Source organism: Bacillus sp. FSL L8-0528 (genome assembly GCF_038593085.1).
In the GTDB taxonomy this organism is placed as follows: Bacteria; Bacillota; Bacilli; order Bacillales; family Bacillaceae; genus Bacillus; species Bacillus paralicheniformis.
Genome location: NZ_CP151961.1, coordinates 2,118,642 through 2,580,014, shown reverse-complemented (window position 1 = coordinate 2,580,014; position 461,373 = coordinate 2,118,642). Strand labels below are relative to the sequence as shown.

General features: G+C 45.9%; 443 protein-coding genes, 1 tRNA gene, 1 other RNA gene, 7 pseudogenes, 3 riboswitches and 1 other annotated feature (2 of these 456 running past the window's edge). Of the genes and pseudogenes, 342 read left to right on the top strand and 110 right to left on the bottom strand.

The genetic code is table 11. The features are described from left to right. The 6 genes from recN to MHI30_RS12865 form a co-directional block, all read left to right on the top strand. On the top strand, positions 1–182 hold the 3' portion of the coding sequence (gene recN / locus MHI30_RS12890) for a DNA repair protein RecN (RefSeq protein ID WP_075752419.1). Its footprint begins 1,549 nt before the window's first position; the window shows 182 of its 1,731 coding nt (coding positions 1,550–1,731); its start codon lies off the left edge, out of view; its stop codon occupies positions 180–182. A 414-nt stretch (positions 183–596) separates the two neighbouring features. Beyond that, positions 597–1,847, top strand: a complete 1,251-nt coding sequence (spoIVB, locus tag MHI30_RS12885) for a SpoIVB peptidase (RefSeq protein WP_252606957.1) — start codon at positions 597–599, stop codon at positions 1,845–1,847. Positions 1,848–2,136: 289 nt separating this feature from the next. Next, positions 2,137–2,937 (top strand): sporulation transcription factor Spo0A, encoded by an 801-nt coding sequence (gene spo0A / locus MHI30_RS12880; RefSeq protein ID WP_003183361.1) that lies wholly within the window; start codon positions 2,137–2,139, stop codon positions 2,935–2,937. Between the two features lie 846 nt (positions 2,938–3,783). Next, the gene (locus MHI30_RS12875; RefSeq protein ID WP_048349989.1) at positions 3,784–4,104 is read left to right on the top strand and encodes a membrane lipoprotein lipid attachment site-containing protein; all 321 of its coding nucleotides are present in this window, start codon (positions 3,784–3,786) and stop codon (positions 4,102–4,104) included. A 33-nt stretch (positions 4,105–4,137) separates the two neighbouring features. Beyond that, positions 4,138–4,758: an N-acetylmuramoyl-L-alanine amidase gene (locus MHI30_RS12870; RefSeq protein ID WP_075752423.1), complete on the top strand. Its 621-nt coding sequence runs from the start codon at positions 4,138–4,140 to the stop codon at positions 4,756–4,758. 135 nt (positions 4,759–4,893) lie between these two features. Beyond that, complete coding sequence (locus MHI30_RS12865; RefSeq protein ID WP_075752425.1) at positions 4,894–5,619, top strand: glycerophosphodiester phosphodiesterase; 726 nt, start codon at positions 4,894–4,896, stop codon at positions 5,617–5,619. Positions 5,620–5,729: 110 nt separating this feature from the next. Here the strand turns inward: MHI30_RS12865 and MHI30_RS12860 are convergent, their stop codons facing one another. Further along, positions 5,730–5,984 carry a DUF2627 domain-containing protein gene (locus MHI30_RS12860; RefSeq protein WP_048350556.1) on the bottom strand — a complete coding sequence of 85 codons (255 nt, stop codon included), beginning with the start codon at positions 5,982–5,984 and terminating at the stop codon, positions 5,730–5,732. Between the two features lie 153 nt (positions 5,985–6,137). On the opposite strand from MHI30_RS12860, the gene MHI30_RS12855 reads away from it, so the two are divergent. From MHI30_RS12855 to MHI30_RS12820, 8 genes are all read left to right on the top strand, one after another. Further along, the gene (locus MHI30_RS12855; RefSeq protein ID WP_075752519.1) at positions 6,138–8,204 is read left to right on the top strand and encodes a sigma-54-dependent Fis family transcriptional regulator; all 2,067 of its coding nucleotides are present in this window, start codon (positions 6,138–6,140) and stop codon (positions 8,202–8,204) included. Positions 8,205–8,329: 125 nt separating this feature from the next. Then, positions 8,330–9,241 carry a phosphate butyryltransferase gene (gene yqiS / locus MHI30_RS12850; RefSeq protein WP_023855157.1) on the top strand — a complete coding sequence of 304 codons (912 nt, stop codon included), beginning with the start codon at positions 8,330–8,332 and terminating at the stop codon, positions 9,239–9,241. A 3-nt stretch (positions 9,242–9,244) separates the two neighbouring features. Beyond that, the gene (gene bcd, locus MHI30_RS12845; RefSeq protein ID WP_048350555.1) at positions 9,245–10,339 is read left to right on the top strand and encodes a branched-chain amino acid dehydrogenase; all 1,095 of its coding nucleotides are present in this window, start codon (positions 9,245–9,247) and stop codon (positions 10,337–10,339) included. 38 nt (positions 10,340–10,377) lie between these two features. Then, positions 10,378–11,484, top strand: coding sequence for a butyrate kinase (buk, locus tag MHI30_RS12840; protein ID WP_075752427.1), 1,107 nt, complete (start codon positions 10,378–10,380; stop codon positions 11,482–11,484). Then, positions 11,474–12,895: a dihydrolipoyl dehydrogenase gene (lpdA, locus tag MHI30_RS12835; RefSeq protein WP_075752429.1), complete on the top strand. Its 1,422-nt coding sequence runs from the start codon at positions 11,474–11,476 to the stop codon at positions 12,893–12,895. The genes buk and lpdA overlap by 11 nt, the downstream gene beginning before the upstream one ends. 22 nt (positions 12,896–12,917) lie before the next feature. Next, positions 12,918–13,910 carry a thiamine pyrophosphate-dependent dehydrogenase E1 component subunit alpha gene (locus MHI30_RS12830; protein WP_095323519.1) on the top strand — a complete coding sequence of 331 codons (993 nt, stop codon included), beginning with the start codon at positions 12,918–12,920 and terminating at the stop codon, positions 13,908–13,910. Between the two features lie 12 nt (positions 13,911–13,922). Then, positions 13,923–14,906, top strand: coding sequence for an alpha-ketoacid dehydrogenase subunit beta (locus MHI30_RS12825; RefSeq protein WP_048350552.1), 984 nt, complete (start codon positions 13,923–13,925; stop codon positions 14,904–14,906). 23 nt (positions 14,907–14,929) lie between these two features. Then, positions 14,930–16,210, top strand: coding sequence for a dihydrolipoamide acetyltransferase family protein (locus MHI30_RS12820; RefSeq protein ID WP_075752431.1), 1,281 nt, complete (start codon positions 14,930–14,932; stop codon positions 16,208–16,210). Positions 16,211–16,235: 25 nt separating this feature from the next. Here the strand turns inward: MHI30_RS12820 and MHI30_RS12815 are convergent, their stop codons facing one another. Further along, the gene (locus tag MHI30_RS12815; protein WP_075752433.1) at positions 16,236–17,138 is read right to left on the bottom strand and encodes a YegS/Rv2252/BmrU family lipid kinase; all 903 of its coding nucleotides are present in this window, start codon (positions 17,136–17,138) and stop codon (positions 16,236–16,238) included. Positions 17,139–17,322: 184 nt separating this feature from the next. Here MHI30_RS12815 and MHI30_RS12810 point away from each other — a divergent pair, with 184 nt between their 5' ends. From MHI30_RS12810 to MHI30_RS12790, 5 genes are all read left to right on the top strand, one after another. Continuing rightward, the gene (locus MHI30_RS12810) at positions 17,323–17,760 is read left to right on the top strand and encodes a BrxA/BrxB family bacilliredoxin (protein WP_003183325.1); all 438 of its coding nucleotides are present in this window, start codon (positions 17,323–17,325) and stop codon (positions 17,758–17,760) included. A 227-nt stretch (positions 17,761–17,987) separates the two neighbouring features. Next, entirely contained in the window at positions 17,988–18,755 is a 768-nt protein-coding gene (locus MHI30_RS12805) for a transporter substrate-binding domain-containing protein (protein WP_075752435.1), read from the top strand. An 86-nt stretch (positions 18,756–18,841) separates the two neighbouring features. Beyond that, positions 18,842–19,504, top strand: coding sequence for an amino acid ABC transporter permease (locus MHI30_RS12800; RefSeq protein WP_020452110.1), 663 nt, complete (start codon positions 18,842–18,844; stop codon positions 19,502–19,504). Beyond that, positions 19,497–20,219: an amino acid ABC transporter ATP-binding protein gene (locus tag MHI30_RS12795; RefSeq protein ID WP_075752437.1), complete on the top strand. Its 723-nt coding sequence runs from the start codon at positions 19,497–19,499 to the stop codon at positions 20,217–20,219. The genes MHI30_RS12800 and MHI30_RS12795 overlap by 8 nt, the downstream gene beginning before the upstream one ends. 72 nt (positions 20,220–20,291) lie before the next feature. Further along, positions 20,292–21,251, top strand: a complete 960-nt coding sequence (locus tag MHI30_RS12790; protein WP_075752439.1) for an aromatic acid exporter family protein — start codon at positions 20,292–20,294, stop codon at positions 21,249–21,251. A gap of 141 nt (positions 21,252–21,392) precedes the next feature. Here MHI30_RS12790 and prli42 read toward each other — a convergent pair whose 3' ends face one another. Then, the gene (prli42, locus tag MHI30_RS12785) at positions 21,393–21,494 is read right to left on the bottom strand and encodes a stressosome-associated protein Prli42 (protein WP_230368212.1); all 102 of its coding nucleotides are present in this window, start codon (positions 21,492–21,494) and stop codon (positions 21,393–21,395) included. Positions 21,495–21,584: 90 nt separating this feature from the next. On the opposite strand from prli42, the gene MHI30_RS12780 reads away from it, so the two are divergent. Together MHI30_RS12780 and MHI30_RS12775 are read left to right on the top strand one after the other, a co-directional pair. After that, complete coding sequence (locus tag MHI30_RS12780) at positions 21,585–23,114, top strand: acyl-CoA carboxylase subunit beta (protein WP_075752441.1); 1,530 nt, start codon at positions 21,585–21,587, stop codon at positions 23,112–23,114. 19 nt (positions 23,115–23,133) lie between these two features. After that, on the top strand, positions 23,134–24,252 hold the full coding sequence (locus MHI30_RS12775; protein ID WP_025811181.1) for a tripeptidase T: 1,119 nt from the start codon (positions 23,134–23,136) through the stop codon (positions 24,250–24,252). Between the two features lie 150 nt (positions 24,253–24,402). Here MHI30_RS12775 and MHI30_RS12770 read toward each other — a convergent pair whose 3' ends face one another. Together MHI30_RS12770 and MHI30_RS12765 are read right to left on the bottom strand one after the other, a co-directional pair. Further along, positions 24,403–25,227 carry a membrane protein insertase YidC gene (locus tag MHI30_RS12770; RefSeq protein ID WP_075752443.1) on the bottom strand — a complete coding sequence of 275 codons (825 nt, stop codon included), beginning with the start codon at positions 25,225–25,227 and terminating at the stop codon, positions 24,403–24,405. A gap of 51 nt (positions 25,228–25,278) precedes the next feature. Continuing rightward, complete coding sequence (locus MHI30_RS12765; protein ID WP_020452104.1) at positions 25,279–25,566, bottom strand: hypothetical protein; 288 nt, start codon at positions 25,564–25,566, stop codon at positions 25,279–25,281. A gap of 80 nt (positions 25,567–25,646) precedes the next feature. On the opposite strand from MHI30_RS12765, the gene MHI30_RS12760 reads away from it, so the two are divergent. From MHI30_RS12760 to MHI30_RS12705, 12 genes are all read left to right on the top strand, one after another. Next, a complete protein-coding gene (locus tag MHI30_RS12760; RefSeq protein ID WP_075752445.1) occupies positions 25,647–26,903 on the top strand; it encodes a DNA polymerase IV in 1,257 nt (418 codons plus the stop codon). An 86-nt stretch (positions 26,904–26,989) separates the two neighbouring features. Further along, positions 26,990–28,399, top strand: coding sequence for an NADP-dependent phosphogluconate dehydrogenase (gene gndA / locus MHI30_RS12755; RefSeq protein WP_075752447.1), 1,410 nt, complete (start codon positions 26,990–26,992; stop codon positions 28,397–28,399). A gap of 115 nt (positions 28,400–28,514) precedes the next feature. After that, positions 28,515–29,300, top strand: a complete 786-nt coding sequence (locus tag MHI30_RS12750) for an SDR family oxidoreductase (protein WP_075752449.1) — start codon at positions 28,515–28,517, stop codon at positions 29,298–29,300. Positions 29,301–29,439: 139 nt separating this feature from the next. Continuing rightward, positions 29,440–31,101, top strand: a complete 1,662-nt coding sequence (locus tag MHI30_RS12745) for an alkaline phosphatase (protein WP_075752451.1) — start codon at positions 29,440–29,442, stop codon at positions 31,099–31,101. Positions 31,102–31,248: 147 nt separating this feature from the next. Next, positions 31,249–31,557 (top strand): PTS sugar transporter subunit IIB, encoded by a 309-nt coding sequence (locus MHI30_RS12740; protein ID WP_020452099.1) that lies wholly within the window; start codon positions 31,249–31,251, stop codon positions 31,555–31,557. Positions 31,558–31,562: 5 nt separating this feature from the next. Next, the gene (locus MHI30_RS12735; RefSeq protein ID WP_075752521.1) at positions 31,563–31,895 is read left to right on the top strand and encodes a PTS lactose/cellobiose transporter subunit IIA; all 333 of its coding nucleotides are present in this window, start codon (positions 31,563–31,565) and stop codon (positions 31,893–31,895) included. A 39-nt stretch (positions 31,896–31,934) separates the two neighbouring features. Beyond that, on the top strand, positions 31,935–33,251 hold the full coding sequence (gene celB / locus MHI30_RS12730; RefSeq protein WP_035338357.1) for a PTS cellobiose transporter subunit IIC: 1,317 nt from the start codon (positions 31,935–31,937) through the stop codon (positions 33,249–33,251). 15 nt (positions 33,252–33,266) lie between these two features. Beyond that, positions 33,267–34,682, top strand: a complete 1,416-nt coding sequence (locus MHI30_RS12725) for a glycoside hydrolase family 1 protein (protein WP_075752453.1) — start codon at positions 33,267–33,269, stop codon at positions 34,680–34,682. 119 nt (positions 34,683–34,801) lie between these two features. Next, positions 34,802–35,515, top strand: coding sequence for a GntR family transcriptional regulator (locus MHI30_RS12720; RefSeq protein ID WP_075752455.1), 714 nt, complete (start codon positions 34,802–34,804; stop codon positions 35,513–35,515). Positions 35,516–35,760: 245 nt separating this feature from the next. Further along, positions 35,761–36,750 (top strand): TAXI family TRAP transporter solute-binding subunit, encoded by a 990-nt coding sequence (locus tag MHI30_RS12715; RefSeq protein WP_075752457.1) that lies wholly within the window; start codon positions 35,761–35,763, stop codon positions 36,748–36,750. A gap of 101 nt (positions 36,751–36,851) precedes the next feature. After that, positions 36,852–37,370 (top strand): DUF1850 domain-containing protein, encoded by a 519-nt coding sequence (locus tag MHI30_RS12710; protein ID WP_059231906.1) that lies wholly within the window; start codon positions 36,852–36,854, stop codon positions 37,368–37,370. Further along, positions 37,363–39,327 carry a TRAP transporter permease gene (locus MHI30_RS12705; RefSeq protein WP_075752458.1) on the top strand — a complete coding sequence of 655 codons (1,965 nt, stop codon included), beginning with the start codon at positions 37,363–37,365 and terminating at the stop codon, positions 39,325–39,327. The genes MHI30_RS12710 and MHI30_RS12705 overlap by 8 nt, the downstream gene beginning before the upstream one ends. Positions 39,328–39,363: 36 nt before the next feature. Here MHI30_RS12705 and zwf read toward each other — a convergent pair whose 3' ends face one another. Continuing rightward, a complete protein-coding gene (zwf, locus tag MHI30_RS12700) occupies positions 39,364–40,827 on the bottom strand; it encodes a glucose-6-phosphate dehydrogenase (protein WP_075752523.1) in 1,464 nt (487 codons plus the stop codon). Between the two features lie 233 nt (positions 40,828–41,060). Between zwf and rnz the strand changes: the two genes are divergently transcribed. Continuing rightward, a complete protein-coding gene (gene rnz, locus MHI30_RS12695) occupies positions 41,061–41,984 on the top strand; it encodes a ribonuclease Z (protein ID WP_009327934.1) in 924 nt (307 codons plus the stop codon). Between the two features lie 117 nt (positions 41,985–42,101). Further along, entirely contained in the window at positions 42,102–42,251 is a 150-nt protein-coding gene (gene rpmG, locus MHI30_RS12690) for a 50S ribosomal protein L33 (protein WP_003183271.1), read from the top strand. A 35-nt stretch (positions 42,252–42,286) separates the two neighbouring features. On the opposite strand, the gene MHI30_RS12685 is transcribed toward rpmG, so the two are convergent. Together MHI30_RS12685 and namA are read right to left on the bottom strand one after the other, a co-directional pair. Beyond that, complete coding sequence (locus MHI30_RS12685; protein ID WP_075752460.1) at positions 42,287–43,048, bottom strand: alpha/beta hydrolase; 762 nt, start codon at positions 43,046–43,048, stop codon at positions 42,287–42,289. 120 nt (positions 43,049–43,168) lie between these two features. Beyond that, entirely contained in the window at positions 43,169–44,239 is a 1,071-nt protein-coding gene (namA, locus tag MHI30_RS12680; RefSeq protein ID WP_116758571.1) for an NADPH dehydrogenase NamA, read from the bottom strand. A gap of 136 nt (positions 44,240–44,375) precedes the next feature. Here namA and MHI30_RS12675 point away from each other — a divergent pair, with 136 nt between their 5' ends. Continuing rightward, positions 44,376–45,980 (top strand): M20/M25/M40 family metallo-hydrolase, encoded by a 1,605-nt coding sequence (locus MHI30_RS12675; RefSeq protein WP_075752462.1) that lies wholly within the window; start codon positions 44,376–44,378, stop codon positions 45,978–45,980. Between the two features lie 58 nt (positions 45,981–46,038). Here the strand turns inward: MHI30_RS12675 and proC are convergent, their stop codons facing one another. Next, positions 46,039–46,860 carry a pyrroline-5-carboxylate reductase gene (proC, locus tag MHI30_RS12670; RefSeq protein WP_075752464.1) on the bottom strand — a complete coding sequence of 274 codons (822 nt, stop codon included), beginning with the start codon at positions 46,858–46,860 and terminating at the stop codon, positions 46,039–46,041. Positions 46,861–46,904: 44 nt separating this feature from the next. Next, positions 46,905–47,106, bottom strand: a binding site (T-box leader). A gap of 145 nt (positions 47,107–47,251) precedes the next feature. On the opposite strand from proC, the gene MHI30_RS12665 reads away from it, so the two are divergent. Continuing rightward, on the top strand, positions 47,252–48,205 hold the full coding sequence (locus tag MHI30_RS12665; RefSeq protein ID WP_041817457.1) for an MBL fold metallo-hydrolase: 954 nt from the start codon (positions 47,252–47,254) through the stop codon (positions 48,203–48,205). A 9-nt stretch (positions 48,206–48,214) separates the two neighbouring features. Then, entirely contained in the window at positions 48,215–48,997 is a 783-nt protein-coding gene (locus MHI30_RS12660) for an SDR family oxidoreductase (RefSeq protein ID WP_075752466.1), read from the top strand. Positions 48,998–50,030: 1,033 nt separating this feature from the next. Here the strand turns inward: MHI30_RS12660 and MHI30_RS12655 are convergent. Next, a complete protein-coding gene (locus MHI30_RS12655) occupies positions 50,031–50,729 on the bottom strand; it encodes a hypothetical protein (protein WP_048350170.1) in 699 nt (232 codons plus the stop codon). Between the two features lie 349 nt (positions 50,730–51,078). Here MHI30_RS12655 and MHI30_RS12650 point away from each other — a divergent pair, with 349 nt between their 5' ends. The 3 genes from MHI30_RS12650 (at position 51,079) to MHI30_RS12640 (ending at position 53,696) form a co-directional block, all read left to right on the top strand. After that, positions 51,079–52,338 carry an MFS transporter gene (locus tag MHI30_RS12650; protein ID WP_075752468.1) on the top strand — a complete coding sequence of 420 codons (1,260 nt, stop codon included), beginning with the start codon at positions 51,079–51,081 and terminating at the stop codon, positions 52,336–52,338. A gap of 114 nt (positions 52,339–52,452) precedes the next feature. Next, on the top strand, positions 52,453–53,559 hold the full coding sequence (locus MHI30_RS12645; protein ID WP_048350171.1) for a tetratricopeptide repeat protein: 1,107 nt from the start codon (positions 52,453–52,455) through the stop codon (positions 53,557–53,559). Then, on the top strand, positions 53,556–53,696 hold the full coding sequence (locus MHI30_RS12640; RefSeq protein ID WP_154495338.1) for a hypothetical protein: 141 nt from the start codon (positions 53,556–53,558) through the stop codon (positions 53,694–53,696). Before MHI30_RS12645 ends, MHI30_RS12640 begins: the two co-directional genes overlap by 4 nt. 1,015 nt (positions 53,697–54,711) lie before the next feature. Here MHI30_RS12640 and MHI30_RS12635 read toward each other — a convergent pair. After that, entirely contained in the window at positions 54,712–55,329 is a 618-nt protein-coding gene (locus tag MHI30_RS12635) for a hypothetical protein (RefSeq protein ID WP_050821076.1), read from the bottom strand. Between the two features lie 948 nt (positions 55,330–56,277). On the opposite strand from MHI30_RS12635, the gene MHI30_RS12630 reads away from it, so the two are divergent. From MHI30_RS12630 to MHI30_RS12550, 17 genes are all read left to right on the top strand, one after another. After that, positions 56,278–57,000: a poly-gamma-glutamate hydrolase family protein gene (locus tag MHI30_RS12630; RefSeq protein ID WP_080131438.1), complete on the top strand. Its 723-nt coding sequence runs from the start codon at positions 56,278–56,280 to the stop codon at positions 56,998–57,000. 53 nt (positions 57,001–57,053) lie between these two features. After that, positions 57,054–57,563, top strand: coding sequence for a DUF3189 family protein (locus MHI30_RS12625; protein WP_041817455.1), 510 nt, complete (start codon positions 57,054–57,056; stop codon positions 57,561–57,563). Positions 57,564–58,022: 459 nt separating this feature from the next. Then, a complete protein-coding gene (locus MHI30_RS12620) occupies positions 58,023–59,288 on the top strand; it encodes an MFS transporter (protein ID WP_020452081.1) in 1,266 nt (421 codons plus the stop codon). Positions 59,289–59,334: 46 nt separating this feature from the next. After that, entirely contained in the window at positions 59,335–60,039 is a 705-nt protein-coding gene (locus MHI30_RS12615) for a thioesterase domain-containing protein (protein ID WP_075752470.1), read from the top strand. A 335-nt stretch (positions 60,040–60,374) separates the two neighbouring features. Continuing rightward, a complete protein-coding gene (bacA, locus tag MHI30_RS12610; protein ID WP_154495342.1) occupies positions 60,375–76,145 on the top strand; it encodes a bacitracin non-ribosomal peptide synthetase BacA in 15,771 nt (5,256 codons plus the stop codon). 116 nt (positions 76,146–76,261) lie between these two features. Further along, entirely contained in the window at positions 76,262–84,079 is a 7,818-nt protein-coding gene (gene bacB / locus MHI30_RS12605; protein ID WP_075752729.1) for a bacitracin non-ribosomal peptide synthetase BacB, read from the top strand. Positions 84,080–84,183: 104 nt separating this feature from the next. Continuing rightward, complete coding sequence (gene bacC / locus MHI30_RS12600) at positions 84,184–103,263, top strand: bacitracin non-ribosomal peptide synthetase BacC (protein ID WP_154495344.1); 19,080 nt, start codon at positions 84,184–84,186, stop codon at positions 103,261–103,263. Positions 103,264–103,421: 158 nt separating this feature from the next. Continuing rightward, positions 103,422–104,138, top strand: coding sequence for a response regulator transcription factor (locus tag MHI30_RS12595; RefSeq protein WP_025811198.1), 717 nt, complete (start codon positions 103,422–103,424; stop codon positions 104,136–104,138). Continuing rightward, complete coding sequence (locus MHI30_RS12590) at positions 104,125–105,159, top strand: HAMP domain-containing sensor histidine kinase (RefSeq protein ID WP_075754050.1); 1,035 nt, start codon at positions 104,125–104,127, stop codon at positions 105,157–105,159. The genes MHI30_RS12595 and MHI30_RS12590 overlap by 14 nt, the downstream gene beginning before the upstream one ends. A 79-nt stretch (positions 105,160–105,238) precedes the next feature. After that, entirely contained in the window at positions 105,239–106,159 is a 921-nt protein-coding gene (bcrA, locus tag MHI30_RS12585) for a bacitracin resistance ABC transporter ATP-binding subunit BcrA (RefSeq protein WP_023855962.1), read from the top strand. Then, a complete protein-coding gene (locus tag MHI30_RS12580; RefSeq protein ID WP_023855961.1) occupies positions 106,152–106,886 on the top strand; it encodes an ABC transporter permease in 735 nt (244 codons plus the stop codon). The genes bcrA and MHI30_RS12580 overlap by 8 nt, the downstream gene beginning before the upstream one ends. A 121-nt stretch (positions 106,887–107,007) precedes the next feature. Beyond that, positions 107,008–107,619 carry a bacitracin resistance undecaprenyl-diphosphatase BcrC gene (gene bcrC / locus MHI30_RS12575; RefSeq protein ID WP_075754052.1) on the top strand — a complete coding sequence of 204 codons (612 nt, stop codon included), beginning with the start codon at positions 107,008–107,010 and terminating at the stop codon, positions 107,617–107,619. Between the two features lie 479 nt (positions 107,620–108,098). Further along, positions 108,099–108,587: a hypothetical protein gene (locus MHI30_RS12570; RefSeq protein WP_023855959.1), complete on the top strand. Its 489-nt coding sequence runs from the start codon at positions 108,099–108,101 to the stop codon at positions 108,585–108,587. A gap of 115 nt (positions 108,588–108,702) precedes the next feature. Next, positions 108,703–109,365, top strand: a complete 663-nt coding sequence (locus MHI30_RS12565) for an ATP-binding cassette domain-containing protein (protein ID WP_075754054.1) — start codon at positions 108,703–108,705, stop codon at positions 109,363–109,365. Then, positions 109,343–110,308 (top strand): ABC transporter permease, encoded by a 966-nt coding sequence (locus MHI30_RS12560; RefSeq protein ID WP_003183250.1) that lies wholly within the window; start codon positions 109,343–109,345, stop codon positions 110,306–110,308. Before MHI30_RS12565 ends, MHI30_RS12560 begins: the two co-directional genes overlap by 23 nt. Positions 110,309–110,568: 260 nt before the next feature. Next, positions 110,569–111,528 carry a type I pantothenate kinase gene (gene coaA / locus MHI30_RS12555; protein ID WP_075754056.1) on the top strand — a complete coding sequence of 320 codons (960 nt, stop codon included), beginning with the start codon at positions 110,569–110,571 and terminating at the stop codon, positions 111,526–111,528. A gap of 14 nt (positions 111,529–111,542) precedes the next feature. Continuing rightward, positions 111,543–111,926, top strand: a complete 384-nt coding sequence (locus tag MHI30_RS12550) for a VOC family protein (protein ID WP_023855956.1) — start codon at positions 111,543–111,545, stop codon at positions 111,924–111,926. A gap of 51 nt (positions 111,927–111,977) precedes the next feature. Here MHI30_RS12550 and MHI30_RS12545 read toward each other — a convergent pair whose 3' ends face one another. Further along, positions 111,978–113,216: an MFS transporter gene (locus MHI30_RS12545; RefSeq protein WP_023855955.1), complete on the bottom strand. Its 1,239-nt coding sequence runs from the start codon at positions 113,214–113,216 to the stop codon at positions 111,978–111,980. Between the two features lie 84 nt (positions 113,217–113,300). Continuing rightward, positions 113,301–113,513, bottom strand: coding sequence for a YqzH family protein (locus tag MHI30_RS12540; protein ID WP_023855954.1), 213 nt, complete (start codon positions 113,511–113,513; stop codon positions 113,301–113,303). A gap of 275 nt (positions 113,514–113,788) precedes the next feature. Here MHI30_RS12540 and MHI30_RS12535 point away from each other — a divergent pair, with 275 nt between their 5' ends. The 3 genes from MHI30_RS12535 (at position 113,789) to MHI30_RS12525 (ending at position 116,258) form a co-directional block, all read left to right on the top strand. Next, on the top strand, positions 113,789–115,051 hold the full coding sequence (locus MHI30_RS12535) for a UV-damage repair protein uvrX (protein WP_023855953.1): 1,263 nt from the start codon (positions 113,789–113,791) through the stop codon (positions 115,049–115,051). A 15-nt stretch (positions 115,052–115,066) separates the two neighbouring features. Beyond that, positions 115,067–115,405 carry a YolD-like family protein gene (locus MHI30_RS12530; protein WP_020452064.1) on the top strand — a complete coding sequence of 113 codons (339 nt, stop codon included), beginning with the start codon at positions 115,067–115,069 and terminating at the stop codon, positions 115,403–115,405. 211 nt (positions 115,406–115,616) lie between these two features. Continuing rightward, the gene (locus MHI30_RS12525; RefSeq protein ID WP_075754058.1) at positions 115,617–116,258 is read left to right on the top strand and encodes a FusB/FusC family EF-G-binding protein; all 642 of its coding nucleotides are present in this window, start codon (positions 115,617–115,619) and stop codon (positions 116,256–116,258) included. 51 nt (positions 116,259–116,309) lie between these two features. On the opposite strand, the gene MHI30_RS12520 is transcribed toward MHI30_RS12525, so the two are convergent. Genes MHI30_RS12520 through nikA form a run of 6 tightly spaced genes read right to left on the bottom strand, consistent with a single transcriptional unit; the run spans position 116,310 to position 122,574 of the window. After that, positions 116,310–117,638 (bottom strand): MATE family efflux transporter, encoded by a 1,329-nt coding sequence (locus tag MHI30_RS12520; protein WP_075754060.1) that lies wholly within the window; start codon positions 117,636–117,638, stop codon positions 116,310–116,312. Between the two features lie 15 nt (positions 117,639–117,653). Next, positions 117,654–118,439, bottom strand: a complete 786-nt coding sequence (locus MHI30_RS12515; RefSeq protein ID WP_020452061.1) for a dipeptide/oligopeptide/nickel ABC transporter ATP-binding protein — start codon at positions 118,437–118,439, stop codon at positions 117,654–117,656. Continuing rightward, entirely contained in the window at positions 118,439–119,278 is an 840-nt protein-coding gene (locus tag MHI30_RS12510; RefSeq protein ID WP_075754062.1) for an ABC transporter ATP-binding protein, read from the bottom strand. The genes MHI30_RS12515 and MHI30_RS12510 overlap by 1 nt, the downstream gene beginning before the upstream one ends. A 1-nt stretch (position 119,279) precedes the next feature. Then, positions 119,280–120,110 (bottom strand): nickel transporter permease, encoded by an 831-nt coding sequence (gene nikC, locus MHI30_RS12505; protein WP_020452059.1) that lies wholly within the window; start codon positions 120,108–120,110, stop codon positions 119,280–119,282. Then, complete coding sequence (nikB, locus tag MHI30_RS12500) at positions 120,107–121,048, bottom strand: nickel ABC transporter permease (protein ID WP_020452058.1); 942 nt, start codon at positions 121,046–121,048, stop codon at positions 120,107–120,109. The genes nikC and nikB overlap by 4 nt, the downstream gene beginning before the upstream one ends. Further along, a complete protein-coding gene (nikA, locus tag MHI30_RS12495) occupies positions 121,045–122,574 on the bottom strand; it encodes a nickel ABC transporter substrate-binding protein (protein WP_075754064.1) in 1,530 nt (509 codons plus the stop codon). Before nikA ends, nikB begins: the two co-directional genes overlap by 4 nt. Positions 122,575–122,844: 270 nt before the next feature. Here nikA and MHI30_RS12490 point away from each other — a divergent pair, with 270 nt between their 5' ends. Then, positions 122,845–123,057: a hypothetical protein gene (locus MHI30_RS12490; protein WP_003183222.1), complete on the top strand. Its 213-nt coding sequence runs from the start codon at positions 122,845–122,847 to the stop codon at positions 123,055–123,057. A 148-nt stretch (positions 123,058–123,205) separates the two neighbouring features. On the opposite strand, the gene MHI30_RS12485 is transcribed toward MHI30_RS12490, so the two are convergent. After that, on the bottom strand, positions 123,206–123,820 hold the full coding sequence (locus tag MHI30_RS12485) for an alpha/beta fold hydrolase (RefSeq protein WP_075754066.1): 615 nt from the start codon (positions 123,818–123,820) through the stop codon (positions 123,206–123,208). Positions 123,821–124,376: 556 nt separating this feature from the next. On the opposite strand from MHI30_RS12485, the gene MHI30_RS12480 reads away from it, so the two are divergent. Both MHI30_RS12480 and MHI30_RS12475 read left to right on the top strand, forming a co-directional pair. After that, positions 124,377–124,751: an antibiotic biosynthesis monooxygenase gene (locus MHI30_RS12480; protein ID WP_237562598.1), complete on the top strand. Its 375-nt coding sequence runs from the start codon at positions 124,377–124,379 to the stop codon at positions 124,749–124,751. Continuing rightward, on the top strand, positions 124,748–125,719 hold the full coding sequence (locus MHI30_RS12475; RefSeq protein ID WP_075754070.1) for a bifunctional GNAT family N-acetyltransferase/GrpB family protein: 972 nt from the start codon (positions 124,748–124,750) through the stop codon (positions 125,717–125,719). Before MHI30_RS12480 ends, MHI30_RS12475 begins: the two co-directional genes overlap by 4 nt. A gap of 13 nt (positions 125,720–125,732) precedes the next feature. On the opposite strand, the gene MHI30_RS12470 is transcribed toward MHI30_RS12475, so the two are convergent. Continuing rightward, positions 125,733–125,930, bottom strand: a complete 198-nt coding sequence (locus MHI30_RS12470) for a CDGSH iron-sulfur domain-containing protein (RefSeq protein WP_043054379.1) — start codon at positions 125,928–125,930, stop codon at positions 125,733–125,735. 109 nt (positions 125,931–126,039) lie between these two features. Here MHI30_RS12470 and MHI30_RS12465 point away from each other — a divergent pair, with 109 nt between their 5' ends. Together MHI30_RS12465 and MHI30_RS12460 are read left to right on the top strand one after the other, a co-directional pair. Next, positions 126,040–126,363 carry an iron-sulfur cluster biosynthesis family protein gene (locus MHI30_RS12465; RefSeq protein ID WP_020452052.1) on the top strand — a complete coding sequence of 108 codons (324 nt, stop codon included), beginning with the start codon at positions 126,040–126,042 and terminating at the stop codon, positions 126,361–126,363. Positions 126,364–126,376: 13 nt separating this feature from the next. Beyond that, positions 126,377–126,616 (top strand): YqkC family protein, encoded by a 240-nt coding sequence (locus tag MHI30_RS12460; RefSeq protein ID WP_003183211.1) that lies wholly within the window; start codon positions 126,377–126,379, stop codon positions 126,614–126,616. Positions 126,617–126,639: 23 nt separating this feature from the next. Here the strand turns inward: MHI30_RS12460 and MHI30_RS12455 are convergent, their stop codons facing one another. Beyond that, the gene (locus MHI30_RS12455) at positions 126,640–127,569 is read right to left on the bottom strand and encodes an alpha/beta hydrolase (RefSeq protein ID WP_075754072.1); all 930 of its coding nucleotides are present in this window, start codon (positions 127,567–127,569) and stop codon (positions 126,640–126,642) included. Positions 127,570–127,725: 156 nt separating this feature from the next. Here MHI30_RS12455 and MHI30_RS12450 point away from each other — a divergent pair, with 156 nt between their 5' ends. Continuing rightward, the gene (locus tag MHI30_RS12450; RefSeq protein WP_075754074.1) at positions 127,726–127,959 is read left to right on the top strand and encodes a YqkE family protein; all 234 of its coding nucleotides are present in this window, start codon (positions 127,726–127,728) and stop codon (positions 127,957–127,959) included. Between the two features lie 41 nt (positions 127,960–128,000). On the opposite strand, the gene MHI30_RS12445 is transcribed toward MHI30_RS12450, so the two are convergent. The 4 genes and pseudogenes from MHI30_RS12445 to mciZ all read right to left on the bottom strand — a co-directional run. Further along, the gene (locus MHI30_RS12445) at positions 128,001–128,921 is read right to left on the bottom strand and encodes an aldo/keto reductase (protein ID WP_075754076.1); all 921 of its coding nucleotides are present in this window, start codon (positions 128,919–128,921) and stop codon (positions 128,001–128,003) included. A gap of 73 nt (positions 128,922–128,994) precedes the next feature. Then, complete coding sequence (locus MHI30_RS12440) at positions 128,995–129,345, bottom strand: DoxX family protein (RefSeq protein ID WP_154495348.1); 351 nt, start codon at positions 129,343–129,345, stop codon at positions 128,995–128,997. A gap of 2 nt (positions 129,346–129,347) precedes the next feature. Continuing rightward, the gene (locus tag MHI30_RS12435; RefSeq protein WP_075754078.1) at positions 129,348–129,953 is read right to left on the bottom strand and encodes a TetR/AcrR family transcriptional regulator; all 606 of its coding nucleotides are present in this window, start codon (positions 129,951–129,953) and stop codon (positions 129,348–129,350) included. 100 nt (positions 129,954–130,053) lie between these two features. Then, positions 130,054–130,170 (bottom strand): annotated as a pseudogene (mciZ, locus tag MHI30_RS12430) (Z-ring formation inhibitor MciZ); the annotation flags it as partial. Positions 130,171–130,246: 76 nt separating this feature from the next. On the opposite strand from mciZ, the gene MHI30_RS12425 reads away from it, so the two are divergent. From MHI30_RS12425 to MHI30_RS12410, 4 genes and pseudogenes are all read left to right on the top strand, one after another. Then, positions 130,247–130,804 (top strand): NUDIX hydrolase, encoded by a 558-nt coding sequence (locus MHI30_RS12425; RefSeq protein ID WP_142238634.1) that lies wholly within the window; start codon positions 130,247–130,249, stop codon positions 130,802–130,804. Continuing rightward, positions 130,801–131,964, top strand: a complete 1,164-nt coding sequence (locus MHI30_RS12420) for a TIGR00375 family protein (protein ID WP_075754084.1) — start codon at positions 130,801–130,803, stop codon at positions 131,962–131,964. Before MHI30_RS12425 ends, MHI30_RS12420 begins: the two co-directional genes overlap by 4 nt. A gap of 20 nt (positions 131,965–131,984) precedes the next feature. Beyond that, the gene (locus tag MHI30_RS12415; RefSeq protein WP_075754086.1) at positions 131,985–132,437 is read left to right on the top strand and encodes a GNAT family N-acetyltransferase; all 453 of its coding nucleotides are present in this window, start codon (positions 131,985–131,987) and stop codon (positions 132,435–132,437) included. A 64-nt stretch (positions 132,438–132,501) separates the two neighbouring features. After that, positions 132,502–132,711: pseudogene (locus MHI30_RS12410) on the top strand (hypothetical protein); the annotation flags it as partial. Here MHI30_RS12410 and MHI30_RS12405 read toward each other — a convergent pair. Beyond that, positions 132,710–133,270: a GNAT family N-acetyltransferase gene (locus tag MHI30_RS12405; RefSeq protein WP_075754088.1), complete on the bottom strand. Its 561-nt coding sequence runs from the start codon at positions 133,268–133,270 to the stop codon at positions 132,710–132,712. The pseudogene MHI30_RS12410 and the gene MHI30_RS12405 overlap by 2 nt on opposite strands. Before the next feature lie 221 nt (positions 133,271–133,491). Then, positions 133,492–134,973 carry an NCS1 family nucleobase:cation symporter-1 gene (locus tag MHI30_RS12400; RefSeq protein ID WP_075754090.1) on the bottom strand — a complete coding sequence of 494 codons (1,482 nt, stop codon included), beginning with the start codon at positions 134,971–134,973 and terminating at the stop codon, positions 133,492–133,494. A gap of 263 nt (positions 134,974–135,236) precedes the next feature. Here MHI30_RS12400 and MHI30_RS12395 point away from each other — a divergent pair, with 263 nt between their 5' ends. From MHI30_RS12395 to MHI30_RS12305, 19 genes are all read left to right on the top strand, one after another. Then, positions 135,237–135,536 (top strand): PTS sugar transporter subunit IIB, encoded by a 300-nt coding sequence (locus tag MHI30_RS12395; protein ID WP_003183185.1) that lies wholly within the window; start codon positions 135,237–135,239, stop codon positions 135,534–135,536. Positions 135,537–135,554: 18 nt separating this feature from the next. Further along, positions 135,555–136,901 (top strand): PTS sugar transporter subunit IIC, encoded by a 1,347-nt coding sequence (locus MHI30_RS12390; protein ID WP_075754092.1) that lies wholly within the window; start codon positions 135,555–135,557, stop codon positions 136,899–136,901. 112 nt (positions 136,902–137,013) lie between these two features. Next, on the top strand, positions 137,014–137,670 hold the full coding sequence (gene spoIIM / locus MHI30_RS12385) for a stage II sporulation protein M (RefSeq protein WP_075754094.1): 657 nt from the start codon (positions 137,014–137,016) through the stop codon (positions 137,668–137,670). Positions 137,671–137,788: 118 nt separating this feature from the next. Then, positions 137,789–138,238, top strand: coding sequence for a ferric iron uptake transcriptional regulator (gene fur, locus MHI30_RS12380; protein ID WP_003183178.1), 450 nt, complete (start codon positions 137,789–137,791; stop codon positions 138,236–138,238). A gap of 120 nt (positions 138,239–138,358) precedes the next feature. Next, positions 138,359–138,583 carry a YqzK family protein gene (locus tag MHI30_RS12375; protein ID WP_023855929.1) on the top strand — a complete coding sequence of 75 codons (225 nt, stop codon included), beginning with the start codon at positions 138,359–138,361 and terminating at the stop codon, positions 138,581–138,583. A gap of 6 nt (positions 138,584–138,589) precedes the next feature. Further along, positions 138,590–139,480 (top strand): site-specific tyrosine recombinase XerD, encoded by an 891-nt coding sequence (gene xerD / locus MHI30_RS12370; protein ID WP_023855928.1) that lies wholly within the window; start codon positions 138,590–138,592, stop codon positions 139,478–139,480. Positions 139,481–139,673: 193 nt separating this feature from the next. Beyond that, a complete protein-coding gene (deoB, locus tag MHI30_RS12365; RefSeq protein ID WP_075754096.1) occupies positions 139,674–140,858 on the top strand; it encodes a phosphopentomutase in 1,185 nt (394 codons plus the stop codon). Positions 140,859–140,878: 20 nt separating this feature from the next. Beyond that, positions 140,879–141,685, top strand: coding sequence for a purine-nucleoside phosphorylase (locus MHI30_RS12360; RefSeq protein WP_075754382.1), 807 nt, complete (start codon positions 140,879–140,881; stop codon positions 141,683–141,685). Between the two features lie 157 nt (positions 141,686–141,842). Further along, entirely contained in the window at positions 141,843–143,015 is a 1,173-nt protein-coding gene (locus MHI30_RS12355) for a D-alanyl-D-alanine carboxypeptidase family protein (protein ID WP_075754098.1), read from the top strand. Positions 143,016–143,108: 93 nt separating this feature from the next. After that, complete coding sequence (spoIIAA, locus tag MHI30_RS12350; protein ID WP_020452033.1) at positions 143,109–143,462, top strand: anti-sigma F factor antagonist; 354 nt, start codon at positions 143,109–143,111, stop codon at positions 143,460–143,462. Then, positions 143,459–143,899: an anti-sigma F factor gene (gene spoIIAB, locus MHI30_RS12345; RefSeq protein ID WP_003183165.1), complete on the top strand. Its 441-nt coding sequence runs from the start codon at positions 143,459–143,461 to the stop codon at positions 143,897–143,899. Before spoIIAA ends, spoIIAB begins: the two co-directional genes overlap by 4 nt. Positions 143,900–143,911: 12 nt before the next feature. Beyond that, positions 143,912–144,679: an RNA polymerase sporulation sigma factor SigF gene (gene sigF, locus MHI30_RS12340; protein ID WP_003183162.1), complete on the top strand. Its 768-nt coding sequence runs from the start codon at positions 143,912–143,914 to the stop codon at positions 144,677–144,679. Between the two features lie 167 nt (positions 144,680–144,846). Then, positions 144,847–145,467: a stage V sporulation protein AA gene (locus MHI30_RS12335; protein ID WP_026699172.1), complete on the top strand. Its 621-nt coding sequence runs from the start codon at positions 144,847–144,849 to the stop codon at positions 145,465–145,467. Further along, positions 145,457–145,882: a stage V sporulation protein AB gene (locus tag MHI30_RS12330; protein WP_003183156.1), complete on the top strand. Its 426-nt coding sequence runs from the start codon at positions 145,457–145,459 to the stop codon at positions 145,880–145,882. The genes MHI30_RS12335 and MHI30_RS12330 overlap by 11 nt, the downstream gene beginning before the upstream one ends. 13 nt (positions 145,883–145,895) lie before the next feature. Next, positions 145,896–146,345, top strand: coding sequence for a stage V sporulation protein AC (spoVAC, locus tag MHI30_RS12325; RefSeq protein WP_003183155.1), 450 nt, complete (start codon positions 145,896–145,898; stop codon positions 146,343–146,345). 12 nt (positions 146,346–146,357) lie between these two features. Beyond that, positions 146,358–147,377, top strand: a complete 1,020-nt coding sequence (gene spoVAD / locus MHI30_RS12320; RefSeq protein WP_009327956.1) for a stage V sporulation protein AD — start codon at positions 146,358–146,360, stop codon at positions 147,375–147,377. Position 147,378: 1 nt separating this feature from the next. Beyond that, positions 147,379–147,729, top strand: coding sequence for a stage V sporulation protein AE (gene spoVAE, locus MHI30_RS12315; RefSeq protein ID WP_003183151.1), 351 nt, complete (start codon positions 147,379–147,381; stop codon positions 147,727–147,729). A gap of 6 nt (positions 147,730–147,735) precedes the next feature. Then, positions 147,736–148,338, top strand: coding sequence for a stage V sporulation protein AE (locus MHI30_RS12310; RefSeq protein ID WP_003183148.1), 603 nt, complete (start codon positions 147,736–147,738; stop codon positions 148,336–148,338). Further along, positions 148,298–149,770, top strand: a complete 1,473-nt coding sequence (locus MHI30_RS12305; RefSeq protein ID WP_003183145.1) for a spore germination protein — start codon at positions 148,298–148,300, stop codon at positions 149,768–149,770. The genes MHI30_RS12310 and MHI30_RS12305 overlap by 41 nt, the downstream gene beginning before the upstream one ends. Before the next feature lie 44 nt (positions 149,771–149,814). On the opposite strand, the gene MHI30_RS12300 is transcribed toward MHI30_RS12305, so the two are convergent. Next, positions 149,815–150,144, bottom strand: a complete 330-nt coding sequence (locus MHI30_RS12300) for a hypothetical protein (protein ID WP_003183143.1) — start codon at positions 150,142–150,144, stop codon at positions 149,815–149,817. Between the two features lie 363 nt (positions 150,145–150,507). Between MHI30_RS12300 and lysA the strand changes: the two genes are divergently transcribed. Further along, the gene (gene lysA / locus MHI30_RS12295; protein ID WP_003183141.1) at positions 150,508–151,827 is read left to right on the top strand and encodes a diaminopimelate decarboxylase; all 1,320 of its coding nucleotides are present in this window, start codon (positions 150,508–150,510) and stop codon (positions 151,825–151,827) included. A gap of 238 nt (positions 151,828–152,065) precedes the next feature. Then, positions 152,066–152,941, top strand: coding sequence for a poly-gamma-glutamate hydrolase family protein (locus MHI30_RS12290; RefSeq protein WP_075754100.1), 876 nt, complete (start codon positions 152,066–152,068; stop codon positions 152,939–152,941). Here MHI30_RS12290 and MHI30_RS12285 read toward each other — a convergent pair. Then, a complete protein-coding gene (locus MHI30_RS12285; protein ID WP_020452020.1) occupies positions 152,924–153,820 on the bottom strand; it encodes a DUF1002 domain-containing protein in 897 nt (298 codons plus the stop codon). The genes MHI30_RS12290 and MHI30_RS12285 overlap by 18 nt on opposite strands. Positions 153,821–154,156: 336 nt before the next feature. On the opposite strand from MHI30_RS12285, the gene MHI30_RS12280 reads away from it, so the two are divergent. The 10 genes from MHI30_RS12280 to MHI30_RS12235 all read left to right on the top strand — a co-directional run bounded on the left by MHI30_RS12280 (position 154,157) and on the right by MHI30_RS12235 (position 163,612). Continuing rightward, a complete protein-coding gene (locus tag MHI30_RS12280; RefSeq protein ID WP_075754102.1) occupies positions 154,157–154,594 on the top strand; it encodes a peptidylprolyl isomerase in 438 nt (145 codons plus the stop codon). Between the two features lie 231 nt (positions 154,595–154,825). After that, positions 154,826–155,956: a Rap family tetratricopeptide repeat protein gene (locus tag MHI30_RS12275; RefSeq protein WP_075754104.1), complete on the top strand. Its 1,131-nt coding sequence runs from the start codon at positions 154,826–154,828 to the stop codon at positions 155,954–155,956. Then, entirely contained in the window at positions 155,946–156,287 is a 342-nt protein-coding gene (locus tag MHI30_RS12270; protein ID WP_075754105.1) for a hypothetical protein, read from the top strand. Before MHI30_RS12275 ends, MHI30_RS12270 begins: the two co-directional genes overlap by 11 nt. 225 nt (positions 156,288–156,512) lie before the next feature. Continuing rightward, entirely contained in the window at positions 156,513–158,702 is a 2,190-nt protein-coding gene (locus tag MHI30_RS12265) for an RNA ligase (protein WP_075754107.1), read from the top strand. Positions 158,703–158,964: 262 nt separating this feature from the next. Beyond that, entirely contained in the window at positions 158,965–159,309 is a 345-nt protein-coding gene (locus MHI30_RS12260) for a hypothetical protein (RefSeq protein WP_020452015.1), read from the top strand. Between the two features lie 102 nt (positions 159,310–159,411). Next, positions 159,412–159,562: riboswitch (FMN riboswitch) on the top strand. Positions 159,563–159,671: 109 nt separating this feature from the next. Then, positions 159,672–160,760, top strand: a complete 1,089-nt coding sequence (ribD, locus tag MHI30_RS12255) for a bifunctional diaminohydroxyphosphoribosylaminopyrimidine deaminase/5-amino-6-(5-phosphoribosylamino)uracil reductase RibD (protein ID WP_075754109.1) — start codon at positions 159,672–159,674, stop codon at positions 160,758–160,760. Between the two features lie 11 nt (positions 160,761–160,771). Beyond that, entirely contained in the window at positions 160,772–161,419 is a 648-nt protein-coding gene (gene ribE, locus MHI30_RS12250) for a riboflavin synthase (RefSeq protein WP_048350677.1), read from the top strand. 21 nt (positions 161,420–161,440) lie between these two features. Further along, positions 161,441–162,637: a bifunctional 3,4-dihydroxy-2-butanone-4-phosphate synthase/GTP cyclohydrolase II gene (locus MHI30_RS12245; RefSeq protein WP_020452012.1), complete on the top strand. Its 1,197-nt coding sequence runs from the start codon at positions 161,441–161,443 to the stop codon at positions 162,635–162,637. Between the two features lie 34 nt (positions 162,638–162,671). Then, positions 162,672–163,136 carry a 6,7-dimethyl-8-ribityllumazine synthase gene (gene ribE, locus MHI30_RS12240; RefSeq protein WP_003183115.1) on the top strand — a complete coding sequence of 155 codons (465 nt, stop codon included), beginning with the start codon at positions 162,672–162,674 and terminating at the stop codon, positions 163,134–163,136. Positions 163,137–163,237: 101 nt separating this feature from the next. Continuing rightward, positions 163,238–163,612, top strand: a complete 375-nt coding sequence (locus MHI30_RS12235; RefSeq protein ID WP_020452011.1) for a GNAT family N-acetyltransferase — start codon at positions 163,238–163,240, stop codon at positions 163,610–163,612. A gap of 10 nt (positions 163,613–163,622) precedes the next feature. On the opposite strand, the gene MHI30_RS12230 is transcribed toward MHI30_RS12235, so the two are convergent. Continuing rightward, a complete protein-coding gene (locus MHI30_RS12230; RefSeq protein WP_075754111.1) occupies positions 163,623–164,144 on the bottom strand; it encodes a DUF309 domain-containing protein in 522 nt (173 codons plus the stop codon). Between the two features lie 119 nt (positions 164,145–164,263). After that, the gene (locus MHI30_RS12225) at positions 164,264–164,359 is read right to left on the bottom strand and encodes a YjcZ family sporulation protein (RefSeq protein ID WP_003183108.1); all 96 of its coding nucleotides are present in this window, start codon (positions 164,357–164,359) and stop codon (positions 164,264–164,266) included. Positions 164,360–164,540: 181 nt separating this feature from the next. On the opposite strand from MHI30_RS12225, the gene MHI30_RS12220 reads away from it, so the two are divergent. The 20 genes from MHI30_RS12220 (at position 164,541) to MHI30_RS12125 (ending at position 184,597) form a co-directional block, all read left to right on the top strand. Then, positions 164,541–165,296 carry a segregation/condensation protein A gene (locus MHI30_RS12220; RefSeq protein ID WP_075754113.1) on the top strand — a complete coding sequence of 252 codons (756 nt, stop codon included), beginning with the start codon at positions 164,541–164,543 and terminating at the stop codon, positions 165,294–165,296. After that, positions 165,286–165,879 carry an SMC-Scp complex subunit ScpB gene (scpB, locus tag MHI30_RS12215; protein ID WP_023857488.1) on the top strand — a complete coding sequence of 198 codons (594 nt, stop codon included), beginning with the start codon at positions 165,286–165,288 and terminating at the stop codon, positions 165,877–165,879. The genes MHI30_RS12220 and scpB overlap by 11 nt, the downstream gene beginning before the upstream one ends. 114 nt (positions 165,880–165,993) lie before the next feature. Further along, a complete protein-coding gene (locus MHI30_RS12210) occupies positions 165,994–166,485 on the top strand; it encodes a YpuI family protein (protein ID WP_075754115.1) in 492 nt (163 codons plus the stop codon). Positions 166,486–166,638: 153 nt separating this feature from the next. Continuing rightward, complete coding sequence (locus MHI30_RS12205) at positions 166,639–167,793, top strand: D-alanyl-D-alanine carboxypeptidase family protein (RefSeq protein WP_075754117.1); 1,155 nt, start codon at positions 166,639–166,641, stop codon at positions 167,791–167,793. After that, positions 167,781–168,368 (top strand): nucleoside recognition domain-containing protein, encoded by a 588-nt coding sequence (locus MHI30_RS12200; protein ID WP_020452005.1) that lies wholly within the window; start codon positions 167,781–167,783, stop codon positions 168,366–168,368. The genes MHI30_RS12205 and MHI30_RS12200 overlap by 13 nt, the downstream gene beginning before the upstream one ends. Before the next feature lie 4 nt (positions 168,369–168,372). Further along, positions 168,373–168,909 carry a spore maturation protein gene (locus MHI30_RS12195; protein ID WP_023857485.1) on the top strand — a complete coding sequence of 179 codons (537 nt, stop codon included), beginning with the start codon at positions 168,373–168,375 and terminating at the stop codon, positions 168,907–168,909. Between the two features lie 158 nt (positions 168,910–169,067). Continuing rightward, complete coding sequence (rluB, locus tag MHI30_RS12190) at positions 169,068–169,802, top strand: 23S rRNA pseudouridine(2605) synthase RluB (protein WP_075754119.1); 735 nt, start codon at positions 169,068–169,070, stop codon at positions 169,800–169,802. Between the two features lie 84 nt (positions 169,803–169,886). Next, a complete protein-coding gene (locus MHI30_RS12185; protein WP_142238635.1) occupies positions 169,887–170,423 on the top strand; it encodes a thiol-disulfide oxidoreductase ResA in 537 nt (178 codons plus the stop codon). Further along, the gene (locus tag MHI30_RS12180) at positions 170,423–172,051 is read left to right on the top strand and encodes a cytochrome c biogenesis protein ResB (RefSeq protein WP_075754384.1); all 1,629 of its coding nucleotides are present in this window, start codon (positions 170,423–170,425) and stop codon (positions 172,049–172,051) included. Before MHI30_RS12185 ends, MHI30_RS12180 begins: the two co-directional genes overlap by 1 nt. A gap of 25 nt (positions 172,052–172,076) precedes the next feature. After that, positions 172,077–173,252, top strand: a complete 1,176-nt coding sequence (ccsB, locus tag MHI30_RS12175) for a c-type cytochrome biogenesis protein CcsB (RefSeq protein ID WP_003183086.1) — start codon at positions 172,077–172,079, stop codon at positions 173,250–173,252. Positions 173,253–173,396: 144 nt separating this feature from the next. Next, a complete protein-coding gene (locus MHI30_RS12170; protein WP_003183084.1) occupies positions 173,397–174,119 on the top strand; it encodes a response regulator transcription factor in 723 nt (240 codons plus the stop codon). Then, the gene (locus MHI30_RS12165; RefSeq protein ID WP_003183082.1) at positions 174,116–175,897 is read left to right on the top strand and encodes an ATP-binding protein; all 1,782 of its coding nucleotides are present in this window, start codon (positions 174,116–174,118) and stop codon (positions 175,895–175,897) included. Before MHI30_RS12170 ends, MHI30_RS12165 begins: the two co-directional genes overlap by 4 nt. A gap of 452 nt (positions 175,898–176,349) precedes the next feature. Beyond that, a complete protein-coding gene (locus tag MHI30_RS12160) occupies positions 176,350–177,051 on the top strand; it encodes a response regulator transcription factor (protein WP_003183080.1) in 702 nt (233 codons plus the stop codon). A 3-nt stretch (positions 177,052–177,054) separates the two neighbouring features. After that, positions 177,055–178,506: a HAMP domain-containing sensor histidine kinase gene (locus MHI30_RS12155; protein ID WP_003183078.1), complete on the top strand. Its 1,452-nt coding sequence runs from the start codon at positions 177,055–177,057 to the stop codon at positions 178,504–178,506. Next, positions 178,503–179,636: a WD40 repeat domain-containing protein gene (locus MHI30_RS12150; RefSeq protein ID WP_016885961.1), complete on the top strand. Its 1,134-nt coding sequence runs from the start codon at positions 178,503–178,505 to the stop codon at positions 179,634–179,636. The genes MHI30_RS12155 and MHI30_RS12150 overlap by 4 nt, the downstream gene beginning before the upstream one ends. A gap of 331 nt (positions 179,637–179,967) precedes the next feature. Beyond that, complete coding sequence (locus MHI30_RS12145) at positions 179,968–180,798, top strand: polysaccharide deacetylase family protein (protein WP_003183075.1); 831 nt, start codon at positions 179,968–179,970, stop codon at positions 180,796–180,798. A gap of 34 nt (positions 180,799–180,832) precedes the next feature. Then, positions 180,833–181,747: an LCP family protein gene (locus MHI30_RS12140; RefSeq protein ID WP_003183074.1), complete on the top strand. Its 915-nt coding sequence runs from the start codon at positions 180,833–180,835 to the stop codon at positions 181,745–181,747. Positions 181,748–182,021: 274 nt separating this feature from the next. Then, positions 182,022–182,606: an RNA polymerase sigma factor SigX gene (gene sigX, locus MHI30_RS12135; RefSeq protein ID WP_003183073.1), complete on the top strand. Its 585-nt coding sequence runs from the start codon at positions 182,022–182,024 to the stop codon at positions 182,604–182,606. Further along, positions 182,542–183,648: a GerMN domain-containing protein gene (locus MHI30_RS12130; protein WP_009327984.1), complete on the top strand. Its 1,107-nt coding sequence runs from the start codon at positions 182,542–182,544 to the stop codon at positions 183,646–183,648. The genes sigX and MHI30_RS12130 overlap by 65 nt, the downstream gene beginning before the upstream one ends. Before the next feature lie 124 nt (positions 183,649–183,772). After that, the gene (locus tag MHI30_RS12125) at positions 183,773–184,597 is read left to right on the top strand and encodes a M23 family metallopeptidase (protein WP_003183070.1); all 825 of its coding nucleotides are present in this window, start codon (positions 183,773–183,775) and stop codon (positions 184,595–184,597) included. Positions 184,598–184,645: 48 nt separating this feature from the next. Here MHI30_RS12125 and serA read toward each other — a convergent pair whose 3' ends face one another. Then, positions 184,646–186,223, bottom strand: coding sequence for a phosphoglycerate dehydrogenase (gene serA, locus MHI30_RS12120; protein WP_009327988.1), 1,578 nt, complete (start codon positions 186,221–186,223; stop codon positions 184,646–184,648). 253 nt (positions 186,224–186,476) lie between these two features. Then, positions 186,477–186,610: riboswitch (FMN riboswitch) on the top strand. Between the two features lie 155 nt (positions 186,611–186,765). Here serA and MHI30_RS12115 point away from each other — a divergent pair. Next, on the top strand, positions 186,766–187,344 hold the full coding sequence (locus MHI30_RS12115) for an ECF transporter S component (protein WP_003183066.1): 579 nt from the start codon (positions 186,766–186,768) through the stop codon (positions 187,342–187,344). 153 nt (positions 187,345–187,497) lie between these two features. Here the strand turns inward: MHI30_RS12115 and MHI30_RS12110 are convergent, their stop codons facing one another. Continuing rightward, positions 187,498–187,746 carry a ferredoxin gene (locus tag MHI30_RS12110; RefSeq protein WP_003183064.1) on the bottom strand — a complete coding sequence of 83 codons (249 nt, stop codon included), beginning with the start codon at positions 187,744–187,746 and terminating at the stop codon, positions 187,498–187,500. 263 nt (positions 187,747–188,009) lie between these two features. Here MHI30_RS12110 and MHI30_RS12105 point away from each other — a divergent pair, with 263 nt between their 5' ends. From MHI30_RS12105 to fni, 17 genes are all read left to right on the top strand, one after another. Next, the gene (locus tag MHI30_RS12105) at positions 188,010–189,068 is read left to right on the top strand and encodes a helix-turn-helix domain-containing protein (protein ID WP_003183062.1); all 1,059 of its coding nucleotides are present in this window, start codon (positions 188,010–188,012) and stop codon (positions 189,066–189,068) included. Then, positions 189,061–190,557: an ATP-dependent DNA helicase RecQ gene (locus MHI30_RS12100; protein WP_003183060.1), complete on the top strand. Its 1,497-nt coding sequence runs from the start codon at positions 189,061–189,063 to the stop codon at positions 190,555–190,557. The genes MHI30_RS12105 and MHI30_RS12100 overlap by 8 nt, the downstream gene beginning before the upstream one ends. Next, positions 190,551–191,195, top strand: a complete 645-nt coding sequence (locus MHI30_RS12095) for a CPBP family intramembrane glutamic endopeptidase (protein WP_003183057.1) — start codon at positions 190,551–190,553, stop codon at positions 191,193–191,195. Before MHI30_RS12100 ends, MHI30_RS12095 begins: the two co-directional genes overlap by 7 nt. Further along, complete coding sequence (locus MHI30_RS12090; protein ID WP_011198078.1) at positions 191,137–191,916, top strand: LysM peptidoglycan-binding domain-containing protein; 780 nt, start codon at positions 191,137–191,139, stop codon at positions 191,914–191,916. The genes MHI30_RS12095 and MHI30_RS12090 overlap by 59 nt, the downstream gene beginning before the upstream one ends. A gap of 67 nt (positions 191,917–191,983) precedes the next feature. Beyond that, positions 191,984–192,427 (top strand): YpbF family protein, encoded by a 444-nt coding sequence (locus MHI30_RS12085; RefSeq protein ID WP_011198077.1) that lies wholly within the window; start codon positions 191,984–191,986, stop codon positions 192,425–192,427. Between the two features lie 78 nt (positions 192,428–192,505). Further along, the gene (locus tag MHI30_RS12080) at positions 192,506–193,291 is read left to right on the top strand and encodes a metallophosphoesterase (RefSeq protein ID WP_009327990.1); all 786 of its coding nucleotides are present in this window, start codon (positions 192,506–192,508) and stop codon (positions 193,289–193,291) included. 153 nt (positions 193,292–193,444) lie between these two features. Further along, positions 193,445–194,029 (top strand): genetic competence negative regulator, encoded by a 585-nt coding sequence (locus MHI30_RS12075; protein ID WP_003183050.1) that lies wholly within the window; start codon positions 193,445–193,447, stop codon positions 194,027–194,029. A 195-nt stretch (positions 194,030–194,224) separates the two neighbouring features. Continuing rightward, positions 194,225–195,499: a Glu/Leu/Phe/Val dehydrogenase gene (locus MHI30_RS12070; protein ID WP_003183047.1), complete on the top strand. Its 1,275-nt coding sequence runs from the start codon at positions 194,225–194,227 to the stop codon at positions 195,497–195,499. Between the two features lie 89 nt (positions 195,500–195,588). Beyond that, positions 195,589–196,554 carry a YpdA family putative bacillithiol disulfide reductase gene (locus MHI30_RS12065; protein WP_011198076.1) on the top strand — a complete coding sequence of 322 codons (966 nt, stop codon included), beginning with the start codon at positions 195,589–195,591 and terminating at the stop codon, positions 196,552–196,554. A 109-nt stretch (positions 196,555–196,663) separates the two neighbouring features. Then, positions 196,664–197,632: an asparaginase gene (locus MHI30_RS12060; protein ID WP_003183042.1), complete on the top strand. Its 969-nt coding sequence runs from the start codon at positions 196,664–196,666 to the stop codon at positions 197,630–197,632. Positions 197,633–197,711: 79 nt separating this feature from the next. After that, positions 197,712–198,380, top strand: a complete 669-nt coding sequence (prsW, locus tag MHI30_RS12055) for a glutamic-type intramembrane protease PrsW (protein ID WP_003183040.1) — start codon at positions 197,712–197,714, stop codon at positions 198,378–198,380. A gap of 138 nt (positions 198,381–198,518) precedes the next feature. After that, on the top strand, positions 198,519–199,484 hold the full coding sequence (sleB, locus tag MHI30_RS12050; RefSeq protein WP_003183038.1) for a spore cortex-lytic enzyme: 966 nt from the start codon (positions 198,519–198,521) through the stop codon (positions 199,482–199,484). 16 nt (positions 199,485–199,500) lie between these two features. Continuing rightward, positions 199,501–200,853, top strand: coding sequence for a germination protein YpeB (gene ypeB, locus MHI30_RS12045; protein ID WP_009327993.1), 1,353 nt, complete (start codon positions 199,501–199,503; stop codon positions 200,851–200,853). Positions 200,854–201,014: 161 nt separating this feature from the next. Then, entirely contained in the window at positions 201,015–201,191 is a 177-nt protein-coding gene (locus tag MHI30_RS12040) for a YpfB family protein (protein WP_003183034.1), read from the top strand. Positions 201,192–201,270: 79 nt separating this feature from the next. After that, positions 201,271–201,951 (top strand): (d)CMP kinase, encoded by a 681-nt coding sequence (gene cmk / locus MHI30_RS12035; protein WP_003183032.1) that lies wholly within the window; start codon positions 201,271–201,273, stop codon positions 201,949–201,951. Between the two features lie 217 nt (positions 201,952–202,168). Then, complete coding sequence (gene rpsA, locus MHI30_RS12030; RefSeq protein ID WP_003183030.1) at positions 202,169–203,317, top strand: 30S ribosomal protein S1; 1,149 nt, start codon at positions 202,169–202,171, stop codon at positions 203,315–203,317. Positions 203,318–203,332: 15 nt separating this feature from the next. Then, positions 203,333–204,382 (top strand): type 2 isopentenyl-diphosphate Delta-isomerase, encoded by a 1,050-nt coding sequence (gene fni, locus MHI30_RS12025; protein WP_167564581.1) that lies wholly within the window; start codon positions 203,333–203,335, stop codon positions 204,380–204,382. A 29-nt stretch (positions 204,383–204,411) separates the two neighbouring features. On the opposite strand, the gene MHI30_RS12020 is transcribed toward fni, so the two are convergent. Next, entirely contained in the window at positions 204,412–204,543 is a 132-nt protein-coding gene (locus MHI30_RS12020; protein ID WP_003183025.1) for a YpzI family protein, read from the bottom strand. Positions 204,544–204,615: 72 nt separating this feature from the next. Here MHI30_RS12020 and MHI30_RS12015 point away from each other — a divergent pair, with 72 nt between their 5' ends. The 37 genes from MHI30_RS12015 (at position 204,616) to ypjB (ending at position 236,516) form a co-directional block, all read left to right on the top strand. Further along, positions 204,616–205,218 carry a hypothetical protein gene (locus tag MHI30_RS12015; RefSeq protein WP_003183023.1) on the top strand — a complete coding sequence of 201 codons (603 nt, stop codon included), beginning with the start codon at positions 204,616–204,618 and terminating at the stop codon, positions 205,216–205,218. After that, positions 205,215–206,114 carry a YIEGIA family protein gene (locus MHI30_RS12010; protein WP_003183021.1) on the top strand — a complete coding sequence of 300 codons (900 nt, stop codon included), beginning with the start codon at positions 205,215–205,217 and terminating at the stop codon, positions 206,112–206,114. The genes MHI30_RS12015 and MHI30_RS12010 overlap by 4 nt, the downstream gene beginning before the upstream one ends. Further along, positions 206,111–206,305 (top strand): hypothetical protein, encoded by a 195-nt coding sequence (locus tag MHI30_RS12005; protein WP_003183019.1) that lies wholly within the window; start codon positions 206,111–206,113, stop codon positions 206,303–206,305. The genes MHI30_RS12010 and MHI30_RS12005 overlap by 4 nt, the downstream gene beginning before the upstream one ends. Before the next feature lie 162 nt (positions 206,306–206,467). Then, complete coding sequence (gene der, locus MHI30_RS12000) at positions 206,468–207,778, top strand: ribosome biogenesis GTPase Der (protein WP_003183017.1); 1,311 nt, start codon at positions 206,468–206,470, stop codon at positions 207,776–207,778. Between the two features lie 15 nt (positions 207,779–207,793). Next, complete coding sequence (locus MHI30_RS11995; protein ID WP_003183015.1) at positions 207,794–208,834, top strand: NAD(P)H-dependent glycerol-3-phosphate dehydrogenase; 1,041 nt, start codon at positions 207,794–207,796, stop codon at positions 208,832–208,834. A 327-nt stretch (positions 208,835–209,161) separates the two neighbouring features. Next, entirely contained in the window at positions 209,162–209,365 is a 204-nt protein-coding gene (locus MHI30_RS11990) for a DUF2768 domain-containing protein (RefSeq protein WP_003183013.1), read from the top strand. A 22-nt stretch (positions 209,366–209,387) separates the two neighbouring features. Further along, complete coding sequence (locus MHI30_RS11985; protein WP_003183010.1) at positions 209,388–210,104, top strand: hypothetical protein; 717 nt, start codon at positions 209,388–209,390, stop codon at positions 210,102–210,104. A 201-nt stretch (positions 210,105–210,305) separates the two neighbouring features. Continuing rightward, the gene (gene spoIVA, locus MHI30_RS11980) at positions 210,306–211,784 is read left to right on the top strand and encodes a stage IV sporulation protein A (protein ID WP_003183009.1); all 1,479 of its coding nucleotides are present in this window, start codon (positions 210,306–210,308) and stop codon (positions 211,782–211,784) included. Positions 211,785–212,201: 417 nt separating this feature from the next. Continuing rightward, positions 212,202–212,480, top strand: coding sequence for a non-specific DNA-binding protein Hbs (gene hbs / locus MHI30_RS11975; RefSeq protein WP_003183006.1), 279 nt, complete (start codon positions 212,202–212,204; stop codon positions 212,478–212,480). A gap of 206 nt (positions 212,481–212,686) precedes the next feature. Next, positions 212,687–213,256 (top strand): GTP cyclohydrolase I FolE, encoded by a 570-nt coding sequence (folE, locus tag MHI30_RS11970; protein ID WP_003183004.1) that lies wholly within the window; start codon positions 212,687–212,689, stop codon positions 213,254–213,256. Positions 213,257–213,283: 27 nt separating this feature from the next. Then, on the top strand, positions 213,284–213,514 hold the full coding sequence (gene mtrB / locus MHI30_RS11965) for a trp RNA-binding attenuation protein MtrB (protein ID WP_011198073.1): 231 nt from the start codon (positions 213,284–213,286) through the stop codon (positions 213,512–213,514). Between the two features lie 142 nt (positions 213,515–213,656). After that, positions 213,657–214,433 carry a heptaprenyl diphosphate synthase component 1 gene (locus MHI30_RS11960; RefSeq protein WP_003183000.1) on the top strand — a complete coding sequence of 259 codons (777 nt, stop codon included), beginning with the start codon at positions 213,657–213,659 and terminating at the stop codon, positions 214,431–214,433. A gap of 2 nt (positions 214,434–214,435) precedes the next feature. Then, positions 214,436–215,134 (top strand): demethylmenaquinone methyltransferase, encoded by a 699-nt coding sequence (locus MHI30_RS11955; protein ID WP_003182998.1) that lies wholly within the window; start codon positions 214,436–214,438, stop codon positions 215,132–215,134. Positions 215,135–215,163: 29 nt separating this feature from the next. Further along, positions 215,164–216,126 (top strand): heptaprenyl diphosphate synthase component II, encoded by a 963-nt coding sequence (gene hepT, locus MHI30_RS11950; protein WP_003182996.1) that lies wholly within the window; start codon positions 215,164–215,166, stop codon positions 216,124–216,126. 124 nt (positions 216,127–216,250) lie between these two features. Continuing rightward, positions 216,251–216,697, top strand: coding sequence for a nucleoside-diphosphate kinase (gene ndk / locus MHI30_RS11945; RefSeq protein WP_003182994.1), 447 nt, complete (start codon positions 216,251–216,253; stop codon positions 216,695–216,697). Between the two features lie 139 nt (positions 216,698–216,836). After that, positions 216,837–217,604 carry a protein-glutamate O-methyltransferase CheR gene (locus tag MHI30_RS11940; RefSeq protein ID WP_003182992.1) on the top strand — a complete coding sequence of 256 codons (768 nt, stop codon included), beginning with the start codon at positions 216,837–216,839 and terminating at the stop codon, positions 217,602–217,604. Between the two features lie 71 nt (positions 217,605–217,675). Further along, entirely contained in the window at positions 217,676–218,848 is a 1,173-nt protein-coding gene (gene aroC / locus MHI30_RS11935) for a chorismate synthase (protein ID WP_003182989.1), read from the top strand. Then, on the top strand, positions 218,848–219,936 hold the full coding sequence (gene aroB / locus MHI30_RS11930; protein ID WP_003182987.1) for a 3-dehydroquinate synthase: 1,089 nt from the start codon (positions 218,848–218,850) through the stop codon (positions 219,934–219,936). Before aroC ends, aroB begins: the two co-directional genes overlap by 1 nt. Further along, positions 219,933–220,316, top strand: a complete 384-nt coding sequence (gene aroH, locus MHI30_RS11925; RefSeq protein ID WP_003182984.1) for a chorismate mutase — start codon at positions 219,933–219,935, stop codon at positions 220,314–220,316. Before aroB ends, aroH begins: the two co-directional genes overlap by 4 nt. A 245-nt stretch (positions 220,317–220,561) precedes the next feature. Next, positions 220,562–222,109 (top strand): anthranilate synthase component I, encoded by a 1,548-nt coding sequence (gene trpE, locus MHI30_RS11920; RefSeq protein WP_003182982.1) that lies wholly within the window; start codon positions 220,562–220,564, stop codon positions 222,107–222,109. Continuing rightward, positions 222,081–223,097, top strand: coding sequence for an anthranilate phosphoribosyltransferase (trpD, locus tag MHI30_RS11915; protein ID WP_003182981.1), 1,017 nt, complete (start codon positions 222,081–222,083; stop codon positions 223,095–223,097). The genes trpE and trpD overlap by 29 nt, the downstream gene beginning before the upstream one ends. Continuing rightward, positions 223,090–223,848: an indole-3-glycerol phosphate synthase TrpC gene (trpC, locus tag MHI30_RS11910; RefSeq protein WP_003182978.1), complete on the top strand. Its 759-nt coding sequence runs from the start codon at positions 223,090–223,092 to the stop codon at positions 223,846–223,848. Before trpD ends, trpC begins: the two co-directional genes overlap by 8 nt. After that, positions 223,848–224,504: a phosphoribosylanthranilate isomerase gene (locus MHI30_RS11905; RefSeq protein ID WP_003182976.1), complete on the top strand. Its 657-nt coding sequence runs from the start codon at positions 223,848–223,850 to the stop codon at positions 224,502–224,504. Before trpC ends, MHI30_RS11905 begins: the two co-directional genes overlap by 1 nt. After that, positions 224,485–225,711 carry a tryptophan synthase subunit beta gene (gene trpB, locus MHI30_RS11900; protein ID WP_075754125.1) on the top strand — a complete coding sequence of 409 codons (1,227 nt, stop codon included), beginning with the start codon at positions 224,485–224,487 and terminating at the stop codon, positions 225,709–225,711. The genes MHI30_RS11905 and trpB overlap by 20 nt, the downstream gene beginning before the upstream one ends. After that, a complete protein-coding gene (trpA, locus tag MHI30_RS11895; RefSeq protein ID WP_075754127.1) occupies positions 225,680–226,483 on the top strand; it encodes a tryptophan synthase subunit alpha in 804 nt (267 codons plus the stop codon). Before trpB ends, trpA begins: the two co-directional genes overlap by 32 nt. A gap of 9 nt (positions 226,484–226,492) precedes the next feature. Beyond that, positions 226,493–227,578, top strand: coding sequence for a histidinol-phosphate transaminase (gene hisC, locus MHI30_RS11890; protein WP_081379923.1), 1,086 nt, complete (start codon positions 226,493–226,495; stop codon positions 227,576–227,578). Between the two features lie 54 nt (positions 227,579–227,632). Then, on the top strand, positions 227,633–228,748 hold the full coding sequence (locus MHI30_RS11885) for a prephenate dehydrogenase (RefSeq protein ID WP_075754129.1): 1,116 nt from the start codon (positions 227,633–227,635) through the stop codon (positions 228,746–228,748). A gap of 10 nt (positions 228,749–228,758) precedes the next feature. Further along, positions 228,759–230,045: a 3-phosphoshikimate 1-carboxyvinyltransferase gene (gene aroA, locus MHI30_RS11880; protein WP_023857440.1), complete on the top strand. Its 1,287-nt coding sequence runs from the start codon at positions 228,759–228,761 to the stop codon at positions 230,043–230,045. A gap of 232 nt (positions 230,046–230,277) precedes the next feature. Beyond that, on the top strand, positions 230,278–231,552 hold the full coding sequence (locus MHI30_RS11875) for a tetratricopeptide repeat protein (protein ID WP_075754131.1): 1,275 nt from the start codon (positions 230,278–230,280) through the stop codon (positions 231,550–231,552). A 68-nt stretch (positions 231,553–231,620) separates the two neighbouring features. After that, on the top strand, positions 231,621–232,160 hold the full coding sequence (locus MHI30_RS11870; RefSeq protein ID WP_020451944.1) for a ReoY family proteolytic degradation factor: 540 nt from the start codon (positions 231,621–231,623) through the stop codon (positions 232,158–232,160). An 82-nt stretch (positions 232,161–232,242) separates the two neighbouring features. Further along, positions 232,243–232,689, top strand: a complete 447-nt coding sequence (locus MHI30_RS11865) for a YpiF family protein (RefSeq protein WP_075754132.1) — start codon at positions 232,243–232,245, stop codon at positions 232,687–232,689. A gap of 146 nt (positions 232,690–232,835) precedes the next feature. After that, a complete protein-coding gene (locus MHI30_RS11860) occupies positions 232,836–233,342 on the top strand; it encodes a ubiquinol-cytochrome c reductase iron-sulfur subunit (RefSeq protein ID WP_003182954.1) in 507 nt (168 codons plus the stop codon). 2 nt (positions 233,343–233,344) lie between these two features. Next, positions 233,345–234,019 carry a menaquinol-cytochrome c reductase cytochrome b subunit gene (gene qcrB / locus MHI30_RS11855; protein ID WP_003182952.1) on the top strand — a complete coding sequence of 225 codons (675 nt, stop codon included), beginning with the start codon at positions 233,345–233,347 and terminating at the stop codon, positions 234,017–234,019. A 32-nt stretch (positions 234,020–234,051) separates the two neighbouring features. After that, entirely contained in the window at positions 234,052–234,819 is a 768-nt protein-coding gene (locus MHI30_RS11850) for a menaquinol-cytochrome c reductase cytochrome b/c subunit (protein ID WP_075754134.1), read from the top strand. 35 nt (positions 234,820–234,854) lie between these two features. Next, complete coding sequence (locus tag MHI30_RS11845) at positions 234,855–235,004, top strand: hypothetical protein (RefSeq protein ID WP_167564582.1); 150 nt, start codon at positions 234,855–234,857, stop codon at positions 235,002–235,004. A 52-nt stretch (positions 235,005–235,056) separates the two neighbouring features. Then, entirely contained in the window at positions 235,057–235,641 is a 585-nt protein-coding gene (locus MHI30_RS11840) for a DUF1405 domain-containing protein (RefSeq protein ID WP_020451941.1), read from the top strand. A gap of 74 nt (positions 235,642–235,715) precedes the next feature. Then, positions 235,716–236,516, top strand: a complete 801-nt coding sequence (ypjB, locus tag MHI30_RS11835; RefSeq protein ID WP_020451940.1) for a sporulation protein YpjB — start codon at positions 235,716–235,718, stop codon at positions 236,514–236,516. A gap of 43 nt (positions 236,517–236,559) precedes the next feature. Here ypjB and MHI30_RS11830 read toward each other — a convergent pair whose 3' ends face one another. Next, positions 236,560–237,432 carry a YitT family protein gene (locus tag MHI30_RS11830; protein WP_020451939.1) on the bottom strand — a complete coding sequence of 291 codons (873 nt, stop codon included), beginning with the start codon at positions 237,430–237,432 and terminating at the stop codon, positions 236,560–236,562. Between the two features lie 137 nt (positions 237,433–237,569). Here MHI30_RS11830 and MHI30_RS11825 point away from each other — a divergent pair, with 137 nt between their 5' ends. From MHI30_RS11825 to MHI30_RS11740, 18 genes are all read left to right on the top strand, one after another. Beyond that, the gene (locus MHI30_RS11825) at positions 237,570–237,908 is read left to right on the top strand and encodes a nucleotide pyrophosphohydrolase (protein ID WP_023857432.1); all 339 of its coding nucleotides are present in this window, start codon (positions 237,570–237,572) and stop codon (positions 237,906–237,908) included. Positions 237,909–237,920: 12 nt separating this feature from the next. Then, entirely contained in the window at positions 237,921–238,724 is an 804-nt protein-coding gene (gene dapB, locus MHI30_RS11820; protein WP_075754136.1) for a 4-hydroxy-tetrahydrodipicolinate reductase, read from the top strand. A gap of 19 nt (positions 238,725–238,743) precedes the next feature. Beyond that, positions 238,744–239,157: a methylglyoxal synthase gene (gene mgsA / locus MHI30_RS11815; RefSeq protein WP_075754138.1), complete on the top strand. Its 414-nt coding sequence runs from the start codon at positions 238,744–238,746 to the stop codon at positions 239,155–239,157. Continuing rightward, a complete protein-coding gene (gene bshB1, locus MHI30_RS11810; protein ID WP_252606951.1) occupies positions 239,144–239,851 on the top strand; it encodes a bacillithiol biosynthesis deacetylase BshB1 in 708 nt (235 codons plus the stop codon). Before mgsA ends, bshB1 begins: the two co-directional genes overlap by 14 nt. Beyond that, on the top strand, positions 239,851–241,032 hold the full coding sequence (bshA, locus tag MHI30_RS11805) for an N-acetyl-alpha-D-glucosaminyl L-malate synthase BshA (RefSeq protein ID WP_075754142.1): 1,182 nt from the start codon (positions 239,851–239,853) through the stop codon (positions 241,030–241,032). The genes bshB1 and bshA overlap by 1 nt, the downstream gene beginning before the upstream one ends. Continuing rightward, positions 240,992–242,185, top strand: a complete 1,194-nt coding sequence (locus MHI30_RS11800) for a CCA tRNA nucleotidyltransferase (protein ID WP_075754144.1) — start codon at positions 240,992–240,994, stop codon at positions 242,183–242,185. The genes bshA and MHI30_RS11800 overlap by 41 nt, the downstream gene beginning before the upstream one ends. After that, positions 242,170–243,153 carry a biotin--[acetyl-CoA-carboxylase] ligase gene (locus tag MHI30_RS11795; RefSeq protein WP_075754146.1) on the top strand — a complete coding sequence of 328 codons (984 nt, stop codon included), beginning with the start codon at positions 242,170–242,172 and terminating at the stop codon, positions 243,151–243,153. Before MHI30_RS11800 ends, MHI30_RS11795 begins: the two co-directional genes overlap by 16 nt. A gap of 248 nt (positions 243,154–243,401) precedes the next feature. After that, on the top strand, positions 243,402–244,235 hold the full coding sequence (panB, locus tag MHI30_RS11790; RefSeq protein WP_075754148.1) for a 3-methyl-2-oxobutanoate hydroxymethyltransferase: 834 nt from the start codon (positions 243,402–243,404) through the stop codon (positions 244,233–244,235). A gap of 2 nt (positions 244,236–244,237) precedes the next feature. Further along, positions 244,238–245,104 (top strand): pantoate--beta-alanine ligase, encoded by an 867-nt coding sequence (panC, locus tag MHI30_RS11785; protein WP_075754149.1) that lies wholly within the window; start codon positions 244,238–244,240, stop codon positions 245,102–245,104. Next, positions 245,104–245,487: an aspartate 1-decarboxylase gene (panD, locus tag MHI30_RS11780; RefSeq protein WP_003182918.1), complete on the top strand. Its 384-nt coding sequence runs from the start codon at positions 245,104–245,106 to the stop codon at positions 245,485–245,487. Before panC ends, panD begins: the two co-directional genes overlap by 1 nt. A gap of 122 nt (positions 245,488–245,609) precedes the next feature. After that, the gene (gene dinG, locus MHI30_RS11775; protein WP_075754151.1) at positions 245,610–248,402 is read left to right on the top strand and encodes an ATP-dependent DNA helicase DinG; all 2,793 of its coding nucleotides are present in this window, start codon (positions 245,610–245,612) and stop codon (positions 248,400–248,402) included. A 152-nt stretch (positions 248,403–248,554) separates the two neighbouring features. Continuing rightward, entirely contained in the window at positions 248,555–248,725 is a 171-nt protein-coding gene (locus tag MHI30_RS11770; RefSeq protein WP_003182913.1) for a YpmA family protein, read from the top strand. Positions 248,726–248,734: 9 nt separating this feature from the next. After that, positions 248,735–249,220 carry a cell wall elongation/penicillin-binding protein regulator TseB gene (tseB, locus tag MHI30_RS11765; protein ID WP_020451926.1) on the top strand — a complete coding sequence of 162 codons (486 nt, stop codon included), beginning with the start codon at positions 248,735–248,737 and terminating at the stop codon, positions 249,218–249,220. A gap of 21 nt (positions 249,221–249,241) precedes the next feature. Continuing rightward, entirely contained in the window at positions 249,242–250,426 is a 1,185-nt protein-coding gene (locus MHI30_RS11760) for a pyridoxal phosphate-dependent aminotransferase (protein ID WP_023857423.1), read from the top strand. A 148-nt stretch (positions 250,427–250,574) separates the two neighbouring features. After that, a complete protein-coding gene (asnS, locus tag MHI30_RS11755) occupies positions 250,575–251,867 on the top strand; it encodes an asparagine--tRNA ligase (RefSeq protein WP_020451924.1) in 1,293 nt (430 codons plus the stop codon). A gap of 74 nt (positions 251,868–251,941) precedes the next feature. Continuing rightward, on the top strand, positions 251,942–252,640 hold the full coding sequence (locus tag MHI30_RS11750; protein WP_020451923.1) for a DnaD domain protein: 699 nt from the start codon (positions 251,942–251,944) through the stop codon (positions 252,638–252,640). A gap of 16 nt (positions 252,641–252,656) precedes the next feature. Continuing rightward, positions 252,657–253,319, top strand: a complete 663-nt coding sequence (gene nth / locus MHI30_RS11745; protein ID WP_023857420.1) for an endonuclease III — start codon at positions 252,657–252,659, stop codon at positions 253,317–253,319. Positions 253,320–253,354: 35 nt separating this feature from the next. Then, complete coding sequence (locus MHI30_RS11740) at positions 253,355–253,819, top strand: YpoC family protein (RefSeq protein WP_202615188.1); 465 nt, start codon at positions 253,355–253,357, stop codon at positions 253,817–253,819. Positions 253,820–253,839: 20 nt separating this feature from the next. On the opposite strand, the gene MHI30_RS11735 is transcribed toward MHI30_RS11740, so the two are convergent. Beyond that, complete coding sequence (locus tag MHI30_RS11735) at positions 253,840–256,515, bottom strand: PBP1A family penicillin-binding protein (RefSeq protein ID WP_075754155.1); 2,676 nt, start codon at positions 256,513–256,515, stop codon at positions 253,840–253,842. Between the two features lie 57 nt (positions 256,516–256,572). Continuing rightward, a complete protein-coding gene (recU, locus tag MHI30_RS11730; RefSeq protein WP_003182896.1) occupies positions 256,573–257,169 on the bottom strand; it encodes a Holliday junction resolvase RecU in 597 nt (198 codons plus the stop codon). 80 nt (positions 257,170–257,249) lie between these two features. Between recU and MHI30_RS11725 the strand changes: the two genes are divergently transcribed. Further along, positions 257,250–258,182 carry a DUF2515 domain-containing protein gene (locus MHI30_RS11725; RefSeq protein WP_228119641.1) on the top strand — a complete coding sequence of 311 codons (933 nt, stop codon included), beginning with the start codon at positions 257,250–257,252 and terminating at the stop codon, positions 258,180–258,182. Positions 258,183–258,211: 29 nt separating this feature from the next. Here the strand turns inward: MHI30_RS11725 and sspM are convergent, their stop codons facing one another. Beyond that, complete coding sequence (sspM, locus tag MHI30_RS11720) at positions 258,212–258,316, bottom strand: acid-soluble spore protein SspM (RefSeq protein ID WP_025811234.1); 105 nt, start codon at positions 258,314–258,316, stop codon at positions 258,212–258,214. A 199-nt stretch (positions 258,317–258,515) separates the two neighbouring features. On the opposite strand from sspM, the gene MHI30_RS11715 reads away from it, so the two are divergent. Together MHI30_RS11715 and MHI30_RS11710 are read left to right on the top strand one after the other, a co-directional pair. Continuing rightward, complete coding sequence (locus MHI30_RS11715; RefSeq protein ID WP_025811235.1) at positions 258,516–258,743, top strand: YppD family protein; 228 nt, start codon at positions 258,516–258,518, stop codon at positions 258,741–258,743. A 57-nt stretch (positions 258,744–258,800) separates the two neighbouring features. Beyond that, positions 258,801–259,172 carry a YppE family protein gene (locus tag MHI30_RS11710; RefSeq protein WP_050820869.1) on the top strand — a complete coding sequence of 124 codons (372 nt, stop codon included), beginning with the start codon at positions 258,801–258,803 and terminating at the stop codon, positions 259,170–259,172. Between the two features lie 32 nt (positions 259,173–259,204). Here MHI30_RS11710 and MHI30_RS11705 read toward each other — a convergent pair whose 3' ends face one another. Next, positions 259,205–259,405 carry a YppF family protein gene (locus tag MHI30_RS11705; protein WP_011198064.1) on the bottom strand — a complete coding sequence of 67 codons (201 nt, stop codon included), beginning with the start codon at positions 259,403–259,405 and terminating at the stop codon, positions 259,205–259,207. A 178-nt stretch (positions 259,406–259,583) separates the two neighbouring features. On the opposite strand from MHI30_RS11705, the gene MHI30_RS11700 reads away from it, so the two are divergent. Further along, positions 259,584–260,027 carry a YppG family protein gene (locus MHI30_RS11700; protein WP_025811236.1) on the top strand — a complete coding sequence of 148 codons (444 nt, stop codon included), beginning with the start codon at positions 259,584–259,586 and terminating at the stop codon, positions 260,025–260,027. A gap of 18 nt (positions 260,028–260,045) precedes the next feature. On the opposite strand, the gene MHI30_RS11695 is transcribed toward MHI30_RS11700, so the two are convergent. Continuing rightward, positions 260,046–260,465, bottom strand: coding sequence for a hypothetical protein (locus MHI30_RS11695; protein ID WP_025811237.1), 420 nt, complete (start codon positions 260,463–260,465; stop codon positions 260,046–260,048). A 175-nt stretch (positions 260,466–260,640) separates the two neighbouring features. Here MHI30_RS11695 and MHI30_RS11690 point away from each other — a divergent pair, with 175 nt between their 5' ends. The 8 genes from MHI30_RS11690 (at position 260,641) to MHI30_RS11655 (ending at position 268,091) form a co-directional block, all read left to right on the top strand. Further along, positions 260,641–261,147: a PTS glucose transporter subunit IIA gene (locus MHI30_RS11690; RefSeq protein ID WP_025811238.1), complete on the top strand. Its 507-nt coding sequence runs from the start codon at positions 260,641–260,643 to the stop codon at positions 261,145–261,147. Positions 261,148–261,259: 112 nt separating this feature from the next. After that, positions 261,260–263,530, top strand: a complete 2,271-nt coding sequence (locus tag MHI30_RS11685) for a DEAD/DEAH box helicase (RefSeq protein ID WP_164468299.1) — start codon at positions 261,260–261,262, stop codon at positions 263,528–263,530. A 5-nt stretch (positions 263,531–263,535) separates the two neighbouring features. Next, positions 263,536–264,849, top strand: a complete 1,314-nt coding sequence (locus tag MHI30_RS11680; RefSeq protein WP_020451912.1) for a ribonuclease H-like domain-containing protein — start codon at positions 263,536–263,538, stop codon at positions 264,847–264,849. A 241-nt stretch (positions 264,850–265,090) separates the two neighbouring features. After that, entirely contained in the window at positions 265,091–265,360 is a 270-nt protein-coding gene (locus tag MHI30_RS11675) for a CotD family spore coat protein (protein WP_020451911.1), read from the top strand. A 116-nt stretch (positions 265,361–265,476) separates the two neighbouring features. Beyond that, positions 265,477–266,028 carry a DUF1273 domain-containing protein gene (locus tag MHI30_RS11670; protein ID WP_025811241.1) on the top strand — a complete coding sequence of 184 codons (552 nt, stop codon included), beginning with the start codon at positions 265,477–265,479 and terminating at the stop codon, positions 266,026–266,028. 80 nt (positions 266,029–266,108) lie between these two features. Then, positions 266,109–266,405, top strand: coding sequence for a cell division regulator GpsB (gene gpsB, locus MHI30_RS11665; protein ID WP_003182873.1), 297 nt, complete (start codon positions 266,109–266,111; stop codon positions 266,403–266,405). A 52-nt stretch (positions 266,406–266,457) separates the two neighbouring features. Continuing rightward, positions 266,458–266,844: RNase P RNA component class B (rnpB, locus tag MHI30_RS11660), an RNA gene on the top strand. Positions 266,845–266,939: 95 nt separating this feature from the next. Then, positions 266,940–268,091 carry a class I SAM-dependent RNA methyltransferase gene (locus tag MHI30_RS11655; protein WP_075754157.1) on the top strand — a complete coding sequence of 384 codons (1,152 nt, stop codon included), beginning with the start codon at positions 266,940–266,942 and terminating at the stop codon, positions 268,089–268,091. Between the two features lie 128 nt (positions 268,092–268,219). On the opposite strand, the gene MHI30_RS11650 is transcribed toward MHI30_RS11655, so the two are convergent. Further along, positions 268,220–268,732, bottom strand: coding sequence for a hypothetical protein (locus tag MHI30_RS11650; protein WP_025811243.1), 513 nt, complete (start codon positions 268,730–268,732; stop codon positions 268,220–268,222). A gap of 288 nt (positions 268,733–269,020) precedes the next feature. Here MHI30_RS11650 and MHI30_RS11645 point away from each other — a divergent pair, with 288 nt between their 5' ends. From MHI30_RS11645 to MHI30_RS11585, 13 genes are all read left to right on the top strand, one after another. Further along, the gene (locus MHI30_RS11645; RefSeq protein WP_164468300.1) at positions 269,021–269,197 is read left to right on the top strand and encodes a hypothetical protein; all 177 of its coding nucleotides are present in this window, start codon (positions 269,021–269,023) and stop codon (positions 269,195–269,197) included. Between the two features lie 108 nt (positions 269,198–269,305). After that, positions 269,306–271,225, top strand: a complete 1,920-nt coding sequence (locus MHI30_RS11640; protein ID WP_025811244.1) for an ATP-dependent DNA helicase — start codon at positions 269,306–269,308, stop codon at positions 271,223–271,225. Positions 271,226–271,340: 115 nt separating this feature from the next. Next, positions 271,341–272,843: a carboxypeptidase M32 gene (locus MHI30_RS11635; protein ID WP_075754159.1), complete on the top strand. Its 1,503-nt coding sequence runs from the start codon at positions 271,341–271,343 to the stop codon at positions 272,841–272,843. A 138-nt stretch (positions 272,844–272,981) separates the two neighbouring features. Further along, positions 272,982–273,081: riboswitch (purine riboswitch) on the top strand. Positions 273,082–273,199: 118 nt separating this feature from the next. Then, complete coding sequence (xpt, locus tag MHI30_RS11630) at positions 273,200–273,784, top strand: xanthine phosphoribosyltransferase (protein WP_020451903.1); 585 nt, start codon at positions 273,200–273,202, stop codon at positions 273,782–273,784. Further along, complete coding sequence (locus tag MHI30_RS11625) at positions 273,781–275,097, top strand: nucleobase:cation symporter-2 family protein (protein WP_075754161.1); 1,317 nt, start codon at positions 273,781–273,783, stop codon at positions 275,095–275,097. Before xpt ends, MHI30_RS11625 begins: the two co-directional genes overlap by 4 nt. Positions 275,098–275,170: 73 nt before the next feature. Next, complete coding sequence (locus MHI30_RS11620) at positions 275,171–275,722, top strand: GNAT family protein (protein ID WP_075754163.1); 552 nt, start codon at positions 275,171–275,173, stop codon at positions 275,720–275,722. Positions 275,723–275,763: 41 nt separating this feature from the next. Beyond that, positions 275,764–276,861 carry a 3-oxoacyl-[acyl-carrier-protein] synthase III C-terminal domain-containing protein gene (locus tag MHI30_RS11615; protein WP_003182860.1) on the top strand — a complete coding sequence of 366 codons (1,098 nt, stop codon included), beginning with the start codon at positions 275,764–275,766 and terminating at the stop codon, positions 276,859–276,861. A 7-nt stretch (positions 276,862–276,868) separates the two neighbouring features. Beyond that, positions 276,869–277,372 carry an isoprenylcysteine carboxylmethyltransferase family protein gene (locus tag MHI30_RS11610; RefSeq protein ID WP_003182859.1) on the top strand — a complete coding sequence of 168 codons (504 nt, stop codon included), beginning with the start codon at positions 276,869–276,871 and terminating at the stop codon, positions 277,370–277,372. 63 nt (positions 277,373–277,435) lie between these two features. Then, positions 277,436–277,531 carry a Fur-regulated basic protein FbpC gene (fbpC, locus tag MHI30_RS11605; RefSeq protein WP_003182857.1) on the top strand — a complete coding sequence of 32 codons (96 nt, stop codon included), beginning with the start codon at positions 277,436–277,438 and terminating at the stop codon, positions 277,529–277,531. Between the two features lie 143 nt (positions 277,532–277,674). Beyond that, the gene (locus tag MHI30_RS11600) at positions 277,675–281,238 is read left to right on the top strand and encodes a dynamin family protein (RefSeq protein WP_009328018.1); all 3,564 of its coding nucleotides are present in this window, start codon (positions 277,675–277,677) and stop codon (positions 281,236–281,238) included. Between the two features lie 74 nt (positions 281,239–281,312). Next, positions 281,313–281,582 carry a YpbS family protein gene (locus tag MHI30_RS11595; RefSeq protein WP_003182854.1) on the top strand — a complete coding sequence of 90 codons (270 nt, stop codon included), beginning with the start codon at positions 281,313–281,315 and terminating at the stop codon, positions 281,580–281,582. A gap of 79 nt (positions 281,583–281,661) precedes the next feature. Next, on the top strand, positions 281,662–281,811 hold the full coding sequence (locus MHI30_RS11590) for a hypothetical protein (RefSeq protein WP_003182852.1): 150 nt from the start codon (positions 281,662–281,664) through the stop codon (positions 281,809–281,811). Between the two features lie 81 nt (positions 281,812–281,892). Continuing rightward, complete coding sequence (locus MHI30_RS11585; protein ID WP_085959521.1) at positions 281,893–282,783, top strand: 5'-3' exonuclease; 891 nt, start codon at positions 281,893–281,895, stop codon at positions 282,781–282,783. A gap of 10 nt (positions 282,784–282,793) precedes the next feature. Here the strand turns inward: MHI30_RS11585 and sspL are convergent, their stop codons facing one another. Genes sspL through MHI30_RS11570 form a run of 3 tightly spaced genes read right to left on the bottom strand, consistent with a single transcriptional unit; the run spans position 282,794 to position 284,072 of the window. After that, positions 282,794–282,940 (bottom strand): small, acid-soluble spore protein L, encoded by a 147-nt coding sequence (gene sspL, locus MHI30_RS11580; RefSeq protein ID WP_003182847.1) that lies wholly within the window; start codon positions 282,938–282,940, stop codon positions 282,794–282,796. Between the two features lie 42 nt (positions 282,941–282,982). Further along, positions 282,983–283,381 carry a reverse transcriptase-like protein gene (locus tag MHI30_RS11575; RefSeq protein ID WP_003182846.1) on the bottom strand — a complete coding sequence of 133 codons (399 nt, stop codon included), beginning with the start codon at positions 283,379–283,381 and terminating at the stop codon, positions 282,983–282,985. Continuing rightward, on the bottom strand, positions 283,371–284,072 hold the full coding sequence (locus MHI30_RS11570; RefSeq protein WP_003182844.1) for a queuosine precursor transporter: 702 nt from the start codon (positions 284,070–284,072) through the stop codon (positions 283,371–283,373). Before MHI30_RS11570 ends, MHI30_RS11575 begins: the two co-directional genes overlap by 11 nt. 75 nt (positions 284,073–284,147) lie before the next feature. Between MHI30_RS11570 and MHI30_RS11565 the strand changes: the two are divergent. Together MHI30_RS11565 and MHI30_RS11560 are read left to right on the top strand one after the other, a co-directional pair. Next, positions 284,148–284,829, top strand: a pseudogene (locus MHI30_RS11565) (ribonuclease H family protein). Continuing rightward, a complete protein-coding gene (locus MHI30_RS11560) occupies positions 284,822–285,007 on the top strand; it encodes a zinc-finger domain-containing protein (protein WP_003182841.1) in 186 nt (61 codons plus the stop codon). The pseudogene MHI30_RS11565 and the gene MHI30_RS11560 overlap by 8 nt, the downstream one beginning before the upstream one ends. A gap of 83 nt (positions 285,008–285,090) precedes the next feature. Here MHI30_RS11560 and MHI30_RS11555 read toward each other — a convergent pair whose 3' ends face one another. Continuing rightward, a complete protein-coding gene (locus MHI30_RS11555; protein ID WP_009328020.1) occupies positions 285,091–285,357 on the bottom strand; it encodes a DUF2564 family protein in 267 nt (88 codons plus the stop codon). Positions 285,358–285,515: 158 nt separating this feature from the next. Here MHI30_RS11555 and MHI30_RS11550 point away from each other — a divergent pair, with 158 nt between their 5' ends. Continuing rightward, positions 285,516–285,698 carry a hypothetical protein gene (locus MHI30_RS11550; protein WP_003182837.1) on the top strand — a complete coding sequence of 61 codons (183 nt, stop codon included), beginning with the start codon at positions 285,516–285,518 and terminating at the stop codon, positions 285,696–285,698. Positions 285,699–285,753: 55 nt separating this feature from the next. On the opposite strand, the gene cspD is transcribed toward MHI30_RS11550, so the two are convergent. Beyond that, on the bottom strand, positions 285,754–285,954 hold the full coding sequence (cspD, locus tag MHI30_RS11545; protein WP_003153604.1) for a cold-shock protein CspD: 201 nt from the start codon (positions 285,952–285,954) through the stop codon (positions 285,754–285,756). 274 nt (positions 285,955–286,228) lie between these two features. On the opposite strand from cspD, the gene MHI30_RS11540 reads away from it, so the two are divergent. Further along, positions 286,229–286,918, top strand: coding sequence for an AIM24 family protein (locus MHI30_RS11540; RefSeq protein ID WP_009328042.1), 690 nt, complete (start codon positions 286,229–286,231; stop codon positions 286,916–286,918). A 49-nt stretch (positions 286,919–286,967) separates the two neighbouring features. On the opposite strand, the gene MHI30_RS11535 is transcribed toward MHI30_RS11540, so the two are convergent. After that, positions 286,968–288,119: a diglucosyl diacylglycerol synthase gene (locus tag MHI30_RS11535; RefSeq protein WP_003182832.1), complete on the bottom strand. Its 1,152-nt coding sequence runs from the start codon at positions 288,117–288,119 to the stop codon at positions 286,968–286,970. Positions 288,120–288,389: 270 nt separating this feature from the next. Next, entirely contained in the window at positions 288,390–289,298 is a 909-nt protein-coding gene (metA, locus tag MHI30_RS11530; protein WP_011198058.1) for a homoserine O-succinyltransferase, read from the bottom strand. Positions 289,299–289,449: 151 nt separating this feature from the next. Between metA and MHI30_RS11525 the strand changes: the two genes are divergently transcribed. From MHI30_RS11525 to MHI30_RS11475, 11 genes are all read left to right on the top strand, one after another. Beyond that, positions 289,450–291,129, top strand: coding sequence for a formate--tetrahydrofolate ligase (locus MHI30_RS11525; protein WP_075754388.1), 1,680 nt, complete (start codon positions 289,450–289,452; stop codon positions 291,127–291,129). Between the two features lie 15 nt (positions 291,130–291,144). Then, positions 291,145–291,624, top strand: coding sequence for a glutathione peroxidase (locus tag MHI30_RS11520; protein ID WP_075754165.1), 480 nt, complete (start codon positions 291,145–291,147; stop codon positions 291,622–291,624). Further along, positions 291,612–292,283, top strand: coding sequence for an HD domain-containing protein (locus MHI30_RS11515; protein ID WP_075754167.1), 672 nt, complete (start codon positions 291,612–291,614; stop codon positions 292,281–292,283). Before MHI30_RS11520 ends, MHI30_RS11515 begins: the two co-directional genes overlap by 13 nt. A gap of 30 nt (positions 292,284–292,313) precedes the next feature. Next, positions 292,314–293,450, top strand: a complete 1,137-nt coding sequence (locus MHI30_RS11510) for a conserved virulence factor C family protein (protein ID WP_075754169.1) — start codon at positions 292,314–292,316, stop codon at positions 293,448–293,450. Positions 293,451–293,793: 343 nt separating this feature from the next. Continuing rightward, the gene (gene ilvD / locus MHI30_RS11505) at positions 293,794–295,470 is read left to right on the top strand and encodes a dihydroxy-acid dehydratase (RefSeq protein ID WP_075754171.1); all 1,677 of its coding nucleotides are present in this window, start codon (positions 293,794–293,796) and stop codon (positions 295,468–295,470) included. A gap of 88 nt (positions 295,471–295,558) precedes the next feature. Continuing rightward, positions 295,559–295,993, top strand: a complete 435-nt coding sequence (locus MHI30_RS11500) for a BrxA/BrxB family bacilliredoxin (RefSeq protein WP_065643820.1) — start codon at positions 295,559–295,561, stop codon at positions 295,991–295,993. 36 nt (positions 295,994–296,029) lie between these two features. Then, positions 296,030–296,800, top strand: a complete 771-nt coding sequence (locus MHI30_RS11495; protein ID WP_075754173.1) for a class I SAM-dependent methyltransferase — start codon at positions 296,030–296,032, stop codon at positions 296,798–296,800. A 271-nt stretch (positions 296,801–297,071) separates the two neighbouring features. Beyond that, positions 297,072–297,674, top strand: coding sequence for a YpjP family protein (locus tag MHI30_RS11490; RefSeq protein WP_065643822.1), 603 nt, complete (start codon positions 297,072–297,074; stop codon positions 297,672–297,674). A 15-nt stretch (positions 297,675–297,689) separates the two neighbouring features. Continuing rightward, on the top strand, positions 297,690–298,238 hold the full coding sequence (locus tag MHI30_RS11485; RefSeq protein ID WP_065643823.1) for a phosphatidylglycerophosphatase A: 549 nt from the start codon (positions 297,690–297,692) through the stop codon (positions 298,236–298,238). A 363-nt stretch (positions 298,239–298,601) separates the two neighbouring features. After that, positions 298,602–299,090: a dihydrofolate reductase gene (locus MHI30_RS11480; RefSeq protein WP_075754175.1), complete on the top strand. Its 489-nt coding sequence runs from the start codon at positions 298,602–298,604 to the stop codon at positions 299,088–299,090. 15 nt (positions 299,091–299,105) lie between these two features. Then, positions 299,106–299,729, top strand: coding sequence for a hypothetical protein (locus tag MHI30_RS11475; RefSeq protein ID WP_065643826.1), 624 nt, complete (start codon positions 299,106–299,108; stop codon positions 299,727–299,729). 40 nt (positions 299,730–299,769) lie between these two features. On the opposite strand, the gene MHI30_RS11470 is transcribed toward MHI30_RS11475, so the two are convergent. Both MHI30_RS11470 and MHI30_RS11465 read right to left on the bottom strand, forming a co-directional pair. Next, positions 299,770–300,411, bottom strand: a complete 642-nt coding sequence (locus MHI30_RS11470) for a hemolysin III family protein (protein ID WP_065643827.1) — start codon at positions 300,409–300,411, stop codon at positions 299,770–299,772. Between the two features lie 15 nt (positions 300,412–300,426). Continuing rightward, entirely contained in the window at positions 300,427–301,428 is a 1,002-nt protein-coding gene (locus MHI30_RS11465; protein ID WP_075754177.1) for a sigma 54-interacting transcriptional regulator, read from the bottom strand. Positions 301,429–301,660: 232 nt separating this feature from the next. Here MHI30_RS11465 and ilvA point away from each other — a divergent pair, with 232 nt between their 5' ends. From ilvA to ypmT, 7 genes are all read left to right on the top strand, one after another. Continuing rightward, on the top strand, positions 301,661–302,929 hold the full coding sequence (gene ilvA, locus MHI30_RS11460) for a threonine ammonia-lyase IlvA (RefSeq protein WP_075754179.1): 1,269 nt from the start codon (positions 301,661–301,663) through the stop codon (positions 302,927–302,929). A gap of 92 nt (positions 302,930–303,021) precedes the next feature. Continuing rightward, positions 303,022–303,273, top strand: a complete 252-nt coding sequence (locus MHI30_RS11455) for a YpmP family protein (RefSeq protein ID WP_025811264.1) — start codon at positions 303,022–303,024, stop codon at positions 303,271–303,273. 149 nt (positions 303,274–303,422) lie between these two features. After that, entirely contained in the window at positions 303,423–304,265 is an 843-nt protein-coding gene (locus MHI30_RS11450) for a DegV family protein (RefSeq protein ID WP_025811265.1), read from the top strand. An 8-nt stretch (positions 304,266–304,273) separates the two neighbouring features. Next, positions 304,274–304,864 (top strand): SCO family protein, encoded by a 591-nt coding sequence (locus MHI30_RS11445; RefSeq protein ID WP_033155119.1) that lies wholly within the window; start codon positions 304,274–304,276, stop codon positions 304,862–304,864. A 143-nt stretch (positions 304,865–305,007) separates the two neighbouring features. Beyond that, positions 305,008–305,760: an SGNH/GDSL hydrolase family protein gene (locus MHI30_RS11440; protein WP_025811267.1), complete on the top strand. Its 753-nt coding sequence runs from the start codon at positions 305,008–305,010 to the stop codon at positions 305,758–305,760. Between the two features lie 9 nt (positions 305,761–305,769). Beyond that, the gene (locus MHI30_RS11435) at positions 305,770–306,342 is read left to right on the top strand and encodes a YpmS family protein (RefSeq protein ID WP_075754181.1); all 573 of its coding nucleotides are present in this window, start codon (positions 305,770–305,772) and stop codon (positions 306,340–306,342) included. Positions 306,343–306,373: 31 nt separating this feature from the next. Beyond that, a complete protein-coding gene (gene ypmT, locus MHI30_RS11430; protein WP_020451868.1) occupies positions 306,374–306,574 on the top strand; it encodes a protein YpmT in 201 nt (66 codons plus the stop codon). Positions 306,575–306,669: 95 nt separating this feature from the next. On the opposite strand, the gene MHI30_RS11425 is transcribed toward ypmT, so the two are convergent. Further along, positions 306,670–307,374, bottom strand: a complete 705-nt coding sequence (locus MHI30_RS11425; protein ID WP_075754183.1) for a DUF4397 domain-containing protein — start codon at positions 307,372–307,374, stop codon at positions 306,670–306,672. A gap of 96 nt (positions 307,375–307,470) precedes the next feature. On the opposite strand from MHI30_RS11425, the gene MHI30_RS11420 reads away from it, so the two are divergent. Continuing rightward, a complete protein-coding gene (locus MHI30_RS11420) occupies positions 307,471–308,802 on the top strand; it encodes an MATE family efflux transporter (RefSeq protein ID WP_075754185.1) in 1,332 nt (443 codons plus the stop codon). A gap of 120 nt (positions 308,803–308,922) precedes the next feature. After that, positions 308,923–310,011, top strand: a complete 1,089-nt coding sequence (locus MHI30_RS11415; protein ID WP_075754187.1) for a diguanylate cyclase — start codon at positions 308,923–308,925, stop codon at positions 310,009–310,011. A gap of 49 nt (positions 310,012–310,060) precedes the next feature. On the opposite strand, the gene MHI30_RS11410 is transcribed toward MHI30_RS11415, so the two are convergent. Together MHI30_RS11410 and MHI30_RS11405 are read right to left on the bottom strand one after the other, a co-directional pair. Next, entirely contained in the window at positions 310,061–310,312 is a 252-nt protein-coding gene (locus tag MHI30_RS11410; protein WP_020451864.1) for a hypothetical protein, read from the bottom strand. A gap of 65 nt (positions 310,313–310,377) precedes the next feature. Continuing rightward, positions 310,378–310,812, bottom strand: coding sequence for a MarR family transcriptional regulator (locus MHI30_RS11405; protein WP_020451863.1), 435 nt, complete (start codon positions 310,810–310,812; stop codon positions 310,378–310,380). Between the two features lie 356 nt (positions 310,813–311,168). Here MHI30_RS11405 and msrA point away from each other — a divergent pair, with 356 nt between their 5' ends. The 15 genes from msrA (at position 311,169) to MHI30_RS11330 (ending at position 322,863) form a co-directional block, all read left to right on the top strand. Then, the gene (msrA, locus tag MHI30_RS11400) at positions 311,169–311,714 is read left to right on the top strand and encodes a peptide-methionine (S)-S-oxide reductase MsrA (RefSeq protein WP_065643839.1); all 546 of its coding nucleotides are present in this window, start codon (positions 311,169–311,171) and stop codon (positions 311,712–311,714) included. After that, positions 311,701–312,141 (top strand): peptide-methionine (R)-S-oxide reductase MsrB, encoded by a 441-nt coding sequence (gene msrB / locus MHI30_RS11395; protein WP_075754189.1) that lies wholly within the window; start codon positions 311,701–311,703, stop codon positions 312,139–312,141. The genes msrA and msrB overlap by 14 nt, the downstream gene beginning before the upstream one ends. Positions 312,142–312,583: 442 nt before the next feature. After that, positions 312,584–313,351: a GNAT family N-acetyltransferase gene (locus tag MHI30_RS11390; protein ID WP_081379925.1), complete on the top strand. Its 768-nt coding sequence runs from the start codon at positions 312,584–312,586 to the stop codon at positions 313,349–313,351. Positions 313,352–313,431: 80 nt separating this feature from the next. Next, positions 313,432–313,560, top strand: a complete 129-nt coding sequence (locus MHI30_RS11385; protein ID WP_003182774.1) for a YjcZ family sporulation protein — start codon at positions 313,432–313,434, stop codon at positions 313,558–313,560. A gap of 138 nt (positions 313,561–313,698) precedes the next feature. Further along, entirely contained in the window at positions 313,699–314,106 is a 408-nt protein-coding gene (locus tag MHI30_RS11380; protein WP_237562599.1) for a hypothetical protein, read from the top strand. Continuing rightward, positions 314,003–314,932, top strand: a complete 930-nt coding sequence (locus MHI30_RS11375) for an MFS transporter (protein ID WP_237562600.1) — start codon at positions 314,003–314,005, stop codon at positions 314,930–314,932. The genes MHI30_RS11380 and MHI30_RS11375 overlap by 104 nt, the downstream gene beginning before the upstream one ends. A 166-nt stretch (positions 314,933–315,098) precedes the next feature. Further along, positions 315,099–316,439, top strand: coding sequence for an aspartate aminotransferase family protein (locus tag MHI30_RS11370; protein WP_075754193.1), 1,341 nt, complete (start codon positions 315,099–315,101; stop codon positions 316,437–316,439). Then, complete coding sequence (locus tag MHI30_RS11365) at positions 316,436–317,128, top strand: CoA transferase subunit A (RefSeq protein WP_003182769.1); 693 nt, start codon at positions 316,436–316,438, stop codon at positions 317,126–317,128. Before MHI30_RS11370 ends, MHI30_RS11365 begins: the two co-directional genes overlap by 4 nt. Continuing rightward, positions 317,110–317,763, top strand: a complete 654-nt coding sequence (locus MHI30_RS11360; protein ID WP_003182767.1) for a 3-oxoacid CoA-transferase subunit B — start codon at positions 317,110–317,112, stop codon at positions 317,761–317,763. Before MHI30_RS11365 ends, MHI30_RS11360 begins: the two co-directional genes overlap by 19 nt. A 13-nt stretch (positions 317,764–317,776) precedes the next feature. Beyond that, on the top strand, positions 317,777–319,045 hold the full coding sequence (locus tag MHI30_RS11355) for a peptidase (protein WP_003182765.1): 1,269 nt from the start codon (positions 317,777–317,779) through the stop codon (positions 319,043–319,045). A 28-nt stretch (positions 319,046–319,073) separates the two neighbouring features. Beyond that, a complete protein-coding gene (gene ablB, locus MHI30_RS11350; RefSeq protein ID WP_003182763.1) occupies positions 319,074–319,907 on the top strand; it encodes a putative beta-lysine N-acetyltransferase in 834 nt (277 codons plus the stop codon). 98 nt (positions 319,908–320,005) lie between these two features. Then, positions 320,006–321,415, top strand: coding sequence for a lysine 2,3-aminomutase (ablA, locus tag MHI30_RS11345; protein ID WP_003182762.1), 1,410 nt, complete (start codon positions 320,006–320,008; stop codon positions 321,413–321,415). After that, positions 321,412–321,693: a YokU family protein gene (locus tag MHI30_RS11340; RefSeq protein WP_003182761.1), complete on the top strand. Its 282-nt coding sequence runs from the start codon at positions 321,412–321,414 to the stop codon at positions 321,691–321,693. Before ablA ends, MHI30_RS11340 begins: the two co-directional genes overlap by 4 nt. A gap of 105 nt (positions 321,694–321,798) precedes the next feature. Continuing rightward, positions 321,799–322,020, top strand: a complete 222-nt coding sequence (locus MHI30_RS11335; protein WP_026699185.1) for a YozE family protein — start codon at positions 321,799–321,801, stop codon at positions 322,018–322,020. Between the two features lie 162 nt (positions 322,021–322,182). After that, positions 322,183–322,863, top strand: coding sequence for a hypothetical protein (locus tag MHI30_RS11330; RefSeq protein WP_003182758.1), 681 nt, complete (start codon positions 322,183–322,185; stop codon positions 322,861–322,863). Here the strand turns inward: MHI30_RS11330 and MHI30_RS11325 are convergent. Beyond that, positions 322,856–322,978, bottom strand: coding sequence for a hypothetical protein (locus MHI30_RS11325; protein ID WP_095324178.1), 123 nt, complete (start codon positions 322,976–322,978; stop codon positions 322,856–322,858). The genes MHI30_RS11330 and MHI30_RS11325 overlap by 8 nt on opposite strands. Before the next feature lie 122 nt (positions 322,979–323,100). On the opposite strand from MHI30_RS11325, the gene MHI30_RS11320 reads away from it, so the two are divergent. From MHI30_RS11320 to MHI30_RS11310, 3 genes are all read left to right on the top strand, one after another. Next, on the top strand, positions 323,101–323,271 hold the full coding sequence (locus MHI30_RS11320) for a YozD family protein (protein ID WP_003182754.1): 171 nt from the start codon (positions 323,101–323,103) through the stop codon (positions 323,269–323,271). A gap of 110 nt (positions 323,272–323,381) precedes the next feature. Beyond that, on the top strand, positions 323,382–323,993 hold the full coding sequence (locus MHI30_RS11315; protein ID WP_025804732.1) for a phosphatase PAP2 family protein: 612 nt from the start codon (positions 323,382–323,384) through the stop codon (positions 323,991–323,993). Between the two features lie 63 nt (positions 323,994–324,056). Then, positions 324,057–324,368: a YodL domain-containing protein gene (locus tag MHI30_RS11310; protein WP_031314648.1), complete on the top strand. Its 312-nt coding sequence runs from the start codon at positions 324,057–324,059 to the stop codon at positions 324,366–324,368. Between the two features lie 37 nt (positions 324,369–324,405). On the opposite strand, the gene MHI30_RS11305 is transcribed toward MHI30_RS11310, so the two are convergent. From MHI30_RS11305 to MHI30_RS11295, 3 genes are all read right to left on the bottom strand, one after another. Continuing rightward, positions 324,406–324,537 (bottom strand): hypothetical protein, encoded by a 132-nt coding sequence (locus tag MHI30_RS11305; protein WP_011198055.1) that lies wholly within the window; start codon positions 324,535–324,537, stop codon positions 324,406–324,408. Between the two features lie 70 nt (positions 324,538–324,607). Next, on the bottom strand, positions 324,608–325,480 hold the full coding sequence (locus MHI30_RS11300; RefSeq protein WP_026699186.1) for a TIGR03943 family protein: 873 nt from the start codon (positions 325,478–325,480) through the stop codon (positions 324,608–324,610). Between the two features lie 16 nt (positions 325,481–325,496). Beyond that, positions 325,497–326,504, bottom strand: a complete 1,008-nt coding sequence (locus MHI30_RS11295; protein ID WP_003182744.1) for a permease — start codon at positions 326,502–326,504, stop codon at positions 325,497–325,499. Positions 326,505–326,713: 209 nt separating this feature from the next. Here MHI30_RS11295 and deoD point away from each other — a divergent pair, with 209 nt between their 5' ends. Together deoD and MHI30_RS11285 are read left to right on the top strand one after the other, a co-directional pair. Beyond that, positions 326,714–327,412 carry a purine-nucleoside phosphorylase gene (gene deoD / locus MHI30_RS11290; RefSeq protein ID WP_003182742.1) on the top strand — a complete coding sequence of 233 codons (699 nt, stop codon included), beginning with the start codon at positions 326,714–326,716 and terminating at the stop codon, positions 327,410–327,412. 33 nt (positions 327,413–327,445) lie between these two features. Next, the gene (locus MHI30_RS11285; protein ID WP_003182740.1) at positions 327,446–328,267 is read left to right on the top strand and encodes a M15 family metallopeptidase; all 822 of its coding nucleotides are present in this window, start codon (positions 327,446–327,448) and stop codon (positions 328,265–328,267) included. A 35-nt stretch (positions 328,268–328,302) separates the two neighbouring features. On the opposite strand, the gene MHI30_RS11280 is transcribed toward MHI30_RS11285, so the two are convergent. Beyond that, positions 328,303–328,557, bottom strand: coding sequence for a hypothetical protein (locus tag MHI30_RS11280; protein WP_003182737.1), 255 nt, complete (start codon positions 328,555–328,557; stop codon positions 328,303–328,305). A 94-nt stretch (positions 328,558–328,651) separates the two neighbouring features. Further along, a complete protein-coding gene (locus MHI30_RS11275; RefSeq protein WP_003182736.1) occupies positions 328,652–329,362 on the bottom strand; it encodes a class I SAM-dependent methyltransferase in 711 nt (236 codons plus the stop codon). 159 nt (positions 329,363–329,521) lie between these two features. Between MHI30_RS11275 and MHI30_RS11270 the strand changes: the two genes are divergently transcribed. Continuing rightward, positions 329,522–330,919 carry a S41 family peptidase gene (locus tag MHI30_RS11270; protein ID WP_011198053.1) on the top strand — a complete coding sequence of 466 codons (1,398 nt, stop codon included), beginning with the start codon at positions 329,522–329,524 and terminating at the stop codon, positions 330,917–330,919. Positions 330,920–330,963: 44 nt separating this feature from the next. On the opposite strand, the gene MHI30_RS11265 is transcribed toward MHI30_RS11270, so the two are convergent. Both MHI30_RS11265 and MHI30_RS11260 read right to left on the bottom strand, forming a co-directional pair. Then, positions 330,964–332,445 (bottom strand): sodium:solute symporter, encoded by a 1,482-nt coding sequence (locus tag MHI30_RS11265; RefSeq protein ID WP_003182732.1) that lies wholly within the window; start codon positions 332,443–332,445, stop codon positions 330,964–330,966. Further along, a complete protein-coding gene (locus MHI30_RS11260; protein ID WP_003182729.1) occupies positions 332,445–332,648 on the bottom strand; it encodes a DUF3311 domain-containing protein in 204 nt (67 codons plus the stop codon). The genes MHI30_RS11265 and MHI30_RS11260 overlap by 1 nt, the downstream gene beginning before the upstream one ends. 319 nt (positions 332,649–332,967) lie before the next feature. Between MHI30_RS11260 and MHI30_RS11255 the strand changes: the two genes are divergently transcribed. After that, entirely contained in the window at positions 332,968–333,573 is a 606-nt protein-coding gene (locus tag MHI30_RS11255) for an alpha/beta hydrolase (protein ID WP_075754197.1), read from the top strand. A gap of 44 nt (positions 333,574–333,617) precedes the next feature. Here the strand turns inward: MHI30_RS11255 and MHI30_RS11250 are convergent, their stop codons facing one another. After that, positions 333,618–334,238, bottom strand: coding sequence for a nitroreductase family protein (locus tag MHI30_RS11250; RefSeq protein ID WP_003182726.1), 621 nt, complete (start codon positions 334,236–334,238; stop codon positions 333,618–333,620). Positions 334,239–334,372: 134 nt separating this feature from the next. Here MHI30_RS11250 and MHI30_RS11245 point away from each other — a divergent pair, with 134 nt between their 5' ends. The 3 genes from MHI30_RS11245 to MHI30_RS11235 all read left to right on the top strand — a co-directional run bounded on the left by MHI30_RS11245 (position 334,373) and on the right by MHI30_RS11235 (position 335,789). Next, positions 334,373–334,693: a winged helix-turn-helix transcriptional regulator gene (locus MHI30_RS11245; RefSeq protein ID WP_003182724.1), complete on the top strand. Its 321-nt coding sequence runs from the start codon at positions 334,373–334,375 to the stop codon at positions 334,691–334,693. Positions 334,694–334,698: 5 nt separating this feature from the next. Then, positions 334,699–335,445, top strand: coding sequence for an SDR family oxidoreductase (locus MHI30_RS11240; RefSeq protein ID WP_003182722.1), 747 nt, complete (start codon positions 334,699–334,701; stop codon positions 335,443–335,445). A gap of 65 nt (positions 335,446–335,510) precedes the next feature. Continuing rightward, a complete protein-coding gene (locus tag MHI30_RS11235; RefSeq protein WP_003182720.1) occupies positions 335,511–335,789 on the top strand; it encodes a hypothetical protein in 279 nt (92 codons plus the stop codon). Between the two features lie 111 nt (positions 335,790–335,900). On the opposite strand, the gene MHI30_RS11230 is transcribed toward MHI30_RS11235, so the two are convergent. Next, positions 335,901–336,599, bottom strand: a complete 699-nt coding sequence (locus MHI30_RS11230; RefSeq protein WP_003182719.1) for an expansin EXLX1 family cellulose-binding protein — start codon at positions 336,597–336,599, stop codon at positions 335,901–335,903. Positions 336,600–336,827: 228 nt separating this feature from the next. After that, positions 336,828–337,280, bottom strand: coding sequence for a spore gernimation protein GerT (locus MHI30_RS11225; RefSeq protein ID WP_026699187.1), 453 nt, complete (start codon positions 337,278–337,280; stop codon positions 336,828–336,830). A gap of 82 nt (positions 337,281–337,362) precedes the next feature. Between MHI30_RS11225 and rarD the strand changes: the two genes are divergently transcribed. The 4 genes from rarD to bshB2 all read left to right on the top strand — a co-directional run bounded on the left by rarD (position 337,363) and on the right by bshB2 (position 339,679). After that, on the top strand, positions 337,363–338,295 hold the full coding sequence (rarD, locus tag MHI30_RS11220; RefSeq protein ID WP_075754392.1) for an EamA family transporter RarD: 933 nt from the start codon (positions 337,363–337,365) through the stop codon (positions 338,293–338,295). Positions 338,296–338,369: 74 nt separating this feature from the next. Continuing rightward, complete coding sequence (locus tag MHI30_RS11215) at positions 338,370–338,645, top strand: hypothetical protein (RefSeq protein ID WP_075754199.1); 276 nt, start codon at positions 338,370–338,372, stop codon at positions 338,643–338,645. 1 nt (position 338,646) lies between these two features. Then, on the top strand, positions 338,647–338,997 hold the full coding sequence (locus MHI30_RS11210; protein WP_020451827.1) for a YojF family protein: 351 nt from the start codon (positions 338,647–338,649) through the stop codon (positions 338,995–338,997). 16 nt (positions 338,998–339,013) lie between these two features. Continuing rightward, positions 339,014–339,679 carry a bacillithiol biosynthesis deacetylase BshB2 gene (bshB2, locus tag MHI30_RS11205; protein WP_154495360.1) on the top strand — a complete coding sequence of 222 codons (666 nt, stop codon included), beginning with the start codon at positions 339,014–339,016 and terminating at the stop codon, positions 339,677–339,679. A 42-nt stretch (positions 339,680–339,721) separates the two neighbouring features. Here the strand turns inward: bshB2 and MHI30_RS11200 are convergent, their stop codons facing one another. Then, on the bottom strand, positions 339,722–341,080 hold the full coding sequence (locus MHI30_RS11200) for an MATE family efflux transporter (RefSeq protein ID WP_075754203.1): 1,359 nt from the start codon (positions 341,078–341,080) through the stop codon (positions 339,722–339,724). Positions 341,081–342,212: 1,132 nt separating this feature from the next. On the opposite strand from MHI30_RS11200, the gene MHI30_RS11195 reads away from it, so the two are divergent. The 6 genes from MHI30_RS11195 to odhB all read left to right on the top strand — a co-directional run bounded on the left by MHI30_RS11195 (position 342,213) and on the right by odhB (position 351,692). After that, complete coding sequence (locus tag MHI30_RS11195) at positions 342,213–343,571, top strand: peptidoglycan endopeptidase (protein WP_075754205.1); 1,359 nt, start codon at positions 342,213–342,215, stop codon at positions 343,569–343,571. A gap of 110 nt (positions 343,572–343,681) precedes the next feature. Then, positions 343,682–344,275, top strand: coding sequence for a superoxide dismutase family protein (locus MHI30_RS11190; protein WP_075754207.1), 594 nt, complete (start codon positions 343,682–343,684; stop codon positions 344,273–344,275). A 94-nt stretch (positions 344,276–344,369) separates the two neighbouring features. After that, positions 344,370–345,260 carry a MoxR family ATPase gene (locus MHI30_RS11185; RefSeq protein ID WP_075754209.1) on the top strand — a complete coding sequence of 297 codons (891 nt, stop codon included), beginning with the start codon at positions 344,370–344,372 and terminating at the stop codon, positions 345,258–345,260. A 10-nt stretch (positions 345,261–345,270) separates the two neighbouring features. After that, complete coding sequence (locus MHI30_RS11180) at positions 345,271–347,184, top strand: VWA domain-containing protein (protein ID WP_075754211.1); 1,914 nt, start codon at positions 345,271–345,273, stop codon at positions 347,182–347,184. 384 nt (positions 347,185–347,568) lie between these two features. Then, positions 347,569–350,409 carry a 2-oxoglutarate dehydrogenase E1 component gene (gene sucA, locus MHI30_RS11175; RefSeq protein WP_075754213.1) on the top strand — a complete coding sequence of 947 codons (2,841 nt, stop codon included), beginning with the start codon at positions 347,569–347,571 and terminating at the stop codon, positions 350,407–350,409. 14 nt (positions 350,410–350,423) lie between these two features. Continuing rightward, positions 350,424–351,692 carry a 2-oxoglutarate dehydrogenase complex dihydrolipoyllysine-residue succinyltransferase gene (gene odhB / locus MHI30_RS11170; RefSeq protein WP_075754215.1) on the top strand — a complete coding sequence of 423 codons (1,269 nt, stop codon included), beginning with the start codon at positions 350,424–350,426 and terminating at the stop codon, positions 351,690–351,692. A 31-nt stretch (positions 351,693–351,723) separates the two neighbouring features. Here odhB and MHI30_RS11165 read toward each other — a convergent pair whose 3' ends face one another. Beyond that, positions 351,724–352,704, bottom strand: a complete 981-nt coding sequence (locus tag MHI30_RS11165; protein ID WP_075754217.1) for a bile acid:sodium symporter family protein — start codon at positions 352,702–352,704, stop codon at positions 351,724–351,726. A 214-nt stretch (positions 352,705–352,918) separates the two neighbouring features. Between MHI30_RS11165 and MHI30_RS11160 the strand changes: the two genes are divergently transcribed. Beyond that, complete coding sequence (locus MHI30_RS11160; protein ID WP_075754219.1) at positions 352,919–354,259, top strand: sodium-dependent transporter; 1,341 nt, start codon at positions 352,919–352,921, stop codon at positions 354,257–354,259. A 182-nt stretch (positions 354,260–354,441) separates the two neighbouring features. On the opposite strand, the gene MHI30_RS11155 is transcribed toward MHI30_RS11160, so the two are convergent. The 3 genes from MHI30_RS11155 to MHI30_RS11145 form a co-directional block, all read right to left on the bottom strand. Further along, positions 354,442–354,855: a stress response protein YvgO gene (locus tag MHI30_RS11155; protein WP_237562620.1), complete on the bottom strand. Its 414-nt coding sequence runs from the start codon at positions 354,853–354,855 to the stop codon at positions 354,442–354,444. Between the two features lie 749 nt (positions 354,856–355,604). Further along, a complete protein-coding gene (locus tag MHI30_RS11150; protein WP_237562621.1) occupies positions 355,605–356,390 on the bottom strand; it encodes a superoxide dismutase in 786 nt (261 codons plus the stop codon). A gap of 50 nt (positions 356,391–356,440) precedes the next feature. Beyond that, on the bottom strand, positions 356,441–358,333 hold the full coding sequence (locus MHI30_RS11145) for a prenyltransferase/squalene oxidase repeat-containing protein (protein WP_065643861.1): 1,893 nt from the start codon (positions 358,331–358,333) through the stop codon (positions 356,441–356,443). A gap of 230 nt (positions 358,334–358,563) precedes the next feature. Between MHI30_RS11145 and MHI30_RS11140 the strand changes: the two genes are divergently transcribed. Together MHI30_RS11140 and MHI30_RS11135 are read left to right on the top strand one after the other, a co-directional pair. Next, positions 358,564–358,965 (top strand): cytidine deaminase, encoded by a 402-nt coding sequence (locus MHI30_RS11140; RefSeq protein WP_065643862.1) that lies wholly within the window; start codon positions 358,564–358,566, stop codon positions 358,963–358,965. Between the two features lie 17 nt (positions 358,966–358,982). Further along, positions 358,983–359,519 carry a GNAT family protein gene (locus MHI30_RS11135; protein WP_075754223.1) on the top strand — a complete coding sequence of 179 codons (537 nt, stop codon included), beginning with the start codon at positions 358,983–358,985 and terminating at the stop codon, positions 359,517–359,519. A gap of 194 nt (positions 359,520–359,713) precedes the next feature. Here the strand turns inward: MHI30_RS11135 and MHI30_RS11130 are convergent, their stop codons facing one another. Continuing rightward, entirely contained in the window at positions 359,714–360,961 is a 1,248-nt protein-coding gene (locus tag MHI30_RS11130; RefSeq protein ID WP_236808571.1) for an MFS transporter, read from the bottom strand. A 124-nt stretch (positions 360,962–361,085) separates the two neighbouring features. Continuing rightward, on the bottom strand, positions 361,086–362,573 hold the full coding sequence (locus MHI30_RS11125; RefSeq protein ID WP_059230638.1) for an aldehyde dehydrogenase family protein: 1,488 nt from the start codon (positions 362,571–362,573) through the stop codon (positions 361,086–361,088). A 268-nt stretch (positions 362,574–362,841) separates the two neighbouring features. Here MHI30_RS11125 and MHI30_RS11120 point away from each other — a divergent pair, with 268 nt between their 5' ends. From MHI30_RS11120 to MHI30_RS11105, 4 genes are all read left to right on the top strand, one after another. Then, entirely contained in the window at positions 362,842–363,051 is a 210-nt protein-coding gene (locus MHI30_RS11120) for a DUF6501 family protein (protein ID WP_043928038.1), read from the top strand. Positions 363,052–363,484: 433 nt separating this feature from the next. Then, a complete protein-coding gene (locus MHI30_RS11115) occupies positions 363,485–363,829 on the top strand; it encodes a PH domain-containing protein (RefSeq protein WP_020451808.1) in 345 nt (114 codons plus the stop codon). 114 nt (positions 363,830–363,943) lie between these two features. Then, positions 363,944–364,432 (top strand): TraR/DksA C4-type zinc finger protein, encoded by a 489-nt coding sequence (locus tag MHI30_RS11110; RefSeq protein WP_075754225.1) that lies wholly within the window; start codon positions 363,944–363,946, stop codon positions 364,430–364,432. A gap of 120 nt (positions 364,433–364,552) precedes the next feature. Next, positions 364,553–365,179, top strand: a complete 627-nt coding sequence (locus tag MHI30_RS11105; protein ID WP_020451803.1) for an FMN-dependent NADH-azoreductase — start codon at positions 364,553–364,555, stop codon at positions 365,177–365,179. A 42-nt stretch (positions 365,180–365,221) separates the two neighbouring features. Here the strand turns inward: MHI30_RS11105 and MHI30_RS11100 are convergent, their stop codons facing one another. From MHI30_RS11100 to MHI30_RS11080, 5 genes and pseudogenes are all read right to left on the bottom strand, one after another. Then, positions 365,222–365,521 (bottom strand): DinB family protein, encoded by a 300-nt coding sequence (locus tag MHI30_RS11100; protein ID WP_272914535.1) that lies wholly within the window; start codon positions 365,519–365,521, stop codon positions 365,222–365,224. Then, positions 365,481–365,723 (bottom strand): DinB family protein, encoded by a 243-nt coding sequence (locus MHI30_RS11095; protein ID WP_272914536.1) that lies wholly within the window; start codon positions 365,721–365,723, stop codon positions 365,481–365,483. Before MHI30_RS11095 ends, MHI30_RS11100 begins: the two co-directional genes overlap by 41 nt. 120 nt (positions 365,724–365,843) lie before the next feature. Beyond that, positions 365,844–366,299 carry a YndM family protein gene (locus MHI30_RS11090; protein ID WP_020451801.1) on the bottom strand — a complete coding sequence of 152 codons (456 nt, stop codon included), beginning with the start codon at positions 366,297–366,299 and terminating at the stop codon, positions 365,844–365,846. 21 nt (positions 366,300–366,320) lie between these two features. Continuing rightward, a complete protein-coding gene (locus MHI30_RS11085; RefSeq protein ID WP_020451800.1) occupies positions 366,321–366,446 on the bottom strand; it encodes a hypothetical protein in 126 nt (41 codons plus the stop codon). Between the two features lie 101 nt (positions 366,447–366,547). Beyond that, a pseudogene (locus tag MHI30_RS11080) lies at positions 366,548–367,149 on the bottom strand (TetR/AcrR family transcriptional regulator C-terminal domain-containing protein). 271 nt (positions 367,150–367,420) lie between these two features. Between MHI30_RS11080 and MHI30_RS11075 the strand changes: the two are divergent. Continuing rightward, positions 367,421–370,087, top strand: coding sequence for a phosphoenolpyruvate synthase (locus MHI30_RS11075; RefSeq protein ID WP_075754229.1), 2,667 nt, complete (start codon positions 367,421–367,423; stop codon positions 370,085–370,087). Between the two features lie 169 nt (positions 370,088–370,256). Then, positions 370,257–370,715, top strand: coding sequence for an NUDIX hydrolase (locus MHI30_RS11070; RefSeq protein ID WP_065643869.1), 459 nt, complete (start codon positions 370,257–370,259; stop codon positions 370,713–370,715). Between the two features lie 152 nt (positions 370,716–370,867). On the opposite strand, the gene MHI30_RS11065 is transcribed toward MHI30_RS11070, so the two are convergent. Beyond that, complete coding sequence (locus MHI30_RS11065) at positions 370,868–371,053, bottom strand: type Z 30S ribosomal protein S14 (protein WP_003182651.1); 186 nt, start codon at positions 371,051–371,053, stop codon at positions 370,868–370,870. A 750-nt stretch (positions 371,054–371,803) separates the two neighbouring features. Continuing rightward, positions 371,804–372,427, bottom strand: a complete 624-nt coding sequence (locus tag MHI30_RS11060) for a LysE family translocator (RefSeq protein ID WP_075754233.1) — start codon at positions 372,425–372,427, stop codon at positions 371,804–371,806. A 175-nt stretch (positions 372,428–372,602) separates the two neighbouring features. On the opposite strand from MHI30_RS11060, the gene MHI30_RS11055 reads away from it, so the two are divergent. After that, on the top strand, positions 372,603–372,839 hold the full coding sequence (locus MHI30_RS11055) for a CotD family spore coat protein (protein WP_065643871.1): 237 nt from the start codon (positions 372,603–372,605) through the stop codon (positions 372,837–372,839). An 82-nt stretch (positions 372,840–372,921) separates the two neighbouring features. On the opposite strand, the gene MHI30_RS11050 is transcribed toward MHI30_RS11055, so the two are convergent. Then, positions 372,922–373,425 carry a hypothetical protein gene (locus tag MHI30_RS11050; RefSeq protein WP_081379927.1) on the bottom strand — a complete coding sequence of 168 codons (504 nt, stop codon included), beginning with the start codon at positions 373,423–373,425 and terminating at the stop codon, positions 372,922–372,924. A 133-nt stretch (positions 373,426–373,558) separates the two neighbouring features. Here MHI30_RS11050 and MHI30_RS11045 point away from each other — a divergent pair, with 133 nt between their 5' ends. The 4 genes from MHI30_RS11045 (at position 373,559) to MHI30_RS11030 (ending at position 376,981) form a co-directional block, all read left to right on the top strand. Further along, positions 373,559–374,341, top strand: coding sequence for an alpha/beta hydrolase (locus MHI30_RS11045; protein WP_178388319.1), 783 nt, complete (start codon positions 373,559–373,561; stop codon positions 374,339–374,341). 232 nt (positions 374,342–374,573) lie between these two features. Further along, positions 374,574–374,783: a hypothetical protein gene (locus MHI30_RS11040; RefSeq protein WP_065643873.1), complete on the top strand. Its 210-nt coding sequence runs from the start codon at positions 374,574–374,576 to the stop codon at positions 374,781–374,783. A gap of 231 nt (positions 374,784–375,014) precedes the next feature. Next, positions 375,015–375,266, top strand: coding sequence for a CotD family spore coat protein (locus tag MHI30_RS11035; protein WP_020451792.1), 252 nt, complete (start codon positions 375,015–375,017; stop codon positions 375,264–375,266). Between the two features lie 365 nt (positions 375,267–375,631). Continuing rightward, a complete protein-coding gene (locus MHI30_RS11030) occupies positions 375,632–376,981 on the top strand; it encodes an amidohydrolase family protein (RefSeq protein ID WP_065643874.1) in 1,350 nt (449 codons plus the stop codon). 348 nt (positions 376,982–377,329) lie between these two features. Here the strand turns inward: MHI30_RS11030 and MHI30_RS11025 are convergent, their stop codons facing one another. From MHI30_RS11025 to MHI30_RS11015, 3 genes are all read right to left on the bottom strand, one after another. Continuing rightward, positions 377,330–377,740, bottom strand: coding sequence for a DUF1796 family putative cysteine peptidase (locus MHI30_RS11025; protein ID WP_237562623.1), 411 nt, complete (start codon positions 377,738–377,740; stop codon positions 377,330–377,332). A gap of 217 nt (positions 377,741–377,957) precedes the next feature. Next, positions 377,958–378,815, bottom strand: coding sequence for an SMI1/KNR4 family protein (locus tag MHI30_RS11020; protein WP_075754237.1), 858 nt, complete (start codon positions 378,813–378,815; stop codon positions 377,958–377,960). Positions 378,816–378,889: 74 nt separating this feature from the next. After that, entirely contained in the window at positions 378,890–379,327 is a 438-nt protein-coding gene (locus tag MHI30_RS11015; RefSeq protein WP_065643875.1) for a hypothetical protein, read from the bottom strand. A 237-nt stretch (positions 379,328–379,564) separates the two neighbouring features. Here MHI30_RS11015 and MHI30_RS11010 point away from each other — a divergent pair, with 237 nt between their 5' ends. Next, positions 379,565–380,767 carry a Ger(x)C family spore germination protein gene (locus tag MHI30_RS11010; RefSeq protein ID WP_075754239.1) on the top strand — a complete coding sequence of 401 codons (1,203 nt, stop codon included), beginning with the start codon at positions 379,565–379,567 and terminating at the stop codon, positions 380,765–380,767. A gap of 204 nt (positions 380,768–380,971) precedes the next feature. Here the strand turns inward: MHI30_RS11010 and MHI30_RS11005 are convergent, their stop codons facing one another. After that, complete coding sequence (locus tag MHI30_RS11005; RefSeq protein ID WP_075754241.1) at positions 380,972–381,253, bottom strand: YozQ family protein; 282 nt, start codon at positions 381,251–381,253, stop codon at positions 380,972–380,974. Positions 381,254–381,663: 410 nt separating this feature from the next. Further along, positions 381,664–381,942, bottom strand: coding sequence for a hypothetical protein (locus MHI30_RS11000; protein ID WP_075754245.1), 279 nt, complete (start codon positions 381,940–381,942; stop codon positions 381,664–381,666). Between the two features lie 322 nt (positions 381,943–382,264). On the opposite strand from MHI30_RS11000, the gene MHI30_RS10995 reads away from it, so the two are divergent. The 5 genes from MHI30_RS10995 to MHI30_RS10975 all read left to right on the top strand — a co-directional run bounded on the left by MHI30_RS10995 (position 382,265) and on the right by MHI30_RS10975 (position 384,377). After that, positions 382,265–382,705: a DUF5082 family protein gene (locus MHI30_RS10995; protein WP_081379928.1), complete on the top strand. Its 441-nt coding sequence runs from the start codon at positions 382,265–382,267 to the stop codon at positions 382,703–382,705. A 7-nt stretch (positions 382,706–382,712) separates the two neighbouring features. Then, complete coding sequence (locus MHI30_RS10990) at positions 382,713–382,991, top strand: YwqI/YxiC family protein (protein WP_075754247.1); 279 nt, start codon at positions 382,713–382,715, stop codon at positions 382,989–382,991. A gap of 11 nt (positions 382,992–383,002) precedes the next feature. Continuing rightward, the gene (locus MHI30_RS10985; protein ID WP_167564583.1) at positions 383,003–383,170 is read left to right on the top strand and encodes a hypothetical protein; all 168 of its coding nucleotides are present in this window, start codon (positions 383,003–383,005) and stop codon (positions 383,168–383,170) included. A gap of 52 nt (positions 383,171–383,222) precedes the next feature. Beyond that, on the top strand, positions 383,223–383,393 hold the full coding sequence (locus MHI30_RS10980) for a hypothetical protein (protein ID WP_237562604.1): 171 nt from the start codon (positions 383,223–383,225) through the stop codon (positions 383,391–383,393). Between the two features lie 321 nt (positions 383,394–383,714). After that, positions 383,715–384,377, top strand: a complete 663-nt coding sequence (locus MHI30_RS10975; RefSeq protein ID WP_075754249.1) for a PilZ domain-containing protein — start codon at positions 383,715–383,717, stop codon at positions 384,375–384,377. A 772-nt stretch (positions 384,378–385,149) separates the two neighbouring features. Here the strand turns inward: MHI30_RS10975 and MHI30_RS10970 are convergent. Both MHI30_RS10970 and MHI30_RS10965 read right to left on the bottom strand, forming a co-directional pair. Beyond that, positions 385,150–386,295 (bottom strand): serine hydrolase, encoded by a 1,146-nt coding sequence (locus MHI30_RS10970; RefSeq protein WP_075754251.1) that lies wholly within the window; start codon positions 386,293–386,295, stop codon positions 385,150–385,152. A gap of 378 nt (positions 386,296–386,673) precedes the next feature. After that, positions 386,674–386,816, bottom strand: a pseudogene (locus MHI30_RS10965) (hypothetical protein); the annotation flags it as partial. 147 nt (positions 386,817–386,963) lie between these two features. On the opposite strand from MHI30_RS10965, the gene fdhF reads away from it, so the two are divergent. The 3 genes and pseudogenes from fdhF to MHI30_RS10950 form a co-directional block, all read left to right on the top strand. Next, a complete protein-coding gene (gene fdhF, locus MHI30_RS10960) occupies positions 386,964–389,921 on the top strand; it encodes a formate dehydrogenase subunit alpha (protein WP_075754253.1) in 2,958 nt (985 codons plus the stop codon). Next, a complete protein-coding gene (locus MHI30_RS10955; protein ID WP_075754255.1) occupies positions 389,914–390,474 on the top strand; it encodes a DUF1641 domain-containing protein in 561 nt (186 codons plus the stop codon). The genes fdhF and MHI30_RS10955 overlap by 8 nt, the downstream gene beginning before the upstream one ends. 206 nt (positions 390,475–390,680) lie before the next feature. Next, a pseudogene (locus tag MHI30_RS10950) lies at positions 390,681–390,815 on the top strand (pre-toxin TG domain-containing protein); the annotation flags it as partial. Between the two features lie 400 nt (positions 390,816–391,215). Here MHI30_RS10950 and MHI30_RS10945 read toward each other — a convergent pair. After that, positions 391,216–392,565 (bottom strand): hypothetical protein, encoded by a 1,350-nt coding sequence (locus MHI30_RS10945; protein ID WP_145699687.1) that lies wholly within the window; start codon positions 392,563–392,565, stop codon positions 391,216–391,218. 58 nt (positions 392,566–392,623) lie between these two features. On the opposite strand from MHI30_RS10945, the gene MHI30_RS10940 reads away from it, so the two are divergent. Together MHI30_RS10940 and MHI30_RS10935 are read left to right on the top strand one after the other, a co-directional pair. Then, positions 392,624–392,998 carry a UPF0715 family protein gene (locus MHI30_RS10940; RefSeq protein WP_075754261.1) on the top strand — a complete coding sequence of 125 codons (375 nt, stop codon included), beginning with the start codon at positions 392,624–392,626 and terminating at the stop codon, positions 392,996–392,998. A gap of 393 nt (positions 392,999–393,391) precedes the next feature. Further along, positions 393,392–393,673 carry a hypothetical protein gene (locus tag MHI30_RS10935; protein WP_081379930.1) on the top strand — a complete coding sequence of 94 codons (282 nt, stop codon included), beginning with the start codon at positions 393,392–393,394 and terminating at the stop codon, positions 393,671–393,673. A gap of 1,606 nt (positions 393,674–395,279) precedes the next feature. Here MHI30_RS10935 and MHI30_RS10930 read toward each other — a convergent pair. The 4 genes from MHI30_RS10930 to MHI30_RS10915 all read right to left on the bottom strand — a co-directional run bounded on the left by MHI30_RS10930 (position 395,280) and on the right by MHI30_RS10915 (position 396,751). Continuing rightward, the gene (locus MHI30_RS10930) at positions 395,280–395,660 is read right to left on the bottom strand and encodes a VOC family protein (RefSeq protein ID WP_075754267.1); all 381 of its coding nucleotides are present in this window, start codon (positions 395,658–395,660) and stop codon (positions 395,280–395,282) included. A gap of 352 nt (positions 395,661–396,012) precedes the next feature. Then, a tRNA-Arg gene (locus MHI30_RS10925) sits at positions 396,013–396,086 on the bottom strand. 124 nt (positions 396,087–396,210) lie between these two features. Further along, positions 396,211–396,384, bottom strand: coding sequence for a YjfB family protein (locus MHI30_RS10920; RefSeq protein WP_011198037.1), 174 nt, complete (start codon positions 396,382–396,384; stop codon positions 396,211–396,213). A 232-nt stretch (positions 396,385–396,616) separates the two neighbouring features. Beyond that, on the bottom strand, positions 396,617–396,751 hold the full coding sequence (locus MHI30_RS10915) for a hypothetical protein (protein WP_023855695.1): 135 nt from the start codon (positions 396,749–396,751) through the stop codon (positions 396,617–396,619). A gap of 100 nt (positions 396,752–396,851) precedes the next feature. On the opposite strand from MHI30_RS10915, the gene MHI30_RS10910 reads away from it, so the two are divergent. The 4 genes from MHI30_RS10910 (at position 396,852) to MHI30_RS10895 (ending at position 402,143) form a co-directional block, all read left to right on the top strand. Beyond that, positions 396,852–397,373, top strand: coding sequence for a hypothetical protein (locus MHI30_RS10910; protein ID WP_075754269.1), 522 nt, complete (start codon positions 396,852–396,854; stop codon positions 397,371–397,373). A gap of 183 nt (positions 397,374–397,556) precedes the next feature. Further along, entirely contained in the window at positions 397,557–399,338 is a 1,782-nt protein-coding gene (gene recQ, locus MHI30_RS10905; RefSeq protein WP_145654026.1) for a DNA helicase RecQ, read from the top strand. Positions 399,339–399,574: 236 nt separating this feature from the next. Further along, complete coding sequence (locus MHI30_RS10900; protein ID WP_075754271.1) at positions 399,575–400,393, top strand: 3D domain-containing protein; 819 nt, start codon at positions 399,575–399,577, stop codon at positions 400,391–400,393. Positions 400,394–400,553: 160 nt separating this feature from the next. Next, positions 400,554–402,143: a solute:sodium symporter family transporter gene (locus tag MHI30_RS10895; protein ID WP_075754273.1), complete on the top strand. Its 1,590-nt coding sequence runs from the start codon at positions 400,554–400,556 to the stop codon at positions 402,141–402,143. A gap of 31 nt (positions 402,144–402,174) precedes the next feature. Here the strand turns inward: MHI30_RS10895 and MHI30_RS10890 are convergent, their stop codons facing one another. Then, positions 402,175–403,140, bottom strand: a complete 966-nt coding sequence (locus MHI30_RS10890) for an LD-carboxypeptidase (protein WP_075754275.1) — start codon at positions 403,138–403,140, stop codon at positions 402,175–402,177. Between the two features lie 44 nt (positions 403,141–403,184). Next, the gene (locus MHI30_RS10885; RefSeq protein ID WP_075754277.1) at positions 403,185–403,694 is read right to left on the bottom strand and encodes a GNAT family N-acetyltransferase; all 510 of its coding nucleotides are present in this window, start codon (positions 403,692–403,694) and stop codon (positions 403,185–403,187) included. 229 nt (positions 403,695–403,923) lie between these two features. On the opposite strand from MHI30_RS10885, the gene MHI30_RS10880 reads away from it, so the two are divergent. The 6 genes from MHI30_RS10880 to MHI30_RS10855 all read left to right on the top strand — a co-directional run bounded on the left by MHI30_RS10880 (position 403,924) and on the right by MHI30_RS10855 (position 409,268). Further along, positions 403,924–404,904 carry a hypothetical protein gene (locus MHI30_RS10880; RefSeq protein ID WP_075754279.1) on the top strand — a complete coding sequence of 327 codons (981 nt, stop codon included), beginning with the start codon at positions 403,924–403,926 and terminating at the stop codon, positions 404,902–404,904. A 152-nt stretch (positions 404,905–405,056) separates the two neighbouring features. Further along, positions 405,057–405,590 carry a DUF420 domain-containing protein gene (locus MHI30_RS10875; RefSeq protein WP_020451765.1) on the top strand — a complete coding sequence of 178 codons (534 nt, stop codon included), beginning with the start codon at positions 405,057–405,059 and terminating at the stop codon, positions 405,588–405,590. A 160-nt stretch (positions 405,591–405,750) separates the two neighbouring features. Next, positions 405,751–406,962 carry a glycosyltransferase family 4 protein gene (locus MHI30_RS10870; protein ID WP_075754281.1) on the top strand — a complete coding sequence of 404 codons (1,212 nt, stop codon included), beginning with the start codon at positions 405,751–405,753 and terminating at the stop codon, positions 406,960–406,962. 14 nt (positions 406,963–406,976) lie between these two features. Then, positions 406,977–407,378 (top strand): hypothetical protein, encoded by a 402-nt coding sequence (locus tag MHI30_RS10865; protein WP_128739445.1) that lies wholly within the window; start codon positions 406,977–406,979, stop codon positions 407,376–407,378. A 212-nt stretch (positions 407,379–407,590) separates the two neighbouring features. Continuing rightward, complete coding sequence (locus MHI30_RS10860; RefSeq protein ID WP_075754285.1) at positions 407,591–408,229, top strand: papain-like cysteine peptidase; 639 nt, start codon at positions 407,591–407,593, stop codon at positions 408,227–408,229. Positions 408,230–408,281: 52 nt separating this feature from the next. After that, positions 408,282–409,268 (top strand): polysaccharide biosynthesis protein, encoded by a 987-nt coding sequence (locus tag MHI30_RS10855; RefSeq protein ID WP_075754287.1) that lies wholly within the window; start codon positions 408,282–408,284, stop codon positions 409,266–409,268. Positions 409,269–409,401: 133 nt separating this feature from the next. On the opposite strand, the gene MHI30_RS10850 is transcribed toward MHI30_RS10855, so the two are convergent. Beyond that, positions 409,402–410,052, bottom strand: a complete 651-nt coding sequence (locus tag MHI30_RS10850) for a lysozyme family protein (protein WP_075754289.1) — start codon at positions 410,050–410,052, stop codon at positions 409,402–409,404. 90 nt (positions 410,053–410,142) lie between these two features. Next, complete coding sequence (locus tag MHI30_RS10845; protein ID WP_059230578.1) at positions 410,143–411,480, bottom strand: APC family permease; 1,338 nt, start codon at positions 411,478–411,480, stop codon at positions 410,143–410,145. A 152-nt stretch (positions 411,481–411,632) separates the two neighbouring features. On the opposite strand from MHI30_RS10845, the gene MHI30_RS10840 reads away from it, so the two are divergent. From MHI30_RS10840 to czrA, 3 genes are all read left to right on the top strand, one after another. Next, positions 411,633–411,884, top strand: a complete 252-nt coding sequence (locus MHI30_RS10840; protein WP_023855704.1) for a YnfE family protein — start codon at positions 411,633–411,635, stop codon at positions 411,882–411,884. Positions 411,885–412,036: 152 nt separating this feature from the next. Then, positions 412,037–412,861 carry an MBL fold metallo-hydrolase gene (locus tag MHI30_RS10835; RefSeq protein WP_075754293.1) on the top strand — a complete coding sequence of 275 codons (825 nt, stop codon included), beginning with the start codon at positions 412,037–412,039 and terminating at the stop codon, positions 412,859–412,861. Positions 412,862–412,946: 85 nt separating this feature from the next. Further along, on the top strand, positions 412,947–413,279 hold the full coding sequence (gene czrA, locus MHI30_RS10830; RefSeq protein ID WP_003182557.1) for a Zn(II)-responsive metalloregulatory transcriptional repressor CzrA: 333 nt from the start codon (positions 412,947–412,949) through the stop codon (positions 413,277–413,279). Positions 413,280–413,319: 40 nt separating this feature from the next. Here czrA and MHI30_RS10825 read toward each other — a convergent pair whose 3' ends face one another. After that, on the bottom strand, positions 413,320–413,799 hold the full coding sequence (locus MHI30_RS10825; RefSeq protein ID WP_252606805.1) for a sporulation protein: 480 nt from the start codon (positions 413,797–413,799) through the stop codon (positions 413,320–413,322). A gap of 208 nt (positions 413,800–414,007) precedes the next feature. Here MHI30_RS10825 and MHI30_RS10820 point away from each other — a divergent pair, with 208 nt between their 5' ends. The 9 genes from MHI30_RS10820 (at position 414,008) to MHI30_RS10780 (ending at position 421,048) form a co-directional block, all read left to right on the top strand. Then, positions 414,008–414,943 carry a YafY family protein gene (locus tag MHI30_RS10820; RefSeq protein ID WP_075754295.1) on the top strand — a complete coding sequence of 312 codons (936 nt, stop codon included), beginning with the start codon at positions 414,008–414,010 and terminating at the stop codon, positions 414,941–414,943. A 53-nt stretch (positions 414,944–414,996) separates the two neighbouring features. Beyond that, positions 414,997–415,281, top strand: coding sequence for a zinc ribbon domain-containing protein (locus MHI30_RS10815; RefSeq protein ID WP_075754297.1), 285 nt, complete (start codon positions 414,997–414,999; stop codon positions 415,279–415,281). Further along, a complete protein-coding gene (locus MHI30_RS10810) occupies positions 415,278–415,751 on the top strand; it encodes a GyrI-like domain-containing protein (RefSeq protein WP_075754299.1) in 474 nt (157 codons plus the stop codon). Before MHI30_RS10815 ends, MHI30_RS10810 begins: the two co-directional genes overlap by 4 nt. 81 nt (positions 415,752–415,832) lie before the next feature. Then, on the top strand, positions 415,833–416,546 hold the full coding sequence (locus tag MHI30_RS10805) for an MBL fold metallo-hydrolase (protein ID WP_075754301.1): 714 nt from the start codon (positions 415,833–415,835) through the stop codon (positions 416,544–416,546). A 7-nt stretch (positions 416,547–416,553) separates the two neighbouring features. After that, the gene (locus MHI30_RS10800; protein WP_075754303.1) at positions 416,554–417,126 is read left to right on the top strand and encodes a TetR/AcrR family transcriptional regulator; all 573 of its coding nucleotides are present in this window, start codon (positions 416,554–416,556) and stop codon (positions 417,124–417,126) included. A 244-nt stretch (positions 417,127–417,370) separates the two neighbouring features. Continuing rightward, a complete protein-coding gene (locus MHI30_RS10795; RefSeq protein WP_075754305.1) occupies positions 417,371–418,270 on the top strand; it encodes a DoxX-like family protein in 900 nt (299 codons plus the stop codon). Between the two features lies 1 nt (position 418,271). Beyond that, complete coding sequence (locus MHI30_RS10790; RefSeq protein WP_075754306.1) at positions 418,272–418,889, top strand: DUF4166 domain-containing protein; 618 nt, start codon at positions 418,272–418,274, stop codon at positions 418,887–418,889. Beyond that, the gene (locus tag MHI30_RS10785; protein ID WP_075754308.1) at positions 418,886–420,532 is read left to right on the top strand and encodes a YndJ family protein; all 1,647 of its coding nucleotides are present in this window, start codon (positions 418,886–418,888) and stop codon (positions 420,530–420,532) included. Before MHI30_RS10790 ends, MHI30_RS10785 begins: the two co-directional genes overlap by 4 nt. 30 nt (positions 420,533–420,562) lie before the next feature. Further along, positions 420,563–421,048 (top strand): DinB family protein, encoded by a 486-nt coding sequence (locus tag MHI30_RS10780; RefSeq protein WP_075754310.1) that lies wholly within the window; start codon positions 420,563–420,565, stop codon positions 421,046–421,048. A gap of 55 nt (positions 421,049–421,103) precedes the next feature. On the opposite strand, the gene yqeK is transcribed toward MHI30_RS10780, so the two are convergent. Next, complete coding sequence (gene yqeK / locus MHI30_RS10775) at positions 421,104–421,712, bottom strand: bis(5'-nucleosyl)-tetraphosphatase (symmetrical) YqeK (RefSeq protein ID WP_075754398.1); 609 nt, start codon at positions 421,710–421,712, stop codon at positions 421,104–421,106. Between the two features lie 170 nt (positions 421,713–421,882). Here yqeK and MHI30_RS10770 point away from each other — a divergent pair, with 170 nt between their 5' ends. From MHI30_RS10770 to MHI30_RS10760, 3 genes are all read left to right on the top strand, one after another. Beyond that, the gene (locus tag MHI30_RS10770; RefSeq protein ID WP_075754312.1) at positions 421,883–422,368 is read left to right on the top strand and encodes a MarR family transcriptional regulator; all 486 of its coding nucleotides are present in this window, start codon (positions 421,883–421,885) and stop codon (positions 422,366–422,368) included. A gap of 136 nt (positions 422,369–422,504) precedes the next feature. Beyond that, positions 422,505–423,104: a TetR/AcrR family transcriptional regulator gene (locus tag MHI30_RS10765; protein WP_075754314.1), complete on the top strand. Its 600-nt coding sequence runs from the start codon at positions 422,505–422,507 to the stop codon at positions 423,102–423,104. A 6-nt stretch (positions 423,105–423,110) separates the two neighbouring features. Beyond that, entirely contained in the window at positions 423,111–423,521 is a 411-nt protein-coding gene (locus tag MHI30_RS10760; protein ID WP_003182528.1) for a DUF5367 family protein, read from the top strand. Positions 423,522–423,572: 51 nt separating this feature from the next. On the opposite strand, the gene MHI30_RS10755 is transcribed toward MHI30_RS10760, so the two are convergent. Continuing rightward, positions 423,573–424,901 (bottom strand): S8 family peptidase, encoded by a 1,329-nt coding sequence (locus tag MHI30_RS10755; protein WP_075754316.1) that lies wholly within the window; start codon positions 424,899–424,901, stop codon positions 423,573–423,575. 222 nt (positions 424,902–425,123) lie between these two features. Between MHI30_RS10755 and csaA the strand changes: the two genes are divergently transcribed. Next, positions 425,124–425,456 carry a chaperone CsaA gene (gene csaA, locus MHI30_RS10750; RefSeq protein WP_044789947.1) on the top strand — a complete coding sequence of 111 codons (333 nt, stop codon included), beginning with the start codon at positions 425,124–425,126 and terminating at the stop codon, positions 425,454–425,456. Between the two features lie 45 nt (positions 425,457–425,501). On the opposite strand, the gene MHI30_RS10745 is transcribed toward csaA, so the two are convergent. After that, positions 425,502–427,487 carry a methyl-accepting chemotaxis protein gene (locus MHI30_RS10745; RefSeq protein ID WP_075754318.1) on the bottom strand — a complete coding sequence of 662 codons (1,986 nt, stop codon included), beginning with the start codon at positions 427,485–427,487 and terminating at the stop codon, positions 425,502–425,504. 453 nt (positions 427,488–427,940) lie between these two features. Between MHI30_RS10745 and abc-f the strand changes: the two genes are divergently transcribed. The 7 genes and pseudogenes from abc-f to MHI30_RS10710 all read left to right on the top strand — a co-directional run bounded on the left by abc-f (position 427,941) and on the right by MHI30_RS10710 (position 436,086). Further along, a complete protein-coding gene (gene abc-f / locus MHI30_RS10740) occupies positions 427,941–429,668 on the top strand; it encodes an ABC-F type ribosomal protection protein (RefSeq protein ID WP_075754320.1) in 1,728 nt (575 codons plus the stop codon). Between the two features lie 145 nt (positions 429,669–429,813). After that, on the top strand, positions 429,814–429,939 hold the full coding sequence (locus MHI30_RS10735) for a hypothetical protein (protein ID WP_003182518.1): 126 nt from the start codon (positions 429,814–429,816) through the stop codon (positions 429,937–429,939). A 5-nt stretch (positions 429,940–429,944) separates the two neighbouring features. Continuing rightward, a pseudogene (locus MHI30_RS10730) lies at positions 429,945–431,513 on the top strand (spore germination protein). Positions 431,514–431,535: 22 nt separating this feature from the next. Further along, positions 431,536–432,636 carry a spore germination protein gene (locus MHI30_RS10725; protein ID WP_016885403.1) on the top strand — a complete coding sequence of 367 codons (1,101 nt, stop codon included), beginning with the start codon at positions 431,536–431,538 and terminating at the stop codon, positions 432,634–432,636. A 29-nt stretch (positions 432,637–432,665) separates the two neighbouring features. Beyond that, a complete protein-coding gene (locus MHI30_RS10720; protein WP_044789955.1) occupies positions 432,666–433,766 on the top strand; it encodes a spore germination protein in 1,101 nt (366 codons plus the stop codon). Beyond that, entirely contained in the window at positions 433,753–434,949 is a 1,197-nt protein-coding gene (locus MHI30_RS10715; protein WP_075754322.1) for a Ger(x)C family spore germination protein, read from the top strand. Before MHI30_RS10720 ends, MHI30_RS10715 begins: the two co-directional genes overlap by 14 nt. 39 nt (positions 434,950–434,988) lie before the next feature. Beyond that, positions 434,989–436,086: a spore germination protein gene (locus MHI30_RS10710; protein ID WP_154495370.1), complete on the top strand. Its 1,098-nt coding sequence runs from the start codon at positions 434,989–434,991 to the stop codon at positions 436,084–436,086. A gap of 4 nt (positions 436,087–436,090) precedes the next feature. On the opposite strand, the gene MHI30_RS10705 is transcribed toward MHI30_RS10710, so the two are convergent. Further along, positions 436,091–437,548 (bottom strand): MDR family MFS transporter, encoded by a 1,458-nt coding sequence (locus tag MHI30_RS10705; protein ID WP_044803362.1) that lies wholly within the window; start codon positions 437,546–437,548, stop codon positions 436,091–436,093. A gap of 202 nt (positions 437,549–437,750) precedes the next feature. Between MHI30_RS10705 and MHI30_RS10700 the strand changes: the two genes are divergently transcribed. After that, on the top strand, positions 437,751–438,227 hold the full coding sequence (locus MHI30_RS10700) for a MarR family transcriptional regulator (RefSeq protein WP_075754328.1): 477 nt from the start codon (positions 437,751–437,753) through the stop codon (positions 438,225–438,227). Between the two features lie 40 nt (positions 438,228–438,267). Here the strand turns inward: MHI30_RS10700 and MHI30_RS10695 are convergent, their stop codons facing one another. The 3 genes from MHI30_RS10695 to ppsA all read right to left on the bottom strand — a co-directional run bounded on the left by MHI30_RS10695 (position 438,268) and on the right by ppsA (position 444,928). Then, a complete protein-coding gene (locus tag MHI30_RS10695) occupies positions 438,268–440,307 on the bottom strand; it encodes a molybdopterin oxidoreductase family protein (RefSeq protein WP_075754330.1) in 2,040 nt (679 codons plus the stop codon). Positions 440,308–440,453: 146 nt separating this feature from the next. Then, complete coding sequence (locus MHI30_RS10690; RefSeq protein ID WP_075754334.1) at positions 440,454–441,878, bottom strand: MDR family MFS transporter; 1,425 nt, start codon at positions 441,876–441,878, stop codon at positions 440,454–440,456. Between the two features lie 455 nt (positions 441,879–442,333). Continuing rightward, the gene (gene ppsA, locus MHI30_RS10685) at positions 442,334–444,928 is read right to left on the bottom strand and encodes a phosphoenolpyruvate synthase (RefSeq protein ID WP_075754336.1); all 2,595 of its coding nucleotides are present in this window, start codon (positions 444,926–444,928) and stop codon (positions 442,334–442,336) included. 344 nt (positions 444,929–445,272) lie between these two features. On the opposite strand from ppsA, the gene MHI30_RS10680 reads away from it, so the two are divergent. Then, positions 445,273–445,989, top strand: a complete 717-nt coding sequence (locus MHI30_RS10680) for a 3-ketoacyl-ACP reductase (RefSeq protein WP_075754338.1) — start codon at positions 445,273–445,275, stop codon at positions 445,987–445,989. Positions 445,990–446,035: 46 nt separating this feature from the next. Here MHI30_RS10680 and MHI30_RS10675 read toward each other — a convergent pair whose 3' ends face one another. From MHI30_RS10675 to MHI30_RS10655, 5 genes are all read right to left on the bottom strand, one after another. Beyond that, positions 446,036–447,250, bottom strand: a complete 1,215-nt coding sequence (locus tag MHI30_RS10675) for a cytochrome P450 (RefSeq protein ID WP_081379934.1) — start codon at positions 447,248–447,250, stop codon at positions 446,036–446,038. Positions 447,251–447,485: 235 nt separating this feature from the next. Next, on the bottom strand, positions 447,486–449,309 hold the full coding sequence (locus MHI30_RS10670; protein WP_075754340.1) for an ABC transporter ATP-binding protein: 1,824 nt from the start codon (positions 449,307–449,309) through the stop codon (positions 447,486–447,488). Beyond that, positions 449,306–451,033, bottom strand: a complete 1,728-nt coding sequence (locus MHI30_RS10665; protein ID WP_145650782.1) for an ABC transporter ATP-binding protein — start codon at positions 451,031–451,033, stop codon at positions 449,306–449,308. The genes MHI30_RS10670 and MHI30_RS10665 overlap by 4 nt, the downstream gene beginning before the upstream one ends. Further along, positions 451,030–451,503 carry a MarR family transcriptional regulator gene (locus tag MHI30_RS10660; RefSeq protein WP_075754344.1) on the bottom strand — a complete coding sequence of 158 codons (474 nt, stop codon included), beginning with the start codon at positions 451,501–451,503 and terminating at the stop codon, positions 451,030–451,032. The genes MHI30_RS10665 and MHI30_RS10660 overlap by 4 nt, the downstream gene beginning before the upstream one ends. A 139-nt stretch (positions 451,504–451,642) precedes the next feature. Beyond that, a complete protein-coding gene (locus MHI30_RS10655; RefSeq protein ID WP_075754346.1) occupies positions 451,643–453,217 on the bottom strand; it encodes an alkaline phosphatase family protein in 1,575 nt (524 codons plus the stop codon). A 130-nt stretch (positions 453,218–453,347) separates the two neighbouring features. Here MHI30_RS10655 and MHI30_RS10650 point away from each other — a divergent pair, with 130 nt between their 5' ends. After that, positions 453,348–455,276: a di-heme oxidoredictase family protein gene (locus MHI30_RS10650; RefSeq protein WP_081379935.1), complete on the top strand. Its 1,929-nt coding sequence runs from the start codon at positions 453,348–453,350 to the stop codon at positions 455,274–455,276. Positions 455,277–455,654: 378 nt separating this feature from the next. On the opposite strand, the gene MHI30_RS10645 is transcribed toward MHI30_RS10650, so the two are convergent. Beyond that, positions 455,655–456,557, bottom strand: a complete 903-nt coding sequence (locus MHI30_RS10645; protein ID WP_075754352.1) for a LysR family transcriptional regulator — start codon at positions 456,555–456,557, stop codon at positions 455,655–455,657. A gap of 148 nt (positions 456,558–456,705) precedes the next feature. On the opposite strand from MHI30_RS10645, the gene gltB reads away from it, so the two are divergent. Together gltB and gltD are read left to right on the top strand one after the other, a co-directional pair. After that, positions 456,706–461,271 carry a glutamate synthase large subunit gene (gene gltB, locus MHI30_RS10640; protein WP_075754354.1) on the top strand — a complete coding sequence of 1,522 codons (4,566 nt, stop codon included), beginning with the start codon at positions 456,706–456,708 and terminating at the stop codon, positions 461,269–461,271. Positions 461,272–461,287: 16 nt separating this feature from the next. Further along, on the top strand, positions 461,288–461,373 hold the 5' end (the start) of the coding sequence (gene gltD / locus MHI30_RS10635; RefSeq protein WP_075754357.1) for a glutamate synthase small subunit. The gene runs 1,396 nt beyond the window's last position; 86 of the gene's 1,482 nt are visible here — the first part of the coding sequence; it begins with the start codon at positions 461,288–461,290; its stop codon lies off the right edge, out of view.

The window sequence follows — 461,373 nt, the reverse complement described above, 5'->3', positions numbered from 1 at the left end:
ACCTTTTGATCACGAAACAGTCGAAAGACGGGAGAACGACGACAAGCGTCACACCGTTGTCAAAACAGGAAAAAATAGCGGAAATCGGCCGGATGATCGCCGGTGTTGAAGTAACGGATTTGACGAAGCGCCATGCGAAAGAACTTTTGAACCAAGCTAAGCTTGTTAAAACTACCGGATAAGCTGTTCATCCTGAACAGCTTCAGCGTGTCGACAAACCCTCGCATTCGTTGTCAGGCCTGCGCGTCGGTGCTCACGAATTCCAACATTCGCTCCGCTCCGATGCTCGGCCTTCCTAGACTGCAAAGGTTTTCAATCACGCTGAAAGGATGACAAAATCCCAAAACTAAGAGCAGTTTTGGGATTTTGTTAACAATTTGAAGCTGTTCATCCTGAACAGCTTATTTTTTTGTCGGCATTTTCTTATACAAACTCATTCTTATCATTTTATCCAATGATTTTCTTCCGTCCGCAGTTATAAATCGCTGTCCGAAAGGCAAAAGTAATGAATGTAGCGAAAGAAATTTTATATGGTGTGGGTTAGGTGCGAGGAGAGTGAAAAGGTGGATGTTGAAAAAATCAGAAAAGCTGTGGGTATGATTCTCCTTGTTTCTTTAATAAGTGTAGGATTTTACAAACCGGTGAAAGAATACATTGTAATACCAAAAAATTTGAACATTTTTGAGACGGGTACCCGTGCGGTTGAAACGAGCTTATCCGTCAGTACTCCGAAAGATGGATCATCGGAAGCATTCACACTGAAAGAAAATCAAAGCGAAGTAGAAATAAAAGGTGAAAAGAATGGACAGGCAGAACTCGTCTACGATTTTGCCGGATTTCCAGTTAAAAAAACAAAAGTAAATGTCCTGCCTGATTTGAAAGTGGTCCCCGGCGGGCAGTCCATTGGTGTAAAGCTTCACTCTGTTGGCGTATTGGTCGTGGGTTTTCATCAAATCAATACCTCTGAAGGCAAAAAATCGCCCGGTGAAGCAGCCGGAATCGCGGTAGGCGACATTATCACCGAAATCAATGGCACGAAAATCGAAAAAATGAATGACATTACCCCTTTTATTCAAAAGGCCGGGAAAACAGGAGAAACCTTACATCTGTCGATTAAAAGAGATAAACAAGAAATCAAAACGAAGCTCATTCCGAAAAAAGACCAGGCTGAAGATAAATACAGAATCGGCTTATATATCAGGGACTCTGCCGCAGGAATCGGCACAATGACTTTTTTCGAGCCGAAATCGAAAAAATACGGAGCGCTTGGTCACGTCATTTCAGACATGGATACGAAAAAACCGATCGTTGTTGAAAAAGGGCAAATCGTGAAATCGACCGTCACCTCGATTGAAAAAGGAACAGGCGGAAATCCCGGAGAGAAACTGGCCCGTTTCGCATCAGAACGAAAAGTGATCGGTGATATCAACAGAAACAGTCCATTCGGGATCTTCGGGACGCTTCATGAGTCAATCAAAAACCGCATCGCTGACAAAGCCATTCCGATTGCATTTTCAGATGAAGTAAAAGAAGGCCCTGCCCAAATTTTAACGGTTATCGAAAACGACAAAGTCGAGAAATTCGATATTCAGGTCGTCAGTACGACACCTCAGAAGTTTCCGGCCACAAAAGGCATGGTGCTGAAAATCACCGACCCGAGGCTGTTGAGCAAAACAGGAGGCATCGTTCAAGGGATGAGCGGAAGTCCGATCATCCAAAACGGAAAGATCATAGGCGCTGTAACTCACGTTTTCGTCAATGATCCGACGAGCGGATACGGCGTGCATATTGAATGGATGCTGTCTGAAGCGGGAATCGATATTTATAAAAAAGAAAAAGCAAGCTGACTGCCGGATTCCTCCGGCAGTTTTTGATTTCGTCTTTTTTTCTTGCGCGTTGTGCGTTAAAATGAAAGAAGAAAAGATTTTTCGACAAATTCACGTTCCCCGGTTTGTCAAGTCGCATTTCGAGTCGAAAAATCGAGAAAATCAGAAAAAAACAGAGAAAAAGCGAGATATACCACTATTATTGGAAAAATCCTTTTTTAAAAAAGGGAATAAAGTGGTGCTGTCGAATTAAACATATTAGAAAAAGAATGATGAAATTTATCAACATACACATTGGGGAGGAAGAAACGTGGAGAAAATTAAAGTATGTGTTGCTGATGATAACAGGGAGCTTGTCGGCCTATTAAGCGAATATATCGAGGGACAAAGCGACATGGAAGTGCTTGGTGTCGCATACAACGGACAGGAATGCCTTTCGTTGTTTAAAGACAAGGAGCCCGATGTGCTTGTGCTGGATATTATTATGCCTCATCTCGACGGATTGGCCGTTCTTGAAAGGCTGAGGGAATCGCAGCTTAAAAAGCAGCCGAATGTCATCATGCTGACGGCGTTCGGTCAGGAAGACGTGACGAAAAAAGCTGTAGATTTGGGCGCGTCGTATTTTATTTTGAAGCCTTTTGACATGGAGAACTTAGTCGGCCATATCCGCCAGGTTAGCGGAAACGGGTCTCAATTGACACACCGTGCCCCGTCCTCTCAAAGCAGTGTGCTTCGGCCGCAGCCGGAATCGCCGAAGAAAAACCTGGACGCCAGCATCACGACCATCATCCACGAGATCGGCGTGCCCGCTCATATAAAAGGCTATTTATACTTAAGGGAAGCCATCTCCATGGTGTATAATGACATCGAACTGCTAGGGAGCATTACAAAAGTGCTTTATCCGGATATCGCCAAAAAATTCAACACAACTGCAAGCCGAGTCGAACGGGCGATTCGCCACGCCATCGAAGTCGCATGGAGCAGAGGCAATATCGACTCGATTTCGTCACTTTTCGGCTACACAGTCAGCATGTCAAAAGCAAAGCCGACGAATTCAGAATTCATCGCGATGGTCGCAGACAAGCTGAGACTGGAGCATAAGGCTTCTTAAACGTTGACATGGCGCAGTTTTGACGAAGATTTAACCGTTGAATTGTCGACCTGTTTCTAACGAATAGTTTATCGTAATACCGATGAATATTTCGCCCTTATTGCGATAAATTTTGCTGCAATCCGAAGGGTTTTAATACAGTAATTAAAGGTCTCGTTTTTATAAACGAGGCCGTTTTTTTGCTCTTAAATGTACTGTTTTGAAGTCATCCCTAACAGCACATCTGAAAATACTAAAAAATGTAATTTGTACACTTTTTGGACATGCTTGCACGCCGTCAACAAGGGTCGGGAAGCAGTATGTGCAGCAGCAAATATAAGCATGAGAACTGCGGAAGGAGCAGCGCTACTCATCATCCGCTATGAAGGATTAAATGCTTGTCATGAAGCAGCCGGGCTTTAAAAAATGTTTAAAATAAAAGAATATTTGTACTTGCATTCCTGCAAGTTCTGACAAAAACTACATAGCACGCAGCCAGCTTTCGGTGTATCCGTCTATTTTTCAAAGTTTGTCTCACGCCCGGTGCATTGGCGTCATAGACTGAATCATATAAAGCGAAAGCCGCATGAAACGTCTTTTTTCTTATGAAAAAAGACGTTTTTTTATACAAAAAAATAAAAATGATGAAATAGATCTGATTTCTTCCAGATGTCAACCATTTTTCGGCCTTGGATAGACCGTTTTTCACAGACGTTTTTGAGCGGATGGCTTCTAACAATTCGGAAATCCTTGGGGCATTGGACGGGTAAATCGGGCGAATATCTGCTGAAGCGGCCTGCTTTACAGCTGTCGGGTATTAAAGATAAGGTACGGGGTGTGCAAAATTCAGCGGGCGAGGTGGTCGACATGAAAAAAGGAGTCATCCTTGTTTTGTTCGCTATGCTGCTATTGGCAGGCTGCGGGACAACGCAACATAATGGGCAAAGCGGCGATGAGAGCCGAAAAGGAACAGGCGGGGAAACGTTTGTGAAAGAAGGCATCTTTGTCGGTTTGGCGGATCAGCATACCGTCGCCGTCAATATTGACGGCAAAGAAACGACGTTTCAGGTCCCTCCCGAAAAACGGGACAAATATAAAGGGATCAAGGATGATACAAAGGTGGAAGTGGAGTACACGAAAGCAGAGGACGGAACATTACAACTTGAAGATATGAAAGAGAAAGAATGATCGTTTGCAAAAAGGTTGTAGGAGGAACTAATCGTGAAACTGTTAATGAGGAGTTTTGTTTTGCTGCTGTTTTCGTTTATTGCGGTTTTTCCAGCTGCTTTTGCGGCTGAGCCGCTTTCCGGGAAGACGGTATATGTTGACGCAGGTCACGGGGGCGAAGACAGCGGTGCGGTCGGAAACGGGCTGCTTGAGAAAGATGTCAACCTTGAAGTGGCAAAGCTGGTTGATGAAAAGCTGAAGGAAGAAGGAGCCGACACGGTCGCCTCAAGAACGGATGATACGTTTTTGACGCTGGAAGACCGGGTGGCCAAAGCGAGCAAGAACGCTTCAGACTTGCTGATCAGCATTCATGCAAACTCGGCCGTTCCGGAAGCGTCCGGTACAGAAACATACTTCGATTCTGCGTATCAAGCCGCTGACAGCAAACGGCTGGCGTCTAACATTCAAGAACGCCTTCCGGATGCGCTTGGCACTCGGGACAGAGGTGTAAAAGAATCAGGGTTTTATGTCATCAAAAATTCTCAAATGCCGAGTGTTTTAGTCGAACTCGGCTTTATCACGAACAAAACTGATGCAGATAAACTCGAAAGTCCGGAATATCAGGAAAAAGCGGCAGACGCGATTGCTGACGCTGTCGCAGCTTATTATGAATAACAGAAGGGACCCCGGTATATGACCGGGGTTCTTGTGTTATGTTTATGTTAAAAAAAGGCCTTATGTGTGGAAAGAAAACAGTAAGACCTTCATAATGGGATATAAACTTGCAATTCTTGTAGAGGTGAACCAGAGATGACGAAAATATTTGCACACCGAGGAGCTTCCGGCACTTTTCCCGAAAATACAATGGCGGCGTTTAAGCACGCAGCGGCCATCGGTGCAGACGGCATCGAATTGGATGTACAAATGGCAAAAGACGGTCGTCTTGTTGTGATACATGATGAAAAGCTTGACAGGACGACTTCGCTGAAAGGATATGTGAAGGATCTTACATATGAGGAGATCAAGCGCGGAGACGCAAGCCACCGTTTTTCCGAAAAAACCGGCTCTGTCCCGGTGCCGACCCTTGAAGAAGTGTTTGAGTGGGCGGCAGATGCTGAATTTTTTCTCAATGTGGAATTGAAAAACAGCATTATCCGTTATGATGGAATGGAAGAAAAGGTGATGTCGATGATTGAAGCGTACGGCCTTCAAGACCGGATCATTCTTTCATCATTCAATCATGAAAGCCTTGCGTTATGCAGCAGACTGAATCCAAGTATCGAGTTGGCCGCGCTTTACATGGATGTCATCTACAAGCCGGAGGAGTACATTGAAATGATTCCGGCTTCAGGATTTCATCCGTATCGCCGTTCAATGTCGGCTGACATGATCAAAAACGCCCATTTGAAACAAAAAGCGGTCAGGCCGTTCACCATCAACCGTGAAGAGGAGATGAAAAAACTGATTGCTGAAGGGATTGACGGTTTCTTCACCGATTTTCCCGAAAAAGCGTTAAAAATAAAAGCTGAGATGTGACACGCTGAAAGGATGACAAAATCCCAAAACTAAAAGTCGTTTTGGGATTTTGTCAACAATCTGAAAGCCGCAGACAGTATCTGCGGCTTTTTGCTTTCCGTTCACAGAGATCACACCTCGCGGCCGCTCTGCTTTTTTCTGAAGCGGGGGCTTACTTGATTGCGTTTTCTGTCTCTGTATAGAATAAATCCGCCTAATAAATAAAGGCCGCCTCCGAAGCATATGAACCCCGCCAGCCCCTGAAGCCAAAGGATCTGAAACGGGCTGATCAAAACGCCGAAAACAGTGTCGCGCATCAATTTAATTCCGAGAGCAGCCAGGCCTCCCGGTATCAGCAAAACGAACAGTGCGATCATTCTCCCCATACACGAATCCCCTTACCAATGATTTACCTTTATTGTCTATTTGAAAAAAAAGTTTGTCAAGAAAGGAAAACATGATAACATAGATGTTGTGCAAATTGTTGCAAGTGAACGTGAAAGTGTGCAAAATTTTTCATACAAAGGGGTAAAGGGATGATGCAAAAAGTACTGATCGTTGGTGCTGGAAAAGGGGGGACCGCTCTCTTGGATGTGCTGCTGAAAACAAAGACGATGCATATCGAGGCGGTCATCGATAAAAATCCGGAAGCGCCCGGGCTTTTCATCGCGCAAAAAAACGATATCGAAACGGCGCTCGATTGGACGCCATACATCACAGAACAGATCGATATCATCATTGAAACGACCGGAGACGCCGGCGTATTAAAGCAGCTGATTCGAAAAAAGCACGACAGTACGATCGTGGTGCCGGGATCGCTCGCTTATATCATCTCTCAGCTGATGAACGAAAAGCAGCAGCTCATCCAAATGTTAAAAGAGCAGACGTATAAACACGACCGTATTTTCAACTCTATGAATGACGGCATGATTTTTATTGACATTAACGAAGAGATCATTTTGTTTAACAAAATGGCGGAAGTGATGACAGGGACAAAGCGCACTGAAGCGATCGGCCAGCATATTCAAAGCGTGATCCCGACGACGAAGCTGCCGCGCATTCTCAATACGAGAGAGCCTGAGTATCATCAAAAGCAATTTCTCCATCCGAACAGGCAGATCGTCACGACCAGAATTCCGATTATCGATGACGGAGGGACGCTGCTCGGGGCGCTCAGCATATTTAAGGACATTACCGATGCGGTCGAGCTGGCTGAAGAGGTGACCAACCTGAAGGAAGTCAGAACGATGCTTGAAGCGATCATTCAATCTTCGGATGAAGCGATATCGGTCGTTGATGAAAACGGAAACGGGATGATGATCAACAGGGCGTATACAAAGATGACGGGCCTGACAAAAGACCAGGTGATCGGGAAGCCGGCCAATACCGACATATCCGAAGGGGAAAGCATGCATTTGAAAGTGCTTGAAACGAGGCGCCCTGTCAGAGGGGTCAGAATGAAAGTCGGCCCTAATAAAAAAGAAGTGATTGTCAATGTCGCGCCGATTATCGTCGACGGCATTTTAAAAGGGAGCGTCGGCGTCATTCACGATGTATCTGAAATTCAATCGCTCACAAACGAGCTGAACAGAGCGCGCCAGATTATCCGCACACTTGAGGCGAAATATACATTTGCCGACATCATCGGGTCAAGCGAGCAGATGCTCGTCGCGCTGGAACAGGCGAAATTGGGGGCGAAGACGCCTGCGACGATTTTGCTGAGAGGCGAATCGGGAACGGGTAAAGAGCTTTTTGCCCATGCCATACATAACGAAAGTGACCGAAAGTATAATAAGTTTGTCCGCGTCAATTGTGCGGCCATATCGGAATCACTGCTTGAATCAGAGCTTTTCGGCTATGAGGAAGGCGCTTTTTCAGGTGCGCGCCGCGGCGGGAAAAAAGGATTCTTTGAAGAAGCGAACAACGGAAGCATTTTCTTGGATGAAATCGGCGAGCTCACGCAAAACACACAAGCGAAGCTCCTCCGCGTTCTTCAGGAAAAAGAAATTGTCAGAGTCGGCGGGACCAAACCGATTCCTGTGAACGTCCGGGTCATCGCAGCGACAAACGTCAATATTGAAAAGGCGCTCGCTGAGGGCAGGTTTCGCGAAGACTTGTACTACCGGATCAATCGCTATCCGATATCGATTCCGCCGCTCAGGCAGCGGAAAGAGGATATCGAAGCCTTGAGCAGGCATTTGATTGGGAAAATCAATCAAGAATACGGACGTAATGTAAAGGGGCTTACGAAAAACGCGCTCAAATCGTTAAAAGCACGGAAGTGGCCAGGGAATGTCAGAGAGCTTGAAAATGTTCTCGAGCGAGCGATGATCTTTTTAAAACCGCAAATGGAATGGATTGATCTCGAACACCTGCCCGAAGCAGACCGTCCGAATAAAAAGGCGGAAGCCGGTGCAGCTTTCCCTGAGGTTGAAGATGAAAAGCTGTCTGATGCGGTTGAACGGTTTGAAGCTCATGTCATTAAAGAAACGCTTGAAAAGCATCAATACAACAGAACGAAAACGGCAAAAGCGCTTGGAATCAGTATCCGCAATCTCTATTACAAAATGGATAAATACAATCTTGCAAAAGATAGCATGCAATAAATTGCAAAACGAGTGCAAAATCATGCAAACTGTAAACAGGATCACAGTACCGAACCGCTTTTTTTATACTGGCACGAAACTTGCATGATATAGTGGGCGGATGTTTGCTAAGAAAGGTGGGTACTATGAAGCTGAAACAATTATTGCAAAAAGCGGCGGAGCTTGACAATAAAACGGTCGCCGTCGCACATGCAGAAGATGACGAAGTGCTGCAAGCGGTCAAACTTGCGGTCGACAAACAATTTGCCCGGTTCTTGCTGATTGGGCACAGAGAAAAGATCAGGCATATGATGACAGAACAGAACATTTCAAAACGGCACGTGGATATCATTCATTCGGAATCGCCGGCGGATTCGGCGAGAATTGCCGTTCAAGCTGTCAAAAGCGGCAATGCTGATGTTCTCATGAAGGGGAATGTCCCGACAGCCGTGCTATTAAAAGCCGTTTTGAATAAGGAGTACGGGCTCCGTTCCTCGCACGTGCTGTCACATGTAGCAGCTTTTGAAGTCAGCGGGTTTGAGAGGCTGATTTATGTAACAGATGCGGCAATGAATATCAGCCCCAAGCTTGACGAGCTGAAACAGATTTTAGAAAACGCAGTCGGCGTGGCGAGAGCGGTCGGCGTGCAAATGCCGAAAGCCGCTTGTCTCGCCGCGGTGGAAACCGTAAATCCCGCAATGGAAGCGACATTGAATGCAGCTGCCTTGACGCAGATGAATCATCGGGGCCAAATCAAAAACTGCATCGTTGACGGGCCTCTCGCGTTGGATAACGCGATCTCACCGCTTGCAGCCCGGCATAAAAACATTTCCGGAATCGTTGCGGGCGAGGCCGACATCCTGCTTGTTCCTTCAATTGAAACAGGCAATGTCCTTTACAAATCATTGATTCATTTTGCGGGTGCGAAAGTGGGAGCCATTTTGGCAGGGGCGAAAGCGCCCATCGCCTTGACGAGCAGGGCCGATTCCGCAGAAAACAAGCTGTATTCGATTGCTTTGGCACTGTGTACGTCTGAAGCACGACAAGAGGAGGAATAAAAAATGGAACTATTTCGATATATGGAACAGTATGACTATGAGCAATTGGTATTTTGCCAAGATAAACAGTCCGGATTAAAAGCGATCATCGCGATTCATGATACAACGCTCGGGCCGGCTCTCGGCGGCACGAGAATGTGGACATACGAAAGTGAAGAAGCCGCAATTGAAGATGCGCTGCGCCTTGCGCGGGGAATGACCTATAAAAACGCGGCGGCCGGACTGAACCTCGGAGGAGGCAAAACCGTTATTATCGGCGATCCGCGCAAAGATAAAAACGAAGAAATGTTCCGCGCTTTCGGCCGTTACATTCAAGGGCTGAACGGCAGATACATCACCGCGGAAGACGTCGGTACAACCGTTGAAGATATGGACATCATTCATGATGAAACTGATTTTGTTACAGGTATTTCGCCTGCTTTCGGTTCATCAGGCAATCCTTCTCCGGTAACGGCTTACGGGGTATATAAAGGGATGAAGGCGGCTGCAAAAGCGGCCTTCGGGACAGATTCGCTTGAAGGCAAAACCGTTGCCGTCCAAGGCGTTGGAAACGTGGCCTACAACCTGTGCCGTCATCTCCACGAAGAAGGCGCAAAACTGATCGTGACTGACATCAATAAAGAAGCGGTCGAACGCGCAGTCGCCGAATTCGGCGCCCGTGCCGTCGATCCGGATGATATTTATTCACAGGAATGCGATATATATGCGCCGTGTGCCCTCGGAGCGACAATCAACGATGATACGATTCCGCAGCTGAAAGCCAAAGTGATTGCCGGGGCAGCCAACAACCAGCTGAAAGAAACCCGCCACGGGGATCAAATTCACGACATGGGTATCGTTTATGCCCCTGACTATGTCATCAATGCCGGCGGTGTCATCAATGTCGCTGACGAGCTTTACGGATATAATTCGGAGCGTGCGCTGAAAAAAGTCGAAGGCATCTACGGAAACATTGAACGCGTCCTTGAAATTTCAAATCGCGACCGCATTCCGACATACTTGGCCGCTGACCGCTTGGCGGAAGAACGTATTGAGCGCATGCGCCAATCGAGAAGTCAATTTTTGCAAAACGGCCATCACATCTTAAGCAGACGTTAAGATCATAACCCCTATTCGCTATTGGAGGTTTTATATCAATGCAGGTACAGGAAAAACGTATTCTCGTCATCAATCCGGGATCAACATCTACAAAGATCGGCGTTTTTCATGATGACCGTTCGATTTTCGAAAAATCAATCCGTCATGACGAGGCTGAGTTACAGCAATACCAAACCATTATTGATCAATATTCGTTCAGAAAACAGGCGATACTCGAAACCCTGCATGAACAGGGAATCAATATTTCTAAATTGGATGCCGTTTGCGCCCGGGGAGGGCTGCTCAGACCGATTGAAGGCGGCACTTACGAAGTCAATGACGCGATGATCGTCGATTTGAAAAACGGCTATGCGGGGCAGCATGCGTCAAACCTCGGGGGCATTATCGCCAGGGAGATTGCCGACGGATTAAATATTCCCGCTTTTATCGTCGACCCCGTTGTTGTGGATGAAATGGCCCCTGTCGCAAAAATTTCCGGCACGCCGGCCATTGAAAGGCGCAGTATTTTTCACGCGCTCAACCAAAAAGCTGTCGCGAGGAAAGCGGCCTGGCAGTTCGGGAAGCGGTATGAAGATATGAAAATGATCATCACCCACATGGGAGGCGGTATTACGATCGGCGTCCATTGCCACGGACGGGTGATCGATGTCAACAACGGCCTTCACGGGGAAGGTCCGCTCAGTCCAGAGCGGGCCGGAACCATTCCTGCGGGCGATCTGATCGATATGTGCTTTTCCGGCGAATATACAAAAGGCGAGCTGATGAAAATGCTTGTCGGCGGCGGAGGGCTTGCCGGCTATCTCGGCACGACAGATGCGGTAAAAGTTGAGAAAATGATCAAGGAAGGCGATCAAAAGGCTGCGCTCATCTATGAAGCGATGGCTTATCAAATCGCCAAAGAAATCGGGGCGGCCAGCGCCGTCTTAAAAGGCGAAGTCGATGTCATTATTTTGACAGGCGGACTGGCGTACGGAAAATCGTTTGTTACCTCGATCAGACAATACATAGACTGGATTTCGGATGTCGTCGTCTTTCCGGGAGAAAATGAGCTTCAAGCATTGGCTGAAGGTGCATTTCGCGTATTGAACGGCGAGGAAGAGGCGAAACAGTATCCGAACCAGAGGAGGGAAAGTTATGGCAACTGAATACGATCTCGTGATTCTTGGAGGGGGCACCGGCGGCTATGTGGCTGCCATCAGAGCTTCGCAGCTGGGACTGAAAACAGCCGTCGTTGAAAAGCGGAAACTCGGCGGCACCTGCCTTCATAAAGGCTGCATCCCGTCGAAAGCGCTCCTTAGAAGCGCGGAAGTTTACAGGACAGCAAAAAAGGCGGACGAATTCGGAGTGGTCATTTCTGAAGTCGGCCTGCGGTTTTCTCAAGTTCAAAGCAGAAAACAAAAAATAATTGACCAGCTGCACAACGGTGTCAAACACTTGATGAAAAAAGGAAAGATCGATGTTTACGAAGGAATCGGACGGATCCTCGGGCCGTCGATTTTTTCCCCGAACCCGGGGACGGTTTCCGTTGAGATGGCGAATGGGGATGAGAATGAGATGCTCATACCGAAAAACGTCATTATCGCCACAGGCTCAAGGCCCAGGTCGCTGCCGGGGCTTGAGCTTGACGGGGAAAACGTACTGTCATCCGACGAAGCGCTTGAACTTGAGCAGCTTCCGGCTTCCATGCTGATTGTCGGAGGAGGTGTCATCGGAATCGAGTGGGCTTCCATGCTGTGCGATTTCGGTGTTGACGTGACCGTCATTGAGTATGCAGACCGGATTTTGCCGACGGAAGATGCCGATATTTCTAAAGAAATGCAGACGCAGCTGGCGAAAAAAGGCATCACGATCATCACGGGAGCGAAAGTGCTGCCCGACACATTGGCGAAAGGCGATACGGTCAGCATTCAAGCTGAAAAAGACGGAGAAAAACAGACCTATTCCGCTGAGAAACTGCTCGTATCTGTCGGAAGGCAGGCAAATGTTGAAGGGATCGGTCTGGAAAACACAGATATCCAAGTGGAAAACGGCTTTATCGTGACAAACAGCATGTACCAGACAAAAGAATCCCACATCTATGCGATCGGAGATGTGATCGGCGGCCTTCAGCTTGCACATGCTGCTTCCCACGAAGGGATTACGGCCGTTGAGCATATTGCTGGCGAGAACCCGCACGCCATCGATTATTCGCTTGTCTCAAAATGCATCTATTCAAGTCCTGAAGCCGCATCGGTCGGCTTGACAGAGGATGAGGCGAAGGCGCAGGGCAAGAGCGTCAAAGTAGGCAAATTTCCGTTTCAGGCGATTGGCAAAGCGCTCGTGTACGGTGAGACGGACGGCTTTGTCAAAATCGTCGCCGATCGCGAATCAGATGATATTTTGGGCGTTCACATGATCGGCCCGCATGTGACAGACATGATATCTGAAGCCGGTCTGGCAAAGGTGCTTGACGCCACCCCGTGGGAAGTCGGACAAACGATCCATCCGCATCCGACGCTGTCGGAGGCGATCGGAGAAGCCGCCCTTGCCGTAGATGGAAAGGCGATTCATTTTTAGAAAGCATGAAGGAGTGAAAAAAATGGGCAATAACCGTCATGAAGCAGTTGGATTAACAGATGAACAAGCAATCGACATGTACAAAACCATGCTTTTAGCCAGAAAACTCGATGAGCGGATGTGGCTCTTAAACCGTTCAGGCAAAATTCCTTTTGTCATCTCTTGTCAAGGACAGGAAGCCGCCCAGGTCGGAGCGGCATTCGCTTTAGACCGGGAGAACGATTATGTGCTTCCGTATTACAGAGATATGGGCGTTGTGCTTGCTTTTGGAATGACGGCAAAAGATTTAATGCTGTCGGCGTTTGCAAAAGCCGAGGATCCGAATTCGGGAGGAAAGCAGATGCCGAGCCACTTCGGTCAAAAGAAAAACCGGATCGTCACGGGCTCTTCGCCGGTGACAACGCAAGTTCCGCACGCGGTTGGTGTAGCGCTTGCCGGAAGGCTTGACAAGAAAGATATCGCGACTTTTGTGACGTTCGGCGAAGGCTCTTCAAACCAGGGGGACTTCCATGAAGGGGCGAACTTTGCCGCCGTGCATAAGCTTCCCGTCATTTTCATGTGTGAAAACAATAAATACGCCATCTCGGTTCCTTACGAAAAGCAGGTGGCTTGTGAAAACATTTCCGACCGCGCCGTCGGTTACGGCATGCCCGGCGTGACCGTTGACGGAAATGATCCGCTTGAAGTCTACAAAGCGGTTAAAGAAGCAAGGGAACGTGCCGGAAGAGGCGAAGGTCCGACATTAATCGAAACGATATCATACCGGCTGACCCCGCACTCCAGCGATGATGACGATCGAAGCTACAGAGAGCGCGAAGAGGTGGCGGAGGCGAAGAAAAATGATCCGCTTAACAAATTCGCGCATTACTTAAAAGAAACAGGTCTTCTCGACGACCAGTCTGAGAAGCAAATGTCGGATGAGATCACAACCATCGTCAATGAAGCAACAGATTACGCTGAACATGCACCTTATGCAGATCCGGAAGATGCGCTGCGGCATGTTTATGCGGAGTAAGGGGGAAGAACAATGCCAGTTATGTCATATATAGATGCTGTCACTTTGGCTATGAAAGAAGAAATGGAAAAGGATTCCCGCGTCTTTGTTTTAGGGGAGGATGTCGGCAAAAAAGGCGGTGTGTTCAAGGCGACAGCCGGTCTTTACGACCAGTTCGGCGAAGAGCGGGTGATGGACACGCCTTTGGCGGAATCCGCAATTGCCGGCGTCGGAATCGGGGCTGCCATGTACGGGATGAGACCGGTCGCCGAAATGCAGTTTGCAGATTTTATTATGCCGGCTGTCAACCAGATTATTTCGGAAGCGGCAAAAATCCGCTACCGCTCCAACAATGACTGGAACTGTCCGATCGTCATCCGCGCACCTTACGGCGGAGGCGTGCACGGCGCGCTGTACCATTCCCAGTCGGTTGAAGCCGTGTTTGCCAACCAGCCCGGGCTGAAAATCGTCATGCCTTCGACACCTTATGATGTCAAAGGGCTTTTGAAAGCGGCCATCCGCGATGACGACCCTGTCCTGTTCTTCGAACATAAACGTGCGTACCGGCTGATCAAGGGCGAAGTGCCGAGTGACGACTATGTGCTGCCGATCGGAAAGGCGGATGTGAAGCGGGAAGGCGAAGACATTACCGTCATCACATACGGATTGTGCGTCCATTTTGCCCTTCAGGCTGCCGAGCGGCTTGCCAAAGACGGGATTTCCGCACATATCCTTGATTTAAGAACAGTATATCCGCTTGATCAGGAAGCGATTATTGAAGCGGCTTCCAAAACGGGCAAAGTGCTTCTGATGACCGAAGATACGAAGGAAGGCAGCATTATGAGTGAAGTAGCCGCGATCATTTCAGAGCATTGCCTGTTCGATTTGGATGCGCCGATTAAGCGGTTGGCGGGCCCTGACGTCCCGGCAATGCCGTATGCTCCTACAATGGAAAAATTCTTTATGGTCAATCCGGATAAAGCGGAAGCAGCGATGAGAGAATTGGCTGAGTTTTAATATAGCGAAGGAGGACATATCGTATGGCAGTGGAACAAATGACAATGCCGCAGCTCGGGGAGAGCGTGACGGAGGGAACCATCAGCAAATGGCTCGTCAGCGTCGGAGATCACGTCAACAAATACGATCCGATTGCTGAAGTGATGACGGATAAGGTCAATGCTGAAGTCCCTTCATCGTTCACGGGAACGATTACCGAGCTTGTCGGGAAGGAAGGCGAAACTCTGCAAGTCGGAGACGTCATCTGCAAAGTCGAAACAAACGAAGAAGCGAAACCGGAGGCTGAGGCTGTCTCCAAGCCGGATCAAGCGGAGGCGGAGCCGGCCAAACCGGAGGAGAAAGATACATCTCAGAAAAAACGTTATTCCCCGGCGGTGCTGAGACTTGCCGGAGAGCACAACATCGATTTGGAGCAGGTGGAAGGTACTGGTGCCGGCGGACGGATCACAAGAAAAGACATCCAGCGCATCATTGCTTCCGGAGCTGCTCCTCAAGCTGATGCGGAGCCGGAAAAACAGCCGGATACAGATGCCGTGCGAGCGAGTGAGCCCGCCCAAAAACCGGCGCCAGCGGCCCCTCAAGCTGCACCGCTTCAAAGTGCGGCTGGAGACGTCGAGATTCCTGTGACGGGAATCCGTCATGCGATTGCGACCAACTTGGTCAGAAGCAAGCATGAAATCCCTCATGCCTGGACAATGATGGAAGTGGATGTCACAAGTCTTGTGAGCTACCGCAACAAAATAAAGGACGAATTTAAGAAGAAAGAGGGCTTCAGCCTGACCTTTTTCGCGTTCTTTGTCAAAGCGGTCGCACAGGCGCTTAAGGAATTCCCGCAAATGAACAGCATGTGGGCCGGAGATAAAATCATTCAGAAAAAAGACATCAACATCTCAATTGCCGTAGCGACTGACGATGCGCTATACGTTCCTGTCATCAAGCATGCCGATGAAAAAACGATTAAAGGCATCGCGAGAGAAATCTCCGAACTGGCTCATAAGGTCAGAAGCGGCAAGCTGACGAGCGGGGATATGAGCGGAGGTACGTTCACGGTCAACAATACCGGTTCATTCGGATCGGTTCAGTCAATGGGGATCATCAACCATCCGCAGGCGGCCATCCTGCAGGTTGAATCGATCGTCAAGCGTCCCGTCGTCATGGAGCATGGCATGATCGCGGTCAGAGATATGGTGAACCTGTGCTTATCCCTCGACCACAGAGTGCTTGACGGCCTTGTTTGCGGCAGATTCCTTGCCCGTGTGAAAGAGATTTTGGAACAAATCGATGATCATACTTCCATTTATTAAAAAAGAAGAGCTGGCCCGTTAAGGGTCAGCTTTTTTCTTTTTCTAAGGGGGCGAGCATGCGGAGATGCCCGTTTAGCACCTCGATTGAAGCCGGCGTTTTTGTGCAGATTTCGCCGTCTGTATCGGCTTCCATTGGAAGGGCGGTTTCAACTTGAACGGTTTGCCCCTGATAATAGGAGAGCTCGCCTTCAAAGGAATCCCATTCGGGATCATCCATTGCAAAAAGCTCTTTCAATGCAGCCAGATTCGTATTCCGGCAGACGAGGATGTCCGCTTTTCCGTCGTTAATGCTCAGCTGCGGAAGGGGGATCTTGTTCGTTCCGATAAATGGTCCGTTCAGCACGACCACCATGACCGCTTCGTCAGTAAACTTTTCTCCGTCGATCGACAGGCGGAAAGAGAAAGGCTCAAGATTGGAGATGGTCCGCAGTGCGCTCGTAAAATAACTGATTCTCCCGAGCAGCGCTTTTTCCGTTTGATTGATATGGCTGGAAGCTTCCGTGATCAAACCGATGCCCCAAAAGTTGAGACAATAATGATCATTTGCTTTTAAAACATCGACCGGGACAGGGGTTCCATTGACGAGCGCTTCCGCCGCTTTTTCAATGTTCTGGGGAATGCGGAGCGCCCTCGAAAAGTCGTTGCATGTACCGCCCGGGAGGATGCCGATATCTGGCTTAGTTTGAAGCTGGCTGATGCCGTTAATGCATTCGTGTACCGTTCCGTCACCGCCTAATATAAACAATTGCCCGATATCCTCCCCGATCTCCCGGCAAAATTCGAATGCATCACGTTTTTTTCTCGTCGGTTTCACGATGAGTTCGTCTATAGCCTGTGAAAGAACCGGTACGGCAGCACCGAGTGTTTTTTCAACATTTTTTTGTCCTGCATTTCCGTTGTAAATCAGCATTGCTTTCCTTCGGTTCATAAAGGTGCTCCTTTATTTGATAGAGTCTTTACTTATTTTTCCCCGGGCTGCCCGCGCCATAAACCTGAAGGAACACGAATCGCCTGATTTGCGGTCCGGACGGTTTCAAAGTATCATTAGAACAGATGAGCAAACAGCGCCTTTAGCATCATGCTAAAAGCGGCTAAAAAGGAGAGATCTTAAAGTGAATATGGATTTTAATCTGTTTATGAATGATGTCGTGCGCCAAGCCAGACAGGAAATAACGGCTGCCGGCTACACCGAATTGAAAACGCCTGAAGAGGTCGATGAAGCGCTCACGAAAAAAGGCACTACGCTTGTGATGGTCAACTCCGTCTGCGGCTGTGCAGGGGGAATTGCAAGACCAGCCGCACATCATGCGGTTCATTACGATAAGCGCCCGGATCATCTCGTCACCGTTTTTGCCGGACAAGACAAAGAAGCGACGGCTCGAGCAAGGGAATATTTTGAAGGATATCCGCCTTCTTCTCCGTCATTTGCCCTTTTAAAAGACGGCAAGATTTTAAAAATGGTCGAACGCCATGAAATTGAAGGCTATGAGCCGATGGCTGTCATCACTAAGCTTCAAGGATTGTTTGAAGAATACTGTGAAGAAGTATAAGGGAAAGGAAATACCGCCTGCCAAAACATTGGCAGGCTTTTTTTATGTATAAAAATTCTTTTTATATGCAATCAGAAAGATAAAAACGAAGGCTTTCAATTGGTATTTAAAGGCTTATTTGAAGGTTTTTCAGTTATTTTTCAAAATGGTATTGCATCTGGCCCGGAAAATGTTTAAAATACATATCAACGAATAAATATTCAAAAAGGTTCAGGGGGATACACAACATGAAAAAATGGATGTTACTGGTAGTGACAGCATGTCTCACATTTGCTTTGACTGCATGCGGGACGAGCAGCAGTTCTGCTGATAAAAAAACATTGGTGATGGGAACTTCCGCCGATTACCCGCCTTTTGAATCGAAAGACGGAGATCAGATTGTCGGTTTTGATGTTGATCTGGCCAAGGCACTGGCTAAAAAAACGGGCCATGAAATCGAAGTGAAAGACATGGACTTCAACGGCCTGGTGACCGCTCTTAAAACAAACAAAGTCGACATCGTGCTTTCAGGAATGACGCCGACGCCTAAACGCAAAAAGCAGGTCGATTTTTCAAACGTCTATTATACGGCTCACAACATGATCGTTACAAAAAAATCAAGCGGCATCAAATCGATTGACGATTTGAAAGGAAAAACGGTCGGCGTGCAGCTTGGCTCCATCCAGGAAGAAAAAGCGAAGGAGCTTACGCCGGATTACAATTTAAAAGTTGAAAACCGCAACCGCATTTCGGATTTAACCGAAGAAATCAAAGCGGGCCGCTTCGACGCAGCAATCATAGAGGATATCGTTGCCAAAAAATATATTGATAAAAATGAAGAACTGGTTGGCTACAATCTGCCGAAAGAACCGGACGAAAAAGCCGGCTCCGCGATCGCCTTCAAAAAGGGAAGCGATTTGACCGAGAAGTTCAACAAAGCGCTTGAAGAAATGGAAAAAAGCGGAGAACTTGAAAAGCTGAAAGAAAAATGGTTCGGCGGAGAGACGAAAAAGTAAGCGTGAAAAGTTCAACTTTTTGTTGAACTTTTTTTTCTAAAGCGATGTGCGCCTCTTTGATGATGAGGCGAGAGAGGGAGAGTCACATGAATTTTCTTGATTTTTCTAGTACAATACCCGAGATGCCTTTCATCCTGGAAGGCTTGGGCGTTACCTTAAAAGTGGTCGCGGCTGCGGCCGTGCTTGGATTTTTGCTGGGGGTTTTGATTACGCTTTTAAAAATCAGTTCGATCAAGCCCCTCGCATGGATTGCCGATTTTTACACTTCCATATTCCGGGGAACACCGCTTGTTCTGCAGCTGATGATCGTCTATTATGGGCTGCCTCAGGTGCTGGGCTTCGATATTGATGCTTACTGGGCGGCCGTCATCGCATTCGGCTTAAATTCCGCCGCTTATGTGTCAGAAATCATCAGAGCCGGAATCAATGCGATCGACAAAGGGCAAAAAGAAGCGGCGATGGCGCTGGGCGTCCCGTATGCAAAGATGATGAAGGATCTCTTGCTGCCGCAGGCCTTTAAAAATATCATGCCAGCGCTGATCAACGAATCGATTACACTGACAAAGGAATCGGCTGTTGTCACCGTCATCGGACTCGGCGATATTATGAGACGAAGCTATCAGGCGGGAGCTGCGATCTACAGCCCGCTTGAGCCGATGCTGTTTGCGGGTCTCATCTACTATGTGCTCGTTTTGATCCTGACGTTTGTCGGCAAAGCGATTGAAAGGAAGCTGAATGTCAATGATTAATGTTCGCAATCTCTCAAAATCTTTCGGAAAGCACGAGGTGCTTAAACATATTTCCGTTTCCTTTGAAAAAGGCGAAGTAGCCGCTGTCATCGGTCCGTCAGGCTCAGGCAAATCAACGTTTCTGCGTTGCTTAAACCTGCTCGAAAAGCCGACGGAGGGCAGCGTTTTCATTCAGGATCAAGAGATTACAAGCCCGAAAACAAATGTGCTGAAAATCAGAGAGAACATCGGCATGGTCTTTCAGCATTTTCATTTGTTTCCGCATAAAACGGTTCTTGAAAATATTACGTATGCACCTGTCCATGTCAAAAAAGAAAGCAAACAGGCGGCAGCGAAAAAAGCGGAAGAACTGCTTGAGAAAGTGGGGCTTATCGATAAAAAAGATGATTATCCGAACCGTTTATCAGGGGGGCAAAAGCAGCGCGTCGCGATTGCGAGAGCGCTGGCGATGAATCCGGACATCATGCTGTTTGACGAGCCGACATCGGCTCTTGATCCGGAGATGGTCAAAGAAGTGCTCCAGGTGATGCAGGATTTGGCGAAAACCGGGATGACGATGGTGATCGTGACGCACGAAATGGGCTTTGCCAAAGAAGTCGCCGACAGAGTGCTTTTCATGGATGAAGGAACCATTGTCGAAGACGATGATCCTAAAGTGTTTTTTTCTTCTCCAAAATCGAAAAGAGCTCAAGACTTTTTAGAGAAAATACTATAAAATAAGCTGAAGAAGATGCTGATCTTCTTCTTTTTTATTCACTAAGACTAGCAGAAAAGATTGGGGTTAACGATGTTTAAAATAGGTTATCGCACGTTAAAAACAGCGCTTGGCACAGCATTGGCCATCTATATCGCCCAGCTGCTCGGCCTCCATAATTTTGTGTCGACAGGGATCATCACGATCCTCTGTATTCAAGTGACGAAAAAGCGGTCCCTTCAGGCATCATGGGCCCGGTTTGCGGCATGCATTCTTGCGATCGTTTTTTCATACGCGTTTTTTGAACTGATCGGCTATCATCCGGCTGTCATCGGTTTGATGCTGCTGTTCTTTATTCCGACAACCGTTCTTCTGAAAATAAAAGAAGGAATCGTCACAAGTTCGGTCATCATTCTTCACCTTTATATGTCAGAAGGGATCACCCTTTCTCTCATCTGGAATGAATGCCTCATCATCATGACGGGAATCGGCGTTGCCCTGCTGATGAATTTGTACATGCCGAGCCTCGACAAAGAGCTCAAACAGTATCAGCAGAAAATCGAAGATAACTTTGCCAAGATTTTTGAAGAAATCGAACGCTATTTGCTGACCGGGGAACAGGACTGGACGGGAAAAGAGATTCCTGAGACGCACCGTTTGATCAATGAAGCGAAGACCCTGGCATACCGCGATGTGGAAAATCACTTTCTCAGGCACGAAAACCTCTATTATCACTACTTTAAAATGAGAGAAAAGCAGTTTGAAATTATCGAAAGGGTGCTGCCGAAAATCACGTCGATTTCGATGACGGTTGAACAGGGGCATATGATCGCAGCGTTTCTTCATGATTTAAGAGGAGCCATCCATCCCGGCAATACGGCTCATAAGTTTTTGAAGCGGCTCGTGAAAATGAGAGAGGAAATTGATGAGATGGAGCTGCCGACGACGCGCGAAGAATTTGAAGCGCGCGCAGCTCTTTTCAATTTTCTCGGCGAAATGGAACAGTATCTTGTGATTAAGAGCTACTTTAAAGGAATTAAATCTCCTGCATAACCGCATGAGTTTCTCCTTCATTGGTCAATCTAATGAAACAGGGGGAAACCCGTGCGGTTTTTTCTATTCTTGCGGGAGTCCGGGCTTGAAAAAAAGCAGGCGTTTCTCCGCAAAAAGAGCCGCCTGCTTTCATGATTTGTATTAAAAAATCATGCTGAGTCCGGTAAGCAGAGTCGTCAGCACCATGACGCCGATCATTAAAATAACCATGAATTTGATGAATTTTCGAGACAAGCTTTTCACCTCTGTTTTTTAATCTCCCATTATTTTATACTGCTTTTTTTCATCGGACAAGTTTCGTGTAAGAATCAAATAGAGAAGGGGCAGAACGCGATGAATATGTTTGAAAGAGTCGACGATTTAAACAACAGCCGTCAACAAGCTTTACTAGGGGGCGGGCAGGAACGGATCGACAGGCAGAAGCAAAAAGGCAAGCTCACCGCCAGAGAGAGAATTGATCTTCTGCTTGATGAGGGGACATTCACTGAATTGAATGCCTTTGCCAGAAGCCGGCAGTCCGGCGGCCCGTTAGGTGACGGGGTTGTCACGGGATTCGGAAAAATCGACGGGCGGCCCGTTTATCTGTTTTCCCAGGATTTTACCGTCACCGGCGGATCACTCGGAGAAATGCACGCCAAAAAAATAGCGGCCGTCATGGATCTTGCCCTCAAAAATAAGGCCCCTTTCATCGGTCTGAACGACTCAGGTGGTGCGAGAATTCAAGAGGGTGTGCTATCATTAGATGGATACGGTCATATTTTTTACCGAAATGTCCTTTGCTCAGGCATCATTCCGCAAATCTCTGTCATTCTCGGCCCTTGTGCGGGCGGCGCGGTTTATTCTCCAGCTTTGACCGACTTCGTTTTCATGAACGAAAAAACCGGTCAGATGTTCATTACCGGTCCGAAAGTCATCAAAACGGCGACAGGCGAAGCTGTCAGCTCCGGAGAATTGGGGGGCGCCTATATACATAATTCAATCAGCGGGAATGCCCATTTTTCCGGGGATTCGGATGAAGCCGTCCTCAGTGAGGTGCGCAAGCTCTTGTCCTACATCCCCCAGAATCACCAAGAAAAGCCCCCAGCCAAGGTGAGAAAGGCGAAAGATCATGATATAAGGCCTGCTTTAATGACGATCCTGCCTGAAGACGGTCAGCGGCCGTATGACGTCAAACAGATCATCGCGGAAATCGCAGACAGCGGAACATTTTTTGAAGTGCAGCGCCACTTTGCCAAAAACGCGGTGATCGGTTTTGCAAGGATAGCGGGGGAAACGGCGGCGATCGTGGCCAACCAGCCGAAGTATTTAGCAGGAAGCCTCAGCATGGATGCGGCTGACAAAATCGCCCGGTTTATCCGTTTTTGCGATTCCTTTCAGATCCCGATTTTGACTTTGGTGGATTGTCCCGGTTTTCTTCCGGGAATACGCGAAGAGCACGGCGGGGTGATCAGGCATGGCGCCAAAATCCTTTACGCGTATGCGGAAGCCGCTGTCTGCAAGGTGACGGTCATTTTAAGAAAAGCATACGGCGGAGCATATGTCGCTTTAAACAGCAAGGCGCTTGGAGCGGATGCCGTGTTTGCTTGGCCGAATGCAGAAATTGCAGTGATGGGCGCCGGAGAAGCTGCGGATGTGCTGTTCGCGAAGGAAATCGAACGGTCAGCAGACCCGCGGGCTGCCCGCGAGGAAAAAATCCGGAAATGCATGCAGGCTTCAAGCCCTTTTGCTGCTGCAAGATACGGCATGGTAGACGATATCATCGATCCGAAAGAGACGCGGAAGAAGCTGATCCAAACGTTTGACATGCTGAAGAGCAAAAAAGAAATCCGGCCGGACAAAAAGCATGGAAATATACCGCTTTAAAAATGGAGGGGAAACTAGCATGAATGAAAAACGCCTGTTAGAAGAGTTTTTAGAACTTGTGCAAATTGATTCCGAGACAAAACACGAAGCTGACATCTGCAAGGTGCTGAAAGAAAAATTTGCGGCTCTTGGAATGGATGTCGTGGAGGATGACACCGCGCCAAAAACGGGGCACGGAGCGGGAAACCTCGTGTGCACGCTTCCTGGAACGAAAGAGGCGGACACGATTTACTTTACATCCCACATGGATACGGTCGTACCCGGAAAAGGCGTGAAGCCGGTCATTGAAGACGGATATGTCAAAACAGACGGCACAACGATTTTGGGAGCTGACGACAAAACAGGCCTTGCAGCGATGCTTGAAGCCGTAAAAGTGCTGAAAGAAAAAAACATTCCGCACGGAACGATCCAGTTCATCATTACGGTCGGTGAAGAATCAGGGCTTGTCGGAGCGAAAGCTTTAGACCGTTCGCTGATCAAAGCCGATTACGGATATGCGCTTGATTCCGACGGGAAGGTCGGCAATATTATCGTAGCAGCGCCGACACAGGCGAAAATTAGAGCAACTGTCTACGGGAAAACGGCTCATGCCGGAGTAGAGCCGGAAAAAGGAGTCTCCGCGATCACGATCGCTTCAAAAGCGATTGCCAAAATGCCGCTTGGCCGCATCGACGAGGAGACGACGGCTAATATCGGCCGCTTTGAGGGCGGAACGCAAACCAATATCGTCTGCGATCAGGTCGACATTCTCGCTGAAGCCCGTTCGCTTGTTCCGGAAAAAATGGAAAAGCAGACCGAAAAAATGAAGCAGGCGTTTGAAGCAGCCGCCGCTGAAATGGGGGGCAGAGCCGAGGTGGAAATCGAAGTCATGTACCCGGGCTTTAAATACAAAGACGGGGATCTCGTCGTTGAAATCGCCAAAAAAGCCGCCGAGAAAATCGGCCGTCCGTACGAGCTATTGACGAGCGGCGGAGGAAGCGATGCGAACGTCATCGCAGGCCACGGCATTCCGACTGTCAACCTTGCAGTCGGATATGAACAGATCCATACGAAAAACGAAAAAATGCCGATTGAGGAACTTGTCAAAACTGCAGAAATGGTCGTTGCCATTATTGAGGAAGTAGCAAACCCGTCATAAAGGCGGGTTTTTACAGGGAAAATCACCGTTTCAGCTCCAGCCCGCCAGTTTTGGCGGCGTTCTCGAACGAACCGGCCTCTCATCAGCGTCACGATCGAGAAGATGAAAGGGAAACACAAAAAAGCTTGCGCCTTAAAGGCGCAAGCTCTTTTATTTCGTAGCCGATTCAGCAGGCTGAATGGCTTTTTTGTTTTTTTTGTAAACTTGATGAAGAACGACGGATTGAATCGTCAGAAGCAGTCCGCTTGTCAGCCAGTACAGCGGCAGGGCCGCAGGGACGTTGATCGAAAAGATCGTCATCATCACAGGGAAAAAGAAGCCCATGATTTTGGCGGACTGCTGAGCCGCCGGATTTGATTGGGCGTTCTGTGCGTTCAGCTTTTGAGACACATAGAACTGGATAAAATACATGAACCCGGCGCATAAAGATACGATAATATCAGAATGCCCGAGGTTAAACCAGAGAAAAGAGTGTGAAGCAATTTCGGGCGTCGAGCGGATCGCATAATAAAAACCGATCAGAATCGGAAACTGAATCAGCATCGGCAGGCAGCCCATCGCCAGCGGATTGATGTTGTGCTTTTGGTAAAGCTGCATCATCTCCTGCTGAATTTCCCTCTGTTTCACAGGATCTTTCGTCTTTTTTAGCTTGCTTTGAATCGCATCCAGCTCAGGTTTGACAAGCGCCATTTTTTCCTGCATTGCCCGCTGTTTTTTATACTGGTTGGCAAACAGCGGAAAGACGAGAACCCGGACGATGATGGTCACAAAAATAATCGACAGTCCGTAGTTTCCGTGGAAAAATCCGGCGATTCCTTTAATCAGCTCTGAAAAAGGCCCCACAACATAATGTTGGAAGAAGTTGTCGCTTCCTCCGGTACTGCCGGTGGCTGCCGAAGCTTGTTCACCTATAAACATGGTCATGATCAAAAACATTGCAGTCGCAAACAATTGTTTTAATTTCGTGTTCAACACGTTCTCCTCCTTCTGAATAAAAGGGCCCGTCTGCCGGACACCTTTTCCCGTTTAAATTGAAAGAAGAAGGGAACGGTGGTCTTCATCGTCGTTCGATGAAGCTTTCATGCGAATGACTTTACTTATCCATACCGTAATGCGATGATATAGGATGATAAGAAAATCGATTGCAGAAACAAACTGTATTGCATGATATTCTTCAAACCGTTTCGTTTTCCAGCTGTCGCCCGTACTGCAGTCCTTTAGGATGAGGGCGATACCGATCGCCGTCAGTGCGGGAAGGACGATTGTGAAAAACTCAAACAGTAAAAAAGCATCGTTGAAAGATTCAAGAATCATCTATTATCACTTCCGTTTCATTTAACATCTTACTATATGAATGCCGGGATGTCTAATCTGAGTACCAGGAGGGAGCCGTTTTGTCTGCTGATAAACAAAAGGGAAGAGTCATCTTTCATATCGATATGAACAGCTTTTACGCGTCTGTTGAAATGGCGTATGACCCTTCGCTGAAAGGCAGGCCGCTCGCCATCGCGGGAAATGCAAAGGAGCGGAAAGGCATCGTCGTCACGTGCAGCTACGAGGCGAGAGCACGCGGCGTAAAACCGCCTATGCCGCTTTGGGAAGCGAAGCGGCTCTGCCCCGAGCTGATCGTCAAGCCGCCGAATTTCGACCGCTACAGAAGCTCTTCAAGAGAAATGTTTCAAGTGCTCAGGGAGTATACGGACCTTGTCGAGCCTGTTTCCATTGATGAAGGGTACATGGATTTAACGGACACGCCATACAGAAATCGGGCATATGAAACGGCGAAGGAAATTCAAGAGCGCCTTCAAGAAGAACTGCTTCTTCCGTCAAGCATCGGGATCGCTCCGAATAAATTCCTGGCCAAAATGGCTTCGGATATGAAAAAACCGCTCGGCATTACGATATTGAGAAAGCGCGAAGTGCCCCGGATTCTTTGGCCCATGGACATCAGCGAGATGTACGGAGTCGGCCGGAAAACCGCCGAAAAGCTCAAGACGCTTGATATCGGCAAGATCGGCGATTTGGCTGCCGCAGATGAGTATGCTTTAAAGCGCCTCCTCGGTATCAACGGCCCCCGTTTAAAAAGGAGGGCAAACGGCATCGACACCGGAGAGGTGAATCCCGACAGGATATACGAATTCAAAAGCGTCGGCAATTCTTCGACTCTCCCGTATGACAGCACAGATGAGAAGGAATTGTGCGGCCTGATTGACAAGCTCTCCGTCTCAGTAAGCGACAGGCTGAAGCGAAAAGAGGTCATGGCAGCAAAAGTTTTCATCATGATCCGCTTTGCGGACTGGACGAACATAACAAGAAGCAAGACCCTTCTGAATCCGACCGATTCAAAAGACGAAATTGCGAAGGAATCGAAAGCCCTTTTCAGGCAGCATTGGCACGGAAGCCCTGTCAGGCTTTTGGGCGTGACGGGAACAGACCTCGTCAATCGAAAGGAAGCCGTCAAACAGCTTGATTTGTTTTCCTTTCATGAGGATGCCAAAGATGAGCCGATCCAAAAAGTGATGGCCGAACTGAATGAAAAATATGGAACAGACCTCATCAAAAAAGGGGTCAGGATTGTGAAAAAAGAAAGCAAAACGAGCGGAACAAGCTTTAACAAAGATTTTTTCCAAGACGAGAGACAAGATCAATAGCTTGAAAATGTAGGTCAAAGTGTGGTAATTTCAATTTAAATAAAAATTAAACTATAATGCTAAACGCTTTAGAAGGGACGTTAGACATGGCAAAACAACAAATAGGTGTAGTTGGTTTAGCAGTAATGGGAAAAAACTTGGCTTTAAACATTGAAAGCCGCGGGTTTTCAGTTTCTGTCTACAACAGATCAAGCGAGAAAACCGAAGAGTTTCTGAAAGAAGCCGAAGGCAAAAACGTTGTCGGTACATACAGCATTGAAGAGTTTGTTGAATCTCTTGAAAAACCGCGCAAAATTCTTTTAATGGTCAAAGCTGGAACACCGACAGACGCAACGATTCAATCGCTTCTGCCTCATCTTGAAAAAGGCGACATTTTGATTGACGGCGGAAATACATATTATAAAGATACGCAGAGAAGAAACAGGGAGCTGGCCGAAAGCGGCATTCACTTCATCGGCACCGGCGTTTCCGGCGGTGAAGAAGGCGCTCTGAAAGGGCCGTCTATCATGCCAGGCGGACAAAAGGAAGCCCATGAGCTTGTCAAGCCGATTCTTGAAGCTATTTCTGCCAAGGTGGACGGCGAACCGTGTACGACATACATCGGTCCTGACGGCGCCGGCCATTATGTAAAAATGGTTCATAACGGCATCGAATACGGCGATATGCAGCTGATCTCAGAATCCTACTTTATTTTGAAACACATTGTCGGTCTGTCATCAGATGAGCTTCACGAAGTCTTTTCCGAGTGGAATAAGGGAGAGCTTGACAGCTATCTGATCGAAATCACGGCTGATATTTTCACGAAAAAAGACGAGGAAACCGGCAAGCCGCTTGTTGACGTCATCCTCGATAAAGCAGGTCAAAAAGGCACAGGAAAATGGACAAGCCAAAGCGCTCTTGACCTGGGCGTTCCGCTTCCAATCATTACGGAATCTGTTTTCGCCCGCTTCATCTCTTCCATGAAAGAAGAGCGCGTCAAAGCGAGCAAGCTTCTGGCAGGACCTGAAGCGAAACCGGCTGCCGAGAACAAAGAAGAGCTGATCGAAGCGGTCAGAAAAGCGCTCTTTATGAGTAAAATCTGTTCTTACGCACAAGGCTTCGCTCAAATGAAAGCCGCATCAGAAGAATACGGCTGGGATTTGAAATACGGTGATATCGCGATGATCTTCCGCGGAGGATGCATCATCCGCGCGGCGTTCCTGCAAAAAATCAAAGAAGCGTATGACCGCGATCCGGAGCTTGACAACCTGCTTCTTGATCCTTACTTCAAAAATATCGTTGAAGGCTATCAGGGAGCTCTCCGCAAAACGATTTCCCTTGCGGTTGAACAAGGAATTCCTGTACCTTGCTTCTCAAGCGCTCTCGCTTACTTTGACAGCTATCGCACTGCTACATTGCCGGCCAACCTGATTCAGGCGCAGCGCGACTACTTTGGCGCCCATACGTATGAGCGTACAGATAAAGAAGGTATTTTCCACACTGAGTGGATGAAATAAGATGTAAAACCGCAAGCTGAAAAGCTTGCGGTTTTTTGATTTCGGAAGGATGCATGTTTAAGCGGTTCTGTGGAAACCTACTCAAAAGAGAGTTTCAATAAGGAGGAATCAACCCATGTATCCTAGTTTAGAGGGAAAAACGGTCGTTATTACAGGGGCGGGTACAGGTCTTGGAAAAGCGATGGCACTGCGCTTCGGTTCTGAAAAAGCCAATGTAGTGATCAATTACTTCAAGGAAGAAGAAAATCCCGAAGAGACGGTGAAGAAAATAGAAAACAGCGGAGCGCGCGCGATTGCTGTTCAAGGGGATGTCTCAAAAGAAGACGATGTAAAAGCGCTGATCAGTCAGGCTGTTGATTCATTCGGTTCCGTTGATGTGATGGTGAACAACGCCGGGGTGGAAAATGAAGTACCTTCCGAGGATTTGTCTCTGGAAGACTGGAACCGTGTCATATCAACCAATTTGACGGGAATGTTTTTAGGATGCCGGGAAGCGATCGCCTATATGCTCGACCATAATATTAAAGGCTCGGTCATCAATATGTCGAGCGTCCATCAGCAAATCCCGTGGCCGCATTTTGTCCATTATGCGGCAAGCAAAGGCGGGGCAAAACTGCTGACAGAAACCCTTGCCCTTGAATATGCCCCGAAAGGAATTCGGGTAAACGCGATCGGACCCGGTGCGATCGATACGCCGATTAACGCCGAAAAATTCGCTGATCCCGTATTGAAAAAAGGCGTTGTTGAATTGATTCCGATCGGGTATATCGGAAAGCCGGAGGAAGTCGCAGCTTGCGCGGCCTGGCTTGCATCCGAAGAAGCGAGCTATGTGACGGGCCTGACGCTGTATGTGGACGGCGGGATGACGAAATACCCGGGATTCCAAGCGGGAAAAGGTTGAAAAGAAGGCGGGATGCCTTCTTTTCATCATAAGCCCCAAAAAATTTACATAAGATTAATAGAAAGCAAAAGTGCTGTTTACATAGCAATGATAGTGTAGGTTTGTCAACAAAAAGCGGTTATGGAGGGAGTACATAAGAATGGGTTTCTTACGCAACAGAATCTTCGGCATTACACTGGCAGGCGCAGTCGCTTTAGGATCGGCGGGAACAGGCAGTGCGGCAATGGAAACAGCGAAAAAAAAGGAAGAACCGAAGGTCAAAAACGTCATCATGATGGTCATGGATGGAACAAGCTCTTCTGCAACAACGTTGGCACGCTGGTATAAAGGCGAACCGCTCGCAATGGACCAGATTGTCAGCGGCGGTGTCCGGACGCATTCGGCAGAATCGGCGATCACTGATTCTGCACCTGCAGCAACTGCAATGGCAACGGGACGAAAATCAAATTCTGCCTATATCGGAGTGCTGCCTTCAAAGGTGAATACACCAGGTGTCGAGAAGGTCGGTAAAAAAGATCAATACCGGCCTGTGGCAAACGTGCTGGAAGGCGCCAAACAGAAGGGAAAAGCAACCGGCATCATTGCAACCTCTGAAATTCAGCATGCCACGCCTGCCGGCTATTCCGGCCATCATAAGGACCGCAATAATTTTGAAGTGCTCGGTGAACAGCAGGTTTATCAAAACATGGACGTTGTCCTTGGCGGAGGAAAAGAATCGCTTCAACCGGGTACAAACGATAAAAGCCGCAAAGACGGTGAAGATCTTGTCAAAGTGCTCAAAGATAAAAAGTACGATTTCGTTGAAACGAAAGATCAGCTCCTCAAGTCAAAATCGAAAAAAATTTGGGGCGCATTCTCACAGCGCGATCTCGCGTATGACATGGACCGCCGCGCAACACATCCAGAGCAGCCGACGATTGCAGAGATGACGAAAAAATCGATTCAGACGCTTTCGAAAGACAAGGACGGTTTCTTTTTATTCGTGGAAGGAAGCAAGCCTGACTGGGCAGCGCACCAAAACGATCCGATCGGCATGATCAGCGATGTATTGGCGTTTGATAACGCGGTGAAAGAAGCGCTTGAATTCGCTAAAAAAGACAAACATACAATGGTTATTGCCGTCTCAGACCACGGCAACAGCGGGATCTCCATCGGCAACAGCAACACGACGAAAGGCTATGACACAACACCGGTATCAGCTTATATCGATCCGCTGAAAAAGGCTAAAATGACGGTAGAAGGCGCTACCGGCAAATTAAAAGACGACTTATCGAATATCGAAGAAGCGGCAAAGCTTTACGGACTTGATAATTTAACGCCGGCAGAGAAGGAACAGCTGAAAAGCGTGAAAAACAAAAAAGAAGCGGCTTCATTATTCACCAAGCTGCTCAGCAACCGAGCCAACATCGGATTCACAACAGGCGGTCATACGGGTGAAGACGTCTTCCTGTATTCGTACGGTCCCGAAAAGCCGCAGGGGCTCGTCGATAACACCGACATCGCCAAAACGATGGCAAAAGCAATGGGCTTCAACTTAGACAAATTAACAAACGAATTATTTATCGAAGCAAAACAGGCATTTAAAAAAGCCGGAGCCAGCGTAACGATTGACCAGAAAGATCCGGCTAATCCAGTTCTTGTCGCATCGCGCAAAAAAGCGAAAGCCGAAATGCCGGTGAACAAAAACCTCATCAGAATCAACGGAAAGGAATATGAATTAGACAGCGTGATTGTTGAAAGCAATGGATCCTTCTACGTGCCTAAAGAAGCAGTTCAGCTGTTCAAAAAATACGCCCGATAATTTGTTAGAAAACCCCTCTTGAAAGAAGAGGGGTTTTTTATTATTCAAAATAAATACATACATTTATTTTTAATTGTCTAGACATTTAAAAATAAAAAGATATAATAATAGTTGTGTGAAAGCGTTTTAATAAAGGAGGAGATGACGATGAAGAAGATTTTACTTGCATGCAGTTCGGGTATGTCGACAAGTCTCCTTGTCACCAAGATGGAGGAATACGCGCATTCAATCGGTGACGAGGCAAAAATTTGGGCGGTCGGACAGGACCAGGCGAAAAAAGAGATGGCAGAGGCAAACGTCGTTCTCATCGGCCCGCAAATGAGCTTTTTAAAAGGCGAGCTGCAGAAGGAAGCAGAACAGTACGGTACTAAGGTTGATGTGATTGATATGATGGCTTACGGAATGGCAGACGGAAAGAAAGCTTATGAACAGGCGCTCAGCTTGATCGGAGATTGATGATGATGGAAAAATTAAAACTCGATGAATTAACAGGCGAACAAATTTGCTTTCAGCTCATTCTTCACAGCGGAAACGCCCGCAGCAAAGTCATTCAGTCCATCAGGGCATACCGTGCCGGCAGCGTTCAGAAAGCAGAGGAGCTGCTGCACCAGGCTGAAGCCGATTTGCAGCAGTCCCATGATATTCATTTTCAAATGATCCAAAAAGAAGCGGGCGGGAAAAAAAGTGAGTTCTCTTTGCTGCTCTTGCACGCGGAGGACCATTTGATGTCGACGCTCACGATGAAGGAACTTGTGTCCGAATTATTGGAATTATTCAAAGAGAAAAATCTATGATTCGCACTGCATGGCAAAATCGAAGGGGGATAAGAGACCATGTTTGAAAAATTGAGCAACCTCTTGGTGCCGATTGCCGGGAAGCTGAATAACAACCGGTATTTAGGCGTGCTGAGGGATGCGTTTATGCTGGCTTTTCCGCTCACCATTTTCGGATCGATCATTGTCGTTTTAACCAATTTGCCGTTTCTCAATAAAATGATGAGCAAATCGGCGCTTGAAACGTTCCAGTCGGCTTTAAGCATAGCGCCGAGCGCAACGATCAGCATCATGTCCGTTTTCGTCGTGTTCGGGATCGGGTATTATTTATCCAAAACTTATGAAGTCGAAGCGGTTTTTGGAGGAGTCGTCGCTTTGGCATCGTTCCTTCTGCTGACTCCGTTTGTATTAAACGGCGAAGGAGGGGAAGTGATTCCGAACGTCATCCCGATTGACAGGCTCGGTGCGAAAGGGATGTTCCTCGGAATGATTACCGCCTTTACATCCGCGGAGATTTTCAGATTTTTTGTCCAGAAAAACTATACGATCAAAATGCCCGCCGGCGTTCCGCCTGCTGTAGCAAAATCTTTTGCCGCGCTGATTCCGGCGGTGATGACCTTGTCCGTCTACTTGGTCATCAATATCCTTGTGACCCAAGCGTTCAATACGAATATGCACGATTTAATTTACAATCTGGTACAGGCTCCGCTTGTCGGTCTTGGAAGCGGTATCATTCCGACCTTGATTGCTATATTTTTTACTCAGCTTCTCTGGTTCTTCGGACTCCACGGGCAAATTATCATCAACTCTGTAATGGATCCGATCTGGAATACGCTTTCGATCGAAAATTTGAATAGCTATACCGCAACAGGGGAAGTTCCGCATATTATCAATAAGCAGTTTATGGAAGTGTACACCGTCGGAATGGGCGGAACCGGCATGACACTGGCCGTGATTATTGCCATCCTGCTGTTTATGAAGAGTAAGCAGATGAAGCAGGTCGCAAAACTCGGAGCGGCGCCGGGGATTTTCAACGTAAATGAACCGATCATTTTCGGCCTGCCGATCGTCATGAACCCGCTCATTTTTATTCCGTGGGTCATCTCGCCGATGATCGTCACTTTAATTACGTATTTCGCGATGGCGTCCGGGCTTGTGCCGCCGCCGACGGGGGTCACGATTCCTTGGACTGTGCCGATTTTTATCAGCGGAATGATGGCGACCAATTCGCTTGCCGGCGGCATTCTTCAGATTGTGAATTTAGCCGTTGTCTTTATGATCTGGTTCCCGTTTTTGAAATTCATCGACCGGATGAATATGAAAAAAGAGCAGGAAATCAATGCAGCGGAACAAGATCAGACAACGCTAGGACTTTAAAAGGAGATTGATGACATGTCAAAAACAGAACTGCAGCTAGAACAAATTCAATACCGTTTTCCAAAAGGTTTCTGGTGGGGGTCGGCGGCGTCCGCGACCCAGACTGAAGGAGCGGCGGCTGAAGGAGGCAAAGGAAAGAACATTTGGGATCACTGGTACGAAAAAGAGCCAAACCGATTTTTTGACGGAGTAGGCCCTGAGAAGACTTCGCGTTTTTACGAGACTTACAGAGAAGATATTCAGCTGATGAAGGAGCTCGGCCACAACTCTTTTCGTTTCTCCATTTCGTGGGCCCGTCTGTTTCCTGAAGGAAAAGGCAGGCTGAACGAGGAAGGAGCTGCCTTTTATAACCAAGTCATCGATGAACTGCTGGCAGCTGGGATCGAGCCTTTTGTCAACCTTTATCATTTTGATATGCCGCTTGCGCTCCAGCATATCGGCGGGTGGGAAAACAGGCAAGTCGTCGATCACTTTGTTTCATACGCGGAAACGTGCTTTCGGCTGTACGGGGATCGTGTGAAAAAATGGTTTACCCACAATGAGCCGATCGTTCCTGCTGAAGGCGGCTATTTATACGATTTTCACTATCCGAACATCGTCGACTTTCAAAAGGCCGTCCAGGTCGCATACCATGAAATTCTTTCAAACGCCAAAGCGGTCGAAGCCTACCGCAGACACGGAGGCGACGGCAAAATCGGCATCATTTTAAATTTAACGCCATCCTATCCGAGAAGCCAGCACCCGGCAGATGTAAGAGCTTCTGAAATAGCTGACGCTTTCTTTAACCAGTCGTTTCTTGATCCTGCCGTTAAGGGTGAGTTTCCGCAGCTTTTAACAGCTATTTTAAAAGAAAAAGGCTATTTGCCTGTCATGGAAGAAGGAGACTTGGAGCTGATCAAAAATCACACTGTCGATCTGCTCGGCATCAATTATTATCAGCCGAGACGGGTGAAAGCGAAGGAGCACCTGCCTCATCCGGACGCGCCTTTTATGCCGGAGCGTTTTTTTGACCATTATGAAATGCCCGGACGAAAAATGAACCGCCACCGCGGCTGGGAAATATACGAAAAAGGAATCTATGATATTTTAATGAATGTCAAAGAAAACTATGGAAATATTGAATGCTTTATTTCTGAGAACGGAATGGGTGTTGAAGGAGAAGAGCGTTTCCGCGGCGAAGACGGCATAATCCGCGATGACTACCGAATTGCGTTTATCGAAGAACACTTAAAATGGTTGCACAGAGCGATTCGGGAAGGAGCGAATGTCAAAGGCTATCACCTTTGGACATTCATGGACAACTGGTCATGGACAAACGCCTATAAAAACCGCTACGGATTTGTATCTGTCAACCTTGACAAAAACGGAGAACGAACGATTAAAAAAAGCGGATACTGGTTTAAGAAACTTGCCGAGAACAACGGTTTTTAAAAAGGACTCGGGCTAAAAGATGGTCTGTTGGGCCATCTTTTTATTTCCGCTTCAAAACCGATATAATGATAAGGAAGGTGTTACAAGCATACAGAATCCTTAGTAATGGTGGTTAAAACATGAGAAAATACGAATATATTTCAAACGAAATGAGGAGGCGGATTCAGGAAGAATACTATCCGATTGATCAGCCCATACCTGATGAGCTTTCTCTCGCCAAAGAATTTTCCTGCAGCAGAATGACGATGAAAAGAGCCCTCGATATTCTCGTGTCAGAAGGCATGCTGTACCGCAAGCGCGGACACGGCACCTTCATTGTGAAATCATCGATTCAGCAGCTTCCCGTCAGTGTGACAGACCGCGAAAACCTCGGGCTGACCAAGCTTCTCGCCAATAAACAAATCGAAAGCCGCATCATTCAATTTGATGTCGAATTCCCTTCAGATGAAGTGGCTAAGCAATTGTCAATCGAAAAGACCGTTCCGGTGTATCATATCATCAGGCTCAGAAAGGTTGAAGATGAACCGTATGTCATTGAAGAAACGTATATGCCTTCGAATGTCATCTCTGAATTAAATGAAGACGTCCTTCACGGCTCCGTTTACCGGCACATCACCGAGACGCTGAAACTGACAATCGCCGGCTCGCACCGGAAGATCAGGGCGGATAAGTCGAATGCGCTCGACCGAGAGCACTTGGAATGCGCCCCTGACGATCCGGTTCTTGAAGTTGAACAGGTCGCTTTTTTAAATACAGGTGAACCGTTTGAATATTCTTTTGCAAGGCATCGCTACGACAAGTTTGTGTTTTCCAGCGTCCATGTTCGGAAATGAAAAACCTGCATAACCGCGGGTTTTTTGTTTTGTCATGCAATCTTCCAGCACGCTTGTCCTCCGAGGGGATCGTGGGCTACCATCGCTTTAGCGGACGGGAATTTCCGGGGCCGTACGCATATTTAGAACCAGCTGCTCATAAAATTAACTAAATAATTAGAAATAAAACAATATATTGACAACTAATACATTTTTCGTGGTACGATAGGATTGTTATTTGTCCAACAAGCAAAGGGGGAGAATGAATGAAAAAGTGGAAAAGCTTATCATGGATTGTATTGCTGCTGACGCTTGTCATGGGATTGGCAGCGTGCGGAAGCGGCAATGCATCAGGAAATAAGGACGGCGGATCTGCGTCAAAAGGCTCAGAAAGCTACAGTCTGCTGACAGGGGGAACCGGTGGTACATATTATCCGCTCGGCGGTCAATTTGCAAACCTTTGGGAGGATGCAACAGGAGACAAATTTACGACGCAGACTACAGGGGCTTCTGCTGAAAACATGGCAACTCTGCAAAAAGGGGAAGCTGAGGTCGCTTTTTCTCAGACGGACATTGCCACTTATGCCATAGAAGGCAAAGAAATGTTTAAAGAAAAAATTGACGGAATCAAGGCGATTGCCGCCCTGTATCCTGAAACTGTACAGATTGTGACAACAGAAAAAAGCGGAATCAATTCGATTGAAGATTTAAACGGCAAAACGGTTTCCGTGGGTGCTGCTGGTGCAGGGGTCAATATTAATGCCAAGCAGATTTTGGAGGTTCACGGGATGTCTTTTGACGACATCAAACCGCAAAACTTGTCTTTTGAAGAGTCGACCGACGGCATTCAGTCAGGCGCGATCGATGCCGCCTTCATCACGGCTGGAACGCCTACCGGCGCTGTCGAAGGGCTTTCTGCACAAAATAAAATCAAAATTTTAAATATTGAAAAGGATAAGCAGGAAAAGCTGATGGAAAAGTATCCGTTCTATGCTGAGGATACGATTAAAAAAGGCACGTACGGCATCGGGAGCGATGTGAACACGGTCGCTGTCAAAGCGATGCTCGTCGCATCCGACAAGATGGATGAGGACACCGTCTATAAAATGACGAAAGCGCTGTTTGAAGCCGATAAAATCAATCATGCCAAAGGCGAATTTATCAAGCCTGAAACCGCGCTTGAAGGATTGGGCGATATTGAAATTCATCCGGGAGCGGCTAAATATTTCAAAGAAAAAGGGATAGAAAAATCGTAAAGCCGCAGGCAGATAAACGATGAACAAGTCAGGACACTCGATAGACCGTTGCAATGAAACATCGGTCTATCGTTTTTCTATTCGGCAGGGGATTTGGGAAAATGAGGAAATTTAAAATTGTAAAACGGCTTGTGCCGGCGCTGATCATTGCCGCTTTTGCAGCGGCATGCCTGATTCCTTATCAGACCGCTGTCGTGTTCGAGAAAGAGGACAGCGGCGAGATCATCGCTTTTCTTCCCCTCCAAAAGAAGAAAAGCTTTGATGTGATCTATACGCATTCCATCCATCGGACAGAAGTGATCGAATCGTATGTGTGGGAAAAAGGAATGATTCGGCAGACCGCTCTGACCTATCATGATCCGGCCGTCGGAATGCCCGCAAACGCGGAGCAAGGTGAAAGGCTCGTCATCAATAACGGTGTCTACACCATTTCGGACATGAAGAGGACCTTTCCGTTCATTGATATGCGGATCGGAAGGGTGAGGGCGAATCACAGGATCAAGTATTCAGGCGCTGAACATGAGTTAAAGCGGTACATCCGCCCCGGCACATGGACAAGGATGAGTGTCCGAAAACTAAATGTCTTGCAACAACTGAGGGGAGTGAAGATCAATGACTGAGCAGCTTTCGGAAAAAGATCAGCAGGAACTGCTGGAGAAATACGATCCTGAAGCGGGAACGAGAAAGCTCAAAGGGTTGACGGGGGTCATTGCATTTGCCGGCCTGCTCGCTTTTTCTTTGTTTCAATTATACACAGCCATTTTTGGTGTTTTTCCGGCTCAAATTCAAAGGTCGGTTCATTTAGGGTTTGCGCTCGGTCTGATTTTTTTATTGTTTCCTGCGACAAAAGGTTTACGGAAGACCGGCAAATTCAAAGTCGCCTGGTATGACGCAATCTTAGCCGTATTAGGAGCGGGCGTCGGCGCTTATTGGGTTGCCAATTATGAAACGATTGTAGGCGGGATCGGATTGATCACGGAAACTGACTTTTATGTCGGGCTGTTGGCCGTCCTGCTCGTATTGGAAGCGACGAGACGTGCTGTCGGACTGCCGATTACGATCATCGCCGGCCTGTTTCTTTTGTACGGCCTTTACGGCTCGTATCTGCCGGGCTTTTTGTCTCACAACGGCCTGACGCTGGAAAGGCTCGTTCAGACGATGTATTTTACGACGGAAGGAATTTTGGGCACGCCGCTCGCTGTGTCTTCGACATTCATCTTCCTGTTCATCCTGTTCGGTTCATTTCTTGTCAGAACCGGTGTGGGGCAGTATTTTAATGACCTTGCTGTGGCGATCGCCGGGCGAAGCACGGGCGGACCGGCAAAAGTCGCGATTTTTTCAAGCGCGCTTCAGGGAACGATCAGCGGAAGCTCTGTCGCCAATGTCGTCACTTCCGGATCGTTTACGATTCCGATGATGAAAAAACTGGGCTATAAAAAAGAATTTGCCGGTGCAGTCGAAGCTTCCGCATCTACCGGCGGACAGCTGATGCCTCCGATTATGGGAGCCGCCGCCTTTTTAATGGTTGAGTTCATCGGCGGAGGGATTACGTACTGGGATATCGCGAAAGCCGCGATGATCCCGGCTGTTTTGTACTTTACAGGCATCTGGATTATGACGCACTTTGAAGCGAAGCGCCTCGGCCTGCGCGGATTGACGAAAGAAGAAATGCCGAACCGCAAGGAAGTATTCAAAAAGATTTATTTGCTGCTTCCGATCGTTTCGGTCGTCTTTTTGTTAATGTCGGGCATTACGGTCATGCATGCCGCATTGTATTCGATCGTTCTGGCGATCCTGGTCGGTTTGTTCAACAGGGAAACGCGAATGGGCCTTAAAGGAATTGTGCTGGCTCTCGCGGAAGGAGCGAGAATGGCGCTTTCCGTTGCGGCGGCAACAGCTGCCGCCGGCATCATCGTCGGAGTCGTCACAAAGACGGGCCTCGGCCTTAAACTTGCAAACGGTCTGCTCGATTTGGCAGGAGGCGCATTGCTGCCTTCGCTCTTTTTGACAATGATCGCCGCTCTTGTTCTCGGAATGGGGTCGCCGACGACGGCAAACTATGTGATTACGTCGACGATTGCCGCGCCAGCCTTGATTTTGCTGAATGTTCCTGATCTGTCGGCCCACTTGTTCGTGTTTTATTTCGGCATCGTAGCTGACATTACACCGCCCGTTGCTTTGGCAGCCTTTGCCGCCGCCGGTGTTGCGGGAGGAGAGCCGATCAGAACGGGGATCAATTCAGCAAAGCTTGCGATTGCCGCTTTTATCATCCCGTATGTATTCGTCCTGTCTCCGGAGCTTCTCATGATTGACGCGCATTGGTATGAAATTCTCTGGGTGATCTTTACCGCATTGTCCGGAATGATCGCCATCGGTGCGGGCATGGTCGGATTCTGGATGAGAAAAGTGTTCTGGTTTGAAAGAATACTGGCGGCTGCGAGCGGTCTCCTGCTGATTTATCCGGAGGGCTATTCCGACATAATCGGTCTCGGCATATTCCTTCTGTTGTTCGTCCTTCAGCTGATGTGGAAGCGGGACAAAAGCCATCCGAAAGAAATACAGGCCTTAAAAGCATAAATAAAAAACAGCCTTCAATGTGAAGGCTGTTTTTTATTAAAGCGGCCACCAATGAAAGCCGTCTTTTGCGAGCAGGTCATCAGCAGCTTTCGGCCCCATAGAGCCCGCCTCATAGTTAGGGGAAAGGGTTTTGTTTTCCTCCCAGTTTTGAGATATCGCATCAACAAAACTCCAGGAAAGCGCAACTTCATCCCAGTGAGCAAAGTTTGTCGCGTCTCCGTGCAAACAGTCCAAAATCAGCTTTTCATAAGCTTCAGGCGTGTTGATGCCGTCCCCGCAGTTATGGCAGTAGTCGAGCTTGATCGGCTGGGCAAAAGTGCCGCCTCCAAGCTTCCTTGCGTTTAAATGAAGGGTGATGCCTTCATCCGGCTGAATATGGATCACCAGCAGGTTAGGATGCATCGTGTTGCCGTTTCCGTAATAAAGGTTCATCGGAATGTCTTTAAATTGGACGACAATCTGCGTTGATTTTTTCTGCATCCGTTTGCCTGTCCGGATGTAGAACGGCACACCGGCCCATCTGAAGTTGTCGATCAGCAGTTTGCCGGCAACGAACGTTTCCGTATTCGACTCTTTTGCTACGTTTTGCTCATCGCGATAAGCCGGAACATGTTTTTCGTCGACGACTCCTGCGTCATACTGGCCGCGCACAAAAAATTGGTCGACATCGTCTTTTTGAATCGGACGAAGGGCTCTGAGAACCTTCACTTTTTCGCTGCGGATCTCTTCCGTGTTCAGCTTGATCGGCGGTTCCATCGCAAGCAGCGCCACCATTTGAAGAATGTGGTTTTGCACCATGTCTCTAAGCGCACCCGATTTTTCATAATATCTCGCTCTGTCTTCCACACCCAAATCTTCACTTGACGTAATTTGAATGTTCGAGATGTATCTGTTTGTCCAAAGCGGCTCAAAAATCGCGTTGGCAAAGCGGATGACTTCGATGTTCTGCACCATTTGCTTTCCTAGATAATGGTCAATCCGATAAATTTGATCTTCTGTAAAAGCTTCACGGATTTCCTGGTTCAAGGCTTTTGCGCTCGGCAGATCATGCCCGAAAGGCTTTTCGATAACGAGCCTTGACCAGCCTGTTGTTGAAGTGACACCCTCTGATTTTAGGAACTTTGCAATCGTTCCGAAAAATTCAGGAGCCATCGCTAAGTAAAACATCCGGTTATTCGGAATATCATATGTACTTTCCAGCTTCTCTATAAGTTCGTTTAATTCCCGGTATGAGCCGGAATTTGTAACATCAAAAGGATGATAGTAGAAGTGAGATGTAAACTCGTCCACATCCTTTTCGTTTAACGGAAACTTCGAAACCGATTGCTGTACGGTACTGCGAAAGTCTTCATTTGTCCAAGGGCGTCTGCCGACTCCGACAACCGCGAATTCATTCCGGATTTGTCCGTTTTCGTAGAGCCTGTGGATAGAAGGATATAGTTTTCGTTTTGCCAAATCCCCTGTTGCGCCAAATATTACGATAACTGCTTTTGGTTCCATTTGATCTTTTTTCAATTAAACGTACCTCACTTTATTCGAAGCATAAGTTTATTTTCTTCATTTTAAAGCTAATAATCCCTTAAAGCAAACATTTGAGATCGAATCGTATGAAAACTTTACTGAAAACGGTCAGGGTATTTAGTTGCATAGCCCGACGCGAGGCCGGCGTTTCTTTTTTCCAAGACTTCCTGTATGCTTGTGATAGATGAAGTTTTTAGCAGGAGGAAAGGATATTGGAGTTATTATTTTTAGGAACGGGAGCGGGCATCCCCGCAAAAACGAGGAATGTCACATCCGTTGCATTGAAGCTTTTAGAAGAAAGGCGGTCTGTTTGGCTGTTTGACTGCGGGGAAGCCACACAGCATCAAATTCTACATACATCGATCAAACCTAGAAAAATTGAAAAGATTTTTATTACCCATCTTCACGGCGATCATGTATACGGGCTTCCGGGTCTTGTCAGCAGCCGATCTTTCCAGGGAGGGGAAGGCCCGCTGACCGTATACGGACCGCAAGGAATCAAAACGTTTCTTGAAACGGCGCTTGACGTATCGGGGACGCATGTCACATATCCGCTTGTGATTAAGGAGATTGGAGAAGGGACAGTCTTTGAGGATGACCAGTTTATCGTGACGGCCAGAAGCGTATCTCACGGCATTCCCGCTTTTGGGTACCGCGTGCAGGAAAAAGATGTTCCGGGCGCCCTTGACGCTGAAGCACTGAAAGAGATCGGAGTCTCGCCGGGCCCTGTTTATCAAAAACTGAAAAACGGGGAGACGGTCACATTGGAAGACGGCCGGACGATTCATGGGGCAGACTTTATCGGACCGCCAAAAAAAGGGCGGATTGTCGCCTTTTCCGGGGATACGAGGCCATGCGAGAATGTGAAGAGGCTTGCCGAAAAAGCCGATGTTCTCATCCATGAAGCAACATTTGCGAAAGGCGACAGGGAGCTCGCCGGAGACTATTATCACAGCACTTCAGAACAAGCTGCTGAAACAGCGCGGGAAGCCTGTGCAAAAAAACTGATTTTAACCCATATCAGTGCAAGATACCAGGGGGAAAACGTGCTTGAACTGGTCGATGAAGCAAAAGCGATCTTTCCTGATACCGTGGCAGCTTTTGACTTTTATGAGCATGAGATTAAAAGAACTTAATTGGCATTCGAAGCTTCTTTGTTCCAGCAATGCGGGACGGGAAGCTTTTTTTGTTGACACGGTTCTAAAATGGTGTATAATAAAGCGTAATCATTACGTTTTGATAAGGAGGACAACATGAGAGTCAAAATTACATTGGCGTGTACTGAAACAGGGGACCGCAATTATATTACGACAAAAAACAAACGTACAAATCCGGATCGCCTGGAATTGAAAAAATATTCTCCGCGTCTGAAAAGGCACACGATTCACCGTGAAACAAAATAACCAAAAACCAGCAGAATGTCTGCTGGTTTTTTTGTTTAATTGGCGGCTTGATAGGCGTATGTTTGCTGCTGTGCGGCATACCACACATCATAGATCGCAAGCTGGACGATGTGGGGCTCATCATGATGGATCAAATGCGAGCTGTTTTTCGCTTGAATCCAGCCGCTTTGATGCGAAAGAGACAGCAGTCTGCTGTGAAGCTTCAGCCACTCGTGATGAGCCTGTTTCGCCGTCTCCGTCCTTTTTCCCGCCGAGAGGACGAGCAAAGGAACCGAACCGAGGTGTTTCTTTTCCTGCTTCAGAATGTCCAGGCTTTGTTGAAAGTCCTCATGAGACCCTTCGATCGAAAACTGTTTGCTGTAGTCTTCTTTTAATGTTTCCGGAAGAAGAGGCAGCACTTTTTCCTCCTGATCTTCACAAGCGGGATCAAGCAGCACCATGCCGATGACTTCATCGCTGTACCGGCTTGCAAACAACCTTGCAATGACGGCGCCGAACGAATGGGCGACAAACAGGTAGGGCGGTTTGACGCCTGCTGCTGCAAGCAGCGCTTTCAGTTCCTTTACCATCTGATCCGCTGTTCTTTTGCTGCTGCTCGGCCCGCTGTTGCCAAGGCCTGCACGGTCGTATGCAAACAAGCCGAGATCTTCGTCTATATCGGATAAAATGGGCTGCCAAGTCGTTGAAGAAAAACCGTAGCCCGCTTCAAAAATAATCGTTGCGTTCTTTTTTCCTTTTCTCTGCTTTGTGTAAAACATGCATCCTTTAACTGTATATATTCTTTCCGTTATGGTCATAGAGGTCATCCTCTCTCTGTATATGGTGTTTCTATTAGGAAAGACGCACGAACAAGGATGTTCGTTTCTCACGAGTTTGAAAAAAAGAAATATCCCGCCTTGAGGCGGGATATCAGCAACTTACCAGGCTCTGTCGTACTGAACAGGCCCTTCAATTTTTGTGTTCAGCTGTTTGGCAGCAGTTTTCGGCCAGTATGGATCTCTCAGCAGCTCTCGCGCAACGAAAATGAGATCTGCGCGTCCATTTTGGAGGATTTCCTCAGCTTGAAGGCCGCTTGTGATCAACCCGACTGCACCTGTCTGGATTTCGGCTTGGGCGCGAATTGTATCGGCGAAGCCGACTTGGTAGCCCGGGAAGACGTTGATGTCGGCAGGCACGACGGCACCGGAGCTGACATCGATCAAATCAACGCCCTGTTCTTTCATCCATTTGGCGAAACCGACATAATCGGCGACATCAAGGCCTTTTGTTTTGTAGTCTGAAGCCGAAACGCGTACGAACAATGGTCCGTCCCAGACTTCTTTTACAGCGTCGATGACTTCGCGAAGCAGCCTGTAGCGGTTTTCCGGTGATCCTCCATATTCATCCTCGCGTTTGTTGGAAAGCGGTGATAAAAATTCGTTGATCAAATATCCGTGGGCTCCATGAATCTCAATGATGTCAAAGCCGGCGGCTTTCGCACGTTCAGCTCCTTTTTTGAAAGCCTGAACGGTTTCTTTTATGTCTTCTTTTGTCATTTCAACAGGTATTCGCGAATTTTCGTCGAAAGGAAGAGCTGAAGGACCGTAGATTGTACCTTCGACCTCGGCTTTTCTTCCGGCGTGCGCCAGCTGAATCGCCGTTTTGCTGCCGTACGGCTTGATTTGTGACGTTAATGCGGCAAGTCCGTCAATATGCGCGTCATCCCATATACCGAGATCCTGATCGGAAATTCTTCCCTCTGGGGTGACGGCGGTAGCTTCTACCATGATCAGTCCGACTTGTCCGACGGCGCGGGAGATGTAGTGGGTCATGTGGAACGGCTGCACTTTTCCATCCTTTTCATGGGAGGAATACATGCACATCGGCGACATGACAATCCGGTTTTTTAGTGTAACTCCTTTTAAACTCCATGGTGTAAACAGTTTTCGATTACTCAAATTTTTTCGCCTCCCGTAAGTTTTCGCCTCGATTATACCAATTCTGTCCATTCTCGTCATATAAACTGCTCAAGTCATTTCCATATATAAGAATGTTCAGTACAATAAAGTTGTTCACATTCTAATTTTTACTAAATACGATATTTGCATACATCTGCGGAAAACAGTGAAAGAGGGGGTTTGCTTTATGAAGTGGCAGACAGTGGAAGAACTGAAACAGCTGCTCATTTCTCTAGTTCAATACGAAAGCATCTCAGGCACAGCCGGAGAAGTGGCGCTTGCGAAGTATATGCATGATATATTAAAGGAACGTTCGTACTTTCAAAAGAATCCTGAATACTTAAAGCTTCACCCGATGGAAGACGGGCGTTATTTTCTAACCGCCCTCGTCAAAAAGGAAGAGAAATCAAATACGGTGCTCCTCTTGAGCCATTTTGACGTGGTCGATACGGCAGACTACGGAGAATTCAAACATATGGCATGCAAAGTCCCGGAACTCATGGATGTATTAAATGATAAAAAAGAACTTTTGCCCGAACGGGTCAGAAGAGACTTGGAAAGCGGCGAATGGCTGTTTGGAAGGGGAAGCATGGACATGAAAGCGGGTCTTGCTGTTCAATTTTCGATGCTGGAACGGGCGATGAACGGAGAATTTGACGGAAACCTTCTATTAATTACGGTTCCCGACGAAGAAGTCAATTCACAGGGGATGCTTGAAGCAGTACCCGCACTGAAAGCTTTGGAAGAGGAATTTGGCCTTCATTATACATCGTGCTTAAATTGTGAGCCGATGTTTGAAAAACATCCGGGAGATCCGAAGCTGTACGTCTATTCAGGCAGCATCGGCAAAGCGCTTGCCGGATTTTTCTGCAAAGGGGTTGAGACGCATGTCGGCGAGCCGTTTGCAGGGGTGAATGCGAATCTAATGGTGTCTGAGATCAACAGGCTGCTCGAATTAAACGTCGACTATTGCGAAGAAGCGGACGGAGAGGTGACGCCTCCCCCGGCCAATCTGATGCAAAAAGATTTGAAGGAGGCGTACTCGGTTCAGACTCCTCACGCAGCGGTGTCGCTCTTTAATTTACTGATGATGCAGCGTTCCGCCGCCGAGCTCCATCGCATGCTGCTCGACACAGCCAGGGAAGCGGCCGCCAATATTCAAACAAATATCGAACGTAAAACGGCCGAATATCAGCGGTTTGAAGCCTTCATGCCAATTAACCCGGCCGTTTCCGTGCTGACGTTTGAGAAGCTGTGGAACAAAGCACAGGAAAAAGCCGGGAAGCCCGAGGCGGAACGCATCCTCAACTTTGCATTTGCGAACAGGGGGGAGCTTGGAGACCGCGACTTTTCAACGAAAATCGTCTCTGAATTGGCTTCACTCTGCAAAGAAGATGCTCCGATGATCGTTCTGTTTTACAGTCCGCCGTTTTATCCGGCTGTTTCTTCAAAGGACGATCCTCTGATCCGAAAGGTGATGAGAGAAGTGAAGCAGTATGCGGCCGACAGGCACGGAATTGAATTTACAGAAGTCCAATATTTCCCCGGCCTGTCCGATTTAAGCTACCTGCAGCTGCAAAAACAGTCAGTCGATGCGTTCACATCCAATATGCCGCTTTTTCATCACGGCTATTCACTTCCAAAAGGACGCGAAAACGCACTGTTTGTGCCGGTCATCAATATCGGGCCGGCCGGCAAAGATCCTCACAAATGGACGGAACGTCTCCATGTGCCGTTTTCATTTGGAAAGCTGCCAGATATCCTCCGGCTCGCGATACACAAGCTTCTCTAAGATACGGGACCGCTTGAAGAAAAATCGGGAACGAGCGAAAACGCTGTTCCCGACTTTTTTAAATTTTGGCGGCAAACATATCCCTGAGTTCCGCAGAACGATTCGCCGCTTCTTTGACGCAGGATATGACGGTCTGTTCAAATTGATGGTCGTCAAGCATCCTAAGGCCTGCTTCCGTTGTCCCTCCGGCGCTTGTGATCTCTTTCCTCATGACAGAAGGATCTCTGCCGGTTTCAAGCATTTGAGCCGCACCTGACATCATATCGATAATCAGCTGTTTCGCCGTTTCTTCAGGAAGCCCCAATTCCGCAGCCGACGCCTGCAGGGCTTCGACAAACCGATAAACAAAAGCGGGGCCGCTTCCGGCTAAGGCTGTCACCGCATCAAGGGCAGATTCCTCAACGATTGCAACGCTTCCGACTGTCGCAAAGAGGTCAGCCGCTTCCTGCATCTGCTCTTTCGTCACGAGCGGGCTTGCCGCAAAGGCTGTGGCTGATTTTTGAATGGCGGCCGATGTATTCGGCATGGCCCTTACAACTGGCAGCTCAAGCCCGGCATAGTGCTGGATCGTGTGAATCGGAATGCCTGCAAGGACGGAAATCAGCAGCTGATCTTTTCGCAAATAGGGGCGGAGTGCGGCTATTCCGTCCGCCGCGTCCTTCGGCTTCACCGCCAAAACGAGTGTATCCGAACGGGCGGCGACTTTTGCTGTATCGGCTTCTCCGCATACCCCGTATGTCTCGCTTAATTCACGAAGCCTGGCCGTATTCGACTGATTCGTGACGAATATTGCTTCCGGCTCCATCGCACCGCTTTTGACAAGCCCCTTAATCATCGCTTCAGCCATCGAACCGGCTCCGATAAATCCCATTCGTTTCATTATGAATTCCTCCTTCTAAAAAACAAAAAAACCTTTCCGTCTTCACAAAGGACGAAAAGGTTTCGCGGTACCACCTTCATTAGCATATACATGCTCAGCTCTTGCCCCGTAACGCGGGATACGTTTAGGTTTGCCTAAGCGCTCAGAGGGCAGGTTCAACAGGCAAGCGGGCTGTGAAATCTTTCAGCCGTGGATTTCACTCTCTTTCGCCATTGCTCGTTTACTATTCCTCTTCATTGCGTCTTCGTTCATTTACCTGCATATATTTGTTGTTCATTATGCTATGAGGAATGATGAAATGTCAACAGGCATTTGAAGCAAAAATGACATGCGCGGGAGAAAAAGGTAAAATATGATCAACATCAATTCGCAGGATGAGGAGAATCAAACGATGAAAGACGCAAGAATCATTCCTATTTCATTGCCGACTCCGTTTGCAGTCGGAGACGTCAACATTTATTTGGTCAGAGGCGAGGCGCTCACTCTGATCGATGCCGGGCCCAATACAAAGGAGGCGGCCGCCGTTTTGAAGAAAGAGCTGGCCGGCCAGGGACTGTCATTAAACGATATCGACCAGGTCGTTCTGACCCATCATCACGCTGATCACGCCGGACTGCTGGACGAATTCCCCGCAGGGGTCAACATCATCGGCCATCCGTTCAATGAACCGTATATCAGCCAAAATCCCGATTTTATTGAAAAACAAAAGGCCTTTTTTACATACCTGTTTCAGCGATTCGGCGTTCCCGGCGATATGAAGCCGCCGGGGCTTACGGTAAAAGCGTCGTACCGGTTTTCCTGTAATCGGACATTGACAGAGACCGTTTCAGAAGGCGCGCAAATTGACGGGCTTGAAGGGTGGAGGGTTCTTGAGACGCCCGGACACGCCGCTTCACATATTGTCCTTTATCATGAGGAGCTTGGAAGCATGCTCGGAGGAGACTTGCTGTTAAAGCCGTCTTCTTCAAATCCGCTTCTGGAAGTGCCGCAAAAAGGAGAAAAGCGCCCGACTCCGCTGCTGGACTATTTGAAATCGCTCGGCAGGCTGCGAGAGCTTCCGCTCAACATTATTTATCCCGGCCACGGGGAGGAAATCACAAAAGTGAATGAGCTTGTCGCCAAAAGGCTGGAAAAGCAGCGAAACAGAGCCGAAGAGGTGTACCGCATCCTTTCTGAAAAACCGCATTCACCTTATCAGATATGTCAAAAACTGTTCCCTGCAGTCTATGAAAAAGAGCTGTTCTTAACGATGTCAGAAACGATTGGGCAGCTTGACGATTTGGAATCCCAAGGGAGGATCGGAGCAGAAACGGCCGATGGAATCGAGTACTATTACGCAAAGTAGGTGATGAACATGCAGCAAAAGTTGAAAGAGCAAAACGTGATGATTACAGGGGCTTCAGGAGGACTTGGCGAACGGATCGCATACCATGCCGCCAAGGAAGGAGCCGAGATCATTCTGGCTGCGCGCAGAAGAGACCGCCTCATGGATTTGAAGCAAAACATCGCCGATGAAACCGGTGCAAAATGCCGCATCATCGCATTGGACGTCAGCCGGACGGATGACATTAAAGCGGCGTTCCAAGAAGCCGGTCCGGTTGATATTCTTGTGAACAACGCGGGATTCGGTATTTTCGAAAGCGCGCTTGACGCTTCCCTTGAAGATATGAAAGCGATGTTTGAGGTCAACGTATTCGGTCTGATCGCCTGCACGAAAATGGCACTTCCGCATATGATCAGGCAAGACAAAGGCCATATTATCAACATCGCCTCACAAGCGGGCAAATTAGCGACGCCCAAGTCAAGCCTTTATGCAGCAACAAAGCATGCTGTGCTCGGATATTCAAACAGCTTGAGAATGGAGCTTGCCGAGACAGGGGTCAACGTGACAACGGTCAATCCTGGACCGATTCAAACCGATTTTTTCAAGACGGCCGATAAAAGAGGGGATTATGTCAAAAACGTCGAGAGATGGATGCTTGATCCGGATCAGGTTGCTAAGAAAGTCGTCTCGGCAATGATGACGAACAAGCGCGAAATTAATCTTCCAGGCTGGATGAACGGAGTCAGCAAACTCTATCAGCTCTTCCCATCCCTGGTTGAACGAGCAGGCCGGAGCGCTTTCTATAAAAAATGATCGTCTCTCGAAGAAAGGAACGGAATCGTCCGTTTCTAGACTAAAAAGAAAGCTAGAAAGTGTCATTGATCCTGATGAATTTGTTGAAATTGCAAAAGAGATTGGAATTGAGAATCTGACAGAACAGCAGCAGAATTATTATTTATACCCTATAAATAGAAAAAAACAAAGTGGAATCATGGGGCGCATCAATAGGGGCATTGAAGAAGGAATAAGCAGCGGATAAAGTTGTCAGAGATTTTAAAGATATTAAAAATCTTCTTGTCCAAATCGCTTCCCACCAACTAGCCTTGTCATTAACAACATGACTACTTTTATTCAAGGATTAATGAAGCATCACCCAGAAGTTAAAAAGCCATATTGTGGTCGATATGTTTTGGAGATTCATAAGGTCGAAGAGAAGTCCTTTTAAAAGGGCTTTTTTTATGTGTAAATTTTTTTGATAACATTTTGGATAGTGTATAACAGAACTTATATTCGGAATGAGGTAAATAATTTGAAGCCTGCAATTTCGAACTTGAAAATGCCTTTCATGAAAAAATTATAATTGATCTCTGTGTCCATGCGATGGAACAAGAATTTATAAAGCTGAAGCAAGTGGCAACAAGAAAATAGAGGAATATTATCAGCTCAAATTAAAAGAACTGTTTTCCTAAAGAAAATAAACGATTATTTGAGAAAAGAAAATGTCAAAATACAAGAGGTTGTTGTATGTGATGGCATGTTTGTAAAATATCCATATTACATTAGGAGCAAGGAAGGGGGCATAAAAGAAGGGGAGGCGATGTATTGGAAAGCTGCCTTAAAATTGCACATGATAAGGAAACTAAATCATCTTTGAGATGAGAGTAACTCATGTTTTAGGTAGCCAAAAAAGCAGAGATGTGGAAACACCTCTGCCATTCATTTTATGCAGCAGCAGTTTGATAATAAGCGATTATCCCTACCGCTAATAATACAATCATTACTGCCAGAATAGACCACAAGATGGTTTTTGCTTTTTTGGACATTGGTTTCACCTCACAGTCGTCGATTAATCAAGCCTGGTTTTTTTGTAAGTCCTCTTTCCATTTTTGTCGCCAACAGCTTTAAGATGCACATTCCCTAATTGCACCGCAAAATCTTTAAGTGGCCCAATCCGATAAAAGAAGCTTCCTGTGACAGCTGCCTTATTGTCACCTGTTACCCAAGCATTTTTGCCACCTGGGTTTAATTCTGTTCTGACGACAGGATTCCAGTTTCGAACTACATAAGCGCTACTAGAGTTAATTTTTTTCACTTTGCCTTTAGTAACACTATAGTTTACTGAGACCCTATATGTAGTTACAGGTGCTCCAAAAAATTTAACTGAATCTGTGTAAGAAACTGCCTTATTTGCTTGAGGCTTCGCAATAATATCCTCTTCTTCATTTACTTCTGTATTTATAGTTAAAGCATTTGTGTCAAACTTGGTAAGATTGTCAACAAACTTCTGTTGATCTTCTTTAGGCATCGCCTTAAATTGGTTTAATACATTTTGTGCATCAAATACTGCGGAAGAAACATATTCTGGTGAAACTCCACCTTTTATGGCATCTTCTTCACTATAGTTGGCCAGGTAATTGATATAGTCCTCTATAGTGTATTTAAACGCTGTATCATTGGCGTGAACCTCTGCGGCCGATATTTGACTTGGCACTGTCAATCCAATTGTAGCAAAAACAGCAACAAAAAACAGAATCAATTTCCTCATTTTTCCTCTCCCTCTCAAGCTTTTTTCCAAGGATTATGACCTACACCGTATCACCTATACTTTTGATTAATTTGCCCCTATACCCACCCCCTTTACCTAAAGGTTAACAAACAATCCTCCAAAAATAAACAGTTTTTGATGAAAATAGGTAATAAAAGCTCAATATTTTGAAAATATGTCAGTATTAAAGTCTTGATCCAATTTCAGTATATGTGGTGAATGTCTAGCAATCTGACATATATGAAATTACTTCAAATCAAAACCATGATTGACTAATGACAAATAAATGGATATTGTATTAAAATGAATAACTGTAAAATTGAGGTATTGATGTAAGGGGGACAAAAATATGCAGAAAAGCAACAGCTTCTGGCAAAAAAACTTCACCTTTTTATTCGGCTCCAAAATGGTGAAGATAACCGCAGACAGTTTTGCATTTAGCACTATTCTGTGGTTTTTGATTTTAGATGGTAAAGGGGCTATTGGTACAGCTTTTTTGATATCTGTTAGCTTTCTTCCTCAAGCGATTTTGGGGCCGATCATTACACCATTGATGAAAACATCTACATTAAAGTTCTGGATGTTCTTCTCAGACTTGACTAGAGCGTCAATAATGCTAATCATCCCAATATGTTATTTTAATGGTTTTTCTCCTTTGTGGTTTATTATATTGCTAATGCTTATACATTCTGCAACTGGAGCTTCATATGATCCAGCTTCTGTTTCCTTAATTCCGAAAATTGTGAAAGAGGATAATATCCAAAAAGCTAACGCAACAATTCAGTCATCTGGTCAAGTTGTTAGATTAGCCGCAGTAACACTTTGTGGTGTTATGATAGCCATGATTGGAGCAGCATACACAATGTTGATTATCCTTCCGCTTTATATTCTTTCAGCCCTGCTAGTTCTTTTTATTAATTACAAAGCTAAAGAAGATGAGGTTAATGGAAAGGAAAACAAACCACGGGGAGGATATTTCAAAAAATTAAAAAGAGGGTTCGCACTTGTACGCAGGCATCATATTCTGTTTCCGTTAGCTCTTTATTGTGTGTTTTCAAATCTTGCATCAGCTCCTTGGGAAGCACTTTCAGCAGTATATATCTCTGAGGAACTCAATGGAGGGCCAATCGTTCATTCATTTGTAAGAGTGGCCACAGCTGCCGGTGCATTTTTATTAGGATTTGTATTGGCTAAAGTGAAAATTAATCGGTATGGTCTATTGTTTGTTGTTGCTGGCATGGTAGAAGGAACTGCTTTTTTTGTAACTGGAATGAATTCAATTTTGCCGTTAGTATTCATAGCTGCATTTGCATTAGGGGCTACAATTAGTGCAATTAATGTTCCAGAACACACAATCATTCAAATGTCTGTTGATGATGAAGATCAGCCACAAGTCTATGCGATCATAAATATGATTTCTTATGTCATGATTCCATTAGGAGCTTTAATTGGTGGATATGCTGCAACAGTATGTGGGTCAGGGAAGGTCATAGCAATAGGGGGGGGAATCGAAATTATTGCAGGGATCTGCATTCTTGCATTCACTAGGCTTGGTAAAGCACAACGATCCGACTTAATTGCTGAAAAGGATCAAAGTTTAAAGATATGATAATCATACAAAACATTATATAATTATAGATTTTCGATTCTCAATTTTTTGAAAATATGCTACGATGGAAGAAGTTACATATTTCCAAGGTGGTTTAATAGGGGGAGGTTACTATTGATTGGTCAAATTGCTCATCAAGAAATTGCGAATGATTTGAATGAATGGTATAAGTCAATAAAACAGAGAGATAAGAGTAAAGCAACTCAACTACATCAAGAGATTAGTGATAGGTTGCCCAACATGTCAGAAAATCAAACTGTTTTGCTTTATTATAATCTCATTGAATCCAGGTATAAGCTTTTAATGGAAAGGTTCAATGAATCCGGAGAGATTTTAAGCAATATTAAAAAGTTTAAAGACCTTGAAAAAAACACAGATGACATCATTCAGTATTATTTTTATTTCTTTTCCGGAGTATATGAGTTTTATCAAAAGAATTATATAAAAGCAATCAATTATTATAAAAGGGCTGAAATAATGCTACATAAGATACCTGATGAAATGGAAATGGCAGAATTTCATTACCAGGTGGCAGTTGCTTATTATAGAATTGATCAGCATATTTTTTCAATTAATCATGCAGAAAAAGCATTGGAATCATTCAGAGCAAACAGCCTCTATCATGAAAGAGAGATCTATAGCGAAATGGTTCTTGCCGCTAATAAACTCGATATGCTCAACTACGAAGAAGCTGAGGCCAACTATCTAAGCGCAATAAAGAAATCAAAATCAGTAGGCAGTAAGTATTCAGAAAGTTTAGCTTATTTTAATTTGGGATTATGCTACGGGCGTATGGAGTTATATTCAAAAGCAGCTGAGTCTTTCAACAAAGCTTTAGACAACGAAGACCTTAAAAGTGGTGTTGTTGGAATAAAGTCAATGTTTGAATTAACTCATGTTCTATATAAGGACCATAAATCGGACGATGCACAAATTTGGTTCAAAAAAGGATTTTCTAGAGCAAATAAAGAAGGAGAAAAAGAATACGAAGCGAAATTTATATTTATTGATGGTCTCTACAATACAAAAGATACTCTATCTATGGAAAAAGGGTTAGAGTACCTTGAGTCGCAAAACTTATGGACAGATGTTTCTGAACTGTGTCTGGATGCAGCTCATTATTACAAAAACAAAGGCGATACAGCAAAGTCATCCCGCTATTTCGAAAGAGCTCATCACGCAAGAGACCAAATATTAAAGCTATTGGAGGAATTAAAATGAAAAAAGCCATCAGCGTTGTTATTGCATCGACTATCCTTTTAACAGCTGCATTTTTTGTAACAACATCAAGTAATACTCAATTGGGTAAAACCGCTTCAACTAATTTTCAAATAGCAGGTAAAGCTGAATTTGGATGATTTCCCAATTCATTTAACCGGCGACCACCACTATGTGGGAAATGGTCGCCTTTTTCTCTTGAAAAGGTTGTATCAAAGACTAACCATTTGATTATGTTATGGGTGGTCTTTTTTTGTGTTAAATGTTGCTTAAATTATGCCAGAAAGGGGAGGGATCATGTCATCAAAATTAAATTCAACAAAATTTTTATTAGCTCGACAGCTTAGAAACATTATGACCATCGAAGCTATGTTTGTTTTAAGAAAAGAGGCCCAAGTGCTGTTATCGCTTGGATAGCATGCCCAAAATATATTAGCAGCTTTATTAGCGGGAAAGACGAGGCGATGAAAGATGCTGTTAGTCGATATCTCGCTGAGGGAAAAATTTTGGATGAAGCTTATGGTATGCTTGAGGTAATATGTTACAGTAAGAATAGCTCACATAAACGTTTGTATTTGATTCCAAGAACTCAAAGAGGTTTCCTTTTTTTAGAAAGGCCTGTACATGAATTTCCCCTTTGGATACATTAATTCCAACTACAGGATTCACTGTTGTTGACCACTCTCTTTTTTGTCTTAACCGGTAACTCCTATCCCATCTCGACCCATATTTTCGCTTGTAATACGAGATTAATGTCTCAACCAGCTTAAACTTGCTTCAACAAGTAGAATGGTGAACAGTTTTTTGGCGGAATCTGTGGTTCTATAGACTTCCTCGCTCTATTCGGCTACCTTTATCTCAGAAAGATCAATTAAGAATACTATATAAGTAAACTTAATTGATCTACTATACGAATAGCCCTCAAGCTTGGAAAACTTAAAACAAAAAAAGATCTAATAACTCGTATTAAGATCTATAAACCAATTCTCTGACCGTACGGTGTACCAGCACCTGTAGTCTTGCTAACTTAAGTTGTAATACCTTTGATAGCCAAAACATAAGTTTTAGACTCAACTGTTGCCCCAGTCGAAATGAAGCTTAATGATCAGCCTTTATTTTAGCTTAACTAAAATCCATTCCAATAGCTTAATTTGCTTATTGCACAACAATAATATCAGGTTCGCCATCTTCTCCAATAAATGCTTCACCTTCATCAACAGATACATAAAAGCTGATGTGATACACGTTTTGAGAATGAGGCGGCAGGGACAACTTCTCTGGTTTGAGATCTGATCCTCCATCATTACTTGGGTATACGTAGACATCTTCTGTATTTTTTCCATAGTTGTTTATCTTTACAGAACAATCAATGTTTAGCTGGTCATCCATTGTTTCATACTCACAGGTGCTTTTGTTTTTTATATACTCAACAGCTTCTAAACCTTTTGCGTTCGCTTTCAAAATAAACATTGATTGCTCGGTGAGCAAAGGGTAAAGAACAGCAATCGCAATTGAACCTAAGACAAGCTTCAATTTGATGCGAGGAACTTCCTTGTAATGGCTAACAGCCAGAATAAACCCCACAACAACTATTATAAGCGCAAGAATAGCACTGTAATGGAGACCTGTTGACTCTGCATTGTTGCTCCAAGCTGGCAATCCTAAGAACCGAAGAATGATATCACCGGCAGCTTGGTATTGGTAGGTGTTGACTCCAAATATTAAACCAAAAATTATTAACCCAACACCAATAAGCCCTTTAAATCTCTTCATATTCTCCCTCCTTTTTTCTTCCTCTGTTTCTGTATTTTTTATTTTACTTCCCGTTCCATTAAAACTCAAGGTGATTTAACATAATTAGGAATTTGAATAAATGTTTGGGAGTAATCCAATGGAAAGAAAAGGGCGGAAGCGCTTTGCAGATAATAAAAAAGGTTCGAGAAGTGCTGGAGAAAACAAATCGTACTAAAGAAGAGATTAAAATTAAATAGTGCTCTAGTTTCGGTGGGCTTACACGTTCAGGATGAATAATGGCCAATTTTTCACGCCAATCGAAGTAGCAGTCTTTACAAGCCTAATGATGGGGATCGAGGGAGGACGAGTTTTTTAGACGTTCTTCCTGACTGCGAAATACATCGAGTAGAGCTAATGGCTGAAGCAGCACGTGTTTCAGAGGTCTGCTATCCTCATGCTTCTATTTATTAAGGGGATACAGTTGAAATGGAATGAGTTGAGTCATTTGATCATGTAATAGTGAATCCACCTTACGGACCAACGATCGACAATTGGGAGTTTGCAATTCCTTCGAAACGGAATCGTCCGTTTCTTTTTTATTTGCATTTTTTTAGATGATCTCCTGTCAGAGAGGCTCAAAATATCATATAAAGACAGGGAGACTTTGTCCCTCTTCAAACCGCTGCACCGAACCTGTGCTTCCTTCTATAGGCTTTGCTTGATCTGAAGGCACCTGTCCCGTCTGAGGCAATCGATATAAAAATACTGTATGCCGAAAGATTCCGTGCTTCCGGGAACACGTGCCGGCCGCTGATGAAAAATAAGGTAAAGGTCGCTTTCGTTATGCAGTTCTTCTTATATAAAATGGCAACTGGGTGACGAAAAGAAGTAATATTTTACCATTTATTGAGATTCTCTCATCCCGGCCGAAACATGATATCACGTGATACTCGCAACAAAATACACGATAAAAGGAGTTTCTTAACGGTGCAGGAAGAATGGAACCCATTGATGAAAAGTCGTTGCATCATCTGGTTAGTCACGGGGATTTACTTAACGGTCATCTTTCAATTTCCGCTGCAAAGCGTCGCTTCATCCGCAGACAAATACACCAATTTTGCCGAGCTTGCCGAACATGAAACAGAAGGAGAAGATTATCAAATCGAATATACAGACATGGGCACCGAACTGTTGATTCTTTCGCCGCACGGCGGAGGAATCGAAGGAGGTGTCAGTGAACTTGTCCGCGCCTTCAGCGCCGATTATTCCACTTACTTATTCGAAGGAATCAAACCCTCGCAAAACTGGGATCTTCACATCACAAGCAACAATTTTGATGAACCGCAGGCCGTCAAAGCGGTCAAAGAGCACAACTATACGCTGGCTTTTCATGGATATCATGACATCGTTGAACATACGCTTGTGGGGGGAACGGATACCGGAGGGGCGAAAGCAATTGTCAGAGCGCTGCAGAACAAAGGTTTTTCAGCGGAGCTGGTCAGCCCAAGCCACCGGCTTGCAGGGGGAAATCCCGAAAATATCAATAATCAATGCAAAACAGGTCAAAGCATTCAATTGGAAATCAGCACGCCTCAACGAGAGGCTTTTTTTTCGGAGTTCGGCCTGTGGACGCGGGCAAGTTCTAAAAATGAGACGTTCCAAGCGTATGTCTCAGCTGTTAAAGAAGTTTTGGAAACACGGTATAAATAAGATTGTATATTTGGGTCACATTAAAACTAAAGACATTTAAGAGGGTGAGCATGTTGATCTATATATACAACTGTTACGGCGGCACTCATTCATCTGCGCTTGCCGCCGCTTATCATCTGAAAAAGCTCCCATTCAGCAGAAAACCGACGAAAAACGAAATTTTAAGCACCGACTGTTTTAATCAATTAAGTCCGAAGGAAATGGGAAAATTAATTTTTCACGGTCTAGATGAAGAAGGCCACCAGGTGTACACGATCGGCCGAGGATCATCAAAAGCGGTCATTCCAGCCATGCTGGGCGTTTTCGAGCTGTTTGAAAAAAGCGGAAAACTGCAGGAAAAAGTCATTTTTTCAAACACGTCTCCGACTGTGCCCATTGCGATGACATTCGGCGGTTTATTTTCAAGGAGGCTGAAAATCGATCCGATCGGGGTTCCTTTGCTGGTGCTCGGAGCGCAGCAGGCATACCAAGACATCATCAAACTGGTACAGCAAACAAAAGACCGTTCAAAAACGACTTCTTCGGTGATCGAAGTGCTGGATAACAATTTCATAAAAAAATGAACATCTAAACAGCTTCCGGTATGCTGAGTCTTTCGGCTTCCATATCGGAAGCGTTTTTTTGTTTTCTTGATATAGTAATTACTTTTTGAAAAGGACATTTTCTAAAAAATTGAATATAAGATAGAGGATATTGTTGAAATAGGACGAATCTATAACCTTAGAATTACTTTTCATAAATTTACTTCTTTGTAAATTTGAAGGGGAGCGATCGGGGATTTCCCTACCACTTTGCTAGAGAATACTATCTGAAAGAAGAAACGGGGGGTTAAAAAGACGGCTGCAATCGTTATGAGAAGCAGCGATTTTATATTGGGAAATTCAATCTGCGACACTTTAAATGATAGAAGTGTAGTTTTAAAAATGAAAATCAACGTGATAAGAGACGGAAAATTAGAATGATGTTATTTTTCCAGAATAACAAATGGAGCCGTCTGTCTCAATACAAATTAGGAGGCGCCTATGAAAAAAATGTTTTCTATTTTTCAAAATAAAAATTATGCGCTGCTGTTCTTCGCATCCTTTACCTCACAAATGGGAGGGATCATCGGACTCACTGCACTCTTGTTTTACCTTCTAGACCGTTTTTCCAATCAGCCTGCATATGCCACAATGACCGAGCTGATGCTGTCATTGCCTACATTGGCTGTGTTTTTTCTCGTCGGTGTTTTCGCGGATAAGTTTGACCGGCAGAAAATCGCCAAAAACTGCGACTGGATCTGTATGGGACTATCTATTGTATTACTGCTGTCTCTCTATCTTGAATGGATGCCGTTTACATTTGCCGTTCTTTTTTTAAGAAACGCCGTTAAAAGTTTTTTCACTCCTGCCCAAACTTCTCTTATTCAAGGAATATTATCTGAAAACGAATATTCGCTGGCCGTCGGATTGAATCAAATGGTAGCCAGTTTATTTATGCTGTTCGGAAACGGGCTTGGCGTATTTTGTTATTGGACGCTTGGAGTTGAAGGAGCCGTCATGGTTGATGCAGCCAGCTTCGCACTGAGCGGGCTTTTGATTCAAGCCTGCCGGATCTCCGATGCCGTCCGCATGCCAAATGGAAAACATTCCATTAGACAGCTGAATATCGCTGGTATATGGAAAGATTTCACACTTGGTTTTACTTATATTCTCAACCATAAATTGCTGCTTGCCCTCGTGTCCGGATTCGTCCTTTTCGGAGTTGTCAATGGGGGGCTCTCGGTCATGCAGGTGTTTATACTAAAATACAAGCTTGCACCTGGAAACTATGAAGAAATGTCGATTGTACTCGGCATTGTTTTCGGTGCGGGGTTTTTGGCGGGAAGCATCGCCGCATCCTTGCTTTCTCAAAAATTGAAGCTTTATCAACTTTTGATCCTGGCGCTGATTGTTTGCGGTTGTGCCACGATTTCCGGCTCCCTGGTTAAAAGTTTGTGGCTGTATATGGTCTGCTCCTGCTTTATCGCGGTTTCTCTTCCAAGCATCAACGTTGCCATCGGAGGATGGATACCAAGCATCGTCAATCCGAAAATGATGGGAAGGGTACAGGGGTGGATTCATCCGCTTATGATGCTCTCACAGTCGCTGACCCTTCTGTTTATTGCGTGGCTTTACCCGGCATGGATCGCGCTTGAAAGCTTGTATTGGCTAGTCGGGGGAAGCCTGATTGCTGTTGGCGTTTTCTACATGATTATCCTTCCGAAGTTTTTAGCGGTGAACCGGACGGCTGACGTATCTGTCGATTAACGGCTTATTCACCAAAAAATATCTACAACGAAAGGGAATGATAGAAATGAAATTATTTTGCCTGCCTTACGCCGGCGGATCCGAATCCGTATTTTATTCCTGGAAAGGCCATATGCAGCCCGACATTGAGATTTATCCGATTCAGCTGAAGGGAAGGGGCCGGCGTTTCAACGAGCCTTGTTACGAAAGCCTTGAAGAAGCAGTTCAAGACATTTTTGAGCAGGTTCAAGCTGAACGAAAAGGTGACGACTACGCTCTTTTCGGGCACAGCATGGGAAGCCTTTTGGCATATGAACTTTACTATCAAATGAGCGGGGCGGGAGCTGAAAAACCGGTTCACATTTTTTTCTCGGGCTATAAAGCGCCAAACAGGATCAGAAAGACAGAAAAACTGCATACCTTGCCCAATCCTATTTTTAAGAAAAAAATTGTCGAGCTCGGGGGAACGCCTGAGGAGCTCATCAATCATGAAGAGCTATTTGAATTGTTTATCCCCATTCTCAAAAGCGACTTTAAAATGGTAGAAAACTATATCTATCAAGAAAGAAACAGCAAAATAGATTGCGACATTACCGTTCTCAACGGAAAAGAAGACGCCATGAGCAAGGAAGATGTATCCGATTGGAAACATCATACTTCAGGACACTTTACAGCCTATTACTTTGAGGGGAATCATTTCTTTTTGCACCATCACGTTGAAAAGATCACCGAAATCATCAATCATTCACTGACAGCCAGCCGGACGTTTTAACCTGCGATTTCGGCGAGATTCAAGCCCGGGTCTAATCTATTTTTCCTTCTTCGGACGCTTCAAAAATTACTTTTATTATAATCGGAACAGTGTTTTTTAGATCTTTTGATCTATTTGGTGTTTATCTTGTCTCATAAATACATGTTTAAACAATGTAAAATATAAAATATCCAATTCATAAAAAATTAACCATTATTAAACAATATTCCCATGGAAAATAATGATTATTTTTGATAATCTGTTTTCACAAGACGGAGGTTCAATAAAAAATCGGTAAAAGAGCAACTACAGACCAATATTATGGTGAATATTTTATCAAAAAGGAGAATTTTTATATGGTTGCTAAACATTCATTAGAAAATGGGGTATTTCACAAAATGACAGAGAATGAAAAAGAACTGATCCTACATTTTAACAACACAAAAACCGATTATCCAAAAAACAAGACGCTTCATGAGCTTTTTGAAGAACAGGCCATGAAGACGCCTGACCATACGGCTCTTGTGTTCGGTGCTCAGCGCATGACCTACAGAGAGCTGAATGAGAAAGCAAACCAAACCGCGAGACTTCTCAGGGAAAAAGGGGTCGGCAGAGGCTCGATTGCCGCGATCATCGCGGACCGCTCCTTTGAAATGATCATCGGCATCATCGGTATTTTAAAAGCGGGAGGTGCGTATCTGCCGATCGACCCTGAAACGCCGAAAGACAGAATTGCCTTCATGCTCAGCGACACGAAAGCCGCGGTGCTGCTTACGCAAGGAAAAGCGGCGGACGGAATCGATTGTGAGGCTGACATCGTTCAGTTGGACAGAGAGGCTTCAGACGGATTCAGTAAAGAACCGCTCAGTTCTGTCAATGATTCCGGCGATACCGCCTATATTATCTACACATCAGGTTCCACGGGAACGCCAAAAGGCGTCGTCACCCCGCACTACAGTGTCATAAGGGTCGTTCAAAATACCAATTATATCGATATCACAGAAGACGACGTCATTCTCCAACTGTCCAATTATTCGTTTGACGGATCGGTGTTCGACATCTTCGGCGCTTTATTAAACGGAGCGTCGCTGGTCATGATTGAGAAGGAAGCGCTATTGAACATCAATAGACTTGGAAGCGCTATTAATGAGGAGAAGGTCAGCGTGATGTTCATTACGACGGCACTGTTCAACATGATTGCCGACATTCATGTCGACTGTCTGTCGAATTTGCGAAAAATCCTTTTCGGCGGGGAAAGAGCGTCGATACCGCATGTGAGAAAAGTGCTGGATCATGTCGGCCGGGATAAATTGATTCATGTTTACGGCCCGACGGAAAGCACGGTGTATGCGACATATTACTTCATCAACGAGATAGACGATGAGGCGGAAACGATTCCGATCGGCAGCCCGCTGGCGAATACGTCGGTTTTGATCATGGACGAAGCCGGCAAGATCCTTCCGATCGGGGTTCCCGGAGAGCTGTGCATCGCAGGCGACGGTTTAAGCAAAGGATATTTAAACCGTGAGGAACTGACGGCGGAAAAATTCATCCCGCATCCGTTCATTTCGGGAGAAAGGCTGTACAAGACGGGCGATTTAGCGAAATGGCTGCCTGACGGCAACATCGAATTCATCGGCCGAATCGACCACCAGGTGAAAATCCGCGGTTTCAGGATCGAACTTGGCGAAATCGAAAGCCGGCTGGAGATGCATGAAGACATCAATGAGACGATCGTCATCGTCAGGGAAGACGAAGAGAGCCGCCCGTACATTTGCGCCTATATCACGGCGAATCGCGAGATTTCGCTTGATGAGCTGAAAGGATTTTTAGGTGAAAAGCTTCCGGAATACATGATTCCCGCATATTTTGTCAAATTGGACAAGCTGCCGCTCACCAAAAACGGGAAAGTCGACAGAAAAGCTCTGCCGGAGCCGGACAGAACGGCGGGGGCGGAAAGCGAATATGAAGCGCCGCGAAATGAAACGGAAGAAAAATTAGCTGCCATTTGGTGCGATGTTTTGCATATTGAAAAAGCAGGCATTCATGATCATTTTGCACAAATGGGCGGACATTCATTGCATGCGATGGAGCTCATCGCCAAAATAAAGGAAAAAATGAATGTTGAAATTCCGCTTCATCAGCTATTTAAGCTTGCGACCATAAAGGAATTGAGCGCTTTTATCGAAGCTAATCAACAAGAAGACAAGGGCGACACTCTCGTGACAAGGGCTGCCGATCCGGAAAATATCCATAAAACATTCCCGCTTACAGGCATTCAGCTGGCTTATTTGGTTGGCAGGGATGAGACGTTCGAAATCGGCGGAGTCGCTACGAATTTAACTGTCGAATTTGAAGCTGATGTCGATTTGAATCGATTTCAGCTGACACTGCAAAAACTGATTGACAGGCATCCGATTCTCCGCACGATTGTATTTGAAAACGGAACGCAAAAAATTCTCGAAGCAACACAACGTTATACGATCGAAACTCAGGATTTAAGAGGCTTCACAGAAGAAGAAATCAACGCCAGAATTTTAGAACAGCGGGAGAAGATGACATCAAAAATCATTGATCCAAGTGTATGGCCTTTGTTTGAACTCAAAACGTTTATGCTGCCTGGAGAGAAAAAATATTTTTTCCTCAATGTGGACCCGCTCATTTGCGATGACAGCAGTATGAAACGATTAATCAGAGAGTTTAAACAACTATATGAAAACCCCGGCCTCCAACTGCCTTCACTAGAATACAGCTTCAGAGATTATGTTTTGGCCTCAATCGATTTTAAGCAAACAAGCAGATATCAAAAAGATCAACAATATTGGCTGGATAAACTGGATCATTTTCCAAGTGCGCCTGAGCTGCCTCTTAAATCTGATCCAGCCCATGTAGCGAAACCTTCGTTCAAGAAGTTTTCAACGTTTTTGGATGGACATACATGGAATGAATTAAAAAAGAAAGCCCGGCATCATCATCTCACGCCGACTTCCGTCCTTTGTGCTGCATATGCCTATATATTAGCTTATTGGAGCCGGCAAAATCATTTTGCTATCAATTTAACCGTATTTAACAGAATCCCGTTTCATCCGGATGTCAAGAACATGATCGGAGATTTTACCTCTTTAATGCTGCTGGATATCCATGCCGAAGAAAACATGAGCTCTTTCTGGAGATTTGCTTTAAATGTTCAGGACACGCTTTTGGAAGCACTGGAACACAGACATTATGACGGGGTTGATGTGATCAGAAACATCGCCAAAAAGAATGGCATGAATAAAAAAGCGGTCATGCCGATCGTATTCACAAGCGTGCTGAGTGAAAATCCCGACGACTCATTTGACAGTCTTGTCGATTTTGACAACATTCATTTCTTTAGCACGAGAACGTCCCAAGTATATATTGACAACCAAGTTTATGAAATAAACGGCGGCCTTTATATTACATGGGACTATGTGGAGCAAATTTTTGAACATGAAGTAATTGAATCGATGTTTGACCAGTATATCGCCGTCATCCAGAAAGCCGTATCCGGCGAGGACGTTTCAACCATCCAAATGAATGAAAAAAGCCGCCAAATGATCAGCGCCTATAATGACACAGACCAATCTTTCGATACCGAGCCCTTGCACGAATTGTTTACCGGCCAGGTTAAACATGGACCTGACAGAATGGCACTCAAGCATCATGATGAGGTGATGACCTATCAGGAGCTTGACGAAAAATCCAACCAGGTTGCAAGATTTCTCATCGGAAAAGGGGTTGAAAAGGGCGACTATATCGGTGTCATCGGCAAAAGAAGCCTGGGGACGATTGTCAATTTATTGGCTGTATTGAAGACTGGAGCGGCTTATATCCCTCTCGATCCGGATTATCCGGAAGAAAGAAAGGCGTATATCCAATCAAAAAGCAACTGCAAATTCTTCATCAGCCATGACGTGTATGACAAAGAACATATCGAGCGCTTCTCGAAAGCGCCGGTTGACCGAAAAGTCGATTTGGATGACATGGCATATGTCATCTTTACGTCAGGAAGCACAGGCAAGCCAAAAGGCGTTCAGATTACCCATGGTGCCGCAGCGAATACCATTCTCGATATCAATGAAAAATTCAACGTCACAGAACAAGATAACATAATGGGCATTTCCTCATTGTGTTTTGATTTATCTGTTTATGACGTGTTTGGCGCTTTAAGCAGCGGGGCCTCACTTGTCATCATTGATGATCAAAGGGATGTATTCAGTCTGAAAGAGACAGCCGAAAAAGAACGGATTACAATTTGGAATTCTGTTCCGGCGATTATGGGAATGACGGCTGATTTATACAAGGAAAGCGAGCTCAATCATCATCTCAGACTCGTCCTGCTAAGCGGAGACTGGATACCGCTTCAGCTGCCTGAAACAATCAGAAAGACGTTTAAAAACGCAGAAGTAATTAGCTTGGGAGGCGCAACAGAAGGGTCCATCTGGTCGATCTACTATCCGATTCAAAAAGTAGAGGGAGACTGGAAAAGTATTCCTTATGGAAAACCGCTGGCCAATCAAAAAATATACGTATTGAACCAGAATAAACAATTATGCCCCGTCGGTGTCGAAGGAGAGCTGTACATAGGCGGAGCTGGGGTAGCAAGCGGGTATATTCATGATCAAGAAAAAACGGATCATTCATTTATCCAGCATCAGGAATTAGGTTACATCTATAAAACGGGCGACTACGGCGTCTTGAAAGAGGACGGTTATGTAGAATTTCTCGGAAGAAAAGACAGCCAGGTGAAGATCAGAGGCTACAGAGTGGAAATGGGGGAAATTGAAAACACCCTCTTAAACCATCGCGAGATCACGAAGGCATCGGTTATTGATTATACAAGCCCGGACGGAATCAAAAACTTATACGCTTTTGTTGTAGCCGAGAACGCGATCAGCCAATTAGATGTAAAGGAATTTTTGCAAAAAACGCTGCCTGACTATATGATTCCTGCGAAATTCGTGCAAATTGAGGAAATCCCGTTAACTGTAAACGGAAAAGTCGATAAGCGCACGCTCCATGACTTGGCTGAACAGCATACCGCAGATGAAGGTCAACGAGGCGGACCGATGCTGCCGGAGAATGAAACACAAGCCATGCTTCTGGAGATTTGGAAAGATATATTTGGCCTGGACAGCATCAATCTTGATGTCAGCTATTATGAAATCGGCGGAGATTCACTCAAAGCGATATCCATCATCACGGAAATCAACAAACGAATGAATGTTGAGATGCCGATCAGCGAAATCTTTAAAAATGATACAATCATCGCTTTGGACCACTATTTGAAAAACAGAGAAGAAAGCGATATGGAACATCCGATTCAAAAGGCTCGCGAAAAAGAGTATTATCCGACTTCCCCTGCCCAACAAAGAATGTATATGCTGTCGATGCTGGAAAATGAAAGGGGAGCTTACCATATTCCGATGGCCCTTCTTGTCGAAGGCCGGATCAACGCCATACAGCTCGAAAACGCATTGAAGACATTTTTGCAAAGACATGAAATATTGCGAACCGGGTTTGAAATCCAAAACAATGAACTCATCCAAAAAATTTATGAGAATGTCGACTTCCGCCTGGAATACGAGTGCTTAGACGCTTCGATTACAGATCAGCGTGCTTTAATGGAGATCACAAGCACGTACTGTAAAGAATCCATCAAGCCCTTTGATTTAAGCCGGCCGCCTCTTATGAGGGCCAAGCTTATCAAAATCGACGATATGAGGCATATACTGGTCTTAAATTTCCACCACATCATCAGTGACGGGGTTTCTCAAGGCATCCTGATGAATGAAATATTGGAACTTTACAGCAATGTGCCATTGCCGGAAGTAAATGTGCAATATAAAGATTATGTGGAATGGAATCATACATTTAATCAATCAGACGCGATGAAAAAGCAGGAAGCCTATTGGCTTGACGTTTATCGCGATATACCGTCAAAGCTGGACTTTCCTTATGACTATAAACGTCATCATATTGACACGTTTGAAGGAAGCAGCGTGTTTTTGGACATGGAGCGGGAACTGTCAGATCATATAAGGAAGCTGGCGAAACATACCGGAACAACTCTTTATACGGTGATGCTGAGCGCATATTATGTGCTTTTAAATAAATATACAAATCAAACAGATATCGTTGTCGGAACCGCTGCTGCGGGAAGGCTGCATCCTGATCTGCAAGATGTATTCGGCGTTTTTGTTAATACACTTGCTTTGCGGAACGAGGTTGATACTTCCAACAGTTTTAAAGAATTTTTGCAGCAGACGAAAGAGCGTACGATAGCGGCCTTTGACAATTCCGAGTATCCGTTTGATGATTTGATCCGCAAACTCAATGGTGTACGGGAGTCTAACCGCAATCCTTTATTCGACACAATGTTTGTTCTGGAAGATGCCAGAATGTTTACCAAACAGAAAGGCGATGTCAAGCTAAGTCCGATCATCTTTGAACTGGACAATGCAAAATTTGACATGATCTTTAATGTGTTGGATTTTGAAGAAAAGATCGTATTGAATATTGAATATTCGACAAGTCTCTTCAAGGTAGAGACGATTCAAAAGATAGCGGAAGATTATTTCAGGATTTTAGAGGAAGTTTCAGAAAACCTTGATGTTGCTTTACATCAAATCGACATGATATCCCGTCAAGAAAAACGGATACTTTTAGAGTCCTTTAACGATACAAAGACGGCATATCCAAAAGGAAAAGCAATCCACCAGCTGTTTGAGGAACAGGCAAAACGAATACCAGATCACACTGCAGTTGTTTTTGAAAATCAAAAACTGACGTACCGACAGTTGAATGAAAAAGCAAATCAAGCGGCAAGGCTGTTGCGAGAAAAAGGTGTCAAGCCGGATACGTTCGTCGGGATCATGATGGAGCGTTCGTCCGATATGATCGCAGCGATTCTCGGTGTGCTAAAAGCAGGCGGCGCCTATTTACCGATTGATCCTGAGTATCCTCTGGAGCGGATGAAATACATGGCTTTTGACAGTGAAGTCAAAGTCATCATCTCTGACGTTCCGCTTGCCGAGGAGCTTACGGCGGAATCGATCGAGTTGATTCATATGGATGATGAGAGGATTGCCGGGCAGGATCGGTCAGACATTGACAATGTCAATCAAAGCGGCGACCTTGCATATGTCATCTATACGTCGGGTTCAACGGGAAAGCCAAAAGGCGTGATGATCGAACATCAATCATTGATCAACTTGTGCAGCTGGCATCAATCCTGTTTTGAAGTCGGACAAAACGACAACAGCTCGATTTATGCGAGCATCAGCTTCGACGCTTTTGTCTGGGAGCTGTTCCCTTATATAACAGCGGGAGCCACCGTTCATGTCCTCAATCAGGAGACAAGGCTGGATGTTGAAAAGCTGAACCGGTATTTTCATGATCATCATATTACGATCAGCTTTTTGCCGACACCAGTCTGCGAACAATTTACAGCGCTTGACAATCATTCGTTAAGAACGCTGTTAACAGGCGGAGATAAATTAAACGTCTTTAAAGAAAAAAGCTATCAAATCGTTAACAATTACGGACCGACGGAGAATACAGTCGTTGCTACAAGTTTTCCAATAGACAAATCGTATCAAAATATACCGATCGGCAAACCGATCGAAAACGTCAAAGTGTATATATTGAACAAAGACCTGCAGCTTTGTCCGCTCGGAGCGAGCGGCGAGCTCTGTATCGCCGGGGAAGGGCTGGCCCGCGGGTATGTCAACAGACCGGAATTGACTCGGGAAAAATTCATCGAAAATCCGTTTGTACCCGGGGAAAGAATGTACCGTACAGGTGATCTTGCCAAAATGCTGCCGGATGGAAACATTCAGTTTTTGGGACGGGTTGACCAGCAGGTTAAGATTCGCGGCTATCGGATCGAACCCGGCGAGATCGAGAACCAGCTGCTTAAATATGAAAAAATTGAAGAAGCGGCGGTCATCGCAAGAGATGACGGAGATCATGACCCGTATCTTTGCGCATATGTAACGGTTAAAAAGGAAGTCGAACCGGAGAAAATCAGAGCGTTTTTAAAGAAAAGCCTTCCGGATTATATGATTCCTCAGCACTTTGTCCAGCTTGACGGGCTGCCGCTTACCGTGAATGGAAAAGTGGATAAGAAAAGCCTTCCGGTTCCGGAACGGAGCGCCGCAATGGATCGCCGCTATGAAGCGCCGCGGGATCAGGTGGAAGAAAAACTTGTTTCCATATGGGAAGAGGCTTTAGGAATCAATAAAATCGGGATCAACAGCCATTTCTTTGAAGCCGGCGGGCATTCGCTAAAAGCCGCCGCTTTAGTATCAACCATTCATAAAGAACTGAATGTCAAGCTGCCTTTAAGACAAATATTCGAAACCCCGACGATTAAAGGGCTGAGGGAATATATCGGTGCGGCGAAGGAAAGTGTTTTTACATCGATAGGAAAAACGGAAGAAAAACCATATTACCGATTGTCTTCAGCGCAAAAAAGGCTCTATATCCTTTCTCAAGCAGGCAGTCATGTTGCATATAACATGCCTTTTGCCATGACGCTCGAAGGCGATTTTGATATCCGCCGATTTGAGAATACATTAAAAAACATGATCAAAAGACATGAATCATTTCGAACTTCATTTGTCATGATCGACGGTGAGGTGATGCAGCAGATTGAACACGAGATCGATTTTCAAGTCGCATACAGTGACATCGGCAAAGAAAGCGCTGAAGAAAAAATCAAAAGCTTCATCAAGCCGTTTCATTTGGAAAAAGCACCGCTTTTAAGGGCGGAGGTCGTCAAAGTGAATGAACGTGAGCACTTGCTGATGTTCGATATGCACCATATCATTTCCGATGGCGTGTCCACCGACATCTTCGTTCAAGAGCTGGGAGCGCTGTATGAAGGGAAATCACTGGAGCCGTCCGATATTCAATATAAAGATTACGCAGAATGGGAAAATAGCCATGCCCGCAGCGATGAGCTGAAAAGACAGGAAGAATACTGGCTGAAGACGTATAAAGGCGATATCCCGGTCCTTGATCTCCCGACAGATCATAAAAGGCCGCTGACGAAAAGCTCTGAAGGTGACACCGTCACTGCAGCAATCGAAAGTGAAACATTCCGCAAGCTTCAGCATATGGCGAAAGAAAACGGCGTTACGATGTACATGCTTCTGTTGGCCGGTTATACAGCACTGCTTTCCAAATATACAGGTCAGGAAGATATCATCGTCGGGACCCCGGCTGCAGGGAGAAATCATGAGGATATTCAACATCTCATCGGCATGTTTGTCAATACATTGGCGATCAGAAACCATCCGGAAGGGAAAAAGACGTTCAGACATTATTTGCAAGAGGTAAAAGAAAACACGCTTCAAGCTTATGAAAACCAGGATTATCCGTTTGAAGAGCTTGTCGAAAAAGTAAACATCAAACGCGACATGGCCCGAAACCCGCTCTTTGATACGATGCTCGTGTACCATGACACAGACTTGAAGCCGTTTGAAGCAGAGGGGCTGAGAAGCAGGCTGGTGGACATCAAGCGCGGCATTTCCAAGTTTGACATCACAGTGACTGCGAGTGAAGCGGCAGACGGATTAAAATTGGAAGTTGAGTATTCGACGTCGCTATTCAACAAGGAAAGAATGGAAAGATTATCTGAACACCTGATCAGCCTGTTGGAACAAGCGGCGGATCATCCGGACGTTGCCATCAATCAGATAGATGTCCTGACAAAGGATGAAAGACATCGGGTTCTGTATGATTTTAACCGAACAGACGGTGTGTTCTGCAAAGAGATGACGATACCGGAGCTGTTTGAAAAGCAGGCGGAAAAAACGCCTGATCATCCGGCGGTTGTCTTCGGGGATGAAACGATTTCTTACAGGGAGCTGAATGAAAGGGCGAACAGCCTGGCTTTCACCTTGCGTCAAAAAGGAGTAGGCCCTGATGTGATAGCAGGGATTCTCACAGAACGGTCAATCGAAATGATCGTCGGTATGATGGGTATTTTGAAAGCTGGCGGCGCCTATCTGCCAATCGATCCGGCGTATCCGCAGGAAAGAATAAGCTACATGTTAAAAGACAGCGATGTCAGCGTATTATGCGCGGCAGGCGATGTGGACCCGGGTGAAGCATATGCCGGAGACATCATCCGGATTGATCAAACCGGACAAAATGACCACGTGGAAAACCTTAAACATGACATCAAGCCGCAGCATTTGGCATATGTCATCTATACATCAGGATCCACTGGAAAACCGAAAGGCGTCATGATCGAGCATCATAGTGTGAACAATCTTGTTCATGGATTAAATGAAAGAATTTATCAGCATCTCGATGCTCATTTAAATGTAGCGCTGGTTGCACCTTATATATTTGATGCCTCTGTCAAACAAATATTCGCAGCGCTTCTCTTCGGGCATACCCTTTGCATCGTCCCGCGCGAGACAGCCTGGGATGCCATGAGTTTAATTGAGTATTATTCGAAAAACAACATCCATGTATCGGACATGACGCCTGCTCATTTAAACATGCTGGCTTATTTGGACAAATCGGAGCTCGAATTCTGTCTGAAGGAATTGATTGTCGGCGGAGATGCATTAACACCTGATGTCATAGGCGGCCTATTTCATAAATTCCCGAATCTGTCATGCAATATCACGAATGTATACGGTCCGACAGAGTGCTGTGTGGATGCTGCTTCATACAAAATAGAATATGGAAAAGTGCCGCAAACACCGTCCATTCCGATCGGCAGACCGCTTCTCAATACAAGCATCTATATTGTGGACAAAGAACTCCGCCCTCTGCCGGTTGGGATTGCCGGAGAACTATGTATAGCAGGTGAAGGGGTTGCCAGGGGGTATGTAAACAGACCTGAGCTTACGGCGGAAAAGTTTGTCGACCATCCATTTGAGCCAGGCAAAAAAATGTACAAAACCGGAGATTTGGCGATGTGGCTTCCGGATGGACAGATTGAGTTTTTAGGACGAGCCGATCATCAAGTGAAAATCCGCGGCTATCGCATAGAGCTCGGCGAAGTGGAACAGCAGCTCTTGACACATGAGAAAATCAAAGAAGCGGCAGTGATCGCAGGAAAGGATCAAAACGGCAACAGCTATTTATGCGCCTATATCGCCTCTGACAAGGAATTGCCTGCAGCTGATGTACGACAATTTCTTGAAAGGGAAATGCCTGATTATATGATTCCGTCCTATTTTGTGAAGCTTGACAGGCTCCCGCGCACCCCAAGCGGTAAAGTGGACAGAAGCGCACTGCCTGAGGCGGACGGCAATGTAAATGTCATGGAAGGAACCCGGTACGATCCGCCCCGAAATGAAATCGAACGAAAACTCGTGCAAGTCTGGAGAGAGATTCTCGGTGCCGAGGACATCGGGATCAGTCACCATTTCTTTGCGGCAGGGGGAGACTCGATCAAGGCGCTCCAGATCGTATCCAGGCTGGCAAAGATGAACCTGAAACTTGAGATGAAGGCGCTGTTCGCCAATCCGAAAATAAAAGATCTCAGCCGATTTATTACAGAAGAAACAAGACATCGCAAACATAACAAACCCGTTACAGGTGAGACGGAACTGCTTCCTATCCAAAAGAGATATTTTGCGAACAACAAAGAGGAGCTTGACCACTTCAACCAGTCATTTATGCTCTTTAGAAAAGACGGCTATGACGAAAACATCGTCAGAACAGCATTCAATAAAATACTGGAGCAGCATGACGCGTTAAGGATGATCTATGAAGAAAAAGACGGAGACATTATTCAATACAACAGAGGCTATCGTGAAAACTTGTTCGACCTGGATGTTTATGATGTAAGAGGCTTTGACAGTCAAGCGGAAAAGGTGTTTGAGCTGGCGACAGGCATTCAAAAAAAATCATCGATTAGAAAAGGAAAACTCGTTCATCTCGGCATCTTCCGGGCTGATGAGGGCGATCACCTGCTCATTGCGATCCATCATCTTGTCGTTGACGGCGTATCGTGGAGAATTTTGTTCGAGGATTTTGAAACATTGTACCTTCAGGCATTGAAAGGTGAACCTCTCGACATCGGATATAAAACGGATTCATACCAAGAGTTCGCCCGTCAATTGAAGAAGTATGCCCAAAGCCGCAGGCTGTTAAAGGAAAGGGAGTATTGGCAAAAGGCCCTGGAAGCGGATGTTCCATTTATTCCTGCTGAAAAGCTTGAACGAGACACGTTTGAACACAGCGCGACTTTGAGCATCAGAATCGGCCCAGACATGACAGCGAAACTTTTGCGAAACGCAAACAAAGCCTACAACACGGAAATCAACGATATTTTGCTGACGGCATTAATCGCCGCAGTCAGGGATATCACCGGCGAAAACAAATTGAAGGTCATGATGGAAGGGCACGGCAGGGAGGACATCTTAGACGGTGTTGACATCACGAGAACGATCGGCTGGTTTACGACGGTTTATCCGGTCTTTATCGATTTGGGAGAAGAAAAAGAAATATCGCAAAATATCAAAATGGTCAAAGAAGCGTTGAGAAAAATACCGAATAAAGGGATCGGCTACGGTGTTTTAAAATACATGACAGAAGAGCTTCAGAAAATACAAACACAGGCTCCGCTTTCTTTTAACTATTTTGGAGAAATGAACAATGACATGAATAGAAAAGTATTTTCCCAGTCGCCATTTTCACCGGGAGAAAGCATCGGCGGAAAAATCGTAAGGCACTGCGCCATCGAAATGAATGCGATCTCTTTAAACGGCGAATTGACAATCTATACGACGTTCAACCAGGACCAATACCAAACAAGCACAATCGAACAACTCAATCAATCATTCAAAGAAAACCTGGAAAAGATCGTCGATCATTGCGTTGATAAAGAAGGATCGGACATGACGCCTTCCGATTATGGCGATGTCTCGCTTGGTCTTGAAGAGCTGGAGCGTATTAAAGATAAGTACAGCGCGTTTCAAATCGAAAAGATCTATCCACTGGCCAATATGCAAAAAGGAATGCTATTTCATAACGCTATGGATCAGACATCAGGGGCATACTTCCAGCAAATTGTCATCAAATTAAAAGGACGTGTCCATCCGGACATTTTAGAAGAAAGCTTTCACGAAATCGTGAAGAGGCATGAAATCTTAAGGGCGTCTTTTGAATATGAAATCACAGCCGAACCGAGACAAATCATAGCTAGAGACCGGAAAACACCTTTCACATCAATAGATCTGACAGGCGAAAATCGAACGCGGCAGCATAGGTTCATAGAAACATATTTAAAAGAAGATCAAGAAAAAGGCTTTGATCTGAGCAGTGAAGCCCTCATGAGGGTTTGTTTGATCAAAATGAGTGATGAATCGTATCGGCTCATTTGGAGTCATCACCACATCCTCCTGGACGGCTGGTGTCTGGGTATTGTTTTGAGCGAGCTGTTCAGTCTATATGGAAAAATAATGAAGGGCGAATCCCGCCGATTAAAAGAGCCGAAGCCGTATGGAGACTATATCAAATGGCTGGAAAAACAAGATCAAGAAGAAGCGGCGGCATACTGGAAGGATTATCTAAAAGGGTATGAGTCGCGGTCTGAACTTCCGGCGTTCAATCGCGGCGCAACGTCAGAAGAATATTGCGGCAAAGAAAAAGTCATATCGTTTTCAAAAGAACTGACAACGAAAATCACCCGGATCGCCAAGCAGCATCATGTCACCATCAATACGGTTCTTCAAGGAATTTGGGGCATGATTCTGGCAAAATACAACAATACCGATGAAGTCGTATTCGGAACCGTCGTCTCGGGACGGGAGGCTCCTGTTGACGGCATCGAAGAGATGGTCGGCTTGTTTATTCATACAATACCGACACGGATCAGCTTTGAAGGCGCAAGAAGCTTTAAAGAGGTGTTAAAGAAAACACAAGCCGAGTCTATCGAAAGCAATCGATACAGCTATATGAATTTATCGGAAATTCAGGAACTGAGTGAAATAAAAAGAGAGCTGATCACTCATGTCATGGCCTTTCAAAATTATGCGTTTGATGAAGAGCTGTTCAGAAGCCAATCCGGGGAAACCGGTTTTGAACTGGAAGGTGTTCATGGAAAAGAACGGACCAACTATGATTTTAATCTGACCGGCGTTTTAGAAGATGAGCAGCTGAAGCTCAAATTGACATTTAACGAAAATGTGTATGACAACACCATCATCGAAACATTAGAAAAGCATATCATTACCGTCGCAGAACAAGTGGCGGAAGATGAGACACAAACATTACGAGACATCAACCTTGTGTCAAAAGAAGAACAACACAGGATTTTACACACATTCAACGATACAAAAACGGGTTACCCGAAAGACAAGCCGCTTCATGAGCTCTTTGAGGAACAGGCCATGAAGACGCCTGACCAGACGGCTCTTGTGTTCGGTGCTCAGCGCATGACCTACAGAGAGCTGAATGAGAAAGCAAACCAAACCGCGAGGCTCCTCAGAGAAAAAGGGATCGGCAGAGGCTCGATTGCCGCGATCATCGCGGACCGCTCCTTCGAGATGATCATCGGCATCATCGGGATTTTAAAAGCGGGCGGCACATATTTGCCGATCGATCCTGAAACGCCTAGGGACAGAATCGATTATATGTTGAAAAATAGCGGTGCGGCATTGTTAGTAACAACAGATTCGCTTCTTAAACCTTTTGATATAAAAACCGTTGATTTGTGTTCGGACGAGTTGCACTTACTAAGTGAAGAGAATCTTCCGCGTGTGAATCGCTCAAGCGATACAGCGTACATCGTCTACACGTCCGGCTCAACCGGAACGCCAAAAGGAGTGGTCATCCCGCATTACAGTGCGGCAAGAGTCGTTAAAAATACCAATTATATCGACATCACAGGAAACGATGTCATTCTCCAACTGTCCAATTATTCGTTTGACGGATCGGTGTTCGACATCTTCGGCGCTTTATTAAACGGAGCCTCACTCGTCCTGATCGAAAAAGAGACGGTCTTGAATACACATGAGCTGGCCGAAGTGATAAAAAAAGAACAAGTCAGTGTGATGTTCATTACGACGGCGCTGTTCAATACGCTCGCCGACATCAATATCGGCTGCCTTGCCAAGCTGCGGAAAATCCTCTTCGGCGGGGAAAGAGCGTCGATACCGCATGTAAGAAAAGTGCTGAATCATGTCGGCCGGGATAAATTGATTCATGTTTACGGCCCGACAGAAAGCACGGTATATGCGACATATTATTTCATCAACGAGATAGACGATGAGGCGGAAACGATTCCGATCGGCAGCCCGCTGGCGAATACGTCGGTTTTGATCATGGACGAAGCCGGCAAGATCCTTCCGATCGGGGTTCCCGGAGAGCTGTGCATCGCAGGCGACGGTTTAAGCAAAGGATATTTAAACCGCGAGGAACTGACGGCGGAAAAATTCATCCCGCATCCGTTCATTCCGGGAGAAAGGCTGTACAAGACGGGCGATTTAGCGAAATGGCTGCCTGACGGCAACATCGAATTCATCGGCCGAATCGACCACCAGGTGAAAATCCGCGGCTTCAGGATCGAACTTGGCGAAATCGAAAGCCGGCTGGAGATGCATGAAGACATCAATGAGACGATCGTCACCGTCAGGGAAGACGAAGAAAGCCGCCCGTACATTTGCGCCTATATCACGGCAAATCGCGAGATTTCTCTTGATGAGCTGAAAGGATTTTTAGGTGAAAAGCTTCCGGATTACATGATCCCCGCCTATTTCGTGAAAATGGACAAGCTGCCGCTCACCAAAAACGGGAAAGTGGACAGAAAAGCCCTGCCTGAGCCGGACAGAAGCGCAGGAACTGAAGCAGAGTACGAAGCGCCAAGAAACTATGTCGAACAGCGCATCATTTCCATCTTGGAGGACGTACTCGGAACAGAGCGGATGGGTATTTCCTGCCATTTCTTCGACAAGGGGGGGAATTCGCTGAAAGCGATGCAAGCTGTCCATTCCATTAACAAAACGTTTGGCATTGATATGAGGATCAGCACGTTCTTTAAACATCCGACTGCAAAATCATTAGCGCGTTTTGTATTAACCGCTGAAGCCGAATCGGCCGTTAGTGAGGAGTACGCGGAAGAGGAAGTGTGATGGAATTGCACTGTACAATCTATCATTTCAAATGATAGATTGTACAGCTGCCCCATTTTCCGCAAAAAACCGATTCTGATATTGGCCGCAAGTCTGACGAATGGAGTGAGATGAGTATGAGCATAATGGACTTCATAAATGATTTGAAAAAGAAAAATATCACCTTATACCATAACAAGGGAAAAATCAAAATCATCGGTCCTCAAGAATTATTGACGGCTGACTTAAAACAGCAAATCAAGCGGTATAAAGAAGACATCATCGCAGCGCTGGAAGCGGGCGAAACGGACATTGAGCGAAGCTTTCCGAAAGCGGCGCCGTCTAAAAGCGGAACCTACCCTTTGTCAAGGGAACAAAAAAGGATGTTCATTTTAAATCAGCTTGATGACAGCAAAACGGCCTATAACATGCCGCTGGCGGTAAAAATAAACGGTGAAGTTCAAATCAGCCGACTTGAACAGGCATGGAAAGCACTCATCAAACGGCATGAATCGTTAAGAACTTCTTTTGTCATGCTCGATGGCGAACCGGTGCAGAAAATCGAACAGGAAGCCGAGTTCCGACTTGAATACAGCGAGTTGGGGGATCAAAGCATTCAGGAGAAAATCAGCCGTTTCATCAAACCTTTTCAATTAGAAAAAGCCCCGCTTTTAAGAGCGGAAATCGTAAAAGTGGATGAAGCTGAGCATATGATGATGGTTGATATGCATCATATCATTTCAGACGGCGTCTCTATCGGAATTTTAATGAAGGAATTCGCCGACTGCTGTGAAGGCAAAGAATTGTCTCCGCTGGCGGTTCAGTATAAAGATTATTCAGAGTGGCAGAGAGACATCGAGCAGCAGAGCCGGTTGAAGAAGCAGGAAGCGTATTGGCTCAATACCTTCCGGGGAGACATTCCGGTATTGAATATGCCGCTCGATTTTCCGAGACCGAAAATCCGAAGCTTTCAAGGAAACAGAACGGTTGTGGAATTGGATCAGGACACCACAAAAAAACTGAAGACGATCGCCGCAAAAAACGGCGTTACAATGTACATGCTTCTTTTGGCAGGCTACACCATTCTGCTGTCAAAATATACCGGACAAGAGGATATCATTGTCGGCTCGCCGATTGCCGGAAGACCGCATGCCGATTTAAACGGGACAATCGGGATGTTTGTCGGCACCCTTGCGCTGAGAAACCGGCCAAAGGGGAACATGACATTTAGCGAATATGTCCAAACGGTCAAAAACAATACGCTGAACGCCTATGAAAATCAAGATTATCAATTTGATGCATTGATCGAACATCTGGGCTTGACACATGACATGAGCAGAAACCCGCTGTTTGACACGATGTTTGATCTGCAGCATGCGGATGATTTCGCATCTGAAGCCGGCGGGGGGCATTTTGAAACGTATGATATTCCATTTCATGTCGCGAAATTCGATGTAAGCCTGACGGCATTTTTGCATGGAAACAACCTGAAATTCGATTTCCAATATTGCACCGATCTGTATAAAAAAGAAACGGTTGAAAGAATGGCCGGACATTTTTTGAATGTTTTAAAAGACGCTGCTCATCACCCTGAACTGGCGTTAAGCGAGATTAGGATGATGTCGGAAGAGGAGAAAGACATCATCTTACATACATTCAATCATGAGAAAACAGATGGTCCGAAAAACAAGACACTCAGCCGGCTGTTTGAAGAGCGGGCTGAAAAAACACCCGATCACACCGCTGTTATATTCGAAGATCAGCAATTGACATATCGAGAGCTGAACGAAAAGGCCAACCAATTGGCCTGGCTTTTAAGAGAGAAGGGCGTAAAGCCGGATACAATTGTCGCGATCATGACAGACCGTTCACTCGAGATGATCATCGGGATTATCGGAATTTTAAAAGCCGGCGGAGCCTATCTGCCGATTGATCCGGATTATCCCGAGGACAGAGTCAAATATATGCTGGAAGACAGCGGAGCTGATATGGTCGTTACCCAGGAGCCCTTTAAATCAAAAATAGACGGGCGTCAACTGATAACCGCCGAAGATACCCGGTCTTTCAGCAAAGAAAATCTCCCAAATGTCAACAAGGCTTCTGATTTGGCATATGTAATTTATACTTCGGGTTCTTCTGGCAGGCCGAAAGGTGTCATGACGACTCACCGTAATGTCGTTCATTATGTTGATGCTTTTACGAAAAGGATTCCTTTGAGCGAACATGATACAGTTTTGCAAGTCGTATCCTTTTCATTTGATGCATTTTCTGAAGAAGTCTACCCTATTTTAGCTTGCTCAGGGCGCTTGGTGATCAGCAGAAAAGTAAGCGATCTGAACATTGATGAACTGGTGAAAACGATCGGGAAGTATCGTGTCACACTTGTCAGCTGCTCCCCGCTTCTATTAAATGAAATCGATAAAAATCAGCACTTAACCTTTCATCCGCAGATGAAATTTATCAGTGGAGGCGACGTATTAAAATTTGAGTACGTCGAAAATATCATCAAAGGCGCCGACGTTTACAATTCCTATGGTCCAACGGAAGCGACAGTTTGCGCTACCTATTATCAACTAAGCAGCGCAGACCGCAAAAAAACGAGCATTCCTATCGGCAAGCCTTTAAGCAATTATAAGGTATACATTGCAGATCAATACGGCCGGCCGCAGCCGGTTGGAGTACCGGGCGAACTGCTGATCGGCGGCGAAGGGATCGCAAGGGGATATTTGAATCATGAAACATTGACAAAAGCGGCCTTTGTGCTGGACGAATCAGGCGAGAGAGTATATCGTACAGGCGATTTAGCAAGATGGCTGTCTGACGGAAACATCGAGTTTTTAGGCAGAATTGACAGCCAAGTCAAAATCCGCGGCTATCGGATCGAGCTGGAAGAAATCGAACACCGGTTGCTGATGAACGACAATATCAATGAAGCCATCGTGGTGGCGAAGGAAGATCAGGAAAACAGCAAATATCTATGCGCCTACATCGCATTCAATAACAATAACGCAGATATTGAGCAGGTTCAAGAACGTTTGGCGAAGGACCTTCCGGAGTATATGATTCCGTCCTGCTTTATCAAGCTTGATCAAATTCCCCGCACGATCAATGGAAAGGCTGATCTTAAGGCATTGCCGGAGCCGGATCGAAGGGCATTTGCCCAAGCCCGCTATGAAGCCCCGCGCAATCAAACGGAAGCCTTACTTTTATCGATCTGGCAGGACATCTTGCCAGCGGAACAGATCGGGATTAACGACCATTTCTTTGACATCGGCGGACACTCGTTGAAAGCTTTTTCAATGGCCGCGAAAATTCAATCGGCATTAAAAGTCGAAGTGACGCTAAAGGAGATCTTCAGCCATCCGACGATTAAAGACATCGCAGCTTATATTGAACAAAAACAAAAACAAGTTCAATCCGACATTCAAAAAGCGGAAAAGAAAGAATACTACCCGCTTTCTTCCGCTCAAAAAAGGCTGTATATCCTTAATCAGATCGAAGAAGGCCAAACCGCCTACAATATGCCTTTTGCGATGAAAATAAAAGGTGAGCTCCAAACGGACAAGGCCGAGAAGGCCTTCAGAACGCTAATCAAAAGACATGAGAGCTTAAGAACATCCTTTGTGACCATCAATGGCGAACCCGTTCAGAACATAAACGAAGAGGTCACATTTGAAATGAAATACCGGGAGCTTGACAATTGCAGCCTTCGGGAACGGATGAATCAATTTATCAGACCGTTTGAACTGGAAAAAGCCCCTCTTCTGAGAGCGGAGCTGGTGAGGGTGAACGCAGCCGAACACATTCTCCTGCTTGATATGCACCATATCATTTCCGATGGCGTGTCAATCGGGATCTTGATGAAAGAATGGGCGGCTTTATATGAAGAAAAAGAACTTGCACCGTTAAAGATCCAGTATAAAGATTATTCCGAGTGGCAGCGAGAGTCCTGGCAAAAAGACCGGTTGAAAAAACAGGAAGAATACTGGCTATCCGTTTTTCAAAACGACATTCCTGTTCTGAACATGCCGACAGACTTTCCAAGGCCGCAAATGCAAAGTTATGAAGGAGATCGAATCGCATTTGCAATCGAAAGAGAGCTGACGGATAAGCTGAAAAAAACAGCGAAAGAAAACGGAGTCACGATGTATATGCTGCTGTTGGCCGGGTATACAATACTCCTTTCGAAATACACCGGACAGGAAGATATCATTGTCGGTTCGCCGATTGCGGGGCGAACCCGGGAGGAGTTGGAACAGACGGTCGGGATGTTCGTAGGCACCCTTGCGATGAGAAACCATCCAAAAGGCGGCAGGACATTCATTGAGTATTTGCAAGATGTAAAAGAAAATACGTTTAACGCCTATGAAAATCAAGATTATCCTTTCGATGAACTCGTAGACAAATTAGATTTGGAACGGGACATCAGCAGAAATGCCTTATTTGACACAATGTTTGATATGCAGGCGCTGGATGATGCAGAGCCTGATATAGAGGGATTGCATGTTGAACCCGTCGATTTGGAGTTTCAGATTTCAAAATTCGACTTGTCGCTAACAGCAGCAGAGTCCGCAGGCGTCATTACGTTTCACCTGGAATTCTGCACAAGGCTGTATAAAAAAGAAACCGCCGAAACGCTGGCGCAGCATTTCGTGAATATCCTAAGAGATATTTCCGATCATCCGCAGAAGCCGTTAAACGACATCAGCATGCTTTCAGAAGAAGAAAGACACACAGTGCTGTATCAATTTAATGATACGAACGCCGAACACCCGTCAGGAATTTTTTCTGAGCTGTTTGAAGAGCAGGCCGAAAAATCACCGAATCATCCGGCGGCGGTCTTCAAAGATCAAATGTTGACATACCGCGAATTAAATGAAAAAGCGAATCAATTGGCCAGAACATTGCGGAAAAAAGGGGTTCAGCGGGAGACAGTAGTCGGAATCATGGCGGAGCGTTCGGTGGAAATGGTGACAGGCATATTGGCGGTTCTAAAGGCCGGCGGGGCGTACATGCCGATCGATCCGGGGCTTCCGAAAGAGCGCATCCAATATCTCATCACGGATAGCGGAGCTGATCTATTGCTGACCCAGCATCAGCTTATTGGCAGCATCAGCTTTGCCGGAGAAATCATCCAAATCGATCAGGCCGATGCTTACGACACGGATGGAAGCAATCTGGAGCATCTTAATTCCCCCGGTGATTTGGCATACGTCATCTATACCTCGGGTACGACGGGAAACCCAAAAGGCGTGATGGTCGAGCACCGCAATATCATTCATGCCCACTATACTTGGAGAAAGCACTATGAATTGGCATCATTTTCAGTTAACCTGCTCCAGCTTGCCAGCATGTCGTTTGATGTATTCGCGGGAGATTTATGCCGCAGTCTTCTCAACGGCGGAACAATGTATATAGTCCCGGATGATGTCAAACTGGAAATGAATCTTCTGTATGACATGATCAACAAATACGGCATTCATATGTTGGAATCGACGCCAAGCCTGATCATTCCTTTGATGAAATATATCGATCATCACAAGCTTGACTTTTCAAGCATGAAGCTGTTGATCATGGGTTCTGACACTTGCACGATCAAAGATTATAAGTGGCTCGTTGAACGGTTCGGACAAAGGATGAGAATCATCAACAGCTATGGCGTCACAGAAGCTTCTGTCGATTCCGGCTATTATGAGGAAGCTTTGGATCGGATTCCAGAGATTGCGAATACGCCGATAGGAAAGCCGCTGGACAATACAGCATTTTATATATTGGATCCCTCATTAAACCCGCAGCCGGTCGGCGTTTATGGCGAGTTGTACATCGGCGGTGAAGGGATCGCGAGGGGATACTTAAACAAACCGGAACTCACGAAGGAAAGGTTTGTTCCAAATCGTTTTGCCGCCGGGGGGAACATGTATAAAACGGGAGACTTGGCAAGGTGGCTGCCTGATGGAAATGTCGAATTCCTCGGGAGAATCGATCACCAAGTCAAGATTCGCGGTTTCAGAATCGAAACCGGCGAAATTGAAACGAAGCTTTTGGAAAATCAAAACATCAGCGAAGCTGTCGTTATAGACCGGGAAGATAAGAAAGGACATAAGTACCTGTGCGCCTATATTGTCGCTCGAGCGAAAACAAACGCAAATGAACTGAGGGAATATTTGTCCGATCACTTACCGGACTATATGCTCCCTTCCTATTTTATTCAAATCAACAAGATGCCTCTCACACCAAACGGAAAGATCGATCGAAAAGCGCTTCCTGAACCTGCCGGAGACGTCATAGCGGCAAGCGGATATGAAGCGCCGCGTAATGAAACGGAAGAAAAGCTGGCCGCTGTTTGGCAGGAAGTGCTGGACAGGGACAAAATCGGAATCAACGATAATTTTTTTGAAATCGGGGGAGATTCAATTAAGGCTCTGCAAATCGTTTCAAAATTATCAAGAGCCGATCTCAAGCTTCAGGTTAAAGATCTGTTTACCAATCCGTCCATCAGACACCTCAGTAAATATGTCAAAAAAGAAACGAAAGCACGCACCAGCGAAATCGTGCAAGGGCAAGTGCCGCTGACCCCTGTGCAAAGGTCGTTTTTTGAAGCGAATCAAAGGGAGCAAAACCATTATAATCAAGCGTTTATGCTCTACAGGGAAAACGGGTTTGCTGAAAGGATCGTCGAAAAGGTTTTCCGTAAACTCACAGAACACCATGATGCATTACGGATGGTCTATCGGGAGAAGAACGGTGAAATCATTCAGCATAACCGCGGCTTGGAAGACAGCGTCTTCGATCTGTATGTCTATGATTTGAAAACGGAAAAAAATCTCGAGAAAACCGTTTATCAGATAGCGACGAATATTCAAAAAGACATATCCATCAGCGAGGGCAAAATGATCAAGCTCTGCGTGTTCAAAACAACGGAGGGAGACCATCTGCTGATTGCGATCCATCACCTTTTGGTAGACGGCGTGTCCTGGAGAATATTGTTCGAGGATTTTGAAGCGGCATACGGTCAAGCCCTGCAAGGCAAACCGATAGAGCTCGGTTATAAAACGGATTCGTACAAGACGTTTTCCGAAAAACTGGCTGAGTACGCAAACAGCAAAAAGCTCCTGAAAGAACAAGAATATTGGCGGGAGATATCCAAAGGAAAGATGGCATTCCTCCCTAAACATCACCAAGCGGCACATGATAACTATGAAAATAGCAGAACACTCAGAATATCCCTCAGCCAAACGGAGACGGAACAGCTCCTGAAAGAGGCGCATAAAGCATACAATACGCAGATCAATGATCTCCTGTTAACGGCTTTGTTGATCGCCTCAAGGCAGCTGACGGGGGAAAACAGGCTGAAAATTCTTATGGAAGGCCATGGAAGAGATGATATTTTGCAAGATGTGGATATCACGAGAACGGTCGGCTGGTTTACCGCAATGTATCCGGTATTCATCGACTTAGAAGATGAAGCAGACTTGTCTGTGATGATTAAGATCGTGAAAGAAACTTTGCGAAAAATACCGAATAACGGAATCGGATACGGCATCCTTAAGTATTTGAGAAAAGACGAAGGGCTTTTAATGGATGAAAAGCCTCCGATCTTATTCAATTATCTTGGTGAGCTCGATCATGATCTGACGACTGAACAATTTTCATCGTCAAAGCTTTCGGCAGGTCAAAGCATCGGAGAAAAAAGTGCAAGGGATGCTTCTGTTGAAATCGATTCAGTCGTTGCCGGCCGGCAATTGATGATCAGTACGACATTTAACGAATACGAGTATTCTCCAGATACGATCAGCGAATTGAATCAAGCATTCAAAGAAAGTTTGCAAATGGTCATCAGCCATTGCACGGGCAAACATGAAACCGAAAAAACGTCCTCTGACTACGGTTATGACAAACTCTCATTGGAAGATCTAGAAGAATTATTAAATGAATATGAATCTGTCGACAGCTAGAAATCCTGACAAAAGAGATGAAAAGTGGTTAACCTGCTGCTTAAAAAATGGGCGGCCCATGTGGATCTGAAAACAAAAGGAATTCTAGGAGATGAGATGACGATATGAAAACAAAAGTTGAGAAAATATATCCGTTATCAAACATGCAAAAAGGAATGCTGTTTCATGCCATGAAAGACGAAGCGTCACACGCATATTTTGAGCAGTTCATCATTGAATTAAAAGGTGATGTGGATGAGCGGATGTTTGAAGAAAGCCTAAATGAAGTCATGAAAAGGCATGAGATCCTAAGAGCATCATTTCATCACAGATTGGATGAGCCGCTGCACGTCATTATCAAAGATCGGCACATGAAGTTTGACTATCTTGATATACGAGGCCGGCATGATCAAGACGGCGTTTTGGAAAGATATTTGGCAGAAGATAGACAAAAGGGTTTTGACCTAGCCAAAGATACGTTGATGAGAGCCTGTCTCATCAGAATGTCTGACGATTCGTATCAATTTGTCTGGACGTATCATCACATATTGCTTGACGGATGGTGCCTTGGCATCATCCTGGATGAGCTGTTGACGATATATGAAATGAAGCGGAAAGGTCAACATCATCAATTGGAAGACCCGAGGCCGTACAGCGATTACATCAAATGGCTGGAGGATCAGGATAAAGAAGAAGCTCAGAGCTATTGGGAGAGCTATTTGAGCGGCTATGATCAAAAAAATTCGCTTCCAAAGCTCCGCACACCTTCTGAGACGGGGTTTAAAAGAAGAGAGAAAACGATTGAATGTTCCAAAGAATTGACAAATCGCCTGATTAAATTGGCCAACCGGAATCATGTAACGATCAATACCGTGCTGCAAAGCATTTGGGGCGTGATTTTGGCGAAATACAACAACAGCGAGGATGTGGTGTTCGGAACCGTTGTTTCCGGCAGAGATGCCGAAGTGGAAGGTATAGAAACAATGGTCGGCGTCTTCATCAACACCATCCCGACCAGAATCAGGCTGGACAAAGACAAGCTTTTTAAAGATGTTCTGCGCCAAACCCAAGCCGACGCTTTGGAAAGCAGCCGCTACAATTATATGAATTTAGCGGAGGTTCAAGCGCTAAGCGAGTTGAAAAACGATTTGATCGACCATGTCATGGTCTTTGAAAACTATGCCGTTGACCAAAAAGCGTTTGAAGAAAAAAATGATGTAGGTTTTGAAATGGTGAATGTCAGCGGGGAAGAACAGACCAATTACCATTTCAGCATTTCCGCAGCTCTTGACGATCAATTAAAACTGCTCTTCATCTATGATGAAAATGTATATGACAACACCATCATCGAAACATTAGAAAAGCATATCATTACCGTCGCAGAACAAGTGGCGGAAGATGAGACACAAACATTAAGAGACATCAACCTTGTGTCAAAAGAAGAACAACACAGGATTTTACACACATTCAACGATACAAAAACGGGTTACCCAAAAGACAAGCCGCTTCATGAGCTCTTTGAGGAACAGGCCATGAAGACGCCTGACCATACGGCTCTTGTGTTCGGTGCTCAGCGCATGACCTACAGAGAGCTGAATGAGAAAGCAAACCAAACCGCGAGGCTCCTCAGAGAAAAAGGGATCGGCAGAGGCTCGATTGCGGCGATCATCGCGGACCGCTCCTTCGAGATGATCATCGGCATCATCGGGATTTTAAAAGCGGGCGGCGCTTATCTGCCAATTGACCCTGAAACGCCTAAACACAGAATAGCCTTCATGCTCAGCGACACGAAAGCCGCGGTGCTGCTTGCGCAAGGAAAAGCGGCAGATGGAATTGACTGTGAGGCTGACATCATTCATCTGGATAAAGGAGTGGCGGACGGATTCAGTAAAGAACGGCTCAGTTCTGTCAATGATTCCGGCGATACCGCCTATATCATCTACACATCAGGATCTACGGGAATGCCGAAAGGCGTCGTCACCCCGCATTACAGTGCGGCAAGAGTCGTTAAAAATACCAATTATATTGACATCACAGGAAACGATGTCATCCTCCAACTGTCCAACTATTCGTTTGACGGATCGGTGTTCGACATCTTCGGAGCTCTCTTAAACGGAGCCTCACTCGTCCTGATCGAAAAAGAGACGGTCTTGAATACACATGAGCTGGCCGAAGTGATAAAAAAAGAACAAGTCAGTGTGATGTTCATTACGACGGCGCTGTTCAATACGCTCGCCGACATCAATATCGGCTGCCTTGCCAAGCTGCGAAAAATCCTCTTCGGCGGGGAAAGAGCGTCGATACCGCATGTGAGAAAAGTGCTGGATCATGTCGGCCGGGATAAATTGATTCATGTTTACGGCCCGACGGAAAGCACGGTATATGCGACATATTACTTCATCAACGAGATAGACGATGAAGCGGAAACAATCCCGATCGGCAGCCCGCTGGCGAATACGTCGGTCTTGATCATGGACGAAGCCGGCAAGCTCCTTCCGGTCGGGGTTCCCGGAGAGCTGTGCATCGCAGGCGATGGCTTAAGCAAAGGATATTTAAACCGCGAGGAACTGACGGCGGAAAAATTCATCCCGCATCCGTTCATTCCGGGAGAAAGGCTGTACAAGACGGGCGATTTAGCGAAATGGCTGCCTGACGGCAACATCGAATTCATCGGCCGAATCGACCACCAGGTGAAAATCCGCGGCTTCAGGATCGAACTTGGCGAAATCGAAAGCCGGCTGGAGATGCATGAAGACATCAATGAGACGATCGTCACCGTCAGGGAAGACGAAGAAAGCCGCCCGTACATTTGCGCCTATATCACGGCGAATCGCGAGATTTCCCTTGATGAGCTGAAAGGATTTTTAGGTGAAAAGCTTCCGGAATACATGATTCCCGCATATTTTGTCAAATTGGACAAGCTGCCGCTCACCAAAAACGGGAAAGTGGACAGAAAAGCCCTGCCTGAGCCGGACAGAACGGCGGGGGCGGAAAACGAATATGAAGCGCCGCGAAATGAAACGGAAGAAAAGCTGGCAGCAATTTGGCGGGATATTTTAAAGGTAGAAAAAACGGGTATCAACGATCATTTCTTCGAGATGGGGGGACATTCTCTCAAAGCGGCCGCGCTGGCGGCAAGAATCCGAAAGGAGCTGAAAGCGGAAATCCCTCTTGGGCAAATCTTTAAAACGCCGACGATCAAAGGGTTGGGAGAATATATCAGATCGACAAAAGATAGTGTCTATTCATCTATTAAAAAAGTGGAAGAAAAAGAATACTATCGTCTTTCATCCGCGCAAAAAAGACTGTACATTCTAGGTCAAATCGAAGGGAGCGGATTGTCCTACAACATCCCTTTTACCATGAAAGTCAAGGGCTCCTTCGATATACGCCGGTTTGAGAACGCATTGCAAATTGTCATTCAAAGACATGAAGCGCTTAGAACGTCCTTCTTGATGGCGGATGGAGAGCCTGTTCAAAAGATTGAAAAAGAAGTAGATTTCAGCATCAAATGCAGCAAAATAGAGTCTCTATCGATTCAGGAGATCATCAAACAATTTGTCAGACCGTTTGATTTAAAAAAGGCCCCGCTTTTTAGAACAGAGGTGGTCAAGGTTGATGACGAGGAACATATCATTCTGTTTGATATGCACCATATCATTTCAGACGGTGCATCGATGGGGGTTTTGACAAAAGAAATTTGCGATTTGTACGGCGGAAAAGAACTGGAGCCGCTCAGCCTCCAATATAAAGACTATTCAGAATGGCAAAGGGATTTTTATCAAAAAGATGAGATGAAAAGGCAAAAAGAGTACTGGCTCAATATTTTCAAAGGCGAGATTCCAGTCCTCAACATGCCGACGGATTACCCGAGGCCGCAAATGCACAGTGTTGAAGGCGATAGAATCGGTTTTGCAATCGACGGCGAATTGACGAAGAAGCTCAAGCGGATCGCCAAAGACAATGGAGCCACCATGTATATGCTTCTTCTGGCGGCGTATACGGTTTTGCTTAGAACATATAGCGGACAGGAAGATTTGATTATCGGAACGCCGATTCAAGGAAGAAAACATCACGAGCTGAAACATGTGATCGGAATGTTTGTCAATACGCTGGCGATGAGAAATCATCCGAAAGGCGACAAGACATTCGCTGAATATTTGCAAGATGTAAAAGAGACGGCGCTGAAGGCATATGAAAACCAAGATTATCAATTTGATGATCTTGTCGAACAGCTTGACCTTGAACGCGACATGAGCAGAAATCCGCTGTTTGATACGATGTTTGTCCTGCAAAACCTGGAAAAAGCGGATGCTGAAATAGAAGGGCTCACATTTGAACCGTTTGAAAGCGACATCCATATTTCAAAATTTGACCTTACTTTATCGGCAATCGAAAAAGACTCGAAGATAGAATTTGATTTGGAATACTGTACAAAACTGTTTAAAAGAGAAACGGTCGAAAGGATGGCGGCGCATTTCGTCCGTGTTTTAGAAGACATTTCCAAACGGACGGACAAGCGGCTTGATCAAATAGAGGCCATGTCAGAAGACGAAAAAAACACATTGCTATATCGGTTTAATGATACGAAAACGGATGCTCCAACAGACAAAACCATTTGCCAGCTGTTTGCGGAGCGGGCGGAGACATCGCCTGACAAAACCGCGGTCGTGTTTGAAGATCAAACGCTGACATATCGACAATTGCATGAGAGGTCAAATCAGCTGGCCCGGTTTTTAAGAGAAAAAGGGGTTCAACCGGACACAGCCGTCGGCATCATGGTGGACCGCTCTCCCGAGATGATCATCGGCCTTCTGGGAATTTTGAAGGCCGGAGGCGCGTACCTGCCGCTTGATCCGGCATATCCTGAAGACAGGATCAAATACATCCTGGGCGACAGCCAAACAAAGTTTCTTCTGTCGGAAGAGGCGCTCATCAAAAAACGGGCCTTTATCAAAGAGGCCGACATGATCAACATTGATATTCACGACAAGCAAATTGCCGCACAGGATGCGGCTCAATTGGAGCCTGTCAGCCGCAGCGGGGATTTGGCTTACATCATCTATACTTCAGGGTCCACAGGAAAACCGAAGGGCGTCTTAATCGAACAAAAAGGGCTGAGCAATCTCGTTTCAGCGGTTGTCAAATTGATGCATTTAAACACGGGCAGCAGAGTGATTCAATTTGCTTCACTATCATTTGATGCGTCAGCATTTGAAATCTTTCCGGCGCTGGCAGCCGGGTCGGCTTTAGTGTTGGGACGGCAGGAGGAAATGATGCCGGGGCAGCCGTTAACAAGCTTTCTAAGGCAGTATAACATCACTCATGCGACCTTGCCGCCGACCGTACTGAATGTGTTGGATGAATCCGGATTGGAAAACCTCAAAGTAATCGTTTCCGCGGGCTCTGCCTGCAGCGAAGAACTCGCAAAAAGATGGTCCGGAAATCGGCTGTTTATCAATGCCTACGGACCGACGGAAACGACGGTCTGTGCAACGGCGGGGATTTACGAAGGATCCGGTCGTCCTCATATCGGCAGTCCGATTGCCAATACAAACGTATATGTATTGGATCAAAACCAGAAGCCTGTGCCGACAGGCGTTGTTGGAGAGCTGTGCGTCGGCGGAATGAGCCTTGCGCGCGGGTATTTAAACCGGCCGGAACTGACAGCCGAAAAGTTTATTTCACATCCGTTTGCATCAGGGGAAAGATTGTACCGGACGGGTGATCTGGCCAGATGGCTGCCTGATGGACATCTCGAGTTTTTAGGAAGAATAGACCATCAGGTGAAAATTCGCGGATACCGGATTGAACTGGGGGAAATCGAGAATCAATTGCTCAAGCTTGACAAAATCGACGAAGCGGCGGTTATAGCCAGGAAGGACGATGACCACAGCGATTATTTGTGCGCTTATATCGTCTCCAAAGAAGACTGGACATCAACCGAGATCAGTGAATGGCTCGAAAAAGAGCTTCCTCACTATATGATTCCGGCTTATTTTGTCAGACTTGATAAGCTGCCGCTCACATCAAACGATAAAGTCGATCGAAAAGCCCTTCCTGCACCTGACAGACATGTCGCCACAGGAGCGGAATACGAAGCACCGCGGAATGACACAGAAGCTAAGCTCGTTGACATCTGGAGGGATGTTCTCGGTGCCGGAGACATCGGTATCAGCCATCACTTCTTTGCAGCAGGAGGAGATTCGATCAAGGCGTTGCAAATCGTCTCAAGGCTGTCCAGGCTTGGCCTGAAGCTTGAAATGAAGGATTTGTTCGCCAATCCGAGAATCAAGGAACTTGCCAAATATGTTAAAAAACAATCACAGAGGAAAAATGCCAATACAACCGTCACGGGACATGCAGAACTCACTCCGATCCAAAAATGGTATTTTGCTAATAACAAAGAAGAACTGGATCACTTTAACCAGTCTTTTGTGCTCTTCAGAAAGGGCGGATTTGACGAAAGCTGTGTCAAAAAGGCTTTCAATAAATTAATGGAGCAGCACGACGCGTTAAGGATGATCTATGAAGAAAAAGGCGGGGACTTCATTCAGTACAACAGAAGCTTTCGGGAAGATCTGTTCGACCTGGATGTTTATGATGTAAGAGGTCTTGATCGTCAAGCGGAAAAGGTATATGAGCTGGCGACGAGCATTCAAAAACTATCATCGATTAGAAAAGGAAAACTTGTTCATCTCGGCATCTTCCGGGCTGATGAGGGAGACCACCTGCTCATTGTAATCCATCACCTTGTCGTCGACGGTGTATCGTGGAGAATTCTGTTTGAGGACTTCGAAACATTGTACAGTCAGGCATTAAAGGGGCAAACGCTTGAGATCGGCTACAAAACGGATTCCTATCAAGAATTCGCCCGCAGGTTAAAAGCATACGCCCACAGCCGAACATTATCGAAGGAAGCCGAGTATTGGCGGAACATTGCCAAGGCTCGTGTCCGGTTTATTCCGCCAAAGAACGTATTAAAGGAAGATGTATACGAAAACAGCACTACGTTGAGCATCAAGCTCGGCAAAGAGGCAACAGCGGACCTTTTGCGAAACACGAACAGAGCCTACAATACCGAAATCAACGATATTTTGTTAACGGCATTACTGACCGGAGCAAGGGACATCACAGGTGAAAACAAACTGAAGGTCATGATGGAAGGCCACGGCAGGGAAGATATTTTAGAAGGCGTTGACATCACGAGAACAATCGGCTGGTTTACGACGATGTATCCGGTGCTTCTTGATGCAGGAGAAGAAAAAGCCCTCTCCCAACAGATCAAAATGGTCAAAGAAACGTTGAGAAAAATACCGAATAAAGGAATCGGCTACGGGCTATTAAAGTATATGGCTGAAGACCCGGACTTCATCAACGAAGAAAAAGCCCGGATTTCATTTAACTATTTAGGCGAGATCGATGCCGACATGAACCGCGGCGAATTTTCCGGCTCCAGCTTTTCCGAAGGGGAAAGCATCGGCGGAAAAATTGCGAGAAGTCATTCTATCGAAATCAACGCCATCGTGATGAATCATGAACTGGTGATTCATACAACCTTTAATCAAATGGAATACGAAAAAGATACGATCAGCCGGCTGAATCATCAATTAAAAGAACGCCTGGAACAAATCATTAAGCACTGCACGCAACAGACGGAAAGCGAACGAACGCCGTCCGATTATGGAGATACAAATATCAGTTTAGCCGAACTTGAAGAAATCAAAGGAAAATACAGGAGCGCCATTGAAAAAATCTATCCGCTTGCCAACATGCAAAAAGGTATGCTGTTCCATGCCATCGAGGATCATACCTCAGATGCATATTTTCAGCAGACGGTCATGGATATTGAAGGATATGTCGATCCGGCGATTCTTGAGGCAAGCTTTAATGACATCATGAAACGGCATGAAATCTTAAGGGCCTCTTATGAATATGAAATCGTTGAAGAACCGAGGCAGATCATCATCGAAAACCGCAGCATCGATTTCACCTATTTCAATATCGCGAAAAGCTCCGCCCAGCAACAGGAAATGTTCATTGAAAGATTGCTCAATGAAGATCGAAAAAAAGGCTTTGATTTAAGCAGAGATGTACTGATGAGGGCTTATTTGCTGAAAACGGCGGAGCGCTCGTACCGGCTTGTCTGGAGCCATCACCATATTTTACTCGATGGCTGGTGCCTTGGCATCATCATGCGTGAGCTGTTTGTCATCTATGAAAACCGGATGAACGGCAAAGCCAGTCCATTAAAGGAGACGAAGCCGTACAGCGATTATATCAAGTGGCTTGAAAGTCAGGATCAGGAAGAGGCCCGTCAATATTGGCGCGAATATTTGAAAGGGTATGAGGAACAGGCACAGCTGCCTACATTAACAAAACGCAAAAAAAGCAGCCGCTATGACCGCCGGGAGAAGGTCATCCATTTGTCAAAACAGCTGACAAAACAATTGAAGGAGCTCGCTGCCAAAAACAGCGTTACGCTTCATACGGTAATTCAAACGATTTGGGGCCTGATGCTAACGAGATACAACAAGATCGATGATGTCGTGTTTGGAACGGTCGTATCTGGCAGGGAAGCAAACTTAGACGGAATCGAAGACATGATCGGTCTGTTTATCAACACCATCCCGACAAGAATCAGATTCAATGAGCAGGCGCGTTTTAACGATTGTTTGCAAAAGGTTCAGGAAGATGCGATTCAAAGCAACCGCTACAACTATATGAATCTCGCTGAAGTCCAGGCTTTGAGCAGCTTAAAGAAAGATCTGATCGATCATATTCTCGTATTTGAAAACTATGAAGCTGATGAACAGGACTTTGAAGAGAGTCAAATGAAGACAGGCTTTAAGGTGAATGAGATCAGCGCTGCCGAACAAAGCAATTACAGCTTTAGCATGTCGGTGACTCCAGGCGAAGAGCTCACACTTGTTTTGACATATGACGGCAATGTCTATGACAGGGATATCATCAACAATATCGAAGGTCATATTAAAAGGGTCGCTGAGCAAGTGACGGCAAATGAGAACCGGAAAATCGCAGAGATTGACATGCTGGCGGAGGAAGAAAGAAAGACGCTCCTATATGAGTTCAACCGGACAACCGCAGATTATCCAAGGAATAAAACGATCCATCAATTATTTGAAGAACAGGCGGAACGGACGCCTGGGCATACTGCGATTGTATTTGAAAAGGAGGAGCTCTCTTACAAAGCATTGAATGAAAGGTCAAATCAGCTGGCGGGACTGTTAAGGGAAAAAGGCGTCAAACCTGACATGATCGTCGGCGTTATGGCGGAACGTTCTGTGGAGATGATCGTCGGAATGCTGGCGGTGCTGAAAGCCGGAGGCGCATACTTGCCGATCGATCCCGAATATCCGGAAGACCGGATCAGGTACATGATCGAAGACAGCGGCATCAGCATCCTGCTGAAAAAGGCGGACAAACAGATTGACGTTGATTTCACCTGTATCGATATGAACGAAAAAGGGCTGGCGAAAGACATGGCCGCAGAGAACTTAGGGCACACGAGCGGATCTGCCGACATGGCTTATGTCATCTATACTTCAGGTTCGACCGGAAAGCCGAAGGGTGTCATGGTCAACCATCAATCAATTGTCAATACGCTTTATTGGAGGAAACAATCGTATGGCTACAGTACAGCCGATGCCACGCTTCAAGTGCCGTCCTTTTCTTTCGACAGTTCTGTTGAAGATATTTTCACGACGCTTATATCTGGGGCGAAGCTGGTTTTAATTAGAGATTTACGGATGAATCCGCGTGAGATCATCGGCGTGCTGCGAACGCATAAAGCGACAAACTTACTGGCCGTTCCGAGCTTTTATCTAAATCTGCTCGACACGATTGAGCAGCCTTTAGAGGATTTAAGATTTGTCACGGTCGCAGGGGAAGGCTTCAATGAAAGTCTGATCCGGCAGCATTTTGAAAAGCTGCCGAACGTCAAATTGTTTAATGAATACGGACCGACGGAAAACAGCGTTTGCTCAACGCGGGGCGAGCTGCGAAAAGATGACGAAAAAGTCGTCATCGGCCGGCCGATCAGCAACCACAAGGCTTATATTTTAAATCACAACCAGCAGCTGCTGCCGTTGGGCACGCCCGGTGAACTTTGTCTGAGCGGGGAAGGCCTTGCCCGCGGATACTTAAACAGACCTGACCTCACGCTTGGAAAATTTGTTCCAAACCCGTTTGTTCCGGGAGAAAACATGTACAGGACGGGGGATCTCGCAAGATTTTTACCTGATGGTCAAATCGAATATTTAGGAAGAATCGACCACCAAGTCAAAATCCGCGGATTCAGAATCGAACTGGGCGAAATCGAAAACCAATTGCTGAAAATAGAAGGCATTGACGCGGCGGCAGTTATGGCGCGGGAAGATCAAGCCGGCGGGAAATACCTATGCGCATATATCGTCGCGGACAAAACGGCCGGCGTTACAGACGTCAGAAAATGCTTGTTAAAGGAACTGCCGGATTACATGGTGCCGTCATACTTTGTCAAGCTCGATCAATTGCCGCTTACGGCAAACGGCAAAATCGACAGAAAAGCGCTCCCTGAACCAAGCGGCACAATCAGTGAAGCGGCGTACGAAGCACCGAGGAACCGTACAGAGGAAAAGCTTGTCTCAATCTGGGAGGACGTTTTAGGGATCGAAAACATCGGAATCAGCCACAATTTCTTTGAACTTGGCGGCCATTCCTTAAAAGCTGCGGCATTGACTGCAAAATTGCATAAAGAAATGAAGATTGAAGTCCCTTTAAGACAAATATTCGAAACACCGACAATCAAAGACATCGGTGATTTTATCGAATCCATGAAAGAAAGCCCTTATGCGTCCATCACACAAGCGGAAGAGAAAGAGTATTACGCATTGTCATCCGCACAAAGAAGGCTGTATATCCTTAATCAAATCGAACCAGGCGGCCTCTCTTACAACATGCCTTTCGCCATGAAAATTGCAGGAGATTTTGATGTCGACCGGTTCGAGGATGCTTTTCGGCAATTGATAGAAAGACATGAAGCCTTGAGGACGGCCTTTGTGATGGTTGACGGCGAACCTGTACAAAAAATCGAAAAAGAAGTCGATTTTAAAGTGAAGTACGGGCGACTCGGACAGGACCGGCTAGAAGAAAAAATCAAAGCGTTCATCAAGCCGTTTGCTTTGGAAAAAGCGCCGCTTTTAAGAGCGGAAGTATTAAAAGCGAGTGGCGATGAGCATGTACTGATGCTCGACATGCACCATATCATTTCAGACGGGGTATCCATGGCCATTTTCACAAGAGAGCTGGCCGAGTTGTATGAGGGGAAAACATTGCCGCCGTTAACGATTCAGTACAAAGACTTTTCAGAATGGCAAAAACTTTTTTATCAAAAAGATGAGATTAAACGCCAGGAAGACTACTGGCTCAACGTTTTTCAAGGTGAAGTGCCGGTGTTGAATTTGCCGGCGGATAAAAAACGTCCGCAAAAGCGTTCGATTGAAGGAGATATCGTCCAGTTTGAAATAGACGGCGAAACGTCCGCCATGCTGAACAAACTGGCGAAAGAGAACGGCGCGACGATGTATATGTTGCTTTTGGCGGGATACACAACGCTCTTGGCGAAGTATACAGGCCAGGAGGATATCGTTGTCGGCTCACCGATCGCGGGAAGGCATCACAGCGATTTGAAACATGTCATCGGACTGTTTATCAACACGCTGGCGATGAGGAACCATCCAAAAGGAGACATGCCATTTGCCGACTATTTAAAAGAAGTGAAAGAAACGGCGCTGAAAGCTTATGAAAATCAAGACTATCCATTTGATGAACTGGTTGAAAAACTTGATGTCAAACGGGATATGAGCAGACACCCGCTGTTTGATACCATGCTTGTTCTGCAAAACTTCGACGGCGATGAAGCGGACATCGACGGCCTGACATTCCAGCCGCTCCAAACCGAGGCGAACATCTCAAAATTTGATTTGACGCTGACAGCCGCTGAGACAAATGAAGGCATTCAATGTGTTTTCAACTACAGTACAAAATTGTTTAAGCAGTCCACGATTGAAAGAATGGCGGTCCATTTGATCAATATTCTGAAGGAAGCGGCAAACGATCCGCAAATGCCGTTGAGCGACGTTAACATGCTGTCAGATGAAGAAATGAGAGTGCTTCGGGATCAGAATCAAGGACAACAAACAGATTACCCTAAAGATCAAACGGTTCATCAGTTGTTTGAGCATCAGGCTGGCAAAACGCCGGAGCAAACAGCGGTGGTCTTTGCGGATGAAAAGCTGACGTACAGGGAACTGAACGAAAAAGCAAATCAATTGGCAAGGCTTTTGAGAGACAAAGGAGCAAGCGCCGGTGCACCTGTAGCGATCATGATTGAACCATCGCTTGAGATGATCATTTCCATGCTGGCGGTACTGAAAGCCGGAGCGGCTTACGTGCCGATCGAGCCGGAGCAATTGTCCAAACGGACGAATGAGATTTTAAGTGACAGCAGAGCTGCAATATTGCTTGTCAAAGGCTCTGTCAAAGAAAACGTCGCGTTCGCTGGAGAAATCGTCAATGTTGCCGACGGTTTGATTGATGCGAAGGCCGCGTCAAACCTGTCTGCATCGGGTTCAGCCGATCAGAATGCATATATTATATACACATCAGGATCCACCGGAAAGCCGAAAGGCGTATTTGTCAGACACGGGAATGTGGTGAATTATACAACTTGGTTTATGAAGGAAGCGGGTCTTACAGAAAACGACAAAGCCATGCTTGTGTCCTCATATGCGTTCGATTTGGGCTATACGAGCATCTTTTCGGCGCTGTTAAGCGGAAGCGAACTGCATATCGCACGTAAAGAATGTTATACAAATGCGCACCGGGCTTTACAGTATATCAAAGAAAACGGCATCACCTATATCAAGCTGACGCCGTCTCTGTTTAACATTTTTGTCAATGATCCGGGCTTTTCCGCCGAAAAACCTTGCGCTACTCTCAGGCTGGTCGTCTTGGGCGGGGAGATGATCAATACAAGGGATGTTGAGACATTTTACAACCAATATCCGGATCATGTAGTCATGAATCATTATGGCCCGACGGAAACGACAATCGGCTCAGTCTTTAAAGTGATCGACCCGGAACACCTCCATTCTTTCAAAGAATATCCGGTTATCGGCACTCCGATTCATAATACGAATGCATATGTGCTGGATGAAAACATGAAACTGCTTCCGGAAGGTGTGTACGGAGAGCTCTGCATCGCAGGAGCCGGAGTGACAGGCGGCTATGTAAACAAACCGGATATCACGAAAGAAAAATTCGTCGAAAATCCGTTTGCACCGCATACAAAAATGTACAGAACCGGAGATCTTGCCAGAAGGCTGAGCGATGGAAATATCGAACTTGCAGGCCGGATGGACAGCCAAGTAAAGGTAAGGGGCTACAGAATAGAACCGGAAGAAATCAAAAACAGGCTGTTGGCTCATGATGATATCAAGGAAGCCTTTATTGCTGCAAGGGAAGACCATAAAGGTGCAAAACAGCTGTGCGCCTATTTCACAGCAGACGCGGAATTGCTGTTCGAGGACATCAGGACGTACCTGATGCGTGAGCTTCCAGAATATATGATTCCGTCTTCATTTGTCCAAATTGAGAAGATGCCGCTTTCAGCCAACGGGAAGATCGATACGGCTGCATTGCCTGAACCGCAGCCGGGAAAAGAGACGGAATATGAACCGCCGCGGAACGAGACGGAAGAAAAGCTTGTTCAAATATGGGAAGAAGTACTTGGCATTGACAAGATCGGGATCACTCATCACTTTTTTGCAGCAGGCGGCGATTCCATCAAAGCGCTGCAAATGATCTCAAGATTATCAAGAGAAGGCCTGTCACTGGAAATGAAAGATCTATTTGCAAATCCGCAAATCAAGTCTTTGAGCCGATATGTCAAAGCCGAATCCGACAAATCAGCATCCTATGAAACGGTAGAGGGCGAGGTTCTCTTGACCCCGATTCAACAAGAGTATTTCTCGTTGAACAAAACGGACAGGAACCATTACAACCATGCGGTTATGCTTTATAGGAAAAACGGATTCGACGAGAGCATCGTCAAACGTGTGTTCAAAGAAATCATCAAACATCACGATGCACTCCGGACGGTGTTTACAGAAGAAGACGGAAAGATCATTCAGTACAACCGGGGACCGGACAAACAGCTGTTTGACCTATTTATCTATGATGTCTCGAGCGAAAACGACCAGCCTCAGAAAGTGTACCAATTGGCAACGGAACTTCAGCAAAGCATCGATATTAAAACCGGCCCTTTGGTCAAATTGGCGCTCTTCAAAACGAATAATGGGGATCACCTGCTGATCATCATCCATCACCTTGTGGTCGACGGGATCTCCTGGAGAATATTATTTGAAGATTTGGCGCTGGGATACAGCCAGTTATCGAATGGGGAAAAAGTCGAGTTTTATCCAAAAACGGCTTCCTACCAGGAATATGCGCGGCACATCACGGAATATTCAAAAACTGAAAAACTGCTTGGTGAAAAACAGTATTGGCTGAAGGCCATTTGTGACGACGTAAAATTCCTGGAAATGAATGAAGATGCAGGTGTCTTCAAAGTTGAGGACAGCAAAACATTCAGCACGGAACTCGAAAAAGAGGAGACAGCGCGGCTTTTAAGAGAAACAAACCAAGCTTACCGTACCGAAATCAACGATCTTCTGATCACAGCGCTTCTGGTGGCGGCAAGAGGTATGACCGGGCAAAATCAATTAAGAATCACGCTGGAAGGGCATGGAAGAGAACAGGTGGCAGATGGCATCGACATCAGCAGAACGGTCGGATGGTTTACCTCGAAATACCCGGTATTCATCGATCTGGGACAAGAAACAGACATGTCCAGGACGATTAAAATGGTGAAAGAGCACTTGCGAAATGTGCCGAACAAAGGCATCGGCTACGGAATTTTAAAGTATCTCACCCGGGACAGTGAGATCACAAAAGGCGCAGCATCACCAATCTTGTTCAATTACCTGGGACAGCTTGATGAAGACATCAACAGCGGAGAATTTTCTTCATCACATCTGTCGCCGGGAGAAGCAGCCGGAAAGGGCATCACAAGAGAACATCCACTCGAAATCAATGCGGTGGTCTTCAGGGGAAAACTGGCCATTCAAACGACCTATAACACAAGAGCATACAGTGAAGACGTCGTCAGAGCTTTTGCTCAAAACTATAAAGAAGCTCTTAAAGCGGTCATTCGCCACTGCGCGGAACGAGAAGAGACGGAAAAAACGCCGTCCGATTACGGAGACAAAGGCATCAGCTTAGATCAGCTTGAGGAAATCAAACTGAAATATAAAGGGATGGAAATCGAAAAAATCTATCCGCTTGCCAACATGCAAAGGGGCATGCTGTTCCACGCGCTCGAAGACAAGGAATCACAGGCGTACTTTGAACAAATGGCCATCAATATGAAAGGATTGATCGATGAGCGTCTATTTGCAGAAACGTTCAATGACATCATGGAAAGACACGAGATTCTAAGGGCCTCTATTGAATATGAAATAACGGATGAACCAAGAAATGTGATCATCAAGGACAGAAAGATCAATCTTGACTATCATGACTTGCGAAAGCAGAGTCCGGCGGAACGGGAGCAGGTGATTCAAGCGTATCGCAAAGCAGATCGGGAGAAAGGTTTTCGCTTAAACAGCGAACCATTGATCAGAGCCGCGCTGCTGAGAACCGGGGATGACAGTTATACGTTCATATGGACAAACCACCATATTCTGCTTGACGGCTGGTCCCGGGGAATCATTATGGGAGAGCTGTTCCAAATGTATCATATGAAAGAAGCCGGGCGAAAACACCGGCTTGAAGAGGCAAGACCGTACAGCGATTATATCGGGTGGCTACAGCAACAGGATAAAGAAGCTGCAAAAGCGTACTGGAGAAACTATTTATCAGGCTTTACCGAAAAATCGCCGATTTCGGTTTTGGCGGGTTCTGCCGGACATGCGAAATATAAGAGAAAAGAGGCCGTCATCGAATTCCCGCAACAATTGACCGGACGGATCACAGAGCTTGCCAGCCGTAACAATGTCACTTTCCATACTGTTTTACAATGCATTTGGGGAATGCTTTTGGCAAGGTACAATCAAACGGATGATGTCGTATTCGGTACAGTCATTTCCGGAAGGGATGCACAAGTAGCCGGAATCGAAAAAATGGTCGGATTATTCATCAACACTGTACCGACGAGAATTAGACTGGACAAAAGCCAAAGCTTTAAGGAACTCATCAAAAGCGTTCAGGAACAGGCTCTGGAAGGCAGGACATATCATGCCATGAATTTGTCGGAAGTACAGTCGCTCAGTGAATTAAAAAGAGAGCTGCTGGATCATATCCTGATTTTCGAAAATTACGCGGTTGATCAGAGTGCATTTGAGACAAGCGGCAAACGCGGTGCCGGTTTTGTCTTTGAAGAAATTCACGCCGAAGAACAAACAAATTACGGATTTAATATTGTGGCCGTCCCGGGCGAACGTTTGGTCATCAAATTGACTTATGACGGAAATATCTATCATGACCACATCATCGCCGGTATCAAAGAACACCTTCAACAAGTGATGGAACAGGTCGTCCAAAATGAAGATCAGTCATTAAACGACATCACAGTCCTTTCGGAAGCTGAAAGAAACAGACTATTGTACGAATGGAATGACACGAAAGCGGAATATCCGAATCAGACGATTCACCGGCTGTTTGAGGAACAAGCCGAAAAAACCCCTGAGCTTGCTGCGGTTGTCTCAGGAAATGACAAACTGACGTACCGTGAGCTCAATGAAAAATCAAATCGGCTTGCCAGATACCTCAGGGACAAAGGAGTCAAAGAGGATACGATTGTCGCCATCATGGCAGAACGCTCACCGGAAATGGTGGTCGGAATCATGGGGATTTTGAAAGCCGGAGGAGCCTATTTGCCGATTGATCCCGATTATCCGGAAGAAAGGATCAAGTATATGCTTGAGGACAGCGGCGCGGCCATCATTCTTGCGGATCACAAGCTGGACTTGGGCACACTTCATCAAGAAGCCGTCGAATTAACCGGAGATTTCAGCAGTTATCCGGCTGACAATCCGGAACCGGCGGGTAACGCTGACAGCCTTGCATATATCATCTACACGTCAGGTTCTACAGGCAAACCGAAAGGGGTCATGATCAGGCAAAGAGGGCTGGTCAACTATATTACCTGGGCTGACCGTGTATATGTCCGAGGCGAACAGCTCGATTTTGCCCTCTACTCATCCATTGCCTTTGATTTAACGGTGACATCGATATTTACGCCATTAATCTCAGGCAACCGGGTGATTGTTTATCAGCATAGCGGGGACGGGGAACCGCTGATTCGAAAAGTGTTCAGAGACCAAAAAGCCGGGATTGTCAAATTAACCCCGTCTCATTTAAGCCTTGTCAAAGACATGGATGCCAGCGGATCAAGCATCAAACGCCTGATCGTCGGCGGGGAAGATTTAAAAACGGAACTGGCCAAAGAAATCACGGAGAGATTTCATCACAGCATTGAAATCTACAATGAATACGGTCCGACCGAAACGGTTGTCGGCTGCATGATCTATCAATATGATGCCGGACGGGACCGCCAAGTTTCTGTCCCGATCGGCAAGCCGGCCTCCAATGTCCAGCTCTATATTTTGGATGAGCGTCAGGAAGTGCAGCCGGTCGGAATTGCCGGAGAGCTGTATATCAGCGGAGACGGAGTCGCAAAAGGCTATTTGAACAAACCGGAGCTGACGTCTGAAAAATTCCTGCCAAATCCGTTTTTACCGGGTGAAAGAATGTATCGAACAGGAGATCTTGCGAGGATGAGACCGGATGGACATATTGAGTATCTGGGCCGGATCGATCATCAAGTCAAGATTCGGGGCTACCGCATCGAACTTGGCGAAATCGAGCATCAATTGTTAAGGCACAGCGATATAAAAGAAGCGGCGGTTGCCGCCAAAACAGATCAAAGCAACAATCAAGTTCTTTGCGCATACGTCGTTTCCGAAAGAGACATCACACAGGAAGACATCAAAGCGTTTTTGGCGAAGGAGCTTCCGGAATATATGGTGCCGTCTTATTTGCTGAAGCTTGATGAGCTGCCGCTGACACCAAACGGAAAAGTCGACTTGAAGGCCCTTCCAGAGCCAGATCGAAGCGCGGGCGCTTTACTGGAATACGAGCCTCCAAGACACGAACTTGAAGAAAAAATGGCCGCCATTTGGGAAGACATCCTGAATATCGAACAGATTGGCATCAACGCCAACATATTCGATATCGGGGCGAATTCTTTAAACGTCATGTCATTTGTCTCTAGGCTATATGCAGAGCTTGGCTTCAGAGTTCCGTTTAAGGACATTTTCTCCAAGCCGACCATTAAAGAGCTGTCTGATTTTCTGAAGCATGCACAAGACCTGCTGAAAGACTACACAGATGATTGCATGCAGCTGACCAGGGCGGAAGAAGGCGGCAAAAACCTGTTCTGCTTCCCGCCGGCCGCGTCGATGGGCATTGCCTACATGGGCTTGGCCAAGCATCTAAAGCAGCATTCGGTGTACAGCTTCAACTTCATTCCATCCGCAAACAGGATTCGAAAATACGCAGATATCATCAAAAACATTCAAGGTGAAGGGCCATACACATTAATCGGCTATTCATCCGGCGGAATCCTGGCATTTGATGTGGCGAAAGAATTGAACCGGCAAGGATATGAAGTCGAAGATTTGATCATCATCGATTCAAAATATCGGACAAAAGCCGAGAAACATCAGTTCACAGAGGAGGAATACAGAGAAGAGATATCCAAAACATTTGAACTTGAGAAATACCGCGATGCAGAGAAATTATTGAGCGACTATTTAGTGGACTTGGTGATGAAGTCTTATGTATATATACAAAACACAGTCACAACCGGCGCAATTGACGGACATATCAGCTATATCAAGTCAAGCGACAATCAGCGGGATGAAAATATGATGATGTGGGAAAAAGCGGCGTCCAAAACCTTTACAGTCGTTCAAGGAGCCGGAACCCATATGCAAATGATCTCCAAGTCCCATCCCGACATTCTTGAAAGAAATGCAAGATTGATCCATGATATCATCAATAAGACTGTCAAAATATGAACAAAACGGCATCCTTTTCAGGGTGCCTTTTGTTTGCCTTATCAACTCTCTGTTATAATGAAAGGCAAAGAAAAGAGAGGAAATATTTCAAAAAACATGCAGCAGCGGGTGCTGCGGTGTGAACATCTATCAAGACAAAATAAAAGCGGGTGAACCAAGTGGAAACCATTCGAGTGCTCATAGCGGATGATGAAAAAGAAATCAGAGATTTATTGAAAACCTATTTAAAAAGAGAGTGTTATGAGGTTGACGTGGCAGTTGACGGAGAAGATGCGTTAAGGCTGTTTGAACAAAACCATTACCACCTCGTGATATTGGATGTCATGATGCCGAAAATCGACGGCATCGAGGTCTGCAGAAGGATGAGGAATCATACGAATGTTCCGATCCTGATGCTGACCGCCAAAGACCTTGAAGGCGATAAAATTTTAGGACTGTCCATCGGTGCCGACGATTATATAACAAAGCCCTTCAGCGTAAACGAAGTGCTTGCGCGGATCAAAGCCATGCTGAGGCGCTTTTTGGTCCTCGGCAGCGAAAGCCGCTCTGATGAACAATCGCTGATTCAATTTAAAGGATTGACCATCGATTTGAAAACATATACGGTCACCGCAGGCGGACAGGAGATCTCCCTGACGGCGAAGGAGTTTGAACTGCTGAAGTTTTTCGCCTCAAATCCGGGGCAGGTATTTACGAAAACGCAGCTGTTTCGAAACGCTTGGAGCGACCAATACATAGAAGATGATAATACGGTCATGGTGCATATCAGAAGGCTGAGAAAAAAAATAGAGCCGGACCCTTCCGATCCACAATTTATTCAAACCGTTTGGGGAATTGGCTATAAGTTTGTAGGTGAGAAAGATGCTGACCGATAAAAAGCTGCTGCTTCTCATTCTGCAATGTGCGGCGATTGCAGCACTTTTGTTCATCTATATGAAAACGGCTTCCTTTGGGGTTTTCAGCACAATGTTGTTTGTTTTTCTGTTTGCCGTTACCGCGCTGCTGTTTACGATGAGGCTTCGCTTCATCGATCGCTTAAAGCTGATCGAAACCGAGCTGAAGCGCGTGGCGGATGGAAATTTAAGAAGAAGATTGCTGGCGGAAGGCGGTCAGCCGTTTAATGAAATCATTTTTTCCATTAACGAATTGATAGAGCAGCTTGAAAAAGTTCAAATCAACGCCGCAAAATCGGAAGCGGCCAGAAAACGGCTGCTGTCTAATATTTCCCACGATATCCGAACGCCGCTCACATCAATTATTGGCTATGTTGATGCATTAAAAGACGGGGTCGCGTCTTCGGAAGAAGAGAAACAGGAATATCTCAATATCCTTTCTAAAAAATCCAACAGCCTCAAGCAATTGATCGATGAAATATTCAACATGGCGAAATTGGACGCGAATGAAGTCCAGTTGAAAACAGAGTTTTTTGACCTTGCCGAAGTCGCTAGGGAAACGCTGATCGACTTTTTGCCGGAACTGAAAAAACATGACATTGATTTGAATGTGCAGCTTCCGGAAAAGAAATGCTTTGTTATCGCAGATCGGCTCAGCTTGATCCGCGTGATCGAAAACATCGTGAGAAACGGCATTCATTATGGAAAAGAGGGAAAAGTACTTGGAATCGAACTGACGGAATCAGAACATGAATATCAGCTTCTCATCTGGGATCAAGGTCCGGGAATTCCGGAAAACGATATTGAAAACGTGTTTGATAGAATGTACCGCAGAGACCGGTCGAGAAGCCTTGATGACGGGAGCGGCCTGGGGCTTGCCATCGCCAAATCGCTCGTCGAAAAAAACCGCGGACGCATATGGGCACAGAGCGTCCCGTGGGAAAAAACGACGTTTGGTTTTTCGCTGCCTAAACAAAACCATCTCCAATCATTTAAGAATTAATTAAGAATTGGTTAAGAAGAAGTTAAATCCTTCTGTTTATGATGTAGTTATAAGGCGAGTGAAAGAGAGTGGATCAACTTTGAACACAATTATTAAAACGACGGATCTCACGAAAATGTACGGGCCGCAAAAGTCTGTAGACCATCTCAATATCAATGTAAAACAAGGAGATATATACGGATTTTTGGGACGAAACGGCGCCGGCAAAACGACGACGATCAGAATGCTGCTGGGTCTGATCAAACCGACCAGCGGGCAGATAGAAATTTTCGGAGAGAATTTTTTCAAGAATAAAAAAGAAATTTTAAGAAGAATCGGATCTATCGTGGAAGTGCCCGGCTTTTACGCGAACTTGACGGCAAGGGAAAACCTGCTGATCAATGCGAAAATCATAGGTATCCATAAAAAAAATGCGATCGATGAAGTATTGGAGATCGTGGGCCTGCAGCATGAAACGAAAAAGCTCGTCGGCAAGTTTTCCTTGGGCATGAAACAAAGGCTGGGAATTGCAAGAGCCTTGCTTCACTATCCGGAGCTGTTGATACTGGACGAGCCGACAAACGGCTTGGACCCGATCGGGATCAAAGAAATGAGAAGACTCATTCATTCTCTCGCCAAAGAAAGAAACATCACCATCTTTATATCAAGCCACATTTTGTCTGAAATCGAACAGCTCGTCGATCATGTCGGGATCATTCATGAAGGAAAACTGCTTGAAGAAATTCCGTTTGACCATCTCAAAAAAAGAAACCGCAAATATCTGGAATTTCAATTATCCGATCAAAATAAAGCGGTCGTTCTGATGGAACAGCATTTTGATATTCATGACTACGAAGTTCACCAGGACGGGATCATCCGGGTATACTCCCATTTGGGCCAGCAGGGAAAGCTCAATAAATTGTTTGTCGAAAACGGAATAGACGTATTGAAGATTGCGATGAGCGAAGACAGTCTTGAAGACTATTTCGTGAAGTTGATTGGGGGCGGGACGATTGGCTAATTTGCTATATACCGAATTGCTGAAGCTTAAGCGGTCACAGATGTTTCTTGTCAGTATCCTGGGAGCGGCGGCAGCCCCTTTCATCTGTTTTATATCGTCTTTGGCTAAAAAAGCCAAGTACCCTGATGTACCGATTCGCTTCAGTGAGACCTTTTCCGATACCAACCTGTATATTGTGCTTTTGATCGGAGTCCCGTTGTATGGCGTGATTACATCATATTTATTCAATCGGGAATACGCTGAAAGCACGCTAAAGAATCTATTGACGATTCCTGTTTCAAGAATCAGCCTGATTGTCAGCAAATTGGTTCTGCTCCTCATTTGGATCATGATGCTGACGTTGATTGCCTGGGTGCTGACGCTGCTGTTTGGGCTGATCGGCCAGTTTGAAGGGCTCAGTTCGGCGGTTTTAATAGATGGGTTTAAACAATTTATGATAGGCGGGGCACTTCTTTTCTTCCTGGTCAGTCCAATTATATTTGTGACACTGCTGTTTAAAAACTACGTGCCCACCATTATCTTTACAATCATTATATCAATGGTCAGCATTATGGTATACGGCACGGAGTACAGCGCTTTACTCCCCTGGTCGGCGGTATGGGTGATCGCTTCGGGTACGTTCTTTCCGGAATATCCGCCCGAATATTCTTTTATCAGTGTTGCCGCCACAACCGTTCTTGGATTAGCCGCGACAATCGTTTACTTTAAAAAAATCGATATTCATTGATGCAGGAGGAGTCTAAAGGAATGTGCAACACATGTTTGTACATTCCTAATCCCGATAAAGGCTTATTGCACAATTTTGATGGATATATTTAGGATAAAAGTATAAAAAAGGAGAATGGAACATGTCTTTTTCAGAATTAAATATTGATGCTTTTCGTTTCATTAATGATTTGGGAAAAGAGTATTCGATGCTGAATCCGGTCGTTTACTTTCTGGCCGAATATATGATGTACTTCCTCGCGTTGGGTCTTGTCGTTTATTGGCTGACCCGGACGACAAAAAACAGATTGATGGTCATTTATGCAGTCATCGCATTTGTGATTGCCGAAATTCTTGGGAAAATCATGGGCTTTCTGCATTCCAACTATCAACCGTTTGCCACGCTTCCGAATGTCAACAAGCTGATAGAGCATGAAATTGACAATTCGTTTCCGAGCGACCATACGATTTTGTTTTTTTCAATCGGCTTTTTATTCTTCCTGTTTCACAAAAAGACGGGCTGGCTGTGGCTTGTGCTTGCGTTTGCCGTAGGCATTTCCCGCATTTGGTCGGGCGTTCACTATCCGCTCGATGTTGCGGCGGGAGCCCTTCTTGGCGTGTTGTCAGCTCTGTTTGTATTCTGGACAGCACCGAAGCTGTCATTTATTCATCAAATGCTGTCCCTTTATGAAAAGGTGGAACACCGGATTGTTCCTTCCAAAAGCAAATCGAACGATAAATCGAAGAACTTTTAAAGGATGAGGCTGCCTTGGATTTAAGCAGCCTTTGCTATGTGCACTCACAAATAAACGATCGGCTTCTTCATCCTCCAAATCGAAGGCGGTTCCCGACAGACCGTCTCCATGAAGGTAGACAGTCTGTCGGGTGCTTTGTTTTTTTGTACGAATAACAGCTGTAGAATCGCTTTCCAGGTATATAGGTTCCTCTTCTTCCTCCTTTTTTCATCCCCATTATAAAAGATGCGGGCTACCCATGACGAAAATTCCAAATAATAGGAATTGAATATAAGTAAAAATATGGTATAATATCAATTACATAGGAGGTGATAATTTCCAATAGGTAATGATAAAATGGTCCATTCTGCTAGAAATCTATTTTTTTATCCATTAAAATGAGAGAACTCGGACCTTAAATTGTTTTGGATGCGGCAGTAGCTTATGGATGGCAGCTGAAGACGTACATACGAATTATCAAAAATACGGAGGGAAACGAAATGAAAAAAGCGATTTTAGGGTTTTCTTTGTCTGCGGCGCTCCTGGTTCCATCCTCATTCGCTGCGGCTGCTGGGGACGGGCAGCTGACAAGTGAGCAAAAAGAACTGCTTGAAGCCAAGACAGAATACGTGCAGTCACTTCCTGAACAGGCATCTGTCCAAAGCGGTGTGACGGCATATGCAGGAAAAAGGCTCACAATTAAAAGAGGAAGCTTCCTCGCTTGGTCGAAAGATTATATCGACTGGTACTACAACGGCAAAAAAGTATCGAAAAGCAGCGGATCGCAGGATGTCGGCTACGTCTTTCCGAATGTCGTGAGAGCAAAAGGGATTAAAAGGTATTACAAGTCTTCAGGGCTTCACAAATGGAGAGCGAAAAAAACGCTGAGCTTCGGGACCGTTACACCGTGGGGAGATGTTGAATTCGCCAGCTCAACCTTTACAGACAGAAGGTGGGTCAATAAAAAAGGAAAATACGGAAACGATTAATTTGCCGTAAGCCATTTCATACAACGCTGCTAAAAGACTATTTTGAAATTAATGGCAGCGTTGTATAATGGAGAATGTTGCAACACCATCCTGATGCAAGAAAGGATTTTTTAAATTGATCAAAATCGATGACCTGACGAAATCTTATGGAAGCAAAAAGGTATTCAACCGTCTCAACATGAATATCGAAAAAAACAAAGTCACCTTCCTGATGGGGGAAAACGGCGCCGGGAAAACGACGCTCTTGAAATGCCTGCTCAAGCTGGAACATTTCGAAGGCGGCATTCTGTACGACGGAGAGCCGCTTGAAGCCGTCAGGAGCAAAGTGCACGTTATCTATGACGATTCCCCGTTTTACGATCATCTGAGCGGATATCAAAATATCAAACTACTGATCAATAAACCTGCCGGCAAAGAAGAGCTTGAACAATTGTCGCAAAAGTTTCTCGGCAGGGAGCTGCTGAAAAAAAAGGTCAAGACCTATTCATACGGACAAAAGAAAAAGCTGGCCTTAATGATCGCTGCATTAAACAAACCGTCATTCTTGTTTTTGGATGAGATATCAAACGGGCTTGACTACCGGTCCATGATGGAGCTTCAGGAGCTCATCAATGACTGGTCAAGCAGGATGACGATTGTTGCCGCCGGCCATCAGTTTGAGTTTTATTCTTCAATCGTCGATCAATTATACGTGTTGAAAGACGGTTCAGCTATCCACATAGACAATTTTAAAACGAATGGAGCAGAATTGGGCGATGTCTATAAAGAATATTTATAATATTTTCAAGAAAGAGCTTGCATTTCAATCGTATTCTAAATTGCTCATCATTTTATTGCTTCCTCTATTATTCATTTCATCCGGATACATATATGTTCACTATAAAAATACAATGGACAGCTACCAGCAGTTCAAAAAGACTGAAAATGAATATAAAGAACTCGGCATCGATATTAAGCAGGCGCTGGAGTCGCCCGTCAAGGTGAAGGAAGGTGAGCTGAAAAGCGAGGATGGCGACGGAGAGATCGTCGAAAATATTTTAAGGTTCGACTATGAGAATTTCGTCTTGTCCCTCCATCACCTGGAGCCGAAACAGTCAGTCACTATGACGCTTGAGCTGATGGGCTTCATCATTTTTCCCTTGGCTTTCACGCTGTATGCCATCTATATCTCCTCATACGACATCAGATTCAAGACGATGAAAGTGAAAGCGGTCAGCCATGATTGGAAATCCGTTCTGTTTGCCAAACAGTGTTCGGTTTACATGGTGATGGCTGCCGCCGTGATCGCCGTTGTATGTACGGCATATGTGTCAAGCCTCGTCTTTTATTCCCTTGCTTCAAGGGATATACCGGTCGGCGAGTTCACAATACCCGCTGTTTCAAAAAGCAATATCCTGCTTCAGCTCGCTGTCGTTCTGGCGGTCAGCTTCATCTTTTCGACGATCGGATTTTATTTGGGCGTCCTCTTCAGAAGCTTTATTACGCCTGCTTTGCTTTATGTCGTTTACAGCCTGCTGATCCCTGCTTTGGGCAGGTTCGATTTAAAAAACCTGCTGTCTAATCTCGGGCATGCGGTTTTCAGTTTCAGCGGCGGCTTTAAACTGTTTACACCGGTGAAGGTGGACATGATTCCGGTCATCATCATTTTAGCCGCATCCGTCGGCTTGCTGTCTGCGGTCACTTATTACATGGCGCACAGGCAAAGCAAATATGTCGTTTGAAAAAAGAGTGCGGGCGCCTGCGCTCTTTTTTCTTTTGCAAACGAAGGACACCCGTTGGCTCAGGGTTGACAGGAAGGAGAGCCATTCGCATCCGCCATGCAAGGAAACCGGACCCACCCGTCTCTGGAGGAAGACGGTTTTTTTGATTGAAACGTTGTTCCTCGTAAATATTCGAAAAATTCTATATAATAATAAAGCGGTCTCAGAATTCATGCACTTTTTTAAGTAAACAGCGTTTGAACAGAGGGCAGGTGAGAATAGTGGCGAATCAGGATTTGAATTTGCACACGTTATATACGAGTCATACCCGTGATGCCTGGGCAAATCTCGGCGGGCATATGTCGGTAAAGATGACCGAAGAGGAAGTAAAGAAGCTTGAAGGTTTAAATGACTATCTGTCTTTGGAAGAAGTCGAAACCGTTTATGTTCCGCTGGCGAGGCTGCTTTATTTACACCGGACAACTCAATATGAACGGAACACCCGGGTGAACGGTTTTTTGAACCATCCTCACGCGGCCAAAATTCCGTTCATCATCGGGATTGCCGGAAGCGTCGCGGTTGGAAAAAGCACGACGGCCCGCATCATTCAGACGGTGCTCTCGCGTTTGCAGGAACGGTTGAAAGTCAGTCTGATCACAACTGACGGTTTTCTTTATCCCAATGCGGTGCTGACAGAAAAACAGATGATGTCGCGGAAGGGGTTTCCGGAAAGCTATGATGTCAAAGCATTGCTTGAGTTTTTAAACGATTTAAAATCCGGCAAGAAAATCGTTCGCGCACCCGTTTATTCCCATTTAACGTACGACAGATTGGAAGGGGTTTACGAAACGGTTGAACAAGCGGATATCGTCATCATCGAAGGCGTCAATGTGCTGCAGACGCCGACGATCGAAGACGACCGGACAAAACCGCGGGTTTTCGTTTCCGATTTTTTTGACTTCTCAATTTATGTGGATGCCGAAGAAGACCTCATTATCAAATGGTATCTTGAACGCTTTCGCATGCTCAGAGAGACGGCATTTCAAGATCCGAGTTCTTATTTCCATAAATTCAAAGACCTTGCGGACGAAGAAGCGGACCATATGGCAAAGTCAATATGGGAGACCGTCAACCGTCCGAATTTGTATGAGAACATTCTGCCTACAAAATTCCGGTCTGATTTAATCTTGAGAAAAGGCGAAGGCCACAAGGTGGAAGAGATTCTCGTCAGACGGGTGTAGAAGAGGAGGCTTGCATGATCCATCATATTGAACTGTATGTTTCAGATTTGGAAGCGTCGAAGCGCTTTTGGGGCTGGTTTCTCGGAGAGCTCGGCTATGAGGTTTTTCAACAATGGGAAGACGGGATCAGCTGGAAAGCAAACGGCGCCTATCTCGTGCTTGTGCAGGCGAAAGAGCAGTTTGTCAAAGCAGGTTATCACAGGTGCCGCGTCGGTTTAAACCATCTTGCTTTTTACGCGGCATCCAAAGAACAGGTCGACGAAATGACAATGAAACTGAGGGAGCGGGGATGCCGCATTTTATATGAAGACAGACATCCGTTTGCCGGCGGAAGCGGGCATTATGCCTTGTATACCGAAGATCCCGACCGCATTAAAGTCGAACTTGCGGCGCCTTGAGGCGGGCGTCCGCCGGAAGGCCGGCCTTTGACCGAGCCGGCCTGTTTTCAATTAATGCTGCATCGTTTTTTTCGAACTTAATTTGACTTTTGCTTCATCTATTTTGAGCTTCCGGAAGGCTGCCACCAGGAAAGGAACGCCGCAAATAGTGACAGCAGACAGGATTGCAAAAGTGAAAAACGGCTTTTCCGCTCCAAAGGCGTCCAGCAGCATTCCCCCCGCCCAAGGGCCGATCACGCTTCCCAGCTGGGTGAAGCCTATAGCCCCGAAGTAAGTGCCTTTCAGCTCAGGCCGGGCAATCCGGTCGACCAGTAAATCCATCATCGAAAAGAGAAGCACTTCCCCGATCGTAAACACGATAATGATCAAGACGATGGACCATAGATCGTGGAAAAACGAGAGGCTGAACAGGCTTCCGCTAATCAGCACATTTCCGGCAATCAGCGATAAAATCGGTGAAAACCGTTTGGCGATATGTACGATCGGGTACTGTACGACAAGCACGGCCAAGGCATTCAGCGTCAGCATCATACCGAACACTTTCGTCCCGTCTTCGATGAACGGGCTGGCCGCCATGTATTGTGCGAGCGTGGATGTGAAGTGGGAATACCCGAATAAACAAAGAATCGAACCGATTAGTGTAATCGTAAATACCCGGTCTTTTTTTGTCACCTCCAGCGCGTCCCGCACTTTTATACGCTTATTCCGCTCAGTTGCCGGTACGGTGTGGTGTTTAAACTGAATGACCAGCACCGCCGCATAAATAAAATAAATGAAAGCCGCAATGAAAAACGGCAGCGTCGTTTTCGAAGATCCGAGGTACAGGCCTAAAAGCGGACCAAAGACGACGCCGAGGTTGATCGCGGTATAGCGGAGATTAAAGACGAAAAGGCGCGTTTCGGGTTTGGATACGTCTGAAAGCAGCGCTCTTGAAGTCGGTTCAAACAAAGCGCGGCATAATCCGTTTAAGGCATTCATGACAAAGAATGTCCAGACATGATCGGCGAGCGCGAAACCGGCGAACACGAATGTCCAGCCGAAAATCGAAACGAGCATGATGGTTTTCCGGCCGAACCTGTCTGATAAGTACCCGCCGTAAAAGCTTGCCGCAATTCCGATCAGAGAGCTCGCTGCAATAACGGCGCCGGCAAAGCCGGAAGAGGCGCCTTTCACTTGTGTCAAATAAATTGCTAAAAAAGGGATGCTCATGGCTGTGCCCATACGTCCGAAAATGGTTCCGACAATAATGGTCCAGCTGAGCGGGTGGATGTTCTGCCATTTTTGTTTCATGATAAACTCTCCGTTACGTTTTTATTTGTTTATCATACATGAAACAAATGGCGGTGAATAGAGGAATTTCTATATGCTGGGTGATCAAAAGGAGAACAAGCCTTGATTTGTGACATAATCATAGATGACATCTTCGATATGGGCATGCAGCCCCTCATTCGGTTCCTCGATCCGCCTTTCCTGCAAAGCCAGCTTCAGGATTTCTTTTTCGCCGGGGCTGAGCGGATCGGTTGCAACATTGCGTCCGTACTGCTTCAGCGCCTGTCCGAGCATTTTTTCAATCAGTTTCTCATCCATTTGTCTTTCTCCTTTAGGAGCGCTTTTTCTTTTATCTTACTAGGAAAAAACGAGGTTCTCAAGGGAGCTTTCAATTTGAGCCATTAAACCGGATGCGGCAGCATTCCGAACTGGAATGATCCGCCATGTCACCTTCTTTCCAAAGAAGGTGTTTTTTGTTGCTTTCAGCCAGGATTTTCTTTGGATAAAATTACGCCTGGAAATCGAACGTATATTCGGAGTATAGTATTCATACACTAATTGTGCGAACATCAGTTCTTTTTGGAGGGAGAGAGATGGATTACGGTCAATATCCGTCGCGTTCGGTTTTGTGCGTTGATATGCGGAGCTTTTATGCAAGCTGTGCCGCAGTCCTGCTCGGACTTGATCCGATGACTTGCCTGCTGGCGGTTGTCGGAAACACGGAGCGGCAGGGGAGCATCGTTCTCGCTGCTTCTCCGGCTCTGAAAAGAGAGTTCGGCGTGCAAACGGGAACAAGGCTTTATCAGCTGCCGGATGATCCGCGCATCAAGCTGGTCAATCCAAAGATGGGGCTGTTTGTCCGTGTTTCTACAGAGCTCACCCGGCTGTTCTGCCGCTATGTGCCGCCTGATGCCATTCATACGTACAGCGTGGATGAAAGCTTTATTCAGGTGGACGGTGTTGAGAGCATGTGGGGAGACGCCCGAACGATTGCGATGAAAATTCAAGATGATATGGAAAGGGAGTTTGGCCTTCCCTGTGCTGTCGGAATCGGACCGAATCTGCTGATGGCAAAGCTGTGCCTTGACCTTGAAGCGAAAAAATCAGCAGACGGAGTGGCCGTTTGGGGCTACGAAGACGTGAAAACGAAGCTGTGGCCGCTGTCTCCGCTGCGCCGCATGTGGGGAATCGGCTCCAGGCTGGAAAAGACGTTAAACCGGATGGGGATCTTTACAGTCGGTCAGCTGGCTCACTATGATCTCAAGCGGCTTGAGAAAACATTCGGGGTGATGGGAAACCAGCTCTATTATCACGCTTGGGGCATCGACCTTTCAGCGATCGGAGCGCCGCTCTTGGAGGGGCAGGTCAGCTATGGAAAAAGCCAGATTTTGCTTCGCGATTATCCGAATCCGGAGGAAGTCAAGCATGTCATTCTTGAAATGTGTGAAGAAGTGGCCAAAAGGGCGCGCGCCCACCGCCAGGCGGGCCGGACCGTCAGTCTTGGCGTCGAATACAGCCGCGATGAGCTTGGCGGCGGGTTTTACCGTTCAAAAACAATGGAAAGCCCTTCAAATGTCACCCTTGATCTATACCATACATGTCTGGCATTGTTCGAGCGGTTTTATGCCGGCAAAACGGTTCGGAAAATTTCCGTCTCTTTGTCCAATATTCAAGACGATACCAATATGCAGCTTGATCTTTTTCGTCCCGATCAGGAAAAGAAGCGGCAGCTCGGGTACGTGATGGACGGCATCAGAGAACGGCACGGATCAACAGCGCTTTTGCGGGCCGTTTCCTATACAAACGCCGGGACGGCCCGGCTGCGGTCAAAATTGGTCGGAGGCCATCAGGCATAGAAAGGAGAATCATTTATGCTTCGCGACAGAGGCAGTATCAAATGGGTTTCCATGATGCTGCCTGAGCACGTGGAATTGCTCAGGGAATATCATGAAAGCCTTCAAAAACTCAAAAAACCGATCCTGGATGAACAAAAATATGAAGAATTTAATGAAATCATTTGTGAAGCGATGGCAGAAAACAGAATGTTGCAATTTGCCTATTATCGGCAGGGGGAAGTGAAAACGCTGGCCGGCCGGATTCACTATGCCGACGCCCTGAAAAGGGAGCTGCGGATCGTAAGCCGGGCGGATGAAATATGCATTTTAAAGATGGAGGATATCATTGAGATTGAATACGATTGTCGTTTATAATAGAATCAGTATTCGGAGGTGGATAAAATGGTAAATGACATTCATTTGCCGACTGCAGCGTCTCATGCAAAGCCTGTTATCTTGAAAGGCGATACTTTGCATGAGGCGGGGTTATCAACAAATCGCCTAAAAAAAGCAAGGTATCATTTCTGATCATCCGGCTTTGCACCTTATTTTTAAATATAGATCCATAAATAAGGAGCTGGCAGAAATGAAGACACCTTTTATCAGAAATGACCAATATAATTTTATTAAGTTTCAAACGGACAGCCTTGTTCAGGGACATGCGAACATCAATGACGAAAACGTACTTGACGCTTTGAAATGCAATGCGCTCGATCAAGTGTTCAACCTGTTTCCTGATCTCAGCAGCGATCAAAAGTCTTTGCTGCAGAAGATGGCAGAAGTGGAAGACAGCGGTGAAACGATGCGCTTTTTAGCCGAATTAAAGCCTCATGTCATTCCATTTCAGCGTATAACAGTAAAAACCGCTAAAAAGCTATTTTCTAAAGTGAAGAAGTTAAAGACGCCCGATTTTGAACAGATGGATTTCAGCGGATATTCCTACCTGGGATGGAATGATGCAGGATCAGGCAGAAAGTACATGATTGTGGATGCCGGCGGAAAGCTGACCGGAATACACGGCACCATCAAATCCAGCAATAAAAAAGGAATCTGCGCGATATGCAACAGGACCGAAGAGATCGGACTGTTCATGGCCCGGGTGAAAAGCGGGAAAGAAACCTATACAGACAGAGGCAATTATATTTGCTGTGACAGTGAAACATGCAATCAAAATGTGATGACGCTGGATCATCTGAACCATTTCGTCGCACAATTAACGAAAGAATAAACGAGAACCCCCCCGGCTAAGCTTTAGCCGGGGGGTTTTATGATTTGGCTTTTAGCCTGCCTCTTTCGCAGCACTTCGCTCTCCGAAGAGACGGGTGGTCAGCCCGGGAACAGCCATACATAAGAATACGGAACGTCCAAGGCTGAATAAAAGAAAAGCGAGCCACAGCCCATGGTTTCCGAAAGCGGGCACAGCGGTAAAAAAGGCGGCCAGGAAGACGAGAACAGCCAAGAACATTGAATTTCTGACCGGGCCTATTTCAGTCGCTCCTGTAAAAATCCCGTAAAAAACGAGTCCAAAACTTGCGGCCAAAGGAAAGAGAGCGATCCAAATATCGTAGGTTTTCGCTGCTTCCAAAACGCTTTCAAGCGGTGTAAACAAGGGAAGGATTACACCTTTCAAAAGAAAGTAGCCGACTGAAAGCAGCGCGGCCGAGATCAGCGACCACTGGATCGAAAGGGAAAGCGTACGGGAATAAAGTTCCCGATCCATTCTTCCAACGGCTTTCCCGGCAAAAATGCTCGATGCATTGGCAAATCCGTCAAACACATAAGCCATCATATAATGAATTTGAATTAAGATCGCATTTGCGGCCAAAACTTCAGCGCCGAAGCCGGCTCCTTTAGCCGTAAACAAATTAAAAACTGTTAAAAGGCACAATGTCCGAATCAATAGATCGCGGTTGACAACCATCATTTTTTTAAACGGTTTCGGGTCGAACAAAACCTTGACGGACGGCAGCTTAAACCGCATGGCGGCATTCGTTTTCACAAGCCAGCAGCCGATCAGGCAGCCCGTCACTTCCGCAATCAAAGTGGCTAGAGCGATGCCGTATACTTCCATGTGAAAGACGTAGACAAAAACGATGTCAAGCACGATATTCAAGACGTTCATCGAAATCTGCAAAAGCAATGTCACTTTGATAAGGGACATTCCCATCAGCCAGCCGAGAATGCAATAGCTGATTAAAGCAAATGGAGCGCCCCAAATCCTCAGCGAAAAATACTGCGAGGCGAATTCAGCGGTATGGCGGTCAGGCTGTATCAGCGTCAGCGCTGCGTATTCAAGCGGTTTTTGCAAGAGAATGAACATCAGTCCGGCAAAAAACGCGATGCAAACAGGCCGGGCAAGAGCCAAAACGCTCTCTGATCTGTTTTGGGAGCCGAGCGACTGAGCAGCGAACCCCGATGTGCTCACCCGCAAAAAGCCGAGGAGCCAATACATCGTATTAAAAATCATCGTTCCGACTGCAACACCGCCGATGTAAGCAGGGGAGGAAAGCTGCCCGGCTACCGCCGTATCGACCGCCCCCAGCAAAGGAGTGGTGATCGTTGAAATGATCAGCGGAACGGCGAGTGCTAGATAATGTCTGTGATTCATCTCTTATGACCCCCCTTAGGATTCAAACACCTGAAGCAGCTTTTTGGCATATGGGTGCCTTTCGGCAGAAAAAAGCTCTTCTTTTTTAAATTGATCGGCAATCTGCCCGTCTTTCATGACCATGATGCGATGGCTCATAAAGTGGACAGCGGCCAGATCATGGGAAATAAACAAATAGGAAAGCCCCATATCATCCTGCAAATCTTTGAGGAGGTCGAGGATCTTCGCCTGACTGGTGACATCCAGGCTTGCCGTAGGCTCATCAAAGATGATTAAAGACGGGTGAGTGCTGATGGCTCTGGCGATTAAGGCCCTTTGGAGCTGCCCGCCGCTTAATTCATGCGGATAGCGGTCAAGGAGGCTCGAGGGAAGGCCGACCATTGAGAACAGACGCTCAGCCGTCAGACGGCGGCTGCCTTGGAAGTCCTTTAAAAATGGCGGTATGTCTTGTTTGGAAACATCAAGCGGCTCCATAACTGAATCGATAATATTGAGCTTTGGATTCAATGATGCGGCCGGATTTTGAAAAACAGCCTGCAGCTTTCGGCGCAGTCTTCGGGTCTCTTTTTTGTTTATGCCGGGAAGCGGATGTTGATGAAGCCGAATCTCTCCGTGATCGATTTTTTCGAGCAGGAGAAGGCAGCGCGCGAGGGTGCTTTTCCCGCTGCCGCTCTCGCCGGCGAGCCCGAGGCATTCGCCTTTTCGAATGGAGAACGATACATTGTCAACCGCTTTGTGGCCGCAAGCGTAATGTTTTGTCAGATTGCTGACAAAAAGAACGGTTTCTGCTGAATGGGTCATCACGCACCTCCTGTTCCCGCCAGCGCCGCTTCCTTTGTTTCAGGCGCGGCTGTCAGCCTCGGCGGAGGATTTTTCAGCGGCGGGACGGCTGCGAATAAACGTCTTGTACATTCATGTACCGGTTGTCTGATTAAATCAGCGGTTAAGCCGCTTTCGACGATTTCTCCGTTTTGCATGACAGCGGTTTGATCGGCGTACCTTTTGACAAGCCGGAGGTCATGAGTGATAAAAAGGATGGCGCAGTTTGTTTTGGCGCGCATCACGGTGAGCTGTTGCAAGACGTCCGCGGCCGTGATGCTGTCTAAAGCCGTTGTCGGTTCGTCTGCGATGAGAAGCTTCGGGCGGAGCACCATCGCTTGAGCGATCGCGGCCCTTTGGAGCTGCCCGCCGCTCAATTGAAACGGGTAGCTTTCATATACTCTGTTTTCCGGCAGAGAAACCTCCCGAAAAGCGCGGAGAATCGCTTCTCTTCGCTTGTTTTTAGACCAATCGGTATGCGTTTTGACCATTTCGTCAATTTGTTTGCCGATCCGTATAAAAGGGGTGAATGCTCCGTGACAGTCCTGAAAAATACAGGCGATATCCTTTCCGCGCATGCGTCGGAGCGCTTTGCGGCCGGCTTGAAGCATCTGGCGGCCCTCAAATATCACATCTCCGCCGGACACCGTTAGTCCGTCCGGAAGCAGCCCGGCTATGGCCGAAGCGGTCAGGCTTTTTCCGCTGCCGCTTTCCCCGAGCAGCGCGAACCATTCCCCTTCATGGATCGAGAAGGAGGCATTTTTGACAATGGTGTGCTGTCGGGAGCTGATTGATAAGCCCTCAATGGATAACATCGGCATGCTAAGAAACTCCTTTCTTGTGTTTAACGTCAAACCTGTCCCTTAAACGATCACCGTACAGGTTGGACAACAGAACGATGAACATGATCGCAAGACCGGGAATCACCATAAGCTGAGGCGCATGCAAAAAGTAATGTTTTCCGTCATTCAGCATGGCGCCCCATTCCGGGTATGGAGGCTGAGCACCCAGTCCGATATAGGACAGGGCAGCAATCATTAACACCGTTTTTCCGATATCAAGTGTCGCAAGTACGGAAACGTTGCCGAGAACATGGGGCAGCAAGTGCTTTTTTAAAATCGCCCCGGAGCCTAAGCCCGTCAGCTCGGCCAAGGCGATGTAATCTTTTTGTTTTTCCGAAAACACCGTGCTGCGGACCAGCCTTGCATAGCCGACCCATTTGACAGCGACAACGGCTAATATTAAGTTCATCAGACCGGGGCCAAGCAAACCGCTTAAAACAATCGCGACAATATAGTCCGGAAACGCCATGACCGCGTCAACGATTCTCATGATCATCCGATCCAGCCGTCCGCCGAAAAAGCCGGAGACAAGCCCGACGGGAACGCCTATGAAAACGGAGATCAGAATCGCGGCCAAGGCGGTGCCGACCGTCGCTTTCGCACCGGCGATCATTCGGGAAAATATATCTCTGCCCAAATGGTCTGTCCCGAGCCAGTGCTGCAAGCTGATCGGCTGGAGACGGTTGGCCATATCTGTGCGGAGCGGATCGAACGGCAAAAAGAAGGGGACGGTGAACAGCGCCGCGGAAAACAGCAGCACGAACCACAGTCCTGTTTTGGTTCGGAATATAAGTTTGACGTTTTTTCTCATCGGCGTCCAGCCTCCTTTAAGCGAATTTCCGGATTGAGGTACCGATAGGAGAGGTCGACCAAAAGATTGATCAGGACAACCGTGATCCCCATGAAAAGAATGTACCCCTGAATGATCGGATAATCACGCTGAACGATGGCGTCAACGACAAGCTTGCCGACGCCGGGATATGCAAACAGGACTTCAATAATCACCGTGCCGCCGAGCAGGCTGCCGAGGCTGACCCCGAATATCGTGATGACAGGGACAAGACAGTGGCGAAACGCGTGAAAGAAGAAAATTCTCGCCTCGCTGATACCGCGCGCCCTGGCTGATCTGATGAAATCCTGACCAAGGCTTTCGATCAAGCTTGACCGTACAAGGCGGACATAAACGCCGGACATCGCGATCCCGAGCGTGAGAGAGGGGAGAATCAAATGTTTAAACGTTCCGGCTCCCATCGACGGCAGCCAATTCAGCCTGACGGAGAAGAGATCGATCAGTATCAATCCGAGCCAAAAGCTTGGGAGCGCGGCTCCCACTAAAGCGAGCAAGCGGCCGAGATGATCGATCCACCGATCCCGGTATAAAGCGGAAAGCGTTCCGACCGGCACGGCGATCAGCAGCATGACGAGAAGCGATGCGCCGGTCAGAAGCAATGTCGCCGGGAATTTCCGGCTTAGCTCGTCGATGACGGGTTCGTGTGTTGTATAGGATTTTCCCAAATCAAATTGGAAAAAGCGTTTAAACCAGTTCCAATATTGAATATAAACCGGTTTGTCCAAACCGAGCTCCTCTTTGAATGCCTCGATCTGCTCGTCTGTTACCGCTACATCATCTACGCGAAGCATCTGTTTCACCGGATCACCGGGAGCCGCTTTCATAAATACAAAGCTGATAAACGAAAGCAGGAATAAGAATAGAACCAGTTCAAACAGCCGCTTAGCGATCTGCTTCATTTCGTTTTCACATCCAAATCTTTCGTCAGCATATAATACTCACTTTTGCTCGTTTCCCAATTTAATACACCGTCTCGGTATGCCGTGATGTTTTCGGGAGTGACGATAAAAGAGTTCAATGTCTCCTTCTCGATCAATTCAGCTGCTTTTTTAGCAAGGCGGTCTCGCTTCTCTTTGTCGATTGTGCGGTTGAATTCCTCAATCCATTTGATCAAGGTTTGATTTTCGATGCCGCTGTAGTTTAAAGCGCCATTCGGCATATAGGCGGTGTTCAGCAAATAGCCGGTATCGCCTCTGGGCGCGGTCATCGAGCTGTATGTCGCCAAATCCCAATCATCGTTCTTCGCCAAATACTCATCGATATTTTCGACTTGTTGAATCTTAATCGAAATGCCCAGTTCCTTCGCATTTGATTCAAGAATTTGTGCGATTAAAGGCAATTCCGGACGAGACTGATAGGTTAGCAGTGTAAAAGATAAGGCTTGTCCGTCCTTCACGGCTTTGCCGTTTTCAAGCCCGTAGCCGGCTTTTTTCAGCTCGGCTTTTGCCGCTTCCAGTCCGCTCGGCTTTTGAACCGTACCGGCGGAAAATGGGAAATCCGCTAAGAAAGGTCCGTCTGCCGGCTGAGCATGCCCGTTCAAAATGCTTTCAGCGATTTCTTTGCGGTCGAGTAATGCGTCGAAGGCGCGGCGCAGGTGACGGTCAGCGAAATGATCCTTCTTTGTATTGTAGAGAATCTGGTGAACGCGCAAGCTCGGCACCGAATCAACGGTAATCGATGAATCTTTTTGAATTTGGTCAATATCCTCCACGCTCGGTCTGTAAATGATGTCGGCATCTTTTGATTGGAGAGCCATGACGCGGGCGTTTGCGTCTTCATTAAACGAAAATGTGACGTGCTTCAGCTTTGGTTTGCCGTCCCAATAACCGTCATACCGTTCTAACTCTATTTTATGGCCGGCCTCAAAAGAGGAAACTTGAAAAGGACCCGTTCCGACGGGCTGTTGAGAAATGTTTGCTGCGCTGACGTCAATGATCGATGTGTTTGGATGAACCAATTCTGAAGGGAATTCGGGAAAAGGCTCCTTCGTTGTAATCGTCAATGTTTGTCCTGCAGCTTTGATTTCTTTGATTTTTAAGGCGTTCTTCATGGCTTTACTCTCGCGTATCGTCCGTTCTAAAGACGCTTTTACCGCTTTGGCATCCGCTTTTTTGCCATTTTGAAACGTCAGATTGTCTTTAAGGGTGAAGACCCATGTTTGTCCGTCTTTACTTTTCCAATCCTTGGCGAGCCAAGGTTCGATGGAAAGGTCAGCGCTGATTTTGACGAGCGTTTCGCTGATGCCGGCGCGGACCGCCGTATAATTGACATCGAGATTCGGGTCAAGGGTTTGACTTGGAATATTGAAAAGAAAGGTGAGTTTCTTCTCATCACCTTTCGCCGAGTCCGCGCCTCCGGAGGAGCAGGAAGCGAGAATGAAGAGAAAAACAATCGGTATGATCATGCGTTTTGCTATGTAAGCCATCGGTTATACCTCCAAAAAGTAATGATTTCGATTTGCTTTCATTATCATAGGGGATATTCCCTTTGTTGTAAACAGGAATATTTGCCTTTATATGACGAAAGTGAGGGGACAAATTTTTTGGAGTCCGGCCGGCTTTTCCATATAAAATAGGTCTGCAAAAAAGAAAGCCCGAATAATTTGAAACAAGGGAGTTAATGGAACGATTTACAGGGGAAAAAAATATGCTGTTAATAAGATGTTCAAACAGCAAGTGAAAGGAGCCAAAAAGCGATGATGATTACAGTAAAAATACGCCATACAGCTGAAACCGAAGGCACAGACATAGGTGACTTCACTCCTGCTGAACTCGAAAGCATCGTCCAGACAATCAGAAAATACGGAGCTTGGCTTTCACCTGATGCCGACACAGATGATTATAAATTTACATTCCAGGATGCTAAATACAACCTCGAACAAAGAGTCTTTGAAATCATTGTAGAATAATCATATATCGACGGGGTTGACGGACACTGAATGAACGGTCGGAAAAGGCGTTTATTTAGAGTCCTTTTTATTTTTGCCCGGGCGGGAAAACAGTCCTGATAAATGAGGAGCCTTGAAGAGGTTTCAGTCCTTCAAGGTTCCTTCACTTTTACTGCCCGCTGGCGGTCAGCCCGTTTTTAATCAAGGCATTCACTTTGCTGCTGAACAAAAGGCCGACATGGCTTACGCCTGAGATTTGCACATTGTTTGCACCATCAAGTTTGGAGAGGCTGTTTAAGACGATATAGTCGCTTGTGCTGTAAATCGAAGTGTATGAGATTTCGCTTCCCTGAGGCGCCGTGTTTGTAACCAGACGGTTAGCGCCGCCAAGGGTAACGACATGTCCGACTTTATGTGCGCCGTCCAGATTCTTAATATAATAGAGCGTATTGGCCCCGCCCATGCTGTGAGCGACAATATCGACTTTTGACGCTCCTGTTTGATTCAGCACATGCTTGATGTATTCGGATAGTGTCGGCGCATTGATTTTATTATTTCCTGTTTTATAGATAAAGTTGATGGCGTAAAGCTCACTGCTTGTCCAGCCTTGAGATTGTAAATACGATTTAATGCCGATAAAGTTATAATCGGCTCCGCCGATGCCGTGAACCATGACGACCGGATTGCGGGAAGCGGCGGAAGCTGTAGCAGGCTGGAACGAAAATACGGACACGACAGACAGCATGCAAATCAATAGAATAGATAAAAATGAATGGCGACGCATTGTTTCTCCTCCTAAAAAAGTAATAAGTTCACAACAACGACAATTCTATAAAACGAACATATGAAAACGAAGTGTAAATTTATCTATTTTTTACACTCGGAAAAAGAGCAGTATATGAAACGGTTTTTTGCCGCTGGGCGCGCCGGTATCCTATGGGGCAAGGTGAGTGAAGCTTTTCAGGGAGATGGCAAATCGATTTGTGCTGTTGAATTAGAACTAAGAATTTACTCCCATTCATCTACTGACGTATTAAAATGGTAAATTGGGAGCAGGAAACGGTATAATAAGGAAGCATATCCATTGCTTAGTTGCAGAACATTTGTGCCGATGGTCAGGTATAATGTTGAAAGGAGAGGTTAGATTTTGATGAAAACATGGGCATTGAAAACAATGTGCCTGTGCTCTCATGTGCAGTTTTTTTCCGACTGCAAAGCGGTCCGCTGCATATCAACAAAGTGTTGATTGCTTATCAGCGGAAAACGGGATTTTCGTAAAAAAAAGACGTTTCGAATGATGACAGACCGGATCAGGATCAAGTCCTGTTTACCAAAGGGGGATGAACATGATTTCAAAAACGCCGGAGCCGCCGTATTACGCAGTGATTTTCACATCGGTCAGAACAAACGGGGATCATGGCTACAAAGAGACGGCTGCGAACATGCTAAAGCTTGCCGCAGCACAGCCAGGCTTTTTAGGAGCAGAAAGCGCAAGGGACATGAACGGAAAAGGAATAACGGTTTCCTATTGGGAAAGCCTTGAGGCGATTGAAAAATGGAAGTTTCACAGCGAACACCGGCAGGCGAAGGAAAAAGGCCGAACGGAATGGTATTCCGACTTTGCCGTGCGGGTCGCAAAAGTTGAAGCCGCGAGAATTTCGGAGCGGCCCGGCCGGCCCTCGTCAGATGGCACCAGCGGGGAGGAAATGCAATGATTCAATTGTTAAATCATAAAGACCCGCACACGGCCCGCTGCATTGTAAATGTTCAAAGGCCGGCTTATGAAAGAGAAGCGGAGATTATTCAATTTCAGGGCATTCCGCAGCTGAATGAAACAGCTTTTGATGTGATGGATTCCTGTGAAACTTTCATCGGCTGGTTTGAGGGAGAAGAATTAGCCGGAATCGCTTCCTTTGTACATACAGCCGAAAAGCTGACGATCTGCAGGCTGGCCGTTCATCCCGTCCATTTTCGAAAAGGAATTGCGATGGCATTGCTTCGTTATATATTGATGGAGAAGGAAGCGGAAGCGTTTGAAGTGACGACGGGAGCGGGGAATGAACCGGCAAAAGCGCTGTATCAGAAATTGGGATTTTCCGAGATTGAGCAGTATGAACCTGAAAAAGGAATTGTTCTTTCAAGACTGACGCTGCATGCGCCGAGAAAGGTTAAAGTCGTCTCCTATCAAGAGGAGTGGAAAGGCAAATTTTTCAAAGGAAAAAAGCAGCTTGAAGCGCTTTTCCAGAATGAAGTCTTGCATATTCACCACATTGGAAGCACGTCAATTCCGGGGATGAGCGCCAAGCCTGTCATTGACATACTGATCGAAGTAAACGATCTCGGCTCCGCCGCCCGCTTCGAAAAGGGGATGAAAATACTTGGCTATGAATCGAAGGGGGAAAACGGAATTCCGGGGAGAAGGTTCTTTCAAAAAGGAGGACGGAACCGTACACACCATGTCCATCTGTATGAAAGCGGGCATCCCGATATTAGACGGCATCTCGCGTTTCGGGATTATTTAATCTCGCATCCGGAGCGGGCCGAAGAATATGCTGTTCTGAAGATGAAGCTGGCGGAGATGTTTCCGCTTGACATGGCAGGCTATGTTGACGGCAAAAACGGCTGGATAAAAGAGACTGAGCGCTTGGCTGAACAATGGGAAAAGGCAGGGGAGGACAGGTAAGCCCCCTCCTGCTTCAGGCTCTGACACAAGAGTCAAACGTTCCTTTGTGGCTTCCGTCACAGTAAGGCATTTTCAGTGATTTTCCGCATCTGCAGAGCGAAAAAGCGGGTTTTTCAGGGAACGGGTTTCCTTCCATATCGATCAGTTCGACGTCTCCCGTGACCCGGAAACCGCCGTTGTCCATCACTTTAATCTGCACTTTTTTGGGCATCATTCCACCTCCGAATCTCTTCATATTTATGCCTGACAGCCGGAAACGATGCGCTTTTTCCCGCGCCTGTGGTACAATGTCCGTAAACGAAATAGAGAAGGATGATATCATGCAGCTTGAAATCACTGCACAGGCAAAACAAGCCATTCAACGGGCAACAGAGCCTTACCCTGATAAAAAGATCCAGCTCCGCTATGATTCCGAGGGCTGCGGATGCGCGGTCAGCGGCGTGCCGGTTCTGTGGCTGACGGACGAATTATCGGGAAGTTGCGAGCCCCTTGAGACAAACGGGCTTCCGATTTATATTCAGTCATCGCAAAAAGTCTTTTTTGATGAAGCGATGACCATCGACTATTATGAGAAAGCGGGTGCCTTGATGCTGAAAAGTCCGGCACAGGTGCTTTCTCCCAGAATGAGTATTTTAGTGAAATAGGGTGGCGTTCGATTTGAATCAAAAGGTAAAATCTTTAAAGCAAACCGCTCAAAATAAAACATGGGCGTCCTTTTTACATCAAAATCATCCGTATACACTGCTTCATTGGTCAATCGGAGGGACAGAGTCCGTCAAAAAGGATGTCTGGCTTCTTCAGGATGAAATGACTTTTGAAACAAAGGAATTCGATACAATTGAGACGGCCATCTCCTGGATCGGCGATCATATGAGCGACATTACGGATATTTTGTAGCATCAAAAGAAGGCGGACGAGACTTATGCTCGTTCGCCTTCTTTGCGCCGGTTTGTGATCTCTTGAAGAAAATCCCGCACCGTGTTTTTGTAGCTGTTTCTGTTTTGGGTATAGCTCATCGCGTGTGCACCGTTTTCAGCGATATAAAGCCTTTTCTCCCCCGGCTTCTTCTCGTAAAGCATTTCGCTCGATTCAGCCGGGATATAGTCGTCGTGTTTGCTGTGAATGAACAGCACCGGTTTTTTGATCTTCCCGACGACGGATAAAGGGGAGACATCACCGATGCGGTAGCCGTCCCGCCATCTCAAAAAGAGGCTGGCAAGCGGCAAAATGAAAGCTCCCGGAAGATGAAAATCTTCTTTCAGCCGGTAAACGAGCTGATCCTCAAATGTGGCAAACGGACAGTCGGCCACATAAAAATCAGCGTCGGCATCGTCCATTCCCGCGTAAAGAAGCGTCGTGACAGCGCCCATCGATTCGCCGTGAATGCCGATCAGCGCGTGTTCGCCGTGTTTTTCCCGAAGCCAATTGACAACCGTTTTCAAATCGTTTTTTTCATAATATCCGTAGCTCGTCGTTTTTCCGCCGCTTGTGCCGTGCCTCCGGTGGTCATATATGACGGCGTTCCAGCCGAGATCAAGAAACAGATTCATATATTTGATCGAATTCAGCAGATTCATCGTCACCCCGTGGCAGATAATCACGGTGTTTTTCGTTTTGTGCGGATGGACGTAGTATCCTTTAATATTGTAGCCGTAAGAAGAAGCGAGGATGATTTCTTCTTTCGGGAGAGCGGCAAAAGCTTTTTCATCATAATGGCCGTCGGCCGTTTCCCGTTCGATAATGTATTCGTCTGTCCGTTTTTTAATGTACATGATTTGATTCGTAAAATAGATTCCGAGCGCGGCAATAAACAGCAAAACCGCCCCGATAGCAGCCAGCCAAATTAACATCTGATGTATTCTTCCTTTCTTAAATGCTTCTCACTTTATCATACCACACAGCGATTGGCATTTGCCGAGAGAGGCTGCTCCCCGAGTGACGGCTTGCCTGAACTTTTAGATTCCTGATAAACTATCATCACAAACAGGGAGAACGGAGGACAGGATATGGGAAAGAAAAAACAAGACCCAAATGCCCGGCAGCTGCTGAAAGATGCACTCGCCGACGATTTGAAAGATAAACTTCAGCAAATGAAGAGCGAATTGAAAGAGGAGGACGAAAAAAGAAAAGAGCGTGAGAAAGAGCGGCTCATCAAGGAAAGACAGGAAAGGGAAAAAAACAAAAGCTTTGAAGAACTCCTCAACGAAAGCGGAATTGACGATTGGAGGAAGTATAAGTAAGAAAGCCCCGTCTGACCAAGAGACGGGGCTTTCTTATTGCTTTATTCGCGATGTGCAGTGTACACGCCGCGTTTTGTATAAAAGCGGAGCGCTTTGATTTCCTGTTCTGTCAGAGCGCGTCCGCCGACAGATTCAACGTTTTCCCGAAGCTGGGAGATTTTGCTCGCCCCGGGGATGACCGCGCCGACAGCCGGCTGGGCGAGAATATACTTCATCGCGGTTTCGGTCGCGGATAAATCAGGTGCCGTTTTTTCAATGTCCGCTTTTGTTTTAACGAGTTCATCGTAGGAATATGATAAATAGCCGTTTTTCTTGATCGCGGCGTTTGCGTCTGACAGAGGTTTTTCTGTCAGGATCCCTTTTGCCAAAGGTCCTCTTGCAATCACGCTGATTCCATGTTCTTCAAGGAGAGAAAGCCATTCCTCAGGCCGTCTGTCCAACAAGCTGTATTGCATCATGACCGTGACGATGTTTGATTTTTTGACGTATTCCTTAATGACGTTCGGCCGAATTGAAGAAATGCCGTAATGGCGGATGACGCCTTCCTGTTTTAATTCTTCAAAGGCTTCGATCGTTTCGTCGATATTGTCTTCAATCGTGCCGCCGTGCAGCTGATAAAGATCGATGTAGTCGGTTTGCAGCCGCTTTAAGCTGCGCTTGACGGCTTCTTTTATGTACGCTTTCCGGGGATCCCAGAACCAGCCCGGTTTTCCTTCCTCCCAGCGGTTTCCTGCTTTTGTCGCAAGGATCACGTCTTGGCGCCTTGATTTGATCGCTTCACCGACAATTTCTTCGTTGCGTCCAAAATCGTACAGGTCGGCAGTATCCAAATAATTGATGCCAAGCTCCAAAGCTTCATCCAAAATTGACAGTGCGTGCTTTTTGTCTGTTCCGAGAGACATGCAGCCGAGGCCGACTTCACTCACCTGTAAATCGGAATGTCCGAGCGTCCTTTTTTTCATAAGCTTCACTCCTTTTTTTCTTACTTTGAACGTAATACAAAGGAGCAAAGTTTTCAACCCATCGGCATCGGAATCAGAAGTACAGCTCGAAGATGATAACGCTTAGGGCGCAAATCAAACAAACCGCGGCAGGGATGGCCGTGAAAAAAGGCTGCCGCGCCCGGAATAGGTGGGCATGAATGGCGCCTGTCATAAGCAGGGAGAACAACAGCCCCGAGCCGACAGCCAGATGCACATTCCAAATTCCGCCGATCATGCCGAGCGCTCCGGCGATTTCGAGAAATCCTGTAACTGAAAGAAACCACAGCGGGTATTGATAATGGCGCCAATGTTCCACTTGAAAAGGAACGTGCAGCGTCTTGATTACGCCTCCGGTCAGCATAAATGCCGCCAATCCTGCTTTTACGAAAACAAATGCCACCATGTTCACTCCGTTTCTGGATGTTGCGGATTAACGAGCATCCCGTGGATCAAAAGATCCGTGATTTGTTTTGCGAGACTTGACGGGTCTTTTGATCCGTTAAGCAAATAGATATCGGCAAGGTGCTCAATCATGCCTGTCAGGCATTCGGCAACGGTCTCCATTTCCAGGCCGGACCGGAAGTAGCCAAGCTTCTGTTCTGCTTTCAAGTTTTCTTTCAAGGCCAGTGTTAAATCTTTTTTCATTTCATATGCTTCCGGGCTGAGAAAAAAACCGATGCGGGTCAAATCCAGGTCCTCTGCCAAAAACCGAAATACAGCCTCGACAGCGGCCGTTACCCGTTTTGAGACGAGTTTTTTCTCGATTCCTTTTTCTAAACGAAACGATTCGATCAGATTTTTTAAGCTCGCGTGAAAGCCATTGATCAGCTCGTTATAGATGGCGTCTTTGCTTGGAAAGTATAAGTAGAAAGACGGCTGAGTCAGCCCCGCTCTTTTGACAATCGTACTTACTTTCGTCTCATGGAATCCCCGGTTTGCAAATTCGTTTGCAGCGACTGCGAGCAGCCGCTTCCGGCTTTCTTTGCCTTTGCGTCCCTTTTCATTTCCCACATCCATCCGCCTCCAAAATAATACTTCTGAGTAATGTTACTAAAAAGTATTATTTCATGCGATCCTTCTTGATGTCAATCAAAATCATTCGATTTTCTTTTTCAGAAAGCCAGTCTCTCACATAGTGATACAGTCGTCCGTATTCCTTCAGCTTGGCGCGGATTTCCCATGCTTTGCCCGACATGACGATGCGGTTGTTCAGCCGGTAGACCTTCATGGCGCGTCCCCCTTCCATGGTGTATGATAAAATGTATGGGATCAAAAGCCAGAGCAGAACTTAGGAGATGATCAAACTGAAGCATTTAGAGGAGAAAACCATATGTAAAGAAAAACTTTTTTCAGGCAAGGTGATCGATCTTTATCTTGAAGACGTCGAACTGCCGAACGGTAAAACGGGAAAGCGCGAAATCGTGAAGCATCCGGGCGCTGTTGCGGTGCTTGCTTTGACTGATGAAGGAAACATCATTTTGGTGAAGCAGTACAGAAAAGCGCTTGAACGGGCGATCGTTGAAATACCGGCAGGTAAGCTTGAAAAAGGAGAGAAACCTGAATATACCGCGCTGCGGGAGCTTGAGGAAGAGACGGGATACACGGCGGCAAAGCTGGAGAAAATCACCGCTTTTTACACATCGCCGGGCTTTGCGGACGAATTGGTGCACCTGTATCTTGCCGAAGAGCTGACACCGCTTGAAGAAAAGCGCGAACTTGATGAAGACGAATTTGTAGAAGTAATGGAGGTGCCGCTTACAGGCGCGCTGAAACTGATGGAAACTCAGGACATCTATGATGCGAAAACGGCTTATGCCGTGCAGTATCTGGAGCTGAGAAAGGCCCTGCAAGCAAAAAAATGAAAGAAATATTCGCAGACATGCATATCCATATCGGGCGGACGGAATCAGGCCGGCCCGTTAAGATAACGGCTGCCAGAACGCTTACGCTCGACGAAATTTTGATTGAAGCAAGCGAACATAAAGGAATGGAACTGATCGGCATTATAGATTGTCATTCACCGGAGGTGCTGGCGGAAATTGAAAAAGGGGTGTCTTCAGGCCGTTATACAGAGCTTGAAGACGGCGGAATCAAGTATAAAGATACCGTGCTTCTGTGCGGGGCTGAATTGGAAATCAATGATGACAGATGCCGCGGCCCGATTCATGTGCTGGCATTTATGCCGTCGATCTCCGCAATGAAGCAGTTTTCCGCCTGGCTCTCGGAAAGGGTGACGAATATCCACTTGAGCTCCCAGCGCATCTATGAGACGGGCATCGGTCTTCAGCGGAAAGTGAAAGAACTCGGCGGCTTGTTCATTCCCGCGCACATTTTTACACCGCATAAGAGCCTGTATGGAAAAGGAGTCAAATTTTCGCTGCAAGAAGTGTTTGATCCGAAGATGATTGATGCGGTTGAACTCGGGCTGAGCAGCGACACCGATATGGCTTCACACGTATCCGAACTGAATCCTTATGCATTTTTGACCAATTCGGACGCCCATTCTCTTGGGAAAATCGGCAGGGAGTATAATAAGCTCCACATTAAACATGCCAGCTTTCAAGAGTTTTCACTTGCTTTAAAAGGACAAGAGGGGCGCTGCATTGCCGCCAATTACGGAATGAATCCGCAGCTGGGCAAATATTTTCAAACCGCTTGTGAAACATGCGGCCGTTTGCAGGAGGCAGGTGAAACGGTGTGTAAAGCGTGCGGAAGCCGAAAGTTTACAAAAGGCGTCAGCACACGTCTAACGGAGCTTTACGATCAGGATAAAAGCCCGGTCAAACGCCCGCCGTACGTTCACCAGGTTCCGCTGCAGCTGATCCCCGGCATCGGTCCGAAAACGATTCAGAAGCTGAAAGATGCTTTCGGCACTGAGATGAATATCCTTCACCGGGTAAAAGAAGGCGAACTAAAAGAAACCATTCGTCCGCAGACGGCTGAGCTCGTGATCAAAGCAAGGAACGGGGATTTAGAGCTGAAAGCCGGAGGCGGCGGAACCTATGGAAAAGTGCAGAGCTGAAGGGGGCTTTAGAAAAAGGGATGGAGTGGAAACTAAAATCGTATGAGGAATTGTCGAAGGAAGAGCTGTACCGCATCATCAAGCTTAGAATAGACGTCTTTATCGTTGAACAAAACTGTCCGTATCACGAGCTTGATCACTTAGATGAGCGGGCACACCATTTATTTCTGAGCCAAGAAGGAGAGATCGCTGCGTATTGCAGGCTGTTCCCGAGCGGTACGGCTTACCCGGAGGCATCAATCGGCCGGGTGATCGTCCGCAAAGAGGACAGGGGAAAGGGATATGCGCAGACGCTTCTTGATCAAGCGCTCCGGTTTTTGGAAGGCGAGCGGGGAGAAAAAAGAGTCAAGATCAGCGCCCAGAATCATTTGCGTTCCTTTTACGGCTCCTTCGGATTTAAAGCAATATCAGACATCTATATGGAGGACGGCATTCCGCATGTGGATATGATCAAAACGGCAGAAACCGTTTGACTTGCGTTCAGAACCCCGCCTTTCTATAATAGTAAGGTAAAAATTTGACAGGAGAGTGGGGAACATGGCCAAAAGCAAGGCAAGGAAAAAGCGCGAGCACATGTTGAGAAACACAGGCAGAGATGCCGCCGCATCAAGAGGCAAGGCGCCTGACTTCAGCACGCACGTCAGAAAAACGAAAAGCAGGCGGGAAGAGCTTGCAAAGCTGCATATGAAACATAAACGAAAGAACCCTTATGATTTGCTTCATGAAGATTATAAGGGTTCTTTTTTTAGAAGATGCGCGAATACATGCATGTGTCCCGATGTTCGCTTAAATCATTCGAAAGGTCATCGCTTTGTAAAACGGCCTCCAGCTTAAAACCGAGGCGCTCCGCCATTTTTCTGCTTTTCGTGTTCATGCTGTCACAGCATATCTCAAGCCGCTTGGCTTTGATGTGTCCCCTCGCAAAATCAATCAGTCCGTTAAGCGCTTCTGTCATGTACCCCTGTCCGGCAAATTCAGAACTGCGCCAATAGCCGATTTCAAACCGTTTCGCTTTCCAGTTCATGCGGTGAAGGCCTGTGCTGCCAACGAACTTCCCCGTTTCTTTATGGAAAATATGCATCCGTAAATCGTTACGCAGAATAAAATCGGCCTGTGCCTGCCTGACATTGATTTCTACATGTTCTTCCTCGGGTATCTCCCTTGCAAACGGCATCCACGGCTTGAGCTCTGAAAACGAAGCTGTAATAGCGTCATATACAGCCTTGCCGTCGCCGGCGCGCGGCGCTCTGATCAGCAGACGCTCCGTTTCAAAGCTGTCCGGAAAATCAAGCAGTATCGGATTCATAGCGTATTCCTCCTGCAGACGTTATTCATGGAATCTTGCCATCGCAACGACGTGATCCGAAACGGCTTAACTGCCGCACTCGGCTCCCGTTTGCATCGTCTCTTTCTGTAGAATTGTGGAAAATATTTGATGATATGAGTCTATCATAAGCGGCCTCTGAAAAAAAGCGGACAGAAGAAAAGGCGTTTTTCTCTAGCAAAAAATCTTTTTTCCCATATTAATTATCCGCTTATTTTTCTTCCGTCTTCGTATTGAGCCGTTTCATTTAAAATGGAGGCCGGCGGATGGATGCGCATCAAAAGGATATAGGCGAAGGAAGCGATCAGCACGCCCGAAAACCAGGAGACGTCATAAAGCGGCTTCATGGCGGGGATGTAAGAGCCGATCAGAGACATCAGCGCTCCGAGAGCAACCGCAGCAAAAGCCCTGTAATTATAGCCTTTATAATACATGTACTGCCCGGTTGCAGAATAGAGATCTTCGAGGCAGAGCGTGCGCTTCCGGATGATAAAATAATCGGCAAGCATAACGCCTGCGACCGGCCCCAATATGCCGCCGATTGTGCCGAGAAACGAAAACACGCTCGCTTCATTCTCCATCAGCTCCCATGGGAAAGTGAACAGGGCCAAAACAGCTGTCAAATAGCTGCCTCGCTTAAAATCGATATATTTCGGCAAAAAATTGGCCAGGTCATAGGCCGGCGAGACAATATTCGCTGCAACGTTTACCGAAATGGCGGCGATGCAAAGTGTAATGACCGAAAGCGCGATCACATACGGGTTGTCAAAATGGGCGAGAATATCGACAACATCCCAAATCGGCTCCCCGAAGGCAGCCTGTGAGCCGGAGGTGACGGTAATGCTTGCAAATGCAAACAGAACGAATGTGCCCGGCAAACCGTAAAACTGCCCTCTGATTTGTTCTTTTTGAGAGGCTGCAAACCTCGTAAAATCAGGAATGTTCAAAATGAGTGTCGCCCATATGCCGATAATCCCCGTCACACCGGCAAGAAACGGCCAAATCAATTCGCCGAATGTCTGAAATTTTCCCGGCTGCGAATAAATCGGACCGAGTCCTCCCGCAATATCGACCGCCCACCACACCATTCCGCCAAAGACGAGATAAACGAGCGGACCGGCCCAGACTTCAAACTTTCTAATCGACTCCATCCCGTGGTGGAGGACAAGCAGATGAATTCCCCAAAAGAAAACAAATGACAAAAGACCCGATAAATGCAATCCAAACAAGTTCCAATCGCCGCCGATGTCTTTCCAGCCGCTCCACATATTTAAGATCAGGATGTTAAGCGCCATGCTTCCCGCAAACGCTTGAATGCCGAACCACATAATCGCCACAAAGCCTCGGAGGAGCGCCGGAATATTAGCCCCGTATATCCCGAAAGAAGACCTGATTAACACGGGAAAAGGCACGCCGTATTTTGCGCCGGCATGTCCATTCAATGCGAGGGCTGCATAGAGCACGACCGAAGCGACAGCGATAATCCCAAGCACCTGCCACGGAGAAAGCCCGATCGCTATCAGTCCGCCAACCGTTGCGTAAGTCGGGATGTTATGGATGCAGCCCATCCAGATCGATGCGAAATTGACCGCTTTCCATGTGCGTTCCTCAGGCTTCAGAGGCTGCAGGTCGCTGTTTGAGAGTGTGCGGTCTGATTGAACTTTTTCATAATGGACAGATTTCATGTAATCCCTCCGGTTATTTTTAAGGAAAAATATAACTTATTATTCTGAAAAATTCATTAGATAAACTAAACAAATGTTTCAATGCGTTTGTTGAGGTTGACTAAACGAGCCGTTTGAAACCGTTATAAAAATATTGATTTTTATGAAACAGTTGTCTATCTCGATCATAGGATAAAAGACCAGGTTGAAATTACTCCGTATTATAATGAAAGCGTTTTCTGATCAGCGGAGAAAAAGGTGAAACTGAAGGGGGTTAACAAATAATGAAGAAAATTTTATTGGTTTGCGCGGCCGGCATGTCAACGAGCCTGCTTGTCAGCAGAATGAAAAAGCATGCCGAGGCGCTGAACGAAGAGGTCGACATCATCGCACTGCCTGTATCCGAAGCCGGGACCGCCGCGTCAAGCGCGGACGTCGTATTGCTGGGGCCGCAAGTCAGGTACCAAAAGTCACAGGTTGAGGCGAGCGCGGGAGACACACCGGTTCAGGTGATCGACATGCGCGACTACGGCACCATGAACGGCGAAGCTGTGCTGCAAAAAGCGCTGCAGCTGATGAAATAAAAAGGAGGGGAGACAGGGATGAGCGGGTTTATGGAGAAGTTTGAGCGGAACGTGGAACGGTTTTTGGTTCCCGTTGCTGCAAAACTGAACTCACAGCGCCATATATGTGCGATCAGAGATGCTTTTATTCTATCATTTCCGATTATTATGGCAGGATCGATTATCATTTTATTGAATTTTGCTATTTTATCTCCGGACGGGTTTATCGCCAACATTTTGTTCCTTGAAAAGATATTTCCGAACTTGGCTGATTATCAGTCGGTCTTTACCCCCGTACTGCGGGGGTCGCTCGATATTATGTCGATATTTGTCGTGTTTCTCGTCGCACGCAATTTAGCCATCTCAATGAAAGCGGATGAACTGCTAGCCGGATTAACGGCCGTATCCTGTTATTTTATCATTTATTCACCGTACCGCCTGATCGAAAACGAGAGCTTTTTAACGACGAAGTGGCTCGGCGCCCAAGGACTGTTCGTCGCCTTAATCATCGGGATCCTCGTCGGTGAAGTGTTCAGCAGGCTTTCAAATGCTAAGCGCCTGCAAATTCATATGCCTCCGCAGGTGCCGCCTGCGGTTGCCCGGACATTTAAAGTGCTGTTTCCGATCATCTTCATTACGATTGGTTTTGCGTTGTTAAGCTTTGCGCTGATGTCTCTGTCGAAAAACGGTTTGCATGAATTGGTATATACCGTGCTGCAGGCGCCGTTGAGAGAGATGGGAACGAATATTTTCACTGTTGTTTTTCTTGGAATCGTCGCCAACTTTTTATGGCTGTTCGGCATTCACGGTCCGAATACAATCGCGGCGATCAGAGAAACGATCTTTGCCGAAGCAAACCTTGAAAATCTCGCTTTTGCCGCCAAAACAGGCTCTGCCTGGAACGCTCCGTTTCCTGAAACATGGGCGCTGAATGACGCCTTTGCAAACTACGGGGGATCAGGCATGACGCTGGGGCTTTTGATCGCAATATTCATCGCTTCAAAGCGCCGGGATTATAAAGATATCGGCAAGCTTTCGATCGGGCCGGGGATATTTAACATTAATGAACCTGTTATTTTCGGACTTCCAGTCGTGCTCAATCCGATCTTCATGATTCCCTTTATCATCGTTCCGGCAGTCAACACTGTCATCGGCTACTTGTTCATCAAGTTTCAGCTGATTCCGCCGATCGCATACGCTGTTCCGTGGACAACGCCCGGGCCGTTGATTCCGTTTCTCGGGACCGGAGGAAACTGGTTTGCGCTCGGGGTCGGCTTTCTTTGCCTCACCATTTCAACAGTGATTTATCTGCCGTTTGTAATGGCAGCCAACAAGACTGTGAATACGGACAGGGAGCATTCTTCGGAAAACAGGGAGGAATCATAACGTTATCGGGGCGCCTTTTACGGGCGCCTGTCTTTTTTCAAAAAAAGTCATGCGGCTCTCTTTTCTCTCATACAATCTATTAAAATCAAAAGCACGTCTGGGAGGAAGATACATGCGGAAGCCCACAATCAAAGAGCTCATCTTTCAACATATGAAGGACCATCTGTCGATCTATTTATTTGTTTCAGTGCTGTTTTTAATGGGTGTGATTTTCGGCGCGGTCATCGTCAACAGCATGACGATCGGTCAAAAAGAAGATTTGTTCTACTATTTGAATCGATTTTTTGGACAGCTTTCCGAAGGAAAAGCAGCCAGCTCAAAGGAAATGTTTTTGCAGAGCTTTCTTCATAATATGAAATATTTAGGCTTAATGTGGATTCTCGGGATTTCCATCATCGGCTTGCCCGTCATTTTTATCATGGTCTTCTTAAAAGGGATCGTCGTCGGATTTACAGTCGGCTTTCTGGTCAATCAAATGGGAATCAACGGCTTTTTCCTGTCTTTTGTCTCCGTGCTCCCGCAAAATATTCTGCTGATCCCGGCTTACTTGATCATGGGGACTTGCGCCATCGCTTTTTCGATGAGGCTCATCCGCCAGCTTTTTGTCAAACGCAGCCTTGCAGAAGCGCCTGTCCATTGGTTTGGCCGCTACGCTTTTGTGCTCGTCCTGATTCTCGGGATGTCTCTTATATCCTCTTCCTTTGAAGCATATCTTTCGCCGGTGTTGATGGAAAAGCTGACGGAGTACGTCTTGCCGAAACAGCATTAATTTATAATAATTATTAAAAAATATTCATTTTGTTTCTCAATTTATAATGATTATAGTTGGCTCCCTGCGCTTGTTTTGTTATAATAAGCTAGGTAATGCGGCGTAGGAGGGAAAGTCAATGGAAACACGTATTGATCGGATTAAAAAGCAACTGCATTCTTCCAGCTATAAACTCACCCCTCAGCGCGAGGCTACTGTAAGGGTGCTGCTTGAGAATGAGGAAGACCATTTAAGCGCAGAAGATGTATACCTCCTCGTAAAAGAGAAATCTCCTGAGATTGGTCTTGCGACAGTATATCGGACTCTTGAACTGTTAACTGAATTAAAAGTAGTGGATAAAATCAATTTTGGCGACGGTGTGTCAAGATATGACCTCCGTAAAGAAGGTGCCGCCCATTTCCATCACCACCTCGTTTGCATGGAATGCGGTTCGGTTGTTGAGATTGAAGAAGATTTGCTTGAAGACGTGGAAGAAATCATTGAAAAGGATTGGAAATTTAAAATAAAAGACCACAGGCTGACGTTCCACGGCATCTGTCATGACTGTCAGCAAAAGGAATCGGAATAGTCTAAACCGGAGAGAACCCTTTCAGCCATGAGCGGGTTCTTTTTTGATTCAGACGTATAAAACTTGTCTCATTTGGCATAAGTTTTAGTAATCGAATCAAAAGAAGGGACCTGAAACCGTATGAAAATGCTGAAAACGGCTGCCGATATGATCAAGGTGTTCGTGCTGTTTACCGGTTTTACCGTCTTGTTTTATTATGCTATGATATGGATAAATTCAGAGTATGAAAACTATCATCGGTATGATAAACCTGAAGGAGCAGCCCTCAAGGTCGCCTCGATGGAAGGGGACGAGCAGGGCAGCTGGTTTAACCGGTTAATCTTTTTTTATTTAAACGGGGAGTAGGATAGCGTGAAAGTTCATATTAAAGACTTTATCCACTATGCCGTTGTTGAACGGGGGCTTTCCCACAACACGGTTGTGAGCTATGAACGGGATTTGAACAGCTACGCCGCCTATTTAGAGGAACAGGAGCAGCTGAGCTCTTTTGACCAGGTGACTAGGCTTACCATCATCCAGTTTTTAAAGCATTTAAAAGACGCCGGAAAATCCGGTAAGACGATTGCGAGGCATCTCGCTTCCATCCGCAGTTTTCACCAGTTTTTGCTGAGGGAAAAAGTAACGGCCCAGGACCCGTCCGTCCATATTGAGTCACAAAAAACGGAACGGACGCTCCCGAAGGTGCTGTCATTACAGGAAGTCGAAACGCTTCTGGATACGCCGAAGCTGACGGGGCCGTTTGGCTACCGCGATAAAGCGATGCTGGAGTTATTGTATGCGACAGGAATCCGCGTCAGCGAGATGATCGCATTAAAGCTGTCCGATGTCCATTTATCGATGGGCTTTATCCGCTGCTTCGGGAAAGGAAGAAAGGAGCGGATCGTTCCGCTCGGCGAAGCGGCGTCACATGCGGTCGGCGAATATCTGTCAAAAGCGAGGGGAAAGCTTTTGAAAAAAAATTCCGAAGACGCCCTGTTTCTGAATCACCACGGCAGACAGATGAGCCGGCAGGGATTTTGGAAAAATTTAAAGAAAATCGCCTTGGAAGCGGGAATTAATAAAGAGCTGACGCCGCATACGCTGAGGCACTCATTCGCCACACACCTGCTCGAAAACGGAGCCGATCTCCGGGCCGTTCAGGAAATGCTCGGACACGCCGACATTTCGACGACGCAAATTTATACGCACGTGACGAAAACAAGGCTGAAAGACGTATATAAGCAATACCATCCCCGTGCATAGCCTAAAAGAAGAGGCGAAAGCACGGTTTTTCATGTTGAGTGAGCAGCAAATTGCGGGAAGTTTCTCACTATTCCCGTTCGTATTGTCAACTGTTGTGTAAACGGTTTATACTTGGCTAATAGCGGTATTTTGGTTTTTTTATGCCAAGCGTGACAGCCAACAGCTGACAGAAAGAAAAAAAGGAGGCCGACAAATGCCTGCATTTGATTACAACCGCGTATTTTTAATTGTGATGGATTCCGTTGGAATCGGCGAGGCGCCTGATGCCGATAAATTTAATGACAAAGGCGCAGATACATTGGGCCATATTGCCGAACACATGGGAGGCATCAGCCTGCCGAACATGTCGAAGCTCGGACTCAGCAACATCCGAGAAATCAAAGGTGTCGAAAAGGCAGAAGAGCCGCTTGCCTATTACGGCAAAATGAAAGAAGCCTCAAACGGAAAAGATACGATGACTGGTCATTGGGAGATAATGGGGCTTTACATAGACAAACCTTTCCGGGTGTTTCCCGAAGGTTTTCCGGACGAATTGATCCATGAACTTGAACAGAAGTCCGGAAGAAAAGTGATTGGAAACAAGCCTGCATCAGGCACTGCGATTTTGGATGAGCTCGGTGCGGAGCATATGGAAACCGGCGCGCTGATCGTCTACACCTCAGCGGACTCCGTTCTGCAGATTGCCGCACACGAAGAAGTCGTGCCTCTCGAGGAACTGTACAAAATCTGTGAGATCGCGCGCGAGCTTACGCTTGACGAGAAATATATGGTCGGACGCGTCATTGCGAGGCCGTTTGTCGGCAAGCCGGGCGAATTTAAACGGACGCCGAACCGCCATGATTATGCGCTGAAGCCGTTTGACAGAACCGTGATGAATGAATTGAAAGATGACAGCTTTGATGTGATTGCGATCGGCAAAATCTCCGATATCTACGACGGCGAGGGCATTACAGAATCGCTTAGAACGAAGTCGAATATGGACGGGATGGACAAGCTGGTGCAAACGCTTGACAAAGATTTTACAGGGATCAGCTTTGTAAACCTCGTGGACTTTGACGCGCTGTTCGGACACCGCCGCGATCCTGAAGGATACGGAAAAGCGCTCGAAGAATTCGACGCGCGCCTTCCTGAAGTATTTGAAAAGATGCGTGAAGACGATCTGCTCATCATTACCGCCGACCACGGCAATGATCCGGTTCACCATGGCACAGATCATACAAGGGAGTACGTGCCGCTTCTTGTATACAGCAAAAAGCACGAAAAGCCCGGTGCACTTCCGCTCGCAGAAACATTCGCGGACATCGGCGCGACGATTGCCGACAACTTTAAAACGAATATGCCAAAGTACGGAAAAAGCTTTTTATCCCTGCTGAAATAGGAGGAAACGACGTGAAACAGATGATTGCAAATGCCACAGACTATATTAAAAGCAAAACAGAAATCAAACCGGCAGTCGGCCTGATTTTGGGATCGGGCCTTGGCGTGCTTGCTGATGAAATAAAAGACGCCGTTCGCATTAAATATGAAGACATCCCGGATTTTCCTGTTTCCACTGTTGAAGGGCATGCCGGACAGCTTGTCATCGGCAGACTTGAAAATGTGCAAGTCGTCGCGATGCAAGGGCGTTTTCATTTTTACGAAGGGTATTCAATGGACAAGGTAACCTTCCCGGTACGTGTCATGAAAGAGCTCGGAATCGAGACTTTAATCGTGACCAATGCCGCAGGCGGCGTCAATGAATCGTTCCGTCCCGGCGATTTGATGATCATATCCGATCATATCAATTATATGGGAACGAATCCGCTGATCGGGCCGAACGATTCCTCGCTGGGCGTCAGGTTCCCTGACATGTCATCCGCATATGATAAAGAACTGCGCCTCTTGGCGAAAAAAACAGCCGAAGAATTGAATATCAGTGTACAAGAAGGGGTTTACACAGCCGTCACAGGACCTACATACGAAACGCCTGCCGAAGTGCGCTTCCTCAGAACGATCGGATCGGATGCCGTCGGCATGTCAACGGTTCCGGAAGTCATCGTGGCAAAACATGCGGGCCTCCGCGTGCTCGGTATTTCGTGTATATCAAACGCGGCAGCCGGAATCCTCGATCAGCCGCTCTCCCATGACGAAGTGATCGAAGTTACCGAAAAAGTAAAAGCCGACTTTTTACGGTTTGTTAAAGCGGCCGTCGCCAAAATCGGCTAAAACCTCAGCGAAATTGAAATGTGAGCCAATGCAAGTTCAAATAAGAACCTGCATTGGCTCTTTCTTTTTGACTGAGGAGAAACTTTTTCCAATCAATCCGTATAAATCCAACCGGATTGGAAAAAATAGAGAGGATTACGAAATGGAGGTCTGGGTGATGAAACGTCATTTATCCAAATTGCTGATTTTTACGATAATCCTGATGACTGCGCCGCCGGCGTTTGCAAAGGAAAGCGCAAAGAAACCGTCGGAGCTTGCTGATGATGCAAAATCTGCCGTTTTAATCGAGCGGGATACCGGTAAGGTGATGTATGACAAGAACAGCCGTGAAAAGCTTCCCCCGGCCAGCATGACAAAAGTGATGACCATGCTGTTGATCATGGAAGCTCTTGATGAAGGCAAGATCAAAATGAAAGACAAAGTCAGAACAAGCGAGTATGCCGCTTCAATGGGGGGATCGCAAATTTTCCTTGAGCCCGGCGAAGAAATGACGGTTGAAGATATGCTGAAAGGGATCGCCATCGGCTCGGGTAATGATGCCTCTGTTGCAATGGCAGAGCATATTGCCGGGTCTGAAGAGGAATTTGTCAAAAGAATGAATGAAAAAGCCGCTGAGCTCGGCCTCAAGGATACGTCTTTTCAAAATACGACAGGTCTGCCTGAAGAAGGCCACTACAGCACAGCCTATGACATGGCGCTCATGGCGAAAGAGCTTTTAAAATATGAAAACATCACGAAATTTACGGGAACGTATGAAGACTATCTAAGAGAAAACTCTGATAAAAAATTCTGGCTCGTCAACACAAACCGCCTCATCAAATTTTATCCCGGCGTTGACGGAGTCAAGACCGGTTTTACTAATGAAGCAAAGTACTGCCTGACAGCTTCAGCGAAAAAAGGAAACATGCGCGTCATCGCTGTCGTTTTTGGAGCCAGCACGCCGAAAGAGCGAAATGCCCAAATCACAAAAATGCTTGATTTTGCGTTCAGCCAATATGAAACGCATCCGATGTATGAACGCAATGAAATTATTTCCGATTTGAAGGTCAATAAAGGCCGTGAGCAAAAAATAAACCTTGTCACATCGGAACCGATTTCCCTTTTGACGAAAAAAGGCGAAAATATCGAATCTGTCAAAAAAGAAATCAAACAGAAGGAAGATATCCAGGCCCCTGTCAAAAAAGGCACAGAGCTTGGGACGCTCGTATTGAAAAAGGACGGAAAGGTTCTCGCTGAAAGCCCTCTTGTCGCGGAAAAAGACATGGATAAAGCAGGGATGTGGACGATGTTCAAGCGAACGATGACCCACTGGACGAAGTGGAGTGAATAATGCCGAACGGTCACTAGTTTTGTCACGGTGAAGGAATTTATTAAGTCTGAAGCGAAACACTCATTATCCGATTTAAACCAAGGAGGAATGAGGATGAGCCTCGGAATCGATATTCACGTCAAAGAATCCGTACTATGCATTCGGTTGACAGGTGAACTCGATCACCATACAGCAGAAACCTTGAGAAAACAAGTCAGTGACCATCTGGAACAATCCGGCATTCGCCATATTGTCATGAATCTTGCAGACCTTTCGTTTATGGACAGTTCAGGGCTTGGCGTCGTGCTCGGCAGATATAAGGAGATTAAGCAGCTCGGCGGAGAAATGATCGTCTGCGCCATTTCCCCTGCTGTCAAACGTTTATTTGATATGTCCGGGCTGTTTAAAATCATTCGCCTTGAGCAATCAGAGCAGCGTGCACTTGAAACGTTGGGGGTGGCGTCATGAAAAATGAAATGAACATTCAGTTTACAGCGCTCAGCCAAAATGAATCGTTTGCACGGGTGACAGTCGCTGCTTTTATCGCTCAGCTTGACCCGACGATGGATGAACTGACCGAAATTAAAACGGTCGTATCCGAAGCGGTCACAAACGCGATCATTCACGGTTATGAAAACTCAGGGCAGGGAAACGTATATATTTCCGTCACTCTCGAGGACCATATTGTCTATTTAACGATCCGCGACGAAGGAGTCGGCATCCCTGATCTTGAAGAAGCGCGCCAGCCCCTGTTCACGACAAAGCCTGAACTCGAGCGGTCGGGAATGGGCTTTACGATCATGGAAAATTTCATGGATGATATTTCGATCGACTCCTCACCTGAGATGGGAACCACAATACACTTAACAAAGCACTTATCAAAAAGCAAAGCGCTTTGCAATTAAGGGAGATTTGTTATGGATGTGGAGGTTAAAAAAGAAAACCAGAACACTCAGCTTAAAGACCATGAAGTGAAAGAACTGATTAAAAACAGCCAGAACGGCGATCAAAAAGCAAGGGACCTCCTCATAGAAAAAAACATGCGTCTTGTTTGGTCTGTCGTTCAGCGTTTTTTGAACAGAGGCTATGAGCCTGACGACCTCTTTCAAATCGGCTGCATCGGCCTCTTGAAGTCGGTGGACAAATTCGATCTTTCCTATGACGTTCGGTTTTCCACCTACGCCGTTCCGATGATTATCGGCGAGATTCAGCGGTTTATCAGAGATGACGGAACCGTCAAAGTGAGCCGCTCGCTGAAAGAACTCGGCAACAAAATCCGGCGGGCGAAAGACGAGCTTTCCAAGTCAAACGGCCGGATTCCGACCGTTCAGGAAATCGCCGATTATCTCGAAATCAGTTCAGAAGAGGTCGTGATGGCCCAGGAAGCGGTCCGCTCTCCCTCGTCCATTCATGAAACGGTTTACGAAAACGACGGGGACCCGATTACACTTCTGGACCAAATCGCCGATCAGTCGGAAGAGAAGTGGTTCGATAAAATCGCTTTGAAGGAAGCCATCAAGGATTTGGATGAACGGGAAAAGCTGATTGTTTATTTAAGGTATTACAAAGACAAGACGCAATCTGAAGTTGCCGACCGCCTCGGCATATCCCAGGTGCAAGTCTCGAGGCTTGAGAAAAAGATTTTAAAGCAAATCAAAAACCAGATGGACCATTTTGAAAGCTGAGGCTGCTCATGTTGCAGGCAGCCTCGGATGTCCGATGAAAAACCGGACGCTCTTGGGAGCGTTCCGGTTTTTTTGTGTGGTAATTTATGGTCTTTTGCGCCTTTCTGAATGATAAATGGGATGTACTTCATACTACAACTATAACCATCATATAGGAAGTGACCCAGATGGAACGTCAAGTTTTTATCAGACTCCGCCACCGGCTTGAGGCAGATCCGGATGAATTGATTTTGCTCGGCCATATCGCACAGGTAGCGGGTGACCGCGGATACAAAGAAAAGCTTGAACGGCTGCCTATTTATCAGGTCAGCAAAGCGGATCAAAGCATGGTGGTGCTGGACGTGATGAAGGTGATTGAAGCTGTACATAAATCGTTTCCTGACCTTGATGTCCAAACCGTCGGCGGTTCTGAAACCATCGTGGAGATCCAATATCCGAAAAGGGGTCTGTCGCCCGTGCTTTTCATCGCCGTCTGGCTGCTCTTGTTCGTCGGTGCCGGCCTTGCCGTCATGAACTTTCATGAAGATGTCAGCATGAGGGAAGTGCACATCCTGCTTTACGAAATGGTGACGGGCAAGGTGAACCGCTATCCATACCTTTTGCAGGTTCCGTACAGCATCGGTCTCGGCCTCGGCATGATCTTGTTTTTTAATCATTTATTTAAAAAACGGTTTAACGAGGAGCCCAGCCCCCTGGAGGTCGAGATGTTTAAATATCAGCTTGATTTGGACCATTATGTGGCCATGCACGAAAACAAAGAAACGACAAAGGATATTCATGATCATTAGCGTGATATTTATCATCTTTCTCGGACTCGCAGGAGGGGTTGCTGTTGGATCCGGCTTTGTCGCTTTTCTTACCGTGCTTGGCATTATCCCGAGGCTGACTCAGCTGACGAAAACAAAAGGATTTATCCAGGCGTATGAATGGGCTGTCATTTTAGGCGCGGTTTTCGGAGGATGGGAATCGCTGAACATGTCCCGCTTTTTTTTATCCAAATGGCTGCTTGTTCCGATCGGCCTTTTTGCGGGCGTTTTCATTGGAATGCTTGCAGCGGCGCTAACAGAAGTCTTGAACGTGCTGCCGATACTGGCGAAACGCATCGGGATGGGAGACCGGATTTTGATACTTTTAATGGCCATTGTTTTCGGCAAGATTCTCGGATCGATGTTCCAATGGCTCATTTTTGTTCATTTGTCATAAAAGGAGGATTATGATGTCAAGTTTGAAAGATAATTATCAATCGAAAGTTAAAGCGTATCAGCCTTCACCGCCTTATGTCCTGAACTGTATCAAGGCATTTCTCGTCGGTGGTCTGATTTGTACGATCGGCCAGGCTTTCCAGAATTTTTATATGGCTGTGTTCCATTTTGATGAAAAAACGGCCGGGAACCCGACGGTTGCCACGCTGATCCTGATCTCCGCTCTGTTAACAGGCCTTGGCGTCTACGACAGAATCGGACAGTTTGCCGGCGCTGGTTCTGCCGTTCCGGTTACAGGGTTTGCCAACAGTATGACGAGCGCAGCGCTGGAGCATAAAAGCGAAGGCTACGTCCTCGGCGTAGGGACAAACATGTTCAAGCTTGCGGGAAACGTCATCGTGTTCGGTGTTGTGGCCGCTTATATTGTGGGGATGATCCGCTTTGCCTTTGACAAGCTGTTTTAGGAGGAAAACATCATGAAATTAACAGGAAAACAAACATGGGAATTCGAGAACCCGCTGTTTGTTAACTCAAGCGGAACAGCGGTCGGTCCCAAAGAAAAAGAAGGTCCTCTTGGACACTTATTTGACAAAAGCTATGATGAAATGCACTGCAACCAGAAAAACTGGGAAATGGCAGAGCGCAAGCTGATGGAGGATGCGGTTCAGTCCGCGTTATCAAAACAAAATCTTAAAAAGGAAGACATCGATATCTTTTTGGCTGGCGATCTGCTCAACCAAAACGTGACAGCCAACTATGTGGCGCGGCATTTGAAAATTCCTTTTCTCTGCTTATTTGGAGCATGCTCGACATCAATGGAATCGATCGCGATCAGTTCGGCGTTGATTGACGGGGGTTTCGCAAAGCGCGCCCTAGCGGCAACCAGCAGCCATAATGCTACGGCAGAAAGGCAGTTCCGCTACCCGACGGAATACGGGGGGCAAAAACCGGGAACCGCGACTTCGACAGTGACCGGAAGCGGAGCGGTCGTCCTCAGCCAGCAGCCCGGCGGAATTAAAATTACAAGCGCAACTGTCGGAAGGGTTATCGACTTGGGGATTACCGATTCGCAAGATATGGGGTCGGCGATGGCACCCGCTGCTGCGGATACGATCAAGCAGCATTTGGAGGATCTGGGACGCACCCCTGATGATTACGATCTGATCTTAACCGGCGACCTTTCAGGCGTCGGCAGCCCGATTTTGAAGGATCTGTTAAAAGAGGAAGGAATCAATGTCGGGACAAAACATAATGACTGCGGGCTGATGATCTATACGCCTGACCAGCAAGTTTTTGCAGGTGGAAGCGGATGCGCTTGTTCCGCGGTCGTCACCTTTGCCCATATTTTCAAAGAAATTGAAGCGGGAAGGCTGAACAGAGTGCTTGTTGTCGCGACAGGCGCCCTTTTAAGCCCGACGATCATCCAGCAAAAAGAATCGATACCATGCATTGCCCATGGCGTCGTATTTGAACGGGCCGAAAGGGGGAACGCTTAAGATGGAGTATGTCATTGCTTTTATTGCAGGCGGGCTGATTTGCGTCATCGGACAGCTCTTGCTTGATATCTTCAAAATGACGCCGGCTCATGTCATGTCAACTTTTGTCGTATCTGGAGCGATCCTTGACGGATTCGGCATTTACGACCGTTTTATCGAATTTGCCGGTGCCGGGGCTACAGTCCCGATTGTCAGCTTCGGCCACTCTCTTTTGCACGGCGCGATGCACCAGGCTGAGAAACATGGCTTTATCGGAATCGGCATGGGGATATTTGAACTGACATCTGCCGGTATATCTGCCGCTATCTTGTTCGCTTTTCTTGTTGCCGTGATTTTTAAACCGAAAGGATAAAGGAAAATGCCAGCAAAACGCAAGGTCATTTTGGTCACAGACGGCGATATATACGCTGCAAAAGCAATCGAATATGCAGCAAGAAAAACGGGTGGCCGCTGCATTTCCCAATCGGCGGGGAATCCGAGCGTTAAAACAGGACCGGAGCTTGTAACCATGATCCTGCAAACCCCTCATGATCCTGTATTCGTCATGTTTGATGATTCCGGACTTCAAGGTGAAGGCCCGGGAGAGACAGCTATGAAATATGTAGCGATGCATCCCGATATCGAGGTGCTCGGAGTCATCGCCGTCGCTTCAAAAACTCATTATGCAGAGTGGACGAGAGTCGATGTATCAATCGATGCAGAAGGCGAACTGACAGAGTACGGCGTCGATAAACACGGGGTCAAAGAGTTCGATGTCAAACGAATGAATGGTGATACAGTCTATTGCCTTGACCAGCTGGATGTTCCGATCATTGTCGGAATCGGTGATATCGGTAAGATGAACAGAAAAGACGATGTGGAAAAAGGTTCGCCGATTACAATGAAAGCGGTCGAGCTCATTTTAGAAAGGAGCGGGTATCATGAGTGCTCAAAAGCAAGAGAAGACGAACGTATTCCTTGATCCTTCTAAGAATGAAGCGTATTTCAAGAAGCGGGTCGGCATGGGAGAAAGCTTTGACCTTGGCGTACGGAAGGTCTTTATTCTCGGACATGAAGTTCAGCTTTATTATGTCAACGGATTGTGCGACACACAATACATCATTCACCTGTTAAGAGAACTGGTGCATCTGAATGATAAAGAAAAAGAATCGGGCGAGGTCGAAGACATCGTAGAAAACAGGCTTTTGAACCAGCAGGTTTCAAAAGCGGAAACGCTTGATGAAGCTGTCGACCAAGTGTTGTCAGGACTGGTTGCCATCATCGTCGAAGATGCGGGCTTTGCTTTTATCATCGATGTCAGAAGCTACCCGGGCAGAACGCCGGAAGAACCTGATACAGAAAAAGTCGTACGCGGTGCAAGGGACGGACTCGTCGAGAACATCATCGTCAACACAGCCCTGATTAGACGCCGGATCAGAGATGAGCGCTTGCGCTACAAAATGCTTCATATCGGTGAACGCTCTAAAACAGACATCTGCCTCTGCTATTTGGAAGACGTTGCAGATCCCGATCTTGTTGAAGTATTAAAAAAAGAAATTGAAGATGTGAAGATCGACGGGCTGCCGATGTCGGATAAATCGGTAGAGGAATTCCTGGTCGGCCAAGGCTACAATCCGTTTCCGCTTGTCAGGTTTACGGAAAGGGCAGACGTAGCCGCAAGCCATATTTTAGAGGGGCATGTCATCGTGATCGTCGATACGTCGCCAAGCGTCATCATCACACCGACCACTTTGTTTCACCATGTTCAGCATGCTGAGGAATACAGACAGACGCCGGCTGTTGGGACGTTTTTAAGGTGGGTGCGGTTTTTCGGTATTTTGGCCTCCACCTTTTTGCTGCCGCTTTGGCTGCTGTTTGTCATTCATCCGTCGCTCTTGCCTGATAATTTATCGTTTATCGGGTTGAATAAAGACACCCATATTCCGATTATCATGCAGATTTTCCTGGCGGATCTCGGCGTCGAATTTTTAAGAATGGCCGCCATTCATACGCCGACGGCGCTTTCGACTGCAATGGGCCTGATCGCCGCTGTATTGATCGGCGATATCGCGATCAATGTCGGCTTGTTTTCTCCCGAAGTCATTTTATACGTTTCCCTCTCGGCAATCGGAGCCTACACGACACCAAGCTACGAGCTGAGCCTGGCGAATAAAATGGTAAAGCTGTTTATGCTGATATTGGTGGCGCTTTTTAAAGTGGAGGGATTTGTCATCGGATTAACGATCTTAACTATAGTGATGACTTCGATCAGGTCATTGCGAACGCCTTACTTATGGCCTCTCCTCCCGTTCAATGGAAAAGCGTTTTGGCATGTTCTCGTGCGCACGTCCGTTCCAGGGGGAAAAGTCAGGCCGAGCATCGTTCATCCGAGAAACCGCTCCAGACAGCCGTGAAGCCGGCATTCGAAGAGGCTTTTCCCCGGGGAAAAGCCTCTTTTTCAATAATCGAATTCCGGTCTTTGAGTACCGATGCCTCTGTATTCATTGGCAGAGATCGCGACTGCCCGGAGGCTGCAGATGTTGTTCTGTCTTCTGATCGGATAGACGACATACAGCATTTCGCGGCCGTACGGGTCAATCGTTGACGAATGAAGGAAAACCTCAGTTCCTCTCCGCCAAAATCTCGTATTCGCCGGAGCTGTAATAATCTGCCCTTCATAAGGCTCATAAATTCTCTGTTCATAATGCGCAGCCGGCTGATAAGGGGCGTATACATCTTCAGGTGCATAGCCGGGAGCGGGGGTGTAGGGATAACGATTTGGATACATATGATAACCTCTTTCCCACTTCGTTTTTTGGTTTTCATCTTTAAGATTATATTCAGGTAAATGCCTATTTGTATGGGCGAAAATCTCAGCTTTTCGGCTCTTTTTTTATTGAATGGACGTTGTGTATGCCTATTTCTATCAAGCGCTGTTTTCTGTTATTCTATAATCAATAGAATGGATTAGTTGTTTAGGGAATCATTTCCTTTATAAATCAAGAAAATTTGGACAAATGGTGGTTTAGTTTTTAAAACGAAATGTTATAATACAACATAAGAATCGCACTATCATGAAGCCGGAAGATGCATCGGGCAGCAACCGGAGCGCCCCTTGCACCTTTGTCGATAGAGAAAGAGGGAATGACAATTGTTTTTACACGGTACTAGCAGACAAAATGAAAGAGGGCACCTCGAAATCGGCGGTGTCGATGTTCTATCATTGGCAGAAAGATACGGAACACCTCTTTATGTATACGATGTCGCGCTTATTAGAGAGCGCGCCCGAAAATTCCAGAAGGCATTCAAGGAAGCCGGTTTAAAAGCGCAGGTAGCGTATGCAAGCAAGGCGTTTTCATCGGTTGCCATGATTCAGCTTGCCGAACAAGAGGGGCTGTCTCTGGATGTGGTATCGGGAGGAGAGCTTTTCACTGCGATCAAAGCAGGGTTCCCAGCTGAGCGGATTCATTTTCACGGAAACAATAAGAGCCCTGAAGAACTAGCCATGGCGCTGGAGCATCAAATCGGCTGCATCGTGCTCGATAACTTTCACGAGATCGCCATTACAGAAGATCTTTGCAAGCGATCAGGACAAACTGTAGACGTTTTGCTCAGAATCACTCCGGGAGTTGAAGCGCACACGCACGATTATATTACGACGGGGCAGGAAGATTCCAAATTCGGTTTTGATCTGCATAATGGACAGGTCGAACAAGCCATCGAACAAGTCCTCCGCTCGTCTGCGTTTAAGCTCCTCGGCGTGCACTGCCACATCGGTTCGCAAATTTTTGATACGGCAGGATTTGTCCTTGCAGCAGACAAGATTTTCGAGAAGCTTGCGGAATGGCGGGAGACTTACTCTTTCATTCCGGAAGTGCTCAATCTTGGCGGGGGCTTCGGCATCCGCTATACAAAAGACGACGAGCCGCTCGCAGCTGATGTTTATGTTGAAAAAATCATCGAGGCGGTCAAAGCAAATGCCGAGCATTTCGGCTTTGACATCCCTGAGATTTGGATCGAACCAGGCCGGTCTCTCGTCGGTGATGCGGGGACTACGCTGTACACGATCGGTTCTCAAAAAGAGGTGCCGGGCATTCGCAAATATGTAGCCATCGACGGCGGCATGAGCGATAATATCAGGCCGGCGCTTTATGAGGCAAAATATGAAGCAGCCGTCGCCAACAGGATGAACGATGCTTGTCATGATACCGCATCAATCGCAGGAAAATGCTGCGAAAGCGGAGATATGCTGATTTGGGATTTGGAAATCCCCGAAGTTCGCGACGGAGATGTGCTCGCAGTTTTCTGCACCGGTGCGTACGGCTACAGCATGGCCAACAACTACAACCGCATTCCGCGCCCGGCCGTCGTCTTTGTCGAGGACGGGGAAGCGCAGCTCGTCATTCAGAGAGAGACGTATGAGGATATCGTCAAGCTGGATCTGCCGCTGAAATCGAAAGTCAAACAATAAAAAAATGGAGATTCCCTAAGAGGGGGGTCTCCATTTTTAATTCAAGCACGAAAAACACTTCCCGGTGATCGGGAGGTGTTTTTTGTTAAAAAGATCATGACATGCATAGAACAGCGACCGGGCTAGTTGTATATAATATTGTGAATTTAACAAAAAATTTACAAAGGAGATGATAAAGGCAATGACCAGGGTGAAAAGGATGAGATTTGCTGATTTGTTGGATTTAGAGGCGGAGTAGATGAAACCGGCCAAAGTATCCCTACTCCACCGATTGCTCCAGTGCCTGAAGCAATGTGTTGATTGTAACACAGTAAATCGTTTTACAGCAATAAACATTTTTGTGAATATTTTATTGATTTCGGCTGTGATCTCATTCCCATATTCTGCTGCGGCCCATGGCGCAACACAGTCCGGCGATCAATATTCAAGCTTTGAAGAATTGGAGCGGAATGAAGATCCAGCTTCTTACCGAATTACGGAGAAGAACGCAAGAGTGCCGATGCTCATCATGGCCATCCATGGAGGCGGCATCGAACCCGGAACGAGCGAAATCGCCAATGAAGTGTCCAAAAACTATTCCCTGTACTTGTTTGAAGGGCTGAAATCATCAGGCAATACGGACCTTCACATTACAAGCACGCGTTTTGACGAGCCAGCGGCGCTCGCAATTACTGCAAGCCACCAGTATGTCATGTCGCTCCACGGCTATTACAGTGAAGACCGCGATATTAAAGTAGGCGGCACAGACCGCGCTAAAATCAGAATATTGGTTGATGAGCTGAACCGCTCGGGGTTTGCCGCTGAAATGCTGGCGACAGATGACAAGTATGCCGGAACCCATCCGAATAACATCGCCAACAAGTCGCTTTCCGGGCTGAGCATTCAGCTTGAAATGAGCACGGGTTTCCGCAAATCTTTATTCGACCGGTTTACACTAAAAGACAGGGCGGCGACGCAAAACGAAACGTTTTACCGATTTACAAAGCTGCTGACAGATTTTATTCATGAAAACTATGAAGAAGACGGAGGGGATTTCCCCTCTGCAAAAATAAAACACCCCCTTCAAGTGAAAAAAGGAGGTGTTTCGGCGGTTGTGTTAACCGTTGGACTCTGAGGTGCCGCCGCCGGTGAATACGGAAACGATGGCGTTCCACAGAGACACAAAGAAGTCGATCAGTTTTTGAAGAAAGTTTTGTCCTTCTTCAGAATCCAAGAATTTCGTGATTTTATCCTTTGCTTTGTCAAGCTGGTCTCCAACCTGGTTCCAGTCGATATTAATATTTTTCATGTTATTAAATAAAGACATGAGAGATTTTTTCTGATCCTCTGTGAGCGTCACGCCCAGATCGGAAGCAGCCGAATCAATGGTTTTCTCCAATTCCTCTTTTGATTCGGGAACCCCGTTTTTCGAGATTTCTTCCTTGACTTTGGCCATCAGCGCCGATGCGTTCTCACTGCCGATTTTCTCGCCAAGCTCTGAAGTGGTGACTAGCTCTTCATTCGCGACTTTTTTCACGTCTTCGGAGATCTTTTCGCCCGAAGTCGTTTCATAGGCTTTCATTAAGCCGGTCAAAGCGGCCGTGCCTGATACTTCAAATGGTGCGGTGATATAGACTTTAGCGTCTTTTACACCGGCTGTCATCAGCGCGTTTAAATACATTTCATCCGTAATTCTGCTGATATTGTGTGTCTGCACTTCCAAACCGGTGCCTTTTTTTGCTACGGTAATCGAAGAAGAAGAAATCGCTCTTGTTCCGATTTGTGCTTTCGGTATATAATCCCCTAAATATTTATGCTCCTCATCATTTGTCACCTCGATGATGGTCGCATTTTCAGGCGCATTCATTTCTTTTAATACCTTTTGTCTGTCCTGGCTTGACAAGTCTTTCCCCAGCGTGACGATCACATCACCCACTGCGGCGTCAGCAAAGCTGACCTGCGGGAAAATGAGCAGACACAATGCTGTAAAGATTCCTAGTATCGATTTTTTCAAGCTCAATGCCCTCCTTAAAAATGCAGGCTTCAGGCAGAATTGCTGTACTTTTAAAGAAGCCTGCCGGAACGGAAATAATGCGTTCCGAAATATAGACGGATGAAAGATGAGAGAGGTTTCAAAGAAAAAAAGAGATCCATTTCTTTTCAAGTCAAATGCCCTCCGGGTATCGTATCACACCGCTCTTTTATCATTCATGATTTTCACAGGCGATTCAACCTTTTTTTAAAACTTTTACAAAAGCGATACAAGAGCGCCGTTTATTTCAGGTTGATTGGCTCTGTGCTTCTACGATATGATATAATGACCCTTGTGAAATGAAAGGAGAGAATCAAGATGGCTAAAAAAGGATACATACAACTGACAAACGGCAAAAAAATCGAGTTTGAACTATATCCGGAAGCGGCGCCGGGAACTGTCGCCAACTTTGAAAAACTTGCAAACGAAGGGTTCTATGACGGATTGAAGTTCCACCGCGTTATTCCGGGCTTCGTCAGCCAGGGAGGCTGCCCGCACGGCACCGGAACAGGCGGACCTGGATATACGATTAAATGCGAGACAGAAGGGAATCCGCATAAACACGAAGCCGGTTCTCTCTCAATGGCTCACGCAGGAAAAGATACTGGAGGCAGCCAATTCTTTATCGTCCATGAGCCTCAGCCGCACTTGAACGGCGTTCACACTGTTTTTGGAAAAGTCACATCAGGTTTTGATGCTGTCACTTCAATGGAACAGGGACAAGGCATGGAAAAAGTCGAAGTATTTGACGCATAATCAGAAAGTGCAGAAACAGCCCGCTAAGCCGGGCTGTTTTTTTTTGTCTGAAACGGTGTTCATTTTCCAGATGCAATAGGACCAGGGACCGATTCTTAGACCGCATTCTGCTAGGAAATGACGATCCTAATAAATAAAATAATTGTGAAAAAATGACCCTTTATGTAAAATATATTCAAGTGAAGAGCTAGATAGAGAACGCAATCTGTAAAAAAGGAAGGGGCGTAAGGGGTGAGCGTAAAAATCCCATCGACTGCAGTCGGCGTAAAAATTAATGACTGGTATAACGCGATACGCAAATTCAATGTCACGGACGCCGAAATGCTGAAGGCAGAAATTGAGCGCGAAATTTCTCAAATGGAAGAAGATCAAGACTTATTATTGTATTACGCCTTAATGGAATTCAGACACAGAATCATGCTTGATTACGTAAAACCATTGGAAGAAGGCGAAACCCCGCCTGACTTTTCTGAAATATTAAAAGATATCGAAGATGAACAAGGAAAGCTGACAGGCCTGCTTGAATATTATTTCAACTTTTTTAGAGGGATGTATGAATATAAAAACCATGATTTTATTAAAGCGATCTCTTTTTACAGGCGCGCCGAAAAAAAGCTGCTGCATGTCGAGGACGAAATAGAGAGAGCCGAGTTTCATTTTAAAATGGCTGAAGTGTTTTATCATATGAAACAGAGCCACGTGTCGATGAACTATGCGCTTCAAGCGATTGAAACCTACCAGGCGCATGAAACTTACACGGTTCGGAGAATCCAATGCGAGTTCGTCATCGCAGGGAACTATGACGACTTGGATTCGAATGAAAACGCGCTTTCGCATCTTAAAAAGGCGCTGAAGCTTTCACAGCAAGAAGGCCAGCTCATATTGGAAGGACACACCTATTACAATTTGGGAAATTGCTATTATAAGATGGGGGATTTCAATCGGGCGGCTGAATACTTCAACAGAGCTGCTGCGATTTATCAAGAAGAGTCATCAGATATTCTCCCAAAAGCGTTTTTTAGTCTTGCACATGCATATTTCAAGCTGAAGCACCTGGAACAGGCGGATGACGCGTTAAACAAAGGGATTGACATCGCCCGGCGATCAGACGATTCGATCTATCTATCAAAATTTCATTTTTTGAAAGCCTTGTATCTTGATGATGACGGAAGAGCTCAAATGCTGGAAACTTTTCAGCTGCTCGGGTCAAAAAAGATGTATCCCGATATTGAGGACTTGGCATTGGAAGCAGCTGAATACTATAATGAAATTGGGCGCTTGAGCGACTCTGTTTATTTCTATCAAACGGTATTCAGTGCTCGAAAACAAATGAAAAAAGGGGACTGGTCGTATGAAATCTAAACTGTTGTTAACCGCCGCTGCTTCAGTAGCAGGACTTTCTCTGGCAAGTGCTGTGCTGATGACGCAAACAGATGGTATGAAAGTCGCCGAGAGAAATGTAACGTCCACACCGGTGCAAATCGCTGAGAGAAACGTAACGTCTACACCGGTGCAAATCGCTGAGAGAAACGTAACGTCCGCACCGGTGCAAATCGCTGAGAGAAACGTAACGTCCGCACCGGTGCAAATCGCTGAGAGAAATGTAACATCCGTACCGGTACATGTTGCTGAGAGAAACGTAACATCTGTCAAAACGTCACCGATTCATATCGGAGAACGAAATGTAACATAATATTCCGTCAAAGGGCAGTGCTGGTTTATATCAGCACTGCTTTTTTCATGTCCGATAAAAAGAGGATAGATGAGAAGTTTCATTAAGGACACGTAAAAAGTCCCCTTTAGGGGATCTTTTTTGTTTATTTTTTGAAACAAAATGCAAATAAGGACGTATATTCTTGGAAGGAATGCTGAATTTTTTTATAATAAAACTTATCAGAACTGAATAAGGAGATCAATAATGAGGACTTTAGTACTGCTTAGAGGCTGCCCTGGCACCGGAAAATCAACCTGGATCAGGGATCATCAATTGAATCAATATACGCTGTCTGCGGATCAGCTGAGGCTGATCCATCAGTCACCCGTGTTAAATTTGGAAGGGAAATACGACATTTCCCAAAAAAATGACGGCAAGGTATGGAAGCTTTTGTTCACCCTCCTTGAAGAAAGGATGGAAAGGGGGGAATTCACCGTCGTTGATGCCACCCATGCGAAACCAAGCATGATTTCAAGCTATAAAGCTCTCGTTTTAAAGTATCGCTACAGAGCGTATGTGGTTGATTTTTCCGATATTCCGCTTGAGACCGCTCTGTTGAGAAACCGGGAGAGGGCCGAGCATAAGCGGGTGCCCGACAGCGTGGTTCACGCCATGCACGAGCGGATTTTAACCGAACCGGCGCCTTCCTGGACAACGGTCATCAAGCCGGAAGAATTTGAAGATGTGATGCAGTATAAGCCGAGGCGGCTCGACAGCTACAAAAAAATACATGTGATCGGGGATGTGCACGGCTGTTTTACGGTGCTGGATTCTTATTTGAAAGGCAGACTCGAAGATGACGAGTTATATATTTTCACAGGTGATATGCTTGATAGAGGAATAGAAAACGCAAAAGTTGTTCAATTCCTGCTCAGTATCAAAGATCGTAAAAATGTGATTTTGCTCGAAGGAAATCATGATAAATACTTGAAGCAATACGGGCATGATGAAGAGACAAGAAGCAGCGTATTTAACAAGAAGACAAAACCGGAATTAGACGAAGCAGGCTTTGACAAAAAAGATATCAGGGAACTGGCCAGGCGCTTCCACCAAATTGTTTACTTCACGTATGGAGAAGATGCTTACATCATCACGCACGGCGGCATTTCCGCGCTTCCTGACAACCTTCTGCTTACGGCTACCAGCCAGCTGATCAACGGTGTCGGCGGATATGAGACAGATATCGACCATGTCTTTACGAAAAATATGGAAGGGCGGAACATCATTCAAATCCACGGGCACAGAAACATGTTCCGGCTTCCAGTGCATGCAGCCGCAAAATCATATAACCTGGAAGGGCAGGTGGAGCACGGCGGGCATTTAAGGGTTGTCACCATCGATCGGTCGGGAATTCAAACACATGAGATAAAAAATGATGTGTTTAAAACGTCCGCTCCTTCGCTTGATTCTCATCACGAACACGAGGAGCTGACGGTCGACCATTTTCTAAAGCATTTGGACGAACACGATTATGTGTCTGAGCAAAAATTAGCCGGCGGCATTTCCTCTTTTAACTTTACAAGGAAGGCTTTTCAGGAGAGAAAATGGGACAGCGTCAGCATGAAGGCAAGAGGGCTGTTTATCAACAGAAACACCAAGGAAATCGTCAGCAGAAGCTACAACAAATTTTTCAACATCGATGAGCGCCTGACGACGAAAATGCATGTTCTCGTTAACACGCTGCGCTTTCCGGTCACTGTTTATGATAAGGCGAATGGATTTTTGGGAACTGTCGGCTACAATTCTGAAACCGATGAGCTCGTCTTCACCTCAAAATCTTATACATCGGCAAGCGGACAAAAAGACGGCCATGCGAAATGGGTGGAAGAGCTGTTTCACAAAACGTTTGACGCATCTCAGATAGAGGATGTAAGAGAATATGTAAAAAAACGCAATGTTTCGTTAGTATTTGAAGTCGTGCTGCCAGAAAAAGATCCGCACATTATCGAGTACAAATCGGATAAGCTTGTCCTTCTCGACATTGTTAAAAGGCAGATGAAATATGAAAAGCTGCCGTATGAAGATGTCCTCTGTTTTGCTGAGACATTTCGTGTAGAATGTAAGCAAAAAGTCATTTCTTTTGACCAGTGGACGGATTTTTATAAATGGTACCTGTCTGTGTCAAATGACCCGTCGATTGAAGAGGAGGGATATGTGATTGAAGACTCGGCAGGATTTATGACAAAATTAAAACTGCCTTTCTATCAATATTGGAAGTTCGTGCGCGGTATCAAGCACAGACTCGGAGCGGCTGCTGCTCGCTCGCCCCATCACGAGGCTCTGTTCCATTCCGAGCATGTGAAGTTTCTCGCCTGGGCCAAAACGAAAGACAGCGAGTATCTTAAAAATCAGTCTGTTATTGCCATCCGAAACGACTTTTACAGCGAAACCTAAAGCGAAGAAACCAGAACAAACGGTTTCTCAAAACATAGTTATTTGGACTCAATTTTAAAGCTTGTTTTCACACACACCCCTAAACCAGAATGTACATTCGTAGGTTATAAGTAGTATTTCGTCTGAATATGAAACGATTTCCCTTCATTTTGCGTTATACTTAAAAACCACATATTTTCCGTCTGAATCGAACATGTTTTATTTCATCATTAACAGGAAATAAACATAGGATAGTTCAGAACGTGTTCTGGAGGTTTTGATCATGGGGAAAATAAGATTCAAGCTCACGGTTCTGCTCGTTTTGGCTGCCGTACTGGCCGGAGGCTTTTATTATTTAAAAAACGGAAGCGTTCAAGATGTCTCAACGGCGCTCAGCCAAACCGTCTCATCTGAGGAAAAGAACTATACCATTTATCAATATAAGATCACCAAAATTGACGGCACTGAATACCACGGGGTATCAGATAACGGAACGAAGATCATTTTCAATGCGAAAAATCTTAACCAGGATCTGTCCGACATTAAAGAAGGAGACAAAGTAAAGGCCTACTTCTCTAATGCCAACAGAATCGACGGATTAATCAAAGTCGTCAAGGTGGCAGATTAAAACCCCTCTGTTTCTCAGAGGGGTTTTTCTGTGCAAGCAGTTTTCATTGCAATTTTAATATGCGGCCGCTATAATTACGCATAAGGACAAGTAAATATCGATTGTATCCTTCGGGGCTGGGTGAAAATCCCGACCGGCGGTAATAAAGCGAGAGACAGCTTTAGAGCCCGTGACCCGCTGTGCGTCGTGCAAAGCGGTGGATTCAGTGAGAAGCTGAAGCCGACAGTGAAAGTCTGGATGGGAGAAGGATGAAGAGACTATGTGAAAAATAATGATGATGCATAGTTTTATTTCTCATGCACAAAAACAAACCCCCGGATCGACATCCGGGGTTATTTTTTTGGAAGAAGGGAGGGAAATTCATGACAGATGCGCATTATATGAATCTTGCATTGGAGCTTGCGAAGCAGGGCGAAGGTCAGACAGGGGCCAATCCGCTTGTCGGAGCCGTTGTCGTCAAAGACGGTGAAGTGGTCGGGATGGGGGCTCATTTAAAATACGGTGAAGCGCATGCAGAAGTGCACGCCATTCAAATGGCAGGCCGCCATGCGGAAGGAGCCGTCATTTATGTGACGCTTGAACCGTGCAGCCATTACGGCAAAACCCCTCCTTGCGCGGAACTGATTATTCGTTCCGGTTTGAAGCGGGTAGTCGTGGCAGCCGAAGATCCGAATCCGCTCGTTTCCGGAAGAGGAATCGGGATGCTGAGAAGCGCCGGGATCGAGGTCGAAACAGGCGTTCTCAAAGAACAGGCGGAAGAGCTGAACGAAAAGTTCATGCATTTTATGCGGACAGGCCTTCCGTATGTGACATTAAAAGCAGCTGCCAGCCTTGACGGCAAAACCGCTACCGCAACAGGCGACAGCAAATGGATTACTTCTGAAGAAGCGCGGATGGACGCTCACCAATACCGAAAAAACCACCAGAGTATTTTAGTTGGATCGGGCACAATAAAAGCAGACGACCCGAGTTTGACATGCCGTCTCCCCGGGTCAGTGAATCAGCCGGTGCGTGTCGTTCTCGATACGACGCTGTCAATCCCGCTTCAGTCAAAAGTAATTCAGGATAAAGCAGCGGAAACCTGGATTTACACGACGTCCAAGGCAGATCCCGAAAAGGTTCGGAACCTGGAAAAAGAAGGTGTACAGGTAACCGTGCTGGATGCGGATGAACTTCCGGTGCGCGACGTGCTTCTGCACCTTGCAGACCGAGGAATCGCTTCAGTCTTTGTCGAAGGTGGCGCGACGGTTCACGCAAGCTTCGTCAAAGAAGGACTCTATCAGCAAATGATCTTCTATCTTGCCCCTAAATTAATCGGAGGGCTGCAATCTCCCAGCATCCTCTCCGGTGAAGGCTTTCAATCGATGAAAGATGTCCCCTTACTGCATTTCACAACCATTACCAAAATCGGCCAGGATATAAAGCTGGCGGCAAAACCGATAAAAGAATAAGGCGGTGGCATATGTTTACAGGCATCATTGAAGAAGTCGGAACGATTTTGGACATGAAAAAGGCGGGAAGCGCCATGTCTTTAGTCATCCAATCCAACAAAGTGACCGAAGATGTGAAGCTTGGCGACAGCATTGCTGTCAACGGAGTCTGTCTGACCGTAAATGAGTTCGGTTCCGGCAGTTTCACGGCGGATGTCATGCTTGAAACGCTGAAAGCAACATCACTCGGCACATTAAAAAAAGGAAGCCGCGTCAATCTTGAACGGGCGATGGCGGCAAACGGCCGCTTCGGCGGGCATATGGTGTCGGGGCATGTCGACGGCACCGCGTCTATCGTACGCATAGAAAAAGCGGCTAACGCCGTATACTATGATTTAAAACTTGACTCTTCACTGGCCAAAATGCTTGTGTTAAAAGGTTCGATCGCCGTAGACGGCGTCAGCCTCACCATTTTTGGACTGACGGAAGATCAAGTAACAGTCTCGCTAATCCCGCACACATTGGATGAAACGATTTTTTCGGAAAAAAAGCCCGGAAGCATCGTCAACATCGAGTGCGATATGATCGGCAAATACATTTACCGGTTTCTCCACCAAGCAAAACAAGACAAACAGGCAAAGCCATTGACTGAATCATTTTTTAAAGAAAACGGGTTTTAAATGAAAGGAGGCTGAGCGCCTATGTTTCACACAATTGAAGAAGCGATACGCGATTTGAAGCAAGGAAAAGTCATCATCGTGGTCGATGACGAGGACAGGGAAAACGAAGGCGATTTCGTTGCGCTGGCAGAATACGCAACACCTGAAGTGATCAACTTTATGGCTTCGCACGGAAGGGGTTTGATCTGCGCGCCGCTTAATGAAGAGATCGCTTCACGGCTTGACCTCCATCCGATGGTGGACGAAAATACCGATTCTCATCACACGGCATTTACGGTCAGTGTGGATCACCGCGATACAAAGACGGGGATCAGCGCTCAGGAGCGGTCGTTGACCGTCATGTCGCTGATTGATGATCACGCGCTTCCGGGTGATTTTAAAAGACCGGGGCACATTTTCCCCTTGATTGCGAAAACAGGCGGCGTTTTAAAAAGAGCCGGACATACGGAGGCGGCCGTTGACCTTGCGGAGGCATGCGGTTCCGCGCCGGCCGGCGTCATCTGCGAAATCATGAATGAAGACGGCACGATGGCAAGGGTGCCCGAGCTCAAAAAAATAGCCGACCAGCATGACTTGAAAATGATTACGATTAAAGATTTGATCGAATATCGCTACAGCAAGGGAACGCTGATCAACCGAGAAGTGAAGATTACGCTGCCTTCCGAATTCGGCACATTCAAGGTTTACGGCTATACAAACGAAATCGATGACAAGGAACATATAGCACTCGTCAAAGGCGATATACCTTTCGGAGACGAGCCTGTCCTTGTCCGCGTACACTCAGAATGCCTGACGGGCGATGTTTTCGGCTCTTACCGCTGCGACTGCGGCCCGCAGCTTGCTGCCGCGCTCGCGCAAATCGAACAAGCGGGCCGGGGCGTGCTCCTTTATTTGAGACAGGAAGGAAGAGGAATCGGCTTAATTAATAAACTGAAAGCTTACAAGCTGCAGGAAGAAGGATATGACACCGTACAGGCTAACGAAAAGCTCGGTTTTCTCCCGGATCTTCGCAACTACGGGATCGGCGCCCAAATCTTAAGAGACCTCGGCGTGAAACAAATGAAGCTGCTGACGAACAATCCGCGAAAGATTGCCGGTCTCGAAGGCTACGGCCTGACGATCGCAGACAGGGTGCCGCTGCAGATGGAGACAAAAAAAGATAATGAAAAGTACTTAAAAACGAAAAAATCAAAATTGGGGCATATGCTTCATTTTTAAACTAAAATCAATCACAAAAAAGGACGGGATTCATATGAATAAAATAGAAGGTCATGTAATTGGAACAGATTTGAAAATTGGGATCGTTGTGTCAAGGTTCAACGATTTTATTACAAGCAAACTTCTAAGCGGTGCAGAAGATACGCTGTTGAGACATGGGGTCAAAGCTGATGATATTGATGTCGCCTGGGTTCCCGGCGCATTCGAGATTCCGCTGATCGCCAAAAAAATGGCTGAAACGAAAAAATACGACGCCGTGATTACACTTGGCACGGTCATCAGAGGAGCGACAAGCCACTATGACTATGTCTGCAATGAAGCGGCAAAGGGGATTGCGGCGAGCAGCATGTCAACAGGCGTTCCGGTGATCTTCGGCGTATTGACGACAGACACGATCGAGCAGGCGGTAGAACGCGCCGGAACAAAAGCCGGAAATAAAGGTGCAGAAGCTGCCGCGGCAGCGATTGAAATGGCGAACCTGACCCGGTCGCTTCAATAATTACCGAAAAAGAGTTTAAAAAGGTTATAAAAATGTTTATAATGTGATGTGAAGCGACTAGCCTTCGTTAGATCCACATTTTGATATATTGAGGGGTATTTATGTTAATTCGTTATAAAAAGTCATTCGAAAAGATTGCGATGGGGCTCCTTTCGTTTATGCCGAATGAGAAGGACGTCAAGCAGCTTCAGCAGACAATTAAAGACTATGAAACGGACACTGAAAGGCAGCTGTTCCTATGGAAAGAAGGCGAGGATATTGTCGGCTGTGTAGGAGTAGAGAAAAGAGAAGAAGAAGTCGAGATCAAGCATATCAGTGTAAACCCGTCTCACCGTCATCAAGGAATCGGCAAAAAAATGGTGTCGGCCATTTCGCAAATGTTTGCACCTAAACCGCTGGTTCCGAATGAATTAACTAAAGGATTCTTTGAGCGCTGTCAGGATCACGAAAATGAAGACATCACATATAACCAATGAGCAGAGGCTTCTAGCCTCTGCTCTTTTTTCGCCGTTCGATTTGTTTTTCCCTCTCGGCAATCACTTCAGTCCGGTCTCTCAGCAGGTGTTTATCGATGATGAAGGCGTCTGGTGGATCGTTTGCTCCCCACTCATACGACCTTTTTTCACATTTTTTCCGGCATGCTTTGATCAAAGCTTCATCTGTGATCGGAAGCATGATGCTTTCATAAGGAGAATGGGCTTTGATTTTTTGGTACGTCTTCCTTAACAGCTTGATGAAGCGGCTGTAATCCAATCCGAGCGATTCGACTGCGTCTTTTTCGGACGCCAGGATGCGAATGCTGTTCGCCATTAATCTCTCTGCGCCGGCAAAATTGTTTCTCCGCTGATGATAGAGTGCGACTGCCAGCTGAATCAACCCGACCCAGTATGATTTCCGCTCGCCGGGATTGTCCTTTTTCCAATGGTCTTCTAAAATTTCGTGGCATTCAAAATAATCCCTTGACCCGTGGAATTCGGCCAGGTAATCGATATAAGCTTGGGGATACATCTGACATCCTCCTTTAAGTTTCCGTTAAAGTGTATCATAAGAACGGAACGGAGGAAAAACGGCTGATATATCCAGGCTATGAAAAAAGCGCCCGGTAAAGGACGCTTCTCATTTTTATGTTAATAGATCCATGCCGCTCCTACAATAATCAACAAAATAAACAGAACGACAATCAAAGCAAATCCTCCGCCGTAGCCGAAGCCTTTACCTCCCATGTTGTTCCCTCCTCAGGTTTAAGATTTTACACAGTATTCTATGCAGCATACGCTCAAATCGTATAGGCGAATGCCAAAGCTTCTTAAATTATATTGGACTCATGCAGACGCGTAATTTATACTAAAGGGTAGCCAGTTTTAGCCGGCTTAGAAGCGATTTTGAAAATGGTGAGAAATGAACATGGAATATCAGGTGAAAATCGAGGCGTTTGAAGGGCCACTGGATCTGCTGCTGCACTTAATCAACCGCCTTGAAATAGACATTTATGACATACCTGTTGCGAAGATAACCGAGCAGTATTTATTATATGTGCATACGATGCGCGAACTTGAGCTCGACGTGGCCAGTGAATATTTGGTGATGGCCGCGACCCTTCTCAGCATTAAAAGCCGAATGCTCCTTCCAAAGCAGGAAGAGGAGCTCTTTGACGAAGAGTTTCTCGAGGAAGAAGAGGACCCGAGAGAAGAATTGATTGAAAAATTAATAGAGTACAGAAAATACAAAAGTGCCGCGCAAAATTTGAAGGAGCGCGAGGAAGAGCGGCAAAAAGCATTCGCGAAGCCGCCGAGCGATTTGAGCGACTATGCCAAGGAAATCAAACTCAGCGAGCAAAAGCTGTCCGTCACCGTTTACGACATGCTCGGGGCATTTCAAAAGGTGTTGAACCGCAAAAAAATCAGCCGGCCGTCTGAAACTAGAATTTCAAGACAGGAAATACCGATAGAAGAACGAATGACGCAAATCGTCGATTGTTTGAAATCGTCCCGTAAAAGGATGCATTTTATGGAACTGTTCCCGTACGAACAGAAAGAGCATCTCGTTGTGACGTTTTTGGCGATTTTGGAGCTGATGAAAAACCAGCTGATCATCATTGAACAGGAACACAACTTTTCAGACATTTACATAACAGGGAGTGAAGCGATTCATGACGCTTGATATCGTGAATTGGAAAGCCATTGTCGAAGCGCTTTTGTATGCCGCCGGCGACGAGGGCCTGACAAAAAAACAGCTATTATCCGTTTTGGAGATCGATGAAGCCGAGCTTCAGGATATTATGCTTGATGTCAAAGAAACCTATGAAAAAGAAGACAGGGGCATCGAGCTTGTCGAATACGCAGATACGTACATGCTTTCGACCAAAAAAGAATTCGCCGTCTATTTGAAAAAGCTGATTGAAGCCCCTTCAAAAGGGCTTTCTCAGGCTGCCCTCGAAGTTTTGGCCATCGTCTCATATAAGCAGCCGATTACAAGAGCGGAAGTCGAGGAGATCAGAGGGGTCAAATCTGAACGGATTCTCCAGAGCCTTGTCGCAAAAGCGCTGTTGTGCGAAGTAGGCCGGGCGGACGGACCGGGCAGGGCAATCTTGTACGGTACAACCGAAACATTCCTTGAACAATTCGGCTTAAAAACGCTTGAAGAGCTTCCGCCGCTGCCCGAAAATGTAGAAGAAGACGGGGTTCAGGAAGAAGCCGATCTGTTCTTTGAGAACTTTAACCAGACGTTCGAAGATTTAAAATAGACTCACCTTAAGGACCGAAGTATGATAATATATATTATCGTATTTTTTATGTTTAATTTCATGCATGAAAGAATACGATTGTAACAAAGCGATGAGGAGAGGGTGCCGACACCAATGGGAAAATCTATGGCAAGAGCCCAAACCGAGCAGGCAGGCGAATTTTTAGCACAGACCGTTCAGACGCTGAGCGATTATTTAAACGAAACGACGCTCTCATCCCTTGAAGCCGAAGAGCCCGGGAGCAGAGATTATTATCGCGATGTCCTCAGCAACTTGAGAAAGCTGGCGGTTTACTGTGAAGAAGGGCTTCTGGCCTGCCGAATCAGGCTGCAGCAGAATCCTTTTCAGGACGCTGCCGCCGAAAGGACGCTCTATCAGATCTATCATCGATGCATAGAAGAATTTTTTACACCGAAAAAAGATACTTGGTACGAAGACAGCAGAGCGGCCTACACGGGAAAAAACGCCATTTGCTTTCACGAACCAGCGCCGGCCTCATTAAAAAATTTGATGGCTTCGCTTGAAACAGAATATCAATCGATGAGAGAAGAATTGGAATACTATGCGAATGACTATCGGCTGAAGATGGTTCAGCCGAGATCATAGCTTAAATGAACCGTGAGCCGGAACTCCCCCTTTCATGAAAGGGGGAGTTTTTATGTTGCTTGAGATTTTTCTCGGGGAATCATCCAATTGGTGTTCATAACGGAAAGACAAGCGCATAAACTTGTACAAACAACCACAAGGACGTGAGAAAAAATGCGCTTTTTTCTAAAACAGGCTGCAGCAGCCATCATCATATGCTCTCTTTTATGCTCTTCATACCAAATCGCTGAAGCACAGCCTTCCCTTCATGTCAGCGCAAGAAGCGCGATTGTCATGGACGGGCAATCCGGACGGGTTTTGTTTGCGAAGGATGAGCATGAAAAACGGCGCATTGCAAGCATTACGAAGATTATGACAGCCATTTTGGCCGTGGAATCGGGCAAATTGGATGAAACAGTCACGGTCAGCGACAGAGCGGTCAGAACGGAAGGATCATCGATCTATTTGACGAGCGGGCAAAAGGTGAAACTGAAGGACCTTGTTTACGGTTTGATGCTGAGATCGGGAAATGACGCAGCCGTTGCGATTGCCGAGCATGTGGGCGGAAGCCTGGAAGGGTTTGTCTACATGATGAATCAAAAAGCGGCCGACCTCGGCATGGAAAACACCCTGTTCCGCAATCCGCACGGACTCGATGACCACCCTGACCACTATTCCTCGGCCTATGATATGGCGCTTTTGACGAAATATGCGATGACAAACGAAACGTACCAAAAAATCGCCGGAACGAAGCGCTATAAGGCAGAAACGATGCAAGGCATCTGGAGAAATAAAAACAAGCTTTTAACAGGACTTTACGAATACAGTACAGGCGGAAAGACGGGATATACCAAGCTGGCGAAGCGCACGCTCGTCTCCACTTCATCGAAAGACGGAACCGATTTGATCGCCGTCACCATCAACGCCCCTGACGACTGGAATGATCATATGAACATGTTCAACTATGTATACGGCCACTACAAAACATATATCATCGCCAAAAAAGGCGAGGTTCCGAAATTAAAAGACTCTTTTTACGGGAATAAAGCTTTTATTAAACGGGATGTCACATATCTGTTAAACGAAGATGAAAAAGAAGACGTGAAGGTTGATATCGAGCTTCTTAAACCGAAAAAATCGTGGCGTAAAAACAAAAAAGAAATCCCGGACATCATCGGGGAAATGAACGTCATGTTCAACGGAAAAACGATTGCAAGCGTACCGATCTATTATGAAAACGAACACAACAAAAAGCCGAAAAAATCGTTTTTCGAGACCTTTCAATCCGTATTCCAAAAAGCGGCAGGCGGTTCATCATGGTCAATATAATCTGGGTCGGGTTAACGGTGATCGGTCTGGTGTTTGCGCTTTTCAACGGAACGGTTCAGGAAGTCAATGAAGCCGTATTTAAAGGTTCGAAGGAAGCCGTCACGATTTCGATCGGCCTGATGAGCGTCCTTGTTTTTTGGCTGGGGCTGATGAAAATCGCTGAACAGTCCGGGCTTCTCGAAAAATTCAGCAGGTTGTGCCGGCCGTTCATTTCAAAGCTGTTTCCCGAGATCCCTCCGGATCATCCGGCGATGGGTTATATTTTATCCAATTTAATGGCCAACTTTTTCGGATTGGGCAATGCAGCGACACCGCTCGGCATTAAAGCGATGGAACAGATGAAGGCGCTCAACCGGAACCGCAGGGAAGCGAGCCGCTCAATGATCACTTTTCTGGCGGTCAATACGTCAAGCATTACCTTGATTCCGACGACCGTCATCGCGGTCAGGATGACATATGATGCAAAGGCACCGACAGACATCGTCGGGCCGACCATTTTGGCGACTTTAATATCGGGAATCTTTGCGATCTTCATCGATCGATACTTTTATTATAGAAGAAAAAAGAAGGGGTGAGCATTTGGAATTCATCAATTGGCTTTCTCTGGCCCTTATCCCGTTTATCATCGCCACGATTCTGCTGTATGGCACATTCAAAAAAGTTCCGACTTATGAAGCGTTTGTTGAGGGAGGGAAGGAAGGAATCCAAATTGCGTTTTCCATTATCCCTTATTTGGTCGGTATGCTTGTAGCGATCACGGTTTTCCGGGCTTCAGGGGCGCTCGATTTTTTTATGAATCTTTTAAAGCCGGTGTTTTCCGCCGTGGGAATTCCGACGGAAGTGGTTCCGCTGGCTCTGATCCGGCCGATTTCGGGAACGGCGGCGCTCGGCATGACGACCGATTTAATCGCAGTTTACGGACCCGATTCGTTCATCGGCCGGCTGGCCTCTGTCATGCAGGGATCGACAGACACGACGCTGTATGTTTTGACCGTCTATTTCGGCGCGGTCGGAATCAAGAAAATGGGGGACGCTTTAAAAGTGGGACTGCTTGCTGATTTAGCGGGGATTATCGCGTCTGTGATTATTGTAACATTGCTGTTTGGAAGCGCCTGATCAACAGGCGCTTTTTTGCTTTTCTGCCAAAACTGTTTTACTTTTGACGTGAGAAAGGATACATTTAAGGGCGGAGTGCTTCTTTCCTAAGGAAGAAGGCGCCCGCAAACTTGTTTGTTGGTCTGGAAAAAAGTAAGATAATACATGAGGTGAAAGATATGGAACGACTTCAAAAAGTAATCGCCCACGCCGGTATTGCATCGAGGCGGAAGGCGGAGGAACTTATAAAAGAAGGGAAAGTCACGGTCAACGGTAAAACCGTCAGAGAGCTCGGCGTTAAAGTATCAAGCTCCGACCGGATTGAGGTTAACGGCGTCCAGCTTGAAAGCGAAGAACCCGTTTATTTTCTCCTGTATAAACCGAGAGGGGTTATATCAGCAGTCAAAGACGACAAAGGCCGGAAAGTTGTGACCGACTTTTTCACAGAGGTGGAGGAGCGGATCTATCCGATCGGAAGGCTTGATTATGATACGAGCGGCCTCTTATTGTTAACGAATGACGGGGACTTCGCCAATAAATTGATGCACCCGAAATACGAAATTAATAAAACGTATGTGGCAAAGCTGAAAGGCATTCCTTTAAAGGAGAGTTTAAAAAAACTTGAGCGGGGCGTACGCCTTGAGGAAGGAAAGACAGCTCCGGCAAAAGTGAAGCTTTTGTCACTCGATAAGAAAAAGCAGACAAGCATCGTCCAAATCACGATCCATGAGGGGCGAAACCGCCAGGTCAGGAGAATGTTTGAAGCCATCGGGCACGAAGTGCTCAAGCTGAAAAGGGAAGAGTACGCTTTTTTGAACCTGGCGGGCTTGAAAACCGGGGAAAAAAGAGAGCTCACGCCTCATGAAGTGAAAAGGCTCAGGGCATTGGCCGAACACGGTAAAGCTGCTTTTTAAATTTTCACACAACCTTCAAAAAAGGCAAATGGCAGGCAGTCATGAGATGATATAATGATACTGAATGTCTAAATGAGGGGGCGGATTATGAAAAAAAAGCGTTTTTACATTCGGACAGGCATCCTCCTTGTGCTGCTTGCGGCGCTTGGCTACACGCTGTACAGCGCCGTGTTTCAAAAGACGGAGAGTGTGGCGGTGGGGGAAAAAGCTCCCAATTTTTCGCTGGAGGATGTTGACGGCAACCGTCTCAAACTGGACGAGCTAAAAGGCAAAGGGGTATTTTTAAACTTTTGGGGAACATGGTGCGAACCATGCAAAAGAGAATTTCCTTATATGGCGAATCAATATAAAGTGTTTAAGGATAAAGGGGTTGAAATCGTCGCCGTCAATGTCGGCGAATCAAACCTTGCCGTCCGAAACTTTATGAAAGACTACGGCGTCAATTTTCCGGTTGTGCTTGATAAAGACAGGCAGGTTCTGAACGCATACGATGTCACACCGCTGCCGACCACGTTTCTGATCAACCCTGACGGAGAGATTGTCAAAGTCGTGTCTGGCACGATGACAGAACGGATGATCCATGATTATATGAATATGATCAAACCAGAGGGATCGTCATGATGAAAGAAATCAAATGCGAATGCGGCCACGTGAATCCGACGGGTACCGTTTTGTGTGAATCGTGCGGAAAGCCGCTCGTCAAACAGGATGCCAAACTCCTTGACATGCGGTATGACGGAAGTGCGAGACGCTCTCAAACATATAACAAAACAATCGTAGATAAAATATGGAATTTCTTTTCGTCTGTAAAGGTCGGCGTCTGGCTGATCGTCATTACGCTGACAGCATCTGCTTTTGGAACGATTTTCCCGCAGGAAATGTTCCTGCCGCCGGGTGCGCAGGCTGATACATACTACAGCGAACAATACGGGCTTCTCGGACAAATCTATTATGCTCTCGGTTTTCACAATCTTTACGGTTCATGGTGGTTTATTATTCTGGTTGCCTCAATCGGCATATCGCTTGTGATCTGCAGCCTTGACCGGGTCGTTCCTTTGTACAGGGCGCTGAAAAATCAGGGCGTCACGCGAAATCCGAACTTTATGGAGAGGCAGCGCCTTTTCAGCCGGACGGAAGCGGACATGTCTGAAGACACAAGATCACAAATCGTCGGTAAACTGAAGAAAAAACGATACCGCGTCAAGGAAGAAAACGGAAACCTGTTTGCGGAAAAAGGCCGTTTTTCAAGGTGGGGCCCATATGTGAACCATATCGGGCTGATCATATTCCTCATCGGTGTCATGCTCAGATTTGTTCCGGGCATGTATGTCGACGAAACCCTTTGGATCAGGGAAGGGGAGACCGTGCCCATCCCGGGAACTGACGGCCATTACTACTTGAAAAACAACCGGTTTACAAAAGAAATGTACGACAGTGAAAAAGAAAAAGAAGTATTTTCAGAGGCGATTACTAAAGCGGGTGACGGTACTGTCGCAAAAACATATCAAACCGATGTTGAACTGTATGAAAGAAAAAATGACAGCCTGCCGGGCGAAGCGCCTGAATTGAAGAAAGTGAAAAACGGCAAGATCAAGGTCAATGACCCGTTGAAATTCGGTTCATATGCACTCTATCAGCTGACATACAAGGAAGGCGAGCTCGACAAAATGGTGTTTCAGCTGATTGAAAAAGACAGCGGGAAATCCTTCGGCAAAGTGGCAATCGACCTCTTGGAGCCGAAACCGGAATATGATCTTGGTAACGGTTACAAAGTTCATATAGCAAGCTACCTGCCGGACTTTTATTTTAACAAAGACGGGGAACCGAGCACGAAAACGAGGAATCCGAACAATCCGGCATTTGTATTCCAGATCACCGCACCGGATAAGCCTAAAGGAGAAAAAAGTTTCGTGGCGATTCAGGAAACAATCGAAGGTTCTGACGACAATAAATACAAAATGAAGTTTGACCATGTCGAAACGAAGAATCTCTCAGGCCTCACAATTAGAAAAGATTTGACTTTGTGGGTGCTCATTGTCGGCGGTGCCATCTTTATGATCGGCGTCATTCAGGGGATGTACTGGCACCATAGAAGGATCTGGCTCAGAACGCTGGACGGGCATGTGCTCGTCGCCGGACATACGAACAAAAACTGGTACGGGCTGAAGCAGGACTTGAAGGCCGCGCTCGCGGATACGGGGATATCCGAACCGGCCGATCAAAAAGAACTGTCAAAGGAAAAAAAATAAACGGCCAGCATAGGGAGGGGTTTTCATGGCAGAGTTAAGCGGCAATTTATTGTACGCGGCATTTCTCTTGTATCTCTCAGCGGTCTTCTTTTTTGGCGGCTCCATCAGGAGCAAGGCTTCAGACCGGAAGAAGAAGAACCGCTGGGCATCGATCGCAGTGTTGATCACGATCATCGGATTTGTATGCCAGTTTGGATATTTTATTGCGAGATGGATCGTTTCCGGACACGCGCCGGTCAGCAATCTCTTTGAATTTACAACTGCTTTCAGCATGATGCTCGTCCTGGCGTTCATCATCATCTACTTTATTTACAAGCTGTCCGCATTGGGACTGTTTACGCTTCCCGTTGTCCTGCTTTTGATCGCATATGCCAGCATGTTTCCGACCGATATCACACCGCTGATTCCGTCGCTTCAAAGCAACTGGCTGTATATTCATGTCACGACTGCAGCCCTCGGGCAGGCGATTCTCGCCATCAGCTTTGTCGCCGGCGTGATCTTTCTGCTCAAGCATGTGGATCATTCAAAGCCGGGCAAAAAAACGTTCTGGCTCGAATGTGTCATGTTTATGCTTGTGACAACGCTCGCGTTTATCCTTGTGACGACCTCATTCCGCATTGGGGGCTATGAGGCGCAGTTTAAGTGGATTGATAAAGACAACCAGGAAGACGTCATGATTTACGAGCTTCCCGCTCTTATCGGCCCGAATAAAGGAGAACTTTTAACGGAGGAGAGAATGGAGCCGCTTGTCAATGTGCCGCCCATTTTTTCAGGCCGGAAGCTGAATACCGTTCTCTGGTCGTTTGGAACCGGCGCCTTGCTTTACGGTGTCATCAGGCTGATCATCAGAAAACGCATCAGTCAGCTTCTTCAGCCGCTCGTGAAAAATGTGAACCTTGACCTTGTCGATGAAATCGGCTATCGCTCCGTTTCGATCGGCTTTCCGGTTTTTACGCTTGGCGCGCTTATTTTCGCGATGATATGGGCACAGCTGGCGTGGAGCAGATTCTGGGGCTGGGATCCGAAAGAAGTCTGGGCGCTGATTACATTTTTGTTTTATGCAGCTTATCTGCATCTCAGGCTTTCGAGAGGCTGGCACGGCGAAAAATCGGCGTGGCTCGCCGTCATCGGTTTTGCCATTATTATGTTTAATCTTATTTTTGTAAACCTTGTCATCGCCGGGCTTCACTCTTATGCATGATCCGTGCGGTGCAGGAAGGTCCGGGCTTTTCACCGGGCCTTCCGCAGCTTTTTGTTTTAAATTGAGGAAAGGCATTCTTGGCTTGGCTTACAATCGCTTTTCTAATAAAATGAATGTAAGAAGATTCAAATCAGGAGGTTTACGATGGAACAGACGAAAGAGACAAAAATATTAGTAGTAGATGATGAGGCAAGAATCAGACGACTTTTAAAAATGTACCTTGAAAGGGAAAACTACAAGATCGAAGAAGCCGAGAATGGCGATGAAGCCATCGACAAAGCCCTCGGCAACGATTACGATTTAATCCTGCTCGATTTGATGATGCCGGGAACCGACGGCATTGAAGTATGCCGCCAAGTACGCGATAAAAAAGCCACTCCGATCATCATGCTGACGGCGAAAGGCGAAGAAGCGAACCGGGTGCAGGGCTTTGAAGTCGGAACCGATGACTACATTGTGAAACCTTTCAGTCCGAGGGAAGTGGTGCTGAGAGTCAAGGCGCTCCTAAGAAGATCATCGCAAACCTCTTACCTGAATACGGATACAACGGCAAAAAATGTGCTTGTTTTTTCTCACTTATCCATTGATCACGATGCTCACAGAGTCATGGCGGACGGAACGGAAGTCAGCCTGACGCCGAAAGAATACGAACTGCTTTACTTTCTGGCCAAAACCCCTGATAAAGTATACGATCGTGAAAAGCTGCTGAAGGAAGTATGGCAATACGAGTTTTTCGGCGACTTGAGAACGGTCGATACCCATGTTAAACGTTTACGTGAAAAATTGAACAAAGTCTCGCCGAAAGCTGCGAAAAAAATCGTAACAGTATGGGGCGTCGGGTATAAATTTGAGGTCGGAAACGAATGAAGTTTTGGAAGAGCGTAGTCGGTAAACTGTGGTTTACCATACTGCTTTTGGTTTCATTTGTCTTATTTATCCTTACGTTCTTTCTGCTCGAGTTTATTGAAAACTACCATGTAGATGAAGCGGAAGCTGATTTGACAAAGCTCGCCAGCAAGGTGGCCGTCATCATGGAAAACCATAAAGACCAGGAGACAGCCAGATCGATTACATGGGAGCTTGCCGATGAACTGACGAGCATCGCCGTCATCAAAAATGAGAATGAATATTGGTATTCACCGCGGGAACATCAAAAAGTGGCTTCCATCACATTAAAAGATATTAAAAACGATCCAGATCTGAACGAAGCGCTTCGCAAGCATCAAAAAGTGCAGAAGAGGACGGTTATCTCCAATCAAAAGAACGATCAGCTGATTGTCGGCGTACCCTACGGGAAAGGCGAAGATGAAGGCATGGTGTTTCTTTCTCAATCGCTTCTTGCCGTCAAGGATACGACACAGCATACGACGAGGTATATCCTCTTTGCCGCTGCGATTGCGATTGTGTTAACGACGATTTTCGCTTTCTTCCTCTCAAGCCGGATTACCTACCCGCTCAGAAAAATGCGGCAGGGTGCCCAGGACTTGGCGAAAGGGAAGTTTGATACGAAGATTCCGATTCTGACCCAGGATGAAATCGGCGAGCTGGCGATTGCCTTTAACCAAATGGGGCGCCAGCTGAAGTTTCACATTACGGCACTCAATCAGGAAAAGGAGCATTTGTCGAATATCTTAAGCAGTATGGCCGACGGCGTGATCACCATTAATATCGACGGGACAATCCTTGTGACAAACCCTCCGGCTGAACGCTTTTTACAGGCTTGGTATTATGAGCAGAACATGAATGTAAAAGAAGGCCATGAACTGCCTCCCGAAGCGCGAGAGCTTTTTCAAAACACCGTCAGCACGGAGAAAGAGCAGATGATTGAAATGACCCTGCAAGGCAGAACATGGGTGCTGCTCATGAGTCCGCTGTACAATCAGTCCCATGTACGCGGAGCGGTTGCCGTGTTGAGGGATATGACGGAGGAAAGACGGCTTGATAAGCTGAGAAAAGATTTTATCGCCAATGTCAGCCATGAGCTGAGAACACCGATTTCGATGCTTCAAGGGTACAGTGAAGCGATCGTTGACGACATCGCAAGCTCTGAGGAAGAAAAAAAGGAAATCGCCCAGGTCATCTATGACGAGTCTTTAAGAATGGGAAGGCTTGTGAATGATTTGCTGGACCTTGCCAGAATGGAGGCGGGGCATATTTCCTTAAACGTTGAACCGGTGGAGCTCCGCGAGTTTTTTGAGAGAGTGTTCAGAAAGTTTTACGGAGTGGCCGGGGACAAAAATATTACGCTTTCTCACAATCTTGATCTGCATGAAGCAAAATTTGTGTTTGATCCGGACAAAATGGAGCAGGTTTTAACCAACCTGATTGACAACGCGATCCGCCATACAAATGCCGGGGGCACCGTTCATGTCGATGTGCAGTCTGCTGAAAGCGGGCTGAAGATTGCCGTGAAAGACTCCGGCAGCGGGATTCCCGAAGAGGATCTGCCGTTTATTTTTGAACGCTTTTATAAGGCCGATAAAGCAAGGACGAGAGGAAAAGGCGGGACTGGCCTCGGGCTTGCGATCGTCAAAAACATCGTCGATGCACACAACGGATCGATCACCGTCCACAGCATGCTGAACGAAGGTACTTCCTTCACGTTCTACATTCCAAGAAATAAGCAGGATGATGGCCAAATTTGACGAAGAATCTTGTTCCATACGAAACAAAGAGCACCTGTTCATACAGAACAGGTGCTCAGTTATTTGAGGGCAAAATGTATCCAATTTGTAAAATTTCTGTATATCCTTAAACGTTTATGCCTTTGTAGCCGATGAAAGAGTGAGAATTTCAGGAAGACAGATGAGCGTCTAAGAGGAGATGAAAGAAGAATTTAGGACAACCGCAAACTTTATCATAGTGAAAACCGCATATGGAAATGGCCGCTCCCGTTCTGGTAATCTATACAAGGCGGTTCGCTTTTTACTGCACACACTAAAGTCCGCCAGCCATTCCCAATAAGAGTGGGATGACTGAAGGGCTGTCAAATGAAGACTTTGGTTTGGATTTATGTATAATCTCTATAGAAGGATGCGAGAAACAAAAGAGATTTTTTAGATAAAATAAGCATGAAACAGGGAATGAGTGATGACTGATGGAAAAAACAAAAATACTGATTATTGAAGATGATGAAGCAATTGCTGATTTGCTTTCATACGGGCTGACGTCCGAAGGCTTTGAAACGTGCACGGTCAATAACGGTTCTTCAGGAATGAGGAAACTAGATCAGTTCAAACCTGACCTTCTGCTCCTCGATTGGATGCTGCCGGACTGCAGCGGATTGGATATTTGCAAAAAAGTGACCGAAAGCTGTAATATTCCAATACTGATGATTACCGCAAAATCAGATATCACGGATAAAATACTGGGGTTGGAATTCGGGGCCGATGACTATATTACAAAGCCGTTTGATCTGCGCGAAGTTGTCGCGAGAATACGCACGATCCTTCGGCGTCTGGAACAAGCCCATCATGTGAACGAACGGGAAACGGAAAAAGTGGATGAGATCCGGTTTAAAAATATTGTGATCGTTCCGGGCGAAAGACTGGTGAAAAAAGACGGGGCAGCCGTCGAATTAACTCCAAAAGAATATGATCTGCTAATGACTTTGGTTGACCATCGGGGAAAAGTTTTTACCCGTTCAGAGCTTTTGGAATTCATCTGGGGATACGATTTTTTCGGTGACACCCGTACAGTCGATACCCATATTCAAAGACTCCGCAAAAAGCTTGATGCAAGCGACTTGATTAAAACAGTGTTCGGCATCGGATATAAATTCGAGAAGCAGGAGGAGTAGAGAGTGTTACGGACCATCAAGGGCAAGTTTATTGTTGGCTTTTTTCTGATTTTTTCTCTCTCTTTCCTTGTGCTCAATCACACGGTTAAGAACGTCATTTGGTCGAGTAACGAAAAAATTGTAACATCGGATTTAGTCGAACTGAAAAAAAACAGTACCGTCTATGTAAACCAAGCATTTTTAATCAATCACTATAAAAACAATGAACTTTATTTCGGTGATATGGCCGATGAAATGGTAGATAATTTAAATCACTCCACAGGAAGCAATGTCGGTGTTTATACAGTAGATGGCGCATTGTTGTCTTCTTCTGATCAGAAGGTGTTTTCCAGAGGGAGTGATGAAGATCTTCAACAGGCGATCAAAGGAAAGACTGCCTATCATATCACCTATAACCGGAATAAAGCAAAAGTGTTTTTCTCATATCCGGTTGTCATTGAAGGCACAAAAGTAGGCATATTACGCTTTTCGAAAAATTTCGACCTGCTGTATAAGCAGAGCGGAGAGATTCTGGATATTGTTTTTTATATCGCGCTTGCAATATTTGTGGCGGCGTTCCTTTTCTCCTATATCCTGTCCAGACATATCACGATTCCGCTCGTCAAGCTGACAGATGCCACCTCACAAGTCAAGAAGGGTAAGCTGGATATGGATATCCACTTTAATAGAAAAGATGAGATTGGCCAGCTTGCCGTCAACTTTAACGATATGATCAGCAGGATTCGGGAACAAATTTTAACCATCGAAAGGGATCGCGACCGTCTAAAAGAACTTAACGAACAAGAAAAACGGTTTTTTGATAATATGACGCATGAGCTGAAAACACCTCTGACTTCCATCCAAGGATATGCTGAGATCATAAAAGATAAAGGGGAAGCGGACCGGAAATTTTTTGATAAAGGAATGAACCACATTGTCGAAGAAAGCCGGCGCCTGCATAATTTGGTGATCAAGCTTCTTGAAGTATCCCGGGAAACGTCCAAGAGTGCTCAATTTGACAGGATCGACGCAGGCGAAATTTTAAAAGATGTTTGCGAGTCGATGAAATTTCGGGCAGAACGGTATAAGAAAAGGATCACCTGTGACATTGAAGATGGCCTGTACGTTCTTGGTGAGGTGAGCAGGCTGCGCCAGCTTTTTATCAATCTGCTGGACAACGCCATCAAATACAGCTTATCTCATTCGGAAATCATCATTAAGGCCGAAATCGTTGGAGAAAACATTCTTTTTACATTCAAGAATCCAAGCGATCCATTGGAAAATGACCAACACACCAAAATGTTCCAACCTTTTTATTCAGTCAATCAGAAGATTAAGGAAGAAGGAAGTGTAGGTTTGGGATTAAGCATTGTGAAAACAATTGTTGACGAACACGGAGGAACAATCGAGATGTTCTACAAAGAAAACCACACAGTGATTCAAGTTGAATTAGCTTACGCAAAGGTTGAGAAATGATGAAAAACAAACCGTTTATTATATGGGCAGGAGTGCTGCTGTTTCTGATCATTATCGTGTCCAGTTATAATGTCGGAAAAAGATCGGAAACGATTATTATCCCAAGCGGGGAAGAAAATCATATCTATGACCAGAAGACCCGCCCTTTTCAAGTCAATACGATCTATCGTCTTCCAAAAGTCGGGCAGCTGCTCGGGTGGTCTTCACCGGATTCCGTTGTCGGTTTTTTCAAGGGAGAAGGGACATCCGAACGTACAGCGCACAGTCTTCAGCGCCTTTCCTCCCCCTATGAAAAAGCTGAAATCGTAAAAGGCATTGAAAGCAACACGTCCAACCTAAAAATGTCTCCAGACGGAAAGCGTATCGCCGGAGTCACTTTGTCATTAAGTAAGGCATCAATGCAGCTGTTTTCGCCGGCGAGCGGGAAAAAAACAGAAATCGCCAGCACCTCCGCCAGCAATGAGGTCTATGTCCAAGATGTTTCATGGTCAAATAATAGCAGATACGTTTGCTATCTTGTTTTAGATGTCGGGCAGGGGGATGAGACCGGCCTTCGTGTTTATGATACGGCTTCCGGAACGCTTAAAACGTATTCATTGAATGATTTTGCGGAGAAGGATTCGCTTACCGGAGTTAACATCTCCGATAATGGACGAGATTTGCTGTTTACCGTGTTGCAGCGTTCCGACGAGTACGGGATCAGAATGGGAACCATTGACGGCAGCCGCATTAAAATCGAGGACAAGCGTCTGGACAGCCGCGGCGGGCCTGTTTGGTTAAACAATGATCAATTTGTATTCCTGGACACCGGGGAAACCCTGTGCGAATATGATCGCAGAAACGGAGAGCTTTCTGCTCTGCTCGATAAAGTAACTGTTTTTAAATTCTCAAACGACTTTAAGAAAATCGCTTACTCTTTAAAGGATGAAGACAATATCTATGCAGGTAAGCTTCAGGGGAAAAATATCCTCTATGAAGAACCGATATACCACGGCACCATCCCTTCGGAAATATTTTGGAGTCCGGACGGCAACAGCCTGCTTGTTAACGCTCAATACCAGTACCCTGCCATGGAGAGTGCATCCGTGCGATTTTTAGAAGAGCAAGCTTATATCATCACATTTAAATAATTGTTCGTTCTCCACTTTAATATCAGGCAAAAAAACCTTATTTCGGCATTTAACCGAAATAAGGTTTTTCTTTTGTAAAGACTTCTTTCACTTTTTTTGCAGGGTAATTAGCCTGATTATCATTCCTCAAAAAATGATGTTTTTCTTCTTTTTGTGACATTTTGTTTACAAGTTGGTCGAACTTCTGCGATATCTTCCTCTTATATTTAAAGAGCATCCTTCTTATAGAACTTTGTCTTCAAAAATAGCAGCTTAAAAAATTGTCACTTGTGAGTGACGAGTTTAAAAGAAACCTAGTGATTGTTAATTAAAGTCTAAGGAGTTGGAAAAAGTGTCAAATTCACCAAAAGAAGATCATAAATTGAGCGCACTAGGAAAATTAGTGCTAGGTATGTTGATTGTATTCGGTGTGACTTTGTTATGCATTTCTTGGAATGCGCTTGCCGGCCCAAAGCAGGAACCGATAAAAGAAAATTCCGCGGCTTCAGCATCGGTGCCGGGAGGCAAACATAAAGCAGAGAAAAAAGAAAGTAAGCAAACAGCGCCGGAAATCGGAAAGGTCGTCTATTTGTCATTTGATGACGGTCCGAATCCTGCGGCTTCAGATAAAATCTTAAGTTTGCTCGATAAGTATCATGCGAAAGCTACATTTTTCATGTTAAAACCGAATATTGAACAAAATCCCGATATTGTGAAGAAAATGGTTGAAAACGGCCATTCTGTCGGCTCTCACGGAGTGACGCATCAAGTATCGAAAATCTATAAATCTCCTGAAAGCTTCGCGGCAGAAATGAATGATACGCTTAAAGCCATCAAAGAAACGACCAACGTTGACACACATTTGATCAGATCGCCTTACGGATCAAAGCCCTATATCACCGGTCCATTTCAAGAAGTCATTAAGCGCGACCATTTTAACCTTTGGGACTGGACTGTTGATTCAGAGGACTGGAAATCTGCAAATACAAACGGTCAATTCGTGAATAATGTGATTCAGCAAGTCAATAACCTTTCCGGTGTTGAGCCGCTAGTTGTATTGATGCATGAAAAACCGACAACTGCGGCCCATTTAGAGAAACTATTGAAATACTTCCAAGAAAACGGATATGAAATGAAGCCCATTCATGATTCGATAAAACCGGTTCATTTCAGATGGAATTAAAAAATATGAGATGCATCAACAAGGAAGGGATACTATGGTAAAAATGAGAAAAGGAAAACTAAAGATGAAAAATGTGATATTGTTTGTCCTCGCGCTAGTGATAACGATCGGCAGTGTGGTGTCATACGGGATTTACCGTACAGTCGCCAAATCAATAAATGGAATGTACGAACCTCTTCATCGGGATGCCGAGCAGAAGGATACTGCTCCGCACGATCCTATATCCATTCTTTTATTGGGGATAGATGAGCGCCCCGGTGATAAAGGACGCCCGGATTCTATGATTGTAATGACTGTTAACCCGAAGACAAAGAAAACGACAATGACCAGTATTCCGCGTGATACAAGGGTGTTTATCAAATCAAAAAATAAATTTTCGAAAATGAATTCGGCTTATACGTATGGCGGAATTGAAGGAACCGTTGAAACTGTAGAACAATTTTTGAACATTCCAATCAATTATTATATCAAAATCAATATGGATGGGTTTAAAGATATAGTAGATGCGATTGGCGGAGTAACGGTGGATAATCGGATTGATTTCACCCTTGAAGGCGTGCATCTGTCAAAAGGGAAGCAGCATCTTGACGGCAAAACAGCATTGACATATGCCCGGATGAGAAAAGACGATCCCCGCGGTGATTTTGGGCGTCAAGAGCGTCAGCGTGAGATTATCAACGAAATTATTCATGAAGGTGCACAATTAAAATCATTAACAAACTATCAGGAGATTTTGGCAGCATTAGAAAAAAACATCAAAACAAACTTAACACTGGACAAGATGATCGATATTCAAAGTTCTTATAAAGAAGCTGCTAAAGATATTAAGCAGGTAGAAATTGAAGGTGAAGACAAAAAAGTTGACGGCTTATGGTATCACCTAGTGACTGACGAAAAGAGAATGGAGATTTCCAAAAAGCTTCGCCAACAATTGGACTTAAAGTCATAAACGGATTGAAATCAGTTCATTTCAGCGGATCCGCAACGCTCCGGTCAGGAGAACGAAAGCCTTGTAAGGGCACAGCTTAGTGAAAATGTGGGCTCCTATAACCTTGGCACCTGTTCATTTAGAACGGGTGCTTTTGTGCTTGTTAAGTTAAAATTAAGCTTAACTTTCGCAAAACCCCCTTTCCATTTTCATATGTTCGTAATATAGTTGTAATAGTTGTAATGTAACCTTTTAAGATTGACAAACGACAATAAATTGAACGGAGGGGTTTCAGGTGGAAGAAACCTTTCAGAAAATATATGATCAGTATCATCAGGATTTATTTCAGTTTTTATTTTATATGGTAAAAGACAAAAATCAGGCGGAAGACTTAGTTCAGGAAGTATACATCCGCGTCCTGCATTCTTACGAAACATTTGAAGGCAGGAGCAGCGAAAAAACCTGGCTTCTTTCGATTGCGCGGCACGTTGCGATCGACTGGTTCAGAAAGCAGCAGACGATCCGCCAGCGGATTTTGGGGACGTTTGACTGGGAGAAACAAGATGTAAAAGACCGCAAGCCTCTGCCTGAGGACATCGTGATGCAAAATGAAAACCTAAAGGAAATTTTCGAGGCCCTAGACAAGTGTACGCTTGACCAAAGATCAGTTATCGTCTTGCGTTTTATTCAAGGATATTCGATCAGTGAAACAGCAAAAGCCTTGAATTTTTCCGAAAGCAAGGTAAAAACCACTCAGCACCGCGGTCTGAAAGTGCTTCGTAAACAGATGGAGCTTTTGAAGGAGGATCCAAAGAATGAAGAAGTCAGAATGGAACGAAGAACGGCTGAAGGCGTTACTAAGCCAACTTCCAACGGTTAAGGATAATCGTTCGGCAAATCAGATCTATCAAAAGCTGATTCTCGCACCAAAGCGTAAATCACCGAAAAAACGGGTCGGCGCATTTGCTGCTACAGTTTTGGTTCTCTTTCTTCTGATGCTGATCACTCCCCAGTTAATCGAACAGATCAGATCTCAAAACAGCGCCGACGCCAACATTTCTTCTGACGGAAAATTGGTGCAGACGGAGGCTGATGCTGCCAAGTCTGAACCTGCAAATACGTTTGTCGTCTCACAGAATCAAAAAGACGACTATATCACCTTCGCTTTCCTTGACGAGTCCAAGTCTGTCGTTGTCCCGGTAAGCCTCGAGAAAAGCACTGGCATGACAAATCTTGAAGATGCGCTTCACGCTTACAGCCGGCTTGGAGTGGACCAGTTTACATCATTTGACACAGCTTACCTTGATAAGGTGAAGTTCAAAGAGCAGAAAAACAATAAAAAACTGAAGATTCAAGTTGATGAGAAAATACCGGAGCTATCAGTCGAAGATTTCGAACGGCTGAAAAATGTGATCAACGAAACCTTTAAATGGGGATCGTATGATTCTGTTCTGTTTATTTCCAATGATAAATCGGGTGTTGAATTTGAAACATTCGGAATGCTCGCCGATATGGCGATTATGCACCAGACGCAAAAATGCTACTATTTATATGAAAGCTCAGACGGGCGCCGGTTCCTTGCACCTTCAAGCGAATCTTACGAATCGGTGCAGGAAGCGATTAAGATGATGAAAAACGAAGAAAGCGGCACTCATTTAAAACCCATTTTATCCGATGATACGCCGATTGAAGATATTCAAAAGAATGGAAAAGAACTGATCATTCAATTTTCTTCCTCCGCGAATATTGAGAATAAACCCGAAGATGTCTTGATGGTGGAAGGCCTTCTATTGACCGCGAAAGATTTCGGCTTCACAAAAGTGAAATTTAAAAACGCATCCATAACCAAGGTCGGCGCCTATGACCTGTCGAAATCTGTACAGGTTCCGTACGCACCGAATCCGATGACGATAGAAAACTAAAAGACTCCCTGTGCGGAGTCTTTTTTTAATGTATAAATTGTATTGATTTGGAAGTATACTAAGCTGTCTCCGAATAGGGGGCAATTTTACCGAAGATGCATGTAATAGGAGGATATGGAAAACCTTGAAGAAACTCAGACATCAAAACTTCCTGTTCGCGATCGCATGGCTTTCGGGATTGGCGCTTTTCGTCAATGCCCCGGGGGCGGAAGCCTCAGAGTGGATTGAACCGATTAAAGGAGAGATCACAGATCAATTCGGTACGAGAGGCGGAAAGCATAAGGGGCTTGACATCGCTGCTCCCGAAGGGGAAGCAGTAGCGGCAGCCGCAGACGGAACGATAAGCAAATCGTATCAATCCGACTCCTACGGCCAAGTGATATTTATTAAACATGACAACGGATATGAAACCGTTTATGCCCACTTAAGCAAACGCCTGAAAAAGGAAAAGGAGCGGGTGAAAAAAGGCGAGCAAATCGGAATCATCGGCAATACGGGAATATCGACCGGAACCCACCTGCATTTTGAAATGCATCACGGTTCATGGACTGAAGATAAAAGATATGCAATCAATCCGCTGACGGTGCTTCGTGAGGAGGCGTTCCGGCAAAATTCTATCCACGTTCATCAAAACGCCGGGACAATGAGCGGTGCGGTGACCGTTCAAAAAGGGGACACGCTCTGGAGAATCAGCAAGGATAGCGGTATATCCATCGAGGAGATCATGAGAATAAACGGGTTGAAACATTCAAATCTCAAGGCCGGCCAAACACTCCGCCTTCATGACGATGAATCGAAGACCGGTACATATGTAGTGCGGAAAGGGGATACGCTTCATCATATCGCCGAAAAAATGGGCGTAACTGTACAGCGCCTCAAAGAATGGAACGATTTGAAAGGAGAGCGGATTTATCCCCGCCAGATGCTTGAGATCAGGGAGAATTCCTAAAAAAAACGGAACCTGAAAGGAATTCTTTTCAGGTTCCGCAGCTTCTGTTTAAGGAAGGTCGATGGCTTTAACAGACACGATATCCGGGATGTTTTTCAGCTCAGCTAAAATATCGTCCTCAAGGTGGCGGTCAAAGGAAAGCATCATGATCGCTTCTCCGCCTTTTTCTTTTCGGCCTACCTGCATAGTGGCGATATTGATGTCATGGTCTCCTAAAATTCGTCCGACATGGCCGATAGCCCCTGGTTTATCCTGGTGGTGAATGTAGACAAGGTGTCCAGCCGGATAAAAATCAATATCAAAGCCGTTTAAGGCAACGATGCGTCCGCCGAAGTGCGGAATGTACGTCGCTCTTAAAGAGAATGTTGTTACATCTCCCGTGACAGTCACAGAGATGCAGTTTTCATAGCCTGACTCATTGGAAGAAATTTTTTCGCTGAAGCTGATGCCGCGCTCTTTCGCAACGGTGCCGGCATTCACTTCGTTAACGGTAGCCGCGACCCTCGGCTTCAGAAATCCGGCCAAAAGGCTTTTCGTAATAAATGACGTTTCAAGTTTGGCGATGGAGCCTTCATATTGGATGGCTACATCTTGAACAGGCTCATTCATGCACTGAGACACAAGGTTTCCGATCGTATTGGCAAACTGATGATAAGGCTGGATTTTTTCGAATGAATCCTTTGTCATGGCCGGAAGGTTGATCGCGGACATCACAGGGTTTCCTTGCGCATACTGAAGGACTTCTTCGGACACTTGTGCAGCGACATTCAGCTGGGCTTCTTTTGTTGAGGCGCCTAAGTGAGGAGTCGCGACTACAAGCGGATGATCGATCAGTTTTGAATCGACCGGAGGCTCGACTTCGAATACATCCAAGGCAGCGCCAGCGACATGTCCGCTTTCCAGAGCTTCCAAAAGCGCTGCTTCATCGATGATGCCGCCTCTTGCACAGTTAACGAGACGAACGCCTTTTTTCGTTTTTGCGATGGTTTCTTTGTTCAAAAGTCCCTTCGTTTCTTTCGTGAGCGGGGTATGAACCGTAATGATGTCGGCGCATGCCAGAACTTCTTCAAAGCTGTTCGCGTTAACGCCGAGCTTGCTTGCCCTTTCTTGGGTCAGGAACGGGTCAAATACATGAACGGTCATACCGAATGCTTTTGCGCGGCTCGCGATTTCGCTTCCGATGCGGCCCATTCCGATGATGCCGAGCGTTTTTCCGTAAAGCTCTGAACCGACGTAAGCCGAACGATTCCACTCCCTTGATTTCACGGAGATGTTTGCCTGCGGAATATGTCTCATTAACGCTGAAAACATTGCAAAGGTATGTTCAGCGGTTGAAATTGTATTCCCGTTTGGCGCGTTTACGACGATAACACCGTGTTTTGTCGCCTCGTCAATATCGATATTGTCGACGCCGACACCTGCTCTGGCGACGATTTTCAGCGAAGTCATCTTTTTAAACAGCTCTTCGGTTACCTTCGTGGCGCTCCGCACCAAGAGCGCGTCAAACGTATGAAGCTCGTCTTCCGCTTCCGCAACATTCTTTTCTACAATTTCAATAAAATCTGCTTCCATTAATGGTTTGAGGCCGTCGCTGGACATTTTATCTGAGACCAATACTCGAAACATGTAAGATTTCCTCCTAAATAAGCGTCATAAATATCTGATAATTTACCATATTCCATAAAGAGTGTCAATGAGTTTCACGCGGAAAGACGAAAATTAAAAATGAAATAACTGTGAATGTGCGGTTTTTAGTGTGCGGAAAAAGTGAGTTTACCGAAATATCGTGCAGGATGTCCCAAAACAGCGCAATAAGCTTTGCACCTGTACATTTTTTCACAATTAATTTATAATAATATCAGTATTAAAAATAAATAAGATCAATCTTCGGGGCAGGGTGAAATTCCCTACCGGCGGTGATGAGCAAACGCTCTAAGCCCGCGAGCCTTTTTATGGGCAGGATTCGGTGCGATTCCGAAGCCGACAGTATAGTCTGGATGGGAGAAGATGGAGGTTCCGCGCGTTTTGAAATGAACATTTTCAAACGTTTATTTGACCTGTCTGTAAAACAGCCCCGCTTTTTCAATAAAGCGGGTTTTTTGTTTAGGACAGGGGAAAGAACCATTCCTCTTTTCGTGAGATGTGATCGAAAAGGAGAGAGTGACAAAATGAAACACAACAAGGTGAGACGTCTCGTCTCTATCAGCATGCTGAGCAGCATCGCATTTATTTTAATGATGCTGAGCTTTCCGATCCTGGGGGCATTCCCGTATTTAAAAATCGATTTCAGTGATATCCCGGCATTGCTCGCTGTTATTTTGTACGGTCCGGGAGCCGGGATTGCCGTTGAAGCGATCAAAAACGTGCTGAATTACTTTATTGCAGGAAGCGCCTCGGGCGTTCCGATTGATCAGGCGGCTAACTTCATTGCCGGAACATTGTTTATCCTGCCGGCAGCTGTACTGCTGAAAAAATCAAGTTCTGCCAAAGGGTTTGTCACAGCTCTTTTCGCAGGGACGCTTGTGATGGCCGTTTCGATGAGCATTTTAAATTATCTGCTGTTTCTGCCTGCCTACACTTGGTTTTTAAATGCTCCAGCGCTGACTGGAGAGGCGCTCAAGACAACAGTTCTGGCCGGAATCCTGCCTTTTAATTTCATTAAAGGCATCGCTGTGGCCCTCGTGTCCACGCCGATTTTCCTTTCGCTGAAACCGCGGCTGAAGGAAAACGTCCGCATGGCCAAATAAATAAACATGACAATATCGGGTGCATGTTCCCGGATATTGTCAGCTGCAGAAGAAGCCGGATGTCTTTAGCCGGCTTCTTTTTGCTTGTTGGTAAAGCCGTGCTTATCTCATAAAAAAACATCCGGCACTTTGTGCACCGGATGTTTTTTGGCTTTATTCGTGTTTAAGCGGGTCGCCTTCGAACGGCTCATCCGCAACTTTGATCGAATCTGTAGGACAGCCTTCAAACGCGTCCATCATGTCTTCTTCTAAGACGTCAGGGACTTCGACGACACCCTGATTGTCGTCAAGGGTGACAAATGCGATTCCCTCATCGTCGTAATCATAAATATCAGGAGCCGCAGCACCACAAGCTCCGCATGCGATGCACGTATCTTTGTCTACAATTGTATATTTTGGCATGAATAAAAAACCTCCCAGATTGTTCTTCGTTGGAACAAATGGTTTAACCCTCTATCTATCCGATATGAAACCTATTCCCATTCCTTATTGTAATGGTGTTAATCTTACATTTCAACTCAAAAATATTGAGAATGCTTATCACACAAGGGTTCTACTGCTAACATACCCCTTTTATATGAGTTTAAACGTCGATTTCTCCGCAAAATCTGTTAAAATAAAAGGAAGAAATGATCGAATGTTGCCGGAAGATTGCAGGTGATGATATGCCGGTTCATTTTTTTGACGCGATTGTGCTTGACATTCTGTCATCCATGAAGGGTGAGCGTTCTCCAAGCGCGGTCTATCATTTATTAAAAGGAAAAAGGTCGTCACAGACGATACAGGACGCCGGTTTATTTGCCGTTTCAAAATACTTCGGCTTTTGTTCGGCTCTGTCGAGAGAGCAGGTGGCAGCCAGCGTTCAACGATTGAAGCAGGAGTCTTTGGTCAGAGAAAAAGCGGAAAGCGGCGCTTACACCGTCACCGAAAAAGGAGAAGCGGAACTTGCCGGCTTTTTTGCCCTTTATCCGTGGCCCCGCCATTTTCACGGCGGCTATTATCAGGCGGCAGCCAAAGTGATGTGGGCAAGGATGTCGCTTTTGATCCAAGTGCTCTCCAACAAGCTTTACCGCGAACGCGTGTATTTGCCGATCGTAAAAGATTATCAGATTCAGAACTGGGTTAAACAGTATTTAAGAAACCGGAATGCTGCTGAAACAGCGGCCCAGTTTCACCAAGAGCTGAAAGAGAAGCTGTCTGTTTTAAATCATGATGAACAGGCCGCTATTTTTGTTCACTCCCTGACATCCAGAACAAAAGCGGGCTATACATTTAGACAGCTTTCCGAAAAAATGAACCTTGATGAGTGGTACATATATGCACTGTTTTGGGATGTTCTGCACCATTTTATTCAATCCGCCCAAAATGGTGAAAGTCCGCTTTTTCAAACGCTCATTCATGACATTCCTTTGAATGATGGTCTGACACAATCGACGAGAAAAACGCTCTTTCTTATAAAAGAAGGGTATACAATAGACCGGATCGCAAAAATTAGAAAGCTGAAATTGGCGACGATCGAGGATCACATTGTGGAAATCGCCATTCATGATCCGTCTTTTTCCATCGATCAGTACGTGTCGAAAGAGGAACAGAAAATTATTGCCGATTATGCGATAGCGAACCAAACCAATAAAATCAGACAAATTAAAGAGGGACTCGGCGGCCGATACAGTTATTTTAAAATCCGCCTGGCCCTGTCGAAAACGGTGATCAGGAATGGATAAACTTCATCAGGCGCTCCGCAGGTATTTTGGTTATCATGCTTTTAAAAAAGGCCAGGAAACGATCATCAAAAGCGTGCTGGAGGGACGGGACACGGTGGCGATGCTTCCGACAGGAGGCGGGAAATCGCTGTGCTATCAGCTCCCAGGGCTTTTGTTAGACGGCACCGTCCTGATCGTCTCGCCGCTTTTGTCTTTAATGGAAGACCAGGTGCAGCAATTGAAGATGCGCGGAGAGAAGAGAGCTGCCGCCTTGAACAGCGCTTTGACACACCAAGAAAAAAATGACGTATTAAACCGGCTTCACCGCCTCAAATATCTGTACATTTCACCAGAAGCGCTTCAGTCCGGCCAAATGCTGAAAAAGCTTCAATTGCTCAATGTCAGCCTTTTTGTCGTTGATGAAGCCCACTGCATCTCACAATGGGGGCATGATTTCAGGCCTGATTATTCGAAGCTTGGAGACATCAAGGCGCTCCTCGGTCATCCCGTCACTCTGGCGCTTACAGCAACGGCAACCGAAGCGACATTAAAGGACATTTCGGAAATCCTGGGGCTTAAAGCCGCCAATTATTTGATTCATTCGGTCGACCGTCCGAACATTGCGCTTCATATTGAAAAGCTGAGGGATACTGCTGAGAAGACGGAGCGGCTGACAGGGCTGGTTCAAAAGCTGCAAGGTCCTGGCCTTGTTTATTGCCCGACGAGAAAATGGGCTGAAGAACTGGCTGACAAGCTCCGTAAAGAAGCAAACTTGAGAACGGGATTTTATCATGGCGGGATGGAGGCAAGCGACAGGATGCTGATCCAGCAGCAGTTTATCCGCAATCAGCTTGATGTGGTCTGCTGTACAAACGCCTTCGGTATGGGAGTGGACAAGCCGGATATCAGATATGTGATCCACTTTAGCCTCCCGCAGACGATTGAGGCGTATCTGCAGGAAATCGGACGTGCCGGCAGGGATGGAAAGCGGAGCGTCAGCATTTTGCTGAAGGCTCCGGGAGACGAGGAAATCCAGGAGCAGCTGATTCAAATGGAAGCCCTCTCCCAAAGCGATATCGGCTTTTTATACGAAAAGCTTGCAGGAGTGAAAGATGAACGCTGCCGGCGGGAAGCTCTGCAGCTGGCCGGTTTATCGGAAACGCAAGCCCGCCATTTTCTCCATCTTTATGAGAAGGTGCATCATCTGGGCGGCGATGGCCGGGCGGTCATTCAGAGGGAGATGGACAGCCGCAGGCAGCTCAAATTGAAAAAAGCGGCGGGATTCGCCGCCGTCACCGAAACAGAAGGGTGTTTCAGGGAAAGCTTGCTCGCTTATTTTAATGAACAAAAAAAGCCGCCGAAAACGGATGAAACAGCGTGCTGCACATCCTGCGGTTTAAGTCTTGAAGCATACGAAGTCAAAGGAGACCGTCCGTCTATGAACAAATTGACAGCGTGGGAAGAAGAATTGGATACCATATTTGCCGCCAGCTGTGATCGTGTATGCTGAAAAAACAGTCGGAAATCATACGTCGCCTGTCAGACGGGGAAATGCTGAAACAGCTCTATTTTTCCCAGACGCTGATGCTTTTTACCGCATTATTGATGGGCATCTTTTTATTTGATGATGCAGACGCTTTTCTATCGCTTTGGAATCCATCGGACTTGAGCATCCTGAAGTACGGGGCGCCGCTCGCGGCTCTCGTGATCATCGCCGACCTGATGGTGATGAAATGGGCTCCCAAGCATATGTATGACGATGAAGGGATAAATGAAAAGCTCTTTCGTGAACGCTCGTATCCGCATATCGTGATTCTTACCCTTTTCATTGCATTTGCAGAGGAAATATTGTTCAGGGGCGTTATCCAGACGCATTTCGGTCTCTGGGCGGCGAGCATTATTTTCGCGATATTGCATTTTCGTTATTTAAAAAAATGGCTGCTGTTTGTAATGGTGGTGTCCATCAGCTTTTTGCTCGGATTGAGCTTTGAACGGACAGGGAATTTATTTGTTCCTGTCACGGCACATTTTTTGATCGATGTTGTATTTGCGTGCCAGATTCGTTTTCAACACGTAAGGAGGAGTTCACATGACGGAGATGTCAAGAATAGAGAGGAAGAAGAGGGAACAGGAGAAGGCCAGCGCTGAAATGAACCGGGAGGCGGCCGCGGCTGTTGAACTGGAGACACTTGATGAGGAGATTCCTTCCAGACGGACTTATCATAAAAAAAAGAAGTCCAGCAAAAAAAAGAATAAAGACAGAAATCCACTATTCACGTCTCTTGCAGTCATGTTTGTTTTCATTCCGATCATCGTCTTCGTGGTGTTCATGTACATGCTGAATCAAGGAGGCGATACCGACCCTGATCAATATGATAATGTGTTTTATGAAAACAAAGGTGAAACGGGAATGACGAATGAAAATCAAAACGGTGAACAAGAAGCGGATCAAAAGGCGGCTTCGCAGCATACAGCCGCCGCCCTTCAAGAAGAAAAGCTGAAAGAGAGCAAACAGCCGGAAAATAAAGAGGATGAACCGTCAAAAAAAGACGAGCAAAAGCAAAAAGAGCGGCCTAAAGAGGCAAAAAAAGCAGATGAGCAGCCTGTCGCTGCAAAGAAGCCCGCCGCATCGAAGCAGCCTGCGGAACAAGAGAAGAAAACGGCAAACGCGCCTCAAACGCCGCCAGTTCAGCAAGCACCGCAGCCCAAAAAGGTGCTGAAGCACACGGTTGGCGAAAAAGAGACGCTTTTCCGGATTTCGATGAAATATTATAAGAACCGGTCAGGAGAGGAAAAAATCCGCAACTACAATCAATTATCAGGCAACAATGTCTACGCCGGCCAGGTCCTGGATATCCCGATTTATTAACAGTGGCATGATTTTGCCCGCGAATACATATACATTGTACTAACAAATAGGACAAGGTGTGAGGACTGTGGGAAGCGAGCTTGAAGAGCTGGACCGTTTTACGGACGAACCGACGAAACAAATGCTCCGCGCCTTAATTAAAAGGAAGAAAAAGTACGAAAACTATGCCAGACAGACATTCAGGTGGCAGGCGGTGGCGGCGATATGCGCGGTTTCGTTTTGTGTGTTTGCAGCGTCAAAGGGGATTGGGCAAAACGGCTTCCTTTCCGGCTTGCTGAATGACTCCGTCTATCTGCTGTGGATCTTGTCGGCCGCTTTTGCATACAGCACCGCTTACTATTTTAAAAAGAAGGAAGAAAAAGCAGAAGGGGAATATCATAAGCTGAGATGCGAGATTATTCAGAAAAGCACGGATCTATGGCCCCAGCCTGAAGAGTGGAAATCAAGGGAAACGGTTTTTAAGATCATGAAACAGCAGTATGACATTAATCTTTATTTCGAAAGCAAATAAAAGACGTTTTCTTGTTAAAAGAAACGTCTTTTTGCATCAAGCCGTCTTATCATAAACAAAACAGATTGGAGAATGCACATGATCTATTGGCTCAGTCTGGCTTCGGCCGCTTTCATCGGCCTTGCTGCTTTAGTGTGGAAAATGTCAGCCATCGCGCGCGAAAACCGGGTGTTGAAGGCTGAATTTTCACTCGGGCGCCTGAAAAAGGAATTGAATGTCTTTTTTATTTCAGATATTCATAGGCGGACAGTCAGCGAAGACATTATTTGTGAAGTGAAAGAACGCGGGGTTCAGCTCGTCATCATCGGCGGCGACTTAGCAGAGGGCGGCGTCCCTTATACGAGAATTGAAGAAAATATCAAAAGGCTTTCAAGTTTGGGAAAAACGTATTTTGTATGGGGAAATAACGATTATGAAGTTGATCAGGAAAGGCTGCTGGAAATATTCAAGACATACGGTGTAACGCCTTTGCGCAATGCTTCGGTATTGCATGACCATCAAGGACAAACTGTCAATATTTGCGGAGTGGATGACATCAGACTCGAATTGGATGATTACCCGGCAGCTCTCGGCGGCGTGCAGCCGGGTTTTCCGACTGTCCTTGTGTCACATAATCCGGAGATTCATCATCAAATACAGGAGGCGGACGGTATTGACCTGATATTGAGCGGTCATACCCACGGAGGACAGATTCGCTTCGGCAGATTCGGGCTCTGTGAAATCGGAGGAACCGGCACTGTTTTCAAGGCTCCGTACTTGATCAGCAACGGCTATGGAACGTCGAAGCTTCCTCTGCGGCTCGGAGCGAGGCCGGAAACCCATCTGATCAATCTGGTTCCGGGCCCCCGTATGGAAGGAAACTGATGCTTTTTCACTGAAAAAAAACGAAAAGGCGGCATTGTGCTTGTCTTCCTCTCAAACACAGTGTAAACTGGTATCAAAATTAAGAACCTATGACTCATCATCTCCATATAATAAGATATATGATGTGTGCAAGAAGAGGCAGGAGGGAACGTTATGCGGCTTGAGCGTCTAAATTATAATAAGATCAAAATCTTTCTGACACTTGACGATCTGACAGACCGGGGGCTGACGAAAGAAGACCTTTGGAAAGACTCATTTAAAGTTCAGCAGCTGTTTAAGGACATGATGAACGAAGCGAATACAGAGCTCGGGTTCGAAGCGAATGGCCCAATCGCTGTTGAAGTGTATTCTCTTCAAGCACAAGGAATGGTCATCATTGTCACAAAAAATCAGGAAACAGATGAAGACGATAATGAGTATGATGAGGACTATATTGAAATGCAAGTCAAACTTGGCGAAAGTGTTGACATTATATATGAATTTCAAACGTTTGAGCATCTGATTGAACTTTCCAAAAATCTGGACCGCATCGGTATTCAAGGCGGGACAGTCTACCACTATGAGGGCAGGTATTTCTTAAGTCTCGACGATTTTGACTCCCTTGAGGTTGACGGCGTGATTTCGATTTTAGCCGAATATGGGAATCCGACGACTTTAACGATTTACAGGCTTCAGGAATACGGAAAGAAAATCATGGAGAACAATGCCGTTCAGACCATTCAGACATACTTTAAATAGCCCGCATTCAAAAAAGATATTCTGCTGTGTTAAACAGCAGTTTTTTTCTGCCGAAAATAAGAATATAACAAAAATGATTTTTCTTGAATATTTTCACGAAAAATGGTTGATTGTTCTTTGCATGATTAGTGCAAGGGTGTATACTATTCTCTGAAAGGACAACATGCCAGAAAGACTTTAGGAGGTTAACTTATAATGGTAGCCGATCAAAACACCGGTCATACTGAAGAAAACACACATGACGTTTTGAAATCAACGCAAACGGTGATACATAAGGCGCTTGAAAAATTGGGATATCCTGAAGAGGTGTATGAATTACTAAAAGAACCGATTCGTTTTTTAACGGTGAAAATTCCGGTTCGCATGGACGATGGATCTGTTAAGATTTTCACGGGCTACCGAGCCCAGCACAATGATGCAGTAGGGCCGACAAAAGGCGGCATCCGTTTTCATCCGGGAGTTACAGAAAAAGAAGTTAAAGCGCTTTCTATTTGGATGAGTCTGAAATGCGGCATCATCGACCTTCCATATGGAGGCGGAAAGGGCGGGATCATCTGTGATCCGCGGGATATGTCCTTTCCTGAACTGGAACGTTTAAGCAGAGGGTACGTTCGGGCGATCAGCCAAATTGTCGGACCGACAAAAGACGTACCGGCTCCCGATGTATTTACCAATTCTCAAATCATGGCATGGATGATGGACGAATATTCAAGAATCGACGAATTCAACTCGCCGGGCTTCATTACCGGCAAACCGCTCGTTTTAGGTGGTTCTCACGGCAGAGAATCTGCGACAGCAAAAGGGGTTACAATCTGCATTAAAGAGGCGGCGAAAAAGAAAAACATCGACATTGAGGGAGCTTCTGTCGTCGTGCAGGGGTTCGGAAATGCGGGAAGCTACCTTGCGAAATTCATGTATGACGCAGGTGCAAAGGTTGTCGGCATTTCTGATGCATACGGCGGCCTGTACGATCCTGAAGGGCTTGACATCGATTACCTGCTTGACCGCCGAGACAGCTTCGGAACGGTCACAAAGCTGTTTAATGACACCATTACAAACAAAGAACTGCTGGAGCTGGAGTGCGACATTCTTGTGCCGGCTGCCATAGAAAATCAAATTACCGCGGAAAACGCCCATAACATCAAGGCGAAAATCGTTGTCGAAGCTGCCAACGGCCCGACGACGCTCGAAGCGACGAAAATTCTTTCCGACCGCGACATTCTTCTTGTACCGGACGTGCTGGCAAGCGCCGGCGGTGTAACGGTATCCTATTTTGAGTGGGTGCAAAACAACCAGGGATTCTACTGGACTGAAGAAGAAGTTGAAGAACGTTTGGAAAAAATGATGGTCAAATCGTTCAACAACATTTATGAAATGGCGCACAACCGCAGAATTGACATGAGGCTTGCAGCCTATATGGTGGGCGTCCGCAAGATGGCGGAAGCATCCCGCTTCAGAGGCTGGATATAGGCTCAAACATTTGCAACAACCCAAAAAATCTCCTATCATAAAATAGGAGATTTTTTGATTTGCCGGATATGACAGGAGATGAACGGAACATGAAAGAAGAAAAAGTGATCATTATCGGCGGCGGCCCCTGCGGGCTTTCAGCAGCTATTCACATGCAAGAGATCGGAATAGATGCACTCGTCATTGAGAAAGGAAACATCGTCAACAGCATTTATCAATATCCTACTCACCAAACCTTTTTCAGCTCAAGCGAAAAACTGGAGATTGGCGATGTGGCTTTTATTACTGAAAATCACAAGCCGGTCAGAAATCAGGCGCTTTCTTATTACAGGGAAGTCGCCAAACGAAAAAATCTACGGATCAACGCGTTTGAGAAAGTTCAATCCGTAACAAAAACAGAGAATAACCAATTTATCGTGGAAACATCAAAGGACACGTATTTGTCTTCTTTTTGCATTGTCGCAACGGGATATTATGACAATCCGAACTATATGAATGTACCGGGAGAAGACCTTCCAAAAGTATTTCATTATTTTAAAGAGGCTCATCCGTACTTTGATAAAGATGTTGCAGTTATCGGGGGCAAAAACTCAAGCGTCGACGCGGCAATGGAGCTCGTTAAGGCGGGCGCAAGAGTGACCGTATTGTACAGAGGGAACGAATATTCCTCCAGCATCAAACCGTGGATCCTTCCGGAATTCCTTTCGCTTGTCAAGCACGGAAAAATCAGAATGGAATTCCGGGCGGTCGTCAAAGAAATTACGGAAGACGAGCTGATTTTTTCTGTCGACGGAAAAGAAACCAGGATCAAAAATGATTTTGTATTTGCCATGACCGGCTATCATCCAGATCATAGCTTTCTTCAAAAAATGGGAGTCAAAATCGACGCAGAGTCGGGCCGTCCTTTCTTTAATGAAGAAACGATGGAGACGAACGAAGAAGGCATCTTTATCGCCGGCGTTATTGCGGCCGGGAACAACGCAAATGAAATCTTTATTGAAAACGGCCGTTTTCACGGCGGCTTAATCGCAGCTGAAATTGCTAAACGGATATAAAAACCGGATGTTTTATGATTTGTATCAGGCAAAAGAGAGCATATTCTATATATAGATGTGCTCTCTTTTTTATCGGCACACAGATCAACGCGAAAAGGGGCATCTTGACATGAATAAAAAAGTAGCTCTCATTACAACGGGAGGAACGATCGCCAGCCGGAAAACCGAAAGCGGCCGGCTTGCGGCAGGGGCGATCAGCGGCCCTGAATTAGCCGAAATGTGCAGCCTGCCGGAAGATGTACAGATCGATGTCTACCCGGCGTTTCAGCTTCCAAGTATGCATATAACATTTCAGCATTTATTAGAGCTCAAGCAAACCATCGAACGCGTGTTTCAGGACGGCGGCTATGACGGCGCGGTTGTAACGCATGGTACGGACACGCTTGAAGAAACCGCCTATTTTTTGGATTTAACAATAGAGGATGAGAGGCCGGTCGTTGTCACAGGTTCACAGCGAGCACCGGAACAGCAAGGCACAGATGCATATACAAATATCAGGCATGCCGTATATACAGCTTGCAGTCCGGATATAAAAGGAGCCGGCACGGTTGTTGTTTTTAACGAAAGGATCTTTAACGCGCGCTACGTTAAAAAAGTGCACGCTTCGAATCTGCAGGGTTTTGACGTATTCGGTTTCGGCTACTTAGGGATCATTGATAACGACAAAGTATACGTTTATCAAAAGCCGTTAAAGCGGGATGTTCACCAGCTGCAAAGGCCGCTTCCTGCAGTGGACATCGTCAAATGCTATCTTGATGGAGACGGCAAGTTTATCAGAGCCGCCGTCCGCGAGGGTGTCGAAGGGATCGTCCTTGAGGGAGTCGGAAGGGGGCAGGTGCCGCCGAATATGATGGCTGATATCGAACAAGCTTTAAATCAGGGCGTTTATATCGTCATCACGACGAGCGCAGAGGAAGGCGAAGTTTATACGACCTATGACTATGCAGGCAGCAGCTATGACCTCGCGAAAAAAGGGGTCATTTTAGGCAAGGATTATGACAGCAAAAAAGCGAGAATGAAACTCGCCGTCCTTCTTGCAAGCTATAAAGAAGGCATAAAAGACAAATTCTGCTATTAGGCGGCCTGTTCTTTTTCAATTTCAAAACAATCCGAATCATGGTAGGATAGAATGAGATGAAAAGGAAAGAGGTTTCCTCATGTTCGGAATTATCTCAGCAGGCCTAGCTCCCGGAATCGCACTGTTAATGTATTTTTACTTAAAGGAAAAATATGAATCCGAGCCCATTCATATGGTCATCCGCCTCTTTATACTGGGGGTTTTGCTCGTTTTTCCGACGATGTTCATCCAGTATGTATTGGAAAAAGAACACATTTCTGAGGGCAGTTTTGTCGTTTCGTTTTTAACTTCCGGCTTTTTGGAAGAATTTTTAAAATGGTTTTTGCTGATGGTCAGCACCTTTCAGCATATCGACTTTGATGAACACTATGACGGAATCGTATACGGGACAAGCCTTTCATTGGGGTTTGCGACGCTTGAAAATATATTGTACCTCATCGGAAACGGGGTGGAGTACGCCTTTATGCGCGCTTTGCTTCCGGTTTCCAGCCATGCTTTATTCGGAGTGATCATGGGCTTTTACATCGGCAAAGCCCGTTTTTCGGATAGCAAAACAAAGATGAAATGGCTGCTATGCTCGCTTTTTATTCCGGCTTTGCTTCACGGTCTCTACGATTATATTCTGCTCGCCTTAAAAAACTGGATCTATTTTATGCTGCCCTTTATGGCGTTTCTTTGGTGGTTCGGCTTGCGCAAAGCAAAAAAAGCCCGTTCCGTCAAAACCGGCGGGCAGCCTCTTCAGCAATAGCCGCCTTGTAAAAGGGCGGTTTTTTTATTTTTCTTGTCAGGCATATTTGCCTAAAGATGAAACAGAAAGGAAAGCGTGTATAAAATCTGCCTCGCTACAAAAGATATGGTTACAAAAATGCTGGAGGAGGCTTAAAACATGAAGTCGAAAGGTTCTTTTTGTTTGAATGTCATTTTATGTACCATTATGGCAACCAGTCTTTCACTTCCATTCAGTCAAAAAAGCGCTGCCTTTTCTGAACAGGTAATACAGCGGGGGGCGACAGGGGATGATGTGATTGAACTGCAGGCAAGACTTCAATACAATGGCTATTACAATGGCAGAATTGACGGAGTATACGGGTGGGCGACATACTGGGCCGTCCGCAATTTCCAAAATCAGTTCGGCTTAAGGGATACAGACGGCCTGGTCGGGCCGAAAACAAAACGATTATTAATCAATCATACTAAATATTACAGCGACTACGTGCACAGACAGCTTCGAAAAGGAAACCAATTTACACATTACGGCGGGCTGCCGCTGAAGTATCAGACGAAGCCTTCAAAAGAAGTGCAGCAGCAGGCGAGAAAAAAGGCGGAAGCAAGACAGCGGCAGGGCGCACAACAGCGGGGTACCGCCCAAAAACAGCCGCAGCAAAAGCAGCAGGCCGCTCCTGCACAGCCGAAAAAACAAGCACAGCCAAAGGCTGCACCTAAACAAGCCGCGCCTAAAAAACAGGATGCCGTTGCAGCCAATATGCCGGGCGGATTCTCGAACAACGACATTAATCTGTTGGCCCAAGCGGTTTACGGTGAAGCGCGCGGAGAACCGTATGACGGCCAGGTTGCCGTTGCAGCTGTTATATTAAACAGGCTCGATAGCCCTACGTTCCCGAATACGGTGGCGGGCGTTATCTTTGAACCGCTTGCATTTACAGCTGTCGCGGACGGACAGATTTATATGACGCCGGATGAAACGGCGAAAAAAGCCGTTCTTGACGCCATCAACGGCTGGGATCCATCAGAAAATGCCACTTACTATTTTAACCCTGACACGGCCACTAGCTCATGGATTTGGGGCAGACCTCAAATTAAAAGGATCGGTAAACACATTTTCTGTGAATAAAAGCGAGGTGCTATAAATGATCAGAGGAATTTTAATCGCCCTTTTAGGTGTCGCCATCGTCGGAACAAGCTATTGGGGCTATAAAGAACATCAGGAGAAAGACGCCGTTTTGCTTCATGCCGAAAACAACTATCAAAGGGCATTTCACGACTTAACTTATCAGGTGGATCAGCTGCATGATAAAATCGGGAGCACGCTTGCGATGAACAGCAAAAAAACGCTGTCTCCCGCTTTGGCGGAAGTCTGGAAAACGACTTCTGAAGCGCATAACAATGTCAGCCAGCTGCCGCTGACCTTAATGCCGTTTAACAAGACCGAAGAGTTTTTGGCAAAGGTCGGAGATTTCAGCTACAAAGCAGCCGTGCGCGATCTTGACAAAGAGCCGCTCAATAAAAAAGAGTACGCTTCTTTAAATCAGCTATATGAAAATTCAAAGGATATACAAAATGAACTGCGTAATGTCCAGCATTTGATTATTGACAAAAATTTGAGATGGATGGATGTAGAACTTGCGCTCGCGTCCGGCCAAAAACAAAGCGACAATAAGATTATTAATGGCTTTAAAACCGTTGAAAAAAGCGCAAGTGCATTTTCGGATACGGATTTAGGCGCGACAGAGATGACGAACACGAAAAAAGAGCAGCAAGGGTACGACCATTTACAAGGCAAAAGAATAACCGAAAAAGAAGCGCGCAAGATTGCCCAAAAATTCGCCCAGGACAAAAATTACAATATCAAAGTATCGAAAAGCGGCAAGAAAACGAACAGGGATGTATACAGCATCAGTATGCAGGACCCTGATCAAAAAGCGGATATTTATATGGACATTACCGAAAAAGGCGGATATCCGGTTTATCTGATTCAAAACAAAAAAATTAAAGATGAAAAAATCAGCTTAAACGATGCGTCAAACAAAGCCCTTCAATTTTTGAAAAAAAACGGCTATAAAACAGAAGACCTGAAGATGGATGAAAGCTCGCAATACGACGGCGTCGGGGTGTTTTCATTTGTTCCGGTCCAGGACGATGTCTGGCTCTATCCGGACAGTATCCGCATCAAGGTCGCACTTGACGACGGCGAGATTACCGGGTTTAATGCAAAGGATTTCTTAATCTCCCATAAAAAAAGAGACTTGCCGAAGCCCAAACTAACGCCTGAAAAAGCGAAAGCAAGCCTGAATCCCAACGTAAAAGTTCAGGAGACGCGCCTTGCTTTAGTCACGAACGAGCTTTCACAAGAAGTGCTCTGCTACGAAATTCTCGGCACGATTGAAAACGATACATTCCGCATGTTCATCAATGCCAATGACGGCACGGAAGAGAAGGTTCAGAAAATGAAAAGCGCAGAACCGATATACAACGACTTGTAAAAACGATAGATCAAAGGGAAAAGGCGATAACATGCCTTTTCCTTTTTAGCATTCGGAATAATTCGCCCTAAACATTTCCATACTGAACATATGGGCGGAACGTCCGCCGGTAAATTGAAAATGCCCGGGGCCATAAATTTTCCGGGCAGCGGAGGAATAATATGAAAACAATCGAACGGTTATTATTTAAGATACTCGTCGTACAGACGGTCATTTTAATCAGCGTGCAGCTTCTTTTTCATTTCTCCAAGGCTGAGCCTTATCTGTCAAAGGTCGTGCAGTATGAAGGCGTGAACAACATGAAAATCGGCGAATGGATCGAGACATTTAAGCCGTAATTCACGCTAAAATCTCCCCTTTTTCGCCTAATACATGATACAATCCTATAAGGAGTACCAGATAGCAAGGAGAGGAATTATGGAAAAGAAATTATGCATTGCAATAGACGGCCCTGCGGCAGCCGGAAAAAGCACCGTGGCGAAAATCGTGGCCAGAAAAAAGTCGTATATTTATATTGATACGGGTGCCATGTACAGGGCGATTACGTATCTAGCGCTGGAAAAGGGCGTTGATTTAAACGACGAAGCGGCGCTGACGGCCTTGTTAAAAGAATCTGCCATCGATCTCACGGTTTCGCCTGAAGGAGAGCAGAAGGTTTATATCGCAGGCGAAGATGTAACAGAGGCGATCCGCACGGATAGCGTGAGCAACCAAGTCTCCATCGTCGCCAAATACGCCGGGATCCGCGAAGAAATGACGAAAAGGCAGCAGCAGCTGGCTGAAAAAGGCGGAGTCGTCATGGACGGCCGCGACATCGGAACCCACGTTCTCCCGAATGCGGAAGTGAAAATATTTCTCTTGGCGTCCGTCGAGGAGCGGGCAAAACGCCGCTTTGAAGAAAACGTCAAAAAAGGGTACAATGTAAATTATGAAACGCTTGCAGAAGAAATCAGGCGCCGTGACAAACTCGATTCAGAGCGCGAGATTTCCCCGTTGAAAAAAGCGGACGATGCGCTTGAAATCGACACGACTTCATTGACGATCGATGAAGTGGCCGAAAAAATTCTGCAGATTGTAGACAAAAAGGCTCAAAAATAAAAAATCCGGGCAAATTACTTATTGTCTGCATGTTTTGACTTGACAAACACAGGCTTTTATTAGAAGTTAGTAATAATAAATCATGTTTTAGAACATTCAAATATCCATTTTTGAATGGTTCTTTAATACATATCGGCTGTCCGGAGCGGATATCATTTCGTCCGGAATAACCGTTTTTACAAAAGCTGTGTAGGTTTGGACCAAGGAGGTTATTGAAATGACAGAGGAAATGAATCAAATTGATGTTCAAGTACCAGAGGTTGGAGATGTGGTGAAAGGTATTGTAACGAAAGTTGAGGACAAGCATGTCGATGTTGACATCCCCAACTGCAAGCAAACCGGAATTATCCCAATCAGTGAATTATCAAGTCTTCATGTTGAAAAAGCATCAGATGTCGTCAATGTTGACGATGAGCTTGAATTAAAAGTGACAAAAGTGGAAGACGATGCATTGATTTTATCAAAACGTGCTGTTGATGCAGACCGCGCTTGGGAAGACCTAGAGAAAAAGTTTGAGTCAAAAGAAGTGTTTGAAGCCGAAGTAAAAGACGTCGTTAAAGGCGGTCTGGTCGTCGATATCGGCGTGCGCGGATTCATTCCCGCATCGCTTGTAGAGGCGCATTTTGTCGAAGATTTTACAGATTATAAAGGAAAGACGCTTACTTTAATCGTCGTTGAACTTGACAGAGATAAAAACCGCGTGATTTTATCACACCGTGCGGTTGTAGAAAAAGAGCAGTCAGAAAGAAAACAAGAATTTCTTCAAACGCTGGAAGCAGGACAGGTGCTTGAAGGAAAAGTACAGCGCCTGACAGACTTCGGTGCTTTCGTTGACATCGGCGGCATTGACGGTCTTGTTCACATCTCCCAGCTCTCGCATTCACACGTTGAAAAACCGTCGGACGTCGTCGAAGAAGGCCAGGATGTCAAAGTCAAAGTGCTGTCCGTCGACCGCGACAATGAACGAATTTCGCTATCGATCAAAGAAACGCTTCCTGGACCTTGGTCCAACATCGGTGAAAAGGTGAAGCCTGGAGACGTATTGGACGGAAAAGTTCAGCGCTTGGTGAGCTTCGGTGCATTTGTCGAAGTGCTTCCTGGAGTTGAAGGCCTCGTCCACATTTCGCAAATCTCCAACAAACACATCGGAACGCCTCATGAAGTGCTTGAGGAAGGCCAGGACGTAAAAGTGAAAGTGCTTGATGTCAATGAAGAGGAAGAGCGCATTTCTTTAAGCATGAAAGAGCTTGAAGAAAACACCGATAAAGCAGAGCAGGAAGATTACCGTCAGTACCAGGCGAAGGAAGAGTCTTCAGGGTTCCAGCTCGGTGAAATGATCGGAGACAAACTGAATAAATTAAAGTAAAATTTGGTGATGATGGTGACGCGAGCAAAAAGAAAAAAAGAACACATTGATCATGCCCTGTCCACCGGACAGAAACGTCAGACCGGGCTTGATGATATCACATTTGTTCACGTCAGCCTTCCGGAAACGGAATTGTCACAAGTTGATACTTCAACCAAAATAGGCGAACTGTTTTTAAGTTCGCCTATTTTTATCAATGCGATGACAGGCGGAGGCGGGAAGGCGACGTTTGAGATCAACAGGGCTTTGGCGAGGGCGGCTGCACAAACAGGCATACCGGTCGCTGTCGGCTCGCAAATGTCCGCTTTGAAAGATCCCGATGAGCGACCTTCATACGAGATCGTCAGAAAAGAAAATATGAAGGGGCTTGTATTCGCCAATTTGGGGAGCGAAGCGACAGTGGAACAGGCCAAGCGGGCGGTCGACATGATTGAAGCCGATATGCTTCAAATTCACCTCAATGTGATTCAGGAAATCGTCATGCCTGAAGGCGACCGCAATTTTACAGGACGCCTGCGCCGGATTGAAGACATCTGCCGGAGTGTCAGCGTACCAGTCGCCGTAAAAGAGGTTGGCTTTGGGATGAGCAGGGATACCGCGGCCCGGCTTTTTAACGTCGGCGTTCAGGCGATCGATGTCGGCGGTTTCGGGGGAACGAATTTTTCGAAAATCGAAAATTTGCGCAGGGATAAAGCGGTTCAGTTTTTCGATCAATGGGGCATATCGACAGCAGCCAGCCTGGCCGAAGTCAGTTCGATATCCGGCGATCGGCCGATTATCGCATCCGGCGGCATACAAGATGCCCTTGATTTGGCCAAATCGATAGCGCTGGGCGCGTCTGCGGCTGGGATGGCAGGCTATTTTCTCAAGGTGCTGACAGCTTCGGGAGAAGAGGCGTTAGCCGCCGAAATCGAGAGCCTGATAGAAGATTTCAAAAGAATTATGACCGTCTTGGGTTGCAGGACGATTGAACAGTTGAAAAAAGCGCCGCTCGTCATCAAGGGCGATACATATCATTGGCTGAAAGCGAGGGGTGTTGACCCCTTTGTTTACAGCATGCGTTAAAAAAACCGGCTTCTCTTGAGCCGGTTTTTTTACGGGTTTCGCTTGCGCGCGTCCTCCGCACTTTCGAGAGAGGCGGCGCCATTGTAGCTGATCGACTGGTCACGGTCCGATTCGGTTCGCTTCTGCTGTTTCAGCTTCTTTTCCTGTCTGTCTTTTCCCAACGCTGTTCCCTCCTTATCGCACGTTTAAAAAATCTTAAGTCGCTCCATACTGAAAATGGAGGACGAAAACATATGGAAGAATTCTATTATTATTGGTCAATGTGGTTTTTATGGGTGCTGACGACTTTTATCCTCGAGAAAAACAGGTTTCGCTTTTATGCGTCAGCATTTATTTTGCTCAACATCATTTTAAGTATGTATCAGGTCAGGCTCTTTATGTATTTTAATGCCGCCTATTTGTCGTTTTATATCGGAGCCTTCATGCTGTGCGGTTTTTTGAGGCTTCATAAAAGTGTCAAGCGGCTGCTGCTTCATCTCTCGATGGTGTCCGCCTACGGTTTTTTGTTTCTGTTTGCATTATATGACCCTGTTTGGTTTATCCTAAAGCCTGAATGGCTGATCATCATCTTGTTTGTCATCATGACAGCAGCTTTTGAAAGAAGCTTCGCCGTCCGTCTCGGGGTGTTTGTGCTCGGGATGTGCCAGGGGGAGCTCTTGTATACATTCGTCATCAGAAAGCTCTATGGAGACATTGCAGCGGGCGGTTATTCATGGCTGTCAATGTGCGCTGCGGGGATCGTTCTCGTTTACGGAATATCCCAGTATGAACAGCTGATGCATCAAGTCTATCATAAATTGAAGCGATTGAATAAAGGAGCAGCAAAAATGTCATGAGCCAATATACTTATCCGATCATCTTGGGAATTGTCGCAGGTATTGTTGTCAGAGTATATATGCTCCGAACCGACTACCGCCAGTACCCCACTTATCTTCATGGGAAAACGATACATATTGCGCTGGCTTTGATCGCTGCCAGCATTGGCGCGATCATTATTCCGTCAATCTTGAAATCGGATTATACAGCGATTACGTTTTTAACGCTGGCTGCAACCCAATTCAGGGATGTCCGGAACATGGAACGGGAAACATTGACGCAGCTTGACGGCTATGAACTCGTTTCAAGAGGCAGCACGTATATCGAAGGAATCGCGATCGCCTTTGAAAGCAGGAATTACATTGTCATTTTTACATCGCTCCTGACGACCCTCGCATACATTCTGTTTTCATCGGTATGGGCAGGCCTTGCTGCTGCTTTGATCTGTTTTATCGCGGGCAGAATCTTAATGTCCGGAAGCTTTATTAAGGATATCGCCGATATAGAGTATAAAAAGCCTCATTTTGAAGGGGCCGGACTTTATGTCGACAATATTTACATTATGAATATCGGGCTTCCCGAAAAGCGGAAGCTGATTTTGGAACACGGCATGGGGTTTATTTTGAAGCCGAAAAATTTTAATTCCGCAGTAACGATTGCCAATCTCGGGCAAAGACAAGCGATTTTATTTGACGTTTCAAATGTGCTCGGCGTGTATCGAGATTCTGGAGAACCCTCTCTTTCGCCGCTTGCGAAAAGGGATTTGAATGACGGGCGGGTCGCGGTTTTTGTCCTTCCGGTCATCAAGGACAAAGAGACGGCGATCAGGGTCATCGGCGATGTTCCGACGCTGGAAAACGCCATCCGCGTACCGATGGAATTCATTAAAGAAAAGCACAGCAAGGTGATAAAATGAGCGAATCAATCGAAAAATTCATTCTCGCCGTCGTCACAACGAGGCGAGACAGAGTGATCGGCGGGACGGCTGCATTTTTCTGCGACACCCCCGAGGAAATGAACACGTACGCCAAAAACCTTGAAGCCATTCTCGACGGAATCGCCCACGGAATAGGAGATGACCTTTATTTGATTGTGAAACATTTTTAATTACAGTTGTGATCTCTTTAGAAATTGATATAATATATGAGTTAAGCCCTTCTGTATGGAATAAGAAGGGTTTCTTTCTTCAAACTGATTTTTTGAAAAGAGAAACAAATGATCATTCATTTAAAGATGGAAAAGCTTTACTGAATTGAAAGGAAGGGTACTATGGGAAAACCTGTCGTAGCCATAGTTGGAAGACCCAATGTGGGGAAGTCCACGATCTTTAACAGGATCGCGGGCGAAAGAATTTCGATTGTGGAAGATACACCTGGCGTGACGCGGGATCGGATATACAGCTCTGCCGAGTGGCTGAATCACGACTTCAACCTGATTGATACAGGCGGAATCGAAGTCGGCGATGAGCCGTTTTTGGCGCAGATTCGCCATCAGGCCGAGATCGCCATGGAAGAAGCAGATGTGATTATTTTCATGACGAACGGCCGCGAAGGCGTCACAGCCGCTGATGAAGAAGTGGCAAAAATTTTATACCGTACAAAAAAACCCGTCGTTCTGGCGGTTAATAAAGTGGATAATCCTGAAATGAGAGCAAACATTTACGATTTTTATGCCCTCGGCTTTGGCGAGCCGTTCCCGATTTCAGGGACGCATGGCCTTGGTCTCGGCGATCTGCTTGACGCGGTCAGCGAACATTTTAAAAACATACCCGAGACGAAGTATGAGGATGAAGTCGTTCAATTTTGCCTCATCGGCCGGCCGAACGTCGGAAAATCCTCCCTTGTAAACGCCATGATTGGAGAAGAGCGCGTTATCGTCAGCAATATTGCGGGAACGACGCGCGACGCCATTGACACGAGGTTTACATACAATCAAAGAGACTTTGTCATCGTGGATACAGCCGGGATGAGAAAAAAGGGGAAAGTGTATGAGGCAACTGAAAAATACAGCGTCCTCCGAGCTTTAAAGGCGATCGACCGTTCAGAAGTCGTCTGCGTCGTCTTGGACGGCGAAGAAGGCATTATTGAGCAGGACAAGCGGATTGCCGGCTATGCGCATGAAGCAGGAAAAGCTGTTGTCATCGTCGTAAACAAATGGGATGCAGTCGAAAAAGACGAGCGGACGATGAAAGAATTTGAAGAAAAGGTTAGAGACCACTTTCAATTTTTGGACTACGCGCCTGTTTTGTTTATGTCCGCTTTGACTAAAAAGCGCATCCATACGCTGATGCCTGCGGTCATGACGGCGAGCGAAAACCATTCGATGAGGGTGCAGACCAATATTCTTAATGATATCATTATGGATGCGGTGGCTATGAACCCGACGCCGACGCATAATGGAAACCGGTTAAAAATTTATTATGCGACACAAGTGGCTGTGAAGCCGCCGACATTTGTCGTATTTGTCAATGACCCTGAGCTGATGCATTTTTCTTACGAACGCTTTTTGGAAAACCGGATACGCGACGCCTTCGGATTTGAAGGAACACCAATCAGGATTTTCGCAAGAGCAAGAAAATAAAGAGGTGTAGTAAAAATGACAAAAGTATCGATTTTGGGAGCCGGAAGCTGGGGAACAGCCTTGGCGCTCGTTTTGGCGGACAACCAGTACGATGTGTGCATATGGGGCCATCGTGAAGAACTGATTCAGCAAATCAATGAACATCATGAAAACAAAGATTATCTGCCGGGTGTCAAACTTTCTGAAAACGTGCGTGCCACAACAGATCTTGAAGCTGCAGTGGCTGATGTCAAGACGATCATTGTCGCCGTTCCGACAAAAGCGATCCGCGAAGTTTTGGCACAGGCTGTTTCCTTCATCAACCAAAAGGCGATTTTTGTACATGTTTCAAAAGGAATTGAGCCTGACACACTGCTTCGAATTTCTGAAATGATGAAAGAAGAAATTCCGGCTGAATTAAGGGAGGACATCGTCGTTCTGTCCGGACCGAGCCATGCGGAAGAAGTCGGTTTAAGGCATCCGACGACAGTAACGGTATCTGCCGACAGCAGCATTGAATCGGCCCAGGCGATCCAGGATATGTTTATGAACCAGAATTTCCGCGTGTATACGAATCCGGATATGATCGGCGTAGAGATCGGCGGCGCGCTGAAAAACGTCATTGCGCTTGCCGCGGGCATTACAGACGGTTTGGGATACGGAGATAATGCGAAAGCCGCGCTGATTACAAGGGGCTTGGCAGAAATCGCCCGGCTCGGCACAAAAATGGGCGGAAATCCGCTGACATTCTCGGGTCTTACTGGAATCGGGGACTTGATCGTCACCTGCACAAGCGTCCATTCACGAAATTGGCGAGCCGGTAATATGCTGGGTAAAGGCTTCAAGCTGGATGAAGTTCTGGAAGAAATGGGGATGGTCGTCGAGGGGGTCCGCACGACAAAAGCCGCTTATCAGCTTTCAAAGAAATTTGATGTAAAAATGCCGATCACCGAAGCACTGCACAAAGTATTGTTTGACGGCGAAAAAGTTGAGACGGCAGTCGAATCATTGATGGCAAGAGTCAAAACACACGAGATGGAAGATCTTGTGAACACATTCGAAAATCAAATGAAATGACCGCCCCATCATCAACTGCTTTTATACTCTCCTCTAAGTTCGTTTTAAAAAAACCAAAACATTTTGGAGACTTAGGCAAGAGAGGATACATTTGTCCGAAGACTTGCATAAAATAGAATCGAAGTCTGGAAGAGCTGTATCTTACAAATTGGGTTATATAGTCACAATCATTATGCCTGAAGCAAAGCCCCCCTCTTTGCTTCAGGCTTTTTTTTGCGGCTTTTTCCGTTTCGAAATATTGGAAAAGCTGTTGAACTTCTGGTTTTTCTTATATAAAATGAAATATAACGCTTACATCACAAGAAAAGGTAGAAGGAGGGCTTCAATGTGAATGTCGGTCTGTTAAAAATGTGGTTTGCCTTGGGATCAATGGGCCTGATGTTCTTAGCGGTGATTGCCATATACATAAGCAGATATAAATTTAAAAACCGTTTTTTAAAAATTATCACGTCGTTTGTCGCCTACACATGTATGCTCATCTCCGGCGTGATCGTCTTTTTTGTCGTCTTCAGCGGCCCCGTCAACGAATAATGCATAAAAAAGGAAGATTCATATGAAAATCGTAAACGTTCTGCTCGCTATTTTATTGACCGCAATCATGTTAAGCGGTTGTTTGTACCCTGAAGAAAGAAAGGCGAAAAACAGCGCACCGCATCAGCACCAGCTCAAAGAAGTGCAGGCGGCCGTTGATGAATTCAGGGAGGCGACGGGAGGGCTTCTGCCGATTAAGACAAGGGATATGGGCGTGCCAATCTATCAAAAATACCCTATCGATTTTAACAGGCTGTCCCCCCGGTATATGGCTGAGCCGCCGGGCACATCCTATGAAAACGGCGGAGAGTACTTGTACGTTCTTGTCGATGTGGAAAAAAAGCCGACGGTCAAGCTCATTGATGTAAAAATGTCGGAAATGATCAGGGAGTTAAAGCTTCGGGTCGAAATGTATAAAGATCAGCACAAGTATCCGCCGTATAAAAAAGTCGTATCCAAGAACTTATTCATGCTTGACCATGAAAAGCTCGGACTGAAAGAGGCGCCTTCTGTCACGAGTCCGCTTTCGGGCACCTCGCTGCCGCTTCTCGTCGATGAAAAAGGCGACATTAAAGTGGATTACCGGATGGATTTGGCCAAGCTGATGAAGAAGTCGAAAAAAACGGTAAAGCCGGGCGAGGAAGTCCAAGATTTGATGTGGGAAGAGACGCCTTTCGTTCCGGCGTTTTCGGTAAAGTACACAGTGAATGACAAACAGGAACCTGTTTTTCTCGAATAGAATATCGGTCAAAATGCAAGTATCAGTCATGAACCTTTCTCCTCGGCATACAATGAGGAGAAAGGTTTTTTCATGTATGCCGAAAAAATTTCCCTAAGCTGTCATATTGAAATAGGACAACGTCATACACTATAGTGTCCTGTTTTTGATTGATGAAGAAGTAAAAAATTGAAAAGGATTGGAAGTCCGGGAGGGGATCACTTGGAAAAGGTCGATATTTTCAAGGATATCGCTGAACGAACAGGAGGCGATATATACTTAGGTGTCGTAGGAGCTGTACGTACAGGAAAATCTACGTTTATCAAAAAATTTATGGAGCTAGTGGTGCTCCCGAATATCAACAATGAAGCAGACCGGGCGCGCGCACAAGATGAGCTCCCCCAAAGTGCCGCTGGCAAAACCATTATGACAACTGAACCGAAGTTTGTTCCGAATCAGGCAATGTCAGTTCATGTCAGTGACGGACTCGATGTGAATATAAGGCTTGTCGACTGCGTCGGCTATACTGTACCCGGGGCAAAGGGATACGAGGATGAAAACGGGCCGAGAATGATCAATACTCCTTGGTATGAAGAGCCGATTCCGTTTCACGAAGCTGCCGAAATCGGCACGAGAAAAGTCATCCAAGAGCACTCCACAATCGGTGTTGTGATTACGACTGACGGCACGATTGGAGAAATCGCCAGACAGGATTATGTCGAGGCTGAAGAACGGGTGATCGACGAGTTGAAAGAGGTTGGAAAACCGTTTATCATGGTCATCAATTCCGTAAGGCCGTATCATCCGGAAACAGAAGCGCTCAGGCAAGAATTGATGGAAAAGTACGACATTCCGGTGCTGGCGATGAGCGTTGAAAGCATGAGGGAAGCGGACGTTCTGAGCGTTCTCAGAGAAGCGCTTTACGAATTCCCTGTGCTCGAAGTCAACGTCAATCTTCCAAGCTGGGTGATGGTATTAAAAGAGAATCATTGGCTCAGGGAAAACTATCAAGATTCCGTTAAAGAAACCGTCAAAGATATTAAAAGACTGAGAGATGTCGACCGCGTCGTCGGACACTTCAGCGAATTTGATTTCATCGAGCGCGCAAGCCTCGCCGGAATTGAAATGGGCCAGGGGATCGCGGAAATCGATTTATACGCGCCGGATTACCTGTACGATGAAATTTTGAGGGAAGTCGTCGGCGTTGAAATCAGAGGAAAAGATCACCTCCTTCAGCTCATGCAGGATTTTGCCCATGCCAAGACCGAATATGATCAAGTCTCAGATGCATTGAAAATGGTGAAACAAACCGGCTATGGAATCGCAGCTCCCGCATTAACCGATATGAGCCTGGATGAACCGGAAATCATCAGGCAGGGTTCAAGATTCGGAGTCCGGCTGAAGGCGGTGGCGCCGTCGATTCATATGATCAAAGTCGATGTAGAAAGCGAGTTTGCGCCGATCATCGGAACAGAGAAGCAGAGCGAAGAGCTTGTCCGCTATTTAATGCAGGACTTTGAGGACGATCCGCTGTCAATCTGGAATTCCGACATATTCGGAAGAAGCTTGAGCTCGATCGTCAGAGAAGGGATTCAGGCGAAGCTGTCACTCATGCCTGAAAATGCGAGATATAAGCTGAAGGAGACGCTGGAGCGCATTATCAATGAAGGCTCAGGCGGCTTGATTGCGATCATCTTATAAAAGGGAAGGCCTCTTATCATACGGGAGGTCTTTTTTTATGCCTGAAAACAGGCTGAACGGGCGCGGTGAAAGGGGGTTGGACGGCAAGGGCTTGCGGCTGGAAATATAGGAAAGATTATGATTAAAAAAGAAAAAACAGGAATATTTGTTCGTTTTATTCTGCTTAAACCTTGACGAATAAGGGATCATCGCTTTAAAATGCTTGATATGGCTATTCAGATGTGTTAATCTACAAACAGAAAATCTTCACTTTACTGGACAAACGTTCCTCTCAAAGTGAAATTTTCGCTGGAAGCCGTGAAATGCCTTTTCTATATTTATTTGAAATTTCTGTTCAAACAGGTATAGAAACAGGTTGAACTGTGAAGAAATGATGATAATCTATTGATTGATACCTTTTGGGAGGAGGTGAAAGGCATGAACAAGACAGAACTAATCAATGCGGTTGCAGAAGCAAGCGAACTATCTAAAAAAGACGCTACTAAAGCAGTTGATTCTGTTTTTGATACAATTTTAGATGCACTTAAAAACGGTGAAAAAATTCAATTGATCGGTTTTGGTAACTTTGAGGTTCGTGAGCGCTCAGCTCGTAAAGGACGCAATCCTCAAACAGGTGAAGAAATCGAAATCCCTGCAAGCAAAGTACCTGCTTTCAAACCAGGTAAAGCGCTTAAAGACGCTGTAGCAGGAAAATAATTGTATGTATATGCCGTTTTCGCGCGTAATACATACCATGTTGTTTCTTCACAGGAAAGCCCCTTTTCAAAGGGGCTTTTCATAATTTAAAGGCCTTTTTTAGACGGATAACATTTTGCCGGCAAAAAACCTTTCATTTTGCTTTTATAAGCTGAAGTGTGCTAGAATCTGAATTAAATGTATGCGTTTCTGGAGGATATAAAACAATGAGAGAAATCAACAAAGACCAAATTGAACAAGCCGTCCGGCAAATATTGGAGGCGATCGGAGAAGATCCGAACCGCGAGGGCCTTCTTGATACACCGAAAAGAGTCGCAAAGATGTACGCTGAAGTATTTGCGGGTTTAAACGAAGATCCGAAAGAGCATTTCAAAACGATTTTCGGCGAGGATCACGAAGAGCTTGTTCTTGTTAAAGATATTCCTTTTTATTCAATGTGTGAGCACCATTTAGTTCCTTTCTACGGGAAAGCCCATGTAGCCTATATCCCTAAAGGCGGAAAAGTGACAGGACTCAGCAAGTTGGCGAGAGCCGTTGAAGCGGTGGCAAAACGTCCGCAGCTTCAGGAGCGGATTACGTCAACAATTGCCGACAGCATTGTTGAAACGCTGACTCCGCACGGTGTAATGGTGGTTGTTGAAGCCGAGCATATGTGCATGACGATGCGCGGCGTGAAAAAGCCGGGTTCAAAAACTGTCACTTCAGCTGTAAGGGGAACGTTTAGACAGGATGTGGCTGCTCGCTCTGAGGTGTTGGAGCTTATCAAAACATCATGATTAAAAATGAGAAGGTGTGCGATGAACATGACCAATAATCAATCGAATGATTTTGTCGTTATCAAAGCCGTTGAAGACGGCGTCAATGTGATCGGACTGACAAGGGGGACGGACACGAGATTTCATCATTCAGAAAAGCTTGATAAAGGAGAAGTGATGATCTGCCAGTTTACCGAGCATACCTCCGCGATCAAGGTCCGGGGCGAGGCCCTTATTCAGACGGCAAACGGCGAGATGAAGAGCGAATCGAAAAAATAGCAGGCTGGCTTTTTATGCCCGTCCGCGTGGCATAAGACAATATCTTTCAACATATTATGGTATAATTAAACTTTCTCCGCTCAAAAAAGATACATAATCAATCAAAAGAAAAACTGCGAATTTTGGGACAAGGGTGATATCTTTGCAAGACATCTACGGACAATTATCTTATTTGAAAATCAAGCTGAATCAAAAGCTTTCACATCCATATTTGGCGAAGCATCTGACTGCGCCGAAAGTTGATGAGGATAAGCTGTTTCTTTTCTACGCTCTGTTTGAGGAAACGGATTTAAAAGAAGCTGACAAGGAAAGTTACATCTTAACGGCGATGCTTGTTCAAACAGCCCTTGATACCCATGATGAAGTCACGACCGCAGCTTCAATTAAACAGGACGATTATAAAAACCGCCAGCTGACCGTATTGGCCGGTGATTACTTCAGCGGCATGTACTACTCGCTGTTATCGGGTATGAAGGATATTTATATGATTCGGACGCTCGCTGCGGCCATCAAAGAAATAAACGAACACAAAATCAGGCTTTACGACCATTCCGCAAAAGATGCAGACAGCCTGAAAAAAAGCGTCAGCATAGTGGAAGCTGCACTTTTTCACCATCTCGCCGACCACTTTTACCTGCCTCACTGGAAAACAGCCGCCAATGACTTTCTTGTCTTTAAAAGGTTTGCGGCCGAAGAAAAAGCTTCAGATTCCCGGCTGCTGGAGACGATCATACAGAAAGAGTTTCCGGAAGGACAGGCTTCATGCGGACAGCTGGCTGCTGCGGCTTATAAAGAAGCCAAGCTTGCGATCAACCAGTCGCTTGCCAAAAAGCCCGCCGTCCAAAAATGGCTTCTGAAACGCCTGCAGGAAATTCGGCCTGAAAAACGAACTTATCATCAGAAAGTGGAAGAAGGGTAATCATGGTGCAGTCAAAAGAACAGCGCGTACATGGCGTGTTTGAAAAGATTTATAAAAATTATGACCAGATGAACTCCGTCATCAGCTTTAAACAGCATAAAAAATGGCGCGACAAAACGATGCAGCTCATGAACGTTCCAAAAGGAGCCACAGCGCTTGACGTCTGCTGCGGGACGGGAGACTGGACGATCGCGCTCGCTGATGCGGCAGGAGAGACAGGGGAAATCAAGGGCCTTGATTTCAGCAAAAACATGCTGAGCATCGCCGAACAAAAAACGGAAAGCTACAGCCAGATCGAATTGATCCACGGCAATGCGATGGAACTGCCCTTCCCGGATAATACATTCGACTATGTCACCATCGGCTTCGGGCTTCGCAATGTTCCCGACTATTTAACCGTATTAAAAGAGATGGCGCGCGTGGTAAAACCCGGCGGCCAGGTTGTATGCCTTGAGACGTCCCAGCCTGAAATGTTCGGGTTCAAACAGCTATACTTCCTGTACTTCCGCTTCATTATGCCTATGTTTGGAAAGCTCTTTGCCAAAAGCTTCAAGGAGTATTCATGGCTTCAGGAATCGGCCAGGGAATTTCCTGGTATGAAAGAGCTTGCCGCGTTGTTTGAAGAGGCTGGATTAAAAAATGTTCAATATCATCCGTTCACAGGCGGCGTAGCGGCAACACATGTCGGCTGGAAGCGATGATGACTACAGAAATACTCGGGTGAATCGATATGAAATTGACAACGTTTTATTCTTTTTTGAATGACGATATTGAATTAATAGAAAAAGAGCTTGAAAAGACCGTGCACTCCGACTATCCATTGCTCAGTGAAGCGAGCCTGCATTTGCTGCAGGCCGGAGGCAAGAGGATTCGTCCCGTGTTTGTCCTGCTTTCCGGCATGTTCGGCGAATACGACATCAGCAAAATTAAAAATGTTGCCGTTTCGTTGGAATTGATACATATGGCTTCGCTCGTACACGACGATGTCATCGATGATGCGGAGCTGAGAAGAGGACAGCCGACAATCAAAGCGAAGTGGGATAACCGGATTGCGATGTATACAGGTGATTATTTGTTCGCTCGCTCACTTGAAGCGATGACAAAAATAAACGAACCGAAAGCCCATGAAATCTTGTCCAAGGCGATTGTCGAAGTCTGTCTTGGAGAAATTGAACAAATTAAAGATAAATATAATATGGAGCAAAATCTCAGAACCTATTTGAGAAGAATCAGGCGCAAGACAGCACTTCTAATCGCGTCGAGCTGCCAGCTAGGGGCCATTGCTGCTGGTGCGGGTGAAAACATTCATAAAACGTTGTACTGGTTTGGCTATTATGTCGGCATGTCCTATCAAATTATTGATGACATCCTCGATTTCACCTCAAGCGAAAAAGAGCTTGGCAAGCCTGTGGGCAGCGATCTGCTTCAGGGGAATGTCACGCTTCCCGTATTATATGCACGGAAATCGCCTGAGCTAAAAGCGCGCCTGATGCTGGTCAACAGTGAAACCACTCCAGAACAGATCAAGCCAGTGATCGAAGAGCTGAAGAAAACGGATGCCATTGAACAATCGTTCAGGGTCAGTGAAATGTATTTAAACAAGGCTTTCGAACTGCTTGAAACGCTCCCGAAAAACCGGGCGCGGACGGCACTGGGCCAAATTGCGAAATACATCGGCAAGCGAAAGTTCTAAAAAACGTCAAATGAGTCGAAAGTATGAATATTCTCCACCCTTTATTGATTAATTGTTTGAAAAATGCTATATTTCTGTTGTAGTGTTGAAAGCCTATACATATTAGCGGGGTGGAGAATCGACTATGGAAAAAACCTTTGTGATGGTAAAACCTGACGGCGTTCAGCGTCAGCTGATCGGCGAAATTTTGTTAAGATTCGAACGTAAGGGCTTACAATTAATCGGAGCCAAGCTGATGAAGGTCTCAGAAGAGACGGCAGGCGAGCATTATAAAGAACATAACGGGAAACCGTTTTTCGGCGAACTTGTCGACTTTATTACTTCAGGCCCGGTATTCGCCATGGTATGGGAAGGCGAGGACGCAATCGCGGTCGCCAGACAGCTGATCGGGAAGACGAACCCTAAGGAAGCGCTTCCAGGTACAATCCGCGGAGACTTCGGCATGTTTGTCGGAAAAAATATCATTCACGGTTCAGATTCTCCTGAAAGTGCAGCACGCGAAATCAACTTGTTTTTTAAAGAGGACGAACTTGTTGAAGACGAGAAATTAATGAATCAATGGATTTACTAAAAATCAGCTGAAAAGCTGATTTTTTTATATGGAATAGAATGGCTGCCGGCGGGCGGGCTTTTTTCTTTTAAAGATACAAATTTAAAAGAAAACAAGCTATAATTGTACTCATATCAGCACGACGATTAGGAGAGAAAACATGGACAATTACAGTTTCTTCGTTGATAAATGGAAAAAAATGACTGGTGTGGATTTGGCATTGTACAAAGAGGCGCAAATGAAAAGAAGACTGACGTCTCTATATGAGAAAAAAGGATACGGCGATTTCCGCGAGTTTGCGCTCGCTTTAGAAAAGAATGAAGCTCTTCTGCAGGAAACATTGGACAGAATGACAATCAATGTTTCAGAATTTTACAGAAACTATAAGAGGTGGGAGGTTCTCGAAAAAACGATCCTGCCGCTTTTAAAGCCTGCGAAAACGCTGAAAGTTTGGAGCGCGGCTTGTTCAACCGGGGAAGAGCCTTATACATTATCAATGATTTTAAGCAGACAGAAAGGCCTCACAGACTATCAGATTATCGCAACAGATATCGATGACAAAGTCCTTCAGAAAGCGAAAGAAGGCGTATATCAGGAAAGGTCCCTGCAGGAAGTGCCGAAAGAGATGAAAGAACTTTATTTTACGCAAGACGGAAACCGCTTTAAAGTCAAAGACGAGATCAGGAAAAACATCCGCTTTCAAAAGCACAATTTACTGGCTGATCCGTATGAGAAAGATTTTGATATCATCGTATGCCGCAATGTGCTCATTTATTTTACGGAGGAAGCAAAAGAGAAGATCTATCATAAGTTCAGCGGCAGCCTGAAGAATAAGGGGGTTTTGTTTGTCGGAAGCACGGAACAGATCTTCAATCCGGAAAAATACGGTTTTCAATCGACAGATACGTTTTTCTATCAAAAAAGTTAGCTGACTTTTTATAAAGGGTTATGTTATAGTTTTACTTAAAAGCGTTAATGTGATGAAGGGAGAACGAAAGCATGAGGTATTTAACAGCCGGTGAATCTCACGGTCCGCAGCTTACGACAATTATCGAAGGAGTCCCAGCGGGGCTTTATATCACAAAAGAAGACATCGATTACGAGCTTCAAAGACGTCAAAAAGGCCACGGCCGCGGACGCCGGATGCAAATCGAAAAAGACCAGGCGCGGATCACAAGCGGTGTAAGACACGGGCGTTCTCTTGGATCGCCGATCGCTCTCGTCGTCGAAAACAATGACTGGAAACACTGGACGAAAATCATGGGTTCAGAGCCGATCACGGCTGAAGAAGAAAGCGAAATGAAACGACAGATTTCAAGGCCGAGACCGGGGCACGCCGATTTGAACGGCGCGATCAAATACGGGCACAGAGACATGCGCAACGTGCTTGAACGTTCATCTGCCAGAGAAACGACCGTCCGTGTAGCGGCAGGAGCCGTCGCCAAAAAGATCCTTTCCCAGCTCGGCATTCAAGTGGCCGGCCACGTGCTGGAGATCGGCGGAGTAAAAGCTGAAAAAACAAATTACGAATCTATCGAAAACTTGAAAAAAGTAACCGAAGAGTCCCCTGTCAGATGCTATGACGAAGAAGCGGGCAGGAAAATGATGGACGCGATCGATGAAGCAAAAGCAAATGGGGATTCGATCGGCGGAATCGTCGAGGTGATAGTTGAAGGGGTGCCGGTAGGAGTCGGCAGCTATGTCCATTACGACCGAAAACTCGACAGCAAGCTTGCAGCCGCCGTACTGAGCATCAATGCTTTTAAAGGGGTTGAATTCGGCATCGGCTTTGAAGCCGCACGCAAAAACGGCAGTGAAGTCCATGACGAAATCATCTGGGACGAAGAAAAAGGCTATACGCGGGCAACAAACCGTCTCGGCGGTCTTGAAGGCGGAATGACAACGGGAATGCCGATTGTCGTCAGAGGTGTGATGAAGCCGATTCCAACGTTATACAAACCGCTTAAAAGCGTTGATATCGAGACAAAAGAGCCGTTTACAGCGAGCATCGAGCGTTCCGACTCCTGCGCTGTCCCTGCCGCAAGCGTGGTGGCTGAAGCGGTTGTTGCATGGGAAATCGCAAATGCGATCGTCGAGCAGTTTGGCGTTGACCAAATGGACCGGATCGCTGAAAATGTTGAGAAAATGAGAAAGCTTGCGAGGGAGTTTTAATGAAATCACTTCAAATCGAAACCGCTTCTTTGTCCTACCCGGTATTCATCGGGGGAGGCATTAGAAAAAACGCGGCAGAGCTTTTGTCATCCTTGAACCTTCCGATGACGAAACTGCTTTTGATCACCGACGAAGAAGTTGATAAACGCTATGGAGAAGAGCTGTTCAGTCTTCTCCGCAGCAAATGGCCCGTCAAAAAGGTTGCGGTGCCAAGCGGCGAGCAGGCCAAATCCATCGATATGTTTATGAAGCTCCAGACGGAAGCCATTCAATTTCACCTTGACCGCTCGTCATGCATTGTGGCGCTGGGCGGCGGTGTTGTCGGCGATCTTGCAGGATTCGTCGCTTCAACTTTTATGAGGGGCATCGATTATGTGCAATTCCCAACGACTCTGCTGTCTCATGACAGCGCAGTCGGAGGGAAAGTGGCCATTAATCACCCGCTCGGAAAAAACTTAATCGGCGCTTTTCATCAGCCGAAGGCGGTGGTATATGACACCGAATGCCTGAGCACGCTTCCGGAAAAAGAAATGCGTTCAGGTCTTGCGGAAGTCATTAAGCACGCATTTATCCGTGATGAATCTTTCTTGAACGAATTGCTTAAACTTGATTCAATAGAAGCGATTACGACCGGCCAGCTCAGTGAAATGGTTTACAAAGGCATTTCGATTAAAGCGGAAGTTGTCTCACAAGACGAACGCGAACAGGGAATCAGGGCCTATTTGAACTTCGGGCATACGCTTGGCCACGCCGTTGAAGCCGAATACGGCTACGGAGAGATCACCCATGGCGATGCCGTCGCTTTAGGCATGCAATTTGCTTTGTTTGTCAGCGAGAAGGTGCTGAATTGTCCTGTTGACCGTACGAAAATCGCCGCCTGGCTGAAAAATCTCGGCTATCCGGAAAGCGTGAAACGCGAAGTTTCAACAGAAGCCCTTATCAATCGAATGATGAACGATAAAAAAACACGCGGAGGCATCATTCAGTTTGTCCTTCTGGATAAGATCGGCAGTGTGCGGCTGCACTCCTTTAAAGCCGAAGAAATCGAACGATGGCTGAATATGTGGAGATTGGAGGGAGACAAATGATGATGCGCGGTATTCGGGGAGCGACGACCATTGACCGGGATACAGAAAAAGACATTACGGAGCGGACGAAGCAGCTGATCGGAAAAATGATCGATGAAAATCGACTCAAACCTGAACAAGTCGTACAGATCTTAATTTCTGCTACTTCCGATATACACGCTGCTTTTCCCGCGAAGGTCGTCAGAACGTTTGACGGCTGGCAGCATGTGCCCGTCATGTGCATGCAGGAAATGGATGTTGAACACGGCCTTAAAAAATGCATCAGAGTGATGATGACGGTACAGACGGATATGCGGCAGGATGAAGTCCGCCATGTTTATTTGGAAAATGCAGTAACGCTCAGACCTGATTTATCATTGACAAAAAATACTGAATTGTAATACGATTGTAGAAACCTTGAAATACACAGGAGTGTGTATGGGTTTTAGTTTAGAAAAGCTGAGTATGAGACTAGGGTAGATTGAGAATGAGTTGAGATGAGCTGAGTTGAGACAAAACGTTTATTCATTCTACCCAAAAGACGCTGTTCTTTTGGGTTTGTTTCGTTTTCCCCTCGTCAATTCAATCATTTGTCCTCTAAAGGCCTTCTTCTCATTCTCTCCGCCTGAAAGGGAGTGAGAGATAGTTGAGTCTGCAAACCGATTTTGCCTCTTTTTCAGAGGATTCTTCACACTTTAAAACGATACCGATTATTGAGAGTTTTTCCGTCGATACGCTGACGCCCGTTCAATTGGTCGAGAAGCTGCAGGAAGACATCGTCTATTTGCTGGAAAGCCAGGATGAAACCTCTGCATGGTCAAGATATTCTTTCATCGGCCTTGACCCCTTTTTGACGATCAAAGAAGAACGCGGCCGGTTTCACGCCTGCGATCAAAAGCAGAAGAAGCTTTATTCGGCTTCACAGTTAAAAGACGTTCTCGAATGGATGTCGGAGACGTATTCGATCAAAGCGCCTGAGCTCGACATCCCGTTTACAGGAGGAGCGGTCGGCTATTTAAGCTACGATTTAATGCCGCTCATTGAACCGTCCATCAAAGGGCACAGCAAAGAAACGGAAATGGCAAAATGCCTCCTGTTTGTCTGCCGGACGATGATCGCTTATGATCACGAACTGAAAAAGCTGCATTTCATCCACTATACAAGGCTTGAAGGCAGTGAAAATAGGGAGGAAAAGCGCCGCATTTTCAAAAAGGGGAAAGAAGAGCTCAAGCAGCTTACACACAGGCTGTCAGACCGGAAAACGCCGAAAGAGCTGTTTCTTCCGCAAGGACGGCACACGGCCCCCAGCTTTGAAGGGATTCAATCAACATATGAGAAATCCCGGTTTTTGGCCGATGTCGATCGCTTGAAAGAATACATTAAAGCGGGAGACATTTTTCAAGGCGTCCTTTCGCAAAGGTTCGACATTCCGGTGAAGGTCGGTTCTTTTGAGTTATACAGAGTGCTGAGAATGATCAACCCGTCCCCGTACATGTACTACATGAGGCTTCCTGACCGCGATCTCGTCGGAAGCTCGCCCGAACGTCTGATCCATGTTCAAAACGGCCATCTTGAAATCCATCCGATCGCCGGCACAAGGAAAAGGGGCGGTGATCAGGCTGAGGATAAGCGGCTTGAAAAAGAACTATTGGCTGATGAGAAAGAAAAAGCGGAGCATTACATGCTTGTCGATTTGGCGAGAAATGATATCGGCAGAGTAGCTGAGTACGGGTCTGTCCAAGTGCCCGAGTTTACGAAAATCGTTTCCTTTTCGCACGTCATGCACATCATTTCGATCGTAACCGGCACTTTAAAAGCGGGTGTCCACCCGGTTGACGCTTTAATGAGCGCATTTCCGGCCGGAACTTTGACCGGCGCTCCGAAAATCCGCGCGATTCAGCTTTTAAATGAGCTTGAGCCCGAACCGAGGGAAACATATGGAGGATGCATTGCTTACATCGGATTTGACGGAAATATCGATTCGTGCATCACGATCCGGACGATGAGCGTGAAAAACGGAGTGGCGTCCATTCAGGCCGGGGCGGGCATCGTAGCCGACTCCGTGCCTGAAAAAGAATGGGAAGAGACCTGCAATAAAGCAGGGGCTCTGTTAAAAACGATTCAAATCGCAGAAGAAACGTTTCTCGAAAAGGGGGAGGACGGCAATGAACGAACTGCTGAAATCATGCGTTAACGGACGGACACTGAATGAAATCGAGGCACACAGCATCATGCGCGACATGATGACCGGCTCGCTGAGCGCTGCGGAAATCGGAGGCCTCCTGTCCGTTCTCGCCTACAGGGGAGAAACGGCTGAAGAGATTACGGGATTTGTCAGAGCCATGCGGGAGCAGGCGCATACAATAGACGGACCGGAGCATGTTGTTGATACGTGCGGAACCGGAGGAGACGGAAGCTCCACCTTCAACATTTCCACAGCGGCTGCGATCATCGCTTCATCAGCCGGGGCAAAAATCGCAAAACACGGTAATCGATCCGTTTCTTCAAAAAGCGGGAGCGCTGACGTTCTCGAATATCTCGGCGTTTCTATTCAGACGTCGCCTGAAGAAACGATTAAGAGCATTGAACGCCGAAATATGGGATTCCTGTATGCGCCAAGCTATCACTCTTCCATGAAGCACGTGGCAGGCGCGAGGAAGGATCTGGCTTTTAGAACCGTATTCAATCTGCTCGGCCCGCTCAGCAACCCGATGAAGGCCAAACGCCAGGTGATCGGCGTCTACTCGATCGAAAAAGCAAAGCTTATGGCCCGCGCTCTTGAAGCGTTTGAACCGGAGCACGTATTGTTTGTTTCGAGCCGGGACGGTCTTGATGAACTGTCGATCACATCGCCGACAGATGTAATTGAACTGAAAGGCGGCAAAACATACGAATACACCGTCGAGCCGGGCGATGTTGGACTGCCTCTCGGAAGGCTGAGAGACATTCAGGTGGCGACGCCTGAAGAAAGCGGCCGTCTGATCGTCGATATTTTGAAAAACCGCGGTCCGGACTCGGCTGTTCATATCGCAGCGTTTAATGCCGGAGCCGCTTTATACGTCGCAGAACAGGCAGCGGATTTAAAAGAGGGCGTTGCGCTCGCTTTAGAAGCTGTTGCTGGCGGTGAAGCGCTCAATCAGCTGGAGCGATTAAAACAGAAAGAGGAAGAGTTGTATGCTTAATCAAATTATTGATAGAAAACGAGAAGACATCCTAAAGATCAAGCTGCCGGAAGATTTAAAACTGCCAAAGCGGTCATTTAAAAAAGCGCTCCTTTCTCCGAACCGGTTTGTCGCTTTAATTGCGGAGGTGAAAAAAGCTTCTCCGTCAAAAGGCGTGATTCAGGAGGGTTTTGAGCCCGTCAAGATCGCAAAACAATACGAACAGGCTAAAGCCGATTGTTTGTCTGTTCTGACAGATACACCTTTTTTTCAAGGGAAGAACAGTTATTTGTCAGATGTGAAACGCTCGGTTTCCCTGCCTGTGCTGCGCAAGGATTTTATCATTGATTCCATTCAGGTTGAAGAAGCGGACCGCATCGGAGCGGATGCGATCCTGCTGATCGGTGAAGCGCTTGAACCGCAAAAGCTGTTTGAACTCTATCAGCAAGCCGTTGAAAAAGGCATGGATGTGCTCGTCGAAGTACATGGCGAAGAGACGCTTGAGGGCATTTTAAATGTCTTTACACCCGAAATCATCGGCGTAAACAATCGAAATCTAAAAAACTTTGAAACGACCGTCGGACAAACGGAGCGAATGGCGAAACTCGTTCCGCCGGGGACCGTTCTCATCAGCGAAAGCGGCATCGGAAAATCGGAAGACCTGACTTTTGTAAAAACGTGCGGAGCCCAAGCCGTGCTTGTCGGCGAATCGCTGATGAGAGAGACGTCACAGCTGAAGGCTGTCTATGCGTTATTCGGAGAGGACGGCTGATGAAGAAACCGAGTCTAAAATATTGCGGGATTCATTCATTGGAAGATTTAAAGGTGACAGCCCGCTCGAAAGCCGATTATCTCGGATTTATTTTCGCCGAAAGCAAACGGTCGGTAGACCCGGCGGATGTGAAACGGTGGTGCGGCGAAACGGATACGCCAGGTAAAAAGCTTGTCGGCGTTTTTGTTAATGAAAACATGAGCCGAATGGCTGAAATCGTAAAAGATGCAGGCTTGGACGTGATCCAGCTTCACGGAGATGAAACGGCGGCAGACATCAAGCGGCTTAAAAGCATGACAGACTGCGAGATATGGAAGGCGCTCCCTCACGGGAATGATACCGTACAGAGCATGGCTTCTTTCGCACCTTACATCGACGGGTATGTCATCGACTCGTCTGTCAAAGGGATGAGAGGGGGAACGGGTGTTTCGTTTTCGTGGGACAGCGTCCCGCTGTATATAGATGCAGCCCAAAGAGAAGGCAAGCGCCTGTTTATCGCCGGAGGCGTGAACCCGGACACAATCGCAGATCTTTTAAAGCGGCGTCCGCCGGGAATCGACTTGGCAAGCGGAATCGAAGAAAGAGGCAGAAAAAGCGAAAAGCTGATCAGCCTTTTAGAAGAAAGGATGTTCGAACATGTATTCATATCCGAATGAACAAGGCAGGTTTGGTGATTTTGGCGGGAAATTCGTCCCGGAAACACTCATGCAGCCTTTGGAAGAAATCGAAAAAGCGTTTCTTGAACTGAAAGACGACCCTTCATTTCAAAAGGATTATCAAAAGCTTTTAAATGACTACTCAGGCAGGCCGACGGCTTTGACGTTCGCAGACCAGCTCACTAAGCAGCTGGGCGGAGCGAAGATTTACTTAAAAAGAGAAGATTTAAACCATACAGGCGCCCACAAAATCAACAATGCCCTCGGCCAGGCGCTCCTGGCCAAGAAAATGGGAAAAACAAAGCTCATTGCTGAAACCGGTGCAGGCCAGCACGGTGTGGCGGCGGCGACTGTCGCCGCGAAGTTCGGCTTATCATGCATCGTCTTCATGGGGGAGGAAGATGTTGCCAGACAATCGCTGAACGTGTTCCGGATGAAGCTCTTGGGAGCGGAGGTCGTCCCGGTGTCAAGCGGAAACGGGACATTAAAAGATGCTACAAACGAAGCGATCCGCTACTGGGTTCAGCATTGCCAGGACCATTTTTACATGATCGGTTCCGTCGTCGGGCCGCATCCGTATCCTTATATCGTCCGCGAATTTCAACGGATGATCGGCGAAGAGGCGAAAGCGCAGTTTTATCAATTGGAGCAAAGCCTCCCCGATAAAGTTGTCGCCTGTGTCGGAGGCGGAAGCAATGCGATCGGGATGTTCAGCGCGTTCATTGAAGAAACTGTTGAACTGATCGGAGTCGAAGCTGCGGGAAAAGGTGTTGACACACCTCTTCATGCGGCCACGATCACAAAGGGTACAAAAGGCGTTATCCACGGTTCTTTGACCTACTTGATTCAAGACGAGTACGGACAGATCATTGAGCCTTATTCCATCTCAGCAGGACTTGATTATCCGGGGGTCGGCCCCGAGCACGCTCATCTTCATCAAACAGGGCGCGTCACGTATGAATCAGTCACTGATGATGAAGCGGTCTCGGCATTAAGGCTGCTGACAGAGACAGAGGGCATTTTGCCGGCTATTGAATCCGCCCATGCTTTGGCAAAAGCATTTGACATCGCTAAAGAACTGCCGAGAGAGAAAAGTGTTCTCGTCTGCCTTTCAGGCAGGGGAGACAAAGACGTCCATACCTTGATGAAGGTGTTGGAAGAAGAGGTGAATCAAGATGTTCAATCTGAAAAAACAGCCGTCCGATAAGTTACTTGTTCCGTTTATTACAGCGGGAGATCCGCTGCCTGAAATCTCGATCGAGCTGGCGAAATCCCTTCAAGAGGCGGGGGCGTCCGCCCTTGAACTCGGGGTTCCGTATTCTGATCCGCTCGCTGACGGCCCGGTGATTCAGCGCGCGTCCAAAAGGGCGCTTGACAACGACATGAACATCGTAAAAGCGATCAGGCTTGGCGGTGAAATGAAAAAAAACGGCGTCCATATTCCGATTATTCTCTTTACGTATTATAATCCTGTGTTACAATTAGATACAGATCACTTTTTCGCTTTACTGCGACAAAATCGGCTAGACGGACTCCTTGTACCGGACCTTCCTTTTGAGGAAAGCGTATATTTGCAGCAGCAGTGTAAAAAACACGGGATTACCTATATTTCGCTGGTCGCGCCGACAAGCGAATCGCGCATTCAAAAAATAACGCAGCAGGCGGAAGGTTTTGTGTATTGCGTTTCTTCGCTCGGTGTGACAGGTGTGCGCAATGAATTCGAAGATTCTGTTTCTTCATTTATCAGGTCAGTTAAAGGAATGAGCTCCGTCCCGGTTGCCGTTGGGTTTGGGATTTCCAGCTCCAAACAAGTGGAGATGATGAATGAACTGGCGGACGGCGTTGTCGTGGGAAGCGCCCTTGTCAGAAAGATCGAAGAGCTGAAAGACGAACTCATCGCCCCTGAGACAAGGGAACAAGCCTTAAAGGCGTTTGAGGCATACGCTAAGACATTTAGCGGATCGTACATGGTAAAATGAGGTGACAGAATGTTGCAAATTAAAGAACAGTTAAAACAATTAACGCCTTACAAGCCGGGCAAACCGATTGAAGAGGTCAAAAAAGAATTCAACCTCGACCGGGTCGTCAAGCTCGCTTCAAATGAAAATCCTTACGGCTGTTCGGAAGCGGCAAAAGCAGCGCTCCAGACCGAAGTGCAGCAAATGGCTCTCTATCCTGACGGCTATAGTGCGGCATTGAGAACAAAGCTTGCCTCCCATCTCGGCGTAAACGAAACGAACATCATCCTTGGAAACGGAACGGACGAAGTCATTCAAATTATTTCCCGCTCTTTGTTGGATCCTGCCTCAAACACTGTAATGGCGAATCCGACATTTTCACAATACAAGCACAATGCTGTTATCGAAGGAGCGGAAGTCAGGGAAATCGGCCTGCTTGAAAACGGCTGCCACGACCTTGATGCAATGCTGGAGGCGATCGATGAACAGACGAAGGTTGTCTGGGTTTGCAGCCCGAACAATCCGACCGGAACGTATGAATCCGGCCGCAACCTGATCCGTTTTCTTGAAAAAGTCCCGGAACATGTCCTTGCTGTCGTCGATGAAGCTTATTACGAATACGTAACGGCTCAAGACTACCCTGAGACCATTCCGCTTTTGGAACGCTTTCCGAACCTGATGATTCTCAGGACGTTTTCAAAAGCTTACGGTTTAGCGTCTTTGAGGGTCGGCTACGGGATTGCCTCTGAACAGCTGATTCAGGCGGTTGAGCCGGCGAGACAGCCGTTTAATACAAACCGGCTCGGCCAGGCTGCCGCGCTTGCCGCCCTGGGCGATCAGGCATTTATCGACGATTGCGTGAGAAAAAACAATGAAGGGCTCAAACAGTACTACGATTTCTGTGATGAGCACGGGCTAAATTACTATCCTTCACAAACGAACTTTGTGCTGATCGATTTTAAACGGGATGCAGACGAACTTTTCCTGGAACTGCTGAAAAAAGGCTATATCGTCAGATCGGGGAATGCGCTCGGCTTTCCGACATTCCTTAGAATATCGGTCGGTACGAATGAACAGAACGAAGGCTTGTTGAAAACGTTAGCCGGCATGTTGTAAGAGGTGATGATTCAGTCACCTCTTTAGTCTATTGATGAACTTAGGTGATAAAAAATGACTCAACCAAATGAAACGATTTTATTGGCCGGTTTGGGCTTAATCGGCGGCTCGATCGCCCTTGCCATCAAAAAGGAACACCCCGGCAAACGGATCATCGGGTTTGACGTGTCAGAAGAGCAGGCAAGAGCTGCACAAAAGCTTGGCGTTATTGATGCTCCGGCTGCTTCTTTTTTAGAAGGGGTGAAAGAAGCGTCAACCGTTTTTTTAGCGGCGCCGGTCGAACAGACGCTTCACATGCTTGATGAACTTGCCGCTTCAGGCATCAAAAAAAAGCTGCTCATTACAGATGTCGGCAGCACGAAACAAAAGGTCGTCAGCCATGCCGAGAAAGTGCTGCCGGATGAATACAGGTTTATCGGGGGCCATCCGATGGCCGGATCGCATAAATCGGGCGTCGCAGCCGCCAAAGACTTCCTTTTCGAGAACGCGTTTTATATTTTGACGCCTTCCGGCTCCGCCGGCGAAGAAGCAGTTGCTTCCTTAAAAGATCTGCTCAAAGGAACAAATGCAAAGTTTGTGGAAATGTCTCCGGCTGAACACGACGCCGTTACAAGCGTGATCAGCCACTTTCCGCACGTCGTAGCGGCCAGTCTCGTCCACCAGACCGTCAAATTCGAAGATCATTACCCGCTCATCAAGCGTTTTGCCGCAGGGGGCTTCCGCGATATTACGAGAATTGCCTCAAGCAGCCCGGCGATGTGGCGCGATATTCTTTTGCACAATAAAGATAAAATATTGGAGCGGTTTGACGAATGGAAATATGAGCTGGACAGAATTCAGTCTTTTGTTGAAAATGAAGATGCAGACGGGCTGTTTGAATTTTTTCGGCAGGCCAAGGAATACCGTGACGGTCTGCCTTTGCGGCAAAAAGGCGCGATTCCTTCCTTTTACGATCTTTATGTCGATGTCCCCGACCATCCCGGGGTCATCTCGGAAATTACGGCGATTCTCGCTGACGAGAAAATCAGCATTACGAACATCCGGATTATTGAAACGAGGGAAGATATAAACGGTGTTCTCAGAATCAGCTTTCAATCCGATGAAGATCGAAAACGCGCCGAAAAATGCATTCAAACCCGCGCAAAATATGAAACATTTTATGCTGATTGAGGTGGAACACATGAAAAGAGGAAAAATCAGTTCGCTAAAAGGAGAGCTTCATATTCCGGGAGATAAATCCATCTCTCATCGCTCTGTTATGTTCGGAGCCATAGCAGAAGGGAAAACGGTCATCAAAAACTTTTTGCCAGGAGCCGACTGCTTGAGCACGATCGCCTGCTTTCGGAAAATGGGCGTGGAAATCGAACAGAATGGCAGTGATGTCACCGTCCTCGGCAAAGGGCTCGATCAGCTGGCTGAGCCTGCGGAACTCCTTGACGTGGGGAATTCCGGAACGACGATCAGGCTGATGCTCGGCATTTTGGCAGGACGCCCGTTTCACAGTACAGTCGCCGGCGATGAGAGCATCGCCAAAAGGCCGATGAAGCGTGTCACAGAACCGCTTCGAAAAATGGGAGCGAAAATCGACGGCCGCGCCGGAGGGGAATACACACCGCTTTCTGTACGCGGCGGACATCTGGCAGCGATCGATTTTCAGTCGCCTGTTGCAAGTGCGCAAATCAAATCTGCCGTTTTGCTTGCGGGTCTGCAGGCCGAAGGCGCCACAACGGTGACGGAGCCTCATAAATCAAGAGACCATACGGAACGGATGCTGTCGATGTTCGGCGTCAGCCTTCAGGAAGATGAAACAAGCGTAACGATTGAGGGCGGGCAGCAGCTGAAAGCGGCCGAAGTCTTCGTGCCGGGTGATATTTCATCAGCTGCGTTTTTCCTGGCAGCGGCATCGCTAGTTCCTGACAGTGAAGTCGTGCTTCGCAATGTCGGACTCAATCCGACCAGGACGGGAATCATCGATGTCTTGAAAGAAATGGGAGCCGATCTTGAAATCGAAGAAAAAAATGCCGGAAACGCCGAGCCGTACGGCGATCTGAGAATCAAAACGTCCTCCTTGAAAGCCGCTGAAATTTCGGGCGATTTAATCCCGCGCCTCATCGATGAAATACCGATCATCGCTCTTCTCGCTACACAGGCTGAAGGAACGACGGTCATCAAAGACGCGGCTGAGCTCAAAGTAAAAGAAACGAACCGAATCGATACCGTCGCCTCAGAGCTGAAAAAAATCGGTGCGAACATCGAGCCGACAGAAGACGGGATGAAGATTCACGGCAGGACGCCTCTTACAGGCGGCGCGAAAGTCTCAAGCCACGGGGACCACCGGATCGGAATGATGCTGGGAATCGCCGCCTGCATCTGCGAGCAGCCGATCGACATTTTACAGCCTGAAGCTGTGAGTGTCTCATATCCTTCGTTTTTTGAACATATCGAAAAGCTTGCAAAAAAAGCCTGAAGCCTTGTGCTCAGGCTTTTTCAGCCCGGAAAATCATGAAAGCCGGGTGTTTGATCATAAAACGAATGTCTCCCGCATAGCTTGTCTTAACAGAATCAATCTGCTTCATCCAGCTGTGCGGGCAACATATTTGCCGGAAGCCGCCGCGTGAATTATGATAGTAAGTAACTCACCGCGATATGCCGGCTGATACGGCAGGCGATGAATTGACGAAAGAAAGGGACGTTTAGATTTGAATACTTCGATTCAAGAAGCCATAAAATTAGTTGAAGCAGGCCACCCGGAAAGCGGATTGAAAAAGCTTGCTGATATCGAGTCTGACCTTCATGATGAAGACAAAGCCATAGTAGCCCAGCTGTATTACGAATGGGGAATTGTCGATAAGGCTATCGCTATTGCGAATGATCTCCATGAACTGTATCCGGATGAAACGGAGCTGACATGCTTTTATGCCGAACTCCTCATCGAAACCGATCAGGAAGAAAAAGCGCTCAGCGTGCTTGAAACGATTCCGGAAACAGACGAAGCGTACCCGCAGTGCTTGCTTTTAATGGCTGACCTCTATCAGATGCAGGGTCTGTTTGAAGTCAGCGAGCAAAAGCTGTTGAAGGCGCAAGTCATTTTGCCGGATGAGCCGGTTATCGATTTTGCTTTGGGAGAGCTGTATTTCACTCAGGGAGCTTACGGCAAAGCTGTCCGTCAATTCAAAAAAGCGGCCGAAGAAGAAGCCGTCATCGGCGGCGTCAATGTGTACCAAAGGCTGGCGGAATCATTAAGTTCATCCGGCGCGTTTGAAGAAGCGCTTGAATGGTATGAAAAAGCCGTCAAGGAGAACCCGGAGCCCAACACACTGTTCGGGTTTGGTTTTACAGCGCTGAAAGCGGGGTATCCTAAAACTGCGATTAAACAGCTGACAGAGCTGAAGGAAATGGATCCCGCTTACTCTTCACTTTACAAGCCTCTGGCAAACAGCTTTGAAGCAGAAGGGCTTTATGAAGAAGCATTTGAAACGGCAAAAGAAGGAATCCGCTTCGATGAATTCAACAAAGAGCTTTATCTTTCCGCTGCAAAAGCAGCCTTAAAAACGAAAAGGCATTCGGAAGCGAAAGAGCTGCTTCGTGAAGCGCTGGCGCTGGACCCCGGGTATCTGGAAGCCGTCCATACCCTGCTTGCCCTGTTTCTTGAAGAAGAAGACGATGAGAGCATCATTGAACTCGTACAGGAAGTGCGCAAATACGGAGAGGATGATCCGAAGTTCAGCTGGCATCTGGCATCGGCGTTCGCCCGGACAGAGGCGTACGACAAGGCGCGTGAGGAATATGAGAACGCATTTTTGCACTATCGGGATGACGCCGATTTCCTTTACGAATATTCAATGTTTCTGCTTGAAGAAGGACGGCGGAAAGAAGCGCTGCCTCTGCTGAAAAAACTGGCAGAGCTCGACCCGGCAAACGAAGAAGTCCAGGAGACGATTTTCAGAATCGAAGATGAAAATTCCTTTGAATAAGCAGGATATGATCGGTTTGTGTGGAATTTATAAAGTAATACACAAGATGCGATAGAGGAGGGAATAACATGCAGACCCCTGTTTCTGTCAATGAAAAAAAAGATTTTATCCGCTGGTTTCTCAACCATTATCAGCTGAAACGAAGAGAGTGTGTATGGATTCTGAATTATTTAATGAGCCATGACTCGCTGATGGAAAAAGTGCATTTTGTCGAGCAGGCCGAATTTTGTCCGAGGGGCATTATCATGTCTACCCACTGCGTTGAGGAAGTGCCTTTTCGTTTTTATAAAGAAAATGTCATGACGACCGATGCAGAAAAATCATTTCATGATATCAGGCTGAATAAGCAGCAGGATCTCTTTATCCAGCTGAACTTCCGCTCAGCCTATAATTCTCCGGAATATGCGGCTGTACTCGAAGCCAATCCCCATATTCCGAAAGACCTATATGAAAATGAAAAAGATAAAATTGTCGCTGAACAGATTTTGGAGCATTCCATTTCCACTTTTCAGAGACAAAAGCTGCTGCGGGAAATCGATGAAGCGCTTGACCGCCAAGATAAAGAAAGCTTCGAAAAACTAGCTAAACAACTGAGCCAGCTGCGATAATCCGCTGCCAATCAAGCCTTGCCGAGAGCAAGGCTTGTTCAGCTCCGGAGAAAGCGCTGTCAAAACGAGGAGGCCGGGAGCCGTGAAATGGAATACGCACGATGCGGATGTTTACTTGAACGCGAAAGAATACATCGATACAGCTGTCATCCCTTTAATATCGGTTGATTTGGGAGATCAGTTTAAATCGGCCGTATCAAAAGGGGAATTTACGTCTATACTTGCAGAAGAACTTGAAAGGCAGCTGAAGGGCAGAATCTATTTGTTTCCGCCCTGTACATATTTAGATGCGGATGAAAAATCGGCGCAGCATATCGCCGATTTAAAAGAAATGGCCGGAAAACATTTTCGCCACATCGTTTTTTTAACGACGGATGAACGCTGGAAGCGGGTGCTCGAAAGCGAGCAAAAGCTGCTGTGGGTTCCGGCGATTCCTCTCGAACATATGAAGGATTCGTTAAAGCAGAAGCTGCTGGAAGATCAAATTGAGCAAATATTGAACATTTTGTTACAATATTGGAACTCTTAATAAAAACACTTACATTTCCTTTGTATAATGATTTTGGGAATGTTGACCTTCCTAAAATATTGATATATTATGAGGGTGTCCTAGTTTCATGAATTTTTTTCTATTTCAGTTATATTGTAGCTGGGGACTTGAGGGGGGATATGAAGATGAGCGAAAAAAGACATCGGGTATCCAGACGTCAGTTTTTAAACTATACGCTGACCGGAGTCGGCGGCTTTATGGCGGCGGGGATGCTCATGCCTATGGTTCGCTTCGCGCTCGATCCGGTTTTAAGGCCGACTGAAGATCAGGACATGGTTCAGGTTGTCAGCGTTGATGAATTGACAAATGAACCGCAGCGCTTCGATTTTAAAATCAAACAAGTGGATGCCTGGTACGAATCGGAAGAATCGAGATCAGCGTGGGTTTTCAAAAGTGGGGACGAAATTGTAGCTTTATCACCGGTTTGTAAACATTTGGGGTGTACGGTCAACTGGAACAGCGATCCTAAAAATCCGAATAAGTTCTTTTGTCCGTGCCATTACGGACTTTATGAAAAGGATGGTACCAACGTGCCCGGAACTCCGCCGCTTGCTCCTTTGGACCGCTATGAGCAAGAGGTTAAAGACGGCTACCTTTACTTAGGGAAAGCCAAGCCGAGGAAGGATGGGTGATCATGCTAAACAAAATTTATGACTGGGTGGACGAAAGACTTGACATTACGCCGCTCTGGCGGGACATCGCCGACCATGAAGTTCCTGAACACGTGAACCCGGCTCACCATTTTTCAGCTTTCGTGTACTGCTTCGGGGGATTGACGTTTTTCGTTACGGTGATTCAGGTGCTGTCCGGCATGTTTTTGACGATGTATTACGTTCCGGATATTAAAAATGCCTGGGAATCTGTTTATTATTTGCAGAATGAAGTGGCGTTCGGACAGATTGTAAGGGGAATGCACCACTGGGGTGCAAGCTTGGTCATTGTGATGATGTTTCTTCATACGCTCAGGGTTTTCTTCCAGGGGGCCTATAAGAAGCCGAGAGAGCTGAACTGGATTGTCGGCGTTTTGATCTTCTTTGTCATGCTCGGTTTAGGTTTTACAGGCTACCTTTTGCCTTGGGATATGAAAGCTCTGTTTGCGACAAAAGTAGGTTTGCAGATTGCTGAGGCGACGCCGCTGATCGGCTCGGAAATTAAAACGCTGCTTGCCGGTCATCCGGATATTGTCGGCGCTCAGACGTTGACGCGCTTTTTTGCCATACACGTCTTTTTCCTGCCAGCCGCTCTGTTCGGACTGATGGCTGCACACTTTATCATGATTCGCAAGCAAGGAATTTCTGGGCCGCTGTAAACGAGCGACTCAATTGAGAAGGAGGGGATGGCATGAAAAGGGGAAAAGGGATGAAGTTTGTCGGTGATTCACGGATCCCGGCGGAAAGAAAACCGAATATTCCAAAAGATTATTCCGAATTTCCTGGGAAAACGGAAGCGTTCTGGCCGAATTTCCTGCTGAAAGAATGGATGGTCGGGGCGGTTTTCCTTGTCGGTTTTCTCGTGCTGACCATCGTCCATGAGCCTCCGCTCGAGCGGATGGCAGATCCGACCGATACCGGCTACATACCTTTGCCAGACTGGTATTTTCTATTTCTTTACCAATTGCTGAAATACGAATATGCTGCCGGACCGTATACTGTGGTTGGCGCAATTATTATCCCGACAATTGCATTCGGAGCGCTATTATTGGCGCCGTTTCTTGACAGAGGCCCTGAAAGAAGGCCGTTTAAACGCCCGGTTGCCGTAGGGTTGATGCTTTTGGCGATTTCAGCGACGGTTTTCTTAACATGGCAGTCCGTTGTCACCCACGACTGGGCCGCTGCTGAAGAGCAGGGTAAAATCAAGGAAGAGGCCGATATTGATACGAGTGCAGCAGGGTATAAGATTTATCAGGAGCAAGGCTGTATTTCGTGCCATGGAGACAACATGCAGGGAGGAGCGGCAGGCCCGTCTCTCGTTGACAACGGCTTGTCTCCGGAAGAGATTGCGAAAATCGCCAAGGAAGGAAAAGGCGAAATGCCTGCTGGCGTTTTTAAAGGATCTGATAAAGAGCTTAAAGAACTGTCTAAATTCATCTCCGAAACAACGGCGAAATAAAACGGTTGTCAAGTTGATGAAGGCAGGCTATACTCTTGATAGAGCTGAAGCTGACGCCAAGTCAGCCTCTCGGGCTGTCGACGATGTCGATGGCCTTTTCAATTTTGACCGCTGCTGATCGTGAACCGTACGGAAGCTGGAAAGACCGCTGCTTCTTGGCGCGCGTTTCTGCGGTCAGTCTGTGAAGCTGACTCGGCGGCGGCTTTTTTTATTTAAAGAGACTGTGAGTTGATTGCTTTGAAACTAATTTCCTACATGCTCGCTCAAAAACCGCTGCTTCTGCTGCTTTTGATCATTAATTTCTTCGGTACGGTTTACGGGTATTACTGGTACCTTCCGCAGCTGACGAATACGCCTGCGAAATTTCTGATTTTCGTTCCCGACAGCCCGACGGCGACATTGTTTTTTTTATTTGTTCTCATCGGACTTTTATTGGGAAGGAATGCTCCTCTCTTTGAGGCGCTTGCGCTTGTTACGCTCGTCAAATACGGGCTGTGGGCGGTTGTGATGAATATCCTCGTGCTTGCGGTGTCCGGAAGCCTCCATTGGACGGGCTATATGCTGATCGCGTCGCACTTCGCAATGGCTGTGCAAGGCGTGCTGTACGCCCCTCATTACCGGTTTAAAGGGTGGCATTTGGCGCTTGCGGCTGTTTGGACGCTGCATAACGATGTCATTGATTACTTGTTTGGCATGATGCCGAATTATTCAATGCTCGATCAATATATGCCGCAGATCGGCTATTTTACATTTTGGCTCAGCATCGCTTCGATCGGTTTGGCCTATTACTTGGTTTTGTCCCGGAAAGCTTTTAAGCTGTAACACGGATTCACAATCTTGGTCTAACCTTGTCCCTCTCTTCATACGCTTTAATAGAAGGAGTGGGAGGGACCGTAATGATACGAAAGGTGATCCTTTGCATGATGCTTGCGCTTGTTTTTCCTGCGGCCGGTTTAAAAGCGGAAGAATCATCGGCTTTGCAGGAATTGACGGAACTGTCAGATACGGTATTCCAGCTAACAAGGCAGTCTCAATATGAGGAAGCGGTACAAATTCTTCAATACTTTGAAAAACGGCTGAAAGCAGCGGAGAAAGGCGAAACAGAGGGTATTATGACAGGCTCGGAAATCCGTCAGGTCAGTCTGGCCTACCATGATACGCTGAAAAGGCTGGAAAGCGAAGAGGTCGCACAGCAGGAAAAATTTAAAGCCGCCGCCCAGTTTAGAATGCTGATGGACGCCATAGAATCTGACCATGATCCGCTGTGGAGCAGTTTGAAAAAGCCGATCATGGATTCTTTCAGCGCTTTGAAGGCCGGGATTCAGAAAGAAGACAACCTGACATTCAGGGAAAAGTGGAATCATTTTTTATCCTTGTATGATACGATTTACCCAAGCTTAACGATTGATGTTTCGCCAAAGCAGTTAAAAAGCGTCTCCAACCATATTGCAGTCGTGGAAAACGGGGGCTTTCAGCAAATGACGGAAAGCAGCAAGCTGGAAAGGCTGACGCTTTTGGAAAAAGATTTGGAAGATGTGTTTAATCAAGTAGAAGAAGATGATGCAGACCCTTCACTGTTATGGGTCATCCTGACGACGGGAAGCATTATCCTCTCGACGCTGACATATGTCGGATTCAGAAAGTATAAAGCCGAAGAGGACAGGCGCAGAAAAAGAGAAAAAGATTGGCCGAAATAAGAAGCTCCGCTGATCGCGAGCTTCTTTTTTTGCTGACCTTCAATCAGCGTGTGATCGGATTTTTGTTCTCATCAAGCGTAAACCCTTCTCCCAGAACGTCGTGTACGTCGCTTACGGCTACAAAAGCGTGCGGGTCGACCGAGGTAATCACGTTTTTCAGCTGGAAAACCTCATTTTTCGGGACGACGCAGTATAGAACGTCCCGCTCTGTTTTCGTATATGACCCCTGACCTTTTAAAACCGTGACGCCTCTTTCCATTTCTTCTATGATTTTGCGCTGGATCTGGTCGTTCTTTTCAGAGATGATGGTGGCGCCTTTTGCGGCATAACCGCCTTCCTGCATAAAATCGATGACTTTTGACGCGACAAATACGGCAACAAGCGTGTACATCGCTTCCTTATAGGAGAGGTAAAAAATAAGGGATAATGTAATGACGCAGGCGTCAAACACAAACATGGCTTTGCCCATCGGCACTTGAAAATATTTGTTGATCAGCCGCACAATAATATCGACGCCGCCCGTCGTTCCGCCGTATCTGAAAATAATGCCCAATCCGGTACCGATAAACACGCCTGCAAAAAGAGCCGCGAGCGCAAGATCGTTTTGTAGCGGCATATGAATCTGGAAGCGCTGAAAAATCCATAAAAACACCGACAGACTGACTGTGCCGAGAATGGTATATGAGAAGACCGTTCTGCCGAGGAGCTTCCAGCCGACGAAGAAGACGGGGATGTTCAGCACCAGATTGGATATGGAAGGATCGATATTAAACAGGAAATAAAGCAGCAGGGTAATGCCGGTAAAACCGCCTTCCGACAAGTTGTTCTGCATATTAAAATGAACGAGTCCAAAGGAAAAAACTGCAGCGCCTGCCAAAATAAACAGGACGTTCTTCATTCTGATGTCTCCGAACATAAAAAAACTCCTTTCCTTCCATAAGCTGGCGTTAATATTATAGTGTATCCGTTTTAAAACAGCAAACCCGTCTTAAACATTTGTCAAACTTGTTTGAATTCGCTAACATGTAAGAGATGACAGGAGGTTTTGTCAGCATGACGAAAGAAAAAACGATGAAAGATATACAGCGTGAGGTTGACGAATATATCGGCCAGTTTAAAGAAGGCTATTTCAGTCCGCTTGCCATGATGGCCAGGCTGACGGAAGAGCTTGGCGAACTGGCGAGGGAAATCAACCATCATTACGGCGAAAAACCGAAGAAAAAAACCGAATCGGAAAAAAAGATCGATGAAGAAATCGGCGACGTATTGTTCGTTTTAGTTTGTCTTGCGAATTCGCTTCATATATCATTGGATGAAGCGCATGATATGGTCATGGAGAAGTTCAACACCCGTGACAAAGACCGCTGGACAAGAAAAGAAGAAGGAAAGTAGAGGAGAATTAAGATGCAAAAGGAGACCATTAAAATCGCAATAGCAGGACCGCGCGGAAGAATGGGAAGCGAAGCGGTCAAACTTGTTGAAGATACCGCACATTTTGAGCTTGTCGGTGCAATCGACCGTACATATAACCGTGAAAAGCTGTCAGACGTGATGATATCAAGTTCAGATGCCGTCATTTACACCGATATTACCGAATGCTTTTCAGAAACGGCTCCGGACGTTCTGATTGATTTGACAACGCCGGAAATCGGCAAGCTCCATACAAAAATCGCGCTGGAGCACGGCGTCCGTCCTGTTGTGGGAACGACAGGATTTTCTGAGAGCGACTTGAACGAGCTTATGGAACTGACCGACGAGAAGGGGATCGGAGCCATCATCGCGCCAAACTTCGCGCTCGGAGCCGTGCTGATGATGAAGTTTTCGCAAATGGCTGCCAACTATTTTACCGATGTCGAAATCATTGAACAGCACCATGATCAAAAGCTTGACGCGCCAAGCGGAACGGCCTTGAAAACGGCGGAAATGATTTCGGCTGTTCGCGAAGCGAAAACCCAGGGACATCCGGATGAAAAAGAAATTCTGCCGGGGGCAAGAGGCGCCGATCAAAACGGAATCCGTCTCCACAGCGTTCGTCTGCCGGGATTGATCGCCCATCAGGAAGTGATGTTCGGCGGAGACGGCCAAACCCTGAAAATCCGTCACGATTCATATAACCGCGCATCTTTTATGTCTGGTGTGAAACTGGCTGTTGAACAAGTGATGAAAATCGATCAGCTTGTCTACGGCCTTGAAAATATCATAGAGTAACAAAAAGGGGGAAATCGCTTTGAAAATCGCCTTAATTGCCCATGACCGAAAAAAACAGGACATGATTCAGCTGACAACCGCTTATAAAGATATTTTAAAAAAGCATGAGCTGTTTGCGACAGGAACGACCGGTTTAAAAATCACCGAAGCGACAGGGCTGCCCGTCGTGCGCTTTCAATCGGGACCGCTTGGCGGAGACCAGCAGATCGGCGCTTTGATCGCGAAAAATGACATCGACCTTGTGATTTTTCTGAGAGACCCACTGACGGCCCAGCCGCACGAACCTGATGTGTCAGCTCTTATCCGCTTGTCTGACGTTTACGCCATTCCGCTCGCCACCAACATGGGAACGGCGGAAATCTTGATCCGATCTGTCGAGGCAGGCGCATTTGAATTCAGAAACATTGTCCACGGCGGGGATCGAGATGCTTGATATACTGGCTTTCGGTGCGCACAGCGATGATGTAGAAATCGGCATGGGAGGAACCATTGCCAAATATACTAAAAAAGGCTTTCAAATTGGAATCTGCGATTTAACCCAGGCTGAACTGTCTTCAAACGGAACAGTCGAAACGAGAAAAAGCGAAGCGGCGCTGGCGGCCGACATTCTCGGCGCCAGTCCGCGGATTTCCCTCACGCTGCCGGACAGGGGGCTGTTTCCCAGCCAGACGGCGATCAGAGACGTTGTTGCCGTCATTCGGAAACATAAACCGAAGCTTGTCTTTGTCCCTTATCCAAAGGACCGGCATCCCGATCACGGGCACGCAGCGGAAATCGTCGAAGAAGCGGTCTTTTCCGCTGGTATACATAAATATGAAGATGCAGAAAAACAGCCGGCCCATAAAGTCCAAAACGTGTACTACTATATGATCAACGGTTTTCATAAACCTGAATTTGTCATCGACATTTCCGAAACGATCAATCAAAAAAAGGAAAGCCTTGCTGCTTATCAGAGCCAGTTCATCCGTTCCCGGCAGTCGGTTGAAACACCGCTGACGAACGGATATATTGAAACGGTCGAAGCAAGGGAAAAGCTTTTGGGAAAAGAGGTCGGCGTCGCATACGCGGAAGGGTTTTTTGCAAAGCGGACTCTTCTGTTAAACAACGATTTATTTGGGGGCGGATGATGAAACAGTTAAAAATCGGAATCACATGTTATCCGAGTGTCGGAGGATCAGGAATTATCGCTACCGAGCTCGGCAAGCTCCTTGCGGAAAAAGGACATGAAATTCATTTTATTACATCAAGTGTTCCGTACAGGCTCAATAAAGTGTATTCCAACATCTATTTTCACGAAGTCGAAGTCAATCAATATGCCGTGTTTAAGTACCCGCCGTATGATTTGGCTTTGGCCAGCAAAATGGCGGAGGTGGCGAAGCGGGAACAGCTTGATGTTCTGCATGCCCACTACGCGGTGCCTCACGCGATTTCCGCTTTTTTAGCGAAGCAAATGCTGAACGGAAACATTAAAACGGTCACAACGCTGCACGGCACAGATATAACCGTTCTCGGCTATGATCCGTCTTTAAAAGACCTGATCAAGTTTGCGATCGAGTCGTCTGACCGCGTAACCGCGGTTTCTTCAGCTCTTGCCGCGCAAACGTATGATTTGATCAGACCGAACAAAAAAATCGAAACGATCTATAATTTTGTGGATGAGCGCGTGTATTTAAAAAAGCAGGAGCATCATTCGCTGAAAGAGCAGTACGGCATCGCACCTGATGAAAAAGTGATCATCCACGTATCCAATTTCAGACAGGTGAAGCGTGTACAGGACGTCATCCATGTCTTCAGCCGCATTGTCAAACGAATGAAATCGAAGCTGATTCTCGTCGGCGACGGGCCGGAAATGACCGTGATCTGCCAGCTTGTCAGGCAGCTCGGATTAAAAGACGACGTTCTTTTCCTTGGCAAACAGGACAGCGTAGAAGAGCTTTACGCCATCAGCGATTTAAAGCTGCTTTTGTCCGAGAAGGAAAGCTTCGGTTTAGTGCTGCTGGAGGCGATGGCCTGCGGCGTTCCGTGCATCGGCACCAATATCGGAGGGATTCCCGAGGTGATCAAAAACGGTAAATCCGGTTACTTGGTCGATGTAGGAGATATTGAAGGCGCAGCTCGTAAGGCGCTCCATTTGCTGACTGATGAAAGCCTGCAGCGCCAGTTTGCGGAAGCGGCGCTAGAAAGCATCAAGGCGCGCTTTTCTTCCAGTAAAATCATCGCGCAATATGAAGAAATTTATCAACAATTAACAGAAGGGGAGTGTGACAATGGAGGATCTCTTTTTGAAGGCTCTTCCTCTCCTTCGTGAGCTGAAAAAACACGGCCGGCAGGCCTACTTTGTAGGCGGAGCCGTCAGGGATGCCCAAATGAACCGGGATGTCGGTGATATTGACATCGCTACAGATGCATCCCCGGAAGAAATTGAAGCCATTTTTCCGAAAACCGTTGATGTCGGAAAGGAACACGGAACCATCATCGTCCTCTTTGAGGGAGAATCTTATGAGGTGACGACCTTTCGCGCAGAGCTTGAGTACGAGGATTACAGAAGGCCGAGCGGCGTTCAGTTTATCAAATCGCTGAAGGAAGACCTGAAGAGGCGGGACTTGACGATTAATGCCATGGCGATGGATGAACAGGGGAGACTGATCGACTATTTCGGCGGACTCCGCGACATACGGGAAAAATTGATTCAAACGGTCGGCGACCCGGCGGAGCGTTTTCACGAAGATGCGCTTCGCATGCTGCGGGCGCTCCGTTTTATGAGTCAGCTCGAGTTTGAGCTTTCTCCAAATACAAAAAAGGCGATTTGCGAAAACCGTCTGCTCTTGGCTCATATTTCTACAGAGCGGAAAACGGTTGAATTCGAAAAGCTGTTAAAAGGAAAAGCAGCGGACAGGGCTTTGGAAGCGGCGGCTGAAACAGGGCTTTACAAGGAGCTTCCGGGGTTGGACGGCAAAAAGGAGCGCGTTCTAGCTGCCCGAGCTTTTCCTTTTTATCAACTTCAAAAAAGAGCGGATATATGGGCGGCTTTCATTCACATGATATCGATCGATCCCGCTGAAGCGCACCGGTTTTTAAAAGGGTGGAAGCTTCCGGGGAAAGTCATAAAACAGGCGATCCTGACGGCTGAGCGAATCGATCAAAAATGGGATGCCGTCTCAATGTATGAGGCGGGGGAAGAGACGCTGCTGTCCGCTTCCGCCATCCGCAGCTTAAGGGACAAGCAGGCAATCGATGAAAAGCGGCTGGCTGAAATCAGACAGTCGTACCATGCGCTTCCGATTAAAAGCCTGAAAGACCTGGCGGTGTCTGGAAGCGATTTGCTGAATTTCAGAAAGAAGCCGGCCGGGAAATGGGTGTCCGATGATTTGAAACGGATTGAGCGGGCCGTGTTAAACGGGGAGCTTGCCAATCAAAAAAAAGCCATAGAGGAGTGGCTGGATTCATGCAGTCAAATTTAAGAAAGAAACTCATTCAATTGTTTACAGAGGCCGACGGCGAATTCATTTCAGGCCAGAAAATCAGCGAAGAGCTCGGATGCTCAAGGACCGCCGTGTGGAAGCATATCGAAGATCTGAGAAAATCGGGATATGAACTTGAAGCGGTCCGAAAGCTCGGCTATAAAATGATAAAAAAACCTGATAAAATCACCGAAGATGAAATCAGGCTCGGGTTAAAAACGAAAAAAATGGGACAGACCATCCATTTTCAGGATGTCGTCTCATCAACTCAAAAAATTGCCCATGAGCTAGCAAACAACGGTGCGCCGGAAGGAACGATCATCGTTGCCGACAAGCAGACTGAAGGAAGGGGAAGAATGGCGAGAGCATGGCATTCCCCGGAAGGAAACGGCATTTGGATGAGCATCATTTTAAGACCTGAAATGCCCGTGCAAAAAACGCCCCAGCTGACGCTTTTAGCCGCAGTCGCGATCGTTCAGGCAGTCGAAGAGCAAACCGGCATCGCAGCCGAAATCAAATGGCCGAACGATATTTTGATCAACGGCAAAAAAGTCGTCGGGATCTTAACCGAACTGCAGGCGGAAGCCGATCAGGTCCATTCTGTCATCGTCGGAACGGGGATCAACGTCAATCAGATGGCTTGCGACTTTCCCGAAGAATTAAAAGAAACAGCGACAAGCCTTCGTCTCGCAAGCGGCGAAAAAATCGACAGAGCAGCTTTGATTCAAACGATAATGACGACATTTGAAAAAAGGTATGAAGACTATCACGCCTACGGTTTCGAACCGATCAAGCTTTTATGGGAGAGCTACGCTTTGAGCCTGAACCGCGAATTGACGGCCAGGACGCTGAACGGAACGTTTCACGGCAAAGCGTTGGGAATAGACGAAGAAGGCGTCTTGATCCTGGAAACGAGTGACGGCATCAAAAAAATATACTCCGCCGATATCGATATAAATCCGTCATAGTTGGAAGGATCCATGCGTTTTTGGTATACTTCGGATGGGCAGTATCCTGTAGGAACTGCACCTGGAAAACATGCAACTGATAAAAAACAGTCTGCCTTGATCCAAAAAGGACTGGGACAGAGGGATGATTCTTGCCGAACACGGACGATTCGAAATCCTTCTCCTTGCCGGAAGGTTTTTTTGCTGTCCGAAAAGATGCACATGCAAGCACGGCAGCTCATCTCCTCTGAAAAAGAGGAGGAGAAAACATGAAGACAAAGATTGATTTTCTAAAAATGAAACAAGAGGGAGAGCCGATCGTCATGCTGACGGCCTACGATTATCCGGCGGCAAAGCTTGCCGAACAGGCCGGCGTCGATATGATTCTTGTCGGCGATTCGCTCGGCATGGTTGTGCTCGGCCTTGATTCGACCGTATCTGTGACGGTCGCTGATATGATCCACCATACAAAAGCCGTCAAACGCGGGGCAAAAGATACGTTTGTTGTGACGGATATGCCGTTTATGTCTTATCACTGCTCTTTGGAAAGCGCACTGAATAATGCCGCGGCGATCGTTCAGGAAAGCGGAGCCGATGCTTTGAAGCTTGAAGGCGGCGACGGTGTGTTTGAGACGATCACGGCTTTAACACGCGGCGGAATACCTGTTGTCAGCCACTTAGGCTTGACTCCTCAATCCGTCGGTGTCTTGGGAGGCTATAAAGTTCAGGGGAAAGATGAAGAAAGCGCCCGCAAGCTGATTGAAGACAGCAGGCGCTGTGAAGAAGCAGGCGCAATTGCGCTCGTTCTCGAATGCGTCCCGGCAGCGCTCGCTGAACAGATTTCAAAAGAGCTCACGATTCCTGTCATCGGCATTGGAGCAGGCCCCGGTACAGACGGACAAGTTCTCGTTTACCACGATGTTGTCGGACACGGAGTGAGCCGGACGCCTAAATTTGTAAAACAGTATGTGCAAATCGATCAGCCGCTTGAAAAAGCGCTTCGGGGATATGTTGAGGATGTCAGAAGCCGCGTGTTTCCTGAAGATGCTCATTCATTCCGTATCGATCAGCAAGTTCTTGAAGGATTATACGGAGGGAAATAAGCATGATTCAGATCCATACAGCAAAAGATATACAAAATGTAACGAAAAATTATCGCAAAGAAGGCAAAACGATCGGTTTTGTGCCGACAATGGGCTTCCTTCATGAAGGCCATATGTCGCTTGTGGAAAAAGCGCGAAAAGACAATGATATTGTCGTGATGAGCATTTTTGTCAATCCTATGCAGTTCGGTCCGGGTGAAGACTATGAAGCGTACCCGAGAGATATCGAAAGGGACCGGCAGCTTGCGGCCGACGGCGGAGTGGACATTTTGTTCACTCCTGAGCCTGAAGAAATGTACGGCCAGGAGCCGACGGTTACCGCAAGCGTGAAAAAGCGGACCGACGTCCTTTGCGGCCGTTCAAGGGAAGGACATTTCGACGGTGTCGCAACAGTGCTCACAAAGCTGTTCAATCTCACCTTTCCGACAAGGGTTTATTTTGGCATGAAGGATGCGCAGCAGGTTGCCGTGGTCGACGGGCTGATCAACGACTTTTTCATGGATATTGAGCTGATCCCGGTTGAAACAAAACGGGAAGAAGACGGGCTTGCCAAAAGCTCAAGAAATGTCAACCTGCGAGCAGAAGAACGGCAGAAAGCAGCCGCTCTCTATCAAGCCCTTCAGCGCGGCGCCGAGCTGATCCGCGATGGAGAGAGGGACGCGGAAGCTGTTAAGCGAGAGGTTCGGAGCATTCTTGAAAAAACGAGCGGTGTCATTGATTATGCGGATATTTATTCATATCCCGATCTGGAGATCAGGGAGCCATTAACTGGAAAAGTCATCATAGCGGTTGCCGTTCAGTTTTCCAAAGCCCGCTTAATTGATAATATCATCGTCGATATCCCGGCAGATCAAAAGGAGGATTTATGATGTACCGTACGTTAATGAGCGCAAAACTTCACAGAGCGAGAGTGACGGAAGCCAATTTGAACTACGTCGGCAGCGTGACAATTGATGAAGATTTGCTGGATGCCGTCGGAATGATGGCAAATGAAAAAGTGCAAATTGTAAATAATAATAACGGGGCCCGGCTGGAAACGTACATTATTCCCGGTGAAAGGGGGAGCGGCGTCGTTTGTTTAAACGGAGCTGCCGCCCGCCTTGTCCAGGTGGGAGATGTCGTCATCATCGTTTCTTATGCCATGATGTCTGAAGAGGAGGCAAAGACCCATAAGCCGAAGGTTGCCGTTTTGAACGAGAGAAACGAAATCGAGGAAATGCTGGGTCAGGAGCCCGCCCGTACCATTTTGTAGCCCCCTTGCCTTTAGGGGGCTTTCATATCGTTAGAAAGAGCAGAAGGTGAAGCTTTTCCCCCGCATCTTTCTAAAACGTGTTACACTTTTGTCGAAGGTATCGAAATTGAGGTGTCCATTGAATGAACAATCAACGATATGTGGTCATTGATGTGGAAACGACAGGGAATTCGCCGAAAAAAGGCGACAGAATCATTCAAATTGCAGCGGTTGTGATTGAAAATGGACAAATGACCGAACGTTTCTCCAAATATGTGAATCCCAATCAGCCGATTCCCGCTTTTATCGAGCAGCTGACGGGAATTTCAAATGAAATGGTTGAAAATGAAGAACCATTTTCGGCGATTGCCAAAGATATTTTTGAGCTGCTTCAAGACAGCTGTTTTATCGCTCATAACATTCATTTTGATCTTGCTTTTGTAAAGCATGAGCTGCAGCAGGCCGGCTTTGGTGAGCTTGAATGCAGCGTTCTCGATACGGTTGAGCTTTCGAGAATCGTTTTTCCGGGTTTTGACGGCTATAAATTAACTGAACTGAGCGAAGAGCTTCAGATTCGCCATGAAAACCCGCACAGGGCTGACAGCGATGCAGAAGTGACCGCTTTGATCTTTTTACATATGATGGACAGACTGAAAAGGCTGCCGATTCCTGTTTTGAAATCGATCAGACGTCTATCCTGGCATTTGATCAGCGACGCGCAGGAGCTTTTTGACGGCTTGATTGCTGAAAAAGGCGCCGATGCTGAGCTTGAGGCAGGCTTTATGAAGGTCGGTTCCTTTGTGATCAGGACCCCTGAAGACGAAGATGAAGAGGCCGGTCATAAGAGCCGGATCCCGCAGACAGAGCCGCTTATTTGGGAAAAAGACGGCGGGCTTTCTTCATTGGACGACCGGTTTGACAAGAGAGAAGGACAGACGAAAATGATGCGGGAGGTCTGGACCGCTTTTCAAAATCATGAGCATGCTCTGATCGAAGCCGCCACTGGAATCGGAAAAACGCTCGGATATCTTGTGCCGGCTGCAATCTATGCCAAGCAAACAGGCAAGCCGGTTGTGATCAGCACATATACGACATTGCTTCAGCAGCAGATGATTAACCGCGATATCCCGCTTTTGGAAAAGATTTTTCCTTTCCCGGTCAAAGCCGCGGTTTTAAAGGGGCGCTCCCATTATTTATCCATTCGCAAGTTCAAGCATATTTTACAGGAAGATGATGACAATTATGATAGCGTCCTTGCAAAAGCGCAAATTCTCGTCTGGCTGACAGATACAGAAACGGGCGATTTATCGGAAATTAATCTTCCGTCAGGCGGAAAGCTTCTCTGGGACAGACTGGCATATGATTCGCATTCATATGCAGAAAACAGCAGCATAAGGAAATTGTGTTTTTATGAGAGAGCCAAAACGCGGGCGCAGAAGGCTGATATGATCATTACCAATCATGCGCTTCTGTTGACTGACGAAGCCAATCAGCGAATTCATACCGGTGATGCCGATACGTTTGTTATTGATGAAGCCCATCACTTTGAACGCGCGGCGGGCGAGCAGTATGGAGCAAGAGCAGACTATGTCTTTCTTCATAAAAGGTTGATGCGGCTCGGCACCCTCAAGCAAAGGGGGATTTTAAAAAAAGCCGAACGCCTCTACCGGTCCGCAGGCATTTCATCAGAATCTTTTTTCCAAATGGACGAATGGCTCGCTCAGCTTCTTGAAGAAAGTGATCTTTTCTTTACGGCTGTTCATTCTTTTGTCAAGCGGAGGAAACCAAGAAACGATCTAAACCGTCTCTTATATAAGATCGGCGAAACCGGTGAAAGCAGGGCGTGGAACAGGCTTGAAGAAGGCGCGAGAAGACTGTGTTCCATGCTGTATGACATGCACCGGCTCTTTACGGATCAAAAGAAAAGCCTCGCTGAAAAACAGGCTTTTTTCACCAGCCGTCAGGCGTTTTTGATAGACGAATACGATTCATGCATGAACGACCTTGAAGAATATCGAAAGACGCTCGCCCGCTTGATGTTTGACCCTGTCGAAGATGAGGTCGTCTGGATTGAAATTGACGCGAAAGGAGCAAAAAACGCCGCGGCCATTTACGCTCAGCCGCTTGATACAAGCGAAATTCTGGCCGACCGGTTTTTCACCGAGAAAAAAAGCGTTGTGCTCACATCGGGGACGCTTGTCGTCGAGAACTCATTTGACTATATGATCAATAAGCTCGGTTTAAGCGATTTCTATCCGAGGACCTTGCAAATCGAGGCGCCTTTTTCTTATGATAAGCATATGAACATCATGATTCCGACGGATGTCAGCCCGATTCAAAACGATCCTGAAGACTATATTCAAGATGTCTCGCGTTATGTCAAGGCGCTTGCAAAACAGAAAAATGCCAAAGTGCTCGTCCTGTTTACGTCTCATGATATGCTGCGAGACGTCTACCATGCAATAAAACACGAGGAAGACTTTCCTTGTCCGCTCCTTGCGCAGGGGATTTCCGGAGGAAGCCCCGTCAAGGTCATGAAATTGTTTAGATCGTATCCCCATGCGGTTCTTCTCGGAACGAACCATTTTTGGGAGGGCGTTGACTTTCCGGGTGACGAGCTGACGACGCTTGTCATCGCAAGGCTGCCGTTCAGGCCGCCTGACCACCCTGTTGAATCAGCCAAGTGCGACCGGGCAAAGAGAAGGGGAGAAAGCCCGTTTCAAGCGGTATCTCTGCCGGAAGCTGTCCTGGCATTCAGGCAGGGGATCGGCAGGCTGCTCCGCTCGGAGAAAGACAGCGGAACGGTCGTGATTCTCGACCGCCGCATCCGAACCTCTTCCTACGGCACGGTGTTTATGAAGGCTCTGCCCCCTGCAAAAGTCATGGAGCCTGCATTCCTTGAGCTTGAAGCCTACATAGCCGGGAAAAACGGCTAAAAGCCGCATAAAGCGGCTCTTAAATGGTGTGGATTAAGGTTTTATTTTTTAGGCTGTTTATTTAAACGGTTATCCCGTTGTAACAACTAGTATGGCTTTAGGCACAAAGAGTATGAATTACAATTATTGTTTCGTTCGGAGGTATTTGAAAAATGGAAAACAAAATCGAAATTTTATCTACCGTAAGCGTCGAGCATTCAGAAGACCTGTATAAAATCGTCGACCTTTTGAACCGCACGCTCAAACGCGATGATCTCATGTTCGGCCTCGCTCTCGATGAAGAAGATCAAAAACAGGCCATTTTTACGATTTATCGTACTTAGGAGCAGAAAATGGGCAAAAAAACATTAATTTTCATACTGATATTTGGTATTATCTTTTTAACAGCACTTCTTGCGGGAGCGAATGTCTACCGTACGGCAATGGATCAGAAAGAAAGCGGCCACGAGCAGGCTGCCGAAACAGCCAAGCAGGAAGCAGGCTTAAAACAAGTTGACAGCGTGGAGACGTTTGTCGGCAAAGAAAAGCAGTACATTGTCACAGGGACGGACAAAAAAGGCGGCAAAATGTATGTTTGGGTGCCTGCTGACAAAAAGCAGAAAACGATTTACAAAAAAGCGGCAGACGGCATTACCGGCCGCCAGGCTTCAAAAGCGGTTCAGGATGAAGGCCTTGTGTCTGAGCTTAAAGAGGTGCACCTTGCAAGGGAAGGCAATGTTCTATTGTGGGAAGTTACATACTTAAATAAAGATGGGCAGTACAGTTTAAGCTATGTGGACTTTATAAACGGAAAAATTCACAAAAATATTACGCCTTAGACGAAACAGGGGGAAATCGAGTTGAATCTAGCTAAAAGAGTATCAGCGTTAACACCATCTGCAACATTGGCAATCACTGCAAAAGCAAAAGATTTAAAAGCGGCAGGGCACGACGTCATCGGTCTTGGGGCGGGTGAACCGGATTTTAATACGCCTGAGCACATCATTGAGGCGGCTGTCCGTTCGATGAATGAAGGACATACCAAATACACGCCTTCCGGAGGTCTTGCGGCGCTGAAAGACAGCATCCGCGAAAAATTCAAGCGCGATCAGGGAATCGAGTACCGCCAATCTGAAGTTATCGTGTGCACAGGTGCAAAGCATGCTCTTTACACCCTATTTCAAGTGCTCCTCGACGAAGGGGACGAAGTGATTATTCCGACTCCGTACTGGGTCAGCTATCCTGAACAAGTCAAGCTTGCAGGCGGCAAACCGGTATTTGTGGAAGGCCTTGAGGAAAACAGCTTCAAAATTTCTCCGGAGCAGCTTGAAAAAGCCGTCACGGAAAAAACGAAGGCTGTGATCATCAATTCCCCAAGCAATCCGACAGGCATGATGTATACGGAAGAAGAGCTCAAAGCGCTCGGTGAAGTATGCCTTCGCCGCAACATTCTAATCGTATCTGATGAAATATATGAAAAGCTGATTTACGGCGGAAAAAAACATGTATCCATTGCACAGCTTTCTCCAGAACTTAAAAATCAAACCGTAATCATCAACGGGGTTTCCAAGTCACACAGCATGACCGGCTGGAGAATCGGGTATGCGGCAGGCAGCGAACCGATCATTAAGGCGATGACGAACCTTGCCAGCCACAGCACGTCAAATCCGACATCTGTCGCACAATACGGAGCCATTGCCGCTTACAATGGACCAAACGAGCCTGTTGAAGAGATGAGAAAAGCTTTTGAAGACCGGCTGAACAAGGTGTATGAACTGCTTGTTGACATTCCGGGATTGACATGCCTGAAGCCTGAAGGGGCCTTCTACTTGTTCCCGAATGCAAAAAAAGCGGCAGAATCGTGCGGCTTTTCAAGCGTTGATGAATTCGCTGAAGCGCTTTTGGAAGAAGAAAAGGTTGCGATCGTTCCCGGTTCAGGGTTCGGCGCACCGGACAACATCCGTCTGTCGTATGCGACATCCCTGTCACTTTTGGAAGAAGCGGTCGCACGGATTCGCCGCTTTGTCGTGAATCGAAGCCGCTAGAAGCAGAAAGCGTCCGCAGCTGGACGCTTTTTGCATGCACGCAAGCTGCATTGACCTGATCGAATCAAAAAAGGTATAATATACGTTATGGACGTCAGAAAGAATGAGGGCTTAACCGAATTCTTTCGTGTTTTGGAGGGAAACGATAGTGAAAACAACAATAAACCAAGTGTACAAGCATGTTGGTGAAGAAGTAACAATCGGCGCTTGGATCGCCAACAAACGCTCAAGCGGCAAAATTGCGTTTTTGCAGCTTAGAGACGGGACAGGCTTTATCCAAGGAGTCGTCGTCAAAGCGGAAGTGGACGAAGAAACATTTCAAGCCGCTAAATCTGTCACACAGGAAACATCGCTATATGTAAAAGGCGTCGTCAAAGAAGACGAGCGTTCGCCACTCGGCTACGAGCTTGCTGTCACATCGCTTGAAGTCATCCATGAAGCAACAGATTATCCGATTACACCAAAAGAACACGGAACAGAATTTTTGATGGATCACAGACATTTGTGGCTCCGTTCAAAACGGCAGCACGCAACGATGAAAATCCGCAATGAAATCATTCGCGCTACATACGAATTTTTCAATAAGGAAGGCTTTGTTAAAGTCGATCCTCCGATTTTGACGGGAAGCGCACCTGAAGGAACGACAGAGCTTTTTGCGACAAAGTATTTTGACGAAGATGCCTACCTTTCGCAAAGCGGCCAGCTTTACATGGAAGCTGCTGCAATGGCTTTAGGAAAAGTCTTTTCATTCGGGCCGACTTTCAGAGCCGAGAAATCAAAAACAAAGCGCCATCTGATTGAATTCTGGATGATCGAACCGGAAATGGCGTTTGTCGAATTCAATGAAAATCTTGAAGTTCAAGAGAACTATGTCTCTTTTATCGTTCAAAGCGTGCTTGAAAACTGCAAAATTGAACTGAATACGCTCGGCAGAGACACTTCCAAACTGGAGCTTATCAAAGCGCCTTTTCCAAGAATCACGTATGATGAAGCGATTCAGTTCTTAAAAGAGAAAGGCTTTGACGATATTGAATGGGGCGATGATTTCGGCGCTCCTCACGAAACGGCGATTGCCGAAAGCTATGACAAGCCGGTATTTATTACACACTATCCGACATCATTAAAGCCGTTTTATATGCAGCCTGCCCCTGACAGGGAAGATGTCGTATTGTGCGCTGACTTGATTGCGCCTGAAGGCTACGGTGAGATTATCGGCGGATCTGAACGGATCCATGATCTTGAGCTTCTCGAAGCACGCCTGAAAGAGCACGGTTTAGAATCGGATGCTTATCAATGGTATGCAGAGCTGAGAAAATACGGATCAGTTCCGCATTCAGGATTCGGACTCGGACTCGAACGGACGGTTGCCTGGATCTGCGGCTCTCCGCACGTCCGCGAAACGATTCCGTTCCCAAGACTATTAAATCGCTTATATCCTTAAGAAAAAAGTCTCCTGATTGCAGGAGACTTTTTCACAGTCATCCATGATATACTGGAAGGTAAGAGGTGTATCGAATGAAAAAACAGCACTTTATTAAGATGCAGGAGATGGGATCTGTCACCATTCCGAATCTGCTTTTTTTAAACTACCGGGAGCTTGGCTTAAACGAGACAGAATTCATGCTGCTCTTAAACATTAAAATGCATGTTGAGAGAGGTTCATTTTTTCCGACCCCGGAGGAATTAAGCAAGACGATGTCGATTGAAACCGAACAATGTATGAACATGCTGAGAATGTTCATTCAAAAAGGCTTCATCTATATAGAAGAATGCGAAGACCAGAACGGCATTAAGTTTGAAAAGTATTCGCTCGAACCTCTCTGGGGCAAGCTGTTTGAGCATCTTGAAATGGACGAGCAGAAGCAACTCGCCGAACAGAATGAAGGCGAAGAGAAGAGCCTTTATACGATCTTTGAAGAAGAATTTGCGCGGCCGCTGTCTCCGCTGGAATGCGAGACGCTCAGCATCTGGCTTGACCAGGATCATCACGATGCACAGCTGATCAAACAAGCTCTCAAAGAAGCCGTCATATCAGGAAAACTAAATTTCCGCTACATTGACCGGATTTTGTTTGAGTGGAAGAAAAACGGCATTTCAACAGTCGAACAAGCCGCAAACTACAGCCAAAGATTCAGGCGGAAGACCGCTCCGCGGCAAAGTGAGCAAAAGGAGTATACAAGACAGGTTCCTTTTTACAATTGGCTTGAACAATAAAGTGAAAGGTGAAGACATGCTGACAAAAAAACAGATCGAGTTTTGTTTAGAAACAATCGGTGAAATGTTTCCGGATGCTGAATGCGAATTAGTCCATGACAATCCGTTTGAACTTGTCATCGCCGTCGCTTTATCGGCCCAGTGCACAGACGCGCTTGTCAATAAAGTGACGAAAACGCTTTTCAAAAAATATAAAAAGCCTGAAGATTATCTTGCCGTTCCGCTTGAAGAGCTGCAGCAAGATATCAAATCGATCGGCTTATACCGGAACAAAGCCAAAAATATTCAAAAGCTCTGCAAAATGCTGCTGGAAGAATACGGCGGTGAAGTGCCGAAAGACCGGGATGAGCTGGTGAAACTTCCGGGCGTCGGGAGAAAAACCGCCAATGTCGTCGTTTCCGTTGCATTCGGTGTTCCTGCCATTGCCGTCGACACCCATGTGGAAAGGGTTTCAAAAAGGCTCGGCATTTGCAGATGGAAGGATTCGGTCACGGAAGTCGAAAAGACGCTGATGAAAAAAGTGCCTGAATCAGAGTGGTCCGTTACTCATCATCGACTGATCTTTTTCGGACGCTATCACTGCAAGGCGCAAAGGCCGAAATGTGAAGAATGCCCGTTGTTTTCTCTGTGCAGGGAAGGGCAAAAACGATATAAAAAAGGGCTGGTGAAGCTGCCGTGACAAGCGTTTCACTGTTGGACGAATACGAAAAAACGCTGCGGAAGAGAAGACTGGAATCCGGCGAAAGGCTTGCCGTTCTTTCGGAAAATCCGCTCTGCTATGATTTTTTTCAGGACATAGAAGAGGACAAGCCGTGGGAGCATGCTGAAGAATGGGTCCCGCTTCTGTTTGCGGTTTGGGAGCGTACAAAAGAAAAGCTTCTGCCCGTCTTTAAAACGAGAAAGTCAAGGTGCAGCCAGGATGATATGCTGAACGGGGTGTGCTGCTTGATCGCAAGCCTCCACTGGACGATGGGGGAGCCCGTCAAAAGTCTCAACTGGGAGATCATCACCCGTAAGGATTTTGGAGCCAAGCCGATGAACTGGACGGAACGCCTCGAGTTTATCCTCCAGAAACCAACGCAGTATCATTGTTTTATTCAGCTTGACGAATTGTTTACGGAAATGAAAAAGCAATTTTATAAATATGTTGCCATCAATCATAAAAAAGCCACTCACTAAACTGTGAGTGGCTTTTTAGATTAATGGGTGCCGGTTGATTGACCGTTGGAATTTGTTTGTTGATCATCTGTGTTGCTGTCTTGATCCGGGTTTTTGTTTTTGTCTTTATTCTGATCTTTGTTTTGATCATCGGCGTCATCATCTTTTCTGCCGTCTGTATTTCCCGGATTTTGATTGTTTTGATCCGTATTGCCTGAATTTTGATCATCCGGCTGATTTGAGTTGCCGTTATTTTGTTTGTCTTTGTCCTGATCATCATCAGCATCAGCATCCTGCTTCTTCTCGTCATCCTCGTCTTTCTTTTCATCGTCCGCTTTTGACTCATCATCTTCAGCCGCGTTGACTTTAAGCGTCACAGAAGCAGGGTCGCTTTCGCCATTTTCAGTAACGGCCGTGACTTGGAATCTGTAGACGGATCCTTCTTTTGCATTCGGTATGACGGCTTCTTTCGCGCTACTGCTTTGAATTTCGCTGTATCCGCCTCCGTCAACAGATTGTTTGACTTTAAAGGATACATCACCGTCTCCGGAATATGACCATGAAAGCTTGATGCTCTTTGATGCTTCATCATATTCTGCGCTCAAACCTGTCGGCTTCTCGGCATCTTCTTTTTCCTCATATTTTTTCGAAACGGTCGTCGGCTGTGTGCCTTTTACAAAGTACTCAGTGACTTTTTTATCGCTAGGCGTGTTGCTGCTGGCGAGCACCGGCGGGTTCGAGCCTTTTAGAACGGTCGCTTCAACGACGCTGTCAGGCTTTTCAAATGAGCCGCTGCCGTTGTCCACCTTGGCAATCAGTTTTTTGAACAGGAGCTTAGCGACTTGCTGTTCGTTTACGCTCAGCGAATTAAAGCCTTCTTTACCGGTCCAGACCGCTGCCGTATATTGCGGCGTATAGCCGACGAACCATGAATCCCTTGCTCCGTTTCGACTTATGCCGTGTTTTCTAATGTCGTCCTCGGTAAAGTTCGTCGTACCCGTTTTACCTGCTACAGTAACGCCATTGACTTGTGCGGCTGTTCCTGTTCCTCGCTGAACAGCGCTTTTCAGCATATCCGTTATCATAAATGCGGTATAATCGCTCATGGCTGCCTTTGATTCAGGCGTCAAATCAAGCTTTGTGCCGTCATTGAATTCCACAGCGGTAACGGTATGCGGCTCATTATAGTAGCCGTTGTTCCCGAAGGCGCTGTACGCTCCGGCCATTTGCAGAGGCGACACACCGTTTCCGAAGCCGCCGATTGCGTAAGCTTCCACTAAATCATCTGAATTTATGTTAAGACCAAGGTTGCCTGCGAATTTTACAATATTGTCTTTTCCGGCTGCCTGGAATGCTTTCAAAGCTGGAACGTTTCGAGAATCGACAAGTGCCTCTCTCATCGATATCCAGCCTCTGTGTTTTCTGTCATAGTTGTTAATCGGATCTCCGGTTGAATATGTGTATGCTTCATCTTTAATCTGTTCATACGTCGACCACTTCTTGTTCTCAATGACAGGGCCGTAGTCAAGGATCGGCTTAATCGTTGAACCAGGCTGACGTTTCGTATCTACTGCATAGTTAAAGTCGCCTGCTTTCCGGTCGCGTCCGCCGCCGAGCGCGCGGATTTCTCCGGTCTTCGTATCAAGCAGGGTGAGGCCGGCCTGCATTTTTTCAGTATACTGGATCGAATCGCCGTCCATCAGCTCATCCACATAATCCTGGGCGTCTGTATCAATCGTCGTGTAAATTTTCAGTCCGTCCGTTCCCGGAGTGACGTTCGCTTTTTCTTTCACTTCAGCGACGGCCTGCTCGATAAACGCGCTGTATTTGTTGGACGTTGATTTTGCGTACTCCTTCGGAGAGACAAGGCCTTTTGTGACGGCTACTTTTTTCGCTTTGTTGTACTCTGCGTCAGAGATAAAGCCGTGTTTATTCATCAGGCTCAGCACGACGTTGCGCCGTTTCTCGGCTTTTTCCGGATGTTTGATCGGGTTGTAGTTATTCGGGCTTTGCGGCATGCCGGCAAGCGTTGCGGCCTGCTCGACCGTTAAGTCGTTTAGATCTGTAACCCCGTAGAACTGCTCAGCCGCTTTTCCGACACCGTAGGCCTGCGGAGAGAAGTAAATCCGGTTTAAATACATTTCAAGAATTTCGTCTTTTGAGTATTTTCTTTCGAGCTGGAACGACAGCCAGACTTCCTGGACTTTCCGTTTCAGCGTTTTTTCATGTGACAGAAGGGAGTTTTTGACGACCTGCTGTGTGATCGTACTTCCGCCTTCAGAACCGAATCCGCCTTCGAAGTTTGCCAGAAGCGCTCCTCCGATCCGGATCGGATCGACGCCGTGGTGGTCATAGAAACGCGCGTCTTCCGTTGCAAGAAATGCGTTTTTGACGGAATCCGGTATATCTTTAATCGACACGTACGTCCGCTTTTCCGAACCGATTTCGGCGATTTCTTTTCCGTTTTTGTCATAGACGGTGGAAGAGTACGGTGTTTTCAGTTTTGCTTCATCAAGGGACGGGGAGTCCGCTACCATCACCGCAAAAGTGACGCCCCCGGCAATCAAGCCGATAACACCGATGATTAAAATAGATAAAAGAATTTTCTTAAACAATCCTGCTTTTTTCTTTTTCTTGGGTTTAGAATGAGTATTAGACCTGCTTTTGCCCTGCTGGGCTTTTCGCCGTTCCTGGCGGCTGTTAAATTGATCTGACATAACATCTCAACCTTTCGTAGTTAAACCTTTCCGCTCACATGACTTTAAAATCATAATTTATGATGGCGAAAAATACAACTGATCAATAATCTTAATATAATCAATTCTTGGCGAGTATCCAAGTGAAATGGGGTGAGCGGCTTCCTGAAGCTCGTCTTTTCGGATCGATTTTCTGCCGTTTTGTTTTTTCCGCTCCCAGAAATAAAATAATTTTTCTGCTTCCAAAAAATAAATTTCTTCAAAAGCGGATATGATAACAAAACAAATGCCGTCTTGCGCCACAACCTGCTTCATATGCTCGATCTGATGATCGTGGAAATTCTGAAGCGGGAAGGAGGTCCGGCTCTTCGTTTCTTTCGCTTCAAAATCGATGTAGCGGCCTTTATAAACCCCATTATAATCAGTAGTTGACGACTGCTTGAAATATGCTTCCTTGATCACCGCAGCGCTTCGCTTCGGATAATCGACCTGAACAATCTGTACAGGAGTCGGTTTTTTATGGATGACCGCAATCGAATGAGATTGATAATACATATTCGTTTCATTCAGGTCATCTTCGAGGGTCATGCCGCGATTGGAATACGACGGCTTCTTTTGCAAGGATGAGGCAGCTGTTTTCGGCTGATACGATTTGCCGTTCGGGTAACGAATCACTTTCTTCATCCTCCTTTTACAAAAAATCTGGATACTAACGGAAGTGGCTGATCTTGCACAACACTTTTTCCGCGGCGGAGCTGACGAGCCGCATTCAAGAGCTGACCGCAAAACTGAACAAGGACAATATCTCACGGACAAATGCCTACAAACGCTACTTTGACCGCCATCCTGAAATCAAGTGGTCGCTTTTGGCTTCATTTGTTTCCAGGAATGCCGGCTGGTCGATGACCGATTTAAAAGGACGTTTATTCGAGCTCGGACTTACGGCTTTTCAGCAAAAATGGCTGTTTTTAACGTATGAAAGAGCGAACTGGCTGATTTTTTCGGACGCCTATCCGCAGCTCCTGTTATACCATTGGTCCAAGCAGCTTGGCCAGCCGCTGTTTCATTTGCTCTCCTCATTTGGTGTGTCTTCATTTATGAAAACGGAGTGGGAGCGGTTCTGGCATGAGCGCGATCAAAAGCGGCTCATGTACGCTCTCATTATAAATGAACAAAACACTATCCAAACTCCTATTATACAAAATCCTTTGTTTAAAAAGAATGTTTTTCAGACGATTCCTTTTCAGCTATGTGAATGGTTTCACTTCAACACAGTGATTTTTCCGACGGTAGAAGGCGTTTTTTACGGTGTGTCTGTCAAACGCTTCACTAGTTTAAAGGAAAGGATCAAGCTCGGCAAGCAATTAAGCGAGCTGCTGTTTTCGCCTGAGCTTTTCCCCGGTTTTTTTCACTTTACATCATGTGTTCCGCATACCGGGTCGCGCTTTGATATGGAACGCTGGGCAGGGGTTAAAATCAGAACCTCGCCGTTTTTGAGAACGTGTTATCCCGTTGTTGCCCATTCATTAGACGGATTAAAATCCGATTGGTTTCGCGGAGGAAAGAGAGAGGCAATGTTCAAAGATGAAAAACTGCCGAAAACGATCGAAATCACCGATTGGTATTTTCAAAAAAGAAGGCAGCTGCAGGCATTGTTTTCGCTGGAGCATTGGCTGAATAAGAGGTAAAACAAAAAAGCAAGGGTTCTCCTTGCTTTTTAAGTGGACGGGCGGTTAGGTCCGCCTAATTTTTTATCCAGTGTGTCTGTTTGTTTAGCATCAGGTTTTGTTTTCGCAGGTGTTTTCTTTTTGTTGTTTTCCACAGCGGGCACCTCCTTACCTTTTTAGATTTTGCAAAAAAGCGCTGATCATACCATTTTTCGCAAGATCACTTGTCGAAAGCGGCGCGTTTGGCTGGAAAATGAGTTTCTTTGGCGGTTTGCTTCTAGTTTTGTCAGCTGCGGAGGAGAGGGGGCGCATAGGGGAGAATGCATAGAAGGCGATCAAAAAGGAGGGAAGCAAATGAACGGATTTGCAAGCAAAGACTCGGTCCTTCAAATGCTTTTGGAAACGGAATCAGACATGTCGTCTGCTGAGAAGGCTTTGACAGAAGCAGTACGCCGGGCGGAGTATGAAAATCGGGCTGGCTGGAACGAACGGCTCGATCTGATTGAAAAAGAACTGGCAGAGCTCTTGGCTTGTTTAAACAGCACGTTAATGGGAGTGGAGCCAAGAGGAGAGACGGCATAAGCCGGATTCGTTGTAACGGTCGTCTTCCTTTGGTACGATAAACCCGAGGTGAAAAAATTGGATACACAATCTCTTCTTGTACAGACACGGGAATTAATCCGCCTTGTAAAAGAAGCGGAAGAACGATACAGTAAGGGAAAAGAGGAAGGGACGGAATACGATTTTTTCGAGGTTGTCAAACCTTCTGTCGAGAGACTCGAACAAACAGTGAAAAGCTGGCTGGCGGAAAGCCTGCCTTATATCAAGGCCAATCGGCCAAAATACATTTATGAAGAACAGCTCAGCTCGGTGGAGGAAAATGCAAATGAAATTTTCATGCAGTCCTATTTTTGCAAAATCCATAAAAAACGCTTTAAAGATCTGACGGAATCCGTCCTCTATACGCTGAAAAACGTAGAAGACGATATATTAAAAGAAGACCGGGATTAGACCCGGTCTTCTTTTTTATGAGGGCTGTTTGTTTAGCTGGCGTCCGTATTCATATCATAAGCAGGGTGCTGTGCGCCATTCGCTTCAAGAACTTTCATACTTGTGCGAAATTCGTTTAATGTCAGATGTCCCTGGATATACAAAAACTTGGCGAAATCCATCAGTTTGTTCATGCAGTCTGTCTCATACTGTTTCATCTCGGCAAAACAATTTCTTAAGTATGATACGTTCATATGGTGCATCCCCTCTCCTTTATATTAATAATATCGTACCATAACAATTCGACTTTTTTCTGTTTTTCAAATATTAAAATTTTCGACACTTTTTGACAAACTTGTGACAGAACCTTTGGAACGGGAAATGCTTTTATATCATACACATATAAAAAAGGGCTTTAGGAGGAGAGGAAAGATGGAAGAGAGGAGAACCGCCGTATATCCTTATTCCGGCCCCGGTGCGTATGTTCAAGCGGATCAGCAAAACCATCATGCCTATCATCCCGTTCAGCCGTACTACAGCCAGGAAACCGTCCCGTACGCTCATCCAGCTCAGCGGCCGCAGGCATATCAGCCGATCGAGCAGAATGTGGACCCGTTTTCAGTCTATCATCAGCCTGTTCAGCAGCAAATGCAGCCGCCGCTTCCGCCGTTTCAGGCATTTCCTTACCAGCATCCATATCCCTCGCCGCGGCCGAATCTCCACCAGCCATCACAGTTTCAAAGCTTTCTGTCGCAATTCAAAAAAAAGAACGGGCAGTTTGATTTCAGCAAAATGATGGACACCGCGGGCCAGATGGTGAGCACGGTCAACCAGGTCGGAGCGCTGGCCAAAGGGTTTATGGGATTCTTCAAATAAAAAAAGCATGGATGAAGGTCATTCATGCTTTTTTTGCTCCGGAAATGAGACCGTGAGGATATTTCGGTTCCACGACGTCTTCATTGTTTCTTCGCGGACGGGATATGGGAGCAGAACGGTTCTGGACAGGCTTGTAAATGATGAAGAACCGCCGTTTTCTTTTTTCTCCTTCAAGGCGACATGAAGATACCTCGATTTCGCTTCAATCATGATATCTCCGTTTTGAAACGATTCAGGAACGGCGATGTCGACGTGAAGCACCTCATTCTCCTCTCTGATGTTCATGGAAATGGTGGAATTCTGAAGCTGGTCTGATATCAGTTTTTGAAATGAATTTAAAATATCGTGGAAAGGTGAATTGTAAAATAACTGTTCAACCGCTTCTTGAATTTCGTCTTTCTTGCTGAGCGAGTGATTGTCGTTTTCCTTGAAATCCATTCTTCATCACCCCGGTTTTTTATTTTCAGCTTATGCAGGGGCTCTTGGTATGGTTATTCATTGATGGGAATTTGAAAGTGTGGTTAAATAGTGGGGAATCCAAAGATTTGATATTTAACCTGTTCCTCTTTTAATAGCCATCATAAAGAGGCGTTTTGAAAGGAGTCCAACTGTATTGCTGAAAAAATTATTCGGTATTGGTCAGAAACAAAATGAAGTGAAAGAAGAAACCGTTTTTTCACCGGTTGACGGACAAGTTTTGGAACTTTCAAAAGTCCCTGACCCCGTTTTCTCCCAAAAGATGATGGGTGACGGAATGGCTGTCGAGCCTTCCGGAGGCGAGATCGTATCACCTGTCGACGGGGAAGTGATCCAGCTGTTCCACACAAAACATGCCATCGGCATCCGTTCACTGTCCGGTGTGGAACTCTTGATTCATATCGGTCTGGAAACCGTAGCGATGGAAGGCGTTGGTTTTACAGCCCATGTCAAAGAAGGAGACAAAGTAAAAGTCGGCGATCCTTTAATAACGTGCGATTTGGAACTGATCAAGGAAAAAGCGAGCAGCACCATTACGCCGATCGTTATTATGAACGGCGATGTGTTGGAGCGCGTCACAAAACATGAAGAGGCAAAGGCGAAAAAAAGCGAGACAAAGCTCATGGAGCTTAAAGTTAAGTAACAGCAAAAAAGCAGAGAGCGATTCTCTGCTTTTTCCTTTTTCATTTTCTCAGGAAATCACCTCTTTCAGAACGAACGGACATTCGCTAAAATAGAAGGGAGAGGTGACAGCGTTGTTTCAAAAACGAAATTTGACAGATATGATTCAGCTTCTGAAAGAAGACCAAGCTTTCAGTAAGCAAATTGTTCATTGGCATACAATTGAGGAAAAAGAAGCGGATTACCGCGATTTTCCTGAAGGTTTAGATAAAAAAATCGTCCATGCTTTACAGCAGAGAGGGATAGAAAAGCTGTATTCCCATCAGGCTGACGCGTTTCTGCACAGCGCCGCCGGCAAAAACGTGACGCTTGTGACGCCCACGGCATCTGGGAAGACGCTTTGCTACAATCTGCCCGTCATTCAGCGGATCACAGAAGACCAGGATGCACGCAGCTTATATCTTTTTCCGACAAAGGCATTGTCGCAGGACCAAAAAAGCGAACTGAACGAATTAATCGATGAAATCGGTGCGTCGATCAACTGTTATACATATGACGGAGATACGTCGCCTTCGATCAGACAGAAAGTCAGAAAAGCAGGACATATCGTCATTACAAACCCGGATATGCTGCATTCGGCGATCTTGCCCCATCATACAAAATGGGTGTCATTGTTTGAAAATCTGAAATATATCGTCATCGATGAGCTTCACGTATACAGGGGAGTCTTTGGCAGCCATGTAGCCAATGTCATCAGAAGGCTGATGCGGATCGCTGAATTTTATGGAAGCAAGCCGCAGTTTATCTGTACATCCGCGACGATCGCCAATCCATTGGAGCTCGCTGAAACGCTCACAGGGCAGCCGATGCATCTGATTTCAAACAATGGCGCCCCGTCGGGAAGAAAGCATTTTTTATTTTACAACCCGCCGATGGTCAACCGTTCGCTTAACATCAGGAAAAGCGCGACCCTTGAAGTGAGAAAGCTCGCATCCGAATTTTTGAAAAACGGCATTCAGACAATTGTGTTTGCAAGAAGCAGAGTCCGGGTTGAAATTATATTGACATACTTGCAGGAAGTGATGAAACCGATTGTCGGCCCTAATTCGATTCAGGGGTACAGGGGCGGCTATCTGCCGAACGAGCGGCGCGTCATTGAAAAAGGCCTTCGCAGCGGGGACATTAAGGGCGTTGTCAGCACGAATGCGCTTGAGCTGGGCGTTGATATCGGACAGCTGCAGACATGCATCATGACCGGATATCCGGGAACGATCTCGAGCGCCTGGCAGCAGGCCGGCCGCGCCGGAAGAAGGCACAACGAAGCGCTGATTGTCATGGTGGCAAGTTCCGCCCCGCTCGATCAGTACATTGTACAGAATCCGGACTATTTCTTTAAACAAAATCCCGAGACTGCCGTCATTAATCCGGACAACCTGGTCATTCTTGTCGATCATATTAAATGCGCAGCCTTTGAACTGCCTTTCAAAAGAACGGACACATTCGGAGGTGCCGAAATCGAGGATATTCTTGACTACTTGGCAGAAGAAAGAGTCCTCCACTTAACCGGGAACACGTATCACTGGATGAATGACGCTTTTCCGGCGCACGGCATCAGCTTGAGGTCGGCTTCTCAGGAAAATGTTGTCATTATTGATCAGTCAAAGCGCGAGAAGGCGAAAGTGATCGGGGAAATGGACAGGTTCAGCGCCATGACGCTTCTGCACGATGAAGCCATTTATTTGCATCAAGGCATCCAATACCAGGTGGAAAAGCTTGACTGGGAGGAGAAAAAGGCGTTTGTCCGCGAGGTTCAAGTTGATTACTATACGGATGCCAATCTTGCCGTCCTATTGAGAGTTCTCGAAGTTGACAAGGAAAAAAAGACAGAAACCGCAGCGTTCGGTTTTGGGGATGTGACCGTTCAGGCAAAAGCGACGATTTTTAAGAAAATAAAATTTGAGACGCATGAAAATATCGGTTCAGGACCGATTCATCTGCCTGAAGAGGAACTGCATACCAATGCGGCTTGGGTGCAGGTGAACGATGACGAGCGGCAAAATTGGAACGATATCAAATTGGAAGAGGCTTTGCTTGGAACTGCAAACGTCCTGGGACATGTCGCCGCCTTAAAAGTGATGTGCGATCCGTCTGACCTGCACGTTTTTCCGCAAATTAAAGCCGTTCATAACGAAAAGCCGACGATCTTTTTGTATGATCGATATCCCGGCGGAGTGGGGCTGTCTCAGAAAGTGTATGAACAAATGCCTGAGATCATCAGTGAAGCGCATCGGCTGATTTCAAGATGTCCGTGTGAGTCAGGATGCCCTTCCTGCATAGGAGTGGGCGGCAGCGGCGATCAGACAAAAAACAATGCGCTGCGCCTTTTAAAAGGCTGGAAAGGTTGAGCGGAATGTCTTTAAAACGAAAACTTAACCGCTATAAGCATCACCTGGGAAATCAAGCGAAAGAAGAAAAAACGGATTCTCCGGCAGAAAAGCGGACTTCCGTGTCCGTCGGTTTTGAGAAAGAATGGGCCGAACTCGGTGTTAAACCGTATGTGTTTGAGGAATGCTATTGCCTGATCAGGGAAGTCGTTTATCCGTTGACACATGTTCATGGCCATTACGCATTTTCTGAGCTGCATGAGACGGTTCGGCACTGGAACAACAGCGCCGTTTCCCATTCACTTTCAAGCAAAGGGTATACACCGAGCCAGCTTTTTTTCTTTGATACGGAAACGACCGGTCTCGGAGGAGGAGCCGGCAATGCGATCTTTTTGCTCGGCCATGCACGGGTGTATGACGACTGCGTAGTTGTCAAACAGCATCTGCTGCCAAAGCCGGGGCACGAAGCCGCCCTCTATCACAGCTTCCTGAGTGAAGTCGATATTCAGTCTCTTGTCACCTACAACGGGAAAGCGTTCGACTGGCCTCAGGTGAAAACAAGGCACACGCTGATCCGCGACAGGGTCCCAAAGCTGCCGGATTTCGGCCACTTTGACCTGCTCCACGGATCCCGCCGCCTTTGGAAGCATAAATTTGACCGCGTCTCTTTGGGGACGGTGGAAAAGGAAGAGCTGGGTGTTGGAAGAACTGAAGATACGCCGGGCTACCTGGCGCCGATGATGTATTTTCATTTTTTAAAGGAGGAGCGCCCGGAAATCATTGAAGGCGTTTTGCGCCACAATGAGCTTGACGTGCTTTCTTTAATCTCTCTTTACATCCATTTATCGAAGAAAATCCTCGCCCCGGAGCAGACAGCAGAAGCAAACGAAAAGTACGCGATGGCAAAGTGGCTCCTCGCCAACCGGGAGACAGAGCTTGCGACAGCGCAATTGCAGGAGCTTGAAAAAAAGCCTTTCGAGCAGTCTGAACGCGCATCATTCGATTTATCCATGCAGTATAAAAAGCAAGGCATGCTAAAAGAAGCCGCATCCCTTTGGCTGAAGCTCCTAAATGGAAAAGACGGAAAAACCGCCTGGCGCGCAGGCATCGAACTTGCCAAATACCTTGAACATCGAAAGCGGGATATCCGGGCCGCCCTCGAGGTAACGGATAACCTGATGCTGCAGCACGGTTCACAAAAGTTTGAGCTGACCGAAAAAGAAGTGGCCGATCTTTTGAAACGGCGCGAGCGGCTGGAAAGGAAATTCGGACGAAATATTCCCCGGGCAAGCGCAGAAAACGACGGTCTTCGAAAGCCAAACATTTCAAGCATGTTATGAATTGTAGAAACCGATCGCTTCTTGTAAAATAACGTTAGAATGGTTTGAAGGGAGCGTCGATATGTATAAGGGGCTGTTTTATCTGTTTTTTGTCGTCGTACTGTTTATCGTATTGATCATGACGAATTTCAAGGAAAGCTTTATGGCTTACTTTTAAAATAGGTTTTTATATTAGTACATGTTTACCCCTTGCTTCATAGTTTAATAGTGTATATAGAAGCTTAAAGAAAGGGGAATTTTCATGCACTGTAAACCGCATGTAATGGCGCCGATTGTTCATCCTACTCAATGCTGCTACAACCATACGCAAAGCAAAACCGTCGTACCGCACATTCACCCGCAGCACACAACGAATGTCAACCATCAGCATTTTCAGCATGTTCATTACTTCCCGCAAACTCAATCAGCTGTCAACCAGGCATCACACCAGCACTTCGTGAGCCCTGGCGCAGGAATGATGCCCGGGCCTGGAGCGATGCCGGGACCTGGAATGGGTATGGGTCCTTACTAAAAAGGATTTTCGGAAGTTTTGTCAGGATGAACGAGCGCCGGATTGAACGTGAGCAACAGAATATCTTTTGAAAAAATGGGGCGGAATACGGCCCCTTTTTTTAGCAGGTGATTAACATGAAAGTATTGGCCGTTACAGGGTACAAGCCGTTTGAACTCGGGATTTTCAAACAGGATGACAAGGCCCTGTTCTACATAAAAAAAGCGCTTGAAAACCGACTGACCGCCCTGCTTGAGGAAGGCCTGGAATGGATCCTTATCTCAGGCCAGCTCGGCACGGAACTATGGGCGGCGGAAGTCGCGTTTTCGCTGCAGGAAGAATATCCCGACTTGAAAGTGGCGGTTATCACTCCGTTTTTGGAACAGGAAAAGAAGTGGAACGAGAAAAACCAAGAGCAGTATGAAGCTGTGCTCGCAGCCAGCGATTTCACTGAAAGCTTGACACACAGGCCGTACGAAAGCCCGGTCCAATTTAAACAAAAAAACCGGTTTTTCATCGAAAAGGCGGATGGCTTATTGATTCTGTACGACGAAGAAAGAGAAGGCTCGCCTGTGTATATGCTGAATGAAGCAAAAAAGGCTCAGGAAAAACGCGATTTTCCGATTTACACGATTACGATGGATGACCTGAGAGTCACCGTTGAAGAATGCAGCTTTTATGAAGAGTAAAAAGTGCAAGAGAAAATTTGACATTGCACACGTTTTCTGAAAAAATATAAGATGATGATTCACGATATGAGGTGAAAAAGATGCTTGCTGATAAAGTGAAGCTTTCTGCTAAAGAAATTTTGGAAAAAGAATTCAAAACAGGAGTCAGAGGCTACAAGCAGGAAGATGTTGACAAATTCTTGGACATGGTCATTAAAGACTATGAAGCCTTCCATCAGGAAATCGAAGAATTGCAGCAGGAAAACCTGCAGTTGAAAAAACAGCTTGAAGAAGCCAACAAGAGACAGCCGGCTCAATCAAATACGACCAATTTTGATATTCTAAAACGGCTTTCCAATTTGGAAAAACATGTGTTTGGAAGCAAATTATACGATTGATGAAAACCGCTTGCCCTTTAGAACAAACTAAGCTATAATAGTTGATGTCTTAACGTTCGGGTAATCGCTGCAGATTTTACATCTGTAGAGGAAAGTCCATGCTCGCACGGTGCTGAGATGCCCGTAGTGTTCGTGCCTAGCGAAGTCATAAGCTAGGGCAGCCTTGCAGAAGGCTGACGGCAGGAAAAAAGCCTACGTCCTTTATGGATATGGCTGAGTATCCTTGAAAGTGCCACAGTGACGAAGTCTCACTAGAAATGGTGAGAGTGGAACGCGGTAAACCCCTCGAGCGAGAAACCCAAATTTTGGTAGGGGAACCTTCTGGACGGAAATGAACGGAAAGAAGGACAGAGTTGACTCTGTAGATAGATGATTACCACCCGAGTACGAGGCTTAGCAGCCGACGGCAGTACGACGGAACAAAACATGGCTTACAGAACGTTACACACTATTATGATGATGACAATGTATAAGCTCTCCGCAGGTAGGAGAGCTTTTATCATGTAAAAAACATACATAAAAACAGGTGATATGATGAAAACCTATACATTAATTGCAACAGCGCCGATGGGAATTGAAGCGATCGTCGCCAAAGAGGTGCGAGATCTTGGATATGATTGTACGGTTGACAACGGCAAAGTCTTGTTTGAAGGCGATGCCCTCGCCATCTGCAGAGCCAATCTGTGGCTGAGAACCGCTGACAGGGTGAAAGTGCAGGTTGCCGAATTTACGGCCAAGACCTTTGACGAGTTATTCGGGAAGACAAAAGCGATCGACTGGAGCGCCTATCTTCCTGAACACGCCTCATTCCCTGTGACGGGAAAATCTGTTAAATCAGTGCTCGCAAGCGTGCCGGACTGCCAGCGTATCGTCAAAAAAGCGATCGCCGAGAAGCTGAAATCAGCGTATCAGACACAAGGCGGGTGGCTTGAGGAAACAGGCCCGGAATATAAAATCGAGGTCTCCCTTTTAAAAGACAAAGCGGTCATTACGCTTGATTCATCCGGAGCCGGTCTTCATAAACGGGGATACCGAACCGGCCAAGGGGAAGCGCCGCTGAAAGAAACCCTTGCTGCAGCATTGATTCTATTGACAAATTGGACGCCTGACAGACCTTTCGTCGATCCGTTTTGCGGTTCGGGCACGATACCGATCGAAGCGGCTTTGATCGGCCAAAATATCGCGCCGGGTTTCAACAGGGATTTTGCATCCGAAAGATGGGAATGGATCGGCAAAGAAGTGTGGGATCAAGCGAGGCTGGAAGTCGAAGACAAGGCGAATTATGATCAGCCTCTGTCAATTTCGGGGTATGACCTGGATCATCGTATGATCGAGATCGCCAAGGCGAATGCCGAGGAAGCGGGACTCGCCGATTTCATCGAATTTAAGCAAATGCAGGTAAAGGATTTTCGGACGAAAGAGGAATACGGCGTGATCGTCGGAAATCCGCCGTACGGGGAACGCCTCGGTGAAAAGAAAGCAGTCGAAGCCATGTATGAAGATATGGGCAAGGCATTTGCCGGACTTGATACGTGGTCTGTTTACATGCTGACATCAAACGAGCGTTTTGAAGAGTGCTACGGGAAAAAAGCGACAAAAAAACGGAAACTCTTTAACGGTTTTATTAAGACGGACTATTACCAGTATTGGGGGAAAAGGCCGCCAAAACCGAATAAAGAGAAGTGAAGCTAAAAGGCTGCCATGAAACGGCAGCCTTTTTTTCTTTCCATAGCTGGAAAGCCGCCAAACGGCGTTTTTAAATTCGCGCCCCTCAGGGTTTAATCCTTAAAAGCGCATGGCAAAACATCGATTCACTAGTAAATCCATGAATCATTTTTCTTTTTATAAGACGAATCATAGCATTTTTTGCGCGGCTCATAGTAGCAGTCTTTCTTGCAAGGTTTGTGGTAATCGTAGTCTTTTTTGCAATCATCATGGTAGTAATAATCCTTTTTGCAATAATCGTAATCCTTCTTGCAAGGCTTGTGGTAATCGTAGTCTTTTTTGCAATCATCATGGTAGTAATAATCCTTTTTGTAATAATCGTAATCCTTCTTGCAAGGCTTGTGGTAATCGTAGTCTTTTTTGTAATCATCATGGTAGTAATAATCCTTTTTGCAATAATCGTAATCCTTCTTGTAAGGCTTGTGGTAATCGTAGTCTTTTTTGTAGTCATCATGGTAGTAATAATCCTTTTTGCAATAATCGTAATCCTTCTTGCAAGGCTCATGATAGTAAAAATCTTTTTTGCAATAATCGTGATCCTTTTTGTAAGGATCATAATCATAATCCCAATAATCTTTCTTTGCCGGTTCATAATAGTACATAAACTCTCCACCTTTAGTCTATAAATTTTTAAGTCCCTATAGGATATGATAGAAAAACGGAATAGACTGGGTTTATATAGTGGATAAAGCGCACATTGTCTAACACAGTCCTTGCTATCTGATGTTAAGCTTTTGTTTGACTGAAAAAAGGGTGGTTTGACCGCTGCGAAAACGGTCCGCCCTTTTTATTTAAAAGAGCAAAGAAAGAAAAAACATAAAATCAGCCTGTATAAAAACGATTCATCCTGCATATACTCGGGATTATTGATTTTGAAAAGGGGTGATTTCATGTTGAACAGCGATCACATTCAAATGATTCAAAAAGCGCTGGAGACGTCAGAAAATCAGCTCGAGGACATTGGCGAAGAGCGCCTTACATATGCGAAGGAAGAATTGAAAAACGCGATCAGCCATATGGAATCGACGGATCATCCGTTTTTGACGCATTCGATTTACCGGAAATAGTTGAGAGAGGCTTCCTGCTCCTTTTTTCAAATCTTTCTTGTTGAATTTCCCGAATCATAGTGATAGGATAGAAGTTCTGAAAACTCGATAGTTGGGGGTTGGAGCAGGGTGACAGCATCTCGTCTGCCTTTTTCATTAACAAAAACAAAAAACTTTTATGAAGAACTGAACAATTGGATCGGTGATGTATTTTACGATATTCTTCCTGAAAAAGGCTTTGATTTGCGCGATGAGCAAATATTCATGGCTTTTCAATTAGAGAGGGCATTTAAGGAAAAGAAGGTCATGTTTGCAGAAGCCGGAGTCGGAACCGGAAAAACGCTCGTCTATCTTCTGTTTGCCTTGAGCTATGCCAGGTATACGGGCAAGCCGGCGGTCATCGCTTGTGCGGATGAGACGCTGATCGAACAGCTCGTCAAAAAAGAAGGCGATATTTACAAAATTTCCGAGCATTTGGGCTTGACGATTGACGCAAGGCTCAGCAAATCGCATGATCAATATTTATGTTTGAAAAAACTGGAGAAAACGATGCAGCGCTCTGATGATGAGAAATGGCTTGACCTTTACGAAAGTCTGCCGTCTTTCGTTCACGAATCGCAGGGCATGCAGACTTTTTATCCATACGGCGACCGCAAAGAGTATTCGTCTTTATCAAATGATGAATGGTCTGAAATCGGTTACGATTCTTTTCAAGACTGTCTCACGTGTGATATGAGGCACCGCTGCGGACTCACACTGTCAAGAGACCATTATCGAAAATCAACCGATTTCATCATCTGTTCCCATGATTTCTATATGGAGCACGTTTGGACAGAAGAGGCGAGAAAACGGGAAGGCCAGCTTCCGCTTTTGCCGGAACACAGCGCTGTGGTTTTCGATGAAGGGCATCTGCTCGAGTTTGCGGCGCAAAAGGCGCTGACGTACAGGGTGAAGCAATCGACGCTCGAAATGTTTCTCGAGCGCCTGCTCGGCAATGATATCAGAGAAGAATTTGCAGAGCTTGTCGAAGAAGCGCTTCGCGCCAACGACGAATTTTTCGGTTTGCTTTCGGAAAACGCCGAAAAAGCAGAAGGCTCTGAGCGCATGCGCATCAAAGATCATGCCAATCTGAAAAAAGCGGCCGCCGAGCTGTATGATTTGCTTGAAAAAATCGGGGAGGCGCTCGTTTTTGAAGGCGAGCTGTACACGATCGACCAATACGCTTTAACCGTTGTCGAGGAGTATCTCGAACAGATGGCTTACTCCCTTTCGCTCTACAGGAAAAATGCGATCAGCTGGCTTGAGCAAAAAGAGCTTGAGTCGACATTCGTCGTTATGCCGAGAACCGTCTCCGAAGTTCTCGGAGAAAAAGTGTTCTCCAAGCAGATTCCATTTATTTTCTCATCGGCGACATTATCGGAAAACGGATCGTTCGATTATTTGGCGACAAGCCTCGGAATCCGCGACTACTTATCATTTACCGTTGATTCGCCGTACGATTATGAAGAGCAGATGAAAGTGTACATCCATCGAATTGAGGAAAGAGAAGCGAAAGAAAAAGCGGCAATCCGTGCAATCAAAGAATCGGGCGGGAAGACGCTGATCCTGTTTCCGTCTTTTGAGGAGCTTCTGTCCTTCAAGCGCCGGACTGCACAGGAATCATTTTCGTTTCCTGTTTACTTTGAAGGGGATGAAGAAATCAGTACAATCGTTGAAAAGTTTCAAACGGTTGAAGAATCCGTTTTGTGCTCTGTGCATCTATGGGAAGGGCTCGATATTCCCGGAGATCCGCTGCAAAATGTCATCATCTGGTCGCTTCCTTTTCCGCCGCATGATCCTGTGTTTGAAGCGAAGCGGAGCGGTTTGGAAAACGCCTTTCGCGAAGTAGACCTCCCTTACATGCTGCTAAGGCTGCGCCAAGGCGTCGGACGTCTGATCAGATCAAACAGCGACTCCGGCACGATCAGCATTTTTGCGGGCGATGAGCAAGAATGGAATGTAATAAAAGAAGTCGAATCTGTGCTTCCTGTTCAGCCGGTCTATGTATAAAGAAAAGCGGACATTCCGCTTTTCTTTTTTTTGCCCGCATAAAAGTTGACTTTCGTAAATATTTCCATTAGTCTGATTACAATTCGCATCATATAAGGGAAGAGGAGGATGAATGATGTCGATCAATACATATGAAAAAGAGTTTTTAGAAACATTAAAGAAAATCAGCCGGTATGAGCAGGCGATTAACGTGATGTATTGGGATATGAGAACGGGCGCGCCGAGAAAAGGCGAAGAAAGCCGCGCCGAAGCGATCGGCCAATTGTCGGCAGACGTCTTTCAGATGAGAACGTCCCCGCGGATGAAGGAGCTTTTGGATGCCCTTGCCGAGCAAAAACAGGATCTGCCTGCCGATACACAGAAAGCGGTTGAGGAAGCAAAAAAAGAATACGATTTAAACAGCAAGATTCCGGAAGAGGAGTTCAAAGAATATACGACGCTGACATCCAAAGCGGAATCCGTCTGGGAAAAAGCGAAAAAGGCGTCCGATTTTTCTCTCTTTGCTCCGTATTTAGAAAAAATCATCGACTATAAAAAACGGTTTATCTCGTACTGGGGATATGAAGGCCACCCTTATAACACCCTTCTGGACCAATATGAGCCAGGCGTTACAGTCGAAAAGCTCGACGGCCTTTTTGCTGAATTGCGGGAGGCGATCGTTCCGCTTGTGCAAAAGATTGCCGCCAGTGATCAAAAGCCTGATACGAGCTTTGTGCACGAACGTTTTCCAAAAGAGCGGCAGCGCGATGTATGCCACTTTTTCTTAAAAGAACTGGGCTATGATTTTGAGGCGGGGCGCCTGGACGAGACGGTTCACCCTTTCCAGGTGACAATCAGCCAAGGGGATGCCCGGGTGACCACAGCTTATAATGAAAACGATTTTCGCTCGGCTGTTTTCGGAACGATTCATGAATGCGGCCATGCCATTTATGAACAAAACATTGATGAAGCGCTGGGCGGAACCAATTTAGCAGACGGCGCATCAATGGGGATACATGAATCCCAATCCCTTTTCTATGAGAACTTTATCGGCAGGCATCAAGGCTTTTGGAAGCGGTATTTTGAGAAAATAAAAGAAGCAAGTCCTGACCAGTTTGCAGGTGTTACTGCCGAAGGGTTCTACAGGGCCGTTAATGAATCAAAGCCGTCGCTGATTCGGATTGAGGCTGATGAGCTGACATATCCGCTGCATATTATGATTCGCTACGAAATTGAAAAAGCGATTTTCAGCGGGGAAGTATCGGTCGGAGACCTTCCGAAACTATGGAATGACAAATATGAAGCATATCTGGGCATTACGCCTCCCGACGATGCTAAAGGAATTTTGCAGGATGTCCATTGGTCCGGCGGCGATTTCGGTTATTTCCCTTCATATGCGCTTGGATATATGTATGCGGCTCAACTGAAATCAAGCATGCAGAAAGATTTCCCTGAGTTTGACCGCCTGATTGAAAACGGCGAATTTCAACCGATCAGAAAGTGGCTGACAGAGCACGTTCACATCCACGGCAAAAGAAAAAAACCGCTGGACATCATCAAGTCTGCGACAGGCGAAGAATTAAACGTCCGTCATTTAATCCGCTACCTGAAAGAAAAATATACAACACTCTATTTGTAAAAAAGAAATCCCTCCCGTTGCCCGGGAGGGATTTTCAGGTCAGAATTTTCTGTTAAATACGAACATTCAACTAAAAAAATGTGTGCAGGTTCGTCTTTTTTTGTTTTATCCCTTTTCATTCAGATCGAAAGTTGATATAATTTGATACATTATATCACTCATATAATCGCGTGGATATGGCACGCAAGTTTCTACCGGACACCGTAAATGTCCGACTATGAGTGGGCGCTAAGAAAACGAACGTCTTTTAGTGAAACAGACGGAATTCGTCTTTTTAAGCATTGCCCGCTCGCATTCAAAATCCGAGCGGACAATGCTTTTTTTTATGAAGGGCAATTGATGAACGGAGGGGTTTAATGGAAAAGCTAAAACGAAAAATTGCAGAGCATGGCACGGTGTTGTCTGACGAAGTGCTGAAAGTTGATTCATTTTTAAATCATCAAATCGATCCGGAATTAATGCTTGCTGTGGGCGAAGAGTTTGCCTCGCTTTTCCGGGAGGAAGGCGTCACGAAGATTGTGACGATTGAATCCTCAGGGATAGCACCTGCCGTGATGGCAGGCTTGAAGCTGGGCGTGCCGGTAGTATTTGCAAGAAAGCGTCAATCGCTTACCTTAACGGAAAATCTGTTGACGGCTTCTGTCTATTCCTTTACAAAGAAAACGGAAAGTACGATCGCCGTATCAGCCAGCCATCTTTCAAAGGATGACAAAGTTCTGATCATCGACGATTTTTTGGCAAATGGACAAGCGGCGAAAGGGCTTGTTTCCATCATTGAGCAGGCCGGCGCAAAGGTGTGCGGAATCGGAATTGTCATCGAAAAATCATTCCAGACGGGCAGGGAGGAGCTTGACAATCTTGGAATCAGAGTCGAATCCCTTGCGCGTATTGCATCTCTTGCCGATGGAAAAGTTACCTTTTTACAGGAGGTTGGGTCATGAAACTTACGGCCGGTAAAACCGTTTCATTAAGCATTCAGCACGTCCTGGCCATGTATGCAGGAGCCGTTGTCGTGCCGCTGATCGTCGGCGGCGCTCTCGGCTTGACGCCGGCTGAGCTGACATACCTTGTGTCTGCCGACATTTTGATGTGCGGAGTGGCGACACTGCTGCAAGTTTGGAAAAACCGCTTTTTCGGAATCGGTTTGCCTGTTGTATTGGGGTGTACGTTCACAGCCGTTTCCCCGATGATTGCGATCGCTTCGAAATACGGTATTCCAGCGATCTATGGAAGCATCATCGCAGGCGGTGTGATTGTCGTTATCGTTTCTTTTTTCTTCGGAAAGCTTGTTAAGTTTTTCCCTCCCGTGGTCACAGGATCGGTTGTCACGGTGATTGGGATCACCTTGATTCCCGTTGCGATGAACAACATGGCCGGCGGTGAAGGCAGCAGCGATTTCGGCGAGCTGTCCAATCTTGCATTAGCTTTTTCCGTTTTGCTGGTCATCGTCCTTTTATATCGTTTTACAACAGGATTTATCAAATCAATTTCCATTTTAATCGGTTTAATCGCAGGAACAGCCGGCGCCGCTCTGATAGGGAAAGTTGATTTTACAGAAGTGGCAAACGCAGGCTGGGTGCAGATGATCCATCCATTTTACTTCGGCGCTCCCGTTTTTGAGGTCACACCGATCTTGACGATGTCTCTCGTGCTGATCGTCAGCCTTGTCGAGTCTACAGGCGTCTACTTTGCATTGGGTGATTTGACGGACCGCCGGCTGACAGAAAAAGATTTGGCAAAAGGCTACCGTGCCGAAGGGATTGCCGTGCTGCTGGGCGGGGTTTTCAACGCCTTCCCTTATACGGCCTATTCGCAAAACGTCGGTCTCGTCCAGCTGACAGGAGTTAAGAAAAACAGCGTGATCGCGCTCGCTGGAGCTTTTCTTATTCTGTTGGGGCTGTTTCCGAAAGCCGCTGCTTTAACGACGATCATTCCTAAACCTGTGCTCGGCGGCGCTATGGTCGCGATGTTCGGCATGGTGATCGCCTACGGGATCAAAATGCTTAGCCGGGTTGATTTCGGAAAGCAGGAGAACTTGTTGATTGTAGCGTGTTCAGTTGGAATCGGCCTCGGCGTGACGGTCGTACCGCAAATGTTTCAAAACCTTCCTGATGCCGTCAAGCTTTTGACAGAGAACGGAATTGTCGCGGGAAGCTTTACAGCCATTCTCTTGAATGCGATCTTTCACATCCATCCGTTTTCTCGTCATGCTGAACAACCAGAAGCAGTTCCAACTGAAAAATCCGCTGTTTAAAACCTCACAGATTGTGAGGTTTTTTTGCATTGCGGATTAGCCATACTACCGGTATGAAGAGGAGGCGTAACGAATGGAAACTGTGAATGAGCTTGTCGAACGCATCAGCACGAAAGACGGCGGTGAAGCTGTCATCCGTCCCGTCAAAATGGCGGATGCTCCTGATATCATTGAAGCGGTAAAAGATGTGATTCATACCGGTGTTTACATCCAAAAAGAACGGCCGCGCACACTTGAGGAAGAGCGGGCATTCATCAGCGATATGATGGAAAAGGATAACATGTATGCGGCGGTTGAAATCGATGGTGCGGTGTACGGAATTGCCCGTGTCATTCGCGGCGACCTCAAAATGAAGCGGCACACGGGGCTGTTCAGAACCTGGCTTCACAGCAAAGCGCAAGGTCTTGGGATCGGCAGGGAAATCATGTCCTACACCCTGAAATGGTGCAGGCTGCATCGCCTGCATAAGCTCTGCTTGACCGTTTTTTCCGAAAATGAAGCAGCGCTGTCGCTCTATAAGAAAAGCGGCTTTATCGTTGAAGGGGTTCAAAAGGAACAGGTTTTGTCGGACGGGAAATATGAAGATGAAGTGCTGATGGCCTATTTTTTCAACGGGTCCACATAAGGCCGCCAAATTCGGGAGAAGCTGTAAACAGAGGTGGTGTTATGGCCTATGTCATTTCGGCGGGGACAAGCATTCCGCGCTGCCATGTCGACCAGAAGGAAGCAGCCGTTTTTGCGAGGGAGATGTTCAAAGATTCATTTAAAGACATTGATCGTCTGCTGTCAGCTTTTCAAAATGGCGAAATCGCTTCACGGCAATTTGTCATGCCTTTGGATTGGTACAAAGAGGCCAAGAGCTTCAAGGAGAAAAATCAAACGTACATTGATATGGCTGTCAGACACAGTGCTGAAGCCGTTTCGAATTGTCTGTCGGACGACCGTTTTTTGAAAAAAGAAATCCCTTGCGGAAAAATTGACGCGATTTTTTTTATTTCCTCTACAGGCATCTCGACTCCCAGCATTGAAGCGAAGCTTATGAACATTCTGCCTTTTTCAAAACGGGCGAAGCGGATCCCGATCTGGGGGCTAGGCTGTGCAGGAGGGGCTTCAGGTATAGCGCGGGCATTCGAATACTGCAAAGCGTTTCCAAAAGCCCATGTCCTTGTGATTGCGGCGGAGCTGTGCAGTTTAACGTTTCAAAAGGATGATCAATCGAAAAGCAATCTTATCGGCACATCTTTATTTGGCGATGGAATCGCCGCGCTTTTAATGTGCGGCAAGGAAGCGGATTTCTCAGAAGCCAGATTTGAGGTTCTTCCGGAAGTATTGGGCTCACAATCCAGCACCTTGGAAGATTCGGAAGAGGTCATGGGATGGGAAATCAATGACAACGGTTTTCGCGTCGTTTTTTCCAGGGACATTCCGACATTGATCAAAACACACTTAAAGAACGATATCGAAGCATTTCTGAATAAAGAACATATCGCTTTGGAGAACATTCAAGTATTTCTGGCCCACCCTGGCGGAAAAAAAGTTCTCGACGCTTATATGGAAAGCCTTGGCTTTTCCGAAGCGCACATCGACTGTTCACGAAAAATTTTGGCCAGGCACGGCAATATGTCATCGGCCACTGTGATGCATGTTTTAAAGGAATATTGCTTGCATGGCGGCCCCGTGCCGGGAAAATACGGTCTCTTAGGGGCGCTCGGACCGGGCTTTTCATCGGAGCTGCTGCTCTTGAGATGGACAAAAAGAGAGTGACTGACACATGTTTTGGACGATTTTAAGCATTTTTGCCGCCCAGCGCCTGCTTGAGCTGGCAGTCGCGAAGTTCAACGAAAAAAACGCTCTGAAAGAGGGAGCGGTCGAATACGGGAAACGTCATTACCCTTACATCGTCGCGATGCATGTTTCGTTTTTCGTATCTTTGATTTGGGAAACGACCGCTTTTCAACGCGGAACCCTTCCGATGGCGCTTGTCGTATTGACAGGCCTCATCTTCACGCAGGTTCTCCGGTATTGGGCGCTCTTTTCACTGGGGAAATGCTGGAACACGAAAATCCTTGTCATCCCTGGAACGAATCTTGTCCGAAAGGGGCCCTATCAATGGATTAAACATCCGAACTATTTGGCGGTCGCTCTTGAATTTCTGCTTTTGCCCCTGCTTTTTCAGGCATACGCCACCGCACTTTTATTTACGGTGCTCAACGCTGCTGTCATGTACATCCGCATTCGTACGGAAGAACAGGCATTAGAAAAATTACACCATTGAAAATGATTATCATTTCATTTATAATGATGATAAACATTCTCATTATAGGATGGTGAGTCGCGTATGACGATGTTTTTTCTACTGGCGGCCGTCAGTACATACAGTTTATTGATTGGATATGTCTTAAAAGGAATCGCAGGAGCGAATCCGCAAAAATAAATAGATACACGTGCTGAAGCTGCCGAAACCGGCAGCTTTTTCTCGTTTTTCTTTCCGATTGTGAAGAAAAATACAGCAAGGTTGTGTAAAATGGGAGAAAGGGCTAAGATGGCAAACAACAACGCATAAAAGGGGTAGGAAACATGGCACAAATAAACACGAAAGACGATCTGATGAAAAGAGCCGGAGCGGTTTTCGGGGAGCTCACAAAAAACGGGGATGACAAGCGGTCGGCGCAGCTTGCGGGCATCATCCGAAAATGGCTGAGAAAAGAAGTGTACATCGCGTTAACCGGACACTATTCAGCAGGGAAATCATCGCTTTTGAACGCGCTGCTTCAGGAAGAAGTCCTGCCGACAAGTCCGATTCCGACGAGCGCCAATCTCGTGCTGGTCCGCCGGGGAGAAATGAAAACAACACTCCATACGGTCGATGGAAGATACGCTCAGATGGACGGCTCTTATGATAAAGAAAAAGTGCAGGCGTACTGCAGGGACGGCAGCCAGATTGAAATGGTGGAAATCGGGGGGCCTTTTTCAGGAATAGCGCCTCAGGCCGTCTTAATCGACACGCCTGGAATTGATTCTACAGACGATGCTCATTTTCTATCGGCGTCTTCGATTCTTCACCAGGCGGATGCCTTGTTTTATGTCGTGCACTACAATCATGTCCATTCCGAAGAAAATGTGAAATTTCTTCGATCAATAAAAGATAAGATACCCAATATTTTTTTCATCGTGAACCAGATTGACCGCCATGACGAAGCTGAAACAGACTTCCACGCCTATAAAAAGCAAGTTCTAGATATGCTGCTGAAAGAAGGGATCAGTGAAGAACACCTCTTTTTTACATCGGTCACCGCAGCCGATCATCCGCTCAACGAATTCAACCGGCTCCGTGCTGAGCTGGAAAGACTGCAGCATCAATCCGAACAGCAGCTGCAGGCATATACGGAGCAAAAAATCAGCAGCTTGATTCATGAACATATCAAAATGCTGATCAGTGACGAAGATACGGCTCTGTCTGAAGAAACCGCTTCCTTAAGAGAAACCGTCGAGACTTTAAAATCACAGCTTGCCGATTTGACAGAACAGGAAAAACGGGCGGAGGAACAAATCAAAAAAGACATCCAAACGATTGCCCAAAACGCAAATATAACGCCGTTTGAGATGAGAGAGCTGGCCAAATCGTATTTGGAATCAATCGAAAAGGGCTTTAAAAAAGGAATTCTTTTCAGTAAGGCCAAAACGCTTGAAGAAAAACAAAAACGAAAAGAAGCTTTTCTTGCCGACGTCCAAAAAAGGGTTCAAGCCGAAATCGATTGGCATGTCATTGAAGCAATCAAGGCATTCATGAAATGCTTTAACGTCCAGAATGATGAAATGCTTCGGGAAGTTCTTCAATTTCGGACCGTGATAGATGAAAACGACCTGCTTCGTTCCCGGAAAAAAGGGGCTGAGCTTACACCGGAATACGTGCTGAACTACACGAAAGAACTGGCTGAAAACATCAGAAGAAAGGCGAAGAGACAAGCGCAGCCGCTCATCGACCAGCTCAAAACCTTTATTAAAGAAAGAAGCGTCCTGCAGGCGGAAGCGATAAAAGCTGAATATGATGCGGAACAAGCGAAGCTCGCCGAGCGCGAAAGACGGTTGATTGAGCAGCAGAAGTCATATGAAAAAGCAAACCGTCTCTGGGATCAATGGGAACACGGCAATCAGAGCGATCTGCCGGCGAATTGGTATGCCGCCGAAAGAAAGCCCCTTGAAAAAACGCTTGATGCGAAGCGAGCGGAACCGGTCCGTGCACAAGGGGAAAACAGCAGCCGTAAAGACGAGGCTCTTCATCCGAAAAAGGGCGTTTCTGAGTCCATTGAGCACTTTTTCGAACTTGCCCGGATTTTGGCGGATATCCCGGCTTTAGAAAAGCAGAGAAAAGCATTCCTGCACAAAACGGAGCGCCTTCATACAAGGCAGTTTACCCTGGCGCTCTTCGGCGCATTCAGTTCCGGCAAATCGTCTTTTGCAAATGCGCTTTGCGGGCGGAAAGTGCTGCCGTCATCTCCGACGCCGACAACGGCAACGATTAATAAAATAACAAAACCGTCGGGAACCAAAAGGGACGGGACAGCCGAAGTCGCTTTTAAAACGGAAGGGGAAATCACAGCTGAACTGGATCAGCTTTTAGATGGAAAAATGGCTTCAGCAAAAGGCTCCGCTTTTGGCGAAAAACTTAAAAACCTCTTGAAAAAAGAGGAACTGCACGATGATGAACGGCTGCTGATCAAGAACTTCCTCAAGGCTTATAAGCGTTATGGTTCATATATCAATGATCAGGAAATCCTGACGATTTCCGCTGACGATCTGCATCCGTATGTCGCTGAAGAACAAACGGCCTGTGCCGTCCGCGAAGTCACCGTTTATTTGAGCACACCGGTCACGGAGAAAGGAATAACAATCGTCGATACACCGGGAGCCAGCAGCATGAATAAACGGCATACTGAACTTGCGTTTCAATACATGAAAGATGCTGATGCCCTGCTTTACTTAACATACTACCAGCATTCATTTTCCAAAGCGGACCGGTCGTTTTTGCGCAAGCTGGGGCTCATTAAAGACGCTTTCAGCATGGATAAAATGTTTTTTATTTTAAATGCGGCTGACCTCGCGAAAAGCCCGGTCGAATTACAGACGGTTGAAGACTATGTAAGGGGAGAGCTCTTGAAAGAAGGCATCCAAAATCCGCACCTGTACCATGTATCGAGCAAGCAGGAGCTCAACAAAAAAACTTCGCCGTACAACGACTTCAGCAGGCTAAAGCGGGAGCTCGACGATTTTATCGAAAACGGTTTGGCCAGAACAGCTGTCGAAGAGCTGCTTGATGAAGGCAAAAAACTGTGTGAAACCGTCTTTCAGCTCCGCGGTTCACTGCACCGTTCCGCTGAAGAAAAGGAAGCGGAGCAAAAGCGCGTCGCAAAAGCTTATCAAGAGGCTTTGGCTGCGATTGAAGAAGCAGAGAAGGGGTCATCAATCCTTCAAATGACGGAAAAGGATGTGGAAGAGCAATTTTACCACATGAAGCAGCGTCTGGCCTTTTTTGCACACGATTTATTTAAAGCTGCGATACACCCCGGGCTTCAGAACGGAGATTGGCGCGCCAATCTGCAAACCGCTTTGAAAAGCTGCTTAAAGGAGTATGAATTCGAATTTTTGCAGGAACTAAAAGCGCTTGATATCAGAATGGAAAATTTGATGCTGAAATTTGCGGGCGAACAATGGGCAAATGCCGTAAAAGAGCGGCTTGCCGGCAATCCTTATTTTTCGGTTCATATCCAGGCTGACCGGCCTGAGACCGAAAGCTGGGAAACGACTGAAGCGTCAGCGGATGAAGGGGAGTTTACAGATGAACTGAAAATGTTCAAAACACCTAAAACGTTTTTTCAGCAAAATGGCAAAGCCCGGCTTGTCGAGGCGTTTACTGCAAAGCTTTCGGCGATCACGGACAATTGGATTCAACGTGAAAAGCAGACATTTTTAAACCGCTGCAAAACGAGCGCCGGTCAATTACAGAAAGCGGCTGTTCTATCCGCAAAAGCTCAACTCGAAGAACAAAAAGAAGCATATTTTCATGAGGCGCTGGAGAGCGCAGAGCGCGAAAACATTGAAAAAGCGCATGCCTTGGCAGGCGAATGGCTCCGCTCATGTTGAATCAGATTGATATTGGTATGGATATCTGGCTGGCAGGCATGATAGACTGAATAAAAAAAGAAGGGAATTAGACGATGACAAACGTTCATGAAGCGATTACAGCACATTCAAAAAAACAGCACCAGCACATCAAGCAGTTCGTGCGTCTCGAACAGGAGAGGGAAAAAGCAATCGATGATGTGGTCGATAAGTGCCGGCGTAACGAAGCATTTTCAACCGACCTCATCAACCAAATTACAGTGCAGATGAACGAATTGGCCAAAAAAGGCATCGTTCCCACAAGACGGCTCGTCTCGAAGGAAATGGTTGCCGAATACGTCAGCCGAAAATATCCGCAGGCCTAGCTGGTGGATCCTTCCGCGTGTGGCGTCATGTGTTTTTGCAAAACATAAACCATGACCCGCCCGCTGGAGGTGAAGTGTAATGGGAAGAACAAAGCTTGGCAACGCGAATGCACAGCGAAACAACAACGCTAAAAAGAAGAACGGCTTTAACACTGAATTTGCGACTGAATCCTATTCGCAAATGGAAGCCGCAAAATTAATCTCAAGCAAAAAACAGCACCAAAAATAGAAACAGCGTCGCTAGACGCTGTTTTCATCATTTTTGCTCCTGTGGTACAATAAGTGCATTGTATGATGAAAGGAAGTTTCCATAATGAACAAGAAGCTGCTGCTTGTAGACGGGATGGCTTTATTATTCCGGTCTTTTTTTGCGACTGCGGTGCACCGTAATTTTATGCTGAATGACAAAGGCGTGCCGACAAACGGGGTTCACGGTTTTTTAAAGCATCTGTTAACCGCTGCGTCTGCGTTTGAACCGAGCCATGTCATCTGCTGCTGGGACATGGGAAGCAAAACGTACCGAAACGATTTATTTAAGGACTATAAAGCGAACCGGAGCGAGCCGCCTCTAGAATTGATTCCGCAATTTGACATGGCGAAGGAAGCGGCGGAAGAGCTCGGGATTTTAAATATCGGCCTTGCGGGCTATGAAGCCGATGACTGCATCGGCACCCTGACAGCGATGTTCAGCGAAGAAGCGGACATCACGATCGTCACCGGTGATAAAGATTTACTTCAGCTTTTAACAGTCAATGTTAAAGTTGCCCTGCTTCAAAAAGGAATCGGCAATTATAAGGTATACACAGAAGAATCATTCAGTGAAGAGACAGGTATCGAACCGAAAGCTTTGATTGACATTAAAGCGCTGATGGGCGATACAAGCGATAATTATCCGGGTGTAAAAGGCATCGGCGAAAAAACGGCCTACAAGCTGATCAAGGAATATTCGACTGTTGACCGGCTGCTGGAAAACATCGGTCAGCTGACGAAGGGCCAGCAGACGAAAATAACCGAATGTCTAGAAGATCTGAAGATGTCCAGAATTCTTGCAGAAATTAAATGCGATGTACCGCTTTCCTGCTCATTGGACGATGCGGACTTCACCTTGATGCATGACAGGGCAAAGGAGATGCTGAGACTTCATCAAATACGGGGAATCGAGCCGCTGCTGATGAAATTCGAAAAAAGAGAGATCGGATAAACCGATCTCTCTAATGTTTTGTATTGCTTTTTTTCGCCCGGTTTTCAAGCTCGGTTTTTGGGTCTGTATGACGGTTATCCCGGTTCAATACAATATCACCCTGGGGCGTGACACCGCCTGTCAGACGGCCTCTTCCTGCTGAATGCTGTTTTTCCACATGAACCACCTCACTCGTTATGATGTGCAGCGGGAATGGAATTTACTCGGGTTGGTTCAGCAATATCGCTTTTTTCGCAAGCTTGTCAGCCGCTTGATTTGACTTCGAAGGAATCCACTTGATAAAAAATAAATCAAAATCCTTTTTTAAGCGGATGATAGCATCCAGATAAGGCTTGAAAGCCTGATTTTTGACAAACTCCGAATCCGCCGTGCGCTCGACGATCTGCGAATCGGTCCGAAACGAAACGATCCGGTAGTTTCGTTCGGCGCACAGCTTCATTCCTTCGATCAGCGCCATGAATTCTGCTTCATGGTTGCTCAGTGAGCCGGCGGGAAGGGAGAAGGACTCGGTCTTCTGGCCGTCTTTGATAAAAATGCCAAGTCCGGACGGTCCGGGATCCCCGGCGCTTGCTCCGTCAATATACACCTCAACCGGCATTGTTTTCGCTCCTTTCATCCAAAGGGGTGATCCTTTTAGCGGCATAAGCGTACGGCGCTGCGAATACGGCTACAACGAATTTCAAGACGTATGTCGTGATAAAAATCTGAATCCATACATCCAGCGGATAAGCGCCCATAAACGCGACGCTCGTAAAAATCAACGTATCAAGCAGCTGGCTTAAGGCTGTACTGCCGCTGTTGCGAAGCCACAGTGCCCGGTCGGAAGGAAATAACCTTCTGATTCCCGAATATACATAAACATCAAGCGTTTGGCTGATGATATAGGCGAGCAGGCTGCCGAGGGCCACGCGGGGCAAGAAGCCGAATATCGTCTCCAGCGCAGGCTGTGCGATGTCTTCGGGATGCGGCTTGAATAGGAGCGCTCCCTGCATGACGAGCGTCAAGGTAATCAGAATGAAAAAACCGATTGAAACGGCTTTTTTCGCTTCTTCCTTTCCGTATCTTTCATTGATGACGTCGGTCGCAAAAAACACGCTTCCGTACAGGATGTTGCCGAGCGTCGCAGTCAAACCGAACAGCTCGACCGTTTTGACTACCTCGATATTGGCGGCGGCTGTCGCAAAACCGATCCAGACAAATAAACCGGTCTTGCCAAATCGTTTAAAAAAGAAGAGAACAATGATAAAATTAATGATCGCAAAACTAATCCATAATATTTCGTTAAACAAGAACGGGTACTTCCTTTCTGAATAAACTGTTTTGATTATAGCATAACAAGCCATAATTTGAATAAAGGTGATTTTGTGAAACTGAGAGCAGGAATGAAAATCAAGATTAAAGGGTCTTCACCCATTCAATTTACAGCCGATGAATGGATCGAAGTGAAAGAGGCAGTGGCGGCGGGGCGTCAGCTTTCTCAAAGCCCGTATGTCACTGAACTTGAATTCGAAGATGAGAAGGGCAGCTTTTGGACCCTGAAAGAACTGGAAAAGCTGAAAGAAGAACTTGCGGCTGAACCGGATGAGATCACCGTGTATTTTGACGGCAGCTATGATAAAGAAAGTCAGCTCGCCGGTTTAGGCATTGTGATTTATTACTCCCTCGGCGGGGAAAGGTATCGATTGAGAAAGAATAAGAGCTTTCGGCTGACAACGAATAACGAAGCGGAATATGCGGCTCTCTACGAAGCCGTTAAAGAGCTTAGAGACCTCGGGGCAAGCAGGAACTCCGTCGTCATTAAAGGGGATTCGCTCGTCGTTCTGAATCAGCTTGAAGGCAGCTGGCCATGCTATGATCCCGTTCATTCGAAATGGCTGGACAGAATCGAAAGCCAGCTTCAAAAATTAAAGCTCACGCCCACCTATATTCAAATCAGCCGTAAAGACAATAAGGAAGCGGACCAGCTCGCAAAAAAAATGCTTGAGCATACCATTGTGGAAAGCACAATCAAACTAGATGAATAACGGAGATGAACGTTTTGGATAAGAAAGAGATCTTTAAGGAACTGACACATTTGCAGGACACCTACTGTGAAGGGTGCTTCATCAAAAAACACTTCAGAAAAGAATACGGAAAAACGTATGCCCACGCATTTTGCATTTCAAAATGTACGGTCGGAGAAAAGCTCCGCACCTATGGAGACGTGCTGACAAACAAAAATTGATCCCCGAAAATTCCCCTATAGGCCATAATCCATGCAATCTGGGGTTTTCGGGCCACGCTAAAAAACCGCGTTCAGCGGTTTTTTTAATGCTGTGATTCATCAAGCTGATGCTGGCAATCATTTAGTATGTTGAGCTGTTCGTTTAAAAAATCTTCATCCAGTGCGGCTAATTCCTCAGCCTGTGACAGCTGTCTGGCATCTTCAATGGATTGATACGCCGATTTCAGCAAAGTGGAGCTCTTTTGCCTCGTTGCCATTCCCGTCGTTTTTTGAGCAGTTTCTACGGCAATTTCAAGCTGCTTGCGCTGATTAAATCCGGTTTCGAGATCATCGCGATGGTCTGATTTCATGATCATACACCTCCGACAAGTATTTTTTCTAAAAAGGCATTTTTATGTGTAAAATAGAAAAAATAAAGTAAAATTAATCCGATATAACTATTGAACCTAAAAAATATAAGTCTTTATTACTAATTTAGGTAATCATAAAAAAAGGAGTCTGAGGAACAGTGGAAAGCAATGAACTGCAAACCGTTCTTCACAAGACATTTGTGGAGGTATATAAAGATCTTGAACAGCTCGTTGATATCGCTAAAAAGGGGCGTCCATCTCTCGAGAAGAACATTGAGGAAATCGAGCAAAGGCTGAAGCAAAATATACTGGCGATCGAAATTCAGCTGAAAATTAAATAGGAGAGGCAGAAATTGCCTCTCCTCTTATTTGAAGTCTCATTTTGTCTTGATTTTGTTAAAGCTTCACAACGTTAGATGCTTGAGGTCCACGATTACCTTCAACAATTTCGAAAGAAACTTCTTGTCCTTCTTCTAGAGATTTGTATCCTTCACCTTCGATTGCAGTGAAATGAACGAATACATCGTCTCCGCCTTCAACTTCGATGAAGCCGAAGCCTTTTTCATTGTTAAACCATTTTACTTTACCGTTTTGCATATTGCTTAATCCTCCTAGTACTGTAGCACAATGTGCTAAAAAAAATTTTCATCATCTAACGGTGTTCTGCTAAATGATGGTTTCACTATACACTATCCATGGATGCTTCGTCAAGCTGTCAAGAGAAAAAAATGAACTTTAATGCTTTTTTTAGGAATTTCTTTGAAATCGTTTTCAATTTATGGTTATTCATCATCAAGCGGGTGAAACATTTTAAGCGTCGGTCCGTATATAATAAAACCAATATCAGGAATGCGAACAGGAGTGTTTAGAGATGAACCGTTATTCAGTTGATGAGTTTGTATCCAAAACCCAGCAGGAAGACAAAGGGGAGGGGCTGTTTGAAATGGAAACGCCCCGTCTCTTGGAAGTCAATCTCGACGGAAAAGTGTGGGCAAAGGCCGGTTCAATGGTTTCCTATAGAGGAAGAGTCAAATTTAAGCGAGAAGGGGTATTTGAACACGGAATTGGACGGATGGTGAAAAAAGTGTTCAGCGGCGAAGGGGCTGCCCTGATGAAAGCGGAAGGAAACGGAAAGGTGTATCTAGCGGATCAGGGAAAGAAGATATCCATCTTAAACTTGAAAGATGACTCCATATTTGTAAATGGACATGATCTGCTCGCATTTGAACCGTCGATCCATTGGGACATTAAACTGATGAAAAGAATTTCCGGCATGCTGGCCGGCGGACTGTTTAACATTAAGCTTGAGGGAACTGGAATGGCTGCCATTACAAGCCACTACGAGCCGCTCACTTTGATCGTAACCCCGGAAAGCCCCGTCTATACCGATCCAAACGCAACGGTTGCCTGGTCTGGAAGCCTTCAGCCTGAATTTGTGACAGATGTTTCTTTTAAGACGTTCATCGGCAGGGGAAGCGGGGAATCCATCCAAATGAAGTTTTCAGGGAATGGGTTTGTCGTTGTACAGCCATTTGAAGAAGTTTATTACTCGGAATCTTAGCATCAAAAAAACACTTGCAGAGCAAGTGTTTTTTTGAATCGGGCGTTTTTTAGGACAGCGCCCGGACAGTCTGTTTTTTGTTCATGATGATTTCAGACTGCTCGATAATGTCCGTCAGGATGACTTCTGATGAATTGGATAAATGCAGGCTTTTAATGTTTTTCTTCATTTCGTTTAATTTTTTCTCATCAGCCAAAAGGGAAGAGACTGACTCAAGAATCTCCTCATGCCTGTTGACGACGATGGCAGCCCCTCTGTCTTCGAAGAACAGGGCATTTTCCTTTTCCTGTCCGGGAACAGGCTTGTAAAGGATGACGGGAACGCCGATTGCCGTGGCCTCCGTCAGGGTGATTCCGCCCGGCTTTGTGATCATGCAGTCTGCCACCCTGAACAGCTCGTCAATTCTTTCGATGTAACCGAGCGTTCTCAGCTTGTTTGGATAAAGGGCTTCAATGTCTTCCAATGAAGATTTCAGCATCGTATTTTTTCCGCACACGACAACGACTTGAACATCCTCTTTCGTCACCAGAGATTCACACAGTTCTTTTACGTTTTTAAGAACCCCGTGGGCGCCTGCCATGATCAGCAATATCTTCTTGTCGGGAGACAGCTGATACTTCTCGTAGATTTTATCTTTGTCCATTTCTTCTTCAAACTGCCTGCGGATCGGAATGCCCGTGATCTTGACGTTGCTAGGGTGAGTGCCGATCTCGAGCAGCTTTTCCTTCACGTAATCAGTTGCTACGTAATATTTATCAATATGTTCGTGGACCCAAATTTTATGAAGACAGAAATCCGTCATGACGTTAAAAGTCGGAATGACTTTTCCCATTCTCCGTCTGTATTCGGGCACGACAATCATTGGAAACGTATTGATGATAATGTCTGGCTGATGTTTTTTAACCAGTTGGTCCAGCCGTTTATTTCCCATTTTGAAATAAATATTAAACTTCCTTTTATTGTAAATTTTATCGACTCCATAGTAGAAAAGGCGATAAAACTGTTTGCCGATTGAGAAGCTTTTCAAGTAGAGATACTGCGTAATCTCTGACACAATCGGATTTGATTCTTGATACAAATTCGAAACAGTTACATTCTTAAAACCGAGCCTTTCGCACTCTTGGTAGAGCGTTTTGGCTACTTGAACATGGCCATTTCCGTAATTTGCAGTCAAAATTAATATATTTTTATTGGTATTCAAGCATATTCACCTCAATTAATTCAAACAGCAAGAGCTAAAATGGTAAAAAAACAGGAGTCAAAGTCCACTCATACCATACCATAAATATTATTTTAATTATAAATGAAGAACAAAAATTAAGGTATTTTTAAAGTATGGATCGGCAGGAAAGCGCTGGGTTCCTTATTATTCCCGCTTTCGCGGCAAAGCCGAATCCCCATTGTGGAAGACTAACCCAACTGTATTTTAACACATTTTGAATGTCTTGCATCAGACCAGGGCATGAGAATTTCATTTCCACTCATACGGCGTTTCCTGGTAAACGTAGTAGTTCAGCCAATTCATGAACAAAAGAGTCGCATGGGCTTTCCAGCGGTTTACAGGTACCGCGCCATCCGGCCCTTCTTTAAAATAATTCACCGGCGGATCAATCTCCATGTTCCTGGCTAAATCCCTTTCATACTCTTCTTTAAGAGTATCTGTATCATACTCAGGATGTCCAGTTAAAAAAACTTGTTTTTCATCCTTTGAAGCAATTAAACAGACGCCCGCTTCATCGGATATGCTGAGCACTTTTAAATGGGAAACGGCTTTCAGGTCATCCATATTGATATCTGTATGCCTGGAGTGCGGGACATAGTAGAACTCTTCAAAGCCTCTGACCAGTCTTTCATTTTTCTCCATTATTCTGTGTTCAAAAACGCCAAATGTCTTTTTCGGCAGTTTGACTTTGCGAATGCCGTAGTGATGATACAGTCCCGCCTGCGCTCCCCAGCAGATGTGAAGCGTTGACGTGACATGCGTTTTGCTCCAGTCTAAAATCTCCCGGAGTTCTTCCCAATAGGATACCTCTTCGTACTCCAAATGCTCGATCGGCGCACCGGTAATAATCATGCCGTCGAATTTTCGGTCCCTGATTGAAGAAAAAGTTGTATAAAACTGTTCCAAATGCTGCCTTGGTGTATGTTTTGGCGTGTGTGTAGACGGTATTAAAAAAGTGAAATATACCTGTAAAGGAGAATTCCCGAGCATCCTGAGCAGCTGTGTCTCGGTCTTGATTTTCTGCGGCATCAGATTAAGAATCACAATATTTAAAGGTCTGATGTCCTGATGAAAAGCCCGTTTTTCATCCATGACAAAAATATTTTCACTTTCAAGAATCTGCTTTGCTGGCAAATTGATAGGTATGTTGATAGGCAACACGCCACCTCCGGTTTTCTCCGCTGATTTTTCTTCATTATAGGAACTTTTTGGCGATATTTCAATGTGTGAATTGTGTTACAATAAAAGAAGTGTGTGAAAAATATGGAAAATCATCGTGTGATGAACCAAAAGGAGGCTCCTCTTGCAAATGAAATCCCATTTATCAGACATAGAAATCGCACAAAGAACGGAATTAAAACCGATTACCGAAATTGCACGGAAACTCAATATAAATGACGAAGAAATAGAGTGTTTTGGTTGCACAAAAGCGAAAATTTCTTTGAAAATTTTTGAGCGTTTGAAAGAAAAACCCGATGGCCAGGTGATTTTGGTAACCTCCATCAACCCGACACCGGCCGGCGAAGGGAAGTCGACTGTCACCGTCGGATTGAGCCAGGCGCTCTGGCAGATTGGCAAAAAATCGATCGTGGCGATGAGGGAGCCTTCACTCGGTCCGACAATGGGCTTGAAAGGCGGGGCTGCCGGAGGAGGGTATTCCCAGGTTCTTCCGATGGAGGACATCAACCTTCACTTTACGGGAGATATGCATGCGATCACAGCTGCAAACAACGCTTTGGCGGCTTTCATAGACAATCATATTCATCAGGGAAACGAATTAAACATCGATATCAGAAAAATCGTCTGGAAAAGGGCGCTTGATCTCAATGACAGGGCGCTGCGTGAAACCGTTGTCGGCCTGGGCGGAAAAGCGAACGGATTTCCCAGGGAAGACGGCTTTGACATTACTGTCGCTTCGGAAATCATGGCCGTTTTATGCCTGGCCAGAGACTTGGCCGATTTAAAAAAGCGCCTGGCTTCGATGATCGTCGCCTACACAGTCGACGGACAGCCGGTAACGGCCGGCATGCTCGGTGTGCAGGGAGCGCTTGCCCTCCTGTTAAAAGATGCTATCAAACCAAACCTTGTTCAGACTGTTGAAGGAACACCGGCGCTCGTCCACGGAGGACCGTTTGCAAATATCGCCCACGGGGCAAACAGTCTGATCGCGACAAAAACGGCTGCGAAGCTGGCTGACTATGTCGTGACTGAAGCGGGATTTGGCGCTGATTTGGGGGCGGAAAAATTCATGCACATCAAAACGAGAGCCGGCGGGTTCACACCGGGGGCGGTCGTGATCGTCGCCACCGTCAGAGCGCTGAAAATGCATGGCGGAACGCCTCTCGCCGATTTGAAGCAAAAAGACCTGGAAGCATTAAAAAGGGGAATTGCCAACCTTGCGAAGCATATCGAAACGATAGATGCCTTCGGTCTTCCATACGTTGTGGCTGTCAACAGATTCGTACAGGACACGGAGGACGAGCTTGAGGCCGTTCTTGGCTGGTGCAGAGACAACGGACATCCGGCTGCACTTTGCAATGTTTGGGAAGAGGGCGGAAAAGGCGGGACTGATCTCGCAAGGGAAGTCATTCATGTCATGGAGCAAAAAGACAACAGGTTTTCCTATTTATACGAATTAACCGACTCGATCGAAGACAAATTAGCCAAGATCTCCCGCACCGTTTATGGCGCCGAAGGGGTAGAGTTTACCGAAAAGGCGAAAAAACAGCTGCTTGAATTGAAAAAGAACGGGTTGGACGGACTGCCTGTCTGCGTGGCGAAAACTCAGTATTCTTTATCAGATGACCCGGGTAAAATCGGCAGGCCGAAAGGTTTTAGCATCACCGTCCGTGAATTAAAACCATCGAGGGGCGCGGGATTTATCGTCGCTTTAACTGGCAGCATTTTAACAATGCCCGGGCTGCCGAAACGTCCTGCTGCACTTAAAATGGATGTCGGTGAAGACGGCAGGGCCAAAGGTTTATTCTAAAAAGGAGGGACGGTCATGTCCATTTACGATATCAGCGTCAAGACGATTAAAGGCGAGGACACGACACTGCGGCCGTATAAAGGCAAAGTGCTTCTCATCGTCAACACGGCCTCAAAGTGCGGATTTACACCTCAATATGAACAGCTTCAAGACTTGTATGAAACATATAAAGACCGAGGGCTTGAGATTCTGGGCTTTCCCAGCAACCAATTCATGAATCAGGAGCCTGGCGATGAAAAAAGCATTGAAGAATTTTGCAGCGTAAACTACGGTGTCACGTTTCCTATGTTTTCGAAGGTGAATGTAAAAGGAGATCAAATCCATCCACTGTTCCGCCACTTGACGAACAAGGCGAAGGGCATGCTTGGAACAAAAGCGGTCAAATGGAATTTCACAAAATTTCTCGTCGATCAAACTGGCGAAAACGTTGAGCGTTTTTCACCGCAAACCAATCCAAAGGAGATGGAGGAGGCCATTCAGAAATGGCTCGGCTGAATCAGGAACAAACAGAACAGATCCGCTTGATGTCCGAATGGGTAAGAAAAAAGCTCGCAGCCGAAGGCACAGGACATGACTGGCTGCATATCGAAAGGGTTCGGAACGTAAGCCTTCAGATTGCAAAAGAAGAGGGTGCAGACCTGTTTATGACCGAAGCTTGCGCCCTTCTCCACGATGTGATTGATGTAAAGCTTGCCGATGAACACCGGGTTCCGCTTCAGGAGCTGAAAAGGCGCCTGTCAGAAGACTGGAAGGTCGATCCGGAAACAGTTGACGGGATTCTCGCCATCATCACAAGAATTTCCTTCAGAGACAGAGAAAAATATAAAGATGAACCCCTTTCAAAAGAAGGTATGGCCGTTCAGGATGCCGATCGGCTTGATGCGATCGGCGCTGTCGGGATCGCCAGGGCTTTGATGTATGCGGGGGCAAAGGGCCATCTCCTCTATGGGAGCGCCAATGCCCCTACTGCTGTCGGCCACTTTTACGAGAAGCTTCTCCTTTTAAAAGATTTGATGAATACAAAGACGGGACGGATGCTCGCGGAAAAAAGGCATCAGCTGATGCTTGACTTTCTCGGCGAACTGGAAAATGAATGCGCCTTCTCCATAGAAAGCCGCCTTGATAGATCAGGGCCGGGGGTTATGGTAGAATAAGACCGGATCTTTTAACAGAGGGGGACAATGATGAAAATTAAATCGATAGAACCGACACCGAGCCCGAATACAATGAAGGTGATTTTGACCGAAGAACTGCCGGGCGGAAAAAGCAATAATTATAAAAAGGACCATGCGGAAGGCGCGCCTCCCGTCATCCAAGAGGTTTTAAACATAGACGGAGTAAAAGGCGTCTACCATGTGGCCGATTTTATCGCTGTCGAGCGCAATGCGAGATTTGACTGGAAAGACATCCTCCCTGCTGTGCGCGCTGCCTTCGGAATGGACGAAGCCGAAGAGGCGGGGGCCCGTTCCGAAGAAAAGGAATCGTTCGGTGAGGTTAAAGTCTTCGTGCAAATGTTCAGCGGGATACCGATGCAGGTGAAATTGACCGACGGCGAGCGCGAGGAGCGCTTCGGCCTTCCGGAACGTTTCCAGGAAGCGATCTTGAAGCTTAAAACCGCGTCTTCCAACGTCGTGCTCGAACGGTCATGGAAAGAGCAAGGCGTCAGATTTGGCGATTTTTCAGAAATCGGCCGTGAAGTAACGGAAGAGCTTGAGGCGGCTTACGATGAGGAGCGCCTGCGGAAGCTGACGGAATCAGCCGCATCAAGCGATGCTGAGGATAAACGCGCGGCTGTGCAGCGAAAGTCTTACCGGGTAACGCTTGAAATGATGGATGAGGAAGATTGGCAAAAACGTTATGCCCATCTAGAACAAATGGACCCGGATGAAAAGGACATTCCAGTACTCGAAAAAGCACTCAAGGATCCGAAAACATCGATCAGAAGGCTTGCTGTCGTTTATTTGGGCATGATCGAAACGCCTGCGGTGCTTCCTCTTTTATATCAAGCGCTCGAAGACAAAACGATCACGGTCAGAAGAACAGCCGGTGATTGTCTGTCAGACATCGGAAACCCGGAAGCGATTCCGGCAATGATCAAAGCGCTCAAGGACCCGAGCAAGCTTGTGCGCTGGAGAGCCGCCATGTTTCTGTACGAAGTCGGCGATGAGAGCGCGCTTCCCGCTTTAAAAGAAGCTGAAAACGATCCCGAATTTGAAGTCAGCCTTCAAGTCAAAATGGCGATCGAACGGATCGAATACGGTGAAGAAGCGAAAGGCTCCGTATGGAAGCAAATGACGGAAAGCCGCAAAAAAGACGGCTGACAAGGACGCTGGAAACAGCGTCTTTTTTGATGCCTTAAGCTCTTCGTTCCGAAGCGGCGATCCATCCGGGAATTTTGAAAAAAGTCACGCATCTTGTTATAAAATATCACTTTTTCTATAAAAATATTTCGAATATTGTTGAAAAACACGCTGAAAATATATATAGTAGTTAGCAATCATATGGAATGTGGAGGTTCTGATTCATGGGGAATGATTTACAGATGAAGATCAAAACAGCCGTCATCTTGCGGATCAGTCCGGCAAGCGGTTAACAGACAGTTTTTTAAAACTGAATATTCAGAAAATATAGAATGTAAATACGAAGATATTTAGGAGGATCACGATGACAGGTTTACGCAGTGACATGATTACAAAAGGGATCGACAGAGCGCCGCACCGCAGTTTGCTGCGCGCGGCAGGAGTAAAAGAAGAGGACTTCGGCAAACCGTTTATTGCCGTATGTAACTCATATATCGATATCGTACCGGGTCATGTCCATTTGCAGGAGTTCGGAAAAATCGTCAAAGAGGCGATCAGAGAGGCCGGCGGTGTTCCGTTTGAATTTAATACAATCGGGGTCGACGACGGAATTGCGATGGGGCACATCGGAATGAGATATTCTCTTCCGAGCCGCGAAATCATCGCCGATTCAGTGGAAACGGTTGTATCAGCGCACTGGTTTGACGGAATGGTATGTATTCCAAATTGCGATAAAATCACGCCGGGCATGATCATGGCAGCAATGCGGATCAATATTCCGACCGTGTTTGTCAGCGGGGGACCGATGGAAGCGGGAAGAACGAGCGACGGACGGAAAATCTCGCTTTCCTCTGTATTTGAAGGCGTTGGCGCTTATCAATCAGGCAAGATCGATGAGAAAGGGCTTGAGGAGCTTGAACAGTTTGGCTGTCCGACATGCGGATCATGCTCGGGCATGTTCACGGCCAACTCGATGAACTGCCTTTCTGAAGCTCTTGGCATCGCTATGCCGGGTAACGGCACCATTTTGGCGACATCGCCCGACCGAAGGGAATTTGCCAAACAGTCGGCCCGCCAGCTGATGGAGCTGATCAAGTCGGATATCAAACCGCGCGACATCGTGACCGAAAAAGCGATCGACAATGCGTTCGCTTTAGACATGGCGCTCGGCGGATCAACGAATACGATCCTCCATACGCTTGCGATCGCCAATGAAGCGGGGGTAGACTACTCGCTTGAACGGATCAATGAGGTAGCGGCAAGGGTTCCGCATTTATCAAAGCTTGCGCCGGCTTCCGATGTGTTTATTGAAGATTTGCATGAAGCTGGAGGCGTATCAGCAGTCTTAAACGAGCTGTCGAAAAAAGAAGGCGCGCTTCACTTGGATACGCTGACCGTAACGGGAAAAACGCTTGGCGAAAATATTGCCGGGCGCGAAGTGACGGATTACGAGGTCATTCATCCGATCGATCAGCCGTTTTCAGAGCAAGGCGGACTCGCCGTCCTGTTCGGCAACCTGGCGCCTGACGGAGCGATCATTAAAACCGGCGGCGTCCAAGACGGGATTACCCGTCATGAAGGACCTGCGGTTGTCTTTGACTCGCAGGAAGAAGCGCTTGACGGTATCATCAACCGTAAAGTAAAAGCGGGAGATGTCGTGATCATCCGCTATGAAGGTCCTAAAGGCGGACCGGGAATGCCTGAAATGCTTGCACCGACTTCGCAGATCGTCGGAATGGGCCTCGGTCCGAAAGTCGCCTTAATTACTGACGGCCGCTTTTCCGGAGCCTCCCGCGGTCTTTCGATCGGCCACGTTTCGCCAGAAGCAGCCGAAGGCGGCCCGCTTGCTTTCGTAGAAAACGGCGACCATATCATTGTCGATATCGAAAAGCGGATTTTAAACATCGAAATCTCAGATGAAGAATGGGAAAAAAGAAAAGCAAACTGGCCCGGATTTGAACCGAAAGTGAAAACAGGCTATCTCGCCCGGTATTCAAAGCTGGTGACATCTGCCAATACCGGAGGCATTATGAAAATCTAGCGGTTTTTTCGCTCGGTGTTTGAAATTCAGCCCCCGCTGTAGTATCCTTGACATCAGTAGTCAAGGTTTATAGAGGGGGCTTTTTAATATGTCAACAGCTTATGAAGAATACATGCGCCAGCTCGTTCTTCCGATGCGTCAGGAATTGGTGCAGGCCGGCTTTAAAGAGTTATCGACTGCGGAAGAAGTTGAGACTTTCATGGAAGGTGCAGAAGGCACGACTTTCGTCGTCATCAATTCAGTCTGCGGATGTGCCGCCGGACTGGCGAGACCGGCAGCCGTTCAGGCCGTCTCCGGAAGCGAAAACGGGCCTGACGAGACCGTTACAGTTTTTGCCGGACAGGACCGCGAAGCAACGGCAAAAATGCGGGAATACTTCGAAGGATATGAACCGTCTTCACCTTCAATGGCACTGCTGAAAGGCAAAGAAGTCGTTCATTTCATTCCGCGTGAACAGATTGAAGGCCGTGAAATGACGGAGATTATGAAAAACATTACAGATGCTTTTGAAAAACATTGCTAAAATGCCCTTTGAAGGGCATTTTTTACGGAGAAAAACATGATTGTCACAACAAGCTACAGACCGACTGAAAGCACGGTTTTAACGGCGGAAAAAATCAGCCGGACGCTCGGCGCCCGCTTTTCCGAACGGAGAAAACGGCCGATTCGCCAGATCCGGCAAACAGAGCAGGATGATGTTCTCGTGGTTGGAAAAGAGCGCTTTGAGCTGTATCATTCAGAGGGTGAAAAGTTCTTTTTCCATCCGAACTCTGCAATGTTCCGGGCGAAGCGCATGTTAAGGGGCGAACCGGACCCTTTTGTCGAAGCTGCACAAGTTGAACCGGGAGACAAGCTGCTCGATTGTACGCTCGGTCTTGGATCAGACGCGATCATTGCGAGCCTTGCCGCAGGCGAACTAGGCGAGGTGTGCGGAATTGAAAAAAGCCCGCTCCTCGCTTTTCTTGTCGAGGCGGGGCTTCAATCGTGGGAGACCGGCCTTGACGCTTTGGATCAGGCGATGAAAAGGATTCGGGTTCATTCCGGCGACAGCATTGATTACTTGCTGGAACTTGATGATGATTCAGCAGATATCGTCTACTTTGACCCGATGTTTGATGTTGGAATCAAAGAATCAGACGGCATCGCCCCTTTAAGAAAGTGGGCGCATTCCGAATTTACGCTTGACGGTGCTTTACATGAAGCCCTTCGGGTCGCCAGAAAAAGAGTGGTCCTGAAAGACCACTGGAAGAGTCCGCGCTTTGAAAAATACGGATTTTCCGTAAAAAAACGAAAAACAGCCCTGTTTCATTACGGTGTCCTCGAAAGATGAAATCCCAAGGTATACACCTTGGGATTTTTTAATCTGCGATTTCCATGACGATAAAATAAGCGAGGGTAATCAATGAAGCGGCTATAAAAAGACCTTCAACCATGAACGATCACTCCCAGTTTTGGAATTTTCATCTTTGATTGTAAACGTTTTATCGGCAAAAGAAAAGGCGTTTTGTTTTTCTGCACTGCCACTTTATGAATGACTGAAAATTCAACCTATGATAGAATAAGAGAAAACGAGAAAGCGATCAGAAGGGGACTAATCAGTCATGAAGATGTGGATGAGAAAAGCGCTTGTCGCATTATTTACAATTGCAACGTTCGGCCTTGTATCTCCTCCTGCTGCATTAATGGCGGACAAGCCGCAGGAGCATCAGAGCGTGAAAGAATCCGGGTATACAGCTGTTTATCAAAAGCAGGAAGAGCCCGAACTTGAAGAAGACAGCGAATCCAGATCTTCATTTAACACTTACAAGGACGAACTGCTCAATGAAGCGGAAGATCTGTCATTCGTAAAATTCGGCAGCAGGATATCGCCGGTCATTGAAGACGAGTACAGGGAAGAAGTGCTTCCAAAGGTCGAGGAGATCATCGTCAGCCATCTCATGACAATGCAGGACAATGACGCTTACCAGGATCTCGTCATTTCCAAAACGCCGACGGCGGGGAAGTCGGAAAGAATTTTCCACGTTTACAACCGGAAAACGGGGGAAGATGTGCTGAGATTCCATGTGCGCAGGGACAAGCCGCCGCATAAAGGGTACTGGTTTAACTTTCATTATCATACTGCCGAAGACGGCTTTCAAAAACATCACGATCTCGGAAGCATTTACTGGGACCGCAATACACCGCCTAACTGGATGAGCCACTAAAGGAGATTGATGCAGATGAAGAAGTATACGATGAATGAAATGGTGCACATAACGAAAAATATGCTGAATGAGCGCGGGGTTACGATTGAGGATATCGCGCTGATCGTACAAAAGCTGCAGGAAAAATACCATCCTGATCTGTCGCTTGAAGTATGCATTGAGAATGTCGAAAAGGTCTTAAACAAAAGGGAAATCGTTCATGCCGTGTTAACGGGGATAGCGCTTGACCAGCTTGCCGAGAAAAAGCTATTGCCTGAACCGCTTCAATATTTGGTCGAAACGGATGAACCCCTTTACGGAATCGACGAGATTATTCCGCTTTCCATCGTAAACGTCTACGGTTCGATCGGCTTGACGAACTTCGGCTATCTGGATAAAGAAAAGTTCGGCATCATTAAAGAACTGGACGACTGTCCGGACGATGAGGTTCACACGTTCCTTGATGATATCGTCGCTGCCTTGGCGGCAGCTGCTGCAAGCCGAATTGCCCATTCGCATCAGGATCTTGAGGATGAAGTGCAGGAAGAGAGAACAGACGGACAGAGCGTTGCGAATAGCCGCTGAAAGATCCGGCCGTCCCCGCCATCAGGCGGGGACTTTTTTATGCCGCATATTTTAAACCTTTTCTCGAAAAATATCTTGTTTTCGAAAGGTTAAACAAGATACACTACAAAAGGATGAAAAAAATGAAACATCATGCGGATATATGCCGTCATATGTTAGAGAACCGGAATTGAACAAAACGGGGAATGACACCAATGCATTCGGGCGGCCTGATCAGAATGAAAACCTCGAAGAAAGAAAGGTTTCCTCTCATCACAGCTTTAACCTCCATCTACATGCATCATGTTCACAGATGATCACACAAAGAGATGAGCATCATCCGGCTTTATTTCGCTACAAACATCATAAGGGGGCTTTAAATTAATGATTTCATTGATTACCGCCATGGACAGAAACCGCCTGATCGGCAAAGATAATGATCTGCCATGGCATCTGCCGCAGGATTTGAAGTATTTTAAAGAGGTGACGAAAGGACACGCCGTAATCATGGGGAGAAAGACGTTTGAATCCATCGGCAGACCTTTGCCTCACCGGGAGAACATCATCGTTACATCCAATAAAGAACTGGATATCCCGAATTGTCAGGTGATGCACTCGGCAGAAGAAGCGGTGCGGTTTGCGAAAAACAAAAATGAAGAATGTTTTGTCATCGGCGGTTCAACACTGTACGCGGAGATTCTGCCTTTTGCGGACAAGCTGTATGTGACAAAAATCGATGAAACCTTTGAAGGGGACCGGTATTTCCCTGAATTCAGCGAAGCCGAATGGGAAATCGTTTCGAGGCGGAAAGGCCTGAAAGATGACAAAAATCCTTATGACTACGAATTCCTCGTTTATCAAAGAAAAGGATAGAGGAGAGGGTTTTTCATGTTTCGCTATTGTTTTTTATGGGTTTATTCAGCCTATATGTTCATCAAGCATATCAAGCTCCTGCAGGCGCTGCAGACACTTGACCCGCGCCTTTCGTATGCCAATCAGATGGAAGCTGTCTTTGATAAGCCGAAAGCTTTTTTGCGGGGGTGCATCGGCTTAACCGGTTCGACCGTTTCCATCCATCAGAACGGAAGATCCCCGGCGGGGCCCGTCCTTTACGTGCATCCAAAGCTCGGCCTGTCAGAGCTCGCCGTGCTGCTCGGACACCTTGATAAAACGGCTTCGTTTTTTGCTGATCCGCGCGCCTTTCGTTATCCGCTGCTCAGCGGCTGGCTCAATAAAATGGCCGCGGTCAAAAAAAGCGCCGACAAGGAAGCATCACTTGAAAAAGTGGAAGAGATCATCAGGAAAGGCCAAAGCTTTATTCTGTCTGAAGATGACGGGCTCGATTACAAATCTTTATCCAAAAGGCTCGGCATTCCGATCGTTGCAGTCGAAACAGCCGGTACGGAAGACATGAAGAAAGGCAAGTTGTTCAAGAGGCTGAGGCCTGCTGATATCGACTTGACGATCCACCAGGCTTACGTCCTGACCGAAAACAAACAGCTTCAGGCATAAAAAAACCAGGCTCCCGTAAAGGAAGCCTGGTTTTCGCCGTTTATGATACAAACGGCACCTTTGCCACGTAGAAAAGTACGCAGAAAAACATGGAGGCGCTGCCGCCGAGTACGAAAGTGTGCCAAATCGCATGATGATACGGGATCTTTCTCCATAAATAAAAGATCGTTCCGACGGAATACAATATTCCCCCTAAGAGCAGCAGGGCGAATCCTTCTCCGGTCAAGGCCGTATAAAGCGGCTTGATCGCAATGATCGCCATCCAGCCCATCACGAGATACACCAGCGTGCTGACCACGATAAACCGTTTCACAAAAAAAATTTTAAATACAACTCCGCCAATCGCAAGCCCCCAGACAACCGCAAGCATTGTATAGCCGAGCGCGCCTTTCAAAGGTCCGAGGAGCAGCGGTGTGTATGTACCCGCAATCAGTACATAGATGGCTGAGTGATCGATGATCTCAAGAATATCTTTCGTTTTTTTGTGCTGAATGCTGTGCAGAAGGGTCGAACTTAAATACAGGAACAGCATGGAAGCGCCGAAAATCGAAAAGCTGACAACATCCACCGGACTTCCGTAGCGGATCGCAAATATCACCAAAAATACGATGGCGGGTATGGAGAGGAGAACGCCGAGTCCATGGGTTATTGCATTCGCAATTTCTTCTTTAATCGTGTACATACCAAGTCACCCTTTCTAATCTTGAATAATGTGATGCTTTAAAGAGCTTAAAAAGCGGAGGCCTTCAAGCGTGATTTTTGTCCCGGCTCTTCCGCGGCCCTTTGTAATAAACTCTCTTTTTTCCAAATAATCCAATCTGCTGCGCACTTGCTGGGGGGTAAGCTCCGACTTGCCGTTTTTGCTCAGTTCAGACAGAACCCTGCGGCTGGCAGGCTCTCCTTTTTCATTTAATTGTTTGACTGCATCGAGCAAAAACGCAAACTCCTCTTTTTCCATTAAAGTCAGTGATGTTGAAGCCGTTTTTTTGTCTTTTGGCTTCTTCTTTTCGATTTGTTCTCTTAACGCCGGCGGAGTGTCGTAAAGCTGAATCGTTTTCCCGTCTGAGACGGTTTTCATATAATCCGTCATGTTTTTGAGTTCTCTGACGTTCCCCTCAAACTCATGCTGCTCTAAAGCCTTCCAAACGACCGGTTCGACATATATGTCATGATCCCCGCTTTTTACAAAATGATGCACGAGAAGGGGGATGTCGCTTCGCCGTTCAGCAAGGGGGGGAAGCGGAAGGTCGAGCACATTGAGCCTGTAGTACAAATCCTTGCGGAATTCGCTGCTTTCAATCCGTTCACCGAGCGGCACGCTTGAGGTGGCGATCAGTCTTTTTGCCATCCCTTTTTCAATGGCTGCCAAAAGCTTGCCCTGGAGAGGCAAGGAAAGCCCCCACACTTCGTCGAGAAACAAGGTTCCGGATTCATTCATCTCTGAAAGAAAAAAGTCTTCAGCCGCTTCATCTTCATTCAGCGTGCTGCAGCTTACGTGTGTAAAGGGATCATGCTTGAAAGATGATCCGGAATGAATGGCTTTGGCGAACAGCTCTTTACCTGTGCCTGTTTCTCCATGAATCAGAATCGGATGGGAAGAGGCTGCAAATTGTATCGCTCTGTTTTTCGTTTGCAAAAAGGAATCGCATTCCCCGATCAGCTCGGAGAACCCTACGGACGGATACGTGTGTTTAATCATGGCGGATCTCCTTTTGGTTCTAATTGGTTCTATTATAACACCCAATTAGAACAAATAAAGAGTTTTTTGAAAAAAAGTGTATTTGGCTGCACATTAACAATCGAAAAGAACTCCGTATATATCGAGAAAGTGTATAATATTCTGTAAATAACAAAGAATTGCCCTTTAAATTTTGAATATTCATGATATAATGGCGTATTAAATAAAGCTTTATACAGAAAGGATCTTATACATGAAACCGTTGCTTAAAGAAAACTCTCTCATCCAAGTCAAAGACATTTTAAAAGCCCATCAAAATGTAAAAGATGTTGTCATTCATACCCCCCTCCAAAAAAATGAGAGGCTCTCTGAGAGGTACGATTGCAACGTATATTTAAAAAGAGAAGATCTGCAGGTTGTCCGCTCTTTTAAACTGAGAGGCGCCTATTATAAAATGAAGCAGCTTTCAAAAGAAACGACGAAAAACGGGGTCGTCTGCGCCAGTGCAGGAAACCATGCGCAGGGGGTCGCTTTTTCCTGTAAACATCTCGGTATTCACGGAAAGATTTTTATGCCGTCGACGACTCCGAGGCAAAAAATTTCTCAAGTCGAATTGTTCGGCAAGGAATACGTCGAGATCATCCTGACAGGCGACACGTTCGATGATGCATATCAAAGCGCAGTCGCATGCTGCGAGGAAGAAAAACGGGCATTTATCCACCCGTTTGACGATCCTGCCGTCATGGCCGGCCAGGGAACGGTTGCGGTCGAAATCTTAAACGATATCGAAACAGAACCCCATTATTTATTCGCAAGCGTAGGCGGAGGCGGCCTGCTTTCAGGAGTGGGAACCTACATGAAAAACGTATCCCCGGATACAAAGCTGATCGCGGTTGAGCCCAAAGGCGCGCCGGCTCTATTTGAGTCAAACAAAAAAGGCGAAGTCGTCACCCTCGAGAAAATCGATAAATTTGTAGACGGAGCCGCCGTGCAGAAAATCGGCGAAGAGACATTTAAAACGCTTGAAACCGTTGTAGATGATATTTTGCTCGTTCCCGAAGGCAAGGTATGCACCGCGATTCTTGAGCTGTACAACCAATGCGCGATTGTCGCCGAGCCTGCGGGAGCGCTGCCGATCGCCGCTTTAGACCTTTACAGGGATGAAATTAAAGGGAAAAATGTCGTATGCATTGTGAGCGGAGGAAACAACGATATCGGCAGAATGCAGGAAATCAAAGACAGATCAATGATGTATGAAGGACTCCAGCATTATTTCATCGTGAACTTCCCGCAAAGGGCGGGAGCTTTGCGCGAATTTTTAGATGAAGTGCTCGGGCCGACCGATGATATCACCCGGTTTGAATATACGAAGAAAAATAATAAAAGCAGCGGCCCTGCGCTCGTCGGCATCGAATTGAAGCAGCGCGAAGACTATGAGCCGCTGATTGCGAGAATGGACCGTAAAGGCTTCCGCTATGTCGAAGTGAATAAAGATGAAGGGCTCTTTCATTTGCTGATTTAAGAAATTTTTTTGAAAACACGCATAAATCACAGACAACGGCTCCTGAGATTATGTATAATAAAGAAAATATCTCATAAATGAGGATTGATAGCTTGTTACTTAAAAGCCTGGAGTTCAAACGTTCGGATGGACAGAAGGTGAAGGTGACGGAAATACCCGTGCTGAAGGAGGACGACCCGCATTTTTTTATGGCCAGTCTGAGGCTCGAAATCTTTTTAAAGACGCTCTATTGTTCAAAGCGGAAAAAAAATGTCTACTCCTTTAGGGACTACTTAAAGAGAGCATTGAAATGGCAGGATTACCTCGCCATTTATCAACAGGAAGAATTGAAGCATAATGCATAAGAATTGATTGCATTCTTTGCCGGCCCATGAAGACAGCCAAATCCGCTTTGAAAAGGGCGGAAGACGGCATTCGGCCGGCAAAGAATTTTTCATGCCGATTTGGCCTCACTAGGAAATTCACCATTTGAACCGACAGGATGTGAAGGGAATTGACAAGCATTAAAATTGTAACGGACTCAACAGCTGACTTGAGCGAAGAACTGCTCAGAGAATATCATATTTCCGTTCTCCCGCTCTCGATATCAATCGACGGCATTGTTTACAGAGACAGGTTCGATATTCAGCCGGACGAATTTATTGAGAAAATGGAGAGCGCCGCAGAACTCCCGAAAAGTTCACAGCCGCCTTTAGGCGCTTTTATCGAACTGTACGAAGAGCTGACCGCTGACGGAAGCGAAGTGATCAGCATCCATCTCTCAAGCCAATTGAGCGGGACATACCAGACGGCTGTAAGCGCTTCAAACATGGTCGACGGGAACATTACGGTGATTGATTCCATGTATATTTCAAAAGGCCTCGGCTTTCAGGTCTTGCGGGCCGCCTTGCTGGCCGAAGAGGGAATGACGGCCGAAGCGATTGTAAATGACCTGGAGAACTTGCGCGACCGGACATCCCTCTACGTGACAATTGATCATTTTGATAACTTGATCAAAGGCGGCCGCATCGGGAAAGGAAAAGCGCTGATCGGCTCATTGCTCAAGGTTAAGCCGATCGCGAGGCTCGAGAACGGAATCTATACGCCTGAAAAAAATGTCCGGAGCAGCAGTCAGCTTATCCGTTATTTAACTGGTCAATTTCTTTCCGCGGTGAAGGGAAGGACGGTGCAGGCGATCGGAATCGCCCATGCCGATGCACTCGACCTTGCCCATAGGCTGAAAGACTCTTTGCTTGAACATATCCCGGGAATCGATATTGATATTTCATACACAACGCCGATTATCTCGGTTCATACCGGAAAAGGAGCGATCGGTTTTACCTTTTACACCGATTGAAAAAGGGGATGGAAGGATTGAAAAACGTTTTTGGCATTGTCCTTGCAGGTATACTCACAGTGTTTCTTTCGTCCTGCGGAACTAGCAAGATTGAAAATTCTTTAAACTATGACGTACAATCTTTTTCTTTTCAAAATCAAGACGGGAAAACGGTGTCTCTTGAAAGTTTAAAAGGCCAGGTGTGGGTGGCCGACTTTATATTTACGAACTGTAAAACGATCTGTCCGCCGATGACTTCACATATGGCTGAACTGCAAAAACAAATGGAAGAGGAAAACCTGCAGGCCCGCATCGTCTCATTCAGCGTTGACCCCGAAAATGATACGCCTGAAAAATTGAAGAAATTTGCGGCCAACTATCCGCTCAATTTTCAAAACTGGGATTTTTTAACCGGATACTCGCAGGAGGAAATCGAAAAATTTGCGCTGAAAAGCTTTAAAGCAATCGTGAAAAAACCTGAAGATGAGGATCAGGTGATTCACCAATCGTCATTTTATCTAGTCGATCAAAACGGCAAAGTCGTCAAGGATTATGACGGTGCAAAAGATACGCCGTACGATGAAATCATCGCCGATATTAAGACGCTGGAAAACCGTTGATAAAAACGGGCGGCCTGCCGCTAAAAGCCTGCTTCCTGACCACCGGAAAACAGGCTTTTTTTAACACCTGTCAAATCATTTTCAAAAGAATCAAAACATGGTACACTTTTTTTTAGGTTATCTAGAAGGAAGGGGCATCATTTTTGAACATACGGTTTATAACAGTCATGATGGCCCTCGTCTGTCTGCTTTCAGCCTGTACGGAATGGAATGCGGGCGTTGAAAAAACATCGGTCTCCCCTAAGCGCGATATCGTGATTGCAGCAGTGGGCGATTCTCTGACAGAGGGGGTAGGCGATCAAGAAAAGAAAGGCTATGTCGGCATGGTGGCCGACGAGCTTGAAAGCCGGAGAGATGTGAAGTCCGTAACGGTCAAAAATTATGCCGTTAAAGGCTCCCGGACCGATCAGCTGCTTGAAAGATTAAAAGAAAAAGAAGTACAAGAGGGCCTGAAAGATGCAGACTACATTTTATTTACAATCGGGGGCAACGACCTGATGAAAGTCGTCCGCCAAAACTTCGCGCACTTAACGCTCACACCTTTCCGCGTTGAACAAAAACTGTTTGAAAAGCGGTTTTCGAATATTTTAGCGGAAATCAGAGAGCAAAACGCCAGCGCTGAATTGATTTATGTCAGCATGTATAATCCATTTAAGTTTACGCTGTCTGAACTGAGGGAAATTGACCAAGTCGTAGACGAATGGAATGAAGGCGCAGAAAAAAGCCTGAAAAAGGTCTCCAATACGAAAATGGCGGATATTGCTGATATTTTTGAGGAATACAGCGATGAAAAGAAGATTGCAAAAGATGAGTTTCATCCTAATCAATACGGGTATTCTTTAATAGCGAAACGCGTTTACGAACAAATTAAAAACGAAGACCCCTCAGCAGAATAAGGTGAAAAAATGAAGAAATGGAAGAGCTTATTTTTAATTTTAGCAGCAGTCAACCTCATCATACTTGCCGGGATTTTCATTCTCGTATTCATGCCCGGCGGTCAAAAGGAACCGTCGCGGCCGACTCCGAGCGAATACCAATTGAACGTGACGAGCACGAAAGAGTCATTGGCCGCATTCATCAACACGTATTTGGAAAAGGAGTCTTCACCGGATCTTGACTATCAAATCGAAATCGATGATGAATTCCACATCGTCGGTGCGATCCGCGCCTTTTCCTCGACAGTCGATGCGAAGGTGTCCTTTCGGCCGACAGTGGAAAAAAACGGAGATGTGGTTCTTGACGTGACGAGATTTTCGATCGGCAAGTTAAATGTTCCGATATCGATGGTGCTGAACTACATGGATCAATTTTATGATCTTCCTGATTTTGTACACGTTCGTTCGGACGCTAAAGAAATTCAAGTCCGTCTGTCAGAGATGCCGCTTAAAAACGGAATGTATGTGAAAGCAAAAGACATTGATTTAGAAAAAGATCAAATCGAATTTGTTTATTATCAGCCTGCACAAACAGATTCATAGATCGTGCAGCGGGATTTACAGGGGTGAACATATGGAACGTATCTACACATATTTCAGCTTGCTGTCTATGTTGTTTTCACTGTACTTCGGCGGCCTCGCCGCCTTCAGTTTCATCGATGAAAACATGGACAAGATGTATTTGAACATCGGGTATTGTGCGTTGTTTTTAAGCATTATGATCTTTACCCTAGATGCAAAAAAACATAAAAAAACTGACCATCACAATCAATAATTGCCGGCAAAATCCTAAAACATGAGACCGTTTTAGGATTTTGTTGTCCATGCTTCAGCAGACTGTAAAAGAGACATCAGGTCTCTTTTTTTTCGCTATGAAGGCGGAGCTTTGGCAGGAAACGGCGCCGCTTTTATTGTGAGAGAAGGGGAGCCGTTGACGAAACCGAGACCATACAAAGTTGCGGATTCCCCGGCGTGAAGCGTGATTTTCGGGACCTTCAGCAGGACCGCTGTTGAACCGGCGGCCTTTAGCTCCATGTCGATTTTCTGTGAACGCACCTGGATGTACCGGGTGACCGTTTGAAAGGGGACACCGGAAAACAGGACAGGTCCGTTTTGCACTGCAAAGTCAAGAGCGGGGGAGTCCGGCGATAAATGGACGCATCGGATGCTGCGGCTTTCCGGATCAGCCGCAGGCTGGTCATACATTCCGACGGAAACGAGCTTTGCGGCTGTGCCTGTAACGGCAACCGTGCAGTACCCGCCGTGGATCAGGTGATACTGTACCGTCAGTATGGGACCGCGCGCCCTGCCTCTTTGGAAAACATCGATTTGAATACGGCCGGCAGGAAACCGGACATAAGAAGATAAATCTGTATAGGAGATGTTTTGAAAAACGGATATTCCGTTTACGAATACGTCGAGATTGTCGGTGTGAGGAGCCGCGTGGAGCAGTCTGATCATCGCTGCTTTTCCGCCGTTTCGAAAATAAAAGGGCGCCTCTGCAGGCGGAAGATGGCAGCAGTTCCACCGAAAACCTTCCGCCATTTGACGGGCATCATGATCTGTAGAGAACATCTTGTCACGCCCCTTTTCATGCTTTCTGACATCATATGAGGCTGCGAAGCCATCGGTCACATCGCGATCAAGACGACAGTTTAAAAGGAGAAAACAATGAAAACGGATTTTACATACGGAAATGTGTTTAAACAGCTGGTCTTTTTTTCTGGCCCGATCATTTTAGCCAATCTTTTGCAGATTTCATTTCAATTCGTTGACAGCTTGTGGGTCGGAAATCTGCTCGGAGCAAAAGCTCTCGGTGCTGCGGCCGTCTCAGGGACGGTTTTCTTTACGGTGCTGTCGTTCGTATTAGGCGTCAACAATGCGGCACTGACGATTCTTGCGCAGCAAAAAGGAAAAGGGGATAAGAAGGGACTTGCTTCATATGTCAACGCGTTTGTCGTTCTGATGACGGCGATGAGCGTATTGCTCGGGGTTATCGGCTATTTTTTCACAGAGCCTCTGCTTTCGCTTCTTCAAACGCCCGGCAATATGATGGATTTGGCTGTAAGCTATTTGAGCATTCATTTTATCGGGATTATATTTTTATTCGGCTATAATTTCATCAGTACAGTGTTAAGGGCGGTCGGTGACAGTCAAACACCTTTGCGTTTCGTCCTCTTGGCCGTCATCCTGAACCTGTTCATGGATCCGCTGTTTATCTCGGTATTCAACCTCGGAATTGCAGGAGCGGCCTATGCAACCGTCATTTCCCAAGGGATTGCTTTCATTTACGGTGTGGTCTATACGGTGAGAAAGCGGCTTGTTCCATTTTCAAAGCCGGCGCTTCCGTCGCTGGAAGAGACGTCCGTCATTTTGAAGCTCGGAGTGCCTGCCGGCTTGCAAATGATGGTGATTTCAGGCGGCTCGATGGCAATTATGAGCGTTGTCAATTCATTTGGAGAACGTGTCGTGTCAGGATTTGGCGCGGTACAGCGGCTTGACAGCCTGCTGATTCTCCCGGCGATGGCCATCGGCACTGCTGTCAACAGTATGGCTGGCCAAACCGTCGGCAGCGGCGATATGGAGCGTACGAAAAAAATCGCTCATTACGGTGTCATTTATGTTCTGCTGTTTATGGCTGCCGTCAGCACCGCGATATTTCTGACAGGCTATCATGCGGTCAGGCTGTTTATTTCGGAAGCCGATTCAGCCGCATTCGGGGAAGAATATTTAAAAACGATCGCTTTTTTCTATCCGTTTATCGGGATTAACTTTGTGTTAAACGGTGTTGTAAGGGCAGCCGGCGCAATGTTTCAAATTTTGGTGCTGAACGTGATTTCTTTTTGGGCTTTGCGTTATCCGTTTACATACTTATTTTCAAAGTGGCTTGGCGAAAACGGCATAGCCCTTGGCATTGGAATGAGCTTTATGCTGAGCAGCCTGACTGCGTTTTTATATTACCGCTACGCGAAGTGGAAGCACCTCGTTTTATTTGAAAAATGAAAGCAAGCCCCGGAAGTGCCTCCCGCCGGGTATCTGAAGCAAAGAAACAAAAATGCTTTTAACGTCTTAATAATTGACGATATATACAATATAAAATGAGTTTGGTGTTGGGGGCTTGTCATGTTTTTAATCGATTTATTTTTGAATTTGTGCATTTTAATAACTTCGCTCTTTATTTACACTCAGCTAAAGTGGAATATTTTTTCCCGAAAAGCTACTAATAAACAACTTGATTGGATTGACGGCGTCATGGGAGGGTTGCTCGGAAATGTGCTCATGTTCTTTTCGATCCAGGCAACCGATGAGACGCTCGTTGATTTGCGTTATGTGCCCGTCATGATTTTGTTTTTATTTACGGGCGCCTTTCCGGCCTTTATTTGTTCTCTGCTGATTATAGGAGGAAGATTTGTTTACGGGGGGAATACATCTTCGATTGCTGCGCTCACAGGAATGATCGTTATATTCATGGGATATTATCTCATCCTCAGGGTCATGGATAAAGACGCTGACACTTATCGAAAGACATTTGCTTTAGTCATTTTTGCCAATGTGGCGATTTCAATTGTGATCTTGATGCTCCTCCATGATTTCCATTTAGTGAAAATTTTAATGATCTGGTTCTGGATTTTATCTACTATCGGCGGATTTACATCAGTATATGTCGTCTCATATTTAAAAAAATCTCATTTTCTGTTAAAAAAGTATGAAGAGGAATCGTCGATTGATTATTTAACGGGATTGAATAATGTCCGCCATTTTGATGCGATATGGAATGCTCATATTTCAAACGCAATGGAGAAGAACGAGAAACTGTCTTTGCTTATGATCGATATCGATTATTTCAAAACGATTAATGATACATACGGACATTCAAACGGAGACGTGATTTTAAAAGAACTGGGAACGATTTTAAAAAAGTCAACGCGTACGGAAGATATCGTATCAAGAAACGGCGGAGAAGAGTTTTCGGTCATATTGCCGAACAGTTCCCATTCGCAGGCTGCAGAGATCGCTGAAAGGATACGCAAGGAAGTGGAGACACACACTTTTTCAATTTCTCATTCTAAAAAGATTCATATTACCGTTTCGATTGGGGTTGCGGCATTTCCGGAGGTCATTCGCAGTACGGACGAGTTGATTGAAAAAGCCGACCAATGTTTGTACAGGGCTAAACACCTTGGGAGAAACCGGGTGTGCACATCACTTTAAGCTGTACGAAAAAGGATAGATGAAACGATGTCCATCTATCCTGTCTTTGTTAGGTGCGTTTATCGAATTCGGCAAGCTTGATAAAAGTCTTTTCATCTTCAATTAATCCGCACGCGCCGCACTGCACTTTTATGGCGGGACCGCTGTACGGCAGGTGAAATGGAGAAAGCTCGTCATCTGAATACGTTTCCATGATCTCCCCTGTTGCCGGATCAATCTTAACGGATGTTGGGGACTGTTCGATTAAGTTGAACCGTGTTCGGTTTGTTTTGCAGTTTGGACAAAGATAAGGAGCTGTCATAAGTCAGTACACCTCTTTTTTGAATTAAGGTGCACAGATTCGGGCCAATTTATGTAAAACCCGGATTAGCGCTGTTCCCTTTTTTTGTCCAATTTGCTGAACAGTTCAATCAGCGTTTTCAGCTCTTCATCACTGAAGCTGCTGAACCGCTTGAAATAATATTCCGTTTTCTTTTCTTCAAAATATCTGATAATTTCTTTTCCCGCGTCTGTCAGATGGATTTTGATGATCCGTCTGTCTTCTTTTGACCGGACTCTCGTGATCCATCCTTTTTCAACCAACGCATCGGTTACAGCTGTGATATGGCTCGCAGAAACGCCTAAAATCGTTGCAAACTCCGTGACTTTCTTCGGACCTTGCTCGCTCAGCAGGCGGAGAATCATGAATTCATTGCGGGACATCTCTTTTTCGAGCAGCTCATTTATTTCATCACGTATCTGTTTAAATACTGTGCGAAGCAGTGCTTCCATATCATACATCATTTGTTCTCTAACTTTCAAAATTTCGCCCCTCCATATAAGTAGCAAATTTCAGCTTTTTTTAAAAAGGAATGACCGAATCAGCATGAATATTATTTTTCATGAACATGATATCACTATGATACCATAATTTTCGTTTTTCAAGTGTATGTTTCAGAAGATTTTTAGTTCATTTGACCATCAATTGAACAACGGCCCATGACAATGATAGATGAATACTGCTGTTTCTTAGAATTTGGTGATAGCAATGACATATTATTGTCATTTTTTCTTTTTAGGCAGCGGCTGATTTTGCGATGAGCGGGAGCAGGCTTAAAAATGAGCATGATGTGGTATAATGATTCCCAGCAAATGTTGAAGAGAAGGAGGCAGAACAGATGGCTGAAAAACGAGAACTCGCCACATTTGCCGGAGGCTGCTTTTGGTGTATGGTCAAGCCTTTTGACGAACAGCCGGGCATTATAAAAGTCGAATCCGGCTATACCGGCGGCCATACGGAAAATCCGACCTATGAAGAGGTTTGCAGCAATACAACGGGACATAGGGAAGCGGTGCAAATCACGTTTGATCCCGATGTCTTTCCATACGAAAAACTGCTGGAACTCTACTGGCAGCAAATCGATCCTACTGACAGCGGAGGACAATTCGCAGACCGCGGCGAGTCTTACCGGACAGCAATTTTTTACCATAATAACAAGCAGCGGAAACTCGCTGAGGAATCGAAGAAAAAGCTTGAAGAAAGCGGCATCTTTAAAGATCCGATCGCGACCGACATTCTGGAAGCCGGGCCATTTTATCCGGCTGAAGAATATCATCAGGATTATCATAAAAAGCATCCTGAACGCTACACACAGTATCGGATCGGAAGCGGCAGAGAAGGATTTTTACAACAGCATTGGGGGCGAAAGCATGACGAACAATAAAGAAGAACGGCTGAAGCAGCTGACCCGGATGCAGTATGAAGTGACGCAGAAAAACGGGACGGAGCCTCCATTTCAAAACGAATACTGGGATCTGCACGAAGACGGAATCTATGTCGACATCGTGTCGGGAAAACCGCTGTTTTCATCGCTTGACAAATTTGACGCACACTGCGGCTGGCCAAGCTTCACAAAACCGGTCGATTCCGGGGAGATCGAAGAAAAACTTGACACTTCACACGGCATGGTTCGGACTGAGGTGAGAAGCAAATCTGCCGATTCCCATCTTGGACACGTGTTCCCGGACGGCCCCGGACCGGACGGCCTGCGCTATTGCATCAATTCAGCAGCCCTCCGTTTTGTGCCGAAGGATGACCTTGAAAAAGAAGGGTACGGCGAATATGTCAAGCTGTTTGAACGTGAAAAATAGGTCTTAAAGGCGCTCAATAAATTATCAAGGATCTGCCCTCTTTGCTCTCACAAAGCAGAGAGGGCTTTTTTATCTCCGAATTTGGAATTGCATACTCCGAGCGAAAAAGTCGAGTAGTTTCTATTGATAAAGTAAAGCGGCATGAAGACTGCCGTGAGGATACCCAGCAAACAATAAAAATTTGAAACTTGTTACGAAAAATCCGTTAACATCCCACGAAATACAAACAAGGAAAAATGTTAATTTAAAGCGGTTTATGAACTTCCATATCATGTGGAAGAAACTCGTCTATGAAAAAACGCAAGAAATCCGGAGAAGAAAGCTGAGAAGAGCCGCATGTTCAGATGATCCTTTCTTTCAAAGAGTCATCTTTTTAGAGGATTTTCTGCTCTGAAAGCGAAAAACATTATGATAGAACATCTTGAGAAAAGAGGCAGCCGTTGTGACATCCATTTCAAACACAGAAGACCGTTATTTAATGCTGACATGCAGCAAAAAAATTGAGCCGCATTATCATCTATACACAGATGACCAGATCCCGCAAATGTTTTCATCTCATTTTCTGCAGCTGCAGGACGAATTTCCGCTGACAGAGCTGTACTCCCTGCTCGTTCGGGTACCCGATATATTAAAACGAAATTATATTCATGTGAAAAGCTCTTTTAACCGCGATCTCCCTTTCACAATGAAAAAGTCGCTCTTTGATCTTGGATACATTCTTGATGAAGAATTGTTTTATTCGATCCGGCTTGCAGATTGGAAAGGAGTTTCCCCTGTGCGGGCAGAATGGGGGACGAAGAAATCGCTCAGTGACGGCTGCCGCATCATGCAGGCTTATGATTCTTTGTCGATCAATGAAGCGTTTGCGAAAGAAAAGCTGCTGCGCAAGTATCCTTTTTACGAGGAAGGCATCATTCAGCTGTGTGTCTGCTATTCGGAAGAAGGAGAACCGATTGGATGTGCCGAACTTTATCTCGATCAGGACGAAAACGTTGCTAAAATCGAGGAAGTCGCCATTTTGGAACCTTACCAGCGAAAAGGCTATGGATCTGGCCTTATCAAGCAGATGCTCGCCGCTGCCAAACAATCGGGCATGGAATCGTGCTATCTTGTGACTTCGGGAAGCGATCAGGTGAAAACGTTTTATGAAAAGCTGGGTTTTCAGCAGGAGGAAAAGCTCACAACGATATTTAAATATTTGTTCGAATAAAGTAGGCAGGTGCACATACCAACTGGGACTTGGCCTGCATAGGCTGGGGTGTAGACTTTATACGAAAGGATGATAAGCCTGTGCATTACTCCCATTATTGCTGTCCTACTGGAGGATACGGCTACGGGTTTCACGGCAGAAACACATTTGTGCTCATCGTTGTCCTCTTTATTTTGCTCATCATTGTCGGTGCGGCTTTCATTTGCTAGCTAAAAGCCCTACGCCCGGTCGCTTGACATGCTCACAAAGCCTTCCATCCGGAAGGTTTTTTGTTTTCATTGTAAAATTTTACATATATATGTAATATAATCATGAGGTGAAAATATCGGACAAACGGGGGAGAAACTTTGAAATATGCTTGGGTCATAAAAAGGGACTTTTTCAGACTGTGGTCTGGAACATTTTTATCGCTCTTTAGTTCGGTTCTTTTCTATTATTCATTGGTATGGTGGTCTCTATCTGAAACCGGAAGCGCCCTTTCGGGAAGCGTCGTGATTGGCATCGGTCTGACTGTCTCAATTTTGATATCGCCGTTTACAGGCTGGCTTTCCGACAGGTTTCACAGGGGGAAATTGATTGCGGCTTCAGATATGATCATTTCAACTGTATTTTTAATAATCGGATTTTTGGCTGTCAGGCATGAGTTCAGTTATGTTACTGGCGGTTGCAAGGGCGATTGTATCGGCATGTTTGACCGCAATCGAACCTGCTGCAAGATCGCTCTTGCCGGATACATTGAGAAAAGAACAAATTGAAAAAGGTATCGCATTTCAAGAAGTGATCACACAGCTTATCCAAGTGATCGTTCCGCTTGTCACAGGGGTTCTGTTTTCCTTTCTGCATTTCGGCTGGTTATGGGTGCTGTGCGGAAGCCTCTCCCTCCTGTCCATCTTTTTGGAGTGGAGAATCATAGATAAAAGGGGCAGCCAAAAGCGTATTCCTTTTACAAACAAACAATTGTTCAGCGGTTTTACAAGCTTGTTTCAAAATAAGCCGCTCAAGTATTTGTTGTATGGGACGAGCATACAGCAGCTTGTATTCAGCGGTTTTCCAATATATATCGTCATTTGGACTTCGCTATTAATAAAAGATCAGGCTTGGCTGGGCGGCGCTTTTCAATCATTTTGGGCGTGCGGGACGCTGTCTGCGGCGCTTTTCTTGTCCTTTATCGCAAAACCGGAGCACGCAAAAGCAGCTGTGCCCGCTTTAATGCTGATTTTCGGCCTGCTTTTGTCGCCTCTCGGCTGGATTGATCATGTCGTGCTCGGCGCCGCGATTTTGATCGTCATCGGAATGATCAGCGGCGTAGTCAACATCTATATTGAAGGTTACTTGCAAAGGGTAACGGAAGGTGAAAACAGAGGAAGGTCGCTGGGCGCTTTTTTTGCGGTTAACAGCTCTTTTATGCCGCTCGGCTATGCGGCCGCGGGGATGTTGTCGGATGCCGTCAGTCCCGAATATTTATTTCTCATCGTCGCACTGCCCGCGCCGTTTGCTGCGTTTTCGATGATGAGATCATTTTATTTATGGGAAAAACAGACGAAGGAAACAGTTGCTTTGCAGGACAAAACGTCAATGTGAATAAGCGCGCTTGGAAAAATAAAAGGACATGTCCTTTTATTTTTTTGTTTACAACTAACGGCGATCGCTCCGAAATCAACCATTTCCGCTTGAAAAGAGAATGCCGCCTTTTCCCCATTCATATAATGTAAAGAAAAACCTCTCATTGGGGAAGGGGGGAGTTTTCATGTCGTTTTTGATTAAGCCGGATTTGCACGCAAGCTATCCGGTCGTTCAGTATGCAAAAGGAAGCTGGATTGTCGACAATTCCGGAAAGCGGTACCTTGACGGTTGTTCAGGGGCTGTTACCTGCAATCTCGGGCACGGTGTACAAGAAGTGATTGCGACTCTCAAAGAACAGCTTGATGCCGTTTCATTTGTCTACCGTTCACAGTTTACGAGTGAACCGGCTGAACAGCTTGCCGAACTCCTTGCTGAATGGCTGCCGGGTGATCTGAATTGGTCTTTTTTTGTCAACAGCGGGTCGGAAGCTGTTGAAACCGCTATGAAAATCGCCGTTCAATACTGGCAGGAAAAGGGGCAAAATGACAAAACGATTTTCCTTTCAAGATGGAACAGCTATCACGGAATTACAAACGGAGCCCTGTCGCTGTCGGGATTTTATGAGCGCCGCTACAGGTTTACTCACATGCTGCACAAGTATCCCGCCGCTTCCGCGCCAAACTGCTACAGATGCCGGCTTTCTCATCCCGAATGCCAGGAAGCGTGCGTGAAAGAAATCGAGCTCGCCGTTAAAAGGATCGGCAAGCAATTCATCGCGGGCTTCGTGGCCGAACCCGTCATCGGGGCTGCTGGAGCAGCCATAACAGCACCTGATGGTTATTACAAAAAAGTAAAAGAGATTTGCGAAGAAAATGAAATTCTTTTTATCGCGGATGAAGTCATGAGCGGGATGGGAAGAACCGGCCGGTTGCTGGCGATTGAACATTGGGGTGTGACCCCGGATATTGCCGTACTCGGCAAGGGGATGAGCGCAGGGTATTCACCGATTGCCGCAGCGGTCATATCCGATGACATCATGGAAACGGTCAAAAACGGCTCAGGAGTCATCATGAGCGGACATACGTACAGCGCAAACCCTTTTTCAGCCCGTGCGGCGCTCGCCGTTCTCCGCTACATTTTGAAGCACGATCTTGTTAAACAAGCCGGGCTAAAAGGGGAAAAGCTGAAAAAGATGCTGAAAGAAGTCATGAAACAGTCGAGCATCATTGGCGACGTTCGGGGCAAGGGGCTTCTTCTCGGGATTGAATTTGTCGCTGATCGAAAAAGCAAAAAGACATTTCCTTCATCAATGCCGGTGTCGGCTCTCGTCATTTCCGAAGCGAAAAAAAGAGGCCTGCTTCTTTATCCGTCCCAGGCGGGTATTGACGGCGGCGGGGGAGATGCGGTCATCATTGCGCCGCCCCTTACGATATCGGATCAAGAGCTGGAAGAACTCATTCATATATTTAAACATGCCGTACACGAGATTGAAAAACAAGCGGAAAAGGTGATGCGCGAAAGATGACGATGCCGAACAAACGTATTGCTGTTGAAGATGCCATTGCCGATTTGAAAGACGAAGCGACCGTCATGTTTGGCGGATTTGGGGGAGTCGGTTCACCGCCTTCTTTCATCCGGGCGATTTTGAAAAAAGGCGTAAAAAATTTAACGGTCATATGCAATGATGCAGGATTTCCCGGCATCGGGATCGGCCCATTAATCGTCAATAACCGCGTAAGGCGGCTGATCGCTTCTCATATCGGTTCAAATCCCGTTGCGGGAAAACAAATGACCGACGGTTTTCTCGCCGTTGAATTTTCTCCGCAAGGTACGCTGGCCGAACGAATTCGTGCGGGCGGCACAGGTCTTGGCGGCATTTTGACCGATATCGGGATCGATAATGACATGGTGCGCCAAGGAAAGAATATCGTTTCATTAAACGGACGCGCATACCTTGCCGAGGAAGCCTTGAGTGCGGAATACGCTTTCATTTATGGAAAAACCGCCGATGAATTCGGCAATATCATCTACGACAAAACGGCTCGCAACATGAACCCGCTTATGGCGATGGCTGCTGATCGGACATTTGCCGAGGTCGAGCGGATCGTTCCCATTGGAGAGCTCGATGAAGAAGAAATTGTAACACCCGGTGTTTTTGTCGAAGGTGTAGCTGAAACGGAAGGGGTGAACTGGAAATGGGTTTGGGAGTCATAGAGCGGGAGAGAATCGCGAAACGGGCGGCCCGCGAAATCAAAAGCGGAATGATTGTCAATCTGGGCATTGGCATTCCGTCTTTAGTTCCCAACTTTTTAGACCCGGGCACTTCCGTAATGATCCAATCTGAAAACGGGCTTCTCGGCATCGGCGGATCGCCTGAAAAAGGAAAGGAAGATGAGAATCTTTGCAATGCGGCAGGCTGGCCTGTCACCGTAGTAAAAGGCGCTTCTTATTTTGATTCAGCTCTGTCGTTCGGCATGATCAGAAAGGGTGCGATTGATGTCACCATTCTTGGTTCTCTGCAGGTCAGCCAGTCAGGAGATCTGGCCAACTGGATCGTCCCAGGCAAAAAGGTTCCTGGAATGGGAGGGGCGATGGAGCTTGCCCAAAAGGCGAAAAAAGTCATTGTCGTGATGAGCCATACCGATAAAAACGGTGCACCCAAACTTGTCGCTGACTGTACTCTGCCGCTGACAGCAAAAGGCTGCGTCGACATGGTAATTACAGAAAAAGCCGTGATCACCATTGACAGCGGCGGTTTTGTATTACAAGAGCTGATGAATGAAGAGGATCTTGATGATGTGCTGCGGCTGACGGAGGGAAAGATCCGGATCGACGGGCCGCTTTCGTAAGAGGAGGAATTGGATGGAGAACATAGAGAGAAAAGTGTGCGATTGGATCGATTCGCATGAGCAAAAAGCGATTCGCCTTTTGAAAAAACTCGTCGGAGAAAAAAGCACGATGGGCCGAGAATTTAACGCCCAGGCCGTCGTCCTGGAGAAATTGAGGCAATTCGAAGCTGAAATCGATGTCTGGGAGCCAAGCATAAAGCAGTTGGAACAGCATCCGCTGTTTAAATCAGACAGAACAAGCTTTAAAGAAAGCCCGAATATTGCGGCTGTTAAAAAAGGAAAGGGCGGCGGGAAATCGCTGATCTTAAACGGACACATCGATGTCGTGCCTGAAGGAAACAGAAAAGACTGGGAGACGGAGCCTTTTCAGCCGGTTGTGAAGCAGGGGCGGATATACGGCCGAGGCACAACTGACATGAAAGGCGGCAATACCGCTCTTTTAATCGCGATGGAAGCGCTGGAGCAATGCGGGGTTCAACTAAAAGGAGACCTTATTTTTCAAAGTGTCGTAGACGAGGAGTGTGGCGGAGCCGGGACGCTTGCGGCCGTAATGAGGGGCTACAAAGCGGACGGCGCTTTGATTCCCGAGCCGACAAATATGAAAATGTTTATTAAACAGCAGGGCTCAATGTGGTTCAGAATCACGGTCAAAGGGCTTTCTGCGCACGGCGGCACAAGATATGAAGGCGTCAGCGCCATCGAAAAAAGCATGCTTGTCATTCAATCGCTCCGCCAGCTTGAACAGGTCAGGAATAAGAGAATAACAGATTCTTTGTATGACAATATCCCGATTCCGGTCCCGATCAACATCGGCACGATCAACGGAGGCGCCTGGCCTTCGTCGGTTGCCGACACGGTGACACTGGAAGGAAGGTGCGGAATCGCTCCGAACGAATCCCCTGAAGCCGTCCAGTCCGAGCTTGAAAACTGGCTCAACGATCTTCAGTACCATGATGAATGGTTTAAGCACTATCCTGTTGATATAGAATGGTTCGGCGCCATGTGGCTTCCTAACGATTTGGCTGAAGACCATGAACTGACGAAAGTGCTGAAATCCGCCTATCAAACCATCACGGCAGAGGCTCCGCTCATCGAAGCTTCCCCGTGGGCGACAGACGGCGGAATATTGTCGCACGCCGGAGGCACCCCTGTCATCGTCTTCGGGCCGGGAGAAACGAAAATGGCCCACCAGGCAAACGAATACATTGAAAAAGACGCCCTGATCCAGTCAGCCAAGATCATCAGCCTGTTTATTATGAATTGGTGTGATTATGAAAGGTGAAAAGATCAGCCGTTTCGGAGGTTAAATCATGGTGAAAAAATGGAGCAATGACAGCTGCACGCTTGAAGCGGATGTCGACTTGTTCAGCAAAAGGATCAGAATTGTCAATTATGAAGGCAATGTGTGTTCATTTTTTCCCGACATACTGAAAGAAGCAAAAAAACATGATATAGGGAAAATTATCATTTTCACCAAAACGACTGACAGAGACGCATTGCTTGAGCGGACGTTTGAACCGGAAGGGAAAATCGACGGATACTTTAACGGGCATGATGCTGACGTGTTCGTAAAATATGTAAAAGAAGACAGGCGAAAAACCGCTGACTGGCTTATGCAGGATCAAATGCTGGCAGAGCTGTTCAGCACACCCCGCATCGCCGAGATCCAAAACGCTTCCTTTAAAATCAGGCGGGCCGTCTCTGTTGATGCGCCTGTTCTCGCCGACCTCTACAACAGCGTCTTTCCTGTATATCCCGCACCTGTTTCAGATTCGGCATATCTCAAGGAAGCGATGGGAAAGGGGGCTGTTTACTACCTCGCTTTTGACGGCGAAAAAGTCATTGCATCAGCAGGCGCAGACGTTAATCCCGCTTTGGGGAATGCGGAAATAACCGACTGCGCCGTCCTGCCGGAATACAGGGGCTTTTCATTGACGAGGCGGTTGATTGCCGAGCTTGAAACCGACTTGAAGCAATCGGGCATCTTTTGCGTTTTTTCAATCGCAAGAGCGGCTTCTTTCGGAATGAACGCCAGTCTTTATCATTTATCATACTCATACAGGGGCCGGCTTTTGAACAACTGCCTCATTTATAGAAGCATTGAGAATATGAACATCTGGTGCAAAAATTTAAGCCGGTCTTAAAAAGTGGTCTTCCGCGGGTTTTACATTTGAAGAGACACTTTTCATGCCGGTCACATAACCTGAAAAGTATAGGGAAAATGCTGATAGGGGGATGGAAGATGGAAAACGGTCTGTTTAAGCCGAAAAGGCACTGGAAGGATATTGAGCTTTGGAAAGATGTTCCCGAGGAAAAATGGAACGACTGGATATGGCAGCTGACCAACACCGTCAGAACGCTTGAAGATTTGAAAAAAGTCGTCAATCTTACGAAAGAGGAAGAAGAAGGGGTGCGAATCTCCACAAAGACGATCCCTTTAAATATCACGCCGTATTACGCCTCACTGATGAATCCGGATGATCCGCGCTGTCCGATCAGAATGCAGTCGGTGCCGCTCGCAGAAGAAATGCACAAAACAAAATACGACCTTGAAGATCCCCTTCATGAGGATGAAGATTCGCCTGTCCCCGGCTTAACCCACCGCTATCCGGACCGGGTTTTGTTTCTCGTCACTAATCAATGCTCGATGTATTGCAGATACTGTACAAGGCGGCGTTTTTCCGGGCAAATCGGCATGGGCGTGCCGAAAAAGCAGCTCGATCAGGCGATCGGCTATATTCGGGATACGCCTGATGTCAGGGATGTGCTGATATCAGGCGGGGACGGCCTCCTCATTAACGACCAGATCCTTGAATATATTTTGAAAAACCTCCGCGCCATTCCGCACGTGGAAATCATTCGGATCGGCACAAGGGCCCCAGTCGTCTTCCCGCAGCGGATTACCGACAAGCTATGCAGCATTTTGAAAAAGTATCATCCCGTCTGGCTGAATACGCATTTCAACACGAGCATTGAAATCACGAAGGAAGCGAAGGAAGCCTGTGAGAAGCTGGTCAATGCCGGGGTGCCGGTCGGCAATCAAGCCGTTATTTTGGCAGGCATTAATGACAGCGTTTCCATTATGAAAAAGCTGATGCATGATTTGGTGAAAATCAGAGTCCGTCCGTATTATATTTATCAATGCGACTTGTCTGAAGGAATCGGCCATTTCCGAGCGCCTGTATCAAAGGGGCTTGAAATCATTGAAGGCTTGCGCGGCCACACGAGCGGCTATGCAGTGCCGACCTTTGTCGTTGACGCGCCGGGCGGAGGCGGGAAAATCGCCATCCAGCCGAATTACTTGATTTCGCAAAGCCCCGATAAAGTCGTGCTCCGCAATTTTGAAGGCGTCATTACGTCGTATCCTGAGCCTGAAAACTATGTTCCGGGGAGAGCGGACGACTATTTTGCCGAAATCTTCCCTGATGTGATGAAGGAAAAAGAGGAGATCGGCATATCGGCAATCTATGCGGATCAAGCTCTTTCATACACACCGGACGGCTTAAAACGGCTCGAGAGAAGAGAAAGCTATTCCAAGAGGCCTGATCATGAAACATTGAAAAGCCGCCGGGCAAAGCGCGATGAATTGAAAGAAAAGAAATTCCTTGCCCAGCAAAAGAAAGAAGGTGAAGCTGAGGGGCATGCGCAATGAAGAAGTGTGAATGGTGCAATGAAGAAAAAGCCGCGGCAGCCCGCACGGCGGTATATTGGGAGCTTCCCGACGGGACGAAAGCGATTGAAATCACCGACACACCTGCGGTGGAATGCGAAGGGTGCGGGATGGTCTATCAGGAGGACAGTGTCACCTGGGAAATTGAAAATCAGCTGCTCTTGATTGATACAAAAAAACTGCCATCGTCCGTTTCATATGATGCGCTGATGAAAACAGAGCGCATACTGAAGCGGAATTACTTTGACTTTTCCTCATGAAGCCGGCTTTTGCCGGTTTTTTTGCGTGTTTCAACGGGTTTTTTGTTTGTATTTTTTCAGACGGCCTGTATAATAGAACATCAAAAGAGGACAGGAGGGGAGACCGTGAAGTCTTTTTACCATTATTTAGTGAAATACCGCCATCCGAAACCGAAGGACGCGATCAGCGAATTCGCGAACCATGCTTACCTTGATCACGGATTTCCCAAGGCATCAACTCATTACGATGAAATCAGCTCTTACCTTGAGCTTAATGGGGATTATTTATCGTCAATGACGACATTTGATGAGGCTTGGGAACGATATATTTCGGAAACAAAGCGATAAAAAAACCGCAGTTGTTCAGAACTGCGGTTTTTTTGCGTTCGTTCGAGCCGACTGGGCTTTTCGGAAAACTCATCGGGCCTTGTAGCCTTAGCCCATGCGAATTGACAGCACTCAGCATACGATAAGCGTAACACGGAAGCTTCAAGGCAAGGGGGAATCCAAATGAAGTCAAACGCGCCTAAATTCAAAGTCGGGGATGTGGTCGTCGTCGTGATGTACGGGACGGTCGGAACGATTACAAAAGTTCATAAAATCGATAAGCATTTTTTGTATGAAGTCAATCATAATGAAGTGCTTTATTTCGAGACTTCTCTTCAACTTTACAAAGATTATGACGGGGTCATTGTCGATACGGAAAAGCTTGACATCGAATATGAATTTTTAATCGGAGATGTCGTCTATGTAAAAGATTACGGCAAAGAATTGTTTAAAATCACCGGGCACAGAACGGAAATTTGGAGATATGTGGAGGATGGCTGGGAAGATATCATTTACGAGCTGACCCGTTTGAAAGACGGAGAATGGCTTGAAACTGAAGAAGAAGATTTAACGCTCGTGCTTAGAACCTACGAAATGGACCAGTTCGTCCATCAGCTTCTGTTTGTTCATTATGTCGGCGAAGCCGGACAAGAGCTTGATGAACCGATATCTGAAAAAGTGTTTTTGCCATTTTCCGGTGATTCCGAGGAGCAGGATCATGAGCGCAATATGGCAGTTACTGTCGTGGATGAACTGCTTGATATCTACAATGACTATAAAGTATTGTATGAAATGTTTCAGGATGCGGAATATAAAGATATGATGGAGTTTGTGTTAAGCAGCCTGAAAGAATATTTCAAATGATAAACAACAAATATAAGAAATAAGGAAAACAGCCGAACACAATAAGAGCGAACATGGCTTTCAAGACCTTCCCCAATACCAGGTCAAACCCTTCTCCAAGCGTTTTTTGGATCATTTTCTTTTCCCCTTCCGGCTTTTGTCTTGTTACGACATGTATATGAAAGAGGACAAACATTATGACAAACCGGTTATAAAACCGAATGCCAGCTCATACATCAGAATAAGGAGGCGATCACAATGAAAGAAATTGAACTGATGATAGATACAGAAGAAATCGCTGATTTTTTTTATCTAGAGCTGACAAGAAGAGGCTACATACCGAACGAGGACGAACTGTTCGAAATTGCCGATATCACCTTTGATTATCTGATTGCAAAATGTATGATAGATGAGCATATAGAGGATTGAAAATGGAGACCGGGGCGGACCTGCTCCGGTTTTTCCTATATTATTTGCCCGGCAGGGGAGCCGGGTGTAAAATGTTTAAAAACAATGTCAAGGAGGCACTGACTTTTCTAATGTATAAAGCACTATTTTCAGCAGCTGTCTTTGTCATCATGGCCATTCTTATCCGCATCCCGGCGGTTCAATCATTTGATGTGAGCGTGATACAGGCTCTCGAGTCTGTCAGACATCCGGTTCTCACAGCGGTTTTTAAAGCGCTGACAGAGCTGGGGTCAAGCGGCTTCATGCTGCCGCTGATGCTTGCTTTAACCCTGGTTCTCGCCGTCTATAAAAAAGCAGCGGCATCACTGTATCTTTATTTGCTGTTTTTTGTTGAAAGAACGGCCAATGAAGCCTTAAAAGGCTGGATTGCCAGAGAGCGGCCCGCGATAAACCCGCTCGTGCACGAACCGTCATACAGCTTTCCGAGCGGCCATTCGATGAATGCGGCGAGCATGTATCCGTTTATCGCATTTCTCCTTTTGCTCTGCATTCCTTTTTTTCAAAAACACAGTCGCGCGGTTTACGTGTGGACCGGCCTTCTCGTCGGACTCATCGGAATCAGCCGCATGTATCTCGGCGTTCATTACATGACTGATGTTATCTCAGGTTTTTCGCTCGGTCTCGCGCTGTTTTTCATCTTCAAAAAAATTGGCGAAAAGTACCCGCTTGTTCGACAAAAGTAGTCAAAGGGATTGAGCCCCGAAGCGCCAATTTTATAAAAAAAGGAGGGATCTGTATTGCCGTTAATGTTTCAACTGTTTAAAAAAAAGCTGATACCTTATGATGTGACGATTTTTCAAACGCCTTGCTTTGGTGAAGATAAGGGATACGAGATGGTTTACAGAACGGAAATAAACGGCAGAACCCATGAAGATGTGCTGGAACGGACGTTTTCCACTTTCAATGTTTATGACACGGTGCCGAATGATTATAAGGCGAGATTTCTTGCAACTGGCGACATCGTTTTAATCGATGAAGGAAGAAAGGGAAAAACCTATTATAAACTGCTGTCTACGGGGTGGAGCAAAATCAACCGCATTTTGCTGCAGTCTTCGTAAGAAGTGAAAAACTGCGGAAGCGCTGTCCGCAGTTTTTTTATGTTGTATTTTTTCTTTTTCTGGCGCTGTATTCCTTTTCATGCGCATCCTCTGCCGCGATGACGTCCTTTGTCGGGATGTGGTTGTTTTTTTTCAATCCGGTGACTCTGTTTCGCTGTTTTTTGCCCATCATTTATGACCTCCTTCCTAAAAAATAGGATGACTAAACGCCCCGTTATTTATCCAGGAGAAAGCTGTCTTTAATCTGTCATACTAATCGCGGCCGGATAGACATACGGCTGCTCCGGCTCGCTGATCTCCTTCCATCGCTTCGTGCGGATGATCGGGATGACAGAGCCGTTATAAGACGCTTTGCCAAGCGTTCCTTCCAATTCAATCCATGTGTCAGGCTGCAATTGCTCAGCACCGTTCCATTCGGCGAGAAATCCGATCAGGCTGGCGTCTGCGATGCAGTGCGTGATCATAAATCGGGACAGCACGAGCTGGCGTGCGCTCAGCCCCGCTTCCTTATGGACGAAGCCTTTGACCGTGATCTCCTTTCCAATATAGTGATCAAGATTGCTTGTCACTTCATCATAATAGTCTGCAAACATGTCGTCATTCATGACAATCCGCTTTTCCTGTTTAAACTGATCCATCTTCCTGTCATACGCCGACTTCGTCATCGCTGAATCGGCGAGTCCTTGCTGAATCTCCGGTGTCATGACATGTTCCTTTTCGCCTTCAGTTTGAGGGGCGATCTCCGTTTTGGTGAGCATCGTCCCTTTATTGGCGGCGACAGACGACTTCAGTACAGCCGGGGAAAGGGTGAATCCGGTGATGAGGGGAAGAGCGATGACGGCATAATGCATCAGCCTGATGAAAAAGGGCTTTGACTCGCCATGATCATGCCCGCAGCCGCAATCCCCAGCGCGGTCATCCTTCACCGTCCAGATCCTGGTCAGCTGAATGATGAACAGAAACGCGAACACACCTGCGGCGATGAGGCTGGTGTAATCGTATTTAGGATTAATCAGCTTATCAATTTCCCCTGTGTAATGGAGCTTGAAAATAAAGACGGAAAAGGCAGCCAGCACAAGTGCGCGCAAAAATTGCCGAAGCTGAAAAACCATTGGTAAAACCTCCTTTCTACAGCAAACTGACAACTTTGATACAAACAAAGACAACAACGGTGATCAGGACAGACAAACAAATGACGAACTTCGGCTTAAACGCATGCAGCATCATGACCGTATTTTTTAAGTCGAGCATCGGCCCGTAAACGAGAAAAGCAAGGATGGATGAGGAAGGAAACAAATTGGTGAAGGAAGCGCCGATAAATGCATCCGCTTCAGAGCACAGCGATAAAAAGTAAGCCAGCCCCATCATGACCAATGCCGAGTCAAGCATGCCCCCTCCGAACACAAACAGCGATTTTAACGGGAGGTATGTTTGCACAAGCGCTGCAACTAAAGCGCCGATAATCAGAAACCTCCCCATATCAAAGAATTCGTCAACAGCATGTTTCAGCATATCAAAGAGCTTTTCCGAAAAAGGGGATGGTCTGCCGGAATGGGCGCAGTGTGCAGCTGTCTGCCGGCTTTCCGTTTTCAGCTGGCTCGAGCGGAACATCATGCTGATCGCAAAAGCGATGATGACCGCTGCGGCAAAACCGACGGCAACCCTTAAAACGGCCATTCGCAAGTCATTGCCAAAAGCCATATAAGTGGATAAGACGACAATCGGATTGATCAGCGGACCCGTCAACAGAAAGCCGACGCCGGCATAGATGGGAACGCCTTTTGACACGAGCCTTCTCACGATCGGGACAATCCCGCATTCGCAAGCCGGAAAACAAGCGCCGAGCAAACAGCTGACAATCACTCCTGAAAACCTGTTTTTCGGAAAAAGGGAGCGAATATGCTCTTCAGTAACAAAGATCTGGATGAAACCGGCGATTAATACTCCGATTAACACAAAGGGAAGGGCTTCGATTAAAATGCTGATGAAAATCGTATTCAGCTGCAGAACGGAAGCCGGAATCTGGAAGGGGAGGCCTGAGGCGAGCGACCCGCCGGCTGACACAAGGCATATCAGAACACCGATGACAACAAGCCCGGTAAAGTCGATTAAATAACTGTTAAGTGAACGAAACATCGCTTTTCCTCCATCCTGAAATAGCTAATCGTAATGATTCTTTTTTAAAGGTATGCCTGTCCTTTTTTAAACATGACAAGAAAAAGAATGATGCCGAATCGGAGCAGGGCTTTATTTTCTTTTTCCGCGATGTTGGTTTATAATACATATGCGAGTGGATGCTGCAATCATCATCACCAATCAGCTTTAAAAAGGCAGGAGGAATAATCATGAGCGTACATATTGGCGCAGAAAAAGGACAAATTGCAGAAACGGTGCTGCTTCCAGGAGACCCGCTGCGCGCAAAATATATCGCTGATACATATTTGGAAAACGTTGAATGTTATAACGAAGTACGGGGAATGTACGGGTTTACCGGCACTTATAAAGGAAAGCGCGTTTCCGTTCAGGGGACGGGCATGGGTGTGCCGTCTATTTCAATTTATGTCAATGAACTGATCAGAAGCTATGATGTGAAAAACCTGATCCGCGTCGGCTCGTGCGGTGCGATCAGAAAAGACGTCAATGTAAGAGATGTCATTCTGGCAATGACTTCATCAACCGATTCGCAAATCAACAGAGTGGCATTCGGCTCGATCGACTTTGCGCCCTGCGCGGACTTCGGCCTGCTAAAAGCTGCTTATGACGCTGCAAGTGAGCGGAACATCCCGGTTACGGCAGGGAATGTGTTTACGGCGGATCAATTCTATAACGACGACAGCCAAATTGAGAAGCTTGCCAAACACGGAGTGCTTGCGGTCGAGATGGAAACGACGGCGCTTTATACATTGGCTGCGAAATTCGGCCGAAAAGCCCTCTCCATTTTAACGGTCAGCGATCACGTCATTACCGGCGAGGAAACAACGGCAGAAGAAAGACAGACGACCTTTAATGATATGATTCTGCTGGCTCTGGATACTGCTTTGTAAAAGCATACATGCACTGAAAAAGGATGGATTCGAATGAACGGAAAGTACAAATACGTGACGATTGCTTCATTGCTGAGTGCAGCGGTCCTGCTTGGCACAGGATGTACCATGACCGAACAGAAGCAAAATGACACGGCTAAAACACAGAATACTGCAAATGCAAGCAAGGATGCAAAAGACCAAAAGTCAGACAGCAGCCTGGAAGATCAGGACTTCATACTCGAGAGCAAGTACTTTAATCAAATAAAAGATGTAGACGGGCTGCCGACGATTCAAAATCCGGAAAACATAATGGCGCTTGTAAATAAAGAATACGCGCTTCCCGGCAACTATGCACCGAGCGACCTGACAGTGCCTGATGTCGCGTTTTCTTTTACCGAGGATATCGACAAGCGTTATATCAGAAAAGAAGCCGCCAAAGCGCTTGAAGAGATGTTCAGCGCCGCTAAGAAAGAAGGCTATGAACTCGTTGCAGTGTCCGGCTACAGATCCTATGACAGACAAAAAGCGATCTATAACAACGAAGTCAGCCAAAAGGGAGAAGAAAAGGCGAAAGAAGCTGTGGCATATCCGGGCCAAAGCGAGCATCAGACAGGACTTGCGATGGATATTTCCAGCAAAAGCAACGGCTTCGCCTTATCAGAGGAATTCGGCAATACGAAAGACGGACAATGGGTCGAGAAGAACGCCTACAAATACGGCTATATCATCCGCTATCCGAAAAATAAAGAAGACATCACGAAATATAAGTATGAACCTTGGCACCTGCGCTATGTAGGAAAAAAAGCGGCTAAAGCCATCCAAGAACACGACTTGACGCTTGAAGAGTATTTTAAACAGGTGAAAAAGATATAAAAATGAAAGGGCCGATATCAATCGGCCTTTTCATATTACCAAAAAAACAAGCCTGCAAGAGCCACACCGGCAATTAGACCGAGGCCAAGTCCGTATACAGGGCCCCAACCCCACCAGCCGCCGTAATATCCGTAGGCGAACCCGCGGCCTCCCCGTCTGATCATCGGGGCAATATATACTTTGCTTGGTGAAACACGGACGATTCTTCCGACATGGACGCGGCCTCCTTTGTCGGTGATTCTCGCAACTCTGCCAATATTTTGGTGGCAAAACCTATAATATCGGTCCACTTGAATGCTCCTTCCATCATCTAATCTATTCCTAGTCAGCTTATGACGGATTTAATAGAAAAGGTTGGACGAAAGAAGGAGGACAAATGATGATTTATAGATGTGATATAAAAATAATATGATCGAGAGAGTCCCGGTATTTTTCCAGGTAATGCAGGTGTTTTTCCATCGTTTCATAGTCTTTGTCGGAAATTGCAGGCGACAGATCCATTTCAACGGCGTCATCCGGGTCTCCTGCATCTTCCAATACGACAGGAATGATGTCAATCTTTGAAAATCCTTCTTCTCGAAGGACATTGACCCACTCATCCTCGTCATATAATGCGGTGAATCCGTAAAATTCCGTGATTTCTTTTTTTGCTTCGTCTGTCAGTGCGTTTCCTTCCTTAAGGCAGACTTCGATCGCGACCAGCATCCCTCCGGGTTTTAAAATCCGCCGGATTTCCTGTAAAGCAGACCGGATATTTGTGAAGCTCAGCACAGATTCAGTTAATACACAGGCAAAGCTTTCAGACTGAAACGGCATTTCCTCAAGTGGAGAGCGGACAGCCGGAATGGAAAGCTGTTCTTTTTTAAAACGCTGTCGGGCTTTATCGATCATGACCGGGTCGGCATCAAGGGCAGTGACAGGAAACAGCAGCTGACCCAAATAAGCGGCGGTCTGGCCGGTTCCGCAGCCTGCATCAAGAATCGGCTGCTCAGGGTCGATGCCGGCTTTGGCGAGCACTGCCTTTGACAGGGACATCCCGCCGGGATGAGCGGATGAGACGCCGAAGCTGGCGAGCATGTCTAAATAATCGCTCAAATTGAGATCCCTCCTTTTTTGTATGCATATGCAAAAGCGGAATAATGGTTGAAAACGATCGAATGCCAGCATCCCGGAAAAATCGGTATTTAAGTGATTCGAGTTGACGAATAAAGATTCGTCCATGATAATATGGTAAGAAGAAAAGGTGGTGTTCGTTTGAAACAGCAGTTGAAACTCTTTTTGGCTGTATTGATTACGGCCGTCGCCGCCTCCGCACTGACGCTTTATCTGGTGGGCAAAGGCAGCGGCGGTTCAGTATATTCCGCTTCAGATTCCGAGAAATTCGAAAAGCTGATGGCGGCGTACGACAAAATCAAGAGCGACTATTATCAAAATGCAGACGATGAAAAGCTGACTGACGGCGCGATTAAAGGGATGCTTGGAGCTTTGGATGATCCATATTCTACATACATGGATAAGAAAGAAGCTAAAAGCTTTGAAGAAAGCATTACATCTTCTTTTGAAGGAATCGGCGCCCAAGTAGAAGAAAAAAATGGACAAATTCTAATCGTCGCGCCTATTAAAGGATCTCCCGCAGAAAAAGCCGGCTTAAAGCCGCATGATGAAATTCAGAAAGTGGACGGCAAAAGCGTAAAAGGCAAGACCGTCAACGAAGCGACAGCGATGATCCGCGGCAAAAAAGGCACGAATGTCAAACTTGTTCTCAACAGGGAAGGCGTCGGCCAAATCGATGTTACGATTAAGCGCGATACGATTCCGATCGAAACGGTTTATTCCAAAATGATCGACGGCAATATCGGTGAAATCCAAATTACGTCTTTCTCTGAAAATACCGCAAAAGAACTGACAAAAGCCATTGATGACTTGTCTGAAAAAGGTGCGGAACGATTCGTGCTGGATCTCAGAGGAAATCCAGGCGGGCTGATGGACCAAGCGATTATGATGAGCAACATGTTTGTCGATAAAGGCAAAACCATCATGCAGGTTGAATCCAAAAACGGAAAAAAAGAAGTGTACAAAGCTGAGAAGGAGCGAAAAGTGAACAAGCCGACCGTTGTTCTCGTCAACGGAGGAACGGCAAGCGCCGCTGAGATCATGGCCGCAGCACTTCACCAGTCTTCAGGCATCCCGATCGTCGGTGAAAATACGTTTGGGAAAGGGACGGTTCAAAATGCGGAGAGCTTCTCCGACGGATCGACCGTCAAGCTGACGATTGCCAAGTGGCTGACGCCGAATGGGGACTGGATTCACGAAAAAGGAATCAAACCTCAATATAAAGCGGAGCTCCCAAGCTATGCCAAACTGCCGTACCTGGATTCCAAAAAAGAGTATAAGGCAGGCAGCACCGGAGACGAAGTGAAAGCCGCCCAGCAAATGCTTCAAGCGCTCGGCTATAAGCTGAATGCGACTGGAGCTTTCGACGCACAGACGGAAGCTGCCGTTAAGGCTTTTCAAAAAGACCAAAAGCTGAAAACGACAGGCATCCTAACGGGCGAGACGACAATCAGCCTGACAAGCAAGCTGCAGGATAAGCTTTCCGACAATGATACGCAGTTGGATAAAGCGATTGAGATCTTAAAAAAAGAGAAATAAAAGAAACCCTTGCGCTCACACGGAGCACAAGGGTTTTTTGGTGATCAGGCGCTTTTTTGCACATTCTTCTTAGTATGAAACAAATAGTTGATCACAGAATTGTGTTTTACATTTTTCACAAAAAACGGATTCAACAAGACAACAGTCAAAAGGTTGGCTGCAAGGCCCCAGAATCCTTCGTAAATGCCGAAAGTGGCCCCTGTCAAATAAACGGTAAATGTAACGGCAAGGCCGATGAGAAGACCGATGATCGTCGCTTCCTTCGTCTGGTTTTTCCAGAACAGGCTGATGACGATGGCCGGGAATATCTGCACCATGCCTGAAACGCCGAGAAGCTGAAGCGTGACAAGCGCTGCGGGGAACAGCATTCCAAATAAAAGGGCCAGGCCGATGACGACAAATACCATTGAGCGCGTAATGATCGTCAGTTTTTGCCCCGAAACGCGGGGATTGATCAAATCGCGGTATAAATTGTTGGCGAATAGATTAGACGCCCCGATCGCCATGATCGAACACGGGATCAGACTTGCCAGGGCAATTGTTGAATAGGCGAATCCTTGCGTGACGCCGCCGTAGGAACTTTGGATTAAATACAGCAAGGCAAATCTCGGATTAATGTCATCGGGAAGTACGAGAAATGCGATAAAGCCTAAGAAAATGACTAAGATCAATACGATATTGTACAGCGGCAGAAACATGCTGTTTTTTCTGAGCGCATCCGCGCTGTTCGCCGTGAAGACGCCTGTCGCCGCATGGGCCCACATGAACAGGGCAAACGCGGAAACGATCGATGCCGTGATGAACCAGGCGATCCCGCGCGGTCCGTCAGAAGGGATCGTCAGCATATGCGGCGCTTCATTTGCAAGCTTGTCAATCATCGGCGTCCAGCCGTTAAAATGGATGAGCGGCAACGAAACGACCATAAACAGCATCATCACCCAAACTAAAATATCTTTAATAATGGCGGTATATGTAGGACCTTTGATGCCGCTGAAAAACGTATAGAGCGCGACAAGGATGAATGATATGATCACGACGGCATTGACGTTAATAAACCCTGTACCCGCGACTTGAAGCGTATCCTGGATTCCGCTGAGCTGCAGGCAGATATACGGGATCAGCATCAAGACGCCGACAATGGCAACAAGCGAAGACAGCAGCTTGCTGCTGAAACGTTCCCTTGCGTAATCGGCCAGCGTCGTCAGCTGATGTACTTTCGCCACCTTCCAAATCTTCGGCAGAAAAAAGTACGCGATAAAATAGGCCAAAACCGAATAAGGGATCGCGAAAAAAGCAACGCTTCCGCTTGTAAAAGCGGTGCTTGTCAATCCTAAAAACGTGTAGGCTGTATACAAGTCGGCGCCGACGAGAAACCAGACGAGCAGCCCGCCGAACCGCCTTCCGCCGACCGACCATTCTTCAACCGATTTCCGCGACTGTTTATTGCTGCCGGCGATAAATCCGATACAAACTACGGCCAAAATGATGCCGGCGGTAATGAGGAGCGCTGTTAGATTTCCCTGCATCACTCATAACCTCCGTTTCTTTTCTCAAATCTGTAAATCGCAAATGTGATCAGCGGTGTCAGCACAATCCACAGCACCAGCCAAAAATGAAAAAACGGAAGTCCGAAAACGATCGGATCGATCCGGTTTACAAACGGCAGCAAGGCAAGCTGTCCGATAAAAGGGATGATGAACAGAACCCATTTAAAAAGCTGTTGATTCACCTTTTTTCCTCCTTTAGCGATTTTAATGTTCATAATCATAGCAGTAGTCAGATTTAATCACAAGATAATTATTAGAAAAAAGTGATTTTTTAAATTATTTAAACAGCCGTTCTGACTTGCATATTCGAAAGTATAACTTTACAATAATTAATATCTCGAATTCGAGATAAAACAGAATGAAGGGGATCACTACACAGGAGATTCCTGAGTAAATGAATGGGAAAGAGACGGGCGAACGGGGGCTTTTTGATTGATGAACCGCTGGAAAGACTGGCGCAATGACATCGCGGAAACAAAATGGGAAAAGGAGTGAAAGGAAATGAATCATATATATGAGAAAGGGAATTCGGATACCACCCTGTTGTTATTGCATGGAACAGGGGGAAACGAACACGATCTTCTGCCGATCGGCAGGATGATTGATTCCGATGCAAATTTGCTCGGAGTCAGGGGAAATGTGCTGGAAAACGGAATGCCCCGGTTTTTCAGGCGCTTGAGAGAAGGGGTGTTTGACGAGAAAGATTTGATCGACCGGACGGATGAATTAAAAACGTTTCTAGATGAAGCAGCCAAGGAACTTCACTTTGACAGAAGCCGGGTGGTCGCAATCGGCTATTCAAACGGCGCCAATATCGCGGGAAGTCTGCTGTTCCGTCATGAACATGTACTGAAAGGGGCGATTTTGCATCATCCGATGGTTCCGTTTAGAAATCGCAAGCTCCCTGATATGACAGGTCTGCCCGTGTTTATCGGGGCCGGCAAAACAGATCCGCTCTGTCCGCCGCAGGAATCAAGCGAGCTTGCCGGCTATTTCACAAACGCCGGCGCCAAAGTGCTCCTTCACTGGGAAGGCGGAGGCCATCAGCTGACACACGGCGAAATTGAAAAGGCGAAAATCTGGTATGAAAAGCATATAAAAGCATAAAAATAAACCTTAGTCCTTTTTTGGGACTAAGGTTTTTAACATGTTTACAGCCATGTAGATACGTCAGACACATCGAAACGATTGCTTTTGTGCGCAGGTTTGACCGGCTTTCCGACCGAAATCAGCATAACCGGTACATAGCGTTCATCGATGTTGAATTCTTTCACAAATGCTTCCTTGTCAAAGCCGCCCATTGCGCATGTGTCATAGCCCATTGCTTTGGCTGCGATCATCAGCTGCATGGCTGCTAGAGATGCGTTTGTAAACGCGGCGTCTCTTGCAAATCCGCTGTTTTGATAAGCGCCGTTGATTTGTCCGAGCAGCGTGTTTTTGATTTCTTCAGTCATATAGCCTGCTTCTGCCAGAGGGCCGTATACGGCTTCACCGTTCAGATTCGCTTGTAAGTCCCCGAGCACCGCTACGACCGCAGAGGCCTGACTGACTTGCTTTTGGTTGAACGCGATCGGAAGGAGCCTATCTTTTGATTCCTGGCTGTGAAAGACTGTAAAATGCCAGTGCTGCAGATTCCAGGCTGACGGAGCCTTTGTGGTGATGCTCAGCAGCTTTGTCAGCTCCTCTTTGGAAATCGAAACGCTTGTGTCATATTCTTTAATCGAAGTACGCTCTTCCAGAATGTTGAGAGCGGTGTTTTCTTGTGAAGACATGTGACTTCCTCCTTTGGGCTAAACGTGTTATGATAGAGTTAGATAAAAAGTTAGAAACTTACTTTTTGTAACTTTAATGAGTATTTTAATGGCACACATTATATTTGTCAACTGGATATGGAGGGGTGAGAGAATTGGGGTTTACAATGTGTCCTAGAATGGAAGCCGCCTTTTCTTTACTCGGCAAACGATGGAATGGACTGATCATCCATGTATTATTGGATGGACCTAAACGATTTAAAGACTTGACTGAAATGATACCGATGATCAGCCAGAAAATGCTGGCTGAACGTTTAAAAGAGCTCGAACACTGCAAAATAGTCGAGCGTCAAGTGCTCCCGGAAACGCCGGTAAAAGTGATCTATCAATTGACAGACAAGGGAACGGCGCTGGAGCCTGTCCTCAAGGAGATACAAACCTGGGCCGAAAGCCATTGTGATCCGGAAGGGAGCTGACCGGATTGAACAGTAAAGAAACTGTCGTCATTACAGGCGGGGCAAAAGGCATTGGAAGAGACCTCGTGGCCGCCTATGCTCAAAAAGGTTTTATCGTCGTATTCGCCGACGTATTGAAGGAAGAGGGTGAACAGCTTGAAAAAGAGCTGACCGCTTCCGGTGCGCGGGTCCAATTTGCACCTTGTGATGTAGCTTCTGAAGAAGACGTGAAACGGCTGATGCAGGAAGCTTCCCGAAACGGCCGTTCGATATCGGCGCTCATCAATAATGCGGGCCGATCAGTTTGGAAGTCCCCTTACGACTTGACGGCTGAAGAATGGGACGGCGTCCTGAATACGAATTTGAAAGGCGCGTTTCTTTGCGCAAGAGAAGCGGCCAAAAGAATGAAAGAGGCGAAAACAGGCGGTGCCATCGTCAATATCGCTTCGACAAGGGCATTTATGTCCGAACCGGACTCAGAAGCCTATGCCGCGTCAAAAGGGGGCTTAATAGCTTTGACTCACGCATTGGCCGCGTCTTTAAGCAAAGATTCAATCGTGGTCAACAGCATTTCCCCGGGCTGGATTGAAACCGGTGATTATACTGCCCTGCGGCCTATTGACCACGCGCAGCATTTGTCAAACAGGGTCGGCCGCCCACAGGATATCGTCAAAGCATGCTTTTATTTGACCGATCCGGACAATCGCTTCGTCACCGGTACAAACATAACGGTGGACGGCGGAATGACAAAAAAAATGATTTATGAAGAATAGCCCAAACGTTTCCCGACTTTATGAATACCTTTACTATAGGCAGACATAAAGGAGGATAAAAGCCAATGAACCCTCATATGCTTTATTCGAGATCAGGTCCTGCCGGATACCCGGCCAGATTCCCGTTATTCTGGGGTTTTGGAGCGCCGCTTGTCGGCGGATTGCTGGGCGGATTTCTCGGAAGCGCGATTTTTAACTACCCAAGACCTTACGCTTACCCGCCGCCATACCCGGGACCTTACGGCGGCGCGCCTTATTACGGCTACGGGGCAGCTCCTGGGGCTTTTCCGTACGGAGGTGTTCCGGGCGCAGCTCCATACAGAGGAGCAGGACCGGGCTATTGATCAATAAGCCAATTGTTGCTGGCGTCTAAATGCCGGATGTCAATATGAAGCGGCGGCCAAAGCCTGCGAATCTTTTCGCCTTTGGCCGCCGTCTCATTCTTTCCGGATCGATCAGTCAGGGAACTGTACTTTTCCCGGTACGGTATATGCGCTTGACGTCCCGTTTTCCGGAAGCTTTTTTATCGTGTCTTTGACGACTTTTCCTCGGATATCTGTGATCCTGACTTTAAGCGGACTTGTCCCGAGATTGGTGCTGACGAAATGGTTGTAATCCGTTTTCTCCATGTTGATCCACTTTCCGTCTTTGTAATATTCCATTTTCATGACGGGATATTTGTGGTTTCTGACTTGGATCGCCGCCCACCATTGGCTGCTGCCTTCTTTGATCCGGTAAGTGAAATTGCCGGTAATCGGCGCTTTGACTATACGCCATTTAATGTCGATTTTGCCGTCTTTCATATCGCCGATCTCGCGAAAAGCGTTCGGTGAAAGGTCAAGGGCTCCCGGCGCTCCTTCAGGATACAGATCGGTAACATAGACGGTCGTTTTTCCTTTCGGCCCTTCAACCCGCAGATAGGCGCCGGCAAGAGCAGCTTTCACACCGCGGTAATTCATATCTGTCGGATTTAAAGCGGTGATCTTCATATTGGACGGAATAGGGTCCAAAAGCAATGCGCCGCCGGAGTAGCCCGACCCCGTATAAGTGGCATAGCCCGTATGCAGTGAGTTGTACGCAGCGGAAGCTTGAGGCGAAAAACAAAGGATTGTCAAAAACATTGCTGTGATCAATATGCTGATTTTCTTTTTCATATACATCCTCCTGTTTTATAAATTGAGAACCATTATCATTATAAGGACAAATCGACAACAGCCGAAAGAGGAAATAGTTACAGAGACTTTTTAAGGAATAATGACTAACACTGTCAAAATTTAAAGGCGCGGCCGAATGTCAGGCAAATGAGATGATCATCCTTGAGGAGTAGTGTTAAGATGATACAGGAAGAAAAAAAACAGCCTGCTTTTTCAAGCTGGCCGTTTTCAAAACGTGATGTCGATTTCAGACAGGTTAAAGTCCTCATTTTTTAAGAACATCACTTCCAAAATGCCGTCTTTAAATATTGCTTTCGTACCCTTTCTGCGCACTAGAGAGGGGAGAACGACTTTTTCCTGCCGCCCTTTTTCAGGGTAGTTTTCTATGATCAGGGTTTGTGAAGTATGTTTAATTTTCAGAAGGTTAAGCTGTTCTTTGGTGAGCGGTATTTTAACAAATACATGGCTTGTCGTTTCAAAAATATCAATCGGATCAGATTCATCTGCCTCCGATGTTTCTTTTGAGAGAGGGTCACGAAAAGGAAATTGAACTGCATACCCCGGTCCGAAAACGCTTTTCATCATGTGGTGGATATATTGCTCCACATCTTTCGGGTCAGCGTTTTTTAATCCGTCCTTGGAAAACTGCTGAAATGGAAAAAAGCGTTGCCAATCAAACACGATCACACTTCCTTTCACATAGACGGTACAGTATATGCAAAAAAGTGCGGAAAGTGATGAAGAAGAAAGGAAAGAAACAGACATGAATCATTCATCTCAAACGAAAGGAATCATTTACACAGCGCTTTCTTATTTGCTGTGGGGGCTCCTTCCTTTATATTGGAAAGTGCTCGATCAGACGGCCGCGCTCGATATTCTGGCGCACCGGATTATCTGGTCATTTGTTTTTATGTGCGGGGTGCTTCTCGTTTTGCGGCAGTGGAAAAACGGAGTCAAAGCATTTCGCTCGCTTTCGGGAAACCGAAAGGAATTTGTTCCGCTCATTTTGTCGTCCGTTCTGATTTCGATCAATTGGTATGTCTACATATGGGCCGTCAGCAACGGCTATATTCTTGAAGCGAGCCTGGGCTACTACATCAATCCGCTCGTATCGATCGTTCTCGGAATTGTCTTTTTAAAGGAAAAGCTAACGCGGATGCAGGGAGCGGCAGTTCTTCTCGCTGCCCTCGGCGTGCTTATTTCAGCTTTTCAGTACGGGTCCGTGCCGTACATCGCCCTGATGCTCGCATTCAGCTTCGGGCTCTACGGACTGGCGAAAAAGCGCACATCGCTCTCAAGTGCCATAGGACTTACTTTGGAAACGATGATGATCGCTCCGGTTGCAGCGATCTACCTGCTGTTCCTCAGCCATCCGGAAAAGGCTCAAGCCGCTTCAGGGAGCATCGGCATGATGGTGCTGCTGTTTTTGGCAGGAGTGTTAACCGCGATTCCGCTGCTTTTATTTGCGGAAGGTGCGAAAAAACTTCCGCTTTATCAAGTTGGCATTTTGCAATATATCGCTCCGACCATTACATTATGCTTAGGCGTTTTCGTCTACCATGAACCGTTCAGCAGCAGCAAGGTCTTTACGTTTACCTGCATATGGGCGGCGCTGATTTTGTTTACACTTTCGCAATTTCAATGGAAGAAACCGGAGAAAGTATTTTTGAAAAGAAAAAATTCCTTTCATCCGTAAGCCCTTTTTCTTTTCAATAAGCACCGATTATGTATAATTAAACATTATTGAAGCAATTCGGAGGTTATTCCGTCATGGCAGACGAATTAGAGCTTTTCCGGGCGTATAAAACCCTTTGGAAAAACCGGACGATGGACGGAGAAGGCAGGCAGGCGCTTTATCGGGCGATTGATGATGAGCTGAACGACCTCCGCACCCATCCAAGGCTCAGAAAGACGAAGCATGAAAAATACTATCAATCAATCCGGCGCATTGTGAATTCACAATTGGAACCAGATATGAAGCTCAAGCTGATTGAATGGCATACGGAACGATTAGAGTTATTAACAAACGAAGAAAGCAGGGAGTAACATGAAAGCAATAATAAAAGAAGATGTGCAGGCTTCTTTGGAAACATTTTTAAACCAGCCTGTTTACATTCATTTGGAGACGACAACCGGATCGTATTCCGCGCATAAAGATGAGCAGAACATGACCGTGGTGGCGTATATCAGAAACGCGAAGGTGACCTGCTCCCGGGCTAAAATCACGGGTGAGGGGCCATTTCGCGCCGGTTTGAAAATCGAAGACGGCTGGATCTACGCCGAAGGCCTGACGGATTATACGGTTGATGATGAAGGAAGATTGCTTCTCGCCGGCTATTTGCCGGGCGGCAAACTCGCCATTTCGCTTCAAATCAGCAAAAAGCCATTTGCAGTCTAAAAAGAAGGTGTTATAGATGAAAAAACATTTACTCGTGATCTTGCCGCATCCTGACGATGAATCTTTCGGAGTCGCCGGCTTGATCGCCTTAAACCGAAAAGAAGATATACCTGTCACATACGCGTGCCTGACGCTGGGCGAGATGGGAAGAAATATGGGAGACCCGCTTTTTGCCAACAGGGAAACCCTTCCGCTGCTCAGAAAGCAAGAGCTGATCGACGCCTGCAGGGAAATGGATGTACAGGACTTGCGCATGCTCGGATACCGCGACAAAACGCTCGAATTCGAGGATGAAGAAAAACTGGCCGATCGAATAGAGGCTATCATCGATGATGTAAACCCGAGCCTTGTTGTGACGTTTTATCCGGGACACGGCGTTCATCCTGACCATGATGCGTGCGGTGCCGCGGTTATCAGGGCATTATCGCGGAAAAAGAAAGAAGACCGGCCGCGCGTCTTATGCATGGCCATCACCCACCACAGAAAAGAGGTTCTTGGCAAGCCTGACGTCGTTCTTGATATCAAAGAAGCCGCAGATATTAAAATGAACGCGCTCAAAGCGCATAAATCTCAAACAGGCGGCTTTATGAAAGAAATAGAGCAAAAACTCGCCAATGGCGAGCCGGTTGTTGAGACATGGTTTGAAAAAGAAACATTTTGGACCTATCAATGGAATGATTAAAATGGTCAAAAAAGGTGTCGGGCATATGAGCCCGGCACCTTTTTATACGCTTTGAGTGTGAATATAGCGGTTTTGAATGCGTTTGAGCCTGAAGAACAGCCCGACTGCACCGGCTGCGAGCCCCGTGATCAGTCCGATCCAGTACCCGAAAGCTCCGAATGAAGTATACGTTCCGATCACAAAACCGACCGGAAGCCCGATAATCCAATACGAGACGAGAGCGGTAACAAGCGTGTAGTTGACATCTTTATATCCTCTGAGCGCTCCTTGAATCGGCGCGGCGATGGCATCTGACAGCTGAAAAAACAACGCATACAGCAAGAAGTCCTTTGTCAGAAGCAGCACATCCCGGTCAGCCGCATACAAACCGGCGATTTGCTCTCTGAACAGTAAAATGATGAGTGCGGTGAATAATGAAAAACCGACCGCTATTGAAATGCCGAGATAGCTGTAGGTTCTCGAGTCTTTAAACCGTTTTGCTCCGGCCTCAAAGCCGACGACAATTGTCAGTGTCATCGATACGCTCAATGGAAGCATGTAAAGAAGCGAAGCGAAATTCATTGCCGCCTGATGGGAAGCGATCGTGACCGTGTCAAAATGGCTCATCAGCAAAGTGACAGCTGCGAATATACTCGTCTCAAAGAAGATGGCGAAACCGATCGGAATCCCGATCTTCAGCAGCTTCATACTTTCAGCAAAAGAAAATGAATAGAATGTTCCAAAAATCCTAAACTGGTGAAACGGCGTCTTTTTGTGGACGATGTATAAAGAGATCAGACAAATGCACCAATATGTGATGGCGGAAGCCATACCGGCTCCTGCTCCTCCAAGCTTTGGAAAGCCGAAGTTCCCGAAAATGAACAAATAATTCAAAATAAAATTAATGGGCAGAGAACAGAGCGTAATCAGCATCGTCACCCGCGTTTTTCCGAGTGAATCAATAAAGCAGCGCATCACATTGTAAACAAACAGCGGCAATATGCCGAGCCCGATGCAGATTAAATATTGCTTTGCGATAACCGCTACCTTCTGTTCAAGATCGAGGTTCTCAAGCACCGGATCAATCAGTAAGTACCCGGAAACGATGACAGCAATGCTGATGATCCCGGCCACATAGACCGATTGAATAACAGTATAAGGGACATCCTTTTGCCGCTTGGCCCCCATCAGCTGGGCGACCATCGGTGTTACAGCCGTCAAAATGCCGGCAAGCCCTGTATAAACGGGGGTCCACAAACTCGAGCCGATTGCGACCCCGGCGAGGTCTGCGGCACTGACTTTGCCTGACATCACCGTATCGAGAACCGTAATGAGCGACAGTCCCGCTTGCGTAATCAAAATCGGAATTAAAATCGTTAAAAACTGTCTTGTTTTCTCCCGCAAATCCTTTGTTTCCCTCATATCAGTTCCCCGTTTCTTTTGGATAACGAGAGAAATTATAACACGTTATGTATAAAATGCAATAAATGTCTGTTCAATCTTTTTTCGTCTGTTTTGTTTTTTTAAACATTTGCACATAAATAAAGGAAAGAGAAAGGATTCCTAAACACGTACATAAATATTGACATATTTTTTGAATAGCCAAGAAGATTCACCTCCATGTCTTAAAATGCGCCATAAAAGGAGGAAACATGCATGAAAGCGGCGGTAATCAACCGGAAGTTTTTTATGTGTTTTTTAATAGCCTATTAAGACTATTAATATACAAAAATTAATGAGCATTAAGTTTTATTTTTCTAATTATCGTTACATTAAGACGGGAAAAAAGAATCTATAAATGAAATAGTAAAACGCCGTTCGATCTAAATAAAAGATGCTCCCAATTCCGGATGTTGGCAAAAAAAATGTGTGATATAGTCAATTTATGGTTTCTTGGAGGAATTTGTGCTGAAATGTAGAAATGTATGAGTGATCCTGATCTTTGCTTTTCGATTAGGCAATAGATGAGGATTGATCGGCGATTTCCGGTAAACTAATGAATATGAATACACAGTTTTTACATCCTCAACTTGAATGCTGGCTTGTCCATCTGTTGACCGTTTGATCCGAGAGAAAAAGAAAGCGGCTGTAAAACGGTACGGAAATCCGCATGTTACGGCGTCTATTCGGGCTGTTTCAGCACATGCAGCATATCCAGTCAACTCCTTCTCGCTGTTTTTCACCATGAACCTCTGATTTTAAAACAACTGATCATCGTATTTCCGAAAAATTGAAACGCAAACCTTTGCAAAAAAAGCATCCGGCATCTCGAGCGCGCGAAAAAAGTATTGATTTTTGTCAATATGTCTATCAGTCTGTATTTTTAATGAGAAATTTGTAAAAAAACAAAAAGACTATTAAAAAAATATAAAATAGACCGATACAAATCGTGAATTGCATTTTTTGCTTAAGAATATAAAAGGGGGCTTTCGGCCAAAGGTCATACATATGGTGATCAGATCACCTGTCTGATCGGCCGGATAAAGGCTTAAGCAATAGCAAATGTAATGGCATACATAGAGAGAACGAAAATGAAACGGGAGGTTAAAAGGTTATGAAGAAGAAGATAGCAGTAGGTTTGGCGGCCTCTGCGGTAGTTGGAACTTCATTGGCGGCATCACCGGTAGAAGCCCAAACCATCAAGGTGAAAAGCGGAGACTCACTGTGGAAGCTTTCAGCTGATTACAATACCAGTGTTTCGGCACTTCAATCAGCAAACAATCTTTCATCTACAGTTATTTATGTCGGACAAACTTTAAAAGTACCGGACGGCAAGTCAACAAGCAGCTCACAGACAAAATCCGCAAGTTCCAGCTCAAGCTCAAGCACTGCCAAGTCAACTTACACGGTAAAATTAGGAGATTCCTTGTGGCTGATTGCCAAAGACTACAAAACAACCGTAAAAGAGATCAAAAACTTAAACGGGCTGAGCAGCGATATGATTTACCCGGGACAAAAGCTGGTCATTAAAGGAAGCGCGAAAAACACCGGTTCCAGCTCCGGCTCAAGTTCGAGTTCCAGTTCGAAATCATCCAGCTCCGGCTCAAGTTCGAGTTCCAGTTCGAAATCATCCAGCTCATCCTCAAGCTCGCAAAGTGCAAGCAGTTCAAGCAGCACATACAAAGTCAAATTGGGCGACTCTTTATGGAAAATTGCCAATAGTTTGAATATGACAGTCGCCGAAATTAAAACGCTGAACAACTTGAAGTCGGACACGATCTACCCGAACCAGGTTCTTAAAGTGAAAGGAACGGTTTCCAGCGGAAGCAAACCATCTTCTGGTTCGTCTTCAAGTTCTTCATCAAGTAAAACGAACACAAGCAGCAGTTCAAAAACGACCACTTACACGGTTAAACCAGGGGATTCTCTCTGGAAAATTGCAAATTCGATGAAGGTGACAGTCCAAAGCATCAGAGAGGCTAATCAATTAAAAACAGATGTTTTGCAAGTCGGCCAGAAGCTTAAAATCTCCGGTGCATCGACTTCCGGATCATCTGGCAGCCCGTCTTCCAGCTCGCCGAACTCTTCAGTTTCAACCGGCACTTCGACAAGCGCAAAGGTCGAGCGAATGATTGCGGAAGCAGAAAAGCATATCGGCGTGCCTTACAGATGGGGAGGCAACAACCCTTCAGGCTTTGACTGCAGCGGATTCATCTATTACACGTTGAACAAAGTCACATCTGTCTCAAGGCTGAGCGCAGCCGGATACTGGAACATCATGTCGCCAGTCAGCCAGCCTTCAAGAGGAGACTTCGTTTTCTTCCAAACATATAAAGCGGGTCCTTCACACGTCGGCATTTATTTAGGAAACAACAAGTTTATCAATGCCAACGATTCCGGTGTCACCGTCAGCGACATGAATAATTCCTACTGGAAACAGCGCTACCTCGGCGCAAAACGGTATTCATTTTAAAAAAGCCATTTTATATGGCTTTTTTTTTGCGTGATTTCAGGATGGTAAGGACAGGTTTAATGCCCCTCTTCATTGTCTAAACTGAAAAGAAAAGCGAAGGGGGAAGCCGTTTGAGAACATTACAGTACATATTGCTCACATGTATGGCTGTTTGTTTGGCAGCTGCATGCACACAGCAGAAAGAAATCGAGCAAAAAAATGCCGAACAGGAACATAAAGAAACTTTTGAAGCGATGACACAGCCATTAAAAATACCGCTGATCAAACGCGACGGTACGGAGACCGGTTTTATAGAAGTGTCTGCATCTGCTGCAGAAGGCCTTGATATCAGAGTCAGCGCCCATGATCTGCCGCCGGGAATGCTTGCTTTTCATATTCATGAAACGGGCGTGTGTAAAAAGCCTGATTTTGAAAGTGCGGGTGCTCATTTCAATCCTGACCAAAAGGAGCACGGCTTTCACAATCCGAAAGGACCGCATGCCGGTGATTTGCCGAATATTGAAGTCGGAGCCGACGGCAAAGTCGACGTCATCGTAAATGCGCCGGACGTCACCCTTGATCAGAAAAGCAAGTTCAGTCTGCTTGATCATGATGGAAGTGCCTTCATCATTCATGAGCATCAGGATGATGATTTAACAAATCCATCCGGAAACTCCGGAGCCCGGATGGTTTGCGGAGCGCTGACGAACACCGGAAAAAAGTGAATCGGCGCATGGAAGCCGTTTATATTGAGGGCAGCGCATCTTTTCTAGTATACTTACATACAGAAGACGCTTTGAGAAAGGAATTTTACAACACATGAAATATGATCTGCATGAACTAGAGCTGCCTGAAAAAATAAAAGAGCGGCTGATTCAGTCTGCCGCCCAACCTGTTGCCGCGGAATACCAATCATTGATTGGAACGCCCGGCTATGAAGCGGAAGACAGCGCCATTCTCTATGACGCGATGATCGCGCTGTCACTCGGAAAAAACGTTTTGTTAAAAGGCCCGACAGGCTCCGGAAAAACAAAACTTGCCGAAACGCTCTCCGCTTATTTTCAAAAACCTATGCACAGTGTCAACTGTTCTGTGGACCTTGATGCAGAGGCGCTTGTCGGTTACAAAACGATTGAAAACACCGACGGGAACGCCTCTATTGAATTTATCGAAGGTCCCGTGACAAAAGCGATGAACAACGGCCATTTCCTATATATTGACGAAATCAACATGGCGAAACCGGAAACGCTGCCGATCTTAAACGGGGTGCTCGATTACCGGAAAATGATGACCAATCCGTTTACGGGGGACGTCATCAAAGCGAAAGAGGGATTCGGCGTGATTGCAGCGATAAACGAAGGTTATGTCGGAACGGTCCCGTTGAATGAAGCGCTGAAAAACCGGTTTGTCATTATCGACGTGCCCTACATTAAAGGTGACCTGCTGAAACGGGTGCTTGAAACACAATCCGAACTGAAAAATCAGAAGCTGCTGGACCGCTTTGTCACCCTGTCATCGGACTTAATGACGCAGGCTCATAATGGACAGGTTTCTGAAGAGGCCGCTTCCATCAGAGCGCTTCTCGATACTTGCGATCTGTCGACGTATATTCCGCCGCTGCGAGCGATCGAACGGGGCATCGTTGAAAAGCTTGATGATGAACGCGAAAAAGCGGCGGTCCGAAATATTGCCCAAACTTTGTTCGAATGAGGGTTTTTTTATGAAGTTTATTAAATTCAATGACAGCAAGATTGACTCTCTGCTTTTTATGGAGCTGACAGATCTGGCGAAAACGCTCGCAAAAAGCGATCAGGTTGAAGTGGAGTACGGGGTTCAGTCTTATTACAATCCTTTTGAGAAAAAGATCTACATGAGCCATTTTTGGAAAGACAGGAACCACCGGGATATGGTAGACGGTTTGAAAAGTGATGTCTACTTGCGGTCAATCGGCTCCCGCTACAGCTCGATGAAAGACTTTTCCCGCATGCTTGACGCGGCTCGGAAATATCAGTTTAAGAGTTTGGCAAAACAGTTGTTTATGCTTTTTGAAGACATCAGAATCGAAGAGTCCATCAAGAGGGAGCGCCCCGGCACAAAACCGGTATTTTCAAACCGGAAATCAATGTACCGGAAACACTTTACGACCCAGTTGACGCTGAATTTGGAGCGGAGCATTTTTACAGATGCTTTGTTTTGCGCTGTATATCTTAAGCTGACCGCGGAATCGCCGCTTGATGAGATACCGGCTATCCATGAATCGGTCGATCCGATGAAAGGATTTATAGAAGCCGAGCTCGCCCGCGTATTCGAAGCGCGTTCAACTGCTGACATCGTCTCGATTGTAAGCGGGCTGATGGAAGGTTTCGAAGAGGTGCTCGAAAAGGATATGCTGAATACGTACTTCTTTTTTCCGGAACTGGAATACGAACAAGTTGACGAAGAAGAGCTTTTTCAAGATTTGAAAGCAAAACCGAAGCTGAGCGAGGATCTGACGCTTGAAGAGAAAAGTGCGGGTGACGAGGAAGTTCATGAAGAAGAAATGCCGACTTGGCACAGAGAAACGGAAGCCCCGGCGAAAAGCTTTCTCCAGTTTGATTTGGAGCACGGCGCCAAAACCGATATTTCCGGCGGCGCTTTAAGAGAAGGAGAAGACGGCGACCAAGCGCTCGGGTCTGTTCAGGGAACGGCGAAGCAGACGAAAAGAAAAGACTATTCAAAACTTGAATCGCTTGAATCTGTTCAAGATGAGCCGAACGGCGGCGCCGCACCAGCCGGCAAAGAAAACCGCTATGCGTTTTCGGTGATGAAGCCTCCGGAAAAACCTTCTAACGAAGACATATTAGACTACCAGGCTCAAGCCAAAACAATCGAATCGTATCAAAAACGGCTCAAACAGATGATTCAAAAAACGCTCGAGCATAAAAAAACGCTCCCGAGAACCGATTTGCATGCAGGCAGATTGAACAATAAACTGCTCCGTTACTTTACAGAGCGCAATCCGCGCCTGTTCTATAAAAAGCAAGAACCGTCAACAGAGATCGACGCCGTTTTTACATTGCTTGTCGACTGTTCAGCAAGCATGCATGACAAAATGGCGGAGACGAAACGGGGCATTGTCCTGTTTCACGAAGCGCTTAAATCTGTTGCTGTCCCTCACCAAATCGTCGGTTTTTGGGAAGATACGAACGATGCGACAGAGACGAGCCAGCCCAATTACTTTCATACGGTCGTCTCTTTTGCGGATTCCTTAAAAGCAGGCGCCGGACCGCATGTCATGCAGCTTGAACCGGAAGAAGACAACCGGGACGGATATGCGATCAGACAGATGACGAAGATGCTTGTTCAAAGAAGCGAAGCTCAGAAGTTCCTGATTGTCTTTTCAGACGGGGAGCCGGCCGCATTCGATTATGAACAAAACGGGATTGTCGATACACATGAAGCCGTTATGGAAGCGCGGAAACGAAATATCGAAGTCATCAATGTATTTTTATCAAACAGCGAAATCGAAGAATCGCAAATCAAGACGATACAGGACATGTACGGAAAGTACAGCCTTTTCGTCCCAGACGTCGATCAGCTCCCCGATGTTCTGTACCCGCTTTTAAAAAAGCTGTTGAGCAAAAGTATAGGATAGATATGACAGATGGCAGCAATACTCGCGGCCATCTGTTTTTTATCGTAGAAACACAGTGAAATATTGAAATTTTTATTATTTTTATCAACTTAATTTTTTACGGAGCACATCGGGATGTTAAAAAATAGACGGTCAGGGGAAATATGTGAATAAATAATGAGGCAGTTTAAAAGAATTCGGTCTGAAAGTTCAAAATTATAAATTTTTTTATTTTTCAAGATGATTTTTTAATTTTATTTGAACAATCTGTGTAGAAACAAATGAGAAACAGTGGTAAAATGTACGTGGAAGCGTTTTTATTACATATTTCTGGGCGTAAGGTTCAGAAGATATATTAAGATAGTGAATCATTCACTTGATTATTAGGTTGGGGGTAATGTTCAAATGTTTCAAAATAGTATGAAACAAAGAATGACTTGGGAAGAATTTCACGGTCCGAACCTCGGCTATGTGCTGGAGCTTTACGATCAATACGTCAAGGATCCAGAAAGCTTGGATGCTGATTTAAAAGAGATGTTTGACGAACTTGGAGCTCCCCCGGGCGATATAAGGGCCGCCTCTCTAAAAAACGAAAACGAAGAGGCAGATTTCACGGCTGGATCTATTCAAAAAATCGCATCAGCGATAAAACTCGCAGAAGATATTAGAACCTATGGCCATTTAAACGCTTCCGTCAATCCACTGAGAAAAACACAAGAGAAACAGGAGCTTTTTCCTCTTGCTGAGTACGGGTTAACTGAGCAGGATGTGAAAAAAATTCCGGCGTCTGTCATATGCAAAGATGCCCCTAAAGAAGTAACAAACGGTTTAGAAGCCATTCAGTACTTGAGAAACACATACAAAAAATCGATTTCTTTTGAATTTGACCATGTGCACATTTTTGAAGAGCGCAACTGGCTGATGAAAAAGATCGAATCCGGGGAATTATTCGCCCCGAAATCGAAAGAAAAGCTGGTGGAAGTTTTAAGAAGGCTGACAGAAGTTGAAAGTCTTGAACAGTTTCTCCACAAAACCTTTGTCGGGCAAAAACGCTTTTCAATAGAAGGACTTGATGCGCTTGTGCCCATGCTGGATGATATTATCGCCAAGTCCGTTTCGGCAGGTACGACAAACGTTAATATCGGTATGGCGCACAGGGGCCGCCTGAACGTTCTTGCGCATGTTCTAGGAAAACCTTATGAAATCATTTTTTCTGAATTCCAGCATGCGCCGAATAAAGATCTCGTTCCGTCGGAAGGTTCGACAGGGATCAATTACGGCTGGACGGGTGACGTAAAATATCACCTCGGCGCCAACCGTCAGATTCAGGATGAGCATACGAAAACGGCGCGCATTGCGCTCGCGAACAATCCGAGCCACCTGGAGTTCATCGATCCGATCGTTGAGGGTTCGACAAGAGCCGCCCAGGAAACGAGAACGGAGAGCGGCTATCCGGTTCAAGACGTTAAAAAATCGCTGGCGATTCTGATTCACGGCGATGCGGCATTCCCAGGGGAAGGCATTGTCGCGGAAACGCTGAATTTAAGCCAGCTTAAAGGCTATCAGGTGGGCGGAGCGATTCACATTATCGCCAATAACATGATCGGATTTACGACGGAAAGCAATGAGTCAAGATCGACGAAATATGCAAGCGACCTTGCAAAAGGGTTTGAGATTCCGATCGTCCACGTTAATGCGGATGATCCTGAAGCATGCCTTTCAGCGGTTCAGCTCGCTGTTGAATACCGCATGACTTTCAACAAAGACTTTTTGATCGATCTGATCGGCTACCGCCGTTTCGGCCACAATGAAATGGATGAGCCGTCTGCAACGCAGCCGATGCTGTATGATGCGGTCAGAAAGCACCCGACCGTCAAGAACATCTTTGCTGAAAAGCTGATTCATAACGGGATCGTCGATAAAGAAACCGTCGACAAAATCGGGGACGCTGTCATGAAGCGTTTAGAAGAAGCCTATCGCAAAGTGCCGGCCAAGAAGGAAGACATGACACATGAAATCGTTCTTCCCGAGCCTGTTTCCAACGGTTTTCCTGATGTTGACACGTCGGTTGATGTTGAAACTTTGCGCAAAATCAATCAGGAGCTTGTTTCATGGCCTGAAAACTTCAACGTTTTCGATAAGCTAAAGCGAATCCTCGAAAGGCGCGCCAAAGCGTTCGACGATGACCGAAAAGTCGACTGGTCGCTAGCAGAGGCGATGGCTTTTGCGTCCATTTTGAAAGACGGCACACCTCTAAGACTGACCGGGCAGGATTCAGAACGCGGCACATTCGCACACCGCAACCTTGTCCTTCACGACAGCAAGACAGGGGACGAATTCATCGCACTGCATCACCTTGCAAATACGAAAGCGTCATTTGCGGTTCACAACAGCCCGCTTTCTGAAGGGTCCGTCCTAGGCTTTGAATACGGATATAACGTGTCTTCGCCGGAAACGATGGTGATCTGGGAAGCGCAGTTTGGAGACTTTGCAAACGCGGCGCAAGTGTACTTTGATCAGTTCATTTCTGCAGGAAGAGCGAAATGGGGACAAAAATCAGGGCTCGTTGTTCTCTTGCCGCACGGCTATGAAGGGCAGGGACCTGAGCATTCAAGCGGAAGAACGGAACGCTTCCTTCAGCTGGCGGCGGAAAACAACTGGACTGTCGCCAACTTGACGAGCGCCGCCCAGTACTTCCATATTTTAAGAAGGCAGGCCAAGATGCTCCTTCGCGAGGAGATCCGCCCGCTGATCATCATGACGCCGAAAAGCCTGCTGAGAAATCCGAATACCGTGTCAGAAGTGCAGGAGCTCAGCGACAGCAGCTTTAAGCCGGTCTATGAAATGTCAGGACTTTCCCATCAGTATGACAAAGTGACGCGCCTCGTCCTTTCAAGCGGTAAAGTTTCGATTGACATCAGCAGCCATTTCAATAAAATGGAAGGTGAAAAAGATTGGCTGCACATTGCACGGGTTGAAGAGCTGTATCCTTTCCCTGCAAAGCATATTAAAGCGATCTTCAGCAAACTCCCGAATTTGGAGGAGATTGTCTGGGTACAGGAAGAACCGCAAAATATGGGTGCATGGAACTATATCGAGCCTTATTTAAGAGAGATTGCTCCAAAGGACGTGAAGGTCCGCTATATTGGCAGAAGAAGACGTTCAAGTCCGGCAGAAGGGGATCCGACGGTTCATAAAAAGGAACAGGAACGCATTGTATCTGATAGCTTGACTCGCAAAAATTAAGGGGGAACTAAAAAATGGCGGAAATTAAAGTACCTGAATTAGCGGAATCAATTTCAGAAGGAACGATAGCCCAATGGCTGAAACAACCGGGAGATTATGTAGAACAAGGGGAATTCCTGCTCGAGCTGGAGACTGATAAAGTCAACGTTGAATTGACGGCAGAGCAGTCCGGCGTTCTTCAGGAAGTGCTGAAAGATTCCGGTGACACGGTTCAGGTCGGCGAAATAATCGGAACGATTTCAGAAGGCGGCAAATCAACGGCTCCTCAAGCTGACGCTCAAGAAAGCGCCGGTGCTTCGGAAGAGAAGGCAGCCTCGTCTGAAAAGACAGCCGAACTTCGCGAAAGCGCGAACGATGAGGCGGATACAGCCAAAACAAGAACAATCGCTTCTCCGGCTGCCCGAAAGCTCGCCCGTGAAAAAGGCATCGATTTATCGGAGATTCCTACCGGAGATCCGCTCGGAAGGGTCAGAAAGCAAGATGTTGAATCTTATCAGAAGAACGAGCAGCCGCCAAAAGCTCAGCCTGATCCAAAACGCGAAACACAGGCGCCGGCTGCTAAACAAACTGAAAATGCAGGTAAACCGGTAGAGCGTCAAAGAATGTCCCGCAGGAGACAGACGATCGCCAAACGCCTCGTTGAAGTTCAGCACACCGCCGCAATGCTGACGACATTCAACGAAGTGGACATGACGGCGGTCATGAACCTAAGGAAACGCCGAAAAGATCAATTCCTTGAGCAGCATGATGTGAAGCTCGGATTCATGTCATTCTTTACAAAAGCTGTTGTCGCCGCGCTGAAAAAATATCCGCTCCTCAACGCGGAAATTCAAGGCGACGAGCTTGTGATCAAAAAATTCTATGATATCGGAATCGCTGTTGCTGCGCCGGATGGCCTCGTCGTACCGGTCGTTCGGGATGCAGACCGCAAAACCTTTGCTGATATTGAAAGGGATATCGGTGAGCTTGCGAAGAAAGCGAGAAACAACAAATTGTCGCTCAACGAGCTTCAAGGAGGCTCCTTTACGATCACAAACGGAGGAACGTTCGGATCACTGTTATCGACTCCGATTTTAAACAGTCCGCAAGTTGGTATTTTGGGTATGCATAAGATCCAGCTGCGCCCTGTAGCAATTGATGAAGAGCGTTTCGAAAACCGCCCGATGATGTACATTGCATTATCGTATGACCACCGGATCGTCGACGGTAAAGAGGCGGTCGGCTTCCTGGTTACGATTAAAAATCTGCTTGAAGATCCTGAACAGCTTTTGTTGGAAGGTTAAATCAAGAAAAAAGCTTTGGCCGCATGTACGGTCAAAGCTTTTTGTTTATCATCTGCGGGGCAGGAGAATAATTGTTATTCTTCTGCTTATTTGCTTTCTTGCTCCAGTATGTCGCAAGCCATGAGCCTGAAAGGTTATGCCAGACGCTGAAAACAGCGCTCGGGACAGCGGAAAGAGGAGAGAAGTGCGCCGTTGCCAATGCTGCACCGAGACCCGAATTTTGCATGCCGACCTCAATGGACACGGCTTTTTGTGATGCATAATCCATTTTAAAGCACTTTGCCAAAACAAAGCCAAGGAAAAGCCCGAGGCCATTATGAAGAACGACTACCGCAAAAATCAACAGCCCCGATTGAATAATGTTTTCCCGGTTGCCTCCGACGACCGCGGTGACGATGGCGACGATGCCGAGAACAGAGACGAGCGGAAGCACCTGCACCGCTTTTTTCACTTGTTTTTTAAAGAAAAATTGAACGATCAGCCCGGCGATAATCGGGAGCAGCACCGCCTGCAAAATCGAAACGAACAGAGAGCCCGGAGATACCGGAAGCCATTCTTTTGCGAAAAATAAAATGAGAAACGGCGTTAAAAAAGGGGCAAGCAATGTGGAAACCGTTGTAATCGCCACTGACAGGGCGATATTCCCCTTCGCCAAAAATGTCATGACGTTTGATGCCGTGCCCCCGGGACAGCATCCCACTAAAATGACCCCAACCGCTATTTCGGAGGGAAGACCGAGTCCATAGGCCAGTCCAAAAGCTAGCAGCGGCATAACCGTATATTGAACCATCACACCGATCAGCACATGCAGGGGACGTCTCAGCAGCTCTTTAAAATCGTCCGCTGACAATGTCAATCCCATGCCAAACATAATCACGCCAAGCAGGATGGTAATATAAGGGGTGATCCAGGTGAATTGCGTCGGAAAGGCAAAGCCGAGAACCGCAAACAGAATCACCCAAATGGCAAACGTTTTTCCTGCAAATTGACTGATTTTGATCAAATAACTCATAAGTCCAGCTCCTCACATCTGTAGAAAATATAACATTCTCTTATTATAATTAATATTCTGAATAATTCAATACTAGTAAAATGCGAATTTGTTTTAAATAATATTATTATGTAAACTGAAAGAAATGTTTGAAAACCTTGACGAATTCGTTTATGCTTTTTAAAATGATAGTTTGTAGCCATATGCAATTAGACCGAGAAGAAGAGGTGCTTAAGTGGAAAATAAACAAAATATATGGTCATCAAAGCTTGGATTTATCTTAGCTTCGGCCGGCTCGGCAATCGGGCTCGGCGCGATATGGAAGTTTCCTTATGTCGCCGGAACAAGCGGCGGCGGAGCATTTTTACTTATGTTTATTCTTTTTACTTTATTGATTGGGCTTCCATTATTAATGGCGGAGTTCATTATCGGCAGAAAGACTCAAAAAGATGCCGTTGAATCCTATAAGGAGCTGGCGCCCGGCTCGCTTTGGCATTGGATCGGCCGGCTCGGCATTATCACGTGTTTCATTCTGCTGTCTTTCTATAGTGTTGTCGGCGGCTGGATCATCATTTATATTATCAAAGGACTGACCGGCGAACTGTCAAGAAGCACGGATTATGCAGGTCTTTTCGGGGAGACGATTGCAAATCCGTATCTCGTTCTTGCGAGCCAGTTTGCATTTATCATGATAACGATTCTTGTCGTTTCCAAAGGAGTCAGAAGCGGGATTGAAAAAGCGAGCAAGTTTATGATGCCTGCTCTGTTCATTATTTTTCTGCTGTTGATCATCCGTTCGCTGACACTTCCCGGTTCAATGGAAGGATTGGAGTTTTTCTTAAAACCTGACCTTTCCCATATCACAGCCAAAACGGTGCTGTTTGCGCTTGGACAATCCTTTTTCTCGCTGAGTGTCGGTGTTTCCGTTATGGTAACGTACAGCTCTTATTTATCGAAAAAAGAAAACCTTGTACAGTCGGCCGTTTCAGTGACATTGCTCAATGTATCTGTAGCGATTCTTGCCGGGTTTGCAATTTTTCCGGCCGTTTTTTCATTCGGATTATCTCCTGATGCCGGCCCGATGCTGTTATTTAATGTGCTGCCGTCAGTCTTTCACAAGATGCCTTTAGGAATCGTCTTTTTATTGGCGTTTATGCTCTTATTTTTATTTGCTACACTGACGTCCGCATTTTCAATGCTTGAAATCCTTGTTTCTTCCTTGTCAAAAGGGGATCCTAAAAAAAGACAGGCTTTCGCTTGGGCCGGAGGAATTGCGATTTTCCTATTCGGAATTCCTTCAGCATTATCATACGGCGTGCTTCAGGATGTATCGATTTTTAATCTATCCATTTTTGATGCGGCGGATTACCTTGTCAGTAATATTTTAATGCCGCTCGGCGCTTTGCTCATCGCCGTTTTTGTGCCGCTCAAAATCCCGAAAGAAGAGCTTTTTGCCGAATTGAAAGAGGGCTCTAAAATCAGCAGAAAATGGTTTGCAGCATGGCTTCTGCTGATTCGCTACGCCGCTCCAATCGTTATTATTATCGTCTTTTTGGACGTCATTGGCGTATTCTAAGATTGAATTGTTGTAAGGCCGGACAGTTTGAGTGCCGCTAAAGAATGGCGGCGGTATGACCGGCAAGGGAAGTGTTTGATAAATCGGCTTTTTTCTGCGCAAACATATTAAAAAGGCCTGCCGGTGAATTCGTTTTTGACGATTTTACCGGCAGGCAGAAGAGGGGGATACTTTGACTTTGATTAAGGCTTGCGGAATGTTACAGTTTGGCCGTTTCGATCAAACCAGCCTTTAAAGGCCCAGTTAATCCAGCCGCCGTCTCCCTGGTTTGTAAATTGTCCGCTTTCAAATACCCAAATGCCGTAAATCACCCCATGATAGTTGGCAGATCCATAAAATTTTACTCCTCTTAAACCATTTTGATAGCCTTGACTTAAGTTAAACACCATGACATTGTATCTTTGCCCAGCAGAATAAAAAGCGGTTTCCATGCAGTTTTTGACGAAACCGCTGCGGTTATTGCTTTGAACGATAGCATCCCTAATCGAGTTTCCGATTCCTAAGAGATCGAGGCCGATGTTGAGATTAATAGCGGAAGTTTTAAACTGTTGTTTTTCCTGGTCTAATGACTGATTGAGAGATGTGGGTATAGACATAGAAGGTAAGGTTGTAACAGAACTATCCGTATGTTTTGATTCTTTCGCTTCTGATAAGTACGGCAGACAGGTCAAACCGAGCATGAAGGCTGTAAAGAAAGCAAACATTTTTTTCATGATTAACCCTCCTAAATTAAATTTCCATTTTTCGAAAAAACAATCAGACAAACATCGACAGTTTGTTCATTTATCCCCTCCTTTCTCATAGAATAGCTTAACGAGTTTTGAAATTAGAAGAATGAGGAAAAACGACTATTTTCCAAATAAATCAAAAAATATTCACAATTCATACTTAAGGCACGAAATTGGGATATATTGATAGAATGTTGCAGATTCGCTTTTCCATAAGGAGATTATCATAATAGCAGGTTCAAAAAAGTGCACGACTGCGGGATTCTCTTCTGAATCTGCTCAAACATCTCCGTGTATCGGTCTTGAAAATCCTGAGGATAAACTGGAGTATTTAAACTTTTATACGTTGTCTTTTTACATATGATAGAGGATTTAAGAGAAAACATAGATGGGCATTGACAGTGATAAGGATTCGGCGTTCGGCTCGATACGGCCGGTGTCGACGACTGCATGGCGCCAGGAAGCATTCATGAATGAAAGATGCGAGAGGAAGCGCTTGTTCGCTTTTTGAGGAAAGGCTTGTTTCATCTCTGATGGCGGGGAGGCCGATGTCCGGCTTCACAATCGAAACAAAAACAGGACTTCAATAGTTTGAAGTCCCGCCATTTGAATTTGTATCAGAAGGGCTCCCATAGAACGCGCTTTGCTGTCGCAAACCGCCTTTCAGGTTCTCTCCAGTCAACGACATTCCACCAATTATCGACGTATTTTGCCCTTTCATTTTTATATTGAAGGTAGTATGCGTGTTCCCATACGTCGAGCGGGAGAAGGGGGATCACATCCCATTGGCTCATCAGCTGATGTTTTTCTGCGATCAGAATTTCCAAGCGGTGCGAGCGAGGCGCCCAGACAAGGATCGCCCAGCCCACGCCTTCCACCTTTTTCGCCGCTTCGGAAAATTGTTCTTTAAAGGCCGAATAGCTGCCGAAAGAACGGTTAATCATTTCCAGCAATTCGCCTGTCGGCCGCCTTTTTCCTTTTGGGTGCATCGCGTACCAAAATATAGTGTGCAAATAGTGCCCGGCTCCGTGGAAGGCGAGCTCTCTTTCCCAGTGGTTTACAAGGTCGAACTGTTTGGTTTGCCTGGCTTTCTGCAGTTCTTTTTCAGCTTTGTTCAAGCCGTCGACATAGCTTTGGTGATGTTTTGTATGATGAAGAAACATAATTTCTCTTGAAATATAAGGCTCAAGGGCTGAATACGAGTAGGGCAGGCTTGGCAGGCGGTGGCCTCCGATCGGCACTGTTCTGAATGGCTGCCGGCCTGCTTGAGACGCATCACTGCGGGAGATGGCTTGATACACGGCTTCTGCCTGTTCATACCATTCCTGTTCGGTCGCACGAGGATCATCCAGTGATTGAAAAAGTTTTTCTAAATGGCTTTCTAAAGAAGGATCATCTTTCATTTGGTCTTTCAGATCTTTGGCCCATGACGCTATTTTTTCTTTGTAAGCATTCAATATGTCTCCCTCATTTCCGCTTTTTTAATAAATGCGCTTGAAGCGAGCAATGAAAACACAAAAGGATAACTGTGATAGCGGATGTAGAATTGTTTCGGCAGCCCGATTCCCGTCGGGTATTCGAGTCGCTCAGGCGAGCTTTCGTGATCATCGGTGAGAAAACGAATCCCTTTTAAGATCTTAGGGTCATCCGGACGCTCATATTGCAAGAGCGCCTCCAGCGCCCATGAAGATTGAACAACTGTTCCAAAGTGAAGAGGGACAAAACGCTTCGCTTCACAGCTTTTGCAAGATTCTCCCCAGCTTCCATCTTCGAGCTGGATCGATTTAAGCCAGGAGACCGCTTTTCTGACAGACGCGTGGTTGCGGGAAATCCCGACGGCTTTCATTCCGGTGAGTGCGGCCCATGTCCCGTAAATAAAGCAGACGCCCCATCTGCCATACCACGAGCCGTCAGCTTCCTGATGGTGATCAAGCCACCTTAGAGCGCGTCTGACCGCGGGATGGTCATCTGTCAACCGCTCTTTAAGTCCGAGCAGATGAAGAACGCGCCCAGTCAAGTCTGCCGTTGACGGATCGACCGCTGCGTCAGCGGCAGATTCGAGCGGCAGATTTCGGATGAGCGGATGGTCAACGTTTTTTTCAAATGCTGCAAACCCCCCGTCGTTGTTTTGCATTGATAAAAGCCAGGTAAGCCCCCGGTTCCAGGCAGCCGGATGCCTTTGAAACGGAATTGCTTTTAATGCCGCAGCGGTATCGTCCAAATCGGGATTGTTTGTATTGATGTGTGAAAAACCCCACCCTCCCGGTGCCGCTTGAGGATTTGAGACCGCCCAGTCCGCTTTTTTCACATGCTGTCTTTTGAGAAGGTAGTCCGCTGCCGATGAGATGGAAGAATGTTGTTCATCAGGTATTCCGGATTCCTGCATGGCATAGCTGATGAGCGCGGTGTCCCAGACAGTGGAAGTTGAGTTTTCCAAATGGAAGCCTTCCTCTCCGCATGATGAAATAAGGCTTTTGATTCCGCCGACTGCTTTTTTAACAACGGGGGCGTTTTTTGATATTCCCATCGCTAGCAGGCTGTAAATCATGAACATGGTCGCGCTCGCATAGCTGTATAGTGTTCCGTCTTCTTCGATTCTGTCCAGCATATATTTTTTGCCCGCTTCAAATCCGAGCTGATGGACATAAGCCGGCCATTGAAAGAGCTGTTTCCATTGCAGATTGAAAGAATAGAAGGTTCTCTCGTCAAAAGAGCGGATATTCAGCCATTCGAGAGGATTTTTTGACATGGCTTCATCCAGGTGCCGAAGCGAGCCGATTTGGTTGTTTTTTAAAGAGAATCGTCGATTAAACGTAATGGCCATCGGGACAAAATGAATTCTTGCGTATGTGCTGAAATGGTAAAAATGAAGCGGGAAATAGGGCGGGATCAGTAAAAACGAAAGCGGAATATAGGCTCTCGGCCATGGATACAGCCCGTTGGCAGCGAGCATCCACTTCGTCATAAAGTGCACATTCTTCAAACCGCCTGCGGCCTTAATAAATGCCTCGGCTTTCTGCATATGCGCATCTCTCCGGTCATAGAGCCCCGAAGCCAGCATCCCGGTATAGCCCTGGACTGTCGCGGTCAAATTGCCTGCCGTTTCATCCGGATGATTGCGAAATGCACCGTCTCCGCTCTGCTTCGAACGGATTCGTTCAGCAAGACTTGCGATGAGAGAAGAGTCCTGATCGCCAAGTGAAGTCAGCATCAAAATGAAAAAGCTGTCTGTCATCACTGGCCCTTCAAAACAAAACCGCCACGAACCATCAGGTCTCTGTCTATTTTGAAGCTTTGCGAGCGTCTTTTGTCTGAAAGCTTTCACGTCTTCTAGTAAAGAACGCAATCTTCTCATCTCCTTCATTTTACTGTATTCATTTCGGAAATGTGTCATGCCAACCGGATGAAAACAGAAGAACAGCGATTTTGAATATGTGATGAGTATACAGGCATTCGTCAGTGTGGGCATGCGTGAGCATGATCAGGAAATCATGAATATCTTCATTTACCTCTGTTCCATTTTCAGGTATTGTAAAAAGAGAGACCTTAGAAACAATGTTTGGGGGATGTTGCTGAATGAATATTGAACAGATGCTGTATGACACCGCAGTCGAATTGATCAAAAAGAGGTATCCGACCGGATGGGGCGGGGCAGCCGCCATGTACACCGAAGACGGAAGAATCTTGACGAGCGTAGCGCCGGAAGTAATCAACGCTTCAACCGATTTATGCATTGAAACGGGCGCCATTCTCGAAGCCCATAAGTATCAGGCAAAAATTACGCACTCTGTTTGTGTCGTGAGAGATGATGAACATTCCGAATGCAAGGTATTAACGCCGTGCGGGGTATGCCAGGAAAGACTTTTTTATTGGGGGCCGGATCTTAAAGCAGCTGTAACTGTACCGGATGGGCGTCTGGTTTATAAATCTTTAAAGGAAATACAGCCATACCATTGGTTTGCTGCGTATCAAAAATAGCAGGGGAGGCGCGTTCGATGTTCGAGAGCCGTAAAGTTTATCTCAGGCCTGTTGAAAAAGGCGATATGGAGAGCTTTTATAAAGCCGCTCAAAATGAATACATCAGGTATATGACGGGCACGATACGTGAATTTACGATGGAAGACCTTTATGAGCACTACGAGAGAATCACAAGCGATGAGACGCGCTATGATTTTGCCGTCTGCTTAAAGGAGGACGATCTTTTGTTAGGCGATCTGTCCATCATTGACATCGACCGGACGAATCGAAAAGCGGGGTTTAGAATCGCTTTGCACAGCCCCGCTTATTTGAACAAAGGCTATGGTTCTGAAGCGGTGCGGCTGGCCATGCAGTTTGCATTCGAAAGGCTCGATCTTAACCGCCTCCAGCTCGAAGTCTTTTCACACAATAAGCGCGCTCTGAAAGCATATGAAAAAGCCGGATTTAAAAGGGAAGGTACGGTCAGGGAGGCTCTTTATATGAATGAACAGTACTCAGATGAAATCATTATGGGGATATTGAAGCGGGAATACAAAGAGCTGATATTCTGCTGAATCAGAGGACGCGCAGCATGTTATTCTACTGAGCGCCGCTTTGTTCATTCTTATTTTTCAATCTTTGCTGAACGGCTGCAAATGCCGCCGAAAACAGGCCGCCGGCAATCTGCGCCATTGTCATCAAATGAGCTTCTTTTTTTCTAAAACGATCACTCCAAATATACCGTTGATGAGAAAAATCCACAGCAGCTTCATCGTTCTATCTCCTCTTTCGTGTGCTGCCTTGCAGACTGGCTGTACGTTCTCACATCCCGTACGAAAAATGTGACAGCGGCTGTTCCGGCATATAATACAGCGGCAGCGATAAATACGCTTTGCACCCCGATCAAGTCAGCCAAAGCCCCCATAATGGCGATTGTTAAAACAGACCATGCAGTCAAAATGGTATTTTTGGCGGCGGTAACCGGTGCACGCTCTTCATCTGTCAACGTATCTTGAAGGATAACCGTCTGACTGACGTCTCTTACTTGATAAAGCGGACCCATCATGATACAGAGGATGACCGAAAGGAGGGGATTTGACGAATAGGCGAATAAAAGCGTTGTGATTCCCATTGAAACAGAACCCAAGACAATCATGAGGCCAAGCCTTTTTTTGAGCTGGTTGGAAAAGAGCACAGCGAGAATGCCGCCCAAAATTGCTCCCAAAAAATAACCGGCATTGATGAATCCCCACCAAGCCTCTCCTTTATTCAGCACCTCTTTCGTAAAAGCCAGCAAAACGGCGGAAGTCCAGACCGCATTTGCTAAACCTTCTGACATGTCCATCATCGTAAGCAGCAAAACGGTTTTCTTCCTGTATACAGTGCGCCAGACTGATTGTGTGCGGATTTTTTGGCGAGGGATAACCGCTGTTTTCAAATCAGGCAATTTGATTAAAAGCCCTGATACGAAAAAGAGTCCTGCTGTAAACACTGTCAGCGTGTGAGTCTGGGTCAAAACGGTTAAATAGCCGCCGAGCCCCCAGCCTGCTGCCTGAACAAACTGGTTGACCGTTACGATGCTTCCCGATGCAGCCACGTAATCGCGCTTTTTAATCGCTTGATACAGTAAACCTAATTGTGCGGGAGAATACCAGGAGCCGACAAAGCTTTGCAAAAACAGCAGCATATAAATGATATAAGAGGGTAAGCCTAGCGATTGGCATAAGCCGATGCATAATGCGCAGACCGCTCTGAACCATGTTGAACAAGCCGCTGTTTGAAGCAGGTCGAGGCGCTGAATAGCAAAAGCAGCCATCGCACCGCCTAATACACTGCCGAACGAGGATAAAGCCAAAACCAGACCCGATCCGAATACAGAGTTCGTTTCCTTAAACACATCGACCATGACGATGATCGTCATCAAAATCGATCCGACAGCCTGTGCTGTTTGTGACGCCCATATGTATCTAAAGCTTTTTTGATTCCAGAGGGTTTTGCTAAGAGAGGAAGAATACACGATTCTATCATTCCAGTCGATTTAAACTATCATCCATTTTACCATATGTATCTATAAATGTTTATTTCCACAAAAAGAAAACCGCCCTGATCGACAGGGCGGCTGCAGAAACTCATGTCTTGCGTTATTCGCCTGTATGAATCCAGACGCTTTTTACTTCTGTATAGTTATCCAGAGCGTATGAGCCCATTTCACGTCCGAGTCCCGACTGTTTGTAGCCGCCGAATGGGGATGCAGCGTCAAAGGCATTATAGCAGTTGACCCAAACGGTACCGGCTTGCAGACGGTCGGCGATATAGTGGGCGTTTTTCAAATTTTCCGTCCATACGCCAGCAGCAAGGCCGTATTCGCTGCGATTGGCCCGTTCGATCACTTCATCTACCGTTTCATAAGGGATCGCCGCCAAAACAGGACCGAAGATTTCTTCTTTTGCTATTGTCATCTCGTCTTCGACATTGGTGAATACAGTCGGAGAAACAAAGTATCCCTGTTCATAAGGGCATGTTCCGCCGGCTGCGATTTTCGCACCCTCCTGACGTCCTTTTTCAATATACGAGAGGACGCGTTCGTGCTGCTCTTTGCTGACAAGCGGTCCCATTTGCGTGTCTTCATGAAGGCCCGCACCCTGGCGGAGCGATTTGGAATAAGCGGCCATTTCATCGACGACTTTGTCATATTGGTCTTTATGGATGAACACGCGTGATCCCGCACAGCACACTTGGCCTTGATTGAACATGACGCCGGTCAGTGCGCCTGGAATCGCTTTCTTCAGGTCGGCGTCAGGGAGGATGATATTCGGCGACTTTCCGCCGAGTTCAAGGGTAACCCGTTTAACCGATTTGGCCGCTTTCTCCATAATTTTTTTGCCGATTTCCGTTGACCCTGTGAATGCCAGTTTGTCGACAAGGGCATGATCGGTCAGAGCTTCTCCGGCCGTCTCACCGAAGCCAGGAATGATGTTGATGACGCCTTTCGGGAAGCCTGCTTCATCGATCAGTTCTGCCAAATACAGAGCGGAAAGCGGCGTTTGTTCCGCCGGTTTTAAGACAACCGTACATCCCGCTGCAAGGGCGGCTCCCATTTTCCACATGGCCATCAGAAGCGGGAAGTTCCAAGGGATAATTTGCCCGACAACTCCGACAGGCTCATGTCGTGTATAGTTGAAATAAGGTCCGTTAACAGGAATCGTCTGTCCGGTTATTTTCGTCGCCCAGCCGGCATAATAGCGCATATGTTCAATTGACAGCGGAATATCGCCTGCGGTCGTTTCGCTGATCGGCTTCCCGTTATCCAGCGTTTCAAGCTGAGCCAGTTCCGTTTTGTGTTCCTCCATCAGATCGGCGAGTTTGTACATCAGCCGGCTTCTTTCGGCCGGGTTCATCGTCCGCCACTCACCGCGGTCAAAGGCTTCCCGCGCGGCTTTCACCGCTTTGTCCACATCCTCGGGACCTGCCTCATATAAGGTGGCGAGCGTTTCACCAGTCGCCGGGTTTGGGGTCTCAAACGTTTTGTTTGAGGCGCTGGTTACAAATTCCCCGTTAATATAGAGCTTCTTTGTTCCCTGCAAAAATGACTCCAGCTTTTTACTGACCTGCATTGTTAATGAACTCATGTTTGTCAAACAAACCTCCTTTGAAATTTTGGTCTGTCTTCGGGTGAGTTGTCTTGATGCTGGTTTGTCTTTTGATTCGGTCATTGCGTGGATGGAAGAGGGATATATTTCTGATTTTGGAACTATACACCACCATTCTATAACAGGGAATGAAACCAAATCAATATCCATGCTCTTTAAAATCACATTCGCCTCCAGATCGCATTGCATTTCGGCGAAAAAACGCTACAATGGAAACTATAGGACGTATGAAAAAGGAGACATCCACATGATTCACGAAAAATGGCAGAACAATAAAACCATTAAAAAAGTAAAGTGCATACATACCGATGCCAAAAAGTACATCGTCAACAGAGCGCTGACCGTCGGTAACGTATACGAGGTCAAAAACGAAACGGAAGAGTTTCTGTTTATCATCGATAATACAAACAAAGTCGGAGGCTATTACAAAGAGTACTTTGAAGAAGTAAAAGCCTGAATCAATTCGCGCGGGTCATCAACAGCAATGAATGGTAGTCGAACAAAAACCGCACGCATTCATAAAAAATCGGCTGACTGAATCAGTTGCGTGACCGAAGCAGGAAAAGCGCCTGATATGTACATAAAAGGCATAATAGTCAAAAGAGAACCGCAGAGGAAGAACATCCTGCTGCGGTTTTTTGTTTTATCCGTTATGCACCTTTTGATTGGTAGCAAACGAAAAATAAGCTAAAAAAACTGATAAAAAGTTGAAACCTCACGCGTCCGCCGGGCGTATGAATTGATAGTAAAAACAAACATATAGCGTTAAAGAAATGTAATCTGCTCGTAATTGTTTATAAATCAGGGTTATCGTATCCTTATTAGTAACTGACAGCATACTTTGCCTTGTGCATAAACATAAATTGGACATACAGAAAGAGGGGTTTTGATTGGGCGTTTTTTCAGCAAGCAAGACAGCAGACGGCAAAAAATTTGAACCGCTGCTCATAGAAGGAGAAAAAATTGAATCGGTTTGCAGACTGAGGATAGATCAAATTTGTTTTACGAACAAGCGGATTATTTTTTTTGATAATAAACTGTTTTCCAAAAAGAAAGTCCGCGTCTTTCTGCCATACAGATCGATTGAAGGCTTTGCGATTAGAGAAGTCAGCATGTTCAATCCAGACAGTTCTCTTTCTCTGATGACCAGCAGCAAAATCTTTGACCTGGAATTTACGAAGGATACCGACATGCTTGAAATTCAAGCGCTGTTATCAAAATACTTATGTGCATAATCTCAACAGGCTGTTCAAACGCTATTTTGCGAACGAACGGTCTTTTTTTTGCGGAGAAATGCAGGTTTCCCCTTTCGGCAATCGGGTAATGAAAAAGAAAGGAGGATGATCAACATGGCATTGACAGAGGAACAAAAACAGCACCTTTACGATAAATTAATCAGCTTAAAAAACGAAATCACAGCTGCAAAGTCTGAGGTACAGCCGATGAATGAAGAAACAGGCGAATTGTCAAACGGTATTGACAATCATCTTGCCGATCACGCCGGTGTGTATACCGAACGAATGAGGGACCAGGCTTTCCGGCAATCGGACGAAGCTTTGCTGAAAGAGATCGAAGACGCTTTAAATAGGATGAAAGACGGCACATACGGAAGGTGTGAAGCAACTGGAAAAGAAATCCCTTATGAACGCCTTGAAGCGGTTCCATATGCGCGAAGAACGGCCGAAGCTCAAGCGGAAGCAGACACAAGACATGAAGACCGCACAGAGAATGACCGGCAATTTACACGGCAGATGAAGGATTTGACGAATAAAGAAACGATGGATCAAAAGCATTCATACGTCTATGAACGGCTTGACCAGGAGCAGGACTCCAAATAAAGCGCCCAAACGGGTGCTTTTTTTTGGCCAGAAAAATAAATGAGTTGACTTTCTATTTAAAAGAAAGTAACATACTATTTGTAAGTAAATATTGAAACGTTAGCACGGGAGGAAAATAGAATGTCTAAAGTATTGTTTGTTAAAGCTAATGACCGTACTGCTGAAGAAGCTGTATCTGTAAAACTTTATGATGCGTTTCTTAACAGCTATAAAGAAAATCATCCAAACGATGAAATTGTAGAGCTTGATCTTTACAAAGAAAACCCGCCGTACCTGGGCAGAAATGCTATTAACGGGACATTTAAAGCAGGAAAAGGCATGGAATTGAACGAGGAAGAAAAAGCAGCTGCAGCTGTAGCGGACCGTTACTTGGACGAATTCGTCAAAGCCGATAAAGTTGTTTTTGCTTTCCCATTGTGGAACTTTGCTGTTCCAGCTGTACTTCACACTTATGTGGACTACTTGTCCCGCGCAGGAGTGACGTTTACATACACTCCTGAAGGACCTAAAGGCTTGATGGGAGACAAGAAGGTTGCTCTGTTAAATGCCAGAGGAGGCTTCTATTCTGAAGGACCGATGGCTGCAATGGAAATGTCATTGAACTACATGAAAACCGTCATGGGCTTCTTCGGTGTTCAAGACCTGCATACCGTTGTCATCGAAGGACACAACGCTGTTCCTGACGACGCTCAAAAAATTATTGAAAACGGCTTAGCAGAAGCTAAAAAGCTTGCAGCATCATTTTAATTGTGAAACCCTTGTTCCAAAAGCGGAACAAGGGTTTTTTATTTATGTCGGCTGCTTCATGCTTAATAAATAATAAACATAGTCTGTCGGCACACCTGCTTCACCCATCTGTCTCAGCATCGCTGAAATGTTGCCTCTGTGGTACGTGCCGTGATTGACCACGTGATGAAGGAGTTCGCTAACAGGCGTTTTGATTTTGCCGAATGCCGGATGTGCAATCGTGATTTCACCATCGGGGTCTTCAAGATTTTCAAAAAACGTTTCATATTGAAGCGCTGTGTCATGGAAGAGGGAAATGAAGTCATCGATCTTTTTCCCCTTTAATCCTTCTTTCAGCCGCATGCCTGTTTCCTTTGCTTCCTCGTAAGCGGCTCCGGATATAATCTTCAGCCACGCACATATGGGTAACAACCTCAGATACAGATTGAAAAACGCTTTTGATTTCCCGAGTGAACAGCTCTTCAGGCAGGCTTTTCAGGTGGGTGAGCACCCTTTGATTCGCCCAATTGTGATAATCTAAATGCTTTAGCGCGCTATGTGTCATTTTTTTGTCCTCCTCACTTTTTTAATATCAATTCGTGAAAAAGACTCATATTCCTTTAATTATGAAAAATGCCTCTGGTCATAAACGTAAAAAAACCTGCCGATCGGCAGGTTCTTGTGCTTAGTCTTCGTCCTGTTTTTTAGACGGGGTAACCGGGTAAAGCTCTTCCGATGCTTCACTTTGATACTGCAATGAGCCTGGCTTTTCCCGTTTTTCGTTTTCCGTTTCGCCCAAAACGTTGGCTTCCATATAGCGGTGGAAGAAATATTCGAACACTGTGACGCCGATCGCTGACACGATTGAAGCTGCAGCTAGCGAACCATACGGCGGATTATTTTGCATGGCGAGAATCGCCCAGATCAGTACGAGGGAAAGTCCAAAATCTCCCATTGTCGCTGTTGTATTGTTTGTTCTCGGCAGCAGAAGAAGATCTCCGATCAGATAGGAGATCACACCTAAAAACAATGTCAAAACAAACATTTCGCCGAATGGAACGCCAAAAAACAGAGTTAGCACCACATATAAGAGGACAAGGCTCACAATGAATTTTAAACACAATGCTCTTACATGTTTCATTTCGTTTCCACACCTTTCAGCTTATTTTAAAGCATTCCTGTTTTGTTGCTGTTTATTGCTTTTGTTATCCTGCTGGAATGCGCTTTCTGTTTCGTGGTCGTTTTTCAGCTGCTCGAGGCTGCTGTTTTGAATGCCTTTCTTCTGCATGGTCTCACCACCTTTTTCACTATATTTTGGATTGTTTTTGATTTCTTATACATACCACGAAAAAAGCAAAAAAGAGGGTTATCCCTCTTCCTGAAAGCCTGTCATTTTTTTCTCAGTCCTGCCGCGTATGCAGGGCCCATCCCGGTTATTTTTGATAAAATGAGCGCCATATCATGCGGCGTCTCTTTCATGCCGTTTTCCAGCCATTGCTGCATGACGCTGATATGAGCGCCGGTTATATAGGAAATCAAGTAGTCCTCCGGTACGATCGGATCCGTCTTGATCGCTTTTTTCAGCCGTCTTAAATTAATGCTCAAAACCGATTTGAATTTCAAACGGAAAGAACCCGGGCCTTTAGGGCCTAAAATTGCCTTCATAAAAACCTCGTTTTCTCTTATATATTGAAAAATATCGACGACGTCAGCGGATGGTCAATCACTTCCTGATTTAATATGTCCATTGAGTGAATCGAGCGTTTAGCAATGTTATTGATCTCTTGGATAATTTCCTCCTCGCTTTGCTCCAGCAAATCGTATTTATCTTCGTAATGCAAGTAAAACGTGCCGCGGTTAATATCGGCTTTCGTTGTAATGTCCGTGACGGATATCTCTTCAAACGTTTTATTTTTCATCAGTTCAGAAAGTGCGTCTCTAATCATTTTTTTCGTGCGCTTTACCCTGCGGTCTTTTTTTTGTCCAGTCATACAAATCCTCCTGACGGTCCATGAAAATCAACAATGTCCATGTTTGTGTTGAGAACTTAACATTTGCTGATTAATTGTTCATTGCATTCGCCTTTTGTGCAATTATAATAAACATGATGAATATTAATCAACACAGTGTTCAATATTTACGTATAAAAAAGCATGCCTCATAAGACAAAGTGTGTTTGTTGAAAGTCAGGCCAGGGCAAAATAAATTATCCAATATGAGGCGTGGAATTGCTGCAAAAAGCGGATCTAAGGAGATGATAGAATGGAGAAATATGTGGTGTATTTCAATGAAATCGATCAATTTGCTTTGCCCTATGTCGGCGGAAAGGGGGCGAACCTCGGGGAAATGACAAAAGCGGGTTTTCCCGTTCCCAAGGGATTTTGCCTATCAACTGCCGCCTACCGCGCGTTCATACAAACATGCGGCATCATCGACAGCCTGCTCGATCAGCTTGGACAGCTCAAGCATGATGATCTCGAACAGATTCGGATTGCGGGGAAGCAGATTCGCGAGCATCTTGCCCAGATTCCCATACCTGGCGAGATCAAATCGGCGATATTGGAAGGCGTTGATACGACCGGCAAAGAAAAAGCCTATGCCGTCCGCTCCAGTGCTACGGCAGAAGACCTGCCGACGGCTTCATTTGCGGGGCAGCAGGATACCTTTTTGAACGTCTGCGGAGAAGATCAGCTTCTTGATGCAGTGAAACAATGCTGGTCCTCTCTGTTTACGGACAGGGCGATTTCCTACCGCGCGAAAAACGGTTTCGATCACCGCTCTGTCTTTCTTGCAGTTGTCGTGCAAGAGATGGTTTTTCCCGAGGTTTCCGGAGTTATGTTCACTGCGGACCCGATCACGGGGCACCGCAAAACGGTTTCCATCGATGCCAGCTTCGGCTTGGGTGAAGCGTTGGTGTCCGGAATTGTGAGCGCTGATCTGTATCAGGTTCAGTCAGGTGAAATCGTCAAAAAACAACTTTCGAAGAAGGAATCGGCTATTTACTCCGTGCCAGAAGGAGGAACCGTTCAGAAAATTCTCTCTCCGGAAGAACAACAAACACAGGCTTTGCCGGATCCAAAAATCGTCGAATTGGCAGAACTGGGGCGCAAAATCGAGGCTCACTACGGCAAGGAACAGGATATAGAATGGGCTTTTGCCGGCGGCAGCTTTTACATTCTTCAAAGCCGGCCGATTACATCTCTATACCCGGTCGTACGCTTTTTTGATGATAAGCCGCACGTATTGATTAATTTTGGCTATATCCAAATGATGACAGATCCGCTGAAACCATTGGGTGTATCGGTGATCAGCCAAGTTCTCCGATTTTTAAAAAAAGACCCTTCGGCACATCCGATTCTTCGCGAAGCGGGAGGAAGAGTGTTCGCCGATATTACGGGTGCTCTTTCTCTCAGATTCGCCCGGAGCCGGCTGCTTAAAGTATTAAATGGTATGGATCAGCTGATGGCATCTGCTGTATCGGAGGCAGTCAAGCGCAAAGAACATCAGCTTAATTCTCTTTCGATAAAAGGCATGTTTCATATTGCCGGGAGATTGGCGCCGATTTTGATTCCGGCAGCATTAAAGGTTGCCGGAATCCTGCTGATGAAAAACCCCGATAAAGCCGAGAAAAAAGCGGAATTGATCATTGAAGCGATCGTGACGGACACCGAGGAGAAGCTTAGCCGGACTTCCGGCGCTGAGACGATCCGCGTCATCCAAAAAGGAATGGAAAGGATGTTCCAAGACGTGCTTTCAAAAGTCGCTGTATATGTCTTCAGCGGAATGATTGCAGCCGGATCGCTCGAAAAAAAGCTAAAAAAAAAGCTGGGGGACGAGAAAAGCGCTATTTTACTGGGGAAATTGTATAAATCCCTGCCTCATAATGTCACAACGGAAATGGGTCTTGAGTTGGGGGATCTTTCCGATCAGGCGAGGAAGTATCCTGAAGTCATTGACTATTTCAAGCGTGCAGACAGCGAAAACTTTATGGAAGAATTGCTCAAAATCCCCGGCGGCGCCGAATTGAAATCCAGTTTAGATGGTTTTCTCAAAAAGTACGGGATGCGGTGCGTGGGAGAAATCGATATGACAAGGCCAAGATGGGCAGAGGCTCCGGTTCAGCTCGTTCCGTCCATACTCAGCCATATTCGGACGACTGCCCCTGGGGAACACAGGAGGAAATTTAAACAAGGCGAAATGGAAGCGGAAGAGGCAAAAAAGCAAATCATCTCTCAATTTCGTTTTCCGGAAAAAAAGAGAGTCTCCCGGCTCGTTCATATGTATCGAAGCCTGATGGGAATGCGGGAGCATCATAAATTTACACTTGTAAAATTGATGTTTTTATACAAAAAAGCCATTCTTAAAGAAGCCCGCACCCTCGTTGAAAAAGGTATCCTCAATTGTGAAGACGATGTTTTTTACCTTACGCTTGAGGAGCTTATCGCGCTATTGGAGAATCGCGGCATCGGGGATATTCCGGAATTGTTAACAGACAGAAAACAGCAGCATATGTCCAATCAAAAGCTCACATCCCCCCGCGTGATGACAAGTGAAGGGGAGATCATTACAGGGAGGCTGCGAAATGCAAAAAGTCCCGAAGGAGCTCTCACAGGGACACCGGTTTCTGCAGGCACCATTGAAGGGACCGCCAGAGTTGTGAAGAGCCCTGAAGACGCGAAGCTGAATCAAGGGGACATCTTAGTGGCGCCGTATACTGATCCGGGCTGGACTCCGCTTTTTACTTCAGCGGCCGGACTGATTACGGAGGTGGGCGGCATGATGACTCATGGTTCAGTAGTGGCAAGGGAATACGGCATTCCTGCGGTCGTCGGAATCGACAAAGCGACAGACATTATTGAAGACGGCGCCTACATCCGAATCGACGGAACAAACGGGTTTGTTCAAATATTGAACAGTGACGGCTCATGAACGCGCTTATATTGATATTTGCTGCTTATACAAATCCCTGATATAATAAAAATAGAACGAGTGTTCTGTTTGGTTGTCAAGGTGTGCAAAGCGTTGAGAGCTTTCAATGAACAAAGCAGATTCATGAAAGAAGAAGCTAGTCAAGCCAATGAAAATAAAGGAGAAATGGATGTCGCAAAATGGAATTGTTTTAGTAGCCAGTGTATCAATCTTACGTGATAATAAAGTCTTGATGATAAAAGAGAATAAGCCTACCGCCGTTCATAAGTGGAACTTTCCGGGTGGACGTATCGAATATGGAGAGGACATTCTCCATTCAGCTCGAAGAGAAGTTAAAGAAGAAACTGGATTGGACGTAAAACTGATTGCCGCTGCTGGTGTATATAATTTTATCAGTAGGACGAAGAATCAAGTTATTTTATTTCATTTTATTGGTGAAGTTACCGGAGGTTCTTTCAATCTCGAAGAAGATGAAATTTCAGACAGCAAGTGGATAAAAGTAAGTGACCTTGTAACATTTGAGAACGAAGACTTACGAGAACCAAATGTAACAAAGCAAATCATTGATAACTTATTAAAAGAGAATGTACACTCAATGAGTGTGTATAATGAGCAACTGATTCAATAGTTCTTATCCAGCTAACAGAGACGTTAGTTGAACAAGTATAGAGGAAACCCTAATCATAGGATTTCCTCTATTTTTATGCAATATCAACATTAAAATTCAACAGAGCCTAAATCAAAAAAGCCAGCCTCTTGAAAAGGCTGACGAAGTCGTTCTTACCAGCTTGCTTTTTTAACGCCGGGGATATGCCCTTTGTAGGCAAGCTCGCGGAAGCAGATGCGGCACAATTTAAACTTCCGAATCACGGAATGCGGTCTGCCGCAGCGTTCGCAGCGGGTGTACTCTCTGACTTTGAACTTTTGTTCCCGTTTTTGTTTGACAATCATTGAAGTCTTGGCCATCTTTTTACCTCCTTCATTTTAAATTCATCGATTTATATAAATAAAAATAGATTTTATTTCTGTAAAAAATTTATTATAACATTTAAAATATCATTTGTAAATAAATTCAAAAGACTCACTGTCCGAGTCTTTTTTGCAGATAAAAAGCGAAAATGAATCTCATTGATTAAAGCAAAACTTAGCAGATACACGAATCAAACGATCCCGTTTCTCCTCAAAAAGCGGCATATTCTATCAAAAAAGACCCACGCCCATCGATTGACTGATCTACCGTCCCTAAGATCGATGTGTCCGCTTTATTCGATCTGATGATTTGGATTGAGCGGAAAATAACCGATTTGCATCATTACGAAGCAGCGGGAAATTTGTATACTGGCTTCAAAGAAAGGGGGAGGATAGAGAACAACGGTATTTAGATTTTTGTCTCATTGTCTGGCACTCCACTATACAATGAAACGAAGGAAGAATCTAACACAGCAAGAAAGCGCTGCAGAATTTGACAGTCTTGTGATTCGACTCCAGCCAAAGAAACAAATCACTTCGATTCCGCAACACCAGCTCCCGCTCTCGAAAACGAATAACGGAATGCAGGGCTGTTCATTTTCACATGAACCTCGATGTTTAAAGGGATGACATTGCCGCTGTGTCCATGAAAGCGGCGCCCGACGGCGAAAATGGTAAACGCGTCAAATGTTATAAGCGGTAAAATCGGGAAAAGGTGTGCTGGCTGCACACCTTTTTTCAGCGGCGCTACCTTTGGCTGACCGCTATTTTAAGTCCGATCAAAGCGAATAAAGACCCTTCCAGCAAATGAACTTTTTTGGCGGCTTGCGGACTTCTGCGCAGCCGGCCTCCGACTTTTTCCGCAAACAGGCTGATCATTACAAAGATCACAAACGCTTGAATTAAAAATAACATGCCGTAAACGAGCATTTGCGTTGTCACGCTGAAGGTGCCGGGGTGTATAAATTGCGGAAGAAAGGCAAGGAAGAACAATGAGACCTTCGGGTTTAATAGATTCATCACAACGCCTTTTTGGTATAAAGCCCTGCGGTTCAATGAATCTTTGGCTTCAAGATTGAAACCAGCGCTTTTTTGCCGAAAAGACTGGTAAGCTAAAAACAACAGATAGGCTGCACCTGCATATTTCACGATCGAGAAGGCGACAGCTGATTGATAGATCGCAGCAGAAATACCTGCTGCAGCCGCTGTGATGTGGACGACTAACCCTGTGCATAGCCCGCATGCGGTTGCTGTACCTGCCGATTTTCCCTTTGAGATGCTCTGTGCCAAAACGAACAAGTTGTCAGGGCCCGGCATAAGTGTAAGCAGTATAGCCGCACCCAAAAAAGAAACGATCGATATCACATCCATCTGTCCAACTCCATTTTCATTAGTATTTTTTTAATTATACCATCAGAGAAACTCTCTTTTGAGTGAAAAGGCGGGGAAAATGGACGGATTTTTAGTTTCTTGTATTAGTACAAGTTTGTGCTAATCAACATATTTTGATAATGAAGAATGAAACTCAAGGAAGGGAGAAGTGCTTATGTCTTACTGCAAACCGCGCGTTCTGCCGCCAGTTGTGCATCCTACCAGGTACTGTGAGGATCACAGATACTCTAAAACGATCGTTCCTCACATCCATCCGCAGCATATTAAAAAAGTGGATCATCAGAAATACGAGCATGTTCACTATTATCCGCATTCTTATTCAAGCTATAAGCCGGTATATCATGATCACTCTTACTGCGGTAAACCTTGTAATCGCTACGAAAAATACTAACCTTTCCCGAAGAAAAAATTCTTCTCATGAAAAAAGGCCGTAAGAAGCGTCCTAATGGTGCTTTTGCGGCCTTTTTTTTGATTTAGTTCCTGCATCCTTGCAAAGTCCCCTGCAAAACAGCTCGGCCGGCCTTTTTCGTCTTCGAATTGAAAGGACGCACTTCGACTCGGGTATTCACAGTCAGCTCTGACGATATTTCGTCAAATTTGCCCGCCCAAGGACTTCCGCCAAACCAGCTTGGCGCGTCTTCCCGGACGAGATGCATGGTAAAGCGCCAGCTGATCTGGTCCGGTATCCGGGCAATTCCTTCATATTGATCATAATCTCCAAATGAAGCAGGGGCTGGAAGCCAATCGGCGTAGATGCCGACGCTCCGCCGTTCCCTGACTGGACTTCCAGGGGCTTCGGTATACGGTTTCTTCACTTTCGCAATTAAAGCCGTTCCGCGGGCATTGGGAATATCCTGGGCTGGATGAAGAACGACGCTGCATGGATAAGGTACTAGTGCGGCAGGCTGCGCTTGGATCGTCGCCGCAGGCAGCATGAGGACAAGCGATATCGCCAGACTTCTCAAGCGTTTCATCATTGAACCACCTCCGTATCTTGAAATAGTCTAACCAGTCACACCTTTTCAAATTCTTCACCTTCAGCCGTCTGGACATTCACCTATTGACATCTTGGGAGTACCTTATGGTAAAGACATGATTGGGGGCGACGGCATGGGATACTTTGTTCAGGCTGAATCAGACGTTCACCTGTACGTAGAAGACATCAATCCTCAAAGCCGCAAAACAATTGTATTTTTGCACGGCTGGCCATTAAGCCATCTGCAGTTTGAATATCAATTTGACGATCTTTCACAAAAGGGATACCGCTGTATCGGCATTGACTGGCGGGGATTCGGGCGTTCGGATAAGCCGGCGACGGGCTACAATTACAACCGTTTGGCTGATGATATCCGCGCTGTCGTTGAGACGCTTCAACTAAACCGCTTCACGCTTGCCGGTCATTCAACCGGCGGCGCCATAGCACTTCGCTATATGTCGCGATACAGGGGTTCCGGGGTCTCAAAGCTGGTTTTGATCGATGCAGCGGCACCTGCGGGATTTACAGAAGAGACGGCAGCCAAATTGCTCCAGCAAGCGTCTAACGATCGTCCTAAGATGATGCGTGAAGTGACCGACACATTTTTCTTTCAATATATTACACAACCGTTCTCGGACTGGTTTTTTCAATTGGGATTGCAGGCGGCAGGCTGGTCGACAAAAGCGGTTATCGACATGCTGAGAGATGAGAAACTGTTTGATGATCTTGGAAAAGTCGCTGCTCCGACCTTGATCATTCACGGTGTTCAAGACAAGGTGATTCCGTTTGCACAAGCAAAGGAACTCAAACGCAAAATAAGAAATTCATATCTTGTTCCGTTTCAATACAGCGGACACGGCCCGTTCTGGGAGGAACGCGAAATGTTCAACCGGATTTTAACGCAGTTTATCGGTTGATTCTATACGGAGGAGCTGCCGCCACATAATGTTCAAAAAGCGGAAAGGAATATTTTGGATAACGTGTTATGATGATAATTACCGTACTGCTTCTACAGTTTGAGGCGTAAAAAATACCCGAATAATTTTAAACTCCAGGGAAGAGAAAAATCGCAAGTTTTTACTGGGGTGAATCTCCGTTTTGCGCAGAAGCAGAAGGAAGCATGACGTTTCTGAGGGGGAATGGGATTTAATGAAGTCAATTCAAGCAATCACCGTTCATTCAAAGCAATATATTGTAGGTGAGCCATGCCATCCGCCAGGATTTAGAGACGAAGCGACCGTTATGAAAATTACAGAAAAAAACAAGTTCTATGGGTTAATCAGAGGCTTTGTTGTTCATTTCGATACAAAAACAGAGCTGCATATTCATACAGATCCCGTCAAGGTTTATTGGAGATGAAGGACTTTAAGCGAACATTTAAAGTATTCGTTTAGTGTCTTTTTTTAACTCCGGAAGCAAGGGGTATTCAACCGGCGGATGCTTCAGGGTAATAAAGCAGATTTTTCAAAAACGATCTTCAGAAAATGAACGGGCAAAAATTGGGACAAAGTATAGGTACTTATGCAGTCAGGCTTTAGCTTTTCAGCATAATGTACTAGTGAATCTATAAATTGAAAGGAGCGTGTACACATGTACTGCAAAAAACATCATGAGCCGCATGTTTACCCTACGAAATATTGTGAGGATCATAAGTATTCAAAATCTGTCGTTCCTCATATTCATCCGCAGCATACTAAAAAAATTGACCACCACAAATATGAACATGTTCATTACTATCCGCACACTTATTCACATCATAAAGACGTTTCGCATGAACACTATCATTGCGGAAAACCTTGCAAAGGCTATGAAAAAAAGTCGGACTATGGCCATTGCTATTAATAAAGTGATTGTACCGTATTTTGATCGCAGCTAAATATACGTTCACTCATTCACAGACCATAGCTTTTTTATGGTCTGTTTCTATTTTGGAGGTAGTAACCTATATCGTGATAACCAGCAGTATGAAAGCGGAATTTACGATAAATACACACCGCATCATTGCAATATAAATAACCGCTGTTTCCTGCAATTCACCTTTCTTCTTTTTCTGACGTGATCGTGTACTGCATCTCTTGCATCTAGCTCAGAAGGCGGATTTCCAAGTCGCACAAAGCATATTAATATCATTTATACCTTTTTTATTTTAAAATGGTACATATAGGATGTTGTTTTCTCTAGTTGGCTGGGAAGAAAGGAGAACCGTTATGCAAAAAACACTTTTTCAAAACGCAACGATTGTTACTCTTGATCCGCAGCTTCATACGATCGAAAAAGGGGACATGCTGATTGAAGGCTCCGTCATTCTTGACGTTGCCGAGTCGATTGCACCGGGAGACGCTGAGATTGTTGATGCCTCCAATATGCTGATCATGCCTGGATTTGTCGATACACACCGCCACGTATGGGAATCTGTGATCCGCGGAATCGGAGCTGACTGGTCCCTGCAAACTTATTTAAACCGGATTTATTATGGGAATTATGGATCGATGAGAAGGCCTGAGGATGATTGGGTCGCGAACTATTTAGGAGCGCTTGAGGCGCTTGATGCAGGGGTCACAACTTTGCTGGACTGGACGATGATTGAATCGCCTGATCATACGGACCAGCTGATTGCGGGACTAAAAGACGCCGGCATTCGCGCAGTATTCGCTTTCGGAACATCCGGTGATGCAGAATATTGGGACAGAGACAGCGATCTTTCGAATATGGACGAAGCGAAACGGGTAAAAAAAGCATATTTTCAATCGAAGGATCAGCTTCTGACGATGGGACTTGCAATTCGCGGTCCGGAGTTTTCTTCATGGAAGACATCTGTCTTTGAAATCGAAACGGCCCGGGAACTGGATGCCTTATGCAGCATGCATATTGCGTTTGGCAACTGGGGAGCGAAAGATCGTTCGATTGAGAAGCTGAATCAAGCCGGGCTGCTCGGTCCCGATTTAAATATGGTGCATGCCAATGCGATGAGTGAAGAAGAAATGAAAATGCTTTCGACTCACGGAAGCTCGATTTCTGTGACACCAGAAATTGAGATGATGATGGGGCACGGCTATCCTGTTACAGGGCTCGCCCTAAAAAACGGGGTTCTTACTGCACTTGGGGTTGATGTTGTGACATCGACGGGAGGAGACCTTTTCGCACAGATGAAATTTGCCCTTCAAGCAGAGCGTGCAAAGCACAATGAAGAGCTGCTGAAAGAAGGGATCATGCCTGGTCCCGAATTGAGCATATCGGCCGAACAAATCCTGAGAGCGGCGACCATTGACGGGGCGAGGGCCTTAAGGCTCGATCACAAAATCGGCTCGCTTTCCCCCGGCAAAGAAGCTGACTTTATCATGGTGAAAACGGACAGCGTCAATTTGCTTCCTTTCACTGATGCGGTGGGGGCTATTGTCCAAAGCGCGCACACGGGAAATGTAGACTCCGTATATGTCGCAGGAAAAGCGGTGAAACGAAACGGCCGATTGGTTGATGCAGATCTTGAAAAAGTGAGACAAAAAGCGCTGGAAGCAAGAGACCATATCTTATCCCGATATCCTGAAGGCGCCTTTTGATCTTTCCTTTGAAATTCTCAGTGATAAACTTGCCTTGCTAGACTTCAGAAAGCCGCTCCTTAGGATTTGTTCTGTTTGAAGACCAGCTTTCTGGTTTAGTTTTCAGAGAAGAGTATGTATGGAAAAGATTAAGATGATGTTATAACCTTTTCCTGTCGCTTATTAGTTTTGTTTAAAAAGGGATATAATTCACGCCATTAAGCATTTCTCTCCACAGATGATCATTAGACTGCCAGATTTCACGATCTGGAAGTGTAACCGCGCATATTCTTTTTAATGGCCAATTCTGCTCGACAATTCCTTTAACTTTTGAGTGATTGATAAGGAGTACCCTGAAGTCGTTTTGTACTAAATCCGATAATACGGACTCAGTTCTTGAGCTTCCTTGTAGGTTCCGTTAGTTCTGACAAAAAGGATCCGATTAGCGGTTGACATCTTTTCATAAAATCTGTTGATTCTTCTATTGAATTTTTCCATCACTTCATCGTATGCGGCAAGATGTTCGAGTGTATTTTTATCTGCTTTAAAATCATGAGCTGAATCGACATGATAATAATCATCTGTAACAGAGATATAACGGTCAGTAGTATAAACACCTGTTGAGTAGCCTGTTACCCTTAGATTTAGGGGTGCCATAAAATTTGAAAAGCGATTCTTTAAAAGACGGTTCAATTCGGTCAGGGAAGAGGTGCCGACCCAGTCTAAAGGGCCTGCATACGGCCTTAAATTGTTTTCTCTAAGCTGAAGAGCAGTTAACAGAGGTGGCCTAATCCGAAAATGGCATTATAGTCTCCTTTTATATCATTCAAATTCATAATCTAAACTCCTTTTGTGGATTAATTTCCAACAATCTATTTAGTATTCTATGTTTTATAAAAGGTTGAGTAACAACAGTTGCCTACATTGAGGTCTCGGAACAGGAGAGTTTATAGAATGGGGCGGAAACATAAATAAAAAACAACATAAAAGTTGTTTTTTAAAGGGAATCTTTTATCTGTACTAAAAGGATGTCTATAACAGAGTCATTCAAATTCTTTAGAATAGCTGCAATGTCTAAGACCAGCCTTCTTGTTTGTTCGTTATCAAGCATTAAATCTTTATAGTAGGAAATAATGGATTCTAAAACAATGGCAAGTTCGACACCATTGTCAATATTTGCTGTCAATGAGCTTTCTTTTATTTTTGTCAGAAGCCAATTTAAATCATCCAAACCTTCAATAGGGTAGTAATGAATCTGATACAGATCGGCTGCCGAATTTTCAGTTTCAGTCAGAATCTGTTCCGTTTTTTCTTTTGTGATGGCATCTTCCGGATAGACATAGGGAATATCTACATTCTCAGGATATATGCCTTCCTTATGTTCGCAGCTGTCATCATCAATGGAGTCATCTGTATAAAGTTTAGAGAGAAATTCTCCAAATGAACCGGCTAATCTAAAATCCTCTTCAAGTTCTGAGTCAAAATAGTGAACGGGCGGATTTTCTTTCGTCTCCCTGTAGTCAAGCGCTATCCACGTATGGCCGTCACCATGAATAAGGACCAGGTTGTCGGGCAGTCCCCATTCTTTAATAAAGGCTTTACTCTCGAGAATTCCTTCCTTTTTCCCCATGCCTAATAAGTAGTCAAACTGGATATGATCTTTAGCCCAGGAGGTGGGCCGTTCAGAAGGGAAAGCATTAAAATTGATATAGCTGCCATTTTGTTCAAGAATAAGCGCTTTATATTCTTCCGGAAGTCTCACACCTAACTTTTTTTCAGCTTTCAGAATGCCTCTCTCTGATATGCTTTTTAAAGTGTACGGATCTTCGTCTTCGTATGTCCAAAAGTTTTTCAAATGATTCCCCCACATCCGTTTGTAGTCAGCAAAATGGTGCTCGGGCCTTTATGCTTGTATTGCCTTTATAACGGCTATCTTTCGCTGAAGGCCGAGAAATTATCATACGTTTGCGGAATAGCTCCGTATGTTCCTTTAATGCGGATATCCTTACATTCACCTTCGGTATTCTCAAAATAAAGCCTATAGGTCCGAGGCATCAACGTGATGACATCCTGAGCGGTTCGATCAGGCCAGTTACCTTCAAAATCTTTAATGCTTAAGCTCATAAATCTGCCGGAAAGGTGCATCATCTGAATTTTAATCGTTGTTTTGCAGTTTTCTGCATTGAAAATCGTAAACTTGTAGCCAATATGCCAATTATAAACGTTAGTGTCGCTATTGGGAATGACTTCCACATGTGTTCCCGTAAACGTTAAATTCAATTTGTGCGGGAACGAATAAGCTTCAGCACTGCTCCCAAAACTGAAAAATCCACAAACCAACACCGTGATCAGCAAAAAGCGTTTCATTCCATCTCCCCTCCTTTTTTCCATTTTATTGTAGCATAGATGAGTTGAAAAAGATGGAAGTTTTTTGAGAGAGAAGCACAAACCGAAAATCACGTACGGTTTTGATCGGTGTAGAAGCCTCTCCAATATGGTTTTAATTACCGTATATATATAAATTGATCCAAGGGAAAATTAGGATCAGCCCTAGTTGGATCCATGGCAATTCTCTTTATTTTTTTTCATGTGAGGAGCGGAAACATGAAACTTAGCACTTATAAGATCTGCTTTTTATTTTCTATCATCATTCTTTTTTTAACCGGATGCTGGAGCAGCCATGAAATTGAAGAAATTGGTTTGACTTTTGCTCTAGGGGTTGATGAAGGCCGAGCGACTGCCCTTGAAAAAAAATTTATTAAAATAGGCGGTAATTATCCAAAGAAAGATCGAATCACTTTGACATACCAATATGTTAGTCCGTACACAGCAGGGGTTAAGATTGCTGGGGGAAGCAGCAGCAACGCAAAAGCTTACATTAACGTATATGAAACGGGTGATTCCTTTCAGCAAATAGGCACTGAAGTAGCGCTCAGACAGGACAGGCCGGTCTTCAGCTCCCACTTAAAGGTGATCGTCATTGCTGCGGATTTGCTTCGTACATATTCACTGAAGGAATTGCTTGATCAGTCTCTGAGGGACAATGAAATCAGGCTGAGTACGCTTGTCCTTGTCACAAGAGGAAGAGCAAGCGATGCACTAGAACTGAAAGACGGCTCCGGGGAAATACCCGCATTTCACCTTAGCAGAATTATTCACAATGACTTTAAGGCGAAAAAGATTCTTCCTCCGATCACACTTGCCAAATTGCCGGGCATGATGAATGCTGGAACGAGCTATTTGCTTCAAAACGTTATCGGTGTCAATGGGGAAATCAAATATGCAGGAGCTGTAGCCATTAACGGAAAAACAAACAAGCTCCTTGGTTTATTAGATGAAAAAGATTTGGACGGGATTATGTGGATCAAAGGACAAGGGATAGGCGGTACCATCAAAAACTATGATCCGAAAACAAAAAAACTGACGGCTTTGGCAGTTGATCATTTAAAGAGTGAGATCAAGCCGGTCGTTAAAGGAAACCGCCTTTCGTTTAAAGTGAAAATTGAGTCAGAGGCACACCTGGCCGAAACCTGGAATACAGCCGACGCAGAAATTGACAAAAAATATTTGAAAAGGAAGGAAGCATATGCGTCACAAACAGTGAAACAGCTAGTTGAGCAGATTACAGAAAAAATGCAGAGGGAATATAAAGCCGACCTTGCTGGCTTCGGTGATGAAGTGAGGATTCAATTTCCCTTTCTTTGGAAGAAGTTGAAGAAAAATTGGGATGAAGTGTTCACGGAGATTCCCATTCAATATGATGTGAACATCACGATGAAGGAATTTGGATCACAAAGCAGACATTAGCTTTAACTGGAATTTATAAAAAATGAAAGGGATAGAAGGAACGGGTGAGAAGTTGGTTATAATCAGATGGCTTTAAAAAGACAAAGACATCTGATCAAACACGCATTTTATAGTTCGTCCATGGCATCCTGAGGTTGACCGAATCTTTTGTTAAACAAAACGGAACTAACTTACTCTTTTAAGTTAGTTCCGCCGTTCAAACGACTAATCCAAATTTTGATCGATCGTTCCTTCAAAATAGTCATCACTGACCTGTTCATGAGTTTCAGCCAATCCTTTTTCCAACTGCGTGGCTCCTTCATAATCCGAGGGGTCAAAGTATTTTCCAGCCATATCCGTGCTGTCATTTATGTTATCTTTCCTATCAGTTTCAGCGTTCTCTGTCTTAGCATTGCTGTCTAACGATTGCTGAGAATCGTATTCCTTGTCTGCTGAAGAAAATCTTTTGTAATCATCGGGTTTGTCTGCTCCATTTTTTTGCATCACGTTTATCACTCCATATCATTGAATTTTATAATAAGAAAGGGGCATCTGAAGACCATTTCAGTTTGATGATCATTCAATACAATGGTTTCACTCCTTTTGTGAATTGTGCTGAAATATCAACTCTTCTTATTTTGTCTGTTGAGGTGGTATTCATTCGCTTTTTCGGGAAATCCAACTTCAACCCTATATCAAGGGAAAGAGAACAGGCGCAAAAAAATCATAAAGTAAAGCCGGGCGTGCAGGAACGACGCCGATCCTTTCAATGGCAGACATCAAACAAGATAACTTCCCATTCGATGATTAAGGCTTATGTATTTAAGGACATGTGAACTTGCATTGGACGCCTCCTCTGGGGGATAAAAGCGGAAAAAAAGCGAATTCAACTCTGGAATATATATTTTCACGCCTGTTTATGTTTTTTTGTTTCTATATGATGAAATGGTTGTTTTCAATGATGCATATGAACCAATAGCTGCGTAACCATAGAATCCGCCCATAAATACTCCAGCTATGAGGCTGTGTCGATGGCTTATGCAAACAGATATGATTAAGCCTAATGCGAGCGCAATTGATGGGACATACTTTTTGGGAACCTTGAGAAAAACTTTAATGATCTGTGTGACGATCATAATAATTGGCACTGCTATAACAGCATCCCAAAAGTTTGTATGAATGATTGGGAAATCCAAATAAACACCACCTTATTCATCAGTATTTCTTGATTTGCTGAAAAATATTTAACCCGAGCAGCAGAAAAGCTAACGGATCACATAAATGAAGCAGTATGCCAGCTTCAAGAAACATCACAAGCGCTCCCAGTCATGATGTTGTTGTTTAGCTTAGAAATAAGTTTTGAATGATCTTTTTGCAGCCGTTTCATTAGCAGCATTTTTTATGCGCTTGAAACTCTCGATTAAAGAATAGGTTTATTGGCCTGGTCTTAAAGATACATTTTGTTGGATTGAAAGGATTTATTCACCAATTCCTTTCCGTATAGTGGTAAACTCTTAGTTGGTTATTACTTTTGTCATGCATTTTTCGGGAAGCGAGGTGTTGCATATGATAGGTTCAATACTTGGAGAAACGCTGGCTTTAGATATCATGAAAGTTGATTTATCGATGAAGAAAGAATTTTTGGCAGAGCTGAAAGCTTGCCGCAAAGAGCTAGAAAAAGACAAAACGGAGTTCTCTGATTCCAAAAAGACGATCACCGAACCACAGTTGTCGTCTCATACATGGCAAGGCAGTCTTGCTGACTCCTTTGACCGTATTCGAGGCCTGATGAAGACTGCCTACAATGACATCAGCGGAAAACAGCTTTCTGATGTTTTAAGCAAAATCGATGAACGAATCAAATCTTTACAAGAGGATATTCACTCGCTCAGCCAGGAAGTTCGTTCTTTAGAGAAAAAGATTGAGAACGCGAAGCGAGAAGCGCGAAACAAGGAGTAAATGAAAAATGGGTCAAGAAATAAAAGTAAATACCGGGGAAGTCAAACAAGCGCTTTCTAATTTGAAGCATTCCAGCCATTCAATGAAAGCATCGGTTCCGACAGATATCAAGGGCCAGAATCAGCTTGATGCGACGATGAAGATAGAGGAATTGAATCAGACGATTAATAAGATCGCTTCTTCCTATGCCTCCGCCTTCTCAAAACAAGCCGCCCAAACGGAATCAGCAGTCGAAGCAATGAAGGACACCGACAAACAGCTGGCTTCTTCGATGAAAACAAAATAGAGGAGAATGCCATGAAGACTCTTGATGTTCAGGTGTTGCCCAAAGCCATTGATCAAACGTTGGAACAATTAAAACAACAATCAGACGAATTTACCAAAGTCAAAAACAAAAAACATGTTATATATCGGCTAGAAGATGATGTTATTGAGGCAGAAGAGAGATTAGAAAAAATTTCCTAATGATGAGGATGATTTTATAGATCCAAGCATTAGGGAGCTATACCCAGAGAACATGTTAGTGTTTTTTGAAGTTGGTGAGGGGACAAATCTTACTCTAGATTTAGATCAGGAAGAAGAGAACGGGATTTGTCCAGTATACTATTTTGAAAAGAAAATTGCGGCATCACTCGAAGAATTTTTGAAGAAAATGGATGAAGAACCAGACTATTATATTCATGCCTAAATTGACTTGAAAATTGATTAACTTTAAAGAATTACCTTGATTGGCTATTGCCTTTCAAGGTTTTTTATATTTAATCTGAAAAAAGTGGCATAGAATGAGAGACACACCTTTCCATAATCGAATGATGATGAAGATCGTCAGGGTTACTGAGACGTGGCTGGAGTCTATGCAGTTTTGCGCGTGATCGTCATCACAAGGCGGTAAGGTCCCGTGGAAATTATAAGTCTTTCAATTTCTTCAATGCCTTCTTCTTTTCTTTTTTAAAATTATGTGTCATAGTACCGATATAATGATTAAGTAGAATTGAAAGAGTGATGTCCATTGTTATCTTTAGGAAATATTATAACAATAGAATTTGAAAACGAAATTCAAGAATATGTCCTTGCGAAAAGCAAAGTGTTATCTATTGAAGGCAATGTTTTAAGAGTGCATTATCCTGTGGATGAAGAAACGGGGAGAACCGTTATTATTCCAACAAATACAATGGCCATGGTTCACTTTATAAGTGAGCAACAAGTCCCATATAAATTCACTAGTGTAATACAAGGCCGAGAAATCTATCAGGATATACCTGTATTAAATATGTATTTACCTGAAGAAGTTCAAATGACAAAAGTTCAAAGACGGCAATTTTTTAGAGTCAATACAACGATTCCCGTCACTGTTCGCCCATATGGATCTGGCTCAATGTTTAAAACATATACAGCAAATATCAGTGCTGGAGGCGCTGCGTTAATCATTGACGAGACGCAAAAACACGAACCAGAAGATGATTTAAATCTAAGTATCCATCTGCCAAATGAGCATGATGAAGATGTGATTGACGTCCATGCTCAAGTCAAACGCACTTACATTGACCCCAGAACAAACAAACAGTTCATGACAGTTGAATTTATCAAGATGAATGAACATGACGAACAAACTCTTGTACATTATTGTATAAAATTGCAATTGACAGAAAGAAGGAAATTGAAAACTGAATAAGTGTTAATTTTAACCTTCTTTATGAATGAGGTTTTAGATGGAAGTTTAGGAAGACAGTGATCTGCCTAAAATTTCTTAATTAATTCAGAGGAGATGTTTCGTCCTCGCCATATACATTTATGGAAACCTGTTGGCAAGTTGGCGTCCAACTCTGCCAACAGAAGTCATCAACTGCACTGAAGTGTAGTGATCCTTCACATGTAACAGATATTCTGCATGAAAACGGCAGATCGACAAGCAACATCGTCGGTGAAGCAGTGGAATCCTAGGTTGCGCCGGCCGATTTCAAGGTCAAAAAAGAAGCATGAGTTCTCGTCGCATAAGCCTGGGATGAGCTATCAAAAAAGGTGACATAACCGGGATTCAATGGCCGCGACCGCTGAACCAACGAAAAAAAGAGAAGCCTTTTTTCTTCTGCCAATGAAGAAAAAGGGCTTTTTAATTTGCTGAAAAACTTCTTTTTTGAAGCAAAGCACCAAACACCAGTAGAAAAAGGCGGTCGTAAGATTTCTGTGTCTAACTTAAATCAAATTAAAACGGCTCATGCAGCTCTCGTCTGGCAGAGCCAATGAGAGGAATACGAGTTAAAAAAGATTGAGAAATTGCTTAATGACAAATTGAACCCGATCGAGACTTATTGAAAAAGAAACAGAATCGACGCCAGACGAGTCACAGGAGATATGATTATTGATTTCGAGAAACCAAGAATTGAAATTATATTTTGGCCAAATACAAGCAAAGACCGCGAGCGTGGTATTCCGATGGGGGATAGTCATGAAAGTGAACCAGGCAAATCTAAAATAGATAATTCTTTTTTGATATGGGTGCGGAATTTAGAGTCTTTTAAAAATTTCAGCAGGAAATCATTCATATTTCGAGAAAGTTTTGCATTCTCGAATGGAGTTAAATCATTTGCAAAAAATGCAATATCTGTCTGGTTTCCATCTTTATCTGTCGCATACATTGCAATTGTAAGAATAAACGCAGTAGATCCTCCCTTTTGTCCCGCATGAACAAGCCATTCACAATTGTTTGGATTTCTCATTATTTGTTCCATTACCGGATCAAGATATTGATATACATTTGCACTAAAATATACTTTGCTGTTTAGCTTTTTCATAATAGATACATAATCTCTAGTCGTTGATCGGGGCAAACGGTCGGACCAAATTTTTTGAAAATCCTTGTCCAAAGTTTTTCTTAATTGTTTTTTTTCTTGATCAGTTAGTGGTTGGCTCAGCCATCTATTATGAATTTCAACCGCTTTATTACGGTATTCATGCATATCCATGTTTTTCATTACTTCTAGGACTTCTTTTTTCGATAAGTTCTTTTCATTCATCAGTTGGGCAGGTATATAGAGTGCACTTACAATGGGATACATAGGCTCATGCTTTAACATATCTAAGCTCTTTGGAACATGATTGATGTTTTGAAGCCCCAGCACCTCAATTAAGTATTCAGTATTTGCATTAGAACTGTAAGCAATCATCCCGTTGACTACCTCACATAATGGAACACGATCTATCTCTTTGTCTTTTTTTAATTGAATAATCCAAGCCTCATGCGCACCGCCGTCTGTTTTTGGAATATAGAAATTCTCTAATTCATTTAATCTTACTTCTTTTTGCGGATCGATTTTTCCTGTTGCTGCTTGTTGTGCATATTCGATGGCTAAGATGATTTTTACAGTACTTGCCAGTGGAAGTTGCTCGTTTACGTTAACATCAACCCAATTCTCATCATTGTACTTTATGGATAATGAGACATTCCCGCTTCCTGATTTTGCTTTAACAAACTGTACAATATACTCTGGATTTAACTTTTTTATTTCCCTCCGAAACATAAGAATACCGATTGCTATTACTAAACCAAGAGAAATTATTATACCTGCAATAATCCATAGTGCAATCTTCAATTTAACACTCCCTATAATGTTCAAATTACTATAGATACGAATTAAATAATGTTAGGTTTCAATTTCCTTCACACCAGCTCTTATGATACGCAGTCCTGAAACCTCTTCTCAGGATTTCCGGGCATGATTCCTTTGATACTTGAGCCGGAATCATAAGACAAGCGCTTTTAAGCAAGAGCAAACGTCATTTCTGCCTTTTTGATAATTTCCTTTTAAAATAAGCCGTCCCAAACGGGGTTTAGCCAAAAAGCTCACCAAAAACAGGAAGATTTTGCGAGCTGGCAGTGGTAATGAAAAAGTGCTGAATGCCGGCAGCACATTTGTAGAAAAAATCAGAGGAAGTATCAAATGGGTGTCAATGATTTTATCGGAACACGCGGCTGCTGATTGGTTTGTGTTTTCAGAGAGCGGAATGTTTGAGTTACAGCGTTTGCCGGTGTTGAAAAGGGCGCCGCCCCAAAACCGAAAAGAGAGCCTGTCAGTGCTGCTGCCGCGGTTAGAACAGACATTGTTTTTTTCATGCCGCCCCTCCTTTTTTATCTATCCTCTCGTTTTCCGGTGATGACGCAATAAAACATGTGAGTGCGCTTTGTATGTTTTATTGATCCCTTGCAAGGGAAGAGAAATGGGTAATTCGGTATATACACAAGCAAGAAAGGGGAATGGAGATGGCTGAACAGAAAAAAATCACAATAAACGGCGTTGAAATGGAAGCGTCCGAGGAACAGACGGTGCTGCAGCTTTTGAATAACAGCTCGATTGAAGTGCCGCAAGTTTGCTATCATCCTAGCTTAGGGCCGATTGAAACATGCGATACGTGCATCGTCAGCATCAATGGCGAGCTGAAGAGGTCGTGCTCCGCTGAATTAAAGGATGGCGACGTCATTGATACGCTTTCGTCTGATGTGAAAAAAGCGCAGGTTATCGGGATGGACAAGATTTTATATAATCATGAGCTTTATTGTACAGTTTGCGATTACAACAATGGGGGATGTGAAATACATAATACGGTGAAAGAAATGAAAGTCAATCACCAAAGCATCCCGTTTGATCAGAAGCCTTACCATAAGGATGAATCTCATCCGTTTTACCGGTATGATCCGGATCAATGTATTTTGTGCGGACGCTGTGTCGAAGCGTGTCAGGACGTTCAGGTAACTGAAACACTGACCATTGACTGGGAGCGGAAACGCCCGCGCGTCATTTGGGATAATGATGTGCCGATCAATGAGTCATCTTGTGTATCATGCGGACACTGTTCTACCGTCTGTCCATGTAATGCGATGATGGAAAAAGGAATGGAGGGGGAAGCCGGATATTTAACAGGAATCGATGACGAAACGCTGCGTCCGATGATCGAGATCACAAAAGGCGTAGAAACTGGTTACGGCTCGATTCTCGCCATTTCTGATATGGAATCCGCCATGCGTGATGAACGAATCAAGAAAACGAAAACCGTCTGCACCTATTGCGGCGTCGGCTGCAGCTTTGATGTCTGGACAAAGGGCAGAGACATTCTGAAAGTCGAGCCGCAGGAAGAAGCACCGGCCAACGGCATTTCTACTTGTGTAAAAGGAAAGTTCGGCTGGGATTTCGTCAACAGCGAGGAACGCCTGACAAAGCCGCTGATCCGCGATGGCGACCATTTCCGTGAAGCGGAATGGGAGGAGGCGTTATCGCTGATCGCCAGCAAGTTCACGGATTTAAAAGAGGAGTTTGGCCCGGATTCGCTTGCCTTTATTACATCTTCTAAATGTACAAACGAAGAATCCTACCTCATGCAAAAGCTGGCGAGAGGGATCATCGGCACAAATAATGTCGACAACTGTTCGCGCTATTGCCAATCTCCTGCGACTGCCGGCCTGTTCCGGACAGTCGGCTATGGCGGTGACTCAGGGTCGATTACAGATATCGCGGAAGCGGACCTTGTGTTGATTATCGGTTCGAACACGTCTGAGTCGCATCCGGTCTTGTCCACTCGCATTAAACGGGCTCATAAGCTGAGAGGGCAGAAAGTGATCGTAGCGGATATCAGAAAACACGAAATGGCAGAGCGCTCTGATTTATTTGTCCAGCCGCGTGCCGGCTCGGATATCGTCTGGCTGAATGCCATCGCCAAATATTTAATTGAAAACGTCAAGGCCGATGAACGCTTCTTGCGGGAGAGAGTAAACGGCCGGGATGAATATGTGAAAAGCCTGGCGCCTTACACACTTGAATATGCCGAGGAGAAAACCGGAATTGATCAAGAAACCCTCATCCAAATCGCAGAGATGATTGGTCAGGCTGCCAGTGTGTGCGCATTGTGGGCGATGGGCGTGACACAGCATATTGGCGGAAGCGACACGAGCACGGCAATTTCTAATCTGCTGCTTGTGACAGGAAACTATGGAAAACCGGGAGCGGGTTCTTACCCATTGCGCGGCCATAACAACGTACAGGGAGCAAGTGACTTCGGAAGCATGCCTGACAGACTGCCGGGCTATGAAAAAGTGACGGATGAACAAGTCCGCCAAAAATACGAGCAGGCGTGGGGAGTGCCGCTGCCGAAGGAGCCTGGCATGACCAACCACGAAATGATCGAAAAAATCCATTCTGGCCAGCTGAAAGCGATGTATGTAAAAGGTGAAGAAATGGGTCTGGTCGATTCCAATATCAATCATGTACACGCCGCATATGAAAAGCTTGATTTCTTTGTGGTGCAGGATATTTTCTTTTCACGTACAGCCGAGTTTGCTGATGTGGTTCTTCCTGCGAGTCCGAGCCTTGAAAAAGAGGGCACCTTTACAAACACAGAACGCCGGGTTCAGCGGCTATATCAGGTGTTTGAACCGCTTGGCGAATCAAAGCCTGACTGGCAGATTATTATGGAGGTTGCCAATAAGCTCGGTGCTAACTGGCACTATGAGCACCCTGGAGACATTATGGAGGAAGCAGCCATGCTGTCGCCGATTTATGCCGGCGTCACCTATGAGCGCCTTGAAGGCTACAACTCCCTGCAATGGCCTGTAAGCGCTGATGGAAAGGATTCACCTTTACTCTTTACCGAGCGCTTCCCTTTCCCGGATGGCAAAGCCATTCTTTATCCTGTTCAGTGGACAGAGCCTGAAGAGTTCGGTGAGGAATATGATATCCATGTCAACAATGGGCGGCTCTTGGAGCATTTCCACGAAGGGAACCTGACCTACAAATCAAAAGGCATTTCGAAGAAAACACCGGAAGTGTTCTTAGAAATTTCTCCTGAACTTGCGGCAGAAAGAGGGATTCAGGACGGAACTCTTGTCAGACTCACATCGCCTTTCGGAAATGTCAAAGTGAAGTGCTTGATCACTGATCGTGTCAAAGGGAAGGAAGTATATCTGCCAATGAACGATTCAGGGGAAGCAGCGATCAACCTGTTAACAGGCAGCCATGCCGATAAGGATACCGATACGCCAGCATACAAAGAAACCTCAGCCAAGATGGAAATTTTGAAGCACGACGGAACCAATCCGCTGCCTAAGATCAATCACCGCAATGGCAATCCGCAGCCGCAAATCGGTGTGCAGGTACAAAAGAAATGGGCGCGGAAGGATTATATTTTCCCTGGTGACGCTGTGAAAAGGGGGATTGGGCATAATGGCTAAAGCGATTAAACGAATTCAGAAAATCGAGATAACCGAAGAGGAACAGAGAAAGCGTGATATGAAAGAAATAGAAGATGCATTAGTCGAAAATAAGGAAGCCATTCTTGAAACGCTGCATATGATTGCCCACATGAACGAGCGCGGTGTTTTGCCATTGCTCCGCGGCCTTTTTGGCCAAGGAGATAAAGTTCTTGACATCTTAGTGAAAAAGGCAGATACAGAGGAAACGGCCAATACACTGAAAAATCTGCTTCTTCTGTTCGGAACGCTTGGCATGCTGGATGTAAAACAGCTGGAACCTCTCATTTTGAAAGTGAATGCGGGGGTGGCAAACGCGGTGGAACAGAAGGACAGCGAAGAGAAAACAGGTTATTTTGATATCATCCGCTCGCTCAAAGACCCGGAAATCAACAAAGCAGTTACACTGCTATTCTCCTTTTTAAAAGGAATGGGACAAGATACAAAGGAGCTGGAACGCACGACTCAGCCTCCGGAGCACCAAAAACATCATCAGGAACCCCGAGAGAAAAGGGGGATGAATAAGAGGGATTGACCACCCGCCCGAGCCGGCTGTTGCCAGCTCGGGTTTTTGGTGAAAAGATCTAATGGACCGGTTAAAAATGATCAAATACGAGGAAGAAGTAAGTTTGCAGGCAGCCGGCTAATCAATATGAAATCGAAGCAATAAGAGCTCACTCAAAAAACAGGAAGATCTTGCGAGCGGAGTGGTATGAAAAAGTGTTGGATGCAGGCAGCACATTTGCAGGAAACATCACCGGATATTATGATTACAAGAAAGCCACTGAGGGTGTTAATCCCGTTACAGGAGAGAAACTTGAAGGTCATCGGATTGATGCAGCAGTAATCGACTCGGCCGGATACATTCCGGTTATCAAGAGTGCAAAGGAATTAAAGGCGTATATAGCTTATATGACTTCACAATCATTGGCAAAGTCTTAGCTACCTAGACAACACCGGAAACATTCCAGGTAGGTCTATTCGGGCTCGCCGCAGCAGATGGCTTTAGCGAATCGGTCACCGGCTGTGATATGTTCGTTAATAAGGGAAAGAAGCTGAAATTTCGCTTCCAACTGTGTTAAGAAAAAGGGATATGGATATTTCTGTTCGAAGTGTTTGAACTTCAGGTGAAGTCATTTGAACACATGCATTAAAGACCAAATAGCCAGAGTAAGCGGACCTCCATGCGCATTTAAAAACTCTTATATTTGAAAACCCCCTTCTATTTAGTTTGGGATTCCTTACCCGAAACAGAAGGGGGATGTATTATAACAATCTAAAAGAGTTCAGTTTTCCAAGACTTTTTAGGAGCGAAGAACCACAAATTCCAAAAGTCATCCTTTGATTTAACCGCATATCTATAGATTGTTGTTGACTTTGCAGCGGATGGAGCACTTAAATAAAATTCATGGTTCGGAGCCTTGTCATGTTTGCCCGAAATGGATGCCATACTCTTCGTCAGCATTACATTATAACTGTAGTCAATCTTTGGATAATAGCTTCCGAATGGTATTCCAACTGCATGAGTTACAGTCCAATGGAGGTAATCGCTTTTTTTGCTAGTGATATGCAGCTTTATTCCAGAGCTACTGGCGGTTTTTCTTTCGATGACTTTTTTGCAGTTCGGGTCGCTACATCTTACAGATTGACTGACATCTTTATACAGGGTTATGCTTGTCGGCGAATGGAATTGTGTATTAACCATCGCCTGTGTTCTGAATTTACTTGATGTATCTGAAAAACCTCTATTATCCCCCTTTAAATATGTTTTCGAAATTTCTGGTTTAGGATCTGCAACCGTTTTGTAAGGTATGAAAGTTTTATAATCCCATCCCTTCATATTATCCTTTGGTAGCTTTCCTTGTATCGAAAAGTTTTCGTCAGTCGTTAAATCAGCTAATACTGAATCTTTTGATTCTAAGTATGATTCTTTGTTTCCCGGCATATCTACGACTGCAGAGAGGGAACCTTCGACACTCATGATTTTAGATTTTTCTTCTTCTGAAAGATTTGAACCCGATTCTTTCATCTTTTTCTCGATCTCTTTTTTCTTCGCTTCAGGCGGATCCAAACTAACATGGATAGAGTAGTTGTATTTTTCACCTGATTTCGCATGGTAGTCTGTAAACTCTCGATTTGTTGTTTCACCTATTTTTTGATCGTCTCTATAAACCTCATATACTCCGTCTTTGTCAGGGAGTTCATCCCATGAAAGCTGCACGCTTTCAGGATCAGCTATAACATTTAAGTGGCCATTTTGAATTTGATAAGCCATTAAATCTTCGGCATATGATTCTTCAGATGAATTTAAAGCTTTTTCTCCTAAATCATTGGTGACGTTTAGAGTGACCACTTTCTTTAACTTATCTTTTTGAAAGATTCCTATTTTATATTTATCTCCAATCGTTGACACATCATCACTGTATTCATTAGAATCACCTTCGTAAACTGGTGTGCCATTTTTGAAAAACTTGTATTCGTCTCCTTTTTCGTTTACCTTTAATGTAACATGTCCATTTTTTACTTTTGTTTCAATATCAGGGATCTCTTTCGCATAACCTTTAGGTATTGAACATAAACAAAGAAACAGAATTAGCAGGAAAGGTAAAACAAAAAGCTTTCTCATGGGAATTCCTCCGATCTTTGAAAAAAAAATTGATTACAAGAGAAAAGGAGTTTGACTAATGCGCGTTTTTGGTGGGATTATTAGTTACTTATGTACAGTTGTCTTTTCCGTTGTATCAGCGGCAATTGTCTACACGTTGATGTTCTTAGAAGGGTTTGGTTTTTTGTCTTTTAGAGCGATAAGTTTGTTTATGTTTGTTGCTTATTTAATCTTTGCTACACCAATACAAATCTTTCTAAATCGCAAACCAAAAAAATATCATGGATGGTATTTGCTAACTTACTTTATAGTCTCTCTTGTCGTTTGTGGAATTTTAGCCTTATTGACTAATTACGGTTTGACTATTTTTGTCTCGTATAAACTATACCTTTTTAGTTTTCTTTTGGCTTTAATTTATTGGTTTTGGGACTCTGTTTTTAGACAAAAGAAATAGCGCACATAATATTAAGCCAAATTTCACCCCTTTGTTTTTTATTTGTGCGAGTCAATTGTACCACAAGAAATTACAATTTCAAGAAAAAATACATATTTTTTCAACTTTACTCTTTTTTTGTCTTGCATCTGGATGATACATCACATTTTCAATTAGGTACAACTGAACCAACCAGGGACTACGACGAAAAGAGTCAATACAGAAAGACTTGGGATTGACCGATAAGGAAGTTTTAATATTAGAAGCGGGGTTAACATCCAAGAAGTATACTTGGCATCATCGTCAAATTCCTAGGGCGAATGGAACTTGTTGATTCTGAAATCCATGCAAAAACAGGACATACAGGCGTCAAAAAATATGGGGGAGATTCATAAAAAGAAAGAGAAATAGATAATGATTCAAGAAATGAACTGGATTAGTCCCTCAAAGTATAAAGAGTTTTCAAACAAGGAAATAAAAGAAATAGAAAATAAAATGAAGGTAGCAATTCTATCCGACTATAAAGAAGTTGTTAAGAAATATCAGGGGTGTATATCTTTAGATAAAAATGTTGTTGAAATTGGCAGTTTTAAAGAATCTTTTAATTTTCTTCTTAAATTTGAAAGCGATAAGTATATAGGAATACTAGAAGTTTATGACTCTATCAAAGATCGAAAATGTAATACCGTTTGCTAATGATCCAGGAGGGAATTTTTATAGTTTTGATTATAGGGATTCGTCTGCACCTAAAATCGTTTTTTGGGATCATGAAGAGGCTTATACAAATCCAGAAAAAGCGTTGATTTATGTTTGTTAGAACTTCACAGAATTAATCAATGGACTCAGACCTCTTAAAGAGGAAGAAGAATCGTTTTTTTAGCACCCAATATTGTTTGGGTGCTTTTTTATGTTCAAAACCGAGAAAAATCCGACAAAAGGGGGATAAAATGGGGGTCTTTTTCTATTCCACTTTGTCATACGATAGCGACAAGAAAAACGAACGTGAATATCGAGTCCAAGAAGGAGAGCCTGCGGACACTGATCTTTTGCACACGGATGTTGTGCCGCTGATTAGTGGCCGCTTTTTTAATGGCCAGAATGGGAGACGCACCTTTCCATTATTAAGTGTGAACCCGGATGTAAATCGTATGATGATTCGTCAGCATCACAGGAGGAGCGCCTGGAGACTATGCAGTATTACGCGCGATAGTCACGGGGAACACAAGCGGTGAGATCCCGTTTGCACAGGAAGTCATTTTTAATTCAAAAAAGCGAAAGCGCAAGGTGGTGTTTATTCGGTAAGGAGAATGAAACATGAAGATGAGATATGTTTTGTTTTATCAGCTGACACGAAGCAGCAGCTTAAAAAGTATTAAGCTCCTCAACGAAGGAAGATGAACATTAACGAGACGGGATTGGGAAGAGATCATGGGAGTCAGGAAGGACACCTATAAACGACAAGGTGGCCGCATTCGCCGCAAATAGTAGCAGGAAATTCCATTGTGTTATAATTAATGAAAACATGGCGAAGCGGGAGGTTTAAATTTGGGTAAGGATAAAGAAGAATTTAAGAAAGCGGATGACCGAGGTCAATGGCAGTGAGGCTGCGGATGTTTTTTTTGGAGCTGTTAAGTGATAATAAAGTTATTCTATTAAAAGACCATTTTGTAGAATAAGATAGGTTAAAATTTAGATATCATGTAAATCAAGGGAGGAATCAAGTATGTCAACATCTGTTGTAACCATCATAGCTATATTTTCTGTCGTTATATGGATTGCTGTGTCCCGAGAAGTTGTTAAACCTACAAAAATGATAAACAGGCGAAAAATGATAACTTTAGTGTCGGCAGGAACTTTATCAACACTAATAATAACCATTTCACTTTTTCAAAATCTCTCGTTCTTCCATTAAAGGGTGCGTTTGTAGAATAAGCCTTAACAATGAACAAACTTTTAAAAAAAAAATGTATACTAATCATAAGAGAATCACTCGTTTTGATCAAATGGGTTCATTTAATTTAACGTAAGTGTGGATTTGTAAGATGTTTTTGACCAGACTTTGTTTTAAAGTAACAATTGGCAAGATTTTGGGAAAGCAAGTTGTTTTAGAGTGGTTATAGGTGATAAAGCGAAGAGCGGCCCTGCTAATAAGCGGGGCCCTTGTTGTTCAAAACTTCTTAGTGGTTTGTCTAACGATGAAAGATGTTATCGTCAGACAAATTATAGGTACGTTTGCTGAAATTCCATATATTTTACATACTGTTAAAGTACCCAGAATTGAGGCCTCATTCAAACTTTTCTCTCAACCCCTTCGGCTGAACCGTTTGATAGCCTCCTCGGTTACCGGCTCGAAGAGGTTAATTAGGTTTCCGTCGGGATCACGGAATAACATAGCACGGTTCCCCCATGGCATCGTGGTCGGTTCCTTTACCCAATCGTCTACAAACGGTTTCAAGCGCTCGTATTCGGCATCGATATTAAAGACGCGAAACTCAATAATGACGGAGTGATTGTTGGCCGCCACTGCAGAACCAGCGCCGAACAGTGGTACCGTCTGCGAGTGGCCGATCGCAAGAGTACACGATGGTACAACAAGTTCGGCAAATACAGGCGCATGGTGTTCAGCCGAAACACCCATGACTTTTTCATAGAATTTGACAAGACGATCCACGTCTTCAGTAATGACGAAAAGACTTGTTCAGAAGGCATCATCTACTCTGGCAGTGCAGCTGCTTTTGACCACATGGTTAAAAGTGACCACCAAAATGACCACAAATTTATTAAACACACATTGAAAAAACATGAAAATAAGTAAAGATGATGTGTATAAAAATTCTTTAAAAAAATGAAAGGAAACGAAAGTCTTGGGAATGATATTTTTAAACGGTGATTTAATACTTTTTCTAAGCAGAGTTTGGCCTTAAAAAAATCCGCCACCAAAACGGTCAAAGATGCGTGATCACCCTGATGAAAACCTCAAACAAAAAAAGAGGCAAACCCTTACGTACCAAGGGTTTGCCTCTTTACATTTAAAACGTCCCAGGAGAGATTCGAACTCCCGACACACAGCTTAGGAGGCTGTTGCTCTATCCACCTGAGCTACTGGGACACAGAACAATATTATAGTACAAAAAACTGAAAAAATAAAGAGGTTGCAGCGGTTTTTTGAAAAAATTCTTCGGGAAAACATACATCCGGCAGACTTCGCAGCCTGCTGAATGTATGTTTCTGCCTTAACCTTTCAGGTCAATATGATGCCCTGAAACGGGATGTGGCGCCTGCACCATGTCAACAAGCTGCTGTGCGCTTTGTTCGGCGGTGTCCAAAGCCGTCTTTGTCAGCGACATTTGCACGTTTTGATAAAGAGCGGCCTGACTCATGGCCATTGATAAAACAGCAATATCCAACATAACCACCTCCTTAACATGTGTATCGGTTAGAGAGGTGAGGACTTTACTCATATTTACTAATCTGAATATTCAATTTAATATAGTTGTAAACCGATCCCAGCGGCATCTTAAACACCATAAAAAAGAAGCCGTCTCTCAATACGGCCACTGATCGGTTCCTTGTTTGTCTTCGAATAAGGAGAGGGGCTGTTTTGTATCTTCCGCGATTCTTCAATTCCTGAGCATTTGTCTAATGTTTTTTGTTGATTTCATTCTCAAAGAGGCTGATGATTCTATCATTCTGCTTGACAATCGTTCGCAACATGGCGACAATGTTTCCTGCAAATCCGATCAATATGATCATCAATATGATGATGATCCACATGGTAAACCACACCCTTTATGCACAAAATTTTCCTTTCGATTCAACATTACCACCTGGTCTTTCACAAAACAACTTTCCTTTTGAAACGGAGGCTGATTTTATGGATTGGCTTGAATTTGTTTCTGCGACGGTTCAATCATTGGCATGGCCAGCTGCTTTGATGATTTGCGTTTTGCTGTTAAAGGAACCTTTGTCTGAACGGATGAAGGAATTGATCAAACTGAAATACAAGGACTTTGAATTGGAGTTTGACAAAAGGCTTCAGGAGCTCGTCTCCGTACGGGAAAAAAGGTTATCGGGACTGACATCTGTACGGTCGGTGCCGGCAGGGGAAAACATGATCGAAAGCGCTTGGTCTGATGTTCACAATGTTCTGCGGGAAACAGCCTCGACATTTGATCAAAATGCGATCCGCCTTGAAGGCGATGAATTGATTCAAATGCTGCATGACCGCGGAATTATACAAGACGACGCGGCATCTGTGCTGTCAGAGCTTTCCGCTCTGCGCCGGAATGCATCGGACGGAGCGAGCATTACCGGAGCCCTGGCATACAAAACGCTTTGCTTGGAGGAAGCGAAGCGTTTGCAATTATTAGCTGAACAACAGACTGCGATTAAATGAAAGGCGAAACTATTCATTTGATACTCTGACGCTTTACATCAGCGCCGGGGTTTTTTGTATTTGAGCTAAAAATGAATTTTCTTTATCGAATAGACGATTTTACGGAGAGAGGCTGATTGCCGGTTTAAATATGATATCATGGTGGACAGGAAGAAGTTTATGATAAGAGAGGGTTTCATTTATATGCTAGAGAAAGCTGAAGCTATATTGCAGCACTATTATGGCTATCCTTCACTGCGTCCGGGCCAGAAGAAAGCCATTCAATCGGTCGTTTCTGAAAAACGAGATACAGCATGCATTATGCCGACGGGCGGAGGGAAATCAATCTGCTACCAAATTCCCGCGCTCCTTATGGAAGGGACAACCATTGTGATCTCTCCTTTAATTTCCTTGATGAAGGACCAGGTGGATGCTTTAAATCAGCTTGGAATTCAAGCTGCGTACGTGAACAGTTCTTTAGGCCATGGCGAAATCGCTGAGCGGCTTTCCGTTTTAAAGGAAGGCGGCTACAAGCTGTTTTATGTCACACCTGAGCGGCTGACGTCTCCCGATTTTATTCGCGTGATTTCCCACATTCATATCCCGCTGACAGCGATTGATGAAGCTCATTGCATTTCACAGTGGGGCCACGATTTCAGGCCGAGCTACAGACATATTGAAAGCTTTTTAAATAGCCTCGGCACCCGTCCGGTCGTATTGGCATTGACGGCTACCGCAACGCCCGAGGTTCATGAGGATATTTGCACACAGCTCGGGATCGAAAAAGAGAGCACGGTTTTCACCGGTTTTTCACGGGATAATTTGACGTTTAAAATTTTAAAAGGCGAAAACAAGGATCGTTTTATCGAATCATATGTGGAGAAAAACCGCTCAGAGGCGGGAATTATTTATACAGCGACAAGAAAGGAAGCCGAAAGAATATCAAGCCGCCTGTCTCAAAAAGGAATTGCGGCCGGATGCTATCACGGCGGGATGAATGATGAAGAAAGGGACCGGCAGCAGGATCTCTTTTTAAATGACGAGATCAGCGTGATGACAGCGACCTCAGCATTCGGAATGGGCATCGATAAATCCAATATCCGCTATGTGATTCATGCTCAAATTCCAAAGAACATGGAGAGCTATTATCAAGAAGCAGGACGAGCCGGACGCGACGGTCTTGACAGCGAGTGTATCCTGCTATTTTCTCCTCAGGACATCCGGCTTCAGCGGTTTTTAATCGAACAGTCGACAGAGGATGAAGACATTCGGGCGCAAGACGTGAAAAAGCTGAGGCAAATGGTTGACTTTTGCCATACTGAAGGCTGTCTTGAACGGTTTATTCTTTCTTATTTTGGCGAAGTTTCGACTGAAGACTGCGGCAGGTGCAGCAGCTGTCTCGACACCCGAAGCATCACCGATGTGACGAAGGAAGCACAGATGGTACTGTCCTGCATCATCCGCATGGGAGAAAGGTTCGGAAAAACCATGGTGGCGCAAGTTCTGGCAGGTTCGAAAAATAAGAAAGTGACCGAAAACGGCTTCCAGCAATTATCGACTTACGGAATTTTAAAGAGCCGGTCTATTGCCGACATCAGCGATTTTATAGAGTTTTTAATCGCAGATGAGTACATCCAGATGTCCGACGGAACATATCCCGTTCTCTTTGTCGCCAACAAGGGGCGAAACGTTTTGCTCGGCCGCGAAGCGGTGATGCGCAAGGAAAAAATGCAGACAAGTCAAATTGTTAAAGATGACGAATTGTTTGAACGGTTAAGAACGCTGCGCAGAAAGCTGGCCCAGGAACAAGGCGTGCCTCCTTTTGTCATATTCTCTGACGAAACACTGCGGGAAATGAGCGGGAAAGTTCCCCTGACAGACGAAGAACTTTTGTCAGTCAAAGGAGTGGGAGAACAAAAAAGAGTAAAATACGGCGCTGTATTTCTACAGGAGCTTCAAGCCTATAAAACCGAGAAAGAAGTATAAAAACCCAAAAACATCATATGTAAAAAGTTTTTTTAGTAAATTTCCTATTGCAGATAAAAAAAGATTGGAACCCTTGATACACCTGAATTTATGCCGATTTTTGGACGGCTGAAAATCCTTCTCGTAAAATAACTGTAATCAAAAACAAATTGTTTTGTTATTGATTTGACATTTTCATATGTTACGATTGCTCCTGTTAGCCGGACAATAAAAAGCTAACAAGGGAGGATTTACTTATGAAGAAGACGTTTATGTCCTTTGTTGCAGTTGCAGCATTATCTTCAACTGCATTCGGAGCGAGTGCCTCTGCAAAAGAAGTAACAGTCCAAAAAGGTGACACCCTTTGGGGAATCTCGCAAAAACAAGGGGTAAATCTACAGGACCTAAAAGAATGGAATCAGCTTTCCTCAGACCTGATTATTCCAGGACAAAAGCTGAACGTTTCTGAAAAACAGACAGAAGAAAAGAAACAATATACCATTAAAAAGGGAGACACTCTCTGGAAAATCGCCCAACAATTCGGCGTTTCCGTGAACGACCTTAAAAATTGGAACAACATAAAATCAGATATCATTTACCCGAATACATCCATAACTGTTGACGGACAGGCGACGGTTCAAGCTGCTGCGGCGCAGCCTGCGGAAACAAAGCCTGCCGTACAAAAAGAAGCGAAAGTTGAGAAAGCTGCGCCTGCACCTAAGCAGAAAAAAGAAACGGCTTCCCGTTCAAACGAATCTCAAAGCTCTCAAAGCGCTCAAAGCGCTGCAAAAGAACTGACGGTTACCGCGACGGCATACACTGCCAATGACGGCGGAATGACAGGCGTGACAGCTACGGGTTTTGATCTGAACGCCAATAAAAATGCCAAGATTATTGCGGTGGATCCAAACGTGATCCCGCTTGGATCCAAGGTGTATGTTGAAGGCTACGGAGAAGCGACTGCTGCCGACACCGGCGGTGCGATCAAAGGGAACAAAATCGACGTATTTGTTCCAAGCAAATCCGCGGCAAAAAACTGGGGCGTTAAAACGGTTAAAGTAAAAGTTTTAAAATAATAAGTTTTACCATTGATGGACACTGACCATGGAGATGATCAGTGTCTTTTTTCTGTTTTCTGCATCTTTTTTTCGATTTAGATGTTTTTTTAGATTGGCAAATGGGTAGTTCAATAGATATGTACATATCAGCTGATTTAGAAAAGGAGATGCAGGAGTATTGCTGTGGATTATCATGACATTTTTATTGATTAATGCAGGGATTTTTATTTTTTCTTATCTGAGGACAAAAGATATTAATTTGAAGACGTCAGACGGTTATTTTCTCGGCGGGCGCAGTCTCACTGCTCTCTATATTGGAAGTTCGCTGCTTTTAACCAATTTGTCAACGGAACAAATGGTTGGGTTAAACGGTCAAAGCTATTCGGGAACGATGAGTGCCATGGCTTGGGAGGTTACAGCACCGCTTGCGCTCATTATGCTGGCATTCGTCTTTTTACCGAGGTATCTCAGTTCCGGAATCACGACGATACCCGACTTTCTTGAAAAACGCTATGATCAAAGAACGCGGCAAATCGTCTCGATTCTCCTGCTTCTGGGATATGCGACCTCGTTTCTGCCAACCGTTTTGTACTCCGGAGCGCTCGTTCTCGATCAAGTGTTTAATATTTCCTCCGCGCTTGGAATCAGTACGTTTACGACTGTTTTTTTCATCTCGCTTGTGATCGGGGCCGCAAGCTGCTGCTACATATTTTTCGGGGGGCTCAAAGCTGCGGCATCGGCTGATGCCATTTATGGCGTCGGTTTAATTCTTGGCGGTCTGTTCATTTTTGTGCTCGGAATCATGGCAATCGGCGACGGCAGTCTCTTAAACGGCTATACAGAGCTGACGAGTGTACATAAGGAAAAGCTGAATGCCATTACAGCCGACAACGCTGCAGAAGTCCCGTGGCCGACGATTTTTACGGGACTGCTTGTGAACAACTTATTTTATTGGGCTGTTAATCAGTCGATCGTTCAGCGGGCGCTCGGGGCGAAAAATTTGGCTGAAGGGCAGAAAGGCGCATTGCTGGCCGGTGTATTTAAGACGATCGGTGTGTTTTATCTCGTTCTTCCCGGGGTTATTGCTTATCATCTTTACGGAGGTCATATTCAAAATGCTGACACCGTTTACCCTAAGCTGATCGTTGATTTGCTGCCGACTGCGCTTATCGGTGTCTTTGCCGCGATTTTATTCGGAGCGATTCTCAGCTCGTTTAACGGTTCGCTGAACAGCACGATCACGTTGTTTACATTGGATTTGTACAAACCGCTCTTCAAGCCTGAGGCAAAAGAAGAAGAGCTTGTGAAAACGGGAAGGATCTTTGTGGTGATCCTTGCCGCGGTATCGATTATCATCGCGCCTTTTATTCTGTTTGCGCCGTCTGGCCTTTACAATTATTTGCAGGAAATGTTCGGATTTTTCAATGTCCCTGTATTGGCGGCCGTCGTCGTTGGATTCTTTACGAAAAAAGTGCCGGCGCTTGCCGTGAAATGGGCGATATTCGCACACATTGTTTTGTATACCATCTCAAAAATTTATTTTGTCCATATTCATTTTCTCTATATATTGGCCGTTTTGTTTCCGTTTTCCGTCCTCTTGATGCTTTTCATCGGAAAATTGAAGCCAAGGCCGTCGGAATTCAAGCTTGAGAAAAATGCTAAGGTTGATTTGCGGCCATGGAAGCATGCCAAACTTGCTTCTATTCTTGTGATTTGTCTGATGGCCTGCATTTATCTGTTATTTTCGCCTTGGGGTCTTGCCAAATAAAAAAAGGCAGAGGATGTGTTCATCCTCTGCCTTAATGTTTTGAGATACAAAGTGATACATGTTCTTTCTGTGCGTCGATGCGGCACCATCCGCCAATCGGAAATGTAAAGAAAGGGCTTGTATGGCCGAAATCTAAATTCGCGATAACGGGTATTTGAGAAAGCTCTTTTTTTGTTTGCACAATTTGTTGGAGGCGCTCAAGCGATACGGCTGATGCTGTCTGAAAACGGCCAATGAGAACAGCTTTGACACCGGAAAAATCGGGCAGATGAAGCAATGACTGCAGATCGCGGTCAAAAAACGCTGCCGGCGATTCCCAATCATCCTCAAGAAACAATACGGCGTTCTTGATGTCAGGGAAAAATTCCGTACCTTGCAATAGGTTCAATGTGCACAAATTCCCTCCTATGATCTTGCCGTCTGCTGAGCCTTCGTTGATCACAACAGGGCCGCTGTTTTGTTTGGGACATTCTTCAGTTTCGATTTCTTCACACCACATCGATGATGGTTCAACATCGTAGACACCGCTTGCGCAACAGCACTTCAAAAAGTAATCCTTCATGTAGTTTAGTCCATACCCCATTGAAAAGCTTGAAAAATGAGGTCCCGAATAGGTGACAAGCCCGGTTTTTGCATAGATCGCCGCTGAAAGGGCGGTAATATCTGAAAAGCCGCAGAACACTTTTGGGTTGGCCTTTATGAGTTCATAATTTAAATGTGATAACAGCTGATTGCTGTTATACCCGCCGAGCACAGTGAGTATTCCTTTGACGCGTTGATCAGAAAAGGCATCATGGAGATCGCTTACTCTCGATTGAATGCTGGAGGAAGAACATTCATCAATTTCATTAGCATGTGCGGAAAAAGAAATTCGAAATCCGAGATTGTTTAAAACTGTTCTCGCTTTTTCGATCTTATCGGTGTTGAGAAGTGACAGGCTTCTCGATGGGGCAATCACCCTGATTTCGTCACCGGGCTGTAGTTTTTCTGGAAACATGAACGGGCACACCTTTCATTGTTTCTATCTATTTCACCATACTTTTAAAGATCCTGCCACTGAATTTCACCGGATTTTGAACCGGGGTCAATCGTTACTTCAAAATGATGCTTTTCATAAAAATGAACCAGCCGATCCACATGGTCCCAATCCCTTTCAGCAATGTCCCCCGTGATGACCGGTATGTTGTGCTCGCGGGCTTTTTCTTTTAAATACTTCATGCAGATGGACCCATAACCGTAGCCTGCCGGCCCTTTAATATCCCCGATATGGATCGCGCGTTTTTCTTCTTTGTAGGAAGCGACAAGAGAAAAATCACATCTTCCGCGGTACGGCGACTGGCAATCGCTTAACATGATCTTGCATGTCCGGCCATCATCAATCGAATGGACAATCATCCATTCATCGTCTTTCGATTGATCAATACCGAGCACTCGCGAATCTTTGGAGATATCCTTCATATTTTCACGCATCCGAAACAGTTGAAATTGCAATTCGTTCAATTCCTTCTGCAAGCCGGAGCTGTCTTTTTGCATTTCTTCATCCGTTATCATAAAACTTACTCCTTTCCATTAAAACATACAGTTTTCGATTATAGTAAAAAGAACGGCAATTTGCAAATGGGTTGCTAGAATTAAATTTTAATGTAATTTTAAACAAAAATTTCACATTCTACGATTTTTTTGTGATAGAATTCATATGACTTCTGGTATATTTACCTAGGATACGAGACAATGGATCCTCCTAACCCCAGAAAAATCATGACAAAAGGAGCGTACGATTTTGAAGAAAAGAATTTTTTCTCTATTGATGCTGATGTCAGCTTTTGTTCTTGTATTAGCTGCATGTCAGCAGGCTGATCCAAAAGGATCTTACGCAGCGGCTTATAAAAAGCTGATTTCTGCGAAATCATACGAATTTTCAAGTGATATCGGCTTGAAAGTTGACGCATCCAACCTTGGAGCGGAAGATAAGCAAGTTGCTGATATGCTGAACGATGCAACATTAACGATCAGCGGAAAAACGAATGCTGAAACGAAACAGTCTGAGGCTGTAATTAAAGCGAAGCTGAAAGTCCAAAACATGTCGCTTGATTTCGATATTCCGGTTTATATGGACGAAAAGAAACAAGTCGGCTACATCAAAATTGACAGCGTTCTCGACAGCTTCGGCTTGTTCCTTGGAACAGCCGGCATGAATTTTGACAGCGTCAAAGGCAAGTACCTTGAATTCCCGCTTGAAGATGACAAAACTTCATCTCAAGACACGGATGAACTTCAAAAACAATTGATGGAATCCATCAAAGAAGCTGCGGACAATCTGCCTGCAGATAAGTTTGAAAAAGCGGATCTGACGGATAAAGAAAAAGAGCAGGGTGCTGCTCAAAAAGTCGCTTTCAGCTTTAGTGACAAAGAAATTAAAGCTGCGGTCGTCAAGTTCATCGAAATCGCCGGAAAAGCGAGCGGAGAAGCTGTTCCGAAGAGCGAGCTGAACAAGATCAAAGACGGACTGAAAGACGTCACATTCAAAAAGTTTGATGTGACATCAACAATCGATGACAAAGAAAATCTTCTGACTGAAAATGCGGATATCTCTTTGTCTGTTGACAGCAAAAAAGCCCCTCAATCTTTAGGCATCACGGCATCAACGACGTACAAAAATATCGATGGTGACGTAAAGTTTGAGCATAAACCGAATAAAGAAGATATCGTAACTGAAGAAGAATTCGAAAAATTAATGGCTAAAGATGCTATGAATTTCTAAGGCATCCGCCTGAGTTCCCTTCCTCGTTCTAGAGGAGGGGAATTTTTGTATATTCTGTGACTAAATTCTGACGAAAAGCCGAAAACGTTGACATTCCTCCTGAATTTGAATACGATTTTGATAGCTTGCACAAATAGGAGAGATTGCCCGATATGACCCATACACAAAAAAATAAAAACTATACAGGCATTGTTGTTGCTCTGACGATTATCATAAACGGAGTCATTGCCCTCTTGTTTTTCATGCCGAAAAGCGACAAATTCGCTCACTTGGATTTGACTTTTCTGCCGCTTTTGAACGCAGTCTGCAACAGCTTCACATTCATTTTCTTAGTGGCTGCACTGATCATGATTAAACAGAAAAACATTAAGGCGCACAAGCGGTTTATTTTTGCCGCTTTTACGACAACGTTCATCTTTCTCGTTTCATACTTAACTTACCATTCATTAATGCCTGACACTCATTTTGGCGGGGAAGGGATTATAAGACCGATCTACTATTTTATTTTGATCACACACATTGTCTTGTCCGCTTTAATCGTTCCCTTGGCCTTGTTTACACTGTTCAGAGGCCTGAGCATGCAGGTGGAACGCCACCGCAAAATCGCCCGCTGGACGATGCCGCTTTGGCTGTATGTCAGCCTGACAGGTGTTCTCGTCTATATGATGATTTCCCCCTATTACTAAAAGAAAAATCCGTTCTCTTATAAAAGGAGAGCGGATTTTTTCTTTTAGCAGCCTCTTGAAAAATAATCTTTCTTAATTGGATATCCGTCCTACACAAGATATGACAATCACCAATATAAATAATTAGAGCATTGGATAGAAATGAAAAAGGGAGATGCTTATGAAAATTCTTCTTGCCACTTATTGGAGTATTCCGCATGTAGGTGGTGTATGGACATATATGGTCCAACTGAAAGAATCGCTCGAATCTATGGGACATGAAGTCGATTTGCTTGGATATGGAGAGGAGAATCAGATTGTTCATATTGTAAACGAAAATCGCAAGGTCGAAAAAGAACAGCTGATGCCTATGATTGAGCAATCGGTCAATCAACAATCTTTTCCGCAAATATTTGACAATCAATTGATTCACTTTACAGAGATCCAGCGCTATGTTTACGAACTTGCAGCCATTTATTTAGGATTGGAAAAATACGATCTGATCCATGCCCAAGATGTCATCTCAAGCGGCTGTCTGAAACGAGTGAAGCCAAAAAACACACCGCTTGTCGCAACGCTTCACGGGAGTGTGGCCCATGAAATCAGACACCAGCTTACAACGATCCACAGAAGATCTAATTCTGACGTTGCAGGGGCGTACTTCGACCATCTTGAACGGGTCGGCGCTGTTTCGGCTGACACCACAATCGTTGCCAACAATTGGTTAAAAAATCTGCTGACTAAGGAATTCGATACACCGGAGGAACAAATCAGCGTTCTCCATTATGGCTATGATATTGATAGCTTTCTAAAACGAAAGGATATAAAGTCGTCAGCAGAAATACCGCAAACAGATAAGAAAATTATCCTTTTCACAGGTAGGCTCGTTGAAAACAAAGGTGTTCAGCATCTGCTTGCCGCACTTTCACATTTAAAAGAGGTTCGGGATGATTGGGTATGCTGGATTGCCGGCGACGGAGAGAGAATGGCGGGACTGCGAATTCTATGCAGACAGCTCGGTTTGGAAAATGATGTCGTGTTTATGAAAAAGCGCGATGATGTCCCTTATCTTCTTTCAATTGCTGATGTGTATGTTTTGCCGAGTCTTCTCGAAAATCAGCCGCTGTCTGTAATTGAAGCACAATTAGCCGGACTTCCTGTCATTGTCAGCGACGCCGGAGGTCTTCCTGAAATCGTCGAACACAATGTGACCGGTATGGTTACGCCTAAAGGAGATGCACAGGCCATATGCGACTCTATCAATCAGTTGTTGGAAGATGAGACGCTCAGAAAAACTTTAGGATCCAATGCGCACAAGTTTGCAATGGAATATTGGAATATGGAGGAAGCTGTCAACAAGGTTTTGGAAATTTATCAGCAAACTTTAAAATAAAGGAGATATGTCATATGAAGTCTGAAATTAAAAAGCATTTGTTTGAACTTCTGACGAAAGAGGAAGTGGATATCGATTGGTGGGATAAATATTTGGATTTGCTTTTCGAGTTTCAAAAAGAAAAAGTTGAGGCATTAGCCGAAAAGGCCGCTCAGACGAATTCGGCAGCTGGATCAAATGAACAGCCTGTTGAAACCACAGAGGCTTTACCGGAAGAAAGCTCAACTAATGTAAACAGCAAAAATGAAGTATTAGACGAATTAACTGCGAGCTTTGAAGAAATGAACAGTAAAATTATAGAAAGCAATAACAAAGTGCTTGAAGCGATCAAAGAGTCGCTTCCAGAGAATTATACAATTCCAAATGATTCCACATTGAATTTCTTTAAAACACAAAATCATACAAAAACAGAATAATTAATTCTTCACAATCAACCTTCGGAGCTCCGAAGGTTTTTATTAAGCCTATAAATCTATCAAGGCTGATTGAATTTAGGAGGCTATGTTAGGTAATTGTCTTTTACCAATTTGCTACACCGACATAATATGTTATAAAGACCACATGCTCTTTCCTATCATTAGCTACTTATAACGACCATCTTTTGTCAGTAAGCACAAGGAGTGAAAATATGAATTTAAAAGAGATACAGGGCGAATATGATGCGATTTTCAGCTTGGGGCATTTATGCCTGACAGCTCTCCAGCTGAGAAAAATGAATAAAAGGCCTTATGCGGGGCCGTTTGATTGGGTCGGCTCCTCGTCGCTGCCGGATCTGTGCCGACTGATACGAAACCGATTTGAAGGCTTTATGGATCCTATAAATTTGAGAGTGACGGGGTATTCCACAGGAGTTGCCACTAAAGATCCTTTTATTTCGGTTACGGATGATCATTATTGCATTGACTCGGCCCACGATTTTAAAGCGGATCGAAATACACTCGACAACCTGGCTACTTATCATGAAGTGATAGAAAAATTTAACAGGAGATTTAACAGATTTTTAGAAAAGACATCGACTGCACAGCGCGCGTTGTTTGTCAGAACAAGCGGCACAATGCAGGAAGCAAAAGAGCTTGAAGAAGTGCTCTCTGATTTGGTTACAAACGATTTCAGCATTCTTTTGATCAATCACACAAATGTATCGGGTATTGTTGAAAATCACTGGCCGTTAAAGAACGTATGCGCTGTCGAACTTCCTGATCAAGAAATTTGGCAATCAAATGACCCATATTGGAGTGAAATGTTCCAAGGTATAACGATTCGTTAGTTTTTTGCCGATGAGAATGATTGACTAAGGCACAAAGGGAGAGAAAAAGCGGATGTTTGAAAATAAAACGATATTCATTACTGGAGGAACAGGCTCATGGGGCCGGGAACTCATTCTTCAGCTGCTATCCTTAAACCCTAAAAAGCTCATTGTATTTTCCAGAAATGAAGAAAGACAAGTTCAAATGAGAAGGCAGATTGAAGATCCGAGGCTGACGTTTTTCATCGGGGATATCAGAGATCGGAAAGCGCTGAACACAGGATTAAAAGGTGTCGACTATGTCTTTCATTTAGCAGCGCTGAAGCATGTGCCGGTGTGTGAAGAACAGCCGCTAGAAGCATTAAAAACGAATGTCACAGGGACGGAAAACGTTATTGAAGCAGCGATCGAAAACGGCGTTAAAAAAGTCATCAACGTCTCGACCGACAAAGCGGCTGATCCTGCCAACTTTTACGGTATGACGAAAGCGATCGGCGAGAAGCTGATCGTATATGCGAACCATCTCTATTCAGACACGGATTTTATTTGTGTAAGGGGAGGAAATGTGCTCGGAAGCAGCGGAAGCGTTCTTCAGCTTTTTAAAGACCAGATCAGGGAAAAGAACCAGGTCTCCATCACAGACAAAAGAATGACCCGTTTCTTCCTCACGAAGGAAAAAACGATCCGGCTTTTATTAAAAGCGGCTGAAAGCGGCCAAGGCGGGGAAATTTTCATTATGAATTCGCCGGCCTGCAGAATTTTAGACATGGCTGAAGTGCTGATCGAAGCTTACGGAAACGAAAAAACGTCCATCGCAGAAACGGGCGCAAGGCCGGGGGAAAAGCTTCATGAGCTGCTGATTTCACCTCATGAACGACAGCATGCTGTTTCATTTACAAATGACCTCGCGGTGGTGCTTCCTGCAATCAAAATGCCTGAACTTCATAAAAAGTATGCGGATTGTCAGCCTTTAGAAACTGATCACTTGAGCTCAAAAGACTTTTTAATCTCAAAAAAGGAAGTAAAAGAAATGCTGAAAGAAGGCGGTTTTTTGGAGTAGAAGGATGGACCGAAGCTTTCACGGAGAATACGCGAACTGATGACAGGCATGGCATGCGGCTGCAGGCGATGCTTCTGTTCGCTCCTCGAAAACAGGACAAGCCGGACGAAAATTCACCCGGCTTGCCGTTTTGTCAATGTTCAAGTGTTAACCCTTCGATATGTTCTTCGACTTTTTTTGTGCGTTCCATTACTTTTTCCGTGTAAGAGTAATCCCCGTAGCAATAAGGGTAGCGGAAATTGTTTGTATCTCCGCCGCAATTATACAGGTCGGGGTTCTTTTTGACTTGTTCCTCGGAAAATGCCTTTGCCAGCTTCGCTGAGTGCTTTCCGCCGTGTTTTGAGACGTAATCGATATAACCCGATCCCATATTATAGCTTTGGATGATCGTTTCAATATCGACGCCTTTTTTCTGTCCCTTTTTATACATTGCTGTAAAGTGGCGCACACCCTGCTTAATGCTTGCTTTTGGATCGTCAATCTCATTTCGTTTCATACCGAGAGATTCCGACGACTGCATCGGATCACCGCCTCTGCCTTTCGACTCCTGATACATCATGCCCAATAAAAGAGCGGTGTATTGTGAAAGATCCTCTTCATCGAGTTCTTCTTCAACAAGAGGTTTGTAATCTTTTAATCTCTCAAGAATGTTAGATTCAGTGTCAAGAGGAAGCCATTTTAATTGTTCCAGACCGGAGATGGCAAAGAAAATGATCAAGGGAACAAACACAAAAAAAGACAAACAGCCAGCTCCGGCTAAACATCCCGATTTCTTTTTCTTCAATGGTTTCACCTCTGTAGCGCCCTGATGCAAAACAGTATACAGCCTCATTTATTATGACATATATCTTCAAGAAGACCAAGCGATATCCTTCTATCTTGGATCGCGGTCAAAGCCGAATGTGACGTTCGGAAGAGAACGGATTCTGAACAAAAAGTATATAAACCCGGCAATCAGCCAGCCGGCTCCAATCATGAGCGCATTTTTGCTGATGCTAAGCAGCAGCCAGCCGCAGAAAGAGGCCCCCAAAAAGGGCAGAACCAAATAGCGAAGTGTTTTTAAAAAGCCTCTCTCCTGTTTTCGAATGTAGTAATGGCCGATGACAGACAGGTGGACAAAAATAAATCCGATCAGCGCGCCGAAACTGATGAATGAATAGATGACCTCGAGTTCCCCGATCATGGCCGTCAATGAAATCAGCCCGATGAACATAATATTAAACACCGGCGTCTTTAAAGTCGGATGCACATAGCCGAAAAAGCGTTTCGGAAGAGAGCTGTCCCGCCCCATCGCATACAAAAGCCGCGAAGCGCTCGCATGCGAAGAAAGCGAGGATGAAATGACAGCGACCATTGTTCCCGCCAAAAAGAAGGACTTTAAAAAAGCGCCTCCTGTATATAGGGCGATTTCCAGCGATGCCGAATCGGCGTGCCGGAAGCTATCATAGGACGGATAGATTTGCTGCATCAAGTAAGAAATCGCCGTAAACAGCGTTCCGCCAATCGCTACTGTTAAAAAGATGGCCAACGGAATGTTCTTCTTCGGGTTGACCGTTTCTTCAGACATGGTGGAAATCGCATCAAAGCCAAGAAACGAAAAACACAAAATCGTCGCTCCTGATACAATCAGGGAAGGCTCGATATCAGAACGGAAAAACGGATCGGCTGACATCAGCTCGCCCGTCCCGAGACCGTCTGCGAGCCCGGCGATCATAAAACCGGCAAAAGTCAGGGCGACGATCACTTGAAAAGCGACGAACAGCCCTGTAATATTTGCCGTTAGTCTGATGCCTAAAATATTGACAACGGTAATCGATAAAGCGAGCAGAACGACCCAAAAACCATGCGGCACTTCAGGAAAAGCCGCCGTCAAATAAGCGCTGCCGATCGCAAAATTGACCATCGGCAAAAATAAATAGTCCAGCATGATCGTCCAGCCGGCTAAAAATCCCGCATGCGGATGAATGCTTTCATATGCATATGTATAAACCGATCCCGCTTGTGGATAGGCCTTGACCATGCTGCCGTAGCTCAAAGCGGTCAAAAGGAGTGCGGCAACAGTGAATATGTATGCCGCCGGAACGTGTCCCTTTGTCAGTTGTGCGACCACTCCGTATGAATCAAATACGACGAGCGGGTCCATATAAGCAAGGCCGATCACAACGAGCGGGCCGAGTGTAAGACTTCGTTTAAGCGCAGTTTCGTTTTTCAATGACTTCTAAATCCCCTTATGTAAAAAATACAGAAATTAAGACATATTTTATCTGTTTTTTTGCGCTTGAGCAACCGTATAAAACCTCTTTTTCCCGTATAAAAATAATAAATGTTGCAAACCCTTTGAAAAAAGGCAAGGAGTATGAAGACATGGATATATTGAGAGGCTATGTTGAAGCCGTCAAAAGAAATATGGAGACGATGAATGCATCTGATTATGATGGAAAAGAAGAGGATTTAAGAAGACAGCAGGAAGAGCTCGAACGCTATGAACAACGGTTAAAAGAGAAAAGCGCTTCGGCCGATCGCTTTGATCAGGTAGTCGATGCCGCTGTAGATTGTGCGGCCGGCGATATTTCATTTTCACAGCTTGAACATATGTATCAGCAAGAAGGCAGCTAGCGTCCGGATCAGCGGACGCTTTTTTCACGTTTCAGGATGATGCGGACAGATCAGCCTGGATATCATGAATAATAGACTGCATATAGAAGCGAAAAAATCATGTATATGTGAAGAAGATGGTAAAATATAGTTTGAAAGGGGAGGGAGCAATTTTGACTAACTATATTTGCACGACGTGCGGTGTACAATATGACACTGCTCCGAAAGAGCCGGCGGAATGCATTATTTGCAATGAAGAAAGACAGTATGTCAATCATTCAGGGCAAGCTTGGACAACGCTGGAAGAAATGAAGCAAAGCGGAAGGTTTCAAAACGAGATCTCATTGGAAGAAGAGCGCCTATACAGTTTGACGACAACGCCCGAATTCGGCATCGGTCAATCGGCATACCTGATACAGGAGCCCGGTTTTAACTTGCTGTGGGATTGTATAACATACCTGGATCAGCGGACGTTTGAGAACATCGAGCGAATGGGCGGAGTCCAGGCGATCGCTTTATCACATCCGCATTATTATGCTGCACAAACGGAATGGGCTGAAAAGTTTGATGCTCCGATCTATATTCATGAAGATGACAAACAATGGGTGCAGCGGCCGAGCAGCCGGATTGTGTTTTGGTCCGGCGATTCCCTCAAACTGTCAAGCGGGTTGACTTTGCACCGGCTTGGCGGCCATTTTAAAGGGGGAGCGGTCTGCCATTGGGCAAACGGAAACGGAGGCAAGGGAATCCTCCTTTCAGGAGACATTATCCAAGTCGTTCAAGATCGCAGATGGGTGAGTTTTATGTACAGCTATCCAAATTTGATTCCTCTTCCCGCCGGCAAAGTGGAGCAAATGGCTGATCAATTAAAAAATGTTCCATTCAACCGGCTGTACGGCGCTTTTCGCCGCTTAGTGGAAAACAGTGCCGGAGAACGTGTACAGCTGTCAGCCGCAAGGTATGCAGAAGCGCTTCAGGGGACGCTGTTTTCGACTTGATCTGTTCCCTGGCTATAAAACTTTTCAACCGGTATGTTTTGGTATATGATATGAAGGTAAAAGTTGCGCGGAAAAGGTGAAAAGCATGAGTGAGCACAATCAGGAAACAACAGAAAAACAGGTGCGGGCCGAGTTAGATGAAGAAACTTTATTTCTCGTTTCACAGACGTTTAAAGCGCTCTCAGACCCTACGAGAATCAAAATTCTTCACCTGCTCTCACAAGGCGAACATTCGGTCAATGAAATAGCGGAGAAGCTGAGTCTGCTGCAGTCAACCGTTTCTCACCAGCTCAGGTTTTTAAAAAACCTTCGTCTCGTCAAATCAAGAAGGGCAGGGACTTCCATTTTTTATTCCCCAGAAGACCAGCATGTCCTCGATGTACTTCAGCAGATGATCGATCATACACAGCATGACTAAAGCTTATGAAAAGGCAAACTCCACATCCCGAGTTTGCCTTTTACGCTGAGCGTTTTTCTTCGATTCTCCCTTTTTTTAAAACAAAAAAAGAGAAACCGACATAATAAACGGCCAGTACAAAAAAACCGATCATCGTCGCCGGATCCTGCGCAAAAAGGGCGCCGTACGCTGCTGAACCCCCGTTTGAAACCGCAGTCTGGAGCTGGCCGATCTCGGCGATCCGGTAAAGAAACCGGTATAAAAATAACAAAAGTACGATCAATTCAATCCATAAATGCGTTCTGAAATAAAGGATGCCGTCCCGATTTTCGATTGACACATGCTTCAGCGCATAGGCGGTCAAGAGGAGCCCGAGCGCAATCCCAATCAGATCATAGAAGTATGATAAAGGGTGTAGTGCGCTCATCGTCAGCAGAAAAACGAAAATTCCCGAAAAGAGGATGATCCGGAACAGCATGCGTGCCGGCTTTAAAGGCTGATAGCCGACTGAGCGTTTGAACTTGATATAGACGAAGGACACAATGACGAAAAACTGTAAAAAATAAAATATGATGTTTTTAAAACCTCCTTTTTTAAGGAGTATATGTCCAAACTGTAAAAATCGTAACAGGAAAAGTGATTTTCTAAATAATTGGGTGATGAGATCCCCTTTTTTGTCATGATATTCCAAAATGGTGTGTGCTTTAGAATGAAAATAGGCAGCGTAAGATGAATGTGAGGGATCTGCGGTGAAAATTGACCGGCTATTGGCCATTGTGATTTTATTGATTAATAAACGCCAGGTGCAGGCAAAAGAGCTTGCCGGCATGTTCGAAGTCTCTGTCAGAACGATTTACCGGGATATCGAGGCGATCAACCAGGCGGGCATTCCGATTGTCACCTCACAGGGAGCGGGAGGCGGGATCAGCATCATGGAGCGGTTTCGGCTCGAAAATAAACTGCTTTCTGCAGACGAACTGGCTGCCATTACTACGGCTTTGGAAAGCGTTTCTTCGACGTATGGAGTGCTTCATCACGGTTCTGCCCTTGAAAAAATCCGGTTTCTCGTTTCCGAAGAAGAAATGCCGGAATTCCGCAAGAAAACGGAAAAATGGTTTGTTGACATCTCTTCCTGGGGAGAAAGTCCTGTCATTAAAGAAAAGATCCGCTTGTTAGATGGGGCGGCAGACAGCACGCGGGCGGTCTCCTTTACATACGTGAACAGAGAGGGGCAAACCGGAACAAGGAAAGCGGAGCCGCATACCCTCGTCCTAAAGGGAAGGCACTGGTATTTGTATGCGTTCTGCCTGAAGAGACAGGCGTTTCGCTTCTTTAAACTGTTGCGTATGAAAGACGTGCGGATGCTTGAAGAAAAGTTTGAAAGAAAGGAAGTTGATCTGTCTTCACTTCCTTGGGAAACATCATGGTACAAACCGGACAATATGACCGAGTTGACCCTTCTCATTAAGCCGTCGGGAGAGTCTTTGGCGAGAGAATGGTTTGGCTCCGAAGCGCTCACTTATGAAAACGGACAATGCGTGGCAACCGTTTCTTATCCGGAAGATCAATGGCTGTACGGATTTCTGCTCCAATTTGGAACACATATCGAAGTTCTCGCACCTCCCCGCATCCGTCAAAAAATAAAAAACTTAGCTAATCAAATTGTACATTTATATGAAACCTGACACGATGCTGTCAGGTTTCTTTTTGTATGATGAAGAAAAAGGAGGAATGAAACATGGAACATTATGTTTGCCAAAGCTGCGGCATGCCGATGATAAGCGAACTTTTCGGCACAGAAAAGGACGGGGGGAAGAATCGCGACTACTGTATGTACTGCTATGAAAACGGAGCATATACACATCCGGATGCGACATTGAAAGATATGATCGAAATCTGTGTTCCTTATATAAAAGAAGAGGGAAAAACCGAGGCCGAAGCGAGAGCGCTTTTGGAGCGGACGCTCCCTCATTTAAAACGGTGGACGGCGGATACGCAAACGAAAGGCGGGCAGAGAAGATGAGCTTTTCTCATTTCGAAAAACAGAAGGCAAAGTTATTCAGCGGGATATCGACCGTGACAAGCAACCGTGATGAAGCATCCGAAAAAGGTAAAATTCCTTCTATGTGGAGTTTATACCGTGAAAAATTTCTGCATACTGAACGCCAGGACATAAGGAGAGACACGATCGCACTTTATGCAGATTATGAGACGGACGAACACGGGACATATACATTTTCAATCGGAACGTTCGTTGATCAGCATGAAAAAGCGGCGAATCTCATTTCGCTCCCTGCATCCGAATATGCCGTTTTTGTTTCAAAGCGGGGGAGGATCGAGGAGGTCGTGTTTGAAACTTGGCAGGAGATTTGGACATGGGATGAAAAAAATCTTCGTACTTATACCGGAGATTTTGAAGTTTATGATGAACAAGCAGAGAATCCCGAAAACGCTCAAGTTACCATCTATGTTGCTGTCGATCGAAAAAAATAATGCTTGCAAAACTAATACCATTAGTTTTAAAATGAAAACTAACGGTATTAGTTTTTTATTTTGATCGAAGAGGTGAAAGCGATGAGGATTACCCGATTTGAATCTGTCTACCAGCTGACTTTTTTTCCGCGCATATTTCCTGTCAACTGTTATTTAGCAGATGAAGAAGACGGCCTTACATTAATTGATACAGGGATTCCGATCAGCAAAACAGGGATTTTAAAGGCTGCGGATCATCTCCGCAAGCCGATTAAACGGATTTTGCTGACCCATGCCCACAGCGACCATGTCGGTTCGCTTGACGCGCTGTACTACAGCCTTCCCGGTGTGAAGGTGTCAATATCTGAACGGGATGCGCGTCTGTTAAAAGGTGATACAAAGATGCTGGAAGGGGAGCGCGGAACAATCAAAGGAGGCGTTCCGAAAAACATCAAGACAAATCCTGATATCCTTTTAAAGGAAGGAGACAGGATCGGTTCATTGCTGACCGTTTCATCACCCGGGCATACACCTGGCAGCATTTCGTTTTTTGATGAAAGAAGCGGTCTTCTAATAGTCGGTGACGCCTACCATACGCGAAGCGGCATGACGGTATCGGGGCATTTAAAGCTTTCATTTCCTTTTCCGGCTTTGGCCACGTGGGACAAAGAAATCGCTTTAGAAAGCGCGCAAAAGCTGTTAGATTTAAAACCGAAGGCGCTTGCCGCCGGCCACGGCGATCTTGTCCATGATCCGGCTCAAGCGATGAAAAAAGCGATAAACGAAGCATATATCAAATTGATCAGGAAAGGATGAAGAAATCGTGTCTCCGCGAATCGGGTTGAATAAAGATGCAGTATTGGAAGCTGCGGCATCTCTTGCTGATGAGGAAGGCATTCATGAAGTGACGCTTGCTTCTCTTTCCAAAAGGCTGAATGTCAAACCTCCGTCTCTGTACAATCATATAAAAGGATTGAACGACTTACGGAAAGAACTCGCACTTTACGGCTTGACGATACTTTATGAAAACATGGCTTCTGCTGTCCAGGGAGCCGAAGAGGATCAGGCTGTCAGCAGAATGGCTCATGCATATGTCGCTTTTGCCAAAAACAGACCGGGGCTTTATGAAGCAACTTTTATTGCAATGCCTGATGAAGATGAACGGCTTGACGAAGCAGGAGACAGAATCCTCGCCTTGGTGCTTTCCGTTCTGAAAGACTATCATTTAGACGATGACTTCACGATCCATGCGGTCAGAGGCTTGAGAAGCATCATGCATGGATTTGCAACACTCAGGCAACACGATGCGTTCGGTCTTCCTTATGATGTAGAAGAAAGTTTTGATCTGACAATCCGTGCCTTCTTAAAAGGCATTGCTGTCTATCAGACCGAATAAACAAGGGAATTTCCCCCTTAATTGTTTACATTTTTTCGAAAATTTAGTATGATTGTCGTATGGCTCTTCCATTTTTTGAGTCATAGGTATGAGAAGGCTTAACCAGCCACTAATTGCCTTGGCCTAACAGCCGAGGATTTTTTTATGTCGGCAAAGAGAGGCTGAATATGCAAAAATTGGTTCACACATGATGTGTTCCATGTTATGCTGTTATTGTGAATATATTCACAAAAGGGCGTGCGTAATGAAAAAAACTCCGATTTACGTAGAAATATCTATCCAGACAGATATGGAGCGGCTATGGCGCTATACCCAAGATCCTGCCCTCCATCGGCAATGGGACTTGCGATTTACGGACATTACCTATTTAAAGCGCAGACCGGGTGAACCGCAAAGGTTTTTATACGAAACGAGAATCGGCTTCGGCTTAAAAATTTCCGGTACAGGAGAGTCTGTCGGAAACGTATATCAAGACACGGGAGACAGAGTCTCGTCACTCAAGTTCGCTACAAACCACCCGCTTTCTGTCATTCGCGAAGGCAGAGGATACTGGAAATACAGCGAGAGCGAAACCGGGATCACGTTTATGACACAATACGATTATGACACCCGTTACGGGAGGCTGGGCCGGCTTGCAGATATGGCATTCAGGCCGCTCATCGGCTGGGCGACGGCCTGGAGCTTTGCTGCGCTGAAGATTTGGCTTGAAAAAGGACTTCACCCAAGGCTGCTTTTTCAAAAAACATTGATCTATTGGCTCGTTTGTCTGCTGTTTTCTTTCGTCTGGATTTACCAAGGGCTTGTTCCAAAGCTTATTACGGCTCATCCTGAGGAAATCAGCATGCTTTCAGCTTTCACGGGCGGCCGTTTTCATCCCGAAATGCTCCTGAAGCTTATCGGTTTGGCCGAGGTGATGGTCGGTGTGTTATGGCTTTATCCAGGCCGGAAAAGGAAGTGGTTCCTTCTGCATATCGCCCTGCTTGTGCTGCTTTCGGCATCGGCGGGAATGGCTGATCTCGGATCTTTTGCCCAACCTTTTAACCCGGTCGTGCTTAATGCAGCGCTTATCATCTTGTCCGTTGTCGGCTATGTGAGCGCTTGCGGCATTCCAAACGCGGGTAATACGATCAGAAAGAGGCGTTGATTTGGTTTCGATTTATGAACGGGTGATCGAGGACTTTCACCTTCTTCACCCAAAACTCAAGGAACGGTATCACCTCACTCAAGAAAGCGCGTTCAGAGGCAAAGGAGTCATGACGGAAATATCCGGCGGTTCGTACTGGATCAGGCTGTTGTTTAAAGCGGGAACGGTCTTCCGCTGTTTTTTTCCCGAAAGAGGGAGGAACGTTCCGTTCACGATTGAAAATCATATTCGGCTGACGAAAAATGATACACCGGCAGCTGTTTGGAACAGAACTTTCTTTTTTCGTGATAGACAAAGGTATTTTGATGCTGTCATGATCTATGATGAAAGCCGTGTTGAAATCATCGACTATTTCGGACATCCGCCAATCTTAATCTCAAGCCTGCGGTTTAAGGCGGAAGCCGACGGATCATTGTCGATTACTTCTGTCAGACAATGGCTGCCTTTATTCAGTAAAAAGCTGCCCCTTCCAAAGTGTTTATACGGTATTTCCAGCGTGAATGAATCGTATGACGAAGAAAAAAGCTGTTTTACGATTGATGTTCATGTGAAAAACCCGCTGTTCGGAACGCTGTTTGCCTACAGAGGAACGTTTAACAGGGAGGGGGAGACGGCATGAAAGTCCGCCGCTTTTTTGTAAGCGTTCTTTGCTTTGCGGTTTTTTTCGCCGGAAAAGCGCCGGACATCCCGGCAGCAGAGGCGCTGCTTTTATTAGCGATGCTGTTTTTTGTTCCGGCCGCGCTCAATCTCATTCAGCATGAAAACGGAATGTTTCAGCTGATCAGCGTGTGCTTTCCTTATGCGGCATGTGCGGCTTCGTTATCCCTGTTGTTCCATTCCCCGCTTTTTTCAGCGGTTTGGCTGTGCTATACGGGGATGATCGCCTTTTACGGCGTCCTCCGCCTCTGGGAAAGAGGAGGAAAGGGCCTTGAAGAGGCATCGATTGACAGCGGCCTGCTTTACCTTCCTTTCGGAGGGGTTTGGCTTTTTGCTTATACGCTGAATCTCCAGGTCATGGATTTCAGCCCGCTGATCGTGCTGCTGACAGCGGTGCATTTTCATTATTCTGCCTTTTTCATTCCGATTTTTAATGGAATGCTCGGAAGGAAGCTGAAAAAGAAAGGCCTTCTTTATGCGGCGGTGACATGGCTCATCATGCTGTCTCCGCTTTTCATTGCGGTCGGCATATCGTTTTCGAAAACCATTGATGTCTTCGCAGTTGCGCTGTATTTGGCGGCCATATACGGCAGCGGCTTTCTCGTCTCGATTGCGGCCTTCAAAAACAGCGCGGCTCGCCGCTTTGTTATCTTTTCGTCTTTAACATTGATGATCACCATTGCTTTTTCACTCATTTACTCTTACGGCGTTTTTCGCGGCCGGCCGACTTTTACAGTCCAGGAAATGATTTGGATTCATGGGCTTGTCAACGCTTTAGGCGTCATTATTCCAGCGCTGACCGGCTGGCGTCTTGAATCTCCTGAGCCGGACTGTGAAAGAAGGCAAGGCGAAATGATGAGCAACATTTACGGGTCATGGAGAATAGGAGCCGATTTTTTACACCGGCACCGATTACAAAGCGATTCGTCTTACCAAGGTCTTGCCGATGATATGAGCGCATTTCAGAGAAACGGATTTCAGCTTGAGACGGTTTCTCCTCTTATTCTCGATTTCTATGAGCATACTGCCGATTATTCGTTAACAGCGGAGATCGCCTGGCGTCCATGGTTTAAGCCGCTTGCGCACATGTACCAGCTGATTTCAAAAATGACAGGGCAAATTCATTTGGGGACAAAGACCGGGCGGCAAACGATGGAGGGCGAGATTATCGGTGTTAATTCAGCCAAAGACGGCAGGAAGAATGTGCGCGCATGGGTCAGAACGAACGAGGAAGGCGAGACTGTGTTCGTGGCGCTTTATTCTGCTCATACCCATGATCACATCACATATATGAATATTGCTCTGCCATTGCCGTTTTCCAATCTGACAGGCATTTTAAAGCCGAAAACAGAGGACGGCTGCCTGATTTTGACGAGCAGTGACAAACGATCTGACCGGGGGGATGAAGGCATTTTCCTTTCGACCGGAACAGGTACGTTTAAACTGCCGCTTGCCGAACGCTTTATCATCAAAGAGCAGGGACGGAAGAGGCTCTGCGCCCATCACCGCATGTGGCTGTTCGGCATAAGGTTTCTCGACATTCAATATCATATTGAAAAAAAGGATTCTGCCGTCAATAGGGCGAAAATAGCAAATGAAAGCTAGGCAAAAATCGAATCGAACTGGAGGGTATTTATGCTAAAAAACATTTTACTTGAACAGTTTAAAGCATGCTTTAACGAAACGACTTGGTTTGTTTGTTTTCAAACGGCTTCCGCTGATCTCACGGAAAGCCAGGCAAGACAAAAAGGGGAAGGTTCGGAAAATTCGATTTTAGAAATTGCCAACCATTTGATTTTTTACAACGAGCGCTATTTAAAGTGGTTTAAAGGAATTCCCGTTCCGGCTTTTGATTATACGATCGATGATACGTTTGTAAACAAAAGCGGACTGGGCTGGGAAGAAAGCCGGCAGGAACTGAATACGATCTATGACGAATGGATCGATGCGCTTTCGGCATGCGAAGAGGAGATGCTGAACGAGCCGGCCCAGCATGATCCGCATTCCACCTGGGCGGAGATTTTGTCCATTCTCATTCTTCATAACGCTTATCATCTGGGACAAATCGTCACGATCCGAAAACAGCAGAAATCGTGGGACCCTTCAAAAGGCGTCAACTAACGGTGTTGTCAAGCAAGATGGCGGCTTAAGGCGGTCACCCACCCTAAGCCGCAGCTCATTTTGCCTGGGGGCATGCTTCGATTATTGCTTTTAGGTGATAATAGGCGTCTTTTAGCCAGGGATGGACAACTTTCAGTTTATCTTTTTGTTTCCACAAATACTGAATATAAACAAACGCCCCGTGCTCCAGAGAAATTTCAAGCGCTTCATGAAGCTCCTTGATGTAAGGCGGAGTCCCTGTCTGATCCCATTCTATTTTGTCCGCTGAAAACAGGACAAGGTCGAGCTGCGAGGGATTTTTTTTAAGCGTTGTATGGCATTCTATTGCATCTAAAATATCTTGATCCGCCACCTGAAACAGGTCCCGCGCCATCACTTTCGACAGCTTTTGATGGATGATCATCGGGAATATCCGTTCTTCGGGCAGAATATCAATACCGAGCGCTTCAGCAGCCGCAATTCTTTTTTCATTAGGGATGACACCGCTGATGTCGTGCATCATACCGGCTATACCAGCTTTTTGTGCAGGAACATGAAAACGATTTGCCAATCTTTCTGCCGCTTGTTTCACCCTTATCGAATGTTCGGCTGTTTTTTCGTGGTTATGGCGTCTCAAAAATTCAAGGGCATCTGAACATACATCGCCTGTGCAGCGAACTTCCATCTCTATTCCTTCAATATTCATCAGCGATTCTCCTTTTTGGTGTTGTTTCATGATAAACAAAACACATTTGTTATCTGATTTCACCTTATCATAATATTGACAAATCCTGAAATTAACTATTAAAATATTTTGTTAACCGGAAAATAAAAAGAAGGGACTGTCCATTGACTATGTCTGAACTGACAAAACAGCTGATCTATGATATGTATGTTAAACTCCTGCACCTGAACGAACAAAAAGCGGATACAGATCTCAAAGCATTTTTAAAGCAGGCGGCAGAATCTGATGTTAAATGGCTCCCGGGGAATATGACTACCATCCATGTCATCAGCTGTATCGGTCATGATGAACCGATCAACAACACCGGCATTGCAAAAAAAATGAATTTATCAAAAGCAAATATTACAAAAATCAGTTCAAAGCTGTTAAAAGAAGGCCTCATCAAACGGTTTCAATTGACGGACAACAAAAAAGAGATATACTTCAGGCTGACGCCCAGCGGAAAACAAGTGTTTGAGCTTCATGAAAAGCTCCATCAGCAAAAAGCGGATCAGTTTAGCAGATTTCTCGATTCGTTTTCAACAGCAGAACAGGGAGCGATTTTGAAATTCCTTCAAGGGCTGACGTTTATGACAGAAACGGATAAGAAGCATTAATTCAATCTAACAATAATATTATTATGTAAACTTAAAAATCTATGGCTGAGAGAAGAAAATCGATTGACAAGAAATATTTTCCATATTATAGTTAAACCATCAAGTTAGTTATTTGAATAACTAAGAGGTGAACCGAATGGCAAGGCCAAATGTGACATCAAAAGAAACGTTGATTGAGGCGGCTAAGCGCCGCATTGCCGAACATGGCCTGGACAAACTGACGTTAAAAGCGGTCGCTGAAGAAGCAAAGGTCACACAGGGAACTGTTTACTATCATTTTCGGACAAAAGAGCAGCTTGTTTTTGAAGTGGTCCGCGACCTATGCCGCGCGTCGTGGGAGCGATTGAAAGCAAATGAAAAGCCCGCTGCCGAAAGGATAAAAGACGGATTGTCTTCCGCGAAATCAAGAACACTGAAGGATGCGTATTATCATCAGCTTTTTTTAGAATTGGCCGTTTTAGGGTTTCGAAATGAAAAGATAAAAGAACAGCTCGGCGAACTTCTCGAAGAGGAAAATGCGGTGTTGGCAGAACAGCTTTCCGACCTGTGGAAGCGTTCTCCTGTTGACGGGGTTTCTTTCAGCACGTGGGGCATTCTTTTAAACGCACTAATCGACGGTCTTGCACTTCAGTCGCTTATGTCTCCGGGATTTTCCCCTGAAAAAATCTACGGGGAATTAGAAACTGTGCTGCAGATGCTGACGGAAACCGCTGTTAAACAGCATGGAGGGGAGTAAAAAGGGATGGGTAAGTTGACTGAAAAGCTGGGTTTGGCTCTTGTTTTTTCAATCGTTGTCTGGCTTGGCGCCACCGTATTTTTTATGCTGTTCGGCAGTGCGGTTCTTACAGAACCCGGCCAAGATGGTTTTATGCTCCGCTTTTTGCTTCTTGAAGCCGGAACTTTTGCCCTTTTATATGCCGTGATGCTCGTTTATCGGCGGGTTGACAAAACGAGGTTTGCGGCGGTTAAGCTTGGCATTGTGGGGTCGGCTGTCGGTTTGTTTCTCGACGCTTTTTCTTTATGGAATCATTCGCTGATCTTCCCGGCGCTTTCAGATGGCCAGATGATTGGGTTTGCGGTTTGGATGGTCTTCGCGTATGCCATGTATTTGACGATACCGCTCATCCTTGAAAAAAGAAGGTCTGCAGTTTAAATATTTTTATGTAAGATTCGCCCGCTTATTGCAAAAACGGGCGAACGGTCTTTAGTCTTGCGGCACCGATTGTTCTGCGTTGATGTACCCTGCACCGTAAACATTTGGATCGCGATCTTTCCATAAATCGGTACCGTCCATTAGCAGCTGTTTGACTTCATCAGGTTCTGTGCCCGGGGCTTGCTGAAGGATAAGTGCGGCAATTCCTGCGCAGATCGGCGTAGCCATCGAGGTTCCGGACAATGTCATATATTTTGTGCCGACTCTGTTTGTTTTTTGCAGCTTATCGAGAAAAGATCCGGGTGAACGAAGCGACGTAATTTTTGTGCCCGGTACCAGCAAGTCCGGTTTGACTTGACCATAGATTGTCGGCCCTCTGCTTGAATAAGAGGCGACATCGTCATCCTCCCGGCTGACTGTATCCCTGTCATCCAAGGCTCCGACTGTAATAATCTTGCTGCTGACACCCGGGCTGGCAATCGTTTGCGCATCAGGACCGGAGTTGCCGGCTGCCGCACATACAACAATGCCTGCGTCCCATGCTGCATGAACAGCTTTAACGACTGGATCTTCTTCTTCATTCTCGTAGCGCAAGGCTTCTGCACCCAATGACATTGAAATAATGTCGATCGGATCATCAGGATTTTCCTTATTGAATTGAATGCACCAATCTACGCCTTGAATGACGGTTTCGAGCGATCCGGATCCCATTTTGTCCAATACTTTTACACCGACAAGTTCTGCTTCAGGAGCAGGTCCGCGGTACTGACCCGATGAGGCCGCTCCGTTTCCGCAAGCATCACCGGCGCAGTGTGTGCCGTGCCCATTGTCATCATAGGGTTCTGTTCTCTGGTTGATAAAGTCTTGAAAAGACCTGATCCTGCCTTCAAGATCTTCGTGAGGGTATACGCCCGTATCAATGACAGCGACTGTCACTCCTTTGCCTGTCAGCGTCTGATTGTTTCTGATCACTTCTTTAGCATGGCTTGATTCAAGCGCTACGTCGAGGAGCGCTTTTACTTTGCGATTTAAATAAATTTTGCGAATGTCGCCGCACTCAGATAGAAGCGATTGCAAAGAAGAAGGGGTGACTTCAGCGCTGCAGCAGCTAACGTTGGAGAAGCGATGCTTAATTTTGTTTCTTCTTTTGCTGCCGATCATTTCATTGACTAATTGATAGCCTTTATGCTGACAGTCTTTTTCAAATTCAATAATGACTGGTATTTTTTTGTTTTTCATTAATATTTTTTCGAAAAAACCGTGTAAAAAGCAAGGCGTCCATTTAAAAGGTTTATAGAGTTTCAGCACGCTTTCTCTCAGCGGCCGGTCCAGCTTATGGGCGTTGGACCTTACCATTTGAACCATGTAGGAACCGAACATTCTAGCTCCACCTCATCTCTTATAGTTTATTCTTCCTCTTAATCTATGAATGAGAGGCGGTTCCCGTAAAGTTGGCTGTCCTAAAACGGCGGCAAAAAAGGCCTGTTTACTACTCGATTCTATAAAATGCAGCGGAAGTCCAGGGTTTAAACGAATCAAAATACATGATATTCTAGTCATGTCAATATCACCCTTTAGAAAGCGGCCAAAGGAGCTGAGTTCATGGCAACAATCGAAGATTTTTTAAAGCTTGATATTCGGGTTGGAACAGTTTTAAAAGCAGAAGAGTTTCCGGAAGCGAAGGTACCGGCCATTAAGCTTGAAATCGATTTTGGCGGAGAGATTGGCGTCAAGTGTTCGAGCGCTCAAATCACAAGGCGTTATACGCCTGAGAAGCTTGTAGGCCGGCAGGTGACGGCAGTCGTCAATTTTCCGCCGAGGCGGATTGCCGGGTTTAAATCGGAAGTTCTCGTTCTTGGAGGCGTACCGGAAAAAGGCGATGTTATATTGCTGGCCCCTGATCAAGAAGCGCCCAATGGAACGAAGATCAGCTGATACATAAAAGAGAGGCTCCCTCTAAAAGAAGGAAGCCTCTCTTTTTTATTTCACCTTGAATCTTTTCGTCAATTCTCGCAGATCTTCCGCCATCTGCTCAAGCGTGGCAGAGGAGGTACTGATTTCTTCCATTGAAGCCAGCTGTTCTTCCGCTGATGCTGCAATGTCCTGGGTTCCAGCTGTACTTTCCCTTGATACATCGGCGATTTCCTGAACGGCACCGGAGACTTCCTGCGAGCCTTTCGACAACTGTTCGACCGCCGCATTGAGCGTTTGCAGCTTGCCTGCGATCTCATTCGTCATGCCGCTGATTTCGTGAAAGCTCGATTCTGTTTTCTCGGTAATTTTAAGTCCGGACTGCACTTCATGGTTGACCGATTGAAACATGCTGAGAGAATGTTCGATTTCTTTGACGATTTCCTGAATCAACGCTTCGATTTCTTTTGCCGAGTCCGCTGACTGCGCGGCAAGCTTTCGAACTTCTTCGGCGACGACGGAAAATCCTCTGCCTGACTCGCCGGCGCGGGCTGCTTCAATCGCGGCGTTCAATGCCAATAGATTCGTTTGATCGGCAATTCCGTTAATGACCCTGAGAATTGATGTGATATCCTTCGATTTGCCTTCGAGGCCTTTGACGACGCTCTCAGCTTGTTTGACAGATTGGTCGATTGAGCTCATCTGGCCGACCGTTTTCTGAACGAGTTCTCCTCCGGTTTCGGCGATTTCTGTCGATTTGATCGATGCTTCGGTGATTGATTCCGACACTTCGGTCATTTCGCTCAGATGATCATTCATCTGGCTGAGCTGCTGCGAGCTCGTTTCGACTTTTTCATTCTGGCTTTCAGCCCCGTTAGAGAACTGTTCGATCGCAGATGTAATATGTTCTGTCGCTTGGCTCGTCTGTTCTGCGCTTGCTGTCAGCTGCTCAGAAGAGGAGGCGACATTCTCAACCGATTCCTGAATGGTGCCGATCAGTGTGCGGAGCGATTCCGCCATGTCATTGAAGCTTTTGCCGAGCTGCCCGAATTCGTCATTTGAACGCACTTCGATTTGCTGTGTCAAATCGCCGTTGCTGATGTTCTTTGCAGATAGAACGAGCTGATTCAATGGTTTGCTAATCGCGCGGACAATAAAGAAAATGAGAACTCCGCCAAGCACCAAAGCCCCTGAAAAGACGATGAGAGCCATATAAAGGACGGGCTTTGTTGCGTTTGTTATCTCATCGGAAAACATCGTCCCGGCGATTTTCCAGCCTGTCAGTTTGTTTGTCGTAAAAGCCATTTGCTTGGCTTTTCCTTCAAAAGTATACTTGAATTCGCCTTTTCCTTTGCCGTAAACTTGATCAACCCAGCCGCCTTCACCTTCAGTTCCGGCTTTAATCGTCGGGTGGGCGATATATTTTTTGGACGCACTTGAGATAAAAGCAAAGCCGTCTTTTCCGACTTTGATATCGTTTGTCGCTTTAATCAGCTCGTCGATATTCAAGCTGAGCGCAGCGACGCCCGACCCGTCTTTATTTTGTTTGGCGATGGTAATGACCGTGTTGCCGGTAGCGGCGGATGTGTATGGATCGGTAACGATAATTTCGCCTTTTTTCTCAACCGCTTCTTTAAACCAGGGCCTTTCCGCCGGATTATAGCCGTCAGGCATTTTCGTATAAGGGTGCTGCACGTATACACCGTCTTCAGAGCCTGTGAAAACGGCTTCTACATCTTTGTTTTGCCTGGCGTATTGTTCAAACTTTTGCCTTAGCGATGTCTGGCCTTTTTCCTTGTATGTTTTTTCTTTGATCTCTTCACTGAAATATGTAACAGCATCCGCTTTTTTCTCAATGTTTTGATCGATCATTTCGTTTAATTGATCCACGCTGTTTCTTGCGCTTCTCATGATTTCATCTTCAATCGATCCTCCTGCCGTATAATAGGAAACACCTGAAAGGATTAAAACAGGGAGCGTTAAAATCAATAAAAATGAGACCGCTAATCTTTTTGAAAGAGATGGATGCCTGATCCAGTCCAATATTTTTTTCATTAGCCAAAACTCCTTTTTCTAGGTTACGAGAATAATATCGGACAATTTTCACACTTTTGCATTAAATTTAAAAATTTTGGCTTCAAAACAAAATCCTCAACAAAGCCGAAAGTATCTGTATTGACGGAAAATGGGCTGGATAACTGTTGACAAAGTTTCCCTCCGTTTATATACTTATCGGTAAATACAGTGAAAGGAATAGGTATAGGGGACATGAAGCAGTAATCTTATTTTCCATCGTTTTTTTAATATGAAAAAACGGAAACTTGGAGAATAGGATGAGTATGCCCTTTTATACCTTGCATCATTTTCTGACTTTGCATGTTTTTTGTCGTGCAATGGAATGGGATCGGTTTATACCGCTTTCACGATGCATATTTTGGCATGATATCCTCTCCGGGTTTCCGCGAGAGGTTTTTTGTTGTCAGCCAAAAATAAACAGAGGTGAACGGTATGACGATTTTAATGAAAATAAGAGGCTTGCAAAAAAGCTTTGGAGAGCAGACAATTTTAAAAAACATCGATTTTGACATTTCCAATCAAGAGCGGATTGGTTTGGTTGGATACAATGGAGCGGGGAAAACAACGCTTGCAAATATATTAAGCGGTCATGCAGAAGCCGACAAAGGCACTGTTCAAACAGACCGGACGCTTAAAATCGGCTATCTGCTCCAGTCGATTGAGTACTCTGTTCATGATTTCAACAGCATATTAACAGGCGATGAGGGGGGGGAATTATATCAGTTGACGAGCAGTCTTGGCTTATCAAAGGTTCAAAGCTGGAATTCCGAACGGCTCAGCCATTTGAGCGGAGGAGAAAAACTGAAGCTTGCACTGGCACACGTCTGGAAGACGATGCCTGATCTCCTCATCTTAGATGAGCCGACCAACCACTTGGATTTAAAAGGGATCAGTTGGCTCCTTGAAGAACTGCAGCAATATCAAGGGGCAGTATTGATTATTTCTCACGATCGTTATTTTCTGGATCAATCCGTCTCCAAAATCCTCGAACTGGAAGATGGGAATTTGCACACCTATCAAGGAAACTATAGTGCATACCGGCGGGAGAAAAAACGGTTATATGAAGCACGCCTGCACCAATACGAAGTCCAGCAGAAGCAAAAAGAAAGAATCGAGTCACAGATTGCCACTCTTCAAAATTGGTCGCAGAAAGCCCACCGCGACTCAACAAAACAGGGATCACAGTCAGAACGAAGGCAGCTTGGTTTTAAAGAATACCATCGGGTAAAAGCCAAAAAGCTCGACAACCAAGTCAAATCAAAACTGAAACGCCTTGAACAGGAACTTGAAAAAAACAAAGCTGAAAAGCCAAAGGAAGCGGCATCTGTCAATTTTCAGTTTTCATCAGGAGAAAAAAGGGGCAAGCGGATTATCGAAGCTAAAGGCCTGGCAAAAGCGTTTGACGGACGTACTTTATTCAAAGACAGCCATTTTTACGTCAAGCATGGCGAGAGAATAGCGCTTATCGGAGACAATGGGTGCGGCAAAACGACCCTTGTTAAGATGATGTTGGATGCTGAACCTGCAACAGCCGGAACGCTATGGAAAAGCCAGTCTGTAAAGGCCGCATATTTAAGCCAGGATGTCAGTGATCTAAGGGTTGACCAAACAGTTGCTGAAGTGCTGAATTTGTCTGACAGAGCCGAAATCGCAAATGCGCGGACGATTTTGGCCAATATGGGGATCAAAGAAAACCGCTTTCATGATGGAATCGGGACGTTCAGTCTCGGGGAGCGGACCCGAATCAAACTGGCAGGCATGATTTTAAAGGATTATGATCTGCTGATTCTGGATGAACCGACCAACCACCTCGATTTGCCAAGCAGGGAGCAGCTTGAGCAGACATTGCTTGAGTTTCAGGGAACGATCATCATTGTGTCGCATGACCTGTACTTCACAGACAAATTGTGTGAGAAGCTCCTTGTATTTGAAAACGGTCGTATCACCCGCGTCGAAACCGGATTAAAAGATTATCGGAACAGACAGAAACAGCCCCATGCAAAAAGCGATGAAGAGGAGCGGCTGCGCATCGAAAATCGGATGACCGCCGTTCTTGGAGAGTTGGCCGGACTCACGCCTCAAGATCCGAAATATCATGAATTGGATCAGGAGTTTTCAGAGCTGGCCAAACGCAAACGGGCGTTTTTAGAAAAAGAATAAATGAACAGAACCATTTGTGTTTTTAACGCAGATGGTTCTTTTTTGTTTGACGTGGTTTAAATTACCACCAATTATAGCTGGCACCCAAGGTAATAATAGGATAAAAATGATGGACTTACTACAGCAATGAAAAAGGGTGATCGACATGTGGAAAACCATTGTTTCCTATTTTCCGGACTGGCTGGTCCTGATGCAGGCTTTTTTTGTCTTTTTTGTCCCGTTTGCCATATCAAAAGTATTTTTGTGGCTTCGCACGGCAGGGGATGAGTGAGTGGCATGAGATGGTGGAAAGCAAAAACGCGAAGAATGATACAGTCGTCCAACAAGCCGGATAAACCTAAAAATGAAGTGCCGTCTGTGGAGTCAACTGGGTATTTTACCGGCGATTTTGATCACGACCTGAAACTGGCCAAAACGGCTATGGAGAATAACTCAGACGTTCATTTCCGCGAATTCAACTTAGGCCGCACCGGCATCCGCGCGGCGATTGTATTTGTCGAAATGCTTGCGGATCAAGACCTGATTGACAAGCATATTATGAAATCCCTTATGGATGATTTTTCTAAAGAATATAAAGTTGAACTTTCTTCATTAAGCAGCAATGTGACCGACTTAATTAAAAAGCAAATTTTATCAATTAGCGGCGTATCAGAGGTAAACCATGTCAACGAAGTGGTGCCCGAAGTGTTATCCGGTGCGGCCATGCTGCTGATCGACGGTTCAGCGGAAGTTTTACTGCTGGGAACTATTAAAAGAAATACAAGGAACATTGAAGAGCCCGTATCAGAATCTTTGGTAAGAGGCGCGCGCGTCGGCTTTACAGAAACGATCGGCACCAATACAGCCCTTTTGAGGCAGCACGGCAAAAATCAAAACTTGTCTATGGTTCAATTTCAAGTTGGGAAGCGAGCCGTCAAAAATCTTGTCGTAGCCTATATCAAAGACGTTGCGGAACCGGGGCTGGTGGAAGAAGTCAAAAAAAGAATCGAAAAGATTGATATAGATGATGTGCTTGAATCAGGTTTTGTCGAACAGCTGATCGAAGACAATTATCTCAGTCCATTTCCGCAGGTGCAAAGCACTGAACGTCTTGACAGGGTGATGAGTGCGTTAATGGAGGGAAGAGTGGCCATTTTATTGGACGGGACGCCTTTTGTTTTAATCGTTCCGGTTACATTCAGTATGCTCCTCCAATCGCCCGAGGATTATTATGAACGCTGGCTGCCGAGTTCCCTGATCCGCATCATGCGAATCGGCGCAGCCATGATCTCGCTGCTTGGGCCGGCTCTATATATTTCCTTTATTTCGTTTCATCCCGGGCTGATTCCGAGTGAACTTGCGATTTCCATTACCGGAACGAGGGTAGGTGTGCCTTTTCCATCGCTGATTGAAGCGCTCATTATGGAAGTGGCAATTGAAATTTTGCGCGAGGCCGGCCTGCGGCTTCCAAAACCAATCGGTCCGGCGATGGGAATCGTCGGCGGTATCATCATCGGGGAGGCTGCCGTGCAGGCAGGCATCGTCAGCCCGATTATGGTCATCGTCGTTGCCGTCACCGCGATTTCTTAATTTGCGATTCCTCAATACAGCGCCGGCATTTCGCTGCGCATGCTGAGATTTGTAGCGATGTTTTGTGCAGCCACGTTCGGTTTGTACGGGGTGATTATGTTTTTCCTCATGCTTGCCAGCCACGCGGTGAAGCTGAAAAGCTTTGGTGTTCCTTATGCGAGCCCTGCCGTTCCTTATCGTTTGCGCGATTGGAAAGACTTCATCGTTCGCATGCCGATACAGATGATGAAAAAACGGCCGAAGCTGTTAAAAACAGACGATTCGACACGCCAGTAGCATAGAAAGGAGGGAAACGCTCATGATGGTCAGGCACGAAGAGCGCATCACCACTTCGCAAACAGCAGTTCTCATCACCAATTTCCTGCTTGGGACAGGGATTCTGACGCTCCCGCGAACGTCTGTTGACGAGGTGGGGACGCCTGATGTCTGGATCACGCTTGTATTAGGCGGCTTGGTCGCTCTGACGGCCGCAGTCATCATGGTAAAGCTCAACCATCAATATCCTGATAAAACCTTTTATGAATACAGTCAGGACATCATCGGCAAATGGGGGGGCAGCTTGATCAGCCTGTTTTTCGCATGTTACCTCTTGGCCCATTCCGGTTTTCAGGTCCGCTCAATGCTTGAAATCATCCGCTTTTTTCTACTGGAAGGAACCCCCCGCTGGGCAGTTGCGATGGTTTTTTTGTGGGTTGGCTTATATTTGATCGTCGGCGGCTTAAGTTCGATCGCCCGCTTGTTTCAAATCGTGTTACCCATTACATTCATTCTTTTTCTGCTGGTCGTGTTCATGAGTATCGGAATTTTTGATGTGGACAACTTGCGTCCTGTACTGGGAGAGGGAATAGGTCCTGTCTTAAAAGGAATAAAGGTGACCGCACTGTCGTTTTCAGGTATTGAAATCATTTTGATCCTGATGCCTTTCATGAATCAGCCTCGCAAGGCCATTCATACGATCATGATCGGGATCGCCATCCCTCTGCTTTTCTATATGATCACAGTTGTTATGGTGATCGGCGCTCTGTCTATAGACGGAGTGGTTTCACGGACATGGCCGACGATTGACTTAATGAGAAGCTTTGAAATACCAGGTCTGATATTTGAACGGTTTGAGTCTTTGCTGCTGGTCATCTGGATCATGCAGCTGTTCTGTACCTTTGCGATTGCTTTTTATGGTGCGGCATTAGGCCTGGCCCAGCTCTTTAAAACAAATATTCGGCCGATGATGTTTGTTTTGCTTCCGGTCATTTATCTGATTGCAATGATCCCGAAAAACATCAACGCGATGTTTGCATTTGGTGACTTTATTGGAAACAGCGGCGTTTATTTAGGCGGTTTGACCCCGCTCGTGCTGCTGGTGATTTCAAAAATAAGAAGGAGAAAACAGGGAATCAGCTGATGCTTGAAAAAGAAAGGGGTGATTTCTCCATGATGGTAGGTCAGCAGGACAAAATTACCGTTTCACAAACGAGCATCGTCATCACGAATTTTCTGCTGGGAACCGGCATCTTGACGCTGCCGCGGACATCTGGGGAAGCGGTTAAAGCGCCGGATGTCTGGCTTTCTGTTGCATTCGGAGGTCTGGTTGCCATATTAGCTGGTTTCATCATGGTGAAATTAAGCATGGAGTACCCCGACAAAACGTTATATCAATATAGCCGGGATCTCATTGGCAAGTGGCCGGGAGGACTTTTCACCCTGCTTTTGATTTGTTATTTTCTCGCAACATCAGGTTTCCAAGTCCGGTCTGTCACAGAGGTTATGGGATTTTACTTACTGGAAAACACGCCGATTTGGGCGACAGCGATGGTTTTTTTATGGAGCGGAATCTATTTATTAACCGGCGGTATTAACCCGCTCGCCCGACTTTATGAAATCATCTTTCCAATTACTGTTCTCATTTTTCTGATCGTCATTTTTATGAGCGCAAGCATATTCGACATCGACAATTTGCGCCCGGTTCTCGGGAAAGGGATCAAGCCGGTGCTGGAAGGAGTCAAAACAACGTCTTTTGCTTATACAGGCATAGAAATCATACTGATCATCGTTCCTTTTATGAGAAAGCCCGAGCAAGCGTTAAAAGCTACTTTGATGGGGATTTCTTTCCCGATTGTCTTTTATATGATCACCGTCATTATGGTCATCGGTGCATTGGCAATCGAGGGAGTGACATCACGGACATGGCCGACGATTGATTTGATGCGTAGTTTTGAGATACCGGGTCTGATTTTTGAACGCTTTGAGTCCTTGCTGCTAGTGATATGGATCATGCAAATGTTCTCCAGTTTTACGATCAGCTATTTTGCTGCTGCTTTAGGTTTGTCGCAACTCTTGAAGAAAAGGATGGAACCGATATTATTCAGCTTGCTTCCGGTCATTTATCTGATTGCGATGGCGCCTAAAAATATCAATCAGCTTTTTCAAATGGGAGATCTAATCGGCAACAGCGCCATCTATTTGGTCGGTCTCATCCCGCTAATGCTTCTGGTCATATCGAAAGTGAGGAGGAAAAAGTTTGAAAAAAACTAACACCATCCGTTATTTAACGAGTGTTTTACTATTGTTTCTATTAACCGGATGCTGGAGCAGCCACGAAATTGAAGAGCTCGGCTTAACATTTGCAATGGGGATTGACAAAGGCGAGGAAACCGAACTTGAAAAAAAGTTTGACAAAGTTGGGGGCGATTATCCGAAAAAAGACCGGATCACGATGATCTATCAATACGTAAACGAACAAGCAGCCGGTTCAAAATCGACTGGAGGAAGCACTGATCAAAAAACGTATATCAACGTTTATGAAACTGGAGACTCGCTTCAGCAAATTAACGCTGAAGTAGCATTAAGACAAGACAGGCCTGTATTCAGTCCTCATTTAAAAGTGATTGTCATCGCCGCTGACCTCCTCCGCACCTATTCGCTGTCGGAACTGCTAGATCAGCCTCTCCGCGATAATGAAATCAGGCCGAGCAGTATGGTGCTGGTCACAAGAGGGCGTGCGAGAGACACGCTTGAGCTGAAGGAAACCGGCGAAATGCCGGCGTTTCGTCTGCTTAAAATCGTTGAAAATGAGTATAAAGCGAAAAAAATTCTCCCTCCTGTAACGCTTGCCAAATTGACAGGCAAAATGAGATCAGGAACAAGCTATCTGCTTCAAAATGTCATCGGTACCGATGGAGAAATAAAATATGCGGGAGCAGCCGCAATTAACGGGAAAACCAATAAGCTGATCGGCTATTTGGATGAACACGATTTAGAAGGCGTGATGTGGATCATCGGAAAGGGGATTGGGGGCATGGTTAAAAGCTATGATCCGACAGAAAAGAAGGTGACCGCATTTGGCGTTGAATCGATTAAAAGCAACATCAAACCCATCGTCAAAGGAAACCGCCTGTCTTTTGAAGTGAACGTAAAGTCAGAGGGGTATCTTGCGGAAAACTGGAATACGAAAGAAAAAGCTTTTGATGACAAATTTTTAGAAAAAGTCGAAAAAACAACCGCGAAAACGGTGAAAAAATCGATGGAGGACATTACAAAAAAAATGAAAACCGAATACAAAGCAGATCTTGCCGGATTCGGTAACGAGCTGAGGATCAAGCATCCGAGGCTTTGGGAAAAACTAAAGAAAAATTGGGATGAGACCTTTACCGATATACCGATTACATTTCATGTTCAAATCGCGATTAAAGAATACGGAACTGTTGGGGATCAGTAACAGAAGAACTTCTAATCACGAAAGGCGGAGAAACGCGCAATGATCCGTTCCGAAGATACACTCACGACTTCTCAGGCAATTATAGTTTTAGTCAGTTATATTTTGGCGGCCGGGATTCTCTCCTTGCCGAGAACCGCTGCAGAAGAAGCCGGGACGCCGGATGTATGGATTTCCGTCCTATTAGGCGGACTTGTCACAACGGCAGCCGGAGTGGTGATGACAAAATTAAGCCAGGATTATCCCGGCCAAACATTTTTTCAATATGGTGAAGACATTGTTGGAAAGTGGCTCAGTATTGTGATCAGCCTGCTTTTCATTGACCATTTTATAGCGATTGCGGCTTTTGAAGCAAGAATTATGACGGAAGTCATTACCTTTTTTTTGCTGCAGCAAACACCGATTTGGGCGATCGTCATGTCGATGATGTGGGTCGGATTTTATTCGATCAAAGACGGAATGGGGTCGCTTGCCCGTTTATTTGAAATCATTTTTCCGGTGACAATCCTTTTCTTTTTAACCGTCGTATTTATGAGCTTTGGCATATTTGAACTGGATAATCTGCGGCCAGTCCTTGGGAAAGGCATCATGCCGGCAATAAAGGGGACAAAAGCGACAACGCTTTCGTTCATCAGCGCAGAGGTGATGGTGTTCCTTTTGGCGTTTATGAAAAAGCCGAAAGATGGTGTCAAAGTCGCTGTCATGGGAATCGGCATCGCAATGCTCTTTTACTTAACAACGGTCGTATTCGTGATCGGGGGGGTGTCGGTTGACGGGGTGACCGCGATGACATGGCCGACGCTTAACCTCATCCGCAGTTTTGAGATGCCCGGCTTAATATTTGAACGTTTTGAATCGCTGCTCCTTGTCATCTGGATTATGCAGCTGTTTGCGACTTTTTCTGTCTCATTTTACGCTGCATCCCTGGGGCTCTCGCAAATTTTCAAAAAAAAGAGCAGACCGATCATGTTCGGTCTGCTTCCGGTGATGTATTTGCTCGCAATGACGCCAAAAAATATCGATGATGTATTTTCTCTCGGCGACATGATCGGCTATCAAGCGGCTGTTTTATTCGGCATTGAGCCGATTCCGCTTTTATTGATTTCGAAAATGAGAAAAAAGAAATCTTTGCAAAGCTAGATGTTCAGCCCGCTTTGTTCACTCGCTTTTTAGCTCTCGGTTTCACCCTGTCATTCGGCATGAAAAACACGAGCAAAAAGGCGGCCGCTGCGGGGAAAATTGCCCAAGTAAACGTATGAACAATCGAATTTGACAGCGCCTCGGTGATGTGATTTAAAATATCCGGCGGCAATGATGCCCGGGCACTAGACAAAATCTGGTTGGCGTCATTCGGTGAGGCGGGATTTGAAGCGCCTGTGCTTTTAAACATATCTTCCATCTGTTCTGAAAATTGGTTTTTTTGAATCATTCCGAACATACTGGCGCCGATCGTCATGCCGAGAGAGCGCATAAAGTTGCTCGTAGAAGTCGCTGAACCGCGCTGTTCCGGGCCGAAATGATGGATTGCCGCCATGCTTAATACAGAGAATGAAAAACCGACTCCCAAGCCGACAACAATCATATAAATTGTTAATAATAAACGCGGAGTGTCAATATTAAGCGTGCTTAATAAAGAAAACCCGCTGACGAGAACCAGTCCGGAGATGAGCATAATGTTCCGGTAGCTCATTTTTGTCGTTAAGAATCCGCCAAGCTGGGCTGATACGACAGAGCCGAGCATCATCGGCAAAAGAACAAGCCCGGAGTTTGTCGCAGAGTCTCCGTAAACACCCTGAACAAAGATCGGAATCTGGATGGTCGCCGAAATAAATGTCCCGCCGTAAAATAAAGCGACAAGCGTGCTGCCGGCAAACAGACGGTTTTTAAACATATGAAACGAAATGATCGGTTCACTGGCCTTGCGTTCGATCATGAGGAAGCAAACCAATAAGACGGCTGCACTTCCGAAAAGAGTAAGGATGACATTCGAATCCCAGGCGTATTTCTCGCCGCCGAGCTCCAACGCAAACATGAGGCAGACGACCGCTCCTACGAGCGTGATCGCCCCTAGCCAATCAATGCGATGCTTTTCATGCTGTTTCGTCTCTTTGTAAAATAGAAGAATAAAAACAAAAGAAACCATACCGAGCGGCAGATTCATATAAAAAATCCAGTGCCAGCTGATGTAGTCAGTGACATAGGCGCCGATGAGCGGTCCGAAAATGCTCGAAAGGCCAAAAACAGCGCCGAAAAGTCCAGTGATCTTACCGCGCTTTTCCAGCGGGAAAATGTCAAAAATGATGGTAAAAGCAATCGGAATGAGAGCGCCTCCGCCAATTCCTTGGACCGCGCGGTAAATGCTGAGCTGCTCAATGGTTGTAGCCGTTCCGCACAATGCTGAACCCGCCATGAACACGATGCTGCCAAAAAGAAAAAAACGTTTTCTGCCATACATATCCGACAGCTTGCCGAATATCGGCATACCGGCCATTTCGGCGACCATAAAGGCAGATACAACCCAGACAAAGCTGTCGAGTCCGCCAAGATCGCCGACAATTGTTCCCATTGCCGTGACGACGATGGTATTGTCCATCGAAGCCATCAAAATAGCAAGCAAAAGTCCTGCTACAACAAATCCTAATTTTTGATTTTGAGTTTGTGACAAATCAATCTATTCTCCTTTTAAATAAATTCGTTCTAAAGCAGCGTTTGGCATGGACGCTTCATCCTGTTATGATCATTTATATCAGGAAATAAATATCTTAGCTGCTAAGACATAATGATTTTATAGAAGGGTGTTGCCGATGTCAAGAACAAATCATATTGAAGGAGAAGGGCTGCTCAACGAGCTGATACAGCAGTTGAGATTTCACAGCACCGCAACCATTTTTCTGCACGAGGCGATCGGCGAGAAAATCGGACTGAACGCAACAGATCATAAATGCCTTGAGATCATCTCGCGGGAAGGTAAAGTAACAGCGGGGGAGCTTGCCGCAAAAAGCGGGCTGACAACGGGAGCGATCACAGGCGTGATCGACCGCCTTGAGAAAACGGGCTATGTCAGACGCATCAGGGATTCGTCCGACAGAAGGCGTCTTTTAGTCGAGCTGATCCCGGAAAACCTGGAGAAGATCTCTCGTATCTTTCAAGACTTGGCGCAAGAATCTGCCGGATTTTTAAGCCGATATTCAGAGGAGGAACTGCAAACCATTATCAAATTTTTGAAAAACAGCACGGCGTTTGCCGCCGATTATGCCAAAACTTTAAAGAAGACAAAGTGACTAAAGACCGGTTTTGTTTCAACCGGTCTTTTGTACACGTTCATATTTTTTCAATTTGAACTCTTCCGGAAAAGAAAGTTGCTCCGCCGCCCATATCAGCTAATCGATCAGGCGTCAGCGCATTGAGGAGATAATGCTTCCCATCTGCATCCGCCCATAATCCTTGGCTGACGGCCACACCCGGAAGGACGTGTTCTCCGACCGCAGCGGGCAGGATGCATGATCCGCGGTCATTCCAAACTTTCACCAAATCTCCGTTTTCGATGCCTTTTTCTTCGGCATCCTGTCTATTTAAGTGAAGCTTCGGCTCCTTTTCTAATTTGGTATGCTTTTCATTATTTGAAAAGGTCGAATTTAAAAAATTATGATTTGGTCCGGGTACAAATAAAAACGGATACTTGTCTGTTTCAACAAGCGGGGTATGAGTCGGCAGACCCGGGTAGCCGTGCTGTTCCATCAGTTTTGAATACAATTCAATTTTTCCGCTGGGTGTTGGCAGTTTATCAGGAAAAATCGTTTTCCGATTGGCTTTGACAAAATGCTTTTCAGTCAGGCTGTCGTAGTCAATGCCGTCGAGCCACGGATTATCAGGGCAGTCAAGCGCCTGTCTGATCATCTCTTCGTCGGAATCTTTCAGCGGTTCATCATCAAAGCCCAGCGCCTCAGCCAAAAGTCTGAATACTTCTGTATTTGACTTGCTCTCACCGTATTTCTCAATAACAGGCTGCTGAATTTGCGCATAATGGTGCCAATATGATGTATAGAAATCCGTATTTTCGAAAGCGGAAGAAGCCGGCAGGACGATATCGGCATACCGTGCTGTTTCCGTCAGGAATAAATCGTGAACAACCGTGAATAAATCTTCGCGCTCAAGCCCTTTCCTGACTTTGTTCGCCTCCGGCGCGACGACGGCCGGATTGCTGCTGTACACAAACAGCGAACGGATCGGAGGCTCGGTTTCCAGGAGAGCTTTGCCGAGCTGATTCATGTTGATGACCCTCGGCGTTCTGCCTTTTAGTAAATCGGGGCGCTGCAAAGCTTTTGTATTATAGGCCAAAAATGCCGTGTTGCCTTTGATCGCCCCGCCTCCTTTTTTCGTCCATTGGCCCGTGATCGCGGGCAGGCACGCGATGGTGCGAACGATCATTCCTCCATTGTCATGATGCTGAAGACCGTTGCCGATCCGGATCAGGGAAGGGGAGGTGCGGCCGTACAAGCGGGCGAGCTTGATGATATCATTCCGGGATACGCCGGTGATTGCCTCTACTGCGGCGGGATCGTATTGCAGCACATGGCGGCGGAGCTCTTCATGGCCGACTGTAAATTCTTTCAGAAATGGTTCATCAGCCAAATTTTCCTCGAATAAGACATGCATAATGCCAAGCGCAAGCGCGCTGTCCGTGCCGGGGCGAATCGGAATAAACCAATCCGCCATCCGCCCGGTCTGATTTTTATGAACGTCGATCACAACGATTTTTGCACCATTTTTCCGGGCTTTTTGAGCAATGGTGATTTGATGCATGTTGGTTGAGACCGCATTGATTCCCCAAAAGATAAACAGTTTTGTCTCCGTTGTATCTTCAGGGTCGGTGCCGATGCTTCCGCCCATCGTGTATTTATAGCCGACAGAACCGGCAGGGGTGCAAATCGCCCGGTCAAGCTGGCTCGACCCGAGACGGTGAAAAAAGCGCCTGTCCATTCCTTCAGCCGTCAAATTCCCCATATTGCCGTAAAAACTGTAGGGCAGAATGCTTTCGGGACCTTCCTGTTCAATGAGCGACTGCCAGCGGGAGCGAATCGTTTCAATTGCTTCATCCCAGCTGATCGGTTCAAAAATCCCGTCTCCTTTTGGACCCGTCCGTTTCAGCGGAGTTTTCAGCCGTTTAGGATCATAAATACGCTCCGTCATATTGCGGACTTTATTGCAAATATTGCCCTGTGTGACCGGATGGTCCGGGTCGCCTTGTATTTTAACGATTTTTCCGTCTTTTTTATGAACGAGCAGCCCGCATTGATCCGGACAGTCGAGCGAACATACGGATTTGAAAATCCCGTCTTTTTGATCAACAAATGACTCCATGGAATCCGTTCCTTTCCGATAAAATGAATATGATTCTAGCATTATATCACAAAATCTCGTCAATTCTGAAAATAAGAGCCGAAAGAATCACGGCAGAACAACGATAAAAAAGGATGCCCCTGGAAGGACATCCTTTACGTTTTTGTTTATTCTTTATCAAAATCAGGCGCGACCGCTTTTTTAATAAATAAAGCGGTAAAGAAAGCGATACAGCTTAAAGCAAGCGCAAACCAGTAGGCATGGTGAACACCGTGAGTCATCGCTTCATGCACGATTTGTGGGCTTGCGGCTTCTTGTCCGGCAAGATAGCTTTTCTGGCCCTGGCTCATGATGCTGACGAACACCGAAACACCGAGTGCGCCTGCAACAGGCTGAAGCGTATTGGCGATTGCCGTTCCATGAGGATATAAATGTTTCGGCAATTCGTTTAACGCATTCGTCTGCGCAGGCATCATGATGGCTGAGATCGATAGCATCAAGATGATGTACACAATAATAAACGCCCAGACCGGCACCGAAGGATTGATCCTGCTAAAGAAAAACATCACGCCGACGAGAACGATCGTACCCGGAATGATGAGTTTTCTCGGCCCGTACTTATCGAATAAAGCGCCCATTGCCGGTGACATGAGACCGTTTAGCAAGGCCCCGGGCAAAAGTAAAAGCCCTGCTGCTTTGGCAGTATAACCAAGCGGTCCTTGCAAATACATCGGCATCACGATTTCGGAAGCGAACATCGCCATAATGACAATCACAAATAGGCAGACCCCGCGCGTGTAATTTTTATAGGCGAATACACGCACATCCAGCAACGGTTGTTCAAGCTTCAGCTGACGAAGCACGAACAACACGATACTGATCAGGCTGACGATGATTACACCGATGATCAGAGGGGACTGAAACCCTTCCGGAGCCTCTCCGGCACTGCTGAATCCGTATACGATTCCGCCGATCCCGATGGTTGAGAGAACGATCGATAAAAAATCAGCCCGCGGGCGCGTCGCTTCTCCGACATTTTGCAAATACTTCACCGCAAACAAGATTGAAAATACTGCAAAAGGGATGACGATGATAAACAGCCAGCGCCAGCCGAGGATGTCAACAATAACGCCCGAAAGAGTAGGTCCGATCGCCGGAGCGAACATGATGACCAGCCCGAACGTCCCCATGATTTTCCCGCGGACTTCAGGCCGATAAATGAGCAAGAGGGCGTTCATAATAATGGGGATCAAGAGTCCCGTACCGACTGCCTGAATCATGCGCCCCGTCAAGAGCATCGGAAAATTCACTGCACAAGCGGCGATGATAGTTCCGACTAAAAAAGTCGACATGACGCCGATAAACATCTGTCTTGTCGTGAACCATTGAATCAGTAAAGCGGAAATAGGCATTAAAACACCCATGACAAGCATAAATCCGGTTGCCAGCCATTGAACAGTCGGGGCATCAACGTGAAAGACTTCCATCAGCTCTGTTAATGCGATGTTCAACAGCGTTTCGTTTAATATTGCAAAAAATGCACCAATCATGAAGGTGACTAATATTGCTTTAGAATTAAACTTTTTCTCCATATCAAACCTCCTGTAATACAATTTACCCAAAAACATGACGACAAATGATATGTAGGATTCCCGAATATCCGGAGTCCCAATTTGCTTCTTTCGTTTTTCATCTTATATAATAACGTGTCTCCACCGCCGTTCATCGTTTTTCTTCATGATTGGCAACTATATGAGTATACTCGGTTTCACCCATATTTACAATAAAATTGTCAGGTTCATCTTTTGAAGTTAACGAGTGGATGATTATGAAATGACAGGGAGGTAAGGGCATAGATCATCCCTTCAGTCAAATAAGCCCATTATTACAGGTGTATTTTACCTGTATTGCGGGCAGCTGTTCTGACTGAAGAACATCATGCCCGGATCCTTTCCCTGATAGATAAAAAAGGTAAGAACTCTCCAAATCTGAAGAGTTCTTTTACATGCACTGTCGACTCCCGTATTTCTTTTCGCAGCAGACACCGTTACAAAATTTCGATATATCCCTCTGTACCGTGCACGCGAATTTGTTGCCCATCTTTTATCAGCCCAGTAGCATTCTCCACTCCGACGACTGCCGGCAGGCCATATTCGCGTGCGATCACCGCTCCGTGGGTCATTAATCCGCCGACTTCGGTGACCAGGCCTTTTATGGATACAAATAATGGTGTCCAGCCTGGGTCGGTAAAGGAGGTGACTAATATATCTCCATCTTCCAGATCGGCATTTTCCATGTTTAAAATGACACGCGCTCTTCCTTCTATCACTCCGGAAGAAACAGGCAGGCCTGCAATCGCATTAGGCGGCAAATTTTCTCGTTTGTACTCACCTGTAATGATTTCGCCATCAGACGTGATCACGCGCGGTGGAGTTAGTTTTTCATATAATTTGTACTCGTCTTTCCGTTTGCTGATGATTTGGTCATCTATTTTTTTTGTGCGTGCGGCTTCGTGAAGTTCTTCAAAATTGAGGTAGTAAATATCTTCTTTTTCATGAATAACGCCCGCTTGTACGAGTTGTTCGGCTTCTTTCAGCAAAGCCTGCTTATATACGAAGTAGCGACTGACTATGCCGTATTTTGGATATTCCCGGTAGCCGATGAAATTCCGGATGAGGTCGATCATTCGTTTTGTTTCTTTAGCTTTTTGTTCACCATCCGGTAATTGCTTCAATCGATCTATTAACTCTTGTTCTTTTTCCAAAGCAATCCGCCGCCCTTGTTCAAACTTTCGATTGCCGGCATTAGGCTCAAAGTTTTTAATATGACTAAGAATCATAGGGACAAGTGTAATTGGTTTTTCACTCCAGCGAGGTCTTGTAATATCGATTTCTCCGGGACACCGCATTCCGTATTTGCTGAGAAAATCATAGATAGCCTCTTGGGTTTCCCTTCCTCCATCAAACTTAACCAGTTCATCGAGAAAGTGATCTTCTTTTGCATGCTGCAAATAATCAATCACCTCTGGATAAGGCCGAATCACATCCGCCACATCCATCAGCGCCAGACCCATTTCCGAAGTAATATTGCCCGGTACAGATTGAGAAAGGGTATCAGCGGCGTTTTTTTCGCCTAGCCACTCGTTCATGTTTTCATTGATCCATGTTGTCGCATTTATAGCAGCCATAAACACAGCCGTACTTTGCGGGTCAAATACGATCTTCTTTAATTGCTGGATATCTTCCAGAATAAAATCAAACAAATCCGATCCCGATTTCGCTTGGATGTTTTGTTTTAACTCTTCGATCGATGTTTGACTGCGCTTCATCAAATCAGAAACGATTGCCGGATCGTTCTCGAATTGCGCCGGCAAATCTGAATGACCGCTGCCCGGAATCGGTGCTGTTTGATCATTTGGCAACAATTTTATAAAATCTCGCTCGATTACGGTCAAGAGTGCGTCTTTTGTAAGCGGATCAGATCCCACGGTATTTAATAAAGTTTCCCGGCCGGCACGTGTCGTCAGCCTAGGCGCAACATCAACAAACAATCTCCCGCCGGCTTTACGCATCGGTGCAGGAGTAATTAACAGGTAAAAAGACAATCCCAACGGTTTAATGGGATCAGTCATCATTTGCTGATGACCAACAGATAGATAGACGTGATTTTCTTGATCATTCGCTTCAGGGATCGGGTATAAAGTCGTGATCGGCCGGCTCTGAACAATATAAAATGTATCATCAGCCAAACACCATTCGATATCTTGCGGCTGGCCGAAATGAGCTTCGATCTGTCTTCCGATACGCGCCAGCTGTAAAATTTGCCCGTCAGTGAGCGCTTGAGACATCTGCTGATCAGGATCGATCTGCTTTGTCTCTGTTCCGCCTTGTGCTCGTCCATAAATCGCCAATTTCTTGGCCGCTATTCTTTTATCGGCGATTTGTCCGTTTTGCACTTTATAACAATCGGCAGAGACCAAGCCGGAGACAAGAGCTTCACCAAGTCCAAAACCGGCATCGATTGAAAGCAGTTTCCGGTTGGAAGTCATCGGATCAGCGGTAAATAAAATCCCTGAAGCCTGCGGGAAAACCATCTTTTGAATGATAACGGATAAATAAACTTGCCTGTGATCGAATCCATTCTGCATACGGTAGATGACCGCGCGTTCCGTGAACAGGGAAGCCCAGCATTTGCTGATATGCTGCAAGATCGCATCCTTGCCGATAATATTTAAATAGGTATCTTGTTGACCGGCAAAAGAAGCATGCGGTAAGTCTTCAGCAGTCGCACTGGAACGCACTGCATAAGCATGTTCCTCGCCATATTGGGAGAGATAGTGAGTTACTGCTTTCACAACATCAGAAGGAATTTCTGCTTCCATAATGATTTGCCGAATTTTCCTGCTGATTTCACCAATTTGATCCCGATCCTCAACTTTTAGCATGGCCAGTTGATCCAGCAACGCTTGGAACGTTTCGTTTCGTTTGATGGCTTTTTGAAATGCTGCTGTCGTGAGGCAAAAGCCTTCTGGTACTTGTATTCCTTGAATTTTTGATAATTCACCTAAATTTAACCCTTTTCCCCCGACAAGCAAAAGCTGTGTTTTTTCCATTTCGTGAAAACCGAGAACGAAATGACTCATTCTGCATCTCTCCTTCGAAAAAAAATTTGACAAGAGCTTTCCGATATGGTAGACTTAAAATGTAAGATGGGATACCTTTGACAATTAAGTCGAAACATACGTGTTTTGATTATATCATCGCGTCTGTTTTTATGCAATATTAAAAGAACCTGGTAAAACGATCCGGGTTCTTTTTTGTTTCTTCATGCAATCGAATATAACGATGGCCGATTTGATCCGGTTGGTTCGCGGATGACGCCAGCTGAGCAGGCGGTTTATTCTTCGCAAGTCGTCATATTTGCAAAAACGCAGTTTATTTTCCTATAATTTAAACGTGTGATACATATAGAAAGGAAGTTTTTCATATGCAATCTTTACAAAACAAAACCGCTCTGATTACAGGAGGGGGAAGAGGGATCGGCCGCGCAACAGCGATCGCCCTTGCAAAAGAAGGCGTACACATCGGCCTTATCGGCCGTACAGCTGCGAATCTTGAAAAAGCAGCAGAGGAATTAAAGGCCTTCGGCGTAAAAGTATCTGTAGCCGCAGCTGACGTAAAGGATTTAACAGCTGTAGAACGTGCGGTCCAATCCGTAAAAGGAGAGCTTGGACAAATCGACATTCTCATTAACAATGCCGGGATCGGCGGGTTTGCAGGATTTCTTGAGCAATCCCCTGAAGAGTGGGAAAATATTGTCCAGGTGAATCTGATGGGGGTTTACAATGTAACACGCGCCGTTCTGCCTGAAATGATCGAAAGAAAAGCCGGCGATATTATTAATATTTCTTCTACAGCAGGCCAAAGGGGAGCAGCCGGGACAAGCGCCTACAGCGCGTCTAAGTTCGCGGTACTCGGACTGACCGAATCGCTGATGCAGGAAGTCAGAAAGTACAATATCCGCGTGAGCGCCCTTACACCGAGCACGGTTGCGACGGACTTGGCAATCGACTCCAAATTAACAGACGGCAATCCGGAACGCGTCATGCAGCCTGAAGATCTGGCTGAATACATGGTCGCCCAGCTTAAACTGCATCCGCGCATTTTCATTAAATCAGCGGGCATGTGGTCTACAAACCCTTAAGCAATCGGGAAAGGACAGGCTTGAAACAGCCTGTCCTTTTTTCGTGCTATTTTCGCGAAAGGCGTACGGGGAGATGGCGGACGCCGAAGACAAACGGACTTTGAATCGCTTCAAGCTCCTCTGAGCTGTCCCTTTCCACGGATGCATGCCGCAGCAAGTAACCGAGTGCGACTTTCGCTTCAAGCCGGGCAAGGGGAGCGCCGAGACAAAAATGGATGCCGAAGCCGAAGCTCATATGAGGGTTTGATTTACGATCAAGCTTAAAGCTGTCAGGATCGTCAAATTTCAGTTCGTCACGGTTCGCTGAAGCGACCCAGTTGATCACCGTGGAACCTTTTGCAATCCGCACGCCCTTGATGTCAAGGTCTTCAGCCGCCGTGCGGCCGATCGCTTGCACGGGCGGATAATACCGCAGGGTTTCTTCAACAAAAACAGGAACGAGGGACAGATCTTGTCTTACGGCTTCCTGTGTGGCTTTGTCTTCGGTGAGATAGATGACGCTGTTTGCGATCAGGTTGGTTGTCGTTTCGTTGCCTGCGACCAAAAGAATGATGCAAAAATTCAGCAGCTCTTCTTCTGTCAGCGACTTGCCGTCAACTTCCGCCCGCAGCAAAAGCGAAATAAGGTCGTCTTTTGGCTCTTTTTTGCGCTGTTTGATAATGTTTTTAAAATAATCCGCCAAAAACCGATTGCCTTCTTCACGGCGTTTGTACATCTGTTCAGCGGCTTCAGCCGAGCGGTCTTCCGCACCTGCGACAAGGATGTCTGAATAATGTTTAAACATGAGGCGGTCTTCAGCCGGAACGCCCAAAAGTTCAGCAATGATAATGACGGGAAGGGGAGCAGCCAAGTCATCCACCACATCAAACAAATCCTTCTGTTTCGCTTCGTTAAATAAAAAAGCCGTCACTTCTTCGATATGCGGCTCAAGCTCTTTCACCGCTTTCGGCGTAAAAGCTTTATTAACGATGGCCCTCATTTTTGTATGTTTCGGCGGGTCCATTGTTAATATGCTTTTTCCTTTCATATTACCGCCGCGCTTTGAAGAGAAAAGCTTCGGGTTTTTTAACACGAATTGAACGTCTTCATATGAAAAGATATCCCAGCATTTTCGCTCATCATCGTAACGCACAGGAGACGTTTTTCTGATCCGGTTATAAATCGGGAACGGAAACAGCCGGTCATTACGGGAGCTGATTTCCTTCATCGGAATCCAATTGGCATAGTGCTTGCTTGATTGAAGTGAATTTGAATTTGCCACGTCAACTCTCTCCTTTAACATGAATCGTTTATACATGATGAACCGGTTCAATCTTTACGTTATCACTATTTTTACAACGGTTTCAACGGACATACCATGAAAAAATTGTCAATTGGACGAAAGTATCGGATCTAAAAAAGGAAAAAAGGCGAGGTATGCTGAACAACTGCGGGAACATCAGCTCAGAGATGGATGAAAAACGAGGCCGCACCTGATCAGGTACGGCCTCGATCTTTCAGCTGACAGCTTCTTCCCGGGAGAACTGGCTGTTATACAAATCGGCGTAAAATCCGTTCTCGCGGAGAAGCTCTTCATGGCTGCCTTTTTCAATAATATCTCCGTTTTTCATCACAAGAATCAGGTCGGCATCTTTAATGGTAGAAAGACGGTGGGCGATGACAAAGCTCGTGCGGTTAGCCATCAGTTTGTTCATCGCTTTTTGAATATTCATTTCCGTCCGGGTGTCGACACTGCTTGTCGCTTCATCCAATATTAAAATCTTCGGATCGGCTAAAATGGCTCTCGCGATCGTGAGGAGCTGCCGCTGCCCTTGCGAGATGTTTTGGGCATCTTCACCCAGTACCGTATCATAGCCTTCCGGCAAGGTGCGGATAAAATCGTCGGCATAGGCGGCTTTTGCCGCTCTGATGATGTCTTCATCTGTCGCGCCTTCACGCCCGTAGGCGATGTTTTCGCGGATGGTGCCGTTGAACAGCCATGTGTCCTGCAAAACCATCGCAAACATGCTTCTGGCCTGTTCGCGCGACAGTTCGCTGATGTCGGTGCTGCCGACCTTGATGCTGCCTTTGTTTAATTCATAAAACCGCATCAGCAAATTGATGATCGTCGTTTTTCCTGCGCCAGTCGGTCCGACGATCGCAATCGTCTGGCCTTCTTTGGCATGGAGGCTTAAATCGCGGATGACCGGAACGTTTTCATCATAGCCGAAGGCGACACGTTCAAACGATACATCGCCTTTTAATGTGCCGGTATCGATGGAAGCCGGCGTCTCCTCGGTTTCCTCGTCTTCGTCTAAAAGACTGAACACCCTTTCGGCGGATGCGATTGCCGATTGGATTGTATTCGCGATTCCGGCAACTTGAACGAGCGGCTGGGAAAATTGCTGCGTGTATTGGATAAAAGCCTGCACGCCTCCGATTAAGAGGGTGCCGTTAAGAACGAAAATACCGCCGGTTATGCTGACAAACACATAGCCTAGGTTGCCGATGAATGTCATGATCGGCATCATCAGACCTGAAATAAACTGCGCTTTCCAGCCTGACTGGTAAAGTCGCTCATTCACTTCATCGAATTGCTGAATCGCTTTTTCTTCATGACCGAATGCCTTTACTTCCTGATGCCCTGTAAACATCTCTTCAACGTGTCCGTTGATGTCGCCGAGTTCTTTTTGCTGCGCGCCGAAGTGTTTCTGCGAAAATGAGGCTATAAATCGGACAGCGAGCATGCTGAGCGGAACCGTGATGAAGACGACGAGCGTCAGTACAGGGCTGATTAGAAGCATCATGACAATGATGCCGACGATGGTAATGACAGATGTAATCATTTGCGTCAGCGCCTGCTGCAGTGATGTATTAATATTGTCAATATCATTGACGGCGCGGCTGAGCGTGTCGCCGTGCGAATGCTTGTCATAGTACTTTAAAGGGAGCCGCGTCAGCTTTTCATTCACTTCCTGGCGCATTTCGTATATCGTTTTCTGGGCTACGCCGGCCATCAGGTATTGCTGCAAGAACGTAAAGAAAGCAGAAAGCAGATACAGTCCTGCCAGGATCATCGTGATCCGGCCGAGAAAGCCGAATTGAACACCGGTGCCTTCTGTAAAGCTTGCGAAAAGGGAAGAGGTCGCATCTCCGAGAAGTTTTGGACTGATGACATTAAACAACGTCGCCAATATTGCAGCACAGACAACGAGCACCAGCTGGAAGGTCCGCGGTTTTAAATAGCGGGCCAATCTCAAGAGGGTCTTTTTAAATTCTTTCGGTTTTGTCTCGTCCATTCCTTTTGGTATCGAGCCGTGATGCTTTTGTTGTTGGCTCATGCGCTTTCCTCCTCAGCCTGCTGTGATGCCACGATTTCCTGGTAAATGTCATTTTCAGCAAGCAATTGTTGATGGGTGCCGATACCGGCTATTTTTCCTTCATTTAATACGATGATTTGGTCCGCATCCGTAATCGTGCTTACCCTTTGGGCAACAATAATGACGGCGGCATCGGCGGTGGTTTTCTTCAGCGCTTTTCTCAGCTTTTGATCCGTTTTGTAATCAAGCGCGGAAAAGCTGTCGTCAAATAAATAAATTTCCGGTTTTCTGACCAATGCCCGGGCGATGGAAAGCCGCTGTTTCTGGCCGCCTGAAAGGTTGGCTCCGGCCTGCTCGATATCAGATTCAATTCCGTTTTCCTTGCCTTCCACAAACTCGGCAGCCTGAGCCGTTTCAAGTGCTTCCAAAATTTCTTCATCTGTTGCATCTTCTTTGCCAAATCGGATATTGTCCTTAATCGTCCCGCTGAATATTGAAGCTTTTTGCGGGACATAGCCGATTTTTGCGCGAAGCTCCTTTTGCGCCATCTTTCTGACATCTGTTCCGTTGACAAGCACAGACCCTTTTTCAATATCGAAAAATCTCGGGATCAATTGAAGAATCGTCGTTTTTCCGGCTCCTGTGCTGCCGATGATCGCAGTCGTTTCACCTGGTTTTGCCTTGAACGTGATATTTTCGAGAACGGGCTTTTCAGCTCCGGCATAACGAAAAGTCACATCTTGAAATTCCACATAACCGCGCAGGCCGCTGTCTTTCTGCGGCTCTTTCGGATCGGTAATCGAAGGCACTGTTAACAGCACTTCGTTAATGCGGTCGGCAGATGCCTGAGCCCTTGGGATCATCACGAATGTCATCGCAAGCATGATCAGTGCGATTAGAATCATGGATGCATATTGAAGGAAAGCCATTAAGTTCCCGACCTGCATGCTCCCTTGATCGATGCGGATGCCTCCGAACCAGATAATCGCGATGTTCGTGAAATTCATCATAATCATCATGACAGGGAATAGAAAAGCCATGATTCTATTAACGGCGATGCCTGTATCGCGAAACTCTTCGTTTGCCTTTTGAAAACGGGCTTTTTCTTGATCAACGCGGTTAAACGCGCGAATGACGCGAACCCCAGTCAAACCTTCCCTGAGAACGAGGTTGAGACGATCCGTCTTTTTTTGAAGAACGCCGAATAAGGGAACAGCTTTCCTTGTAATGAGAAAAATCAGCCCCGCAAGGATCGGGAGAGCGGCCAGAAATATAATCGACAGCTTGGCATCTCTGGAAACAGCAAGCACAATACCGCCGACCAGCATTAAAGGGGCTCTTGTCATCAATGAAAGCATCATGTTGAGCACATCCTGGACTTGCTTGACATCATTTGTGGTACGGGTAATGAGAGAAGCAGAACCGATTTTTCCGAATTCATCCATTGAATAGTGTTCAACTTTGACAAACAGCTTGCGCCTGATATCCCTTCCAAAGCCGAGGGCTGTTTTCGAAGCGAAAAACGCTTTTCCGACAGTCATGATGATAGCCAGAAGGGAGCAGGCGATCATCCAGCCGCCGGTTCTCAATATGAATGGCATGTCGCCGTTCACGATTCCGACATCCACGACATCTGCCATTAACGTCGGCAAATAAAGCTCAAGCACACTGCTCAGCAAAGTAAAAACAGCGACAAGAATCACTTGCAGCTTATAAGGCTTTAAATATTTTAAGAGTGAGATCATTTTTCAACCTTCTTTTCACTTGTTTTTTCTCCGTGTTCGATAAACTCGGATAACTTATGAATCAAATCGGCGAACTGCCTGCTTTCATCCTCGCCCAAATACCGAGTGAGCTGCAGGAACCACCGGTTCAGCCCTTTAAGCGCATCGTCCGCCGCTTTTTTTCCTTCATCGGTTAAAAAAATCCGGACGATCCGCCTGTCATCCTCATCCATACGCCGAAAAACGAGTCCTTTTTTTTCCATCCTGTTCAACATCTGCGTGACGAAAGGGGAGGTGACATGCAGAGCGCGGCTGATTTCGGATGCCATTTTTCCTTCACCGCTTGCTTCATTTAAAAACATCAGCGCTTTTGCCTCAGTCTTTTTCCATTCAACTGCAGGAAAAGACTGCTTCATTTCCGCATACCGCAGCCGGTTGAAAGCTTCAATCAACTGCACAACGGTCTTGCGGCTGACTTTATCTTGTTTCATAAAAAGCACCTGCTTCTCCATTTTAATTAATTAAGTAAATAAACTAAAACACGGTATTATCATACATAGAACAACAAAAGATTGTCAAAGAAGAAACTTTGAAAAAAGAAAAAACCCGATCATTGATAACATGACCGGGTCATTGTACGAGCTTCATAAAAAAATCTTTCATTTCAAGGTGGCGAAGATGTTCCGGAACTTTTTCCGAACCGACGATGATCATCGGAGCCAAGCTATCCGTTTTATAAAGTGAGCCATGGCCGCCTCCTCCAAAATGGAGGGGAGACTTTTCGCCGGCAAATTGGAACCCGGGTTTCGCGTCGGCGATCACAAATTGTCCGCGATGCGAATGCATGGCGCTGTACAGGCGGGCAAGAGCATCCGGGTAATCGCCGTATTTGATCGATGCGCCATCTGCTTTAATGTCCAATAAAGAAAAATCTCCGCTGATCGTCCATGACTGCCCGTAAGGATCTTGATAGGCGCCTTTTGGACGAAACCGCAGCGGTTTTAAAGAACGCTTCGAATCGACATATATCCAGCCGCTTTTTTTCCACGCTGTAAAAGCGATTCGTTCGTCTTTTTTCAATTCATTGATGGCATCTTGCAGCGGCATGTTTCGATCCGTGACATAAATGTATGCCATTCTGTCGTTTACCGCAAAAAGAAGCTGGTCGCTTCGATCGGGGACTTCATTTATTTTAGCGATCCGGTATCCTTTAAAAAGCGAATGAAGCCGGATGGCGGCCTTGTCTTTATCGCGTCCGATCGCTGTCTGCCCGCCGTCACCCATGACGACCCACACCGCTTTTTCGGCCGCATCGCGCCAAGAATCATATGCATTCAATATGCGCTGCAGCTGCCGGTCCATTTTTTCGAGGCCTTTCATATCCATCGGGCCTTTTTTGTGTGCATCGCGGTCAAAATCGGGCAAGTAGGCGACAGTCAGCGCAGGAAGCTTCCCCTTTTTAATTAAATAGGCCATTTCCTGTGCCGTGAACTTGTCGTTAACGCCATAACCTTGCCAAATATGGTGGTAGGGGTTATCGGGATCGAGCTGGGCAAAGCGGCCGAACGAAAAAAGAGCCGGCCTGTTTACCGTCATATGTTCAGGCATCAATTTCAGCTTCTTGAGCGGGGGCGGGATGTTTAATTCGCGGCGGTCAGGCCCCCTGTATATGAGCCCGTTGATGGATGCCGACTGTTTTCCTCGCTCTTGCAAATCATCATGGACCGTTGCCGCCTTTCGGCTTAAATGGCGGTGATTAAGAGAATATAGTCCGTCTTCGATCGTTTGTTTGATGCCGAGCGCGGCGATTTCTTTTTTATCGCTCCCGTAATTCACGATTCTCTGTTCATCCTGGTTATACCAGACGAGCCCGGGAACGCGGTGGATATTCGGATAAGTTCCGGTGAGCAGCGTGCTGTCAATCGAGACCGACATCGTCGGATACGCGCTCACCACTTCAGGTTCATAATGACCGTTTTCAAGAAAGAATTTTAATGCCGGGGCGCGGCCATCTTGAATCGCTTTTTTCAAAGGCTGATCCATCAAAGAGTCGATGATAAGGACAATGACCGGTTTTTTGGAAGATTTGACAGCCACTGCTTCTTCATCCGGGAGCCCCAATTTTTCATCCCCGGCATTCAGCCATATGATAAATGAAACCAGCGCACATATAAAAATGACAAGTACAATGATTAGCTTTTTCAAAACGGCCTCATTCCTTTAATCCCATCATATGCATATTCTGGCATGGGACGCCGGAAGTTATAGCTGGTAATAGGTTCTAAATGAATCACGGCAGCACTTGGGAAGCCTATTTAATTAGAAAGGAGGGTTAATGATGAAAAAACATAAATGGTTAGCCGCATTTGCTATCATCGCAATTTTAGCCGTTATAGGCTATATCGCGGTCAGACATCTTGAACCGGAATATGCATATATGCCTCCTAAAGAAAAAGTCATCTCAAAAGAAAAACGAGTGCACGGATACGATCTATGGGGAGCATTTACACCGGACAAGCCCGCCTCCGCAGGGGAGGGAGCTGTAAAGGTTGATGACCGCCTTCTCGACTTGGGGCGGGAGACATTTTATAAGGAAACTTTCGGCAATGAAGTGTTTTTGACAGATATCATCGGACTCCTTGACGGTCCCATTACAGCAGCCAACATGACGAAAGCCATTGCCGGATTGAAAGGGAAAGGGACGACGAACTTGCGCATCGAATTGGCCGAAACCGTTAAGATCGGGGAGAAAACCTTTAAAAAAGGCGAGAAGATCGACACCGGCATTGATGTTGCAAAAGGGGCATACGCCCCGCTCGGCATGCCTTTCAAATACGCTGACGGAAAAATCAAAGCCGGCATCAGCTGTGCGGCCTGCCACGCCGCAGTCGATCCGAAAACGATGAAGGTGATGGAAGGCGTGACAAATCCTGATTTAAATACAGGGCTGATGTTGGCGCTGGCGACAAATTCAGCGGCTTATTTTACACATGCCGAAATTGATAATATTCAACAATTTATGAATGATAAAAGCCCTGTGATCACCGCCGGAAACGGCAAAAAAGAACGCCTTCCCGATCCGGACCGCCTCGAAGATGCGGTCGATCGCATTTTCCTGAAGTGGCCGAGAGGTTTTTTCGACTCGACGATCGATATGAAAAGCAATCCCACGCAGATTCCGGATGCTTATACATTGGGCGACCATCCGTATAGCTGGAGCGGTGCGGCAATGGCCGGTCCTTTTAAAGGCTTGACTGTGTTCAGCAATAATGTTCATGCGCAAAATTCGGACAGCCTCTCGCAAGCCCCGGCAAGCCGGGCGCTTTTCGGCATGAGCGAAGATGTTTATATCGGGACGATCCTGCAAAGGGCTCCCGCCTCAACATACAGGTATCAGCCGAAAAAAAAGGAAAGTCCGACTGCGTTTTTCAAAAAAGCCGATCCCACTCCCGGAGTACCGGGCGTCAACCAAATGGTCAAGCCGCCTAGCTTTCCTAACATCACTTTGGCGGCGCCCGACGGCGTACTTGTGAGCTCACCCGGACGAAAAGTGAATGAAGAAAACAACGCTGTATCCGCCTGGCAAAATACACTTAGACCGCCTGATCCGCGGCAAAAAACCGACAGCCAAACCGTCAGGCGCGGCAGGCGCGTTTTTGAACAAGCGGGCTGCATATCCTGCCATGCCGGCCGGTATTTGACGAACAACAAGGTCATCTCGGCTGAAAAAATCGGAACCGAGCCGACAAGGGCCCGGTCTTTTAAGAAAACGGAAAACATATTCGGGAAAAGCCTTATTCATTCGCCTGACACACCGGTGCCTCTGCCGCGCAAGCCGAAGATCCTGAAAGTCCCGACAGCCGGGTTTGACCCCGAACAGATCAAGCTTTCGTGGGCGCAGGGAGATTCCAAAGGCGGGTACAAAGTGCCGAGTTTAATCGGCGTTTACTGGCGCGCTCCTTATTTGCACGACGGAGGGGTTGCAGTGGGAAGCTCATTAAAAGAGACAGGCATACCAAATACGGTCATAAAAGGTAAGCAGGCGGACCCTTATAACAGTTTGCTGGCGATGATCGACAGAGACTTAAGACAGCAGGTCGTCAAAAGCAATTCAGAATCGCCAGACTTAAAAACGGTCAGGGTAACCGGCAAAGGGCATGAATTCTGGGTCGACGCCAAAAGCGGCTTTTCCGAACAGGAGCAAAAAGCGTTGATTCATTATTTAATCCATGCCGATATGCCGAGAAAGCAAGGAATGAAATGAAACGATAAGCCGCCTGAATGGCGGCCTTTTTTAAATCTTCGTCAGGGGAGCGGCGATATGATCGCCTTTTCGGTCCTTTGTGACGGCGCGATCCGGCTGACGGAATTGTCATTCACTTCAGCGGTTATGACGAGTCCAAGGCCGGTTCCAGACTGCAGCCAGTGCAGGCGAGTCCGTTCCCAGACAGAAAAAACTGGCGTCAGTATGAAAAATCAGCATAAAAAAAGGGGAAGAACATACATATATAAGATGCGCTTTTTACAATAGAAGAGATGCGGCAACAAATAAATGTACAGAAAATTCAGACTTCAATTGCTGTTTATGATAAAATGAAAGCAGCCAAGCTTTTGCGCCCGGCTGAATTCGTTGTCATACTGGCTATTGGTATTGCTGAAGGCGAGAAAAAAACTTCTTTACGAATTGATAAAAGACTTTTGCAGAAGGGGAAAGCTCCCTGTTTTTAGGGGTAATGATTCCGACTGTGCGCTTTACTTGAGGATAATCAATCGGAATCTTCTTTGTAAAACGGGGAGCCGTTTCATTAAAGGCGCTTTCCGGCAAAAGCGTCACCCCCATATCAGCAGAAACCAGCCCTTTGATCGCATCCAAATCTTCGCCCTCTGAGGAAATTTTAGGCGTATATCCTACTTGCTTGCATGCATCAACAGCCATTTTTCGAAGGATGTATCCGTCTGGAAACAGCACATACTGATCATTTCTGAGATCGCCTAGATGAAGGCTTTTCTGGCCTGATAGGGGATGATTGATCGGCACGAGTGCCAAAAGGCTTTCCGAAAACAAAATGTCCCCTTTAATCTCAGCGATATTTGACGGAACAGGACCGAGAAAAGCCAAATCGATATCCCTGTTTTTCACCGCTTCGATTAAAAATTTATAAGATCCCTGCCTTAAAAGAAAAGCGACATTAGGATGCTCCTCTTTAAAAGCGGAAATAACCGTCGGAAGGAACTGGCCCGCAAGGCTTGTCGGGAAACCGATTTTAACGGTCCCGCGATTCGGGTCCAAATACTCATCGATTTGTTCCCTCGCGAAATCGATCGCTTTCATCGCTGTTTTAATGTGATCTAAAAACTGTCTCCCGATCGGAGTCAGCTTCACATTGCGGCCTTCGCGCTCAAACAAATCAACACCGAGCTCTTCTTCGAGATTGGCGATCTGCCTGCTGATCGCCGACTGAGCGACGTGAAGGTGCATGGCCGCTTCCGATACGTGCTCTCTTTCTGCAACTTCCATAAAATAATGCAATTGGCGTAATTCCATCGTTGTTTCACCTGCTCATCTCAAAATGAGATAGTTTTAATCTAAATTATATATTGTTTGTATAGATTTGAAAACCTACAATAGGATTAGAGTTTGTAAGATTTTATGACCGGGGACAAACGGGAAAAATGAACGGGGGAGAGGAACAATGACTTATAATCAACTACCAAAGGCACAAGGTCTCTACCGTCCTGAATTTGAACATGATGCATGCGGAATCGGCCTTTACGCTCATTTGAAGGGCCTTCCTACTCATGATATTGTCAAAAAAGGATTGCAAATGCTTTGCCAATTAGACCACCGGGGCGGTCAGGGCAGTGACCCGCATACCGGAGACGGAGCAGGCATCATGATGCAGATTCCGGATGCTTTTTTCAAAAAAGTCTGCGCCGGTTTCAACTTGCCTGAAAAAGGACGCTACGGCGTCGGGATGATCTTCTTTTCTAAGGATGACAGCGGGCGCGAAAAAACCGAAGCGCGCATTAACGAGCTGATCGAACAGGAAGGGCAGACGGTGCTCGGCTGGCGAACTGTACCTATAAATGTCGGAAAAATCGGAACAGTCGCACAGAAAAGCGCGCCGGTCGTCCGCCAGGTATTCATCGGAGCAAATGAAACGCTGAAAGACAATCTGGCATTCGAACGCAAGTTGTACATCATTCGCAAACAGGCCGAAAATTGGGCAAAAGAACACGACAAAACGTTCTATTTCGTCAGCCTCTCTAGCAATACCATCGTATATAAAGGACTTTTAACGCCCGAGCAGGTTGATGCTTTCTATGAAGATTTGCAGGACGAGGACTTCGTCTCAGCTTTTGCATTGGTTCACTCCCGTTTCAGCACAAACACGTTTCCGAGCTGGGAAAGGGCGCATCCGAACCGTTATCTGATCCACAACGGGGAAATCAATACGCTGCGCGGCAATATGAACTGGATGAAAGCGAGGGAGCAGCAGTTTGTTTCTGAAGCGTTCGGTGAAGACTTGCCGAAGGTTTTGCCGATCCTCGATGAAAACGGAAGCGACTCCTCGATCTTGGATAACGCTTTTGAATTCTTTGTTCTGGCTGGAAGGAATCCGGCCCATGCTGCAATGATGCTGATTCCGGAGCCGTGGAACGAGAATCCGTACATGTCAAAAGAAAAGAAGGCATTTTACGAATATCACAGCTCTTTAATGGAGCCGTGGGACGGCCCGACTGCGATTTCATTTACAAACGGAAAACAGATCGGAGCCATTTTAGACCGGAACGGGCTCAGACCTGCCCGCTATTATGTCACTAAAGACGACTACCTTATTTTTTCCTCCGAAGTCGGCGTGATTGATGTCGAACAGGAAAACATCTTATATAAAGACCGGCTGGATCCCGGAAAAATGCTGCTTGTTGATCTTGAAGAAGGGCGGATTATCTCCGATGAAGAAGTCAAATCCGAAATCGCCGGGGAGTTTCCGTACCAGGAATGGCTCAGTAAAGAACTGGTTCATGTCTCAAACGATATTGAGGAAACCGAAGAAAAATCTGTGCCTGACCTATTGACCCGCCAAAAAGCATTCGGTTTTACGTACGAAGATATTCACAAATATTTAATTCCTGTCATTACAGAAGGGAAAGACCCGCTCGGTTCAATGGGCCACGATGTCCCGCTGGCGGTATTGTCAGACCGTCCGCAATCGTTGTTCAACTATTTTAAACAGCTGTTTGCACAAGTTACAAATCCGCCGATTGATGCAATCCGCGAGCAGATCGTCACTTCGACATTGACATGGCTCGGAGCGGAAGGCGATATTCTCCATCCGAACGAAAGCAGCTGCCGCCGGATTAAATTGTATACACCGGTCTTGACAAACGCGCAGTTCAATTCTTTAAAAGGACTTGTGCATAAGGATTTCAAAAGCAAAACGATTCATACGCTCTTTACAGACGACTTGAAGAGCGGTCTCGAAGATATGTTTAAAGAAGCGGACAGAGCGATCGCCGAAGGCGTGACTCTCCTTATTTTATCCGACCGCAAAATGGACGGTCAGAAAGCGCCGATTCCTGCGCTGCTAGCCGTCAGTGCCTTGCATCAATATTTAGTCCGCGCGGGAAAACGTACGAAAGTCAGCATTATCGCCCAATCCGGTGAAGCGCGCGAAGTTCACCATTTTGCCGCCTTGATCGGCTACGGAGCGGATGCCATTCATCCGTACCTCACGTATGCGACATACAAGCAGGCAATTGAAGACGGAGCGCTCTCCATCAGCTATGAAGAAGCCGTTACAAAATACAGCAAAAGCGTGACAGAGGGCGTCGTAAAAGTGATGTCCAAAATGGGCATTTCCACTGTCCAAAGCTACAGGGGCGCACAGATTTTTGAAGCGGTCGGGATCAGCAAAGACGTCATAGACAGCTATTTCACAGGAACGGCATCACAGCTCGGCGGAATCGGCCTGGACACGATTGCCGAAGAAGCGAAGCGCCGCCACAGGGAAGCTTATGAAGATACATTCAGCGAAACACTTGATTCGGGAAGCGATTTTCAATGGAGAAAAGGCGGGGAGCACCACGCTTTTAACCCGAAAACGATTCACACGCTGCAATGGGCATGCCGCAAAGGTGATTACAGTCTGTTTAAACAATATTCGAAAGCAGCTGATGAAGAAAGAATCGGTTTTCTCCGCAATCTCTTCTCGTTTGATGAAAACCGGAAGCCGCTGCCGCTTGAAGAGGTAGAATCCGCTGAATCGATTGTGCGCCGCTTTAAAACAGGGGCGATGTCATTCGGCTCTTTAAGCAAGGAAGCCCATGAAGCGCTGGCGATTGCAATGAACCGTCTCGGCGGAAAAAGCAACAGCGGGGAAGGCGGAGAAGATCCGGCGCGCTTTACCCCAGACGCGAATGGCGATAACCGCCGCAGCGCGATCAAGCAAATTGCTTCAGGCCGTTTCGGTGTGAAAAGCCACTATCTCGTCAATGCCGACGAGCTGCAAATTAAGATGGCGCAGGGTGCAAAACCTGGAGAAGGCGGACAGCTCCCTGGCAACAAAGTGTATCCATGGGTTGCCAATGTTCGCGGATCTACGCCTGGGGTCGGCTTGATTTCACCGCCGCCGCACCATGACATCTACTCGATTGAAGATTTGGCGCAGTTGATCCATGACTTGAAAAACGCCAACCGCGATGCACGGATCAGTGTAAAGCTTGTCGCTAAAGCCGGGGTCGGCACGATTGCAGCCGGAGTCGCCAAAGCGACCGCCGATGTCATCGTGATCAGCGGCTATGACGGGGGCACTGGAGCATCACCGAAAACAAGTATTAAGCATACCGGCCTCCCGTGGGAACTAGGGCTCGCCGAAGCTCATCAAACACTGATGATGAACGGTTTGCGCGAACGCGTCGTATTGGAAACAGACGGCAAATTAATGACCGGCAGAGACGTTGTCATGGCTGCGCTTTTAGGAGCCGAAGAATTCGGTTTTGCCACAGCGCCGCTCGTTGTTCTCGGATGCGTTATGATGAGAGCCTGTCATTTGGATACGTGCCCTGTCGGGGTAGCGACGCAAAACCCTGAGCTGCGCAAAAAGTTCATGGGCGATCCGGATCACATCGTGAATTACATGCTCTTTGTCGCAGAAGAAGTACGCGAATTGATGGCCCGGCTCGGATTCAGAACAGTTGATGAAATGGTGGGCCGCACGGATGTCCTTCGTGTCAGCGAACGGGCGAAAGCACACTGGAAAGCGGGTCAGCTCGATTTATCAAACCTGCTATATCAGCCGGAAGGCGCACGCACATTCCGTACGCCGCAAAACCATAAAATCGATGAATCGCTCGATATTACGCAAATTCTACCCGCCGTCCAGTCAGCTGTTGAAAACGGCACGTCTGCGGAAGCATCTTTTGAAATCCGCAACATCAACCGTGTAACAGGAGCCATAACCGGAAGCGAAATTTCTAAGCGCTACGGCGAAGATGGCCTCCCTGAAGATACGATTACGCTCCGATTCACAGGTTCAGCGGGGCAAAGCTTTGGCGCGTTCGTACCAAAAGGAATGACAATGTATTTGACAGGAGATGCCAATGATTACATCGGCAAAGGTCTTTCAGGCGGAAAAATCGCCGTCAAAGCGCCTGACGAATTCAACCCTGCATTCCGTGAAAATGTTATTGTCGGAAATGTTGCGTTCTACGGTGCTACAAGCGGAGAAGCTTATATTAACGGACTCGCCGGCGAACGGTTTGCCGTCAGAAACAGCGGAGTCAGCGTTGTCGTTGAAGGCATCGGCGACCATGGCTGCGAATACATGACCGGCGGGCGCGTCGCTATTCTCGGCGACGTCGGCAAAAACTTTGCCGCGGGCATGTCAGGCGGAATCGCCTACGTGTACGCCGAAGACAAAAAAGCCTTTAAACGGAAATGCAATCCTGAAATGATCGAATTTGAAACACTTGAAGCACCTGAGGAAATCGCCGAACTGAAAACGATGATCGAAAACCATTACAGATATACCGAAAGCTCAAAAGCAGCTTCGATACTTGATCATTGGGAAGAGGCCGTCGGCCGGTTTGTGAAAGTGATTCCGAAAGACTTCAAGCGAATGATAGAGCGGATTAAAGAGCAAAAAGAAGCCGGCTTGTCTGATGAAGAAGCGCTGATGTACGCGTTTGAAGCCGGTACGAAGCAAAAGATTGAACCGTCTGCGGCTGCTTCTTCAAAAGAAGCGGTGGCACAGTAAGAAAGGGGAGGGGAAAATGGGCAAAGCAACAGGATTTATGGAATTCAAGCGGGAAAAGCCTGCTGAACGCGATCCTCTCACACGGATAAATGACTGGAACGA

Excerpts from the sequence above, each read along its gene's own strand:
- spoIVB (WP_252606957.1), top strand. The coding sequence starts at position 597 with ATGATTCTCCTTGTTTCTTTAATAAGTGTAGGATTTTACAAACCGGTG.
- MHI30_RS12875 (WP_048349989.1), top strand. The coding sequence starts at position 3,784 with ATGAAAAAAGGAGTCATCCTTGTTTTGTTCGCTATGCTGCTATTGGCA.
- MHI30_RS12865 (WP_075752425.1), top strand. The coding sequence starts at position 4,894 with ATGACGAAAATATTTGCACACCGAGGAGCTTCCGGCACTTTTCCCGAA.
- MHI30_RS12860 (WP_048350556.1), bottom strand. The coding sequence starts at position 5,984 with ATGGGGAGAATGATCGCACTGTTCGTTTTGCTGATACCGGGAGGCCTG.
- MHI30_RS12855 (WP_075752519.1), top strand. The coding sequence starts at position 6,138 with ATGCAAAAAGTACTGATCGTTGGTGCTGGAAAAGGGGGGACCGCTCTC.
- yqiS (WP_023855157.1), top strand. The coding sequence starts at position 8,330 with ATGAAGCTGAAACAATTATTGCAAAAAGCGGCGGAGCTTGACAATAAA.
- bcd (WP_048350555.1), top strand. The coding sequence starts at position 9,245 with ATGGAACTATTTCGATATATGGAACAGTATGACTATGAGCAATTGGTA.
- buk (WP_075752427.1), top strand. The coding sequence starts at position 10,378 with ATGCAGGTACAGGAAAAACGTATTCTCGTCATCAATCCGGGATCAACA.
- lpdA (WP_075752429.1), top strand. The coding sequence starts at position 11,474 with ATGGCAACTGAATACGATCTCGTGATTCTTGGAGGGGGCACCGGCGGC.
- MHI30_RS12830 (WP_095323519.1), top strand. The coding sequence starts at position 12,918 with ATGGGCAATAACCGTCATGAAGCAGTTGGATTAACAGATGAACAAGCA.
- MHI30_RS12825 (WP_048350552.1), top strand. The coding sequence starts at position 13,923 with ATGCCAGTTATGTCATATATAGATGCTGTCACTTTGGCTATGAAAGAA.
- MHI30_RS12820 (WP_075752431.1), top strand. The coding sequence starts at position 14,930 with ATGGCAGTGGAACAAATGACAATGCCGCAGCTCGGGGAGAGCGTGACG.
- MHI30_RS12815 (WP_075752433.1), bottom strand. The coding sequence starts at position 17,138 with ATGAACCGAAGGAAAGCAATGCTGATTTACAACGGAAATGCAGGACAA.
- MHI30_RS12805 (WP_075752435.1), top strand. The coding sequence starts at position 17,988 with ATGAAAAAATGGATGTTACTGGTAGTGACAGCATGTCTCACATTTGCT.
- MHI30_RS12800 (WP_020452110.1), top strand. The coding sequence starts at position 18,842 with ATGAATTTTCTTGATTTTTCTAGTACAATACCCGAGATGCCTTTCATC.
- MHI30_RS12795 (WP_075752437.1), top strand. The coding sequence starts at position 19,497 with ATGATTAATGTTCGCAATCTCTCAAAATCTTTCGGAAAGCACGAGGTG.
- MHI30_RS12790 (WP_075752439.1), top strand. The coding sequence starts at position 20,292 with ATGTTTAAAATAGGTTATCGCACGTTAAAAACAGCGCTTGGCACAGCA.
- MHI30_RS12780 (WP_075752441.1), top strand. The coding sequence starts at position 21,585 with ATGAATATGTTTGAAAGAGTCGACGATTTAAACAACAGCCGTCAACAA.
- MHI30_RS12775 (WP_025811181.1), top strand. The coding sequence starts at position 23,134 with ATGAATGAAAAACGCCTGTTAGAAGAGTTTTTAGAACTTGTGCAAATT.
- MHI30_RS12765 (WP_020452104.1), bottom strand. The coding sequence starts at position 25,566 with ATGATTCTTGAATCTTTCAACGATGCTTTTTTACTGTTTGAGTTTTTC.
- gndA (WP_075752447.1), top strand. The coding sequence starts at position 26,990 with ATGGCAAAACAACAAATAGGTGTAGTTGGTTTAGCAGTAATGGGAAAA.
- MHI30_RS12750 (WP_075752449.1), top strand. The coding sequence starts at position 28,515 with ATGTATCCTAGTTTAGAGGGAAAAACGGTCGTTATTACAGGGGCGGGT.
- MHI30_RS12745 (WP_075752451.1), top strand. The coding sequence starts at position 29,440 with ATGGGTTTCTTACGCAACAGAATCTTCGGCATTACACTGGCAGGCGCA.
- MHI30_RS12740 (WP_020452099.1), top strand. The coding sequence starts at position 31,249 with ATGAAGAAGATTTTACTTGCATGCAGTTCGGGTATGTCGACAAGTCTC.
- MHI30_RS12735 (WP_075752521.1), top strand. The coding sequence starts at position 31,563 with ATGGAAAAATTAAAACTCGATGAATTAACAGGCGAACAAATTTGCTTT.
- celB (WP_035338357.1), top strand. The coding sequence starts at position 31,935 with ATGTTTGAAAAATTGAGCAACCTCTTGGTGCCGATTGCCGGGAAGCTG.
- MHI30_RS12725 (WP_075752453.1), top strand. The coding sequence starts at position 33,267 with ATGTCAAAAACAGAACTGCAGCTAGAACAAATTCAATACCGTTTTCCA.
- MHI30_RS12720 (WP_075752455.1), top strand. The coding sequence starts at position 34,802 with ATGAGAAAATACGAATATATTTCAAACGAAATGAGGAGGCGGATTCAG.
- MHI30_RS12715 (WP_075752457.1), top strand. The coding sequence starts at position 35,761 with ATGAAAAAGTGGAAAAGCTTATCATGGATTGTATTGCTGCTGACGCTT.
- MHI30_RS12710 (WP_059231906.1), top strand. The coding sequence starts at position 36,852 with ATGAGGAAATTTAAAATTGTAAAACGGCTTGTGCCGGCGCTGATCATT.
- MHI30_RS12705 (WP_075752458.1), top strand. The coding sequence starts at position 37,363 with ATGACTGAGCAGCTTTCGGAAAAAGATCAGCAGGAACTGCTGGAGAAA.
- zwf (WP_075752523.1), bottom strand. The coding sequence starts at position 40,827 with ATGGAACCAAAAGCAGTTATCGTAATATTTGGCGCAACAGGGGATTTG.
- rpmG (WP_003183271.1), top strand. The coding sequence starts at position 42,102 with ATGAGAGTCAAAATTACATTGGCGTGTACTGAAACAGGGGACCGCAAT.
- MHI30_RS12685 (WP_075752460.1), bottom strand. The coding sequence starts at position 43,048 with ATGACCATAACGGAAAGAATATATACAGTTAAAGGATGCATGTTTTAC.
- namA (WP_116758571.1), bottom strand. The coding sequence starts at position 44,239 with ATGGACAGAATTGGTATAATCGAGGCGAAAACTTACGGGAGGCGAAAA.
- MHI30_RS12675 (WP_075752462.1), top strand. The coding sequence starts at position 44,376 with ATGAAGTGGCAGACAGTGGAAGAACTGAAACAGCTGCTCATTTCTCTA.
- proC (WP_075752464.1), bottom strand. The coding sequence starts at position 46,860 with ATGAAACGAATGGGATTTATCGGAGCCGGTTCGATGGCTGAAGCGATG.
- MHI30_RS12665 (WP_041817457.1), top strand. The coding sequence starts at position 47,252 with ATGAAAGACGCAAGAATCATTCCTATTTCATTGCCGACTCCGTTTGCA.
- MHI30_RS12660 (WP_075752466.1), top strand. The coding sequence starts at position 48,215 with ATGCAGCAAAAGTTGAAAGAGCAAAACGTGATGATTACAGGGGCTTCA.
- MHI30_RS12655 (WP_048350170.1), bottom strand. The coding sequence starts at position 50,729 with ATGAGGAAATTGATTCTGTTTTTTGTTGCTGTTTTTGCTACAATTGGA.
- MHI30_RS12650 (WP_075752468.1), top strand. The coding sequence starts at position 51,079 with ATGCAGAAAAGCAACAGCTTCTGGCAAAAAAACTTCACCTTTTTATTC.
- MHI30_RS12640 (WP_154495338.1), top strand. The coding sequence starts at position 53,556 with ATGAAAAAAGCCATCAGCGTTGTTATTGCATCGACTATCCTTTTAACA.
- MHI30_RS12635 (WP_050821076.1), bottom strand. The coding sequence starts at position 55,329 with ATGAAGAGATTTAAAGGGCTTATTGGTGTTGGGTTAATAATTTTTGGT.
- MHI30_RS12620 (WP_020452081.1), top strand. The coding sequence starts at position 58,023 with ATGAAAAAAATGTTTTCTATTTTTCAAAATAAAAATTATGCGCTGCTG.
- MHI30_RS12615 (WP_075752470.1), top strand. The coding sequence starts at position 59,335 with ATGAAATTATTTTGCCTGCCTTACGCCGGCGGATCCGAATCCGTATTT.
- bacA (WP_154495342.1), top strand. The coding sequence starts at position 60,375 with ATGGTTGCTAAACATTCATTAGAAAATGGGGTATTTCACAAAATGACA.
- bacB (WP_075752729.1), top strand. The coding sequence starts at position 76,262 with ATGAGCATAATGGACTTCATAAATGATTTGAAAAAGAAAAATATCACC.
- bacC (WP_154495344.1), top strand. The coding sequence starts at position 84,184 with ATGAAAACAAAAGTTGAGAAAATATATCCGTTATCAAACATGCAAAAA.
- MHI30_RS12590 (WP_075754050.1), top strand. The coding sequence starts at position 104,125 with ATGCTGACCGATAAAAAGCTGCTGCTTCTCATTCTGCAATGTGCGGCG.
- bcrC (WP_075754052.1), top strand. The coding sequence starts at position 107,008 with ATGTCTTTTTCAGAATTAAATATTGATGCTTTTCGTTTCATTAATGAT.
- MHI30_RS12570 (WP_023855959.1), top strand. The coding sequence starts at position 108,099 with ATGAAAAAAGCGATTTTAGGGTTTTCTTTGTCTGCGGCGCTCCTGGTT.
- MHI30_RS12560 (WP_003183250.1), top strand. The coding sequence starts at position 109,343 with ATGTCTATAAAGAATATTTATAATATTTTCAAGAAAGAGCTTGCATTT.
- MHI30_RS12550 (WP_023855956.1), top strand. The coding sequence starts at position 111,543 with ATGATCCATCATATTGAACTGTATGTTTCAGATTTGGAAGCGTCGAAG.
- MHI30_RS12545 (WP_023855955.1), bottom strand. The coding sequence starts at position 113,216 with ATGAAACAAAAATGGCAGAACATCCACCCGCTCAGCTGGACCATTATT.
- MHI30_RS12540 (WP_023855954.1), bottom strand. The coding sequence starts at position 113,513 with ATGGATGAGAAACTGATTGAAAAAATGCTCGGACAGGCGCTGAAGCAG.
- MHI30_RS12535 (WP_023855953.1), top strand. The coding sequence starts at position 113,789 with ATGGATTACGGTCAATATCCGTCGCGTTCGGTTTTGTGCGTTGATATG.
- MHI30_RS12530 (WP_020452064.1), top strand. The coding sequence starts at position 115,067 with ATGCTTCGCGACAGAGGCAGTATCAAATGGGTTTCCATGATGCTGCCT.
- MHI30_RS12525 (WP_075754058.1), top strand. The coding sequence starts at position 115,617 with ATGAAGACACCTTTTATCAGAAATGACCAATATAATTTTATTAAGTTT.
- MHI30_RS12520 (WP_075754060.1), bottom strand. The coding sequence starts at position 117,638 with ATGAATCACAGACATTATCTAGCACTCGCCGTTCCGCTGATCATTTCA.
- MHI30_RS12515 (WP_020452061.1), bottom strand. The coding sequence starts at position 118,439 with ATGACCCATTCAGCAGAAACCGTTCTTTTTGTCAGCAATCTGACAAAA.
- MHI30_RS12510 (WP_075754062.1), bottom strand. The coding sequence starts at position 119,278 with ATGCCGATGTTATCCATTGAGGGCTTATCAATCAGCTCCCGACAGCAC.
- nikC (WP_020452059.1), bottom strand. The coding sequence starts at position 120,110 with ATGAGAAAAAACGTCAAACTTATATTCCGAACCAAAACAGGACTGTGG.
- nikB (WP_020452058.1), bottom strand. The coding sequence starts at position 121,048 with ATGAAGCAGATCGCTAAGCGGCTGTTTGAACTGGTTCTATTCTTATTC.
- nikA (WP_075754064.1), bottom strand. The coding sequence starts at position 122,574 with ATGGCTTACATAGCAAAACGCATGATCATACCGATTGTTTTTCTCTTC.
- MHI30_RS12490 (WP_003183222.1), top strand. The coding sequence starts at position 122,845 with ATGATGATTACAGTAAAAATACGCCATACAGCTGAAACCGAAGGCACA.
- MHI30_RS12485 (WP_075754066.1), bottom strand. The coding sequence starts at position 123,820 with ATGCGTCGCCATTCATTTTTATCTATTCTATTGATTTGCATGCTGTCT.
- MHI30_RS12480 (WP_237562598.1), top strand. The coding sequence starts at position 124,377 with ATGAACATGATTTCAAAAACGCCGGAGCCGCCGTATTACGCAGTGATT.
- MHI30_RS12475 (WP_075754070.1), top strand. The coding sequence starts at position 124,748 with ATGATTCAATTGTTAAATCATAAAGACCCGCACACGGCCCGCTGCATT.
- MHI30_RS12470 (WP_043054379.1), bottom strand. The coding sequence starts at position 125,930 with ATGCCCAAAAAAGTGCAGATTAAAGTGATGGACAACGGCGGTTTCCGG.
- MHI30_RS12465 (WP_020452052.1), top strand. The coding sequence starts at position 126,040 with ATGCAGCTTGAAATCACTGCACAGGCAAAACAAGCCATTCAACGGGCA.
- MHI30_RS12455 (WP_075754072.1), bottom strand. The coding sequence starts at position 127,569 with ATGTTAATTTGGCTGGCTGCTATCGGGGCGGTTTTGCTGTTTATTGCC.
- MHI30_RS12450 (WP_075754074.1), top strand. The coding sequence starts at position 127,726 with ATGGGAAAGAAAAAACAAGACCCAAATGCCCGGCAGCTGCTGAAAGAT.
- MHI30_RS12445 (WP_075754076.1), bottom strand. The coding sequence starts at position 128,921 with ATGAAAAAAAGGACGCTCGGACATTCCGATTTACAGGTGAGTGAAGTC.
- MHI30_RS12440 (WP_154495348.1), bottom strand. The coding sequence starts at position 129,345 with ATGGTGGCATTTGTTTTCGTAAAAGCAGGATTGGCGGCATTTATGCTG.
- MHI30_RS12420 (WP_075754084.1), top strand. The coding sequence starts at position 130,801 with ATGAAAGAAATATTCGCAGACATGCATATCCATATCGGGCGGACGGAA.
- MHI30_RS12415 (WP_075754086.1), top strand. The coding sequence starts at position 131,985 with ATGGAGTGGAAACTAAAATCGTATGAGGAATTGTCGAAGGAAGAGCTG.
- MHI30_RS12405 (WP_075754088.1), bottom strand. The coding sequence starts at position 133,270 with ATGAATCCGATACTGCTTGATTTTCCGGACAGCTTTGAAACGGAGCGT.
- MHI30_RS12400 (WP_075754090.1), bottom strand. The coding sequence starts at position 134,973 with ATGAAATCTGTCCATTATGAAAAAGTTCAATCAGACCGCACACTCTCA.
- MHI30_RS12395 (WP_003183185.1), top strand. The coding sequence starts at position 135,237 with ATGAAGAAAATTTTATTGGTTTGCGCGGCCGGCATGTCAACGAGCCTG.
- MHI30_RS12390 (WP_075754092.1), top strand. The coding sequence starts at position 135,555 with ATGAGCGGGTTTATGGAGAAGTTTGAGCGGAACGTGGAACGGTTTTTG.
- spoIIM (WP_075754094.1), top strand. The coding sequence starts at position 137,014 with ATGCGGAAGCCCACAATCAAAGAGCTCATCTTTCAACATATGAAGGAC.
- fur (WP_003183178.1), top strand. The coding sequence starts at position 137,789 with ATGGAAACACGTATTGATCGGATTAAAAAGCAACTGCATTCTTCCAGC.
- MHI30_RS12375 (WP_023855929.1), top strand. The coding sequence starts at position 138,359 with ATGAAAATGCTGAAAACGGCTGCCGATATGATCAAGGTGTTCGTGCTG.
- deoB (WP_075754096.1), top strand. The coding sequence starts at position 139,674 with ATGCCTGCATTTGATTACAACCGCGTATTTTTAATTGTGATGGATTCC.
- MHI30_RS12360 (WP_075754382.1), top strand. The coding sequence starts at position 140,879 with ATGATTGCAAATGCCACAGACTATATTAAAAGCAAAACAGAAATCAAA.
- MHI30_RS12355 (WP_075754098.1), top strand. The coding sequence starts at position 141,843 with ATGAAACGTCATTTATCCAAATTGCTGATTTTTACGATAATCCTGATG.
- spoIIAA (WP_020452033.1), top strand. The coding sequence starts at position 143,109 with ATGAGCCTCGGAATCGATATTCACGTCAAAGAATCCGTACTATGCATT.
- spoIIAB (WP_003183165.1), top strand. The coding sequence starts at position 143,459 with ATGAAAAATGAAATGAACATTCAGTTTACAGCGCTCAGCCAAAATGAA.
- sigF (WP_003183162.1), top strand. The coding sequence starts at position 143,912 with ATGGATGTGGAGGTTAAAAAAGAAAACCAGAACACTCAGCTTAAAGAC.
- MHI30_RS12335 (WP_026699172.1), top strand. The coding sequence starts at position 144,847 with ATGGAACGTCAAGTTTTTATCAGACTCCGCCACCGGCTTGAGGCAGAT.
- MHI30_RS12330 (WP_003183156.1), top strand. The coding sequence starts at position 145,457 with ATGATCATTAGCGTGATATTTATCATCTTTCTCGGACTCGCAGGAGGG.
- spoVAC (WP_003183155.1), top strand. The coding sequence starts at position 145,896 with ATGTCAAGTTTGAAAGATAATTATCAATCGAAAGTTAAAGCGTATCAG.
- spoVAD (WP_009327956.1), top strand. The coding sequence starts at position 146,358 with ATGAAATTAACAGGAAAACAAACATGGGAATTCGAGAACCCGCTGTTT.
- spoVAE (WP_003183151.1), top strand. The coding sequence starts at position 147,379 with ATGGAGTATGTCATTGCTTTTATTGCAGGCGGGCTGATTTGCGTCATC.
- MHI30_RS12310 (WP_003183148.1), top strand. The coding sequence starts at position 147,736 with ATGCCAGCAAAACGCAAGGTCATTTTGGTCACAGACGGCGATATATAC.
- MHI30_RS12305 (WP_003183145.1), top strand. The coding sequence starts at position 148,298 with ATGAGTGCTCAAAAGCAAGAGAAGACGAACGTATTCCTTGATCCTTCT.
- MHI30_RS12300 (WP_003183143.1), bottom strand. The coding sequence starts at position 150,144 with ATGTATCCAAATCGTTATCCCTACACCCCCGCTCCCGGCTATGCACCT.
- MHI30_RS12290 (WP_075754100.1), top strand. The coding sequence starts at position 152,066 with ATGAAACCGGCCAAAGTATCCCTACTCCACCGATTGCTCCAGTGCCTG.
- MHI30_RS12280 (WP_075754102.1), top strand. The coding sequence starts at position 154,157 with ATGGCTAAAAAAGGATACATACAACTGACAAACGGCAAAAAAATCGAG.
- MHI30_RS12270 (WP_075754105.1), top strand. The coding sequence starts at position 155,946 with ATGAAATCTAAACTGTTGTTAACCGCCGCTGCTTCAGTAGCAGGACTT.
- MHI30_RS12265 (WP_075754107.1), top strand. The coding sequence starts at position 156,513 with ATGAGGACTTTAGTACTGCTTAGAGGCTGCCCTGGCACCGGAAAATCA.
- MHI30_RS12260 (WP_020452015.1), top strand. The coding sequence starts at position 158,965 with ATGGGGAAAATAAGATTCAAGCTCACGGTTCTGCTCGTTTTGGCTGCC.
- ribD (WP_075754109.1), top strand. The coding sequence starts at position 159,672 with ATGACAGATGCGCATTATATGAATCTTGCATTGGAGCTTGCGAAGCAG.
- ribE (WP_048350677.1), top strand. The coding sequence starts at position 160,772 with ATGTTTACAGGCATCATTGAAGAAGTCGGAACGATTTTGGACATGAAA.
- MHI30_RS12245 (WP_020452012.1), top strand. The coding sequence starts at position 161,441 with ATGTTTCACACAATTGAAGAAGCGATACGCGATTTGAAGCAAGGAAAA.
- ribE (WP_003183115.1), top strand. The coding sequence starts at position 162,672 with ATGAATAAAATAGAAGGTCATGTAATTGGAACAGATTTGAAAATTGGG.
- MHI30_RS12235 (WP_020452011.1), top strand. The coding sequence starts at position 163,238 with ATGTTAATTCGTTATAAAAAGTCATTCGAAAAGATTGCGATGGGGCTC.
- MHI30_RS12230 (WP_075754111.1), bottom strand. The coding sequence starts at position 164,144 with ATGTATCCCCAAGCTTATATCGATTACCTGGCCGAATTCCACGGGTCA.
- MHI30_RS12225 (WP_003183108.1), bottom strand. The coding sequence starts at position 164,359 with ATGGGAGGTAAAGGCTTCGGCTACGGCGGAGGATTTGCTTTGATTGTC.
- MHI30_RS12220 (WP_075754113.1), top strand. The coding sequence starts at position 164,541 with ATGGAATATCAGGTGAAAATCGAGGCGTTTGAAGGGCCACTGGATCTG.
- scpB (WP_023857488.1), top strand. The coding sequence starts at position 165,286 with ATGACGCTTGATATCGTGAATTGGAAAGCCATTGTCGAAGCGCTTTTG.
- MHI30_RS12210 (WP_075754115.1), top strand. The coding sequence starts at position 165,994 with ATGGGAAAATCTATGGCAAGAGCCCAAACCGAGCAGGCAGGCGAATTT.
- MHI30_RS12205 (WP_075754117.1), top strand. The coding sequence starts at position 166,639 with ATGCGCTTTTTTCTAAAACAGGCTGCAGCAGCCATCATCATATGCTCT.
- MHI30_RS12200 (WP_020452005.1), top strand. The coding sequence starts at position 167,781 with ATGGTCAATATAATCTGGGTCGGGTTAACGGTGATCGGTCTGGTGTTT.
- rluB (WP_075754119.1), top strand. The coding sequence starts at position 169,068 with ATGGAACGACTTCAAAAAGTAATCGCCCACGCCGGTATTGCATCGAGG.
- MHI30_RS12180 (WP_075754384.1), top strand. The coding sequence starts at position 170,423 with ATGAAAGAAATCAAATGCGAATGCGGCCACGTGAATCCGACGGGTACC.
- ccsB (WP_003183086.1), top strand. The coding sequence starts at position 172,077 with ATGGCAGAGTTAAGCGGCAATTTATTGTACGCGGCATTTCTCTTGTAT.
- MHI30_RS12170 (WP_003183084.1), top strand. The coding sequence starts at position 173,397 with ATGGAACAGACGAAAGAGACAAAAATATTAGTAGTAGATGATGAGGCA.
- MHI30_RS12165 (WP_003183082.1), top strand. The coding sequence starts at position 174,116 with ATGAAGTTTTGGAAGAGCGTAGTCGGTAAACTGTGGTTTACCATACTG.
- MHI30_RS12160 (WP_003183080.1), top strand. The coding sequence starts at position 176,350 with ATGGAAAAAACAAAAATACTGATTATTGAAGATGATGAAGCAATTGCT.
- MHI30_RS12150 (WP_016885961.1), top strand. The coding sequence starts at position 178,503 with ATGATGAAAAACAAACCGTTTATTATATGGGCAGGAGTGCTGCTGTTT.
- MHI30_RS12140 (WP_003183074.1), top strand. The coding sequence starts at position 180,833 with ATGGTAAAAATGAGAAAAGGAAAACTAAAGATGAAAAATGTGATATTG.
- MHI30_RS12130 (WP_009327984.1), top strand. The coding sequence starts at position 182,542 with ATGAAGAAGTCAGAATGGAACGAAGAACGGCTGAAGGCGTTACTAAGC.
- serA (WP_009327988.1), bottom strand. The coding sequence starts at position 186,223 with ATGTTTCGAGTATTGGTCTCAGATAAAATGTCCAGCGACGGCCTCAAA.
- MHI30_RS12115 (WP_003183066.1), top strand. The coding sequence starts at position 186,766 with ATGAAACACAACAAGGTGAGACGTCTCGTCTCTATCAGCATGCTGAGC.
- MHI30_RS12110 (WP_003183064.1), bottom strand. The coding sequence starts at position 187,746 with ATGCCAAAATATACAATTGTAGACAAAGATACGTGCATCGCATGCGGA.
- MHI30_RS12105 (WP_003183062.1), top strand. The coding sequence starts at position 188,010 with ATGCCGGTTCATTTTTTTGACGCGATTGTGCTTGACATTCTGTCATCC.
- MHI30_RS12100 (WP_003183060.1), top strand. The coding sequence starts at position 189,061 with ATGGATAAACTTCATCAGGCGCTCCGCAGGTATTTTGGTTATCATGCT.
- MHI30_RS12095 (WP_003183057.1), top strand. The coding sequence starts at position 190,551 with ATGCTGAAAAAACAGTCGGAAATCATACGTCGCCTGTCAGACGGGGAA.
- MHI30_RS12090 (WP_011198078.1), top strand. The coding sequence starts at position 191,137 with ATGACGGAGATGTCAAGAATAGAGAGGAAGAAGAGGGAACAGGAGAAG.
- MHI30_RS12080 (WP_009327990.1), top strand. The coding sequence starts at position 192,506 with ATGATCTATTGGCTCAGTCTGGCTTCGGCCGCTTTCATCGGCCTTGCT.
- MHI30_RS12075 (WP_003183050.1), top strand. The coding sequence starts at position 193,445 with ATGCGGCTTGAGCGTCTAAATTATAATAAGATCAAAATCTTTCTGACA.
- MHI30_RS12070 (WP_003183047.1), top strand. The coding sequence starts at position 194,225 with ATGGTAGCCGATCAAAACACCGGTCATACTGAAGAAAACACACATGAC.
- MHI30_RS12065 (WP_011198076.1), top strand. The coding sequence starts at position 195,589 with ATGAAAGAAGAAAAAGTGATCATTATCGGCGGCGGCCCCTGCGGGCTT.
- MHI30_RS12060 (WP_003183042.1), top strand. The coding sequence starts at position 196,664 with ATGAATAAAAAAGTAGCTCTCATTACAACGGGAGGAACGATCGCCAGC.
- prsW (WP_003183040.1), top strand. The coding sequence starts at position 197,712 with ATGTTCGGAATTATCTCAGCAGGCCTAGCTCCCGGAATCGCACTGTTA.
- sleB (WP_003183038.1), top strand. The coding sequence starts at position 198,519 with ATGAAGTCGAAAGGTTCTTTTTGTTTGAATGTCATTTTATGTACCATT.
- ypeB (WP_009327993.1), top strand. The coding sequence starts at position 199,501 with ATGATCAGAGGAATTTTAATCGCCCTTTTAGGTGTCGCCATCGTCGGA.
- MHI30_RS12040 (WP_003183034.1), top strand. The coding sequence starts at position 201,015 with ATGAAAACAATCGAACGGTTATTATTTAAGATACTCGTCGTACAGACG.
- cmk (WP_003183032.1), top strand. The coding sequence starts at position 201,271 with ATGGAAAAGAAATTATGCATTGCAATAGACGGCCCTGCGGCAGCCGGA.
- rpsA (WP_003183030.1), top strand. The coding sequence starts at position 202,169 with ATGACAGAGGAAATGAATCAAATTGATGTTCAAGTACCAGAGGTTGGA.
- MHI30_RS12015 (WP_003183023.1), top strand. The coding sequence starts at position 204,616 with ATGGAAGAATTCTATTATTATTGGTCAATGTGGTTTTTATGGGTGCTG.
- MHI30_RS12010 (WP_003183021.1), top strand. The coding sequence starts at position 205,215 with ATGAGCCAATATACTTATCCGATCATCTTGGGAATTGTCGCAGGTATT.
- MHI30_RS12005 (WP_003183019.1), top strand. The coding sequence starts at position 206,111 with ATGAGCGAATCAATCGAAAAATTCATTCTCGCCGTCGTCACAACGAGG.
- der (WP_003183017.1), top strand. The coding sequence starts at position 206,468 with ATGGGAAAACCTGTCGTAGCCATAGTTGGAAGACCCAATGTGGGGAAG.
- MHI30_RS11995 (WP_003183015.1), top strand. The coding sequence starts at position 207,794 with ATGACAAAAGTATCGATTTTGGGAGCCGGAAGCTGGGGAACAGCCTTG.
- MHI30_RS11985 (WP_003183010.1), top strand. The coding sequence starts at position 209,388 with ATGAAAATCGTAAACGTTCTGCTCGCTATTTTATTGACCGCAATCATG.
- hbs (WP_003183006.1), top strand. The coding sequence starts at position 212,202 with ATGAACAAGACAGAACTAATCAATGCGGTTGCAGAAGCAAGCGAACTA.
- folE (WP_003183004.1), top strand. The coding sequence starts at position 212,687 with ATGAGAGAAATCAACAAAGACCAAATTGAACAAGCCGTCCGGCAAATA.
- mtrB (WP_011198073.1), top strand. The coding sequence starts at position 213,284 with ATGACCAATAATCAATCGAATGATTTTGTCGTTATCAAAGCCGTTGAA.
- MHI30_RS11955 (WP_003182998.1), top strand. The coding sequence starts at position 214,436 with ATGGTGCAGTCAAAAGAACAGCGCGTACATGGCGTGTTTGAAAAGATT.
- hepT (WP_003182996.1), top strand. The coding sequence starts at position 215,164 with ATGAAATTGACAACGTTTTATTCTTTTTTGAATGACGATATTGAATTA.
- ndk (WP_003182994.1), top strand. The coding sequence starts at position 216,251 with ATGGAAAAAACCTTTGTGATGGTAAAACCTGACGGCGTTCAGCGTCAG.
- MHI30_RS11940 (WP_003182992.1), top strand. The coding sequence starts at position 216,837 with ATGGACAATTACAGTTTCTTCGTTGATAAATGGAAAAAAATGACTGGT.
- aroC (WP_003182989.1), top strand. The coding sequence starts at position 217,676 with ATGAGGTATTTAACAGCCGGTGAATCTCACGGTCCGCAGCTTACGACA.
- aroB (WP_003182987.1), top strand. The coding sequence starts at position 218,848 with ATGAAATCACTTCAAATCGAAACCGCTTCTTTGTCCTACCCGGTATTC.
- aroH (WP_003182984.1), top strand. The coding sequence starts at position 219,933 with ATGATGATGCGCGGTATTCGGGGAGCGACGACCATTGACCGGGATACA.
- trpD (WP_003182981.1), top strand. The coding sequence starts at position 222,081 with ATGAACGAACTGCTGAAATCATGCGTTAACGGACGGACACTGAATGAA.
- trpC (WP_003182978.1), top strand. The coding sequence starts at position 223,090 with ATGCTTAATCAAATTATTGATAGAAAACGAGAAGACATCCTAAAGATC.
- MHI30_RS11905 (WP_003182976.1), top strand. The coding sequence starts at position 223,848 with ATGAAGAAACCGAGTCTAAAATATTGCGGGATTCATTCATTGGAAGAT.
- trpB (WP_075754125.1), top strand. The coding sequence starts at position 224,485 with ATGTATTCATATCCGAATGAACAAGGCAGGTTTGGTGATTTTGGCGGG.
- trpA (WP_075754127.1), top strand. The coding sequence starts at position 225,680 with ATGTTCAATCTGAAAAAACAGCCGTCCGATAAGTTACTTGTTCCGTTT.
- hisC (WP_081379923.1), top strand. The coding sequence starts at position 226,493 with ATGTTGCAAATTAAAGAACAGTTAAAACAATTAACGCCTTACAAGCCG.
- MHI30_RS11885 (WP_075754129.1), top strand. The coding sequence starts at position 227,633 with ATGACTCAACCAAATGAAACGATTTTATTGGCCGGTTTGGGCTTAATC.
- aroA (WP_023857440.1), top strand. The coding sequence starts at position 228,759 with ATGAAAAGAGGAAAAATCAGTTCGCTAAAAGGAGAGCTTCATATTCCG.
- MHI30_RS11870 (WP_020451944.1), top strand. The coding sequence starts at position 231,621 with ATGCAGACCCCTGTTTCTGTCAATGAAAAAAAAGATTTTATCCGCTGG.
- MHI30_RS11860 (WP_003182954.1), top strand. The coding sequence starts at position 232,836 with ATGAGCGAAAAAAGACATCGGGTATCCAGACGTCAGTTTTTAAACTAT.
- qcrB (WP_003182952.1), top strand. The coding sequence starts at position 233,345 with ATGCTAAACAAAATTTATGACTGGGTGGACGAAAGACTTGACATTACG.
- MHI30_RS11850 (WP_075754134.1), top strand. The coding sequence starts at position 234,052 with ATGAAAAGGGGAAAAGGGATGAAGTTTGTCGGTGATTCACGGATCCCG.
- ypjB (WP_020451940.1), top strand. The coding sequence starts at position 235,716 with ATGATACGAAAGGTGATCCTTTGCATGATGCTTGCGCTTGTTTTTCCT.
- MHI30_RS11830 (WP_020451939.1), bottom strand. The coding sequence starts at position 237,432 with ATGTTCGGAGACATCAGAATGAAGAACGTCCTGTTTATTTTGGCAGGC.
- MHI30_RS11825 (WP_023857432.1), top strand. The coding sequence starts at position 237,570 with ATGACGAAAGAAAAAACGATGAAAGATATACAGCGTGAGGTTGACGAA.
- dapB (WP_075754136.1), top strand. The coding sequence starts at position 237,921 with ATGCAAAAGGAGACCATTAAAATCGCAATAGCAGGACCGCGCGGAAGA.
- bshA (WP_075754142.1), top strand. The coding sequence starts at position 239,851 with ATGAAACAGTTAAAAATCGGAATCACATGTTATCCGAGTGTCGGAGGA.
- MHI30_RS11800 (WP_075754144.1), top strand. The coding sequence starts at position 240,992 with ATGGAGGATCTCTTTTTGAAGGCTCTTCCTCTCCTTCGTGAGCTGAAA.
- MHI30_RS11795 (WP_075754146.1), top strand. The coding sequence starts at position 242,170 with ATGCAGTCAAATTTAAGAAAGAAACTCATTCAATTGTTTACAGAGGCC.
- panB (WP_075754148.1), top strand. The coding sequence starts at position 243,402 with ATGAAGACAAAGATTGATTTTCTAAAAATGAAACAAGAGGGAGAGCCG.
- panC (WP_075754149.1), top strand. The coding sequence starts at position 244,238 with ATGATTCAGATCCATACAGCAAAAGATATACAAAATGTAACGAAAAAT.
- panD (WP_003182918.1), top strand. The coding sequence starts at position 245,104 with ATGTACCGTACGTTAATGAGCGCAAAACTTCACAGAGCGAGAGTGACG.
- dinG (WP_075754151.1), top strand. The coding sequence starts at position 245,610 with ATGAACAATCAACGATATGTGGTCATTGATGTGGAAACGACAGGGAAT.
- MHI30_RS11770 (WP_003182913.1), top strand. The coding sequence starts at position 248,555 with ATGGAAAACAAAATCGAAATTTTATCTACCGTAAGCGTCGAGCATTCA.
- tseB (WP_020451926.1), top strand. The coding sequence starts at position 248,735 with ATGGGCAAAAAAACATTAATTTTCATACTGATATTTGGTATTATCTTT.
- MHI30_RS11750 (WP_020451923.1), top strand. The coding sequence starts at position 251,942 with ATGAAAAAACAGCACTTTATTAAGATGCAGGAGATGGGATCTGTCACC.
- nth (WP_023857420.1), top strand. The coding sequence starts at position 252,657 with ATGCTGACAAAAAAACAGATCGAGTTTTGTTTAGAAACAATCGGTGAA.
- MHI30_RS11735 (WP_075754155.1), bottom strand. The coding sequence starts at position 256,515 with ATGTCAGATCAATTTAACAGCCGCCAGGAACGGCGAAAAGCCCAGCAG.
- MHI30_RS11715 (WP_025811235.1), top strand. The coding sequence starts at position 258,516 with ATGAACGGATTTGCAAGCAAAGACTCGGTCCTTCAAATGCTTTTGGAA.
- MHI30_RS11705 (WP_011198064.1), bottom strand. The coding sequence starts at position 259,405 with ATGAACGTATCATACTTAAGAAATTGTTTTGCCGAGATGAAACAGTAT.
- MHI30_RS11700 (WP_025811236.1), top strand. The coding sequence starts at position 259,584 with ATGGAAGAGAGGAGAACCGCCGTATATCCTTATTCCGGCCCCGGTGCG.
- MHI30_RS11695 (WP_025811237.1), bottom strand. The coding sequence starts at position 260,465 with ATGGATTTCAAGGAAAACGACAATCACTCGCTCAGCAAGAAAGACGAA.
- MHI30_RS11680 (WP_020451912.1), top strand. The coding sequence starts at position 263,536 with ATGTCTTTAAAACGAAAACTTAACCGCTATAAGCATCACCTGGGAAAT.
- MHI30_RS11675 (WP_020451911.1), top strand. The coding sequence starts at position 265,091 with ATGCACTGTAAACCGCATGTAATGGCGCCGATTGTTCATCCTACTCAA.
- MHI30_RS11670 (WP_025811241.1), top strand. The coding sequence starts at position 265,477 with ATGAAAGTATTGGCCGTTACAGGGTACAAGCCGTTTGAACTCGGGATT.
- gpsB (WP_003182873.1), top strand. The coding sequence starts at position 266,109 with ATGCTTGCTGATAAAGTGAAGCTTTCTGCTAAAGAAATTTTGGAAAAA.
- MHI30_RS11655 (WP_075754157.1), top strand. The coding sequence starts at position 266,940 with ATGAAAACCTATACATTAATTGCAACAGCGCCGATGGGAATTGAAGCG.
- MHI30_RS11650 (WP_025811243.1), bottom strand. The coding sequence starts at position 268,732 with ATGTACTATTATGAACCGGCAAAGAAAGATTATTGGGATTATGATTAT.
- MHI30_RS11645 (WP_164468300.1), top strand. The coding sequence starts at position 269,021 with ATGTTGAACAGCGATCACATTCAAATGATTCAAAAAGCGCTGGAGACG.
- MHI30_RS11635 (WP_075754159.1), top strand. The coding sequence starts at position 271,341 with ATGTCGATCAATACATATGAAAAAGAGTTTTTAGAAACATTAAAGAAA.
- xpt (WP_020451903.1), top strand. The coding sequence starts at position 273,200 with ATGGAAAAGCTAAAACGAAAAATTGCAGAGCATGGCACGGTGTTGTCT.
- MHI30_RS11625 (WP_075754161.1), top strand. The coding sequence starts at position 273,781 with ATGAAACTTACGGCCGGTAAAACCGTTTCATTAAGCATTCAGCACGTC.
- MHI30_RS11620 (WP_075754163.1), top strand. The coding sequence starts at position 275,171 with ATGGAAACTGTGAATGAGCTTGTCGAACGCATCAGCACGAAAGACGGC.
- MHI30_RS11615 (WP_003182860.1), top strand. The coding sequence starts at position 275,764 with ATGGCCTATGTCATTTCGGCGGGGACAAGCATTCCGCGCTGCCATGTC.
- MHI30_RS11610 (WP_003182859.1), top strand. The coding sequence starts at position 276,869 with ATGTTTTGGACGATTTTAAGCATTTTTGCCGCCCAGCGCCTGCTTGAG.
- fbpC (WP_003182857.1), top strand. The coding sequence starts at position 277,436 with ATGACGATGTTTTTTCTACTGGCGGCCGTCAGTACATACAGTTTATTG.
- MHI30_RS11600 (WP_009328018.1), top strand. The coding sequence starts at position 277,675 with ATGGCACAAATAAACACGAAAGACGATCTGATGAAAAGAGCCGGAGCG.
- MHI30_RS11595 (WP_003182854.1), top strand. The coding sequence starts at position 281,313 with ATGACAAACGTTCATGAAGCGATTACAGCACATTCAAAAAAACAGCAC.
- MHI30_RS11590 (WP_003182852.1), top strand. The coding sequence starts at position 281,662 with ATGGGAAGAACAAAGCTTGGCAACGCGAATGCACAGCGAAACAACAAC.
- MHI30_RS11575 (WP_003182846.1), bottom strand. The coding sequence starts at position 283,381 with ATGCCGGTTGAGGTGTATATTGACGGAGCAAGCGCCGGGGATCCCGGA.
- MHI30_RS11555 (WP_009328020.1), bottom strand. The coding sequence starts at position 285,357 with ATGAAATCAGACCATCGCGATGATCTCGAAACCGGATTTAATCAGCGC.
- cspD (WP_003153604.1), bottom strand. The coding sequence starts at position 285,954 with ATGCAAAACGGTAAAGTAAAATGGTTTAACAATGAAAAAGGCTTCGGC.
- MHI30_RS11540 (WP_009328042.1), top strand. The coding sequence starts at position 286,229 with ATGAACCGTTATTCAGTTGATGAGTTTGTATCCAAAACCCAGCAGGAA.
- MHI30_RS11525 (WP_075754388.1), top strand. The coding sequence starts at position 289,450 with ATGAAATCCCATTTATCAGACATAGAAATCGCACAAAGAACGGAATTA.
- MHI30_RS11520 (WP_075754165.1), top strand. The coding sequence starts at position 291,145 with ATGTCCATTTACGATATCAGCGTCAAGACGATTAAAGGCGAGGACACG.
- MHI30_RS11515 (WP_075754167.1), top strand. The coding sequence starts at position 291,612 with ATGGCTCGGCTGAATCAGGAACAAACAGAACAGATCCGCTTGATGTCC.
- MHI30_RS11510 (WP_075754169.1), top strand. The coding sequence starts at position 292,314 with ATGAAAATTAAATCGATAGAACCGACACCGAGCCCGAATACAATGAAG.
- ilvD (WP_075754171.1), top strand. The coding sequence starts at position 293,794 with ATGACAGGTTTACGCAGTGACATGATTACAAAAGGGATCGACAGAGCG.
- MHI30_RS11500 (WP_065643820.1), top strand. The coding sequence starts at position 295,559 with ATGTCAACAGCTTATGAAGAATACATGCGCCAGCTCGTTCTTCCGATG.
- MHI30_RS11495 (WP_075754173.1), top strand. The coding sequence starts at position 296,030 with ATGATTGTCACAACAAGCTACAGACCGACTGAAAGCACGGTTTTAACG.
- MHI30_RS11490 (WP_065643822.1), top strand. The coding sequence starts at position 297,072 with ATGAAGATGTGGATGAGAAAAGCGCTTGTCGCATTATTTACAATTGCA.
- MHI30_RS11485 (WP_065643823.1), top strand. The coding sequence starts at position 297,690 with ATGAAGAAGTATACGATGAATGAAATGGTGCACATAACGAAAAATATG.
- MHI30_RS11480 (WP_075754175.1), top strand. The coding sequence starts at position 298,602 with ATGATTTCATTGATTACCGCCATGGACAGAAACCGCCTGATCGGCAAA.
- MHI30_RS11475 (WP_065643826.1), top strand. The coding sequence starts at position 299,106 with ATGTTTCGCTATTGTTTTTTATGGGTTTATTCAGCCTATATGTTCATC.
- MHI30_RS11470 (WP_065643827.1), bottom strand. The coding sequence starts at position 300,411 with ATGTACACGATTAAAGAAGAAATTGCGAATGCAATAACCCATGGACTC.
- MHI30_RS11465 (WP_075754177.1), bottom strand. The coding sequence starts at position 301,428 with ATGATTAAACACACGTATCCGTCCGTAGGGTTCTCCGAGCTGATCGGG.
- ilvA (WP_075754179.1), top strand. The coding sequence starts at position 301,661 with ATGAAACCGTTGCTTAAAGAAAACTCTCTCATCCAAGTCAAAGACATT.
- MHI30_RS11445 (WP_033155119.1), top strand. The coding sequence starts at position 304,274 with ATGGAAGGATTGAAAAACGTTTTTGGCATTGTCCTTGCAGGTATACTC.
- MHI30_RS11435 (WP_075754181.1), top strand. The coding sequence starts at position 305,770 with ATGAAGAAATGGAAGAGCTTATTTTTAATTTTAGCAGCAGTCAACCTC.
- ypmT (WP_020451868.1), top strand. The coding sequence starts at position 306,374 with ATGGAACGTATCTACACATATTTCAGCTTGCTGTCTATGTTGTTTTCA.
- MHI30_RS11425 (WP_075754183.1), bottom strand. The coding sequence starts at position 307,374 with ATGTTCTCTACAGATCATGATGCCCGTCAAATGGCGGAAGGTTTTCGG.
- MHI30_RS11420 (WP_075754185.1), top strand. The coding sequence starts at position 307,471 with ATGAAAACGGATTTTACATACGGAAATGTGTTTAAACAGCTGGTCTTT.
- MHI30_RS11415 (WP_075754187.1), top strand. The coding sequence starts at position 308,923 with ATGTTTTTAATCGATTTATTTTTGAATTTGTGCATTTTAATAACTTCG.
- MHI30_RS11410 (WP_020451864.1), bottom strand. The coding sequence starts at position 310,312 with ATGACAGCTCCTTATCTTTGTCCAAACTGCAAAACAAACCGAACACGG.
- msrA (WP_065643839.1), top strand. The coding sequence starts at position 311,169 with ATGGCTGAAAAACGAGAACTCGCCACATTTGCCGGAGGCTGCTTTTGG.
- msrB (WP_075754189.1), top strand. The coding sequence starts at position 311,701 with ATGACGAACAATAAAGAAGAACGGCTGAAGCAGCTGACCCGGATGCAG.
- MHI30_RS11375 (WP_237562600.1), top strand. The coding sequence starts at position 314,003 with ATGTTACTGGCGGTTGCAAGGGCGATTGTATCGGCATGTTTGACCGCA.
- MHI30_RS11370 (WP_075754193.1), top strand. The coding sequence starts at position 315,099 with ATGTCGTTTTTGATTAAGCCGGATTTGCACGCAAGCTATCCGGTCGTT.
- MHI30_RS11365 (WP_003182769.1), top strand. The coding sequence starts at position 316,436 with ATGACGATGCCGAACAAACGTATTGCTGTTGAAGATGCCATTGCCGAT.
- MHI30_RS11360 (WP_003182767.1), top strand. The coding sequence starts at position 317,110 with ATGGGTTTGGGAGTCATAGAGCGGGAGAGAATCGCGAAACGGGCGGCC.
- MHI30_RS11355 (WP_003182765.1), top strand. The coding sequence starts at position 317,777 with ATGGAGAACATAGAGAGAAAAGTGTGCGATTGGATCGATTCGCATGAG.
- ablB (WP_003182763.1), top strand. The coding sequence starts at position 319,074 with ATGGTGAAAAAATGGAGCAATGACAGCTGCACGCTTGAAGCGGATGTC.
- ablA (WP_003182762.1), top strand. The coding sequence starts at position 320,006 with ATGGAAAACGGTCTGTTTAAGCCGAAAAGGCACTGGAAGGATATTGAG.
- MHI30_RS11340 (WP_003182761.1), top strand. The coding sequence starts at position 321,412 with ATGAAGAAGTGTGAATGGTGCAATGAAGAAAAAGCCGCGGCAGCCCGC.
- MHI30_RS11330 (WP_003182758.1), top strand. The coding sequence starts at position 322,183 with ATGAAGTCAAACGCGCCTAAATTCAAAGTCGGGGATGTGGTCGTCGTC.
- MHI30_RS11325 (WP_095324178.1), bottom strand. The coding sequence starts at position 322,978 with ATGATCCAAAAAACGCTTGGAGAAGGGTTTGACCTGGTATTGGGGAAG.
- MHI30_RS11320 (WP_003182754.1), top strand. The coding sequence starts at position 323,101 with ATGAAAGAAATTGAACTGATGATAGATACAGAAGAAATCGCTGATTTT.
- MHI30_RS11315 (WP_025804732.1), top strand. The coding sequence starts at position 323,382 with ATGTATAAAGCACTATTTTCAGCAGCTGTCTTTGTCATCATGGCCATT.
- MHI30_RS11310 (WP_031314648.1), top strand. The coding sequence starts at position 324,057 with ATGTTTCAACTGTTTAAAAAAAAGCTGATACCTTATGATGTGACGATT.
- MHI30_RS11305 (WP_011198055.1), bottom strand. The coding sequence starts at position 324,537 with ATGGGCAAAAAACAGCGAAACAGAGTCACCGGATTGAAAAAAAACAAC.
- MHI30_RS11300 (WP_026699186.1), bottom strand. The coding sequence starts at position 325,480 with ATGGTTTTTCAGCTTCGGCAATTTTTGCGCGCACTTGTGCTGGCTGCC.
- MHI30_RS11295 (WP_003182744.1), bottom strand. The coding sequence starts at position 326,504 with ATGTTTCGTTCACTTAACAGTTATTTAATCGACTTTACCGGGCTTGTT.
- deoD (WP_003182742.1), top strand. The coding sequence starts at position 326,714 with ATGAGCGTACATATTGGCGCAGAAAAAGGACAAATTGCAGAAACGGTG.
- MHI30_RS11285 (WP_003182740.1), top strand. The coding sequence starts at position 327,446 with ATGAACGGAAAGTACAAATACGTGACGATTGCTTCATTGCTGAGTGCA.
- MHI30_RS11265 (WP_003182732.1), bottom strand. The coding sequence starts at position 332,445 with ATGCAGGGAAATCTAACAGCGCTCCTCATTACCGCCGGCATCATTTTG.
- MHI30_RS11255 (WP_075754197.1), top strand. The coding sequence starts at position 332,968 with ATGAATCATATATATGAGAAAGGGAATTCGGATACCACCCTGTTGTTA.
- MHI30_RS11250 (WP_003182726.1), bottom strand. The coding sequence starts at position 334,238 with ATGTCTTCACAAGAAAACACCGCTCTCAACATTCTGGAAGAGCGTACT.
- MHI30_RS11235 (WP_003182720.1), top strand. The coding sequence starts at position 335,511 with ATGAACCCTCATATGCTTTATTCGAGATCAGGTCCTGCCGGATACCCG.
- MHI30_RS11230 (WP_003182719.1), bottom strand. The coding sequence starts at position 336,599 with ATGAAAAAGAAAATCAGCATATTGATCACAGCAATGTTTTTGACAATC.
- rarD (WP_075754392.1), top strand. The coding sequence starts at position 337,363 with ATGAATCATTCATCTCAAACGAAAGGAATCATTTACACAGCGCTTTCT.
- MHI30_RS11215 (WP_075754199.1), top strand. The coding sequence starts at position 338,370 with ATGGCAGACGAATTAGAGCTTTTCCGGGCGTATAAAACCCTTTGGAAA.
- MHI30_RS11210 (WP_020451827.1), top strand. The coding sequence starts at position 338,647 with ATGAAAGCAATAATAAAAGAAGATGTGCAGGCTTCTTTGGAAACATTT.
- bshB2 (WP_154495360.1), top strand. The coding sequence starts at position 339,014 with ATGAAAAAACATTTACTCGTGATCTTGCCGCATCCTGACGATGAATCT.
- MHI30_RS11200 (WP_075754203.1), bottom strand. The coding sequence starts at position 341,080 with ATGAGGGAAACAAAGGATTTGCGGGAGAAAACAAGACAGTTTTTAACG.
- MHI30_RS11195 (WP_075754205.1), top strand. The coding sequence starts at position 342,213 with ATGAAGAAGAAGATAGCAGTAGGTTTGGCGGCCTCTGCGGTAGTTGGA.
- MHI30_RS11185 (WP_075754209.1), top strand. The coding sequence starts at position 344,370 with ATGAAATATGATCTGCATGAACTAGAGCTGCCTGAAAAAATAAAAGAG.
- MHI30_RS11180 (WP_075754211.1), top strand. The coding sequence starts at position 345,271 with ATGAAGTTTATTAAATTCAATGACAGCAAGATTGACTCTCTGCTTTTT.
- sucA (WP_075754213.1), top strand. The coding sequence starts at position 347,569 with ATGTTTCAAAATAGTATGAAACAAAGAATGACTTGGGAAGAATTTCAC.
- odhB (WP_075754215.1), top strand. The coding sequence starts at position 350,424 with ATGGCGGAAATTAAAGTACCTGAATTAGCGGAATCAATTTCAGAAGGA.
- MHI30_RS11165 (WP_075754217.1), bottom strand. The coding sequence starts at position 352,704 with ATGAGTTATTTGATCAAAATCAGTCAATTTGCAGGAAAAACGTTTGCC.
- MHI30_RS11155 (WP_237562620.1), bottom strand. The coding sequence starts at position 354,855 with ATGTCTATACCCACATCTCTCAATCAGTCATTAGACCAGGAAAAACAA.
- MHI30_RS11150 (WP_237562621.1), bottom strand. The coding sequence starts at position 356,390 with ATGAAAGATGATCCTTCTTTAGAAAGCCATTTAGAAAAACTTTTTCAA.
- MHI30_RS11140 (WP_065643862.1), top strand. The coding sequence starts at position 358,564 with ATGAATATTGAACAGATGCTGTATGACACCGCAGTCGAATTGATCAAA.
- MHI30_RS11135 (WP_075754223.1), top strand. The coding sequence starts at position 358,983 with ATGTTCGAGAGCCGTAAAGTTTATCTCAGGCCTGTTGAAAAAGGCGAT.
- MHI30_RS11125 (WP_059230638.1), bottom strand. The coding sequence starts at position 362,573 with ATGAGTTCATTAACAATGCAGGTCAGTAAAAAGCTGGAGTCATTTTTG.
- MHI30_RS11120 (WP_043928038.1), top strand. The coding sequence starts at position 362,842 with ATGATTCACGAAAAATGGCAGAACAATAAAACCATTAAAAAAGTAAAG.
- MHI30_RS11110 (WP_075754225.1), top strand. The coding sequence starts at position 363,944 with ATGGCATTGACAGAGGAACAAAAACAGCACCTTTACGATAAATTAATC.
- MHI30_RS11105 (WP_020451803.1), top strand. The coding sequence starts at position 364,553 with ATGTCTAAAGTATTGTTTGTTAAAGCTAATGACCGTACTGCTGAAGAA.
- MHI30_RS11100 (WP_272914535.1), bottom strand. The coding sequence starts at position 365,521 with ATGCGGCTGAAAGAAGGATTAAAGGGGAAAAAGATCGATGACTTCATT.
- MHI30_RS11095 (WP_272914536.1), bottom strand. The coding sequence starts at position 365,723 with ATGACACATAGCGCGCTAAAGCATTTAGATTATCACAATTGGGCGAAT.
- MHI30_RS11090 (WP_020451801.1), bottom strand. The coding sequence starts at position 366,299 with ATGAAACATGTAAGAGCATTGTGTTTAAAATTCATTGTGAGCCTTGTC.
- MHI30_RS11085 (WP_020451800.1), bottom strand. The coding sequence starts at position 366,446 with ATGCAGAAGAAAGGCATTCAAAACAGCAGCCTCGAGCAGCTGAAAAAC.
- MHI30_RS11075 (WP_075754229.1), top strand. The coding sequence starts at position 367,421 with ATGGAGAAATATGTGGTGTATTTCAATGAAATCGATCAATTTGCTTTG.
- MHI30_RS11070 (WP_065643869.1), top strand. The coding sequence starts at position 370,257 with ATGTCGCAAAATGGAATTGTTTTAGTAGCCAGTGTATCAATCTTACGT.
- MHI30_RS11065 (WP_003182651.1), bottom strand. The coding sequence starts at position 371,053 with ATGGCCAAGACTTCAATGATTGTCAAACAAAAACGGGAACAAAAGTTC.
- MHI30_RS11060 (WP_075754233.1), bottom strand. The coding sequence starts at position 372,427 with ATGGATGTGATATCGATCGTTTCTTTTTTGGGTGCGGCTATACTGCTT.
- MHI30_RS11055 (WP_065643871.1), top strand. The coding sequence starts at position 372,603 with ATGTCTTACTGCAAACCGCGCGTTCTGCCGCCAGTTGTGCATCCTACC.
- MHI30_RS11050 (WP_081379927.1), bottom strand. The coding sequence starts at position 373,425 with ATGATGAAACGCTTGAGAAGTCTGGCGATATCGCTTGTCCTCATGCTG.
- MHI30_RS11045 (WP_178388319.1), top strand. The coding sequence starts at position 373,559 with ATGGGATACTTTGTTCAGGCTGAATCAGACGTTCACCTGTACGTAGAA.
- MHI30_RS11040 (WP_065643873.1), top strand. The coding sequence starts at position 374,574 with ATGAAGTCAATTCAAGCAATCACCGTTCATTCAAAGCAATATATTGTA.
- MHI30_RS11035 (WP_020451792.1), top strand. The coding sequence starts at position 375,015 with ATGTACTGCAAAAAACATCATGAGCCGCATGTTTACCCTACGAAATAT.
- MHI30_RS11030 (WP_065643874.1), top strand. The coding sequence starts at position 375,632 with ATGCAAAAAACACTTTTTCAAAACGCAACGATTGTTACTCTTGATCCG.
- MHI30_RS11015 (WP_065643875.1), bottom strand. The coding sequence starts at position 379,327 with ATGAAACGCTTTTTGCTGATCACGGTGTTGGTTTGTGGATTTTTCAGT.
- MHI30_RS11010 (WP_075754239.1), top strand. The coding sequence starts at position 379,565 with ATGAAACTTAGCACTTATAAGATCTGCTTTTTATTTTCTATCATCATT.
- MHI30_RS10990 (WP_075754247.1), top strand. The coding sequence starts at position 382,713 with ATGGGTCAAGAAATAAAAGTAAATACCGGGGAAGTCAAACAAGCGCTT.
- MHI30_RS10985 (WP_167564583.1), top strand. The coding sequence starts at position 383,003 with ATGAAGACTCTTGATGTTCAGGTGTTGCCCAAAGCCATTGATCAAACG.
- MHI30_RS10980 (WP_237562604.1), top strand. The coding sequence starts at position 383,223 with ATGTTAGTGTTTTTTGAAGTTGGTGAGGGGACAAATCTTACTCTAGAT.
- fdhF (WP_075754253.1), top strand. The coding sequence starts at position 386,964 with ATGGCTGAACAGAAAAAAATCACAATAAACGGCGTTGAAATGGAAGCG.
- MHI30_RS10955 (WP_075754255.1), top strand. The coding sequence starts at position 389,914 with ATGGCTAAAGCGATTAAACGAATTCAGAAAATCGAGATAACCGAAGAG.
- MHI30_RS10945 (WP_145699687.1), bottom strand. The coding sequence starts at position 392,565 with ATGAGAAAGCTTTTTGTTTTACCTTTCCTGCTAATTCTGTTTCTTTGT.
- MHI30_RS10940 (WP_075754261.1), top strand. The coding sequence starts at position 392,624 with ATGCGCGTTTTTGGTGGGATTATTAGTTACTTATGTACAGTTGTCTTT.
- MHI30_RS10935 (WP_081379930.1), top strand. The coding sequence starts at position 393,392 with ATGATTCAAGAAATGAACTGGATTAGTCCCTCAAAGTATAAAGAGTTT.
- MHI30_RS10915 (WP_023855695.1), bottom strand. The coding sequence starts at position 396,751 with ATGTGGATCATCATCATATTGATGATCATATTGATCGGATTTGCAGGA.
- MHI30_RS10910 (WP_075754269.1), top strand. The coding sequence starts at position 396,852 with ATGGATTGGCTTGAATTTGTTTCTGCGACGGTTCAATCATTGGCATGG.
- recQ (WP_145654026.1), top strand. The coding sequence starts at position 397,557 with ATGCTAGAGAAAGCTGAAGCTATATTGCAGCACTATTATGGCTATCCT.
- MHI30_RS10900 (WP_075754271.1), top strand. The coding sequence starts at position 399,575 with ATGAAGAAGACGTTTATGTCCTTTGTTGCAGTTGCAGCATTATCTTCA.
- MHI30_RS10890 (WP_075754275.1), bottom strand. The coding sequence starts at position 403,140 with ATGTTTCCAGAAAAACTACAGCCCGGTGACGAAATCAGGGTGATTGCC.
- MHI30_RS10885 (WP_075754277.1), bottom strand. The coding sequence starts at position 403,694 with ATGATAACGGATGAAGAAATGCAAAAAGACAGCTCCGGCTTGCAGAAG.
- MHI30_RS10875 (WP_020451765.1), top strand. The coding sequence starts at position 405,057 with ATGACCCATACACAAAAAAATAAAAACTATACAGGCATTGTTGTTGCT.
- MHI30_RS10870 (WP_075754281.1), top strand. The coding sequence starts at position 405,751 with ATGAAAATTCTTCTTGCCACTTATTGGAGTATTCCGCATGTAGGTGGT.
- MHI30_RS10865 (WP_128739445.1), top strand. The coding sequence starts at position 406,977 with ATGAAGTCTGAAATTAAAAAGCATTTGTTTGAACTTCTGACGAAAGAG.
- MHI30_RS10860 (WP_075754285.1), top strand. The coding sequence starts at position 407,591 with ATGAATTTAAAAGAGATACAGGGCGAATATGATGCGATTTTCAGCTTG.
- MHI30_RS10855 (WP_075754287.1), top strand. The coding sequence starts at position 408,282 with ATGTTTGAAAATAAAACGATATTCATTACTGGAGGAACAGGCTCATGG.
- MHI30_RS10840 (WP_023855704.1), top strand. The coding sequence starts at position 411,633 with ATGGATATATTGAGAGGCTATGTTGAAGCCGTCAAAAGAAATATGGAG.
- czrA (WP_003182557.1), top strand. The coding sequence starts at position 412,947 with ATGAGTGAGCACAATCAGGAAACAACAGAAAAACAGGTGCGGGCCGAG.
- MHI30_RS10815 (WP_075754297.1), top strand. The coding sequence starts at position 414,997 with ATGGAACATTATGTTTGCCAAAGCTGCGGCATGCCGATGATAAGCGAA.
- MHI30_RS10810 (WP_075754299.1), top strand. The coding sequence starts at position 415,278 with ATGAGCTTTTCTCATTTCGAAAAACAGAAGGCAAAGTTATTCAGCGGG.
- MHI30_RS10805 (WP_075754301.1), top strand. The coding sequence starts at position 415,833 with ATGAGGATTACCCGATTTGAATCTGTCTACCAGCTGACTTTTTTTCCG.
- MHI30_RS10795 (WP_075754305.1), top strand. The coding sequence starts at position 417,371 with ATGAAAAAAACTCCGATTTACGTAGAAATATCTATCCAGACAGATATG.
- MHI30_RS10785 (WP_075754308.1), top strand. The coding sequence starts at position 418,886 with ATGAAAGTCCGCCGCTTTTTTGTAAGCGTTCTTTGCTTTGCGGTTTTT.
- MHI30_RS10780 (WP_075754310.1), top strand. The coding sequence starts at position 420,563 with ATGCTAAAAAACATTTTACTTGAACAGTTTAAAGCATGCTTTAACGAA.
- yqeK (WP_075754398.1), bottom strand. The coding sequence starts at position 421,712 with ATGGAAGTTCGCTGCACAGGCGATGTATGTTCAGATGCCCTTGAATTT.
- MHI30_RS10770 (WP_075754312.1), top strand. The coding sequence starts at position 421,883 with ATGTCTGAACTGACAAAACAGCTGATCTATGATATGTATGTTAAACTC.
- MHI30_RS10765 (WP_075754314.1), top strand. The coding sequence starts at position 422,505 with ATGGCAAGGCCAAATGTGACATCAAAAGAAACGTTGATTGAGGCGGCT.
- MHI30_RS10760 (WP_003182528.1), top strand. The coding sequence starts at position 423,111 with ATGGGTAAGTTGACTGAAAAGCTGGGTTTGGCTCTTGTTTTTTCAATC.
- MHI30_RS10755 (WP_075754316.1), bottom strand. The coding sequence starts at position 424,901 with ATGTTCGGTTCCTACATGGTTCAAATGGTAAGGTCCAACGCCCATAAG.
- csaA (WP_044789947.1), top strand. The coding sequence starts at position 425,124 with ATGGCAACAATCGAAGATTTTTTAAAGCTTGATATTCGGGTTGGAACA.
- MHI30_RS10745 (WP_075754318.1), bottom strand. The coding sequence starts at position 427,487 with ATGAAAAAAATATTGGACTGGATCAGGCATCCATCTCTTTCAAAAAGA.
- abc-f (WP_075754320.1), top strand. The coding sequence starts at position 427,941 with ATGACGATTTTAATGAAAATAAGAGGCTTGCAAAAAAGCTTTGGAGAG.
- MHI30_RS10735 (WP_003182518.1), top strand. The coding sequence starts at position 429,814 with ATGTGGAAAACCATTGTTTCCTATTTTCCGGACTGGCTGGTCCTGATG.
- MHI30_RS10725 (WP_016885403.1), top strand. The coding sequence starts at position 431,536 with ATGATGGTCAGGCACGAAGAGCGCATCACCACTTCGCAAACAGCAGTT.
- MHI30_RS10720 (WP_044789955.1), top strand. The coding sequence starts at position 432,666 with ATGATGGTAGGTCAGCAGGACAAAATTACCGTTTCACAAACGAGCATC.
- MHI30_RS10710 (WP_154495370.1), top strand. The coding sequence starts at position 434,989 with ATGATCCGTTCCGAAGATACACTCACGACTTCTCAGGCAATTATAGTT.
- MHI30_RS10705 (WP_044803362.1), bottom strand. The coding sequence starts at position 437,548 with ATGGCTTCGATGGACAATACCATCGTCGTCACGGCAATGGGAACAATT.
- MHI30_RS10700 (WP_075754328.1), top strand. The coding sequence starts at position 437,751 with ATGTCAAGAACAAATCATATTGAAGGAGAAGGGCTGCTCAACGAGCTG.
- MHI30_RS10695 (WP_075754330.1), bottom strand. The coding sequence starts at position 440,307 with ATGGAGTCATTTGTTGATCAAAAAGACGGGATTTTCAAATCCGTATGT.
- MHI30_RS10690 (WP_075754334.1), bottom strand. The coding sequence starts at position 441,878 with ATGGAGAAAAAGTTTAATTCTAAAGCAATATTAGTCACCTTCATGATT.
- ppsA (WP_075754336.1), bottom strand. The coding sequence starts at position 444,928 with ATGAGTCATTTCGTTCTCGGTTTTCACGAAATGGAAAAAACACAGCTT.
- MHI30_RS10680 (WP_075754338.1), top strand. The coding sequence starts at position 445,273 with ATGCAATCTTTACAAAACAAAACCGCTCTGATTACAGGAGGGGGAAGA.
- MHI30_RS10670 (WP_075754340.1), bottom strand. The coding sequence starts at position 449,309 with ATGAGCCAACAACAAAAGCATCACGGCTCGATACCAAAAGGAATGGAC.
- MHI30_RS10665 (WP_145650782.1), bottom strand. The coding sequence starts at position 451,033 with ATGATCTCACTCTTAAAATATTTAAAGCCTTATAAGCTGCAAGTGATT.
- MHI30_RS10660 (WP_075754344.1), bottom strand. The coding sequence starts at position 451,503 with ATGAAACAAGATAAAGTCAGCCGCAAGACCGTTGTGCAGTTGATTGAA.
- MHI30_RS10650 (WP_081379935.1), top strand. The coding sequence starts at position 453,348 with ATGATGAAAAAACATAAATGGTTAGCCGCATTTGCTATCATCGCAATT.
- MHI30_RS10645 (WP_075754352.1), bottom strand. The coding sequence starts at position 456,557 with ATGGAATTACGCCAATTGCATTATTTTATGGAAGTTGCAGAAAGAGAG.
- gltB (WP_075754354.1), top strand. The coding sequence starts at position 456,706 with ATGACTTATAATCAACTACCAAAGGCACAAGGTCTCTACCGTCCTGAA.